General features: G+C 61.7%; 425 protein-coding genes, 4 tRNA genes, 1 other RNA gene and 2 pseudogenes (2 of these 432 only partly in view). 214 read left to right on the forward strand and 218 right to left on the reverse strand.

The window, feature by feature from the left end:
* The 5 genes from AC1DYR_RS09205 to AC1DYR_RS09225 form a co-directional block, all read right to left on the reverse strand.
* Positions 1 to 244: the start of an ATP-binding cassette domain-containing protein gene (locus tag AC1DYR_RS09205; protein WP_477704848.1), read on the reverse strand. Its footprint begins 617 nt before the window's first position; the window shows 244 of its 861 coding nt (coding positions 1–244); the start codon lies at positions 242 to 244; its stop codon lies beyond the left edge, outside the window.
* A complete protein-coding gene (locus AC1DYR_RS09210) occupies positions 241 to 1,227 on the reverse strand; it encodes an ABC transporter ATP-binding protein (RefSeq protein WP_477704849.1) in 987 nt (328 codons plus the stop codon). Before AC1DYR_RS09210 ends, AC1DYR_RS09205 begins: the two co-directional genes overlap by 4 nt.
* Before the next feature lie 12 nt (positions 1,228 to 1,239).
* Positions 1,240 to 2,151: an ABC transporter permease gene (locus AC1DYR_RS09215; RefSeq protein WP_477704850.1), complete on the reverse strand. Its 912-nt coding sequence runs from the start codon at positions 2,149 to 2,151 to the stop codon at positions 1,240 to 1,242.
* Between the two features lie 9 nt (positions 2,152 to 2,160).
* Positions 2,161 to 3,078 carry an ABC transporter permease gene (locus AC1DYR_RS09220; RefSeq protein ID WP_457282713.1) on the reverse strand — a complete coding sequence of 306 codons (918 nt, stop codon included), beginning with the start codon at positions 3,076 to 3,078 and terminating at the stop codon, positions 2,161 to 2,163.
* Positions 3,079 to 3,154: 76 nt separating this feature from the next.
* Positions 3,155 to 4,666 (reverse strand): ABC transporter substrate-binding protein, encoded by a 1,512-nt coding sequence (locus AC1DYR_RS09225; RefSeq protein ID WP_477705216.1) that lies wholly within the window; start codon positions 4,664 to 4,666, stop codon positions 3,155 to 3,157.
* Positions 4,667 to 4,849: 183 nt separating this feature from the next.
* Here AC1DYR_RS09225 and AC1DYR_RS09230 point away from each other — a divergent pair, with 183 nt between their 5' ends.
* The 7 genes from AC1DYR_RS09230 (at position 4,850) to AC1DYR_RS09260 (ending at position 11,461) form a co-directional block, all read left to right on the forward strand.
* A complete protein-coding gene (locus AC1DYR_RS09230) occupies positions 4,850 to 5,782 on the forward strand; it encodes a LysR family transcriptional regulator (RefSeq protein WP_477704851.1) in 933 nt (310 codons plus the stop codon).
* Positions 5,783 to 6,149: 367 nt separating this feature from the next.
* Positions 6,150 to 6,800, forward strand: coding sequence for a peroxiredoxin (locus tag AC1DYR_RS09235; protein ID WP_477704852.1), 651 nt, complete (start codon positions 6,150 to 6,152; stop codon positions 6,798 to 6,800).
* A 5-nt stretch (positions 6,801 to 6,805) separates the two neighbouring features.
* Entirely contained in the window at positions 6,806 to 7,405 is a 600-nt protein-coding gene (locus tag AC1DYR_RS09240) for an RBBP9/YdeN family alpha/beta hydrolase (RefSeq protein WP_477704853.1), read from the forward strand.
* On the forward strand, positions 7,402 to 8,409 hold the full coding sequence (locus AC1DYR_RS09245; RefSeq protein ID WP_477704854.1) for a sulfate ABC transporter substrate-binding protein: 1,008 nt from the start codon (positions 7,402 to 7,404) through the stop codon (positions 8,407 to 8,409). Before AC1DYR_RS09240 ends, AC1DYR_RS09245 begins: the two co-directional genes overlap by 4 nt.
* Before the next feature lie 135 nt (positions 8,410 to 8,544).
* Positions 8,545 to 9,438, forward strand: a complete 894-nt coding sequence (gene cysT, locus AC1DYR_RS09250) for a sulfate ABC transporter permease subunit CysT (RefSeq protein WP_477704855.1) — start codon at positions 8,545 to 8,547, stop codon at positions 9,436 to 9,438.
* Positions 9,435 to 10,361 carry a sulfate ABC transporter permease subunit CysW gene (gene cysW / locus AC1DYR_RS09255; protein WP_477704856.1) on the forward strand — a complete coding sequence of 309 codons (927 nt, stop codon included), beginning with the start codon at positions 9,435 to 9,437 and terminating at the stop codon, positions 10,359 to 10,361. The genes cysT and cysW overlap by 4 nt, the downstream gene beginning before the upstream one ends.
* Positions 10,362 to 10,372: 11 nt before the next feature.
* Positions 10,373 to 11,461 carry a sulfate/molybdate ABC transporter ATP-binding protein gene (locus AC1DYR_RS09260; RefSeq protein ID WP_477704857.1) on the forward strand — a complete coding sequence of 363 codons (1,089 nt, stop codon included), beginning with the start codon at positions 10,373 to 10,375 and terminating at the stop codon, positions 11,459 to 11,461.
* Between the two features lie 104 nt (positions 11,462 to 11,565).
* Here the strand turns inward: AC1DYR_RS09260 and AC1DYR_RS09265 are convergent, their stop codons facing one another.
* Entirely contained in the window at positions 11,566 to 12,000 is a 435-nt protein-coding gene (locus AC1DYR_RS09265) for a hypothetical protein (RefSeq protein WP_477704858.1), read from the reverse strand.
* A 105-nt stretch (positions 12,001 to 12,105) separates the two neighbouring features.
* Positions 12,106 to 12,993: a LysR family transcriptional regulator gene (locus AC1DYR_RS09270; RefSeq protein ID WP_477704859.1), complete on the reverse strand. Its 888-nt coding sequence runs from the start codon at positions 12,991 to 12,993 to the stop codon at positions 12,106 to 12,108.
* Between the two features lie 94 nt (positions 12,994 to 13,087).
* Here AC1DYR_RS09270 and AC1DYR_RS09275 point away from each other — a divergent pair, with 94 nt between their 5' ends.
* Positions 13,088 to 14,122: an SDR family oxidoreductase gene (locus AC1DYR_RS09275; RefSeq protein WP_477704860.1), complete on the forward strand. Its 1,035-nt coding sequence runs from the start codon at positions 13,088 to 13,090 to the stop codon at positions 14,120 to 14,122.
* Positions 14,123 to 14,191: 69 nt separating this feature from the next.
* Here AC1DYR_RS09275 and AC1DYR_RS09280 read toward each other — a convergent pair whose 3' ends face one another.
* Together AC1DYR_RS09280 and AC1DYR_RS09285 are read right to left on the reverse strand one after the other, a co-directional pair.
* Complete coding sequence (locus AC1DYR_RS09280) at positions 14,192 to 14,467, reverse strand: DUF2277 domain-containing protein (protein WP_477704861.1); 276 nt, start codon at positions 14,465 to 14,467, stop codon at positions 14,192 to 14,194.
* Positions 14,468 to 14,553: 86 nt separating this feature from the next.
* Positions 14,554 to 14,964: a VOC family protein gene (locus AC1DYR_RS09285; RefSeq protein ID WP_477704862.1), complete on the reverse strand. Its 411-nt coding sequence runs from the start codon at positions 14,962 to 14,964 to the stop codon at positions 14,554 to 14,556.
* A 247-nt stretch (positions 14,965 to 15,211) separates the two neighbouring features.
* On the opposite strand from AC1DYR_RS09285, the gene AC1DYR_RS09290 reads away from it, so the two are divergent.
* The 5 genes from AC1DYR_RS09290 (at position 15,212) to AC1DYR_RS09310 (ending at position 22,376) form a co-directional block, all read left to right on the forward strand.
* On the forward strand, positions 15,212 to 15,718 hold the full coding sequence (locus tag AC1DYR_RS09290; protein ID WP_477704863.1) for a disulfide bond formation protein B: 507 nt from the start codon (positions 15,212 to 15,214) through the stop codon (positions 15,716 to 15,718).
* A 213-nt stretch (positions 15,719 to 15,931) separates the two neighbouring features.
* Positions 15,932 to 16,732, forward strand: coding sequence for a hypothetical protein (locus AC1DYR_RS09295; protein ID WP_477704864.1), 801 nt, complete (start codon positions 15,932 to 15,934; stop codon positions 16,730 to 16,732).
* Between the two features lie 191 nt (positions 16,733 to 16,923).
* Positions 16,924 to 17,769, forward strand: a complete 846-nt coding sequence (gene imuA / locus AC1DYR_RS09300) for a translesion DNA synthesis-associated protein ImuA (protein ID WP_477704865.1) — start codon at positions 16,924 to 16,926, stop codon at positions 17,767 to 17,769.
* A complete protein-coding gene (locus tag AC1DYR_RS09305) occupies positions 17,729 to 19,180 on the forward strand; it encodes a Y-family DNA polymerase (protein ID WP_477704866.1) in 1,452 nt (483 codons plus the stop codon). The genes imuA and AC1DYR_RS09305 overlap by 41 nt, the downstream gene beginning before the upstream one ends.
* Before the next feature lie 7 nt (positions 19,181 to 19,187).
* Complete coding sequence (locus tag AC1DYR_RS09310) at positions 19,188 to 22,376, forward strand: error-prone DNA polymerase (RefSeq protein WP_477704867.1); 3,189 nt, start codon at positions 19,188 to 19,190, stop codon at positions 22,374 to 22,376.
* 76 nt (positions 22,377 to 22,452) lie between these two features.
* Here the strand turns inward: AC1DYR_RS09310 and AC1DYR_RS09315 are convergent, their stop codons facing one another.
* Positions 22,453 to 23,550: an NAD(P)H-dependent flavin oxidoreductase gene (locus AC1DYR_RS09315; protein WP_477704868.1), complete on the reverse strand. Its 1,098-nt coding sequence runs from the start codon at positions 23,548 to 23,550 to the stop codon at positions 22,453 to 22,455.
* The gene (gstA, locus tag AC1DYR_RS09320; RefSeq protein ID WP_477686401.1) at positions 23,547 to 24,155 is read right to left on the reverse strand and encodes a glutathione transferase GstA; all 609 of its coding nucleotides are present in this window, start codon (positions 24,153 to 24,155) and stop codon (positions 23,547 to 23,549) included. Before gstA (AC1DYR_RS09320) ends, AC1DYR_RS09315 begins: the two co-directional genes overlap by 4 nt.
* 125 nt (positions 24,156 to 24,280) lie before the next feature.
* On the opposite strand from gstA (AC1DYR_RS09320), the gene AC1DYR_RS09325 reads away from it, so the two are divergent.
* Positions 24,281 to 25,192: a LysR family transcriptional regulator gene (locus AC1DYR_RS09325; RefSeq protein WP_477704869.1), complete on the forward strand. Its 912-nt coding sequence runs from the start codon at positions 24,281 to 24,283 to the stop codon at positions 25,190 to 25,192.
* A gap of 55 nt (positions 25,193 to 25,247) precedes the next feature.
* On the opposite strand, the gene AC1DYR_RS09330 is transcribed toward AC1DYR_RS09325, so the two are convergent.
* From AC1DYR_RS09330 to argA, 5 genes are all read right to left on the reverse strand, one after another.
* Positions 25,248 to 25,727 (reverse strand): response regulator, encoded by a 480-nt coding sequence (locus tag AC1DYR_RS09330; RefSeq protein WP_477704870.1) that lies wholly within the window; start codon positions 25,725 to 25,727, stop codon positions 25,248 to 25,250.
* Positions 25,724 to 27,430 (reverse strand): PAS domain-containing hybrid sensor histidine kinase/response regulator, encoded by a 1,707-nt coding sequence (locus AC1DYR_RS09335; protein WP_477704871.1) that lies wholly within the window; start codon positions 27,428 to 27,430, stop codon positions 25,724 to 25,726. Before AC1DYR_RS09335 ends, AC1DYR_RS09330 begins: the two co-directional genes overlap by 4 nt.
* Positions 27,431 to 27,597: 167 nt before the next feature.
* Positions 27,598 to 28,230: a LysE family translocator gene (locus AC1DYR_RS09340; RefSeq protein ID WP_477704872.1), complete on the reverse strand. Its 633-nt coding sequence runs from the start codon at positions 28,228 to 28,230 to the stop codon at positions 27,598 to 27,600.
* A complete protein-coding gene (locus AC1DYR_RS09345; RefSeq protein WP_477704873.1) occupies positions 28,227 to 28,475 on the reverse strand; it encodes a DUF1272 domain-containing protein in 249 nt (82 codons plus the stop codon). Before AC1DYR_RS09345 ends, AC1DYR_RS09340 begins: the two co-directional genes overlap by 4 nt.
* Positions 28,476 to 28,563: 88 nt before the next feature.
* Positions 28,564 to 29,913, reverse strand: a complete 1,350-nt coding sequence (argA, locus tag AC1DYR_RS09350) for an amino-acid N-acetyltransferase (protein ID WP_477704874.1) — start codon at positions 29,911 to 29,913, stop codon at positions 28,564 to 28,566.
* A gap of 238 nt (positions 29,914 to 30,151) precedes the next feature.
* Between argA and AC1DYR_RS09355 the strand changes: the two genes are divergently transcribed.
* Together AC1DYR_RS09355 and hrpA are read left to right on the forward strand one after the other, a co-directional pair.
* The gene (locus AC1DYR_RS09355) at positions 30,152 to 31,372 is read left to right on the forward strand and encodes a diguanylate cyclase domain-containing protein (RefSeq protein WP_477704875.1); all 1,221 of its coding nucleotides are present in this window, start codon (positions 30,152 to 30,154) and stop codon (positions 31,370 to 31,372) included.
* A 144-nt stretch (positions 31,373 to 31,516) separates the two neighbouring features.
* Positions 31,517 to 35,416 carry an ATP-dependent RNA helicase HrpA gene (hrpA, locus tag AC1DYR_RS09360; RefSeq protein WP_477704876.1) on the forward strand — a complete coding sequence of 1,300 codons (3,900 nt, stop codon included), beginning with the start codon at positions 31,517 to 31,519 and terminating at the stop codon, positions 35,414 to 35,416.
* A 256-nt stretch (positions 35,417 to 35,672) separates the two neighbouring features.
* Here hrpA and AC1DYR_RS09365 read toward each other — a convergent pair whose 3' ends face one another.
* The 6 genes from AC1DYR_RS09365 to lptF all read right to left on the reverse strand — a co-directional run bounded on the left by AC1DYR_RS09365 (position 35,673) and on the right by lptF (position 41,044).
* Positions 35,673 to 35,831, reverse strand: coding sequence for a DUF3309 family protein (locus AC1DYR_RS09365; protein ID WP_007856361.1), 159 nt, complete (start codon positions 35,829 to 35,831; stop codon positions 35,673 to 35,675).
* A gap of 213 nt (positions 35,832 to 36,044) precedes the next feature.
* Positions 36,045 to 37,220: a pyridoxal phosphate-dependent aminotransferase gene (locus tag AC1DYR_RS09370; RefSeq protein ID WP_477704877.1), complete on the reverse strand. Its 1,176-nt coding sequence runs from the start codon at positions 37,218 to 37,220 to the stop codon at positions 36,045 to 36,047.
* Positions 37,221 to 37,340: 120 nt separating this feature from the next.
* Positions 37,341 to 38,285, reverse strand: coding sequence for a CysB family HTH-type transcriptional regulator (locus AC1DYR_RS09375; protein WP_457282743.1), 945 nt, complete (start codon positions 38,283 to 38,285; stop codon positions 37,341 to 37,343).
* A 102-nt stretch (positions 38,286 to 38,387) separates the two neighbouring features.
* Positions 38,388 to 38,765 carry a sirohydrochlorin chelatase gene (locus AC1DYR_RS09380; protein ID WP_477704878.1) on the reverse strand — a complete coding sequence of 126 codons (378 nt, stop codon included), beginning with the start codon at positions 38,763 to 38,765 and terminating at the stop codon, positions 38,388 to 38,390.
* A 15-nt stretch (positions 38,766 to 38,780) separates the two neighbouring features.
* Positions 38,781 to 39,923 (reverse strand): LPS export ABC transporter permease LptG, encoded by a 1,143-nt coding sequence (gene lptG, locus AC1DYR_RS09385; protein ID WP_477704879.1) that lies wholly within the window; start codon positions 39,921 to 39,923, stop codon positions 38,781 to 38,783.
* Positions 39,920 to 41,044, reverse strand: a complete 1,125-nt coding sequence (gene lptF, locus AC1DYR_RS09390) for an LPS export ABC transporter permease LptF (protein WP_477704880.1) — start codon at positions 41,042 to 41,044, stop codon at positions 39,920 to 39,922. Before lptF ends, lptG begins: the two co-directional genes overlap by 4 nt.
* Positions 41,045 to 41,113: 69 nt before the next feature.
* Here lptF and AC1DYR_RS09395 point away from each other — a divergent pair, with 69 nt between their 5' ends.
* The 4 genes from AC1DYR_RS09395 (at position 41,114) to AC1DYR_RS09410 (ending at position 44,802) form a co-directional block, all read left to right on the forward strand.
* Positions 41,114 to 42,673 carry a leucyl aminopeptidase gene (locus tag AC1DYR_RS09395; RefSeq protein ID WP_477704881.1) on the forward strand — a complete coding sequence of 520 codons (1,560 nt, stop codon included), beginning with the start codon at positions 41,114 to 41,116 and terminating at the stop codon, positions 42,671 to 42,673.
* Positions 42,670 to 43,107 carry a DNA polymerase III subunit chi gene (locus tag AC1DYR_RS09400; RefSeq protein WP_477704882.1) on the forward strand — a complete coding sequence of 146 codons (438 nt, stop codon included), beginning with the start codon at positions 42,670 to 42,672 and terminating at the stop codon, positions 43,105 to 43,107. The genes AC1DYR_RS09395 and AC1DYR_RS09400 overlap by 4 nt, the downstream gene beginning before the upstream one ends.
* The gene (locus AC1DYR_RS09405) at positions 43,104 to 43,448 is read left to right on the forward strand and encodes a hypothetical protein (RefSeq protein WP_477704883.1); all 345 of its coding nucleotides are present in this window, start codon (positions 43,104 to 43,106) and stop codon (positions 43,446 to 43,448) included. The genes AC1DYR_RS09400 and AC1DYR_RS09405 overlap by 4 nt, the downstream gene beginning before the upstream one ends.
* A 223-nt stretch (positions 43,449 to 43,671) precedes the next feature.
* Entirely contained in the window at positions 43,672 to 44,802 is a 1,131-nt protein-coding gene (locus tag AC1DYR_RS09410) for a branched-chain amino acid ABC transporter substrate-binding protein (RefSeq protein ID WP_477704884.1), read from the forward strand.
* A gap of 172 nt (positions 44,803 to 44,974) precedes the next feature.
* Here the strand turns inward: AC1DYR_RS09410 and AC1DYR_RS09415 are convergent.
* From AC1DYR_RS09415 to AC1DYR_RS09430, 4 genes are all read right to left on the reverse strand, one after another.
* Positions 44,975 to 45,064 (reverse strand) — tRNA-Ser (locus tag AC1DYR_RS09415).
* A 69-nt stretch (positions 45,065 to 45,133) separates the two neighbouring features.
* Positions 45,134 to 45,508: a DUF2237 family protein gene (locus AC1DYR_RS09420; RefSeq protein WP_477671664.1), complete on the reverse strand. Its 375-nt coding sequence runs from the start codon at positions 45,506 to 45,508 to the stop codon at positions 45,134 to 45,136.
* 42 nt (positions 45,509 to 45,550) lie between these two features.
* A complete protein-coding gene (locus tag AC1DYR_RS09425) occupies positions 45,551 to 46,468 on the reverse strand; it encodes an SPFH domain-containing protein (protein WP_477704885.1) in 918 nt (305 codons plus the stop codon).
* Positions 46,469 to 46,478: 10 nt separating this feature from the next.
* Positions 46,479 to 46,904, reverse strand: coding sequence for an NfeD family protein (locus AC1DYR_RS09430; RefSeq protein WP_477704886.1), 426 nt, complete (start codon positions 46,902 to 46,904; stop codon positions 46,479 to 46,481).
* A 212-nt stretch (positions 46,905 to 47,116) separates the two neighbouring features.
* Here AC1DYR_RS09430 and AC1DYR_RS09435 point away from each other — a divergent pair, with 212 nt between their 5' ends.
* Together AC1DYR_RS09435 and AC1DYR_RS09440 are read left to right on the forward strand one after the other, a co-directional pair.
* Positions 47,117 to 49,405: an Orn/Lys/Arg family decarboxylase gene (locus AC1DYR_RS09435; protein ID WP_477671662.1), complete on the forward strand. Its 2,289-nt coding sequence runs from the start codon at positions 47,117 to 47,119 to the stop codon at positions 49,403 to 49,405.
* A 61-nt stretch (positions 49,406 to 49,466) separates the two neighbouring features.
* Complete coding sequence (locus AC1DYR_RS09440) at positions 49,467 to 49,892, forward strand: DUF3592 domain-containing protein (RefSeq protein ID WP_477704887.1); 426 nt, start codon at positions 49,467 to 49,469, stop codon at positions 49,890 to 49,892.
* Between the two features lie 145 nt (positions 49,893 to 50,037).
* On the opposite strand, the gene AC1DYR_RS09445 is transcribed toward AC1DYR_RS09440, so the two are convergent.
* Complete coding sequence (locus tag AC1DYR_RS09445; RefSeq protein ID WP_477704888.1) at positions 50,038 to 50,967, reverse strand: DNA ligase; 930 nt, start codon at positions 50,965 to 50,967, stop codon at positions 50,038 to 50,040.
* Between the two features lie 163 nt (positions 50,968 to 51,130).
* Here AC1DYR_RS09445 and AC1DYR_RS09450 point away from each other — a divergent pair, with 163 nt between their 5' ends.
* Together AC1DYR_RS09450 and AC1DYR_RS09455 are read left to right on the forward strand one after the other, a co-directional pair.
* Positions 51,131 to 51,478 carry a GFA family protein gene (locus AC1DYR_RS09450; protein ID WP_477704889.1) on the forward strand — a complete coding sequence of 116 codons (348 nt, stop codon included), beginning with the start codon at positions 51,131 to 51,133 and terminating at the stop codon, positions 51,476 to 51,478.
* A 142-nt stretch (positions 51,479 to 51,620) separates the two neighbouring features.
* Positions 51,621 to 52,361: a GNAT family N-acetyltransferase gene (locus AC1DYR_RS09455; RefSeq protein WP_477704890.1), complete on the forward strand. Its 741-nt coding sequence runs from the start codon at positions 51,621 to 51,623 to the stop codon at positions 52,359 to 52,361.
* A gap of 307 nt (positions 52,362 to 52,668) precedes the next feature.
* Here AC1DYR_RS09455 and fabI read toward each other — a convergent pair whose 3' ends face one another.
* A complete protein-coding gene (gene fabI / locus AC1DYR_RS09460; protein ID WP_477704891.1) occupies positions 52,669 to 53,478 on the reverse strand; it encodes an enoyl-ACP reductase FabI in 810 nt (269 codons plus the stop codon).
* 104 nt (positions 53,479 to 53,582) lie between these two features.
* Between fabI and AC1DYR_RS09465 the strand changes: the two genes are divergently transcribed.
* From AC1DYR_RS09465 to AC1DYR_RS09520, 12 genes are all read left to right on the forward strand, one after another.
* Complete coding sequence (locus AC1DYR_RS09465; protein ID WP_477704892.1) at positions 53,583 to 55,409, forward strand: extracellular solute-binding protein; 1,827 nt, start codon at positions 53,583 to 53,585, stop codon at positions 55,407 to 55,409.
* A 7-nt stretch (positions 55,410 to 55,416) separates the two neighbouring features.
* On the forward strand, positions 55,417 to 56,451 hold the full coding sequence (locus tag AC1DYR_RS09470) for a microcin C ABC transporter permease YejB (RefSeq protein WP_477704893.1): 1,035 nt from the start codon (positions 55,417 to 55,419) through the stop codon (positions 56,449 to 56,451).
* Positions 56,452 to 56,453: 2 nt separating this feature from the next.
* Entirely contained in the window at positions 56,454 to 57,518 is a 1,065-nt protein-coding gene (locus AC1DYR_RS09475) for an ABC transporter permease (protein WP_477704894.1), read from the forward strand.
* Positions 57,518 to 59,161 (forward strand): ABC transporter ATP-binding protein, encoded by a 1,644-nt coding sequence (locus AC1DYR_RS09480; RefSeq protein WP_477704895.1) that lies wholly within the window; start codon positions 57,518 to 57,520, stop codon positions 59,159 to 59,161. The genes AC1DYR_RS09475 and AC1DYR_RS09480 overlap by 1 nt, the downstream gene beginning before the upstream one ends.
* A gap of 456 nt (positions 59,162 to 59,617) precedes the next feature.
* On the forward strand, positions 59,618 to 60,220 hold the full coding sequence (rimP, locus tag AC1DYR_RS09485) for a ribosome maturation factor RimP (protein ID WP_457282763.1): 603 nt from the start codon (positions 59,618 to 59,620) through the stop codon (positions 60,218 to 60,220).
* A 32-nt stretch (positions 60,221 to 60,252) separates the two neighbouring features.
* Positions 60,253 to 61,779, forward strand: a complete 1,527-nt coding sequence (nusA, locus tag AC1DYR_RS09490) for a transcription termination factor NusA (protein WP_477704896.1) — start codon at positions 60,253 to 60,255, stop codon at positions 61,777 to 61,779.
* Between the two features lie 27 nt (positions 61,780 to 61,806).
* Positions 61,807 to 64,704 carry a translation initiation factor IF-2 gene (infB, locus tag AC1DYR_RS09495; RefSeq protein WP_477704897.1) on the forward strand — a complete coding sequence of 966 codons (2,898 nt, stop codon included), beginning with the start codon at positions 61,807 to 61,809 and terminating at the stop codon, positions 64,702 to 64,704.
* Positions 64,705 to 64,764: 60 nt separating this feature from the next.
* Positions 64,765 to 65,133, forward strand: a complete 369-nt coding sequence (gene rbfA / locus AC1DYR_RS09500; protein ID WP_457282766.1) for a 30S ribosome-binding factor RbfA — start codon at positions 64,765 to 64,767, stop codon at positions 65,131 to 65,133.
* 90 nt (positions 65,134 to 65,223) lie between these two features.
* On the forward strand, positions 65,224 to 66,270 hold the full coding sequence (truB, locus tag AC1DYR_RS09505; RefSeq protein ID WP_477704898.1) for a tRNA pseudouridine(55) synthase TruB: 1,047 nt from the start codon (positions 65,224 to 65,226) through the stop codon (positions 66,268 to 66,270).
* 35 nt (positions 66,271 to 66,305) lie between these two features.
* Positions 66,306 to 68,132, forward strand: coding sequence for a translational GTPase TypA (typA, locus tag AC1DYR_RS09510; RefSeq protein ID WP_477704899.1), 1,827 nt, complete (start codon positions 66,306 to 66,308; stop codon positions 68,130 to 68,132).
* Between the two features lie 176 nt (positions 68,133 to 68,308).
* Positions 68,309 to 69,184 (forward strand): DMT family transporter, encoded by an 876-nt coding sequence (locus tag AC1DYR_RS09515; RefSeq protein WP_477704900.1) that lies wholly within the window; start codon positions 68,309 to 68,311, stop codon positions 69,182 to 69,184.
* Positions 69,181 to 70,299: an enoyl-CoA hydratase/isomerase family protein gene (locus AC1DYR_RS09520; RefSeq protein ID WP_477704901.1), complete on the forward strand. Its 1,119-nt coding sequence runs from the start codon at positions 69,181 to 69,183 to the stop codon at positions 70,297 to 70,299. The genes AC1DYR_RS09515 and AC1DYR_RS09520 overlap by 4 nt, the downstream gene beginning before the upstream one ends.
* Positions 70,300 to 70,424: 125 nt before the next feature.
* Here AC1DYR_RS09520 and AC1DYR_RS09525 read toward each other — a convergent pair whose 3' ends face one another.
* From AC1DYR_RS09525 to smpB, 4 genes are all read right to left on the reverse strand, one after another.
* Entirely contained in the window at positions 70,425 to 71,297 is an 873-nt protein-coding gene (locus AC1DYR_RS09525; RefSeq protein ID WP_477704902.1) for an anti-sigma factor family protein, read from the reverse strand.
* A 13-nt stretch (positions 71,298 to 71,310) separates the two neighbouring features.
* Positions 71,311 to 71,835 (reverse strand): RNA polymerase sigma factor, encoded by a 525-nt coding sequence (locus AC1DYR_RS09530; RefSeq protein ID WP_477704903.1) that lies wholly within the window; start codon positions 71,833 to 71,835, stop codon positions 71,311 to 71,313.
* A gap of 62 nt (positions 71,836 to 71,897) precedes the next feature.
* A complete protein-coding gene (locus AC1DYR_RS09535; protein ID WP_477704904.1) occupies positions 71,898 to 72,272 on the reverse strand; it encodes a COG4315 family predicted lipoprotein in 375 nt (124 codons plus the stop codon).
* 154 nt (positions 72,273 to 72,426) lie between these two features.
* The gene (gene smpB / locus AC1DYR_RS09540; protein WP_457282772.1) at positions 72,427 to 72,960 is read right to left on the reverse strand and encodes an SsrA-binding protein SmpB; all 534 of its coding nucleotides are present in this window, start codon (positions 72,958 to 72,960) and stop codon (positions 72,427 to 72,429) included.
* A gap of 80 nt (positions 72,961 to 73,040) precedes the next feature.
* On the opposite strand from smpB, the gene AC1DYR_RS09545 reads away from it, so the two are divergent.
* Both AC1DYR_RS09545 and AC1DYR_RS09550 read left to right on the forward strand, forming a co-directional pair.
* Positions 73,041 to 73,487, forward strand: coding sequence for a type II toxin-antitoxin system RatA family toxin (locus AC1DYR_RS09545; protein WP_457282773.1), 447 nt, complete (start codon positions 73,041 to 73,043; stop codon positions 73,485 to 73,487).
* The gene (locus tag AC1DYR_RS09550; RefSeq protein WP_477704905.1) at positions 73,474 to 73,833 is read left to right on the forward strand and encodes an RnfH family protein; all 360 of its coding nucleotides are present in this window, start codon (positions 73,474 to 73,476) and stop codon (positions 73,831 to 73,833) included. The genes AC1DYR_RS09545 and AC1DYR_RS09550 overlap by 14 nt, the downstream gene beginning before the upstream one ends.
* 59 nt (positions 73,834 to 73,892) lie before the next feature.
* Here AC1DYR_RS09550 and AC1DYR_RS09555 read toward each other — a convergent pair whose 3' ends face one another.
* Positions 73,893 to 74,429 carry a DUF4124 domain-containing protein gene (locus AC1DYR_RS09555; RefSeq protein ID WP_477704906.1) on the reverse strand — a complete coding sequence of 179 codons (537 nt, stop codon included), beginning with the start codon at positions 74,427 to 74,429 and terminating at the stop codon, positions 73,893 to 73,895.
* Between the two features lie 165 nt (positions 74,430 to 74,594).
* Here AC1DYR_RS09555 and guaB point away from each other — a divergent pair, with 165 nt between their 5' ends.
* The 6 genes from guaB to tadA all read left to right on the forward strand — a co-directional run bounded on the left by guaB (position 74,595) and on the right by tadA (position 80,770).
* Positions 74,595 to 76,064, forward strand: coding sequence for an IMP dehydrogenase (gene guaB / locus AC1DYR_RS09560; RefSeq protein WP_477649390.1), 1,470 nt, complete (start codon positions 74,595 to 74,597; stop codon positions 76,062 to 76,064).
* Between the two features lie 67 nt (positions 76,065 to 76,131).
* Positions 76,132 to 77,751 carry a glutamine-hydrolyzing GMP synthase gene (gene guaA / locus AC1DYR_RS09565; RefSeq protein WP_477704907.1) on the forward strand — a complete coding sequence of 540 codons (1,620 nt, stop codon included), beginning with the start codon at positions 76,132 to 76,134 and terminating at the stop codon, positions 77,749 to 77,751.
* An 11-nt stretch (positions 77,752 to 77,762) separates the two neighbouring features.
* Complete coding sequence (locus AC1DYR_RS09570; protein WP_477704908.1) at positions 77,763 to 78,347, forward strand: 2'-5' RNA ligase family protein; 585 nt, start codon at positions 77,763 to 77,765, stop codon at positions 78,345 to 78,347.
* 87 nt (positions 78,348 to 78,434) lie between these two features.
* Positions 78,435 to 79,073, forward strand: a complete 639-nt coding sequence (locus AC1DYR_RS09575) for an FMN-binding negative transcriptional regulator (protein ID WP_477705217.1) — start codon at positions 78,435 to 78,437, stop codon at positions 79,071 to 79,073.
* A gap of 1 nt (position 79,074) precedes the next feature.
* On the forward strand, positions 79,075 to 79,302 hold the full coding sequence (locus AC1DYR_RS09580) for a hypothetical protein (protein WP_477704909.1): 228 nt from the start codon (positions 79,075 to 79,077) through the stop codon (positions 79,300 to 79,302).
* A gap of 64 nt (positions 79,303 to 79,366) precedes the next feature.
* Entirely contained in the window at positions 79,367 to 80,770 is a 1,404-nt protein-coding gene (gene tadA / locus AC1DYR_RS09585) for a tRNA adenosine(34) deaminase TadA (protein WP_477704910.1), read from the forward strand.
* On the opposite strand, the gene AC1DYR_RS09590 is transcribed toward tadA, so the two are convergent.
* A complete protein-coding gene (locus AC1DYR_RS09590) occupies positions 80,754 to 81,362 on the reverse strand; it encodes a trimeric intracellular cation channel family protein (RefSeq protein ID WP_477704911.1) in 609 nt (202 codons plus the stop codon). The two genes, tadA and AC1DYR_RS09590, sit on opposite strands and share 17 nt — an antisense overlap.
* A gap of 77 nt (positions 81,363 to 81,439) precedes the next feature.
* Here AC1DYR_RS09590 and AC1DYR_RS09595 point away from each other — a divergent pair, with 77 nt between their 5' ends.
* The gene (locus AC1DYR_RS09595) at positions 81,440 to 82,384 is read left to right on the forward strand and encodes an LD-carboxypeptidase (RefSeq protein ID WP_477704912.1); all 945 of its coding nucleotides are present in this window, start codon (positions 81,440 to 81,442) and stop codon (positions 82,382 to 82,384) included.
* Between the two features lie 158 nt (positions 82,385 to 82,542).
* On the opposite strand, the gene AC1DYR_RS09600 is transcribed toward AC1DYR_RS09595, so the two are convergent.
* Positions 82,543 to 82,848 carry a hypothetical protein gene (locus AC1DYR_RS09600; protein WP_477660535.1) on the reverse strand — a complete coding sequence of 102 codons (306 nt, stop codon included), beginning with the start codon at positions 82,846 to 82,848 and terminating at the stop codon, positions 82,543 to 82,545.
* Between the two features lie 318 nt (positions 82,849 to 83,166).
* Between AC1DYR_RS09600 and AC1DYR_RS09605 the strand changes: the two genes are divergently transcribed.
* The 3 genes from AC1DYR_RS09605 to AC1DYR_RS09615 all read left to right on the forward strand — a co-directional run bounded on the left by AC1DYR_RS09605 (position 83,167) and on the right by AC1DYR_RS09615 (position 88,351).
* On the forward strand, positions 83,167 to 84,606 hold the full coding sequence (locus AC1DYR_RS09605) for an aldehyde dehydrogenase family protein (protein ID WP_477700351.1): 1,440 nt from the start codon (positions 83,167 to 83,169) through the stop codon (positions 84,604 to 84,606).
* 142 nt (positions 84,607 to 84,748) lie between these two features.
* Positions 84,749 to 85,681: an FHA domain-containing protein gene (locus AC1DYR_RS09610; protein WP_457282786.1), complete on the forward strand. Its 933-nt coding sequence runs from the start codon at positions 84,749 to 84,751 to the stop codon at positions 85,679 to 85,681.
* A 99-nt stretch (positions 85,682 to 85,780) separates the two neighbouring features.
* A complete protein-coding gene (locus AC1DYR_RS09615; protein WP_477704913.1) occupies positions 85,781 to 88,351 on the forward strand; it encodes a penicillin acylase family protein in 2,571 nt (856 codons plus the stop codon).
* Positions 88,352 to 88,366: 15 nt separating this feature from the next.
* Here the strand turns inward: AC1DYR_RS09615 and katE are convergent, their stop codons facing one another.
* Positions 88,367 to 90,541: a catalase HPII gene (katE, locus tag AC1DYR_RS09620; protein ID WP_477704914.1), complete on the reverse strand. Its 2,175-nt coding sequence runs from the start codon at positions 90,539 to 90,541 to the stop codon at positions 88,367 to 88,369.
* 108 nt (positions 90,542 to 90,649) lie between these two features.
* On the reverse strand, positions 90,650 to 90,919 hold the full coding sequence (locus tag AC1DYR_RS09625) for a hypothetical protein (RefSeq protein ID WP_457282788.1): 270 nt from the start codon (positions 90,917 to 90,919) through the stop codon (positions 90,650 to 90,652).
* Between the two features lie 343 nt (positions 90,920 to 91,262).
* Here AC1DYR_RS09625 and AC1DYR_RS09630 point away from each other — a divergent pair, with 343 nt between their 5' ends.
* From AC1DYR_RS09630 to AC1DYR_RS09640, 3 genes are read left to right on the forward strand one after another with little or no spacing between them, the layout of a single operon-like run.
* Complete coding sequence (locus tag AC1DYR_RS09630; RefSeq protein ID WP_477704915.1) at positions 91,263 to 91,673, forward strand: response regulator transcription factor; 411 nt, start codon at positions 91,263 to 91,265, stop codon at positions 91,671 to 91,673.
* 11 nt (positions 91,674 to 91,684) lie between these two features.
* Positions 91,685 to 92,038: a hypothetical protein gene (locus AC1DYR_RS09635; RefSeq protein WP_477704916.1), complete on the forward strand. Its 354-nt coding sequence runs from the start codon at positions 91,685 to 91,687 to the stop codon at positions 92,036 to 92,038.
* Between the two features lie 21 nt (positions 92,039 to 92,059).
* Positions 92,060 to 92,245 (forward strand): hypothetical protein, encoded by a 186-nt coding sequence (locus AC1DYR_RS09640; protein ID WP_477649378.1) that lies wholly within the window; start codon positions 92,060 to 92,062, stop codon positions 92,243 to 92,245.
* A 39-nt stretch (positions 92,246 to 92,284) separates the two neighbouring features.
* Here the strand turns inward: AC1DYR_RS09640 and AC1DYR_RS09645 are convergent, their stop codons facing one another.
* Positions 92,285 to 93,190 carry a hypothetical protein gene (locus AC1DYR_RS09645; protein ID WP_477704917.1) on the reverse strand — a complete coding sequence of 302 codons (906 nt, stop codon included), beginning with the start codon at positions 93,188 to 93,190 and terminating at the stop codon, positions 92,285 to 92,287.
* Between the two features lie 114 nt (positions 93,191 to 93,304).
* Positions 93,305 to 94,123 (reverse strand): hypothetical protein, encoded by an 819-nt coding sequence (locus AC1DYR_RS09650; protein WP_477704918.1) that lies wholly within the window; start codon positions 94,121 to 94,123, stop codon positions 93,305 to 93,307.
* A 200-nt stretch (positions 94,124 to 94,323) separates the two neighbouring features.
* Here AC1DYR_RS09650 and AC1DYR_RS09655 point away from each other — a divergent pair, with 200 nt between their 5' ends.
* Both AC1DYR_RS09655 and AC1DYR_RS09660 read left to right on the forward strand, forming a co-directional pair.
* Entirely contained in the window at positions 94,324 to 100,356 is a 6,033-nt protein-coding gene (locus tag AC1DYR_RS09655) for a HAMP domain-containing protein (RefSeq protein ID WP_477704919.1), read from the forward strand.
* A gap of 32 nt (positions 100,357 to 100,388) precedes the next feature.
* Positions 100,389 to 102,536: a response regulator gene (locus tag AC1DYR_RS09660; protein WP_477704920.1), complete on the forward strand. Its 2,148-nt coding sequence runs from the start codon at positions 100,389 to 100,391 to the stop codon at positions 102,534 to 102,536.
* A gap of 127 nt (positions 102,537 to 102,663) precedes the next feature.
* On the opposite strand, the gene AC1DYR_RS09665 is transcribed toward AC1DYR_RS09660, so the two are convergent.
* The 9 genes from AC1DYR_RS09665 to mltG form a co-directional block, all read right to left on the reverse strand.
* Positions 102,664 to 103,065, reverse strand: coding sequence for a hypothetical protein (locus AC1DYR_RS09665; RefSeq protein ID WP_477704921.1), 402 nt, complete (start codon positions 103,063 to 103,065; stop codon positions 102,664 to 102,666).
* 51 nt (positions 103,066 to 103,116) lie between these two features.
* The gene (locus AC1DYR_RS09670) at positions 103,117 to 103,536 is read right to left on the reverse strand and encodes a hypothetical protein (protein WP_477704922.1); all 420 of its coding nucleotides are present in this window, start codon (positions 103,534 to 103,536) and stop codon (positions 103,117 to 103,119) included.
* Between the two features lie 71 nt (positions 103,537 to 103,607).
* On the reverse strand, positions 103,608 to 103,946 hold the full coding sequence (locus AC1DYR_RS09675; protein ID WP_477704923.1) for a hypothetical protein: 339 nt from the start codon (positions 103,944 to 103,946) through the stop codon (positions 103,608 to 103,610).
* A gap of 125 nt (positions 103,947 to 104,071) precedes the next feature.
* Positions 104,072 to 104,728, reverse strand: coding sequence for an ankyrin repeat domain-containing protein (locus tag AC1DYR_RS09680; RefSeq protein ID WP_477704924.1), 657 nt, complete (start codon positions 104,726 to 104,728; stop codon positions 104,072 to 104,074).
* An 11-nt stretch (positions 104,729 to 104,739) separates the two neighbouring features.
* Positions 104,740 to 105,537: a TatD family hydrolase gene (locus AC1DYR_RS09685; RefSeq protein ID WP_477704925.1), complete on the reverse strand. Its 798-nt coding sequence runs from the start codon at positions 105,535 to 105,537 to the stop codon at positions 104,740 to 104,742.
* Positions 105,538 to 105,651: 114 nt separating this feature from the next.
* Entirely contained in the window at positions 105,652 to 106,032 is a 381-nt protein-coding gene (locus AC1DYR_RS09690; protein ID WP_477649813.1) for a PilZ domain-containing protein, read from the reverse strand.
* A gap of 66 nt (positions 106,033 to 106,098) precedes the next feature.
* A complete protein-coding gene (locus AC1DYR_RS09695) occupies positions 106,099 to 107,217 on the reverse strand; it encodes a DNA polymerase III subunit delta' (RefSeq protein WP_477704926.1) in 1,119 nt (372 codons plus the stop codon).
* Positions 107,214 to 107,906, reverse strand: a complete 693-nt coding sequence (tmk, locus tag AC1DYR_RS09700) for a dTMP kinase (protein ID WP_477704927.1) — start codon at positions 107,904 to 107,906, stop codon at positions 107,214 to 107,216. Before tmk ends, AC1DYR_RS09695 begins: the two co-directional genes overlap by 4 nt.
* 136 nt (positions 107,907 to 108,042) lie before the next feature.
* A complete protein-coding gene (gene mltG, locus AC1DYR_RS09705) occupies positions 108,043 to 109,050 on the reverse strand; it encodes an endolytic transglycosylase MltG (protein ID WP_477704928.1) in 1,008 nt (335 codons plus the stop codon).
* 84 nt (positions 109,051 to 109,134) lie between these two features.
* On the opposite strand from mltG, the gene ygfZ reads away from it, so the two are divergent.
* The gene (ygfZ, locus tag AC1DYR_RS09710) at positions 109,135 to 110,085 is read left to right on the forward strand and encodes a CAF17-like 4Fe-4S cluster assembly/insertion protein YgfZ (protein WP_477704929.1); all 951 of its coding nucleotides are present in this window, start codon (positions 109,135 to 109,137) and stop codon (positions 110,083 to 110,085) included.
* A gap of 31 nt (positions 110,086 to 110,116) precedes the next feature.
* Positions 110,117 to 111,019 carry an NRDE family protein gene (locus AC1DYR_RS09715; RefSeq protein WP_477704930.1) on the forward strand — a complete coding sequence of 301 codons (903 nt, stop codon included), beginning with the start codon at positions 110,117 to 110,119 and terminating at the stop codon, positions 111,017 to 111,019.
* Here AC1DYR_RS09715 and AC1DYR_RS09720 read toward each other — a convergent pair.
* The 4 genes from AC1DYR_RS09720 to AC1DYR_RS09735 are packed head-to-tail and all read right to left on the reverse strand — an operon-like array spanning position 111,001 to position 115,996.
* Entirely contained in the window at positions 111,001 to 113,295 is a 2,295-nt protein-coding gene (locus AC1DYR_RS09720) for an O-antigen ligase family protein (RefSeq protein ID WP_477704931.1), read from the reverse strand. The genes AC1DYR_RS09715 and AC1DYR_RS09720 overlap by 19 nt on opposite strands.
* A gap of 11 nt (positions 113,296 to 113,306) precedes the next feature.
* On the reverse strand, positions 113,307 to 114,164 hold the full coding sequence (locus tag AC1DYR_RS09725) for a YbgC/FadM family acyl-CoA thioesterase (protein ID WP_477704932.1): 858 nt from the start codon (positions 114,162 to 114,164) through the stop codon (positions 113,307 to 113,309).
* Positions 114,161 to 115,129: an alpha/beta hydrolase gene (locus AC1DYR_RS09730; RefSeq protein WP_477704933.1), complete on the reverse strand. Its 969-nt coding sequence runs from the start codon at positions 115,127 to 115,129 to the stop codon at positions 114,161 to 114,163. Before AC1DYR_RS09730 ends, AC1DYR_RS09725 begins: the two co-directional genes overlap by 4 nt.
* Complete coding sequence (locus tag AC1DYR_RS09735) at positions 115,130 to 115,996, reverse strand: 2-keto-4-pentenoate hydratase (protein ID WP_477704934.1); 867 nt, start codon at positions 115,994 to 115,996, stop codon at positions 115,130 to 115,132. It abuts the gene before it with no gap.
* 113 nt (positions 115,997 to 116,109) lie between these two features.
* On the opposite strand from AC1DYR_RS09735, the gene AC1DYR_RS09740 reads away from it, so the two are divergent.
* Positions 116,110 to 117,246, forward strand: coding sequence for an iron-containing alcohol dehydrogenase (locus tag AC1DYR_RS09740; protein ID WP_477704935.1), 1,137 nt, complete (start codon positions 116,110 to 116,112; stop codon positions 117,244 to 117,246).
* A gap of 391 nt (positions 117,247 to 117,637) precedes the next feature.
* Positions 117,638 to 118,744 carry a porin gene (locus tag AC1DYR_RS09745; RefSeq protein ID WP_477704936.1) on the forward strand — a complete coding sequence of 369 codons (1,107 nt, stop codon included), beginning with the start codon at positions 117,638 to 117,640 and terminating at the stop codon, positions 118,742 to 118,744.
* A gap of 138 nt (positions 118,745 to 118,882) precedes the next feature.
* Here the strand turns inward: AC1DYR_RS09745 and AC1DYR_RS09750 are convergent, their stop codons facing one another.
* Together AC1DYR_RS09750 and AC1DYR_RS09755 are read right to left on the reverse strand one after the other, a co-directional pair.
* Positions 118,883 to 119,980 carry a patatin-like phospholipase family protein gene (locus AC1DYR_RS09750; RefSeq protein ID WP_477704937.1) on the reverse strand — a complete coding sequence of 366 codons (1,098 nt, stop codon included), beginning with the start codon at positions 119,978 to 119,980 and terminating at the stop codon, positions 118,883 to 118,885.
* 126 nt (positions 119,981 to 120,106) lie between these two features.
* On the reverse strand, positions 120,107 to 122,470 hold the full coding sequence (locus AC1DYR_RS09755) for a Tex family protein (protein ID WP_477704938.1): 2,364 nt from the start codon (positions 122,468 to 122,470) through the stop codon (positions 120,107 to 120,109).
* Positions 122,471 to 122,697: 227 nt separating this feature from the next.
* Here AC1DYR_RS09755 and AC1DYR_RS09760 point away from each other — a divergent pair, with 227 nt between their 5' ends.
* The 8 genes from AC1DYR_RS09760 (at position 122,698) to serA (ending at position 128,139) form a co-directional block, all read left to right on the forward strand.
* A complete protein-coding gene (locus AC1DYR_RS09760; RefSeq protein ID WP_457280877.1) occupies positions 122,698 to 123,216 on the forward strand; it encodes a hypothetical protein in 519 nt (172 codons plus the stop codon).
* Positions 123,217 to 123,332: 116 nt separating this feature from the next.
* A complete protein-coding gene (locus AC1DYR_RS09765; RefSeq protein WP_477704939.1) occupies positions 123,333 to 124,106 on the forward strand; it encodes a DUF1223 domain-containing protein in 774 nt (257 codons plus the stop codon).
* A gap of 82 nt (positions 124,107 to 124,188) precedes the next feature.
* Positions 124,189 to 124,719, forward strand: a complete 531-nt coding sequence (locus AC1DYR_RS09770; RefSeq protein WP_477704940.1) for a GNAT family N-acetyltransferase — start codon at positions 124,189 to 124,191, stop codon at positions 124,717 to 124,719.
* A gap of 66 nt (positions 124,720 to 124,785) precedes the next feature.
* Positions 124,786 to 125,136 carry a GlpM family protein gene (locus tag AC1DYR_RS09775; RefSeq protein ID WP_457280874.1) on the forward strand — a complete coding sequence of 117 codons (351 nt, stop codon included), beginning with the start codon at positions 124,786 to 124,788 and terminating at the stop codon, positions 125,134 to 125,136.
* An 11-nt stretch (positions 125,137 to 125,147) separates the two neighbouring features.
* Entirely contained in the window at positions 125,148 to 125,660 is a 513-nt protein-coding gene (locus tag AC1DYR_RS09780; RefSeq protein WP_477704941.1) for a hypothetical protein, read from the forward strand.
* A 37-nt stretch (positions 125,661 to 125,697) separates the two neighbouring features.
* Positions 125,698 to 126,183: a rod shape-determining protein gene (locus tag AC1DYR_RS09785; protein ID WP_477704942.1), complete on the forward strand. Its 486-nt coding sequence runs from the start codon at positions 125,698 to 125,700 to the stop codon at positions 126,181 to 126,183.
* Positions 126,180 to 126,761, forward strand: coding sequence for an MOSC domain-containing protein (locus AC1DYR_RS09790; RefSeq protein ID WP_477704943.1), 582 nt, complete (start codon positions 126,180 to 126,182; stop codon positions 126,759 to 126,761). The genes AC1DYR_RS09785 and AC1DYR_RS09790 overlap by 4 nt, the downstream gene beginning before the upstream one ends.
* A 148-nt stretch (positions 126,762 to 126,909) precedes the next feature.
* Positions 126,910 to 128,139: a phosphoglycerate dehydrogenase gene (serA, locus tag AC1DYR_RS09795; RefSeq protein WP_477704944.1), complete on the forward strand. Its 1,230-nt coding sequence runs from the start codon at positions 126,910 to 126,912 to the stop codon at positions 128,137 to 128,139.
* Between the two features lie 102 nt (positions 128,140 to 128,241).
* Here serA and AC1DYR_RS09800 read toward each other — a convergent pair whose 3' ends face one another.
* The 19 genes from AC1DYR_RS09800 to AC1DYR_RS09890 form a co-directional block, all read right to left on the reverse strand.
* Positions 128,242 to 128,847, reverse strand: a complete 606-nt coding sequence (locus AC1DYR_RS09800; RefSeq protein ID WP_477704945.1) for a thioredoxin fold domain-containing protein — start codon at positions 128,845 to 128,847, stop codon at positions 128,242 to 128,244.
* Between the two features lie 58 nt (positions 128,848 to 128,905).
* The gene (locus AC1DYR_RS09805; protein WP_477704946.1) at positions 128,906 to 129,745 is read right to left on the reverse strand and encodes an alpha/beta hydrolase family protein; all 840 of its coding nucleotides are present in this window, start codon (positions 129,743 to 129,745) and stop codon (positions 128,906 to 128,908) included.
* Positions 129,745 to 130,650, reverse strand: a complete 906-nt coding sequence (locus tag AC1DYR_RS09810) for an SDR family oxidoreductase (RefSeq protein ID WP_477704947.1) — start codon at positions 130,648 to 130,650, stop codon at positions 129,745 to 129,747. Before AC1DYR_RS09810 ends, AC1DYR_RS09805 begins: the two co-directional genes overlap by 1 nt.
* Before the next feature lie 87 nt (positions 130,651 to 130,737).
* On the reverse strand, positions 130,738 to 131,199 hold the full coding sequence (locus AC1DYR_RS09815; RefSeq protein WP_477704948.1) for a GNAT family N-acetyltransferase: 462 nt from the start codon (positions 131,197 to 131,199) through the stop codon (positions 130,738 to 130,740).
* Positions 131,196 to 132,134, reverse strand: a complete 939-nt coding sequence (locus AC1DYR_RS09820; RefSeq protein ID WP_477704949.1) for a glutathione S-transferase family protein — start codon at positions 132,132 to 132,134, stop codon at positions 131,196 to 131,198. Before AC1DYR_RS09820 ends, AC1DYR_RS09815 begins: the two co-directional genes overlap by 4 nt.
* A 32-nt stretch (positions 132,135 to 132,166) precedes the next feature.
* Positions 132,167 to 133,807: an isovaleryl-CoA dehydrogenase gene (locus tag AC1DYR_RS09825; protein ID WP_477704950.1), complete on the reverse strand. Its 1,641-nt coding sequence runs from the start codon at positions 133,805 to 133,807 to the stop codon at positions 132,167 to 132,169.
* 26 nt (positions 133,808 to 133,833) lie between these two features.
* Entirely contained in the window at positions 133,834 to 134,850 is a 1,017-nt protein-coding gene (locus AC1DYR_RS09830) for an NADP-dependent oxidoreductase (protein ID WP_477704951.1), read from the reverse strand.
* A 108-nt stretch (positions 134,851 to 134,958) separates the two neighbouring features.
* A complete protein-coding gene (locus AC1DYR_RS09835) occupies positions 134,959 to 135,408 on the reverse strand; it encodes a PaaI family thioesterase (RefSeq protein ID WP_477704952.1) in 450 nt (149 codons plus the stop codon).
* Positions 135,409 to 135,433: 25 nt separating this feature from the next.
* The gene (locus AC1DYR_RS09840; RefSeq protein WP_477672349.1) at positions 135,434 to 136,225 is read right to left on the reverse strand and encodes an SDR family oxidoreductase; all 792 of its coding nucleotides are present in this window, start codon (positions 136,223 to 136,225) and stop codon (positions 135,434 to 135,436) included.
* Positions 136,226 to 136,418: 193 nt separating this feature from the next.
* Entirely contained in the window at positions 136,419 to 136,649 is a 231-nt protein-coding gene (locus AC1DYR_RS09845; RefSeq protein ID WP_477704953.1) for a hypothetical protein, read from the reverse strand.
* Positions 136,649 to 138,511: an acyl-CoA dehydrogenase gene (locus AC1DYR_RS09850; RefSeq protein WP_477704954.1), complete on the reverse strand. Its 1,863-nt coding sequence runs from the start codon at positions 138,509 to 138,511 to the stop codon at positions 136,649 to 136,651. The genes AC1DYR_RS09845 and AC1DYR_RS09850 overlap by 1 nt, the downstream gene beginning before the upstream one ends.
* A gap of 87 nt (positions 138,512 to 138,598) precedes the next feature.
* Complete coding sequence (locus tag AC1DYR_RS09855) at positions 138,599 to 139,774, reverse strand: acetyl-CoA C-acyltransferase (RefSeq protein ID WP_477704955.1); 1,176 nt, start codon at positions 139,772 to 139,774, stop codon at positions 138,599 to 138,601.
* 46 nt (positions 139,775 to 139,820) lie between these two features.
* Positions 139,821 to 141,929, reverse strand: coding sequence for a 3-hydroxyacyl-CoA dehydrogenase NAD-binding domain-containing protein (locus tag AC1DYR_RS09860; protein WP_477704956.1), 2,109 nt, complete (start codon positions 141,927 to 141,929; stop codon positions 139,821 to 139,823).
* Between the two features lie 208 nt (positions 141,930 to 142,137).
* The gene (locus AC1DYR_RS09865; protein ID WP_074574254.1) at positions 142,138 to 142,833 is read right to left on the reverse strand and encodes an ABC transporter ATP-binding protein; all 696 of its coding nucleotides are present in this window, start codon (positions 142,831 to 142,833) and stop codon (positions 142,138 to 142,140) included.
* Positions 142,833 to 143,633: an ABC transporter ATP-binding protein gene (locus tag AC1DYR_RS09870; RefSeq protein ID WP_477704957.1), complete on the reverse strand. Its 801-nt coding sequence runs from the start codon at positions 143,631 to 143,633 to the stop codon at positions 142,833 to 142,835. The genes AC1DYR_RS09865 and AC1DYR_RS09870 overlap by 1 nt, the downstream gene beginning before the upstream one ends.
* Positions 143,630 to 144,922 carry a branched-chain amino acid ABC transporter permease gene (locus AC1DYR_RS09875; RefSeq protein ID WP_477704958.1) on the reverse strand — a complete coding sequence of 431 codons (1,293 nt, stop codon included), beginning with the start codon at positions 144,920 to 144,922 and terminating at the stop codon, positions 143,630 to 143,632. The genes AC1DYR_RS09870 and AC1DYR_RS09875 overlap by 4 nt, the downstream gene beginning before the upstream one ends.
* 8 nt (positions 144,923 to 144,930) lie before the next feature.
* Positions 144,931 to 145,884: a branched-chain amino acid ABC transporter permease gene (locus AC1DYR_RS09880; protein WP_477648409.1), complete on the reverse strand. Its 954-nt coding sequence runs from the start codon at positions 145,882 to 145,884 to the stop codon at positions 144,931 to 144,933.
* A gap of 112 nt (positions 145,885 to 145,996) precedes the next feature.
* The gene (locus AC1DYR_RS09885; protein WP_477705218.1) at positions 145,997 to 147,244 is read right to left on the reverse strand and encodes a branched-chain amino acid ABC transporter substrate-binding protein; all 1,248 of its coding nucleotides are present in this window, start codon (positions 147,242 to 147,244) and stop codon (positions 145,997 to 145,999) included.
* Between the two features lie 315 nt (positions 147,245 to 147,559).
* Complete coding sequence (locus AC1DYR_RS09890; protein ID WP_477704959.1) at positions 147,560 to 149,188, reverse strand: 3-(methylthio)propionyl-CoA ligase; 1,629 nt, start codon at positions 149,186 to 149,188, stop codon at positions 147,560 to 147,562.
* A 125-nt stretch (positions 149,189 to 149,313) separates the two neighbouring features.
* Between AC1DYR_RS09890 and AC1DYR_RS09895 the strand changes: the two genes are divergently transcribed.
* The 6 genes from AC1DYR_RS09895 (at position 149,314) to AC1DYR_RS09920 (ending at position 154,596) form a co-directional block, all read left to right on the forward strand.
* Positions 149,314 to 150,807, forward strand: a complete 1,494-nt coding sequence (locus AC1DYR_RS09895) for a protein adenylyltransferase SelO (protein WP_477704960.1) — start codon at positions 149,314 to 149,316, stop codon at positions 150,805 to 150,807.
* A gap of 40 nt (positions 150,808 to 150,847) precedes the next feature.
* Positions 150,848 to 151,258 carry a peptide-methionine (R)-S-oxide reductase MsrB gene (gene msrB, locus AC1DYR_RS09900; protein WP_477704961.1) on the forward strand — a complete coding sequence of 137 codons (411 nt, stop codon included), beginning with the start codon at positions 150,848 to 150,850 and terminating at the stop codon, positions 151,256 to 151,258.
* 133 nt (positions 151,259 to 151,391) lie between these two features.
* Complete coding sequence (locus AC1DYR_RS09905; protein WP_477704962.1) at positions 151,392 to 152,018, forward strand: septation protein A; 627 nt, start codon at positions 151,392 to 151,394, stop codon at positions 152,016 to 152,018.
* Positions 152,015 to 152,308, forward strand: coding sequence for a BolA family protein (locus AC1DYR_RS09910; RefSeq protein ID WP_477704963.1), 294 nt, complete (start codon positions 152,015 to 152,017; stop codon positions 152,306 to 152,308). Before AC1DYR_RS09905 ends, AC1DYR_RS09910 begins: the two co-directional genes overlap by 4 nt.
* Positions 152,309 to 152,411: 103 nt before the next feature.
* Positions 152,412 to 153,197, forward strand: a complete 786-nt coding sequence (locus AC1DYR_RS09915; RefSeq protein ID WP_477704964.1) for a peptidylprolyl isomerase — start codon at positions 152,412 to 152,414, stop codon at positions 153,195 to 153,197.
* A 211-nt stretch (positions 153,198 to 153,408) separates the two neighbouring features.
* Positions 153,409 to 154,596, forward strand: a complete 1,188-nt coding sequence (locus tag AC1DYR_RS09920; RefSeq protein WP_477704965.1) for a ribosomal protein L7/L12 — start codon at positions 153,409 to 153,411, stop codon at positions 154,594 to 154,596.
* 1 nt (position 154,597) lies between these two features.
* Here the strand turns inward: AC1DYR_RS09920 and AC1DYR_RS09925 are convergent, their stop codons facing one another.
* Together AC1DYR_RS09925 and purL are read right to left on the reverse strand one after the other, a co-directional pair.
* Entirely contained in the window at positions 154,598 to 154,990 is a 393-nt protein-coding gene (locus tag AC1DYR_RS09925) for a hypothetical protein (protein ID WP_477704966.1), read from the reverse strand.
* Positions 154,991 to 154,993: 3 nt separating this feature from the next.
* Positions 154,994 to 159,043, reverse strand: a complete 4,050-nt coding sequence (purL, locus tag AC1DYR_RS09930; protein ID WP_477704967.1) for a phosphoribosylformylglycinamidine synthase — start codon at positions 159,041 to 159,043, stop codon at positions 154,994 to 154,996.
* Between the two features lie 225 nt (positions 159,044 to 159,268).
* Here purL and map point away from each other — a divergent pair, with 225 nt between their 5' ends.
* Both map and AC1DYR_RS09940 read left to right on the forward strand, forming a co-directional pair.
* The gene (map, locus tag AC1DYR_RS09935; RefSeq protein ID WP_457280845.1) at positions 159,269 to 160,111 is read left to right on the forward strand and encodes a type I methionyl aminopeptidase; all 843 of its coding nucleotides are present in this window, start codon (positions 159,269 to 159,271) and stop codon (positions 160,109 to 160,111) included.
* 51 nt (positions 160,112 to 160,162) lie between these two features.
* Positions 160,163 to 162,754: a [protein-PII] uridylyltransferase gene (locus AC1DYR_RS09940; protein ID WP_477704968.1), complete on the forward strand. Its 2,592-nt coding sequence runs from the start codon at positions 160,163 to 160,165 to the stop codon at positions 162,752 to 162,754.
* A 4-nt stretch (positions 162,755 to 162,758) separates the two neighbouring features.
* Here the strand turns inward: AC1DYR_RS09940 and AC1DYR_RS09945 are convergent, their stop codons facing one another.
* From AC1DYR_RS09945 to smc, 7 genes are all read right to left on the reverse strand, one after another.
* Positions 162,759 to 163,469: a class I SAM-dependent methyltransferase gene (locus AC1DYR_RS09945; RefSeq protein WP_477665994.1), complete on the reverse strand. Its 711-nt coding sequence runs from the start codon at positions 163,467 to 163,469 to the stop codon at positions 162,759 to 162,761.
* A gap of 86 nt (positions 163,470 to 163,555) precedes the next feature.
* The gene (gene def, locus AC1DYR_RS09950; RefSeq protein WP_457280842.1) at positions 163,556 to 164,095 is read right to left on the reverse strand and encodes a peptide deformylase; all 540 of its coding nucleotides are present in this window, start codon (positions 164,093 to 164,095) and stop codon (positions 163,556 to 163,558) included.
* A gap of 39 nt (positions 164,096 to 164,134) precedes the next feature.
* Positions 164,135 to 164,332 carry a hypothetical protein gene (locus AC1DYR_RS09955; protein WP_477665993.1) on the reverse strand — a complete coding sequence of 66 codons (198 nt, stop codon included), beginning with the start codon at positions 164,330 to 164,332 and terminating at the stop codon, positions 164,135 to 164,137.
* Positions 164,333 to 164,439: 107 nt separating this feature from the next.
* Complete coding sequence (locus AC1DYR_RS09960) at positions 164,440 to 165,156, reverse strand: MgtC/SapB family protein (protein WP_457280840.1); 717 nt, start codon at positions 165,154 to 165,156, stop codon at positions 164,440 to 164,442.
* 28 nt (positions 165,157 to 165,184) lie between these two features.
* The gene (gene ligA / locus AC1DYR_RS09965; RefSeq protein WP_477704969.1) at positions 165,185 to 167,371 is read right to left on the reverse strand and encodes an NAD-dependent DNA ligase LigA; all 2,187 of its coding nucleotides are present in this window, start codon (positions 167,369 to 167,371) and stop codon (positions 165,185 to 165,187) included.
* Positions 167,372 to 167,407: 36 nt separating this feature from the next.
* Positions 167,408 to 168,481 (reverse strand): cell division protein ZipA C-terminal FtsZ-binding domain-containing protein, encoded by a 1,074-nt coding sequence (locus AC1DYR_RS09970; protein WP_477665991.1) that lies wholly within the window; start codon positions 168,479 to 168,481, stop codon positions 167,408 to 167,410.
* Between the two features lie 112 nt (positions 168,482 to 168,593).
* Positions 168,594 to 172,130, reverse strand: a complete 3,537-nt coding sequence (gene smc / locus AC1DYR_RS09975; RefSeq protein WP_457280837.1) for a chromosome segregation protein SMC — start codon at positions 172,128 to 172,130, stop codon at positions 168,594 to 168,596.
* A 403-nt stretch (positions 172,131 to 172,533) separates the two neighbouring features.
* On the opposite strand from smc, the gene dapC reads away from it, so the two are divergent.
* The 8 genes from dapC (at position 172,534) to AC1DYR_RS10015 (ending at position 182,840) form a co-directional block, all read left to right on the forward strand.
* A complete protein-coding gene (dapC, locus tag AC1DYR_RS09980; protein ID WP_477704970.1) occupies positions 172,534 to 173,751 on the forward strand; it encodes a succinyldiaminopimelate transaminase in 1,218 nt (405 codons plus the stop codon).
* 12 nt (positions 173,752 to 173,763) lie between these two features.
* Positions 173,764 to 174,600, forward strand: coding sequence for a 2,3,4,5-tetrahydropyridine-2,6-dicarboxylate N-succinyltransferase (dapD, locus tag AC1DYR_RS09985; RefSeq protein ID WP_457280835.1), 837 nt, complete (start codon positions 173,764 to 173,766; stop codon positions 174,598 to 174,600).
* Positions 174,601 to 174,757: 157 nt separating this feature from the next.
* Positions 174,758 to 175,903, forward strand: a complete 1,146-nt coding sequence (locus tag AC1DYR_RS09990) for a PilT/PilU family type 4a pilus ATPase (RefSeq protein WP_431096336.1) — start codon at positions 174,758 to 174,760, stop codon at positions 175,901 to 175,903.
* Between the two features lie 50 nt (positions 175,904 to 175,953).
* Positions 175,954 to 177,180, forward strand: a complete 1,227-nt coding sequence (gene dapE, locus AC1DYR_RS09995; protein WP_477704971.1) for a succinyl-diaminopimelate desuccinylase — start codon at positions 175,954 to 175,956, stop codon at positions 177,178 to 177,180.
* Entirely contained in the window at positions 177,177 to 178,091 is a 915-nt protein-coding gene (prmB, locus tag AC1DYR_RS10000) for a 50S ribosomal protein L3 N(5)-glutamine methyltransferase (protein WP_477704972.1), read from the forward strand. The genes dapE and prmB overlap by 4 nt, the downstream gene beginning before the upstream one ends.
* A 104-nt stretch (positions 178,092 to 178,195) precedes the next feature.
* On the forward strand, positions 178,196 to 180,217 hold the full coding sequence (locus tag AC1DYR_RS10005; protein ID WP_477704973.1) for an ABC-F family ATP-binding cassette domain-containing protein: 2,022 nt from the start codon (positions 178,196 to 178,198) through the stop codon (positions 180,215 to 180,217).
* 75 nt (positions 180,218 to 180,292) lie between these two features.
* On the forward strand, positions 180,293 to 182,218 hold the full coding sequence (locus AC1DYR_RS10010) for an O-linked N-acetylglucosamine transferase, SPINDLY family protein (protein WP_477704974.1): 1,926 nt from the start codon (positions 180,293 to 180,295) through the stop codon (positions 182,216 to 182,218).
* Positions 182,219 to 182,336: 118 nt separating this feature from the next.
* On the forward strand, positions 182,337 to 182,840 hold the full coding sequence (locus tag AC1DYR_RS10015; protein WP_477704975.1) for a hypothetical protein: 504 nt from the start codon (positions 182,337 to 182,339) through the stop codon (positions 182,838 to 182,840).
* 77 nt (positions 182,841 to 182,917) lie between these two features.
* On the opposite strand, the gene AC1DYR_RS10020 is transcribed toward AC1DYR_RS10015, so the two are convergent.
* From AC1DYR_RS10020 to AC1DYR_RS10060, 9 genes are all read right to left on the reverse strand, one after another.
* Positions 182,918 to 182,993, reverse strand: a tRNA-Lys gene (locus AC1DYR_RS10020).
* Between the two features lie 8 nt (positions 182,994 to 183,001).
* Positions 183,002 to 183,077 (reverse strand) — tRNA-Lys (locus AC1DYR_RS10025).
* A 93-nt stretch (positions 183,078 to 183,170) separates the two neighbouring features.
* Positions 183,171 to 183,950, reverse strand: a complete 780-nt coding sequence (locus AC1DYR_RS10030) for a tRNA threonylcarbamoyladenosine dehydratase (RefSeq protein ID WP_477704976.1) — start codon at positions 183,948 to 183,950, stop codon at positions 183,171 to 183,173.
* 29 nt (positions 183,951 to 183,979) lie between these two features.
* Positions 183,980 to 185,095, reverse strand: coding sequence for a YeeE/YedE family protein (locus AC1DYR_RS10035; protein WP_477704977.1), 1,116 nt, complete (start codon positions 185,093 to 185,095; stop codon positions 183,980 to 183,982).
* A gap of 64 nt (positions 185,096 to 185,159) precedes the next feature.
* Positions 185,160 to 185,921 (reverse strand): tol-pal system protein YbgF, encoded by a 762-nt coding sequence (gene ybgF, locus AC1DYR_RS10040; protein ID WP_477704978.1) that lies wholly within the window; start codon positions 185,919 to 185,921, stop codon positions 185,160 to 185,162.
* A 14-nt stretch (positions 185,922 to 185,935) separates the two neighbouring features.
* On the reverse strand, positions 185,936 to 186,469 hold the full coding sequence (gene pal / locus AC1DYR_RS10045) for a peptidoglycan-associated lipoprotein Pal (RefSeq protein ID WP_477648383.1): 534 nt from the start codon (positions 186,467 to 186,469) through the stop codon (positions 185,936 to 185,938).
* Between the two features lie 61 nt (positions 186,470 to 186,530).
* Positions 186,531 to 187,820, reverse strand: coding sequence for a Tol-Pal system beta propeller repeat protein TolB (gene tolB / locus AC1DYR_RS10050; protein WP_477704979.1), 1,290 nt, complete (start codon positions 187,818 to 187,820; stop codon positions 186,531 to 186,533).
* Positions 187,817 to 188,686: a glycosyltransferase family 2 protein gene (locus tag AC1DYR_RS10055; protein ID WP_477704980.1), complete on the reverse strand. Its 870-nt coding sequence runs from the start codon at positions 188,684 to 188,686 to the stop codon at positions 187,817 to 187,819. Before AC1DYR_RS10055 ends, tolB begins: the two co-directional genes overlap by 4 nt.
* Positions 188,683 to 189,453: a glycosyltransferase family 2 protein gene (locus AC1DYR_RS10060; RefSeq protein ID WP_477704981.1), complete on the reverse strand. Its 771-nt coding sequence runs from the start codon at positions 189,451 to 189,453 to the stop codon at positions 188,683 to 188,685. The genes AC1DYR_RS10055 and AC1DYR_RS10060 overlap by 4 nt, the downstream gene beginning before the upstream one ends.
* A gap of 237 nt (positions 189,454 to 189,690) precedes the next feature.
* Here AC1DYR_RS10060 and AC1DYR_RS10065 point away from each other — a divergent pair, with 237 nt between their 5' ends.
* The 3 genes from AC1DYR_RS10065 (at position 189,691) to AC1DYR_RS10075 (ending at position 193,613) form a co-directional block, all read left to right on the forward strand.
* Positions 189,691 to 190,881, forward strand: a complete 1,191-nt coding sequence (locus tag AC1DYR_RS10065; protein WP_477704982.1) for an O-antigen ligase family protein — start codon at positions 189,691 to 189,693, stop codon at positions 190,879 to 190,881.
* Entirely contained in the window at positions 190,878 to 192,653 is a 1,776-nt protein-coding gene (gene msbA, locus AC1DYR_RS10070; RefSeq protein WP_477704983.1) for a lipid A export permease/ATP-binding protein MsbA, read from the forward strand. Before AC1DYR_RS10065 ends, msbA begins: the two co-directional genes overlap by 4 nt.
* A gap of 180 nt (positions 192,654 to 192,833) precedes the next feature.
* Positions 192,834 to 193,613: a glycosyltransferase family protein gene (locus tag AC1DYR_RS10075; RefSeq protein ID WP_477704984.1), complete on the forward strand. Its 780-nt coding sequence runs from the start codon at positions 192,834 to 192,836 to the stop codon at positions 193,611 to 193,613.
* Positions 193,614 to 193,644: 31 nt separating this feature from the next.
* Here AC1DYR_RS10075 and AC1DYR_RS10080 read toward each other — a convergent pair whose 3' ends face one another.
* From AC1DYR_RS10080 to AC1DYR_RS10125, 10 genes are all read right to left on the reverse strand, one after another.
* Positions 193,645 to 194,826 (reverse strand): glycosyltransferase family 4 protein, encoded by a 1,182-nt coding sequence (locus tag AC1DYR_RS10080; protein WP_477704985.1) that lies wholly within the window; start codon positions 194,824 to 194,826, stop codon positions 193,645 to 193,647.
* The gene (locus tag AC1DYR_RS10085) at positions 194,823 to 195,575 is read right to left on the reverse strand and encodes a polysaccharide deacetylase family protein (protein ID WP_477704986.1); all 753 of its coding nucleotides are present in this window, start codon (positions 195,573 to 195,575) and stop codon (positions 194,823 to 194,825) included. The genes AC1DYR_RS10080 and AC1DYR_RS10085 overlap by 4 nt, the downstream gene beginning before the upstream one ends.
* 5 nt (positions 195,576 to 195,580) lie before the next feature.
* Positions 195,581 to 197,080: a ribonuclease G gene (gene rng / locus AC1DYR_RS10090; protein WP_477704987.1), complete on the reverse strand. Its 1,500-nt coding sequence runs from the start codon at positions 197,078 to 197,080 to the stop codon at positions 195,581 to 195,583.
* Positions 197,081 to 197,111: 31 nt separating this feature from the next.
* Positions 197,112 to 197,714 carry a Maf family protein gene (locus AC1DYR_RS10095; RefSeq protein ID WP_477704988.1) on the reverse strand — a complete coding sequence of 201 codons (603 nt, stop codon included), beginning with the start codon at positions 197,712 to 197,714 and terminating at the stop codon, positions 197,112 to 197,114.
* Positions 197,715 to 197,845: 131 nt separating this feature from the next.
* Positions 197,846 to 198,313, reverse strand: a complete 468-nt coding sequence (rlmH, locus tag AC1DYR_RS10100; RefSeq protein WP_477659088.1) for a 23S rRNA (pseudouridine(1915)-N(3))-methyltransferase RlmH — start codon at positions 198,311 to 198,313, stop codon at positions 197,846 to 197,848.
* Positions 198,310 to 199,122 (reverse strand): ribosome silencing factor, encoded by an 813-nt coding sequence (gene rsfS / locus AC1DYR_RS10105; protein WP_477704989.1) that lies wholly within the window; start codon positions 199,120 to 199,122, stop codon positions 198,310 to 198,312. Before rsfS ends, rlmH begins: the two co-directional genes overlap by 4 nt.
* Positions 199,123 to 199,151: 29 nt before the next feature.
* Complete coding sequence (gene nadD, locus AC1DYR_RS10110; protein WP_477704990.1) at positions 199,152 to 199,745, reverse strand: nicotinate (nicotinamide) nucleotide adenylyltransferase; 594 nt, start codon at positions 199,743 to 199,745, stop codon at positions 199,152 to 199,154.
* Between the two features lie 35 nt (positions 199,746 to 199,780).
* Positions 199,781 to 200,698 carry an oxygen-dependent coproporphyrinogen oxidase gene (gene hemF, locus AC1DYR_RS10115; RefSeq protein ID WP_457280815.1) on the reverse strand — a complete coding sequence of 306 codons (918 nt, stop codon included), beginning with the start codon at positions 200,696 to 200,698 and terminating at the stop codon, positions 199,781 to 199,783.
* A gap of 51 nt (positions 200,699 to 200,749) precedes the next feature.
* Positions 200,750 to 202,051, reverse strand: coding sequence for a phosphoribosylamine--glycine ligase (gene purD / locus AC1DYR_RS10120; RefSeq protein WP_457280814.1), 1,302 nt, complete (start codon positions 202,049 to 202,051; stop codon positions 200,750 to 200,752).
* 81 nt (positions 202,052 to 202,132) lie between these two features.
* Positions 202,133 to 202,858 carry a YebC/PmpR family DNA-binding transcriptional regulator gene (locus AC1DYR_RS10125; RefSeq protein ID WP_457280813.1) on the reverse strand — a complete coding sequence of 242 codons (726 nt, stop codon included), beginning with the start codon at positions 202,856 to 202,858 and terminating at the stop codon, positions 202,133 to 202,135.
* 75 nt (positions 202,859 to 202,933) lie between these two features.
* Here AC1DYR_RS10125 and AC1DYR_RS10130 point away from each other — a divergent pair, with 75 nt between their 5' ends.
* From AC1DYR_RS10130 to AC1DYR_RS10210, 17 genes are all read left to right on the forward strand, one after another.
* A complete protein-coding gene (locus AC1DYR_RS10130; RefSeq protein WP_477704991.1) occupies positions 202,934 to 204,448 on the forward strand; it encodes a helicase HerA-like C-terminal domain-containing protein in 1,515 nt (504 codons plus the stop codon).
* 120 nt (positions 204,449 to 204,568) lie between these two features.
* The gene (locus AC1DYR_RS10135) at positions 204,569 to 205,909 is read left to right on the forward strand and encodes a GTP cyclohydrolase II (RefSeq protein WP_477704992.1); all 1,341 of its coding nucleotides are present in this window, start codon (positions 204,569 to 204,571) and stop codon (positions 205,907 to 205,909) included.
* Entirely contained in the window at positions 205,902 to 207,221 is a 1,320-nt protein-coding gene (locus AC1DYR_RS10140; RefSeq protein ID WP_477704993.1) for a URC4/urg3 family protein, read from the forward strand. Before AC1DYR_RS10135 ends, AC1DYR_RS10140 begins: the two co-directional genes overlap by 8 nt.
* A gap of 95 nt (positions 207,222 to 207,316) precedes the next feature.
* Positions 207,317 to 207,958, forward strand: a complete 642-nt coding sequence (gene upp / locus AC1DYR_RS10145) for a uracil phosphoribosyltransferase (RefSeq protein WP_477649517.1) — start codon at positions 207,317 to 207,319, stop codon at positions 207,956 to 207,958.
* 187 nt (positions 207,959 to 208,145) lie between these two features.
* Positions 208,146 to 209,147, forward strand: coding sequence for a BMP family protein (locus tag AC1DYR_RS10150; protein ID WP_477704994.1), 1,002 nt, complete (start codon positions 208,146 to 208,148; stop codon positions 209,145 to 209,147).
* A 34-nt stretch (positions 209,148 to 209,181) separates the two neighbouring features.
* A complete protein-coding gene (locus AC1DYR_RS10155; RefSeq protein WP_477704995.1) occupies positions 209,182 to 210,198 on the forward strand; it encodes a 5'-methylthioadenosine/S-adenosylhomocysteine nucleosidase in 1,017 nt (338 codons plus the stop codon).
* 1 nt (position 210,199) lies between these two features.
* On the forward strand, positions 210,200 to 210,643 hold the full coding sequence (locus tag AC1DYR_RS10160) for a VOC family protein (protein WP_477704996.1): 444 nt from the start codon (positions 210,200 to 210,202) through the stop codon (positions 210,641 to 210,643).
* A gap of 119 nt (positions 210,644 to 210,762) precedes the next feature.
* Entirely contained in the window at positions 210,763 to 211,446 is a 684-nt protein-coding gene (locus tag AC1DYR_RS10165) for an alpha/beta fold hydrolase (RefSeq protein WP_477704997.1), read from the forward strand.
* Entirely contained in the window at positions 211,443 to 213,062 is a 1,620-nt protein-coding gene (locus AC1DYR_RS10170; protein ID WP_477704998.1) for an ABC transporter ATP-binding protein, read from the forward strand. The genes AC1DYR_RS10165 and AC1DYR_RS10170 overlap by 4 nt, the downstream gene beginning before the upstream one ends.
* Positions 213,059 to 214,138: an ABC transporter permease gene (locus tag AC1DYR_RS10175; RefSeq protein WP_477704999.1), complete on the forward strand. Its 1,080-nt coding sequence runs from the start codon at positions 213,059 to 213,061 to the stop codon at positions 214,136 to 214,138. Before AC1DYR_RS10170 ends, AC1DYR_RS10175 begins: the two co-directional genes overlap by 4 nt.
* Positions 214,139 to 214,309: 171 nt before the next feature.
* Positions 214,310 to 215,251 (forward strand): ABC transporter permease, encoded by a 942-nt coding sequence (locus AC1DYR_RS10180; RefSeq protein ID WP_477705000.1) that lies wholly within the window; start codon positions 214,310 to 214,312, stop codon positions 215,249 to 215,251.
* A 24-nt stretch (positions 215,252 to 215,275) separates the two neighbouring features.
* On the forward strand, positions 215,276 to 216,586 hold the full coding sequence (locus tag AC1DYR_RS10185) for an amidohydrolase family protein (RefSeq protein WP_477705001.1): 1,311 nt from the start codon (positions 215,276 to 215,278) through the stop codon (positions 216,584 to 216,586).
* Positions 216,583 to 218,214, forward strand: a complete 1,632-nt coding sequence (locus AC1DYR_RS10190) for a HEAT repeat domain-containing protein (protein ID WP_477705002.1) — start codon at positions 216,583 to 216,585, stop codon at positions 218,212 to 218,214. The genes AC1DYR_RS10185 and AC1DYR_RS10190 overlap by 4 nt, the downstream gene beginning before the upstream one ends.
* A gap of 70 nt (positions 218,215 to 218,284) precedes the next feature.
* Positions 218,285 to 218,494 (forward strand): hypothetical protein, encoded by a 210-nt coding sequence (locus tag AC1DYR_RS10195; protein ID WP_477705003.1) that lies wholly within the window; start codon positions 218,285 to 218,287, stop codon positions 218,492 to 218,494.
* Between the two features lie 72 nt (positions 218,495 to 218,566).
* The gene (locus tag AC1DYR_RS10200) at positions 218,567 to 218,824 is read left to right on the forward strand and encodes a hypothetical protein (RefSeq protein ID WP_477705004.1); all 258 of its coding nucleotides are present in this window, start codon (positions 218,567 to 218,569) and stop codon (positions 218,822 to 218,824) included.
* A 105-nt stretch (positions 218,825 to 218,929) separates the two neighbouring features.
* A complete protein-coding gene (locus AC1DYR_RS10205) occupies positions 218,930 to 219,202 on the forward strand; it encodes a YkvA family protein (protein ID WP_477705005.1) in 273 nt (90 codons plus the stop codon).
* Positions 219,203 to 219,219: 17 nt separating this feature from the next.
* The gene (locus AC1DYR_RS10210) at positions 219,220 to 219,942 is read left to right on the forward strand and encodes an alpha/beta hydrolase family protein (protein ID WP_477705006.1); all 723 of its coding nucleotides are present in this window, start codon (positions 219,220 to 219,222) and stop codon (positions 219,940 to 219,942) included.
* A gap of 68 nt (positions 219,943 to 220,010) precedes the next feature.
* Here the strand turns inward: AC1DYR_RS10210 and AC1DYR_RS10215 are convergent, their stop codons facing one another.
* Positions 220,011 to 221,009 (reverse strand): nucleotidyltransferase family protein, encoded by a 999-nt coding sequence (locus AC1DYR_RS10215; protein ID WP_477705007.1) that lies wholly within the window; start codon positions 221,007 to 221,009, stop codon positions 220,011 to 220,013.
* 203 nt (positions 221,010 to 221,212) lie between these two features.
* On the opposite strand from AC1DYR_RS10215, the gene AC1DYR_RS10220 reads away from it, so the two are divergent.
* Together AC1DYR_RS10220 and AC1DYR_RS10225 are read left to right on the forward strand one after the other, a co-directional pair.
* Positions 221,213 to 222,283: a pilus assembly protein PilP gene (locus tag AC1DYR_RS10220; protein ID WP_477705008.1), complete on the forward strand. Its 1,071-nt coding sequence runs from the start codon at positions 221,213 to 221,215 to the stop codon at positions 222,281 to 222,283.
* A gap of 150 nt (positions 222,284 to 222,433) precedes the next feature.
* Complete coding sequence (locus tag AC1DYR_RS10225; RefSeq protein ID WP_477705009.1) at positions 222,434 to 224,035, forward strand: hypothetical protein; 1,602 nt, start codon at positions 222,434 to 222,436, stop codon at positions 224,033 to 224,035.
* Between the two features lie 63 nt (positions 224,036 to 224,098).
* Here the strand turns inward: AC1DYR_RS10225 and AC1DYR_RS10230 are convergent, their stop codons facing one another.
* Positions 224,099 to 225,520: a DUF2867 domain-containing protein gene (locus AC1DYR_RS10230; protein ID WP_477705010.1), complete on the reverse strand. Its 1,422-nt coding sequence runs from the start codon at positions 225,518 to 225,520 to the stop codon at positions 224,099 to 224,101.
* Positions 225,521 to 225,537: 17 nt separating this feature from the next.
* Entirely contained in the window at positions 225,538 to 225,861 is a 324-nt protein-coding gene (locus AC1DYR_RS10235) for a metalloregulator ArsR/SmtB family transcription factor (RefSeq protein WP_477705011.1), read from the reverse strand.
* 144 nt (positions 225,862 to 226,005) lie between these two features.
* On the opposite strand from AC1DYR_RS10235, the gene AC1DYR_RS10240 reads away from it, so the two are divergent.
* Positions 226,006 to 226,464 (forward strand): EVE domain-containing protein, encoded by a 459-nt coding sequence (locus tag AC1DYR_RS10240; protein ID WP_477705012.1) that lies wholly within the window; start codon positions 226,006 to 226,008, stop codon positions 226,462 to 226,464.
* 8 nt (positions 226,465 to 226,472) lie between these two features.
* On the opposite strand, the gene AC1DYR_RS10245 is transcribed toward AC1DYR_RS10240, so the two are convergent.
* From AC1DYR_RS10245 to AC1DYR_RS10270, 6 genes are all read right to left on the reverse strand, one after another.
* Positions 226,473 to 227,207 (reverse strand): Crp/Fnr family transcriptional regulator, encoded by a 735-nt coding sequence (locus tag AC1DYR_RS10245; RefSeq protein WP_477705013.1) that lies wholly within the window; start codon positions 227,205 to 227,207, stop codon positions 226,473 to 226,475.
* The gene (locus AC1DYR_RS10250) at positions 227,182 to 227,886 is read right to left on the reverse strand and encodes a cupin domain-containing protein (RefSeq protein WP_477705014.1); all 705 of its coding nucleotides are present in this window, start codon (positions 227,884 to 227,886) and stop codon (positions 227,182 to 227,184) included. Before AC1DYR_RS10250 ends, AC1DYR_RS10245 begins: the two co-directional genes overlap by 26 nt.
* Positions 227,886 to 228,533, reverse strand: coding sequence for an SDR family NAD(P)-dependent oxidoreductase (locus AC1DYR_RS10255; protein WP_477705015.1), 648 nt, complete (start codon positions 228,531 to 228,533; stop codon positions 227,886 to 227,888). The genes AC1DYR_RS10250 and AC1DYR_RS10255 overlap by 1 nt, the downstream gene beginning before the upstream one ends.
* Positions 228,530 to 228,928, reverse strand: coding sequence for an MAPEG family protein (locus AC1DYR_RS10260; RefSeq protein ID WP_477705016.1), 399 nt, complete (start codon positions 228,926 to 228,928; stop codon positions 228,530 to 228,532). The genes AC1DYR_RS10255 and AC1DYR_RS10260 overlap by 4 nt, the downstream gene beginning before the upstream one ends.
* A gap of 171 nt (positions 228,929 to 229,099) precedes the next feature.
* The gene (locus tag AC1DYR_RS10265; protein WP_477705017.1) at positions 229,100 to 230,539 is read right to left on the reverse strand and encodes an N-acyl-D-amino-acid deacylase family protein; all 1,440 of its coding nucleotides are present in this window, start codon (positions 230,537 to 230,539) and stop codon (positions 229,100 to 229,102) included.
* Between the two features lie 6 nt (positions 230,540 to 230,545).
* Positions 230,546 to 231,526, reverse strand: a complete 981-nt coding sequence (locus AC1DYR_RS10270) for a Bug family tripartite tricarboxylate transporter substrate binding protein (protein WP_477705018.1) — start codon at positions 231,524 to 231,526, stop codon at positions 230,546 to 230,548.
* Between the two features lie 131 nt (positions 231,527 to 231,657).
* Between AC1DYR_RS10270 and AC1DYR_RS10275 the strand changes: the two genes are divergently transcribed.
* Positions 231,658 to 232,530 carry a LysR substrate-binding domain-containing protein gene (locus AC1DYR_RS10275; RefSeq protein WP_477705019.1) on the forward strand — a complete coding sequence of 291 codons (873 nt, stop codon included), beginning with the start codon at positions 231,658 to 231,660 and terminating at the stop codon, positions 232,528 to 232,530.
* A gap of 20 nt (positions 232,531 to 232,550) precedes the next feature.
* On the opposite strand, the gene AC1DYR_RS10280 is transcribed toward AC1DYR_RS10275, so the two are convergent.
* Both AC1DYR_RS10280 and AC1DYR_RS10285 read right to left on the reverse strand, forming a co-directional pair.
* Entirely contained in the window at positions 232,551 to 234,296 is a 1,746-nt protein-coding gene (locus tag AC1DYR_RS10280) for a bifunctional protein-serine/threonine kinase/phosphatase (protein ID WP_477705020.1), read from the reverse strand.
* 62 nt (positions 234,297 to 234,358) lie between these two features.
* Entirely contained in the window at positions 234,359 to 235,171 is an 813-nt protein-coding gene (locus AC1DYR_RS10285) for a formate/nitrite transporter family protein (protein WP_477705021.1), read from the reverse strand.
* 438 nt (positions 235,172 to 235,609) lie between these two features.
* On the opposite strand from AC1DYR_RS10285, the gene AC1DYR_RS10290 reads away from it, so the two are divergent.
* The gene (locus AC1DYR_RS10290) at positions 235,610 to 237,205 is read left to right on the forward strand and encodes an alkaline phosphatase D family protein (protein ID WP_477705022.1); all 1,596 of its coding nucleotides are present in this window, start codon (positions 235,610 to 235,612) and stop codon (positions 237,203 to 237,205) included.
* A 19-nt stretch (positions 237,206 to 237,224) separates the two neighbouring features.
* Here AC1DYR_RS10290 and AC1DYR_RS10295 read toward each other — a convergent pair whose 3' ends face one another.
* Together AC1DYR_RS10295 and AC1DYR_RS10300 are read right to left on the reverse strand one after the other, a co-directional pair.
* Positions 237,225 to 238,127, reverse strand: coding sequence for a ketopantoate reductase family protein (locus AC1DYR_RS10295; RefSeq protein ID WP_477705023.1), 903 nt, complete (start codon positions 238,125 to 238,127; stop codon positions 237,225 to 237,227).
* 115 nt (positions 238,128 to 238,242) lie between these two features.
* A complete protein-coding gene (locus AC1DYR_RS10300; protein ID WP_477705024.1) occupies positions 238,243 to 239,172 on the reverse strand; it encodes a LysR family transcriptional regulator in 930 nt (309 codons plus the stop codon).
* 106 nt (positions 239,173 to 239,278) lie between these two features.
* On the opposite strand from AC1DYR_RS10300, the gene AC1DYR_RS10305 reads away from it, so the two are divergent.
* Entirely contained in the window at positions 239,279 to 239,908 is a 630-nt protein-coding gene (locus AC1DYR_RS10305; RefSeq protein WP_457280780.1) for an NADPH-dependent F420 reductase, read from the forward strand.
* Between the two features lie 109 nt (positions 239,909 to 240,017).
* Here the strand turns inward: AC1DYR_RS10305 and AC1DYR_RS10310 are convergent, their stop codons facing one another.
* Together AC1DYR_RS10310 and ompR are read right to left on the reverse strand one after the other, a co-directional pair.
* Positions 240,018 to 241,352, reverse strand: coding sequence for an ATP-binding protein (locus AC1DYR_RS10310; protein ID WP_477705025.1), 1,335 nt, complete (start codon positions 241,350 to 241,352; stop codon positions 240,018 to 240,020).
* Between the two features lie 10 nt (positions 241,353 to 241,362).
* Positions 241,363 to 242,112, reverse strand: coding sequence for an osmolarity response regulator transcription factor OmpR (gene ompR, locus AC1DYR_RS10315; RefSeq protein WP_477705026.1), 750 nt, complete (start codon positions 242,110 to 242,112; stop codon positions 241,363 to 241,365).
* A gap of 279 nt (positions 242,113 to 242,391) precedes the next feature.
* Here ompR and AC1DYR_RS10320 point away from each other — a divergent pair, with 279 nt between their 5' ends.
* The 3 genes from AC1DYR_RS10320 to AC1DYR_RS10330 all read left to right on the forward strand — a co-directional run bounded on the left by AC1DYR_RS10320 (position 242,392) and on the right by AC1DYR_RS10330 (position 244,354).
* On the forward strand, positions 242,392 to 242,934 hold the full coding sequence (locus AC1DYR_RS10320; protein WP_477705027.1) for a hypothetical protein: 543 nt from the start codon (positions 242,392 to 242,394) through the stop codon (positions 242,932 to 242,934).
* 73 nt (positions 242,935 to 243,007) lie between these two features.
* On the forward strand, positions 243,008 to 243,322 hold the full coding sequence (locus AC1DYR_RS10325) for an EF-hand domain-containing protein (RefSeq protein ID WP_477705028.1): 315 nt from the start codon (positions 243,008 to 243,010) through the stop codon (positions 243,320 to 243,322).
* A gap of 111 nt (positions 243,323 to 243,433) precedes the next feature.
* On the forward strand, positions 243,434 to 244,354 hold the full coding sequence (locus AC1DYR_RS10330; protein WP_477705029.1) for an alpha/beta hydrolase: 921 nt from the start codon (positions 243,434 to 243,436) through the stop codon (positions 244,352 to 244,354).
* An 80-nt stretch (positions 244,355 to 244,434) separates the two neighbouring features.
* Here the strand turns inward: AC1DYR_RS10330 and AC1DYR_RS10335 are convergent, their stop codons facing one another.
* On the reverse strand, positions 244,435 to 245,700 hold the full coding sequence (locus AC1DYR_RS10335; RefSeq protein WP_477705030.1) for an extracellular catalytic domain type 1 short-chain-length polyhydroxyalkanoate depolymerase: 1,266 nt from the start codon (positions 245,698 to 245,700) through the stop codon (positions 244,435 to 244,437).
* Positions 245,701 to 246,056: 356 nt separating this feature from the next.
* Between AC1DYR_RS10335 and trhO the strand changes: the two genes are divergently transcribed.
* From trhO to AC1DYR_RS10350, 3 genes are all read left to right on the forward strand, one after another.
* Entirely contained in the window at positions 246,057 to 247,004 is a 948-nt protein-coding gene (trhO, locus tag AC1DYR_RS10340; RefSeq protein ID WP_477705031.1) for an oxygen-dependent tRNA uridine(34) hydroxylase TrhO, read from the forward strand.
* Between the two features lie 20 nt (positions 247,005 to 247,024).
* On the forward strand, positions 247,025 to 247,678 hold the full coding sequence (locus tag AC1DYR_RS10345; protein WP_477705032.1) for a glutathione S-transferase: 654 nt from the start codon (positions 247,025 to 247,027) through the stop codon (positions 247,676 to 247,678).
* A 433-nt stretch (positions 247,679 to 248,111) separates the two neighbouring features.
* On the forward strand, positions 248,112 to 248,411 hold the full coding sequence (locus AC1DYR_RS10350; RefSeq protein WP_477705033.1) for a hypothetical protein: 300 nt from the start codon (positions 248,112 to 248,114) through the stop codon (positions 248,409 to 248,411).
* A 31-nt stretch (positions 248,412 to 248,442) separates the two neighbouring features.
* Here AC1DYR_RS10350 and AC1DYR_RS10355 read toward each other — a convergent pair whose 3' ends face one another.
* Complete coding sequence (locus AC1DYR_RS10355; RefSeq protein ID WP_477705034.1) at positions 248,443 to 248,874, reverse strand: Lrp/AsnC family transcriptional regulator; 432 nt, start codon at positions 248,872 to 248,874, stop codon at positions 248,443 to 248,445.
* 176 nt (positions 248,875 to 249,050) lie between these two features.
* Between AC1DYR_RS10355 and AC1DYR_RS10360 the strand changes: the two genes are divergently transcribed.
* On the forward strand, positions 249,051 to 250,148 hold the full coding sequence (locus AC1DYR_RS10360; protein ID WP_477705035.1) for a saccharopine dehydrogenase family protein: 1,098 nt from the start codon (positions 249,051 to 249,053) through the stop codon (positions 250,146 to 250,148).
* Positions 250,149 to 250,347: 199 nt separating this feature from the next.
* Here AC1DYR_RS10360 and AC1DYR_RS10365 read toward each other — a convergent pair whose 3' ends face one another.
* Together AC1DYR_RS10365 and AC1DYR_RS10370 are read right to left on the reverse strand one after the other, a co-directional pair.
* Positions 250,348 to 250,896, reverse strand: coding sequence for an NADPH-dependent FMN reductase (locus AC1DYR_RS10365; RefSeq protein ID WP_477705036.1), 549 nt, complete (start codon positions 250,894 to 250,896; stop codon positions 250,348 to 250,350).
* Positions 250,897 to 251,045: 149 nt separating this feature from the next.
* Positions 251,046 to 251,543, reverse strand: a pseudogene (locus AC1DYR_RS10370) (MetQ/NlpA family ABC transporter substrate-binding protein); the annotation flags it as partial.
* Between the two features lie 267 nt (positions 251,544 to 251,810).
* Between AC1DYR_RS10370 and AC1DYR_RS10375 the strand changes: the two are divergent.
* Complete coding sequence (locus AC1DYR_RS10375; RefSeq protein ID WP_477705037.1) at positions 251,811 to 252,410, forward strand: DUF2239 family protein; 600 nt, start codon at positions 251,811 to 251,813, stop codon at positions 252,408 to 252,410.
* A gap of 188 nt (positions 252,411 to 252,598) precedes the next feature.
* Positions 252,599 to 253,930, forward strand: a complete 1,332-nt coding sequence (locus tag AC1DYR_RS10380) for an MATE family efflux transporter (RefSeq protein ID WP_477705219.1) — start codon at positions 252,599 to 252,601, stop codon at positions 253,928 to 253,930.
* On the opposite strand, the gene AC1DYR_RS10385 is transcribed toward AC1DYR_RS10380, so the two are convergent.
* Positions 253,927 to 254,370 carry a hypothetical protein gene (locus AC1DYR_RS10385; RefSeq protein WP_477705038.1) on the reverse strand — a complete coding sequence of 148 codons (444 nt, stop codon included), beginning with the start codon at positions 254,368 to 254,370 and terminating at the stop codon, positions 253,927 to 253,929. The genes AC1DYR_RS10380 and AC1DYR_RS10385 overlap by 4 nt on opposite strands.
* Positions 254,371 to 254,476: 106 nt before the next feature.
* Positions 254,477 to 255,025 carry a hypothetical protein gene (locus AC1DYR_RS10390; protein ID WP_477705039.1) on the reverse strand — a complete coding sequence of 183 codons (549 nt, stop codon included), beginning with the start codon at positions 255,023 to 255,025 and terminating at the stop codon, positions 254,477 to 254,479.
* A gap of 320 nt (positions 255,026 to 255,345) precedes the next feature.
* Here AC1DYR_RS10390 and AC1DYR_RS10395 point away from each other — a divergent pair, with 320 nt between their 5' ends.
* The 9 genes from AC1DYR_RS10395 to AC1DYR_RS10435 all read left to right on the forward strand — a co-directional run bounded on the left by AC1DYR_RS10395 (position 255,346) and on the right by AC1DYR_RS10435 (position 260,866).
* The gene (locus AC1DYR_RS10395; protein WP_477705040.1) at positions 255,346 to 255,597 is read left to right on the forward strand and encodes a hypothetical protein; all 252 of its coding nucleotides are present in this window, start codon (positions 255,346 to 255,348) and stop codon (positions 255,595 to 255,597) included.
* 123 nt (positions 255,598 to 255,720) lie between these two features.
* Positions 255,721 to 256,815: an acyltransferase family protein gene (locus tag AC1DYR_RS10400; protein ID WP_477705041.1), complete on the forward strand. Its 1,095-nt coding sequence runs from the start codon at positions 255,721 to 255,723 to the stop codon at positions 256,813 to 256,815.
* A complete protein-coding gene (locus AC1DYR_RS10405; RefSeq protein ID WP_477705042.1) occupies positions 256,812 to 257,270 on the forward strand; it encodes a putative immunity protein in 459 nt (152 codons plus the stop codon). Before AC1DYR_RS10400 ends, AC1DYR_RS10405 begins: the two co-directional genes overlap by 4 nt.
* 102 nt (positions 257,271 to 257,372) lie before the next feature.
* The gene (locus AC1DYR_RS10410; protein ID WP_477705043.1) at positions 257,373 to 258,041 is read left to right on the forward strand and encodes a LysE family transporter; all 669 of its coding nucleotides are present in this window, start codon (positions 257,373 to 257,375) and stop codon (positions 258,039 to 258,041) included.
* Between the two features lie 12 nt (positions 258,042 to 258,053).
* Complete coding sequence (locus tag AC1DYR_RS10415; protein ID WP_477705044.1) at positions 258,054 to 258,698, forward strand: glutathione S-transferase; 645 nt, start codon at positions 258,054 to 258,056, stop codon at positions 258,696 to 258,698.
* Between the two features lie 75 nt (positions 258,699 to 258,773).
* Complete coding sequence (locus AC1DYR_RS10420) at positions 258,774 to 259,196, forward strand: VOC family protein (protein ID WP_477705045.1); 423 nt, start codon at positions 258,774 to 258,776, stop codon at positions 259,194 to 259,196.
* 36 nt (positions 259,197 to 259,232) lie between these two features.
* The gene (locus tag AC1DYR_RS10425; RefSeq protein ID WP_477705046.1) at positions 259,233 to 259,853 is read left to right on the forward strand and encodes an HAD-IA family hydrolase; all 621 of its coding nucleotides are present in this window, start codon (positions 259,233 to 259,235) and stop codon (positions 259,851 to 259,853) included.
* A 134-nt stretch (positions 259,854 to 259,987) separates the two neighbouring features.
* Positions 259,988 to 260,527 (forward strand): hypothetical protein, encoded by a 540-nt coding sequence (locus tag AC1DYR_RS10430; protein ID WP_477705047.1) that lies wholly within the window; start codon positions 259,988 to 259,990, stop codon positions 260,525 to 260,527.
* A gap of 84 nt (positions 260,528 to 260,611) precedes the next feature.
* Entirely contained in the window at positions 260,612 to 260,866 is a 255-nt protein-coding gene (locus AC1DYR_RS10435) for a hypothetical protein (RefSeq protein ID WP_477705048.1), read from the forward strand.
* A 110-nt stretch (positions 260,867 to 260,976) separates the two neighbouring features.
* On the opposite strand, the gene AC1DYR_RS10440 is transcribed toward AC1DYR_RS10435, so the two are convergent.
* Together AC1DYR_RS10440 and AC1DYR_RS10445 are read right to left on the reverse strand one after the other, a co-directional pair.
* The gene (locus tag AC1DYR_RS10440) at positions 260,977 to 261,237 is read right to left on the reverse strand and encodes a UBP-type zinc finger domain-containing protein (RefSeq protein WP_477705049.1); all 261 of its coding nucleotides are present in this window, start codon (positions 261,235 to 261,237) and stop codon (positions 260,977 to 260,979) included.
* A 20-nt stretch (positions 261,238 to 261,257) separates the two neighbouring features.
* On the reverse strand, positions 261,258 to 262,994 hold the full coding sequence (locus AC1DYR_RS10445; protein ID WP_477705050.1) for an FAD-dependent oxidoreductase: 1,737 nt from the start codon (positions 262,992 to 262,994) through the stop codon (positions 261,258 to 261,260).
* Positions 262,995 to 263,194: 200 nt separating this feature from the next.
* On the opposite strand from AC1DYR_RS10445, the gene AC1DYR_RS10450 reads away from it, so the two are divergent.
* Positions 263,195 to 263,989, forward strand: coding sequence for an extensin-like domain-containing protein (locus tag AC1DYR_RS10450; protein ID WP_477705051.1), 795 nt, complete (start codon positions 263,195 to 263,197; stop codon positions 263,987 to 263,989).
* 102 nt (positions 263,990 to 264,091) lie between these two features.
* Here AC1DYR_RS10450 and AC1DYR_RS10455 read toward each other — a convergent pair whose 3' ends face one another.
* Complete coding sequence (locus tag AC1DYR_RS10455) at positions 264,092 to 265,240, reverse strand: DSD1 family PLP-dependent enzyme (protein ID WP_477705052.1); 1,149 nt, start codon at positions 265,238 to 265,240, stop codon at positions 264,092 to 264,094.
* A gap of 34 nt (positions 265,241 to 265,274) precedes the next feature.
* Positions 265,275 to 266,282: an ornithine cyclodeaminase family protein gene (locus AC1DYR_RS10460; protein WP_477705220.1), complete on the reverse strand. Its 1,008-nt coding sequence runs from the start codon at positions 266,280 to 266,282 to the stop codon at positions 265,275 to 265,277.
* A gap of 103 nt (positions 266,283 to 266,385) precedes the next feature.
* On the opposite strand from AC1DYR_RS10460, the gene AC1DYR_RS10465 reads away from it, so the two are divergent.
* Entirely contained in the window at positions 266,386 to 267,861 is a 1,476-nt protein-coding gene (locus AC1DYR_RS10465) for an MFS transporter (RefSeq protein WP_477705053.1), read from the forward strand.
* Positions 267,862 to 268,089: 228 nt separating this feature from the next.
* On the forward strand, positions 268,090 to 269,361 hold the full coding sequence (locus AC1DYR_RS10470; protein ID WP_477705054.1) for a DEAD/DEAH box helicase: 1,272 nt from the start codon (positions 268,090 to 268,092) through the stop codon (positions 269,359 to 269,361).
* Positions 269,362 to 269,404: 43 nt separating this feature from the next.
* Here the strand turns inward: AC1DYR_RS10470 and AC1DYR_RS10475 are convergent, their stop codons facing one another.
* A complete protein-coding gene (locus AC1DYR_RS10475) occupies positions 269,405 to 270,262 on the reverse strand; it encodes a hypothetical protein (protein WP_477705055.1) in 858 nt (285 codons plus the stop codon).
* Entirely contained in the window at positions 270,183 to 271,586 is a 1,404-nt protein-coding gene (locus AC1DYR_RS10480; protein ID WP_477705056.1) for an AAA family ATPase, read from the reverse strand. The genes AC1DYR_RS10475 and AC1DYR_RS10480 overlap by 80 nt, the downstream gene beginning before the upstream one ends.
* Before the next feature lie 120 nt (positions 271,587 to 271,706).
* On the opposite strand from AC1DYR_RS10480, the gene AC1DYR_RS10485 reads away from it, so the two are divergent.
* The 3 genes from AC1DYR_RS10485 (at position 271,707) to AC1DYR_RS10495 (ending at position 274,036) form a co-directional block, all read left to right on the forward strand.
* On the forward strand, positions 271,707 to 271,976 hold the full coding sequence (locus tag AC1DYR_RS10485) for a hypothetical protein (RefSeq protein ID WP_477705057.1): 270 nt from the start codon (positions 271,707 to 271,709) through the stop codon (positions 271,974 to 271,976).
* 239 nt (positions 271,977 to 272,215) lie between these two features.
* Positions 272,216 to 272,968 (forward strand): hypothetical protein, encoded by a 753-nt coding sequence (locus AC1DYR_RS10490; protein WP_477705058.1) that lies wholly within the window; start codon positions 272,216 to 272,218, stop codon positions 272,966 to 272,968.
* Between the two features lie 330 nt (positions 272,969 to 273,298).
* The gene (locus AC1DYR_RS10495) at positions 273,299 to 274,036 is read left to right on the forward strand and encodes an ATP-grasp domain-containing protein (protein ID WP_477705059.1); all 738 of its coding nucleotides are present in this window, start codon (positions 273,299 to 273,301) and stop codon (positions 274,034 to 274,036) included.
* A gap of 119 nt (positions 274,037 to 274,155) precedes the next feature.
* Here the strand turns inward: AC1DYR_RS10495 and AC1DYR_RS10500 are convergent, their stop codons facing one another.
* The 5 genes from AC1DYR_RS10500 to AC1DYR_RS10520 form a co-directional block, all read right to left on the reverse strand.
* The gene (locus AC1DYR_RS10500) at positions 274,156 to 274,701 is read right to left on the reverse strand and encodes a CcdC protein domain-containing protein (RefSeq protein ID WP_477705060.1); all 546 of its coding nucleotides are present in this window, start codon (positions 274,699 to 274,701) and stop codon (positions 274,156 to 274,158) included.
* 68 nt (positions 274,702 to 274,769) lie between these two features.
* Complete coding sequence (locus AC1DYR_RS10505) at positions 274,770 to 275,165, reverse strand: type II toxin-antitoxin system PemK/MazF family toxin (protein ID WP_477705061.1); 396 nt, start codon at positions 275,163 to 275,165, stop codon at positions 274,770 to 274,772.
* A 5-nt stretch (positions 275,166 to 275,170) separates the two neighbouring features.
* A complete protein-coding gene (locus AC1DYR_RS10510) occupies positions 275,171 to 275,638 on the reverse strand; it encodes a DUF4262 domain-containing protein (RefSeq protein ID WP_477698593.1) in 468 nt (155 codons plus the stop codon).
* Positions 275,639 to 275,707: 69 nt separating this feature from the next.
* Complete coding sequence (locus AC1DYR_RS10515; RefSeq protein ID WP_477670820.1) at positions 275,708 to 276,226, reverse strand: hypothetical protein; 519 nt, start codon at positions 276,224 to 276,226, stop codon at positions 275,708 to 275,710.
* A gap of 2 nt (positions 276,227 to 276,228) precedes the next feature.
* Positions 276,229 to 276,552 (reverse strand): DUF6172 family protein, encoded by a 324-nt coding sequence (locus tag AC1DYR_RS10520; RefSeq protein ID WP_477705062.1) that lies wholly within the window; start codon positions 276,550 to 276,552, stop codon positions 276,229 to 276,231.
* 402 nt (positions 276,553 to 276,954) lie between these two features.
* On the opposite strand from AC1DYR_RS10520, the gene AC1DYR_RS10525 reads away from it, so the two are divergent.
* Together AC1DYR_RS10525 and AC1DYR_RS10530 are read left to right on the forward strand one after the other, a co-directional pair.
* A complete protein-coding gene (locus tag AC1DYR_RS10525; RefSeq protein ID WP_477705063.1) occupies positions 276,955 to 277,548 on the forward strand; it encodes a DUF2306 domain-containing protein in 594 nt (197 codons plus the stop codon).
* Between the two features lie 99 nt (positions 277,549 to 277,647).
* Entirely contained in the window at positions 277,648 to 278,169 is a 522-nt protein-coding gene (locus AC1DYR_RS10530) for an N-acetyltransferase family protein (protein ID WP_477705064.1), read from the forward strand.
* Here the strand turns inward: AC1DYR_RS10530 and AC1DYR_RS10535 are convergent.
* From AC1DYR_RS10535 to AC1DYR_RS10550, 4 genes are all read right to left on the reverse strand, one after another.
* Positions 278,166 to 278,720, reverse strand: a complete 555-nt coding sequence (locus AC1DYR_RS10535; RefSeq protein ID WP_477705065.1) for a DsbA family protein — start codon at positions 278,718 to 278,720, stop codon at positions 278,166 to 278,168. The two genes, AC1DYR_RS10530 and AC1DYR_RS10535, sit on opposite strands and share 4 nt — an antisense overlap.
* A 172-nt stretch (positions 278,721 to 278,892) precedes the next feature.
* Complete coding sequence (locus AC1DYR_RS10540; protein ID WP_436154840.1) at positions 278,893 to 279,141, reverse strand: hypothetical protein; 249 nt, start codon at positions 279,139 to 279,141, stop codon at positions 278,893 to 278,895.
* Positions 279,128 to 279,493: a hypothetical protein gene (locus AC1DYR_RS10545; RefSeq protein WP_457278577.1), complete on the reverse strand. Its 366-nt coding sequence runs from the start codon at positions 279,491 to 279,493 to the stop codon at positions 279,128 to 279,130. The genes AC1DYR_RS10540 and AC1DYR_RS10545 overlap by 14 nt, the downstream gene beginning before the upstream one ends.
* Before the next feature lie 355 nt (positions 279,494 to 279,848).
* Positions 279,849 to 280,760 carry a LysR family transcriptional regulator gene (locus AC1DYR_RS10550; RefSeq protein WP_477705066.1) on the reverse strand — a complete coding sequence of 304 codons (912 nt, stop codon included), beginning with the start codon at positions 280,758 to 280,760 and terminating at the stop codon, positions 279,849 to 279,851.
* A gap of 125 nt (positions 280,761 to 280,885) precedes the next feature.
* Here AC1DYR_RS10550 and AC1DYR_RS10555 point away from each other — a divergent pair, with 125 nt between their 5' ends.
* The 3 genes from AC1DYR_RS10555 (at position 280,886) to AC1DYR_RS10565 (ending at position 284,204) form a co-directional block, all read left to right on the forward strand.
* A complete protein-coding gene (locus AC1DYR_RS10555; protein WP_477705067.1) occupies positions 280,886 to 281,869 on the forward strand; it encodes a hydroxymethylglutaryl-CoA lyase in 984 nt (327 codons plus the stop codon).
* A 24-nt stretch (positions 281,870 to 281,893) separates the two neighbouring features.
* Positions 281,894 to 283,102 (forward strand): CaiB/BaiF CoA transferase family protein, encoded by a 1,209-nt coding sequence (locus AC1DYR_RS10560; RefSeq protein WP_477705068.1) that lies wholly within the window; start codon positions 281,894 to 281,896, stop codon positions 283,100 to 283,102.
* 76 nt (positions 283,103 to 283,178) lie between these two features.
* Positions 283,179 to 284,204, forward strand: coding sequence for a Bug family tripartite tricarboxylate transporter substrate binding protein (locus AC1DYR_RS10565; RefSeq protein ID WP_477705221.1), 1,026 nt, complete (start codon positions 283,179 to 283,181; stop codon positions 284,202 to 284,204).
* A 155-nt stretch (positions 284,205 to 284,359) separates the two neighbouring features.
* On the opposite strand, the pseudogene AC1DYR_RS10570 reads toward AC1DYR_RS10565, so the two are convergent.
* Positions 284,360 to 284,479 (reverse strand): annotated as a pseudogene (locus tag AC1DYR_RS10570) (TOBE domain-containing protein); the annotation flags it as partial.
* Positions 284,480 to 285,520: a sulfate ABC transporter substrate-binding protein gene (locus tag AC1DYR_RS10575; protein ID WP_477705069.1), complete on the reverse strand. Its 1,041-nt coding sequence runs from the start codon at positions 285,518 to 285,520 to the stop codon at positions 284,480 to 284,482.
* A gap of 144 nt (positions 285,521 to 285,664) precedes the next feature.
* Here AC1DYR_RS10575 and AC1DYR_RS10580 point away from each other — a divergent pair, with 144 nt between their 5' ends.
* Together AC1DYR_RS10580 and mnmC are read left to right on the forward strand one after the other, a co-directional pair.
* Positions 285,665 to 285,937 carry an oxidative damage protection protein gene (locus tag AC1DYR_RS10580; RefSeq protein ID WP_457278585.1) on the forward strand — a complete coding sequence of 91 codons (273 nt, stop codon included), beginning with the start codon at positions 285,665 to 285,667 and terminating at the stop codon, positions 285,935 to 285,937.
* A 141-nt stretch (positions 285,938 to 286,078) separates the two neighbouring features.
* On the forward strand, positions 286,079 to 287,992 hold the full coding sequence (gene mnmC / locus AC1DYR_RS10585; protein ID WP_477705070.1) for a bifunctional tRNA (5-methylaminomethyl-2-thiouridine)(34)-methyltransferase MnmC2/FAD-dependent 5-carboxymethylaminomethyl-2-thiouridine(34) oxidoreductase MnmC1: 1,914 nt from the start codon (positions 286,079 to 286,081) through the stop codon (positions 287,990 to 287,992).
* A gap of 88 nt (positions 287,993 to 288,080) precedes the next feature.
* On the opposite strand, the gene AC1DYR_RS10590 is transcribed toward mnmC, so the two are convergent.
* Complete coding sequence (locus AC1DYR_RS10590; RefSeq protein WP_477705071.1) at positions 288,081 to 288,854, reverse strand: response regulator; 774 nt, start codon at positions 288,852 to 288,854, stop codon at positions 288,081 to 288,083.
* 153 nt (positions 288,855 to 289,007) lie between these two features.
* On the reverse strand, positions 289,008 to 290,219 hold the full coding sequence (locus AC1DYR_RS10595) for an ABC transporter substrate-binding protein (RefSeq protein ID WP_477705222.1): 1,212 nt from the start codon (positions 290,217 to 290,219) through the stop codon (positions 289,008 to 289,010).
* Between the two features lie 266 nt (positions 290,220 to 290,485).
* On the opposite strand from AC1DYR_RS10595, the gene AC1DYR_RS10600 reads away from it, so the two are divergent.
* The 9 genes from AC1DYR_RS10600 to AC1DYR_RS10640 all read left to right on the forward strand — a co-directional run bounded on the left by AC1DYR_RS10600 (position 290,486) and on the right by AC1DYR_RS10640 (position 299,789).
* On the forward strand, positions 290,486 to 291,277 hold the full coding sequence (locus AC1DYR_RS10600) for a sulfite exporter TauE/SafE family protein (protein ID WP_477667269.1): 792 nt from the start codon (positions 290,486 to 290,488) through the stop codon (positions 291,275 to 291,277).
* Positions 291,278 to 291,321: 44 nt separating this feature from the next.
* A complete protein-coding gene (locus AC1DYR_RS10605) occupies positions 291,322 to 293,133 on the forward strand; it encodes a nitrite/sulfite reductase (protein ID WP_477705072.1) in 1,812 nt (603 codons plus the stop codon).
* 20 nt (positions 293,134 to 293,153) lie between these two features.
* Complete coding sequence (locus tag AC1DYR_RS10610) at positions 293,154 to 293,558, forward strand: DUF934 domain-containing protein (RefSeq protein WP_477705073.1); 405 nt, start codon at positions 293,154 to 293,156, stop codon at positions 293,556 to 293,558.
* A gap of 5 nt (positions 293,559 to 293,563) precedes the next feature.
* The gene (locus AC1DYR_RS10615) at positions 293,564 to 294,184 is read left to right on the forward strand and encodes a phosphoadenosine phosphosulfate reductase domain-containing protein (protein ID WP_007869726.1); all 621 of its coding nucleotides are present in this window, start codon (positions 293,564 to 293,566) and stop codon (positions 294,182 to 294,184) included.
* A 7-nt stretch (positions 294,185 to 294,191) separates the two neighbouring features.
* The gene (cysD, locus tag AC1DYR_RS10620) at positions 294,192 to 295,148 is read left to right on the forward strand and encodes a sulfate adenylyltransferase subunit CysD (RefSeq protein ID WP_477705074.1); all 957 of its coding nucleotides are present in this window, start codon (positions 294,192 to 294,194) and stop codon (positions 295,146 to 295,148) included.
* 114 nt (positions 295,149 to 295,262) lie between these two features.
* A complete protein-coding gene (locus AC1DYR_RS10625) occupies positions 295,263 to 296,588 on the forward strand; it encodes a sulfate adenylyltransferase subunit 1 (protein ID WP_477705075.1) in 1,326 nt (441 codons plus the stop codon).
* A 91-nt stretch (positions 296,589 to 296,679) separates the two neighbouring features.
* Positions 296,680 to 297,009: a ferredoxin FdxA gene (fdxA, locus tag AC1DYR_RS10630; RefSeq protein WP_457278594.1), complete on the forward strand. Its 330-nt coding sequence runs from the start codon at positions 296,680 to 296,682 to the stop codon at positions 297,007 to 297,009.
* Positions 297,010 to 297,096: 87 nt separating this feature from the next.
* On the forward strand, positions 297,097 to 298,200 hold the full coding sequence (locus tag AC1DYR_RS10635) for an NAD(P)/FAD-dependent oxidoreductase (RefSeq protein ID WP_477705076.1): 1,104 nt from the start codon (positions 297,097 to 297,099) through the stop codon (positions 298,198 to 298,200).
* Between the two features lie 287 nt (positions 298,201 to 298,487).
* Positions 298,488 to 299,789 carry a purine-cytosine permease family protein gene (locus tag AC1DYR_RS10640; RefSeq protein ID WP_477705077.1) on the forward strand — a complete coding sequence of 434 codons (1,302 nt, stop codon included), beginning with the start codon at positions 298,488 to 298,490 and terminating at the stop codon, positions 299,787 to 299,789.
* Here AC1DYR_RS10640 and thiD read toward each other — a convergent pair.
* The 5 genes from thiD to AC1DYR_RS10665 form a co-directional block, all read right to left on the reverse strand.
* Positions 299,770 to 300,618, reverse strand: coding sequence for a bifunctional hydroxymethylpyrimidine kinase/phosphomethylpyrimidine kinase (gene thiD, locus AC1DYR_RS10645; protein ID WP_477705078.1), 849 nt, complete (start codon positions 300,616 to 300,618; stop codon positions 299,770 to 299,772). The two genes, AC1DYR_RS10640 and thiD, sit on opposite strands and share 20 nt — an antisense overlap.
* Before the next feature lie 61 nt (positions 300,619 to 300,679).
* Entirely contained in the window at positions 300,680 to 301,138 is a 459-nt protein-coding gene (locus tag AC1DYR_RS10650; RefSeq protein WP_477705079.1) for a DUF4124 domain-containing protein, read from the reverse strand.
* Between the two features lie 16 nt (positions 301,139 to 301,154).
* Positions 301,155 to 301,319: a hypothetical protein gene (locus AC1DYR_RS10655; RefSeq protein WP_477705080.1), complete on the reverse strand. Its 165-nt coding sequence runs from the start codon at positions 301,317 to 301,319 to the stop codon at positions 301,155 to 301,157.
* 37 nt (positions 301,320 to 301,356) lie between these two features.
* Complete coding sequence (locus AC1DYR_RS10660) at positions 301,357 to 301,602, reverse strand: Imm32 family immunity protein (RefSeq protein ID WP_477705081.1); 246 nt, start codon at positions 301,600 to 301,602, stop codon at positions 301,357 to 301,359.
* Positions 301,603 to 301,745: 143 nt separating this feature from the next.
* A tRNA-Asn gene (locus AC1DYR_RS10665) sits at positions 301,746 to 301,821 on the reverse strand.
* A gap of 299 nt (positions 301,822 to 302,120) precedes the next feature.
* On the opposite strand from AC1DYR_RS10665, the gene aat reads away from it, so the two are divergent.
* The 3 genes from aat (at position 302,121) to AC1DYR_RS10680 (ending at position 304,527) form a co-directional block, all read left to right on the forward strand.
* Positions 302,121 to 302,897, forward strand: coding sequence for a leucyl/phenylalanyl-tRNA--protein transferase (aat, locus tag AC1DYR_RS10670; RefSeq protein WP_477705082.1), 777 nt, complete (start codon positions 302,121 to 302,123; stop codon positions 302,895 to 302,897).
* Positions 302,894 to 303,673, forward strand: a complete 780-nt coding sequence (locus AC1DYR_RS10675; protein WP_477705083.1) for an arginyltransferase — start codon at positions 302,894 to 302,896, stop codon at positions 303,671 to 303,673. The genes aat and AC1DYR_RS10675 overlap by 4 nt, the downstream gene beginning before the upstream one ends.
* Before the next feature lie 74 nt (positions 303,674 to 303,747).
* Positions 303,748 to 304,527, forward strand: coding sequence for an IclR family transcriptional regulator (locus tag AC1DYR_RS10680; RefSeq protein ID WP_457278601.1), 780 nt, complete (start codon positions 303,748 to 303,750; stop codon positions 304,525 to 304,527).
* Between the two features lie 75 nt (positions 304,528 to 304,602).
* On the opposite strand, the gene pbpG is transcribed toward AC1DYR_RS10680, so the two are convergent.
* The 7 genes from pbpG to AC1DYR_RS10715 all read right to left on the reverse strand — a co-directional run bounded on the left by pbpG (position 304,603) and on the right by AC1DYR_RS10715 (position 313,912).
* Positions 304,603 to 305,667 carry a D-alanyl-D-alanine endopeptidase gene (gene pbpG / locus AC1DYR_RS10685; RefSeq protein ID WP_477705084.1) on the reverse strand — a complete coding sequence of 355 codons (1,065 nt, stop codon included), beginning with the start codon at positions 305,665 to 305,667 and terminating at the stop codon, positions 304,603 to 304,605.
* A gap of 203 nt (positions 305,668 to 305,870) precedes the next feature.
* On the reverse strand, positions 305,871 to 307,409 hold the full coding sequence (locus tag AC1DYR_RS10690; RefSeq protein ID WP_457278603.1) for a 2-isopropylmalate synthase: 1,539 nt from the start codon (positions 307,407 to 307,409) through the stop codon (positions 305,871 to 305,873).
* Between the two features lie 54 nt (positions 307,410 to 307,463).
* The gene (gene leuA / locus AC1DYR_RS10695) at positions 307,464 to 309,158 is read right to left on the reverse strand and encodes a 2-isopropylmalate synthase (RefSeq protein ID WP_477705085.1); all 1,695 of its coding nucleotides are present in this window, start codon (positions 309,156 to 309,158) and stop codon (positions 307,464 to 307,466) included.
* Positions 309,159 to 309,331: 173 nt separating this feature from the next.
* Positions 309,332 to 310,144 carry a CDP-diacylglycerol--serine O-phosphatidyltransferase gene (gene pssA, locus AC1DYR_RS10700; RefSeq protein WP_477647772.1) on the reverse strand — a complete coding sequence of 271 codons (813 nt, stop codon included), beginning with the start codon at positions 310,142 to 310,144 and terminating at the stop codon, positions 309,332 to 309,334.
* Positions 310,145 to 310,387: 243 nt separating this feature from the next.
* Entirely contained in the window at positions 310,388 to 311,404 is a 1,017-nt protein-coding gene (ilvC, locus tag AC1DYR_RS10705) for a ketol-acid reductoisomerase (RefSeq protein ID WP_477705086.1), read from the reverse strand.
* A 127-nt stretch (positions 311,405 to 311,531) separates the two neighbouring features.
* Positions 311,532 to 312,023: an acetolactate synthase small subunit gene (ilvN, locus tag AC1DYR_RS10710; RefSeq protein WP_011483239.1), complete on the reverse strand. Its 492-nt coding sequence runs from the start codon at positions 312,021 to 312,023 to the stop codon at positions 311,532 to 311,534.
* A 110-nt stretch (positions 312,024 to 312,133) separates the two neighbouring features.
* On the reverse strand, positions 312,134 to 313,912 hold the full coding sequence (locus tag AC1DYR_RS10715) for an acetolactate synthase 3 catalytic subunit (protein ID WP_477705087.1): 1,779 nt from the start codon (positions 313,910 to 313,912) through the stop codon (positions 312,134 to 312,136).
* A gap of 324 nt (positions 313,913 to 314,236) precedes the next feature.
* On the opposite strand from AC1DYR_RS10715, the gene AC1DYR_RS10720 reads away from it, so the two are divergent.
* The 6 genes from AC1DYR_RS10720 to AC1DYR_RS10745 all read left to right on the forward strand — a co-directional run bounded on the left by AC1DYR_RS10720 (position 314,237) and on the right by AC1DYR_RS10745 (position 317,743).
* The gene (locus AC1DYR_RS10720; RefSeq protein WP_457279761.1) at positions 314,237 to 314,803 is read left to right on the forward strand and encodes an RNA polymerase sigma factor; all 567 of its coding nucleotides are present in this window, start codon (positions 314,237 to 314,239) and stop codon (positions 314,801 to 314,803) included.
* Positions 314,800 to 315,246 (forward strand): DUF3619 family protein, encoded by a 447-nt coding sequence (locus AC1DYR_RS10725; protein ID WP_477705088.1) that lies wholly within the window; start codon positions 314,800 to 314,802, stop codon positions 315,244 to 315,246. The genes AC1DYR_RS10720 and AC1DYR_RS10725 overlap by 4 nt, the downstream gene beginning before the upstream one ends.
* A gap of 47 nt (positions 315,247 to 315,293) precedes the next feature.
* On the forward strand, positions 315,294 to 315,971 hold the full coding sequence (locus AC1DYR_RS10730) for a DUF3106 domain-containing protein (RefSeq protein ID WP_477705089.1): 678 nt from the start codon (positions 315,294 to 315,296) through the stop codon (positions 315,969 to 315,971).
* 72 nt (positions 315,972 to 316,043) lie between these two features.
* On the forward strand, positions 316,044 to 316,601 hold the full coding sequence (locus AC1DYR_RS10735; RefSeq protein ID WP_477705090.1) for an RDD family protein: 558 nt from the start codon (positions 316,044 to 316,046) through the stop codon (positions 316,599 to 316,601).
* 36 nt (positions 316,602 to 316,637) lie between these two features.
* The gene (locus AC1DYR_RS10740; RefSeq protein WP_477705091.1) at positions 316,638 to 317,114 is read left to right on the forward strand and encodes a diacylglycerol kinase; all 477 of its coding nucleotides are present in this window, start codon (positions 316,638 to 316,640) and stop codon (positions 317,112 to 317,114) included.
* Positions 317,111 to 317,743, forward strand: coding sequence for an LOG family protein (locus AC1DYR_RS10745; RefSeq protein WP_477705092.1), 633 nt, complete (start codon positions 317,111 to 317,113; stop codon positions 317,741 to 317,743). Before AC1DYR_RS10740 ends, AC1DYR_RS10745 begins: the two co-directional genes overlap by 4 nt.
* A gap of 124 nt (positions 317,744 to 317,867) precedes the next feature.
* Here the strand turns inward: AC1DYR_RS10745 and AC1DYR_RS10750 are convergent, their stop codons facing one another.
* Together AC1DYR_RS10750 and AC1DYR_RS10755 are read right to left on the reverse strand one after the other, a co-directional pair.
* Positions 317,868 to 318,206, reverse strand: a complete 339-nt coding sequence (locus AC1DYR_RS10750) for a P-II family nitrogen regulator (RefSeq protein ID WP_477705093.1) — start codon at positions 318,204 to 318,206, stop codon at positions 317,868 to 317,870.
* A 149-nt stretch (positions 318,207 to 318,355) separates the two neighbouring features.
* Positions 318,356 to 320,044, reverse strand: coding sequence for an NAD+ synthase (locus tag AC1DYR_RS10755; RefSeq protein ID WP_477705094.1), 1,689 nt, complete (start codon positions 320,042 to 320,044; stop codon positions 318,356 to 318,358).
* Between the two features lie 24 nt (positions 320,045 to 320,068).
* On the opposite strand from AC1DYR_RS10755, the gene AC1DYR_RS10760 reads away from it, so the two are divergent.
* The 7 genes from AC1DYR_RS10760 (at position 320,069) to AC1DYR_RS10790 (ending at position 326,968) form a co-directional block, all read left to right on the forward strand.
* A complete protein-coding gene (locus AC1DYR_RS10760; protein ID WP_477705095.1) occupies positions 320,069 to 321,385 on the forward strand; it encodes a GNAT family N-acetyltransferase in 1,317 nt (438 codons plus the stop codon).
* Between the two features lie 50 nt (positions 321,386 to 321,435).
* Complete coding sequence (locus AC1DYR_RS10765) at positions 321,436 to 322,134, forward strand: outer membrane beta-barrel protein (RefSeq protein ID WP_477705096.1); 699 nt, start codon at positions 321,436 to 321,438, stop codon at positions 322,132 to 322,134.
* A 96-nt stretch (positions 322,135 to 322,230) separates the two neighbouring features.
* Positions 322,231 to 322,548 carry a hypothetical protein gene (locus AC1DYR_RS10770; protein ID WP_477705097.1) on the forward strand — a complete coding sequence of 106 codons (318 nt, stop codon included), beginning with the start codon at positions 322,231 to 322,233 and terminating at the stop codon, positions 322,546 to 322,548.
* Positions 322,549 to 322,786: 238 nt separating this feature from the next.
* Positions 322,787 to 323,572 carry a hypothetical protein gene (locus AC1DYR_RS10775; protein ID WP_477705098.1) on the forward strand — a complete coding sequence of 262 codons (786 nt, stop codon included), beginning with the start codon at positions 322,787 to 322,789 and terminating at the stop codon, positions 323,570 to 323,572.
* Between the two features lie 110 nt (positions 323,573 to 323,682).
* Positions 323,683 to 325,326, forward strand: a complete 1,644-nt coding sequence (locus AC1DYR_RS10780) for a wax ester/triacylglycerol synthase family O-acyltransferase (protein WP_477705099.1) — start codon at positions 323,683 to 323,685, stop codon at positions 325,324 to 325,326.
* Positions 325,327 to 325,674: 348 nt separating this feature from the next.
* Positions 325,675 to 326,514 carry an esterase/lipase family protein gene (locus AC1DYR_RS10785; RefSeq protein ID WP_477705100.1) on the forward strand — a complete coding sequence of 280 codons (840 nt, stop codon included), beginning with the start codon at positions 325,675 to 325,677 and terminating at the stop codon, positions 326,512 to 326,514.
* A gap of 118 nt (positions 326,515 to 326,632) precedes the next feature.
* Positions 326,633 to 326,968, forward strand: a complete 336-nt coding sequence (locus AC1DYR_RS10790; protein WP_477705101.1) for a four-helix bundle copper-binding protein — start codon at positions 326,633 to 326,635, stop codon at positions 326,966 to 326,968.
* Positions 326,969 to 327,151: 183 nt separating this feature from the next.
* Here the strand turns inward: AC1DYR_RS10790 and ppa are convergent, their stop codons facing one another.
* Positions 327,152 to 327,691, reverse strand: a complete 540-nt coding sequence (ppa, locus tag AC1DYR_RS10795) for an inorganic diphosphatase (protein ID WP_457278617.1) — start codon at positions 327,689 to 327,691, stop codon at positions 327,152 to 327,154.
* 308 nt (positions 327,692 to 327,999) lie between these two features.
* Here ppa and AC1DYR_RS10800 point away from each other — a divergent pair, with 308 nt between their 5' ends.
* Positions 328,000 to 330,222 carry a sodium-translocating pyrophosphatase gene (locus AC1DYR_RS10800; protein ID WP_477705102.1) on the forward strand — a complete coding sequence of 741 codons (2,223 nt, stop codon included), beginning with the start codon at positions 328,000 to 328,002 and terminating at the stop codon, positions 330,220 to 330,222.
* A gap of 85 nt (positions 330,223 to 330,307) precedes the next feature.
* Here AC1DYR_RS10800 and AC1DYR_RS10805 read toward each other — a convergent pair whose 3' ends face one another.
* Positions 330,308 to 332,452 (reverse strand): AAA family ATPase, encoded by a 2,145-nt coding sequence (locus AC1DYR_RS10805; RefSeq protein WP_477705103.1) that lies wholly within the window; start codon positions 332,450 to 332,452, stop codon positions 330,308 to 330,310.
* A 319-nt stretch (positions 332,453 to 332,771) separates the two neighbouring features.
* Here AC1DYR_RS10805 and AC1DYR_RS10810 point away from each other — a divergent pair, with 319 nt between their 5' ends.
* From AC1DYR_RS10810 to moeA, 5 genes are all read left to right on the forward strand, one after another.
* Complete coding sequence (locus AC1DYR_RS10810) at positions 332,772 to 334,205, forward strand: aldehyde dehydrogenase family protein (protein ID WP_477705104.1); 1,434 nt, start codon at positions 332,772 to 332,774, stop codon at positions 334,203 to 334,205.
* Positions 334,206 to 334,270: 65 nt separating this feature from the next.
* Positions 334,271 to 335,032, forward strand: coding sequence for an SDR family oxidoreductase (locus AC1DYR_RS10815; protein ID WP_477705105.1), 762 nt, complete (start codon positions 334,271 to 334,273; stop codon positions 335,030 to 335,032).
* A gap of 397 nt (positions 335,033 to 335,429) precedes the next feature.
* The gene (gene moaA / locus AC1DYR_RS10820; protein ID WP_477705106.1) at positions 335,430 to 336,557 is read left to right on the forward strand and encodes a GTP 3',8-cyclase MoaA; all 1,128 of its coding nucleotides are present in this window, start codon (positions 335,430 to 335,432) and stop codon (positions 336,555 to 336,557) included.
* A gap of 171 nt (positions 336,558 to 336,728) precedes the next feature.
* A complete protein-coding gene (gene mobA / locus AC1DYR_RS10825; RefSeq protein ID WP_477705107.1) occupies positions 336,729 to 337,361 on the forward strand; it encodes a molybdenum cofactor guanylyltransferase MobA in 633 nt (210 codons plus the stop codon).
* Positions 337,358 to 338,725: a molybdopterin molybdotransferase MoeA gene (gene moeA / locus AC1DYR_RS10830; protein WP_477705108.1), complete on the forward strand. Its 1,368-nt coding sequence runs from the start codon at positions 337,358 to 337,360 to the stop codon at positions 338,723 to 338,725. The genes mobA and moeA overlap by 4 nt, the downstream gene beginning before the upstream one ends.
* A gap of 190 nt (positions 338,726 to 338,915) precedes the next feature.
* Here moeA and AC1DYR_RS10835 read toward each other — a convergent pair whose 3' ends face one another.
* From AC1DYR_RS10835 to AC1DYR_RS10855, 5 genes are all read right to left on the reverse strand, one after another.
* Positions 338,916 to 340,157 carry a hypothetical protein gene (locus AC1DYR_RS10835; protein WP_477705109.1) on the reverse strand — a complete coding sequence of 414 codons (1,242 nt, stop codon included), beginning with the start codon at positions 340,155 to 340,157 and terminating at the stop codon, positions 338,916 to 338,918.
* A 57-nt stretch (positions 340,158 to 340,214) separates the two neighbouring features.
* Positions 340,215 to 343,391 (reverse strand): efflux RND transporter permease subunit, encoded by a 3,177-nt coding sequence (locus AC1DYR_RS10840; RefSeq protein WP_477705110.1) that lies wholly within the window; start codon positions 343,389 to 343,391, stop codon positions 340,215 to 340,217.
* 33 nt (positions 343,392 to 343,424) lie between these two features.
* On the reverse strand, positions 343,425 to 344,786 hold the full coding sequence (locus AC1DYR_RS10845) for an efflux RND transporter periplasmic adaptor subunit (RefSeq protein ID WP_477705111.1): 1,362 nt from the start codon (positions 344,784 to 344,786) through the stop codon (positions 343,425 to 343,427).
* Between the two features lie 271 nt (positions 344,787 to 345,057).
* Positions 345,058 to 345,540: a ribonuclease HI gene (rnhA, locus tag AC1DYR_RS10850; protein ID WP_477705112.1), complete on the reverse strand. Its 483-nt coding sequence runs from the start codon at positions 345,538 to 345,540 to the stop codon at positions 345,058 to 345,060.
* 54 nt (positions 345,541 to 345,594) lie between these two features.
* Entirely contained in the window at positions 345,595 to 346,434 is an 840-nt protein-coding gene (locus tag AC1DYR_RS10855; protein ID WP_477705113.1) for a class I SAM-dependent methyltransferase, read from the reverse strand.
* Positions 346,435 to 346,446: 12 nt separating this feature from the next.
* On the opposite strand from AC1DYR_RS10855, the gene gloB reads away from it, so the two are divergent.
* Together gloB and AC1DYR_RS10865 are read left to right on the forward strand one after the other, a co-directional pair.
* A complete protein-coding gene (gene gloB, locus AC1DYR_RS10860) occupies positions 346,447 to 347,298 on the forward strand; it encodes a hydroxyacylglutathione hydrolase (protein WP_477705114.1) in 852 nt (283 codons plus the stop codon).
* The gene (locus AC1DYR_RS10865) at positions 347,295 to 348,848 is read left to right on the forward strand and encodes a transglycosylase SLT domain-containing protein (protein WP_477705115.1); all 1,554 of its coding nucleotides are present in this window, start codon (positions 347,295 to 347,297) and stop codon (positions 348,846 to 348,848) included. The genes gloB and AC1DYR_RS10865 overlap by 4 nt, the downstream gene beginning before the upstream one ends.
* 46 nt (positions 348,849 to 348,894) lie before the next feature.
* Here AC1DYR_RS10865 and AC1DYR_RS10870 read toward each other — a convergent pair whose 3' ends face one another.
* The 8 genes from AC1DYR_RS10870 to dnaX form a co-directional block, all read right to left on the reverse strand.
* The gene (locus tag AC1DYR_RS10870; RefSeq protein WP_348050368.1) at positions 348,895 to 349,047 is read right to left on the reverse strand and encodes a DUF3096 domain-containing protein; all 153 of its coding nucleotides are present in this window, start codon (positions 349,045 to 349,047) and stop codon (positions 348,895 to 348,897) included.
* Between the two features lie 132 nt (positions 349,048 to 349,179).
* Positions 349,180 to 350,019 (reverse strand): ABC transporter permease, encoded by an 840-nt coding sequence (locus tag AC1DYR_RS10875; protein WP_477705116.1) that lies wholly within the window; start codon positions 350,017 to 350,019, stop codon positions 349,180 to 349,182.
* Between the two features lie 2 nt (positions 350,020 to 350,021).
* Entirely contained in the window at positions 350,022 to 350,849 is an 828-nt protein-coding gene (locus AC1DYR_RS10880) for an ABC transporter ATP-binding protein (protein WP_477705117.1), read from the reverse strand.
* Positions 350,850 to 350,986: 137 nt separating this feature from the next.
* Positions 350,987 to 352,036 carry an ABC transporter substrate-binding protein gene (locus AC1DYR_RS10885; protein ID WP_457278636.1) on the reverse strand — a complete coding sequence of 350 codons (1,050 nt, stop codon included), beginning with the start codon at positions 352,034 to 352,036 and terminating at the stop codon, positions 350,987 to 350,989.
* A 134-nt stretch (positions 352,037 to 352,170) separates the two neighbouring features.
* Entirely contained in the window at positions 352,171 to 352,584 is a 414-nt protein-coding gene (locus AC1DYR_RS10890) for an MAPEG family protein (RefSeq protein ID WP_457278637.1), read from the reverse strand.
* Between the two features lie 71 nt (positions 352,585 to 352,655).
* Positions 352,656 to 353,282 carry a recombination mediator RecR gene (gene recR / locus AC1DYR_RS10895; protein WP_477705118.1) on the reverse strand — a complete coding sequence of 209 codons (627 nt, stop codon included), beginning with the start codon at positions 353,280 to 353,282 and terminating at the stop codon, positions 352,656 to 352,658.
* 157 nt (positions 353,283 to 353,439) lie between these two features.
* Positions 353,440 to 353,772, reverse strand: a complete 333-nt coding sequence (locus AC1DYR_RS10900) for a YbaB/EbfC family nucleoid-associated protein (protein ID WP_457278639.1) — start codon at positions 353,770 to 353,772, stop codon at positions 353,440 to 353,442.
* A gap of 94 nt (positions 353,773 to 353,866) precedes the next feature.
* The gene (dnaX, locus tag AC1DYR_RS10905) at positions 353,867 to 355,726 is read right to left on the reverse strand and encodes a DNA polymerase III subunit gamma/tau (RefSeq protein WP_477705119.1); all 1,860 of its coding nucleotides are present in this window, start codon (positions 355,724 to 355,726) and stop codon (positions 353,867 to 353,869) included.
* A 198-nt stretch (positions 355,727 to 355,924) separates the two neighbouring features.
* Between dnaX and ffs the strand changes: the two genes are divergently transcribed.
* An RNA gene (gene ffs / locus AC1DYR_RS10910) (signal recognition particle sRNA small type) lies at positions 355,925 to 356,021 on the forward strand.
* Positions 356,022 to 356,073: 52 nt separating this feature from the next.
* Here ffs and AC1DYR_RS10915 read toward each other — a convergent pair.
* Complete coding sequence (locus AC1DYR_RS10915; RefSeq protein WP_477705120.1) at positions 356,074 to 356,721, reverse strand: hypothetical protein; 648 nt, start codon at positions 356,719 to 356,721, stop codon at positions 356,074 to 356,076.
* 99 nt (positions 356,722 to 356,820) lie between these two features.
* Here AC1DYR_RS10915 and AC1DYR_RS10920 point away from each other — a divergent pair, with 99 nt between their 5' ends.
* On the forward strand, positions 356,821 to 357,390 hold the full coding sequence (locus AC1DYR_RS10920; RefSeq protein ID WP_477705121.1) for a hypothetical protein: 570 nt from the start codon (positions 356,821 to 356,823) through the stop codon (positions 357,388 to 357,390).
* 77 nt (positions 357,391 to 357,467) lie between these two features.
* On the opposite strand, the gene AC1DYR_RS10925 is transcribed toward AC1DYR_RS10920, so the two are convergent.
* On the reverse strand, positions 357,468 to 358,556 hold the full coding sequence (locus AC1DYR_RS10925) for a putative phage abortive infection protein (protein ID WP_477705122.1): 1,089 nt from the start codon (positions 358,554 to 358,556) through the stop codon (positions 357,468 to 357,470).
* 198 nt (positions 358,557 to 358,754) lie between these two features.
* Positions 358,755 to 359,231 carry a low molecular weight protein-tyrosine-phosphatase gene (locus AC1DYR_RS10930; RefSeq protein ID WP_477705123.1) on the reverse strand — a complete coding sequence of 159 codons (477 nt, stop codon included), beginning with the start codon at positions 359,229 to 359,231 and terminating at the stop codon, positions 358,755 to 358,757.
* A gap of 186 nt (positions 359,232 to 359,417) precedes the next feature.
* Between AC1DYR_RS10930 and AC1DYR_RS10935 the strand changes: the two genes are divergently transcribed.
* Entirely contained in the window at positions 359,418 to 359,678 is a 261-nt protein-coding gene (locus AC1DYR_RS10935) for a hypothetical protein (protein WP_477686522.1), read from the forward strand.
* A 36-nt stretch (positions 359,679 to 359,714) separates the two neighbouring features.
* On the opposite strand, the gene AC1DYR_RS10940 is transcribed toward AC1DYR_RS10935, so the two are convergent.
* The 10 genes from AC1DYR_RS10940 to AC1DYR_RS10985 all read right to left on the reverse strand — a co-directional run bounded on the left by AC1DYR_RS10940 (position 359,715) and on the right by AC1DYR_RS10985 (position 371,757).
* Positions 359,715 to 360,206, reverse strand: a complete 492-nt coding sequence (locus AC1DYR_RS10940; RefSeq protein ID WP_477705124.1) for a hypothetical protein — start codon at positions 360,204 to 360,206, stop codon at positions 359,715 to 359,717.
* Between the two features lie 240 nt (positions 360,207 to 360,446).
* The gene (locus AC1DYR_RS10945; protein ID WP_477705125.1) at positions 360,447 to 361,139 is read right to left on the reverse strand and encodes a Crp/Fnr family transcriptional regulator; all 693 of its coding nucleotides are present in this window, start codon (positions 361,137 to 361,139) and stop codon (positions 360,447 to 360,449) included.
* A gap of 436 nt (positions 361,140 to 361,575) precedes the next feature.
* Entirely contained in the window at positions 361,576 to 362,292 is a 717-nt protein-coding gene (locus AC1DYR_RS10950) for a Crp/Fnr family transcriptional regulator (protein WP_477705126.1), read from the reverse strand.
* A gap of 160 nt (positions 362,293 to 362,452) precedes the next feature.
* Positions 362,453 to 362,734 carry a hypothetical protein gene (locus AC1DYR_RS10955; protein ID WP_477705127.1) on the reverse strand — a complete coding sequence of 94 codons (282 nt, stop codon included), beginning with the start codon at positions 362,732 to 362,734 and terminating at the stop codon, positions 362,453 to 362,455.
* A gap of 24 nt (positions 362,735 to 362,758) precedes the next feature.
* Positions 362,759 to 363,157, reverse strand: a complete 399-nt coding sequence (locus tag AC1DYR_RS10960) for a type II toxin-antitoxin system death-on-curing family toxin (RefSeq protein WP_477705128.1) — start codon at positions 363,155 to 363,157, stop codon at positions 362,759 to 362,761.
* The gene (locus AC1DYR_RS10965; RefSeq protein ID WP_477647733.1) at positions 363,154 to 363,378 is read right to left on the reverse strand and encodes an AbrB/MazE/SpoVT family DNA-binding domain-containing protein; all 225 of its coding nucleotides are present in this window, start codon (positions 363,376 to 363,378) and stop codon (positions 363,154 to 363,156) included. The genes AC1DYR_RS10960 and AC1DYR_RS10965 overlap by 4 nt, the downstream gene beginning before the upstream one ends.
* Positions 363,379 to 363,515: 137 nt before the next feature.
* The gene (locus tag AC1DYR_RS10970) at positions 363,516 to 364,907 is read right to left on the reverse strand and encodes a TIGR03862 family flavoprotein (protein ID WP_477705129.1); all 1,392 of its coding nucleotides are present in this window, start codon (positions 364,905 to 364,907) and stop codon (positions 363,516 to 363,518) included.
* Between the two features lie 263 nt (positions 364,908 to 365,170).
* Positions 365,171 to 365,803: a hypothetical protein gene (locus tag AC1DYR_RS10975; protein ID WP_477705130.1), complete on the reverse strand. Its 633-nt coding sequence runs from the start codon at positions 365,801 to 365,803 to the stop codon at positions 365,171 to 365,173.
* Positions 365,804 to 365,863: 60 nt separating this feature from the next.
* Positions 365,864 to 369,166, reverse strand: coding sequence for a UvrD-helicase domain-containing protein (locus tag AC1DYR_RS10980; RefSeq protein WP_477705131.1), 3,303 nt, complete (start codon positions 369,164 to 369,166; stop codon positions 365,864 to 365,866).
* On the reverse strand, positions 369,163 to 371,757 hold the full coding sequence (locus tag AC1DYR_RS10985) for a PD-(D/E)XK nuclease family protein (protein ID WP_477705132.1): 2,595 nt from the start codon (positions 371,755 to 371,757) through the stop codon (positions 369,163 to 369,165). The genes AC1DYR_RS10980 and AC1DYR_RS10985 overlap by 4 nt, the downstream gene beginning before the upstream one ends.
* Before the next feature lie 179 nt (positions 371,758 to 371,936).
* Between AC1DYR_RS10985 and trxA the strand changes: the two genes are divergently transcribed.
* From trxA to AC1DYR_RS11010, 5 genes are all read left to right on the forward strand, one after another.
* Positions 371,937 to 372,269, forward strand: a complete 333-nt coding sequence (gene trxA, locus AC1DYR_RS10990) for a thioredoxin TrxA (protein ID WP_077594529.1) — start codon at positions 371,937 to 371,939, stop codon at positions 372,267 to 372,269.
* A 244-nt stretch (positions 372,270 to 372,513) separates the two neighbouring features.
* Positions 372,514 to 373,776 carry a transcription termination factor Rho gene (gene rho / locus AC1DYR_RS10995; protein WP_348050341.1) on the forward strand — a complete coding sequence of 421 codons (1,263 nt, stop codon included), beginning with the start codon at positions 372,514 to 372,516 and terminating at the stop codon, positions 373,774 to 373,776.
* A 281-nt stretch (positions 373,777 to 374,057) separates the two neighbouring features.
* Positions 374,058 to 374,339, forward strand: a complete 282-nt coding sequence (locus AC1DYR_RS11000) for a type B 50S ribosomal protein L31 (protein WP_457278651.1) — start codon at positions 374,058 to 374,060, stop codon at positions 374,337 to 374,339.
* Positions 374,340 to 374,543: 204 nt separating this feature from the next.
* Entirely contained in the window at positions 374,544 to 376,295 is a 1,752-nt protein-coding gene (locus AC1DYR_RS11005) for a hypothetical protein (RefSeq protein ID WP_477705133.1), read from the forward strand.
* Positions 376,292 to 377,647, forward strand: a complete 1,356-nt coding sequence (locus AC1DYR_RS11010) for an MATE family efflux transporter (RefSeq protein ID WP_477705134.1) — start codon at positions 376,292 to 376,294, stop codon at positions 377,645 to 377,647. Before AC1DYR_RS11005 ends, AC1DYR_RS11010 begins: the two co-directional genes overlap by 4 nt.
* Here the strand turns inward: AC1DYR_RS11010 and phoR are convergent.
* From phoR to pstS, 7 genes are all read right to left on the reverse strand, one after another.
* Positions 377,635 to 378,990 (reverse strand): phosphate regulon sensor histidine kinase PhoR, encoded by a 1,356-nt coding sequence (phoR, locus tag AC1DYR_RS11015; protein ID WP_477705135.1) that lies wholly within the window; start codon positions 378,988 to 378,990, stop codon positions 377,635 to 377,637. The two genes, AC1DYR_RS11010 and phoR, sit on opposite strands and share 13 nt — an antisense overlap.
* The gene (gene phoB, locus AC1DYR_RS11020; protein ID WP_431096707.1) at positions 378,987 to 379,712 is read right to left on the reverse strand and encodes a phosphate regulon transcriptional regulator PhoB; all 726 of its coding nucleotides are present in this window, start codon (positions 379,710 to 379,712) and stop codon (positions 378,987 to 378,989) included. The genes phoR and phoB overlap by 4 nt, the downstream gene beginning before the upstream one ends.
* 171 nt (positions 379,713 to 379,883) lie before the next feature.
* The gene (gene phoU, locus AC1DYR_RS11025) at positions 379,884 to 380,585 is read right to left on the reverse strand and encodes a phosphate signaling complex protein PhoU (RefSeq protein ID WP_411879881.1); all 702 of its coding nucleotides are present in this window, start codon (positions 380,583 to 380,585) and stop codon (positions 379,884 to 379,886) included.
* 19 nt (positions 380,586 to 380,604) lie between these two features.
* Positions 380,605 to 381,384 carry a phosphate ABC transporter ATP-binding protein PstB gene (gene pstB / locus AC1DYR_RS11030; RefSeq protein WP_457278655.1) on the reverse strand — a complete coding sequence of 260 codons (780 nt, stop codon included), beginning with the start codon at positions 381,382 to 381,384 and terminating at the stop codon, positions 380,605 to 380,607.
* Between the two features lie 47 nt (positions 381,385 to 381,431).
* Entirely contained in the window at positions 381,432 to 382,292 is an 861-nt protein-coding gene (gene pstA, locus AC1DYR_RS11035) for a phosphate ABC transporter permease PstA (protein WP_457278656.1), read from the reverse strand.
* The gene (gene pstC, locus AC1DYR_RS11040) at positions 382,289 to 383,254 is read right to left on the reverse strand and encodes a phosphate ABC transporter permease subunit PstC (protein ID WP_477667228.1); all 966 of its coding nucleotides are present in this window, start codon (positions 383,252 to 383,254) and stop codon (positions 382,289 to 382,291) included. The genes pstA and pstC overlap by 4 nt, the downstream gene beginning before the upstream one ends.
* 117 nt (positions 383,255 to 383,371) lie before the next feature.
* Positions 383,372 to 384,415, reverse strand: coding sequence for a phosphate ABC transporter substrate-binding protein PstS (gene pstS, locus AC1DYR_RS11045; RefSeq protein WP_457278658.1), 1,044 nt, complete (start codon positions 384,413 to 384,415; stop codon positions 383,372 to 383,374).
* 198 nt (positions 384,416 to 384,613) lie between these two features.
* Here pstS and AC1DYR_RS11050 point away from each other — a divergent pair, with 198 nt between their 5' ends.
* The 4 genes from AC1DYR_RS11050 (at position 384,614) to AC1DYR_RS11065 (ending at position 388,536) form a co-directional block, all read left to right on the forward strand.
* Positions 384,614 to 385,093, forward strand: a complete 480-nt coding sequence (locus AC1DYR_RS11050) for a fasciclin domain-containing protein (protein WP_477705136.1) — start codon at positions 384,614 to 384,616, stop codon at positions 385,091 to 385,093.
* A gap of 170 nt (positions 385,094 to 385,263) precedes the next feature.
* Positions 385,264 to 386,397, forward strand: coding sequence for an ABC transporter substrate-binding protein (locus AC1DYR_RS11055; protein ID WP_477705137.1), 1,134 nt, complete (start codon positions 385,264 to 385,266; stop codon positions 386,395 to 386,397).
* Between the two features lie 67 nt (positions 386,398 to 386,464).
* Positions 386,465 to 387,964 carry an exopolyphosphatase gene (gene ppx, locus AC1DYR_RS11060; RefSeq protein ID WP_477705138.1) on the forward strand — a complete coding sequence of 500 codons (1,500 nt, stop codon included), beginning with the start codon at positions 386,465 to 386,467 and terminating at the stop codon, positions 387,962 to 387,964.
* Between the two features lie 104 nt (positions 387,965 to 388,068).
* Positions 388,069 to 388,536 (forward strand): hypothetical protein, encoded by a 468-nt coding sequence (locus AC1DYR_RS11065; protein WP_477705139.1) that lies wholly within the window; start codon positions 388,069 to 388,071, stop codon positions 388,534 to 388,536.
* Positions 388,537 to 388,689: 153 nt separating this feature from the next.
* Here AC1DYR_RS11065 and AC1DYR_RS11070 read toward each other — a convergent pair whose 3' ends face one another.
* From AC1DYR_RS11070 to AC1DYR_RS11115, 10 genes are all read right to left on the reverse strand, one after another.
* Positions 388,690 to 389,235 (reverse strand): DUF2867 domain-containing protein, encoded by a 546-nt coding sequence (locus AC1DYR_RS11070; protein WP_477705140.1) that lies wholly within the window; start codon positions 389,233 to 389,235, stop codon positions 388,690 to 388,692.
* Positions 389,236 to 390,301: 1,066 nt separating this feature from the next.
* Positions 390,302 to 390,751 (reverse strand): hypothetical protein, encoded by a 450-nt coding sequence (locus tag AC1DYR_RS11075; protein ID WP_477705141.1) that lies wholly within the window; start codon positions 390,749 to 390,751, stop codon positions 390,302 to 390,304.
* 366 nt (positions 390,752 to 391,117) lie between these two features.
* Positions 391,118 to 391,591: a SixA phosphatase family protein gene (locus tag AC1DYR_RS11080; protein ID WP_477705142.1), complete on the reverse strand. Its 474-nt coding sequence runs from the start codon at positions 391,589 to 391,591 to the stop codon at positions 391,118 to 391,120.
* Between the two features lie 2 nt (positions 391,592 to 391,593).
* On the reverse strand, positions 391,594 to 393,687 hold the full coding sequence (ppk1, locus tag AC1DYR_RS11085) for a polyphosphate kinase 1 (protein WP_477705143.1): 2,094 nt from the start codon (positions 393,685 to 393,687) through the stop codon (positions 391,594 to 391,596).
* Between the two features lie 50 nt (positions 393,688 to 393,737).
* Positions 393,738 to 394,844 (reverse strand): glycosyltransferase family 4 protein, encoded by a 1,107-nt coding sequence (locus AC1DYR_RS11090; protein ID WP_477705144.1) that lies wholly within the window; start codon positions 394,842 to 394,844, stop codon positions 393,738 to 393,740.
* Entirely contained in the window at positions 394,841 to 395,713 is an 873-nt protein-coding gene (locus AC1DYR_RS11095; RefSeq protein ID WP_477705145.1) for a UDP-2,3-diacylglucosamine diphosphatase, read from the reverse strand. The genes AC1DYR_RS11090 and AC1DYR_RS11095 overlap by 4 nt, the downstream gene beginning before the upstream one ends.
* Positions 395,713 to 396,579: a GNAT family N-acetyltransferase gene (locus AC1DYR_RS11100; protein WP_477705146.1), complete on the reverse strand. Its 867-nt coding sequence runs from the start codon at positions 396,577 to 396,579 to the stop codon at positions 395,713 to 395,715. Before AC1DYR_RS11100 ends, AC1DYR_RS11095 begins: the two co-directional genes overlap by 1 nt.
* Positions 396,580 to 396,666: 87 nt before the next feature.
* On the reverse strand, positions 396,667 to 396,960 hold the full coding sequence (locus tag AC1DYR_RS11105) for a hypothetical protein (protein ID WP_477705147.1): 294 nt from the start codon (positions 396,958 to 396,960) through the stop codon (positions 396,667 to 396,669).
* Between the two features lie 116 nt (positions 396,961 to 397,076).
* Positions 397,077 to 397,625, reverse strand: coding sequence for a hypothetical protein (locus AC1DYR_RS11110; RefSeq protein ID WP_477705148.1), 549 nt, complete (start codon positions 397,623 to 397,625; stop codon positions 397,077 to 397,079).
* Positions 397,626 to 397,636: 11 nt separating this feature from the next.
* A complete protein-coding gene (locus AC1DYR_RS11115; protein WP_477705149.1) occupies positions 397,637 to 398,764 on the reverse strand; it encodes an MFS transporter in 1,128 nt (375 codons plus the stop codon).
* A 75-nt stretch (positions 398,765 to 398,839) separates the two neighbouring features.
* Here AC1DYR_RS11115 and AC1DYR_RS11120 point away from each other — a divergent pair, with 75 nt between their 5' ends.
* Together AC1DYR_RS11120 and AC1DYR_RS11125 are read left to right on the forward strand one after the other, a co-directional pair.
* A complete protein-coding gene (locus AC1DYR_RS11120; RefSeq protein WP_477705223.1) occupies positions 398,840 to 399,739 on the forward strand; it encodes a LysR substrate-binding domain-containing protein in 900 nt (299 codons plus the stop codon).
* Positions 399,740 to 399,888: 149 nt separating this feature from the next.
* A complete protein-coding gene (locus AC1DYR_RS11125) occupies positions 399,889 to 400,197 on the forward strand; it encodes a plasmid stabilization protein (RefSeq protein ID WP_477705150.1) in 309 nt (102 codons plus the stop codon).
* Between the two features lie 361 nt (positions 400,198 to 400,558).
* On the opposite strand, the gene AC1DYR_RS11130 is transcribed toward AC1DYR_RS11125, so the two are convergent.
* From AC1DYR_RS11130 to AC1DYR_RS11175, 10 genes are all read right to left on the reverse strand, one after another.
* Positions 400,559 to 401,146, reverse strand: a complete 588-nt coding sequence (locus AC1DYR_RS11130) for a hypothetical protein (protein ID WP_477705151.1) — start codon at positions 401,144 to 401,146, stop codon at positions 400,559 to 400,561.
* A gap of 25 nt (positions 401,147 to 401,171) precedes the next feature.
* Positions 401,172 to 401,960, reverse strand: coding sequence for a DUF899 domain-containing protein (locus AC1DYR_RS11135; protein ID WP_477705152.1), 789 nt, complete (start codon positions 401,958 to 401,960; stop codon positions 401,172 to 401,174).
* Positions 401,961 to 402,040: 80 nt separating this feature from the next.
* Positions 402,041 to 402,652, reverse strand: a complete 612-nt coding sequence (gene gstA / locus AC1DYR_RS11140; protein ID WP_477705153.1) for a glutathione transferase GstA — start codon at positions 402,650 to 402,652, stop codon at positions 402,041 to 402,043.
* A 154-nt stretch (positions 402,653 to 402,806) separates the two neighbouring features.
* Positions 402,807 to 403,493: a Vgb family protein gene (locus AC1DYR_RS11145; protein ID WP_477705154.1), complete on the reverse strand. Its 687-nt coding sequence runs from the start codon at positions 403,491 to 403,493 to the stop codon at positions 402,807 to 402,809.
* A gap of 44 nt (positions 403,494 to 403,537) precedes the next feature.
* On the reverse strand, positions 403,538 to 404,758 hold the full coding sequence (locus tag AC1DYR_RS11150) for a helix-turn-helix domain-containing protein (RefSeq protein WP_477705155.1): 1,221 nt from the start codon (positions 404,756 to 404,758) through the stop codon (positions 403,538 to 403,540).
* A gap of 10 nt (positions 404,759 to 404,768) precedes the next feature.
* Complete coding sequence (locus AC1DYR_RS11155; RefSeq protein ID WP_477705156.1) at positions 404,769 to 405,611, reverse strand: YhjD/YihY/BrkB family envelope integrity protein; 843 nt, start codon at positions 405,609 to 405,611, stop codon at positions 404,769 to 404,771.
* 46 nt (positions 405,612 to 405,657) lie between these two features.
* A complete protein-coding gene (locus AC1DYR_RS11160) occupies positions 405,658 to 405,798 on the reverse strand; it encodes a hypothetical protein (protein ID WP_477648828.1) in 141 nt (46 codons plus the stop codon).
* Positions 405,799 to 405,987: 189 nt separating this feature from the next.
* Positions 405,988 to 406,578, reverse strand: coding sequence for a flavin reductase family protein (locus AC1DYR_RS11165; RefSeq protein WP_477705157.1), 591 nt, complete (start codon positions 406,576 to 406,578; stop codon positions 405,988 to 405,990).
* Positions 406,579 to 406,677: 99 nt separating this feature from the next.
* Positions 406,678 to 407,592: an amino acid ABC transporter substrate-binding protein gene (locus tag AC1DYR_RS11170; protein WP_477705158.1), complete on the reverse strand. Its 915-nt coding sequence runs from the start codon at positions 407,590 to 407,592 to the stop codon at positions 406,678 to 406,680.
* A 7-nt stretch (positions 407,593 to 407,599) separates the two neighbouring features.
* Positions 407,600 to 408,049, reverse strand: coding sequence for a VOC family protein (locus AC1DYR_RS11175; protein WP_477705159.1), 450 nt, complete (start codon positions 408,047 to 408,049; stop codon positions 407,600 to 407,602).
* A 114-nt stretch (positions 408,050 to 408,163) separates the two neighbouring features.
* Between AC1DYR_RS11175 and AC1DYR_RS11180 the strand changes: the two genes are divergently transcribed.
* Positions 408,164 to 409,042, forward strand: a complete 879-nt coding sequence (locus AC1DYR_RS11180; RefSeq protein WP_477705160.1) for a LysR family transcriptional regulator — start codon at positions 408,164 to 408,166, stop codon at positions 409,040 to 409,042.
* Between the two features lie 89 nt (positions 409,043 to 409,131).
* Here AC1DYR_RS11180 and AC1DYR_RS11185 read toward each other — a convergent pair whose 3' ends face one another.
* From AC1DYR_RS11185 to arsC, 3 genes are all read right to left on the reverse strand, one after another.
* Positions 409,132 to 409,362, reverse strand: coding sequence for a hypothetical protein (locus AC1DYR_RS11185; RefSeq protein ID WP_477705161.1), 231 nt, complete (start codon positions 409,360 to 409,362; stop codon positions 409,132 to 409,134).
* A 208-nt stretch (positions 409,363 to 409,570) separates the two neighbouring features.
* The gene (locus AC1DYR_RS11190) at positions 409,571 to 409,933 is read right to left on the reverse strand and encodes an RNA recognition motif domain-containing protein (protein WP_477705162.1); all 363 of its coding nucleotides are present in this window, start codon (positions 409,931 to 409,933) and stop codon (positions 409,571 to 409,573) included.
* 338 nt (positions 409,934 to 410,271) lie between these two features.
* On the reverse strand, positions 410,272 to 410,706 hold the full coding sequence (arsC, locus tag AC1DYR_RS11195; RefSeq protein WP_477705163.1) for an arsenate reductase (glutaredoxin): 435 nt from the start codon (positions 410,704 to 410,706) through the stop codon (positions 410,272 to 410,274).
* A gap of 60 nt (positions 410,707 to 410,766) precedes the next feature.
* On the opposite strand from arsC, the gene AC1DYR_RS11200 reads away from it, so the two are divergent.
* The 5 genes from AC1DYR_RS11200 to AC1DYR_RS11220 all read left to right on the forward strand — a co-directional run bounded on the left by AC1DYR_RS11200 (position 410,767) and on the right by AC1DYR_RS11220 (position 414,227).
* Entirely contained in the window at positions 410,767 to 411,129 is a 363-nt protein-coding gene (locus AC1DYR_RS11200) for an ArsR/SmtB family transcription factor (protein ID WP_477705164.1), read from the forward strand.
* Positions 411,130 to 411,194: 65 nt separating this feature from the next.
* Positions 411,195 to 411,695, forward strand: coding sequence for an ArsI/CadI family heavy metal resistance metalloenzyme (locus AC1DYR_RS11205; RefSeq protein WP_477705165.1), 501 nt, complete (start codon positions 411,195 to 411,197; stop codon positions 411,693 to 411,695).
* A 27-nt stretch (positions 411,696 to 411,722) separates the two neighbouring features.
* Positions 411,723 to 412,223, forward strand: coding sequence for an arsenate reductase ArsC (locus AC1DYR_RS11210; RefSeq protein ID WP_477705166.1), 501 nt, complete (start codon positions 411,723 to 411,725; stop codon positions 412,221 to 412,223).
* Positions 412,220 to 412,933, forward strand: a complete 714-nt coding sequence (locus AC1DYR_RS11215; protein ID WP_477705167.1) for an aquaporin — start codon at positions 412,220 to 412,222, stop codon at positions 412,931 to 412,933. The genes AC1DYR_RS11210 and AC1DYR_RS11215 overlap by 4 nt, the downstream gene beginning before the upstream one ends.
* 52 nt (positions 412,934 to 412,985) lie before the next feature.
* Entirely contained in the window at positions 412,986 to 414,227 is a 1,242-nt protein-coding gene (locus AC1DYR_RS11220; RefSeq protein ID WP_477705224.1) for an MFS transporter, read from the forward strand.
* Positions 414,228 to 414,232: 5 nt separating this feature from the next.
* Here the strand turns inward: AC1DYR_RS11220 and AC1DYR_RS11225 are convergent, their stop codons facing one another.
* The 3 genes from AC1DYR_RS11225 to AC1DYR_RS11235 are packed head-to-tail and all read right to left on the reverse strand — an operon-like array spanning position 414,233 to position 416,649.
* Positions 414,233 to 414,760 carry a GNAT family N-acetyltransferase gene (locus AC1DYR_RS11225; protein ID WP_477705225.1) on the reverse strand — a complete coding sequence of 176 codons (528 nt, stop codon included), beginning with the start codon at positions 414,758 to 414,760 and terminating at the stop codon, positions 414,233 to 414,235.
* Between the two features lie 57 nt (positions 414,761 to 414,817).
* Positions 414,818 to 415,654, reverse strand: a complete 837-nt coding sequence (locus AC1DYR_RS11230) for an amidohydrolase family protein (RefSeq protein WP_477705168.1) — start codon at positions 415,652 to 415,654, stop codon at positions 414,818 to 414,820.
* Positions 415,651 to 416,649, reverse strand: a complete 999-nt coding sequence (locus tag AC1DYR_RS11235; protein WP_477705169.1) for an aldo/keto reductase — start codon at positions 416,647 to 416,649, stop codon at positions 415,651 to 415,653. The genes AC1DYR_RS11230 and AC1DYR_RS11235 overlap by 4 nt, the downstream gene beginning before the upstream one ends.
* Before the next feature lie 155 nt (positions 416,650 to 416,804).
* On the opposite strand from AC1DYR_RS11235, the gene AC1DYR_RS11240 reads away from it, so the two are divergent.
* From AC1DYR_RS11240 to AC1DYR_RS11290, 11 genes are all read left to right on the forward strand, one after another.
* A complete protein-coding gene (locus AC1DYR_RS11240; protein WP_477705170.1) occupies positions 416,805 to 417,251 on the forward strand; it encodes an RbsD/FucU family protein in 447 nt (148 codons plus the stop codon).
* A gap of 7 nt (positions 417,252 to 417,258) precedes the next feature.
* Complete coding sequence (locus tag AC1DYR_RS11245; protein WP_477705171.1) at positions 417,259 to 417,975, forward strand: GntR family transcriptional regulator; 717 nt, start codon at positions 417,259 to 417,261, stop codon at positions 417,973 to 417,975.
* Positions 417,972 to 418,904 carry a dihydrodipicolinate synthase family protein gene (locus tag AC1DYR_RS11250; RefSeq protein ID WP_477705172.1) on the forward strand — a complete coding sequence of 311 codons (933 nt, stop codon included), beginning with the start codon at positions 417,972 to 417,974 and terminating at the stop codon, positions 418,902 to 418,904. Before AC1DYR_RS11245 ends, AC1DYR_RS11250 begins: the two co-directional genes overlap by 4 nt.
* A 71-nt stretch (positions 418,905 to 418,975) precedes the next feature.
* On the forward strand, positions 418,976 to 419,992 hold the full coding sequence (locus AC1DYR_RS11255; RefSeq protein ID WP_477705173.1) for a sialic acid TRAP transporter substrate-binding protein SiaP: 1,017 nt from the start codon (positions 418,976 to 418,978) through the stop codon (positions 419,990 to 419,992).
* A gap of 27 nt (positions 419,993 to 420,019) precedes the next feature.
* Positions 420,020 to 420,499 carry a TRAP transporter small permease gene (locus AC1DYR_RS11260; protein WP_477705174.1) on the forward strand — a complete coding sequence of 160 codons (480 nt, stop codon included), beginning with the start codon at positions 420,020 to 420,022 and terminating at the stop codon, positions 420,497 to 420,499.
* On the forward strand, positions 420,496 to 421,794 hold the full coding sequence (locus AC1DYR_RS11265) for a TRAP transporter large permease (RefSeq protein WP_477705175.1): 1,299 nt from the start codon (positions 420,496 to 420,498) through the stop codon (positions 421,792 to 421,794). Before AC1DYR_RS11260 ends, AC1DYR_RS11265 begins: the two co-directional genes overlap by 4 nt.
* 120 nt (positions 421,795 to 421,914) lie before the next feature.
* Complete coding sequence (locus AC1DYR_RS11270; protein WP_477705176.1) at positions 421,915 to 422,838, forward strand: ribokinase; 924 nt, start codon at positions 421,915 to 421,917, stop codon at positions 422,836 to 422,838.
* Positions 422,839 to 423,148: 310 nt separating this feature from the next.
* Positions 423,149 to 424,714, forward strand: a complete 1,566-nt coding sequence (locus AC1DYR_RS11275) for an efflux RND transporter periplasmic adaptor subunit (RefSeq protein ID WP_477705177.1) — start codon at positions 423,149 to 423,151, stop codon at positions 424,712 to 424,714.
* A gap of 144 nt (positions 424,715 to 424,858) precedes the next feature.
* Positions 424,859 to 427,963, forward strand: coding sequence for an efflux RND transporter permease subunit (locus tag AC1DYR_RS11280; RefSeq protein WP_477705178.1), 3,105 nt, complete (start codon positions 424,859 to 424,861; stop codon positions 427,961 to 427,963).
* 670 nt (positions 427,964 to 428,633) lie between these two features.
* Positions 428,634 to 431,915: an efflux RND transporter permease subunit gene (locus tag AC1DYR_RS11285; RefSeq protein WP_477705179.1), complete on the forward strand. Its 3,282-nt coding sequence runs from the start codon at positions 428,634 to 428,636 to the stop codon at positions 431,913 to 431,915.
* An 11-nt stretch (positions 431,916 to 431,926) separates the two neighbouring features.
* Positions 431,927 to 433,381, forward strand: coding sequence for an efflux transporter outer membrane subunit (locus tag AC1DYR_RS11290; protein ID WP_477705180.1), 1,455 nt, complete (start codon positions 431,927 to 431,929; stop codon positions 433,379 to 433,381).
* A gap of 208 nt (positions 433,382 to 433,589) precedes the next feature.
* On the opposite strand, the gene AC1DYR_RS11295 is transcribed toward AC1DYR_RS11290, so the two are convergent.
* Positions 433,590 to 434,537: a LysR family transcriptional regulator gene (locus AC1DYR_RS11295; protein WP_477705181.1), complete on the reverse strand. Its 948-nt coding sequence runs from the start codon at positions 434,535 to 434,537 to the stop codon at positions 433,590 to 433,592.
* 121 nt (positions 434,538 to 434,658) lie between these two features.
* Between AC1DYR_RS11295 and AC1DYR_RS11300 the strand changes: the two genes are divergently transcribed.
* The 12 genes from AC1DYR_RS11300 to AC1DYR_RS11355 all read left to right on the forward strand — a co-directional run bounded on the left by AC1DYR_RS11300 (position 434,659) and on the right by AC1DYR_RS11355 (position 444,674).
* Positions 434,659 to 435,621, forward strand: coding sequence for a Bug family tripartite tricarboxylate transporter substrate binding protein (locus AC1DYR_RS11300; RefSeq protein ID WP_477705182.1), 963 nt, complete (start codon positions 434,659 to 434,661; stop codon positions 435,619 to 435,621).
* A gap of 31 nt (positions 435,622 to 435,652) precedes the next feature.
* The gene (locus AC1DYR_RS11305; protein ID WP_477705183.1) at positions 435,653 to 436,696 is read left to right on the forward strand and encodes a 4-hydroxythreonine-4-phosphate dehydrogenase PdxA; all 1,044 of its coding nucleotides are present in this window, start codon (positions 435,653 to 435,655) and stop codon (positions 436,694 to 436,696) included.
* Positions 436,697 to 436,769: 73 nt separating this feature from the next.
* Positions 436,770 to 437,942 carry an L-rhamnonate dehydratase gene (locus AC1DYR_RS11310; RefSeq protein WP_477705184.1) on the forward strand — a complete coding sequence of 391 codons (1,173 nt, stop codon included), beginning with the start codon at positions 436,770 to 436,772 and terminating at the stop codon, positions 437,940 to 437,942.
* Positions 437,943 to 437,947: 5 nt separating this feature from the next.
* On the forward strand, positions 437,948 to 438,865 hold the full coding sequence (locus AC1DYR_RS11315; protein WP_477705185.1) for a dihydrodipicolinate synthase family protein: 918 nt from the start codon (positions 437,948 to 437,950) through the stop codon (positions 438,863 to 438,865).
* An 81-nt stretch (positions 438,866 to 438,946) separates the two neighbouring features.
* Positions 438,947 to 439,891, forward strand: a complete 945-nt coding sequence (locus tag AC1DYR_RS11320) for a YncE family protein (RefSeq protein ID WP_477705186.1) — start codon at positions 438,947 to 438,949, stop codon at positions 439,889 to 439,891.
* Between the two features lie 30 nt (positions 439,892 to 439,921).
* The gene (locus AC1DYR_RS11325; RefSeq protein ID WP_477705187.1) at positions 439,922 to 440,932 is read left to right on the forward strand and encodes an amidohydrolase family protein; all 1,011 of its coding nucleotides are present in this window, start codon (positions 439,922 to 439,924) and stop codon (positions 440,930 to 440,932) included.
* Between the two features lie 19 nt (positions 440,933 to 440,951).
* Entirely contained in the window at positions 440,952 to 442,403 is a 1,452-nt protein-coding gene (locus AC1DYR_RS11330; RefSeq protein WP_477705188.1) for an aldehyde dehydrogenase family protein, read from the forward strand.
* A gap of 30 nt (positions 442,404 to 442,433) precedes the next feature.
* Entirely contained in the window at positions 442,434 to 442,742 is a 309-nt protein-coding gene (locus AC1DYR_RS11335; RefSeq protein WP_477705189.1) for a hypothetical protein, read from the forward strand.
* 12 nt (positions 442,743 to 442,754) lie between these two features.
* Positions 442,755 to 443,186, forward strand: a complete 432-nt coding sequence (locus tag AC1DYR_RS11340) for a hypothetical protein (protein ID WP_477705190.1) — start codon at positions 442,755 to 442,757, stop codon at positions 443,184 to 443,186.
* Positions 443,183 to 443,482 (forward strand): DUF705 domain-containing protein, encoded by a 300-nt coding sequence (locus AC1DYR_RS11345; protein ID WP_477705191.1) that lies wholly within the window; start codon positions 443,183 to 443,185, stop codon positions 443,480 to 443,482. Before AC1DYR_RS11340 ends, AC1DYR_RS11345 begins: the two co-directional genes overlap by 4 nt.
* A complete protein-coding gene (locus AC1DYR_RS11350) occupies positions 443,475 to 443,999 on the forward strand; it encodes a hypothetical protein (RefSeq protein WP_477705192.1) in 525 nt (174 codons plus the stop codon). The genes AC1DYR_RS11345 and AC1DYR_RS11350 overlap by 8 nt, the downstream gene beginning before the upstream one ends.
* A gap of 69 nt (positions 444,000 to 444,068) precedes the next feature.
* Positions 444,069 to 444,674 (forward strand): DUF6151 family protein, encoded by a 606-nt coding sequence (locus AC1DYR_RS11355; protein WP_477705193.1) that lies wholly within the window; start codon positions 444,069 to 444,071, stop codon positions 444,672 to 444,674.
* Between the two features lie 91 nt (positions 444,675 to 444,765).
* Here AC1DYR_RS11355 and glmM read toward each other — a convergent pair whose 3' ends face one another.
* Positions 444,766 to 445,949, reverse strand: the 3' portion of a protein-coding gene (glmM, locus tag AC1DYR_RS11360; RefSeq protein WP_477705194.1) for a phosphoglucosamine mutase. Its footprint extends 148 nt past the window's final position; only the last 1,184 of its 1,332 coding nucleotides appear in the window; its start codon lies off the right edge, out of view — the gene reads right to left on this strand; its stop codon occupies positions 444,766 to 444,768.

Consider the following 445,949-nt stretch of genomic DNA (forward strand, 5'->3'; position numbering starts at 1 on the left):
AGGTGGGCGGCAGCAAGCCCAGCAGCATCTTGGCCAGGGTGCTTTTGCCGCAACCGGACTCCCCGACCAGGCCCAGGGTTTCGCCCTTGCGGATGCGAAGCGAGACGTTATTCACCGCCCTGATTTCACCGGGCGCTGTGAACAGCCCGCGCTTGAGTTTGAAGACGCGGCTGAGCGCGCACAGCTCCAGCGCAATGTCTTCGCTGCCGCCGGAGGGCGTTGCCAAAGGGGTGGTGGGGTTCATGCGGCCTCCGCCAGCAAGGGTGAAGCCGCGACGCAGCGCACGGCATGCTCCGCGTCCAGCGCCACATAGGGCGGGGTGGCGGCGCAGCCTGCCTGTACCTGGCTGCAGCGGTTGGCAAAGGCACAGCCCTCTACCTTGCCCACCAGGCTGGGCACCACGCCGGGGATGGCCTGCAGGCGGCTGCCGGGCAGGGTCTTGCCGCGTACCGGAATGCAGTTGAGCAGCCCGCGGGTGTAGGGATGGGCGGGGTGGGCGAACAGTTCGGCCACCGGCGCGGTTTCCACCACCTCGCCCGCATACATCACGGCCACGCGGTCAGCGATGCGCGCCACCACGCCCAGGTCATGGGTGATGAAGACAACGGCGGTGCCGAATTCTTTTTGCAGCTCGCGGATCAGGCGCAGGATCTGCGCCTGGATGGTGACGTCCAGCGCGGTGGTGGGCTCGTCGGCAATGATCAGGTCCGGCTCGCACATCAGGGCCATGGCAATCACCACGCGCTGGCGCAGGCCGCCCGAGAGCTGGTGCGGGTACTGCCGCAAACGGTCCGCGGCCTGCGGCACGCCCGCGCGTTCGAGCAGGTACAGCGCACGCTCACGCGCCTGGGCCATGCTGACCTTGCGGTGCGCGCGCAGCGCCTCACACAGCTGGTCGCCCAGCGTGTACGACGGGTTCAGCGCCGTCATCGGCTCCTGGAAAATCATCGCCATGCGCGAGCCGCGCAGCAGGGACATTTCCCGCTCGGGCAGGCCCTGCAGGTCCACACCGCCGAAGCGGATGTGGTCGGCGGTGCGCACCGCCTTGCGCGGCAGCAGGCCCATCAGCGCAAGCGACGTCATCGACTTGCCGCAGCCGGACTCGCCGACCAGGCACAGCATTTCCCCGCGCCGCACCTGGAAGTCGATGCCGCGCACGGCATGCAGCATGCCGCCCGGTGTCGGCAGGTCCACACGCAGGTTCTTCACGTCCAGCAAAATGTCCATGGGGGTTCCCTTTCAGTTGCGGCCGTCGGGCGCGGTCAGGTCACGCAGGCCGTCGCCCACCAGGTTGATGGCCAGCACCAGCAGGGCCAGCACCACGCCGGGCACCAGGATCACCCAGGGCTGGAAGAACATGTAGGCCTTGCCTTCGGCCACCATCAGCCCCCACGACGGCGTGGGCGGCTGCACGCCCAGGCCCAGGAAGGAGAGGGTGGACTCCAGCAAAATCGCGTGCGCCATCTCCAGCGTGGCCACCACGGTCAGCGGGCCCATCAGGTTGGGCAGCAGCTCGCGCACCAGGATGTAGGGCGTGGACGCGCCGAGCGCCTTGGCGGCGGCGATGAATTCGGCATCGCGCAGCTGCTGCGTGGCCGAGCGCGTCACGATGGCAAAGCGGTCCCACAGCAACAGGCCCAGCAGGATGATGACCACCTGCAATGAGCCGCCGATGAGGGAAGCCGTTGCCAGCGCCACCAGCACCACCGGCATGGCCAGCCGGGTGGTGATGATGTAGCTGACCACGGCGTCGACACGGCCGCCGAAATAGCCGGCCAGCACGCCCATGGTGGTGCCGATCAGCCCGGACACCAGCGCCGCGACCAGCCCGATGCCCAGCGATACGCGGGCGCCGTACAAAAGGCGGCTCAGGTAATCGCGGCCGAGCTTGTCGGTGCCGAAGACGTGCTCCCAGCTGCCCTTGTCGTGCCAGAACGGCGGGATCAGGCGCTGGGTCACGTCTTGCGCATACGGGTCATGCGGGCTGAGCCAGGGCGCGAACAGGGCTGCCACCACGGCCAGGCCCAGCAGGATGCTGCCCAGCGTCATGCCGCGGTGGCCCAGCACACGCCGCAGGCTGCGGCGCCACGCGGGAATGGGCGGCAGCGGCAGCGCCGGCGCGGCGGAAACGGTCAGGGAAGGTGCGTTCATGGTGATGTCCTAGCGTGTGCGCATGCGGGGGTCGAGCGCGGCGTTGAAGACATCGGCCAGGAATGTCAGCCCGATGTAGAACACGGCGATGATCAGCACCACGGCCTGCACCACGGGGTAGTCGTTGCGCGAAATGGAGTCCCAGGCGAGCTGGCCCAGGCCCTGCATCGAATAGACCGATTCAATGACGACCGAGCCGCCCAGCATGAAACCCAGCTCCACGGCCGCAAGGGCGACAACCGGAATGATGGCGTTGCGCAAGGCGTGCTTGAACACCACGCGCGCCGGGCTCAGGCCCTTGGCGCGCGCGGTGCGGATGTAGTCCGCGCCCAGCACGTCGAGCATGCCCGCGCGGGTCAGGCGCATCAGCGAGGGCATGGCGTAGTAGCCCAGCGCAATGGCCGGCAACACAAAGTGCTGCCAGGTGGTGTTGCCCGCCACGGGCAGCCAGTGCAGCCCGACGGCGAAGAGCAGGATCAGCGTCAGCGCAAACCAGAAGTTGGGCATGGCCTGGCCGACCACCGCCACCATCAGCGCCAGCCGGTCTATCCAGGTGTCGCGGTAGACGGCGGCCAGCACGCCCAGCGGAATCGCCACCGACACCGCCAGCAGCAGGGACACGGCGCCCAGCTTGAGCGTGATGGGCAGGCGCTCGCCGATGAGTTCCATCACGGTGTTCTGGAAGAAGAACGAACGCCCGAAGTCCAGGTGCAGCGCGCCCCACAGCCAGTCAAAAAACTGGGTGGTGATGGGGCGGTTCAGGCCGTACTGGACGCGCACTTCCTCGACGGCCGCGGCGTTGGCCTCGGCGCCGGCGATGGAGGCCGCCAGGTCGCCGGAAAGGTGCAGCAGCATGAAACTGACGACGGCCACCGTGAGCATGACGCTCAGGGCCACCAGAAAGCGGCGGAATATGTATTGCAGCATGGGAATGCCCCGGTTGTTGCGTTAGCGGACTGCGCGGGTCAGCCCAGCCATGCGGCGCACGGCCGGGCCATCGTGGCTACTTCCAGCTGGCCTGGACGAAGCGCGGCAGCTCGTCCGCATGCGCCGTGAATTTGAGGTCCGGCGTGAAGGCGTAGTTGGTGGAGTAGGAGAACATGGGCGCCATGTAGGCCTGCTCGCTGATGCGCTGCAGGGCCTGCGCATATTTTTTCTTGCGCTCGGTCTTGTCCACCGTGCTGTCGGCGGTTTTCAGCAGTGCAATCACCTGCGGGTCTTTGGCCGTGTCGTCCGGGCCGCCTTCAAAGTAGTTGCCGACAAACGCGGACGCATCGTTGATGGAGAACGATCCCCAGGACTGGAAGGTCAGGGGTGCGCGGCCCGAATAGATTTCGGTGCGCAGCACCGGGTACTGCACAAAATGCAGGCGCGCGCGTATGCCCACCTTGCGCAGGTCGCCCACCATGGCTTCGGCATATTCACGCTCGCGGTAAGCCCACAGGTCGGTGTCGAAGCCGTTGGGGTAACCCGCGGCCGCCAGCAGTGCCTTGGCCTTGGCCGGGTCGTAGGTGTACTTCACCTCTTTTTCGGTTTCGCAGCCGAACTGGGTGCGAAAGCACGGCGAATACACCGGCTGGCTGCCGCCGCGCACCAGGCTGTCGGCCAGGCCCTTGCGGTTGATGGCGTGGTTGACGGCCTGGCGTACGCGAATGTCCTTGAAGGGCAGGGCTTCCGGCGTGGTGCCGTTGCTGTTGATCGACATGAAACCCACGCGCATGGTTTCACCGCTCAGCACGGTGGTGTTGGGCCTGGACTTGAGCGACTCGGCCTGGTCCGACGGCACGCGCCAGATCCAGTCCACCGCGCCCGTCATCAGCTGGGCCACGCGCGCTTCCGGGTCGCGGATCACGACAAACCTCACCGTGCCGATATTCGGCTGGCCCGCCGGGCTGTCCTTGAAGTAGGCCGTGTTCTTCACCATGGTCACGCCCTGGCCTGGCACCACGGCGGTGATCTTGTAGGCGCCGGTGCCAATGGGCGCCTTGCTGTAGCCCTCCAGGCCCACCTTCTTCATGTAAGCGGCGGGGTAGATCGGCGTGGGCCCGGCCAGGTAGTCCATCGCGGCCGGAAACGGCGCCTTCAAATTGATGCGGACCTGGTAGTCGCCGAGCTTTTCGACGTTTTTGATCCAGCCCGTGTTCTGGCGCGTGGCGATCTTGGCCTCCGGCGCCGTGACCACATTGAAGGTGTAGGCCACATCGTCGGCGCTGAACTTGTCACCGTTGTGGAAGGTGACACCCTGGCGCAGGGTGACCAGCAACGCGGTGGCGGATTCCCATTTCCAGGCGGTGGCCAGCTGGGGTTTGAACTCACCGGTTTTGGGGTCACGGTAGACCAGCGTGTCCCAGGCCAGGTTGGCCAGGATCACGCCTTCACGCATGTTGTTGTGGTACGGGCTGACGTTCTCAACCTCGCTGTCCGAGGCGTAAACCAGGGTGTCGTTGGCTTTGCCTGCGTGGGCTGCAGTCAGGCCCGCACCGAAGGCCGCAAGCACAAAACTTTGACGCACCATCGTGGTGAAAAATTGCTTCATAAAAGTCCTTCGTCATGGCGTGGGGAGTGGAGACGGCTCATTCTGCGCAAGAACCAGACCGAAAGACCATTCCATGCATTAGAGAATATGTATGATTGCGTTGCCAAATCGGCAATGCTCCGGTTGCCCATGCCCTGGCAGCTCCGCCATCACCCGACGCCCATGACCCTTTCTCCCCAGGTTGCCCGTCAATTGCAGGACACCGCGCTGCGCTACTTCCTGGAGGTCGTGCGCTGCGGCTCCATCAGCGAAGCCTCCCAGCGCCTGAATGTGGCGGGGTCTGCCATCAGCCGCCACATCGCGCACCTGGAAGACCTGCTCGGTGCAACCCTTTTTGACCGCCATCCCAGGGGCATGGTGCCCAGCGCCGCCGGGGAGATGCTGGCCGTGCACGCGCTCAAATCGGCGCACGACTCGGAGCGCGTGGTGCATGAGATCCAGGCGCTGCAAGGCATGCAGCGCGGGCGGGTGCGGCTGGCCTGCACCGAAGGTTTTGCGATGGAGTTCCTGCCCAAGGCCATCAGCGACTTCATGAGGACGCATCCCGGCATCCAGTTTCACCTGGGTGCGCACCCCCCGGCGGAATGCTCGCGCCGCGTCCTGCATGGCGATGCCGACATCGGCCTTACCATGAGCCGCACGCCCGAAAGCGGCATTCAGGTAGAGCACGTGCAGCCGTCGCCGGTGATGGCGGCCATGCGCTTTGACCACCCGCTGACCCAGTTCAAGCAGATCAGCCTGAAGCAGCTGCTGGCCTATCCGATCGTGCTGCCGGAAACAAATACCACCGTGCGCCAGCTGTTTGACATCGCCTGCAGCCTGCAGGGCCTGACCGTGTCGCCGGTGCTGACCAGCAACTACGTCAGCAGCCTGAACGACTTTTTGCGCCATTACCCGGAAAGCGTCACCATCGCGGGCGAAATATCGGTGCGCTACAAGGTCCAGCGCGGCGAGTTTGCCTGCATACGCCTGCGTGACCGCGGCCTGGATCTGCGCAATGTCGAAGTGCAGACGGCCGCGGGCCGCACGCTGTCGCGGGCGGCGCAGGCCTTTCTGGCGCATTTGAAAACAGAGCTGTCGGGCTCACCGGCCTGAGCTGCCGGCGGCAGGGCGGGCGCCTTGCTGGCCCCGTGCTGGGTTGCTATCAATACGATAGCTGCTTGCGCAAGCAGCCATTGGGCTGAAGCCAATTTTTGTGCCTGAAAACAGCTAAAAAACTTGAATCAGGGTGTCGCGGCTGTGCTTTGATGCCGCCAGGATGCTTGTGGCGCAACTATTGAAGACACAAATGGCCAGTGACCCAACAACACTGTGCGCAAGCAGCTATCAAAACAATAGCGCTGGAAAATACCAGTGCCTTGAATCGTTATTCGATTATTGAGATAAATTAAGAGCTATATATTCTTTTGAGTTTTAACGCTTGCTCCCCACAATGCTTTGATCAGCAACCAAGGAGCACAGCATGACCACTCTCAGACTCGGCGATACCGCCCCCGACTTCACCCAGGACTCCACCGCCGGCAAGATTTCCTTTCACGAATGGGCAGGCGATTCCTGGGTGGTGCTGTTTTCGCACCCCGCAGACTTCACACCCGTCTGCACCACCGAACTGGGCAAAACCGCAGCCCTGAGCGGTGAATTTGCCAAGCGCAACGTCAAGCCCATCGCCATCAGCGTGGATCCGCTGGAGTCGCACGGCAAGTGGGTCAATGACATCAACGAGACGCAAAACACCACGGTGAATTTCCCCATCCTGGCCGACGCCGATCGCAAGGTGGCCAACCTGTACGACATGATTCACCCAAATGCCCTGAGCACCGGCCCCACGGCCACCGTGCGCAGCGTGTTCATCATTGACCCGAAAAAGGCCATCCGCACCACGTTTACCTACCCCGCCAGCACGGGCCGCAACTTCGATGAGATCCTGCGCGTGATTGACTCGCTGCAGCTGACCGACGGCTACAAGGTGGCCACGCCGGTGAACTGGAAAGACGGCGACGACGTGATCATCGTGCCCAGCCTGCAGGACCCGGCCGAACTTGCCCAGCGGTTTCCCAAGGGTTTCAAGGCGATCAAGCCTTACTTGCGCGTCACGCCCCAGCCTAATAAGTAACCAAAGTGCGTTTCATCATCGTCCCTGGCTGGCGTGACTCGGGCCCCGGCCACTGGCAAAGCCTGTGGGCCGAACGCCTGAGCAATGCGGTGCGCGTGCGCCAGGACGACTGGATCACGCCTTCGCGCAAGGCCTGGGTCGCCTCGCTGGCCAACACCATCTTGCTGCAGGACGAGCGGGTCGTGATCGTGGCACACAGCCTGGGCTGCATTGCCACGGCGCACTTGCCGCCTGAGGCGGCAGAGCGCATTCATGGTGCCTTGCTGGTGGCGCCGGCAGACCCGGAGCGCCGCGCCGTGCTGAGCGACTTTGCGCCCGTGCCCTACCAGAAGCTGCCTTACCGCAGCGTGCTGGTGGCCAGCAGCAACGACCCGTATTGCCCGGTGCGCCTGGCCGGTGCCTATGCCCGCGCCTGGGGCAGCGAATTTGTGCGCATGCAGGACGCCGGCCACATCAATGTGGAGTCGGGCCACGGCGAATGGCCGCTGGGCATTGCGCTGTTGCAGTCGCTGGCAGGTGATGCATCGCTGACGGCGCCCCGTCTTGATTTTTCTTCTTTGGCAAATTCTTCGTCTTCTTCTTTTGGGTCCCTGGAAACGGCATGACTTCTTCAAAAATAAAAATAGCCCTTGTAACGCTGGCACTGGCCGCGGGCGCTTCATTCTCCGGCACGGCCTCGGCGCAAACGCTTCTCAATGGCTCGTATGACGTAGCGCGCGAGTTTTACAAGGAATACAACGCCGCTTTCATTGCCCACTACAAGAAGACCACGGGCAAAGACATCAAGATTGACCAGTCGCATGGCGGCTCCAGCGCCATTGCACGGTCCGTGGCCGATGGCCTGGACGCCGATGTGGTGACCATGAACACCTCGACCGACGTGGACTTCCTGGCCGGCGCCGGCGTGGTCGCCAAAGACTGGACGAAGAAGTTTCCCGACAACGCATCGCCCACCACGTCCACCATGTTGTTCCTGGTGCGCAATGGCAATCCCAAGGGCATCAAGGACTGGGACGACCTCATCAAGCCCGGCATCCAGGTGATTCTGGTGAACCCGAAAACCGGCGGCAATGGCCGCTACGCCTACCTGGCCGCCTGGGGATATGCGAAGAAGAAGGGCGCCACGGATGCGCAAGCCGCCGAGTTCGTCGGCAAACTGTACAAAAACGTGCCGGTGCTGGGCAAGGGCGGGCGCGACGCGACCACCGTGTTCCTGCAACGCAATATCGGCGACGTGCTGATCACGTTTGAGTCCGAAGTGCTGTCGGTGAACAGGGAGTTCGGCGAAGGCAAGGTGGACGCGGTCTATCCGTCCATCAGCATCGTGGCGGAAAACCCGGTGGCGATGGTGGAGCGCACCGTGGCCAGGAAGGGCACGGCCGAGCTGGCCAAGGCCTACCTGAACTACCTCTATTCAGACGAAGGCCAGGAAATCGCCGCACGCCATGCATTGCGCCCGCGCTCGCAGGCCATCCTGAAAAAATACGCCAGCACCTTCAAGCCGCTGCAGCTCTTCACGGTGCAAGACGTATTCGGCAGCCTCGGTGAAGCGCAAAAAGTGCACTTCAACGACGGCGGCCAGTTCGACAAGCTGTACACCGTCAAGTAGACCGAAAACTGGCCCCCACGTTCGCTCGCTTCGCGTAGCTCTCTGCCCCCCGAGGGGGCGAATTTTCCTAGGGGCGGCCCGTCGGAAAATTGCCCTCCTTCGTTTGACGCCCAGACAGGTCAGTGCCGTTTTTACATGCTCACTCAAACAATTTCCACGTCATTAGCGCAGTCAGCGCGAGGTGTTCCTGCGGGTAGCAAACGCGCCGCAAAACGCGTGCTGCCCGGTTTCCGCCTCACGCTGGGCTACACCGTGCTGTACCTCAGCCTGATCGTGCTGATCCCGATCTCGGCGCTGTTTTTCAAGACCTTCACGCTAAGCTGGGACCAGTTCGTCACCGCAGTGACATCGCCGCGCGTGCTGGCGTCTTACCGCCTCACGTTTGGCGCCTCGTTGATCGCGGCGCTCGTCAACCTGGTGTTTGGCCTGCTGCTGGCCTGGGTGCTGGTGCGCTACAAATTTCCGGGTAAAAAAATCGTCGATGCGCTGGTGGACTTGCCTTTTGCGCTGCCCACAGCCGTGGCCGGCATTTCGCTGACGGCCTTGCTGGCCGGCAACGGCTGGATAGGCCAGTACCTTGAGCCCATGGGCATCAAGCTGGCGTTCACGCCGGCCGGCGTGGTGATTGCGCTGATTTTCATCGGCCTGCCGTTTGTGGTGCGCACGGTGCAGCCGGTGCTGGAAGACGCCGAGAAGGAACTCGAAGAAGCAGCCACTTCGCTGGGCGCCACGCGCCTGCAGATTTTCACCAAGGTCATCCTGCCGCACATCACGCCTGCCTTGCTGACTGGCTTTGCCATGGCGTTCGCAAGGGCGATCGGCGAATACGGTTCGGTCATTTTCATCGCCGGCAACATGCCCATGATTTCTGAAATCACGCCGCTCATCATCATCGGCAAGCTGGAGCAATACGACTACGCCGGCGCAACGGCCGTGGCAGTAGTGATGCTGCTGGTGTCGTTCGTGCTGCTGCTGGTCATCAATGGCCTGCAGGCATGGCAGCGCCGAAACGCGGGAGCCCCAGCATGAGTGGCCCGCTGAATCAACCTGTTCGCCGTGTCGCGTCCGGTACGACCGAATCGCCGTGGGTTCGCTACACGCTGATCACGGTCGCACTGATGTTTGTCTTGCTGTTCCTGATCTTGCCGCTCGCCGCCGTGTTCACTGAGGCCTTGCGCAAGGGCTTTGGCGCCTACATTGCCGCGCTGCAGGAGCCCGACGCCTGGTCGGCCATCAAGCTCACCTTGATTGCCGCCGCGATTGCCGTGCCGCTGAACCTGGTGTTCGGCGTGGCAGCCGCCTGGGCGATTGCCAAGTACGAATTCCGCGGCAAATCGGTGTTGACGACACTGGTCGACTTGCCGTTTTCCGTGTCGCCGGTGGTGGCCGGCCTGATTTACGTGCTGATCTTCGGCGCGCAGGGCTGGTTCGGGCCGTGGCTGCTGGCGCATGACATCAAGATCATTTTTGCCGTGCCCGGCATTGTGCTGGCCACCGTGTTTGTGACGTTTCCGTTCATCGCGCGTGAGCTGATCCCGTTGATGCAGGCGCAGGGCAACGACGAAGAGCAGGCCGCCATCGTGCTGGGCGCCACCGGCTGGCAAACCTTCTGGCATGTAACCCTGCCCAACATCAAGTGGGGCCTGGTGTATGGCGTCATCTTGTGCAACGCACGGGCCATGGGCGAGTTTGGCGCAGTGTCGGTGGTGTCGGGCCACATCCGCGGGCAGACCAACACGCTGCCGCTGCATGTGGAAATTCTCTACAACGAATACCAGTCCGTCGCCGCATTCGCCGTGGCATCGCTGCTGGCCATCCTCGCGCTGGTCACGCTGGTCATCAAATCGGTGGCCGAATGGCGCCACGAAGCAGAAATGAAAGCCGCGGCTGATTTGCCGCCTGAGCGGCCGCAGAGTCCCGTTGACGGGACAGCCGTGGCAGCCGCTCGCTAAAGGAAAACATCATGAGCATTGAAATCCGCAACGTCAGCAAACATTTTGGCGACTTCCAGGCACTGGGCGATGTCAGCCTGGACATTCAATCGGGCGAACTGGTCGCCTTGCTTGGCCCCTCGGGCTGCGGCAAGACCACGCTGCTGCGCATCATTGCCGGGCTGGAAACCGCCGACCGCGGCAGCATTCTTTTCAGCGGTGAAGACACCACCGACGTGCATGTGCGTGAGCGCCAGGTCGGTTTTGTCTTTCAGCACTACGCGCTGTTCCGCCACATGACCGTCTTTGAAAACGTGGCTTTCGGCCTGCGCGTCAAGCCCCGCGGCCAGCGGCCCAGCGAAGCGCAGATCAAGGAAAAAGTGCATTCGCTGCTCAACCTGGTGCAGCTCGACTGGCTGGCCGAGCGCTTTCCATCGCAGCTTTCGGGCGGGCAGCGCCAGCGCATTGCCCTGGCGCGTGCGCTGGCGGTAGAGCCCAAGGTGCTGCTGCTCGATGAACCATTCGGTGCGCTCGACGCCAAGGTGCGCAAAGAGCTGCGCCGCTGGTTGCGCCGCCTGCACGACGACCTGCACGTGACCAGTATTTTTGTGACGCACGACCAGGAAGAAGCGCTGGAAGTTGCCGACCGCGTGGTGCTGATGAACCAGGGCAAGGTCGAGCAGATTGGTTCGCCACAAGAGGTGTGGGACCACCCGGCCAGCCCGTTTGTGTATGGCTTCCTCGGTGACGTGAACCTGTTCCACGGCCGCGCCCACGAAGGCGAAGTCCAGCTCGAAGGCCTGCGCCTCAACTCACCCGAACACGCCAGCGCACAGGACGCCAAGGCCTTTGCCTATGTGCGCCCGCACGACCTGGACGTGCAGCGTTATGCACCAGGCGCTGAAGGCATCGTCGCCCACCTGGAACGCGCCATCGTGATCGGCCCGATCGCGCGGCTGGAACTGATTCCCGCCGAAGGCTACGAACAAAAGGGCAATGTCTCAGGCGACTCGATCATCGAAGCCCAGATGACCTCGCAGCAATTTGCCGAGATGGGCTTGCGCGAAGGCGACATGCTGGTGGTGACGCCGCGCAAGGCGAGGGTGTTTGTGGAGGGGTAATGTTTGAAATGAGAGATTCGACCCGGCTTGCCGGGGCGAGTCTTCTCGATGGAAGGGTTAGGCGCTTTGACCGCCCGACGCTACTAGCGCCCTTGCAATTGCTTCTATGCAACAGGCTTTCCATCTGGCCCTTCCAAGAGAATCTGGTAGGAAAGGTCTAGCTGCAACGAAAGCACAGCGTTTGCTGTCAATGCTTCCTGCAGGTCGCGGAGGATTTCATCGAGCCTCCCATCGATTTGCCCATGCACTTCCGATATGCGTACGACTCTCTTAAGCGACTGCATGTGATTGTTGCTGGCATCGGCTTCTGACCGGAGGCTGCGTAATTCGATATCCAACAAGATGCCGCGCCAAAAGAATGCCCAGGATGTCAGGTCTCGCGGTCCTGCGGGGCCGTAGCCTCCGCGGTACACGAGAAATATTCGTCGCTCGTGGTTGGCCGTCCACGACGATTTTCCCGCTCGGTAGAAGTGTGGGTTAGGTGCCAGGCGAAGAAGGCTCTTGTCCTTGGGCAAGATGAATTCGTGTTCGAACGGCATGGCAGCAATGCTAGTGGTGAATCCGCGCAAGGCGAGGGTGTTTGTGGAGGGGTAGTTGCGCGCGTGTGCAGGCAGCTGGTTATGCAGATCGAAACTTGCCAGACTTCAACCAATATGCTGCTGCAAACCTTCGACCAATGCGTCGAAGGTTACACGGCAACGCGGGCTGTGACGCAGGTCTTCGTGCATGGTCAGCCAGGTTTCGAGTTTAAAGGACAACTCGCCAGGCAGAACCCGCACCAGGGCGGGGTCACGCGCCGCCAGCGCTGACTGGCACACGCCAATGCCGGCGCCGGCACGTATCAGTGCCAGTTGCGCGAGGTCGCTGTCGGTACGTGTGGAAAACGCCGCCCGCTTCCATGCGGGCAAGGCTTTGCGCGCCGAACGCAGGAAGGGTGTCTCTTCGTCAAACCCTATCAGCGCATGCTGCGCCAGGTCCGCTGATGACTGCGGCGTGCCGCGCGCGTCCAGGTAATCGCGGCGTGCGTAGAGACCCAGTTCCACTTCGCCCACGCGGCGAGCGATCAACAGGTCCTGCTTGGGCTGGGTCATGCGCACGGCAATGTCGGCTTCGCGTTGCAGCAGGTCCTGCACGCGGTTGGTCAGCACCAGTTCGATGGTCAGGCCCGGGTGCGTGCGCTGCAGTTGCGCGACGACGGGTGGCAGCACTTCGACACCGATGACTTCGCTCACCGTGACCCGCACCGTGCCGCGCACACCGTCACCCTGGCTTTCGGCGGCACGGCGCAGGGCGGCTGCGGCGCTGGCCATTTCTTCGGCGAAGGGCCGCAGTCCCAGCGCGGCTTCGGTCGGCGCAAAACCGGTTTGTGAGCGCGTGAACAACGCCAGGCCGAGCGACTTTTCGAGGGAGGCGACATGGCGTCCGACCGTAGGCTGTGCCACCCCCAAAGACCGTGCCGCACCTGAGAGCGAACCCTCGTGCAGCACCCCTAAAAACGAACGGTAAAGCTCCCAGCCAGCATCTTCTTCCATACAAAAATGTATAGCCGTTACCCTGCTTTAGTCAATTCCATTTTGATGCCCCGGGGCCCAGAATTTCCCCATAGCAACTTTTTTGGGGAATGGCATGAGCAGCAAACAAGACAAATCAAACACAGCACTGGTGTTGGGCGCAACCGGTGGCATCGGCGGGGAAGTCGCGCGGCAACTGGAGGCGGCAGGCTGGCAGGTTCGCGCGCTTAGCCGTGGTGAGTCGCGGCCGGGCGAGCAACGTGGCGGCATCACCTGGCTGCGTGGCGATGCGATGAATCCCGGTGATGTCATGGCTGCAGCACAAGGCTGCGGCGTGATCGTGCACGCAGTCAATCCGCCCGGCTATCGTCGCTGGGGCGAGCTGGTGCTGCCCATGCTGGACAACACGATTGCGGCCGCCCGGGCGCAGGGCGCGACCATCGTGCTGCCCGGCACGGTCTACAACTACGGGCCAGACGCATTTCCCTGCCTCCGGGAGGATTCACCGCAACACCCGCAAACGGCCAAAGGTGCGATTCGCGTGCAGCTCGAGCAGCGGCTCAAGGATGCGACCAGCGACAGTGGCCAGGGCTGCTGCCGGGTGATCATCGTGCGCGCGGGGGATTTTTTCGGGCCGGGTGCCGGGAACAGCTGGTTCTCGCAAGGCATGGTTCGGCCGGGCGCACCGGTGCGCAGTGTGAAGCTCCCTGGCAAACCTGGCGTCGGTCACCAGTGGGCGTATTTGCCGGATGTGGCGCGTACCATGGTCGCCTTGCTGGCGCGGCGTGACGTTCTGCCGGCATTTGCAACCTTCCATATGAACGGCCAGTGGGACTCCGACGGCCGCCAGCTGGCTGAAGCGATCTGCCGTGTCACCGCACGGCACGACGAACCTAAGCCGTCAATAAAGTCCTTTCCCTGGTGGGCGGTGACCCTGGCCGCGCCTTTTGTCGAGACCCTGCGCGAGCTGCGCCAGATGCGCTACCTCTGGAACACGCCGGTACGCATGGACAACGCCTCCCTGGTGGCGGCGCTCGGTGCGGAGCCGCACACGCCGCTGGACATTGCTATGGAGGAAACACTGCAAGGGCTGGGCTGCCTTGTTGCGCATGGCGGGAATTTCAACCATGGAAGTGTCCGCCGCAGCTGAAGCAAGTCAAGCTCGGCCTTTTGATGTCGTCAAACGCTTCCAGTTGGGCGAGGCCGACTTGGGGGGCGGCTACTGGCTCGTGCCAAACCTTAGCGCCGACCTGGCACGCGCCCGTTCTGCTTCTACCTCACGGTTGCGCGGCTCGGCGTTGGTTACCAGTGTGCGGATGAGAGCCCGTGCTGAGGCCGCCACCTCTTCCACTGCGCGGTCGAACGCGGCCTCGTTCGCCTTGGATGGCACGTTGAACCCGCTGAGCTTCCTGACAAACTGCAACGAGGCGTCACGGATTTCCAGCTCCGTGGCCGGCGGCTCGAAGTTGAAAAGGGTCTTGATGTTGCGGCACATGACGGCTCCTTGAAGCAAAAGACTTGGAAATCATTCCACGGCGCATTTTGCCGCCAGCCGCAACCCTTCACCCAGCCTGGTTGTCTCTATTCAGCGGGCCTGATCACCACTGATTCAGCCGACGCCACAAAAGGCCCGTGGTACACCGCCTCGATGTTGTTGCCGTCCGGGTCCAGCACAAAGGCGGCGTAGTAGCCGGGGTGGTATTTGCGCTCGCCCGGCGCGCCGTTGTCGGTGCCGCCTGCGGCCAGGGCTGCTTCGTAGAAGGCTTTGACCTCTGCGTGGTCTTTGGCCCGGAAAGCCAGATGGACGTGCGAGGTAGATCCGTCAGCCTGGTCTATCCACAACTCGTCGGCCGAAAAATGGTCATCGGCTTCCTGGATGGCGCTTTCCTTGTTCAGTGACTTGAGCACGGCGCGGTAAAAGCGCTTGCTGGCCGCGAGGTCATGGGCGCGCAGGTGGACATGGTCGATGAGTCGTCCGCGGTGTATTTCCATGGTGGATCCTTTCCGGGTTGGTCCCCAAAAACTGAAGTCCTGAAAATCTACGCCCGCCGGGGCACCCCATCTGTAGGACAAATGCTGGCAAATCAGGGCGAGAGGGGGCCGCAGGGATGGAGCGACAGGGAAGGGTAAGGCGACGAAGAATCTGCCTGCAGGCATCGCCCAAGGGAACTTATCCCGCACCAAACGCCCGAACCCCTGGACAATTCACAATTCATCCAGAAAAAAAGAGGGCTCCCTGATGTTTTTGACGTATTTCGACGCCATGCCGCGCCGCGTGCTGGTGCTGATTGCTGCGGCCTGTGTGGCCATGCTGGCCTTTGGCCTGTACCTGCAGCATGTGGTGGGCCTGGAGCCTTGCCCGATGTGCATCGTGCAGCGGTATGCGCTGGTGCTGGTGGCGGTGGTGGCGGGCGTGACGGCTATCGCCAAAAGCCGGGGCCTGCTGATCGCCGGTTCAGGCCTGATGGTGCTGCTCTCGGGTTTTGGTGCTTTTGTGGCGGCGCGCCAAAGTTTCCTGCAGTGGTACCCGCCTGAAATTGCCTCTTGCGGCCGCGACTTCTACGGAATGATTGAAACCTTTCCGCTCAAGCGCGCCATTCCCATGATCTTCAAGGGCAGCGGCGACTGCACCAAGATCGACTGGACTTTTCTGGGCGGCTCGATTGCCAACTGGTCGTTTGTCTGCTTTGTGGTGATTGCGCTTGCGGGTTTGCTGCTGGTGGTCCGCCTGGCACGCAAACGCTGAATCGACCGCATCGCCAGTTTGGCGGCGCATTGCCAGCTCATCCTGCAAGCTTGGGGCCGCAGCGCCCCGTCCATAGCCTGGGCATGTAATTTTTCACCTGAAAAAGGGGATGGCGCCAGCCGTGCGCCATGACTAGACTGAATATCCAGTCGCCGGTTTTACCGGAAGGTCAGCTCATCAACATTGCCGCGCTGCGGCACAAGGATGGTCCCCATGGCAGCAGGAAGGGTGTTATCGCGCTTTGGCTTTCCGGTCCTGGCGAGTGCCGGCGCCGCTGCCAGCGCCTATTACCTGGCAAACCAGCCGGTGGTGCCGGTCAAGTTCTCGACGTGGAGAAACACGACGGATCCGCAACAGGCAGAACACATGACCGTCAAATATGGACGGGGTTCCTGGGGCCATTACGAAGATTTCCGGATGGGCAGCGGCCCACCCCGTACGGATTTGCCAAAGTTTGGCGCCGTGAACAAGCTGACGGGCATAGATGAGTCCAAACCTTACTCGAACCTGGCCTATGGCAGCCATACACCGACGGAGCACAGGGACCGCTTCCTGGCGCGGCCGGCTCTGGCAAGCGATGTCAAGAAGGGGCGGGAATACCGCTATGACTCCAAGGAGGCGATGCGCGCAAAGGTGTCGGTGTTCGAGCTCTGGAAGCTCAAGCAGATGACGAGCGAACGCCAGCAGCACGGCGTGTTCCACCTGTACGGCGAGGCATCAGACCCTTACACGACGCGGTGCATGACGCACATTGAAACGCTGGCCAGTGTCCGTGGCCAGAAGCTGGCTCCCGACAACCCTTCCAAGGTGGCGCACGAGTTTCATGCGCTCAACCCCTCCAGCACCGAGAAACCCAAGCTGAAAACCTATTCGGTAGAGGGCGTTCAGCGCCCTGGCAATGTGCCGGTCGGCACCCCGGTCAAGAACCACCCCGGCACGCTGGACAAGGCGTATTGGGAGGCGGCCAACAAGGGCGCCCACAACGTGGGCCGGCCACCCCCGCCCAAACTCTAGACGCGCGAACAGGGGTGCTGTCGCAAGCGCGCTGCCCCCTGATTTGCAGGGAGGTGTCGGTTCGCCCGGCGGCTCCGGGGTGAATAATTCTCGACTGGGGTACCCGGGTTTCATGGAGATTGGCAGGGCGTCGAATCGGTCATATACTGTACATAAATACAGTATATTCAGCTTGATCCGGACCACCTTCCATGCCCACCCTCACTGCAATGCCCAGCGCTTTGCCGGACTTTGCCGACGCCCTGAATGCTCAGGTTTGGCGGGCCGGCGAACTGGGCAGCGCGAGTGTGCAGACGGTGGCCACAGGTTATGCGGCGCTCGACCAGGCCTTGCCGGGAGGCGGCTGGCCGCAGGGCGCGCTGGTTGAACTGCTGCTGCCGCAGGCGGGCCAGCAGGAATGGGGTTTGCTGGCGCCCGGCCTGGCCCGTGCCCTCAACCAGCCCGCCACACCGGATGAGCCCGGCGCGCAACTGACGGCGCTGGTCGGTGCGCCTTATCTGCCGTTTGGCCCGGCGCTGGGCGCGCGCCAGATCGACATGCGGCGGCTCATCAGCATTCACGGCAAGCCCGGTGACGCGCCTTCGCTGCTCTGGGCCACGCGAGAGGCGCTGCAGTGCGCTGACGTGACCGCCGTGCTGGCCTGGCTACCCGATGCGCGCAGCGCCCACCTGCGCCGCCTGCAGATTGCCGCGCATGCGCACCACAAGCTGCTGTTTGTGTTCCGGCCGCTGCGGGCCCAACACGAATCGTCACCCGCGCCGCTGCGCCTGCTGCTGGAAGGCACTGTGCAGGAGGCCGGCAACCTGTTGGTCCACGTGCTCAAGCGCCGCGGCCCGCCGCTGGCCGCGGCGGTGTTGCTCGATACCCGGCCCGCGCGGCTGTCGGCCTTGCTGGCGGCCAGCCGCGACAGGGCCCGGCAAAAGCGGGAAGAGCTTGCACCCATCCTGCTGCCGTCTCTGGTTTCGCTGCCTGTCACCTCACCCCGGAGCTCCATCCATGCGTTGCTGGATCGCATTGCGCATCTCGATCACCACTGATACGGCGCAACCGGCCCCTGTGTTGGACGCCGCGGCTTTGCAGCGCGCGGTGGCCAGCCTGGCGCTGGGCTTCACGCCGCGCGTGGCGGTGGTCGATGAAGCGGTGCTGATGGACGTAACGGGCAGCCTGCGCCTGTTTGGCGGGCTGGCGCGGCTGATGCAGCTGCTGGCGCAGAAAATCGAGCTGTTTTTTGAATCAAATCAGGTTACAGCCCTTATGGAACGTGCGCAAGGCGCTACATCTTTGATAGCAATCGGACGGCTTCGGCTGCAGCAGGATCAGGCCGGCGCGGTGAAAAAACGCGTGGCCGACCTGCCCATGCACACGCTGACGGCCGCGCGCCCGCACCTGGGTGTGCTGGAGCGCATAGGCTGCCGCAGCTGGGACGACCTGCTGCGCCTGCCGCGTGACGGCGTGGCGCGGCGTTTTGGCGCGGAGCTGCTGGACGCGCTGGACCGCGCCCGCGGCACCGTAGCCGACGACTACGCGTGGCAAGTGCTGCCCGAACACTTTGAGGAAAAGATTGAGCTCAACGCACTCGTGACCCACGGGCCTGCGCTGATGGCGGGCGTTGAGCGCTTGCTGGTCCACCTGCACGCCTGGCTGCTGGGGCGTCAGAGCGGGCTTTGCGCCCTGAAAATCATCTGGCACCTGGACAAGCGCCGCGATGTTGCGCCGACAGGTGAGCTTGAGATTCGCACCGCCCAGCCCGCCCAAGACCTGCGTCACATGGCGCGCCTTATCTCAGAGCACCTGGCGCAGCAAAAGCTGCCGGCGCCGGTGCACAGCCTGACGCTGCAGTCGCTGGCCACCGAGCTGCTGGCTGACTCGGCCGCCGCCACTGGCAGCCTGCTGATGGAAGCGCGCCGGCAGGGCGACAGCGTGGTGGAGCTGGTCGAGCGGCTCAGCGCCCGCCTGGGTGATGCCAATGTGCAAGCCTGGCAACCTTGCACCGACCACCGGCCCGAGCTGATGCAGCGCTGGGTGAGCGCCCGAAGCGCTATTAAATCGATAGCTGCTTGCGCACAACCAGTGCGCGCCAGGGCTCTAAAAGGCTTAAGAAAAACCACTTCGCATGCTTTTCCGGATGCCCAGGCCGAAGCCTTGTACCCGGCCTGGCTGCTGCCCGAGCCTTTGAGGCTGCAAGCGGCGGGCAACAGCCCGGTGTACCAGGGCAAGTTGACACGCCTGGCCGGGCCGCAGCGGCTGGAGGCTGCCGAATGGTTGCTGGCTGATCGCGACAACCGCAGCGCTGAGCCGGGCCTGTGTGAAAAACCGTGGGCGTTCCGCGACTACTACATCTACCGCAGCCAGCAGGGCGGCTTGCTGTGGGTTTACAGCGAAAGGCTGGGCTCTGCCGTCCAGGCCGGCCGGCAACGCACCTGGTATTTGCACGGCTTTTTTGCCTGAGGCCCGCATGCCTGCCTACGCGCTTCCCGATTACGCCGAACTGCACGCGCTGAGCAACTTCAGCTTCCAGCGCGGTGCCTCGCACGCGCAGGAGCTGGCCGATCGCGCTTCCGAGCTGGGCTACAAGGCGCTGGCCATCACCGACGAATGTTCGGTGGCCGGGGTGGTCAGGGCGCATGAGGTGGCAAAGAAGCTGGGCCTCAAACTGCTGCCGGGCGCGGAATTTCTGGTGCAGGCGCCCTATGCCTTCAGGCTGGTGGTGCTGCCGCACAACGCGGCAGGCTGGGGCAACCTGTGCGAGTTCATCACCGAAGCGCGCAAGGCCGGCGATGTGGTGGAGAAGGGCAGCTACCGCGTCGCGCTGGGCGAAACGGATTTCTCCCGGCTGGGGGATTGCGAAATTTTGCTCGCGCCCCTGCATGAAGCAGGTGCGGGTGCTATCAATACAGAAGCGCTTTGCGCTCATTGCGCCTGGGCTGCAGGCCTTTTTGGCACCAATGCCTGGCTGGCGGTGGAGCTGCTGCAGGGCCTGGACGACGCGCTGCGCCTGCAGCAGCTGCAGGAGGTGGCGCAGCGCACCGGCATACGGCTGGTGGCGGCGGGGCATGTGCTGATGCACAAGCGCTCACGCAAGCCGCTGCACGATGTGATGACCGCCATCAAGCTGGGCAAACCGGTGCACGAATGCGGCTTTGCGCTGCAGCCGAATGCCGAATCGCACTTGCGGCCGCGCATGCGCCTGGCCGAGATTTACCCCGCCAGCCTGTTGCGCGCCACGCTGGAAGTGGCGGCGCGGTGCAATTTCAATCTCGATGAGATCCGCAACCTGTACCGCTACCCGCAGGAAGACATGGTGCCGGCGGCCGAGACGCCTTCGCGGTGGCTGCGGCGGCTGACCTGGCAGGGCGCCCATACACGCTACCCGCATCACATACCGCACAAGATCAGGCGGCAGCTGGGCTTTGAGCTGGCGCTGATCGAAGAACTTGAATACGAGATGTTCTTCATCACCGTGCACGACATCGTGCGGTTTGCGAGAGAGAAGGAAATTCTTTGCCAGGGGCGCGGCTCAGCGGCCAATTCGGTGGTGTGCTTTTGCCTGGGCGTCACGGCCGTCAACCCCGCGGAAAGCAAGCTGCTGTTTGAGCGCTTTATCAGCCGCGAGCGCAGTGAACCGCCCGACATCGACGTGGACTTCGAACACGAGCGGCGTGAAGAAGTCATCCAGTACATCTACGGCAAATACGGCCACGACCGCGCCGCGATTGCCGCCACCGTCATCAGCTACCGGCCGCGCAGCGCGATCCGCGATGTGGGCAAGGCGCTGGCGATGGCACCTGAACTGATAGACCTGTTCGCCAAAGAGCATTTCTGGTTTGACGGCAGCGAGGTGCTGCAGGAAAAACTCAAGGAAGCCGGGCTGGAGGGCAGGGAAGGGCCGGTGCTGCAATGGTTTGACCTGTCGGCGCAGCTCATCGGCTTTCCGCGCCACCTGAGCCAGCACGTCGGCGGCTTTGTCCTCACCCAGGGCAAGCTCACGCGGCTGGTGCCGGTGCAGCCGGCCTCAATGGAAGACCGCCGCATCATCCAGTGGGACAAGGACGACCTGGAGGCCATGGGCTTGCTGAAAGTGGATGTGCTGGCGCTGGGCATGCTGTCAGCCATACGGCGTTGCCTGGACCTGGTGAACCGGACGCGGGGCAGCCGGTTGGAGATGTACCAGGTCGAGCCGGACGACACACCCACCTACGACATGATCTGCGAAGCCGACACGGTGGGTGTTTTCCAGATTGAAAGCCGGGCCCAGATGTCCATGCTGCCGCGCCTGCAGCCGCGCGATTATTACGACCTGGTGGTGGAAGTTGCCATCGTGCGGCCGGGGCCCATCCAGGGCGGCATGGTGCACCCTTACCTGAAGAACCGCGAAATCCTCAGGAATGGCGGCGAGATCAAACCCGAATACCCGGCCCTCAACCCGGCCCTGGAGCGCACGCTGGGCATCCCGATCTTCCAGGAGCAGGTGATGCAGATCGCGATGATCGCCGCTGACTTCACGCCCGGGGAGGCCGACGACCTGCGCCGCTCCATGGCGGCCTGGAAGCGCAAGGGCGGGGTAGACCGCTTTCATGGCCGCCTGGTCAATGCGATGGTCAAAAACGGCTACAGCGCTGAATTTTCAGAGCGCATCTTCAGCCAGATATTGGGCTTTGGCGACTACGGCTTTCCGGAAAGCCACGCTGCCAGCTTTGCCAAGCTGGTCTACGTGAGCTGCTGGCTCAAGCGCCACGAGCCGGCCTGCTTTCTGGCGGCCATGGTCAATTCGCAGCCCATGGGTTTTTACACGCCGTCCCAGCTGGTGCAAGACGCGGTCCGCCACCAGGTGGAGGTGCGCGCAGTGGACGTCATGCACAGTGAATGGGACTGCACGCTGGAGCCGCAAGGTGTGTTGCCTGCGGGGACGCAGCCGGCGGTGCGCCTGGGCCTGCGCCTGGTGGCCGGCTTGCGTGAAGAGGCCGCCTTGCGCCTGGTGGAGGCGCGGGCGCAAGCGCCTTTCATTTCGACGGAAGACCTGGTGTCGCGCGCCCAGCTGGGTACGCTGGAAATCAACGCACTGGCCGCCGCCGATGCCCTGCTGCCGCTGGCCGGGCACAGGCGCCAGCAGGTCTGGGAGGCTTCAGCCATCAAACTGGCGCCGCGCCTGCTCAAATCGGTGCCCACGCACGAAACGCCGCTGGCCTTGCCCGACACGCCCGAGGGCGAAAACATTTTGTTCGACTACCAGGCCACCGGCCTCACGCTGCGGCGCCACCCGGTGGCCTTGCTGCGGGAACGGCTCGCACGCAAAGGCCTGCTGAGTGCCAGCGAGCTCAATGCCTTGCCTGACGGCGAAGAGGTGGCCGGCTGCGGCATCGTCACCGTGCGCCAGCAGCCGCAAACTGCCAAGGGCACCATCTTCGTCACGCTGGAAGACGAGACCGGGCCGGTCAATGTGATCATCTGGAAATCGCTGCGCGAAGCGCAACGCCCCGAGGTGCTGCATGCGCGCCTGCTGGCGGTTCACGGCGTGTGGCAACGCAGTGAAGAAACCGGCACCGCCAAGGGCTACGGCGCGGTGCGCAACCTGGTGGCGCATCGGCTCGAAGACCTCACGCCGCTGCTGGGGCGCCTGGGCACTTCGAGCCGCGATTTTCATTGAGGGGACGGCACCTCAAACAGGCACCTTCAGTCAATCCATCGTCATGCGCTGTCATCAGAAAAATCCTGCTTGTGGGTCAGGCTGACCCGGCAACCCGCCTTAGCGCGTCGTCGGTTTCCTGTTGCAGCGCCTGCATCAGCGAGCTCGCATCCCGGTGCCTGAGCAGTGGAGCGGCCTGACCGGACCAAAGCGACATCAAGTCTGTTCTGCTCTGGGCAATGGCCGCCGGTTTCATCTGGCCTGTCAGCCAGTTCTGGACCGGGTAGGGCGCAATGCGACCTTCATGCGCCTTCAGCTCGTTCATGAAGCGGTTTTCAATGCCGCGCGCCAGGCGCCCGCTGAAAGCACGGGTGAGGGCTGTGTACCTGGCGTCGGCGCTGAATAACTTCTGGCGGTGGATGTCACTGGCAGATGACTCGGCGCACGCCAGGAAAGCCGTGCCAATCTGCACGCCCTGGGCGCCCAGCGCCAGGGCAGCCGCAATGCCACGCCCATCGGCAATGCCGCCGGCGGCAATGACCGGGGCCTTGATCGCGTCGACCACCTGGGGGATCAGCGCCAGTGTGCCGGTGAGCGAGTTTTCGGGCGGGCGGAGAAAGGACACGCGGTGCCCGCCAGCCTCAAAGCCGGTTGCCACCACCATGTCGACGCCGGCGTTGTCGAGCGCTATCGCCTCCTCAGGTGTTGTAGCGGCGCCCAGTGTCACGATATCAAGCGCCTTGCATTGGCGCAGGATGTCCGGCGACGGGATGCCGAAGACAAAACTGAACACGGCGGGCCGGGCTGCCAGCAGGCCCTGCACCTGGTCGTCGTAGCGCGGACTGAAACGCTCCGGCCGGGTCGGCAGGGGTTCACCGAGTTCCTTGAAGTAGGGCGCGAGCAGCGCCAGGTGCTGTTCGAACTGCGGGTCTGTGAGCGGCGGGTCCTCGCTCTTTTCATGCGGCACCCACAGGTTCAAGGCGAAAGGCCGTTTTGTTTTCAGGCGTATGGCCTGGGCCGTCTCTTCAATTTGCGCGCCTGTCAGGTGATGCACGCCAAACGAACCCAGTCCCCCGCTTTCGCAGACCGCCGCGGTCAGGGCCACCGAGGAAAGTCCGCCGCCGAAGGGACCTTGCACAATCGGCGCTGCCAGGCCCAGTCTTTGGGTCAGCGCCGTGGTTTTCCAGCGGCTCATGCCAGCAGTCCTTCGGCCTTCAGCGCCTCACGCACGGCGGGCCGGCCGGCGACACGTGCCAGGAAGTCCTGCAGGTGCTTCAGGTCCGCCAGGTCCAGCGACACGTACTTGGCCCAACCCGTGACCGCAAACAGATAGGCATCGGCCACGGTGAAGGACTGGCCGAGCAGATAGTCTTTGGATTGCAGCTGAGTGTTGACCCATTCGTATTTTTTGCGCAGAACGCTGGCCAGGGTTTTCTTGGCGCTGCTGTCCAGGTCCGGGTTGAAGAGCGGCGTGAAGGTCTTGTGGAGCTCCGAAGTGATGTAGTTCTGCCACTCCATCACGCGGTAGCGGTCCATGCTGCCGGCGGCCGGGAGCAGGTCGGCGCGGCCCGCCTTGTCGGCAAGGTATTGGGCAATGATGGGGCCTTCGGTCAGGCGCTCGCCGCTCTCGAGCTCCAGCAGCGGCACTGCGCCCTTGGGGTTGATGGCGTAGTAGTCGGCCCCGTCTGCGGTGGTGTGGGTGCCTGTGTCAACTTTTTCAAGCTTGAATGCCTGCCGGGTTTCCTTCAGAACGATGTGGGGAGCCAGTGAGCAGGCGCCGGGAGAGAAAAACAGTTTCATGGGTTCCTTGGACTAGGTGGGTTGGGAAGACCTCATGCTATTGATGATGTTCGTGGAGATAAATGGAGATTGATTAACTTCATAAGTTACATGGCGTAATAGATAATCCACAGAAAATCAAAACCATGAGCCGTCAATTTGATGATCTTCAGCTGGGAAGCATTGAGCTTTTTTGCCTTGCGGCAGAGCTCAGCAGCTTCACGGCGGCGGCAACCAGTGCCGGCCTCACGCCCGCTGCCGTGAGCCGCTCGGTGTCGCGCCTGGAGGAAAGACTGGGCGCGCGGCTCTTCACGCGCACAACGCGGCAGATACGGCTGACCGAAGCCGGCCGCGCTTATTTTGAGCAGGCGCGGCAGGCCCTGGGACAGCTGGTGGAAGCCGAGCGCGAAGCCACGGGCCAGCAATTGGTGCCGGCCGGCGTGCTGCGCATCAGCCTGCCCACGCCTTACGGACACTACCGTGTGCTGCCGCTGCTGCCGGCTTTTCGGGCCCTTTATCCAGCGGTGCAGGTCGAGGTCAACCTGAGCAACCGCAATGTCAACTTTGCCGACGAGGGCTACGACCTGGCCATACGCGGGCGCGCACAGCCCGACTCAGGCCTGGTCGCGCGCAAGCTGGAAGATGCCGCGCTGGTGGTGGTGGCTGCGCCCTCGTACCTGCAACAGGCGGGAACACCGGCCTCGCTGGAGGCTTTGCAACAGCATGACTGCATCCAGTTTTTGTTGCCCAGCAGCGGCCAGAAAATTCCGTGGCTGTTCAGCCAGGCGGGCAAGGAACTGGAGGTGGCTACCACCGGTGGATATTGCTGCTCGGAAGACCTGCTGGGTGGGGTGACGCTGGCTCGACACGGCGCGGGCCTGCTGCAGACTTACCGTTTTATCGTCGAAGAAGACTTGCGCCAGGGCCGGCTGCAAGAGGTGTTGCAGCCCTTTGCAGGGCGGTCACGGCCGTTTTCATTGCTGTACCCGCATGGCCGGCACGTGCCCTTGCGGGTGCGCTTGTTCATCGACTTCCTGCTTGAAAAGCTCAAGCAGTAAATGCCGGCCGCAGACTGGAGGGATGGGCCTGGCCGGCCAGTCCAGCCAGACGCGATTAGCGGCTTCGCGCTTCGTCGGTTTCTGCGGTGCTCTGCTGCATGGCCAGCTCCAGCAGCTTGCTGTAGTTCTCCAGCTTTTTATACAGCAGGCGCACTTCCAGCGCATTGTGGATGCGCGTTTTGACTTCCACCAGATCAAACGGTTTGCTGATGAAGTCCTTGGCGCCGGCCTGCAGGGCGCGCAGCTTGTGGGCCGGCTCCGCCGTCAACACAATGACCGAGAGGTATTTGTCCTGCTTGTCTTCCTTGAGCGCCTCCATCACCTGGAAGCCGTCCATGCCGGGCATTTTCAGGTCGAGCAGGATCAGGTCGTAACGATGCTCTGCGTGCAGCGCGGCTACCTCCAGCGAATTCATGGTGGAGCTGACCTGGGTATAGCCGGCGCCTGCCAGCAGCTGCTCGAGTAACTGCACATTGACGGGCTGGTCGTCCACCACCAGGATGCTGCCGTTCAGGATGTCGAATTCGGTGTTCATGCGGTTTTTTCCGGCACGGGGGCCTGCGTGGACCTTGTTTTGGAAAATGCCAGCGCCAGGTCCAGGGTTTCCATAAATTCATTGATCCTGATGGGCTTGGTGAGGTAGCGAAAGAAGCCGGCTTCCATGCCTTTTTCAATGTCACGGGGTATGGCATTGGCGCTGAGCGCCACCACCGGAATGTGTGCCGTCAACGGATCGGCACACAGAATCTGTACCGCCTTGATGCCGCTGATGCCCGGCAGGTTGATGTCCATCAGGATGATGTCCGGCTGCGCGGCCTTGGCCATCGCGATGCCGCTGATGCCGTCACGGGCCGACAGCAGCCGGATGTCGGAGCGGCGCGCGATGAGGTCTTCCACCAGCATCAGGTTAGCCGGGTTGTCTTCTACGTACAGAAGTGTATGGGCACGTGGATCGGTAGCCACCTGGCTTTGCTGGATCGGTGCCAGGGCTGCCAGCTCTGTTCGCAATGCAATTTCGTCGGTCACGTCCATTTCAATCCAGAACACACTGCCTTTTCCGACAACGCTTTCCACGCCGATGACACCACCCATCAGCTCGATCAGGCGTTTGGTCATCACCAGCCCAATGCCCGTACCTTGTTCGGTGGTGGCTTGCTGGCCCAGGCGGTTGAAGGGCTGGAAGAGCTGCTCGATCTTGGCAGGGTTCAGGCCTTCGCCCGTGTCTTCAATGCAGATGCGGATGCGCTTTTGAGGCAGATCCACGCAGTTGATCAAGACCGTTCCACTGCTGGTGTTGTACTTGATCGCGTTCGACAGCAGGTTGATCAGAACCTGTTTAAGCCGCGTGCGGTCGGCATTCACGAAGCAGGGCACGGGGAATTTCGGAAACGTCACGGTAATGCCGCGTTTGCCGGCCTGTGACTCGATCAGGGTTTCGCATTCAAGCATAACCTCGGCAAGCGAAACAGGTTCCAGCGACAGCGACAGCTTGCCGGACTCGATCAATGCCAGGTCCAGGATTTCGTTGATCAATTCCAGCAGGTACCAGCCGGCCTGGAGAATCTGGTCTACGCTGCGCTTTTGCGAGGGCGTTGGCTGGGGTGTGCCGGACTCGATCAGCTGCGCAAATCCGAGAATGGCGCTGAGCGGTGTGCGCAACTCGTGGCTCATGCTGGACAGGAAATCCGATTTGGCGAGATTGGCTTTTTCGGCCACGGCCATCGCTTCCTTCAGGGCCACTTCGACCTGCTTGCGTACCGAGTTGTCGGTGCCGATCAGCAGGTAGCCGATGATGGTGCCGAAATCGTCGCGCAATGCGGTGATGGACACGATGGCCGGAAAGCGGCTGCCGTCTTTACAGATATAGGTCAGCTCGTAAATGTCTTCGATGCCTCGCGAGGCCTTGAATGCGAGTGCCTCGAAGCCGGGCGTGATGGTGGTGGCGAGCTCCAGGCTCAGCGCCTGGGCCCGGGCCATCACTTCCTGCGGATCATGGATGTCGCTGGGGTTGATTTTGTTGACGACTTCAGCCGCCATATAACCCAGCATGCGTTCGGCACCGACGTTGAAGAGCTGGATGATGCCTTTTTCGTCGGTTGCGATGATCGAGAAATTTTCACTCGTCAGGATGGCCGTCTGCAATGCGCCTGTCTTGAGCAGTGCTTCCTGGCGCTTGACCTCTATGCCATCGGCTTTGGCAATGGCGTCAATAACGCTCAGGCTGGTAATAGGTGACATGGGCCATGTTTCTGTAAAAGTAACGACGACCCTGCGAAGCGCCGACTATGGGCGGTGCTTCCAGAATCCTGGCCGGGGATATGCGAAGTCTTTGCAAAGACTCCGGAAGTGTACAGGTCCTGCCTGAAAAGTCCGTGCGCCAGCGCACATAGCGGGGCCGTGCAGCCCTAGCTGTTTGCCCGGCGGTAGAACGCCAGCGAGCCCGCCAGCGCCAGCAGCGCGCCGCCGCAGGCGCGGTCTATCCAGCGTGTGGCCGAGGCCTTGAGCAGGCGTATTGCGCGTGCGCCTATGAAGGCATAGCCGAACATGACGGAAAAATCGATGCCGGCGAATACCAGCGAAATGGCGAGGTATTGCGGTGCCTGGGCCGCAGCCGGGTCAATGAACTGCGGGAGCAGGGCTGAGCAAAAGAGGTAACCCTTGGGGTTGGTCACGGCCACCAGGAAGGACTTCATGAAAATTGCGCGGCTGCCGTGTTGCGTGCCGGCGTTGTCTTCGGCGGGAATCTCAAATCCGCCGCGCGAGCGCAGCAGGCGAACGCCCAGCCAGGCCAGATAGACCGCGCCGGCCCATTTGAGCACCGAGAACCAGAACTCGGAGGCCGCCAGCAGCGCACCCAGACCGAGTGCGACCGCGCCGACCAGTACAAAGTCAGACACCACAGCCCCCAGCATGCCAGGCACGGAGCGGCGCACACCGTAGCGCGAACCATTGGCCAGCGCCAGCAGCACCGTGGGGCCGGGTGTGGCGATGGCCACCAGTGCCACGATGGAGAAAAGCAACAGTGTGGTGGTGTTCATGGTGCGGCTCCGCAACCCTGGGGTTTAAAAACACGCTCTTTGGAAGGCGGGTACTTGGCCAGCATGTCGGCCGGGCGGCGCGGCCGTGTGGTGAATTCGCCGCCGCAGTTGGGGCAGACGCCCTGGAGTTTGGTGGTGACGCAGTCGGCGCAGAAGGTGCATTCAAAGGTGCAGATGCGCGCATCGGGCGACTCGTTGGGCAAGTCCTTGTTGCAGCATTCGCAGTTGGGGCGGAGTTGGAGCACGTGGAGGTCCTGTGTGAATGGCGGGATTTAACTCGATGCTAAAGAAAAATTTCCTGGGAAGAAAGCCCGCCTTCTCCCAGCCGGACGTCTATGACAACTTCTTGACCAGCACCTGGCTCTTGCGGTCCCAGTTGTATTTACGCTTGCGGCCTTCGGGCAGCCAGTCCGGGTCTACCTGCACAAAACCGCGCTTGATGAACCAGTGCATGGTGCGGGTGGTCAGCACAAAGATGCTTTGCAGGCCGGCGGCGCGGGCGCGTTGCTCTATACGCTTGAGGATTTTCTCGCCGTCGCCCTGGCCCTGGCTTTGCGGCGACACGGTGAGCGCCGCCATTTCAGCCGTTTTGGCTTCGGGGTAGGGGTAAAGCGCCGCACAGGCAAAGATCACGCCGTCGTGTTCGATGATGCTGTAGTTGGCGGCGTCGCGCTCGATTTCGGTGCGGCTGCGTTTGACCAGCGTGCCGTCGTTTTCAAAAGGCTCGATCAGCTGCAGGATGCCGCCCACGTCGTCTTCCGTGGCCTCGCGAAGCTCTTCGAGTTTTTCATCGATCACCATGGTGCCTATGCCGTCGTGCACATAGATTTCCAGGAGCAGCGCGCCGTCCACCGCGAAGGGCAGGATGTGGCTGCGTTCCACGCCGGCCTTGCAGGCCTTGACGCAGTGCTGCAGGTAAAACGCGGTGTCGGTGGGACGTTCGCCGTTGGGCAGGGTGGCCAGCAGTTTTTCGGCGGCGGCCAGCGGCAGCTCGGTGTCGATGGGGTTGTCTTCGCTTTCGGGCTGGTCGTGGTGGATTCGTATGCCGGGAATTTCGCTCAGGAAAATCAGCTTGTCGGCCTGCATTGCGATGGCCACCGAAGTGGCGACCTCTTCCATGGTCAGGTTAAAGGCTTCGCCGGTGGGTGAGAAGCCAAAGGGTGAAAGCAGCACCATGGCGCCGAAATCCAGCACCCGGCCGATGGCGGCGGTGTCTACCTTGCGCACCAGGCCCGAGTGCTTGAAGTCCACACCGTCGAGAATGCCGACCGGCCGCGCGGTGATGAAATTGCCCGAAATCACCCGCACCGTGGAGCCGGCCATGGGGGTATTGGGCAGGCCCTGGCTGAACGCCGCTTCAATCTCATAGCGCAGCTGGCCGGCGGCTTCCTGGGCACAGTCGAGCGCGACTTCGTCCGTGATGCGCATGCCGTGCGAATATTTGGCGACGTGCCCCTTGGCCTTGAGCTGCTCGTTGACCTGCGGGCGAAAGCCGTGCACCAGCACGATCTTCACGCCCATGCTCTGGATCAGTGCCAGGTCTTGGGCGATGTGCTGGAGCTTGCCGGCCGCAATCGCTTCGCCGGCAATGCCTACGACGAACGTTTTGCCGCGGTGGGTGTGTATGTAGGGTGCGACCGAACGGAACCAGGGCACAAAGGTGAAATTGAAGACGGCAGACATGGGCGCGCTTTCGGGATCGGTTGTGGCGGGTCAAGGGCAGCCGGGGACGGCGCGGAAGGTGGCAAGCGGTCTCCCTGGGCGCTGTTTCCCCGGTAAACGGAAAAAGTCCAGTGAGTGTAAGGGAGACACCGCCGGCCTGAGGGATGCAAATGCCGGCTTTGGCGAGGGTGTGCCTTTTGCCGGCGTACTCCATTTGGGGGTTTGCTTAATGAGGGGCGGCGGGGTATGGTTCGGGTTCATGGACAAATACGCGATCGGGTTTTGGGGCTGCTATTTCGGGTCAGCCAGCCTGATGCTGGCCGGTTCGGCGTTTGCCTATATCCGGTCCCTGCGGCGTATTGCCGTCAATGCGGCTGTCTCGGCAATCGCCTCGACTTTTTTTGTGGTGGCCTTCCTGGGTTGGTTGCCGATCGAGAACGCCGATGTTCTTGACCGTTTCCTGGCCCACGTGGCCAGCGTGGTGTCTGCGCTGCTGGCTTACCTGCTGTTTTCCATCCTGGGCATCCTGCGCAATCCGGACTCGGCCCGGCGTGCCTTGACCTGGCTGGCAAGCCTGGCTCTTCTGAATATCGCCGTTGGCTGGGCATTGAGCCCGCGCCACGCACTGACACTGAGCCTGGCGGTGGCCTGTTTTCTGGGGCTGGTGGCAATGGCGCTCAGTCTTCGCAGCGCCGTGCGGGGGGACCTGCTTGCCTGGGTGGCCGTCTCGGGTGTCTCCTTCATGCTGGTGGCCATTGCCGGGTTGAGCTGGGTGGCACTGGACCGTGCCCATGTGCCGTGGCAGGTGCACGCGGTGACCGCTGTCGCCGGCACGTGTTACCTGGCGACCATGGCGGCTGTGCTGTGGACCCGTTACTCCTACCTGATCGAGCTGAACCGGGCCATGGCACATGGCCCCAGCTACGACCCGGTCACGCGCATGCGCTCCCACAGTGAAACCGGCAACATGCTGGAGGCAACCTTCAGGCGCTACCGCGATGAGCCGGTGCCGCTGGGTGTTGTGGTGGTGTCGGTTGCCAATCTGTATGTGCTGGAAAAGCTTTACGGCCACGCGGCTGTGAACCACGCGCTGTTTGTGTGCGCCGGGCGGCTGCGGCGCACCGTGCCCGGCGGTGTGGAAATGGGACGCCTCGAAGAGAACGGGTTTTTGCTGCTGATGCGCAATTGCCATGACAGCGGCCAATTGATTCACCTCGCGCGCAGGGTTCAGTCGGCCCTGGCCAGGTCGGTGGTGCTCAACACCACGCTCGAAGGCGATCTGGTAGGGAACCAGCAGACGCGCTGGGTCGCTGAAGTCGGCCTTGGCGTGCTCAGGGTCTCCAAGTCCGACGCGCGCGCCTCTTCGGCGGTGAGCACAGGGCGGGGCATGTCGCGCATAGCGCTCAGCTACCCAAGCCGCATTGCGTGGTTTGACGAGACCAGTGGGGAAGCCGTGGACTTGCCTGTGCTGGCGGCCTGATCGCAGCGCCCTCCACGGCGCCATAACCTTGACCAGCCGATGCGGCCCGTAACACCCGATAATTGAGCGTTTTGGCAGCGTTGCTGCCGCTTTCGTCCTGTCTCTCTTTTTGCCTTTCTCTTGCCTTCTTCCTCGCCCCCATCCTTGTCTCCCCTCGCCATCACTTTTCCGGAATCGCTGCCCGTTTCGGGCAAGCGCGACGAAATCACCGCTGCCATGGCGGCTCATCAGGTCATCATCGTCTGCGGCGAGACCGGCTCGGGCAAAACCACCCAGTTGCCCAAGATCGCGCTGGCCATGGGGCGCGGCAAGCTCAATTACCCGGCCGGACAAGGCCGGCTGATAGGCCATACCCAGCCGCGCCGTATTGCTGCGTCCAGCGTGGCCAAGCGCATCGCGGAGGAGCTGAAGACGCCGCTGGGCGACGTGGTGGGCTACAAGGTGCGCTTCCAGGACAGGCTCTCCCGCGATGCCTCCGTCAAGCTGATGACCGACGGAATTTTGCTGGCCGAGACGCAGACCGACCCGCTGCTCAAGGCCTACGACACGATCATCATCGACGAAGCTCATGAGCGCAGCCTGAATATCGACTTTTTGCTGGGCTACTTGCGCCAGCTGCTGCCGCGCCGGTCCGACCTGAAAGTGGTCATCACTTCGGCGACGATTGATGCGCAGCGCTTCGCGGATTATTTCGCGTCCAGCAAAGGCCCTGCGCCGGTGATCATGGTGTCGGGCCGCATGTTTCCCGTCGAGCAGCGTTACCGGCCGTTTGAGGAGTCACGCGAGCATGATTTGAACGACGCGATCGCGGACGCAGTCGACGAGCTCTGGCTGAGCCCGCACAGCGCGGGCGACATCCTGGTGTTTTTGCCCGGCGAGCGCGAGATCCGCGAGGCGGCCGACCACCTGCGCAAGCATCTGGCGCATCAGCCGTTGACGCGCAACGCCGAGGTGCTGCCGTTGTTCGCCCGTTTGAGCCAGGCCGAGCAGGACCGCATTTTTGACGGCCACAGCGGCCGGCGCATCGTGCTGGCTACCAACGTGGCCGAAACCTCGCTGACCGTGCCGGGCATCCGCTACGTGGTGGATGCGGGCACGGCGCGGGTCAAGCGTTACAGCTTTCGCAACAAGGTTGAGCAGCTGATGGTGGAGCCGGTGTCGCAGGCTGCGGCCAACCAGCGCGCAGGCCGCTGCGGCCGCGTGGCCGATGGCATTTGCATACGCCTCTACGACGAAAAAGACTTTCAGGGCCGCCAGCCTTTCACCGACCCTGAAATCCTGCGCAGTTCGCTGGCTTCGGTGATTTTGCGCATGAAGGCGCTGCACCTGGGCAATGTGGAAGAGTTCGCCTTCATCGAGCCGCCGCAGCGCCGCGCCATTGCCGACGGCTACCAGCTGCTGGCCGAGCTGGGCGCGGTAGACGAGGACAACGAATTGACCAGCGTCGGCCGTACGCTGGCCAAGCTGCCGCTGGACCCGCGCGTGGGCCGCATGATTCTGGAAGCCAGGGACCGCAACGCGCTCGACGAGGTACTGGTGATCGCCAGCGCGCTCAGTGTGCAGGACGTGCGCGACCGCCCCATGGACAAACAGGCCCAGGCCGACCAGCAGCACGCCAAGTTCGATGACGAGAAGAGCGAATTCAGCGGCTACCTCAAGCTGTGGAAATGGCTGGGTGACGCGCGCGGCGGCCACGGCACCGACCACAAGCTGTCCAACCGCCAGTATGAAAACCTGCTGCGCGAGAACTACGTCAATATCCGCCGCGTGCGCGAATGGCGCGACATCCATTCGCAGCTGCATACCGTCGTGGGTGAACAAAAGTGGGTTCTGAATGACAAGCCCGCCAGCTATGAGCAGCTGCATTTGTCCATGCTCTGCGGCCTGCTGGGCAACATCGGCTGCAAGAGCGACGAGGAAGACTGGTACCTGGGTGCACGCGGCATCAAGTTCTACCGCCACCCTGGCGCACGCCTGAGCAAAAAACCGGGCCGCTGGATTGTGGTGGCCGAACTGGTGGAAACCACACGCCTCTTCGGCCGCGGCATTGCCAACATTGACCCGGCCTGGATAGAGCAGGTGGCGGGGCATCTGCTCAGCAAACAGTTGCTGGACCCGCATTGGGAGAAAAAGGCTGCGCAGGTGACGGCGCTGGAGCGAGCCACGCTTTACGGCCTGGTGGTCTACAACGGCCGGCGCGTCAATTTCGGCCGTGTAGACCCGGTGACGGCGCGAGAGATATTCATCCGCGAAGCGCTGGTCGCCGGCAACTGGGACACCAAACTGCCTTTCCTGGCGGCCAACTTGAAGCTGATCCAGCAGGTGCAGGATCTGGAGCACAAGGCCAGGCGGCAAGACGTGCTGGTGGATGAGGAACTGATTTACGCTTTTTATGACCAGCAACTGCCTGCCGACGTGCACAGCGGTGCAAGCTGCGAGCATTGGTACAAAGAGGAAGTCAAAAAGCAGCCGCGGCTCCTGCTGCTCACGCGTGAAGAGCTGATGCGGCATGAAGCTGCCGGTATCACCACGCAGTCGTTTCCCAAGACACTGCGAATGGGCGGCGTGGATTGCCTGGTGACTTACCTGCACGAACCCGGCGATGCGCGCGACGGCGTGACGGTGGACGTGCCGCTGTTCGCGCTCAACCAGGTCAATGAAGAGCGCTGCGAGTGGCTGGTGCCCGGCATGCTCAAGGACAAGGTCCAGGCGCTGATCAAGACCCTGCACCAGCGCCCGCGCTCGCGCCTGGTGCCGTTGCCCGACACTGCCGCCCGCATGACCGAGCAGTTGCTGCAACCCGAGGTGTTCGGCAGCGGCTCGCTGACGGATGCGGTGCTCAAGCTGGTGCGCGACGCGACCTCGCTGGACATCAAGCGCAATGACATGAAGCTGGACATGCTGCCGCCGCACCTGTTCATGAACTTCCGCGTGGTCGACGAGCATGGCCGCCAGTTGGGCGCGGGCCGCAACCTGGGTGCGCTCAAGGGCGAGCTGGGTTCGCAGGCGCGTGGGGCCTTCCAGGCATTGGCGGGACTCAAAAATTTGGCAAAAGCACCCGAATCTGAGCCCGAAAAAGCCGTTTTCGCCGCAAATTCAGTGTCAAATCGGCCTCCAGCCCAATCAGGACATACGCAAGCAGCTCCTGAAAAGATAGCAGTGAAAGCACCGGAGCGCTACACCAGCTGGAGCTTTGGCGAGTTGCCGGAGCTGATGGAGATTCGTAAGGGTTCGCAGACGCTGATCGGGTTTCCGGCGCTCATTGATTTGGGCGACGCGGTGACGATCGAGGTGTTTGACGAACCCGATGTGGCGGCCGCGAAACACCGCGCCGGCTTGCGCCGGCTGTTTTCCCTGCAGATCAAGGATGCGCTGAAGTACCTGGAAAAGAACCTGCCGGAGCTGCAGAAGATGGCTACCAGCTACATGCTGGTGGGCCGCGCCGCCGACAACTCCGGCGGCGGTACGCTGGAGGAATTGCGCGAGCAGATCATCGAAGTGGCGCTGGACCGCGCCTTTTTGCTGGACCCATTGCCGACGCACGAAGCCGAGTTCAAAAAACGCATCGACGATGGGCGAGGGCGCCTGACGCTGATTGCCAGCGAGGTGGCCCGTCTGGCGGCCGGCATCCTGGGCGAATTCGCCGTGGCCCAACGCAAGATCAAGGACACCAAAAATGCCGCTGAAGCGGCGACCGATGCCGCCCAGCAACTGCAGCGCCTGGTACCCAAACGCTTTCTGACGGCCACCCCTTATGGGCAACTGCAGCACTTCGCACGCTACCTCAAGGCCATTACCTTGCGGTTGGAAAAATGGCGCGCCGACCCGGCACGTGATGCCGCACGGCTGGCTGAGTTGCGGCCGCAAGAGCAGCGCTACTGGCGGCTGGTGGCCGAACGAAAAGGCGCGGTGGATGCCCGCATGCAGGAGTTCAGATGGTTGCTGGAAGAGCTTCGTGTGAGCCTCTTTGCGCAGGAGCTGCGCACGCCGCAGCCGGTCAGCATTAAGCGGTTAGAAAAGGTTTGGACTCAGCTCAATAGCTGAGTCCAAACCTTTCAGCGAAGGCTAACAACTGCCGAAGGCTTGTTATGCCGCAGCTAAAAGGTCTGGGTAGCAACTCAATAGCTGAGTCCAAACCTTTCAACGAAGGCTAACAAATTGCCGAAGGCTTGTTATGCCGCAGCTAAAAAGCGTGGCAGCAACTGAATGGTTGAAACAGGCTTGCGAGATAAGCGCTTAAAAAAATGGCCTTGCATAGCAAGGCCATTTTTCCTGGTGAATCACCAACGGAAGATGCGGACTAGATGCGTCCCATCAGCAGCAGGATGACCAGGATCAACACCACCAGGCCGATACCACCACTGGGTCCATAGCCCCAGCTGCGGCTGTGACCCCAGGTTGGCAATGCGCCGACGAGGATAAGAATAAGAACGATCAGCAGAATGAGGGATAGGGACATTTGAAGCACTCCTTGTTATGTGAAGTGATTGTTTCCCGGTGCGGGGCGCAAACAAGCAGGATGAACGCCTGTCCAGCCGTCGGCAAATACTGACAGCCCTGGCTTAGAACCTGTTTACGGTCTAAACGAGGCCGCGTTGGGGTGCAATCGCGCGATTTCACCCGCAACCCGGAAGGCAAGCGCCTTCTCGGGCGGTCTGCGGCGTTGCGGCGCTTACAGTTTGGCCAGCCGCTGCAGGGCCGTGTTCAATGTTTCGTCTTTTTTGGCAAAACAGAACCGCACCACGCGCTGGTCAAAGCCGTTGCCGTAAAACGCCGACAGTGGAATGGCCGCCACGCCGATTTCGGTCGTCAGCCACTTGCAGAACCCGGCTTCGTCCAGGTCACTCACGTCGGAGATGTCGACACACTGGAAGTAGCTGCCTTCGCTGGGTAATAACTTGAAGCGGGTTTTTGCCAGCCCTTCGCGAAAGAGGTCGCGCTTGCGCTGGTAGAAGGCCGGCAGGTCCAGGTAGGGCTGCGCATCGGCCATGTACGCGGCCAGCCCGTACTGCACCGGTGTATTCACGGTGAAGACGTTGAACTGGTGCACCTTGCGGAACTCGGTGGTCAGTGCAGCGGGTGCGGCCACGTAGCCGACCTTCCAGCCGGTGACGTGGTAAGTCTTGCCGAAGCTGCTGACAATGAACGCACGCGCGGCAAGGCCCGGAAAACGCGCCGCGCTTTGATGAACGCGTCCCTGGGCCGCATCGAACACCATGTGCTCATATACCTCGTCGCTGATCAGCAGAACGTCGGTGGGCGCCAGGATGTCCTGCAGCGTGAGCATGTCGGCCTCGGTCCACACCGTGGCGCTCGGGTTGTGCGGCGAGTTGACGATGATCGCCCGCGTCCTGGATGTGATCGCTGCGGAAATTTTGTCGAAGTCGGGCCGGAAGGTGCCTGGCGTGAGGGGAACGCGCACCACGACGCCACCGGCCAGCTCGATGTTGGGCACGTAGCTGTCGTAGCAGGGCTCCAGCACGATGACCTCGTCGCCGGGGTGAACGACAGCCAGGATGGCCGTGATGATGGCCTGCGTGGCGCCCGCGGTAATGGTGATCTCGCTGTTGGCGTCGTAGCGGTGACCGTAAAGGTTGGCCACCTTGGCCGAGATGGCTTCGCGCAGCGCCGGAACGCCCGTCATGGGCGGGTACTGGTTCAGTCCCTTAGTCATTGCGTCCGTGACGGCATTGACCAGCTGCGGGTCACACTCAAAATCAGGAAAGCCCTGGCCCAGGTTGACGGCGCCTTTTTCAGCGGCCAGCGTGGACATCACCGTGAAGATGGTTGTGCCGACAGCGGGCAGCTTGGTTTTGAGCTTGGGGGTGCGTTCGAGGATCATGGTCATGGCAAGGGCTAGATAAGGTGATTTTTCTTCATCAAGCAGTCAGCGCGGAACCGGCTTCGCCGGGCTGCAGCTGGCGCCCCCTTGAGGGGGGAGGCGGGCGAAGCCCGCCACGGGGGGGAGTCAAACCTCATAGTCATTGACACGGCCAGCCATGGCCTTGGTGATCAGGGCGCGGTCCAGCTTGTCGCTGAGCAGTTCGGCGAATTTATAGACGAAATTGCGAAGGTAGGCGCTGCGCTTGAAGGCCACGCGGGCGACGTTGATGCCGAACAGCGGGCCGGCTGCGATGGCGATCAGGTCGCTGTTGGTGCCGTCTTCCTTGATGGCCATTTCCGCGACGATGCCCACGCCCAGTCCCAGGCGCACGTAAGTCTTGATGACGTCGGAGTCGATGGCTTCCAGCGCGATGCGCGGCTGCAGGCGCTTGGCGGCAAACGCCAGGTCGATCTTGGTACGGCCGGTGAAAGACGGGTGGTAAGTGATCAGGGGTTCTTGCGCCAGGTCTTCCAGCGTGATGTTGTCTTTTTTGGCCAGCGGATGGTCAACAGGAATGACCAGCATGTGCTGCCATTCATAACAGGGCAGGGTCACCAGGTCTTCGTACTGCGTCAATGACTCGGTCGCAATGCCGATTTCGGCCACTTCATCAAGCACCATGCGCGCCACCTGGTCGGGAGAGCCTTGGTGCAGGCTGACATTGACTTTGGGAAAGGCTTCACGCAGCTTGGCGACGGGCTGCGGGAGCACATAACGGGCTTGCGTGTGGGTGGTGGCAATGGAGAGCGTGCCGCTGTCCTGGGCAGAAAACTGCTCGCCAATGCGACGCAGGTTGCCGACCTCGCGCATGATGAGTTCAATGCTTTTGAGGACGTGTTCCCCGGGTTCCGTCACGCGCTTAAGGCGTTTGCCGTGCCGTGCAAAGATTTCGACGCCCAGTTCCTCCTCAAGCTCGATGATGGCCTTGGATACGCCGGGCTGCGAGGTGTGCAGGGCCTTGGCGGTCTCTGTCAGGTTCAGGTTGCGCCGGATGGCCTCCTGGACGAAGCGGAATTGGTGAAGGTTCATATCGAATTCAGGCTAATTATTGATTTTATTATGCCTGTTTTACGCTAAGGAGGAGCCCAACTGCCGTACCAACCGCCGTACCGATGCGCCGCGTCTCCACGGTTATGACAAGGCAATGCTGGCTATAAGTGCGGTCAATTCGCGGTATTCCCCGGCTGCAGGCAGAAGCTCGACTTCTACGCCCGGATGCGCCAGCCTGACGCGTTCGACCAGCAGCGGCAAGTCTTCCCGGGCGTGCTTGCCTATACCAAAGAAAAGCGGAAACACCCTTATATGGCGTGCGCCAACAGCTATTAAATTTGTAGCGGCTTCAGGCAATGAAGGAGGACAAAGCTCCAGGTAGGCGCAACTGACAGGGGTGCCGGGCTCGCGGAGACGGACTTGTGCGGCAACCGCCTCAATGGGGTCGCGCCATAGCGGGTCGCGCGAGCCATGGGCAAGCAGGATGATGCCGCGCGGCGTATGGGCCAGGGACGTCATGAACGGTCGCGTCCGTTAACGCCTGAGCACCAGCCAGCCAAACGCGCCCAGCGAGACGGCCATATAAAGCAGGCCTGGTGTGGCAGCCGCAAGCCAAGGCTGCCAGTTTCGCAGGTTGCCGATATAGCCGAACACGTTGTTGAGCAGGAAGAAGCTGATCCCGATCATTACCCCGGCGAACACGTAACCGGCGATGCCGCCGGAGCGAAAGTGAAGGTAGGCAAAAGGCAGCGCCAGAATCACCATCACCAGGCAGCTGAGCGGGTAAAAGACTTTTTTCCAGAACTCTATTTCGTAGCGCTGCGCGGTCTGCCCATTGGCGTCCAGGTGACGGACGTAATTGAACAGGTCAATGGTGCCCATGCGCTCAGGCTTGAGCAGCGCCACCGACACCATTTCAGCGCTGATTTCAGTGGGCCAGCGAAAGTTCTTTAGCACTGTGCGGTTGACCTTGGCGCTGCCCCCGGGTTTGGCGGCATTGCTGGCGCCGGCAGGAACATCAAACTCTGCACGCGTGGCCTGGTTCAATTCCCAGGCATCGCTGGCGGTGAACGCTGCCAGCGGCGCCTGTGTGGTGGAGACGATCAGTCCCTTGTTGTTGAACTCGAAAATCTGCACACCCTGCATTTCGTTGTCGGGGGTGAGCGCCCTCACATTGACCACAAAGGTGTTGTAGGCCTGCTTTTCCTTCAGCCAGGCACCGGTTTGGCCGATGGTGATCTTGTTCTGGTAGCGCGCCTTGAGCAGCTGTGCGGCCCGTTCGCTGGCAGGCGCCACATAGTCGCCCACGGCGAAACTGAACACCACGAACAGCGCCCCCAGGACCAGCAGCAACTTCAGCGCGCGCCAGGGGCCGAGTCCGCTGGTGCGCAGGATGGTGTATTCGGAGCTCTGTGCCAGCCGGGCCATCACAAAGATGGTGCCGATCAGTACGGAGATCGGCAGCAGCTCGTACAAATGATTGGGAATCAGCAGGCCTACATACAACAATGCGTGCCTGATCTGGTAGATATCGGCTGCGTTGATGCCGCTGCTCTTGCCGAGGTATTGCAGTTCATCGACCAGGTCAAAAAAGAAGAACAGGGCCAGGAAGCCCAGTGCCACCAGGGCGATGGCAGCCAGCACTTCACCGTAGATCAGGCGGCGTATGGTTTTCATGCGTGGCTTTCACTGTCACGTACGGCCAGCGGTGTACGGTTGATGCGCCGGGCGGGCCGCAGCGTCCAGTTGAACTGCCGCTTGGATAGCCAGGCCAGGGCCAGCAGCAGGACGCCGCCATGCAGTGCCAGCAGGAAGCTGCTGAAACTGATGAGGCCCACAAAAATCCAGCTTTGCCCGAGGTTGACCAGGTTGTTGTAGACCACAAACGTCAGCAACACAAAGATCATGTTGCCGCTGCGGCCACCGCGCGGGTTCACGCTGGCCAGGGCCACCGCCAGCACGACAAAGTTGATGGATGCCAGCGCCAGCCCCAGCCGCCACGCCAGCTCGCTGAGGTTGCCGCGGGTCGGCGCCTTGATCAGGGAGCGGGTGGAAAGCAGTTTGGCTTCCGGTGCGTTTTCGGTCAGCGGATTGTTATCGCCGGTTTTGGTGCCGTACTCTTCGAAGTCGCTGATTTTGAGCGCCGATTGCCCGATTACGTTTTCCAGGCGCTGGCCGTTTTCGAGCATGAGGAACTGCGCGTCACCTCTGGCCTCGATGCGGCCCGAGCGGGCCGTGGTGATGGAACTCTTGCCCTTTTCGGTCGCAGCGATGAAGACGTTGTTGCTGGAGCGCTCGCCCGCCAGGTCACGGTCGATAAAGAAAACCCGGTTGCCGCTGGAGGATTCCTGGAACTGGCCAGGGGCAATGCGGTCAAGGTCGCCGCGCTGCTCATACCGGCTTTGCATGTCTTTGGTTTGCTGGTTGGTCCAGGGCCAGACAAAAAGGGCCATCAGCGTGATGACCAGCAGGACAGGCCACGCAAAACGGAAAAGCGGCCGCAGAAAACCCGCCAGGCCCTGACCGCTGGTGAACCACACCACCATTTCGCTGTCGCGGTACATGCGCGACAAGGTACTGACCATCGCAATAAACAGCGACAGCGTGAGGATGGTCGGCAGGCGTCCCAGCGCCGAGTAGGCCATGAACAGCATGACGTCCTGCGGATTGATGAAACCGCGCGATGCCTGGCCCAGGGTGCGGATCAGAACAATGGTCATCACGATGGTGACCAGGACTACCAGCGTGGCCCCAAAACTGCGTGCCAGCTCTTTGCGAATCGTGGATTGGAATAACATTGACTGAATATCTGCCTTGGCTTCGATTTATTTTTGTTTTACTTTGGTTTATTTACCAGACCCTGAATTATGGACTTTGAACTCAAAACACTGACACCCACTCGTATTTGCAGCGAAAAAACCGACGCGCTGCTGGTTCTCGTACCCCAGGATCCGGGCTCCGGCAATGACCCTCTTTCGGTGCTCGCATCGCTGGCGATCAAGTCGGGGGACTTTGAGGCCAAGCCGGGCAAGCTCCTGAGTACGTACCGTGCTCCCGGCATCACTGCCAGGCGGGTCGTGCTGGCGGGGGTCGGGGATGCCAGTGCCAAAAACGTTCGTACCGCCGTCAGTGCCGGCCTGGGCGCCCTGAAGGCTGCGAACGTGCAACACCTGACCATTTGCTTCGGTGCCGTGGGCCATCTGAGAGCTGAAGCCGTGCGCGCGGCCGTGGTCGCTTGCGGTGATGCCACCTATACCTACGCTACCACCAAGTCCAAAGCCGCCAGGAACGCAAAAGCCGGCCCCGGCAGGTTGCAACGGGTGGTGGTTGCCGTGAATGACGCCGCAAGTGCCAAGATCGCGCAACCCGGCCTCGACAAGGGCGCAGCGTTGATCAAGGGCATTGAATTTGCCAAGGAGTGGGCGAACCGTCCGGCCAACCACGCGACACCGACGCTTCTGGCCGGCGCTGCCAGGGAACTGGGCAAGCTGCGCGGCATCAAGGTGGAGGTGTTGGGGCCCAAAGAGGTCGCCAAACTCGGCATGGGCTCCTTCATGGCCGTGGCGCAGGGTTCGGCCGAGCCGTTGCGCTTTATCGTGCTGCGCTATGAGGGGGCGGCCAAGGCTGAGGCGCCCGTCATGCTCGTTGGCAAAGGCATCACCTTTGACACGGGCGGTATCTCCATCAAGCCCGCAGCCGAAATGGATGAGATGAAGTTCGACATGTGCGGTGCCGCCAGCGTTCTGGGCACCTTCCGGGCGCTGGCGGAGCTGCGGCCGGCGCTCAATGTGGTAGGCCTGATTCCCGCCTGCGAAAACATGCCGGGCAGCCGCGCCATCAAGCCCGGCGATGTGGTGACCAGCATGAGCGGGCAGACCATTGAGATCCTGAACACCGACGCAGAAGGGCGGCTGGTGCTCTGCGACGCATTGACCTACGCCGAGCGCTTCAAACCCCGGGCTGTGGTGGACATCGCGACGCTGACCGGTGCCTGCGTGATTGCCCTGGGTGGCGTGCGCAGCGGGCTTTTCTCCAGCGACGACACCTTGGCCGAGGCCTTGTCGGCTGCAGGCGAATCGTCCCTGGACCTGTGCTGGAGGATGCCGCTGGATGACGATTATGCGGAAGGACTCAAGACCAATTTTGCAGATGTCGCCAACGTGGCGGGGCGTGCCGCAGGTGCGGTGACCGCGGCCAAGTTCCTGCAGCGGTTTACGGCCAGCTTCCCATGGGCGCACCTGGACATTGCCGGTACGGCCTGGAAAGGCGGAGCCGCCAAAGGTGCGACCGGCAGGCCGGTGCCGCTGCTGCTGGACTACCTGCTGGACCAGGTGGTGCCCGCCAGGGCAGGGACTTCGGCCCAGGCATCGGGCAAAAAAGCCAAAACAGCGTCCAGGCGCAAACCCGCATCCAAAACCCGGGCATGACCGAAATCGCCTTTCACTTCAATGTGCCGGACAAGCTGGCCTACAGCTGCCGGTTACTTCGCAAGGCCTACCTGAGCGGCGCCAGCGTTGTGGTGACGGGGGACGCTGCGGTACTGGCAGAACTGGACCAGTTGATCTGGAGTTTTTCGCCTGCGGAATTTGTGCCGCATTGCCGTGCGGACGTCCCCGAAAGTACATTGGCGGCAACGCCGGTGGTGCTGGCCGAGTCGCTCAAGGCCTGCCCGCATTACGGCGTGCTGGTCAATCTGGGACATGGCATCCCCGCCGAATTTGAACGCTTCGAACGTTTTATCGAAGTCGTGGCGCAGGCCGACGATGACCGTCTTGCAGCGCGAAGCCGGTGGAAGCACTACACCGACAGGGGCTATGCCATGAAACGCCATGACCTTGCGACGGCCGGGGAGGGTGCATGAACCGCCCGCCCGCACCGCCGCGGTTCGTGCCGACGCTGACGGAGGTCGTGCGGCCCATGCCTGCGCCAATGCCGGCCGCGCCGCCAGAAACGGCCAGGACTGGTTTGCCTGTGCCTCCGCCCACCGCTTCTGCAGAGCTTCAGGAACAGATGGTGCAACGCGTGCTGCAGCGGGTGAACCTGGTCCTTGAGCGGCGTTTGCGGGAGGTCGTAGGGCAGCTTATCCTGGAGCACACGCAAACCCTGGTTCCGCGTCTGCGCGAAGAAATTGAGGACGTTGTCCGTCAATCTGTGAGCCAGGCTTTGAAGCCCGAAGCAGCACCGCCAAACACGGACGTGTAGGCCCGTGCAAGCGGCTGTTTGCACAGGCGCTTTTCGCTGTGCTCAACCCTTGAAACACAAGTTCACATAAGGCAATCTGCTCCCCGGGTAAACCCCCTTATCGGAATTTAACCTAGGGACGTTGCTATGGTGCGGGCCCGGAAATTGCGTTATGTTCGGCCCCGTTGAGTAAAAAAAATTGTTCTCAACCTTTAACGGTAATTTCCTAATCGGAGTGTTTTTTATGCAAATGAAATTAAAACTGACAGTAGTGGCTGCTCTCGCTGCAGTAGCGGGCTTTGCCTCTGCCCAAGACGCAGTGATCAAGATCGGTCACGTGGCGCCGCTGTCCGGCTCGCAAGCCCATTACGGCAAAGACAATGAAAACGGCGTTCGCATGGCCATCGAAGACCTGAACGCACAAAACGTGGTCATCGGCGGCAAAAAGGTCAAGTTTGAAATTGTTGCTGAAGATGACGCCGCTGATCCAAAACAGGGCACGGCTGCTGCACAAAAGCTGTGCGACTCCAAAGTCGCCGGCGTGGTCGGCCACCTGAATTCCGGAACCACCATTCCTGCCTCCAAGGTCTACAACGATTGCGGCATCCCCCACGTCACGGGCGCTGCAACCAACCCCAACCTGACCAAGCCAGGCTACAAAACCACCTTCCGCATCATTGCCAATGACAACGCCCTGGGCGCTGGCCTGGCTTTCTATGCTGCCGACACCCTCAAGCTGAAGAAAGTTGCCATCATTGACGACCGTACCGCTTACGGCCAAGGCGTTGCTGAAGTGTTCAAGAAAACGGCCCTGGCAAAAGGCATGACTGTGGTTGACGAGCAGTTCACCACCGACAAAGCCACCGACTTCATGGCCATCCTGACCGCCATCAAAGCCAAGGCACCTGACGCGATCTTCTTCGGCGGCATGGACCCACAAGGCGGCCCAATGCTGCGCCAGATGGAACAACTCGGCATGGGCAACGTCAAGTACTTTGGCGGCGACGGCATCTGCACCGCAGAACTTGCCAAGCTGACGGCAGGCGCCAAGACCATCGGTAACGTGGTTTGCGCCGAAGGCGGCGCATCGCTGGCCAAAATGCCAGGCGGCGAAGCATGGAAAAAGCGTTACGACGCCAAGTACCCCAACCAGTTCCAGGTTTACAGCCCATACACCTACGATGCGACTTTCGTTCTGGTCGACGCCATGAAGCGTGCCGGTTCCTGGGATCCAAAGGTCTACACCGCCAAGCTGCCTGAAACCAGCTTCAAGGGCGTGACCACCACGATCGCTTTTGAACCCAATGGCGAACTGAAGAACCCCGCTATCACCCTGTACGTTTACAAAGACGGCAAGAAGTCTGCCCTGAACTGATCGTTCACCGCAAACAAAAAAAGCCACCGAGAGGTGGCTTTTTTTTGCCCCTAAAACCCCAGGAAGACCTGCAAGTGAGGTGCCGAAAGCGGAGCAGGCACAAAAAAGCCCAGCAAGCTGGGCTTTTAGGAGTTTTTGCCACCGTGTGGAAACTCACGGCGACGAGACTGTTTGGCGGAAGAGGCGGGATTCGAACCCGCGGTAGGTTTAACCCTACGCACGCTTTCCAGGCGTGTGACTTAAACCGCTCATCCACCCTTCCGCGAAGCCTTCGATTATAGCAGTGCTGCGAACAGACGGAGGCAAGAATTGCACCCGACGCGCAACAGGCTCAGTGGAGTGCGCCCTGGAACCGGTGCTTTTCCAGCAGGGCCAGGGAGACGAATTCCAGCGCCTTGCTGTGCGTCGACTCCAGTACAACAGGCGGTGCAAAGCCGGCCTCCAGCGCTTCGCGCCACCGGTTGGCGCACAGGCACCAGCGGTCATTTGGCTGAAGGCCCGCAAAGCGGTACGCGGGTTGCGGCGTGGAAAGATCGTTGCCCCGGCTGGCGGAAAAAGCCAGAAATTCACGCGTGACGCGAACGCACACCAGATGGGAGCCTGCATCCGACGCATCCGTGTTGCAGCAACCGTCGCGAAAGTATCCTGTCAGCGGGTCATAGGAGCAGGGCACCAAATCCGTGCCCAGTACATTTTTTGCGCTCATGGTGTCGTCTGGGAGGCGTTGAGGTGGCGAGCTTGAAATCGGTCAGGCCTTGTTGGCCTGCACCATCTTCATGGCCGAGCTGATGAGGGCGGTGACTTCCGTCATGTTGCTGGGTACCACCAGCGTGGTTTTGGCGTCCCTGGCTACCTTGGAATAGGCGTCAACCGCCTGTTCGGCCACCTTGAGCTGAACGGCCTGTTCGCCGCCGGGCTGGCGGATCGCGGCCGCGACCATTTCGATGGCTTTTGCGTTGGCGTCGGCAACGGCCATGATGGCAGCGGCTTCACCTTGCGCGTTATTGATGGCTGCCAGTTTTTCGCCTTCCGAGCGGGCAATGAATGCTTCGCGCTCACCGGTGGCAATATTGATCTGCTCCTGGCGGCGGCCTTCAGAGGCGGCGATCAGCGCGCGTTTTTCCCGCTCGGCAGTGATTTGCGACTGCATGGCGTGCAGGATTTCCTTGGGTGGCGTCAAGTCCTTGATCTCATAGCGCAGCACCTTCACACCCCAGTTCAGGGCGGCTTCGTCAATGGCGGCAACGACCTGCGCGTTGATGATGTCGCGCTCTTCAAAAGTTTTGTCGAGCTCCAGTTTGCCGATCACGGAGCGCAGGGAGGTCTGCGCCAGCTGCGTGACGGCTACGATGTAGTTGGATGAGCCGTAGCTGGCCCGCATCGGGTCGGTGACCTGGAAGTACAGGATGCCGTCAACCTGCAGCTGCGTGTTGTCGCGGGTAATACAAACCTGGCTGGGAACGTCGAGCGGGATTTCCTTCAGACTGTGCTTGTAGGCGACGCGGTCAATAAAGGGAAACAGGAAGTTGAGGCCCGGCGTCAGGCTTGCGTGATATTTACCCATGCGTTCGATGACCCAGGCATTTTGCTGGGGGACGAATTTGACGGCGCGGATGACGAAGATGACCGCGACGATGAGAATAATGAGTGCTACATAAGATGACATGGTGATTCCCTCAGATTTTTTCTACGACCAATTTGCTGCCAATAACTTCCCGAATACGGTGGGCGCCCGCGGAGGGCGTGCCATCTATCGCCTGAACAACCGCCCATTGCGCGCCACGATAGCGTACGAGCGCCGTGCCGTCCGCTTGCCAGTCATCGACCTGTACCGTTTCACCAATATCCATGTTGACGTCTGGATTGGTTCCTGCCGATAACGCCTTGGGCCCCCGACCCCGAATGAAATGGGTAACGCCCACGGTGGCCGAGCCCACAACGGCCGCCACAACGAGTTGCAGGGCCGTCGAGGCGCCCAAATGAGCGGCAATTGCAGCGGCTGCCAAGCCTACCGCGATCATCAACAGGTAAAAAGTTCCGGTTACCAGCTCCACCGCCACTGCGGCCCCCGCCAGCAGCCACCAAATAGTCGATTCACTCATGCTTCCTCCTTTTGTCGGTCATCCGCTACATTTTGGGGCAATTAGACCCCAAGACAAGCGTAGCGCAACAATATGTCCTTACACTTCGCTGCTTGGAAAAAGCTTCCTGAAATAGCGTCCCTTCACCGCCCGGGCTCAACCTGTCTATGCCCTTTGAGCGTTTCCCATGCCCTCCGACAGGTTCAGGGCGACCATGAACTCCAGCCCAAGCCATGAAATTCCGCTTTCCCATCGTCATCATCGACGAAGATTTCCGCTCCGAGAACACCTCCGGTCTGGGCATCCGTGCGCTGGCGCAAGCCATTGAAACCGAGGGCTTCGAAGTCCTGGGGGTGACCAGTTACGGCGACCTCTCGCAGTTCGCCCAGCAGCAAAGCCGGGCCAGCGCCTTCATTTTGTCGATTGATGACGAAGAGTTTTCACCAGGCCCCGACCTCGACCCGGCCGTGCTCAACCTGCGCACCTTTATCGAGGAAGTGCGCCGCAAGAACCTGGATGTGCCGATTTACGTCTATGGTGAAACCAAGACCTCGCGCCACATCCCCAACGACATCCTGCGTGAACTGCACGGCTTCATCCACATGTTTGAGGACACGCCTGAGTTCGTGGCGCGCCACATCCTGCGCGAGGCCAAAAGCTACCTGGAAGGCGTGCAGCCGCCGTTTTTCAAGGCACTGCTCGACTATGCCGAAGACGGTTCCTATTCCTGGCACTGCCCGGGCCATTCGGGCGGCGTTGCTTTCCTGAAAAGCCCGGTCGGCCAGATGTTCCACCAGTTTTTTGGCGAGAACATGCTGCGCGCCGACGTCTGCAACGCGGTGGAAGAGCTCGGCCAGTTGCTGGATCACGACGGCGCCATCGGCGCCAGCGAGCGCAATGCCGCACGCATCTTCAATGCCGACCACTGCTTCTTCGTGACCAACGGCACCTCCACCAGCAACAAGATGGTGTGGCACCACACAGTGGCACCTGGTGACGTGGTGGTGGTTGACCGCAACTGCCACAAATCCATCCTGCATTCCATCATCATGACGGGTGCGATTCCGGTGTTCCTGAAGCCAACGCGCAACCACTTCGGCATCATCGGCCCGATTCCACAGAGCGAGTTTGAGCCCGAAGCCATCCGCGCCAAGATAGACGCCAACCCGCTGCTCAAGGGCGTGGACAGCAGCAAGGTCAAGCCGCGTGTGCTGACGCTGACGCAGTCCACCTACGACGGCGTGCTCTACAACACCGAAACCATCAAGGGCATGCTGGACGGTTACATCGACAACCTGCACTTTGACGAAGCCTGGCTGCCGCACGCCGCCTTCCACCCGTTCTACGGTAGCTATCACGCCATGGGCAAGAGCCGCATCCGGCCGAAGAATGCAGTGGTGTACGCGACGCAGTCCATCCACAAGCTGCTGGCCGGCATCAGCCAGGCCAGCCACGTGCTGGTTCAGGATTCGCAAAACACCAAGCTCGACAGGCACCTCTTCAACGAGGCCTACCTGATGCATACGTCCACCTCGCCGCAGTACAGCATCATCGCCAGCTGCGACGTGGCCGCGGCCATGATGGAGCCTCCCGGCGGCACGGCACTGGTTGAGGAAAGCATTGCCGAAGCGCTGGACTTCCGCCGCGCCATGCGCAAGATCGATGAGGAATACGGCACCGACTGGTGGTTCAAGGTCTGGGGGCCGGACAAGCTCGTCGAAGAGGGCATCGGCGAGTCGCAGGACTGGATCATCAAGGGTGAGTCCCGCAGCGCCAAGACGGCCAGAAACGGCGCCAACAACTGGCACGGATTCGGCCAGATGGCCACCGGCTTCAACATGCTGGACCCGATCAAGTCCACCATCGTCACGCCCGGCCTCGACCTGAACGGCAAGTTTGCGAAAACCGGCATCCCGGCCAGCATCGTGACCAAGTTCCTGGCCGAACACGGCGTGATCGTCGAGAAGACCGGCCTCTACAGCTTCTTCATCATGTTCACCATCGGCATCACCAAGGGCCGCTGGAACACGCTGCTGACGGCGCTGCAGCAGTTCAAGGACGACTACGACAAGAACCAGCCGATGTGGCGCATCCTGCCCGAGTTCTGCCAGAAGTACCCCAAGTACGAGCGCATGGGTCTGGCTGACCTGTGCCAGCACATCCACACGCTGTACGCCAAGTACGACATCGCGCGCCTGACCACGGAGGTGTACCTGAGCGACCTGGCCCCCGCCATGAAACCCAGCGACGCCTACGCCCACATTGCCCACCGCACGACGGAACGGGTCGAAATCGACCACCTGGAAGGCCGCATCACCGTGGGCCTGGTCACGCCCTACCCACCGGGCATCCCGCTGTTGATCCCGGGCGAGGTGTTCAATCGGAAAATTGTGGACTACCTGAAGTTTTCGCGCGAGTTCAACGCCCAGTGCCCAGGCTTTGAAACAGACATCCACGGCCTTGTGGAGCAAGTGGATGCCAAGGGCAAGACGCGCTACTACGCGGACTGCGTCAAACGCTAGGCGGGAATAAACAGGTACTTTCGTTTGCTATAGTCCTTCCCATATTTATTGGGAGGGGAGCATGTTCAAGACGATTCTCTTCGGAGTGCTCGGCGTCATCGTCGGCGCAGTGTTCCTGCGCGCGCAGGCGAGCGGGGACAGCGAGTTGCGGCTGCTCATGGCCAGCGGCAAGACGGCGGTGGTCGATCCGATCAAGGAATACAAAAGTTTTTCCCGCAGTGGCCAAACCATCTACACGGCGGAGCTGAAATTCCGCACCGACACCGGGCAAGCCATGACGATCAAGCGCTCGTTCCCCGAGGCCGTGCTGAAGGACTTCGAGGCAGGGCGGCCGGTGAATATCTACTACATGCCGGGTAACCCGAGCCAGGTGGGGTTCGCGCAGGAAGCCGGCGGATCATCCTTCCTCAAGTGGGTGGGTTGGTTCTTCGTCATTGCCAGCCTGGGCTACACGGGCCTCGGCCTGCTGGCGAACCAGAAAAAATAAGGCCGCCTCCCCGGAACGTTTGCTATTCTTTTTGCAGCTGGCGCATGACTGGCGGGCGCCAGAGGCCATTTCTCCCGTCAGGCGCGTTGGGCGCAAGGCCAACTCACGTTGCTCTCCGGCGGTGCGCCGATTTGCGGGCCCACCTTTAAAGCAGCGGGTCTTCCCGTACCCGCATGAAGCTGGCAAACCGGGGCAGGCCACTGTCATTGAGTCCGCGAAAACGGTAGGTGACGGTGCTGCCCACAGGCGGCGGATTCTGCCGCTGCTCGTCGTTGAGCCCGGTTCCCAGCTTGAAGCGCCGTCCCGGTTTGCCGTCGGCGCCGGGCATTTCCACCAGCAGTGCGCCCAGCATGCCGGCGTACTTTCCCTTGCCGGGAACATGCGCCACCACGCGGGCTTCGGTGTCTTCATGGGTCTTGACCTTGAGCAGGTCGTCGTTGCGTGCGCCCTTGTAGACAGACGTACCGCGGTGCAGCATCAGGCCTTCGCCGCCGCGCTTCACGGTGGTGACCAGTAACGCCTGCAAGGCGGCGGGGCTTGCCACTTTCGATTGCGCCACGGCCTGCACCCAGGGCTGGTCGATGCGGCTCACCACGCCATTGAGAGCCGGGATCCGCTCGCTGAACGGGCCGCCTTGCGCGGGCAGGTCAAACACCATGAAGCGCATGGCCCGCCAGGCAGCGTCGTCCGGGGTTTGCTGGCGGACGGTAGACACCGCCCTGGCGAACTGGCCGCGGCCCGCCCACAGTTCGCCGTCCAGGGGTGTTTTGGGCCAGCCTGCGGTAAACCAGGCCGGTGCGGCGATGCGTTCACCCCCGCGCGTGAGCAGCTGTTCCCCGTCCCAGTAGCCGCGTACACCGTCGAATTTTTCGCTGACCCAATAATCCTGAAGGGTGACGCCGGGTTGGTACACCTTGGCGAGCATCAGCGGCGGCGCTTGCGCAGCTGCGGATGCCGAAAGCACCGGAAGCGCTGGTGCCAGCAAGCCGGCGAGTGCCAGCAGCCAGTGAAGCGTTTTGAGGCGAAAAAAGACCGTGTTGGCCCGCTCGCCGGAGCGGGTGATGTGTTGCCGCATGGGCCCTCCCTGTTTTTCTTGACTTATGACTGTATGAATGTACAGTTTATAGTTCAAATTTGCGGGGTGCAAGCGTTCTGGTGGAGCGTGTGTTGCCCGCGCAACCCGTCAACCCACCGAAGGCTGCAATGGCCATGAGAGGAATCAACTTATGACAGAAAAAATGACTTCCAAAGGAAGTTGCCATTGCGGGAAAGTTGCTTTTGAGGTCGACGGCCAGCCGGCCACCGCCCTGGCCTGCAACTGCTCCATGTGCCAGCGCAAGGGGTCGCTGCTGTGGTTTGTGCCGCATGACCAGCTCCGTTTGCTGACACCCGATGAAAACGCCAGCACCTACCTGTTCAACAAGCACATGATTCGCCACCGTTTTTGTCCCACCTGCGGCATTCATCCTTATGGCGAAGGGACTGATCCGGCCGGCAATCGCATGGCGGCCATTAATGTGCGCTGCCTCGAAGGCATCGATCTGGACACCATCAAAGTGACGCATTTCGATGGGCGCTCTTCCTAGCCCGTCCTGGATACCCCCAGATCCTGGGACGGACGCAATAATCTGCCACTTCGCCCGTACCCATAGGGCCGGTATTCCCGGCCAGTACTCATTGCTGCTTGATTCCCCGGGCGGGCCGGCTCCGGCATTTTTTACCAACACCATGACTTCCAGCGACATTGAAAATATTGAGCGCGCCACTGTGGCGGCTGTATCACCCGAGGACCAGCTCGAAATCGGGGGCTGGCTTCTGCCCTTCGACAGCGGGACCGTCAGCCGGGCCAAAAGTGCCGTGCCTTTGCTGCATCAGCCTCCCGATGACGGCGTGATCGATAGCATTGAAGGGCTGTACCGTGCACGCGGCAAGCGGGCCGTCTTCCGGCTGGCCAATGAGGCCTGTTTTGATGCCTTGCGTCGCGAACTCGGCGCGCGGGGTTACACGGCAGGCAAGCCGGTGCTGGTGGAAGTGGCGCAGGTCAAGTCCATGCGTGGCGTGTCGGCGCAGGCACTGGCTGAAACAGCCAAGACGCCGGACGAGGCCTGGGCTGCGTTGTTCCTGGCCGAGGGTTTCGACCCTGTGGACGGAGCCAGCCGTGTCAGGTCACTGAGCCGCGGACGCGATTCAGTGTTTGCCAGCGTGCGCGAAGGCGGCAAGGCCATTGCGGCCGGTGCGGCGGCTTTCAGCCACGGATGGTCCAGTGTCCACGGCATGCGAACCGACCCGGCACATCGCGGCAAGGGACTGGCTGGGCGGGTACTGGCCGCGATGGCCGAAGCGGCCATGCAGCGGGGCATTGAGCGTGTATTCCTGCAGGTGGAAGAAGGCAATGCCGCGGCGCGGGCGCTTTACCGGCGGGCGGGCTTTGAAACGGTCTGGAGTTATGACTACTGGACGCAGGCTTGATGCCTGAACCCTGACGCGACGCACAAACGAATTGCTATCGTTTTTATAGCTGCTCGCGCTTGTTCGTATTGGGTGACGGCCGGTTTTAGTGCTGTTTTAACTCTCATTTAGCCAAATTTGGCCGTTTTGGGGCCTGGTTCCAGCCTTCAGGGGTCTGTAGCGTGCTTTCAGGCCATATTCATGCATGAATATGGCCTCCAGCCCAATTGGAACAAGCGCGAACAGCTATCTATTTCATAGCGCTCTGTGGGCACGATAGCGGCATCGGCACGCAAGGCCCGGCATGCGTGCCGGGCACGGGAGTGCGTCAGGCTTCGGCTGCCGGCTCGGCAATACCGCCCACCACGTGGCTGAAGCCGCCGTCCACATAGGTGATCTCGGCGCTTACGCCGCCAGCCAGGTCGCTCAGCAAAAAGGCAGCGACGTTGCCGACGTCTTCAATCGTCACGTTGCGGCGGATGGGCGAGGCCTCGGCGACCACGCTCAAAATCTTGCCGAAGCCCTTGATGCCGCTGGCTGCCAGGGTTTTGATCGGGCCAGCGCTGATGCCGTTGACGCGCATGCCCTTGGGGCCCAGCGATTCGGCCAGGTAGCGCACCGAGGCTTCCAGGCTGGCTTTGGCCAGGCCCATGGTGTTGTAGTTGGGTACCGTGCGCACGGCGCCCAGGTAGGTCAGCGTGAGCAGGGCCGACTTTTGGTTGAGGTAAGGCAGAGCCGCCTTGGCCATGGCCGGGAAGCTGTAGGCGCTGATGTCGTGGGCGATCTTGAAGCCCTCGCGCGACAGGCCTTCCAGGAAGTCGCCTGCGATCGCCTCGCGCGGCGCAAAGCCAATGCTGTGCACAAAGCCGTCAAACGTTGGCCAGGTTTTGGAGAGGTCGGCAAACATCTTGTCGATCTGCGCGTCGTCGCCCACGTCGCAGTCAAAAATCAGCGAGGAGTCAAAGTCGGCAGCAAACTCGGTGATGCGGTCCTTGAAGCGCTCGCCCACGTAGCCGAAAGCCAGCTCGGCGCCCTGGGCATGGCAGGCCTTGGCGATGCCGTAGGCGATGGACCGGTTCGAGAGGACCCCTGTGATCAACAGTTTTTTGCCAGTGAGGAATCCGGTGTTGGTGGCCATGCAGGTGCTCCAGTAGGTAGTTCGCGGGGAAGGGAAGGCAAGGGACAAGGGCGCAGCGTCAGCGCGCCGGAATTTTGCCAGCTTAAGTAGTGCAGAATTGTCGCATGCGGGATTTCTCTTTTTGGCGGTTGCTGGTGACGTTGCTTGCGGCCGCCCTTGCGCCGCTTTCGCACGCCGCCCATGCTTACGCCCAGTTTGGCGACATCAAATACCCGCCAGGCTTCAGCAACTTCAGTTACGTCAACCCGAATGCGCCCAAGGGCGGCGAAATCCGCATGGTGCCGCCTACGCGGCCGACCAATTTCGACAAGTTCAACCCTTTTACGCTGCGCGGCACCGCGCCCTACAACATCGGCGGCCTGCTGCTGGAAAGCCTGCTGACGGGCAATTCTGAAGAACCCACCACGGCCTACGGCCTGCTGGCCGAAGACGTCGAGGTGGCGGCGGACAAGCTTTCGGCGACCTTCCGCCTGAACGAAAAAGCGCGGTTCCACAATGGCAAGCCGGTGCTGGCCGCCGACGTGGTGCATTCCTTCAAGACGCTGATCAGCAAGGAAGCCGCGCCGCAGTTCAAGACCATTTACGCCGAGGTCAAGGACGCCGTGGCTGTTTCCGAACGGGTGGTACGCTTTGACTTTGCCACGCCGAATCCCGAGCTTCCGCTGGTGGTGGGCGGCATGGCGGTCTTCAGCCGCGACTGGGGCGTGGCTGACGGCAAGCGCAAGCCCTTTGACCAGATCGTGTCCGAACCGCCTATTGGGTCGGGCCCCTACAAGCTGGCTTCGCTGGCCATGGGCCGCGACATCACCTACGTGCGCGACCCGAAATACTGGGCGGTTGATCTGCCTACACGCAAGGGATTCTTCAATTTTGACCGTGTCACCTACAAGATTTACCTGGACGAAACCTCCAGGTTTGAAGGCCTGAAGGCGGGTGAGTTCGACTTCCTGCGCGAATTCACCTCGCGCAACTGGGCAAGGCAGTACACCGGCAAGCAGTTCGCCTCCGGCGATCTGGTCAAGCGGGCCTTTGAGAACAAGAATCCGGGCGATTTCCAGGGCTACATCTTCAATCTGCGCAGGCCTCAGTTCCAGGATATCCGGGTGCGCAAGGCCATCGGCCTGGCGATGGATTTCGAGTGGATGAACCGCCAGCTGTTTTACGGCATCTACAAGCGGGTGAACGGCTATTTCCCCAACAGCGAATTCCACGCCGAAGGCCCGCCCAAGCCCGACGAGCTGGCTTTGCTGGAACCACTGCGCAGCAAGCTCCGGCCCGAGGTGTTTGGTGAAGTTCCGGTGTCGCCCAGCACCGCCCCGCCGGGAAGCCTGCGCGAAAACCTGCGCCAGGCCCAGGCCCTGCTGAAGGAGGCCGGCTGGACTTACCGGGATGGCGCCCTGCGCAATGCCAAAGGCGAGGCCTTCACCATGGAGTTTCTCAATGACCAGCCGGGGTTGATCCGCATCGTCGGGCCCTTCCAGAAGGCGCTGGAAAAGCTCGGCATCACCATGACTTACCGGGTCGTGGATTTCTCCCTGTCCAAGCAGAAGATGGATGCCTTTGACTTTGACATCACCACGGCCCGCTTGCCCGGCAGCACCGCCCCTGGCGGCGAATTGCTGGACCGCTGGGGTTCTGCCGCGGCCAAAACGCCGGGCTCGTCCAACATCTGGGGCATTGCCGACCCGGCCGTCGATGCACTGCTGCAAAAAGTGGTCACCGCCAAAACCCGGCCCGAACTGGGCGCAGCCGTGCGCGCGCTGGACAGGGTGCTCACCCACGGTTATTACTCGGTGCCGCAATACTATGGTGACGCCTTCCTCATCGGCTACCGGCCGCGCCCATTCGTGCTGCCGCCCGTTATCCCGCCGTACTACGAGTCAGACACCTGGGCCATGAGCACCTGGTGGGCCTCGGAAAGCAACAAGTAGGCGAACAATGGCCAGCTACATCCTCAAGCGCTTGTTGTTGATGATCCCGACCCTGCTCGGTATCCTGCTGGTCACGTTTGCGATGGTGCAGTTTGTGCCGGGCGGGCCGGTCGAACAGATGGTGGCGCAACTGCAAGGCAGGGATTCCGGCGGCGAGCGCGCCGCCTCGTCGGGCGCCGGCTACCGCGGCAGGCAGGGCGTGGACGCCAAACGCATTGAAGAGATCAAGACGCTGTATGGCTTCGACAAGCCCGTGCATGAGCGTTTCTTCCAGATGCTGGGGCAATTTGCGCGCTTTGACCTGGGCAACAGCTTCTACCAGCACAAGGACGTCTGGCAGCTCATCAAGGAAAAACTGCCGGTGTCCGTCAGTCTCGGACTTTGGACGTTTTTCATCAGCTACCTGATTGCCGTGCCGCTGGGCGTGGCCAAGGCGGTGAGGGCGGGCAGCCGATTTGACTTTGTCACGACGCTGATCATTTTGGTGGGCTATGCCATTCCGGGTTTTGTGCTTGGCGTGGCACTGTTGGTGATTTTTGGCGGGCAACTGCAGTGGTTTCCCCTGCGCGGGCTGACGTCAGCCAACTGGGACACCCTGAACTGGGGTGCGAAAATCACCGACTATCTCTGGCATATCACCTTGCCGGTAATCGCCATGGTGCTGGGCAGTTTTGCAGTCACGGCCGCGCTCACCAAAAACTCCTTCCTCGAGGAAATCCGCAAGCAATATGTGCTGACGGCTCGCGCCAAAGGCCTGAGTGAGCGGCAGGTGCTGTGGAAGCATGTATTTCGCAATGCGCTGATTCCCATCGTCACCGGCTTTCCGGCGGCGTTTATCACCTCCTTCTTCACAGGTGCGCTGCTCATTGAGACGCTTTTCTCACTCGACGGCATGGGCTTGCTGAGCTACGAAAGCGTCATCAGGCGGGACTACCCAGTCGTGTTGGGCACGCTTTACTTCTTTACGCTGATTGGCCTGGCGACCAAGCTGATCAGTGACCTGTGCTATGTGTGGGTGGACCCTCGCGTGAAGTTCGATTGAAGATGAACAGCCCCGTCCCGCCCCTTGCCCCCTCCGTCATCCCACCCTCGGTGTCGCCCTCGCGCCGGGCCTGGCGGCGCTTTCGCCGTAACAGGCTCGGCTACTGGAGCCTGGTGGTTTTCAGCGTGCTGGTGATTTTGAGCCTGTTTGCCGAGGTACTGTCCAACGACAAACCGCTGGTGGTCAGCTTTAATGGGCAGTATTACTTTCCGCTGGCCAAGGACTACCCTGAAAAGACCTTTGGCGGCGACTTCGAGACCCCCACCGACTACCTGGACCCCTTCATCCGTGACAAGTTGAGCGAAGGCGCCAACTGGGCGATCTACCCGCCCAATCCCTACGGTCCGAAAACCATCAATTATTTTGCCAAAGAGCCCAACCCTTCAGCGCCGTCGCGTGACAACCTCTTCGGCACGGACGACCGCGGCCGTGACCTGCTGGCGCAACTGATTTACGGTTTCAGGCTGAGCGTGCTGTTCGGTATTACCCTGACCGTCATTGGTGTTCTCGCTGGTGTGATAACTGGGGCGGTTCAGGGCTACGCAGGCGGTAAAACCGACCTTGCGTTCCAGCGATTTATCGAAGTTTGGGGCTCTATGCCCCAGCTTTACCTGCTGATTATTTTCAGCGCCATCTTTACGCCCAGCGTCCCTCTGCTTATCGTCCTGCTCAGCCTCTTTGGCTGGATGGGGTTATCCGCTTACATACGGGCTGAGTTCTTTCGTAATCGCCAGCTCGACTACGTCCGGGCGGCAAAGGCGCTGGGCGTCAGCAATCTGCAGATCATGTGGCGGCACATCCTGCCCAACAGCATGACGCCTATCGTCACCTTTGCACCTTTCGAAATGGGGGCGGCGATCCTTGCGCTGACCTCGCTTGATTTTCTGGGTCTGGGCGTGCCGCCGGGAACCCCCTCGCTGGGTGAATTGCTGAATCAGGGCAAAGCCAACATCGATGCGTGGTGGATATCGCTGTCTACCTTCGCGGTGCTGGTGATCACGCTGCTGCTCCTCACCTTCATGGGCGACGCCTTGCGCGATGCCCTGGATCCCAGGAAGGCCGACTGATGACACCGCCGCTCCTTGATGTCAAAAACCTGCAGATTTCATTCTCAGGAAAATCCGTCGTCCACGGCATCGATTTTTCCATCGCACCCGGCGAAAAGCTTGCGCTGGTGGGCGAATCGGGTTCGGGCAAGACGGTGACGGCGCTGAGCCTGCTACGGCTGGCGCAAAACGCCGTGGTCGGTGGCAAGGCTGTTTTTACCGGCATCGACGCAGCAGAGCGGGCTGCCAGCGGTGCTCCGCCCAGGGCGCCCGTAGATTTGCTGTCCTTGCCGGAGCAGTCCCTGCGCGGGATTCGCGGCCGTGACATCGCCATGATCTTCCAGGAGCCCATGACGGCGCTGAACCCCTTGTTCAGTGTGGGCAACCAGATAGCCGAAGTTCTTCAGTTAAAACAGGGTTTGACCCCTGCGGAATGTGCGCGAGCAGCTATCAAATTGCTAGCAGATACGGGCATCACCGAGCCCGAGAGACGCGCAAACTCTTTCCCGCACCAGCTTTCGGGCGGCCAGCGACAGCGGGCCATGATTGCGATGGCGCTCGCCTGCCAGCCCAGGCTGCTGTTAGCCGATGAGCCGACCACCGCACTGGACGTCACCCTGCGCGGCCAGATCCTGGACCTGCTCGGTGAGCTGCAGCAGCGCAACGGCATGGCGGTGCTGATGATCACCCACGACCTGAACCTGGTGCGCAAGTTCGCTGACCGCGTGGCGGTGATGGAAAACGGCCACATCGTGGAGCAGGGCACCGTGGCCGAGGTTTTTGCCAGGCCGCAGCATTCCTACACCCGCAAGCTGATCGACAGCAAGCCGCAGCGGGACGGGCTGGCGGCCAGCACCGGCGCGGACCCGGGTGCGGCGCCGGCCATGCGCGCGGAAAGCCTGCGTGTGGCGTATCCGGTCTCTATTCCAGGCATACGCGGGTGGTTTAAAAAAGCCGAATTTGTAGCGGTCAAAGACGCCAGCTTTCATATCCCCCCGGGCAGAACGCTGGGCGTGATCGGTGAGTCGGGCTCCGGAAAGTCCACCCTGGCGCTGGCCAGCCTGGGCTTGCTGCCTTTTTCAGGGCAGCTGCAGGCGGCCGGCCAGGCCTGGAGCCGGGATGCGGCACGCAACAAAGCCATCCGCCGCGCCGTTCAGGTCGTGTTCCAGGACCCGTTTTCTTCCCTGTCACCTCGCATGACCGTTGAAGCCATTGTGGAGGAGGGCCTGCTGGTGCATGAGCCCAAGCTGGAAGCAGGCGACCGGCGGGACCGGGCGCTGCAGGCGCTGGCGGATGTTGGCATGACCGAAGCCCAGTTTCCGGGTTTGCTGCAGCGTTATCCACATGAATTTTCAGGTGGCCAGCGGCAACGCCTGGCGATTGCCCGGGCGTTGATCGTCAACCCCAGCCTGCTGGTACTGGACGAACCCACCAGCGCACTGGACGTGACCATCCAGAAACAGGTGCTGGGACTGCTGCAAAGATTGCAGCGCGAGCGTGGCCTGAGTTATTTGCTGATCACGCATGACGTCGATGTGATCCGGGCCATGGCCCACGAGGTCATGGTGATGAAGGATGGTGACGTACTGGAGTCAGGGTCGCTGAGCGAAGTGCTGGATGCGCCGCAGCATCCCTATACGCGGGTTTTGGTCACTGCGGCTTAAACATTGTGAGCCTCCAGGATCGCGGAGGTCACGAAAAATCTTCATCAATTACTTTAATTAAGTTAAAAATCTATATGATTTAATTTGTTTTTATAAAGTCAAGAATTTTTGCGGGGAGCATGAGCAAGGAGGTGTCATTTGGACTTTCACGCAGCGATGCATTCATTTTCGCATTGCTCTTTCTAGTGGTGACGCCGGAATGGTTAACCGAAAAGAATGTGCCCTGGGCCGACTCATCAGGCCTGTTCCAATACGCAGGGCGGGCGTCGTAACCAGAAGGATTTACATCGGCGGTTCAAGCGTTCTCCAGCGTGTCAGGCACGGAAATTGTTTGCATCGAAGGGCGCAGCACGTTACAATATGAGCTTCACGACCAAATGGGCGGGTTTTCACCGCCCATTTTTTTTGGGCGTTTGTTTTTGAACATACGGATTTAGAGCGGGTTTAAGAGACTGAATGGCATTGCAAGAGACGATTGAGCAAACTGTGACGGGGCTGGGCTACGAGCTGGTCGAAATCGAACGCACCGGCGGTGGTTTGCTGCGCGTCACGATCGATATGCCTTACGTCAAGGGCGCCGAACAGTTCATCAATGCCGAGGACTGCGAGAAAGTCACCCGCCAGCTCCAGTTTGTCCTGGAAGTCGAAGGCGCCGAATATGCGCGGCTGGAAGTCAGTTCCCCCGGCATCGACAGGCCCTTGCGCAACGAAAAAGATTTTGAGCGTTTTGCCGGTGAGTTGATCGACATCACGCTCAAGGCTCCTATTGGCGTGGCTGCCAGTGCCGGTTCAACCGTCGCGGCCAGCCGCAAGAAGTTTCGCGGCACGCTGGAGCGTGTCGTGGCCGCGGACGGCGTGGCAGGCTGGCAGATCGTGTGGAGCGATGAGCCAGCCGTCAAACCCGGCCAGAAGGTCAGTAAGAAGAAGGTTCCCGCACCGCTGCAGGCGTTGGGTTTTACCCTCGATGAGATTCAACAGGCGCGCCTCGCGCCGGTGGTTGATTTCAAGGGGCGTAAACCCAAAATAACGCCTGGTGCCGAACCTTCCGCAGAGAATTAATTTCAAGAAATGAAGAAAGGCAGGCTTGTGAAATGAATCGCGAACTGTTGATGTTGGTTGATGCCATCTCGCGTGAAAAAAATGTGGAACGTGACGTCGTTTTTGGCGCCGTCGAGCTCGCGCTCGCCTCGGCTACCAAAAAGGTGTACGAAGGCGAAGTGGACATCCGCGTAGCCGTCGACCGTGACAGCGGCAATTACGAGACCTTCCGCCGCTGGCTGGTGGTGCCTGACGAAGCCGGCTTGCAGAACCCTGAAGCCGAAGAGCTGGTCAGCGACGCACGCGACGAAATCGCCGACATCGAAGAAGGCGACTACATCGAAAAGCCGGTGGAAAGCCTGCCGATCGGGCGTATTGGCGCGCAAGCGGCCAAGCAAGTCATCCTGCAGAAAATCCGCGATGCCGAGCGCGAAATGCTGCTCAACGACTTCATGTCGCGCGGCGACAAGATTTTTGTCGGCACCGTCAAGCGCATGGACAAGGGCGACATCATTGTCGAATCCGGCCGTGTGGAAGGCCGCCTGCGCCGTTCCGACATGATCCCGAAGGAAAACCTGCGCTCCGGCGACCGCGTCCGCGCCATGATCATGGAAGTTGACACCACCCTGCGCGGCGCGCCCATCATCCTCTCGCGCACGGCGCCCGAGTACATGGTCGAGCTGTTCCGCCAGGAAGTCCCTGAAATCGAACAAGGCCTGCTGGAGATCAAGTCCTGCGCCCGTGACCCCGGCTCACGCGCCAAGATCGCTGTGCTGTCGCATGACAAGCGTGTCGACCCGATTGGCACCTGCGTCGGCGTTCGTGGCACCCGCGTCAACGGCGTGACCAACGAACTCGCCGGCGAACGCGTGGACATCGTGCTGTGGAGCGAAGACCCGGCCCAGTTCGTGATCGGCGCGCTGGCCCCGGCCAACGTGTCGTCCATCGTGGTCGATGAAGAGCGCCACGCCATGGACGTCGTCGTCGATGAAGAAAACCTGGCCATTTCGATCGGGCGCGGCGGCCAGAACGTGCGCCTTGCTGCCGAGCTGACCGGCTGGAAGATCAACATCATGACGGCCGATGAGTCTGCGCAAAAGCAGGCCACCGAGACCGATTCCAGCCGCAAGCTGTTCATGGAAAAACTCGACGTGGACGAGGAAATCGCCGACATCCTGATCTCCGAAGGCTTCACCAGCCTCGAAGAAGTGGCTTATGTGCCGCTGCAGGAAATGCTGGAGATCGAGTCCTTCGACGAAGACACCGTCAATGAGCTGCGCACGCGCGCCAAAGATGCGCTCTTGACGATGGAAATCGCCAAGGAAGAAAATGCCGAGGGCGTATCGCAGAACCTGCGTGACGTCGAAGGCCTCACGCCTGAGCTGATCGCCAAACTGACAGAAGCGGGCATCCATACCCGTGACGACCTGGCCGATCTGGCCGTGGACGAACTTACCGATATCACCGGCCAGTCTTCGGACGAAGCCAAAGCCCTGATCATGACCGCACGCGCTCATTGGTTTACCGATGAACCCGCTGCCGCTGACACCCCTGCACCTGCAGCGGCCCAAGAGCAATGATCATGGAGGCCAGCAGGAAAAAAACATATGTCCAGTACCACTACCGTCGCTGAATTCGCAGCTGAACTCAATAAATCCCCCGCAACCCTGATCGAGCAATTGACCAGTGCGGGTGTCGCCAAGGCGCAAGCCAGCGACCCCTTGTCCGAGGCGGACAAGCAGAAGCTTCTCGGCTATCTGCAGGCCAGCCATGGCACCGTCACGGCCGAGCGCAAGAAGATCACCCTGGTGAAAAAATCCACCAGCGAGATCAAGCAGGCCGACGCCACCGGCAAGGCGCGCACCATCCAGGTGGAAGTGCGTAAAAAGCGTACCTTTATCAAGCGTGACGACGGCTCCGACCAGCCTGCGGAAGAAGTGCAGCCTGAAGTGGCCGCTCCGCCGGCACCTCCTGTCGTCGACGAGACCGAACTGATTCGCCGCGAAGAAGAAGCCAGCCGCCACGCAGAACTGCTGCGCCGCCAGGAGCAGGAGCTTGCTGAAAAACGCCGTCTTCGCGAAGAGCAGGACGCCAAGGATGCTGCGCGCGAGCAGGAGCGCCTGGCCGCCGAGCAAACCGCCCAGGCGGCTACTGCAGCCGCCGAGGCCGTGGTCAAGAAGGCCAAGCCAGCAGGAAAAGCCAAGGATGCTGCGCCGGTAACAGCTGAAGCCGCCAAGGCCGCTGAAACCGCTGCGGCCGTACAAGCCACGAAGGCTGCCGATGCCGCGGCTGCCGCTGCAACTGCCAAGGCCAAAGCCACCGCCGAATTCCAGGCCGACGCCGCCAAGGCGCAGGAGCTCCAGGACCGCCGCCGCAAGGCTGAAGCAGAAGCTGCTGGCATTCGCGCCATGATGTCCGCGCCCAAGCGCGTTCTGGTGCCCCACGTCGATCCCAAAGCCGCCATCAAGGGCACGCTGCACAAGCCGGCCGGGGCGCCGGGTGCCGCGGCCAAACCGGGTGCCCCCGCCACTGCGGGCGCCCCTGGTGCCGCCGGCAAGAAGGAAGTCAAGTCGGAGAACCTTTCTTCGACATGGAAAGACGACGCCGCCAAGAAGAAGGGCATTCCAAGCCGTGGCGCACCCGTTGTACCCGGCCGTGGCAATTTCCGTGGCGGCCCGCGTGGCCGCCGCAATGACCGTGAAGCACGTCCGGAATCCACCTTCGTGGCGCCGACCGAATTCAAGGTCATTGAAGTGCACGTGCCTGAGACGATTACCGTGGCCGAACTCGCGCACAAGATGAGCGTGAAGTCATCGGAAGTGATCAAGCACCTGATGAAGCTTGGCCAGATGGTCACCATCAACCAGCCGCTGGACCAGGACACCGCCATGATTGTGGTGGAAGAAATGGGCCATAAGGCCGTGACGGCTTCGCTGGACGACCCGGAAGCCTTTGCCGATGAAGACGTGCAAGGCCAGCAGGCCGAGTTGTTGCCGCGTGCGCCGGTTGTGACTGTCATGGGTCACGTCGACCATGGCAAGACCTCACTGCTCGATTACATCCGCCGCGCCAAAGTGGCCTCCGGTGAAGCGGGCGGCATCACCCAGCACATCGGTGCCTACCACGTGGAGACCCCGCGCGGCATGGTGTCCTTCCTGGATACCCCGGGCCACGAGGCGTTTACCGCCATGCGTGCCCGCGGCGCCCAGGCGACCGACATCGTGATTCTGGTGGTGGCGGCTGACGATGGCGTGATGCCGCAGACCAAGGAAGCCATCAAGCATGCCAAGGCGGCCGGTGTTCCCATCGTGGTGGCGATCAACAAGATCGACAAGCCCGGTATCAACATGGAGCGCGTCAAGGGCGAGCTGGTCACCGAAGAAGTGATTCCCGAAGAGTTCGGCGGCGACGTTCCTTTTGTCGGCGTCTCCGCCCATACTGGCGCCGGTGTCGATGCCTTGCTCGAACAGGTGCTGCTGCAGGCCGAAGTGCTTGAACTCAAGGCGCCGGTGGAAGCACTGGCCAAGGGCCTGGTAATCGAAGCCCGTCTCGACAAGGGCCGTGGCCCCGTGGCGACTGTGCTGATTCAGGCGGGAACGCTGAAAGCCGGCGACGTGGTGCTGGCCGGTTCGACCTATGGCCGCGTGCGCGCCATGCTGGACGAAAACGGCAAGCCGATCAAAACGGCGGGTCCGTCGATTCCCGTGGAAATTCAGGGCTTGACGGAAGTGCCGCAGGCCGGTGATGAATTCATGGTCATGCTCGACGAGCGTCGTGCCCGTGAAATCTCCACCTACCGCGCCGGCAAGTTCCGCAATACCAAGCTGGCCAAGCAACAGGCCGCCAAGCTGGAAAACATGTTCTCCGATATCGGCGCCGGTGAAGTCAAGATGTTGCCCATCATCATCAAGGCCGATGTGCAAGGTTCGCAGGAAGCGCTGGCCCAGTCGCTGCTCAAGCTTTCGACCGAAGAGGTCAAGGTCCAGCTCGTGTACTCCGGTGTGGGTGGTATTTCCGAATCCGACGTCAACCTGGCGATTGCCTCCAAGGCCGTGGTGATCGGGTTCAACACCCGTGCCGATGCCCAGGCCCGCAAGCAGGCCGAAAACAACGGCGTGGACATTCGTTACTACAACATCATTTATGACGCTGTGGACGAACTTCGCGCCGCGATGTCGGGCATGCTGACGCCGGACAAGAAGGAAGAAGTCATCGGCAATGCCGAGATTCGCCAGGTGTTCAAGGTCAGCAAGATCGGCTCGATTGCCGGCTGTATGGTCACTGCCGGGGTGGTTCGCCGCACAGCGCGCCTGCGCCTTCTGCGCGAAAACGTGGTCGTCTTCACGGGTGAACTCGATTCGCTCAAGCGCTTCAAGGACGACGCCAAGGAAGTCAAGGAAGGCTTCGAGTGCGGCTTGAACATCAAGAACTACAACGACATCCAGGTTGGCGACATCCTGGAGTTCTTTGAAATCAGGGAAGTGGCGCGGACACTGGAAGTCTGATCCCGGCTGGCCGGCAGCCCCTGGCTGCCAGCCTTTCCGCAGACCCCACCATTTTTTGACATGCGTAAAAAATCATCCACCCCGAATCGCGGTTTTCGCGTCGCCGATCAGATCCAGCGCGATCTGACGGAGCTGATCGCGCGCGAACTTAAAGACCCGCGGGTCGGGATGGTGACCGTGCAGGCCGTCGAGGTGACGGCCGACTATGCGCATGCCAAGGTGTTTTTCAGTGTGCTTGTCGGTGACCCGAAAGAGTGCGAAGAAGCGCTCAACCAGGCCGCCGGGTTCCTGCGCAATGGCCTCTTCAAGCGGCTGATGACGCACACCGTGCCGACGCTGCATTTCCACTTCGACCGCACGACCGAACGTGCGGCCGACATGAACGCCTTGATTGCCAAGGCGGTTTCTTCCCGCGCCCAAGACGACTGAGTTCGCGCCGTTTCCCTTGATGACAGGTTCAGGGACAACGGTGCCAACGAAGCGCCCGGGCCAGCCCGTGCGCTGAGCCTGTCGGAAGTTATGACGCAAACCTCTTCTCATCGCCAGAAAATCCAGCGACGTCCCGTGCACGGCGTGTTGCTGCTCGACAAGCCGCTGGGCCTGTCGAGCAATCAGGCCTTGCAGAAGGCCAAATGGCTGCTGCGCGCCGACAAGGCCGGCCACACCGGCACGCTTGATCCGCTGGCCACCGGCGTGTTGCCGCTGTGTTTTGGTGCCGCCACCAAGTTCAGCCAGATCCAGCTTGACGCCGACAAGACGTACGAAGCGGTGCTGCTGCTGGGCCGGAAAACCACCACGGCCGACGCCGAAGGCGACGTGATTGAGACCCGGCCCGTGCCCGAAATCACGGCGGCCTTGCTGGTGTCGCTGACGGAACGCTTCACCGGCCCGCAAGTACAGGTTCCGCCCATGTACTCGGCGCTCAAGAAGGACGGCAAAGCGCTGTACGAATACGCCCGCAAGGGGCAAGAGGTGGAGCGGGAAGCCCGTAACATCACGATTTTCAAGCTGAATATGGCTGTAGCCCAGGATAAGCGTGCACCTGCAGCTATCAAAATCATAGTAACCTGCAGCAAGGGCACTTACATCCGCACGCTCGGTGAAGACATCGGAGAGGCGATCGGTTGCGGCGCGCATCTGGGTTCGCTCAGGCGGCTGGAGACCGGCGGCTACACGGCGCAGCAGTGCGTGACCTTGCCCGCCCTGGAAGCCATGACCGAGCCCGAGCGCGAAGCCTGCCTGCTACCGGCGCAGTCGCTGGTGTCGGCGTACCCGTCTGTCACATTGGACGCCGACAATGCAGGGCGTTTTTTAAGTGGTTTGCGCCGCCGGGGTGAGCCCGGGCAGTGGGGCACCGATGCGCCGCTGGTGCAGGTCTATGGCACCGAGCCGCCGGCGTTCCTGGGCTCGGCCCATGTCACGGCCGACGAACTGATTCCGCAGCGTTTGCTGAGCCCGATTGAAATACAGGACATTTTGCAAGCCGCCAGAACGCCGGCTGAACGCTCCACACCCGATTTCGCTGCCGCGCCCACAGGCGTTGCGGCTTCTTCTTTCCAACATTAACCCCGTACCGTTTCGAGTCTTCCTGAAAGCCAACCATGAGCCATAACCAAATCCGCAATATCGCCATCATCGCCCACGTTGACCATGGCAAAACCACCATGGTTGACCAGCTGCTGCGTCAGTCCGGCACCTTCGCCGAGCACGAAAAAGTGGTCGACACCGTGATGGACAACAACGCCATCGAAAAAGAACGCGGCATCACCATCCTGGCCAAGAACTGCGCCGTGACCTGGGAAGGCACGCACATCAACATCGTCGACACCCCGGGCCACGCCGACTTCGGCGGTGAAGTGGAGCGCGCGCTGTCCATGGTCGACGGCGTGGTGCTGCTGATCGATGCGCAGGAAGGCCCCATGCCCCAGACGCGCTTCGTGACCAAGAAGGCACTTGCCCTGGGCCTCAAGCCCATCGTGGTGGTCAACAAGGTCGACAAGCCGGGCGCCAACCCCGACAAGGTCATCAACGCCGCTTTCGACCTGTTCGACAAGCTGGGCGCCACCGACGAGCAGCTCGATTTCCCCGTGGTGTACGCCTCGGGCATCAACGGCTGGTCGTCCCTCGAAGAAGGCCCTCCGAATGAGCAGTGGGGCCCCGACATGTCGGCGCTCTTCAACACCATCCTCAAGCATGTGCCTGCGCAAAAGGGTGACCCTGCCGCGCCGCTGCAGCTGCAGATTTCCGCTCTCGATTTCTCGACCTTCGTCGGCCGCATCGGCGTCGGCCGCATCAGCCAGGGCACCATCAAGCCCATGATGGATGTGGTGGTCATGGAGGGCCCGGACGGCAAGGCCGTCAAGGGCCGTGTCAACCAGGTCCTGACCTTCCAGGGCCTCGAACGTGTGCAGGCCACCGAAGCCGGCCCGGGCGAAATCGTGCTGATCAACGGCCTGACCGACATCGGTATCGGCGTGACGATTACCGACCCGACCAATCCCGCACCGCTGCCCATGCTCAAGGTCGATGAGCCGACCCTGACCATGAACTTCTGCGTCAACACCAGCCCGCTGGCTGGCCGCGAAGGCAAGTACGTCACCAGCCGCCAGATCTGGGACCGCCTGCAAAAAGAACTGCAGCACAACGTGGCGCTGCGCGTCAGCGAAACCGACGAAGAAGGCATCTTTGAAGTCATGGGCCGGGGTGAGTTGCACCTGACCATCCTGCTGGAGAACATGCGCCGCGAAGGCTTCGAAATGGCGGTGTCCAAGCCGCGCGTCGTGATGAAGGACGTCAACGGTGAAAAGCACGAGCCTATCGAGCTGGTCACGGCCGACATCGAAGACCAGCACCAGGGCGGCGTGATGCAGGCACTGGGCGAGCGCAAGGGCGAGCTGGTGAACATGGAGCCGGACGGCAGAGGCCGCGTGCGCCTTGAGTACCGAATCCCGGCGCGTGGCCTGATCGGCTTTACCAACGAGTTCCTGAACCTGACGCGTGGTTCTGGCCTGATCTCCAACATCTTCGACAGCTACGAAGCGCACAAGGGCGAAATCGGCGGCCGTAAAAACGGTGTGCTGATCTCGATGGACGACGGTGAAATCTTCACCTACGCCCTGGGCAAGCTGGACGACCGCGGCCGCATGTTTGTGCGCGCCAATGACCCGGTGTATGAAGGCATGATCGTCGGCATCCACAGTCGTGACAACGACCTGGTGGTGAACGCTACACGTACCAAGCAGTTGACCAACTTCCGCGTCAGCGGCAAGGAAGACGCGATCAAGATCACGCCACCTATCGAGCTGACGCTGGAATACGGCGTTGAGTTTATTGAGGACGACGAGCTGGTCGAAATCACGCCCAAGTCGGTTCGCCTGCGCAAGCGCCACCTCAAAGAGAGCGATCGCAAGCGCGCAGGCAGGTCTTGAGCCTTCACGGTGGCTAGCGTTCCTCGTTTGCCACCAACAGGAGCCGCCCTCGCCGCTGCCTTTCAACCCAGCATGAGCCGTGGAACCGGCTTTGCCGGGCCACAGGCGGGCGGCCCCCTCGGGGGGCAGGAAGCTACACGCAGTGAGCGACCGTGGGGGCTCCAGATTGCAAGCCTATGAAACTCACGCATTCCAAAGCTGTCGTCTTGATGATCTTCGTGACCCTGATGTGGTCGATTGCGGGTGTGGTCACGCGTCACCTCGAATCGGCGCGCAGTTTTGAAGTCACGTTCTGGCGCAGCTTTTTCACGGTGGTTTCGCTGCTGGTGATCTTGCCGCTGTGGCAGGGCAGGGCGGTGTTCACCAAAATCCGTAATGGCGGCTCGGCGCTCTGGATTTCCGGCTTTTGCTGGAGCGTGATGTTCACGGCTTTCATGGTGGCGCTCACGCTCACCACGGTGGCCAATGTGCTGGTGACCATGGCGGTCAGTCCCTTCATCACGGCTTTGCTGGCCCGTGCCTTTATTGGCCACAAAATTCCCGGCCGCACCTGGCTGGCCATTGCCATGGCGGGCGCAGGCATTGCCTGGATGTACGGTGGGCAGATGGACCTCTCCAGCCACCTGGGCGGCACGCTGGTGGCCCTGATGGTGCCGTTGGCCAGCGCCAGCAACTGGACGGTGGTGCAGCACAGCCGCGCGCACGGCAAGAACATCGACCTGGTACCTGCCGTGTTGGTGGGGGCGGTGATTTCGACGCTGGCAACCCTGCCGCTGTCGTTTCCGTTTTCGGCCACACCGCATGACATCGGGCTGCTGGCTTTGCTCGGCCTGGTCCAGTTGGCCATCCCGTGCGTGCTGTCGGTGATGTGCGCCGGCGTGCTCAAGGCGCCGGAAGTGGCCCTGCTGGCGCTGCTGGAAGTGATTTTTGGTATTTTGCTGGCCTGGTTTGGCGCGGGCGAGGTGCCCGGCGCGAGTGTGCTGACAGGCGGCGCGCTGGTGATAGGTGCGCTGGTGGTCAATGAACTGGTTGGATGGAGGCAGCGGGCATGAATACTGTCAGCAGAAACGATGTGCTGGTTGAGCGGCGCGGCAGCGCCGGGCTCATTACCCTGAACCGCCCCAAGGCGCTCAATGCGCTGTCGCTGGCCATGATTCGGGACCTGTCCGCCGCCTTGCTGGCCTGGCGTGACGACCCTGAGGTTCATGTGGTGGCGATACGCGGCACCAACAAGAAGGGCCAGCCCGGCACGCCCGAGAGTCTCTTCGGCGGTTTTTGCGCCGGGGGCGACATCCGCTTTTTCCACCAGGCGGTGTTCGCGGGCGATTCTGCGCTGGAGGACTTCTTCACCGAGGAATACGCGCTCAACCACCTGATTCACAACTATCCAAAGCCTTACGTCGCCTTCATGGACGGCGTGGTGATGGGCGGCGGTATGGGAATCAGCCAGGGCGCCAAGGTGCGCATCGTCACCGAGCACACCAAAATGGCCATGCCGGAAACAAACATTGGCCTGTTTCCGGACGTAGGCGGCGGCTACTTCCTGAGTCGCTGCCCGGGCCACGCAGGCGAGTACCTGGCACTCACGGGTGACGTGATCGGTGCAGATGAAGCCATCAGCTACGGCCTGGCGGACGTCAAGCTGGAGGCAGGACGCCTGCCGGCACTTTGGGAGGCCCTGGGCAGCCGGGCTTTCACATCAGCGGCTGAGGCAGAGCAGTGGGTTGCTACTGAGTTGATAGCTGGTGGCGCTCGTCCAGCAATGGCTACGAGCCATTTTGATGCGTATTTTTCCTTGCCGAGAGTTAAACACATCGTGGACGCGCTGGAAGCTGCAACCGACCCCTGGGCGCTGAAGACGGCCGCCACCTTGCGCAGGCGTTCACCGCTGATGCTGCATGTGACACTGGAGCAGATCCGCCGCGCCCGCACCATGACGCTGGCCGATGACCTGCGCATGGAGCGGGACATGGTGTACCAGTGCTTTCACCTGCGTCCCGGCGCAGCCAGCGAAACCGTCGAAGGCATACGTGCGCTGGCCGTTGACAAGGACTACAAGCCACAGTGGATGCCCGCGCGCATCGAAGACGTGAAGCCAGGCATGGCCGATGCGTTTTTTGCCAGCCCCTGGACGGCGCAAACGCATCCTTTACGCGCGCTGGCGTAACGCCATCGCGGTGGGCCAGCGGCTCGAGGGCTACCTTCCGGAAGTTTATTCGCTATCAAATAGATAGCTGCTTGCGCTTGTCCTGTCTACCCTGGAGGCCGATTTTCTGTAATTTCCCGCTGCAGTCAAAGCTGCTGGTAAACCAGCTGCGCGAGCTTCATGAGTTCATCGCGCGACACCGCACCGCTAAGCGCATAACCAAAGCCCTGGTCAACCCAGTAAAACGACGGCACCGGGCCGTCGCCGCTGTAGCGGAAAACGGTTTCCGTGTTGCCAGGCCGCGCCTGGGCCTGCGAGGCGCCGGCACTGGCCGGCGTTGCGCCATCCACAGCGCCCAGGTAAAGCGTCAGGCGCAGGCCGGCTGCGTTCTGGAACATGAACTGTGCGCGGGCGCCGCCTTCACCGGGCAACAGGCGGCCACCGACCAGTTCATAGCCCTGTGTTGCCAGCACCGGCACCTTGAGCGGTCGCCCCACACGTTTGGATAGCCACTGCACCAGGTGGTCTTGTTGCGCGGCCGTGACTTCGACCGGATGGCGCACCTCAGGTGAAAACACCGCATGCGCTACCGAAGCCTGGTGCACAAATGACTGCGTAGCGCGTGCTGCCGGCCCGGCTGCGATTTGCCCAGCTGGCGGGCTACCCAGGTGGCCATGCGACAGCCAGCCCATGCCGAACGCCATCACCACCGCAGCCGCCATGCCGCCCCATCGCCACCACTGGTCGATTTGCCGCCGGGCGGCCTGGCCGCGGCGGGCGGCGGCCAGCAGCGCATCGGGGATGGGTTCTTCCAGCAACGGACGGTGCAGCGCGCGCAGCGCCAGGCGCTGCGATTGCCAGGCCTCAAGCGTTTCGCGGGCTGCGGGGTCGCCGGCCAGCAGCGAGGCTTCAAACTCCGCGCGGCGCTCAGCGGGCAACCTGCCATCCATCATGGCGCTGATCTGGTCGTGCGTGAGCTCGCCGTGATGATCATGGGGTGGGATATGTGGTTTTTCCATGGTCGTGGGGTCGTTATTTCAGGCGCCTGAGCTGCGTTGGGACGCCCGCTGCCTGCGGTGCGGGGCCATCCATCAGTTCACGCAAACGGCTGCGCGCGCGTGAGAGGCGTGACATGACCGTCCCGACAGGTACGCCGGTGATTTTGGCGACTTCTTCATACGAAAGGTCTTCCAGACTGACCAGCAGCAGTACCACCCGCTGGTCTTCGGGCAGGCGCAGCAGGCAACGCTGCAGGTCCAGGGCCTGGGCCGTGCCTGTTTCAGGCGCGGCCATTTCGCCTTCGACATCTTCGAAGTTGACCGTGATGCCCGCCGTCGCCTGCCGCGTGGAGCGGCGCACCTGGTTGATGAAAATGTTGTGCATCAGCGTGAACAGCCAGGCCCGCAGGTCGCTACCCACCACCCACAGGCGCCATTTGGCGCAGGCCCGCTCCAGCGTGTCCTGCACCAGGTCGTCCGCCATCCAGGCGTCACCCGTCAGCACGCGCGCATAGCGGCGCAGGCTGGGGATGTGCTCGGTCAGCGGAAAGTGGGTCATGTATCTGCGAAGCCTGCGGCCATCGTAACGAAGCCGGCCACAGGCGTCACGGCATTACGACGTCAAGGCTTGATGACGTGCCAGACAGTTCCCACGTTATCGCCGGTCTTGTCACCGGGCTTGGTGTCCTTGGCCCAGTAGTACAGCGGCTTGCCCTTCATGGCCCATTGCTTTTTGCCATCGTCACGCGTGATGACCGTGTAGTCACCGGCCGGCTTGTCGGCGTCAGCAGCCATCAGGGGCGGCCAGTTGGTGGCGCAGGAACCATTGCAGACGGACTTGCCGCTGCCCGCGGCGTCTCGGTCAAAGACATACAGGGTCATGCCGTTCGGGCCGACCAGCACGCCGTCGGCCACTTTGGCCGGGCTGCTGGCGGTCATGGAGGCGCAACCGCCGAGCAGGGCGGCAGTCAAAAGGACGGTGGACAGCAGTTTCATGGAATTCTCCGGTGGGGTTTCAGGTGAAGTATTGGTGCGCAGACCACGTTTGAATGTGGGGTGCACACGGATAAACACCCGCCAGGGCCGGTTTATTCCATAGACGGTGAAAAATAGTTTGCCTGCTGCCCGCAAGCGGCGTGCTTGCCGAGGCTCAGCGGTTGCGCGACTTCATCGCGCGCTCAACTTCGCGCTTGCCTTCACGGTCCTTGATGGTGTCGCGCTTGTCGTGCTCGCCCTTGCCCTTGGCCAGGCCGATCTCGCATTTCACCTTGCCCGCTTTCCAGTGCATGTTCAGCGGCACCAGGGTGAAGCCCTTTTGCTCCACCTTGCCAATCAGGCGGCGGATCTCTTCCTTGTGCATCAGGAGTTTCTTGGTGCGCACCGAGTCGGGACGCACGTGGGTCGAAGCCGTGCCCAGCGGGTTGATCTGGCAGCCGATGATGAAGAGTTCGCCATTGCGAATGACGACATAGCCGTCAGTAAGCTGGACCTTGCCTTCGCGCAGGGACTTCACTTCCCAGCCTTCGAGCACCATGCCCGCCTCAAAGCGCTCTTCAATCTGGTAATTGAAAAGCGCTTTTTTATTGTCGGCAATGCGCACGGCCGCCGCAGCGGCCTTGGGGGAGAGATTGGCGCTGGGCGTTGCGGCCGTTTTTTTGGAGGAGGATGCTTCTTTGGTGGCCATGGATAAAAGGTAAGGGCGAAATCTGAAAAGTACAGTGCCACGCGAAGTGGCTAATACAATTGCGCCCAGCCCTCGATTGTATGAAAACCGTTCACAAGTCCGTTTTAATCTGGTACAGCGCCGCCGAAATGTTTGGGCTGGTCACTGATGTCGCAAGGTATCCCGAGTTTCTCCCTTGGTGTGACCAGGCCGCTGTGCTGGAGGAAGACGCGCGCGGCATGACCGCGAAGGTCGGCATCTCGTTGGCCGGGCTGACGCAAAGCTTCACTACCCGCAACACACACGAAAAAAACCGGAAAGTCAGCCTGAAACTGGTCGATGGCCCGTTTTCAAAGCTCGACGGCCACTGGGATTTCACGCCTGTCGGCAAGGCCGATGAAAGGGCCTGCAAGGTGGATTTCACGCTGCGTTATGACTTTGACAACGCCGCGCTGGCGGCACTGGTCGGTCCCGTTTTCGAAAAAATAGCGGGAAGCCTGGTGGATGCCTTTGTCAAAAGGGCTGAAGACGTCTATGGCGAAGCCTGAGGGCGGCGCGCCGCTCAAAGTCACCTTGGTCTATTCAGCGGTGCCGCGGCAGGTCCGCGAGTGGGCGCTGGAGCTGGCGGCGGGTACCACGGTGGCGCAGGCGCTTGCTGCGGCCGGGGTCTTTGATGAATTCCCGGCGTTGCAGCAGGGGGGCCGTCTGGTCATCGGCATCTGGGGGCGCAAGACCACTTTAGGGCATGTGCTGCGAGAGCATGACAGGGTTGAACTTTACCGCGGCCTTCGGGTTGACCCCAAGGTTGCGCGCCGCGAGCGTTTTACCCGGCAGGGCGCCAAAAGCGCCGGGCTGTTTGCCAAAGCCCGACCCGGGGCGAAAGCGGGGTACTAAGCCCCCGGTTCCACACTGCGTAACCCGGGGCCGGCCCGAGGGGGGACGGTCGCGGTTGATTATTTACAACTGCTATCCACGATACCTTGGGTTCGCTTTGATTCTTCGGCACGCTTGGTGTCATCCATCACCTCTTGCTCGCCTTTCGCGTTGGTCGTGCTGATTCGCGTACCCGCTTGCAATGAAGCCAGATGCTTTTTGGCCCGCTCGCAGTTTTCTGCTCTGCTTTTGGCCAACTTTTCTTCCTCGGCTTTTTTCTTGGCGGCTTCTTCGTTCTCGGCCTGCTTTTTCTTGGCTTCAAGTTCGGTGTCTTTGCCAGACAGCTTGGGTGCACTGGCTTTGCCGGCCGGTGCAGACGCTGCCGGGGCAGCCGCATCAGTCGCGCTTGCTGCAGGCTCAATGGCTGCTGCCGTTCGCGCCATACCACCCGGCCGCTTCAGAATGTTTTTTTCCGGGATTTCGGCGGGCGGCGAGCGGTCGCTGTAGACCTTGCGGCCATCTTTGTCGATCCACTGCCATTGGGCAAATGCTGTCAGCGCAAATGACCCGCAGGCGATCGCCAGCAGGAGGGGACGAAAAACGGATTTGAAGTGCATTTCGTGAGTGTAGCGCTGTGCTGTCCGGTTTTCGTGCGGCTGGCGGGTAAAGCGGTTTTTTTACAACCTTTGGCGAACAGATACCTAGGCCGCAAAAGGCGGCTAGGGGTAAGTACCGACGGCGTATGACGACAAGGGTACAATCGTGTTTTTGGAGCCATCCCTATGCGCCTACTCGGCAAAGCGCTCACCTTCGACGACGTATTGTTGGTGCCAGCGTTCTCCCAGGTCCTGCCCAAGGACACCTCACTTTCCACCCAGTTCTCCCGAAATATCCGCCTGAATCTGCCGCTTGTCTCGGCGGCCATGGATACCGTCACCGAAGCCCGGCTGGCCATTGCCATTGCGCAGGAAGGCGGCATAGGCATTGTTCACAAAAACCTGACACCCCAGCAGCAGGCAGCCGAGGTTGCCAAGGTCAAACGCTACGAAAGCGGCGTGCTGCGCGATCCGGTGGTCATCACCCCCACGCATACCGTGCGCCAGGTCATGGCGCTCAGCGAGCAGCTCGGCATTTCCGGCTTTCCCGTGATTGACGGGGGCAAGGTCGTCGGCATCGTCACCGGGCGCGACATGCGCTTCGAATCCCGCATGGATGTGCCGGTCAGCACCATCATGACGCCGCGGGAGCGCCTGATCACCATTTCTGAAACTGCTTCATTGGCCGACGCCAAGGCCCTGCTGAACAAACACCGCCTTGAACGTGTGCTGCTGATCAACGACGATTTCGAGCTCAAGGGCCTGATCACCGTCAAGGACATCACCAAACAGACCACCTTCCCGAATGCCGCACGTGACTTGCACGGCAAGCTGCGTGTGGGTGCGGCTGTCGGGGTGGGTGAGGGCACCGAGGAACGCGTCGAGGCGCTGGTCAAAGCCGGCGTCGACGCCATTGTGGTGGACACCGCCCACGGCCACAGCAAAGGCGTGCTCGACCGGGTCCGCTGGGTCAAGCAGAACTACCCCCAAGTTGATGTGATTGGCGGCAACATTGCCACCGGCGCCGCGGCGCTGGCACTGGTTGAGGCTGGCGCCGACGGCGTCAAGGTCGGCATCGGCCCCGGCAGCATCTGCACCACCCGGATCGTTGCCGGCGTGGGCGTGCCGCAGATCATGGCCATCGATAATGTTGCTACAGCCTTGCGCGGTACCGGCGTGCCGTTGATCGGCGACGGCGGCATCCGCTACAGCGGCGACATAGCCAAGGCCATCGCGGCGGGCGCCAACACGGTGATGATGGGTGGCATGTTCGCCGGCACCGAAGAAGCGCCGGGTGAAGTGATCCTGTTCCAGGGCCGCAGCTACAAGAGCTACCGCGGCATGGGCAGCATAGGCGCCATGCAGCAGGGCAGCGCAGACCGTTATTTCCAGGAGTCCAGCACCGGCAATCCGAATGCCGACAAGCTGGTCCCCGAAGGCATTGAAGGCCGCGTCCCCTACAAGGGCTCCATGGTCGCCATCGTGTTCCAGATGGCCGGCGGCCTGCGCGCCAGCATGGGCTACTGCGGCTGCCCCACCATCGAGGACATGCGTGACAAGGCCGAATTTGTGGAAATCACTTCTGCCGGCATCCGCGAAAGCCATGTCCACGACGTGCAGATCACGAAAGAAGCGCCAAACTACCGCGCCGATTGAGTTTGACCCAGCCGGCCAGGGCGTCTTGAAAGACGCCCTTTCTTTTTTTGCCTTGAAGAAGCCCCTCATGCAACACCAGAAAATCCTCATTCTCGATTTCGGCTCACAGGTCACCCAGCTGATCGCCCGCCGTGTGCGCGACGCCCACGTGTTCTGCGAAGTCCACCCCTGCGACGTCAGCGACGAATGGGTCCGCGAATACGCCAAAGACGGCACGCTCAAGGGCATCATCCTGTCCGGCAGCCACGCCAGCATTTACGAAGAAACCACCGACAAGGCACCGCAAGCGGTGTTTGAATTGGGCTTGCCGGTGCTGGGCATCTGCTACGGCATGCAGGCCATGGCGCACCAGCTGGGCGGCAAAGTTGAAGGCGGCCACAAGCGCGAGTTCGGCTCCGCCGATGTGCGCGCCCGCGGCCACACCGCCCTGCTCAAGGGTATCGCCGACTACACCACGCCCGAAGGCCAGGGCATGCTCGATGTCTGGATGAGCCACGGCGACAAGGTCACCGAAATGCCACCGGGGTTCAAGCTCATGGCCTCGACCGATTCCTGCCCAATCGCCGGAATGGCCGATGAAGACCGCCGTTTTTACGCGGTGCAGTTCCATCCCGAAGTCACGCACACCAAGCAGGGCAACGCCATCCTCAAGCGCTTCGTGCTCGATATTTGCGGTACCCGCCAGGACTGGGTCATGGGTGACTACATCAGCGAAGCCGTCGAGAAAATCCGCGCGCAGGTGGGTGACGAGGAAGTCATCCTGGGTCTGTCCGGTGGTGTTGACTCTTCAGTGGCTGCGGCGCTGATCCACCGCGCCATCGGCGACCAGCTGACCTGTGTGTTCGTCGACCACGGCCTGCTTCGCCTCAACGAAGGCGACATGGTCATGGAGATGTTTGTCGGCAAGCTGCATGCCAACGTGATCCGCGTCGATGCCAGCGACCAGTTCCTCGGCCATCTGGCAGGCGTCAGCGAACCCGAAGCCAAGCGCAAGATCATCGGCCGCGAGTTCGTCGAGGTGTTCAAGGCCGAAGCGGCCCGGCTCAAGGCCGGCACCGGCGGCCACAAGGGCGCCAAATGGCTGGCCCAGGGCACGATTTACCCCGACGTGATCGAATCCGGCGGCGCCAAAAGCAAGAAAGCCGTCACCATCAAGAGCCATCACAACGTTGGCGGCCTGCCTGAGCAACTGGGTCTCAAGCTGCTCGAACCTTTGCGCGAGTTGTTCAAGGACGAAGTCCGCGAGCTGGGCGTCGCGCTTGGGTTGCCGCACGACATGGTGTACCGCCATCCGTTTCCTGGCCCCGGCTTGGGTGTGCGCATCCTGGGCGAAGTCAAGAAGGAATATGCAGACCTCTTGCGCCGCGCCGATGCGATCTTCATCGAAGAGCTGCGCAACTTCAAGGATGCCGCAACCGGCAAGACATGGTATGACCTCACCAGCCAGGCCTTCACCGTCTTCCTGCCAGTCAAAAGCGTGGGCGTGATGGGGGATGGCCGGACCTACGACTACGTGGTGGCGTTGCGCGCCGTGCAGACCAGCGATTTCATGACGGCCGACTGGGCCGAGCTGCCTTACGCGCTGCTCAAGAAGGTCTCGGGCCGGATCATCAACGAAGTGCGCGGCATCAACCGCGTGACCTACGACGTGAGCAGCAAGCCGCCGGCCACGATTGAGTGGGAATGAGGAGTTGACCCATGCCTGGGCAATCCGCATTACCCGGCTTTGACGACGCGCCGGCACCGACGGACCGGTTGTTTTTCGCGCTCTTTCCTGACGCTGAGACCGCCGAGCGTATTGCGCAGTGTGCCCGGCAATTGCGCACAGAGCACGGCCTGCATGGCACGCCGCTGAAAACCGGGCGCTTTCACATCACGCTGCACCACCTGGGTGATTACGCCGGCATGCCGCAGGGCGTGGTCGACATGGCTGGCAGAGCGGCGGCAGCGGTCAAAGCTTCACCGTTTACTGTCACTTTTGACCGAGCCGCGAGTTTTTCCAGTTCCCCGCGCAACCGGCCTTTTGTCCTGCGCGGTGACGCTGGCCTTGCCGACCTGATGGCGTTCCAGCGGGCGCTGGGCATTGAGATGACCAAGGCCGGGCTGGGGCGCTGGGCGAAACCGGCCTACACGCCCCATGTCACTTTGCTCTATGACGACCGCGCGGTAGCCGAACAGCCGGTCGAGCCTATCGCCTGGACGGCCGGCGAGTTTGTCCTTGTGCGCAGCCTGATCGGCCAGACGCTGCACGTTCCATTGGCCCGCTGGCCTTTACGCCCCTGAATCTTGCGCCCACGGGCGCGGATCTCCGGGAAATTTGCGGCTGATCAAGCCGTCGCCAGATCCAGGTTTTGGCCTATGCTTCAGGCTATGTACATGCCGCCCCAATTCAAAGGCGACCGCGCAAAGGCTGCGGCGCTGATCCAAGAACACCCTTTCGCCAGCCTGATCAGCGTCGACGACGCCGGTCTGCCGTATGTCACGCACCTGCCGCTGCATCTGGAAGATCGCGGCGATCAACTGGTGCTGCTGGGCCATGTGGCCAAGCCCAATGCGCACTGGCGCTACCTGCGGGCACGCCCGCAGGCCGTGGTTACGTTTCTCGGGCCTCACGCCTACCTGTCGCCCAAGGTCTACCCAGACCTGGCGCGGGTGCCGACCTGGAACTACCTGGCCGTGCATTGCACCGTACAGGCCACGCTGATCGAAGATCCCCTGGCAAAAGACCGCCTGCTTAAAAAGCTGATTGGCGACCATGAGCCACCTTACGCCGAGCAATGGCGTGGCTTGGGCGAAGAGTTTGCCCACAAAATGCTGGCCGGCATTGTGGCTTTTGAATTGCAGGTGACCGATCTGCAGTGCAAGGTCAAGATCAACCAGCACAGGCCCGAGTCCCACGCGGCGATGAAGGCCATGTACGCCGCCGGAAACGAAAACGAGCGCGGTCTGGCCAACTGGATGGACCGCCTGGGCATGGCCGGCCCAAGCAACACATCAACGGAGGCTTGAAATGCGCGCCATGTTCAGCATCGTGAGCCTGTTGGTCGTGCTGGCCATCGTGGGGTTCCTGGTCAAGAAACAATTGGGCAGCCAGCTGGCCAGCCCACCGGCGGCCGGCATGCCCGCAGTCTCTGGCGGCGCCACGCCGCAAGAACAAAGCCGGCAGGTGCAGCAGCAGGTCAAGCAGTCCGTGGAAAGCCTGATGCAGCAGCCCCGGCCGTCGCAGGACGAAAAATAATTCAAGAAGAAAAAGGCTGTAGCCCTTTCAAGACGGGCGCAAGCAGCTATTAAAATAATAGCAAATGAATGACATCACCTTCATGCAGCAGGCGCTTGCGCAGGCCCGTCAGACAGCCGCGTTGGGTGAAGTGCCTGTGGGCGCAGTGGTGGTACGGGGTGGCGAGGTCATTGCCACGGGGCGTAACGCCCCGGTGGACGGGCACGACCCGACGGCGCATGCCGAGATCGTGGCCCTGCGTGCGGCAGCTCAGGCGCTGGGCAACTACCGGCTGGACGATTGCGAACTGTTTGTCACGCTGGAACCTTGCGCCATGTGCAGCGGCGCCATGCTGCATGCCCGACTCAAACGCGTAGTGTTTGGCGCGACCGACCCCAAGACCGGCGCCGCCGGCTCAGTCATCGACCTGTTTGCCGAGTCCCGGCTGAACCACCAGACCCATGTGCAAGGCGGGGTGCTGGCTGGGGAATGCAGCGCACTGCTGCAGGAGTTTTTTCGCCGGCGCAGGGATGAGCAACGCGAGGCATCGCGGCTGGCCCATCCGCTGCGCGACGATGCATTGCGCACGCCCGACGCCGCGTTTGATGCCCTGCCGGGCTATCCCTGGCCGCCCCGTTATGTGAGCGACCTGCCGGCGCTGCAGGGGCTGCGCATGCATTACCTTGACGAAGGCGACAGTGGGAACAAGGGCGAAGGAGGCGGCCTGACCTTTCTGTGCCTGCACGGCAACCCGGCCTGGAGCTATCTTTATCGCAAGATGATCCCGCCGCTGCTGCAAGCCGGGCACCGCGTTGTTGCCCCTGACATGGTCGGGTTTGGCAAAAGCGACAAGCCCAAGAAGGACAGCTTTCACAGCTTCACCACCCATCGGCAAATTTTGCTCGAACTGGTCGAAAAGCTGGATCTGCAAAACGTGGTGCTGGTGGTTCAGGACTGGGGCGGCTTGCTGGGCCTGACGCTGCCCATGGCCGCGGCCTCGCGCTACAAAGGCCTGCTGGTCATGAACACCATGCTGGGCACCGGGGATGCTCCCTTGCCTGCGGGCTTTGTGGCCTGGCGCGAGATGTGCGCCAGGAACCCAGAGTTTGATGTGGCGCGCCTTTTTGCGCGTGGCAACCCGCAGATGAGCCCGGCCGAGTGCGCCGCCTACAACGCACCGTTTCCGGACAAAGGGCATCGTGCCGCGCTGCGCGCTTTTCCGCCCATGGTGCCGGATACACCCGATACCGACGGCGCGGCCATTTCACGCCAGGCGCGCGCTTTCTGGCACAACGACTGGACCGGCCGGACATTGATGGTGGTGGGTGCGCAAGACCCGGTGCTGGGCCCGCCCGTCATGAAGGAACTGCAAGCCCTGATCCGCGGTTGCGGCGAGCCCGTGATGCTGCCGCAGGCCGGCCACTTTGTGCAAGAGCACGGTGAGCCGATTGCGCAGCAAGCAGTGCGGTTTTTCAGCCCGCCAGCTTAAAGACCGGCAAATGCCAGCCTAGGAAGATGGCGCTCAGCCGCAGCGCCGCCACGGCCACCAGCCCAATGCCGAATGCCCATGAGGATTTCAGGCCCAGCGTCTTCAGAGCCAGGTACAGCACAATTCCGGCAATCGCCGCGCTGGCATAAATGTCCTGACGCAGCAGCAGGGGGATCTGGTTGCTGCAGATGTCGCGCATCACGCCGCCGGCCACACCGGTCATGGTGCCCATCAACACCACGATGATGGGCGACAGCCGCGCTGCCTCGGCCAGCTGCGCACCTGAAAGGGCAAACAGGGCCAGGCCGAAGGCATCGGCCACCAGCAGGGCCTGCGCAGGAATCGGCAGGAGCTGTACATACAGCACTGTGCCCAGTGCCGCCGCGCAGATCACCAGCAGGTAGGTGGGGTTGGCCATCCAGAACACCGGGTGCCGGTTCATCAGCAAGTCCCGCAGGGTGCCTCCGCCGATGGCCGTCAGCGAGGCCAGGACCAGCACGCCCAGCAAATCAAGCTGCAGGCGTCCTGCCGCCAGTGCGCCACTCACTGAAAACACGGCAACGCCGAAGAGGTCAAGCAGGTAAAGGAACATGGTTGACCCGTTTATACCTGCTGCTATCCGCGGCAGGGAAGGGGCGAAGGTCTTCGCGGGATGGGATACTTGCATCCGTGAAAAAACATATCTACATCTATTCCCCTTCCAGCGCGGTGCGCGACAAAGCAGCTTTCAAGCGTGGCGTGAAGCGCCTCGAGTCCCAGGGGCATGAAGTTGAAATCGATACCGATGCACTGGCGCAGCATCAGCGTTTTGCCGGCGACGACGAAACCCGGCTTGCCTCTATTCACCGTGCGGCAGCCAGTGGGGCCGACATCGCCCTGATCTCCCGCGGCGGCTACGGCCTCACCCGCATCCTGCCGAAGATCAACTACAAGGCGGTCGCCAAAGCTGCTGCCGGAGGCACGCGTTTTGTGGGCCTGAGCGACTTCACGGCCTTTCAGATGGCCTTGCTGGCCAAAACCGGCGCGATGACCTGGGCGGGCCCCTCGCTGGACGACTTTGGCGCGGAAGCACCTGACGACATCATGGAAGCCTGCTTTGACGACCTGATCACGGGGCAGGGTGAAGGCACCGGCTGGCAGCTGCCCAAGTTTGCTATGAATTTAATAGCTGCTTCCGCCCGTGGTGAAAAGGCTGGAGCCGGATTCACCATTAAAGACGCGGTATTCTGGGGTGGTAACCTCGCCATCCTGTCTGCGCTGGTGGGAACGCCTTATCTGCCGGCCGTCAAAGGCGGCATCCTGTTTGTTGAGGATGTCGGCGAACACCCTTATCGGGTGGAGCGCATGCTCACGCAGCTGTTGCAAGCCGGCATTCTGGCGCAGCAGAAGGCGATCGTTTTTGGCCAGTTCACCAACTACAAGCTGGCGCCGAACGACAAGGGCTTCAAGCTGGATACCGTCATTGCCTGGCTTCAGGGTCAGGTGAAGGCACGCGTCTTGACCGGCCTGCCGTTCGGCCACGTGCCAACCAAGGTCCTGCTGCCTGTGGGCTGCAAAACTACCCTGGTGGTAGAAGACCGGGATGCTTTCCTGCTCTGGGGCCATCAGCACTAGCCGACGTTAAAACGCCGGCCCCCGCTGAGCCTGTCTGCCGGTGGCGGTGTTCAGGGCAAAAAAAAACCAGCACGAAGCTGGTTTAAAAATAGCCTTGGAGGCCAGGAAGAAAACGGAAAAAACAGGCGGAAAAAGCGAAAAAACTGAAAGCTGGAAGGTCAGGTTGTCAGGGGGCTGGACCGGGAACTGAGGCCGCGTGGCAGCATGCCCTTGAATTTGTCGCTGATACGGCTGACTTTTTCGCGGGCAACTGTTTCGCCATGCATGGCAGCAAGCACCGCCATGATGTCGCCGCGGGTGTACCACAGGCCTTGAACATCCTGGGCGTAGCGCACGCGGCGCGTGATCTTGGGGTAGTGCTTTTCACCAAACTCGCCAAGCTCATCCAGGATGAATTGGCGGATTTCTTCGGTGCGGTCTTCCAGAACGGAAGCAGTGACTTCACCAGTGCCCAGCAAAGCCATGAAACTGCTTTTCAGATTCGGTTTTAACCAGCGCATGTGTCTCACAACTTTCTACCGGGCATCCGTAGGGTATTTGTTCACGTTCCCGAGGAACGGTTTGTTCTGTTAGATTAAGACTGCGGCGGTTCATTTGCAAGACGTTTTGTGTGAAATGGTTAACGCAAAACAACAAATGAATCAAGGAGTTAGTAACTAGATGTCAAGTCGATTCTGGTATTGAACAGTGTTTAAATCTTTAGACTTACACTAAGTTTCAGCTGTAGACAAAAGTCACCCTTCCACCATTCGCTCAATTTTTCAGCCCCAGCCAGACCCCACATGAACACCACAATGACCGCCTATCCCGCGCATTACATCAACGGCCAATGGGTTAAAGCCCAGTCTTCGGAGACCCTTCCTGTCCACGATTCCAGCACCGAAGAGGTGATGGCAACCGTGCCATCCGGTACCGTCGGGGAGGCAGAAGCTGCGGTATTGGCGGCCCGGGCTGCGTTTGACGGATGGTCTGCGTTGTCCGTCGAGACGCGCGCTGCTTACCTGGATAAAGTGGCCGCCGGCATCAAGGCCCGCACCGAAGACCTGGCCGTGGCCATTGCGCGCGAGGTGGGCATGCCCCTGAAGATGGCCCGGGCCGTCCAGGTAGGAGGGCCCGCATGGCACTGGGGAAACTTTGCCAAGGTGGCCCGCCAGTTCGAATGGGAAAAGCAGGTCGGCAACTCGCTCGTGGTACGCGAGCCGATCGGTGTCGTGGGGTGCATCACGCCCTGGAATTTCCCGCTCAGCCAGATCACACTCAAGATCGCCCCCGCCATGGCGGCAGGTTGCACCGTGGTGCTCAAGCCCAGCGAAATCGCCCCGGTCAACGCCATGATCCTGGCTGAAATCATTCATGAGGCCGGCCTGCCGCCCGGCGTGTTCAACCTGGTCAACGGTGTCGGCCCCGTGGTGGGCGAGGTGCTGGCAACGCATCCCGAAGTCGATATGCTGAGCTTTACCGGCTCTACCCGGGCAGGCAAACGTGTGAGCGAACTGGCCAGCCAGTCGGTCAAGCGGGTAGCGCTCGAGCTTGGCGGCAAGTCGGCCAGCGTCATCCTGGACGATGCCAATTTCGAAGCTGCGGTCAAAGGCACCGTGTCGGCCTGCATGCTCAACAGCGGCCAGACCTGTTCGGCCCATACCCGCATGCTGGTGCCGGCCGGGCGTTATGAGGAAGCCAAGGCGCTCGCACAGGCAGCTGTCGCGAAATTCAGTATTGGCCCCAGCCTGGAGGAAACCAGCAAGCTCGGACCGCTGGTCAGTGCAGCCCAGCGCGACCGTGTCCTGGGTTTCATCCGCACCGGCATTGAAGAAGGTGCGGACGTGATTGCCGGTGGCGCCGGTGCGCCTGACTTTGCCAAAGGCTACTTTGTTCAGCCCACCATCCTGGGGATCAAGGCAACTGACACGCTGGCACAGGAAGAAATTTTCGGCCCGGTCCTGGTCGTTATTTCCTACAACGATGAGGACGAGGCTGTGGCAATCGCCAATAGCACCATTTACGGTCTTGGCGGGGCGGTATGGGGCGGCACAGACGAACGGGCCATGAAAGTGGCGCGCCGCCTGCGCACCGGGCAGGTCGATATCAATGGCGGGCCTTTCAATGGTCAGGCGCCGTTTGGTGGCTACAAACAATCGGGTAATGGCCGTGAAAACGGCGTTTATGGTTTTGAAGAATTTCTGGAATTCAAGGCCATCCAGCTAAAAACCGCCGTGGCTTGAGCCGCTTGGTTCAACGCTGCCGATTGATGGAAGATTAAAACATTTAGTTACAGTTGCGGGTCTCGACGCGCAATTTCTTCTTGTCGTAATCATGCTTATGTTTTAATTACACAAGATAGCTACAAGCAGTTACATAGACCGTATGGCAGAAGTCACCGTCGTTTTTGCCGATCTCACCGGAAGCACCGGGGTTTTTGAATCGCTGGGCAATGCCAAGGCAACTCAGGCCATCACACGTTTGACGCAGTGGATAGGCAAGGTCAGCGTGGCCTATCGCGGCCACGTTGTGAAATACCTCGGCGACGGTGTGCTGGTGGTGTTTCCAGACAATGCGGACGCCGTTGACGCCGTAACCGAACTGCAGCGGGTTCACCGCGACCGTATCCGGAACTGGCCCGAGCACCTCAAGATGCGGTTGCAGCTGGGTGTTGCCCGCGGAGAAATTGTCGAGCAGGATGGTGACTGCTTCGGCGACGCTGTCAATGTGGCCTCCCGGTTGAGTGACCTGTCGGGCCCGGACCAGATACTCGCGACCGAAGCCGTCATCGAAAAGCTGCCAGCCGACACACTCGTACGCTCCCGAAATCTTGGCGCCATGGACATTCGTGGCCGCACCGAAGCCTGCCTGGTCCACCGCATCGAATGGCAGGCAGAGGTCATGACCGAATCATTTACCGTACCTTCCAGCCTGACGGCGCACTCGGCCCCGCAGCCCCTGGCTCTGGCGTCGATCGAGTTGTGCTGGCTGGACATCAATACCGAGTTCGCCTCGGGTGAGCTGCCGATTTTCCTGGGACGAGACCACGACGCGCAATTTGTGGTTCAAGATCCGCGCGTTTCCCGCAGGCACGCCAGAATTGAATGGCGTGCCGGCAAGTTTTACCTTGAAGATGTCAGCAGTTACGGCACCTGGGTGCGATTTTCCGACAGCGCAGCTGTCGTGGCATTGCGCCGGCAGGAATGTGTGTTGCTGCAAGAGGGTGAGATTGCTCTGGGCGCTCCCTTTGAAGACTTCACGGTGCCTACCGTCAGTTTCAAGTTTGCTGACGGCAAAGTCCATCTTCAAACAAAATAGCGTCTTGCTGGCAGGGGCCGACGCAGTTCTGCCTGGCATGCCAACTGCTCATCGCCATGGGCACCTGGCTGCACTATCCGTATCACCCGATGGAACATGATGGTCTGGTTCAAACGCATTTCTGCTGCGCTGCTGGTGTTGCTGCTGATCGCCGCCACCGTGGCGGGTTTCTATATTTACCGGACCTTCCCGGCACTCGACGGTGAACTCCAGGCCACGGGCTTGCGTGGCTCCGTATCGGTTGCCCGTGACACCGCGGATGTCACCCACATCAAGGCTCAGTCGCCCCACGACGCCTGGTTTGCCCTAGGTTATGTCCACGCACAGGAGCGTGGCTGGCAGCTTGAGTTCAACCGGCGGGTCATGCACGGTGAACTGTCCGAGGTGTTTGGCCCGGCCACACTTGAAACCGACAGGTTGCTGCGCACCCTGGGTGTTGTGCAGGCCGCCGAGCGCCAATGGCAGAACCTGCCGGCCGAGGGGCGCGATGCGATGCAGGCCTACAGCGATGGTATCAATGCTTTTTATCAGGGCTCTTCGCAGGCGCTGTCTCCCGAGTTCCATATCGTGGGCGTCAAACCCGGAGGCCTTTCCGGCAAAGCCTGGTCTCCCACTGACAGCGTCGCATGGTCGCTGATGATGGCGCTGGACCTGGGGGGCAACTGGGGCACCGAGTTCGCGCGCCTGTCGGTGGCCCGGCTGCTGAAGCCCGCAGAACTCCAGCAGTTGTTTCCGCCTTACCCAGGCGAACAGCCTGCCTCGAAAGTGGACTTTGCCAAGCTGTATGCGGGCCTGGGAGTGTATCGGCCCGATCTTCCGGATGCTACGAAAAAGATAGCTGCTGGCGCTGGTAAATCAAGGGCTGGAGGCCTATTTGATCAGAAACCTTCGCCATCAAACGTCATTGCGCTGGCCTCTGACATCAACGACTGGGCTTTGGCGCTCGGCGACGTGGGAGGTAAAGGTTCCAATAACTGGGTTGTGGCGGGCTCTCACACCAGCACCGGCAAGCCGCTGCTCGCCAACGATCCGCATCTGGGACTGTCGGCGCCGGCGGTCTGGTATTTCGCGCGGCTGCAGGCACCTGAAGGCAAGACAGCCAACGGCGGGAGCGCGCCAGGGCTGGATGTGATTGGCGCGACATTGCCTGGCTTGCCCTTTGTGGTGATGGGGCATACCGGAAAGGTGGCCTGGGGCTTCACCAACACCGCCCCGGATGTGCAGGACTTGTACCTGGAGCAGGTCAACCCCGCCAATGCACAGCAGTACCGCATACCCCATGCGGGCGGTGCCAGCGTTGACATGGCCTGGGAGGACTTCAAGGTTCGCAGCGAGACGATCAAGGTGAAAGGCCAGCCTGACGTGGTGCTCCATGTGCGCGAAAGCCGCCACGGCCCCGTTCTCAGCGATGTCCAGAAGTCGCATGCCGACCTGCTCGACATCCGCAAATATGTGATCGCGTTGCGCTGGAGTGCCCTTGATGCCGACAACCAGACCGTGCTGGCAGGCCTGCGCGCCAACCGGGCGCAGTCTGCCCAGGAGTTGCTTGCGGCATTTTCGGCCTATCACTCGCCCATGCAAAACGTCGTGACCGCGGATGTTTTCGGCCAGACCGGTTTCAAGGCTGTCGGCAAGGTGCCGCTGCGAAAACCCGACAACGACATTCTCGGGACTGCGCCGTCACCCGGCTGGGAGGCGCGATACGACTGGGCAGGTTGGGTGCCTTATGCGCAAACGCCCGAAGCCGCCAATCCGGCGATTGAGGCCAAGGGCTGGTGGTCTACAGCGAACCAGCGCATTTCGCCACCTGCTTATCCCTTCTTCATGGGGCAGGACTGGACCGTGCCTTACCGCTACAACCGCATTGAGCAATTGCTGGCTGCCACACCCAGGCACACCATGGAGTCCATGCAAAAAATACAGGGTGACCAGTTCTCGGCGGCCACAGTGCGGCTCTTGCCTTTCCTGCAGGAAACGCTGTCGCGGTCCTCCGGCCATCCGCTGGCGGAGGCGGTACGCCGCAAAGTGGCGGGGTTTGACGGAACCATGCGTGCCGACCGCGCGGCGCCGCTGGTGTTTGCCGCCTGGGCAGACGAGCTGACACGGGGCGTCATCGGTGCAAAACTGGGTGAGCCCGCGTTCAAGGCCCTTTACGGCAAGCGCCATTTCAGGAGCACGCTGGAAGACATTCTTGAGCAAAACGACACCGGATGGTGCGGCGCGGCTGGTTGTGCGGCGCAGTCTGCTGCGGCGCTGAACCGGGCGCTGGACCGCCTGCAGGCAGCCTATGGGAACGACGTGGAGGCCTGGAGCTGGGGCAGGGCGCACTTCGCGCTGTCTGCCCACAAGCCATTTGGCAACGTACCCTGGCTCGCGCAGTTCTTCGATGTCCGCGTTCCCACCGGTGGCGATACCTTTACCGTCAACGTGGGGCAATACTGGGCGACCGGGGATGCGACCCCTTTCGCCAGCCGGCAGGCCGCCTCTTTGCGGGCCGTGTATGACCTCGCAGACCTGGAGAACTCACGCTTCATTTACCAGACGGGGCAAAGCGGCCTGGTGTTTTCCGGGCGCTATCGCGACATGAAGGAGCGCTGGGCCGCAGTGCAATACCGGCCGTTGCAGATGAACCCGTCAACCTATGTGCATCGGCTCACGCTGAGTCCCTGAAAGAGCTTTGAAGTCTCACGCCGGGATGGCGTCGACATTCAACCGGTCCCAGTGGCGATGCAGGGCGATGGCTGCCATAAAGTCCTGTGAAACCTGCCCCTCAGTCACTTTGCGTGCATCGGCAATCAGGACTCCTGGCGTCGGCACTTGGATCAGCTCCGGGTCTTTGCCCAGGCTGAAACCCAGGGTGCTTAACAGCTGGACGCCATCGTTGATGGCGCAAATCGTTTTGCAATGCTTGTAGGCCTCCAGCACGAAATGCACAGCTTCGCCCATGGCGGCCAGGGTGCCTATGCTGTCGCCTCCCCCGGGGATCAGCACTGCGTCGAACATCACGGAGGGCATATTCGTGAAAGTATGGTCCACCGCAAGCTGCCGGCCGGACGAGGTGCTGACCGTGCCCAGGTGCGGCGCGACGAGTTTGCACAGCGCACCGGCGTCCAGGAGGTCTTGCTGGATGCGCTTGAGGGCTGCGGCTTCGACGCCGTCCGCTACCAGGATGGCCACTTTGCGTGTCTTGACGCTGCCGCCGGTGCGGCCCACCATGCGCAATGCCGGGTCTTCCTCGATCTTGCTGGTGATGCGGTAGTCCCGGAAACCCAGCCTGCCGGATGCGGCTTTGGGATCCGGCGGATTGATGCCCAGCGGGGTTGCCACACGGGTTGCCAGTTTCAGGTCCACATGGGCCAGGTTGTCCACTATGCGCTGGCGGATTTCAGGGACCTCCACCTTGGAGAGCTCAAACCGGAATGCCGCAACGATATGGTCTTTTTCCACCGCGCTCTGGCTGTTCCAGAACAGTGCCGCCTGGGAGAAATGGTCGTCGAATGAAGGGCTGCGGCGCCTGATTTTGGGTGGCTCTACCTGTTCTGGGTATGACTGGAAGCCATGCGCTCCGCCATCGATCCTGAACTCTGTCCCATTGCCCAGCGTATTGGGCTCATACGCTACCCGTCCTTTGCTGATCGCCTGGCGGTGCATGCCGTCCCGCTGGAAGTTGTGCATCGGGCAGACGGCGCGGTTGATCGGAATCTCGTGGAAATTGGCGCCGCCCAGGCGTGACAGCTGCGTGTCCGTGTAGGAAAAAAGGCGGCCCTGCAGCAGCGGGTCATTGGAAAAATCGATGCCCGGCACCAGGTGGCCAGGGTGGAATGCCACCTGCTCGGTTTCAGCAAAGAAATTGTCGGGATTACGGTTCAACACCATCTTCCCGATGATCTGCACGGGCACCTGTTCTTCCGGGATCAGTTTGGTCGGGTCCAGGATGTCAAACCCCAGCTCTTCCTCCTTGCCTTCGTCCACGATTTGAACGCCCAGCTCCCATTCAGGAAAATTGCCGCTTTCGATGGCCTCCCACAGGTCGCGCCGGTGAAAATCAGCGTCTTTGCCGGCAATTTTCTGGGCTTCGTCCCATGCCAGTCCGTGAATACCGAGCTTGGGTTTCCAGTGAAACTTCACAAAATGCGAATCGCCGCGGGCATTGATAAAACGAAATGCATGGACACCAAAGCCCTCCATCATGCGGAGGCTGCGCGGTATGGCGCGGTCTGACATGGCCCACATCAGCATGTGTGTGGTTTCGGGCATCAGCGAAGCAAAATCCCAGAAGGTGTCGTGGGCACTGGCCGCCTGGGGCATTTCATGGTGCGGCTCCGGCTTGACTGCATGGATCAGGTCCGGAAACTTGATGGCATCCTGGATAAAGAAAACGGGAATGTTGTTGCCGACAAGGTCGTAATTTCCCTCGGAGGTGTAAAACTTCACGGCAAACCCGCGCACGTCACGCACAGTATCCGCCGAGCCCCTGGATCCGGCCACGGTAGAAAACCGCACAAATACCGGCGTTTCCACGTCCGGGTCCTGGAGAAACGCGGCGCTGGTGTATTGCACCATCGACTTGTAGGGTTTGAAGTATCCATGTGCAGCGGAACCCCGCGCGTGGACAGCGCGTTCCGGAATGCGTTCGTGGTCGAAATGGGTGATCTTTTCGCGAAGGATGAAATCCTCCAGCAGGGTAGGGCCACGCACGCCCGCCTTCAGCGAGTTATGGTTGTCCGGAATCTGCAGGCCCTGGTTGGTGGTCAGGGCCGCGGCCGGGCCGGTGGAGAACCCCTCAAGCTGCGACTTTTTGTCTTTTGCACCTTCCGCATTTCGGCCAGGGTTGATAGCGTTGCGCTTGGATGGCGGCATGAAAAGTCTTTCTTCTTAAAAGATGGCGTCAGGGGCGGGTGAAAGGAGAGTGCGCCTGGAGCTTTTAGCAGCAGGCGGGCCGGCGGTTTGGCCGGCGCAATATGGCCGTCACGTATCGAGCAAACCTTCCAGCCCCTTCACGCAGGCCAGCAGTGCCAGTGCGGCAACGGTACCGGCCAGGCACCAGCCCATGAGTTCCTGAAGTGCGTCGGCAAGGCCATCGGGCAACAGCATTGAACACAAAAACAGGCTTGCTGCGCAGACAAGGGCGGTGAGAAATGCATGGACGAGGTCGATATCCCGGGGGCTTGCATGAATTCGCCAGGCGGTGAGCAATCCTGCTGCCATGCCTGCCAAAAGTCCGCCCATCAGTTTCATGGTGATTCCCCGTGTGGTTTGCGCTCCACCGGTTGTGTCCCGGTGTCGTTGTCTGGTGCATAGACCATACGGGCCAGCAGATCCATATTCAGTAGCCGGATGCCGGTGCACCCTGTAAGGCCTTTCTTCTCCTTGCGTAAGACATGGCTTACCGTTTAGGCGTGTGCAAAGTGTTCATGTAGACGTCAGGTTTCAGGCGCCTTGGCGGCGCACTGGCCTTTTCTCCTACACGGGCATGCTCGTCCCTCCGGCAGAAAGCGGAAGACGCTTCGCTTAAATTTGCAACCATGAAAGACATCCATGCCCAGTTACAGACGGGGATACGCCGATGACGTTGCCAAAAATGAAAACCTATGTCGTAGAGGACAACCCGACCATCCGCGAAAACCTGATCAGTACGCTGGAAGAACTCGTGCCGGTAGAAGCGGTTGGCACGTCTGATACTGAAGAGCAGGGGGCAGAGTGGCTGATGCGCAACCAGGCGCAATGGGATTTGGCCATCGTCGACCTCTTTCTCAAGAAAGGAAGCGGTCTCGGGGTATTGCAGGCTTGCCGCGCGCGCCGGCCTCTTCAAAAAATAGTGGTGTTCAGCAACTATGCAACACCCGAAATGCGCAGGCGCTGTGCAGAGTTGGGTGTCGATGCGGTATTTGACAAATCGACTGAAATTGACTGCCTGCTTGCTTACTGCGTAACTCAAAGCCAGAAACTGGACCGGGTTGCGAATGACGAATCCGCGCTCCAGCGAGCCTGAAGGAGGACGGCATGAATGAATCCGCGGTGTTGACAGGCCAGCCCACAGAGGATCCTGTTTATCGTTCCGGTGCAGGTCAACGCAAGTTGTCAGAAGATATTTTTCCGTCTGCCGAAGAGGCGGTATTGGCGGAGCAGGTCCAGGGAACAGGCGGTTTTCCGTCCGACGCCCGGGCGACCCGGCTGCAGCCAGTCCGCGCCCACGATAAGCGGGCCCCTCTCACGAGTTCTCTTCGAACTCAGGTCGCGCAATACCCTTGCCGCTCGGCATTGATGGCCGCCGCTGCCGGCGCATTGGCCATGATCGTGCTGCGATCACAGCTGCGTCGCCGCGCTGGTTCGCACCTGCCACGCTGGATCAGATAACTCCTGGCCCCGGAGCATCCAATGCAACTTCATGTTCCCGTTCCAGAACCCAGTCCCGGCACCCCGGGCATCCATGTTCCCACCGAGGTGCCGCCGGTGATTATTCCTCCTGCGCCTGGCGCGCCGCCTGAGGTCAATGATCCACCGCCGGAGCCGACGCTACCGATTCGTGAGCCTGCGACCAACGTGCCGCCGCAGGCGGTTTAAATATAATTTTCTGCTCGCGCGGGCACGCAGCGGAACAGCTCACAGAGCGGCCTGCTGCCGCTGGTATTCAGCCCTTTTCATGGTGAGATAAGTGTCCTTGTCTACCTCATGAAGCTGCCGCGCGTACTGCTCTGTGGCATCAAACCAATGCAGCATGCGCGCTTCAAGTTGCTGCGCGGCTGGTTTTTCCACAGCGGCGAGGTAGGCTTCGATCGCCAAGTAGTAACGCATGGTGTTGCGCTCTACCGCGCCGCGCATTCCGCCTACATGTGTCATGTTCTGGTCTTGCCGTATTTGGGTGAATCCCACTTTTCCACTGCCCACGGTGGCAAGGTAACCCTGCATGGCCAGGCGGCTGGTGATGCCGTAGCCATAGGAATAACCCAAATGAATGAAGGTTTTTCCACCAGGTAGTGGGACCGCCTGCAATTCGATTCGGTAGTTGCTGGTTCCCAGCGGCCCTCTATCGGCATTGAGTTGGGCACCCAGGTAGTCGGAAGAACTGGCGGTCAGCCGATAGTTGAATTGCAACGCGAATGCGTCCTCCAGCTGCTGTGCGGTTTTTTTGCCGATGTTCATTTTCAGAGTGCTGGGGCTGCTGTCCGAACTGGCGTGACAGTATTTGGTGTTGATGTGGAGCATCAGCATTTCGCACCAGCGATTGGGGCTTTTGAAAGCGGCGCTAACCGTATTGAAAGGGGAATTCAGTACAGCGTACGCACTTCCACTGACCGTGTTGGTGCCCTCTGAAGACTCCAGAAAAAGCGGCCTGTGGTAGGCGTTCTGCGCCAGCTGCCCGGCCAATGCCATGTGCTTTTCGAGCAGGGCAGCGGCGTGGGGTTCTGCGGAAACAGCGGCGGCTTGCTGCGCTTGCGCGGCAGCCGGCGGCAGGTATGTGCCCAATGCCAGGCAACAGGTGACCACGAGGGGTTTGACGTTGCTCATGATCTCAGTGTGCCAGTGGAAAACAGGCAATCGGGCCATACGCTCCATCGTCCTACATTTATCGCCGAAAGAGGGAGGGAGGAAGGGAGGAAATGGGAGCCCAAAAGGATGTGGTCAAGCTTGTGCCGCTTCGGCCAACCTGTCTGGCGTTGTTGGGGATGCTTCAAATAGCAGCGCGATCCGATTTTCCGTACGGGTCAGGCGCACGGCTTCCCGCCGCGCCAATGCTTCCAGGTCATGCCATTCAAGTTGCCGATACGACGACTTCTCAGGCGCCCGCGCCGGTGCGGACGTATTCTGTTCAACCAATGAAGCCTGAACGGAAACGAAGCCCTCGGTGAATTCAGTTTCCATGAGCAGTGCCCTGGGTCCGGTGGCCGTGTCGGTCAGGGTAATGATCGCGGCTGTTAACACATTACGCAGCGCCGACTGGGACAGCTCAACATCGAGCTGGCTGGTGTTGTCGACAATGGAAATGCCCTTGAACGAGAGCTGGGTTGCCACCATGCTCAGACACTCCGCAATGCCTTCTGCGACTTTGACGGACTTGTTTTCACGCGGGGCAAGCCAGCCCATCAAATCAACGCAGGATGCGGCCGCCTCTTTGGATAACGCCATGATGTCGCGTGCATTTCGCAGCAACGTTTCCTGGTCTGTGTCTGTTTTCTGCAGCCGCCTTTCCAGCATGGCCGCGACCATGGCAATCGGCTGCAGCGTTCCCGCCAAATTGTGGCGGATCACGGGGGCAAGCCGCCGCAGGAGCGCATATTGTGCGGCCTCTGTCACGCATCTTGTCAATGCCGTGTCCTGGAGTGATGTGCTGTGAAATTGAGCATTCATGGTGAGGGTGCCGTTGGAAATTTTCCAATAAAACTGCAAGGTCGGTTGCAGGGCTTCGCCATTTTTGAACACATCTTGCTGCGATATTTTCAAGGCGTAACTTCAAAATATACAGCGTTTGAATCGAGGATCGTGTAAGCCAAAACCTACAGTTGAACAGGCTGTGACTGGCATGCCGAAAATTGCTGAGCCCCTGGGTAAATAGTGTGGGCTTTTATTGTCATTCTGAATGTTCGCGAGTAATCTCGGCACCCGTTTCTACAAAACGTTACCTTCAATACAGGATGAATGATATGGAGGCACTGGCCAAGCTTTCGGTGGTGGAGCGCGACACTGAACTCAAGTTCATTCTCAAATCCCTGAGCGCGTTGCGGCGGGGCGAACTCGCAGTCACACTTCCGACCGAATGGGAAGGCGTCTACGGGAAAATAGCCGCTGAATTCAATCAGCTGTCGGCCATGACGGCGGCGACCACGAGCCGCTGCAAGGGACTTGCTACCAAATCCCGCTCCGCAGCGCGAGTGAGCCGCCGTCTGCCGGAAGAAAAATTATCCGGCTTCTGGCTGGAAAACGCTGTCGCGGTTAACACCGTGCTTGATGACGCCGATACGGCGGCAGACCAGGCAAAAATTATTCTCGCGGCATTGACCGACCTTAAAAAAGGCGATATGCATGCGTCGTTGCCGCAGGACTGGACGGGTGTACCGGGCAAGGTTGCAGATGCATTTAACGATGTCGTTTCCGAGAATGTCCGGATGGCGCGAGAACTGGAGCGATTGAGCCGGGTGGTCGGAAAGGAAGGCCGCTTGAAAGAGCGCGCATTCGTGCCTGATGCGTCCGGCTTCTGGCGCGACTCTGCCGAATCCATCAATTCCCTGATAGCGGATCTGGTTCATCCAACCAGCGAGGTGGCGCGTGTCATTGGTGCCGTCGCCCAGGGCGATCTGTCCAAGAGCATGGCCCTCGAAGCAGAAGGCAAGGCGCTGGAAGGCGAGTTCCTGCGTACGGCCATGATCATCAACAAGATGGTGGAGCAGCTGGGGACCTTCTCGGCCGAGGTGACGCGTGTGGCGCGCGAGGTGGGTACCGAGGGCAAGCTGGGCGGGCAAGCCGATGTGCAGGGCGTGGCCGGCACCTGGAAGGACTTGACCGATTCGGTCAACTCCATGGGCTCCAACCTGACGGCGCAGGTGCGCAACATCGCCGAGGTGACGACGGCCGTGGCGGCTGGTGACCTTTCGAAGAAGATCACGGTGGACGTCAAGGGTGAAATCCTGGAGCTCAAGAACACCATCAACACCATGGTGGACCAGCTGCGGTCCTTTGCGTCTGAGGTGACGCGTGTGGCACGAGAAGTGGGCACCGAGGGCAAACTGGGCGGCCAGGCCGACGTGCAGGGCGTGGCCGGCACCTGGAAGGATCTGACCGACAACGTGAACTTCATGGCCGGTAACCTGACATCACAGGTGCGCAACATCGCCGACGTGACCAAGGCCGTGGCAGCCGGCGATCTTTCAAAGAAGATCACGGTTGATGTGAAGGGCGAGATTCTCGAGCTCAAGAACACCATCAACACCATGGTGGATCAACTTTCGTCTTTTGCGTCCGAAGTGACCCGGGTGGCGCGCGAGGTGGGCACCGAGGGCAAGCTGGGCGGCCAGGCCGACGTGCAGGGCGTGGCCGGCACCTGGAAGGACTTGACCGATTCGGTCAACTCCATGGGCTCCAACCTGACGGGCCAGGTGCGCAACATTGCCGAGGTGACGACCGCCGTGGCGGCTGGTGACCTTTCGAAGAAGATCACGGTGGACGTCAAGGGTGAAATCCTGGAGCTCAAGAACACCATCAACACCATGGTGGACCAGCTCTCGTCTTTTGCATCCGAAGTGACGCGGGTGGCGCGAGAGGTAGGCACAGAAGGCAAACTGGGCGGGCAGGCCGATGTGCAGGGCGTGGCCGGTACCTGGAAAGACTTGACCGATTCGGTCAACTCCATGGGCTCCAACCTGACGGGCCAGGTGCGCAACATTGCCGAGGTGACCAAGGCAGTGGCGGCCGGTGATCTGTCCAAAAAGATCACAGTGGACGTGAAGGGCGAGATTTTGGAGCTCAAGAACACCATCAACACCATGGTGGACCAGCTGCGGTCCTTTGCCTCTGAAGTGACGCGTGTGGCGCGCGAGGTGGGTACCGAGGGCAAGCTGGGCGGGCAGGCCGACGTGCAGGGTGTAGCCGGCACCTGGAAGGACTTGACCGATTCGGTCAACTCCATGGGCTCCAACCTGACCGGCCAGGTGCGCAACATTGCCGAGGTGACGACCGCCGTGGCGGCCGGTGACCTTTCCAAGAAGATCACGGTGGACGTGAAGGGCGAGATTCTGGAGCTCAAGAACACCATCAACACCATGGTGGATCAGTTGCGATCGTTTGCCTCGGAGGTGACGCGGGTGGCGCGCGAGGTGGGTACCGAGGGCAAGCTGGGCGGGCAGGCCGACGTGCAGGGCGTGGCCGGCACCTGGAAGGATTTGACCGATTCGGTCAACTCCATGGGCTCCAACCTGACGGCACAGGTGCGGAACATTGCCGAGGTGACGACCGCCGTGGCGGCCGGTGACCTCTCCAAGAAGATCACGGTGGACGTGAAGGGCGAGATTCTGGAGCTCAAGAACACCATCAACACCATGGTGGATCAGCTTCGGTCATTTGCCTCTGAAGTGACACGGGTGGCGCGCGAGGTGGGTACTGAGGGCAAGCTGGGCGGGCAGGCCGACGTGCAGGGAGTGGCCGGTACCTGGAAGGATCTGACCGACAACGTGAACTTCATGGCCGGTAACCTGACATCACAGGTGCGAAACATTGCCGACGTGACCAAGGCCGTGGCCGCCGGTGACCTCTCCAAGAAGATCACGGTGGACGTGAAGGGCGAAATCCTCGAACTCAAGGCCACCATCAACACCATGGTGGATCAGCTTCGGTCATTTGCCTCTGAAGTGACGCGGGTAGCACGAGAAGTGGGCACCGAAGGCAAATTGGGCGGGCAGGCCGACGTGCAGGGCGTGGCCGGTACCTGGAAGGATTTGACTGACAACGTGAACTTCATGGCTGGCAATCTGACCAGCCAGGTGCGAGGCATTGCGCGCGTGGTGACGGCCGTGGCCAACGGCGACCTGGAGCGCAAGCTGACCGTGGAAGCCAAGGGCGAGATCGCCGCGCTGGCCGATACCATCAACGGCATGACTGACACCCTGGCCACCTTCGCCGATCAGGTAACCACAGTGGCGCGCGAGGTCGGCGTGGAAGGCAAGCTGGGTGGCCAGGCCAAGGTGCCCGGAGCCGCCGGCACCTGGAAAGGCCTGACGGAGAACGTGAACCAGCTGGCTGCCAACCTGACGACCCAGGTACGCGCCATTGCCGAGGTGGCCACTGCCGTAACGCAAGGTGACCTGACGCGGTCCATCACTGTCGAGGCACTCGGTGAGGTGGCGGCGCTGAAAGACACGATCAATGAAATGATCCGCAACCTCAAGGACACGACCCAGGTCAACACAGAGCAGGACTGGCTCAAAACCAATCTCGCCAAATTCAGCCGGATGCTGCAGGGCCAGAAAGACCTGGTGGCCGTGGGGCATCTGATTCTCTCGGAGCTGGCACCGGTGGTTGGCGCGCAGCAGGCGGAGTTTTATGTGCTGAGCTACACGCACGAGAGGCCGCGCCTGCGTCTCATGGCCAGCTACGCCTCTGAAGGGCAGGGCGCTTACGGCAAGGAAATCGACTTGGGCCAGGGCCTGATAGGCCAGTGCGCTTTCGACAAACAAAAGATCCTGTTGACGTCCTCGCTACCGCAGGGCCTCAAGATATCGTCCGGCCTCACCGAAGTGGCGCCTATGGACATCCTGGTGCTGCCCATCATCTTCGAAGGCCAGGTCCGCGGTGTGGTGGAACTCGCCTCGGTCGAGCGATTCAACCCAACCCACCAGGCTTTCCTGGATCAGCTCACTGAGAGTATCGGCATCGTGATCAACACGATTGAAGCGAATATGCGCACCGAGGACTTGCTGACCCAGTCGCAGTCCCTGGCGCAGGAGCTGCAAAGCCGGCAGGAAGAACTGCAGCAGACCAACGAGGAACTGCAGGAAAAGGCCCATCTGCTGGTCCAGCAGAACGACGAGGTGGAGCGCAAGAACCAGGAGGTCGAACAAGCCCGGCAGGCACTGGAAGAAAAGGCCAAGCAGCTTTCGCTCACGTCCAAGTACAAGTCGGAGTTTCTGGCCAATATGTCGCATGAGCTGCGCACACCGCTGAACAGCCTGCTGATCCTGTCCGATCAGCTGTGCAAGAACTCGGAAGGCAACCTGACCAACAAGCAGGTGGAGTTTTCCAAGACCATTCATTCCTCCGGCAACGACCTGTTGATGCTGATCAACGACATCCTGGATTTGTCCAAGATCGAGTCGGGCACGGTGGTGGTGGACGTGAACGAGCTGCGGCTGTCCGATCTGCAGATGTACGTCGAGCGCACTTTCCGCCATGTGGCCGAAGCCAAGAATGTGGATTTCCTGATCACTACCGGGCTGCAGTTGCCGGTTTCCATGGTGACCGACGTCAAGCGCCTGCAGCAAATTCTCAAAAACCTGTTGTCGAACGCCTTCAAATTCACGCACCAGGGTCATGTGGCCCTGGCGATAGAAGAAGCCTTTACCGGCTGGAGTCCGGACAACGAGGAACTCAACCGCGCGCAGCAGGTGCTGGCGTTTTCCGTTACTGACACAGGTATCGGTATTTCCGCCGACAAGCAGCAGATCATCTTTGAAGCCTTCCAGCAGGCTGACGGCAGTACCAGCCGCAAGTACGGCGGTACCGGTCTGGGTTTGGCCATCAGTCGCGAACTCTCGCGCCTGCTGGGCGGCGAAATACGCCTGTCCAGCGCGCCGGGAGAAGGCAGCAGCTTTGTGCTCTACCTGCCGCTGGTCTACGCTTCCACGCGCGCCGCGCGCAAGCAGGGCAGCAGCGCCGAGCAGCGCTTCGAGCCGGCCGCGCCGATCAGCCGCCTGGGTTTCGAGAAGATGGAAGTCGCCTTCGATGATTCCGTTCTGTCTCTGGACACGCACTCTGCGGCCAATGAGGCTGCGGATGACCGGCACACCATCCAGCCGGGCGACTTTGTGCTCCTGATTGTGGAGAACGACTTGGCCTTTGCCAGCTTTTTGCTTGATGCCGCAAGGGCCAAGGGGTTCAAGGGCCTGGTGACGTCGCTGGGGGCCCGCGCCCTCACGCTTGCCGCCGAGTTCAAGCCTTCGGCCATCACGCTGGACATGCATCTTCCCGACATGGAGGGCTGGCGCGTGCTCGAGCGCATCAAGCAGGACTTCAGCGTCAGGCACATTCCGGTTTGCGTGATCTCCACCGACGATTCCAAGGAGCGCGCCTATCGATCCGGCGCCATGGCATTCATTGAGAAACCGATCCCCGCCAGGGAAGTTCTCGACGAAATGCTGGATCAGCTGCACCGTTATGTGTCGCGCCCGGTGCGGCACGTGGTTGTTGCCCTGAAGGACGAAGCGTTGCGTGCCGAGGTCACCAGCCTGCTGGGCGGCAGCCATGTTCAGTGCCTTGCGGTGCCGTCACTGGCGGACGTCAAACCCGAGGACTTCGCCCGCTTCGAATGCGCCGTGATTGATGAGGCGTCACTGGCGAACGGGTTCGACCGCTTGCGAAATGCCTCGCCCGCAGCCTCGGTGCTTGGGCCGCTGCAGGTGGTGGTCTGGCGTGAAGGCATGATCGATGCACAGCTTCAGCCCGCCTGGCAGTCACACGACGGCTACTTTTTCCGCGAAGCCAGGTCCGTCCCCCGGGTGATAGACCTGGCCCTGCATGCCCTGCATGTAAGCGAGGCGCGCATGACGGACAGGCAGCGCAGCACCTTGAGAAACTTCCACGAAGTCAACAAGTCACTCGCGGGGAAAAGGGTGCTGATCGTCGACGATGACATGCGCAATATCTTCGCTCTGGCCACTGTGCTGGAGGGGCAGGGCATGGACATCGTCTGGGCTGACAACGGCCACGATGCCATCGCCAAAGTTGCCTCCGATCCGCAGCTCAGCGTGGTACTGATGGACATCATGATGCCGGTGATGGACGGGCTGGTCACCATGCAGGAGATTCGCAAGCTGCCGGCCGGCAAGACCTTGCCCATGATCGCAGTCACGGCCAAAGCCATGAAGGGGGACCGCGAGAAATGCATAGAGGCCGGCGCCTGGGACTATCTCTCCAAGCCCGTCAATACGGAAAACCTGCTGGCCGTGCTGCGTGCCTGGTTGCCCCGGTGAGCGCCGTCCTCATGCCGCAGGAGCCGGCAAACATGCTGAATCCGGACCTGGTCAATATCCTGATCGTCGACGACCTGCCGGAAAAGCACGTTGTCATGAACAGCATCCTGGAAGAACTGGGGCAAAACATCGTCAGCGCCCGCTCGGGCCGGGAGGCTCTGCGCCTCATCCTGCAGATGGAGTTTGCGGTCATCCTGCTGGACGTCAACATGCCCGACATCGATGGGCTGGAGACCGCCAGCATGATCCGGCAGTACAAGAAGACGGCGCAAACGCCCATTGTTTTCATCACGGCCTATGTGGACGAGGAACAGGCCGCCAAGGGTTACGCGCTGGGCGCGGTGGACTACATCTCGTCGCCCGTCGTGCCTGGCGTGTTGCGTTCCAAGGTCAAGGTTTTCGTCGACCTTCACCGCATGAACCGGCAGCTTCAGCAGCAGGCCGTCGAGCGCGAGGCGCTGGCGCGGTCCGAGGCGGCACGCACCGCGGCAGAGGATGCCACGCGGCGCGCCGCCTTCCTGTCGGACGCCAGCCAACGCCTGTCCATGTCCCTCAATATCGATGCCACTGCCCAAGCGCTGGCGGATATCGCCGTACCGGGCCTGGGCGCCATGGCGGCAGTCGCCCTGCTGGACAGCCATGGCGACCTGCACTGCCGCTGCCTCAAGATTGCGGGCGGCCCGGATCCCTCTGCGGGCCCTGTCGTACTCGAATGCCATCGCGAGTTGAGCGCCTCCATGGCGGCGACGGTCCGCAGCGCCATGCTCTCGCGGAAAATAGCGTTTCTGCCCGCAACGGAGCTGTGCGCGGCGTCCACGGCCTCCGCGGTAGCCCCACAGCCTGCCTGGCCGGAGCTGCCGGCGGACCATGAGGAGATGGCGATTTGCCCGCTGGTCGCGCGTGAGCAGATGTTGGGCGCACTCATCCTGTTCGGCAAGGTCGGCGGTTTTGCACAGGCGGATGCCGCCCTGCTCAGCGAGGTGGTGGGCCGTGCCTCTATTGCCATGGAAAACGCCAGACTCTATACGCTGGTTCAGGAAGCGGATCGCCGCAAGAACGAGTTCCTTGCCATGCTGGCGCACGAGCTCAGGAATCCGCTGGCTCCGATCAGGAACGCAGTGCACATCATCCACAGTTCCCATGTGGTCAACCCGAAGGTTGCATGGGCGCGTGATGTCATTGCCCGGCAGGTCGATCACATGTCACGAATGATCGATGATCTTCTGGACGTCTCGCGGATCGTCAGGGGCAAGGTGACGGTTCATATGGAGCCGGTCCTGCTCTCGACATTGTGCGAGCATGCAGTGGAGGCCAGCAGCCCGCTGCTGGCAGCCAGGAATCAGGAATTGACTGTCCGTCTTCCAGCTGAAGCCGTGGTGCTCCAGGGCGATTTGGTGCGCTTGTCGCAAGTACTTTCCAACCTGCTGAACAATGCCTCCAAGTTCACGGATCAGCATGGAAAGATCGAGCTGAACGCTTCGCTGCAGGAGGAGGGCGTCACCCTGTTCGTATCAGACAACGGCCAGGGCATTGAGCCCGAATTCCTGCCGCATGTATTCGACCTCTTTGCCCAGGGCGACCAGGCCCTGGACCGCGCGCAAGGGGGCCTGGGTATCGGTTTGACACTGGTCAAGCATTTGGTCGAGTTGCACAACGGCAAAGTAGAGGCTTATAGCGAAGGCAAAGGCATGGGAAGCCGGATATCCCTTTATTTTCCGGCGAGGATTTCAGGCAACGATGCCGGTCTTCCCGTGGTGGCTGCGCCGGCGGCCGCCAAACCGGTGGCTGCCGTTCCCCGAAAAGTCCTTGTAGTCGACGATTTATCGGCTTCCGCAGAAACGCTGCAAGTGCTGCTGGAACTGGAAGGTTTTAATGTGAGGATCGCGAATGATGGTGCGTCAGCGCTCCATATCGCCCGGGAATTCGTGCCGGACGTAGTCATCCTCGACATCGGTTTGCCCGGCCTGGACGGCTTTGAGGTTGCCCGCCAGCTGCGCAGTCGCCCGGAATCGAAAACAACGCTGCTGATTGCCTTGACCGGCTACGGCGAAGCCGAAAGCCGGTTGCGCTCCCAACAAGCGGGTTTTGATCATCATGTGGTGAAACCCGCGGACATCGACTCTCTCCTGGCTATGGTGAGCCAGCCGCGAGTGGAAACAAAAGCCATGGGCGAACAATAGCTCGAGAGGCAGGTCGAAGAGGGATGGGCGAAAAGCGTGCTTTAGCCAAAGGTGGCTACCACTCTGATCGGCTGTATTTATCACTTAACATAATATACATCGTGGAATGTTTGATCGGACCGGTGATTCATTGACCCAACTTCACACTTTGCAAATGCTTGGGCTTTCGAGCATGTTCCAAAAGCGCGATCACTCCCTGCTCTGCAATTGAAGTTAGTCGGAAAGATTCTGAGCGATCTGGCACAGGTTGATCTCTTGAAGAAAGACTAAGGTCCAGCCGAATCTTCGCGCTTGGAGATTCAGCGACATACATCCGAGATCCTGTCGCCAAGACGTATCGGTAGTAGTTATCTCTCATCTGATCCGTAGTGCTGATTAGCTGGAACACCATTACTGCATTCTTTTCGTCAATAGCGCAATTCCAATCAGGAGTCCGCGTAAAGCTCGGAATCTCGGTTTCGTTCAGCTTGAGCAGAGAAAGATTCAACCGGCCAAACCAAGTATTGAAAAGGGGATGAACAACGAACATTGATGAAGGAGCTTTAAGTTGTCTGCTTCTGGCCGAAAGCGGCGTTGGCTATTAGACTTGATTACGCTGATCCGACACGCCCTGGTAGTCGTATTTATCAAGCCAACCAAGCAACAAGCCGGTCCCCCCTATGCCAACGATCACTCCTAGACCAAAAGGCAGAAATGTCCGCATCGCGTGGCGTTTATGCCCTCCATCACCCCAGAACATTTCACTGGTAAAGGACTGAAGCAGCAAGTCAAGTCCTGCGGCGGTTCCGATAGCAAGCCCGACGCCCAGTATCGCCCAAACGAGTCCTATGAGAGGGCGCCCGACTAGTGCGAGGCCAACTAGCACCATGAGCGCACCACCACCGATGAAAGTAAGCCCGATAATCCAGTCTACCGTGTCAAAAGAAAGAGCCATATGCGCATTAGTATGGCGCAGCTGGCCATAAAAAACCCTCCGATTTGGGGAGGGTTTGCTTAACATCACCAAGATCGTGTTGGCTCAGCGGTCGCTCCGCTACAGATTCGAGCCGATTGGCGTCAAGCCACTCATGTTCATTTCGTCATGGAATCGAGCGCGCGTTCGCGCTGGGCGCGCGTCATCTGACGTTCTCGTCTGGACGCTGGTGGGGCCGTTACAAGCGCGACATTGGTGAGTTGCGGGACGGCACGGCGTGCGTCTACCGACGGGCAATTGGTGCTCATGTCAAAAATCAGATGGCCACTTGGAAAGACTGCGGGCAGCTTTTCGTGGATCTGGTAGCTCATGTCTATGGGCGGCGCCTCACCGGAATAAACGATCTGGTTGCCGGGGCTAAAAACGGTGTAGCACGCCATGGCCGGTGCGACCAAGGCCGTTAAGGACAGTGCCACTGCGTATTTCAATGAGGTCATGATTTTCTCCCTGCACGCTCCGGATCAGAGACGCAGTTGAAAGCATATGTCATATGTGGGCTGCGTCAAGTCAGACGGCGCCGCCACATCACACCACAACCCTCCCATGCGCCTGGCAGGTCGACTCACCAGGTTCCGGCAGGCTTTTTTGCCCGAAGGGCTGCTGTGATCGCTGCTGCGGCATCAGGCCGGTTGCCTTGCTGGGCAAACTGCAGGGCAGTCAAACCCAGCTGGTTTTTGAGTTGCGGGTCGGCGCCCTCCTCCAGGAGAAGACGCACTGCTTCCGTGGTGCCATACATTGCGGCCATCATCAGCGGCGTGGTGCCGTTGGGAGACTCGGCATCAATGTAGGCGCTGTTTTCCAGCAGCAGGCTGATGATGCCCAGGTGCCCGCCGCTGGCGGCGTAATGCAGCGGCGTCCAGCCGGTCTTGTTGACGTCGGCGCCCTGCTTGACCAGCTTCTCAGCCAGGCCCTGATAGTTTTTGAGGGCGGCCAGCATAAGTGCGCTTTCGCCCTTGTCGTTGAGGCTGTTGACGTCGGTCTTGGGCCAGTCAACCAGTACCTGCGCTGCTCTGAGCGATGGCTCCTTCAGCGCGAGAAAGAGCCCACGCTCGCCTTTTGGGTCAGGTGTGTTGGGGTCAAACCCCCGCTGCAGCAATGCCTGGATGGTCCTGGGATCGTCGCGCTTGACGGCGATGAAAAAATCATCGTATGACCCCGCATTTGCCGAAGAAAGTCCATAAAAAACAATGGCAATAATTGCTTTCTTAAAGTAATTCATGAAGTTATTTTTCACACTTTAACCCCACTGAAAAGCTGCTCGAAGTTTCGGCTTGTGGCCTCTGCAATGGCCTGGATGGGTTGTAGGGTGAGTTCCGCGATCTGCTTGGCCACCAGGGGAACATACGAAGGATTATTGGCTTTTCCGCGGTACGGCATGGGCGCGAGGTAGGGGCTGTCGGTCTCAATCAGCATGCGGTCCAGGGGGACAAATCGGGCCACCTCCCGCAAATCCGCCGCGTTCTTGAAGGTCAGGATGCCGGAAAAAGAGATGTAAAACCCGAGGTCAAGCGCGGCGCGGGCTACCGCCTGGGTTTCGGTAAAGCAGTGAAAAACCCCCGTGGCTCGGCCCGCTTCTCCAGCGCTACCGCCCTCTTCCTTCAGCAAGGCAATCGTGTCGTCGGACGCACTGCGGGTATGAATCACCAGGGGCTTGCCGGTCTGGCGAGCCGCCCGGATGTGCACGCGAAACCGCTCCCGCTGCCATTCCATGTCCGCCACGGTCCGGTCACCCAGCCGGTAATAGTCGAGCCCGGTCTCGCCAATGCCGACCACTCGGGGCAGGCTGGCGCGCGTCAGCAGGTCGTCCAGGCTGGGCTCCCGGACATCTTCGTTGTCGGGATGCACGCCGACGGTTGCCCAGAAATTGTCGTAGGCCGTGGCCAGCCCGTGAACAGTTTCGAACTCTTCCAGGGTGGTGCAGATGCACAGCGCCCGGTCAACCTGGGCGGCCTGCATGGCCTGGCGGATTTGTGGCAACTGGGCCTGAAGCTCCGGAAAGCTCAAATGGCAATGGGAGTCAGTAAACATTGCGGTACAAGGTTGGGTATCAAAACAGGCTGCAAGCCTTTTTGGCCATGCGCAAGCAGCTATAAATACCATAGCAATTTCAACGCTTGCCGATCAGCCGGCCAGCGGCAAAGCTTAAATGGTCTGTGTGGGGCGGTCGGACGCCAGGTGGGCGCCGAGGATTTCTTCAATCTTGAGCTTGAGAAGGCGGGATTTTTCGTCCGACGGGAACCGGACGCCGACGCCTTGCGTGCGGTTACCGGCCGCCCTTGCGGGTGTGACCCAGGCTACTTTGCCGGCCACCGGATAGCGCTGCGTATCTTCGGGGAGCGTTAGCAGGACGTAGACGTCGTCGCCCAGCTTGTAGTCGCGTGCCGTGGGAATGAAAACACCGCCTTCCGTGAACAAAGGAATGTAGGCCGCGTAAAGCGCCGCTTTTTCCTTGATGGCCAGCTGGACAACGCTGGGTCGGGCGGTGGCGGCTGCGGGTGAACTGGCGGGCGGTGGTGTGCTCATGGCGCTAGTTTATCGGTTTGACTGCTGCGGCGTCTGCAATTGCAGCATAAAAGAAACGGTTTGGGTTTATTTCGCGTTCAGCGCGATGCGGGCCCGGCTTACCAGCGATTCAAGCATCAGGCCCGGGTTGTAGGGGTGTTCCACCGTGCGGGCAATGGCCGCCAGCTCTTTGGACCAGCTTGCAAGGGCGTAAAGGCCGTTCCCCGTCTTGCCGGCCGCAGCGGGAAGGGCTGCCGGAAGGTCGCCCGCGTGAAAAAACCGCGGCGCCGCACCCATGCGCACAGCCAGTACATCGTGGCAAAGCTTTTGCAGTGCATCCACAGCCTGCGCTGGCGCCCAGTCCGACAGCGGGCTCACGTCGCCGCGCGCCATGGCTTTGGGCAGGGCCTGCCAATGCTGGGCGGCTTCCGCGGGCGGATTGCTTTGTGCCCAGCTCAGCGCGTCGGCGGGTCGCCCTCCCGCGGCCACCAGCAAGGTCTGCAATTCGGCGGCTTTTGGCGCTGCCGCGCCTTTTTTGGTGTTACCGGCGCTGTCACCTGCCAGCGTGATTTCCTGCTGGAGCCAACCCAGTGCCTGGTCGAAGTCGGGCCAGACCATGGTGTGGCCCAGGCACCGGCTCCGGATGGTGGGCAGCAACTGGTGCGCGGCCTCGGTGGCGAGGATGAACTTGACGGCTCCTGGAGGCTCTTCCAGGGTCTTGAGCAGGGTATTGGCCGTGACGTTGTTCATGCGCTCGGCCGGAAACACCAGCACCACCTTGGTGGTGCCGCGCGACCGTGTGAACTGCGTGAAAGACACAGCTTCGCGCGCCGCATCGACCTTGATTTCCTTGCTGGGTTTGCGTTTCTTGCTGTCCAGGTCGTCCTGTGTTTTTTCGTCGAGCGGCCAGCCGAGCGCCAGCGACAGGGTTTCGGGCATCAGCATGCAAAGGTCCGCATGCGTGTGCACATCTACCGCATGGCAACTGCCGCATTGCCCGCAGGCACCCTGCGGCGTGGCTTCTTCGCAAAGCCAGGCCCGCGCCAGTGCCAGCGCCAGTTCAAACTGCCCCAAACCCGACGGCCCGCTCAAGAGCCACGCATGGCCGCGCTGCGCCAGCAGGCTTTCCAGCTGGGTTTGGAGCCACGGTGCCAGGCGCGGGTTGCTGGATCCGGCCGTCACCGGCAAAGTATCCAGAATGCTCATGAGAGCCAGCCTTTGGCGATAAATACCTGCTGCACGGCTTGCCAGACTTCGTCGCGGCTTTTCGATGCGTCAATGCGGGCGAAACGTTCGGGGTGATTTTTCTGCCGGTCCGCGTAGCCTTGCGCCACGCGGCGGAAAAACGCCACCGGCTGCGCCTCGAATTTGTCGGGCAGTCGCGCGCCCGTCAGCCGCCGGGCCGCTTCTTCAGGCGCCAGGTCAAACCACACCGTCAAATGCGGCTCGATCACGGTTTCCACCTCAGGCTTCATGGGAGAGTTGCCGGCGGGGTCGCCCAGCAGCCCTTCGTCGGATTGCACCCAACGCTCCAGGGTCGAGAGCAGCTTCAGGTCAAAACCGCGCCCTGCCCCCTGGTAGGCAAAGGTTGCGTCGGTAAAACGGTCGCACAGCACCACGTCAGCGCGCAGCAGCGCCGGCGCGATCACGTTCACCAGATGGTCGCGCCGTGCGGCAAAAATCAGCAAGGCTTCGGTCAGCGGGTCCATGGCGTCATTGAGGACCATGGCGCGCAGTTTTTCGGCCAGCGGCGTACCGCCGGGCTCGCGCGTCAATGTGACCACCCTGCCCTCGGCCTTGAAGGCATCGGCCAGGCCGGCAATGTGCGTGGACTTTCCAGCGCCGTCTATGCCTTCGAAGCTGATGAAGAGGCCGCTCAGAGGTCTGGTGCTCATGATCTCTTCCGGTCGAATGCGTGGCCGAAGTTGTGGTGCCAGCAGGGGCCGCGGAACCGGCTTTGCCGGGCCGCAGGCGCAGCGGCCCCCTCGGGGGGCAGCGACGTACACGAAGTGACGAGCGTGGGGGCCATATTCACTGTCCGCGGATGTACTTATTCACCGCGCGGTTGTGCTCGTCCAGGCTGCTGCTGAAGTGGCTGGTGCCGTCGCCGCGCGCCACAAAATAAATGGCCTTGGTCGGTGCCGGCTGCACGGCGGCCAGCAAGGCGGCCTTGCCCGGCATGGCGATGGGGGTGGGCGGCAACCCGGCGCGGGTGTAGGTGTTGTAGGGCGTGTCAGTCAGCAGGTCGCGTTTTCGCAGGTTGCCGTCGAACTTGTCGCCGAGCCCGTAAATCACGGTGGGGTCGGTCTGCAGCAGCATGCCCAGGCGCAGCCGGTTGGTGAAAACGCCGCCGATCTGGGCCCGGTCCGACGGCTTGCCGGTTTCCTTTTCGACGATGCTGGCCAGGATCAGGGCCTCGTCAGGGGTTTTCAGCGGTGTGTCGGGGCTTCGCAGTGCCCAGGCAGCATCCAGCCGGTTGTCCATGGCCCGTGCCGCGCGCTTGAGCACGGCCAGGTCGCTGGAACCCTTGGCGTAGGTGTAGGTGTCAGGGAAGAAGCGGCCTTCGGGGTGCACACCCGGCTTGCCCAGCTTTTGCATGATGGTTTCTGGCGCCAGCCCAAGCGTGTCGGGCGCAAGCTGCTCTGCCTTTTGTAGCGCCGCGCGCACCTGGTTAAAGGTCCAGCCTTCGACCAGCGTCACGCTTTTGAGGGCTTGATCGCCGCGCACCAGCATGGCGAGCAGCTTTTGCGGCGTGGTGCCGGGCACCAATTCATAGCTGCCGGCCTTGATGAGCCGAGCCTGGCCGGAAAAGCGGAACCAGACATGGAGAAAAATCGCCGGCACGTCGGCGCCGCTGGCCACGATGACCTCGGCCACGCCGCTGGCGGGAGTGCCGGGCTCGATTTCAAGGTCTACGACCTGGCTGCCGGGAGCCAGCCGCAGGGGAATCGGCTCGTGCAGCCACCACAAACCCGCGCCAAACAACAACAGGGCGCCGGCAAATACCAGTATCAACAGACTTGTAAAGACACGACGCACAACCCAGCTACCTTTTCTGTACAGAATGCAAAACCTCCAGCCTATGATAATTCAGCCCATCCCCCCATCGAATATGAACGCCCCATGACCTTGCCTTCTGCTGCTCCCCTGATTTCCGGCATCACCGAACTCACGCACCTGGGCGTCATCCGCGTCACGGGCGAAGATGCCGTCACGTTTTTGCAGGGCCAGCTGACCCAGGACGTGGCGTTGATGGGGGCCGGCGAAGCGCGCCTTGCGGCTTTCTGCAATGCCAGGGGCCGGATGCAGGCGAGTTTTGTGGTGTTCAAGCGCAGCAGCGATGCCGGCCAGGACGTGTTGCTGCTGTGCAGCCGCGACATCCTGCCTGCCACACTCAAGCGCCTGTCAATGTTTGTGCTGCGCGCCAAGACCCGATTGACCGATGCCACTGCGGAATTTGCGCTCTACGGCATCACCGGAAATGCTATCGATTCGATAGCTGGCGGCGCACATTCTGTATGGTCAAAAGTCGATATGGGTGATGCAAATGTGGTGTTTTTGTACCCCGGCGCTGGCCAGCCGCGTGCAATCTGGTGCGCACCTGCCGCATCGCCCGCTCCCGAAGGCGCGCGCATCGACAGCGCCTTGTGGCACTGGCTGGACGTGCAGTCCGGTATTGCGATGATCACGCAGCCCATTTTTGAGGCCTTTGTGCCGCAAATGCTCAATTACGAATCCGTTGGAGGGGTGAACTTCAAAAAAGGTTGTTACCCGGGCCAGGAAATCGTTGCGCGCAGCCAGTTCCGCGGCACGCTCAAACGGCGCGCATACCTTGTTCATACCGCCGGAACGCCGGCAACAGGCCAGGAGATATTCCACGCCTCGGACGCAGAGCAGCCTTGCGGGTTGGTCGCCGCGGCGGCCGCCAATCCCGATGGCGGCTTTGACGCCATCGTGTCGATGCAGACCTCTGCCGCCGCCGATGCCGGCGACGGCCGGTTGACGCTGGGAAGCGCCACAGGCGAAGCTCTGAGCCTGCTGCCCCTGCCCTATCCGCTGCTGGAAGACATCTGATGCGCGGCACAGGGGGCGCGGGGCTAATGACATGTGCCTGATCGCGTTTGCCATTGGCGTATCGGAGCGTTGGCCGCTCCTGATTGCGGCCAACCGCGATGAATTCCTGGACCGGCCGACGCTGCCGCTCGCCCGCTGGCAAACCGACTCGGGGCAAGAAGTCCTTTCAGGCCGCGACTTGCGTGCCGGTGGCACCTGGATGGGCATGACACCGGACGGCAGGATTGCTTTTCTGACCAATGTGCGCGGCACCCGAGCAGATGCCGGGGCCCGCTCGCGGGGGGAACTGGTGACGCGTTGGCTGGAAAGCCACGACGATGCGACCGGTTTTGCTTCAGCCCTCGAAGAAGAAGGCTCGGACTATGCAGGCTTTAACCTGGTGGTCGGCGATTTTCAGCGGAACGCCTGGGCCTGGGTGACGAACAAGCCGGCCGTAGTGTCTGGCGCTTCAAGCCTGCGTCTTCAGGCTCTGTCACCAGGGCTCTATGGGTTGTCCAATGCGGCACTGGATACGCCGTGGCCCAAAACACTGGAACTCAAACGCTCCCTCCATGCCGCCCTGGAGGCGAGCTCAGGCCTGCAAGCAACGGAGCTTCAGGCATCGCTGTGGTCAGCTCTGGGCAACCGTCAGCGCGCGCCGCGCGAAGACCTTCCAGCCACCGGCGTGCCGTTGGCGCTGGAAGAAGCTCTGTCGAGCGCCTTTGTGGATTTTCCGGACCATACCTACGGAACACGGAGCAGCACGGTGCTGCTGGCAGCAGCGGATCCGGCCGATCTGTCAACGCGATGGGATGTCCAGGTAGAGGAGCGTACGCACCTGAGTCCGTCGGCTGAAGAGTCCGGTCGTCACCATCAGGCTGCGTATCCTGTTTCGCACCGGTTCACTGTTGAATGGCAGAAAGCAGCGCACGTTTCTCAGAGCCTGGGCCAGTAGTCGGGGGGAATGCGCTGACGCGTCGCTTCCTTGTCTTTTTCGGGTGATGCGGCCATGGCCGCCTTGTAGAACATCAACGCCTTCGCGTCATCTTTTTTCCGGACGGCATAGAGGTAGCCCAGTTTGACCAGCCCATCGACCTGCTGGTCAGGAAAGCTTTTGTTACGCAGTTCCATGCTCTGGACGGCCAGATCAAAGTCGCCGTTTTTTACGCCGAGTACCCATCCGGCATCCAGGAGGTCATAGTCATAAATACCTTCTGACAGGTATTGTTTGACCAGCTTTTGAGCCTCCGCAGTTCTCCCCGACCGGCTCAACAGGACGACTTCCAGTGATCGGACTGAAGCCGCTTTCGGCTGAAGGTTTTTGCTGCGCTCCAGGTATTCGAAAGCCTTGTCCAAGGCTCCCATCTGGGCATATCCACGGGCAATATTCGTTAGCAGCGCCACCACGTGCGGACGCGAAGACGCCACAGACTCCCAGACCCAGACGGCGTTTGGCCAGTCGCCCCAGCGCGCCAGTTCGTCAGCCACCATGGGCGTCAGCTTGCGGTAGTGGGGATTGATGCGGGTGCCTTCCTTGACCAGCTCCAATATTTCCAGCTTGGTGGCGTTCCAGCGCGGGTTGTTGACATCCCCGGACCGCGTGATAGATAGTGCCAGTCTGACGGACCTGACGATTCTGCTTTCCGCAAGGGTGGCCTGCTGCGATATATAGATCGCCAGCACCAGGCAGAACATTAAGGTGATGCCCAGCAACTTCGAATACACAGGCTTCCAGCCAAGTTGTTGAGCGGCAAACTTGCCTTGAACGCCCAGGCGGGCATCGGAAGCAGCCAGAAACCCCAACGCCAGCGCAAAGATCGCGTCGGTAGTTGCCATACGCCATGGAAAGCCGATATTGCTGACGATCAAAAGCGTCAACAAACTGGACAGGACAATCGCACGTTCCGGAGCCTCCTGCACCCACCCGAATCCCCGGTTTCTGAGCGTTTTCCATGCGGCCATGCTGAGATAGCCAAGAAGGGCCAGCAGGAAAATCCAGCCCGTCAGGCCATATTCGGCCAGCAACTGAAGGATTTCGTTGTGAACGTAATAGTCGGTTTCGAGCTGGGTGCCGTCAACCTGATACAGCGGAATATCGACTTCCCAGGCGCCGGCGCCGACACCTCTCAACGGATGGGCCTGGATGATCCTGAAGGTTGCCTTCCACATCACAAAGCGCACATTCAGTGAGCTGTCGTCCATGGAGATTGTCGCTGTGCGTTTGAAGGCCCGCTCAAAAGCCGTGGTACCCCGGTCTTCACCAACCAGTTTTGGATTTCCTGTGTGAATGAAGCCCAAAGCCAGGATGGTTACAGCAAGAAGTCCGCATGCAAGAAACTTCTGACGAAGGTGCCACGAAGAAATTGCCAGTTGCCAACGGTAGAGGATAGCGATGAGCGGCAGAACGAAGATAAGTAGCAGCCATAACGCCATCAAGGCCCCGCGTGTCCCTGTCATCATGAGCGCCACAATGACAAAGCCGTTGGTCAAGGACAGCAGCGATATTTGCAACGAGTTCCGTGCCCGCATCAATAGATAGAAGGAGAAAGGAATGGTGCAAACCGCAAATTCGGCAAAAAAATTGCGGTTGACAAAAGTGGACGCTGGATTCGGGCCTTGCGGAAAGTAAGTGAAATCAAACCAGAACTGAAGTGCGGTCCAGAGCGAGGCCACGAGGGCGCCCGCATGAATCCCCATGGCCAAATGAGGCAACCGGTCTCTCGACAAGGTATTGAGCCCCAGCCACAGCAGCAGGCTGAAGACGAACCACCTGATGGCTTCCACGCCACCAAGATAGGCGTGTGACCACAGCATGCTTGCCAGGGCGTAAAACATCAGAGCCAGAGGCAGCCACATGAGGGCATGCCAACGCAGGGGCTCCCGCCGGTGGCGCTGCTGCCAGAAGAAAATCAGGCCGGCACTGATCGCCGAAAACGACACCACCATGGATTTCAGCGTGTCCTGCAGCATTTCTTCATGAGGCACGCCGATTGCCGGCGTCACAAACATCATGAAAGCAAGAAGCACGGTGATCCAGCCGCCCTGCGCCACCTCTGCAGCCGGGGCCGCCGTGGAGTCCGCGCCAGGTGAGTCAACAGGCTCCAGCTTGGCTACCGCACCGGCTAGGGTGGGATGCCCCTGGGCATCGGGGCCGTTCCTTTTCTGGGTCATGAGGTCGATCAGTTTTCTGAGTGATTGAAACAGCCCGCACGCAAAGGCGGCGGCATGCACCAACAACGCCGTTACGGCGCCCGGACCATTTCAACATGGGAGATGCCGGCTTCTTCGAAAGGCTCACCCCGGGCCTCAAAGCCAAGGCGCCGGTAAAAGCCCTCCGCACTGCGCTGCGCATGCAGCATGACCTCGTGGTCCCCGCGATCCCGGGCGGCGTCCATCAACGCGTTCAAAAGATTTTGACCGAGGTGAGCTCCGCGCAGCGCCTTGTGCACCGCCATGCGCCCGATCTTCGCCGTGCCATCGGCTTGCCGCATCAGCCGCCCGGTCGCGATGCCCTCTCCCAGCCCGTTATAGGCCACGGCGTGCAAGGCCGTGTTGTCCGCTTCGTCGCACGCCATCTCCATTGGAATGCCCTGCTCCTGCACAAACACGGCCGTGCGGACCTTGGCCGCGTCGGCGCCCAGGGTGGCCCAATCACCTATCCTGATGTCCACCATGGCCTCACCGGCCTCAAAGCCCACGAGCAGGTTGCGCAGCGCGTCCGGTACGGGCCGGGACGTCTGCGTCAGGGGATCGGCAAACACATAGACAAGTTCACAGCTAATGAGCAGTTCATCGGCCCTGAACATCGCGCCGGTGTACGTCATGGATGAATTGCCGATGCGCGCGCACTTGAGCGCTACGTCGAGCCGGTCATCGAAGCGTGCCGAGCCGTGGTATTCCAGTGTGGCTTTTTTCACATACAGGTCGCCGCCCATCTTGTGCATGGTCTCCGTGTACGGCAGCGCCAGCGCGCGCCAGTAGTCGGTCATGGCAGTGTCGAAGTACATCAGGTAATGCGCATTGAACACGATTTTCTGCATGTCCACTTCGGCCCAGCGAACCCGCAGCGGGTGAAAAAATCGGTATTCCTGTCGTTTCATGGCGTGTTGTCCGAAAGATTGAATGCCTGGCGCAGCGCCAGAGCCGCGTCCGCATGGGCTTGCCGCGCTTCGGGAATGATGCGCCCCATCTTGATGAACTCGTGCGTGACGCCGCGGTAGATTTCCAGGTCGACCGGCACGCCGGCCGCGCGCAGTTTGTCGGCATACATTACCCCTTCGTCGACCAGGGGATCGCACTCTGCCAGACCCAGCCAGGCAGGGGCCACACCGTCCACATCCGCCGCGTTGAGCGGTGCAAAGCGCCAGTCTTCGCGGTCGGCAGGGCTTCGCACATAGTGGTTGAAAAACCAGGTGATATCAGCCTCCTCCAGCACAAAACCACCGGCAAAAAGCCGGTGCGACGGTGTGTCCTGGTGGGCGGCGCAACCAGGGTAAAACAGCAGCTGCAGCGCCAGCGGCAGGCCGGCATCGCGGGCGAGGATGGCACACATGGTTGCCAGCGTGCCGCCCGCACTGTCGCCGCCGACCGCCATACGGGTTTCATCAAGACCGAGGCTGATTGACCGTGCCGCCAGCCATTCCAGGGCATCCCAGGCGTCATGGGCAGCTACAGGAAATTTGTATTCCGGCGCCAGCCGGTAGTCCACGGAAATCACCGCGCAACCCGCCAGGTGACTGAGCTGCCGGCACAAAATGTCATGCGTTGCCACGCTCCCGATGGTGAAGCCGCCGCCATGAAAGTAAAGCAGCACCGGCAGGTGGTCAGTTGAGGGCGCGTAGAGGCGCGCAGGCAGGCTGTAGCCATCCCTGGCGGGAATGAGCAGGTCTTCGACCCGCGTCAGGGCCGGCTTGGGAATTTCCAGCACGCCCGCACCCGCCTCGTAGGCTGCTTTGGCTCCCGCGGGCGTGAGCGTATGAAACGGCGGCCGCATGGCCCGCGCCATGCGGCTGAGTACACCCCGCATCGCGGGAGTCAGCAAGTCTTCAGGGGAGGTACGGCGCATTTATTTGAATGTGACCGACACAGGCTGCGCTCCGGCCAGCCCCTGGTAAGTCGCTGTGGCGGTCAGCCCTGCCTTGGGCGGCAGCAGCGGTGAAAACGAGCCCAGGCTGATCAAATCGCCTGGTTTCATGGCAAGGCCTTCTTTGGCCAGGGCGCCGGCCAGCCAGACGACGGCGTTAAGCGGATGGCCGAGGATGTCGCTGCCCTTTCCTCTTCCCAGTTCTGCACCACTGCCGTCTGCAAGCACAACGGTCATGTTTTCCAGCATGCCCAGCATGGCGTGGCGCTCTGCCCTTGTCACGGGCACGGCCAAAGGCATACCGGCCACACCGAACCGGGCACCGACATTGATGGCGCTGACCGCCGGGCCATTGAGCTTGGGCGGCGCCTGCACGACCAGGTCGGGCAATTCAATGAAGGGAATTACCTGGTCAACGGCTTCCAGCACATCCATCGGTGTCCGGGCCTGGTTGACGGCTGCACTTTTGACGCGTACCAGCATGTCGGCCTCAAAAAGCGGACGCGCGCCGAACGCCGCATCAACCACGGACCCGCCGGGCAGCACCATGCCCTCATACAGCTTGCCCCACACGGGCTGGTCGTAGTTGAAGCGTTTTTGTACCGCCGGGTTGGTAAGGCCGGCTTTGTAGCCGATCACTTTGCCGTGGCGCTTTTCCAGCAGCGCATTGAGTTTGGCGCGGGTACAGGCGCCATCGGCCTCGTTGAGACCTTCCGGGTTGGCCGCAGGCTGTCTGGCATCGATCTTTTCGGCCAGGTCGCCGACTTGCGCATCGCTCAGGCATTCCGCCCCAGCCTGAAGAGCTGCTATCGCCAAGGTGAACAGCATCAGGGTTTGCTTGCAATTCATGGGCATCTCCAGCTATTAAAGTAAGGCCAAGCCGATTGGGGCAACCGATTGGGGCAAGATGGGCGGCACGGGAAAACCGCCCAGCATCGTACAACGCGAAAGACAGCAAAACCATGGCCTTTATCTATTACGTCACCCAGATCCAGTTTGAATTCGGTGCGATCAAATTGCTCAAGCAGGAATGTGAGCGTGTCGGCATCACCCGCCCGCTTATCGTCACCGACCCAGGTGTCAAGGCCGCAGGTATTTTGCAAAAAGCGCTTGACGCGCTGCCCGGTATGCAGGTGACGGTGTTTGACCAGACCCCTTCGAATCCCACCGAAGCAGCCGTTCGCGCAGCTGCGGCCCTGTACAAGTCCGCCGGCTGCGACGGCCTGATCGCGGTGGGCGGCGGCTCAGCCATTGATTGCGCCAAAGGCGTGGCGATTGCCGCCACCCATGAAGGCCCGCTCACAACTTACGCCACCATCGAAGGTGGCTCCCCGAAAATCACGGACCGCGCAGCCCCGCTGATTGCTGTGCCCACCACCAGCGGCACCGGCAGCGAAGTCGCCCGCGGGGCGATCATCATCGTGGACGACCATCGCAAGCTTGGGTTTCACTCTTGGCACCTTGTACCGAAAACGGCGATTTGCGATCCGGAGCTCACATTGGGCCTGCCGGCCAAACTGACAGCGGCCACCGGCATGGACGCGATTGCGCATTGCATGGAGACCTTCATGTCAGCTGCCTTCAACCCGCCGGCCGACGGCATCGCGCTGGACGGCCTGGAACGCGGCTGGGCTCACATCGAACGGGCCACGCGCGATGGCAGTGACCGGGACGCCCGCTTCAACCTGATGAGCGCATCCATGCAGGGTGCCATGGCTTTCCAGAAGGGGCTGGGCTGCGTGCATTCGCTGAGCCATAGCCTGGGCGGTGTAGACCCGCGCCTTCACCATGGCACGCTGAACGCGATGTTTTTACCTGCTGTGGTTCTCTTTAATGCGGAGGCTGAATCAGTTAAGAAGGACAACCGGCTTAACCGCATGGCCCGCGCCATGGGGCTGGCTTCGGGCAGCGACATTCCCGACGCCATCCGGGACATGAACGCCCGGCTGGGCCTTCCCACGGGCCTGGCGGCCATGGGGGTACAGCGCCAGCAGTTCAGTCAGATCGTCACTGGCGCGCTGGCAGATCATTGCCACAAAACGAATCCGCGAATTGCCAGTGCGGCGGAATACGAAGAGCTCCTCGGCACGTCGCTCTAGGCCTCGCCCCTGGCGGCCAATGTGCCGCTTTCCCTGCTGCAATTGTGGTTGGCGGCAAACCAGCGGCTTCGTGATGATGCGGCCCTGCCCCGCGATTGCGCGATAGTGTGCCCCGGCGCAACCGGGGCCGCCTGCGCCGCCATCCATGGCAAGACTGCCATGAGCCAGGCTCATCCGTGCCTGTAAAAGTTATTTAATTACTTTTTATAACCATAAATGTCTTTGCTGGCAAGAGACTATTTACTTATTTTTTATAACTAAAAACCCATTAACCTCATGCAGTGATTAGCGATTTCACGCGGTGTTTGCTGTCCGCAAACAACAGCGCACTGGACCTGTAGAGCTACGTCGAATCGATAAGCACGCCATATCAACAACATTAGGAGACCTGATGAAGACCAAACTATTTGCACTTTCCGTGCTGTCCGCTGCCAGTTGCGCCGCTCAGGCCCAAAGCTCCGTCACGCTGTATGGCGTGGTTGATACCTATCTGGAAGTCGCGTCTGCTGGAAACGGCAATGTGACACGCGTCTCCAGCGGGGGGGCCATGGGTTCACGTTTCGGGTTTCGCGGTACGGAAGACCTCGGCGGCGGGCTGAAGGCGAATTTCGTGCTGGAGGCCGGCTTTTTGACAGACACGGGCGCTGGCACAGGTACTGCGACCGTCCCCACCAGCACCGTGCCGACTGGAGCCAATTACATGTTCCAGCGCCTGGCGACTGTGGGCTTGAGTGGTGACTTCGGCGCCGTCAATATGGGCCGTCAGTACACGCCGCATTTTGGAACCATGGCGGCTTTTGACCCTGCCGGATTCACGATGTCCGGCGCCTTGAACTACTACGCGGGCCCGGGCGTAGGCATCAACGGCGGCTCGCTCTCCGACGCCACCACACGCCGCGACAACTCCATCCAGTACACCACGCCGACCTGGGGTGGCTTCAAGGCCAATGTGTTTTATGCTTTCGGCGAATCGACCGGCGCGGGCGGCCAACCCAAGTCCACCGGTAACGTGCTCAACATCGCAGCCGGCTACAGCAGTAGCACGCTTGCGGCGCAAGTCAGCTACCTGACGGAAAAAACCATCTACATAGTCGGCAATACCGATAAATACACTGACGTCGCTGTCTCCTACGATTTCGGGTTCATCAAGCCGTCTGCCATCTTTGTGCGCCGCCGCGGCGACGCGACCGGGGCGCCCGCGCTCGATGCCTACCAGATCGGCGCCTCGGCACCGGTCGGCGTAGGCAAGCTGATTGCCACCTATGGCCGGCTCAAAAACAAGACCACGGCCAGCGCCGACTCAAAAGCCTTCGGCGTTCGTTACGACTACCCGCTGTCCAAGCGAACCACGATCTACGGCGGCGCGACCAGGATCAGCAACCAGGCCAACGCAGGCTACACCATCAGCGGCGGCGGCGGCAGTTCGGCTGGCCTGGCGCTCTCGGCGGTCGGCCAAAGTCCGAAGTCGCTGTACGCGGGTATTGCACACGTGTTTTGAGGCTTCCGCTCCAAACTGATGTGCCTGGCAGCGATCTGGAATCGCCGCATGACGTGCCACGTCATGCGGCTTTTTTATGAGCGCCTCGCCGGGGGAACACTGCATCGAGGCGCGCATTCCGGCCGGCCCATGGCCGGTTCATAAATGATGAACCAGCTTCATGTCCGGATGTTCCAGCCACCGGGCATATTCTTCGGCAAGCTGCCCGGCCTTCGATGTCGCCCCTGACCATGCACGTATGCGTGCCTGGATATCGGGGCCGTAGCGCATGAAGTCCGCGCGGTCCGGAAGCTTGCCGCCGGGCAAGGTTTTGATCCACTCCGGGTTGGGGGCGAGCAGCACCATGTTGTCCAGAAAATGTGTGGCACCGTGCCGCCACTTCAGGCCCTTGTCGAGCCAGCCAGGCACCACGGCCCTCTGGAAATGCGGGTACAGCACCAATCCCGGCGATGATCCCGCCTCCCCTGCCGTGCCCCCGCGGTGGTAGTTCAGGTGCAGGTGGTAGTCGGTGATGCCGCCGTCCCAGTAGGCGCCGGGCGGCGCACCGGGAATGTTGCGCACGGAGCGCAGCACAAAAGGGATGGAGCAGCTGGCCTGAAGCGCCGGTTGAAAATTGGCTTCGTCCATGGGCACCTGGCGCGTCCGGTAGTCGGCGGTCGCAAACGGCAAAGGGGCGTTCCGGGTCGAAAACACGACGCGCTCCAGCCATGCGCCCATGGCCTTGCGGTGCAGGCTGTTGGTGAGGAACGCGCCAAAATAGCCCAGCGGCGTGGCTACCTTGTGCTCACGGCCCAGCATGTGGCGGCCACGTGAGGTGACGATGTGCAGCCGATAGCGGGGATGGCCGATCACTTCCTGCACCCGGCCCCCGTAGAAAACCTTCAGGCTCTGGCCGAACTGCTCACTGACGGCATCGGCGGTCGGGCGCTTCTGGCCGGGCTTGAGTTCGTAATGCTGGTGGATGTAATCGGTTTCGAGGCGCTGGAATGCGGCCGCCGGGTTGCTCAGGCAGGCCGTGGCCATACGCCACGCGCCTATGGACGCACCGACCAGGTCCACCGGATGGCTGCTTTGCGCCAGCCAGTCACCGAAGATAAAACGGTCCAGGGCGCCAAGGATCAAGCCCTTGGGCCCGCCCGCCGCCCCGGGTACAACGGCAATGTCTGCCGGCTTGAGGCCGTTTTGCTCGATATGCCGGCGTGCCTTGGGGCCGGCGTAAATGCGGAGGGCTTGCATGAAGGTGGATAGGTGCTATTATTTTGATAGCTGCTCGGGTATGTCAGTCAAGCACCAGGGCCTGATTTAACCCTAAAAATGGGTCAATTCATGTCTTTCAGGCGGCCTGGCGCGCATTGGGCGCGATTATTTCTTCAGCGCCGCCAGCTTGCTGAATGCCGACTCCATCGCGGTGGCGGCTGCCGGTTGTGGTGCGCCTGGTCGGCTTCCATAGTTGCCGCCGCGGTTTTGCCCGCCCGGCGGGCGCGCGCTTTCAAAGCGGTTGTCACGCGGGCCGTCACGGCGTGCGGGTGCGGCGTCGAGTTTCATGGTGAGGCCAATGCGCTTGCGCGCCACGTCGACCTCGGTGACGCGCACTTTCACGATGTCACCGGTTTTCACCACTTCGCGTGCGTCGGTCACGAACTTGTTGGAAAGCTGGCTCACGTGGACCAGACCGTCCTGGTGCACGCCGATGTCGACGAAGGCGCCGAAGGCGGCCACGTTGCTGACCGTGCCTTCCAGCGTCATGCCTTCCTTCAAATCCTTGATATCTTCCACACCGTCGTTGAAGCGCGCCACCTTGAAGTCCGGGCGCGGGTCGCGGCCGGGTTTTTCCAGCTCGGCAATGATGTCCTTGACAGTAATCACGCCGAACTGCTCGTTGGCAAACAGCTCAGGCTTCAGGGTCTTGAGCATCTCGGCCCGGCCCATCAACTCGGCCACCGGTTTGCCGGTGTGCGCCATGATCTTTTCGACCACCGGGTAGGTTTCGGGGTGCACGCCGGTCATGTCCAGCGGGTTGCTGCTGCTGCGCAGGCGCAAGAAGCCGGCGCTCTGCTCAAAGGTCTTGGCGCCCAGGCCGGTCACCTTGAGCAAATCGGCACGGCTGGCAAACGCGCCATTGGCATCACGCCAGCGCACCACCGACTTGGCCACTGTTTGCGACAGGCCCGACACGCGGGCCAGCAGCGGCACGCTGGCGGTGTTCAGGTCTACGCCGACGCTGTTCACGCAATCTTCGACCACGGTGTCCAGGCTGCGCGCCAGATCACTCTGGTTCACATCGTGCTGGTACTGGCCGACGCCAATCGATTTCGGGTCGATCTTGACGAGCTCGGCCAGCGGGTCTTGCAAGCGGCGCGCGATGCTGGCCGCGCCGCGCAGGCTCACGTCCACGTCGGGCATCTCCTGGCTCGCAAATTCACTGGCGGAATAAATGGACGCGCCGGCTTCGCTGACCACGACTTTTTCAATCACCTGCTCGACCTTGGCCATGCCCTTGATCAAATCAGCGGCGAGCTTGTCGGTTTCGCGGCTGGCCGTGCCGTTGCCGATAGCGATCAGGTTGACGCCGTGCTTTTCGCAAAGCCTGGCCAGCGTGTGCAACGAGCCGTCCCAGTCCTTGCGCGGCTCATGCGGGTAGACGGTAGAGGTCTCTACCAGCTTGCCGGTGGCGTCGACCACGGCCACCTTCACGCCGGTGCGAATGCCCGGGTCCAGCCCCATCACCACGCGCGGGCCGGCGGGCGCTGCCAGCAGCAGGTCGCGCAGGTTGTCGGCAAACACCTTGATGGCGACTTTCTCGGCCTCTTCGCGTAAACGGGTAAAGAGGTCTCGCTCGAGCGAGAGGCTGAGCTTGACGCGCCAGGTCCAGGCCACGGCCTTGCGGATCAAATCATCCGCCGGGCGCGCCTTGTGGCTCCAGCCCAGGTGCAATGCGATCTTGCCTTCGGCAATGCTGGGTTTGCCGGGCTCGGCCTGCTCCGGCAGTACCAGCTTGGCGTCCAATATTTCCAGCCCGCGCCCGCGAAACACCGCCAGCGCACGGTGCGAAGGCACGCGGCCAATCGGCTCGTCGTAGTCGAAGTAGTCGCGGAATTTGCTGTTGTCGGCGTTGTTCTCGTCTTTGCCGGTCACCAGCTTGGAGCTGAACAGCCCCTCGCTCCAGAGCCAGTTGCGCAGCGACTGCACCAGGCCGGCATCTTCGGCCCAGCGTTCACTGAGGATGTCGCGCACGCCGTCGAGCACGGCTTGCACGGTGGTGAAGTCGTCACCGCTTTCGTTCTTTTCGGCCTTCACAAAGGCCACGGCTTCGTCGGCAGGTACCAGCGACGGGTCGGCAAACAGCTTGTCGGCCAGCGGCTCGATGCCGGCTTCGCGCGCAATCTGTCCCTTGGTGCGGCGCCGGGGTTTAAAGGGCAGGTACAAGTCTTCCAGGTCCTGCTTGGTAGCGGCAAATTCAATCGCGGCACTCAACTCGGGCGTGAGCTTGCCCTGCTCTTCAATGCTTTTGAGGACCGCTTCGCGTCGCTCTTCCAGCTCGCGCAGGTAACCCAGCCGGTATTCCAGCTCGCGCAACTGGATGTCGTCCAGCCCGCCGGTGGCTTCCTTGCGGTAGCGCGCGATGAAGGGAACCGTGGCGCCGCCGTCCAGCAGCTCTACCGCTGCCTTGATCTGGTGTTCCTGGACTTTGATTTCTGCCGCGATCTGGCGGATGATTTTCTGCATATTGAAAGAGATGTTCGAAAAAGCTCGGAAAAGAAGCAAAAAAAGGTCGACGAAAGGGGCAAATGCCCGCCCGGCGATGCAACCTGCCCTGGCGGAGAGCCGTTATCGGTGCGCCGAGTACAAACTGACGCCAAGGGTCGGCATTGTCCCACAGCGCCAGCGCTGTTTTGCTTCTGATAATGGTCCTTGGCTTAAAGCAATTTCTTACATTTTCAGGGGAGAGACACATGCGGACTCGCACAATTTTTTTGGTGGTGGCCATGCTGCTGCTGGCGGGCTTTGTGGCCCTCAATGTCGATGAATTCAGCCGTGTGAGCATGCTCAGCCTGGGCTTTACCACCGTGGAGGTGTCGCTGGGCTTCGTGATGCTGCTCTTGCTGGTGGTTGCCACGGTGGTGTTCCTGGCCTCCACGCTCTACATGCAAAGCACCAACTTGCTGGAAACCCGGCGCTACGCACGCGAGCTGAACACGCAGCGTGAGCTGGCTGACAAGGCCGAGGCATCGCGTTTTACCGAACTGCGGAGCTACCTGGAGGTGCAGGCCCTGGCCGCACAGCACCGGGAAGCCGCTGCCGCCACTGTGCTGGCCGAACGCTTCTCGCAGCAGCAACAGGCATTGCTGGCGCGGCTGGAGCAGTCGGACAACACCATGGCCGCCCACATGGGACAGCTCCAGGACCGGCTTGAGCGGCATGGCGGCATTCCGCACCTGGAAAAAGACTCGGAGACCATGCCGCTGGTTTGAGTGCCGCAATACCGGTTGTGCCTCTTTCTTTCTTTTCTTATTAAATCACGCCCGGCAGATGTAAGAACCGGCGAAGTCCATCGACCAATGGGGGTCTGCAATCCACGGAGACCCCCATGCTGCACACCGCGCCCCCACGGCCTTCCCGCCGCAATACCCCGCTAATCACCGCAATCGTCCTGATGGCATTGACGTCCAGCGCGTTGTCTGCACAAAACGCTTGTGCCATCAGCTCAGGGCCGGCCATCACGCCGGTCGTTGAGCTGTATACCTCAGAGGGCTGCAGCTCCTGCCCGCCCGCCGACAAATGGGCTTCGTCGCTGAAAGGCAGTGGGGCCGTGGTGCAAGCCTTTCACGTCGGCTACTGGGACTATATCGGCTGGGTCGACCGCTTTGCCGCGCCCGCCTACACCAGCCGGCAGCGCGAAATAGCAGCCAGGAATAACCTGCGCAGCATCTATACACCGCAGGCTGTGCTCAACGGCAAAGACTGGCCCCGCTGGGGCGGCAGGCCTGCCGACAGCAAGGAACCCGCGCGCGCCAGCATCGTGCTCAGGCAACTCGGGACGGACCAGTTTGAAGCCAGTGTCACCCCGCTGCCCGCACCGCAGGTGTCACCCTCCTGGTCGGCCTACTGGACCGTCACCGAGCATGGGCACAACTCCAAAGTGAAAGCCGGCGAAAACGCCGGAGAGGTTCTCAAACACGACTTCGTGGTGCGCCAGTACACCCAGGCCGGGGAATACAAAAGCAGTGATACCGGGCCGCAAAAACTGGCCTTTCGCAGCATTGCAGCAACCCAGGGCCATGACCGCCAGGTGAACCTCGTGGTGTTCGACCCTCAAACCGGCAAAACCCTGCAGGCCGTCAGCCTTCAATGTGCCGCGTGAAGCACGGCCACTGAAGGAAGACCGCCCGGCGCACGTATAGGCGGGGCAACGCGAGGCTTCAGGCTTGCCGCACAATGGTGCCATGGATTCCCCGCAATCACCGCCCAGCGCTCCTTCGCTGGCCTTGCGGCCACCCGGGGCCGCCGACTACGCGGCGCTGGCCACCTGGGTCCGGGATGCCAGCACCTGTCTGCGCTGGGCCGGCCCAAAGCTGAAGTTTCCGTTTGAGCCCGAGCGGCTCCCGGTACTGCTGGCTGAACCCGGCGCCTTCAGCTTTGTCATGAGCCGGGGCCCGGCAGAGGCGCTGGGCTTTGGGCAATTCTGGGTGCGTGAGGCAGGTGTTGCCCACCTGGCCCGCATCATCCTGGCGCCCCACGCGCGCGGCCAGGGTCTGGGTTCAACACTGTGCAGGCTGCTGATGGCCCAGGCGGCCAGTGACACCGGTGCCACAGCTTTCACGCTGCGCGTTTACCGTGACAACCATCCTGCGCTGACCATCTACGAAGGCCTCGGCTTTGCAGCGGTGCCTGAGCTTTCGAACGACAACATCTTTTCCATGCGCAGGGAAACGCTGAACGGCATGCAGGCGATACAGGCCGAAGAGCGTCGATAGTGCCCTTCGATAAACTGTTGATCCGTGCTGCTGCTCCGTCTTTGCATTCCTTCTTCTTTTCCATCCATGCTTTCACTTTTTCTTAAATGCCTGCTGGGTGCGCTTGCCGTGCTGGTTATAGCCCTTCTTTCCCGGTCGCGCAGCTTTTTCATCGCCGGGCTGGTGCCGCTGTTTCCCACCTTTGCCCTGATTGCGCACTACATCGTGGGCAGCGAACGCTCCGCGGCCGACCTTCGCACCACGGCGCTGTTTGGCCTGTGGTCGCTCATCCCCTATGCGGTTTACCTGCTGGTGGTTTACTGGCTCAGCGTGCGCGCGACCCTGCCCGTCACGCTTGCCTGCGCCACACTGGCCTGGGTGCTTGCAGCGGGCGTGCTGCTGCTCGGCTGGAGCCGTGCCTACCCTTCGGCGCTTTGAGGAAAAAGGATATGGGCAAATTCAAAAAAGTGTTGCGGGCCATTTTGCTTGCGCCTGTCGCGCTGTTTTTGCTGTTTGAAGAATGGGGCTGGGAGCCGCTGGCCGCCGGCTTTGCAGCACTGGGGCGCCTGCCCTGGTGGGGGCGGCTGGAGCGCTGGATCACCCGCTTGCCGCCCTGGGCTGCGCTGCTCGCCTTCGGCGTGCCGGTTCTGGCGCTGATCCCGCTGAAGCTGCTGGCGCTTTACCTGTTCGGCCTGGGGCATGTCACTGTCGGCCTTGCGCTGATACTGGCGGCCAAACTCACCGGAACCGCGCTGGCGGCACGCCTCTTTCAGCTGACCCAGCCTGCACTCATGCAAATGCCGTGGTTCGCGCGGCTCTACACCCCCTGGAAAGCCTGGAAGGACAAAATCATGGCCCAGGCCAGGGCGTCGTTGCCATGGCGCATGGCCCGCCGTTTCAAGACGCGGGTCAAGCTGGCAAGTGCGCGGCTCCTGGCCGCGCTGAAAGCCGTATTGTCATGAGCACCAGGCTCACTGAATTCAACCGCCGCCCTTGACCATGTTCGACTTCATCAAGCCACCTTTGTACATCCGCCTGTCGCCTTACCGGCTGACGGTGCGCAATGTGAAAACGGGCGCTTTCATTTCCGAAGTGCCCGAAATTGCGATTTCCCGCAGCCCCAAGCCCAAAGTGCTGGGCGCGGGCAATGACGCTGCCCTGCATAAATCGAGCAAGTCGGCACAGGTCATCAATCCTTTCAGCCACCCGCGCTCCATGGTGTCCGACTTCGTTCATGGTGAGCAGGTACTGAAGGCCTTCGTCCGGAAACTTCAGGCCAGCCACGTGCTGGCTCCCGCGCCCCGCATGGTGTTCCATCCTCTGGGCGAGCCCGCAGGTGGTTTCACCCAGGTGGAAATACGGGCCCTCCATGAGATGGCCCTGGGGGCCGGCGCTTCAGAAGTCACCATGTGGCAGGGCCCGGAATTGACAGACGAGCAGGTGCTGTTGCGCAGCTACCCTTCCACGGGACAGGTACTGGAATGACAGCCACCGCCGGCACGGGCATCAGTGACCTGCGCGCGCTCACCCGGCAATTCCCCCACGAAGGGCGGCTTGAGCAAATTTTCCTGAGGCCCGCCCGCCGCAGCCCGGTGCTCAGCGTTGCAACCGTGACAGCGCTGGCCGGCCGCGGCCTGGAAGGCGACCGGAGCGCTGCGGCGCCCGCCATTCGCCCGGAAAGCAGCAAGCGCCAGGTCACGTTGATCCAGGCCGAGCACCTTCCCGCGCTGGCGGCGCTGGTACGGCTTGGCACAGTGAATGCCGCGAGTTTGCGGCGCAACCTGGTGGTGTCCGGCCTGAACCTGATGGCGGCAAAATCCCTTTTCAAAGACCAGCCCATGGTGCTGTGCATCGGTGATGTGGTGCTGGAAATCACCGGCCCGTGCGAACCTTGTTCGCGCATGGAGGAAGTGCTGGGACCGGGCGGCTACAACGCCATGCGCGGCCATGGCGGGCTGACAGCGCGCGTGCTACAGGGCGGTTCACTGCGCGTGGGTGATGCCGTTGTCTGTGAGACTGCCAAATCCGATCGGGAGCATCTAACTCAGCCGCTATTGATTTGATAGCTGCTTGCGCAGGACCAGCAATGCCTGGAGCTATTTTTTGGCATTGTTCCTGGTCTCGGATCCCGCTGCCCAACCGCGCACCAGCACGGGTATTTCGCTTCCCTCATACTTGTTCCTCATCCACTTTTTGGCGCAGCGGCTTTCCATGAACAAAACTTCGGTCGACAAGCAAAAAATCAGATTCCTGTTGCTCGAGGGCATTCACCCCTCCGCAGTGGAGGTTCTCAAGGCGGCAGGTTACTCGCAGATCGAAAGCCTGGCCGGAGCGCTGCCCGATGATGAACTCAAGGCAAAAATAGCCGACGCGCATTTCGTCGGCATCCGCTCCCGCACCCAGCTCACCGCCGATGTGTTTGCCCAGGCTGGCAAGCTGGCGGCGGTCGGCTGCTTTTGCATCGGCACCAACCAGGTCGACCTGAACGCCGCCCGCGAACGCGGCATTGCGGTGTTCAACGCGCCTTTTTCCAACACACGCTCGGTGGCCGAACTGGTGCTGGCCGAGGCCATTTTGCTGCTGCGCGGCGTGCCCGAGAAAAGCGCGGTGGCGCATCGCGGCGGCTGGCTCAAGTCGGCCGAAAACGCCTATGAAATCCGCGGCAAGACGCTGGGCATTGTCGGCTACGGCTCCATCGGCACGCAGCTGTCGGTGCTGGCCGAAGCGCTGGGCATGCAGGTCGTGTTTTTTGACGTGGTGACCAAGCTGCCGCTGGGTAACGCCCGGCAGGTGGCCCAGCTCAAGGACCTGCTGGCCCAGTCCGACGTGGTGAGCCTGCACGTGCCCGAGACGCAAGCCACCCAATGGATGATGGGCGCAGCAGAGATCGCCGCGATGAAGCCCGGCAGTGTGCTGATCAATGCCTCACGCGGCACGGTGGTGGAAATTGAACCGCTGGCCGAAGCGTTGAAGCAAAAAAGGCTGTTGGGTGCCGCAATCGACGTGTTCCCTGTGGAGCCGCGCAGCAACAAGGACATGTTTGAATCACCCCTGCGCGGCCTCGACAACGTGATCCTGACGCCGCACGTGGGCGGCTCGACCATGGAAGCGCAGGAAAACATCGGCATCGAGGTGGCCGAAAAACTGGTGAAGTACAGCGACAACGGCACCTCGACGTCTTCCGTCAACTTCCCCGAAGTGGCACTGCCGGCCCATCCGGGCAAGCACCGCCTGCTGCACATTCACCGCAATGTGCCGGGCGTGCTGTCGGAAATCAACAAGGTGTTTGCGGCCAACGGCATCAACATCGCGTCGCAGTATCTGCAGACCAACGAGGCTGTGGGCTACGTGGTGATTGACATTGACGCTGCGCATTCCGACATTGCGCTGGCCAAGCTGGCCGAGGTGCCTGGAACGATCCGCAGCCGGGTTCTGTTTTGAACCGGGCCTGAGTGCACAGAGCGCGACCGCTATCAAATATATAGCTTGTTGCGCTTTTCCCTATTGGGTTTCGGCCACTTATCTTTGAAAAATACGCCGTGCCTACTGCGCCGGCGGAACCTGCAAACCCAGCAGGTTGGCAAGCGCGGCGGTGGGTAATGAACCTTCCTGCGACACAGTAGCGCCGGTCTGCGCATGGGTTCCGACGATGGTGGGAATCGAGGCAAATCCCAGCCTGGTCATCAGTTCGGTGTTTTTGGCGACGGCTTCTTTTTGCGCGTCGATGTTGCTGGCCGCACTGATGCCGCCGCGCCGGGCCTGCAGCGAAGTTTCATGCTCGTCCATGGCGGCCACCGGGTCGCTGGCCGCCAGCAGGGTCGCTCCCTGGGACGTACTGGCAGCGTTGAGCATGCCAACCGGGATCCAGACAAACCTGGCCTGGGACTTCAGCGGTTTTGCCGCTTCCCACAGCGCGCCGCAATGCGGGCATTGCGCGTCAAAAAACACATACACCGTGCGCTTGCTCATTAAAGCGCCGGCTGAAAAACCTTTGGCACCCGCTTCGATGGCAGCCACGGATACCGGTTCGGTGACAGCCTTTGCAGGCGGGCTGCCGGGCGCGGTGCCCGGCGCGTCGTTACAGCCGGCAAGCAGCGAGCCAGCCGCGACAATGGCAGACAGGAAAAGGCGGTTCAGGAGTTCGGACATCGTCAAAAGCCGTGAAAACGGCTGTGAATAAGGGATAGCCAAGGATAGCGCAGCGGCGCTATTTCGACAGCTTGCCGACCAATTCCCCGGCCAGCATGAAGAACTCCGGTGAACGCTGCACCGACACGTGGGTGGCGTTCATCGCATACGTGACCCGGGTTTTGACGCCGCGCGCCTGCAGCGCCCTGACATAGGCCTCGCTGAACTGGGGCAAGGTGTTTTCGTCCTTGTTGCCCACCACCACGCTGATCTGCGTATACGGGCTGATTTTCTCCGCTTCAGCCAGGGGTGAAAGGCTGCGGCTCCAGGCGCCGGCCTTGCCCGCAGAGCTGTTGCGCCATTGCCGCCATGCCGGCACATCGCAGGGGCAAGCGGCCAGCAAGTAGGCATCAGCACTGCCCGGGAAACGGCTGGCCAGCAAGGCCGCCATGGCCGCGCCGCCCGAGTGGCCCACCAGCAAAATCTTCTTGCCGGGATTAAGGTTGCGCAGGCTGCCCAGCGCGGCAGCAATGATTTCGGCGTTGCGCGGCGTGTAGTCGTCGTCCCCGGGGCCGGACTCGCCGTCCGATACGCCCAGATCGCTGCGGTAGCCGGGGCGCTGCATCGCCACAGTGACGGCCTGGAGCTTTTCGGCAAGCAGGGCTGCTGTACCGCTGTCCGCTTTCAATTCCGTACGCCCGCCGTTGTCGCCGTGCAGAAAGACGACCAGTACCTTGGGCGTGATGCGGGACGTCTGGCCAGGCGCCAGCTTGCGGATGACAAGGCATTGCCGGGCGTCCCCTGCCCGCTCAATGCCGTCGGCAAGTTTTCCGTCGGGGCACTTCACCGGTTGTGCCAACGCGCCTGCCCCTGCCAACCCAAGCAGCAGGCCGGCCAGAGCAAGGCAGCCGCGGCGCATCAGGCCCCGCGAAGCGCGGCTTTCAGTTGCTGGCCAATTTCAGGCTTGTCGGCAAACGGATCCGTCGGGTTGCGTGCCTGCAGCACGTCTTCAAGCCGCGTCTGCACGGAGTTGATGGCCTTGGGGTGGCTGTAGATGTAGAACTGGTTCTTTGCGATGGCGTCAAACACCAGTTTCGCCACATCGGCGGCGCTCACCTTGCCGGAGCCGACCGCCTTGCCTGTCATGGCCTGCTGGATCATCTGGCTCCTGGTGGGTTTTTCCGCGCCGAGTTCGGCTGGGCGGTTGCGGTGGCTCATGCCGATGCCGGTGGCCACAAAGAAGGGGCACAGCACCGAAGCGCCGATCTGGTCGGTCACCAAGCCCAGGTCCTGGTACAGGGTTTCGCTGAGCGCCACCACGGCGTGTTTGCTGACGTTGTAGACGCCCATGTTGGGCGGGTTCAGCAGCCCGGCCATGCTGGCGGTGTTGACGATGTGGCCTTGCCAGGATGGGTCTTTGGCGGCTGCTTCCAGCATCATTGGCGTGAAAATGCGCACGCCGTGGACCACGCCCATGACGTTGACGCCCAGTACCCATTCCCAGTCCTTGACGCTGTTTTCCCAGATCAAACCGCCGGAACCAACGCCGGCGTTGTTGAAGACGAAATGCGGCGCGCCGAAGCGCTCGAACACGGCCTTGCCCATGGCTTCCATCTGCGCGGCGCTGGAAACGTCGAGCTTGAACGAAAGCACCTGAGCACCGGAAGCCTTCATCTCTTCGGTGGCCTTGTCCAGCGCATCCTGCTGCACGTCAACCAGCACGAGGTTCATGCCCAGTTGGGCCCCCAGGCGTGCGCATTCCAGGCCAAAGCCCGAGCCCGCGCCGGTCAGCACTGCCGTTTTACCTTTGAAGTTCGTGATCATATTGGGGAGTCCTTGATGGCTGGAATGGGAAAATTGTCCGTGAGGCAAAGCGTCTCAGCTGTCACTCTGGCAACTTGAGGCAACTGTTCAGGCAACCCGCAGCATCTCGATGTGCGGTATGCCGTCCTCGATGTAAGGCTGGCCGGTATTGGCAAAACCGTGCTGCAGGTAGAACTGCTCAAGCCGTGCCTGCGCGCCTATGCGGATGGGTTGCGGGCCCCAGTGCTGCTGCAAACGGCCAACGGCCTCTTTCATCAGCACATGACCAATGCCGCCGCCGCGCGCTGAAGCATGTGTGACCACGCGGCCTATGCTGGCCTCCGCAAACTTCACGCCCGCGGCAAAGCAACGCGCATAGGCTACCAGCCGCCCTTGCCTCGTGCCCAGCAAATGCATGGCCTGCATGTCGGCGCCGTCCATGTCCTGGAAGATGCAGGCCTGCTCGACCACAAACACTTCGCTGCGAAGCTGCAAGATCTCATAAAGCTCAAGGGTGGTCAGCGCGCCAAAGGGAAGAAAGCGCCAGGAAATACCGGTATTGCCGCTCATGCCGGAGTTGCCGCTTTCAGGGTGTAACCGATGCGCGGAAAGTGCACATGCACGGTACCGGCACGCGCATCGGTGCGGCGCAGCGTGTAGTGCATGCGGGTGGCGGCGATCAGCTCGCCCTCGGTGGGCTCCGGTCCAAAACTCTCGCCGCTGACCAGCACCTGGCTGCCCAGCGCAATGCCGTGCTCGTCCTGGAACAGGTCATCGTGCAACGGCGCCGGCGTTGACGCGACGGCCAGCGCCACAGCCTCGGCGGAGCTGAATTTTTCAATGCCGCCATGGCCAATGGCTGCCATGCGGTCCATCCACTCCAGCACGGCGGGCGTGAGGTTCAGGATGCCCGCGAGCACCGGTGTGCGGGTGCGCGTGAACCACAGCGGGTGGTACATCGCGAAATCGGCGATGCAGGGCACGTCGCCCAGCAGAAAAGGCCGGTCATCGAGCATGTCGGAAATGCGGCGCAAATAGGATTTATAGGCTGCGGCAGCGTCGCTGGAGCGCAGGCGCGGCATGCCGGTGCTCATGGCCTTGCGGTCTTCGCCGAAAGCCCGGGCGGCTTCGGGCGGCGCTTTGTCAAACATCTGGGCAATCCCCTTGGGCTGCGTGTTGTAGGCCATGGAGGTCCAGAACAGCGTGTTGTCGGCCCAATGCGCCAGCGTGCGCGCCAGGCCCTTGCTGGGTTCCGGGTACACCGAAGGCTCGGGCTGCAGGTGTTCCAGTACGTCGCTGATCAAGGCGGTGTCGCAGTAAATGTCGGCGCCGATTTGCAGGATGGGCGTCTTGCGGTAGCCGCCGGTAAGTGCCACCACGTCGGGCTTGGGCATGATCATCGGGATGATGACGGACTTCCAGGGCAGGTTTTTGTAGCCCAGCATCAGCCGGGTTTTTTCGGCAAATGGCGATGTGGGGTAGTGGTGAAGGATCAGCTCGCTCATGGTGTCTCCGGGTGTTCTGGGTGTCTGGAAATTCAGCGGGGCATGGCCCGCGCGATGAGGGTGTCGAAATCGGTGCCGGCGCCCAGCGTGCCGAAGGCATGGCCCCAATTGCCCGCAATGCGCGAGTCGCAAAAAGCGCTGAAGACGGCAGCGGGCGCGGTCTGGTAGAGCAAGGCGGCCTGCACCGCCAGCGCGACGTCCTGCGCGAGCCGCCGTGCCTCCACTTCAGTCGCCATTTCTTCCACACGTGTTGGCAAGGCAGCGGCCAGCCGGTCCAGCGCCGGGTGCGCGCCTTTTGCGGCGGCAAGCTCCTGGTTCAGGGCCGCCACGGCGTCGGCTTTGCGCAGCGCGCGCAAAAGGTCCAGCGCCATGATGTTGCCCGCGCCCTCCCAAATCGAATTGAGCGGCATTTCACGGTAAACGCGGGCCATGATGCCCTCGCCACCCTCCTCCACATAACCGTTGCCGCCCAGGCATTCCATCGCCTCCTGGGCGAAATGGCTGCCGCGCTTGCAGATCCAGAACTTGGCGACGGGTGTCAACAGGCGCGCCATGGCGGCCTCGTGGGCATCGACAGTGTGGTCGAACGCCCGGGCCAGGCGCATTGCCAGCGCGGTCGCGGCTTCGGATTCAAGCGCGAGGTCGGCCAGCACGTTGCGCATCAACGGCTGGTCGATGAGCAGCTTGCCAAAAGCTTTGCGTTGCGAGGTGTGGTTCAGCGCCAGGGCCAGCGCCTGCCGCATCAGACCGCTGGTGCCCAGCGCGCAGTCCAGCCGGGTCATGGTGCCCATTTCGAGGATCTGCGGAATGCCGCGGCCTTCTCCCCCGACCAGCCAGGCCTGGGCGTTTTCAAATTCCACTTCAGAACTGGCGTTGGCCTTGTTGCCCAGCTTGTCTTTGAGGCGCTGGATGCGGATGGCGTTGAGGCCGCCATCGGGCAGCACGCGCGGCAGGAAAAAGCAGGAAAGGCCGCTTGGGGTTTGGGCCAGCACCAGGAAGGCGTCGCACATGGGCGCCGAGAAAAACCATTTATGGCCGGTGATGGCATAACGTTCGCCCCAGCCGTCGCGGCCTGCGGGCTCAGCGCGCGTGGTGTTGGCCCGCACGTCGGAGCCGCCCTGTTTTTCCGTCATGCCCATGCCCATGGTGAGGCCGGCCTTGGCCTGCCACAGCTTGAGTTCGGGGTCATAAGCGCGGCTCGCCAGCTTGGGGCCCCAGTCGGCGTAGATGGCCGTGTTGCCGCGCAGCGCGGGCGTGGCCGCGTAGCTCATGGAGATGGGGCACAAAATGGAGGGCTCGAGCTCGGTGAAGAGCATGAAACCCGCCGCGCGCTGGACATGGGGAGATGGATTTTCGTCAGACCAGGGAGAGCCATGCAGGCCCGCGCCCGTCGCGAGTTTCATGAGCTCGTGATAGCCGGGATGAAACTCCACCTGGTCCACACGACGGCCAAAACGATCATGGCTGTGCAACACAGGGCCATGAATGTTGGCCAGGCGCGCATGGGTCTGCATGGCCGTGCTGCCCAGCTTCGCACCGAGCTGGCTCAGCTCGTACGTATCCAGCGCTGGCGCATTGAATTTCAGCGCATCACGCAGCGGGCGGTTGGTGTCAAACAGGTTGTAGTCCGACAGCGCTGCGGGCTGGTTGAAGACTTCATGGGTCATATCCATCTCCTTTTGACCGCGCAGTGACCCTGTCAGACCAGTTTCACCAACTGCTTGCCGAAATTCTTGCCTTTGAGCAACCCGAGAAATGCTTCGGGCGCCGATTCAATCCCCTGCGCCACGCTTTCGCGCGGGCGCAGCTTGCCGGTGCCCACCAGCGTGCCGAGTTCCTTGAGCGCTTCGGGCCAGACTTCCATGTGCTCGGCCACGATAAAGCCCTGCAGCTTGAGGCGGCTGGTCAAAATCAGCGCCGGGTAGGCCAACGGCATGGGCCGGCCGTCGTAGCCGGCGATCATGCCGCACAGCGCGATGCGGCCGAAAGCATTCATGCGCGGCAGCACGGCGTCCAGCACCATGCCGCCCACGTTTTCAAAGTAGCCATCAATGCCATCCGGGCAGGCGTCCTTAAGAGCCTTGGTCAGCGAAGCGGCATCGGCGTGTACTTTGTAGTCAATGCAGGCGTCAAAGCCGAGTTCATCGACGGCATATTTGCATTTGTCGGGGCCACCGGCAATGCCGACGGCGCGGCAGCCGCGTGCCTTGGCGAGTGCGCCGAACGCGCTCCCCACGGCGCCGGTAGCGGCGCTGACCACCATGGTCTGGCCGGCTTGGGGCTCAATGATTTTCACCAGGCCGTACCAGGCGGTGACACCGGGCATACCGACCGCGCCCAGGTAGTGCGACAGCGGTACGTGCGTGGTGTCCACCTTGCGCAGCGCGCCGGGTTGGTCGGCATCGACCACGCTGTATTCCTGCCAGCCGCCCATGCCGACCACCTTGTCGCCGGGCTGGAATTTGGGCGAGCGGCTTTCCACCACCTCGCCTGCCGTACCGCCCAGCATGACCTGGCCGAGCGGGTGCGGCGCGGCGTAGCTCTTGGCATCGCTCATGCGGCCACGCATGTAAGGGTCCAGGCTCAGGTAATGGTGGCGCACCAGCACCTGGCCATCCTGCAGGGGCGGCGTGTCGCTGGAGACCAGCATGAAGTTACTGGCGACGGCTTCGCCGGTGGGACGGTTGTCGAGCAGGATTTGCTGGTTGATGGGCATGGAAGTCTCCTGTGTGTTGTCGGGAAAGGCAAATGATTTGCTATTGATTTGATAGCTGCTTGCGCCGGTTTTTATTGGGCTGGGCTGTGATTTAACCAATACCTCGGTTCAATCGGTTGATATGCCGCCGCCGGGTAGATCCGGTGTGCCGGTGTTTTGGGCGGCGGTGGCAACCCGCCGCACGTACTTGAAGGTACCCGTGGAGTGTGCGCAGGCGCGGCCTTGCGCGTCATACAGCGTGGCCTCGGTAAACGCCATGGTGGTGCTGCGATGCATGAGCCGCCCCTTGGCTGTAAGCCGGCTCCCGTCGCCGGGTGCCGGCCGCATGAAGCTGGTCTTCATCTCGATGGTGACCACGCCCATGTCTTTCTGTACGCTGCGCGCGGCAGTTGCCATGGTCACGTCCAGCAGCGTCATGATGGCGCCGCCGTGCGTCACGGCAAATGAGTTGAGGTGCTCGGGCTTGGGCGCATAGCCAATGGCCGAAGCACCGCCTTCAAACAGCTCCAGCTCAAAGCCGAGGTGGTTGACGAAAGGGATGTCGGCGCCGAAATTCATTAACTGTTCCCAGCCCATTTCTTGCTCACCCCCCGGTTACGACCGAAACGCCACCATCGACGGCCAGCCACTGGCCAGTGATGTGCTTGCCGGCGTCGGATGCATAGAGCACGCACAGGCCCTTCAGATCCTCGTCGTCGCCCAGGCGGCCCAGCGGTGCGTGTGAGGCCAGCTTTTCCTCGCCCAACGCTTTCAGCGTGCCCACGGTCATCCGGCTCGGGAAAAAGCCCGGGCAAATCGCATTGACGGTGATGTTGTACTTGCCCCATTCGCAGCCCAGTGCGCGCGTGAAGTTGATGACGGCACCCTTGGAGGTGTTGTAAGCCACCGTGGTCATCTCGCGCGGATTGCCGCCGAGGCCGGCGATGGAGGCTACGTTGATGATGCGGCCGGACTTGCGGGCGATCATGCTGTGTTTGGCGATGTGCTGGCTCAGGATGAAATAGCCGCGGATATTGAGGTTCATGACCTTGTCCCAAGCCTCAACCGGGTGATCTTCAGCAGGTGCACCCCACGCGGCACCGGCGTTGTTGACCAGGATGTCGACGTGGCCCAGGCGCTTGATGGCTTCGTCGGCCAGCGCCCGGATGTCTTCTTCTTTCGAGCAATCGGCGGCGATCCAGTCAACGTCGATGCCGGCGGCTTTCAACTCGGCAGCGGACTCGACCAGGTCTTCGGCCTTGCGCGAACTCAAAATGACTTTGGCGCCGGCTTCGCCCAGCGCCTGGGCCAGTTGCAGTCCCAGGCCGCGTGAGCCGCCGGTCACGAGTGCGGTTTTGCCTTTGAGGTCGAACAGCTGCTGGATGGTACGGGTCATGAAAGTTGTCTCCTGTTGAGTGTCATCGGGCTTGCCGGGTGCCGCATCGGGACTCCGGCAAGGATGGGGTTGCAAATAATGTGTCGGGTTCAGCCGTGATTGCGATCTCGATATCGGGAAGCGGCGGTCTGCCATATTGGCACAACATCAGGCCTCCTGCAGGCTGCGCTGTCGTGGTGGCGACTTCCGGCCGCTACGAACTGGTGTTGATGCGGGAGCGCACGTAAACCAGCGCCGCGCCAGCCGCCGCCACAATGCCGCCCAGCACCACCATGGACCAGCCGATGGCATCGTCCAGGCGCTGAACCGACAGACCCAATACCAACGTCAGCAGCCCGCCGTAGATCAGGACCCAAATCAGGGTCTGCAAGCGAGCCACGGCCTTGTTGGAAACAGGTTCAGCGGACGGTTTGAAAAAAGCCATTAAAACGCCTCCTCGGGCAAATCGGCACAGGTCAGGTCGCGGGTTTCAACGACCTTGAGCCAGGCGCCGATTTTGGGTAATTCGTAATGATAAAAATAGCGTGTAGCGCCCATCCGTCCTGCATGAGAAGCTATCGAACTGATAGCGGATTGCTGTGTTGCAAGACTGGCCAGTGCCACATCCAGCCAGACCCATGCCAGCACGGTATGGCCAAACGCCTGCATGTAGGGTACCGCATTGGCCAGCGCCTGGCCGGGCTCGCCCGTGGCCCAGGCCGCCTTGGTGGCGCTGCCCACATGTTGCAGGGCCTGGGCCAGTGCGTTGGCATGGGCTGCGAGTTCAGGCGCCTGAATGGCCTTTTCAACCGTGGCGTTGATACGCGCTGCCAGCAATTGCAGGCCCCTGCCCCCTTCCATCAGCACCTTGCGGCCCAGCAAATCCATGGCCTGGATGCCATGCGTGCCTTCATGGATCATGTTCAGGCGGTTGTCGCGCCAGTACTGTTCGACCGGAAAGTCGCGTGTGTAGCCGTAGCCGCCATGCACCTGGATGGCCAGGGAATTGGCCTCCAGGCACCACTCGCTGGGCCAGCTCTTGGCAATCGGCGTCAGCACCTCGAGCAGCAGGCGCGCGTCGTCGGCGGCCTGCGCGTCGGCCGTGTGGTGTTCGTCAACCAGGCGGGCGCAATACAGCTCCAGCGCCAGCGCGCCCTCACAGTACGCTTTTTGCGCCAGCAGCATGCGCTTGACGTCGGCGTGCTCAATGATGCGGATCTGTGGCTGGGAGGCGTCCTTGCCCACGGCACCGGTGCCGTTTTTAGATCCTCCGCCGACGGGCCGGCCCTGGGGCCGGTTTTTGGCGTAATCGAGGCTGGCGTAGTAGCCCGCCATGCCCAGCATGGTGGCGGCCGTGCCCACGCCTATGCGCGCCTCGTTCATCATGTGGAACATGCAGCGCAGGCCTTCATGCGGCTTGCCCACCAGGTAGCCGACCGCGCCGGCCTGGCCGTCCACCGGGTATTTGCCCTCGCCGAAGTTGAGCAAGGTGTTGGTGGTGCCGCGCCAGCCCAGCTTGTGGTTCAGGCCCGCCAGCGCCACGTCGTTGCGCACGCCGGTGAGTTCGCCTTGGGTATTGACCATTTTCTTGGGCACGATGAAGAGCGAAATGCCGCGCGTGCCGGCGATCAGCTTGCCGTCCGACCCCGGTATCTTGGCCAGCACCAGGTGGATGATGTTGTCGGTCAGCTCGTGCTCACCGGCCGAGATCCACATCTTGTTGCCTTTGAGGCGATAACGTGGGCCCAGCGGGTCGGCCTCAAAGCCGTCGCCATCCGGGACCGCACGCGTGGTCACGTCGCTGAGCGAGGAACCGGCCTGCGGTTCGGACAAACACATGGTGCCCGAGAAGCGGCCCGAGAACTCATTTTTGGCAAAGACTTCCTTCTGCATGTCGGTGCCGTGCACCATCAGCAGGTTGGCGTTGCCGGTGGTCAGCAGGCCCGAGCCGATGCTGACCGAGGCCATGGCAAAGAAGGCATTGGCTGCAGCCTCCACGGTGTAGGGCAGCTGCATGCCGCCGACTTCATAGTCCTGCGCTGCGCTGAGCATGCCCGAGGCCGCGTAGGCCTTTTGCGCGTCGTGCGTGGCCTGCGGCAGGATGACTTTTTCGCCGTCGAAGTGCGGCTCCTGCGTATCGACCGTGCGGTTGAACGGCGCGTATTTTTCGCGTGCGATGCGTTCGCAGGTGTCGAAGACCGCGTCAAAGGTTTCGCGCGAGTGGTCGGCGAAGCGCTCGCGCTGATTGAGCGACTCGGCACCGAGCCACTGGTAAAGCAGGAAATCGAGGGTGGGCCTGAGGCTCATGATGACCTCCCCGAAACGGCGGGCGTCAAGGCAGGAAACGCCTGCCCTTTCTGAAGGAGCAGGGTTTCATTCATCATGATGCCCGGTTCAGAGGACTTCGTAAATGCCGGCTGCGCCCATGCCGCCGCCGATGCACATGGTCACGCAGACGCGCTTGGCGCCGCGGCGCTTGCCTTCGATCAACGCGTGGCCCGTCAGGCGCTGGCCGGTCACGCCGTAAGGGTGGCCGACGGCGATGGCGCCGCCGTTGACGTTGAGCTTGTCCATGGGAATGCCCAGCTTGTCGGCGCAGTACAGCACTTGCACAGCGAAGGCTTCGTTCAATTCCCACAGGTCAATGTCGCTGATCTTCAGGCCCAGCTTGGCGAGAACCTTTGGAATGGCGAAGACCGGGCCAATGCCCATTTCGTCGGGTTCGCAACCGGCGACGGCAAAGCCGAGGAAGCGGCCCAGGGGTTTAAGGCCCTTTTTCTCCGCCAGGGTTTCGTTCATGACAACCACGGCGCCGCCGCCGTCGGAGAACTGGCTGGCATTGCCGGCCGCGATCACGCCGCCAGGAATGGCCGGCTTGATGCCGCTGATGCCTTCCTTGGTCGTGCCTTCGCGGATACCTTCGTCCTTGCTGACGGTGACCTCTTTGGTGGTCAGGCCCATGACCTTGTCGGCCACGCCGGCCGTCACGGTGATCGGTGCGATCTCGGCTTCAAAGAGGCCCGCAGCCAGCGCGGCCGTGGCCTTTTGCTGGCTCAGCGCGCCGTATTCGTCCATGCGGTCGCGCGAGATGTTGTAGCGTTTGGCGACTTGCTCAGCGGTCTGGAGCATGTTCCAGTAGATCTCGGGCTTGTTCTTGGCGAGCCAGGTTTCCTGCAGCATGTGGGTGTTCATTTCCTGCTGCACGCAGGAAATGCTTTCGACGCCGCCGGCCACGTAGATGTCGGCTTCGCCAGCGATCACGCGCTGGGCCGCCAGGGCGATGGTCTGCAGGCCGGACGAGCAGAAACGGTTGACCGTCATGCCCGATACCGTCACCGGGCAGCCGGCGCGCAGCGCGATCTGGCGTGCGATGTTGGCGCCGGTGGCACCTTCGGGCGTAGCGCAGCCGATGATCACGTCATCGACCTCTGCGGCCTCGATGCCGGCGCGTTTGAGCGCGTGCTCAACGGCGTGACCGCCCAAGGTGGCGCCGTGTGTCATGTTGAAGGAGCCCTTCCAGCTTTTGGCCAGGGGGGTGCGTGCGGTGGAAACGATTACTGCTGAAGTCATGGAATTCTCCGGATTCTGGGACGTTGATCTGTGCGGTCTGCTGGACTTAGGTAGACAGGTTGAAGGTCTTGCCTTCGGCTGCAAGCTTGGCCAGCAGGGGTGCGGGCTTCCAGAATTTGGCGTCGTCCAGCGGGTTCTGCGCGAAGCGGTTCATGCTTTGCACCACATTGAAGAGGCCGACCTGGTCGGCGTACAGCATCGGGCCACCGCGGTAGACCGGGAAACCATAGCCCATGATGTAGACCATGTCGATGTCGCTGGCCTTGGAGGCAATGCCTTCTTCCAGGATGTGAGCAGCTTCATTGACCAGCGAATACACCAGGCGCTGCACGATTTCCTCGTCGGAAATTTTGCGCGGCGTGATGCCCAAACTGGCGCGGTGATCTTCAATCATCTTGACGACTTCGGCGTTTGGAATGGCGTCGCGCTTGCCGGGCACGTAGTCATACCAGCCGGCGCCGGTCTTTTGGCCAAAGCGGCCTTTTTCGCAGAGCAGGTCAGCCGTTTTGCTGTACTTCATGTCCGGCTTTTCGGTGTAGCGGCGCTTGCGGATGGCCCAGCCGATGTCATTGCCGGCCAGGTCGCCCATGCGGAAGGGGCCCATGGCAAAACCGAATTTCTCGATGGCCTTGTCTACCTGCTCGGGCGTGCAGCCTTCGTCGAGCAGGAAACCGCCCTGGCGGCCGTACTGTTCGATCATGCGGTTGCCGATAAAGCCGTCGCACACGCCGGAAACCACTGCCGTCTTCTTGATCTTTTTGCCAATGGCCATCACGGTGGCCAGCACGTCCTTGCCGGTCTTGGCGCCACGCACCACTTCCAGCAGCTTCATCACATTGGCCGGGCTGAAGAAATGCAGGCCGACCACGTCTTGCGGGCGCTTGGTGAAGTCGGCGATTTTGTTGACGTCGAGTGTGGAGGTGTTAGAGGCCAGAATGGCGCCAGGCTTCATCACGCGGTCCAGTTCCTTGAAGACCTTTTCCTTGACGCCCATCTCCTCAAACACAGCCTCGATCACCAGGTCGGCATCTTTGAGGTCGTCGTAGCTCAGCGTGGTGCTGAGCAGGCCCATGCGCTGGTCGTACTTGTCCTGCTTGAGCTTGCCCTTCTTGACCTGGGCCTCGTAGTTCTTGCTGATGATGCCGAGGCCTTTGTCCAGCGCCTCCTGCTTCATCTCGAGGATCTTGACCGGGATGCCGGCGTTCAGGAAATTCATGGCGATACCGCCGCCCATGGTGCCGGCACCGATCACGGCCACCGAATTGATCTCGCGCTTGGGCGTGTCTTCCGGCACGTCGGGGATCTTGGAGGCCGCACGCTCGGCCATGAAGATATGACGCAGCGCGCGGCTTTCGGGTGTCCACATCAGGTTGATGAAGCACTCGCGCTCAAAAGTCATGCCGTCTTCGAATTTCTTCTTGGTTGCGGCTTCGACGGCATCCACGCACTTGAGCGGCGCGGGAAAATTCTTGGCCATGCCCTTCACCATGTTGCGGGCGAACTGGAAGTAAGCGTCGCCATTGGGGTGCTTGGCGCGCAGGTCACGCACCAGCGGAAGCGGCCGGGTGTCGGAAATCGATTGGGCAAAGGCCAAGGCTTCCTGGGCCAGCGATTCGGGCGAGGCGGCAAGCTTGTCGAACAGTTTCTGACCGGGGATTTGCGCGAGCAGTTCGCTCTTGACGGGTTCGCCGCTCACGATCATGTTCAGGGCCGGCTCCACGCCCAGCACGCGCGGCAGGCGCTGCGTGCCGCCGGCGCCGGGCAACAGGCCGAGCTTGACTTCAGGCAAGGCCACGTTGGTGCCGGGCGCGGCGATGCGGTAGTGGCAACCGAGGGCCAGTTCCAGGCCGCCGCCCATGCAGACGGAATGGATCGCGGCGACGATGGGCTTGCCGGAGTTCTCGACCGCACGGATCACGCTCAACAGATTGGGTTCGATCAGCGCTTTGGGCGTGCCGAACTCCTTGATGTCGGCGCCGCCCGAAAAGGCTTTGCCAGCGCCGGTGATCACGATGGACTTGATGGCGGCATCGGCATTGGCCTTCTGGATGTTGTCGGTCAGGCTCAGGCGCGTGGCGTGGCCCAGTCCATTGACGGGTGGGTTGCTCAGCGTGATGAGCGCGACGGGGCCGTGAACTTCGTAAAGGGTGGTCATTGCGATGCTTCTTTCCTTGATGGGAGTTTCAGTTTTCAGTTGTCTCGGCTGGCGCTGCGGCCCGGCACGCGCTGGTCGGGCGTACAAAAAAGTACGACCGTTCTTTTTCCATTGTAGGGGGCGTTTGTGACGGCACAAGTCCCTGCGTGGGCTGTTCAGTCTATTTTTGTCCCGGCGGTGACATAACCGGGGCAATTAACACAGGGTTTTACACCTCGAGCCACTCTTTGCGGATGTACGCATCGGCCCGCAGGCTATCGGGTGTGCCGTCAAACACGATGCTGCCGTGACCCATGACCAGCGCGCGATCGGAAATCGCCATGGCAATCGTCAGTTTCTGCTCGATCAGCAGCACCGAGATACCTTTGGCCTTGAGCGTTTGTAAATACTGTCCCACCAGTTCGACGATTTTGGGCGCCAGGCCTTCGGTGGGCTCGTCAATGATGATGAGATCCGGGTCGCCCATCAGTGTGCGGCACAGCGTGAGCATCTGCTGCTCGCCGCCCGAGAGCACGCCGGCTTCGGTGTGCTGGCGTTCTCGCAAGCGAGGGAACATCTGGTACATGTCTTCAAACGACCAGCGCGAGCCCTTGCCAGAGCCCTTCTGGCCCAGCAGCAGGTTCTGGTGCACCGTGAGCTTGGGAAAGATGTCGCGGTTTTCCGGCACATAGCCTATGCCGAGGTGGGCAATCTGGTAGGCCTTCTTGCCGACGATCTCCTGCTTTTTCCACAGTATGGAGCCCTGGCAGTCGACCAGGCCCATGATGGCCTTGGCCGTGGTGGAGCGCCCCGAGCCGTTGCGGCCCAACAGAGCAACAATCTGGCCGGGCTGCACGTCGAAATGCACACCGTGCAGCACGTGGCTTTTGCCGTAGAAGGCGTGGAGGTTCTGGATATGGAGCATTAGTGGCCTCCTGCCTGGGCATCTGCGACCGGAGAGCCGAGGTAAGCCTCTTGAACCCGTTGATCAGCGCGCACGGCCTCCGGCGTGTCGTAGGCAATGATCTCGCCATAAACCACCACCGCAATCTTGTCGGCCAGACCAAACACCACGCCCATGTCGTGCTCCACCGTCAGCAGGGTCTTGCCGACGGTGACTTCCTTGATCAGGTTGATAAAGCGGCTGGTCTCTGACCGGCTCATGCCTGCTGTGGGTTCGTCGAGCAGGATGACGTTGGCGCCACCGGCAATCGTGATGCCGATTTCCAGCGCGCGCTGCTCGGCGTAAGTCAGGTTGGTGGCCAGCACGTCGCGCTTTTTGTCGAGCTTGATCATGGCCATCAACTCGTCGGCGCGCTGGTTGGCGTCGTCCAGGTCGGCCAGGAAGCGAAAGAAGGTGTACTTGTAGCCCAGGCTCCACAGCACGCCGCAGCGCAGGTTTTCAAACACGCTGAGCTTGGGGAAGATATTGGTAATCTGGAAGCTGCGCGACAAGCCCAGCCGGTTGATCTCAAACGGCTTTTTGCCGTCAATGCGCTGGCCGTTGAGCAGCACTTCGCCGCTGGTAGGCTCAAAACGGCCGCTGATGAGATTGAACAGCGTGGACTTGCCCGCACCGTTGGGCCCGATGATGGCGACGCGCTCACCGGCTTTCACTTGCAGGTTGGTGCCTCGGATGATTTCGGTTTTGCCGAAGCTCTTGCGCAGGTCTTTCAGTTCAAGCGAATACGCCGCAGCGTTTGCATCAGGGATTACCGTGCTCACAACAGCTCCCTCCGCTTGATTTCTTTTTCGATGTCATTCTGGATCTCGCCCCATTGCGTCAAAAACTGCCGGCGCGTGAGCTCAAAGAGGCCCAGACCTGTGACCAGCACAAAACCGGCGCCCAGCCAGCTGTTGATATTGGTGGCGTTCAGCCGCACGCCCATAAAGCCCAGCTCGGCGCCTAGCGCCGCATTGAGTTGCAGGTGGTAAATCATCTCCACCATCGCCGCGGCGCCCAACAACGCCACCAGCGCCGTCACGGCCAGGCCCAGATAACCAACCCACAATTCCCTGAGCTTGCCGAAGGAGGCGATGCGCAGGTTCATCATGATCAGGCTGGCAATGCCGCCGGGCGCATACATCACCATGAAGAGGAAGATCAGGCCTACGTAAAGCAGCCAGGCCATGGAGAGCTCTGAAAGCAGGATCAGCGCCAACACCAGCAGGCCGGCGCCGATGATGGGGCCGAAGAAGAATGTCGCCCCGCCCAGGAAAGTGAACAGCAGCAGGCTGCCCGAGCGCACACCGCTCACGACTTCCGCCGTGACGATTTCCGAATTGATCGCCGCCAGCCCACCACCGATGCCGGCAAAAAAACCCGCGATGATGAAAGCGTAGTAGCGCACGCGCTGGGTGTTGTAGCCGATGAACTCCACGCGTTCGGGGTTGTCGCGCACCGCATTCAGGATGCGGCCCAGTGGCGTGCGGGTAAAGGCAAACATGGCCGCCGTGCAGATGAAGCAATAAAAGGCGATCAGGTAATAGACCTGGATCTGCGGGCCGAAGCTGATGCCGAATACCGGCTTGCCGTAGGCCCGGTTGGTGGTGATGCCGCCCTCGCCGCCGAAGAACTCGGGGAACATCAGCGACATCGCAAACACCAGCTCACCCACGCCCAGGGTGATCATGGCAAAGGTGGTGCCGGCTTTTTTGGTGGTCACATAACCCAGCAGCACGGCAAAGAACAGGCCCGAGAGGCCACCCACCAGCGGAATCAGCGTCAGCGGGATGTAGAAGCTGCCTTTGGCGGCCAGGTTCATCGCATGCACGGCCAGGAAAGAGCCCAGCCCGGCATAGACCGCATGGCCGAAGCTGAGCATGCCGCCCTGCCCCAGCAGAATGTTGTAGCTCAGGCAAATGATGACCAGGTAACCGGCTTGCGACAGCATGGTGAGCGCCAGGCTGCTTTTGAACATCAGCGGCGCGACGATGAGCAGCAGCGCGTACAGCGACCACAGCAGCCAACGGCCGACGTTATAGGGTTTGAATTGGTGGTAAGCGGTAGACATGTGGCGACTCATCCTTCCCGTGTACCAAGCAAGCCCTTGGGCCTGAAGATAAGAATGAGCACCAGAAACAGGAACGGCAGGATGGGCGCCACCTGCGAAATGGTGAGCTTGAGCAAGGGGTAGCCGAAAGTTTCAGGCGTCACGGTGTAGCTGAATTTGGCGAGCAGGGTCATCAACGACTGGTCCATCGCGACCGCAAAAGTCTGAATCAGGCCGATGAGCAGCGACGCCAGGAATGCACCGCTGAGCGAACCCATGCCGCCCACCACCACGACCACAAAGATGATGGCGCCGACCGAGCCGGCCATGGCGGGCTCCGTCACAAAGGTATTGCCACCAATGACGCCGGCCAGGCCCGCGAGTGCGGCACCGCCACCAAAGACCAGCATGAAGACGCGCGGCACATTGTGGCCCAGCGCTTCCACCGTTTCCGGATGGGTGAGCGCGGCCTGTATGACCAGGCCGATGCGGGTGCGCGTGAGCAGCAACCAGATGCCGGCCAGCATGGCCAGCGAAATAAACATGATGAAGGCGCGCGATTTGGGAAAGTTGGTGCCGAACACCGTGAACAGGGGGCCCTGCAAACCCTCAGGCAACACATAGTTGACGGCCGAGCGGCCCCACACCAGTTGCACCAGTTCCAGCAACAGGTAGGACAGCCCGAAGGTGACCAGCAGCTCGGGGACATGGCCGAACTTGTGCACCTTGCGCAGGCAAAAGCGCTCAAAGGCCGCGCCCATCACAAACACCAAAAGCGGTGCCACCAGCAGCGACCACCAGAACCCGATGACCTGCGAGGTGCTGTAGGCAATGTAGGCGCCGACCATGTAGAAAGAGGCGTGTGCAAAATTGAGCACACCCATCATGCTGAAGATCAGCGTCAGGCCGGAGCTCAGCATGAACAGCAGCAGCCCGTAGCTGAGGCCGTTAAGCAGGGAGATGGTGAAAAATTCCAAATTCATCAATGACCGCCTGAAGCTGGAAGGTAAAACAGATACGGGCAGGAAACCTGCCGGGATAAAGAAAAAGGCCCGAGTGGGTCGGGCCTTCGCCGGTCAAGCGGCCGCCAGGGCCTTAGCCCGGACGCTTCATCTGGCAAGAGGTAGGCGTGCTGGCCACATAGGGCTCATAGTATTTGACCGGCACAAAGGTGTAGCCGGTGTTCTCGGCATCGTAAGGGTATTTGCCGCCGGCTTTTTCCCATTTGTCGATGTAGAGGCCCTGCTGCAGCTGGTGGTCGGTCTTGCGCATTTCGACATCGCCGTTGAAGCTCTTGAAGCGCAGGCCTTCCATGGCCTTGGCCACGACGGCGGGTTCAGTCGATTTTGTCTGCGCCATGGCTTCGGTCAGGATGGTGAAGGCATGGAAGATCGCGCCGGTGTAGAAGTCGTCGTTGAACTTCTTCTTGTAGTCGGCCTGGACCTGCTGGATCTCGCCGCCCATGTTGAGGTGGTTGTAGGACACCATATAGACCCGCCCGGCCGAGGCCGCGCCCAGCGCGGTCGGCGTGCCGGTGACGCCGGCGTAATAGGTGTAGAACTTGACGTTGTTCAGGCCCGCTTCGTTGGCGGCTTTCACCAGCAGCGAGAGGTCGGAACCCCAGTTGCCGGTGATCACGGTGTCGGCGCCCGACTGCTTGATCTTGGCGATGTAGGGCGCAAAGTCACGCACCTGGGCCAGCGGATGCAGGTCTTCGCCGACGATCTGGACGTCGGGGCGCTTGGCTGAGAGGTTGGCCTTGGCAAACTTGGCAACCTGCTGGCCATGCGAGTAGTTCTGGTTGATCAGGTAGACCTTCTTGATGTCCGGCTGGTCCTTCATGAAGGCCGTCAGGGCTTCCATCTTCATGGAGGTGTCGGCATCGAGCCGGAAGTGCCAGTAGTCGCACTTGCTGTTGGTCAGATCCGGGTCTACCGCGGCGTAGTTGAGGTAGACGACTTCCTTGCCGGGATTGCGTTCGTTGTACTTGGACAGCGCATCCATGATGGCCAGCGCCGGGCCGGAGCCGTTGCCCTGCACCACGTAGCGCGCGCCCTGGTCGATGGCGGACTTCAGCGCGTTGGTGGTTTCCTGTGGGCTGAGCTTGTTGTCGATGCCGATGATCTCGAACTTCACGCCGGCCTTGTTCTTCTTGCTGAACTGCTCGGCCAGAAACTGGAAGCCCTTGAGCTGGTTGGTGCCCACGGCCGCCATCAGGCCGGACAGTGGATCAAGCCAGGCGATCTTGACAGTCTGGTTCAGGTTGACGGCACCGGTGGCCGGTGCTGCAACTGCAGCTTTGGCCGGCGCTGCGGCCTTGGCGGGCGCCTGGGCCAGCGCCATGCCGCTGTAAAGCATGGAAGACACCGCCAGGGCGATGCCTGCATGCCGTGCGAAAAATCGGTTCTGGGTTGTCATCCCTTGTCTCCTGAAAATTGTATGAATGCGCGGTGAATCCGCAGAGGGAACCGGCAAAGGTTAGGTCAAATGATGGTGCACTGCGTCAGGGAATGCCCTAGCGGCATGTCACAGATGTGACCCCCACGCTTCTCGCTTCGCGTAGTGCGCTGCCCCCCGAGGGGGCCGCCCGCCCTACGGCCCGGCAAAGCCGGTTCCGGGGCTCATGCTGGTGAAGAAAGCCCTCGTCGAATTTTGGTTTTAACTCTGCGGTAATTTGTAATCCTTGAGCAGTTCGCGGAGTTTGGTTTTGAGCATCTTGCCGGTGGCGCCCAGGGGAATGGCGTCGACGAAGACGACGTCGTCGGGGATTTGCCATTTGGCGGTCTTGCCTTCGTAGAAGCGGAGCAGCTCGTCGCGCGTGACGTCCATGCCGGGCTTTTTCACGACCGCGATGATGGGGCGCTCATCCCACTTGGGGTGGGCCACGCCGATGCAGGCAGCCATGGCGACGGCCGGGTGCGCCACGGCGATGTTCTCGATCTCGATGGAACTGATCCATTCGCCGCCGGACTTGATGACGTCCTTGCTGCGGTCTGTGATCTGCAAATAGCCGTCGGCGTCTATGGTGCCGACGTCGCCCGTGGGGAACCAGCCGTCCACCAACGGGTCGCCGCCCTCGCCCTTGAAGTATTCGCGCACAATCCACGGCCCTTTGACATGCAGGTCGCCAAAGGTCTTGCCGTCCCATGGCAGCTCCTGGCCCTCTGCATCAACGATTTTCATGTCGACGCCGTAGATGGCGCGCCCCTGCTTGAGGCGTATCTTCATTTTTTCGGCTTCGGGCAGTGCGTCGTGCTTGTTCTTGAGCGAGCAGAGCGTGCCCAGCGGGCTCATCTCGGTCATGCCCCAGGCGTGCAGCACTTCGACGCCGTAGTCTTCGCGGAAGGCATTGATCATGGCCGGCGGGCAGGCCGAGCCGCCGATGACGGTGCGCCGCAGGGTAGAGAACTTCAGGCCGGCAGGCTTCATATGGGTCAGCAGCATCTGCCACACGGTGGGCACGCCCGCGGCGTAGGTGACCTTCTCGGCCTCGATCAGCTCGTAAATTGACTTGCCGTCCAGGGCCGGTCCGGGGAACACCAGCTTGGCCCCAGTAAGCGCGGCCGAATACGGAATGCCCCAGGCATTGACATGGAACATGGGCACGACGGGCAGGATGGCATCCCGTGCGGAGATGGACATCACGTCAGGCAGCGCGGCCGCGTAGGCATGCAGCGTGCTGGAACGGTGGCTATAGAGTGCGGCCTTGGGGTTGCCCGTGGTGCCGCTGGTGTAGCACATGCTGGAGGCGGTGTTTTCGTCAAAACTGGGCCACGCGTAGTCGGCGCTTTGCGCGCCTATCCAGCTTTCGTAGCTTTGCAAATTCGGAATGCCCGAATCGGCCGGCAACTTGTCGGCGTCGCACAGCGCGATGTAGTGCCTGATGGTCGGGCAGCGGGCGTGTACGGCTTGCACCAGCGGCAGAAAGCTCAGGTCAAAGCACAGCACCTGATCCTCCGCATGGTTGGCGATCCAGGCGATCTGGTCAGGGTGCAGGCGCGGGTTGATGGTATGCAGCACCCGGCCAGATCCGCTCACGCCGTAATAAAGCTCCAGGTGCCGGTAGCCGTTCCAGGCCAGCGTGGCAACGCGGTCGCTGAATGCGAGCTTCAGGCCGTCCAGCGCATTGGCAACCCGGCGTGCCCGATGGGCGACATCCTTGTAGGTGTAGCGATGCAGGTCGCCCTCCACGCGGCGCGACACGATTTCGGCGTCGCCATGGTGGCGCTCTGCGAATTCGATCAGGCCGGAAATCAGCAGCGGCTGGCTTTGCATTAACCCAAGCATCGGGAAGTCTCCATTGGTTAAATAGTGCGGTTGGCAAGCGGTCATCATGCCGCAGCACAACATGACGGTCATGCGGGATTGCCCGTGAAATCACGGGTTCATGTCAGGTAGGGGACAATTTGCCGATGACTTCTGCAAACCTTCCGGCGCCCGACACTGCGGACCCTTCTGCCGGCACCTCGCTGACCTGGAACAACAGCTTCGCCCAACTGGGTGGCGACTTCTACACCCGCTTGCGGCCGCAGTCACTGCCGGACCCTTATTGGGTTGGCCGCAGCCGCAGCCTGGCGCATGAGCTGGGACTGGGCGCAGAATGGCTTGAATCGCAGGCTGCCCTGGAAGCCTTGACCGGCAATAGCGTCTTGCCCGGCTCCGAGCCGTTGGCCAGCGTCTACAGCGGTCACCAGTTTGGCGTCTGGGCCGGGCAGCTCGGTGACGGCCGTGCCTTGTTGCTGGGCGAAATCAATACTCCGCGCGGGCCACAGGAAATCCAGCTCAAAGGCGCCGGCAAAACACCCTACTCCCGCATGGGCGATGGCCGGGCTGTACTGCGCAGCTCGATTCGCGAATTTTTGTGCTCGGAAGCGATGCATGGCCTGGGCATTCCGACCACGCGGGCGCTGTGCGTTACCGGCTCCGATGCGGCCGTACGGCGCGAGGAGATCGAGACCGCCGCCGTGGTGACCCGCACCGCGCCAAGCTTCATTCGCTTCGGCCATTTTGAGCATTTCAGTTACAACGACCAGCATGCGCAGCTGAAGGTACTGGCCGACTATGTCATCGACCGGTTTTACCCTGCCTGCCGCGAAGCAAAACAACCTTATGCGGCGCTGCTGGAGGCCGTCAGCGAAAAGACCGCGCACCTTATGGCTGCGTGGCAGGCTGCAGGCTTTTGCCATGGCGTCATGAATACCGACAACATGAGCATCCTGGGGCTAACCATTGACTATGGCCCGTTCCAGTTTCTCGATGCGTTTGATCCCGGCCACATCTGCAACCATTCGGACACCCAGGGCCGTTACGCCTATAACAAGCAGCCGAACATGGCCTACTGGAACCTGTTCTGCCTGGGACAGGCGTTGCTTCCGCTGATTGAAGACCAGGAGCAGGCGCTTGCAGCCCTGGAACCCTACAAAACCGTGTTCCCTGAGGCATTGCAGGCCCGAATGCGCAGCAAACTTGGCCTGGCGGACGAGCAGCCCGACGACAAGACTCTGGTGGACAACACCTTCAAACTGTTGGCCGCCAACAAGGTGGACTACACCATCTTCTGGCGGCGCCTGAATGGCTTCACGGCACAAAGCGGCCATGAACCCCTGCGTGACCTGTTCTTTGACCGGGAATCCTTCAACGCATGGGCGCTACAGTATTCAGAGCGCCTTGCGCACGTGGATCAAGGGTTTCGGGCCGATTTGATGCTGAAAAATAACCCAAAATTCGTGCTGCGCAACCATTTGGGCGAACAAGCCATACGCGCTGCGAAACTAAAAGACTTTTCCGGGGTCGATACCTTGCTTGCCTTGCTGCAGGCCCCATTTGATGAGCATCCGGGGCACGAGAGCTTTGCGGATTTCCCCCCAGACTGGGCCTCATCCATTGAAATCAGTTGCAGTTCGTAACATCGCCGGCAACATCCACCCTTCACGCCAGGACAAAGACATGAGCACCAAGATCCAGAAAACCGATGCTGAATGGAAGGCCCTGCTGGCCGAAAAAGGCGCCGAGCCTGCGGCCTTTGAAGTCACGCGGCACGCCGCCACCGAGCGCCCCTACACTGGAAAATATGAAGCGGTATGGGCTGATGGCAGCTACCACTGCATCTGCTGCGGTGCCAAGCTGTTCGAGTCGGAAACCAAATTCGATGCGGGTTGCGGCTGGCCCAGCTTTTCAGAAGAAGCCGTGCCGGGTGCGATCGAGGAAATTGTGGACCGCAAGCACGGCATGGTGCGCACCGAAACCGTGTGCGCCAGCTGCGGTGCGCATCTGGGCCATGTGTTCCCCGATGGCCCGTCTCCCACAGGCCTGCGCTATTGCATGAACTCCGCTTCCCTTGACTTCAAGAAGAAATAAGGCCCCCACGCTTGTCACTTCGTGTACTTCGCTGCCCCCCGAGGGGGCGCTGCGCCTGCGGCCCGGCAAAGCCGGTTCCGCGGCCCCCTGCTGGTACTCGCGTGGCCCCAACTTGAACCCTGATAATCAACAGATGAAAATTCTTTTCGACTTTTTGCCGATCGCCCTTTTTTTCGGCATGTTCAAGTACGCCGAAGGCAACAAGGACTGGGCCGCCGCTACAGCCACCGAGTGGCTGGGTTTTATGGTTTCCGGGGGTGTGGTGGGTGCGGCTGAAGCGCCTGTGCTGTTGGCCACCGTGGTTGTGATCGTTGCCACGCTGGCCCAGATTCTCTGGCTCAAGGTAAGCGGCAAGAAAGTCGACACTATGTTGTGGATCAGCCTGGGGCTGGTGACGGTGCTTGGCGGCGCCACCATCTATTTCCACAGCGAGAGCTTCATCAAATGGAAGCCTACCGTGCTGTACTGGGTGATGGGCGGCGCGCTGCTGCTGGGACAGCTGGTGTGGAAGAAAAACGGTATCAAATCGCTGATGGGCGCGCAAATGAACTTGCCTGACCCGATCTGGCGCGTGGTCAATTTCAGCTGGGTTGGTTTTTTTGCCGTAATGGGCCTGCTCAATCTCTGGGTGGCTTTCACGTTTTCCACCAGCACCTGGGTCAACTTCAAGCTGTTTGGCGGCCTGGGCCTGATGGTGGTGTTTGTGCTGGCGCAGGCGGTGTACCTGAACAAGCACATCAAACCGGGCACCACACCATGAACGCCGGCGTTTCCAGCGCCCTGCCCGTGCGCACCCACGAGATCGAGCAGCAGCTCAAGGCGAAGCTTCAACCCACCCGACTAGAGGTTCTGGACGAGAGCGCTGCCCACGCCGGGCATTCAGGCGCCAACGCGGAAGGCTACGGCACCCACTTTCGCATCCGCATTGCCAGCCCGCTCTTTACCGGCAAGAGCCGGGTGGCGCGCCACCGGCTTGTGTATGATGCAATGCAAAATTTCATTGATCAGGGCCTCCATGCCCTGGCAATTGAAGTCATCGAGTCACCCTGAATCTGCGCCGATTTGCCCCGGGGATTTCGGCATAGAGCCACGGCAACGTCAGCACGCATTGCCAAACGCTTTCAAGCATTACCCAAAGGACTACAAAAACATCATGAAGAAACATTTTTTACTCGGCACCACCGTAGCGGCACTGATGGCACTGGGCGCACATGGCGCCATGGCGCAAAACGTGGCCATCGTCAATGGCAAGGCCGTTCCCAAATCGCGCCTGGACTCGCTGGCGCAGCAGGTCGCCAAGTCCGGGCGGCCAGTAACACCTGAGATGGAAGGCCAGCTTCGTGAAGAAGTGATTGCGCGCGAAGTGTTCATGCAGGAAGCGGAAAAGCGGGGCCTCGCTTCCAGCGATGACGTCAAGGTGCAAATGGAACTGGCGCGCCAGACCATCCTGATCCGCGAGCTGTTTTCTGACTACCAGAAGAAGAATCCAGTGACCGATGTCGAGCTGAAGGCCGAATACGACAAATTTGCCGAAGCCAATGGCGGCAAGGAATACAAGGCCCGCCACATCCTGGTCGAAAAGGAAGCCGAGGCCAAGGAAATTATTGCCAGCCTGAAAAAGGGCGGCAAATTTGATGACATCGCCAAGAAGAAGTCCAAAGACCCGGGATCCGGTGCCAAGGGCGGCGACCTGGATTGGGCCAACCCTTCCAGCTATGTGCCCGAATTCACCGAGGCACTGGTCAAGCTCAATAAGGGCCAGACCACCGATACCCCGGTGAAAACCCAGTTCGGCTACCACGTCATCCGCGTAGACGACATCCGTACGGCCCAACTACCCTCGTTTGAGGAAGTGAAGCCGCAGATTGCCCAGCAAATGCAGCAGCAAAAGCTGGCGGCGTTCCAGGAAGAACTGCGCAAAAAAGCCAAGGTGGAATAAGCCGCAGGCAAACTGCCTTCGTAAACGCGGCCCATGTGGCCGCGTTTTTATTTCCATGCTGGTCAATGTGCGACCGGTGGGCCTGCCTTGAAAAAGGCGTGTTTCCCGATTGACGGAGCAGCCGGTACCGCTCCAATGGTTCACACTTTTCTGGAGACCCCATGTCCAAACGCCTTGTTTTCCCTCAATTCGCCGCGCAGTCGGGCGCCGCATGAGCAACCCCGATTCTCCTTCCGCCCTGCCCGCGCAGGTGCAAGAAGCATTGGACCAAGGCAACAAGGTAGAGGCGGTTAAGCGGCTGCGTAGCCTAACAGGTTTGGGCCTTCAGGAAGCGAAGGATGCGGTGGAGGCCTCGATGCGCGGCGAACCGCTGGCTGTGGGATTTGCGCCAAAGGCATTCGCCGCTGGCACACCCCTGCCCGCGCAGGTGCAAGAGGTGCTCGATCAGGGCAACAAGATAGAGGCGATACGGCGCTTGCGGGACCTGACGGGCTTGGGTCTCAAGGAAGCCATGGACGCGGTGGTGGATGCCGCGGGCAAGGGCGCGGGAGCGCGTGCGAGCGAGGAACAGTCCCTGGGTCAGGTGCGCAGCTCTTATGGCGTATGGTGGTGGCTTGTTGCACTGGCCGTGCTGGCGCTGGCTGCGTTTGCGCTGCTGGGTTGTGTCTCTGCGCCGCCGGCTTCTGTCGCCGAATTGGCCCCTTCGGGCAAGCTCAAGGCAGCCATCAACTTCGGCAATCCCATCCTGGCGGTGAAAGACCCCGCTACCGGCGAGCCGCGGGGCGTTTCGGTGGATCTGTCGCGCGAATTGGGCAGGCGTCTCGGTGTGCCTGTGGAACTCGTCACCTTCAATTCCGCAGGCAAGGTGGTGGAGGCGGTCAGGGATGCGCAGGTGGACATTGCTTTTGTAGCCATTGACCCGGTGCGCGGTGCCGACATGCTGCAGACGCCGCCCTACGTCATCATCGAAGGTGCCTACCTGGTGAAAAACGACTCACCGATCCGGCGCAATGAAGAGGTGGACCAGGCGGCCAACCGCATTGTGGTCGGCAACGGCAGTGCCTATGACCTCTACCTGACCCGTGAGCTGAAGGCGGCGAAGCTGATCAAGGCTCCCACCTCACCCGCCGTGACCGATGTGATGATCGCGCAAAACGTGGAAGTGGCGGCGGGAGTCAAGCAGCAACTGGAGGCCGACGCCAAACGCGTGTCGGGCGTGCGCTTGCTGCCGGGACGCTTTATGGTGATCAACCAGGCCATGGGCCTGCCTAGAGGGCGTGATGCCGGTGCGCGTTACCTGGGTGCGTTCGTCGAGGAAATGAAAGCTTCCGGCTTTGTGGCGGCAGCGCTGGCGCGCCATGGCATTGAAGGCGCTGCGGTGGCGCCGCCACACCGGTAAATCACCAGCGCTCTTCTCTCTGCAAAAGCCAGGCGCGGCTCCAGCCAAGAAGCCCATAAAGGGTGAGTCCAACGCCAATGACGGGCAAGAGATAAGGCAGGTTGTGCCTGCGCGGCAAACCGCGTGCAAGCTCCTGGAATTCCGCAAGCGACAGATTCAAGCCGCGTGCCAGAAAGAAAGACGCCGTCAGGCACAGCATGCCCACCGCGGTCAAAGCCAGGCCGTGACCGGCCTCAAGCAGGTTTCTGTCGCCCCAAAGCCAGTCCCACGAAAAAATGCCGCCACCAGCCAGCATTGCCACAGCCCACCAGGACAGGTTACCCAGCCAGGCGAGCAGCGCAACCAGCGCATAGGGAACGACGTAGGAGATGCGCCGTACCGCGTCAACACCCAAGGATCAACCCACCCACTTGCGCGCGTTGTGCCAGAGGCTCATCCACGGGCTGTGTTCGCTGGCGCCGCCCGAAGTCCAGCTCTTCTGGATGTTGCGGAACACGCGCTCGGGGTGCGGCATCATGGCGGTGAACCGGCCGTCGGCGGTCGTAACGGCAGTCAAGCCGCCGGCGCTGCCATTGGGGTTGGCCGGATAGGCCTCAGTCGGTTTTCCATCGTTGTCGGTGAAACGCATTGCCGCAATCGCTTTGGAAGCATCGCCCCGGAAGGCAAAATTGGCATAGCCCTCGCCATGCGCGACGGCGATCGGCAGGCGGCTGCCGGCCATGCCCTGCAGGAAGATGCTGGGGGATTCCAGCACCTCGACCATGCTCAGGCGTGCTTCAAAGCGCTCGCTGCGGTTGGTGGTAAAACGCGGCCAGGCTTCGGCGCCCGGGATGATGTCGGCCAGCTCGGCAAACATCTGGCAGCCGTTGCACACACCTAAACCGAAGGTATCTTGCCGCGCGAAGAAGGCCTTGAACTCTTCAGACAGCACCGGGTTGAAGGTGACCGAGCGCGCCCAGCCTACGCCGGCGCCCAAGGTATCGCCGTAGCTGAAACCGCCGCAGGCCACGATGCCCTTGAAGTCGGCCAGCCTGGCGCGACCGGTTTGCAGGTCGGTCATGTGCACGTCGCAGGCTTCAAAACCGGCCTGGGTGAAGACATAGGCCATTTCTACATGCGAGTTCACACCCTGCTCGCGCAGCACGGCCACGCGCGGCCGCGCCGAGAGGTTGAGCGCGGAGGCCACCGGCACTTTGGCGGGCTCGAACGTCAGCGCCACATGCAGGCCCGGATCGGCGGGGTTGCCGGCGGCCGCATGTTCGCTATTGGCGCAGTCAGGGTTGTCGCGTTGCTGGCAGATCTTCCAGCTCACCGAATCCCAGACCTGGTGCAGGTCCTGCAGCTTGGCGGAGAACACAGCCTTGGTGTCGCGCCAGACCTGGATCTCGCCCTTGCCGACCTCCAGCGAAGCGTGCTGCGGGCGGGTCTTGCCGATGAAATGGCTGAATTTAGAGAGGCCGTGCTCGCGCAGGGTCTGCATGACTTCGTTGCGCGCGGAAGTCGCCACCTGGATGACAGCGCCCAGCTCTTCGTTGAACAGCGCCTTGAGCGTGAGTTCTTCACGGCGCGCGCCGACCTGGTTTGCCCAGTTCTTGCTGTCGCCGGTGTCCATGCGGCTGTCGGAAATGCCGTCGCCTTCGACGAGCAGCATGTCGATGTTGAGCGACACGCCCACATTGCCGGCAAAGCCCATTTCGCAGGCCGCAGCAAACAGGCCGCCGTCGCTGCGGTCGTGGTAAGCCATGAGCTTGCCCTCTTTGCGCAGCGCATTGATGGCGTTGACAAGGTTGACGAGATCTTTCGGGTCGTCCAGGTCGGGCACGTCGCCCTCTTCCTTGTCCAGCGTTTGCGCGAGGATAGAGCCGCCCATGCGGTTCTGGCCTTTGCCCAGGTCGATCAGGATCAGCGTGCTGTCGGCCTCATCACGGTTCAGCTGCGGCGTGAGTGTGCCGCGCACGTCGGGCAGCGTGGCGAACGCAGTCACGATCAGCGAAACCGGCGAAGTCACCTTCTTGCTGTCAGCGCCTTCGCTCCACACGGTACGCATCGACAAGGAATCCTTGCCGACGGGAATCGACACGCCCAGCGCCGGACACAGTTCCATGCCCACGGCCTTGACGGTTTCATACAGTGCAGCATCCTGGCCGGGTTCACCGCAGGCGGCCATCCAGTTGGCCGACAGCTTGACGCGCGGCAACTCAATCGGCGCGGCCAGCAGGTTGGTGATGGCCTCAGCGACTGCCATGCGACCGGAGGCGGCCGCGTTGACGGTGGCCAGCGGCGTGCGTTCGCCCATGCTCATGGCTTCGCCGGCAAAACCGCTGTAGTCGGCCAGCGTGACGGCGCAATCGGCCACCGGCACCTGCCAGGGGCCGACCATCTGGTCACGATGCGTGAGGCCGCTCACGGTGCGGTCGCCGATGCTGATCAGGAAGCGCTTGGAGGCAACCGTGGGGTGGCTCAGTACGGCAATCGCGCTTTTCTGCAGGTCAACGCCCGTCAGGTCGATGGGCTTGATCGTGTGTTTGACGGACTTCACGTCGCGGTGCATCTTGGGCGGCTTGCCCAAGAGAACATTCATCGGCATATCCACTGGCGGGGCGGCGTCCTTGTCGGACAGCACCAGTTGTTTTTCTTCAGTGACAACACCGATCACGGCAAACGGGCAGCGCTCGCGCTCACAAAAAGCCTGGAACTGCGGCAGCGACTCAGGCGCAATCGCCATCACGTAGCGCTCCTGGCTTTCGTTGCTCCAGATTTCCTTGGGCGAGAGGCCGCTTTCTTCCAGCGGCACGGCGCGCAGGTCAAACTTTGCGCCACGTCCGGCGTCGTTCACCAGCTCAGGGAAGGCGTTGGACAAACCACCGGCGCCGACGTCGTGGATCGCCAGGATCGGATTGGCCGCGCCCAGCTGGGCGCACTGGTTGATGACTTCCTGCGCGCGGCGCTCGATTTCAGGGTTGCCGCGCTGCACCGAGTCAAAGTCGAGCTGGGCCGCGTTGGCACCCGAGGCCATGGAACTGGCTGCGCTGCCGCCCATGCCGATACGCATGCCGGGGCCGCCCAGCTGGATCAGCAAGGTGCCGGCCGGAAACAGGATCTTTTTGGTGAGTGCCGCGTCAATCGTGCCGACGCCGCCCGCAATCATGATGGGCTTGTGATAACCCCAGCGCTGGCCGCCCACGGTTTGCTCGTATTCGCGGAAGTAGCCGTTCAGGTTGGGCCGGCCGAACTCGTTGTTAAAGGCCGCGCCGCCCAGCGGGCCTTCGATCATGATTTGCAGCGCGCTGGCGATGTGTTCAGGCTTGCCGTAAGACGTGGCAACGTCGTCAAACAGCCTGGACACGGTGAAACCCGTGAGACCCGCCTTGGGCTTGGAGCCGCGGCCGGTGGCGCCTTCGTCGCGAATTTCGCCGCCCGCGCCGGTCGAAGCGCCCGGGAACGGGGAAATCGCCGTGGGGTGGTTGTGCGTCTCCACCTTCATCAGCACGTGCATCAACACGTCATCCGTGGCGCTATAAGTTTGATAGCTGCTCGCGCTTGTTCCTGTTGGGCCAGAGGGCAATTTGCCACTATTTTTGGCGTAAAACCGTTGAGTTTTATAGCCTTCCATGACCGAAGCGTTGTCCGAATAAGCCACCACCGTGTGCTGGGGGTGCAGCTTTTCGGTGTTGCGGATCATGCCGAACAGGCTGATGCCCTGGGGCACGCCGTCAATCGTGAAGTCGGCGTTGAATATCTTGTGGCGGCAATGTTCGCTGTTGGCCTGGGCGAACATCATCAGCTCGACATCGGTCGGGTTGCGTTTGAGCTGAGAGAAGGCATTGACCAGGTAGTCGATTTCATCGGCCGCCAGTGCCAGGCCGAACTCGGCATTGGCGGCTTCCAGGGCCGCTTTGCCACCGGAGAGCACGTCGATGGTCTGTAGCGGTGCACCTTGCAATTCGGTGAAGAGGCCGGCAGCCTGCGCGCGATCCAACATCACGCTTTCAGTCATGCGGTCGTGCAGCAGGCCGGCGACCTGCTCGCGCTGGGCATCCGTCAGGGCCGTTTTGCTGAAAAAGCCGCTTTTCAAGGTAATGCGGTACTCGGTGATGCGCTCGATGCGCTTGACGGCCAGGCCGCAGTTGTGGGCGATGTCCGTGGCCTTTGACGCCCAGGGGGAGACGGTGCCAAAGCGCGGCGAAACAATAAAGGTCAGTGCATCATCGGTTTTGCCGGCGCCTGCAGTGCAAGGATCACCATAGGTAAGCAATGCTGAGAGCTGGCCCTTGACGATGTCTGAAGGCGGTGCCTCCGTGGCAACCAGATGCACAAACCGGGCGCTGATGCCCACGATCTTGTCGTGGATGGCTTGCAGGCGGGGAAGGAGTTGCTGGACGCGGAAATCGCTGAGGGCGCTGATCCCGTGGGGTTCGCCCTCAAAAGTCGTCAGGTGCAGGGTCACGGTAGCGGTGGCCTTGTAATGGGAGGTGGGCAGCGCATGGCTGTTGGGTTTAACGGGCTAGCGTTAACCCGTAATTTTATCAGCGACTGAAGGCCTTCCCCGGTTTGCTGCCGGTGCGCCCGGGCACTTTTGCGATCCTTTCGGGCCACATTCGGTTCAGAACCAAAGCCCCTTGGTCCCATGCTGAAAATGCATGTGCCCGGGAGCGGTGGGATAATCAGGGCCATGAGTATTACTTACAAAGATGCCGCAGGAATTGAAGGCATGCGCCTGGCGGGAAGGCTGGCTTCCGAGGTGCTGGACTACCTCACCCCCTTCGTGAAGCCGGGTGTCACCACCAATGAAATAGACCGGTTGGCCCATGACTACATGACCCAGGTCCAGGGCACCATTCCGGCCACCCTGGGTTACGGCCCTCCCGGTTATGTGCCTTATCCCAAGTCGCTGTGCACTTCCATCAACCACCAGGTCTGCCATGGCATTCCCAACGACAAACCGTTGAAAAAAGGCGACATTGTCAATATTGACGTGACTGTCATCACCAAGGACGGCTGGCACGGCGACAACAGCCGCATGTACCTGGTGGGCGAAGCTTCCATTGCGGCCAAGCGGCTCTGCCATGTGACCTATGAAGCCATGTGGCAGGGCATCATGCGCGTCAAGCCCGGAGTCAGGCTGGGCGATATCGGTTTTGCGATCCAGACTTTTGCCGAAAAACAGGGGTTTTCGGTGGTTCGCGAGTTTTGCGGCCATGGAATTGGCCAAAAATTCCACGAAGAGCCGCAAGTGCTGCACTACGGCCGCCCCGGCACGCTCGAAGAGCTCACACCGGGCATGACCTTCACCATCGAACCCATGATCAATGCCGGCAAGCGTGACATCAAGGATGGCCCCGAGAAGGACGGCTGGAGCATCGTGACACGCGACCATTCCTTGTCCGCCCAGTGGGAACACACCATTTTGGTGACCGAAACCGGCTATGAGGTACTGACCCTGTCCGCCGGCAGCCCGCCGATCCCGGCGTTTGTCCCGCAAAGCAGCCCTGCCCAAGCCGCTGTCAGTGCCTGAGCCAGGCGCACGGTGGCGCCCCGCGCACTTTCTGACCCTGCGAGCGCCGCGATGATCGAGCTGGCCCCGGTCCGCGAGCAATACAAGGCAGGGAAAGCGGCCCTTCTCGCCACGCTGGCCGCCAGCGGTGCGTCATCCCGCGGCATCCACAGCCTGCTGCAAAAATTCGCCCGCCACGCCGATGCGAGCTTGCAGCTGCTCTGGCAGCGCGCCGGCTTTCCGGCTTCCGCCTGCCTGGTCGCGGCAGGAGGGTTCGGCCGCGGCGAGCTGTTCCCTCATTCAGATGTAGACGTGCTGCTGCTGTTGCCGGACAGCGCCAACATCGACGGCGACCCGGCCCTCAAGGCCAAGGTAGAGAGTTTCATCGGCGCCTGCTGGGATGTAGGCCTGGAAATTGGCTCCAGCGTGCGGACGATTTCCGGTTGTGTCGAAGAAGCGGCCAAGGACGTCACGGTACAAACTTCGCTGCTTGAAGCCCGCCTGGTCGCCGGGTCCAAAAAGAATTTTCTGCAGCTGCAAAACCGGCTGGCCGTCGTGCTGGACCCGCAGGCCTTTTACGTGGCCAAGACGCTGGAGCTGCGGCAGCGCCACAACAAATTCGAAAATACGCCCTACTCGCTCGAGCCCAACTGCAAGGAATCCCCGGGTGGACTGCGCGACCTGCAGGTGATTTTGTGGGTGGCGCGCGCCGCCGGCCTGGGCAAATCCTGGGACGACCTGGCCCGCAATGGCCTGGCTACGCCTTTCGAGGTGCGGCAGATCAAGGCCAACGAAGCGCTGCTGAGCCTGATACGCGCCCGCCTGCACCTGATCGCCGGGCGGCGCGAAGACCGGCTGGTGTTTGACCTGCAAACCGCTGTGGCCGAGTCCTTTGGCTATTCTGCGGAGGCCGACGACGGCAGCAAAGTGCCGCGCCGCGCCAGCGAGGCCGTGATGAAACGCTACTACTGGGCGGCCAAAGCGGTCACCCAGCTCAACCAGATCCTGCTGCTCAATATCGAAGAGCGGCTCAACCCCAACACCTACCCGCTGCGGCCTATCAACGAACGGTTTTTCGACAAGGCCGGCATGCTGGAGGTGGTCAGCGACGACCTGTATGCGCGTGAACCGCACGCCATTCTGGAAACCTTTTTGGTATTCGAGACAACCGTGGGCATCAAGGGCCTGTCGGCGCGCACGCTGCGCGCTCTCTACAACGCCCGCGGACTGATGAACAGCAAGTTCCGCAGCGATCCGGTCAACCGCGACACCTTCCGGCGCATCCTTCAGCAGCCCGAGGGCATCACGCATGCCATGCGGCTGATGAACCAGACCTCGGTGCTGGGCCGCTACCTCTGGATCTTCCGCAAGATCGTCGGGCAGATGCAGCACGACCTGTTCCACGTCTATACGGTGGACCAGCACATCCTGATGGTTCTGCGCAACGTGCGGCGTTTCTTCATGGCCGAGCACTCGCACGAATACCCGATGTGCTCGCAGCTCGCGGCCGGCTGGGACAAGCCCTGGATTCTTTACATCGCTGCGCTGTTCCACGACATCGCCAAGGGCCGCGGCGGCGACCACTCCGAGCTGGGTTGCAAGGACGTGCGCGTTTTTTGCCGCCAGCATGGTATTGGCGCCGAAGACTCCAAACTCATCGAATTCCTGGTGGGCGAACATCTGAGCATGAGCCGCATCGCCCAGAAGGAAGACCTGAGCAACCCCGAAGTAATTGCCGCGTTTGCCAAACGCGTGGGCAACGAGCGCTATCTGACAGCGCTCTACCTGCTGACGGTGGCCGACATCCGCGGCACCAGCCCCAAGGTCTGGAACGCCTGGAAAGGCAAGCTGCTGGAAGACCTGTACCGCTACACGCTGCGCGTGCTGGGTGGCCGCGCACCCGACGCGGATGCCGAAGTGGAGGCCCGCAAGCGCGAAGCCCTGACCACGCTGGCCCTGCACGCTGAACCTTTCGAGGCGCACAAGGCACTGTGGGATACGCTGGATGTCAGCTATTTCATGCGCCATGAGGCCTCCGACATCGCCTGGCATGCACGCCAGCTGTCACGGCATGTGGGCAAGGCCAAGGCGATTGTTCGCGCGCGCCGCTCGTCGGCGGGTGAAGGCATGCAGGTGCTGGTTTACACGCCCGACGCGCCCGATCTGTTTGCGCGCATCTGCGGCTACTTTGACGAAGCCGGCTTCAGCATCCTGGACGCCAAGATCCACACGGCGAAAAACGGTTATGCGCTGGACACCTTCCAGGTGGTCAGCCCCACGCTGGCCGACCACTACCGCGAACTGGCGGCCATGGTGGAGGCCGAACTGGATCGCACCATCGAGAACCCCGGGCCTCTGCCGCCTCCGAGTAAAGGCCGTGTGTCGCGCCGGGTCAAGAGTTTCCCGATCGCTCCGCGCGTGGACCTGCGACCCGATGAAAAAGCCCAGCGCTGGTTGCTCAGCGTATCGGCCAGCGACCGGGTCGGGCTGCTCTACCGCATCGCACGGGTGCTGGCCCGTCACCGCATCAACCTGCAGCTCGCCAAGGTCAGCACCCTGGGCGAGCGCGTGGAAGATACATTTTTGATCGATGGACCGGAGCTGCAGCACAACAAGGCACAGATCGCGATCGAGACGGAGCTCCTGGAAGCGCTCAATACCTGAAGCTTCAGGCGACTGGTTTCCGCAGGTATTGCAACAGACGCCCCTTGTAGCTGCCGCCGGCCGGCAATTTGGTCACGCGCGTCTCAGTGCGCGAATAGCCCAGTGCATCCATTTTTCGATTGAAGCTGGCCCGGTTGCCGCGGTCCGGATCGACAATCAGCACTTCGGTGTGCGGCAGCGCATGCAGCTCGATGAACTGCGACAACACCTCCGGCTGGCCACGGTCATACAGCACATCGCTGCCGATGATCAGGTCAAAGCGTTCCAGCAGCGGATTGGCGCGCGACCAGTTGCCCGTCTGATATTTCATTGCAGGCAAGTGGTTGAGTTTGAGGTTTTCCAGCAGAAATTGCGCCGCCAGCGGATGACAGTCGCTCGCCGTGATGTCGCCACCGCGGCGATGCACAACAAGGCTGGCTAGCGCCAGGCCGCAACCGAGCTCCAGAATGCGCTTGCCTTCCAGTTCAAAGGTCAGCATGGCATGGGCCAGCACACGGCCCGAGGGCCAGAGCAAACCGAATATAGGCCAAGCCGACGAGGAAATGCCTTCGCGTTCAGCCTCGCCGAGGGGATCATGGAATTGCTGGCGGTCCAGCAAGGAACGCAGTTGCAGGTCGTCGCCGCTGCCGCTCACGGTTTCAAATTTCAGCTGGTAGGGAGGTGGCGAAGCAGCTCCGGTGATGGAAACTGCTCCCGAGACGGGAGCGTGCGACATCCGGAAGTTTTCCTTGCGTACAACACGCTCTGGCGGGGCGAAATAGCCCTCGATCAGCCTCAGTGTACCCTTCGACGTTCCCGCGGTCAGTCGTCGTCCGACGCGTCCAGTCCGGGGAAAAGCACCTCGGTAAAGCCAAACTGGCTGAAGTCGCGGATGCGCATGGGATAAAGCTTGCCAATCAGGTGATCACACTCATGCTGCACCACTCGCGCGTGAAAACCGTCCACCGAACGCTCAATCGCATCACCGTACTGGTCAAAGCCGCTGTAGCGAATTCGCGAAAGGCGCGGGACCAGGCCGCGCAGACCGGGTACGGAAAGGCAGCCTTCCCAGCCGCCCTCTTCTTCAGGCCCCAGGGGCGTGATCAAAGGGTTCAGCAAGACGGTGCGGGGCACTACCGGTGCATCGGGATAGCGTGGGTTGACCGTGTCAGTCCCAAAAATGACCAACTGCAGGTCGACCCCAATCTGTGGGGCTGCCAGGCCGGCACCGTTGACAGCGCGCATGGTATCGAACATGTCGGCAATGAGCAGGTGCAGCTCGTCGGTGTCGAAGGCGGTCACGGGCTGAGCCACGCGCAGCAGCCGCGGGTCGCCCATTTTGAGGATTTCGCGAATGGTCATGCGCCAATTATCGTGGCGCAGGGCCTTATCGGGGAAGTTTTAGCGCCAATGCCGATAGCCCCAACCCCGGTAATAGCCGGGCGCGGGAACCACCACCACGGGGGCCGGCTCCACGTAGACAGGGCGGGCCGGGTAAACAGCCACCGGACGTGGGGCAATCGGCGCCACCACGCAGCCAGACAGCAAAACAGCCAGACCGGCGGCCCCTGTCAAGGCAGATAAACGTTTGTAATTCATGAAAAACTCCTGTGTGTACAGGTCTTTTCAACGTCTGGCGTAGCCGCCTGGCGTGACGTCCGGCGTGCAAACCCCGGTAACGCCATGTAAGGCGCGTCGGTGATGCACTACTCCGTGGTGCTGGCGCTCCAGTAAGCCTGGCTGACCGCAGGCAACTCACCGAGCTGCCGGACAAGGCGGTCCATCGCGGGGCCGTCCACCGCAATGGCGACCAGCGTCGCCTGGATTTTCACGCTTTCCTCGCCGAAGGCGGACACTTTGAGGTCGTTGGTCGGATAGTGCAGCTCCTCCAGCGATTTCTCCAGGGCACCCAGCACCTCTTTTTGATGCCCCCCGCTCGTGACCACATAGACCGAGTTGGTTACCTCGGCCGACTGCACGTCCAGTGGCAAGCGGTTGATCTGGTTGACGATGGGCCTCAGCAAGGTATTGGCCGCCAGCACGAACAGCGTGGCAATGCCTGCCTGCACCACCAGGTCAGCGCCCGCGCAGGCGCCCACAGCACCCGAGCACCACAAGGTGGCGGCCGTGTTGAGCCCGCGCACATTGCCTTCCTCGCGCATGATCACGCCGGCACCCAGAAAGCCGATGCCCGAAACCACATAGGCCACCACATGCACTGCGCCCTGCGCGCCGGTCAGCCGATTCGCCATGTCGACAAAAATCGCGGCGCCTACGGCCACCAATACGTTGGTGCGAAGTCCTGCGGTGCGTTGCCGGTACTGGCGCTCAAAACCGATCAAGGCGCCAAAGACGAACGCCGAAGACAGGCTCAGGAGCGAGTCCAGGAGGTCCGCAGAGTTGAGGTTTTCGAATGCCTGCATGGGTGTGTTGCCTCCCGTGAGCCTGAAACTATCCGGGTGGGCCAGCCAGCAGGGCCAGCAAGGCCGCTTCGTCGATGACCGGAACACCCAGTGTTTGGGCCTTGACCAGCTTGCTGCCAGCCTCTTCGCCGGCCACCACGTAGTCGGTTTTTTTACTGACAGAGCCAGCCACCTTGCCGCCTGCGGCCTCCACCCTGTCCTTGGCCTCGTCGCGGCTCAAGGTGGGTAATGTGCCGGTGATGACAAAAGTCTTGCCCGACAACGGCTGGGGCGCCCGGGCAGCTGGTTCGCCCTCCTCCCAGGCCACGCCACAGGCGCGCAGTTGCTCGACCACTTCGCGGTTGTGCGCCTGCTCAAAGAAGGTGCGAATACTCTGCGCCACGATCGGCCCCACATCGCTGACTTCCAGCAGTTGCTCTTCGGTGGCATCCATGATGGCGTCCAGCTTGCCGAAATGGCGCGCCAGCTCCTTGGCCGTCGCCTCGCCGACGTGCCGTATGCCCAGGCCGAACAAAAAGCGAGGCAAAGTTGTCTGCTTGGACTTTTCAAGCGCTTCCAGCAAGTTGTTGGCAGACTTCTCCGCCATGCGGTCCAGGCTGGCGAGCGCCGTCAGGCCCAGTTTGTAGAGATCGGGCAAGGTACGGATCACGTTGGCATCAACCAGCTGCTCGACCAGCTTGTCGCCCAGGCCTTCGACTTCGACGGCGCGCCGGTGTGCGTAATGCAGGATGGCTTCCTTGCGCTGGGCACCGCAGAAAAGTCCGCCGGTGCAGCGGTAATCGGCTTCACCTTCTTCTCGCACGGCGTCGGAGCCGCAAACCGGGCATTTGTGCGGCATGGTGAATTGCGGCGCATCCTGCACCCGCTTGTCGAGCAGCACGCTGACGACTTCGGGTATCACGTCACCCGCGCGGCGCACGATCACGGTATCGCCCACGCGCACGTCCTTGCGGCGCGCTTCATCTTCGTTGTGCAGCGTGGCGTTGGTCACGGTGACACCGCCCACAAATACCGGTGCCAGCTTGGCAACCGGCGTCAGCTTGCCTGTGCGGCCCACCTGCACCTCAATGGCCAGCACGGTGGTGAGCTGCTCCTGCGCCGGGTATTTGTGCGCCACGGCCCAGCGCGGCTCGCGCGTGACAAAGCCCATTTTTTTCTGCAGCGCCAGGCTGTTGACCTTGTAGACCACACCGTCAATGTCGTAAGGCAGGCTGTCGCGCTGCTTGCCCATGGTCTGGTGGAATGCTATTAATTCAGGAGCGCCTTGCGCAAGCTGCGTTTGGGCTGCGACCGGAAAACCCCATGATTTGAGTGTTAGCAGGAGCTGAAAATGGGTTTCGAACGCCGGACCGCCCTCTTCCGGCGGAGAGATATCCCCCAAACCGTAAGCAAAAAAACTCAAGCGCCGCCGCGCGGCCAACGTTGGATCCAGCTGGCGCACGCCGCCAGCTGCGGCGTTGCGCGGATTGACGAAGGTTTTTTCACCCTTGGCGCCTTGCGCGATCTTCTCGCGCTGCTTCTCGTTGAGCGCTTCGAAGTCGGCGCGGCGCATGTAAACCTCGCCGCGCACTTCCATGACCGGCGGCGGAAAAATGGCCCCCACGCTCGCCATTTCATGTGCTTCGCTGCCCCCCGAGGGGGCTAGCCTTGCTAGGGGCGGCCCGTCGCTGCGGCTGGGCAAACGAAGCGGAATCTGGTTGATGGTCCGGATGTTCTGCGTCACGTCTTCGCCGACTTCACCGTCACCGCGCGTGGCAGCCTGCACCAGGATGCCATTTTCATAACGCAGGCTCATCGCCAGGCCATCGAACTTGAGTTCGGCGACATATTCGACAGGCGGGTCGGATTCCACCAGACCCAACTCCTTGCGCACGCGGGTGTCGAAGTTCTGGGCGCCTGTAGCTTCGGTGTCAGTTTCAGTGCGAATGCTGAGCATGGGCACCTTGTGGCGCACACTGGCGAATTGGTCCAGTGGCTTGCCGCCTACGCGCTGGGTCGGCGAATCGGGTGTCAACAGTTCAGGATGAGCCGCCTCAAGCGCCTGCAACTCTTTGAACAGCTTGTCGTACTCGGCATCGGGAATCGTGGGTTCGTCGAGCACGTAGTAACGGTGCGCGTGCAGATGCAGCTCTGCGCGCAACGCAGCGACGTGCTCCGCGGCGGAAGCCGGCTGCGGCGAGGGTTCGGGCTGCGCAAACAGGTCTTTGGTGGCCATGAAAAAGATCGGAAACGGGCGAAAAGCCCGGGAAAATCAAGAGAAAAGCCGGCGCCCTAGCACCGAGCCCGCCGACAGATCGCGGCTGTCCAGCGTGTCATAAAGCTGTTCCAGGTCGGCGTGGATGACTTCCATTGCCTCGGGCCGGATCAGATTGCCGTTGTCGTCGATGATCACACCGTCCATGTTGGCAGCCAGGGACAGCGCGGCTTCGCACATGCGAGCAAAGGGCTGCTCGGAGCGGGAAACCTGTGGAACGTCGAGCGACAGCGTCAGTTCACGCAGCGCCGTCTGCTCCGGGTCTTCTGCCATGGCGGCCTGTGTGTCGAAGGCCAGCCCCAGGATGGGGGCCTGCCCCTGCTGGTTCGCCGGCAATACCATGCGCCCGGGAATGGAGCCGGGAACGAAGCCCAGCCGCGCCGCACTTTGGTGGACATAACCCGGGCTCCAGGCGGTGTTGACGGCGCGCAGGGTAAAGCTCAGCTGTGCGTCATGGCCGCTGGCAAACTGGTCGAGTTCGCGGGCTCGCGCCACCTCGTCCAGCATTTCCGGAAACTCCGGCTCGCCGCCCACCGCATCGGCAAACGCCTGCGCCTTCATCACGAATTCAGAGTATTCAATCTGGTTGAGCGCACCGGTGCGGTTGGCCAGCTGCACGCCGCACTGAAAGGCGCTGTAACGATGCCCTGCTGTGGGAAATTCCCATTCGCCGGTAATGATGCTCAGGCCTTCAACGCCGAAAGGCTTGCTGCCGGCCCGGCGCGTGCTGGGCATGGCGGCAAGCGCGGCTTCGCCCGACACCATGCCCTCAATCACCACGGGCGCAACGGCATCAATCAGCACGTCAAGACCTGGCTTTCTGTCGGATGCATTCATCGTGGCGAGCGAGGCCAGCGATGCCAGGCCAGAATCCACGTCAAAGCTGGGTTCCAGCCGTTCAGCAGCGGCACCTTCGCCACTTTGTGCGGGTGCAAGCTCTTGCTCGGGTGCGGGGGCTTCCGGTGTGGCCTGCTTGGGCAGGTTCCTGCGCGACGACCAGGCGCTGTGTGCCACCACACCGGCCAGCACCAGCCCGCCCACCACCGCCAGACTGATCTGCAAAGTGCTCATTCAGCCCCCACGCTTCTCGCTTCGCGTAGTACGCTGCCCCCCGAGGGGGCCGCTGCGCCTGCGGCCCGGCAAAGCCGGTTCCGCGGCCCCTGCTGGCATAAAACCCCGGTGTTCATGCTGCCTCAGCGAAACCGATGGCAGCTTCCATGTCCACCGCCACGATGCGTGAAACGCCCTGCTCCTGCATGGTCACGCCAATCAACTGTTCGGCCATTTCCATGGCGATCTTGTTGTGGCTGATGAAGAGGAACTGCGTTTCCTTGCTCATGGAGCGCACCAGCTTGGCGTAGCGCTCGGTGTTGGCGTCGTCCAGCGGCGCGTCGACCTCATCGAGCAAACAGAAAGGCGCGGGGTTGAGCTGGAAGATCGCAAACACCAGGGCGATGGCTGTCAGTGCCTTTTCACCGCCCGAGAGCAGGTGAATGGTCTGGTTTTTCTTGCCGGGCGGCTGGGCAATCACCTGCACGCCGGCGTCGAGGATTTCCTCGCCCGTCATCATGAGCTTGGCGTTGCCGCCGCCAAAGAGTTCGGGGAACATGCGGCCGAAATGGCCGTTGACCGTCTCGAAGGTGCTCGAGAGCAGGTCGCGCGTTTCGATGTCGATCTTCTTGATCGCATCTTCCAGCGTGGTCATGGCTTCATTCAGGTCGGCAGACTGCGCGTCAAGGAATTGCTTGCGTTCGCGCGCGGTGCTCAGCTCGTCCAGCGCGGCCAGGTTGACGGCACCCAGCGACTGGATTTCGCGGTTGATGCGGTCAATTTCGCCTTGCAGGCCGGTCAGGCGCACATTGCCGGACTGGATGGATTGCTCCACCGCAGCCAGGTCGGCCTGTGCGTCGGCCAGCAACTGCGCGTATTGCTCAAAGCCCAGACGCGCGGCCTGCTCTTTCAGCTGGAACTCGGTGATGCGCTGGCGCAGCGGGTCAAGCTCGCGCTCCAGTTGCAGGCGCCGCTCATCGCTGGCGCGCAGCTTGCTGGTCAGGTCGTCGTACTGGCTGCGCTTGGCACCCAGGTCGGCTTCACGCTCAAGCTTCACGCTCAGTGCGCTTTGCAGGCCGGCCTGCGCGGCGGCGTCTGTCAGGCGCGTGAGCTCTTCGCGGGCTTGCGCTTCCTCGCTCGCGATGGAGCTGGCCTGCTGAGCGGCAATGTCAATGGAGCGGGTCAGTTCTTCGCGGCGGGACGCCAGGCTGCGCAATGCAAACGTGGCTTCCTGCGCCTGGCGTTCCAGCGTGCGCTGCTGCTCACGTGATTCGCCCAGCTTGCGCTCGGTTTCGATCACGCGGTCGTCCAGCTGCGCATGGCGTTCCTGGCTGTCGGCCAGTTGCATGTCCAGCTCTTCAAAGCGGCCTTCGGCGGTAACCTTGCGCTCCTGCAGTTCGCCGAGCTGCGCTTCGATTTCGGCCATGTCGGCCTGGATCTGCTCGCTGCGCGCCCGGGTCTGCTCGGCCAGTTGCGTCAGGCGCAGCACTTCGACCTGCAGCTCATGGGTACGGCTCTGGCCTTCGGCGGTTTCGCGGCGTGCCGTGGCCAGGCGCTGGGCGGCGTCGGCATAGGCGGCTTCGGCGCGTATCAGCGCGGAGCGGGCCTCTTCGCTGATCAGCGCCTGGGCCTTGAGCTGCTTGTCGAGGTTTTCAATCTCCTGGGCACGGGCCAGCAAGCCGGCCTGTTCGGAATCCTGGGCGTAAAAGCTCACGCTGTGGTGCGTCACGGCATGGCCGCTCTGCACATAAATCACTTCGCCGGCCTGCAGCTTGTCGCGCGCGGCCAGGGCGTCGTCCAGGCCTTGGGCCGTATAGCAGCCCTGCAGCCAGTCACCCAGCAATGCCGACTGGCCGGCATCATTGAGGCGCAGCAGTTCGGTCAGTGGTTTGAGGTTGATCGCAGCGTTGGTGCGTGCGGGCGCGGCGGCGCTGGGCGGCGAATAAAACGAGAGCTTGGCCGGCGGCGTGTCGCGGCCATCGGTGCCGGCAAAGCCGCGCACCATGTCGAGCCGGCTGACTTCGAGTGCGCCCAGGCGCTCACGCAGTGCAGCTTCAAGCGCGTTTTCCCAGCCTTGTTCGATGTGGATGCGGCTCCACAGGCCTTGCAGGCCATCGAGGCCGTGCTTGGCCAGCCAGGGCTTGAGCTTGCCGTCAGTCTTGACCTTTTCCTGCAAGGCCTTGAGCGCTTCCATGCGTGCCGACAGGTCGGCCCGCTTGGCGGATTCGGTGTTGACGGTGTGCTGCAGCGTGCGGCGTTCTTCGTCGAGCTGCGGCACGCTGTCGGTCAGCTCGTGCAGGCGCGCCTCGGCTTCAGCTTGGGCTTCTTGCGCGGCGGTGAACTGTGTGTTCAGGTTGGCCAGGCGCGCTTCGTCGGGTGCGTTCAGCGCGTTGCGGTCTGCCGTGAGCTTTTCCAGCCGCAACCCCAGGCTGCGCGACTGCTCTTCGATGTTGCGCTGGTCGGCGGCCAACACCTGGATTTGCTGCTGCACCTGGCCGACGCTGGCGCGCTGCTCATTGGCCTTGGCTTGTGCCTGACGCAGGGCGTCTTCCAGGGCGGGCAACTGCGTCTGGTGCTCTTCTGTCTGCGCAGCCAGCAGCTCGGCTTTTTCCTCGGCTTCAATGGCTTGCGCAGCCAGGTTTTCCGTCTCAACGGCGGCGTCTTCCTTGCGCGTGGCCCATTGGGCGGTTTGTTCTTTCAACTGGGCCAGGCGTTGCTCGACGCGCTGGCGGCCGTCGACCACGAAGCGGATCTCGGCCTCCAGGCGGCCGACTTCAGCGCTGGCCTCGTACAGCTTGCCCTGGGCCTGGTTGACCTGGTCGCCGGCCGAGTAATGCGCCTGACGAATGGTTTCCAGGTCGGCCTCGATGTGGCGCAGGTCGGCCACGCGGCTTTCCAGGTCGTTCACGGCCTTTTCGGCGTCGGCCTTGACCTTGGACTGGTCGGCTTCGCTTTCGGCGCGTTTGAGGAACCACAGCTGGTGCTGCTTCAGGCTCGCGTCGGCATTCAGCGCGTTGTAGCGCATGGCGACCTCGGCCTGCTTTTCAAGCCGGTCCAGGTTGGCGTTCAGCTCGCGCAGGATGTCTTCGACGCGGGTCAGGTTTTCGCGGGTGTCCGACAGGCGGTTTGCGGTCTCGCGGCGACGCTCTTTGTACTTGGAGACACCGGCGGCTTCTTCGAGGAAAAGGCGCAGCTCTTCGGGTTTGGACTCGATGATTCGGCTGATGGTGCCCTGGCCGATGATGGCGTAGGCGCGCGGGCCCAGGCCGGTGCCCAGAAACACGTCCTGCACGTCGCGGCGGCGCACCGGCTGGTTGTTGATGTAGTAGCTGGAGGTGCCGTCGCGCGTCAGCACGCGCTTGACGGCGATCTCGACAAACTGGCCCCACTGGCCGCCGGCGCGGTGGTCGGCGTTGTCAAACACCAGTTCCACGCTGGAGCGGCTGGCGGGCTTGCGTGTGGTGGTGCCGTTGAAGATGACGTCCTGCATGGACTCGCCGCGCAGCTCGGAGGCCTTGCTCTCGCCCAGCACCCAGCGCACTGCGTCCATGATGTTGGACTTGCCGCAACCGTTAGGGCCCACCACGCCGACCAGTTGGCCCGGCAGTACGAAATTGGTGGGCTCTGCGAATGATTTGAAACCAGATAGCTTGATCGAATTGAGACGCACGGCTGTCCCTGTTTTTTTGAGCTTGAGGTAGGGAGTTACAGCCCTAACTCGTTGATTTTTATGGCGTTTTACGGAAAAACGCTGACACACGCCGTGTACCACTTTCAGTAGCGCACGGTCCGCCATGTTACCCGAGCGGGACGCAGATTTTGCCGGGAAAAAGGCCCTTGACGGGCCCAGCGTGAAACACTTTGCTTCGCACGGCGGCGGTCTGTCAGGGTGATGCCCGGCCCTGCGCTGCCTGAAAATGGCTGGGTACCGGGGAAATTTAGATTGAATTGGCCTGGAGCCCAATAAGAACAGGCGCGAGAAGCTATTAATTTGATAGCAATCAGATCGGGGCGTGACAAGCCGCAACCCAGACCGGCAGCGGGTCTGCAAGGCGAGGCTGGATAATCAGGGCATGAATCCCCTGCTTTCACGCCTCCAGCCCTACCCGTTTGAACGGTTGCGCCAGTTGCACGCCGATGTCACCCCCAACCCGGCCTATAAACCCATCAGCCTTGGCATAGGCGAACCGCGCCATGCCACGCCCCAGCTCATCAAGGATGCGTTGACAGCCAGCCTGGGCGGCCTGGCCAGTTACCCCGGTACGCTGGGGGAGCCGAAGCTGCGCCAGGCCATGACCGACTGGCTGGCCCGCCGCTATGGCCTGAAACTGGACCCGGCCACACAAGTCCTGCCGGTCAACGGCTCGCGCGAGGCGCTGTTTTCACTGGCGCAAACCGTGCTGGACGCCAACAGACCGGGCGCCACCGTGGTCTGCCCGAATCCGTTCTATCAAATTTATGAAGGCGCAGCCCTGCTGGCGGGCGCCCAGACCTGGTTTGCGCCCAGCGACCCGGCGCGCAACTTCGGCATCGACTGGGCGGCCGTGCCGACTGAGGTATGGGCCAAAACCCAGTTGGTGTTCGTCTGTTCGCCCGGCAACCCCACCGGTTCGGTGATGTCGCTGCCTGAATGGAAGCTGCTGTTTGAGCTCAGTGATCGCTACGGCTTTGTCATCGCCTCCGACGAGTGCTACAGCGAGATCTATTTCCGCGAGGGTGACGATGGAGGAGCGCCGCTGGGCGGCCTGCAGGCGGCTTCCCAGCTGGGCCGGCATGACTTCAAAAACCTGATTTCCCTTACCAGCCTCTCCAAACGCAGCAACGTGCCGGGCCTGCGCAGCGGCTTTGTGGCGGGCGATGCGGCGCTGATCAAGCCGTTTTTGCTCTACCGTACCTACCACGGCAGCGCCATGAGTCCCATCGTGCAGGCGGCCAGCATCGCCGCATGGAACGACGAGCAGCACGTGGTGGACAACCGCGCCATGTACCGCGAAAAATTCACCAAAGTCACGCCCCTGCTGTCGGCGGTGATGGACGTCGCCCTGCCCGATGCAGGCTTTTACCTGTGGGCCGGAATCCCCGAGGCATTCAGGGGTTCGGACACCGCGTTTTCGCGCGAGCTGCTCGCTCTTTACAATGTCGTGGTGTTGCCGGGCAGTTACCTGGCACGCGATGCGCAGGGCTACAACCCCGGCGCCGGCAGAATCCGCATGGCGCTGGTGGCAGAAACGGCCGAATGCGTGGAGGCCGCAGAGCGCATCGTCCAGTTCATCCAATCCAAAGTTCACTGAAAAACCATTCTCATGACTCAAGCCAACCTGCAAGCGCTCCAGCAAACCATTGACGCCGCCTGGGAAGACCGCGCCAACCTGTCGCCCAAGTCGGCGCCCAAGGACATCCTGGAGGCAGTGGAGCAAACGATTTCCCAGCTGAACAATGGCTCGCTGCGCGTGGCCACCCGCGAAAGCGTGGGTGTGTGGACGACGCACCAGTGGATCAAGAAAGCGGTGCTGCTGAGCTTTCGCCTGAAAGACAACGAACTCATGCGTGCCGGCGACCTCGGCTTTTTCGACAAGGTCAAAACCAAATTTGCACACCTGAGCGAAGCCGAAATGCGCGAAACCGGTGTGCGCGTGGTGCCCCCCGCCGTGGCCCGCCGCGGCAGCTTCATCGCCAAGGGCGCGATCCTGATGCCCAGCTACGTCAACATCGGCGCATGGGTTGGCGAAGGCACCATGGTCGACACCTGGGCCACCGTGGGCAGCTGCGCACAGGTCGGCAACAACGTGCACCTTTCCGGCGGCGTCGGCCTGGGCGGCGTGCTGGAGCCTTTGCAGGCCAACCCCACCATCATTGAAGACAACTGCTTTATCGGCGCACGCTCCGAAGTGGTCGAAGGCGTGATCGTCGAAGAAAATTCGGTGATCTCTATGGGTGTCTACATCGGCCAGAGCACGCCGATTTACGACCGCGAAGCCGACACCGTCACCTACGGCCGTATTCCTGCAGGCTCCGTCGTGGTGTCGGGTAACCTGCCCAAGGCCGGCGGCAAGTACAGCATGTACTGCGCGGTGATCGTCAAGCGCGTGGACGCAAAAACCCGTTCCACCACCAGCCTGAACGATCTGCTGCGCGACTAGACATGGCCCCCACGCTTCTCGCTTCGCGTAGTGCGCTGCCCCCCGAGGGGGCCGCTGCGCCTGCGGCCCGGCAAAGCCGGTTCCGCGGCCCCTGCTGGCGAGGAACCCTAAGTCGGGTGGCCAACGTTGTATTTCATTTCAATCAAGAGGGTGGACTATGAGCACGATGGAAAGAATCCTGCGTTTGATGGTGGACAAGAAGGCGTCTGACGTCTACCTGTCGGCCCATTCACCCGCCCTGATCAAGATCAATGGCCAGGCCATCCCGATCAATGCGCAGATCCTGCCGCCGGAGGCACCGCGCAACCTGCTGGCCGAGGTATTGCCGCCCGAGCGCATCGAAGAGATGGAGGAAATGGGTGAGCTCAACATGGCGTTGCCGATTGCCGGCCTGGGCAACTTCCGTATCAGCGGATTCAAGCAGCGCAGCACCTACGCCGCCGTGATCCGCTACATCCCCAGCGAAATCCCGCCACTGGAAAGCCTGAACGTGCCGCCCATCCTGGCCGACCTGATCATGGAAAAGCGCGGCCTGCTGCTGATGGTGGGTTCCACCGGCGCCGGCAAAAGCACCACGCTGGCCTCCATGATCGATCTGCGCAACGAGACAACGCTGGGTCACATCCTCACCATCGAAGACCCGGTCGAATTTTTGTTCACCAACAAGAAGTCTGTCGTGAATCAGCGGGAGGTCGGCAGCGATACACAATCGCTGCAAGTAGCGCTGAAAAATGCGTTGCGCCAGGCGCCTGACGTCATCCTGATCGGTGAAATCCGCGACCGCGAAACCATGTCGGCGGCCATTGCCTATGCGCAGTCGGGCCATTTGTGCCTGGCGACCATGCACGCCAACAACAGCTACCAGGCGCTGAACCGGATCCTGAGCTTTTACCCGGTGGAAGTGCGCAGCACCATGCTGGGTGATCTGGGTGCCGCGCTCAAGGCCATCGTGTCGCAGCGCCTGCTGCGCACCCAGGACGGCGGCCGAACGCCGGCGGTGGAAGTCATGCTCAACACCAAGCTGATCTCCGAGTTGATCGAAAAAGGCGATTTTTCAGGCGTCAAGGAAGCGATGGAAAAATCCATGGCCGAAGGCTCACAGACCTTCGAGCAGGACATCGCCAAGCTGATCGTGGCCGGCACCGTCACACGCAAGGAAGGTGTTCTCTACGCCGACTCGCCGACCAACCTGATGTGGCGGCTGGAAAATGACTTTGCCATCAAGGCCAAGACACTGGAGCCTGAAGAGGACCCGGATGACGAACCGTCCTTTACGGAAATCACGCTGGACGTGAAACACTAAAAACACGGCCGCGCTCGTTTTCGGGCCGGTGTTAACAGGCCCTAAACGACATGTCCCGAACCCTGCATCTGGCCGAACAGCTGATTTCCCGCCCCTCCGTCACGCCTGACGACGCCGACTGCCAGGCCATGCTGATCGCCCGGCTGGCGCCGCTGGGTTTTCAATGTGAAACCATCGTCAGCGGCCCCGCCGACTTCCGCGTCACCAACCTGTGGGCCAAACGCGAGGGGAAATTTAAGGACTTTAGGCCTGCAGACCAATCAGGACGAGCGCAAGCAGCTCCTGAATTGATAGCAAATGGCGCTGAAACCGCGCCTGCCAAAACACTGGTATTCGCCGGCCACACCGACGTGGTGCCCACCGGCCCCCTCGACCAGTGGCACAGCCACCCGTTCACCCCCAGCCATCGTGATGGACAAATGTATGGCCGTGGCGCCGCCGACATGAAAACGTCGATTGCGGCCATGGTGGTTGCGGTCGAGGAATTCCTGGCCGCCCACCCGGATCCGGCCTTGTCGATCGCCTTCCTGATCACCAGCGACGAGGAAGGCCCCGCCGTGGACGGCACGGTCATGGTCTGCGAGCAGCTGAAAGCGCGCGGCGAAACGCTGGACTATTGCATCGTGGGCGAACCCACCTCGGTCGAGCGCCTGGGCGACATGATCAAGAACGGCCGCCGTGGCACCATGAGCGGCAAGCTCACTGTCAAGGGCGTGCAGGGCCATATTGCCTACCCGCACCTGGCCAAAAACCCCATCCACCTGTTTGCACCTGCGCTGGCCGAACTGGTGGCCACCGAGTGGGACAAAGGCAACGACTTTTTTCCGGCCACGAGCTGGCAGGTCTCCAACATCCACGGTGGCACCGGCGCGTCCAACGTCATCCCGGGCGAACTGGTGGTGGACTTCAATTTCCGCTTCTGCACCGAGTCCACACCGGAGAGCCTGCAGCAACGCCTGCAGGCCGTGCTCAGCCGGCACCAGCTGGAGTACGACCTGAAATGGACCCTGGGAGGTCTCCCTTTCCTGACCACTCCGGGCACACTGGTGGACGCGGTGCGTGGAGCGATCCAGGCTGAAACCGGCCTGAAAACCGAGCTTTCGACCACGGGCGGCACGAGTGACGGCCGCTTCATCGCCAAAATCTGCCCGCAAGTCATTGAGTTCGGTCCCCTCAACGCTTCGATCCACAAGATCAACGAGCATGTCCTGGTGAGTTCACTCGATCCGCTCAAAAACATCTACAAAGGTGTTCTGGAACGGCTGGCGGCAGCATGACAGAGTCGAAAACGCCTGCCGCGTCGCTGACGGTGCTAACGCTGGTCGAGCAAATGGCCGCCAGGCTGGAGGCCGCCGGCCTGCACTTTTCGGACGGATTCGGGCAAGGCACCACCAACGCGTTCGACGAGGCCGCCTGGCTGGTGCTGTGGAAGCTGGGCTTGCCGCTGGATGACCTCGATTCTGTAGAGAACCGGCCTGTAACCCAAGAGGAACGAGCGCAAGCTGCTATGCTTTTGGAAGCGCGCATCAGCACCCGCAAGCCGGCTGCTTACTTGACGAACGAAGCCTGGCTCATGGGCGTGCCCTTTTACGTGGACGAGCGTGTGATCATTCCGCGCTCCCTGATTGCCGAGCTGCTAGCCGACGCCAGCATAGACCCCTGGCTGGGCGAGCACACCCACCGGGTGCTCGACCTCTGCACCGGCAATGGCAGCCTCGCAGTGCTGGCGGCCATGACTTACCCCGATGTGGTGGTGGATGCCGCTGATATCAGCCTGGACGCTTTGGAGGTAGCCCGTATCAATGTGGACCGTCATCATCTGGACGGCCGCATCACGCTGGTTGAGTCCGACGGCCTGGCTGCATGCGCCGGGCTCTACGACCTGATTTTGTGCAATCCGCCCTACGTTAACGCTGCCAGCATGGCCGCCCTTCCTGCAGAATTCCGGGCAGAACCGGCGATGGCGCTGGACGGAAACACGCTGGGCGGCACGGACGGTATGGACTTCATTCGCGGCCTTCTACGGGACGTGACCCGCCATATGAGCGAAAATGCTGTGTTGGTGCTGGAAATCGGCAATGAGCGCAAGAATTTTGAGCGCGCTTTCCCGGCGCTTGAACCGCTGTGGTTCGAGACCAGCTCGGGCGCCGACCAGGTCTTGCTGCTGACGCGCGAACAACTGGCCTGAGCTGACGCTCAAGGCCCGGCCTGGATAACTGGCGCAGCGCTTGCATGGCAAGCGTGTACGACGCTCCGCCGCCCCCGAATACTTTTCCTGAAGCTTTTTATTAAATGATTACCCTCAAAAACGTCGTGCTGCGCCGCGGCGCCAAAGTGATTCTGGATGGCGCGTCCGTCACCCTCAACCCCGGCGAAAACGTTGGCCTGGTGGGGCGTAACGGCGCGGGCAAGTCCTCGTTGTTCGCCATGCTCAACGGTACGCTGCATGAAGACGGCGGCGAGTTTTCGATTCCCACGCAATGGCGCATGGCGCAAGTAGCGCAGGACATGCCCGAAACCGAGCAAAGCGCCACGGACTACGTCATCGAAGGCGACGTGGTGCTGATGGCTGCGCAGGCCGAAGTGGCGGCCGCCGAGGCCAGCGGTGACGGCGACCGTATGGCGCACGCCTACATGGAGCTGTACGACTCCGGCGCGCATGACTCGCAGGCGCGCGCGCAGGCACTGATCCTGGGTCTGGGCTTCAAGGTCAGCGAACTGGACAACCCGGTCAACAGCTTTTCCGGCGGCTGGCGCATGCGCCTGCAGCTGGCGCGTGCGCTGATGTGCCCGTCTGACCTGCTGCTGCTGGACGAGCCCACCAATCACCTGGACCTGGACGCACTGGTCTGGCTGGAAGCCTGGCTCAAGCGCTACCAGGGCACCATGCTAGTCATCAGCCATGACCGCGAATTCCTCGACGCCGTGACCGACGTGACGGTGCACATCGAAAGCGCCAAGCTGACCCGCTACGGCGGCAATTACAGCAAGTTCGAAGACTTGCGTTCCGAGCAGATGGCGTTGCAACAGACTGCGTTTTCCAAGCAGCAGGACAAGATCGCCCACCTGCAGAAGTTCATCGCCCGCTTCAAAGCCAAAGCCAGCAAGGCCAAGCAGGCGCAAAGCCGCGTCAAGGCACTGGACCGGATGGAGAAGATCGCGCCACTGCTGGCCGAGGCCGACTTCACCTTCGAGTTCAAGGAGCCTGCCAACCTGCCCAACCCCATGCTGTCGATGCAGAACGCCTATTTCGGCTACCCGCCGCTTGAAGGCTCTCCCGAGGGTACGCTCCCCACCGTTATCGTCCAGAACGTCAGCAAGTCGGTGCTGGCCGGACAGCGCATCGGCATCCTGGGCGCCAACGGCCAGGGCAAGTCCACGCTGGTGAAAACCGTGGCGCGCGCGCTGGCGCCCATCAGTGGCGAGATGATTGAGGGCAAGGGCCTGAACATCGGCTACTTTGCGCAGCAGGAGCTGGACGTGCTGCGTCCGGCCGACAACCCGCTGGAGCACATGATTCGCCTGGCCAAGGAAGTCACCGCTGCCGGCAAGATGGGCAACCAGCCCACGCGTGAGCAGGACTTGCGCAGCTTCCTGGGTAATTTCAATTTCGGCGGCGACATGGTCAAACAGGCCGTGGGCAGCATGAGCGGCGGAGAGAAGGCTCGCCTGGTGCTGTGCATGATCGTCTGGCAACGCCCCAACCTGCTGCTGCTTGATGAGCCGACCAACCACCTGGATCTGGCCACGCGCGAAGCCTTGTCGATGGCACTCAACGAGTTTGAAGGCACCGTGATGCTGGTGAGCCACGACCGCGCACTGCTACGCGCCGTCTGCGACGAATTCTGGATGGTGTCTCAGGGCGGCGTCGCCCCCTTTGACGGCGACCTGGACGACTACCAGAAGTACCTGCTGGACCATGCCAAACGCCAGCGCGAGGAAGCCAAAAAAGCCGGCAACACGACCACCCCTGCGGTGGCATCGCCTGCGACCGTAGTCGCACCGGCGGTTCAGGCCGACAGCAAGAAAACGATCCCGAAAGACCCGCCCGAACAGCGCAAGCTTGATGCACAGCGCCGCCAGCAACAGACCGAAGCCACCAAGCCGCTGCGCAAGGAAATCGAGAAAATCGACGTGCGCATGAAAGCGCTTGCCGCAGAACGCGACAGCCTGCAGGGCTTGCTGACCACCACCACTGCGCCCGCAGAGATCGCCCAGACCGGCAAGCGCCTCAAGGCCATCGAGGGCGAAATAGACATGCTGGAAGAACGGTGGCTGGAAATTTCAGAACAAATAGAGTCGGCGGCGGTATAAACCGGACAGAGCATTTTTTGCAAAACCCCTCTGGATGGCCGCGGAACCGAAGTCTGTCCGGGCCGTATCTTTGAAATGTTAAAAAAGTTCTTCAAAAAGCCGCTGGTAACCCCGCTTGTCGCGGAATCTGGGGCGGCACTCGCCGAAAAACTTGTTCTGGAGGGCAACCAGTTTGAAGATGCAGGGCAGCTGGAGCGCGCGTGTGCGCTGTATCGCGAGGCTATCTCTGCAGCGCCGCAGTTTGCAAAAGGCTATTTGAACCTCGGCATAGCCCTGGCAGCTATCGGTGACGCCTCCGGCGCCGCAGGTGCCTATGAAGAAGTTCTGCGAATAGACCCAGGCAACGCTTTCGGCAACTACAACTTTGCCAAGCTGACTTATTTAGGCAGGGACCTTGCAAAAACAGAAACCCTGTTGCAACAGGCGCTTTTGACCAAGCCAGACTTTTTTGAGGCGCTGGTGCTTCTTTCCAGTGTCCTGGATGACACGGCACGCATTTTATTGGCTCTGGAAGCCCTGACAAAGGCGCTGCGCCTCAGGGCGGACAACGGCGGCGCGTGGATGAATCAGGCCATGCTGTTGCGCAAACTGGACGAGCCCGAAGACGCTGAAAAAGCAATCAGACAGGCTCTGGAAATCGACCCGGCCAACACAGAGGCTTTATCTATCCTGAGCGGCATCCTGCGCACACTTGGATTCAACGAAGAAGCCTCCGTGGTGCTTGAGACGGCTTTACGGCTGCGGCCCGAAAAATTTGACCTGCAATCCACACAGTTGTTTCTTCTGAATCTGGACGAAAAACTTTTAGCGGAAGATGTTTTTCAACGCCATGCAGCGTTCGGGGCCAGGATGGAAATGGCTTTGCCGGTTAGGTTTGAAACGCGACGGAGATCGGACATTCAGAAAGCGCGTTTGAAAATCGGCTATGTTTCGAGTGATTTCAACAGTCATCCGGTGTCACAGTTCATGCTTCCCGTTCTTGAACGTCATGACCCTGATTCGTTCGAAGTCTTCTGCTACTCGTGTGGATCGCGCAAAGACGACGTTACGGAAAAAATTCGCGGTCTTTGCCACCACTGGACCGATGCAAACACATTGTCGGACCGGCAGCTGGCCGACACGATTTATCGGGACGGCATTGACATTCTTGTCGACCTGTCGGGTCACTCCGGGAGCCCGAAGCTGGCGGTGTTCAGTGAGCGCCCGGCAGCTGTACAGGCGACCTGGCTGGGCTACCTGAATACGAGCGGTCTGAGCCGGATGGATTACCGGATTTGCGATGCTCGAACCGACCCCGTAGAGTTGTCGGGCAAGTTCCACACCGAGAGGCTGATTCATCTTCCTGAAAGCCAGTGGTGCTACCGCCCGGTGATGGACATGGACCATGCGCAAACCGCGCCCGTTCAGGCCAATGGGCATATCACACTCGGATCTTTTAACAGTGGTCAAAAGATATCCGCAGCCATGTGCCAGCGCTGGGCAGAGATATTGGTCGCAGTGCCAGGTTCAAGGCTTCTGATTGCAGACGTGAAATCTGAACGCAAGCGGGTGGCTATCACCCAGCAAATGAGCCAGGTCGGGGTGACGGCCGACCGTATTGAATTCATGCCGCGCATGGAGATGCGTGGCTATTTTGCCCTGTACAACAGGGTAGACATGGCACTGGATACGCACCCCTACGGCGGTGGTACAACCACCTTTGACGCACTCTGGATGGGTGTGCCCGTGGTCGCAGCAAAGGGAAATACGCCGGCGTCCAGAAGTGCGGCCAGTATTCTGGAGGCGTTGGGCCTGACCGAATGGATCGCACCTTCCATAGAAGACTACGTCCGCACAGCTACCCGGCGCGCTTCCGATCCCGCTGCCCTGCAAGCCCTGCGCCAGTCACTTCGGCCCTTGCTGATGGGCTCTCCCCTGGCGGACGAACGACGATTTGTGCAAAGCCTCGAAGCCTGTTATGTCAAGATGTGGGCTGACTTCTGCGCGCGTGCAGCGCCGTAGACCATATCCCGGGGCAAAGCCGCCAAAAGCCCATTCCGGTCAGGAAACAGAAACCACATCCTGGCGCAGAAAAAATCTGTCTGCCAGCTTGGCGTACCACAGCGAAAGGATGCCGATCATGCCAACAGCACTCCATATGGCCGCAGATGACGCGGCGCTTGAAGCCGCCGTCAAGCGCAGCCGCAAGCTGCTCAACAAACGGGCTCTGGTCGCTGCTGCAGCCAGTGCTGTACCTGTGCCGGGTTTGGACTGGGCCGTCGATGCGGCATTGCTCTCAAAACTGATCCCGGAAATCAACAGGGAGTTCGGTCTCACGCCGCAACAACTCGACAAGCTGGAGCCCAGAAAGCGCGACCAGGTGCAAAAAGCAGTCACCCTGGTCGGTTCGGTGCTCATCGGCAAATTCATCAGCCGTGACCTTGTCATCAAGGCTGCCACCAAGATCGGCGTCAGGCTGACCACCAAACAGGTTGCCAAGTATGTGCCACTGGCCGGCCAGATCGTTTCTGCCGCAGTCGGCTATGCGGCAATCCGCTACCTCGGCGAAGAGCACATGAAAGACTGTATCCGGGTGGCGAAGCAGGCGGATATGGAGCTGCCCTTGCTCGGCTATTCGACCTGAAACCGCAAGGCCGAGCTCAGGATTCCAAGTCAGCGCAAAAAAAGGACCTAGCCTTGCGGCTAAGTCCTTGATGTACCTGGTGGGTTCTGACAGATTCGAACTGTCGACCTACGGATTAAGAGTCCGCTGCTCTACCAACTGAGCTAAGAACCCGGAAATTCTGGTGGGACCAGCGGGGGTCGAACCCACGACAAACGGATTAAAAGTCCGCTGCTCTACCAACTGAGCTATGGTCCCAAGAACGTATCTCGCGATACATCCCGGTATTTGCTGCTTTGAAGGCAGCAAAGCCTTGAATTATAGCGTGGTTTTTTAGACCTCCGCAAAAACTCAGACGGCAATTTTGTCGAGTGCCCAGCCGGCCGCGCACAGGCCAAAGGTCGAGGTCACGCTGACGACCGATCCATAGCCGTGGCAGTTCAGACTGCCATCACTCTGGGCTGCGGCAGCCGGCTGCAGGACCGCCTCCCGACTGAACACGCAGGCCACGCCCATCTTGCCCTTGCGCGCGGCACCATGCTCTTTACGCAATCTGTAACGCAATTGCGCCAGCAGTGGGTCATGCGTGACCAGCGACAGGTCATCAATGTCGACGCGGTGCGCAAGCCGCTTGCCACCGGCGGCGCCCACGCTGACCAGGCTCACCTTCTCGGCAATGGCCCACGCAGCCATGGCCGTCTTGGCTTTGACCTGGTCGCAGGCGTCGATCACGGCGAATTGCTTGCGGTCAAAACCCGCTTCCAGGCCAAGGATGCCAGGCCAGTTGGCAGCATCAACAAACTCCTCAATGCCGTCGACGCGGCACCCTGGATGAATTTGCGCAATGCGTTCACGCATGGCTTGCACCTTGGCCTGCCCCAACGTGCTGTCAAGCGCATGAATCTGGCGGTTGATGTTGGATTCGGCGATGTGGTCGAGGTCGATCAAGGTGAGGCGGGCTACGCCGCTGCGCGCCGCGGCCTCGGCCGCCCAGGAGCCTACCCCGCCCAGGCCTACCACCACAATGTGCGCCTGGCGTATGCGCTGCGCGCCTGCTACGCCATAGAGGCGCGCCAGACCGCTGAAGCGGCGCTCCAGATCGGCGGGAGGTTCTTCGAGGAGGGATGTCATTGGAAATGCGGATCGTTGCCGGGACGCGCTCAGGCAGTACGTTCCAGCCGCCAGATCTGGTACTTCAAACCCGCCACGCAACCGGCCAGGATGGCCGCCAGCGCCACAAAACTGGTTGCGCTCAGGGTCGAGATGCCCGACAAGCCCTGTCCCACGGTACAACCCATGGCGCAAACGCCGCCTACGCCCATCAACGTGGCCCCCACGAGGTGGTTGGCGGTGTCTTCCGCGTCGCGAAATCCCTCCCAGCGGAAGCTGCGCGACAGCAGGGCATAGACGGCTGAGCCGGCCACCACCCCGAATACAGACACGATGCCCAGTGTGAGCACCTTGCTTTTGTCGCTGAAGAACATCAGCCAGTCCACGGTATAGGCCACCGGCGAGACAAAGCTCAGTGCCTCGGCCCGACCCGAATTGGTGGCCAGGAAGGCCTCCTGCAGCGTCTCCGGATGCTCGGCCACATAACCAAGATGCCCGCTGACCCACCACATGGCCGCAATGACGCCGCCTATGCCCAAGCCCGCGAGCAGATTGTCGAAGCGGCGGAACTCTTCGCCGAACAACGCCCAGACGACGAGGCCCAGCCCGATGAGGACGGCCAGGCCTATGCCGGCGGCAGCGGGCGTGATGCCGATAGCGCCCGCCACCCAGTTCGGCAGTGTCGCGTTGGTGGTGAAGTCAATGGCGACCTTGTCGACCGTGGCCACCCGGACCACGGCGGTGATGCCCTTGAGCGTGGCGAAAGCCGCGATGCCCATTACGGCAAATACCACGACGGACTTGAGGCTGCCCCCGCCAATACGCACCAGCGTTTTGCTGCCGCAACCGGAAGCCAGGACCATGCCAAAACCGAACATCGCACCGCCCACCGATGCGGAAAGCCAAATAAAACGGTTAGAGGCATACAAGGTCTTGGATGGATCAATCACACCGGCCGCGGCCATGGTGAAAAACCCGATCATGGCGACGCCGATCGCCATGCCCCACATGCGCATACGGGTCCAGTCACCCATGTTCACGATGTCGCTGACGGCGCCCATGGTGCAAAAGTGCGTGCGCTGGGCAATCGCGCCAAAAACCATGGCCAAAATAAAACCGGCCCAGAGAACCTGGGCGGTGAGACTGTTGAGTGCGGAGATGTCCATCGCCCGATTTTAGGGGCGAATGATCTTTGCCTGGGCCGGCCGGATAGCCCGCCCGAGGTGCGGCTTACTTCAGCCTGGCCAGCCGTTCCTTGGCGACGGAAGCCGCCTCAGCCTGGGGATATGTCTTGATCAGGTCCTCCAGCGTCTTGCGGGCCGACTTGGTGTCCTTGAGTTCCACCTGGCAGTTGGCCAGCGAAAGCATGGCCTCCGGCGCGCGCATATGGTCGGGTTCAGCCGTCACGAGCGAGCGGAAATTTGTCACCGCGTCGCGGTAGTTGCGCAAGGCGTACTGCGCATTGCCCAGCCAGAACAGGGACGATGTCCGGTAGCCGGTTTGCGGATAACGCTTCAGGAAGCCCAGGAAGCTCGTCTGCGCTGCTGCGAAGTCGCCCTTGCGAAGCGTGGCCAGTGCGGCTTCGAATTCCTGTTTTTCACCAGGCTCTGCCACAAATTCCTTGCCATCCACATTGACTTTGCCGGGCTCGAACTTGCGCAGACGCTCGTCCACGCCTGTCGTCAGGTCTTTCTGGGTGCGCTGCATCTCGACTACGCTGCGCGTCAGGTTTTCGTTCTGCCCACGCAGGTTGGCGACTTCGCTGCGCAGTGCCTCAATCTGGTTGGACAGGTCGAGCACGCTGCGGCGCAACTGGGCATTGTCTTCGGTGTTTTTCCGCACATCGTCGGCCATACGCAGCTGCGACGCATCGACCTTTTGCCGCAAATCGAGGATCGCCCGGCGGGCCTCGTCGTCTTCAAACAGGCCGGCGTTTGCATTGAACGCCAGCACGCAGGCCGCGGCCACCGCGGCATACCGAAAGATGTTCACGGTTCGGGCCCCGTTTAACGGTAGTTGAGTTCAGCGCGGCGATTCTTCGCCATGGAGTCCTCATCAGAGCCCGTAGCTGCCGGCTTTTCCTTGCCGAAGCTCACGGCCTCGACTTGCGCATCAGCCACGCCCAGCAAGCCCAGCGCGCGGCGAACTGCCTCAGCGCGCCGTTGGCCCAGAGCCAGGTTGTACTCGCGGCCGCCGCGCTCGTCGGTATGGCCTTCAATAGCCATCTTGCGGCCCTTGTTGGCCGTCAGGTATTTGGCATGGGCCTCGATTGCTCCCTGGAACTCGGGCTTGACCACGTAGCTGTCGAAGTCAAAGTAGATGACCTTGGTGGTATTGGCTGGGCCCGCCAGCGAGGCATCGGCGCCTTCAACCTGTACTGGCGCAACAGCACGGCCGGTCGCGCCTGGTGTACCGCCTTGCTGGGTCGTGCCGGTGCGATCCTCGACCGGCACGTCGTTCAGCTTGACGCCAGAGCCGCAGGCTGTCAGCGTGGCCGCCAGGACAAGGGAGGAGATGATTGAAAAAACGGTGCGTTTCATGGAGTACCTCTACAAAAAAATAGGCTGTATGGAAAACAAAAATAATCCCTGGTGTTGCCGGTCACCGCTGGAAAGGACCCCAATCGGGCTCCCGGATGTCACCGCTTGCCCCGGACAGTCTTGCCTTGATCTTGCCGTCCAGCGTTGTAGTCATCAGGGCTTCCCTGCCCTGCTGCTGGGTGGCATACACAATCAACCGGCTGTTGGGCGCAAAGCTCGGACTCTCATCGGCCGTCGTTTCGGTGATTGGAGTGACCGTACCGCTGGCAAGTTCCATAACGTGCAGCTTGAAGGCGCCGCCCACCCGCGAAACATAAGCCAGCCATCGACCGTCGGGGCTGAGCGCCGGGGATATGTTGTAGGTCCCGGTAAAGGTGACCCGCTCGGCATTGCCACCATTGGGGCTCATGCGGTAGATCTGCGGTGCGCCGCCGCGGTCGCTCACGAAATAGATGTAGCGCCCATCGGGCGAGAAGGCAGGCTCGGTGTCTATGCTGGAAGACTGGGTAAGCCGTTTGGGCTCGCCCCCATTGAGGCCTATCGCATAAAGCTGTGAACCGCCGTCGCGGCTCAGCGTCGCCACTAACTGTTTGCCGTCCGGTGACCACGCCGGCGCGCTATTGGAGCCTCGAAAGTTGGCCAGCAGGCGCCGCTTGCCGGAGGCCACGTCGTGCGCATAGATCACCGGCTTACGCGACTCAAACGACACATAGGCCAGTTGCGAGCCGTTAGGTGACCAGGCGGGCGAAATAATGGGTTCGGGGCTGGTCAGTGCCGACTGTGCGCCTTCGCCATCGGAGTCGGCCACCCAGAGGTTGTATTTCTGGGCCGCCTTGGTCACGTAAGCGATACGCGTCGAGAAAATGCCTTTTTCGCCAGTGAGTTTTTCATAGACAAAATCGGAAATGCGGTGTGCAGACAGCCGCAAGTCAGCAGGCCCTACCGTGTAACTCTGGCCCCCCAAATCCTGTCCACGCACGATATCCCAGAGGCGAAGACGAACGTCGAAGCGGCCGTCTGCCAACGGGGAAATGCTGCCGGTTACCATCGAATCAGCGCCTTTCTGCTTCCAGGCAGTCAGATCCGGGCGGGTATTCTCATCTGCAACGACCCCGGTGGCATCAATCGGGCGAAACATGCCGCTACGCTCCAGGTCGGCACGGACGATGGCGCCGATTTTTTGCGGTGCCTGCGCTTCTCCCCGAAATGCGGCGACGGCGATAGGCAACTGCGTCAGGCCAACGCCGGTAACCTCAACGCGAAATTGCGCCAAGGCCGGCAATGCCGGGAGTGTGGCGGTAGCCAGAAGACTCACGAGAGTGCGGCGGCGAAGAAAAGGTGTAATGCTCATAGGGGAGGTTTGGATCCGTTCAAGGGCGTTATTTTGACGGGAGAAACGTCAAAAGCGGGATCAAGTTCACGGAGGCCTTTTTCGGCCAGGACCACATTGGTTTTCATGCGTTCAAGCACCCTGTTTTTGTTGCTGGACTCCTGATCGCGCGGATTCTCGCGGTGCCAGAGGTGAAAGACTTCGGTGCCCATGAAACCGTTTTTTCGATGGATGCCCAAGTGGTGAAGCCTGAGCACGAGGTCGGCATCTTCATGCCCCCATCCCTGGAAGGTTTCGTCGAATCCGTTGACATGGACAAAGTCAGTGCGCCAAATACCAAAGTTGCAGCTGCGTATGCCATGCCAGTGAAAGCCTTGTTTTACCCTGAATAAACGCCGTGGCCAGGGGATGAGGTGCAATAATTTGTTGCTATCACCCTGCAGCCGGGCGCGAATCCAGAACGATACAGGACGGCTGGGTAAATCAATAGCGCCATTGACTACACGTTCTGTAAGACGCGGACTGATGAGCACCCTGCTTCCGTTGACAAAACACCCTGGTTCGGCGAGGCGGGCGTGCTCGGCCACAAAGTGCGGCCCGGGAACGCAGTCTCCGTCGAGAAAAACCAGATAGTCAGCCGTAGCCAGACTGGCTCCGAGGTTGCGAGCCTGCGCAGCGGTAAAGCCCACATCGGGATGCCAGACGTGGCGAACGGGGCATCTGAAGCTCGGGCAGGCGCTGAGCAGCATGGCGACCTGGTCGGGCCCCGAGCCGTCGTCGGCTATCACCACCTCGTGATCCTCATCACATTGACTTGAAAGTGACCTCAACACCGCCAGCAGCGCATCCGCCCGGTTGTATGTGAGGACGATGAAGCTGATCTTCATGGTGCACCGGCCGAGCCATGTCCATCGGGCCCCTGGCGTTGTAACAACCACAATTTCAGATACCTGTAATAGGTGCCCTCCGCATTGGAAACAGCGAGCACAAAACCCATCTTTCCATCCAAAAAGCCAAACCGCAGGAAATACGTGCGAATAAAAGCCCAGATTCCATGTCCTACTGCTTTGCCGATGGAAGCAGATCGGCCTTTATCTCGCAGAATTTGGGCCCCAGCCGAGGAATAACGATTGGCCTTGTCGAGTACGGCTTCGAAATTAATGAAGCTTTCATGCATCAGCGATGATTGCAATTGCCCAACGGGCAGCGAAGTCACCAGCCTCTCATGCACCAGGTCTTCACTGAAACAGGCTGCGTTACGCCGGAACAGGCGAGTCACCCGGTCGGGATACCAGCCCGAATGGCGCATGTATTGACCGCAGTAGCTCGACAGCCTCGGGAAGGAGTACACATCAAAAACCGGAGCGGCCAAACAAGCCAGAATTTCGGCCTGCAACTGGGCGGTGACACGTTCGTCTGCGTCCAGCGAAAGCACCCAGTCCGACGTCGCCAGGGCAAGAGCCCGATTTTTCTGAATACCGAACCCGCGCCAGTCGGGAGCCGTGCTGACCTCTGCGCCCAATGAAGCGGCAATCTTCAGGGTGTCGTCCGTACTGCCCGAGTCCAGCACAACAAGCTGGTCTGCAAAATTCGCCGCGCGAAGACAGGCTTCAATATTTCGGGCTTCATTATGGGTAATGACGATGACGGACAAGCTGGCCAACGAATGCCTTTTTCCTGAGTGATAAAGAGGACTTTTCCAATGAAACGCACAGTGACGCGGCGCCCGGACAGCATAGCAGACAAGCCCGGGCGGCTGGATGCTTGAGCGGGCGGGAATCGCCGATAATGCAGGCTTTCCTCAAGCGAGCGCGCCATTATTTTGCCCCACAAGAACATCAATTTTCGGCTGGTTGTGGTCTGCGCAATGGCTGCTTCGGTTGGGCTGTCCATGGCAATCATCAGCCTGTCCAAGCTGGTGCTATTTCTCTTCGCGCTGGTCTTCGGCATTGTTACTTTGGCAACTTCCAGAAAAGCAGCCGAATCCAAAAACAGCTATACAACCATTGCGATCCTGAGTGCACTCGCGGGATTCACTTTAAGCCTGGTCTGGACAGTGGCGCCGCCGGTCGACGCGGTGGGATCTCTTGCGAAATACGGCAAACTGCTCCTGCCTCTCCTTGTCATGATGCTCATTCGTAATCGCCGCGAAGCACTCTATGCGCTTTGCGCATTTGGGGCTGCGCAGCTATTCCTTGTCGCCAGTTCATGGGCTCTTTTTCTCGGTATGCCAGTACCTTGGGCTACCTCCAATATGGCGTTGACACAATATGCAGTCTTCTCCAGCTACCTCGACCAGGGAATCATGAGCGCCGTGTTCGCGGCCCTCTGCTGGAATTTACGGGAAATCGTGCCCGGCAGGTTTGGCCGACAGTTTGCTGTCGCGGCATGTGCGGTCGCGCTGGGCAATGTCTTTTTTGTACTCAACGGACGCAGCGGGTATGCAATTGCCATCGCACTTCTCTCTCTGGCGATCATGTGGGAGCTTCCAAGAAAATATAGGGCAACCGTTGTGGTTCTGCCTTTCCTGATCGCTCTGGGTCTGTTTGCCAGTTCGGCAAAGGTCCGGGACCGCCTGACGCAGGTGGCCCATGAGGTTCAATCCTATTCGACAAAAGGCGAGTCGGCGACTTCATCCGGAATCCGGCTTGCCTTTTGGCTACGCGCGTTGGAAGTTGTCGAAGAGAACCCGTTATTGGGCGCGGGCATCGGCAGCTGGAGCACCGAATACAACCGTCTGGAGAAACTGCAAAACCCCGCTCACATTGATATCGCTGGCAACGGAAATCCACATCAAGAATATCTCCTGTGGGGAGTTCAGCTCGGAATCCCCGGTATTGCACTTCTGCTCGCCTTGATGGGGGCGATACTTTTGGATGCATGGCGGATGGAAAAAATCTATGCGCGTGCTACGCTGTCCGTTCTTGCCGGTTTGGCCATTGCATGTCTTTTCAACTCGTCGCTGTATGACGCACTCATAGGCGACTTCTTCTGTGTCTGCCTGGGTTTGCTTCTTTCCGCCGGTCTGAGCAAGGCACCTGAAGCCGCCGTGCCGCCTGCCATGCGAGGGAGTCGCGCTTGAGCACTCCGCCGCCTCCCACTCCTGAAACTCCGGTGGTGCCCAGGCTTTCACTGGCGCGCCGAATTGCGCGCGTATGGCCATACTTCAAGGATTCAAAAGCAGGCTGGGCACTCGCGGTGGGTGCGACCATCGTCGCATCGGCAACCGAACCCCTGGTTCCTGCGCTTCTCAAGCCACTGCTGGATCGCGGCTTTCAGCGTGACGGGTTCAACCTCTGGCTGGTTCCTCTTGCGCTGATCGTTTTGTTTACGCTGCGCGGACTTTCGGGCTTTCTGGCTCAGTTTGCACTTGCAAAAGTCACCAATGACGGATTAACACGATTGCGTGAGGCCATGTTCGGCAAACTACTGAGCGCACGGCTCAACCTGTTTGCGGACCAGAGTTCCAGTGCAATTGCGAACACCGTGGTGTACGAGGTTTTTAACGGTTCCTCGATGCTGATCAATGCGATCATGAAACTTGCACGGGACGTACTGACGCTGGTAGCGCTAATAGGCTACCTGGTCTTCCTGAACTGGAAACTGATGTTGATCGTCGCCCTGCTTTTCCCCGCAGTGGCTTTCGTGATCCAGATTCTTTCAAAACGGCTCTACCGATTGACGAAGGAAAGCCAGACTGCGACCGACAACCTCGCGTATGTGGTCGAGGAGAACGTCCTGGCGCATCGCGACGTTCGCCTGCATGGCGCCCAGCAAAGTCAGGCCAGCCGCTTTGAAGTCCTCAGTCATTCCCTGCGCCGGCTTTCCATGAAATCGACGGCGGCCTACGCGGGGATGAGCGCCATTACGCAGGTGCTGGCTGCCATGGCGCTTTCAGCGGTCATCTCCGTGGCCCTACTTCAAAGCGCAGAAAACACCACAAGCGTCGGCGGCTTCGTGGCATTCGTGACCGCCATGCTGCTGCTGATCGCACCGGTTAAAAGCCTTTCGGACGCAGCTACGCCGGTGACCCGCGGCCTTGCCGCACTGGAGCGCGGACTTGACTTGATGAATCTCACCGAAGATGAGTCCGGTGGCAATTTTGTATTGAATCGGGCGCGTGGTGATATCGAGTTCGTAGGGGTGAGCGTGGCTTACAAGGCCGACGCGCCGCCGGCAATCAACACACTGAATTTGTCAGTGAAGGCGGGAGAAACGCTGGCGGTCGTAGGGACTTCGGGATCTGGAAAAACCACGCTCGTTAACCTGTTACCGCGATTTGTGGACGCGACAGCAGGGAACATCTACCTGGACGGGCGGGAACTCCGAGACTGGAACCTTCAATCGCTCAGAACCCAGTTCTCGTTCGTAAGCCAGCACGTGGTCATGTTCAATAGCAGCATCGCGGAAAACGTCGCCCTCGGCCAATCGGTCGACCGCGACAGGGTTCTGGCATGCATTGTTGCCGCCAATCTATCCGCATTGCTGGCCGAGCTGCCAGCCGGACTTGACACCGTACTGGGCCACAATGCCATGCAGCTGTCGGGAGGACAACGCCAGCGGCTTGCCATTGCACGTGCACTGTATAAAGACGCGCCGATTCTGATCCTGGACGAGGCCACTTCGGCACTCGATACCGAGTCAGAACTCGCGGTGCAGGAAGCTATCCGCCGCCTTACGTCCAGTCGGACATCACTGGTCATTGCACACCGACTTTCCACGATCCAGCATGCAGATCGCATCATCATGATGGAGGCAGGCCGGATCATCGAGTCCGGCACCCACCTTGAATTGCTGGAAAAAAATGGCGCCTATGCTCACCTTTATCGACTGGGATTTCAGTCTGCTGCCTGACCATATGAAGTTGTCCAGGGCTGCGGATTGCCCGATTTTCCCTAACGGCCCACAGCGGACCAGCCCTTTACCCGAAAGTTCATTGCGATGAGTGTCTCAATCAGCGGTTTTACATTCATTCGTAACGGCGTAAGTCTCGGCTTTCCGTTCGAAGCATCTATCCGCTCCCTCCTTCCCCTCGTGGATGAATTCGTTGTGGCCGTCGGGCAAGGTGAAGACGACACCCTGGCACGCGTGAAAGCGATCAACGATCCGAAAATCAGGATCATCGAAACGCTGTGGAACGAACGGATGGCAGACCGCGGATTTGTTTACGCACAGCAAAAAATGATCGCCCAATACTCCTGTACCGGCGATTGGGCTTTCTACCTGGAGGGCGATGAAGTGGTACACGAAGGCGAGCTTGCCGCCATTCGGGCCAGCGTTGAACGCCATCACGCCAATCCCGCAGTCGAAGCTTTGGTGTTTGACTATCATCACTTTTACGGCTCTCCCGACTGGATTTCCATCAGCCCGGGATGGTACCGCCGCGAATGCCGCTTGATCCGCAATACCATTCGAAGCTATGCACCCGATGGCCAGTATTGGCTGGTTACTACACAGCACAAACGGGGGCGTAACCCCCGGGGCGCACTTGCCGGTGCGCACATTTACCACTACGGCTGGATACGGCGCAACGAGGAAATGCAGAAAAAGCTGGATCAGGTCAGCAAGTACTGGGGCGAGGCCTCAGCAGCGCAAATCACCTACAGCCAGTTTGATCGCCGAGCTCTGGCCCCTTTTACGGGCACGCACCCCCAGGCGGTGCAGGAATGGCTGGCCACTGAGGCTGAACCGGTCCTGAACATCGACCCGGCCTACAAGCCCACGCCCAAGGAAAACAAATACCACTTCATGCGGCAGGTGGAAACGCTGACCGGGCTGGACTTCAGCCGCAAGCATTTCAAGCTGGTAGCCTAGAACCTGTTAACGGCCTAAACAGGTTCCAGGCTCAGGAGCTCGCGGTCCTGGCCGCTAGGGCTGAAAAATACAGTGCCTCCTGTTGCAGCGCGATTTCGCGCCACTGGTAGTGTGCGGCAAAGGCCGCTGCACCTTCCGACAGCGTTTTCCACAACGTTGCCTGGGCCAGCAAATCTCCCAGCACCCGGGCGAGTTCACCCGCATCCCGGGGATCGTCCAGCATCAAGGCATTCACACCTTGGCTCAGCAGGCCGGAAATACCGCAGTAATTCGGCCCGCTGACCACCACCGGCAGGCCGTGGGCCATGGCCTCCAGCACCACCATCGCAAAGGTGTCCTCGAAGGTGGGGTGTACCAGGATATCGGCAGCCTCGTAGGCCGGGCTGACGTCCTTGAGCGCACCCAGGAAAAACACCCGTGCACCGAGTTTGAGTGTTCCGGCAAGTGCGCGGAATTCGGCAATATGCGCAGGGTTACCCACCACCGCCAGCACCACATCGGCTGGCAGCCGCGTCATGGCCTGCAGCAAAGCCTCCAGGCCCTTCTTGCGGTAATCGTTGCCCACAAACAGCAGGCAGATGCCCTCCGCCGGTAAGTCCAGCCCCGCCCTCGCCTCGCGTTTGCGATCAGCCGCAACCGGCAGATTGGGCAGCGTGATGCCCGGAGTCACGACCGAAACAGCCGCGCGGCACGCCGGGTAAGCTGCCCCCATGATGGGCCGCAGGCTTTCGGAGGTCACCACCACCTGCCGGCCTGGGCGTGGCGTATAACGCGCGCGCTCCAGTGCCAGGTAAGCGAGCAGGCGCGGACTGGTCACGACCTTGACCCAGCGCAGCACAAGGCGCAAGCCACTGCGCGCATGGAACAGGTTGTACTTCACCGGCATCACGTGCACCGTCTGCAACTCGCCGTGCCAGGTGTTTTCATGCGAGTGCACTACGTCGAAGCCGCTGCGCGTCGCCCACCAGGTTATTGTGGCAAACCACAGCTGGTTGACCCAGCGCGGCTTGCGCAGCGGAGCCGATACCTTGTGGTAAGTCACACCGGGCCACTTGTGGTCGATTTCCTGCGCGAACACATGCATTTCGTGCCGGGCCGAAAGCTGCTCCACCAGGGCGATGGAATAGCGCTCTGCGCCGCCGCCGGTGGGCGAGAAGGTTCGGTTGAAGACGGCGACGCGCAGTTTCCTGGAGGAAGAATCAGGCAGGTTCATTTTTTCCGGCGGTCCTCGTAGGCCGTGGAGACCTTGAGCCAGAACACCGGCAAGGTCGTGGAGCGCAGCACCGGCACCCGCGGCAACTGTAACAAGTCCATGCCCGCATGGCAGCGACTGCGCTGCGTGGTGGTGGCGGTGGCAAACCCCATCTCCCGAACCAGTTCGACGTGCCTGGCCTCGTAGTGACCGTAGGGATAGCAGAAATGCTCGACCGGCCGGGCTATGACGGCCTCCAGCCCGGTTTTGCCGAACACCATCTCCTTGCGACAGCCTGGCTCGTCGGTTTCGATTAGATTGACATGGCTGTGCGTATGCGAGCCAATCTCCTGCCCGTCCGCCACCCATTGACGGATCTCGTCCTCGTCCATCAACGGGGTCTGCGGAATGCCAATGTTCTCGTCCCAGATATTGGTTTTGCCTAACAACCCGCTGACCGCGTAGCAGGTAGACGAAAAGCCATGCTTCACCAATGTCGGCAGGGCATGCGTGAGGTTGTTCAGGTAGCCGTCGTCAAAAGTGATGCCAACCACCCTGCCGCTGCGCTCACCCTGCAGGTAAGGTTGCAAGGCGCTCATGGACAGGCCGGTGTAGCCGAGTAGTTTGAGCCAGGCCATTTGCCGCGCAAAGGCCGCAGGCGCCACGTAAAGGCCGCGAAATGGGCTGCCCTTTGGCGGCGCCTCGGCGATCTGGTGATAGACCAGAATGGGAATGGGTTGGCGGTTCTGGCTGAACATTGAAAGGGGCACGAAGGTCACAGCAGCACAATGTCGTATTGTTCCTGAGCCATCGCCGCTTCCGCCTGCAGGGAAATGGGTTTACCGATGAAATCGCTCAGGCTGGCCAGATGCTGGCTTTCTTCGTCGAGGAAAAGTTCAATCACCTTAGGCGATGCCACTACCCTGAATTCACGCGGGTTGAACTGGCGCGCTTCGCGCAGGATTTCGCGCAGGATGTCGTAGGTCACGCTCCGCGCGGTTTTAACCACGCCTTTGCCCATGCAAGCGGCGCAGGGCTCACAAAGCTGATGGGCCAGCGATTCGCGGGTGCGCTTGCGCGTCATCTCCAGCAGGCCCAGCGCAGAAAAACCGTTGACACTGGTCTTGATACGGTCTCGTGAAAGCTGTTTCTGAAATTCGGTCAGCACCGCATCGCGGTGGTTTTCCTTGATCATGTCGATGAAATCGACGATCACAATGCCGCCAAGGTTGCGCAGGCGTAGCTGCCGGGCAATCGCCTGCGATGCCTCCAGGTTGGTCTTGAAAATCGTATCGTCGAAGTTGCGGGCACCGACAAATCCACCTGTATTGACATCGACGGTTGTCAGCGCTTCCGTCTGGTCGATGATCAGGTAACCGCCTGATTTGAGATCGACCCGCCGGCCCAGCGCTTTGGCAATTTCCTCGTCAATGTTGAACAAGTCAAAAATGGGGCGTTCACCGCCGTAGTGCTGAAGCTTCGGTTCGGTTGCCGGCATGAACTCCACGGCAAATGCCTTCAGCTTTTCAAACTGCTCACGTGAATCAATCCGGATGGTCTGCGTTTCCTCTACCACCAGGTCGCGCAGCACGCGTTGCAGCAGATTAAGGTCCTGGTGCAGCACGGAAGCGGGAGGTAAACGCACAGACGCATCCTTGATCCGTCCCCAGGTCTTGCGCAGGTAGGTGATGTCCTCTGCCAGTTCAGCGTCTGTCGCGTCCTCGCCATTGGTTCTCAGTATGAATCCGCCACCCATGTCCGAAGTCAGGGCCTGAACCCGTTGACGAAGCTCTTCACGTTGCCTGGGGGGTATTTTTTGCGACACACCGATGTGGTTGTCTTGCGGTAAAAACACCAGCAACCGGCCCGCAATGCTGATTTGCGCCGTCAGCCGTGCGCCCTTGGTGCCTATCGGGTCCTTGAGAACCTGCACCATGACCGCCTGCCCTTCGAACAGCTGCTTTTCGATCGGTTGCAGCGACGCCATGGCTGGTGCGATAAGTCCACCTGCGGCCTGTGCGTCGGAGTCGGCATGGCGGCTGTTGATGCTGCTCATGAGGTCTGCCACGTGCAGAAAGGCTGCACGGTCCAGGCCTATGTCGATGAAGGCGGACTGCATGCCGGGCAGCACGCGGGCGACCTTGCCCAGGTACACATTGCCGACCAGGCCGCGTTCCAGGGTACGTTCGACGTGAAGCTCCTGCACCGCGCCGTGTTCGACCACCGCCACCCGGGTTTCCTGGGGAGACCAGTTGATCAGGATGTCTTGTTGCATGTCTTTTGGAAAATTGAGTTGGCTGGAGGCGCTAGAGGCGAATGCCCGCTGCCTGCAGCAGTTGGGCGGTTTCCCTCAGCGGAAGCCCCATGATGCCACTGTAGGAGCCGTCGATGCGGTTGATGTGCATCGCCACCCTGCCCTGCACAGCATATGCGCCGGCCTTGCCCATGGGCTCGCCACTGGCCACATAACTGCGAATCTGTGCAGGCGTCAGCGCGTCAAAACTGACACGCGAGGTGCTCAGCGCCTCGAAACGACGGCGCCCGGATTGCACCGCCACGGCGGTCAGCACCCTGTGCGTATCGTCCGAAAGCTCGCGCAGCATGCGGGCCGCGTCTTTCTCGTCCTCCGGCTTGCCATAAATCACCCGCCCCATGGCCACCGTAGTGTCCGAACAAAGGATGGGCGCCGGTGACAGCTTGCGCCGCTTCATGCGGGCAACTGCCGCATCGAGCTTGAGGCCGGTGACACGCTGGACGTAGGTAGCGGGTGCCTCGTTTTTAAGCACCTCCTCCAGCGACTCAGCGTCCTCATCAGCGTCCGGCAGCAGCAGTTCGTGACGCACGCCGAGTTGCTCCAGCAATTGACGCCGCCGCGGGCTTTGCGAGGCCAGGTAGATAAATTCAGACATACAGCAGCTTATTCAGATATTCGGATATTCAGACCAGCAGGGGCCGCGGAACCGGCTTTGCCGGGCCGCAGGCGCAACGGCCCCCTCGGGGGGCAGGAAGCTACACGAAGTGAGCGACCGTGGGGGCTTCATCACTCTCTGTGATAGGGGTGATTGATCGTGATACTCCAGGCGCGGTAAAGCTGTTCAATGAGCAGCACGCGCACCATGGCATGGGGCAAGGTCAGGTCTGAGAGGCGCAGGCGCTCATGCGCAGACTGTTTGAAACCGGCGTCCAGCCCGTCGGGTCCGCCGATCACAATGGCGACATCATCACCGGAGAGTTGCCAGGCTTTGAGTCGTTCAGCCAGTGCCACGGTAGTGACGGCCGTGCCGCGTTCATCGAGCGCCACGACGCGGGTGCCGCGGGCGATGCTCGCTTCTATGCGCCCGCGCTCAGCCGACAGCAGGTTTTCCAGGGTCTTGGAGGCGCGCGGCTCGGTCTTGACGGCTTTGAGCTCGACTTTCAGCTCTGGCGGGAAGCGCTTGGCGTAGTCGTCATAGGCCGTTTGCGCCCAGTCGGGCACTTTCTGGCCGACCGCTACGATCGTGAGCCTCATTTGCTCCGGGACGGAGTTTTCCTGGCGGCGGGTTTGCGGGCTGCTGTTTTAGCGGCGGTTTTGGCCGCGGTTTTCTTCGCCGCCACCTTTTTGGCTACGGGCACTTTGACAATCGGTGTCTTAACCGCAGGTTTTGCCGATGACCTGGCAGGAGCCGCTTTGGCGCCTGCCCGGGCCGGCTTGGCGGCTGGTTCGGTCGCAGGCGTGGCGGCATTGCGCTTGGCGGTCCAGTCGTTGGTCTTGCCGACCCGGCCCACATAGCTTGAATCGGGGGCCGTCGGCGCCTTTGCAGGTGCTTTGGCCGCCGACTTCGCGGTGGTCTTTGCGCCTGGTTTCGCGGAAGTTTTCGCGCCAGCGCGGGAAGTCTTGGGCTTGGCCTCCGGTTCGGCCTCGGATTTGGACGCCTTCACCAGTGGCGCGGGCGCGCCCAGCTTGAGTTTGATGGGCTTGTCGCCCCAGAGTTCTTCCAGATGGTAGTACTGGCGAATGGTCGGCTGCATGATGTGCGCCACAGCGGCGCCGCAATCAACAATGATCCATTCACCGTTGTCCTCGCCTTCGATGCGCGGCTTGGAAAAACCTGCGTCCCGCACGGCATCCCGCACGCTGGCGGCCAATGCCTTGGTCTGGCGGTTTGAGCTGCCGGAGGCGATGATCACGCGCTCGAACAGTGACGTGATGTGCTCCGTGTCAAACACCTGGATGTCCTGCGCCTTGACGTCTTCCAGACCGTCAATGATGGCTCGCTGCAGTTTCTGCACGTCCTTTTTGTCGGCGGCGGCGGAGGTTTTGACGGTGGTGGATGTCATGCAGTGTTTTGCTTCGATAAAGTGGGAAATTAATGGGAACCGTACAGCTGGTGAAGTGAAATATAACGCGCAACGGCTTCAGGGACCAACTGGGTAATTCCCCCTGTCACCGCGGCTCCGGAGGCCATTAACTGGCGAATCTGGGTGGCGCTGACAGGCATCAGGGGAAGATTGAGCAGGACAAAACGGTTGCTGCGGCTTTCGTAGGACTCAAATTGAGCTCCAGCCAGCGTGGATTGTGCGCGATCAGCTATACAAATTATAGCAAGGTCAAGAATGTCCTGCCACCGGTGCCATTGCCTGAAGACGGCAAACTGGTCTGCACCAATGAACAGATAAAGCTGGGCGCCCGGATTCTCCTCCTGGAGCGCCAAAAGCGTGTCAATGGTGAAAGTCGGCCCGGTGCGTTGCACCTCGCGCTCATCCACCCGAACGCCGGAAATATCGCCAAAAGCCAGCCTGGCCATGGCCAGCCGGTGAGCCGGCGCGCTCAAGGCGCGGGATTTGTGCCAGGCGTGGCCGGTCGGAACGACATACAAGGTATCAAGGCCAAACTGCCTGATCGCCTCTTGAACCAGTGCAACGTGTGCGCTGTGCGGCGGATCAAACGCACCACCAAACATGCCGATGCGCTTTTGCGCAGGTGACGGCGTTGCCATCAAACCCAGTCCCGTCTCGGCAAAAACTCCGTATACAGGCGCTCTTCAGGGCTGCCAGTCTCTACGCCCCGCTGATAAGACCAGCTCGCCAGCGGCGGCATGGACATCAGGATCGACTCCGTGCGCCCCCCGGATTGCAAACCAAAGTGCGTGCCGCGGTCCCACACAAGGTTGAACTCCACATATCGGCCGCGCCGGTAAAGCTGGAATTCGCGCTCCCGCTCACCATATGGCGTGTCCTTGCGCCGCTCAACAATTGGCAAATAGGCCTGCAAGAAAGAGTCAGCCACACTTTGCATCAGGGCAAAACTCCGGTCCGGCCCCAGCTCCTGGAAGTCGTCAAAGAAAACGCCGCCAATTCCACGCTGCTCCTGCCGGTGCTTCAGGTGAAAGTACTCATCACACCATTGTTTGAACCGGGGGTACTTGTCGTCGCCAAACGGTGCCAGCGCGTCCTTGCAGGTCTGGTGGAAATGCACCGCGTCCTCTTCAAACCCGTAATAAGGCGTCAGGTCCATGCCTCCACCAAACCAGCAGACGGCCTCGCCCGAGCCTGCCACCGGGGTCGCGGCCAGCATGCGCACATTCATATGGACTGTCGGCACGTAGGGATTACGCGGGTGAAACACCAGCGAAACCCCCAGGGCCTCAAACGGTGCGCCTGTCAATTCCGGACGGTGCTGCGTCGCCGAAGGCGGCAGCTTGGGGCCCCGCACATGCGAGAACCCGCAGCCGGCACGCTCAAACACCTGGCCCTGCTCCAGGATCATGGTGATGCCATTGCCCTGCAGCGTCTCGCCGGGCGCTTTCTGCCAATGGTCCGCCGTGAAGGACTGGCCGTCGATCCCGGAAACCGCGCCGGTGATGCGCTGCTGCAGCGCCAGCAGAAAGTCTCGAACGCTTGAAATATCGGTCATGCTGCAGTGTTACCCGAAGGGCGGAGGGAAAAACCAGCGCTCATTTGGCGATCAAGACTTGACCGCGCGCCAGCCGATGTCTTTGCGGTACTGCGCACCATCAAATCCAATGTCCTGGGCAACTTCGTAGGCACGTTGCTGCGCGGCCTTCACCGTGCTGCCGAGTGCCGTCACGCACAGGACCCGGCCGCCAGCCGTTACCGTCGAATCGCCCTGTTTTCGTGTTCCGGCATGAAACACCATCGCGTCTTCGGCCGCATCGGCGCCTTTTTGCAGCCCATGAATCACGTCGCCCTTGCGCGGGCTCAGTGGATAACCGTGCGCAGCCATCACCACCCCCAGGGCTGGCCGGCGGTCCCAGTCCAGCTCGATCTGGTCCAGCGCACCCGAGGTGGCGGCCATCATCACCTCATACAGGTCGGTTTTGAGGCGCATCATGATCGGCTGCGTCTCCGGGTCGCCCATGCGGCAGTTGAATTCCAGTGTTTTCGGTTTGCCTTCCGCATCAATCATCAGGCCGGCATACAAAAAGCCGGTGAACGGAATGCCGTCTTTTTCCATGCCCTTGATGGTCGGCAGGATGATCTCGCGCATGGCGCGGCCGTGCACTTCGGGGGTAACGACCGGGGCCGGTGAATACGCGCCCATGCCGCCGGTGTTGGGACCCTCGTCACCGTCAAGCAAGCGCTTGTGGTCCTGGCTGGTCGCCATGGCGGCCACATTCTTGCCGTCACACATCACGATGAAGCTGGCTTCTTCACCCTGCAAAAATTCCTCAATCACCACACGCGCGCCACCCTCGTTGTGTGCCACGCCAAGCGGGTTGAAGTCGGGATTTGGCGCCAGCATGAATTCGATGGCCTCGTGCGCCTCGTGCAGCGTCATGGCCACCACCACGCCCTTGCCGGCCGCCAGGCCGTCGGCCTTGACGACTATCGGGGCGCCTTTTTCGTCCACGTAGGCGTGGGCCGCCGCAGCGTCGGTGAAGGTTTCATATTCAGCCGTCGGAATACCGTGGCGCTTCATAAAGGCCTTGGAGAACGCCTTGGAGCTTTCCAGCTGCGCCGCCGCCTTGGTCGGGCCGAAGACCCGCAAGCCGTGCGCACGGAACTCGTCAACGATACCGGCCGCAAGCGGCTGCTCGGGGCCCACCACTGTCAGCGCGATCTTTTCGGTCAGCGCCCATTCGCGCAGCGCCTTCACGTCGGTGATGTCAATATTTTCAAGACGCGCATCCAGCGCAGTGCCGCCGTTGCCGGGCGCAACATACACCGCCTGAACCTTGGGAGACTGCGCCAGTTTCCAGGCCAGGGCGTGCTCACGGCCACCGCCGCCCACCACTAAAACTTTCATGCTGCTGCTTTCATTGTGTGCCTGGCTTTGCTTTTGCTGTTGTGGTGTTGTTGCTTCATTGTGGCTGCGTGTTTGGTTTGCTTATTCAGACAACTCGGCGTTATGGAACACATCCTGGGTATCGTCCAGGTCTTCCAGCACGTCCAGCAGTTTTTGCATCTTGCGGGCATCCTCGCCGGCAAGTTCTATGGTGTTGTCGGCGCGCATGGTGACTTCGGCAATCTCGGGCTTGAGGCCGGCGGCTTCCAGCGCGTTCCTCACGGCTTCAAAGCCCGTGTAAGGCGTCAACACCTCAATGGCACCGTCTTCATGCGTGATGACGTCGTCGGCGCCGGACTCCAGCGCGACTTCCATGATCTTGTCTTCGCTGGTGCCGGGCGCAAAAATCAGCTGGCCGCAGTGCTTGAACTGGAAAGCCACCGAGCCTTCGGTGCCCATGTTGCCGCCATGTTTGGAAAAAGCGTGCCGCACTTCAGCCACGGTACGCACCTTGTTATCGGTCATGCAGTCCACGATGATGGCCGCGCCGCCGATGCCGTAGCCTTCGTAGCGGACTTCCTCGTAATGCACGCCTTCCAGGCTGCCCGTGGCCTTGGCAATGCCGTATTTGACGTTCTCATTGGGCATGTTGGCCGCCTTGGCCTTGTCCACTGCCAGACGCAGGCGCGGATTCGTGCCCAGGTCGCCGCCGCCCATGCGGGCCGCCACCATGATTTCACGCATCACACGGGTCCAGATGCGCTGGCGCTTTTCATCCTGGCGCCCCTTGCGGTGTTGAATATTCGCCCATTTACTGTGACCGGCCACGAAGAATCCCTTTTCAGACTGATTAATTGATTTAATCTACAACCCGCATTTTACTTTTTCACTCCAGGACACCCCATGGCCGAGCCGTTACTGATTGCCAAGCACGATTCCATCCACTGCGAGATCCTTCCCGCGCTGGCCAACCGCCATGGGCTGATCACCGGAGCCACCGGCACCGGCAAGACCGTCACGCTGCAAACACTGGCCGAAAACTTCTCGAAAATCGGTGTCCCGGTCTTCATGGCCGACGTCAAAGGGGACCTGACCGGCATCAGCCAGGCCGGCACCATCGGCGACAAAATGGCCGCCATCCTCAAGGAGCGCGGCATCGACCTCCCCGAATCGCTGGCCTGCCCCGCCACGCTGTGGGACGTCTTCGGCGAACAGGGCCACCCCGTGCGCGCCACCATTTCCGACATGGGCCCGCTGCTGCTGGGCCGCATGCTCAACCTCAACGAAACCCAGGCCGGCGTGCTCAACCTGGTGTTCAAGATTGCCGACGACAACGGCATGCTGCTACTCGACCTCAAAGACCTGCGCGCCATGCTGCAGTACGTCGGCGACAACGCCAGCGAGTTCACCACCAAGTACGGCAACGTCAGCGCCGCCAGTGTGGGCGCCATCCAGCGCGGGCTGCTGCAGGTCGAAAGCCAGGGCGGCGACAAGTTCTTCGGCGAGCCCATGCTCAACATCAGCGACTTCATGCAGACGGTGGACGGCAAAGGGGTGATCAACATCCTGGCCGCCGACAAGCTCATGAACTCACCGCGCCTCTACGCCACCTTCCTGCTGTGGATGCTGTCCGAGCTGTTCGAACAACTCCCTGAAATCGGCGACCCGGACCAACCCAAGCTTGTCTTCTTCTTTGACGAGGCCCACCTGCTCTTCAACGAAGCGCCCAAGGTGCTGGTCGAGCGCATCGAGCTGGTGGTGCGCCTGGTGCGCTCCAAAGGTGTCGGCGTGTATTTCGTGACACAAAATCCGCTGGACATTCCCGATTCAGTACTCGCACAGCTTGGCAACCGGGTGCAGCACGCCCTGCGCGCCTTCACGCCGCGCGACCAGAAAGCCGTCAAGGCCACCGCCCAGACCATGCGGCAAAAGCCCGGCCTCGACATCGAAACCGCGATCACCGAACTGGCCGTTGGCGAGGCCCTGGTGAGCTTTCTCGACAGCAAAGGCCGTCCCAGCGTGACGGAACGCGTTTATGTGCTGCCTCCCGGCAGCCAGATCGGCCCCATCACACCGCCACAACGCCAGCAGCTGCTGCAAAACTCACTGGTGGCCGGCGCCTACGAAAAGACCGTGGACCGCGAATCGGCCTACGAAGCCATCAAAGGCCGCGCGGAAGTCGCGGCCACGGAAGCAGCCAAGGCACCCCAGGGCGGCGCGGCGGGCCAGACCGATTCGGGTGGCATCATGGGCGGGCTCAACGACGTCCTGTTCGGCACCACGGGCCCGCGCGGCGGCAAACACGACGGCCTGGCGCAAAGCATGGCCAAGTCCGCCGTGCGGACCATGGGCTCGGCCGTGGGCCGGGAAATCATCCGCGGCGTCCTCGGCAGCATCTTCGGCGGCAAAAAACGCTGAGCATGTGCACAGACCCGGTGCGTCCGCCCGGGCCTTGTCGCAAATTAACGACCCGGCAAAACCGCCGGGCTTGTCAATCCCGGCACGCATGGCTACATTGGATTTTTTAAAGGATCCGCAATGCCTGCTGAAGTTGCCGCCAAGTCACCCGATTCGAGGCCGGCTACCCCTGTGCCTGTTTCCGCGCCCGTCCCCACTTCTGCCTCCACAGTTCCGGCCAGCCCTGCGGTCTCCCACATCCGATTGACCTCTCACGCGGGAGGTTATGGCGCCCTGCCCATCCGCTGGGCTGCCGCCACGGCCGCCGAACGCGGCCCGGTGGTAGGCACCACTACCAAACGCAGCCACCGCAACGTCATCGGCACGCATAGCGGCTCCTACAGCGTCTACCGCGCGCTCGCCGTTGCTTCCGGGGCGCTCAAGGCCAGCCACAAGGCCGACCTGACCAACACCTCGCCGACCGACGTGATCGGCCCCTACCCGCAATGGAGCGAGCCCGGCCGCATCGTCGCCATGGACCCATGGGGCGCCATGGTGGCAGACGTCTTTTCCAACGAACTGGCAGCGGGCTACGACATCCGGCCAACCATCGCCGTAACCCAGGCCCACGTGATCCTGCCCGAGGTGATCGAAGCCCTGCAGTCCGGCAGGCTCAAGGCCGACGGCAAGTTTTTGACAGCCGGCGGAGCGGCCATGGTGACCAAGGTCGCCGTCGAACCGGTCTGGTACCTGCCCGAAATTGCCCGCCGCTTTGGCTGCAGCGAAACCGATTTGCGCCGCGTGCTGTTTGAAGAAACCGGCGGCATGTACCCCGAGCTCGTCACCCGCAGCGACCTGGAAGTCTTCCTGCCGCCCATCGGCGGCCTCACGGCCTACATCTTTGGCCGCCCGCGCGACCTTGCCAACCCCGATATCGAGCTGACAGCCCGCGTGCATGACGAATGCAATGGCTCCGACGTCTTCGGCTCCGACATCTGCACCTGCCGCCCTTACCTCACGCACGCCATTGAAGAGTGCATCCAGGGCGCCCAGCGCGGCGGCGTGGGCCTGGTGTCCTATTTCCGCAAGGAAGGCCGGGCGCTCGGCGAAGTCACCAAATTCCTCGTCTACAACGCCCGCAAGCGCCAGGTCGGCGGCGACACCGCCGACCAGTACTTCAACCGCACGGAGTGCGTGGCCGGCGTACAGGACATGCGCTTCCAGGAACTCATGCCCGACGTGCTCAACTGGCTGGGCATCCGCAAAATCCACCGCCTCGTTTCCATGAGCAACATGAAGTACGACGCCATCACCCGCTCGGGTATCGAGGTAGTTCAGCGCATCAACATTCCCGAACACATGATCCCGGCCGACGCCCAGGTCGAAATGGACGCCAAGATGGCCGCAGGCTATTTCACCCCCGGCGCGGTGCCCGACGCCGAAGAACTGAAAAAAGCCAAGGGCCGGGGGCTGGATGTCTGAAACCACGCCTCTTCCTGAGAGTCCCCGCAACCCCGCCAACGCCACCTACACCATCGCCGGAAACCTGCGCGGGATCAGCGCCGCCGCAGAATTGCGTTCCACCAGAACCATACGCGCCCGCGCTTCTGCCCTGCTTGAGCGCGCACGCCGCGGCGAATCCGCCTGGTTTACCGTCAACGACGGCGCCATGACCACCGCCGCTGCGCTGGTGGCCGAAATCACCCGCGCCCGCTACCCGGACCTGGACATTCCGTACCACAGCCGCTGGCGACATTTTGAAGCTGGCGGCATTGACCGCCTGGGTTTACTCAATGCAGCACTGGCATCCGCCACGCCTGCCGGGCGCGCCCGCGCCCAGATTGACCTCGCGCTTATCAGCGTGCTGCTGGACGCCGGCGCCGGCGCCCAGTGGCACTACCTCGAAGCCGCCCAGGGAGAGCATCCGTGCAGTGAATACAGCCGCTCCGAAGGCCTGGGCGTGGCAAGCTTTCACGCCTTCATGGCTGGGCTCTTTTCCAGCGATCCACTGCAACCGCTGCAGGCCGATGCCCTCAAGCTCAAAACCATTACCGCAGACCAGCTTGCCCTGGCTTTTCAGGTCACGCCCGAGAACCCGCTGATCGGCCTCGAAGGCCGCGCCGCGCTGCTGCGGCGCCTCGGCCAGGCACTTCAGGACCAGCCCGCCCTCTTTGGCCAGCGCGGCCGTCCCGGCCATTTGTTTGAAGCGCTGGCGCAACCCGGGCAAAGCGCCATCGAGGCGCACGAGCTGCTGTCAGTACTGCTCACCAGCCTGTCGTCCATCTGGCCGGCCCAAAATGTCCTGGGTACCATTCCCCTGGGTGATTGCTGGCAGCACAGCGCGGCAGGCGACGATGAGTCCGAAAAAGCTGGTCCCAGCCATGGCTGGATGCCTTTCCACAAGCTGTCGCAGTGGCTCACCTATTCACTGCTGGAGCCTTTCGAGTGGGCCGGTGTGCAGGTCAAAGGGCTAGACGCGCTGACCGGCCTGCCCGAGTACCGTAATGGCGGCCTGTTCCTCGACGCCGGTGTGCTGGCGCTGAAAGACCCGGCCCAGGCCAACCGCCTGCATGCTGCCGGCGACGAGCTCATCGTGGAGTGGCGCGCGCTTACCGTGGCGCTTCTTGACGAGCTCGCGCCACTGGTGCGCGAGCAGCTGGGATTGACCGCCGAGCAAATGCCACTGGCCTGCGTGCTCGAAGGCGGCACCTGGGCCGCAGGGCGTGCACTGGCACAGCAATTGCATCAAGGTTTGCCGCCCCTGAACATCGAAAGTGACGGCACCGTTTTCTGAGCATCCATCCCGAAAGATGCGCGGACCCGACAGGCAAAGCAAAATAAAAATAACAACCAACAAAACGCAGACAGAACACAGAGGCACACAAAAAAATGACCATCCAGAGCAACAAAGTCCATCTCATCGACCACCCGCTGGTGCAGCACAAGCTCACCCTGATGCGCCGCAAGGACGCCTCCACCAACACCTTTCGCACCCTGCTCAACGAGCTCAGCATGCTGATGGCCTATGAGGTCACGCGCGACATGCCGATGCAGGACATCGAGATCGAGACCCCGCTCGAAACCACCACCTCCAAAGTCATCGACGGTAAAAAGCTGGTGTTTGTCTCCATCCTGCGCGCCGGCAACGGCATTCTTGAAGGCATGCTCAGCGTGGTGCCCGGCGCCCGCGTCGGCCACGTCGGCCTGTACCGCGACCCGAAAACCCTGACGGCGGTCGAGTACTACTTCAAGATGCCGCACGACATGGAAGAGCGCGACATTGTCGTGGTCGACCCGATGCTCGCCACCGGCAACTCGGCCATCGCCGCAGTCGAGCGGCTGAAAGAACTCAACCCGAAGTCCATCAAGTTCGTCTGCCTGTTGACCTGCCCGGAAGGCATCAAGGCCCTGCAAAACGCCCACCCGGACGTGCCGATCTACACCGCCGCGATCGACCGCGAACTCAACAGCCACGGCTACATCCTGCCAGGCCTGGGCGACGCCGGCGACCGGATTTTCGGAACCAAATGAGCCCCCACGGTCGCTCACTGCGTATAGCTCCCTGCCCCCCGAGGGGGCCGCTGCGCCTGCGGCCCGGCAAAGCCGGTTCCGCGGCCCCGACTGGCGAACTCGGGGAGCCTGCGAGCGTTTGATTTTTTGCTCCTGTTTTAGTTTTTTCTGTTTGTCACCCAAAACCTGAACCTACCCGGAGGAACTCATGCACCAGACCTTCAAGCGCCGCCAGCTCGTTCTATTGGCCACCGCCATCGCAGCCGCCCTGCCCGGCCTGGCCCTTGCCCAGGCAGCAAAAACCAAGGTTGCGGCCATCTACACCGTGCCATTTGAGCAGCAATGGGTCAGCCGCCTGCACAAGGCGCTGAAAGCCGCCGAAGCGCGCGGCGAGATCGAATACAAGGCCACTGAAAACGTCTCCAATGCCGACTACGAACGCGTCATGCGCGAATACGCCACGGCCGGCAACGCGCTCATCGTCGGCGAGGCTTTTGCGGTGGAAGCCGCGGCCCGCAAGGTCGCCAAGGACTTCCCGAAAGTATCTTTCCTCATGGGCTCCTCGGGCAAGGTGCAGGCGCCCAACTTCTCGGTGTTCGACAACTACATCCAGGAGCCGGCCTACCTCTCCGGCATGATCGCCGGCGGCGTGACCAAGAGCAACAAGATCGGCATGGTCGGCGGTTTTCCGATTCCTGAAGTCAACCGCCTGATGAACGCCTTCATGGCCGGGGCGAAAGAAACCAACCCCAAGGTCGAGTTCAGCGTGAGCTTCATCAACAGCTGGTTTGACCCACCCAAAGCCAAGGAAGCCGCTTTCGCCATGATCGACAAGGGCGCTGACGTGATGTACGCCGAGCGCTTTGGCGTGAGCGACGCCGCCAAGGAAAAAGGCAAGCTGGCCATCGGCAACGTGATCAACACGCAAGACAAATACCCCGACACCGTGGTGGCGTCGGCCCTCTGGAACATGGAGCCCAGCATCGACCGCGCGATCAAGGCCGTCAAGGAAGGCAAATTCAAGGCCGAAGACTACGGCCCCTATTCCATGATGAAGTACAAGGGTTCCGAACTCGCCCCGCTGGGCACCTTCGAGAAAAAAGTGCCTGCCGACATCGTTGCCAAGGTCAAGGCCAAAGAAGCCGACATCCTGGCCGGCAAGTTCACCGTCAAGGTCGACGACGGCCAGCCCAAGTCCACCGCGAAATAAGCCGGCGTTTCACCGCCCCACCTGAAAGCGCCGTATGCATTCCCTGTTTTGCCTGCGGCGTTTTCTTTTCAGCCAGCCTGTTGCCTGGCGGGTCGCGGCGCCGCTAGCATTCCTGGCCATCGCGTCGTGGGGCCTTTTGGGGTGCGCGGGTCCAGCGCCGGCCCTACCCACCCCAGCTCATGCGACTGGCGCAGTTGCCGGCGTTCCCGTCCGGCTCGACGCCACGCCCCGCATCGCGGTGATGTCGGCTTTTGCGCCCGAGCTGACCCTGCTGCTCAACCGCTTGCAAGGGCCTGCCAGGCACCGCATCAACGGCGTTGACTTCACCACCGGCACCCTGCAGGGCAAACCGGTCGTGCTGTTTCTTTCAGGCATCAGCATGGTCAATGCGTCCATGAACACGCAGCTGGTGCTTGACCGTTTCAACATCACACACATCGTCTTCAGCGGCATCGCCGGTGGCGTCAACCCGGCCCTGCACATCGGCGACGTCAGCGTACCCACCCAGTGGAGCCAATACCTGGAAGTGCTGATGGCGCGCGAAACTTCGCCGGGCCGGTTCACCATTCCGCCGCGCATGGAGGCGCAAACCCTTGCGCCCTTCGGCATGCTGCACCCGCGCCCGGTCGAAACGCGCACCGCCGCCAACCCGGCACCCGTACGCAAGTTCTGGTTTGAAGTCGACCCCCGGATGCTCGAGGTCGCCAGAGGCATGGGCAACATCGAACTCGGCGCCTGCAACGCAGGCGTATGCCTCACGCACAAACCGCAGCTGATGGTGGGCGGCAACGGCGTGTCGGGCCAGGCCTTTGTCGACAACGCCGCCTTCCGCGAATACGCCTTCAAGACCTTCCAGGCCAACGTACTCGACATGGAAACCGCCGCCGTCGGCATGGTGGCCTATAGCAACAGCGTGCCTTACATCGCCTTCCGCTCGCTCAGCGACCTGGCCGGCGGCGGCGAAGCCGCCAATGAAATGGTCACCTTCATGAACATCGCTGCCGACAACTCAGCCAAGGTGTTGCTGGCGTTCCTGGCCGCCTGGAAATAGCATGCCCGAGCTCGCCGGCATCGACCACATCTACATTGCCGTGAGCAACATGGCCGAGTCGGAAGCGTTCTATGACAAGCTGATGCTCAAGACGCTCAGCTGCCGCAAAAACACCTTCACGATAGGCGGCGACCCGCACATCCAGTATTACAACCGCCACTTTGGTTATGTGCTGCGGCCTGCCCGCTCGCAAGTCGCGCACGACTCATACTCGCCCGGTCTTCACCATTTCTGCCTGCGCGTAGACACCATCGAAGACGTGGCCGAATGCGCACGGCTGCTGCGGGGCTCAGGCATCAACGCCAGCGAGCCGCACAACCACGGCGAATACGCACCCGACTACTGGGCCACTTTTTTCACCGACCCCGACGGCCTTCGTCTGGAGATCACCAACTACCGCCAGGAGCGGCGCGACCGGCATGACCACTGGGAATCCCTCGGCTAAGCATTCGCAGCCGCCAGTGCTGCGGCCCCTGTTGATCTGAAAGCCACATTGCTAAACCTTACTTCTTTCGGATGACCGCGCCCCTTCTCCCTGTACTACGGCTCGTCTTGCTACCCGGAATGGACGGCACAGGAGATTTGCTCGCGTCGCTGGTCAACGCACTGGCGCCATCCATGCCAGTGGAAGTCGTGCGCTACCCTGGACATGACGCGCTGGGCTATGACGACTTGCACAGGTTCATCCTGGCGCGCATGACCGTAGCGCCATTCGTATTGCTGGGTGAATCTTTTTCCGGGCCTTTGGCCATTTCCATTGCAGCCACCCGGCCTGCCGGCTTGCGTGGAGTGATCCTGAGCTGTACTTTTGCGCAAAATCCCCGCCCTGCCTTTTCCTTTGTCTCCCATCTTGCGGACAACTGGGTGTCCCGGAAAATCCCTCCGCATCTGCTGACCCGCCTTGTCAGCCCCTTTTTGCTCGGTAGATTTGCATCTACCCAATTGAGAAACTCTCTTGAGCAGGCACTGCGGCAGCTGTCACCGCAAGCGATGGCCAAGCGAACTCAAGAGGTTCTTCATGTGAATGTGAGGGATAAACTCAAACAGATCCACGTGCCGGTAATGTATCTGCAAGCAACGCAGGATCAGGTGGTTCCTGCATCTGCCGCGCAATCCCTGAAGCAAGACCTTCCGTCCATGGAGATCGTGAAAATAGAAGGCCCGCATTGCCTTTTGCAGGTCTCACCAGCTCCCGCCGCGTTGGCCATTCAGTCGTTCTGCCGTAAGCTGGGGTCCGCCTCTTCATGACTACCCCCGTTCTTCGCCTCAGCGGCATCACCAAACGCTTCGGCCCGCTGGTTGCCAACGACGCGATTTCGCTCGAACTGCACAGCGGCGAAATCCTCGCGCTGCTCGGTGAAAACGGCGCCGGCAAGTCCACGCTGGTGTCCATCCTGTTTGGCCACTACACCGCCGACGAAGGCCATATCGACATCTTCGGCCAACCGCTGCCACCCGGCAACCCCAAGGCCGCGCTGGCCGCGGGCGTTGGCATGGTGCACCAACATTTCACGCTGGCCGACAACCTCAGCGTGCTCGACAACGTGATGCTCGGCAGCGAACCGCTGTGGCAGCTGTTTTCACGCCGCGGCGCAGCCCGCGCCAGGCTGCTCGAAGTTGCACAGCGTTTTGGCTTGCCCGTGGCGCCCGATGCCAAGGTGGGCAGCCTCTCGGTCGGCGAACGCCAGCGGGTCGAGATCCTGAAGGCGCTGTACCGCGGTGCACGCATCCTGATCCTGGACGAGCCCACCGCCGTGCTGACACCGCAGGAAAGCGAAGCGCTCTTCGATACGCTGGGCCAAATGGTGGCACAGGGCCTGTCCATCATCTTCATCAGCCACAAGCTGGGCGAGGTGCTGCGCGTGTCGAACCGGGTGGCGGTGCTGCGCGGCGGCAAGCTGGTGGCCGAAGCACCAGCCGCCAGCACCAGCCAGGCGCAGCTGGCGCAATGGATGGTCGGCCACGCCGTCGCCACCACACAACGCCGCCCCGCGCCGTCAACCGGCCTGCCGGTCTGCACGCTGGAAGGCGTCAGCACGGCCGATGCGGGGCAAGACCGCCTGGATGGCGTTTCGCTTCAGCTCAAGGCCGGTGAAATCGTCGCCATTGCGGGCGTCTCAGGCAACGGCCAGCTCGCCCTGGCCGACTTGTTGTGCGGCACCCGCGCCGCCAGCCAGGGTTCCGTGACATTTCTGGGCCAGCCCATGAAGGCATCGCCGGCCTGGCTGGTCACTCAGGGCGTGGCGCGCATCCCCGAAGACCGGCATGGCGTGGGCGTGGTTGGCGACCTCAGCGTCTGGGAAAACGCCGTGTCAGAGCGCCTGCGCAGCCCGGCGTTTTCGAAGGCGCTGTGGGTCAAGCGCAAGGCCGCGCAGGCCCATGCGGCCCGCATCATGCGCGAGTTTGACGTGCGCGGCGGAGGCCCACACACCGCGGCGCGCTCGCTGTCGGGCGGCAACATGCAAAAGCTGATCCTCGGGCGAGCCCTGGTTTCTCCTTCTGCAGACGCTGCATCGCCAAAACTCATCATCGCCCACCAGCCCACCTGGGGCCTGGACATTGGTGCCGTCGCCTACGTGCAGCAGCAACTCATCGCAGCGCGAGACGCCGGCGCGGCCGTGCTGGTCATTTCTGACGACCTGGACGAAGTGGTGGCGCTCGGCGACCGCGTGGCGGTGATGCACGCGGGCCAGCTGACGGAGGCCCTGCCCGCCGAAGCCTGGACTCGCGAGGCCGTTGGACTGGCCATGGCTGGAGCCAATGGGAGTGACTCGAGCGCCGCCGGGCCGCCCCAAGGCGCGAGGGCCCCCTCGGGGGGCAGCGCATTACACGAAGTGAAAAGCGTGGGGGCCAACCAGTCATGAGGTTGGAGAAAAGAACGCAAACCTCGCGCTGGGCCCTGGCCCTTGCGCCCGTCGGCGCCATCGCCTTCACCTTGCTGATCAGCGCACTGCTGGTGTTGTGGGCCGGCGCGCCGCTGGGCCAAACTTATATGCTGTTATTCAAGGGGGGCTTCGGTTCGGTTTTTGCCCTTAGCGAAACCTTCACCCGCGCAGTGCCCCTCATCCTGACCGGCCTGGCCGCCACGGTGGCGTTCAAGGCGAGGCTTTTCAACATTGGCGCGGAAGGCCAGCTTTATGCCGGCGCGCTGGCGGCCGTGGCTGTGGGCGGCATGCACGGCGGTACAGGTTTTGAGCTGCCCCTCTGGCTGCTATTCGGGCTGATGATGCTGGCTGCGGCCATTGCCGGCGCGCTTCTGTTGCTGGGCCCGGCCTTGCTGAAGGCCCGGCTGGGCGTCGATGAAGTCGTGACTACCCTGCTGCTCAACTTCATCATGCTGCTGTTTGTGTCAGCCATGCTCGACGGCCCCATGAAAGACCCCACTGCCATGGGCTGGCCGCAAAGCGTGGCGCTGCAGGGCGAGCTGGAGCTTTCCAGGCTCGTCGCGCAGACACGCATCCACACCGGCCTGCTGTGGGCCGCCGCGCTGGCTGCGGCGCTTTGGGCCTTGCTGAAATACACCGTGCTGGGCTTTGACATACGCGCCGTGGGTGCCAACCCCAAAGCCGCGGCATTCGCCGGCGTGCCCGTCACGCGCACGGTGGTGCTGGTTGCCCTGCTCTCGGGCGCTCTCGCCGGGCTGGCTGGTGCCATTGAGGTGGCAGGCCGCACCAGCTATGTCACGCTCGACATGTCGCCCGGCTACGGCTACACCGGCATCGTGATCGCCATGCTGGCCGCACTTAATCCCATGGGCGTTCTGGCGGCGGCCGTGTTTGTGGCGGGCGTACTGGTCGGCGCCGACACCATGAGCCGGGCCGTGGGCGTGCCGACCTATATCGCCGACGTCATCGTGGCGGCGTCGCTGATCTCGGTGCTGGTCGCGACGTTGATGACGCAATACCGGGTGGTAGTTAAAGAAAAGGGCCGGGCCGCATGAAATTCTCCAGCACCCGCGCCCTGCCAACCCATGCGGCCACTGCCGCCCGGGCTGAAGCTGCACGCGCAATTCTTGAGAAAATAATAGCCACAAGCCAATTAAGACGGGCGCAAGCAGCTATTAAATCCATAGCACCAGCAACCTGCAAGCCAACGGGAAAAGGCGTCCTGTATGGCTGAAATGCTCGACATCCTTGCCGCGGCGCCCTTCTGGATCGCCGTGCTGCGCATCGCCACGCCGCTCATCCTGGGCACGCTGGGCGTACTGCTGTGTGAACGCGCCGGCGTGCTCAACCTGGGCATCGAAGGCATCATGGTTGCCGGCGCCTTCAGCGGCTGGCTTGCCGTGTACGGCGGCGCGCCGCTGTGGGTTGGCGTGGGGGTGGCAGCGCTTACCGGTGCGGTGTTCGGCCTGCTGCACGCTTTTCTCACCGTCGGCCTGGCGCTGTCGCAGCACGTGTCCGGGCTCGGCATCACCCTGCTGGCCACCTCGCTCAGCTATTACGGCTACCGCGTCAGCTTTCCCAAAGTCGACACGCCCCCCACCATCACACCCTTCGCCCCCATGCATTGGCTAGACGGCTTTCCCGGCGGCGGGCTGAACGTGCTGGCCGCGCAAACCTCGCTCACGCTGCTGGCCCTGCTGCTGGTGCCGCTGATCGCCTGGCTGCTCTACCGCACACCGGCAGGCCTGGCCATCCGCATGGTCGGCGAGAACCCCCAGGCCGCCGAAGGCCAGGGCGTCTCCGTCGCGGCCACCCGCACCGCCGCCATCGTGGCCGGCTCGGCGCTCATGGGCGTGGCGGGCTCCTTCCTCACGCTGTCAGCGTTTAACGCCTTCTTCTTCAACATGGTCAACGGCCGCGGCTGGGTGTGTGTGGCACTGGTGGTGTTTGCCTCGTGGCGGCCGGGCAAGGCGCTGCTGGGCGCGCTGCTGTTCGCCTTCTTCGACGCACTGCAGCTCCGCCTGCAGACCTCGGGCATCGTGAATGTGCCTTATCAGGTGTACCTGATGCTGCCCTACGCCCTTTCCATCCTCGCGCTGGTGCTGGTGGCGCGCAAGGCGGCGTATCCTCAGGCGTTGATGAAACCTTACCGAAAAGGCGAGCGTTAGGCTTGCCCTGCCAGGAGTCCCAAGATGCTCGACCTGCTGATCAAGAACGCTGCGCTGCCTGACGGCAGAACCGGTATGTCCGTCGCCATCCAGGGCGGCCGCATTACCGCCGTGGAGTTCAACCTGGACGCGCCCGCCGCCGAGGTGGTAGACGCCGGCGGCTACCTGCTCAGCCCGCCTTTTGTCGACCCGCACTTCCACATGGACGCCACCCTGAGCTACGGCCTGCCGCGCGTTAACGAAAGCGGCACGCTGCTCGAAGGCATCGCGCTGTGGGGCGAACTCAAGCCGCTGCTCACAGCCGAAGCGCTTATTCAACGCGCCCTCACCTACTGCGACTGGGCCGTCGCCAAAGGCCTGCTGGCCATTCGCAGCCATGTGGACACCAGCGACCCCAGCCTGCTGGCGGTAGATGCGCTGCTCGAAGTCAAAAAGCAGGTTGCCCCCTACATCGACCTGCAACTGGTCGCCTTCCCGCAAGACGGTGTGCTGCGAACGAAAGGCGGCATCGACAACCTCAAGCGCGCACTCGACAAGGGCGTGGACGTGGTCGGCGGCATCCCCCACTTTGAACGCACCATGGCCGACGGCGCCGTCAGCGTCAAGCTGCTCTGCGAAATCGCTGCCGAGCGCGGCCTGTTGGTCGACATGCACTGCGACGAGTCCGACGACCCGCTCTCACGCCACATCGAAACCCTGGCTGACGAGGCCCAGCGCCTGGGCCTGCAGGGCCGCGTCAACGGCAGCCACTGCACCTCCATGCACAGCATGGACAACTACTACGTGAGCAAGCTGCTGCCCCTGATCGCCGAGAGCGGCGTCAGCGTCATTGCCAACCCGCTCATCAACATCACCCTGCAAGGCCGCCACGACACCTACCCCAAACGCCGCGGCATGACCCGCGTGCCTGAACTGATGGCGGCAGGCGTCAACGTCGCCTTCGGCCACGACTGCGTGATGGACCCCTGGTACGGCATGGGCAGCGGTGACATGCTGGAAGTGGCGCACATGGGCCTGCACGTGGCGCAGATGACCAGCCAGAAAGGCATACGCCAATGCTTTGACGCGGTGACAGCGAATGCCGCCAAGGTGATGCACCTCAAAGGCTATGGCCTGGAGGCGGGCTGCGACGCGAGCTTTGTACTGCTGCAGGCGCGGGACCCGGTGGAGGCGATCCGGTTACGGGCGAACCGGCTCAAGGTGTGGAGGAAGGGGCTGCTGCTGGCGGAGACCACGGAAGTAAAAACCGGCCTGCGGCTGCCTCAGCGGCCTTCAAGCACGGATTTTCGACAAACTGGTCAATGCCGAGAGCCCTTTCCAGCTGGACGTCAATGAACTGGAACGCGCCACCACCAGATGACGCGGAGTTACCCGCAATAGTCAGCAAACTTGTCATCAAGGCGCGAAGCCCTAGCGTGGATGAAAAGCGAGAAGCGGTCGAGGCCATCTATGACCTGGCGTTCAAGGTGGGCACAAAAGCCGCCGCAGCTATCCCCGTGTTAATCGAACGCCTGGGTGACGGCGATCCCAAGACGGCGGAAAGCGCACTCTGGGCCCTTGGCTATTGCAAACCTCAAAGCATCGAGCCGCTCATTGACTGCCTTCTGAACGCGGACCCGCAGGTGCGGGAACGCGCGGCGTGGGCGATCGGCAATATCGGCGACGAAGCCCACCCTGCCAGCGATTCACTTCGGCGGCTGCTGAAAGACCCCGCAGAGAACGTCCGCTCACGCGCGGCCTGGGCTTTAGGCCTCGTCCACGATTGCGACAGCCGAACCGTCGAATCCCTCTTTCAACTGGCGGAGTTCGGCATCACCTCGGATCGCCGGTCCGCGCTCCATGCCCTTGGAAATATAGGGAAATACATGGATGAGCCCTCGCGCCTGCGCAGCCATCGCCCGCTCATCTTCTCCGCGCTGGATGATGCCGATGAGGATACGCGCTGGTCAGTGCTTTACCTCATCGAATCCCTGGGCCTCCCAGCGTCAGAGCATGCAGAAGTCCTGCTAGGGATATTGGAACAAGATCCCGGCGAAAGGGTGTTGCACACAGTCCTGTCGCAGTTGAAGCTGCTGGCGCCCCAGATAGACCTTTCTTCCCGCGCGACAGGCCTTTGTCGATGGCTGAGCCACAACAGCACTTCAGCATCACAGGTTTGCGACATTCTGGGTTTGATCCGCCCCGCTCCAATGGATGCCATCGGCGCCCTTGTGGCTGCATTGAATATTGACGAATGCGTTGTGCCCGCGTCAAAGGCCTTGTGGAAAATTGACCAGCGTGTCAGCGAGTCGCTGCCCGCGCTTGCACGGGTCTTTGACGAATACGACGAGTCTGTTTGCGATGTCATCTGCGAACTAGGGCCAGCGGCCGCCCCCCTTCTTCCCAAGCTCATCGAAGCCATGCTGGAAGAAGACAACTGGGACCTTCAATGGGCTGCAACGGACGCATTGGGATCTATGGCCTCGGCGGATCCCCCGGTCATGTCAGCTTTGCTGACAGCCCTTGGGCATCAGAGCCCGATTGTCCGGTCTGCCGCGAGCCGGGCACTGGCGCGTGTGGGTATAGCTGCGATTCCACAGCTCCTCGCGCTTGTGCAAGCGCAAGGCGACTCGCGTGCGGCGTGGGCTGCTTTTTCATTAGGAGAAATGGGGCCTGCGGCCATTTCCGCCGCGCCGCAATTGCTCAAAGGTGTGGAACCAGTTGGCGACGTGCTGTCGACCGCATGCGCGATCGCCTTGGCGCGAATAGCGGCTGACCCACGGACCGTCCCACATCTGGTGCGCATCATCGAAAGTGCGAACCCCAGGTATCCCCGCTCCGCGGCAGCAAACGCACTCGGCGGGCTCGGGCCTCTTGCCATCCCGGCTATACCGGCCCTGGAAATTTTGTTGAGCGATGACGATCCCGATTGCCGTGCCGCAGCACAGGAAGCGATTGACACCATCAAGGCAAAGGCCCACTGATCCAGCCGTGTTGCGTGCTGTCGGTCGCGACTGGATTTAGGATTTCCCACTAAACCCCAAGAAGTATCCCGTGAATTCATCCATTGCCCACGCCGAACTCATCGCCACTTTCAGGAGAGCGGAGGCGGAGGCCGCTCATAAGTTCGCATTAATCAAGGCGGCTGCAGCCAAAGGCCCCAAGGCGATCCAGATGGCCGTCGAGACAGCAGGCAAGGCAGCAAAACGCCGGGATGCGTACGCCAAAAAGCTCGCGGCGCTGGGGGTGGAGATCAAGGACTGAGCCGTAACCAGTGCCCTCCCGGGGGAAGGACAAGGGTTGGTTGCGGATAATCGGGATTTGGAGAGAAACCCGATGCAAACAGACGCAACAGAAGACGCACTGGACGAAGCACCCGACGACGAACCGGAGCCGATCGAGGAATACGTCCCCGGCGTCGCCAACGGCCGGCATTACATGGCCAGGCTGTGCCACCTCCCTGACGGCCCCTGGTACATCGATGTCGTACACGTTGAATCGCTGCCGCCCCTGCACGACAGCGACAGGACTTGGCCCACGCGCGCTGAGGCCGTTGAGGCGGCAGACAAGCTGGTTGCCGATCTGGCGCACTGACCGGCGCGAATGTAACGTCCTGTCAGTACTCTTGCAGCCCAGGCAAGTGACGCCATCTGGATGCCAGCGGCCCTTCGGGCTTGCACCTTCACCCAAGGAGCTTTCATGTTCAAACGTCTGACCCTGCTTTGGGTTCTGATACGCGGCGATGCACGGCGGCTGTGGACTGCCCTGCGCCATCCCGAAGCGCCCGTTTGGCTGAAGTGGGGCACCGCAGCAATTGCGCTCTACCTCCTCTCCCCCATTGATTTCATCCCCGACTTCCTGCCCGTCATCGGGATTGCTGACGATCTGGTGCTGGTTCCGCTGGCGATCCGGTGGCTGCTCAACCGCCTGCCGCCCGGGATTGCCGATCCTGCGCCGAAGCGTTCGGCCTGAGCACTGGCGATGCTGTAATGGGCATCCCAAGCCAGTTCGCCCTTTCCAGCCTGCCCTTTCTATTGATGCCCACACGCCCCGTTTCACTGAACATTCCGCTCCCTTCGGGCGGCACCATCTCCGGCCTGCTGCAAAAACCTGCCAGCGCCAAGGCGTGCTATGTGTTCGCCCACGGCGCAGGCGCAGGCATGAACCACGCCTTTATGGAGGCGATTGCTCGGGGCCTCGCGGAACGCGGCATTGCCAGCTTGCGCTTCAATTTTCCGTTCATGGAACAAGGCTCGAAACGACCGGACTCCCCCGCCGTTGCCCATGCGGCGATCCGGGCGGCGGTTGCTGAAGCGGCGCGGCAAATGCCTGACGTGCCGCTGTTTGCCGGTGGCAAATCCTACGGTGGGCGCATGAGCACGCAGGCGCAGGCGGCTGAGCCATTGCCCGGACTGAAAGGCCTTGTGCTGGTGGGCTTTCCATTGCACCCAGCCGGCAACCCTTCAACCGAACGCGCCGCGCACCTGGACGATGTGAAGCTGCCGATGCTTTTTCTGCAAGGCACGCGCGATGGCCTTGCCGATCTGGACCTGATCACGCAAACCACGGCAAGCCTCGGTAAAAAGGCAAGCCTGCATATCGTGGATGGCGCCGACCACGCCTTTCACGTGCTGGTGCGCTCAGGCCGTACCGATGCGCAGGTGCGCGAGGAGCTGCTGGACACCATGGCCGCGTGGATGACGCACCGCTAGCTTCCCGGCTCGACCATCAGTCGCTCGTGCGCAGTTGCGGCTGCAAGGGCGGTCAGTCGCAACCGGTTTCACTCTGTCCCGCTAGGCCCATCGCCGGCCGGCGTGCCTTTAGCCCGCTTTGCCAGCTGAGGCAGGTAGCCGCCAACCAGCGCCTCCACCATCTCGGCCTGCGCCAGGTCTTTGTTCTTTTTCAGCGGGTCACGGTCCTTGTTCCGGGAAAGCTCGCGCTTGATGCGAGCAAAGTCCAGCGGGTGCACCGTGCGCATGCGCGCCATCGCGCCATTCACGCCGACTACAACCTGGTCAAAGCGCGGCACCGACAGCAGCTTTTGCCCCATGGACGCGCGCACAGGCCACAAGTCCTCTTCTTCGGCCGTGAGCCGCAGCGGATGCTCGGACTCGTCTCCCGCGTCCGGCGGAAAGCGGCGGATCAGGTCGATTTCGTAGCCTGAGGCATTGCGCGCGGTGGAGTTGTCCAGTTCACCGCGCTCAAAAGTCTTGTCGACCTTCTTGAGCAGGCCCAGGAAAGACATCTTGCGGTCCTTCATGACCTCCATAAAGGCCGCCCTTCTGACAGTGTCAAACAGCAGGTCGGCGTCCTGAGTGGCCATCACGTCGCTCGGAAAGCGCACGCCGGCGGCGGTCTCATAGGCAAACAAGGCATGCGTTCCCACCACCAGAAAATGCTCGGCCACGCCGTAACGCATCATTGCGTTGAGCACATCAATCAGGATGTCCGGGGTGCGACCCACGCGCAGCGCCTTGTTCATGCGCCGGCACTCGTCCACCTTCTCGCGCAAAGCTTTGACCCTGGCCTCCACCTCCGCCTTTTTTTGGGTGAACTGCTGGTATTTCAGCTCGTTCTCGGGTGAAGCAGGCCCATGCGAGCGCTGGCGCGAGTGCGGCGAAAGAGAAATCAGGTAACGGCTTCCATCCTGCTCGCGCCAGAACATGGACCCGCGATGGCGTATGGCTTGCGCCTCCGCCTGCTCCAGGGTAGAAAAAAGCATCTCGGCATCGATCATTTGCCGCTTTTGCTGCTCGTTGAGCTCAAAAAAAGAGTCCAATGGCGTCTTCAAGGTAAATAGGTAGTTTTTAATTTTACCTTGAAGAGGATATTCTTCAAGCAAAAAATGACAATTTAACTTTTACCTTGAAGAGCGCCAAGCCCTGGCAAAGGGCAAGCCGATTCAACGGTAGGCCCAATATAAGATCAGCGTGATCACCAAAACAACAAGGTTGCTGCTCAAGCGCCTTCAGGGGGCAAGAAGTGAAAGCAGCGAACATCCAGCCAACGGTAGCCTCGACTTTCAAAGGCCAGCTTACGCGAGTTCTTTGTATCTTGGCCTTGCTGCCGGGGGCACACACACTGGCAGCACAAGGCCTTACCAAAGACTCCCAACACCCGGTCCTCTATCAAGTTGCGCAGGAACTTGATCGGGTTGCGCAACAACTACCCGGTTCCATCAACTTAAAAAAAGCAGAAGTACTGGAGGGCACTTTTAGGTTCGAGAGCGGTGTCAGTGCTACCGACAGCGTCGTCTTAGCCAGCAAGCTTGTACCGGATGCCGACCATTGGCTTGGCCCTTATGCCCTCAAGCGCTTGCCCGGCAACGCGGAAATGGAGTTCAAGGCAAATATCCATCGGGGCTTGGCAATACCTGTTCCAACCCTGTCCCCACCCAGGCTGGGCGACACCTATGTACTGCGCCTCCATGAGTATGCGACCCAGCAGGGCATCCGTTTCGACATCTTTAAAGCGGAACCGGTCAACTCCCTGAACAGCGGCCTGTCTCGCGTCCATTTCAAGACCACCGCACCCTACAAGGAAATGATTCATTTTCTGGTCAATGCGCCTGTGCTCAGCGAAGCACTGGTTGAGCGAATCAGTTTTGTGAAGAGCAACACCACGTCCATCACCGTAGAAGGCAGTATCTATCTTGGTGACCTGGTTCTGGAGCAGGCCGTTGAATATCGCCAACAACTCGCCAAAGCAAGACAAAGCATCCTGGGCATCAAAAACCCGTTCAATAACGGAGAGGTCTACCAAGGCAAACGTGAACCGCTCGAGTCCGCGCTCCTGGCGGATCTTGTCGTCGTAGGTGTTCTTAATCAAGGCAGCGATAAGTTTGCCTTGGTGATGCACAAAAAGCCGCCCGCCCAGCTCTACAGGGTGCGGGTTGGAAACTATCTTGGCCCAGAACGTGGGCGGATCATTTCCATCACAGACCTGGAGATTGTGATCGTCGAGACAATACAAGATATGGAGGGCAAGAAAACAGAACGCCAGTCCGCCCTCCTCGTTCGCTCCTTGGGCTCGGCCTCAGAGGCAAAAAAATAAAGCCAGTCGAAATCACATCCGGCAACCTTGCTTTATGAGCACGCACCAAGCTACACAACTGCTGGTAGCCACGCGAGCAGGACGGTTGTGTTCCGGCCTCCTTGCCGACGACAACCACGTTCACTCGCACTGCCCGGCAGCTATAAAGCCATGACACGAATCCTGCGCGCCATTCTCTGCAGCATGCTGCTGCTTCAGGGCTGGGCCTTCGCGGCCAACCCTTCTTCCGTGCCCACTCCCTTCACCACTGCGCTATACGGAACACCGGTAGGCAGCAATGCCGCGCAGGCCTACTTCCTCGTGAATGTCTTGCGCAGTGCCGAAGCGCCCAAGGCGGACATTGAAGCCTTCCGCAGCGAACTGCTGCATGGCTATGTGGCGCAGGTCACCGGTGCGGCACCACCGCCGGCCCTGGCTGTGCCCGAGCCCAAGCCCAGCGCATGGAAGTCATTCCTGCGCCGGTTGCCGGGCGGTACGAAAGCACCGGCCGACGATGTGGCCGTGGCCATCGCCCGCGGCCGCCAACGCGACGACGTGATGGGCCCCGCTTTCCGCGCGACCTGGCAGGCGGCCTTCAACCAGGCGCTGGCCCCTCGCTGGGAATCGGGCGCCGCGCGCGCGCCGCTCTTCACCCTGGAGATGCGCGACATGCGGCCCATCGCACCCGGCATCTGGGCAGCCCCTTCTGCTGAAGGCCGGGTACGCCTGATGCTGTCATTGCGCCTGGCCAATACCAGCTCCGTGCCGCTGCCCCTCTACCGCCCCGACATCGTCTTGCAAGGCACGCTGCGCTTTACCTGCGACTGGGACCGGGTGCGAGCACCGCAAAGCGTCATGCGCGCCAATGAAGTCACCTTGTTGCAGCCCGGCGCCCAGTCAGAACCCCTGGCGTGCGAGGCCCCTCCGGTGGCCGGGTACTGGCGCGAGCAATTGGCTGCGCTGCAGGCGGCCAACGGCAAGGCAGGCCTGCAGACCATGCTGGTACCGCATGACCTCGACAGTGCCCAGCGCCTGTACCACACAGAACTGGCATTCGCGAATGCATCGCCATTAAGAGTCAGCTGGAGCCAGCGCCAGCTGAAGGCCCGGCACGAGCCGTACCGCCAGTGGTCCCCTGCAAAAAAAGCAATGGACCCACCCGAGTCGGGCAGCCTAACGGCTGCACCGCATCACGGATGGAAGGCAACTGTCTCACTGTTGACTACCTTCCTCGGCGCCACCGTGTTGGCGCTCGGCCTGTTTGCCGGCGGCCGCGCCGCGCGTAGCGCGGGCGTGCCGGAGGGCGTGGTTGCCGTTGTCTCGGTGCTGCTGGTAGGCGGCGCGTGGGTGCTGGCCACTGTGAAACTGGGCGGTGGCGGCACGGGTTACGACCATCCCCTGTATCTCGGCCTTGCCTTGGGGGCGGGCTTCGTCGGGCCGGTGGTGCTGGGCGTGGTGGCCCTGCATGCCCTGCACAAGGTGCTGGACGACGAGGAGATGGAATGGTGGCAGGCCGTGGCCACCGGCTGGCGCCTTACGCTGAATGTCACCGCAAAAACAAGCCGGGCTGAGTTCTGGGGTTTCCTGGCGCATGCTGCCTGGCTTTGGGCGCTGGCGCGCGTCTGCCTCATGCCGCTAGACCGCTGGATAGGCCTCGTCCTGCTGGTTCCCGTGGTGACGCTGACGGCCCGCCGCATGCTCAGCATGACGAGTCAGGAATGGCTCGAGGTGGGGCTGATCCTGATATGCCTGCTGCTGCTTGTGCTGGTGTGAGGTGCTGCGAGATGGTGACGAAGTTACAGCTGCCAAAAACAACAACGTTCCTGACTTGATCTCTCAGGCCGTTACCAGTTTGGCGGGTACAACCGACTCTTTTTCCTGAACCACCGCATATTCCACTGCCAGCCGCAGCATCGTGGGTGTGACGTAGTGGCGATGCACATAGTCAATGGCCGCCATGTAAAAGCGGCCAAAGGCATTCTTGCAATGAACCCGCGTACCCAGCATCACATCCACATGATGCTTGTCGACGATTTCCACGCTGACACAGGACCTGAACAGCAGATGTTTGTCATTGGCGCCCAGAATGACTTGCGCCTTGGTATCGGTTGCATTGATGCTTTGGTCAAGCACCGGGTAGCGGTTGGCAAACAGGTTGCTGGTGTCCGGTGACAACAGCGAAGACACAGGGCAGCCCAATGGCGATGTACGCAGGCCCAGGGGTTTAACGAGCACGTTGCGCAGTGCCATCAGGTTGGACACACCGCTGGGCGCGTTAAGCAAAAAGCCCTCCAGGACCGCGGCGAGCAGATTCGTGGCGCTGGTGTGCCCAAAGTTGGTGCCGGTCACGCGCAGGCGAAAAGTGTCTTCATGATGGACGCGCAGTTCGGTCAGTTGCTGAAGCAGGAGCGAATCCACCGGCGGGCTGCTGAGCTCCTTCACGCTTCGGGCGGATCCGCCATGTGACAGAAAGCCCGACGCCCCTTTCCACGAACCCCACCAGCCTCGCATCACGCCTGCGCCGCTGCGCACAGTGTTGCATACCACCCGGTGGAACGTCCCGGGCGGAGCATCCAGCGACAAAGTCGTAGTCGGCACGGTATCGGCCTTGAAGTCCTTGGCCTGAAGCAACGCCTTCACCTCGTCCGGCAGCAACTCCGTCAATGATGGGATGCTCGCCTTATTGGTCAGCACCTCCTGTTTCAAAGACTCCGACAAATTGCCGCCCAGTTCATTGGTATGGCAAGACAACGCAAAGAACACAGGGTGCAGAGAATTACGCGAGAGCGGAGAAAACTGGTGCCAGGTTTCACCGCCAAAACGCACGGTAAACATGCAGTCAGGCGGTATGTTCACAAAACGGAGGGCGCGGATGAAGTTTTGCGGGTCTTCCTGGATTTGTTGTTCCGACGCGCTGGAAAAGCGCAACTGGGCTCCACCGCTGCCCGATACCGCCGTAAATATGCGGTGCCCCGCATGGCGATGAAACGGATGGCCTTTAGGCCCCACGACGAATGAATACAGCGACGTTGCGTCACCTTTGGGAAAGTTGGTCCCACCCAGTTTGGCTGATGGCTCGTCCAGTTCATCGACAAACGCGCTGTGCTGCCGCTGCCGCGAGGCCACGCTGGCAAACAGATGATTGCCGGCGCCGTGGCCGATCTGGGCAATCAAGGACACCTCGACGGCCAAACCGCCCGATTCGGATGGAATGCGAACCGACGGAAACGTTTCAATCACCTGTGTGAGATTCAGCATGGGTCCCTCTCTCCTTGTTACCTGGCTTTTTGTGTTTTGGCCGCAGCGCGCTCCCGCTTCAGGGGCCGCGCGACCGGGCATAGTTCAAATGCATAACCCGTGAGGCTGTTGACGAGGCTGTCACTGTTGAGCTTGTAGAGCACAAACTGGCCGCTGCGCTCGCTGGTCACCAGGCCGGCGTTTTCAAGCACCGACAGGTGGCGAGAAACGGCCGGCGTGCTCATGGCAAAGCGCTCGGCCAGCTCGGTGGTGCTGAGTTCTTTCTCGGTGAGGTAGGCCAGAATTTGGCGCCTGGGCCCCGAGGCGAGCGCTTCAAATATTTTGTCGAGGGATGCAGGCATTGATGTATTAACTTATTTGTTAATAACTTTATTCAAGATATACCGTGCTGTCAAGCGGCTTCTGGTTTGAGGCCGGCGCTTTTCTTTGCCCCATCGATCCGCTAAGCTTTGCTTCGTCCCCACTTCAGGTACCAAGGCCACCCCATGACAAGCTACTGGCTCATGAAATCCGAACCCGAAGAGTGTTCAGTTGACGACGCGCTCGCGGCGAAGAACTCGACTGTCCCCTGGGTTGGCGTGCGCAACTACCAGGCGCGCAACTTCATGCGTGACGGGATGCAAGTCGGCGATGGCGTGCTGTTCTACCACTCGAGCTGTGCCGAGCCGGGTATCGTCGGCATCGGCCGGGTGGCGTCTACGGCCTACCCTGATCCCACGCAGTTTGATGCGAAGTCACCCTACTACGACCCCAAGTCAAAACATGAAGAACCGCGATGGATGCTGGTGGACGTGCAGGTGCTGCGCAAGATACCCAACATCACCCTGCCCGCCTTGCGTGCACGGCCAGAACTGGTAGACCTGCAGGTGCTGCGCAAGGGCAACCGTCTGTCCATCACGCCCGTCGAGCCGCAGCACTGGAAAGCCATCACCGGCAAAAAGTGAGAAACCTGTCAGGCGCCGGACTGCGGCAGGCTTTGCAGGCGGCGCAACCCGAACAGGTCCTTGATGATGACCTGGCCGCGCTGGCTTTTCAGGAAGCCTTCGGCGACCAGCCCCTGCATCAGCCGCGCCACCACTTCGCGCGACGTACCCAGATGCCCGGCCAGCTGTTGCTGCGTCGTTTTCAATACCCCATCGGACGAGGCGTGCAGCAACACAAAATGCACAAGGCGTTGCCGGTGGTTGAAGGAATGAACGGCATCAAGTTCTGCCATCAACCTGAAAACGAGTGTCGAGAGCGCATGCAGCGTCAGGTCCTGGATGCACGTTTCCTGCTTGAAGAGCTGCCGGTACAACGGACCGGGGATGACAGCGACACGCGTCGCCTTGTCGGCCTGAACCCAGGCAGGATAAAGAAGATCGTTGAACAGGCAGTTGAGCGAGAGTACGCAGGTCTCCCCGGGCTCCACCAGATACAGCGTGGCCTCGGTACCCGCAGGCGTGATGGTGTAGACGCGCAGCCGGCCCGACAGCACGACATAGGCGCCAGAGGCAGGCTGGCCCTTGTGAATGATGCCGGTTCCTGCCAGCGCACTCATCGGAACAGCACCCTGGGTCAGCAGGTTACGGCCGTCCGCACTCAGGCGGCTGAAAGGCTCGAAAAGGGCAAGTTCACGTAAGACCTGCATATTGCTCCATTCGCGGCGACCTGCCGCACCGTCAAACCATCGGTGCCACGTGGCCACGCTTGATCCACAACAAGGCACCTTCAGAACTGGCCAGGGCGGGCTGCCTGGTGTGTGGATTGCGCAGCCAGCACAGAGGGCCGAGGTCTTGCGCACCCGCAGCGCGCGCGCTCGCGTCGTCGCCGGCTTCGACACGGACCGAACCCTCGACGACCAGCATTTCCTGGCCGCCACGCACGTACTGCGCGGCCATGGTACACCCCGGTTCCAGCCGTACGAGGAATACGGTTTCCCTGGGGCCCTCGTACAGCAATGCGCGCCTATGCCGGGCGATTCCGGCATCCACCCAGGGCCTGTCTGCAGCACTGATGACAACGCGGCGCTGTTCGAGCAGGTCCATCTGCCGCAGTTTGACGAAGATGGTGCAGCCCTCGTCGCTGAAGGGCCTGTGGCTGGAGCCCGGCGGATTGCGCACATAGGTACCGGGGCCGTACGAGCCGTGCTCGTCGGCAAACACGCCGCAGAGCACAAGGAATTCTTCGCCCAGCGCATGCGAATGCGCGTCAAACCGGCTGCCAGCTGCATAACGCACGAGCGACGTTGCCACGGCCACCTCTGCACCGGTACGCTCGAGCATGCGCCGCTCAACCCCGGGTTGCGGCGACGGCAGCCACGGCAGCGACCCGGCCCGTACCAGGACCGGCGCCGTGCGGTCGGCGTTCAGCTGCATCAGCTCCATCAGAACTTCTCCGATGCGGTCCGCAAGTCCAGCTCCTGCGTCCATGCGGTGCGCGCCTGTTGCGCAAGCCACAGGAAATTGGCAGCCACCCCGTCGGGCGCCATCACCGGGGCTTCTGCTGCCGCGTAGCGGGATGCGGCAGCAGAGCCATGAAGCAAGCCGTCCAGCACGACGTGGGCCACGTGGATGCCCTGCGGCTGGAACTCTCTTGCCAGTGACTGCACAAGCCCGCGAAGGGCAAATTTGCCCGCGGCCATGGCCGCAAAGCGGGCCGACCCGCGCTGCGAAGCCGTGGCGCCTGTGAAGAGCAGATTGCCGCGCCCCACGGCCAGCATGCCCGGCAGCACGGCCCGGGCGCAGTGCGCCGCCCCGACAGGGCCGGCTTCAAGGCACTCGCGCAGCGCACTCGCCTCCAGTTCAAGAAAAGGAGCAACTGCCAGATGACCCGCGTTGTACAGCAGCGTGTCGATGGGCCCGTGGCGCTGAATCAGGGCCGCGATAGCTTGCGCTACTGCGTCACCATCCGCCAGATCGCAATCTGCGCGCCGCAGGCCCGCCACTTCATACCCCGCCCCGCTGAACTGCCGCGCGAGCGATTCGCCGAGCACACCACCGCTTCCCGCGATGAGTGCGAAGGGCCGGCTCACAGCATTCCCAGCAGGCGCCCGATCAACACCAGCGTGGCCGCCCAGCCCGCTGCCCAGGCAAGTGTGCGTGCGCCGGGAACACCGAGCGTGTAAACCAGGTAATGAACGAGCCGCGCAAAAAAGTAGACGGCGCAGGCGGCGGCCGTCACCGAATCGGCTCGGCCGCTGGCCTGCACCGCCAGTACAGCCGGCGCAAAAATCACCAGGTTTTCGGTGGCATTGGCCTGGGCCCGCTGTGCGCGCTGGGCCCACTCGGCAAGGGGTTTTTCTGTGGCCGACGGGTTGGCCAGCGTACCGCCCATGCCGCGCACGGCAATGCGGTTGAGAACATAAGGCAAGGCGAACAACGCCGCAGCGGCCAGGGTCAGCGCCAGCCAGTAGATTTCCTTGGACATGATGGGTTTTTTCCTTCTTCGTGACATGCCGCAATGCGGGCACGAACGCGAAGATAGCCGCGCCGGGAAAAGTGTTCTGTAGCTTTTGCTACAGAGCCACAAAAGATGGACAGGCAGCGCTGGCGCGTGATGACCAAACTGCTGGGGAAATAGCTTTCCGGCCCAGCGTAATCAGGGCAAAGCGCCCTGCCTGCGCAGCACCTGGCCCCCATTCGCGCACACAGTGTTGCCATCGCGGCAAGCGAGTTTCCCATTCACAAAAACGGCGTCAATGCCGGAGCTGACCTCCGTCGGGTTCCCGTAGCTCGCGTTGGCGTTCACACGGTCCGGGTCAAAGATGACGATGTCGGCGTGATGGCCGGGCGCCAGCGTTCCCCGGCCTGTGAGGCCAAAGCGCCTGGCGCTGAGGCCGGTCATCTTGTAGATGGCTGTCTCGAGTGAAAAGAGTTTTCTCTCTCGCACGTAATGCCCCAGCACGCGGGGGAAAGTTCCCCACAGGCGCGGGTGCGGCCGCACGTCATGCGCGAGACCGTCGGAGCCGACCATGGCCATCGGGTGGCTCAGGATGCGGCTGACATCGTCTTCGCTCATGGCGAAATAAATGGCCCCGGCCGGCTGCAACGCGCGGGCCACGTCTTCTTCGGTCTGGTTGCGTTCGCGCGCCAGCTCTTTCAATGAGCGGCCGGCCACACCCGGCTCGGGTTGCGACCAGGTCACCAGCACGTCGCTGGACTGCTTCACGCGTGATGGCAGCAGCATGGTGGACGAGGCGTTGTACGGATAGCAGTCAAAGCACACCGCCTGCCCTTGCGCGGCCTGCTCCAGCAGGGCCAATGTCTCTACAGACCGGCCGTGGTTGGCTGTGCCGACCAGTTTGTGATGAGAAATCACGGTGCCCACACCCAGCTCGCGGCCTATGTGCAGGGCCTCGCGCAGCGCCTCGTCGATGGCGTCGCCTTCGTCTCGGATGTGCATGGCCACGATGCCTTCGGCCGCCTTGAGCTGCGCGCCCACGGCAATCACCTCTTCAGCAGTCGCGGCTTTTGCGGGCGGGTAGTACAGCCCGGTCGACAAACCGATGGCCCCCGCCGCCAGCGAGGCCGTGAGTTCTGCCGCCATGGCAGCCGCCTCTTCAGGCGTTGCGGCCCTTTCAAGGTCTGCCATGTGCTTGACCCGCAGTGTGGAATGGCCAACCAGACAGGCGACGTTAACGGCCAGGCTGGACTGGGCCAGCGCATCCAGGTAGGCGGCAAAACTCCGGTAGACCCAGCCGTCGGTTCCCAGAATGTCCAGAGGCGCTGGCGGGTTATTGGTTTCCAGCGGGGCCAGGCTGACCCCGCAGTTGCCAGCGATGACCGTGGTGACACCCTGCGACAGCTTGGGGTGCGGGCCCGTCGTGGGCATCAGCAGCAAGCGGTCGTCATGGGTATGCGCATCAATAAAGCCCGGCGCCACGATGCGCCCAAGCGCACTGAACCGTTCTGTTGCCGGCGCAGAGGCCAGATCGCCTATGGAGACGATTTTTCCGTCGGAGACGCCAATGTCGGTGCGCAAGCGGGGCGCACCCGTTCCGTCAATCAGCTCGCCGCCTTCAATGATGAGATCGAACATGCGCGCTCAATCCAGCTGGACGCCGGCCCGCTTGACGACCTCCGCCCACATGCGCGTCTCCCGCATGGCGCGGTCAAACAGGCGATCCGGCGGGCCGATAGTGGTTTCGAATGAAATGGCAGCATAGCGCTCATTGACCGCGGCGCTACCCAGCACCTTGTTGATTTCGCTGTTAAGCCGCATCACGATGTCCCGTGGCGTGCCGGCCGGGGCCACAATGCCGCCCCACGCTGTCGTTTCGTAGCCTTTGACGGACTCCCCGATGGTGGGCACATCGGGGAGTTGCAGGCTGCGCGCGCGGCCCGAAACCCCCAGCGCCTTGACGCGCCCGCTCTTGATGTGCGGTGCGATGGACGACAGGTTGTCAAACATCAGGTCAACCTGGCCGCCCATCAGGTCCTGAATCGCCTGCGGGCTGCCGCGGTAAGGCACGTGGGTCATGAAGGTGCCGGTCATGCTTTTGAACAGCTCGCCGCCCAGGTGCCCCGTGGTGCCGTTGCCTGATGAAGCCATGCTGAGCTTGCCAGGCTTCGATTTGGCCAACGTGATCAACTCGGCCACGTTCTTCACGCCCAGGTCGTTTCGCACGACCAGCGCGTTTTGCACATAGCCGAGCAGCGCCACCGGTACCAGTTGCTTGTCCGGGTCATAGGGCAGTTTGGCGAAAAGGGCTTTGTTGATCGCCAGCGTGCCCACGTTGCCGTAGCCCAGTGTGTAGCCGTCCGGTGCGGCGCGCACGATCTCCTGCGTGCCGATGTTGCCGCTTGCGCCGGGCTTGTTGTCAATCACAAATGGCTGCCCCAGCGTTTTCATCAACTCGCCGGTGAGGATGCGGCATATGTTGTCCGGCGAACCGCCCGCGGAAGACGGCACGATCAGCCGGATGGGCCGATCGGGCCAGGCGGCGCGGGCAAGCAATGGCGCCGATGCCATTGCGGCCGCACCCAGCTTGAGAAGCGTTCGCCGGCTGGCTTGAAATTCAGTCATGAAGGCCACCTTTAGGGTTGATCAATGAGAAAACTGAATGATGCTTGGACAAATCTTTGGCTACAAACGACAATTTGTCCGTCTTCCATGTCTTTTTCTCATGCACCATGATGCTCCGAGCCCCTTCCACGATGTCCCTGCTGTGCCTTGAAGCCAGCGCGCGGCTACGGTCTTTTACTGCAGCAGCGCAAGAGCTTCACCTGACACAAGGCGCAGTCAGCCGCCAGATCATGGCGCTTGAAAGCCGCCTTGACCTCAAGCTGTTTGTGCGGCGCCGGGATGCGGTGGTCCTGACAGAGGCCGGCCGCTATTACCTGGACGAAGTCAGCGCCATTCTCCAGCGCCTTGAGCGCGCAACGGCCAATGTGATGGCGCTCAAGGGGCGCGGGGGTTCGTTGACGCTGTCGGTCGGCGCATCGCTGGGCAGCTATTGGCTGATTCCCCGCCTGCCGGACTTCACCCGCGCGTACAGCGAAATTACCCTCAACTTTGCCACCCGCGTGGGCTCGGTGGATTTCAAGAGCATGCCGGTAGATGCCTCGCTCGAATTTGGCGACGGGAAACGGCTGGGCCTGCACAACGACTTTGTGTTGCCCCTGGCCATGGCCCCGTATGCCGCACCGGCATGGATTGCCAAAAACGGAAAGTCGCTGACCTCCCGTACGCCGCTATCCGCTCTGGTGCACCACACGACGGTACTGGACGCCTGGCAAAAGTGGTTCGACCACGCCGGCATGGAAATCGGTACCGGGCAAGAGGGGCCGCGCTATGAGTTGATGTCGATGGCCCTGAATGCTGCAGTGGTGGGCCTGGGCGCAGTGCTGCTGCCTGATTTCATGGCCAGCGATGCGGTGGCAACCGGCCGGTTGCGTCGGCTCTCAAAGAAGCAATGGGTGTCTACGCGCGGCTACTACCTTGTGTACCCGGAAGAGTCGGCCCGGCTCGAAGCCCTCGAGGTGTTTCGCACCTGGCTGCTGGCGCAAGCGACGACGGAGCAGGTCTGAGACAAGGGCAAGTTGCGGCCCTACCCGCCGGCAGGCCTCAACGCCACCAACACCACAACGACCACAGCCAGGATCAGGGAAACACCCCGCCAGAAAGCCACCGGGTTGCGCTCGAGCAAAGCCGGGCGGGTCTTGTCCAGGAATGACTGGTTGGGGTGGCGCAGGTCGTATAAAAATTCCGACAGCTCGCCATAGCGCTTGGCGGGGTCGGGGTGAACGGCCTTGCGGAGCACGCCGTCTATCCATGCGGGTATGTCACGGTCTTCGTACAGCACGGAGTCATAGCGCAGCTTGCTTTGTGCGGCCCGGGTCCGGCATTTGGCCACTTCGGCGCCGTAGGGCAGCTTGCCCGTCAGCATCTGGTAGGTGATGACCCCGAGCGAGAAAAGGTCTGAGCGCGTGGTGCCGCCCTCCCCCACAAAATACTCCGGCGCCGAATACTGGGCCGTGCCCAGAATGTCCTCGTGCGCGCCGGGGGGGTCTGCTTCCATGAGGCTGGCTACGCGGGTTGAGCCGAAGTCAATGATTTTCGCCGTGCCGGTCTTGTCGATCATGACGTTCTCGGGCCGCAGGTCCTGGTGCAGCATCTCCAGCCGGTGAAACGCGCGCAGGCCTTTGGCGATTTGCTCCACCAGCCCGCGCACCGCTTCCAGCCCGGGCCGGGGGTTGTCGATCATCCACTGGCTCAGCGTTTGCCCGTCGATATATTCGGTGGCCACATACACATAGTGGCGCTTTCGGGTCGGTACATAAGGCTTCAGCACATGCGCGCTGTTGATGCGCCGGGCGATCCACTCTTCCGTCAAAAACCTTTCAAGGTAGGCCGGGTCACCGCCCAGATCTATCGACGGCGTTTTCAGGATGACGAGCTCGCCCGTGTCGTTGTCAGTGGCCAGGTAAATATGGCTGCGGCTGCTGCCGTGCACTTCGCGGACGATGGTGTAGCCGTCAAACTGCGTCCTGGCCTCCAGGATGGGCGGAAGCGGCAGGCCCGACAGCTGCTGGAGCAGCTCGCCGGCCTGCCCGTTGGGCAGCTCATCAACGCGAACAATCTGCGCCGTGAGGTTGTCGCCGCTGCCCCGCTCCAGGGCTTTTTCGACGATGGATTTGGCTGCCATATCCAGCCCGCCAGGCTCGTCAGCGCAGATGTGGATGAGGCCGGCCATGTCGTATTCGCTGACGTGTTCGTACACGCCGTCGGTGGCCAGCAAAAAGATGTCCCCCTGCTCCACCTGCTGGGTCTGGTAGTCGATCTCAAGCTGCGGCTTGAAGCCCAGCGCGCGGCCCAGATAGCTTTGCCCCTGGGAAATCCACACACGGTGGTCGTTGGTCAGTTGTTCCAGCGCCTTGCCGCGCAGGCGGTAAATGCGTGAATCGCCCACATGAAAAATATGCGCAGTGGTCGACTTGATGACCATGGCGCTCAGCGTGCACACATAGCCTTTGTCCTTGTCGTAGCGGTACTGGCTTTTCTGGGTTTGGGCATGCAGCCAGGAGTTGGTGGCGCTCAATATCCGCTCGGCCGATGTCTTGACCGACCAGGCTTCCGAGGTGCAGTAGTAGTCTTCAAGAAAACCAGTGACGGCGTACTGGCTGGCCACGTCGCTGACGGCGCTGCTGCTGATACCGTCGGCCAGCGCAATGGCGATGCCCTTGGCGCTCAGTTGCGGCTCTTTCGGCACATAGATGCCGTGGAAATCCTGGTTGGTTTCCTTGCGGCCCTTGTCCGAATACTGACCTGCCGATATCTTCAGTTCACTGGCCATGTGGGGTACCGGCAAAGCCCCCGCGCATGCAAGATGCGCGGGGGCTTTTGTTTTGAGGCGGATTATTTAAAGGAACGTGATGGTCCGGTTTTAATGTGCGTGGCGTACAGCGTTAAGCCGGTGAAGGCCAGGCCGCCCACCAGGTTACCCAGCACCGTCGGGATTTCGTTCCAGATCAGGTAGTCCATGATGGTGAAGTGCGCGCCCAGCAGCAGGCCGGACGGGAACAGGAACATGTTCACGATCGAGTGCTCAAACACCATGTAGAAGAACAGCATGATGGGCATCCACATCGCGATCACCTTGCCGCTGACCTGGGTGGAGATCATCGCACCGACCACGCCGGCCGACACCATCCAGTTGCACAGCATGCCGCGCACGAAGAGGGTGAGCATGCCGTTGGCGCCGAATTTCTGGTAGCCCAGCGTGCGGTTCTCGCCGATCACGCCGAGGGCCTTACCGACGGCGTTGGGCTCGGTGGAAAAGCCGTTGGTGACGTAGATCGCCATCATCACGGCCACCGTGAAGGCGCCCAGGAAGTTGCCGGTGAACACCAGGCCCCAGTTGCGCAAAACGCCCTTGACCGTGACGCCGGGACGCTTGTCGATCAGCGCCAGCGGGCACAGCACGAACACGCCGGTCAGCAAGTCAAAGCCGAACAGGTACAGCATGACGAACCCCACCGGGAACAGCACGGCGCCCAGCAGGGGCTGGCCGGTCTGCACGTTGATGGTGACAGCGAACCAGGCCGCCAGGGCCAGGATGGCACCAGCCATGTAGGCCCGGATAACGGTGTCGCGGGTGGACATGAAGATTTTGGATTCACCCGCATCCACCATCTTGGTCACAAATTCCGAAGGCACTAAATAAGCCATACGATCCCTCTAAGTCCTGTTTTGCCAAAAAAAAACCACCTCGGATCTTCAACAAAAGATGAAGACCGAAGTGGACGCCGTTATCCATTCAGATCGATTGGGCACCGCGAAACTCGCTGCACCCTGCGCAGGCCTTCGTCAGCCTGACCTGATGGATGCAAGCACATACCGTGCCGCCAACAAAACACCGCGAATCCGGCCTTGCCGGCCCCCGGAGGCCCTGAGGAAGCACTGCGCCGCCCCAAATTTGTGCATTTCAACACCGTTGGCAAATATTTTGGTGCCAACCGGTACATGACCTGGCAAACCCAGGCGCTGGCTTGGGCGATCCGCACCTGGCAGCACCACAGCTTTTCGGCGGCCAGCTGATTCATGAGGCTGACATGTCCTTCCAAAAGAATAGGCGCTCCAACGCCACTACTTTTTCTGGAGAAACCCATGGATCGCCGACAATTTGTTAATTCAACTGCTGCCGTGTTGGGAGGCTCGGCCATGGTGCTTCCCCGCCTCGCCAAGGCGCAGTCAGCCCCTGCCCTCATCACGCGCGAAGCCATGCGGCCCCAAATGGCCCACGGAATTCAAAGCGGCGATCCAAAAGCGGACGGCGCGGTGATATGGACCCGAAGCGACCGGCCTTCACGCCTTTGGCTGGAGTGGGCAACGACCGCCAGTTTTACCAATGCCACGCGCGTGCGGGGCCCTTACCTGATGGAGGACACCGACTTCACCGGGCGCGTGGACCTGACGGGCCTGCCGGCGGGCCAGGAAATCTTCTACCGGGTGGTATTGCAAGACCTGCATAACGAACGTGTGCTGTCTGAAGCCGTGGCCGGCCACCTGCGTCTGCCTGCCGGCGCAGGGGCCAAGGCTGTACGCGACGTGCGCTTTACTTGGAGTGGCGATACGGCCGGGCAAGGTTGGGGCATCAACGAGGCATGGGGCGGCATGAAAATCTACGAGCAGATGCGAAAGGTCAACCCCGACTTCTTCCTGCATTGTGGCGACACGATTTACGCCGACGGCCCCATCACGGCGCAGGTCAAGCTCGCTGATGGTTCCCTCTGGAACAACGTGGTCACCGAAGAGGTCAGCAAGGTCGCGGAAACGCTCAATGAGTACCGCGGCCGCTATCGCTACAACCTGATGGACGCCAATGTGCGCCGCATGGCAGCTGAAGTGCCGCAAATCTGGCAATGGGACGACCACGAGGTGGCCAACAACTGGTCGGACTCCAAAGACTTCGGTGCTGACAAGCGTTACACGGAAAAGAATGTGCCCTTGCTGGTGGCGCGCGCCACCAGGGCCTTTCATGAATTTGCGCCCCTACGCCGTACCGCCGACGTGGAGAGTGAGCGTGTGTACCGCCATTTGCCCCAAGGCCCCCTGCTGGACATGTTTGTGGTCGACATGCGCAGCTATCGCGGCCCCAACAGCCATAACCTGCAAACCAGCGAAACCGAAGAAAGCGCCTTTATGGGCCGCCCTCAAATTGCCTGGCTGCTGGACGGACTCAAGCGCTCAAAATCGGTCTGGAAAGTGATCGCCGCCGACATGCCCATCGGCCTGCATGTGGACGATGGCAAAGACAGCGACGGCCGCAGCCGCTGGGAAGCCATCGCCAACGGTGACGATGGCGCACCTCTGGGCCGCGAAATCGAAACTGCGCGCCTGCTGCGCGAGATCAAGCGTGCCGGCATCAAGAATGTGGTGTGGCTGACTGCCGATGTTCACTACACCGCCGCGCATTATTTCGACCCGGCCAAGGCCAGGTTCAACGATTTTTCACCATTCTGGGAGTTTGTGTCGGGCCCGCTCAATGCCGGTGGATTTGGGCCCAACAAAACCGACGCCACCTTCGGCATGCAGGTGATGTACCAGAAGGCCCCCACCGAAGTGAACGCGCCACCCACCAACGGCATGCAGTTTTTTGGGCAGGTCGACATTGATGCCAAAACCAGGGCCATGACGGTCACCTTGAAAGACCTGGCCGGCGCGTCGCTTTACACCAAGACACTGGCGCCACAACGCGCCTGACCGGCAGCACCCGGGCTCTTCACTTGCCTTCCATCAGCTTCACCAAGGCCCACAACACCCGGTTCGCCGGCGTTGCAACACCCAGCGCCTCACCGCGCCTGACCACCAGCCCGTTGAGGTAGTCGATTTCGGTGGGTTTGCCGCGCGCCAGGTCTTGTGCGGTGGATGAAAACTGGTTGGGCATGCTGCCGGCCAGTTTGTCCACGGCCAGATGCATGTCGCCCTGCACCCGCACGCCTTCGGCCTCCGCCACGGCCAGGCATTCGGCCACCACGTCGCGCATGACGTCTTTCACGCCCTCGCCCTGCACGGTTTTACCGTACGGCAGCTGCGCGATGGCCGAGACCGCGTTGTAGGCGCAGTTGAGGATGAGCTTGGCCCACAGTGCGCCGCGCACGTTGCTGGAGATTTCAACCGGCACACCGGCTGCGATGAAGGCCTGGGCCACGGCCTCGCTCCGGCTGGCCGGCTCGATCACCAGTTCGCCGCGGCCGTGGTGCCTGACGTGGCCGGGGCCTGCCATTTCGGTGGCCACGTACACCACGGCGGCAGCCACTGCATGCTGCGGCAGCACGGTGCGCAGGCGGTCGGCGTTGTCCACGCCGTTTTGCAGGCACAGCACCAGCGCATCAGGCGCCAGGTGCGGCCGTATCAATGCACCGGCCGCTTCGGTGTCGGTGGATTTCACGCAAAACAGCACCAGGTCAGCCCCCTCAACGCCGGCGGGTTCGCTGCTGGCGGCCAGGCGCACGTGTTCGTCGAAAGTGCGGGTTTCCATGTGCAGGCCGTCACTCTGGATGGCGTCAGCATGCCGGGGCCGGGCGATTAGCACCACGTCAAGCCCGGCACGGGCCAGCATACCGCCGTAATAACAACCAACAGCGCCTGCGCCCATCACGGCGACTTTGAGGGATTGGGTCATGGGTGTCTTTGCCTTCGGTGAGATGCAGATACGGAAACGGAAGAGGAAAAAGGAATTGTGGGTGAAGTCTGCCGCCCTTGCCGGCGACCGGGCCTCTTGGGAACCTTTCCGCGGTCTACGCGGGGCCGCCGGCAAAGCGCCGGGCCAGCTGGTCACGCTCGAAAGCCTCGACGACGAAGTCGATAAACACGCGCGTCTTGGCAGGCATCTGGCTGCGCGTGGCGTAGTAAATCGAGATCGCGCCGGCATCGACATACCACTGCGGCAGCACCCTGACGAGTTCACCGCGTTCCAGCGCGGGCAGTACGTCGGGCACGCCCAGCAACGCCACACCCAGGCCCAGCAACGCTGCGGCGCGCATGGCCGTCGGGTCGTTCACGACGACCGACTCGGTGAGGCTTGCCGGAACTTCCACACCCGCCCCATCGCGCATGACCCACTGGCGCACCCGGCCCGTTGCGCTGGATCGCAGGGCGATGCCGTTGAGCGCCGCCAGGCCCGCAGGGTCGGCTGGGGCTTGATGGGCGGCCATATAGGCGGGTGACGCCACTGCGACCAGGTGAATCGGGGCCAAGGCGCGCGACACTACGCCCGGAGACAGCTCAAAGCTGCCGCCAATGGCCGCGTCATACCCTTCGGCGATCAGGTCAACCGGCCGGTTCTCAAAGTGCCAGTCGGGGCGAACCAGGGGATAGCGGGCCAGAAAACCCGGCAGCAAAGGCACGATGTACTCGGTGCCGAAGGTGGGCGACATGCTGACCTTAAGCTGACCTGCGGGAGTGCCGCTGTCGCTGGAAACGGCCGCGATGGCGGATTGCAGCGCGTCGAGGTTGCCGCCAATCGAGACCAGGAAGCGTTCCCCGGCTTCGGTCAGCGTGAGTTTGCGGGTCGAGCGCTGAAACAGCCGCACGCCCAGGTTTCGCTCCAGCATGGCGACGTTGCGGCTGACGGCGGCAGGCGTCAGGGCCAGGCGCCGTGCCGCCTCAGAAAAGCTGCGGCCTTCGGCGCTGCGCACAAACGATTCGAGGTTGGCCAGGGTTTCCATTTCCCCATCTTAAAGCAATGATTGAAAATAATTCAATCAATTGCCGGCTTATCAAAAGGCAATCAAAAACCCATCATTCACCCATCAACAACCCAGGAGTGAATTTATGTCTACCCCCTCAACCCCATCCAGCACCCCCAGCATCGGGATCGTCGGTGCCGGCGCCATCGGCACGGCATTTGCCAAAACCCTGGCCCGCCAGGGCATCCATGCCACGCTGTCCAACAGCCGCGGCCCGGACTCGCTCAAAGACATCGTGCGCGAACTCGGCCCCACCATCCACGCCGGCACCGTCAAGGAAGCCGCCACAAAAGACATCGTGCTGGTGGCCGTCAACTGGGGCCGCCTGCCTGAAGCGCTGGCCGGTTTGCCCAACTTTGGCGGCCGTGTCGTCATTGACGCCAACAACGCGGTCGAAGGCCCTCCTCTGCGGCCCGTTGAGTTGAACGGCCGAGCCTCCAGCGAAGTGTTTGCCGAGCTGGTGCCCGGCGCGCGCGTGGTGAAGGCCTTTAACCACCTGGTCGCCCAGCTGCTGGCCACAGACCCTGCCGACCAGGGCGGCAAACGCGTGCTGTTTTTCTCAGGCGACGACGCCAAGGCAAAGGCGACCGTGGCGGCGCTGATCAGCCAGCTCGGGTTCTCGGGAATCGACCTCGGCGCTTTGGCCGTGGGTGGACGCCTGGCGCAGTTCCCCGGCGGCCCGCTGCCCATTCTCAACCTGGTGCAGTTCGGCTGAAGCCGCAGCAATCGCTATCAAATCAATAGCTGCTTGCGCTCGTCCCTATTGGCCTGCAGCCCGTTTTGACACTCAAAAAAGGCCTTTCGAGGCCTTTTTTTGGGGTGTTTCAGGCCCGCGGCAGCGTGATCCGGGCGCAGAGGCCGCCGCCGCCAGCAGGTAGCAGTTCAAACTTTCCGCCATGCGCGCGCACGATGCGGTCCACGATGGCCAGGCCCAGCCCTGCGCCGGGCGGGCCGGTGCGTGTGCTTTCAGCGCGGCGAAAGGGTTGCTTCAAGGCCTCGGCCTGCGCTGCGTCAATGCCGGCACCATGGTCAGTCACCTCTAACCAGACCGAGTCGCCTTGCACGCCGGTGGCCATCGTGACCGGCGGCAGGCCGTGGCGCCAGGCGTTTTCAACCAGGTTGGTGAGCACGCGGCGCATCGCACGCGGGCGCAAGGACACGGGCGGCGGGTTGCCACCCTGCAGCGCCACCGGCATGCCGTGCCCGGCCGAGGCGGCCGCCACCTCAGCCGCCAGCACATCCAGCGCCACCGGCGCCAGCGCTTCGCTTTCGGTGCTGCGGGCAAAGTCCAGGAACTGGCTGATGATGGCGTCCATTTCTTCCACGCCGCGTGTCATGCGGGCCATCAGCTCATCGTCGCCTTGACCGGCTTTTTCGGCCTTGTCGCGCAGGATCTCGATGCCCAGGCGCAGCTTGGTCAGCGGCGTGCGCAGGTCGTGCGACACCCCGGCCAGCATCAGCGCTCGCTCGTCGTCGGCCTGGGCCAGGCTGCGCACCATCTGGTTGAAGCTGCGGCTCAGGTCGGCGATTTCCGTGGGTCCGTCTTCAGGCAGCGGCTGCGGGCTGGTGCCGCCCGCCAGTGTGTGCGCCGAAGCCATCACGCGGCGCAGGGGCTGGTTCAGGTAGCGGTGAATCAGCAGCGCGCCCAACAAGGCCAGCAAGGCGCTGGCGAGCGAGGTCACGACCCAGGCGCCGGTGAATTCACGCGCCGGCAGTACGCCGGGCAGGTTGACCCAATGGTCGGCGCCGTCCAGGCGCAGCCGCACCGCCAGGCTGCCGCCGGCTTCGCGCCGCCAGATGATTTCAGAGCCCTCGCCTTCCAGCGCAATGCCGCGCGAGGCTTCATTGACGAAGCGCCGCTCAAGCCGGCTCAGCAGCCGGCGTTCGCCGCGGCTGTCAATTTCGTCGTCATCGGCAATGCCCTGCATGGCGCGGCGGTTGAACTGCGCGACAAAAGCCTCGCGCTGCGCGGGTGGCATGGCGGCCAGGCCGGCGCGGATGGAGCTGACATTGCGCGCCACCGCCACCGAAAGTTGCGCCAGCCGCGGTTTGATGATCAGCTGACGCACCAGCAGCGCACTGGCCAGCTGGCCGACCACGATGAGCACCACGATCAGCAGCACATTGCGGCCGAACAGGCTGCGCGGAAACAGCTTCATGGAAATAGCCTCACGGCTTGCCCGCCTTGGCGTTTTTTGCCGCACCGCCTTCCGGCACAAACACATAACCCACGCCCCACACGGTCTGGATGTGCGCCGGCTGCGACGGGTCGGCCTCCACCAGCTTGCGCAGGCGCATGACCTGCACGTCGATGCTGCGGTCAGTGGCTTCGTGGTCGCGGCCATAGGCCAGCTCGATCAGCCTGTCGCGGCCCAGCGGCCGGTTGGGGTGCAGGGCCAGCGCCTGCAGCAGGCTGAATTCACCGGTGGTGAGTGGCACGTCTTCGCCGTTTTTTTCCAGCCGGCGTGCTTCCAGCTTTAAGGTGAAGGCGCCAAACTGCACCGTGCCCTGGCCGGGCAGCGGGCCGCTGTGCGCGCCCAGCATGCGCTGGCGGCGCACCAGCGCCTGGATGCGGGCCAGCAGCTCACGCGGATTGAAAGGCTTGGGCAGGTAGTCGTCGGCGCCCATTTCCAGCCCGACGATGCGGTCCACCGGGTCGCCGCGGGCAGTGAGCATGACGATGGGAATGGTTTCGCCCTGCGCGCGCAGGCGGCGGCACACCGCCAGGCCGTCTTCGCCCGGCATCATCACATCGAGCACCAGCACGTCGAAGCGCTCGCGCGCCAGCAGGGTGTCCAGGGTTTTGGCGTCTTCCAGTGTGCGCACGGCGTAACCCTGGTCGCTCAGGTAACGCTGCAGCAGGCTGCGCAGGTCGGCCTCGTCGTCGACCACCAGGACCCGGGCCAGTGGCTCGCTCATCGTGAAAGACCTGTCTGCAAAATCGCGCTGGAAACAACCATCAGAAAACACCCCGCCGCAATAAAGATGCCCCATGGTAGCGGCCCGCGCCTGGCCACCCGCCCGGCAAATCATGACAAACGATGACAAAGCCGGGATTTGTTCATGCCTTGTCATCAAGAGGCCGCTTGCAGCCATGCCTGGCTCACATCTGGCGGCCACAGTGACATCACGGCGCTGCGATGCGGCCGGAACCTCAAGACGCTTCACCGTTCAACGTCAACCTTCAAGGAGTTCACCATGAAAACCATGCTTTCCGCCACTGCCCTGACCACCGCCCTGACATGCACCCTGCTGGCCGCAGGTTTTGCCGCCCCCGCCGAAGCGGCCAGCCGCCACGTGGTACGCACCCACGCCGACGGCAGCGCCACCGCCACCAGGGCGATCACCCGCGAGGGCCCGCAAGGCGGCACACGGGTGCGCAACCGCAGCACCACCGCCGACGGCCAGGGCAATGCCAGTACCGTGGGCGGTGCCTCCACCACAGGCCCCAACGGCGCCACCGCCGTGCGCACCGGCCAGGCCAGCCGCAGCGCGGACGGCTCGGCACAACGCAGCGGAGAGTTTGCCGCCACCGGCACCAAAGGCAGCGTGCAAAGCAGCGGCAGCAGCAGCAAAACCGCCGACGGCGCCATCAACGCCAGCCGCAACACCACGGCCACCAGTGCCGCCACCGGCAACAGCGTGCAAAGCACGGCTTCCTACAACCAGGCCACCGGTGTCACCCGCAGCACGACCTGCTATGACGCTGCCGGCGCGGCGATGAGCTGCCCGTCGCGTTGAGTGGGCCTGGGCCTTTTATCAAATCCGGTTTTCAAAATTTCAACCTTCACTTTCATTTTTTTGGAGCGCTCTCATGACCCCCTCGTTCAACCTCCGCGCACTTTCAATCGTCAGCCTCGTGGGCTTTCTTGTGCTGGGCACCGCAGCCCATGCCCAGGCACCCAACGCCGCCCGCCTGGAAAAAGCCCGCACCGAACTGCAAAAACGCTTTGAGGCGGCCGACACCAACAAGGACGGCAAGCTGACCCGCGAAGAAGCGCAGGCAAAAATGCCCAAGGTGTACAAAAACTTTGACGCCATCGACGCCAGCCATGCAGGCACCATCTCGCTGGCCGACATCGAGACCTTTGTGGCATCGAAAAAAGGCTCGCGCAAACCGGCCGGCTGACGACTACGCATCGCGCAACCCGAATGCCTGACCCATCGTTGACGCACAAGGTCAGAGGCGGGCCGGATATGCTGTCCGGCCTGCCCGCCGCAATACCACTGGAGCCATGACATGTCCCTTGCCCCTCGCCTCCCCACGCACTGGCCGACCTGGCAGATGCTTGCGCTCGTGCTCACCGCGGCTCTCTGCGCCGCGCCGGTGGCTGCCCAGCAGGACAGCGGCCGCCTGGCAAGAAAAACCGCCAGGTCCACCGTGCCGGCCGGGGTGCGGCAAATCCCCGACATCGCCTACGGCACAGACCCGCGCCAGCGCATGGATGCCTACCTGCCGCAGCAGCCGGCAGCCAACGCACCGGTCATCGTCATGGTGCACGGCGGCGCCTGGATGGTGGGCAACAAGGCGATGGCCAATGTGACCGACAACAAGGTGGCCTGGTGGGTCAAACAGAAGGGCTACATCCTGGTGTCGGTGGGCTATCGCCTGTCGCCGCAGGTTGACCCGCTGGTGCAGGCGCGCGATGTGGCCAGCGCCCTGGCCAAAACGCAGGCCATGGCGGCCTCGTGGGGCGGCGATTCAGCCAAGGTCTTTCTGATGGGGCATTCGGCGGGCGCACACCTGGTGGCGTTACTGGGTGCCTCGCCGGCATTGGCCTATACGTCAGGCGCCAGGCCGTGGCTCGGCACTGTGGCGCTTGACAGCGCCGCGCTGGACCTTGAGCGCATCATGAAAGCGCGCCACATGCGGTTTTACGACCGCGTGTTTGGCGCCGACCCGGCCTATTGGCGCACTGTGTCGCCCAGCAGCGTGCTGGCGGCTGACGCCACGCCCATGCTGCTGGTCTGCTCGACACAACGGGCAGATGACCCCTGCGCACAGTCGCGTGACTTTGCCGCGAAGGTGACGGCCAAAGGCGCGCGGGCCAGTGTGCTGCCGCAAGACCTGACGCACGAACAGGTCAACACCACGCTGGGCCTGCCCGGCGGCTATACCGATGCGGTAGATGGCTTTATGGCGGGGCTGCTGCCGCGCTGATGGTTTTAAGTAAATACAGGCTGCAGCCCTCAGGGAACGAGCGCAAGCAGCTATTGATTTGATAGCGGATTCAGGCTCAACTACTTCGCCGCACCAGGCTCTGCCGCGGCCGGGGCGGCATTGCGGCGGTGGTAGGTAAAAAACGTCCACATCATCAGCGTGGCGTCCGGGCCTTCGGGCTCGCTGAATTCCATGCTGGCGTCTCCGCCGCTCCAGGCGTGGCCCAGGCCGTCTACATCGCACTTCACCAGCTGCGGCTTGCGGCCGGCGTACCAGGTCGTCGTCTGGTAGGCATGGCGTGGCCGCCTGCCGCTGCGGCGCTCGGGGTAGCGGCGAACCACCGGCTCGAGGCGGGCCGCATTTTGGGTAATGACCGGGTTGTTGATGATTTCGAACTGCTCGGCCAGCTGCTCCGCGTTCACCCGCCGCACCACGGCATCGTTGTCGCCATGGATCAGGATGGCCGGCATGCCCGGGAACTCCGGCTGGGCGCTGGCAAACAAGCGCGCCACCGCATCGTAAGACGAGCCCGAGCCGTGTTGCATGGCCCGGTAGGCGCTAAAGGGCGAATGGGTGGTGCCGAACACGGGTGCGGAATGCATGCCCACGGCCGCGATCAGCTCCGGGTGGCGCAGTGCCACGATGGCCGCCAGAGCAGCGCCGGCCGACAGGCCCGCCACGTAGGTGCGTGAAGCGTCAAGCCCGTGTTTTTGCTGCACCTGGGAAATCATGGCGGCGATCACGCCCACATCGCCCTCCCCGTTTTGCGTGGCCCGCTTGTACCAGTGCCAGCAGCGGTGGGCGTCGGCCGCGCTGGACTGCTGGGGGTAGAGCACAGCAAAACCCTTGCGCTCGGCCAGCTCGTTCATGCGGCTGCCCGCTGCAAAGTCAGCCGCCGTCTGCTGGCAGCCGTGCAGCATGACGACCAGCGGGCGCGGTGCCGCAGGGGCATCGGGAACCCCGGCAGTAGCGGCAGTAGCGGCCGTAGCGGCCGTAGCGGCCGTAGCGGCCGCGGCGGGAAGATACAGCCAATACAGCATGCGCCGGGAATCCGTCAGCAAGCCGTCCCCGGGCAAGGTAAACCAGGCCTTGCGCCAGGTGCCGGGCAAACCGGCTGCTGCGCGGGCCTGTGCAGCCGTGGGCCGGCGGGCTTTTTTGGCGGGCCGGACAACCACCGGTTTCAGCAGCTTGACCCCGGGCCTGCGTCTGCGCGGCGTTGTGGTGGCAGGCAACGCCGGTGTGACCTTGGGCAGCAGGCTTTCAAACAGCCGCAAGCCCTGCGCCTGCTGGGCCTTGCCCATACGGCGCATGCTTTTAAGCCAAAGACTGCTTATGCTTCTGGACATGGTTTGACAAAAAGTGGTGGGGCCATCTGGGGTCGGTTCGAGGTCTGCGTCTGCGTTGATTTCCAGGAAGGCGTTTGCGCCAGATCAATAAGTACACGGTCATTTTGCTGCATTGCAACAAAATGTCTACCAGCGTAGTCATAAAACATTGAATTCGGCGCTTTCCGTCACAAAATCGGGGTTACAAAATGCTAAACCCGAGCCGCTACGATGGAGGCCGGGAGCGCGTGCGCCATTTCAGCGCGTGTACGCACCATTTAGAGTCTTTTTGTGCTTTCCGGCCTTTGCCCTCTTTGCCCTCTTTGCCCTCTTTTTGAACCACCGCACATTTCTTTTCGCTTTTCGCCTGTTTTCTCATGCCTGACTTCCTGACCGCCGCCCTTTATCAGTTCGTTGAGCTGCCCGATTTCGCCGAGCTGCAGGCGCCGCTGCTGGCGCATTGCGAAGCCCATGGTGTCAAGGGCACGCTGCTGCTTGCGGCAGAGGGCATTAACGGCACGATTGCCGGGCCTGAAGAAGGTGTGCGCGCCGTGCTGGCCTATCTGCGCAGTGACCCGCGCCTGGCGAAGCTGGAGCACAAGGAGGCCTGGGCTGAATCGATGCCGTTCTACCGGATGAAGGTGCGGCTCAAGCGCGAGATCGTCACCATGGGTGTGCCGGAAGTACACCCTGCGCTGATGGCGGGCGAATACGTCAAGCCGCAGGAATGGAACCAGCTGATCAACGAGCCGGGCGTGGTGCTGGTCGATACACGCAACGACTACGAGGTGTCTATCGGCACCTTCCACGGGGCCGTCAACCCGCACACCAGCAGCTTTTCAGAGTTGCCCGGCTGGGTGGAGCGCGAAATGGCTGAAGGCGGCAAGCTGGCGGCGCATGACGGCAAAAAGCCGAAGGTGGCGATGTTCTGCACCGGTGGCATTCGCTGCGAAAAATCCACCGCGCTGCTGCGCTCCAAAGGCTTTGAAGAGGTCTACCACCTCGAAGGCGGCATCCTCAAGTACCTGGAAACCGTGCCCGAGGCGCAAAGCACCTGGAAAGGCGAATGTTTTGTGTTTGATGAGCGCGTGTCAGTCGGCCATGGCCTCAAGCCCGGCGCCTTCACGCTGTGCCGCTCGTGCCGCGACCCGCTGAGCGAAGAAGACCGCCAGTCGCCGCTGTACGAGCTGGGCGTGAGCTGCGCGCACTGCCATGCAAAGACGACGGAAGAACAGAAAGCCGGCTACCGCGAGCGCCAGCGCCAGGTCGAGCTGGCCGAAGCACGCAATGCGGCGCACATCGGCGTGCGGCAATCCGGCACTTGATGCACCTGGTGTCTCAGGCCATGAACAGCGCCCTGCCCGTCCTGTATTCCTTTCGCCGTTGCCCGTATGCCATGCGCGCCCGGCTGGCGCTGGCCGTGAGCGGCGAGCCCTATGAGTTGCGTGAAGTCGTGTTGAAGAACAAGCCCGCACAAATGCTGGCCGCTTCGCCCAAAGGCACGGTGCCTGTGCTGGTGCTGCCCGGCGGCGAAGTCATTGATGAAAGCCTGGACGTGATGCTGTGGGCGCTGCGGCGCAATGATCCCGAGGGCTGGCTCACATCACCGCAAGGATCCATCGATGACATGCTCGCGCTGGTTGCCGGCAACGACGGCGCCTTCAAGCGCAGTCTGGACCGCTACAAATACCCGAATCGCTACCCCGAAGAATCTGCAGGCGACAACGCGGGCTTTGCCCACGAACATCGGGCTGCATGCGCAAGTTGGCTGGGCCAGCTGGAAACCGTGCTGGCCGGCGGCTGGCTCTTCGGCACACATGCCAGCCTGGCCGACATGGCGTTGCTGCCGTTTGTGCGGCAGTTTGCACATACCGATGCGGCCTGGTTTGCCGCGCAACCCTGGCCGCAGGTGCAGGCCTGGCTCGCGCGCTTTGAAGCCAGCGCGCTGTACGAAGGCGTGATGGGCAAGCATGCGCCTTGGCAGGCGGGTGCGGTTTGAGCCCACACTCGCTATCAAATCAATAGCTGCTCGCGCCGATTCTGATTGGGCGGGAAGCCGATTTAAGCTTGAAATCGGTTTGAAAGGCCGTTTTTCACCTGTTTTTGGCCACCAAGCGACCTTTTTCGAGCCCCAAAACACTACTTTTAGAGGTAAAAATCCCTGCAGCCAAATACCAGCGTGCGCAAGCAGCTATGAAATTTATAGCGATTAGGCGCAGCAGACAGCATCACTGTTCTGCCCATAAGCGACGAATTGAGCTTTTTCATCCTGCTCGCATGGCAAACAGCGCCTTCGCTGCTTCTAAACTGTCGCTACCTGCCGACTTCAGGAGGCTGAGACCGGACGGCCCTGACTGCCAAATACAAACTTAAGCCGGAACGGGTTGCCCGGCTTCACCTATTTCAACATCCCATCCACCAGGTTCTCACCAATGCCTCCTATTGAGCAATCAGACGGTTTTGCCAAAGCTGCGCAGACACTGCGTACCCGCGCGACACAAGCGACCGACCCCGCCATCAAAGACGACATGCTCAAGGCGGCGGAGAAATTTGAAGATATTCACGAAAAGGCTGCGCTTGTTTTCGGGCAGATCAACCAGTCTCTGGCCGATACGGAACGACTCAAGGCAGTGCAAAAAAGGAAGGCTCGTCGGTCCTTCTGGGCGGGATGGATTGTGCTGGCGATGCTGATCATGATCGTTGGTTTTAGTGTCAAGGCAGGATTGATCTAATCACACCTTTCTGGCCCAGCGCCAGGGGTTCTCAGCGCCGAATGCGCGTAGACAGCACCACCGAGGTATTGGTGCGCTCGACCCCATCGAGCAAGCCAATGCCGTCGATCAGTGCATCCAGCCGTTCAATCGAGCCGGCCTGCACGATGGCGATCATGTCGAAGGTGCCGCTGACCGAGAGCAGTGAGCGGACCTCGGGGATCTTGCGCAGCGCCGCCTCGACCGGGCCAGAGAGCTTGGGGCCGACGGTGAGCATCACGTGGGCGGCCACCTGCGACTGCTCATACGCGTCGCCGGTGCGCACGCCGTAGCCGGTGATGACCTTGTCGCGCTCCAGCCGCTCTATGCGGGCCTGCACTGCCGTGCGCGACAAACCCACCTTGCGGGCGAGCAAGGCCACCGGGCAACGGGCGTTTTCACGCAACTCGCTGAGCAGTATCTGGTCTATGGCGTCAAGGTTCATGCGTCTGGGTGGGTTGCACCCTGTTGTGGAGATGAATAGTCAAATAGATGGTTATGGCCTTCTATTTACCTAAATTATCACTTCTATTTGTATAAATTGATACTACCAACCGCCGGTGCTGCACTCCACAATCAATCAACGCCCCTCGCTTTGGAGTGGCCATAAAAGGAGCTGATATGAAAAAAATCATGGTCGTAGGCGCAGGCAAAATCGGCTCAACCATTGCCGCCCTGCTGGGCGCCAGCCAGGACTATGCCGTCACGGTGGTAGACGCATCGCAGGCCGCATTGGCAGGCATCAAGGCCAGCGGCGGAGTTCAAGTCATAGTGCTGGACGTCACCGACCCCGCCGCCCTGCGCGCGGCGCTTGAAGGGCAGTTTGCGGTGCTCAGCGCAGCGCCGTTTCACCTCACCACATCGATTGCCGAGGCCGCCGTGGCGGCCGGTGTGCATTACCTGGACCTGACCGAAGACGTGGCCAGCACGCGGCGCGTGCGGGAGCTGGCCGGTACCGCGCGCTCGGCGCTGATCCCGCAATGCGGCCTGGCGCCGGGTTTTGTGTCCATCGTGGCGGCCGACCTGTGCCGGCGTTTTGACAGCCTGCACAGCGTGCGCATGCGCGTGGGCGCCCTGCCCCAGTACCCGTCGAACGCGCTGAACTACAACCTGACCTGGAGCACCGACGGCGTCATCAACGAGTACTGCGAGCCCTGCGAAGCCATTGTGGAAGGCGTGCTGCGCCAGGTGCCGCCGCTGGCCGAACACGAGGAGTTCTCACTCGACGGCGTGACCTACGAGGCCTTCAACACCTCAGGCGGCTTGGGCACGCTGTGCGAGACGCTGCAGGGCAAGGTCACCAACCTCAACTACAAGACCATCCGCTACCCCGGCCACGCAGCCATCATGAAGGCGCTGCTCAACGACCTGCGCCTGCGCGACCGCCGCGGCGTTCTGAAAGACATCCTGGAAAACGCCCTGCCCACGACGATGCAGGACGTGGTCATCGTGTTCGTGACTGTGAGCGGACAGCGCGAAGGCCGGCTGATGCAGGAGACCTACGCCCACAAGGTTTACAGCCACGTGGTCGGTGGCGTGTTGCGCAGCGCGATCCAGATCACCACGGCGGCCGGTATTTGCACGGTGCTGGATTTGCTGGCTAACGGGCGGTTGCCAGCGCAGGGGTTTGTGCGGCAGGAAGATATTGCGTTGGGGGATTTTCTGGGGAACCGGTTTGGTAACGCTTATTCGCCTTTGGTGGAGCGGGCTGCGGCTTGAGTTTTTTTAGGAAAACAGGCGTTACGGTTAATGGGGGCGAGCGCTAGCGGCTATTGAATTGATAGCGGCTTCTTTTTTGGGTTGTTGTTGGTTTGATGGGCGCGCCTTCCTCTGAGTCCTGCTGGCCGGGCAACTCCCGGCCAGCAACCCTCAGCAAAAGCGCACCCACTAAACAAGAGCCGCAACGGGCAACACAAGCTCAAGAGTGCTTCTTGACCCATCCCACATAAGCATCCACCCACCCCTGTAAAAACTTGCGGCTGCCTTCACTGATGCCGCCATCAGCGTCGTACAAACCTTCCTTGTTGTGCACAAAAGCCTCAGGCTGCCCCAGCGTAGGCACATTCAGGTAGGCCAGGATATTGCGCAGGTGCTGCTGGGCAAGCGCGGTGCCAATGGCGCCAACCGATGCCCCAATCACGCCGGCAGGCTTGCCATCCCATGCACTCTGCCCATAAGGGCGTGAGGCATGGTCAATGGCATTTTTCAGCACACCGGGAATCGATCGGTTGTATTCAGGCGTGACAAACAGCAGGCCCTGCGCCGCCTTGATCTCGCCCTTGAGCCGCTTCACCTCTGCCGACGGATTCCCGTCATCGTCCTGGTTGTAAGGCGGCAGGTCGTCAATGCGCACATGGGTAAAGCTGAAGTCCGCGGGAAACAGCTTTTCAAGCGCTCCGGCGAGTTTTTTGTTGAACGAATCCTTGCGGATGCTGCCGACGACGACAGCGATGTTGTATTGAGCCATGGGGTTCTCCAGAAAATGTCAGGATGGAATGGGTTGACCAGCGGATCTGCAAAGCCACCTCAACTTGTAAAACAATTCGCGTGTTTTCGCTGTAGGACTTCAGGACAGAATGCCCCGAAGCCCTGCTTTCCCATTCAGCTGAAAACCGTTCAGAACCCCGCCAGCACCGCGCCCTTGAACTCGGCTTGCACATACTTGCGGATTTCTTCCGAGTGGTAGGCCTTGACCAGCTTGGCCACCCAGGGCTTGTCTTTGTCTTGCTCGCGCACGGCCAGCAAATTGACATACGGCGACTTGGCAGCTTCCTGGGCAATCGCGTCTTTCGGGTTCAGCCCGGCTGAGAGCGCGCAGTTGGTGTTGACGGCCGAGGCGTCCAGGTCGTCCAGCGAGCGTGGCAGCTGCGCGGCGTCGAGCTCCACAAACTTCAGCTTCTTCGGGTTCTCGATCACGTCGAGCGGCGTGGCCTTCAGGCCTGCTTCGGGCTTGAGCTTGATCAGGCCCTTGTCCTGCAGCACCAGCAGCACACGGCCGCCATTGGTCGGGTCGTTGGGGATGCCGAAGCGCGCGCCTTCTTTCAGCTCGGCCAGGCTCTTGACCTTCTTGGAATAGAGGCCGATCGGGAAGTTGACGGTGTAGCCGACGTTGACGAAGAGCTCGATCATGAAAATTCGCTAGACCTTGTCACCCCTCACGGTTCTTGTGAAAACGTGTGAGGCTCATTTTTAAACAGGACGCGAATTTAGCCGAGCTTTCCCCAAACTCAAAAGAATATTAAATTGACTAGTTAGATCAATAACCAGCTATAGAGCCCGATTTACAGCCTTTTACGCATTTTTCAGCGAAAACTTGATCATTTATACCCGGATGATATAAACTCATCATTTGACCCGGACAAAATTAACCGTAATGACTTTATGACCTCTACCATGATCGCCACGCCCCGCACCCTGACCGCCTTCGCCGGGTTCCAGCGCATTGCCTCCGGGCCGCGCCGCGAGCTGCTCGCGCAGTTGCGCGCTACACCCCAGCCGGCCGACATCCTGCTTCGCATATTCAACGATGCCAACGGGGAACGCCTGGACCTTGACCTGCGGCCCGATGCCGTGGATGCGCCCGACGACACGCCGCCCGACCTTCCGCCCGCTGAACCCGAAGCACCGGCGACGCGTTCTGTCGGGCGCCCCCGGCTGGGGGTGGTTGCGCGTGAAGTCACCTTGCTGCCGCGGCACTGGGAGTGGCTCAGCCGCCAATCCGGCGGTGCTTCGGTTGCGCTGCGCAAGCTGGTGGAAGAAGCGAGCAGGGCCAACGAGGCACGCGATGCGGTACGGGCCTCCCGCGAAGCCGCATACCGCTTCATGGCGGAAATCGCGGGCGACCTGCCCGGCTTCGAAGAAGCCACCCGCGCCCTGTTTGCCGGCGACCGGCTGCGTTTTGCCACCCTGGTCGAGCCCTGGCCTGAGGACGTGCGAACCTACCTGGCGGCACTGGCCGCCGCCAGCTGGAGCGCCGCATGAAGCCGCCGGATCTTTCCGCCCTCGACCACCGGCTTGAAACCGAAGTGCATGAGGGCGACGTGCGCGCAGCGGGTGAAATCGCGGCACCGCCGATTTCCGTGGCCGACACGGCTCCGCCGCTGGCAACACAGCCTGCGGCGGCGAAACCCGCTTCGCACGGCCGGCCCGCATTGAGCGACGGGGTGCCGATGTGGAAGACCTTTGCCGCCTTCCTTGCGCCCATGCTGCTCAGCAACATCCTGCAGTCGCTGTCGGGCACGCTGAACAACGTGTACGTCGGCCAGATGATCGGCGTCGGCGCATTGGCGGCGGTGTCCAGCTTTTTTCCCATCCTGTTTTTCTTCATCGCCTTCACCATCGGCCTGGGCGCAGGCGCCTCCGTGCTGATCGGCCAGGCCTGGGGAGCGCGTGACACCGGAAAAGTCAAATCGATTGCCGGCACGACGCTCAGTGTCGGCCTGATTTTTGGCCTGCTCGTGGCGCTGTTCGGCGGCATCTTTACCGGGCCCCTGCTCAGGGCGCTGGGCACGCCGGCCGACATCCTGCCCGACGCCACGCTCTATGCCCGCATCATGATGATGGCAGGGCCCGGCCTCTTCGTCTATCTGCTGGCCACCGCCATGCTTCGCGGTGTGGGCGATACCGTCAACCCTCTCTACACGCTGGGCATTTCAACCCTGGTCGGCCTCGCCGTCACACCGGCGCTGATCCGCGGCTGGTTCGGCCTGCCGCAGCTGGGCGTGGCCAGCGGTGCGGTGGCTTCGGTGCTGTCGATGGTGACGGCCACGGCCTGGCTGGCCTTCAGGCTGCGCCGCATCCACAGCCCGCTGGCACCGGACGCGGAATTTGTACGCCACATGCGCATCAACGGCAGCATCCTCAAGACCGTGCTCAGGATCGGCGTGCCCACCGGCGTGCAGATGATTGTCATTGCGCTGGCTGAAGTCGCCCTGCTCTCGCTGGTCAACAGTTATGGCTCCAACGCCACAGCGGCCTACGGCGCCGTCAACCAGGTGGTGGCGTATGTGCAGTTCCCGGCGATCTCGATTGCCATCACCGCTTCCATCCTGGGTGCGCAGGCGATCGGCGCGGGCCGCACCGACAAACTGGGCACCATCGTGCGCACCGGTCTGCTGATGAACCTGGTGCTGACCGGCTCACTCGTGCTGCTGGGCTATTTGTTCTCGCGCCACCTGATGGGCTTTTTCATCACCAGCGAACCGGTGATTGAGATGGCACAAACGCTGCTGCACATCATGCTGTGGAGCAGCGTCATCTTCGGCATGGCCTCGGTGCTCTCGGGCATCATGCGCGCCAGCGGCTCGGTGCTGGTGCCCACCGGCATCGCCATCTTCTGCATCGCGCTGGTGGAGGTGCCCGTCGCCTGGTTCATGAGCCACCGCATCGGCATCAACGGCATCTGGGTGGCCTACCCGGTCACCTTCATCGCCATGCTGGGTCTGCAGACGGCTTATTACCGGCTGGTCTGGAAGAAGAAGTCGATCAGGCGCCTGATTTAGGGCAGCGCCGGGGCTGTGGCCTTTTGACGGCTGCCTGGCCCTGGCAAGCCGCTTTCAGGCAAAAGGGGGTAGCCCAGGCGCCGGGACCGCCGGTCAGACCCAGGCACCAGAGCCATCGGGCGGTTGTCGGAAAACTCGGGCAGGTGCTCGGCCAGTTGTTTAAAGCTGGTCACTATCCACGGACAAACCCAATGACGTACCCAGCGGGCCATGGCGATTCCCGGGTCGCCGATGCGAAGGCTGTCGGCAAAACGCGGACTTTTGAAGGAGCGGGCTACATGCCGCTCTACCAGCGGAGTGGCCTCATCGGCAACCCAGTCCAGAAATGCGGGCGACATCTGGAGACGGCTGGCTTTGACGAGCTCGATCACCAGGCCGTCCAGCGCCGCGATGGCCAGGATGCAGGCTTCTTCGGCGGAAATGGAATGGCTGCGAATCATGATTGTGCGGGGTAGCGGAAGATCAATCTTGCCCGCGCGACATGACACCTTCGTGTCTGTGAGACACGCCCCTTCCCCCGATTGTCAGTGTCGGTAGCACTGAAAGCTATTGCTCGGGCGGCAGCAGCATGGCCAGGCGTTCACTCAAACCGTCAGCTCGATCCGGACCGGCGATTTCCTCGACGTTGAGAATGATGTCCCGGGCAATCGCCATCATGGATTCGCGGTCCCGCGCTTCACGCAGCTGATCCCGGTAATGCGCCGCAAGCGCGGGCATTTTCCTCACGAACATACGCTCACAGATATCAAACAGGAACATCCGGGTCGTCGCAAGAGATCGCTTGCCTTCAAAGTTGTCGCTCGATGGCTTGGCCGCCTCTTCAGCCAGCGGCGCGGGCTCCGCAACGGCGACCTGCTGGACAGGCGCCGCGCTGGCCACAAGGGCAGTGGCGGCAACACCTGCCTCGGCGGGAAGCAGGTACCCATCGGCAATCAGTTTTTCCAGGATGCTGCCGTCGTCCTGCAACAGCGCCTGCATTTCATCGCGGGTTTTACGACCGTCCGCGAGAAAAAGCGCTGAGCGCTCGCGAAGGTTGAGCACGCGCTCCTTCGAGGCCAGTTCAAGCTTTGCTTTTTCGGTTTTGTGTAGCGGCATGCGCACGCAGCTTCGGAGTTGTAAGGATGTGTGAACAGTAGGCAGTGCGCATGTCCAGCCTGTGACACGCTCCTGCAAGCGGCGCGGCAGTCAGGAAATTTTCTTTGTGGGGAGCAACAGCACCCGCGGGGATGCCAGATCGCCTTGAATAGCGGCAAACACTATGCATGCGTACATTTTTTTATGATTTTTAGCGTATTAACACCCGCTTGCGATAGACGGCTTCGTCATGACGCCGACATAATTTCCGAACCCGCTATCCAGCGGGTGGCCGTGCGCTGCCTGCCAGCGTTCTCAACCCTGTTGACCGAAGGATCTGAATGAACGCTATCAAAAAAGCCCGGAAACTCATCGCCGCCAATCCGCAGTCGGACTCCGCGCAAACACTGGCCCGGCTGGTGCGCGCACTTGAATCAGATGAAAATTTTTACCTTGGTGACCTGTACAAGCTCAACTATGAAGAATTCAATGTGGGCATTGATATCCTCAAGGAATGGCGCCTGGACTGCTACTACATGAGCAAGGCCAAGCTTCACGATCTTTCAGTGCACTTGGGCGAGCTTCAGTATTGAGCCACCAAAAACTTTGGCGCGAGGGCTTTTGCGCTCGCGGCCTGCACCCGTGAGCGCTACTTTCCTGCTGGCGTCAATCGGTATCGCGGCTCTGGTTTCATATGTCGCTGTCGTTGCCGTGCCATGACCCAACGCAACGCCACCGTGGACATCGCCCGAGGCATCGGCATTGTGTTGGTGGTGCTTGGGCACAACAATCTGGTACTGGAGAACAAGGGCGAACTCTTTCGCGTGATTTACGCATTTCACCTGCCGTTGTTCTTTTTTCTCTCGGGCCTGTTCCTGAAAGATTCCGATTCCCTGCGCAAGTTTGCGCTGTCGCGGGCCGATGCGCTTCTCAAACCCTACTTTATCGTGCTGACGCTGGCGGGCATCCTGATGGCGCTTGATTCCGACGTGGTTCCCACTGCCGACACAAGCGCCTCTGATTATTTTTTCGGCGTCCTGTATGCCACCGCACCCACCATTGCGTGGGCACCGCTCTGGTTTTTGCCGCACCTCTTCGTTGCGTCGGTGGTGGCCATGGCCATCCTGCGCGCCACCAGGGCCGCCAAACGCCGCGCACACTGGGTTTTTTTGGCCGCCTCGATACTGCTGGCCGTGGGCATCCGCTGGATTGGGAGCTTCTGGCAAATCGACACGGCCAGCCTGCATTTCATGGGCCTCGCCCGCTGGCCGGGGTTGCCCTGGAGCCTTGACCTGACCTTCATCAGTTCGGCCTGCCTGCTGTTCGGGTTCCTGCTGCGCGAACAGGTCATGGCAGTGAATTTCAACGCCATCAGGCTGCTTGCCGCGGCCATTGCCTTTGCGGCGCTGCACTACCATTTCAACGAAACCATGGACCTGAATCTGCGCATCTACGGCGAGCCGCTCATTGCCACACTGCAGGCCGCGCTGGGCATTTACATGGTGCTTTGCATCTCAGCATTGCTGGCGCGGTATCCGCGGCTGCAGCGCCCATTGACCTACATCGGCTCCGGCAGCCTGCTCATCCTGGTGTTTCATCCCGTCGCGCAGGGGCGGGCCTTTCTGCTGCTTTCCCGCTTCAGCCACAACGACTATCTGGTTGGGGCGGCGAGCCTGGCTGCGGGCGTCGCATTGCCGCTGCTCGTGCTGGAAATTGCGAAACGCCAGCAGTACCTGGCGGCCCTGCTCTTGCCCCGAAAATTCAGTCAGGCAGTCCCGCAAAATACCCGCACCTCGAAACAATTGCCATGAACCACGAGCTCTCGCGCCTGGCGGCCAGCATCCATCTTGATGAACCGGGTCAGGAAGCCCTCCGGCTGGCCTTTGGCCTGGCGTGCGCCGGCCGCGTGCAGCATTTGCTGGAAGACCCCAGGGCCGTTGATGGCCTGGCACAGCTTCAGGCTTTCGTTGACGGCAAACTGGAAAGGCCTGCCCTGGCGCGGGCGGCGCAGGAAGTTGCCGCAGTGGCCAACAGCCATAGGGGCTCCAATTCCATTGACGGCGCGGCCCACGCAGCCGTCTCTGCCACCTACGCCGTGGCCAATGCACTGGCTGGCCGGGCTCTGGATGCGGCCGGCTACGCGGCTTATGCCGCCGTCTATGGCTACGGCGGCTACGCGGTCAACGACCCGTCGGCTTTCGAGGGAGAGTTCGCGTGGCAGGTCGAAAAACTCCGGGAACTGGCCCCGACCTTCCCGGCGCGCTGAAGCGGCCGGCATGGGGGCGCCACATCCGGTGACCGCACCAGGCCTGCGCTTGTGCCGGTTGCGCGGTATAAACGTCAGGTCGTCTCTATTCCCTTCGCATCCATGACCACGCTTTTCATCTCCGCTTTCCTGCTCGGGCTATTGTTCAACGCCGCGCCGGGTGCTGTTTTTGCCGAAACCGTGCGCCAGGGCGTGCGCGGCGGTTTCCGGCCGGCCCTGGCGGTGCAAATCGGCTCACTGGCCGGTGACGCGCTGTGGGCCCTGCTCGGGCTGGTCGGCATTGGGTTGCTGCTTCAGCTGGAGTGGATTCGCTGGCCCGTCGGCATCGCCGGGGCACTGTATCTCTTCTGGCTTGCCCGCGACTCATGGCTTTGCGCCAGCCAGGAATTCGCTTTAACGGACCCGGCAACGGCCGAACCCCAAAAGGCCATGCGCGCCGGCGCCCTCCTGTCCATCACCAACCCACAAAACATTGCCTACTGGGCCGCACTCGGCAGCGCCTTGGGGGCCGTTGGAATCCATGAACCGACGGCCGCCGACTACGGCATCTTTTTTGTGGGCTTCATGGTGTCGTCGGTGGTATGGGCTTTCTTCTGCGCGGCAGTGGTTGACCGGATCTTTCGCCGGGCCGGCATGCGGTGGGCCAAGGTGACCTACAAGCTTTGCGCTGCCGCTTTTCTGGCGCTGGCCATTGGCTCGGTGCGTGACCTCATGGTCCAGTCGCCGCCTCTTCCCCATCAAGACAAATCCGTCGTGACCGGTAAACCCTGAACAGGAACTGCCATGCAACTCATAGGAATGCTCGACTCGCCCTACGTTCGCCGCGTAGCCATTTCCCTGCAGCTCCTGGGCCTGCGCTTTGAACATCAATCGGTCTCGGTCTTCAGCACCTTCGAGAAATTCCGGCAGATCAACCCGGTTGTCAAAGCACCCTCTCTTGTGTGTGACGACGGCACGGTGCTCATGGACTCCACCTTGATCATCGACTACGCCGAGGCGCTGGCCGCCCAGCAGGCGCCACCCAGAAGCCTGATGCCGGCGGCCATTGCCGAGCGCCAGCAGGCGCTGCGCGTGATCGGCCTGGCCATGGCCGCCTGTGAAAAAAGCGTGCAAATCATCTATGAACGCAACCTGCGCCCCGCTGAAAAGCTGCACCAGCCCTGGGTGTCACGCGTGACGGGCCAGTTGCTGGCGGCCTATGGTGAGCTGGAATCAGAACTTCGGCGCAAACCGCTTGCTGCGACCAGCGGCACCATGGGCCAGGACGGCGTGACCACGGGCATTGCCTGGCACTTCACGCAGGCCATGATTCCCGAGGTGGTCAACGCGGCCGACTACCCGGCCCTGTGTGAATTCTCTGCCCGGGCTGAGCAACTGCCTGAGTTCATGGCGGCACCGCACGGGGACAGCGTTTATCGCCAGGAATAGACTTCATACGCCTGGCAAGCCTTGGTATCAGGGACGCGTGTTTGAGACACATCAACCCAATGTAAGGAGTTCTCCATGAAGCCACGCATTACGGTTATCACTGTCGGCGTTGATGATCTGGAAAGATCGCTTCGCTTTTACCGCGACGGCCTCGGACTTCACACCGAAGGCATTGTGGGTACCGAATTTGAGCATGGCGCCGTGGCCTTCTTTGAGCTGCACGCCGGCCTGAAGCTTGCCATCTGGCCGCGCAAAAGCATTTCCCATGATTCGGGTGTTCCGCTGGAAAATGCCAGCGCAACCGAATTCACACTGGGCCATAACGTCTCTTCGAAGGCAGAAGTTGATACTGTCATGGCGCAGGCCAAAAAAGCGGGTGCCGTGATCACCAAGGAAGCACACGACACATTCTGGGGCGGCTATGCCGGCTACTTCCAGGATCCTGACCGGCATCTGTGGGAGGTGGTGTGGAACCCCCAATGGTCAGCCGGCAATTGAAACATAGCGTGCACGAATACAAAAATCATCCATCCCATGACCACACAAAAAATCCAGGCCCTGCTGTTCGATCTCGGCGGCGTGTTGATCGACGTCGATTTCAACCGCGTGCTGGAGTACTGGCAGCCTATTTCCCGCTTGTCCCTTGAAGAACTGAAAGCCGCCTTCAGCGCCGATCTGCCTTACCAGCAGCATGAACGCGGTGAAATCACGGCGGCGCACTACTTTGCCCACCTGGCCGCGAACCTGCAGTTGCAGGATGATCCCGCGCACATCACCGAAGGCTGGAACGCCATTTTCGGCGGTGAAATCACTGAGACTTTCAGCCTGGTGCAGGAGGCGCGCACCCATCTTCCCTGCTACGTGTTCTCTAACACCAACGCCACGCACCAGGCAGCATGGACAGCGCTCTATCCCGATCTGGCGCAGTCATTCGAGCGCATTTTTGTGTCGTCTGAAATGGGTTATCGCAAACCCGAACGCCGGGCCTTTGAATACGTCGCTGAGGCGATGGGCGTTCCCCTGAATGCCATCCTGTTCTTTGACGACCATCCCGACAACGTCGAAGGCGCAAGGGCCGCCGGGCTGCAGGCAGTCCATGTGCGAGGGCCGGCGGATGTCAGGGCTGCGCTTCAGGGAATAGGTTGCGTGAAATAAGGCGTTTCCCCTGGCGAACAACGAGCGTGCTTTTTAATCCGCCCCCGTTTGCACAGCAACGCGAATCACGGCATCTAGAATCAGGCGTAAGCTGCGCACCATCAGAATTCATACAACAGGGGAGCGAAATGTCGATGGAAAAATCCGAAGTCAAGCAGATGGCGCAGGAATTACTCGCCGCCGGACAGGGGAAAACCGCGACGTTTGCACAGTTGTCCGGCCAGGGCATGAAAGACAAGCAACTCGCGACCGTGATTGCGAGTTACCCGGATCCCGAGCTCACCGAAGCCCACAGGGGCAAAGTCCGGGTGTTGATCGTGATCATGCTCATCCAGGCGGTTCTTGCCTTTTTTGTGGGCTACGGAATCGGCTACAAACTTGGCCCGAACGCTCCCTGGATCGCAAGCGCATTGGTGACGCTGGTACCACTGGCCTTTGCCTGGGCTTTTTATGCCAACAAGGCGGTCGCTTACGAAGCCTATGTGATGCTCTCCATACTGGGAGTCGCAAGAACGCTGGACGGCTTCGTCACTGCGCCCGCCAGCACCCTGGGCGGGCTGGTCATCAGCGCGGCCTTGTGTGGTTTTGTCCTTTACGTCCAATCCAGAGTTTTCCCGGACCTGGGCTTCCTGTCGCCGAAAAAAGTGGCTGGAAAATTTGTCTTCTCAAGCTGAACTTTCGCCCACATTTAAAGCTTCCAGACCCACTCCCATCCGGTGGAAGTGGACTCGCCGGCCCTGGACCGCTAGGATGTCTGCATGGTCACAGAACCCGAGCCCGATCCAGGCCCCACCCCGGAGCTTTCCGAAGAAAAGGTCAATGAGGCACACGACGCCTGGTGCCGGACCTACGTGCATGTCTGGGCTGACCTCTCAAAAGGCGTTTACGACAAGGACGCGGTGGAAAAAGCGGCCGACGAGCATTGGCAACGCAGCCCGAAATCCAGCCCGGTGATGGTGGCCACGACGGAGTTCACCAAGACCACCAAGGCGGCGCCACCGCCCTCCGTCTGAGAGCCGTTCACAAAGCCCAGCGAAGCGGTCCTGGCTAGGCGCGACGCCGCAGACAGTGCACCGGCACGGCAAGGCGACGCAACAACGCCAGGAGGTTTTGTGAACGGCTCCTAGCCCACTTGCAGTTGGTGCTCATAGCACCACATCCAACTTTCTCCAGGCTCAAACGACTGGATCACCGCGTGCCCGGTCGCTGCATGGTGTTTACTGGCGTGTTTGTTTTTTGAATCGTCACAGCAGCCGACATGGCCGCAGTGCACGCACAGCCGTAAATGCATCCAGGTGTCGCCCATCTTCAGGCATTCTTCGCAACCCCTTGAATTAGGTGCGTGAACTTCGGCAGGTACGTGGGTGCAGGGTTTGATGCGCATGTGAATCTCCAGAATTTTCGTCAGACAGCAACCACCGTACGCTCCATCGCCGCCAGGTGCTGATGAATCATGGCCACCACAGCTGCACCTTCGCCTATCGCGCCGCCCACTCGCTTGACCGAACCGCTGCGCACATCGCCAATGGCAAAAAGACCCGGAATATTCGTTTCCAGCGGCGCGGGCTTGTAGTCCGAATGCTTGCAGGTAACCGCCTCCCCGGTGCGGACAAAACCGTGCGCATCAATGGCCGCGCCGCAACTTGTCAGCCAGCTGGTTTCCGGATCGGCGCCGACAAACAGGAACACGTTGCGCACATCCGCCGCGTGTTCGGTGCCGCTCTTGCGGTTGCGCCAGGTCACACCGGAAAGGCCTGTTCCGCCATTGCCGTCGCCATCATCATCGCCGTGCAGCTTCACCACCTCGGTGTGGGGCAGCAGTTCGATGTTGGGTGCCGCTTCAATGCGGTCTATGAGGTAGCGCGACATGCTGGCGGCCAGGCTGGGGCCGCGCACCAGCATGTTGACCTTGGCTGCATGCTGCGACAAAAACACCGCCGCCTGCCCCGCCGAATTGCCGCCGCCCACTAGCACCACGTCGGTCTGGCTGCACATTTTGGCTTCCAGCGCAGAGGCCCAATACCAGACACCGCGGCCTTCAAATTCTTCAAGGCGCGGCACTTCGGGCCGGCGGTAGCGGGCACCGCTGGCCACCACCACGGTCTTGGCGCGCAGCTTGCGGCCGTCGGTCAGCTTCACCTGCAATTCGCCCTTGATGGCCTTGTGGGCGCAGTCCAGCGATTGGGCCTGCGCGGGGATCAGCATTTCCACACCAAACTTTTGTGCCTGCACATAGGCGCGGCCGGCCAGCGCCTGGCCCGAGATGCCGGTAGGGAAACCCAGGTAGTTTTCAATGCGCGCGCTGGCGCCGGCCTGCCCGCCGTAGGCGCGGCAGTCGAGCACCAGCACATGCAGGCCTTCCGATGCGGCATATACCGCCGTGGCCAGCCCGGCGGGCCCGGCACCGACCACGATCACGTCAAACAGCTCGTCGTGCTCTTCCGTGTCGACCATGCCGATACAGCGCGCGAGCTGATTCTCGTCGGGGTTCACCAGCACCGAGCCATCCGGGCACACCGCCAGCACGTCACCGGCGGCTACGCCGTATTGCTCCATCAGCGCGGCGGCGCCTGCGTCCTGGGCGATATCCACCACATGGTTGGGCTCGCCGTTGCGGTTCAAAAAGCTTTGCAGCCGCACCACACCGGCCGAGTTGGGCTGGCCGATCAGCACCGGGCCGCTGGCACCGGCTTCTATCAAGGCCACGCGCCGCAGGATCAGCGCGCGCACCAGCCGTTCGCCCAGGTCGGCTTCGGCAATGATGAGCGCGCGCAGCTGGCCGGGCGGCACCAGCAGGGCTTCGACATCTTCTTCGGCATGGCCGTCCACCAGCGCGTTCTGGCCAGACAGCTGGCCAACCTCAGCCAGAAACTGGCCCGGCCCCTGGTTGACGATGGGCACCACATGGCCGAGGCCGTCGCGCTGGGTGATGGTGACCGAACCCTTAAGCATCACAAACATGCCGGGACCGGGCTCACCGGCGGCAAACAGCCTCTCGCCTTTCTTGAACTGCAACACCTTGCCGAAGCGCTGGATGCGTGCAATTTCTGCGGCGCTGAGCACCGGAAACATCTGGTGGTGCCGGCTGGTGTCGGCAGCCAGCGGGGATTGGGCTGGGGTGTGGGTTGCGTTGTCGGCCATCAAAATACTCCGTTAAGCCTGTTGCCTGCGGCTTGTGCGCGCGGGTTTTGGCATCAGTCAGACGATGCCATTAAACGACGAATTGGATGTCGAATCCTCCTGCAGCAGTCGGGATTTCGGCGCAAGAGAACAAATCCGGCCATCTTGGGCTAGCAGGCCTGTACGCTCATGGCTACACCCCCCGCTTATCAACGAACACCATGCCCCTTCCCCCAGACTCCGGCCTTCCACCCGACGCAGCGCCAGCCAGGCAGCTGCGCTGGGGCCGCTGGGTATGGCTGGCCCTGTGGAGCGGCCTTGTCACGGCGGCGTACGGGGTTTACAGCGGCGCCCTGCAGATTCCTACGCACATCAACCCGTGGGCGCCACTGGAAGTGACGGCACCGCCCAACATGCTGACCTTTTACAAACTGTCACGCGCCCGCAACGACCCGGCGCGCTGCCTGGCCGCGCTGGCAGGCACCGGCATGCAGTACGACGAATTGCCCGACCGCAGCACGGGCGACGGCTGCGGTTTCAGCAACGCGGTGCGGCTGCGCACGGCGCCCGTGCGCATAGGCGCGGCCCTGCCGCTCAGCTGCCCCATGGCGCTGTCGTTCTTCATGTGGGAAAGAAATGCGCTGCAGCCGGCCGCGCAGCTGCATTTTGGCCAGCGCGTGGCGGGCATTGACCACCTGGGCAGCTATGCCTGCCGCAACATCAACAGCGGCGAAGGTGCGCCGCCCAATGCACCGGCCCGTTCCCGCAGCCGCCATGCCACTGCCAATGCGCTGGACATTTCTGCCTTCACGCTGGCGGGCGGCAAGCGTGTCACGGTGCTGAAACACTGGCCCGACGAAGACGACACCACACCGCCCGGGCCCGAGGCACTGTTGCTGCGCGACGCCCATAAAGGGGCCTGCAAATACTTCAAGGGTGTGCTGGGCCCCGACTACAACGCCGCGCACAAGGACCATTTCCACCTGGAGACCGGCGGCTACACCATGTGCAAGTGAGTTGCTTCAAAGAATTTTCAAGAAAAAAAGGCCTGCAGACCAATAAGGTCGGGCGCAAGCGGCTATGTTTTTAATAGCACTTGGCCGCACGCAAACCGTGACTCACCAGCCGTGCAAGCGGCTCCAGGTTGCCAGCTCACCGTTTTCAGCCAGTGCGTGATATTGCGGATATTGCGCGCCGGTGGCGCAGGCGTGGTTGGGCAAGATGCGCAGCTGTGTGCCGATGGGAAAGCGCGCGGCAATGTCCGTGTCGGGCGCGCCCTCGCGCGACAGGATGCCGTGCTCCTGGTTGGCTCCGCTGAGGACATAACCCGGCAATACCGTGCCATCCGTGCGGCAGACCTGGCCGTAGCCGAAGTCATGCGCCTGCTTTTGCGTGCCGCGGTCGCGGCTCATGGCCATCCAGCCGGCGTCCACAATTGCCCAGCCTTTTTCGGGCTGGTGGCCGATCACGGTGGTCAGCACACTGAGCGCGATGTCGTCTGCCCCGCACACGCCGATGTTGTGCATCACCAGGTCAAAAAACACATACACACCGGCGCGCACTTCCGTGACGCCCTGGAGCTGCGCAGCTGACAGCGCCGTCGGCGTGGAGCCCACGCTGACAACCGCGCACGGAAAGCCCGCGGCGCGTACGCGTTCGGCAGCTTCCACACAGGCGGCGCGCTCCTGCTCGGCCATCGCCACCAGCGCTTCGGGGGTGTTGAGGTCATAGCTGGAGCCCGCGTGTGTCATCACGCCGCCCAGCTGCATGCCGCCTTCGTGCAGCGTGCGGGCAACGTCCAGCAAAGCGGCCTCGCCGGGCTTGATGCCGGAGCGATGGCCGTCGCTGTCGATTTCTATCCAGACTTCAAACTTTTCACTGTGCTCACGGCCGAACGCGGCAATGGCGGCGGCCGACGCCACGCTGTCGGTGATGATTTTCAAATCGCAGCCCTGGCGCCGCAGGGCCAGCGCCTGCGGCAGCTTGGTGGCCACCATGCCGACCGCGTAGAGGATGTCGGTGAAACCGTCTGCGTGGAATTGCGCGGCTTCTTTGAGCGTAGACACGGTAATGCCCTGCGCACCCGCGGCCACCTGCGCACGCGCGACGGGTGTGCATTTGCTGGTCTTGACGTGCGGCCGGAAACGCACGCCGAGCGCATTCATGCGCTGCTGCATGCGCGCGATGTTGCGCTGCATGCGCGGCAGGTCAATCAACGCGGCGGGCGTGTCGAGGGTGGCCAGGGGGTTGGGCTGGTTGGCGGTCATGGGAATCTCCGGAACGGTGAGGACATCAAACAATTCACCAGGGCCAGGCAATGCTTTGGCCCTTGCCGGCAAGGCGCGCGCGCTGCTCCAGCAAGCGGGCAACAGTGAGGTCCTGCAGGGCGATGCCGGTCATGTCGAACAAGGTGATGTCGTTGGCGCCGCGTGCAAAGGCCGCCTTGCCCGACAGCACATCGCCGATCTCAGTGCAGGCGGTTTCGGGCGCCCATTGCAGTTCGCCGATGCTGCGCGATTGGGCGGCGTCGTCCACAAACACGCGTGCTTTGGCGAGCAAGCCTTCGGGCAGCTCGCGTTTGCCTTTGGTGTCGCTGCCCACGGCATTGATGTGGGTGCCGGGCTGAAGAGCAGCCAGCTCGAACAGCGGGCCCTTGCCGGTGGTGGCCGTGATCACCACATCGCTCTGGGCCACGGCGGCATTCACGTCTGCCGCATGCGAGATGGCGCACTGGCCGGCAAACATCGCTTCAAACGCGGCCTTGGGCAGGCCACTGGCCGTGGCGTAAAACACCTGGCGCAACCCGGGCAGCTGGCGAAGGGCAAAGCGCAACTGCGCCTGCGCCTGCACGCCGGTGCCAAAGACACACACCGTGCGGCTGTCCGGTCGCGCCAGTTCCAGGCCCAGACCACCGGCGGCGCCGGTACGCTCGGTGGTAACGGCGTTGCCGTCGATCAGGCAGGTCGGCCTGCCTGTGGCGGGGTCAATCAGCATGATGGTGGCCTGGTGGGCGTCGGCGCCCCGCGCGAGGTTGCCGGGCCAGAAACCGGCCGCCTTGAAGCCCAACAGCGACTGCGCACCCACGTCACCCGACTTGATGCCGAACACGCCACCGGTGGCCAGCCTTTCACGCACCAGGGAGAACACGCGGCCCTCGCCCTGGCTGTGGAGCACAAAGGCTTCGCGCGTGGCCGCAAGGACGTCGGCGGGCAGCAGCAGGGACTCGACCGCGTGTTTGTCCAGCAACAAGAGTTGGGCATCAGCCGGCCTGCTTGCCTTTGACGGCAGGGAACTGGCAGGATGGGGCATGGGTGGCTGCGCGAGGTGCGTCGTCATCTGGAAATATTATCTATTGTCAGACAATTTGTCAAACCAATGAATCGCCTCCCAACCAGTTACCGCAGGAGACCCCATGCCCGCCAACCCGCACGCCCCTTGTGACGAAGGCATCATCCGCGCCCAGGGTGGCGACTGCGGCAAGACGGCGCACCCCAAGCTGGCGCTGGCGGCCACGGTGCTGGGCTCTTCCATGGCGTTCATCGACGGCTCGGTCGTCAACATCGCCCTGCCCGCCATCCAGCGCGACCTGGCCGGTGACTCGGCCAGCGGGCTGGCCGCCATGCAGTGGGTCATCAACGCCTACCTGCTGGCGCTGGGCTCGCTGGTGCTGGTGGGCGGCTCGCTGGGCGACAGATTTGGCCGCCGCAAGATTTTCATCCTGGGCATTGCCATTTTTACGGCGGCTTCGGTGGCCTGCGGTTTTGCGCCCGGCCCGCTGGCATTGATTGCCGCGCGCGCCGTGCAGGGCGTGGGCGCGGCGCTGCTGGTACCGGCCAGCCTGGCCATCATCGGCAATGTGTTTGAGGGCGAAGCGCGCGGCAAGGCGATTGGCACCTGGGCCGCGTGGGCCGCCATCACCGGCGCGGCCGGCCCCGTGCTGGGCGGCTGGCTGGTCGACGCCGTGTCGTGGCGGTCCATCTTCTTTTTGAATGTGCCTATGGCAGTGGCCACCGTATGGCTGGCGCTGTACGCCGTGCCCGACAGCCGCGACCCCGAGGCACCACAGCAGCTCGACTGGCTGGGTGTGCTGCTGGTGGCCAGCGGCCTGGGCGCGCTGACTTACGGCCTCACGCTGGCGCCTGAGCGCGGCTGGCAAGCCGTCGGCGTGCTGGGCCCGTTTGCGGCGGGTGTGGTGCTGCTGGTGGCGTTTGTCTACGCACAGGCGCGCACGCGTGCACCCATGATGCCGCTGGGCCTTTTCAAGTCGCGCGACTTTGTGGGCACCAATTTGCTGACGCTTCTGCTGTACTTTGCGCTCAGCGGTGCGCTGTTCTTTTTGCCCTTTGTGCTGATTGGTGCCTTTAAATACTCCACCACCGCCGCGGGCGCCACGCTGCTGCCGCTGTCGCTGCTGCTGGGCTTTTTGTCACCGACTACCGCCAAATTCACGGAGCGCTTCGGCGCGCGGCGCATGCTGATGGCCGGCCCGGCGGTGGCGGCTGCGGGCTTTGCACTGCTGGCCCTGCCCGGCGTGGGCTGGTCTTACTGGGCCGGTTTCTTTCCGGCCATGGTGGTGATGGGCCTGGGCATGACGATTGCCGTGGCGCCCCTCACCACCACGGTGATGAACGCCGTGCCTTCCACCCACGCGGGCATCGCCTCCGGCATTAACAACGCGGTGGCGCGCGTGGCCGGCCTGCTGGCGGTGGCGGTGCTGGGCGTGGTGTTTGCCGCCAGCCTGGGCGGGCCGCTGCAGGCGGCTTCACCCGAAGTGCTGGTGGCCGCGTTTCGCTGGGTGGTGCTGGGCTGCGTGCTGTGCGCGCTGGGCGCATCGGCCTGCGCACTGCTGTTTCTGGCACCTGCGCAGCAACCAGGGCCACATTCTTAAGCAAATAGTGGCTGCAACCCAATAGGAACGTGCGCGAGCAGCTATATTTTTCATAGCAGACTCTTGGACCAGGCAGGTGCGGAAGGCAATGCGGCCAACACCCACCCGCCAAATACAGCCTTGAAGAAGGCCCGAGGCTTAAACTTGGGGCTTCAGACGGCAGCGCACCGCCCCACCGCACGCACCCTGCGCGCGGCCCTCCCCCTCTTCTCTCCTCCACACTTTCCCATGCCCTTTAGCTCACTCGGTTTTACGCCCTCGCTTTTGCCGCTGCTGCTGCGCGCCCTGGAGGAAAAAGGCTACACCGCGCCCACCCCCATCCAGTCCGCCGCAATTCCCGCCATTCTTGAAGGGCGCGACGTGCTCGGCTCGGCCCAGACCGGCTCAGGCAAGACGGCCGCTTTTTCGCTGCCGCTGCTGCAGCAGCTGGTCAATTCACAAGCCACCGCCACTGGCCAGCACCGTCCCGTGCGCGCCCTCATTCTTGTGCCCACACGCGAGCTGGCAGCGCAAGTTGGTGAAGCCATCGTGAGCTTTGCCAAATACCTGCCGAAGCGGATCAAGGTGGCGATTGTGTTTGGCGGCGTGTCGATCAACCCGCAGATGATGAACCTGCGCGGCGGCGCCGACATCGTGGTCGCCACGCCGGGCCGCCTGCTCGACCTGGTCGACCACAACGCCTTGACGCTGGGCAACACCGGCACCCTGGTGCTAGACGAGGCTGACCGGCTGCTGGACCTGGGCTTCGGCGAAGAGCTGAACCGCATACTCGCCCTGCTGCCGGCCAAACGCCAGACATTATTTTTCTCAGCCACCTTCCCGCCCGCCATTGAAGCGCTGGCCGCAAGCCTGCTGCATAACCCGCAGCGCATTGAAGTAGAGGCCGTGGTGCAGGCCGTGCCCGACATCACCCAGCGCGCCATCGAAGTCGACGCCCCCCGCCGCACCCAGCTGCTGCGCCACCTGGTGCAAACCGAAAAGTGGGAACGCGTGCTGGTCTTCGTCGCCACCAAACACGCCGCCGAAATCGTGGCCGACAAGCTGCGCAAAGTCGACATCGAAGCCGAACCCTTCCACGGCGAACTCAGCCAGGGCAAGCGCACCCAGGTGCTGCAGGACTTCAAGATCAAGGCCGTGCAGGTGGTGGTAGCCACAGATGTCGCCGCACGCGGCATCGACATTGCGCAGATGCCCGTGGTGGTGAACTACGACTTGCCGCGCTCAGTGACCGACTACACCCACCGCATAGGCCGTACCGGGCGGGCCGGTGAATCGGGTGTGGCCGTGAGCTTTGTGAGCGCTGCGACTGAGGCGCATTTCAAGCTGATTGAGAAGCGCCTGGGCATCAAGGTGGCGCGTGAGCAGGTGGCGGGGTTTGAGCGGGTGGAGGTGCTGGCGGTGAATCCGGCGGACCCTGCTGGGACCGGTGGGGTCAAGGGGAAACGGCCTAGCAAGAAGGATAAGTTGCGGGCGGCGGGCTCTAGAGCAGCGGACTCCTAGCCATCCAATTGTTGAGCTCGTCGCGAGATCCCACGATGTCCAGCTACATCAGCTTGTAGCCACGTTGCTGTGACCATTGCTCGAGGTCCCCCACTGCAATTTTTGTAGCCAAACATGCCGCTTCAAATCCAGTGCAAAGGTGCTCGAAGATTCGATTCGCCCCGGGGCCTCTATCCCCAACGACTTGCATAAACCCGATGTCCAGAAGTTTTAACGCATCGTGGCCATGAACCAAAGAAAACGGACTGTTGCTGACAATTGCTCCGCAAGCAGCAGTCACATCGACCTGCCCGATATTCGCAACTCCGGGGAGTTTCTTTAGATTCACTGCGTCTGCAATGGCCTCATGCAAACTTAAAGAGTCGATAGTCCACGTCGCTTGAGAAACGTACTTATAAGGGCTGAAGTCCTTCATTGGCAGAAACCATCCATTGAGAACGCTTGCCACTCTGACTTGCCCGAACACCGTTCCCAACTCTCGAACGTAATCTAAAACCGACTTTCCGGATGCAACTTCAAAGGCCGCAATCTTCGCCAACGAACCAAATTTTCGCAGCACTTTATTGAAAGCCGCACTATCAAGCAAGAACGTCTCTAAAAAACCGTGGTCGTAAAACAATACGCTTGGCGCCACTGTAGCGAACAGATCTATTTTAGTAAACTGTCTGAAGTCGCTATCAGCGACCGCGACGACACGGTCAGTTAACGCAACAGGAAGTGTCTGGAGTGCTGCAATTAAATTTGTCACCCCATTCGATTCAACAGTTGCGCAGCGACTCGAGTCAACGTGCAAATTCCAAAATGCTTGGTCATCCACTCCTTCAAGAAGGAGGAATGCTCCGTTTCTCAGCATTGGAAGAGTCAACATCATCTCTGCTATTACCGTTGTGTGATCTTTCAAGCGCGAAGTCCTCATCTGTATAGTCACCGGTGCTCAATTCACGCATTAAGTCGATACGGTGCGAAATGACATAAGGCGAATGCGTGGCTAAAACGATGTCGAAGTGATTTTTCTCGGTAATCGACAACAAATCGCGAAGCAAATTCTTTTGCCAAGTGATGTGTAACGAGAGCTCAGGTTCGTCGATCAGGACTAACGCGTCTTTCGGCACCTTGAATAGCAGGTCGAAAAACATTACTAAATGATGTTGTTCACCAGAAGACAATGATTCGAGGCTAATTGTTGAGCCTTCATCTGTTATGGCTACAAGGCCCTTCTCGCGGCTGAGCATTAGACGTTTATGGCGAAATCTATCGTTCAGAACATCAAGCAGTAACCGCATGCTGGATGCGAGCGTGTCCAATACATCCAGCTTCTTGTTGGTATCGTCAGCGTAGAGAGAAATAACGCTTCGCTGAACATCCGAGGCACTATTAAGGTCAAGAGTAGAAAACTGTTGACCGTCTTCAGCGTCATCGCCACCCTCTATCAGCAACCCAGTCGCGGCAATAGACTTACGTCGCGCGTCAATTGCAAGTAGCATCTGGCGTAGTTCGTTTACTTCAACCTTTGGCTGCGGACCAAAAGCCAACAACCGGTGAGGAAAAGTTCGATCAAGCTTTTGCGATTCTGTTGCATAGACAGAAAGGCTTTTGGTAATACGCCGTTGTATATCCTCCGCGCACTCGCTCACGGTCGTTCTCACATCCAGGTCGCCGGACTCGACTTCAGAATGCAGGCGCCTGTTGAACTTTTTTCCAGTTCGCAACAACCGTTGGGTTTCGATTATGTGAACATTGACCATCTCTGCCAATTCACTCATTATTTTCTGTGCCTCGGCAAGGGGGCGCAATGCATCCCCGAGTGAAAGGCCGGCAACGCGCTCAGAATCGCCGAAATCGAATGTGCCTAGTAAGTCAAGGCTAGACAAACGCTCTCCTGTTCGACGATCCACCCAAACATCATCGTCAAGACGCTCAACCCAAGGGGTCCGTCTAGAAACTGTGGTGGCGAACCGCGAAAGCACTCGTTGCTCCAATCTCAAGTTGACCTCATGCTCAAGTCCGAGAGGCGTGATGTACTTGATGCGGAGTGGTTCAAACCCGGGACGCTCGTCACCGGCGGGATTCCGATCAATAACTAAATTAACACCTGATGAGAGCTCTACCTGAAAACGCGAAAATTTGATTCGCAATAGTTCGAAAAATCGACCGTTGAACAGGTGGAAAAGCATTCGGAGAAGAACAGTTTTTCCTACTCCGTTAGGCCCGTGGATGATTGTCACGCGGTCATCATCAGACAGCAAAAACTTGTGGTCATAGCGTCCGTGCAAACCCCAAAGCTCCACAGATCGAAGTCGCAGGAGTGGCGGTTTTATTTCGGATGGCATGTAGCTACCAAGTTTGTGAGTTTGTTGCTCTTCATTCTGGCATTCTTTTGTGCCGAAGCGTTGCTTTCAAGTTCGGTATTAGTTCCAGAAGCTCGATTAAACGGAACGCTCACATGTGTCACGCTGCTGTTTGTGATGGTTCCGCATGCGCCTTCTGTTGGGTGCATTGGTCTCCAATGTAGTCGCCTGAGCCAAAAAGGCGAAGTATTGCAAACGCAAGCGGCTCAAGCGGCTCAAGCGGCTCAAGCGGGGCTATACAGTCAACTGCGTGACGAATTCGGCTGAGTCTAGCGGTATTTGACGAGCGAAGGTGAGCATAAGTCATTGATAAATAACAATCTTTCTTACTCTTAATCCGTAGGTCAACTCTTCGAATCTGCCAGAACCGCTAGGCACAAGTGGCCTTCACACTACGCAATCAAACCGATTGGATTGAGGCTTGTTAGTCATTGAGGTAGCCGCATTTCTTACTGGGTCGCTACGATATTGAACCTATATAGAAAAACTGAGGGACAAGCGCTTCCATGAAAAAAATCATCGCTCAGCTTATTAAAGAGTTTTGGATTCCGCTAGTGATCGCGCTGTCTTGGACAGCATATGGTTTGCTCGGGAAACCGTATACAGAATGGGTTACTTCAGACACGGTGAACGCTGCATTCGTTACTTTTTTTGGCCTTGGTTTTTGGTTTGGACAATGGAATCGAGTTAAAAAACAATTGCGTGTCGATGAGGGACTGACTGGAATTGAACTCCAGCTGGCAAAAATGCTTCAGAACCTCGATGAAAAAACGGGAAACTTATTGGCTCACATTAGTGGCGGCGATTCGTTCTGTCACGGAGCACCGATGATGAACATGCCAGGCCACCACGATCAAATCCTATGGACGTTCATTCACGTCGGACAATTTCCGCTTTATGACGTGCAAGTCCGAATACACGACAGCAGATATCCAATATTTAGCACTGGCACGACGTTAAGTCTGGGGACTTTGTTTCCAGGAAGAGCCCATAGTTTCGGAGGGCTTCCAGGTGCCACCGCCATTCGAACCCCAGTTCAATCCTTTAATTTGTTTTTCGTTGCTCGAAATGGAAGCTGGACTCAAGAGATAAGGTGGATGGAAAAACCGGGTGTCTTCGCTACTGCAAATCGCGTACTGAGGGACGGAAAACCACTCAACGAGCCACTTTTGCTAGAGATATCACCACAGTACGAAGGCAAAACACCTGACAACGATGCTTGGAACGAGCACCCACCAGGCTTGGTGAAGTTTGGTTAGTCTCTTCCAAAATTGAGATGGGCAAAGAAAAGTTCGAATACGTTGCGATCTGTCCCGGTTTCACCTGCAGACCCTACACCCTGTTCAGCGCTGCCGCTCGCACCGACGCCTTCTCATCAATCTCTCCACCCTCCTGAAAATCAAGCGCCGGGTGTTGCCTTCGAGGCTGGAGCTGAAGAGGCCTGATGAGTCGTCCACCTTGGCGCCTTTGACGAAGGTCATCTTGGCACAGAGCTCCGTAGCACGAGTCTAGAATTGATCGCTGCAACCACCTCGTCATATCGTTAGCAACACATGCATTGGATACTACAGCGGAATCTCATCAACCCAGTGGATCTCAGTCGCTTCGAGCAAGCACTGCAGGCCCGCGACACGGCCTATAGCCTAGTTAGCTTGATTCCCTTTTTTCACGAACTCGCCTCCGAACCAAGCGACCTTCCTGGAGAAAGGATTTTTGTATATGGCAGCACAGGACTTGGCAACGTGGCGAAAGCGCGCGGATGGAAGCCTGGTTACTTCGACGCGAACCTGGACTATGAACTCATGCTGAACATGTACGGTTCTCGAGCCCTAAACTCGTCGGCTATTTGCGCTTCACTAGCCGAGCTGCCGCGCACTTGGGATCGATTCTTCATTCGGCCAACGTTGGACAGCAAGTCTTTCGCAGGCACAGTCATGACGTGGCAGGAGCTGGAGGAATTTCGCGACGGTGTGACGCGAGTTTCCAGTGCTCCTGACGTAACGCTCCTTCCAGGCGACCGCGTGGTGATGGCTCCGTTGACCGAGATCGAGGCTGAGTTCCGCCTCTTTGTTATCGATGGAGTAATCGTGACCGGGTCACGCTACAAAGTCGGCGAATACCTCTCGGTCTCCAGCGAAGTACCGTCTGCCGTCAGGGAATTCGCACAAGCTTGCGTTGATGATTGGATGCCGAACAAGGCTTTCACTATTGATGTTGCGATCACTGGCGGGCAAATGAAAATCATTGAGTTGAACTCGGCGAACTCTGCGGGCGTATACGCTTGTGATGTTGACGTTCTTGTTGATGCCGTTTGCAGTCGCCTTTGAATTGCGGTGAGGGGCCTGAGGCAATGCGCTTTGATGACCCTTACATCTGAGATTTCAGGGGACGAATTCGACGACTCTTAAAAGTGATGTCCGGGTCAATCTATTAAGTTGGCGAAGTCTTAAGCATCCCGCCCCACCGCCTCTCGCTCCCTCTTGGCCCGCAGAATGCGAAATCGCCAGCGCACAAGACCGATGGCGTAGCTGATGTAGTAACCCGCAAGCAGCCCAAAGACGGCGAGCGTAAGCGGACTGCGTGCGAAGTCGCCCATTCCGTGCCGCACCGCCGGCTCTGCGGTATAGACCTCAAAAAGGCGATAGGCAATGCGCCCGACGAACAGTAACGAAAGCGCGATCCCCAGGTGAGCGTTGGGCGTGTAGAACAGGCCTTGCGGTGTGGGTTCGAAGCGCGTCTTGCTCAATCCGAAGACACCGAGCAACGCGCCGAGACTCAAGCCACCGGCCAGCCACCAAAGCCGTTCGAGGTGCTCATGCGCGGCGAAGCCAAGCAGCACAAGCAGGACGGGAAAGATGGCCAAAGTGATCCATGGGCGGATTCTCGACAGGCGCTGGCGCCCGACCATGCGGCGAAAGCGCGCATAGACGCGCCACACGATCAATGGAAGAAGCACAAGCAATGTGATTGTGGAGGCACTTGGCGCTTGCATGTGTTGACCTTCAGGTAGCGAACAATAGGCACAGGCAGCAGAAATTGCCTGACACGGTGCTACCGGGACTATCGATGAAGAAACGATGCCTGCAGAAACCGCATCCCCGCCAATATCTGCTGAACCCGCTCACCTGACAGCGTCCCGATATGCGCACCCAAGCGTGTTTTGTACACGGAAGACACCTGCGACACAACCACCACGCTCTGCTTTTCCAGATTGCCCTCACCAGGCTCCAGCAAGACATTGCCCGGCTCCGTGGCTCGGTTCAGGTTGGAAGTTAGCGCACAAACAATCACCGTGCTGATGCGGGAGCGGTTGAACACGTCGTCTTGCACGACGACATGGGGATGCGGGGAGCCCGGGATGGAGCCACGCGAGGGGTCCGCTTCAATCCAGAACACGTCACCCTGCTTGATGGTGTCGGGGAACGGGCTTGATGGAGCTTGTGGGTCTCTATCCATGAGGGTCAGGAGCCTCTTTCATGCTGCCCAAGAACGGGCTGCTTGGTGCGGAACTCGAGCGAGGCCTCCGGGTGCCAGGGAAAGAGACCTGCCCGGGAAGGCCATATGATTTGCTCAACCGGAAAACTGTCTCCGTCGTAATACCAGCGGGCGAACCCGACATGCTCCGGATACTCAGTGGACGGTACGGGTACAAACACGCAGGAATAGCCTTCAAGCAGCGCGTCTGTTGGTTCACCCCGATTTATGGCTTTCCCATTTGCAATCGCATCGACGGCGATACTCAAGATGGTGTGGGCGACCTCGCTTGGCAAGCCGTAAATCAGCAGTTCGGGGTGGCCGTATGTATGAAATAAACCAACGGTGTAGCTGAACGCTTCGTGTTGGTCGTCACCAAAAACCTGCATGCAATGCCATCCGAACTTGCGAATGTTATCGAGCAGCTTTTGTTCTCCTGAGTCTGTGGCCGTCATTTTGGGCATTGGTAGGGGGCCCTGAATGTTGTGATGGAGCGGGTGTCACCCCCTGCGGGAGTGATGTTCCTAGGGCTGCGCGCTCTTCGGCGCATCCGGCTTGGGCACATCGGGCTTGGGCGCGTCCTTCACCCGCACATAGTATTCACGCAGATGAAGACTCTGCGAGTTGTCTTCCCCTCCTGCGTACACCCACAACATGTCTGGGCTTATGAAGTTATAGAGAACGATGGCGTCCCTGCCGGTCACTGGCGCAACGGTTTTGACTGCAACCGAATCCGAAGCAACGCCCAGGACACGGTACGGATGCGTTTCGCGAAAGCCTGTCAGTGGCCTCTTTCGGCCTTCCTGCGTTTTCGTCTCCAGATCCGGCAGCTCGGAAGTCATGGCGTCCGCCGTAAAGGTCAGGGTCATATGACCCATCACCTGCGAAAGAAACAGGGCCGTCTTGCTGTCCAGCTTTGCGCGCTCGTTATTGAAGCGCATGCTGATTTCGGAGTCAGACTTCCACTGGCCGACAAGATTCGGGTCCGCATACGCTGACGCGGCAACTGCGGCCATCAGCAGGAGCACAAAGAGTCTGCGCATGCTTATTCGACGTCGGCGAAATCGTCGTCACCCTCATTGCGCGCACGGGGCACCTTGACACCGCCCTTGGCCACCACTTCCACATAGAACTGCGGCGCGCCGTCTTTCACAATCTCGTCAATCGACTTGATGAGGTCTGCCACCGGCACCTCCGAAGCAGCGGCATCACTCGCACCCGACTTGCAGTCAAAGTCCCAAAAATCCACGCCCTTGGGCAAGGCTTTGGCGCGTTCACGTTTGAGGTATTTGCGGATGTCGTGTTTGGCGGCATCGAGCAGGCGGTCGCGGTTTTTGCCTTCGATGTTGAGCTGGTAGGTTTTTTTCATGAGTACTTCTGGTTTAGGGCCTGTTAACACTGTGTTTGCAAGATGCGTTGCGAGTCAAAAAGGCCATGAGCAAGGCGCAAAACGCAGGCGGGGTGAACCCCGTCAAGGCTTTGCAACGCCGCGCAAGGCCTTTTTGATCGCAACCCGGAGGGAATAGGGTAAAAACGGCGCCACTCGGCGTTGCGCTCCTCACCCAGACACCCGGTCTGGGCGTCGTCGCGCGCCTTGATTGGCACCGTTTTTACCCCATTCGCATTTGCAAACACAGTGTTAACAGGCCCTATAAGAGCGGCGCATTGCGGCCACGGTGTACTACCGATTATCGGGCCGTGGCCGGGCAGGCCGAAAAACCATAGGCAAAAGCAGCGTCACCGGCAACAATCTGCGCGGCATGGCGTTTGCATGGGTACCCATGCCAGCTTGTTCAACCCCACGTCCCTCACCTGGCAGGGGCACAAGGAGATTCCGATGATCTATGGTTTGACCTACCTCGGTGTGATCCACACCGCCATCAGCCTGGTGGCCGTTGCGGCCGCCATGATCGCCTTCTTTCGCGACAAGGAAATCATCGCCGCGTCCACACTGGGCAAGGTCTATATCTGGACCACCGTACTCACCTGCCTGACCAGTTTTGGCATCTTTCAGCATGGCGGCTTCGGCAAGCCGCATGCGCTGGGCATCATCACCTTGCTGGTGCTGGGCATTGCCTGGGTGGCGGGCAACACCAAGGTGCTGGGCCGCGCCTCGCCGTATGTTGAGACATTGAGTTATTCGATCACCTTTCTGTTCCACATGATCCCGGCCATCACAGAGACATCGACGCGCCTGCCCTTGGGTGCGCCACTGCTGCCCAACGCCGATGCGCCCGAACTCAAGGCCGCCACGGGCGTGCTCTTGCTGATCTACGTGATTGGTGCGGCGTTCCAGGTGCGGCGCATACGGGCGCGCCATGCCGCGCAGGCAGTTCCCCTGCCCGGCTCTACGGCCGCTGGCTGAGGCCCGGCAAAATACCTGTATGCGCTACGCCCGCTGGGGCCTGAAGACCAGCGAGCGGAGCAACAGCCACCCCATACCCACAGAACCCACAGAATTCCCATGCACCCCGTCACCTGTACCGAAGAACGCCATTCCAGCCAGATCCTCGCCATCTTCAACGAGGCCATTGCCAACTCCACCGCGCTGTACGACTACAAACCACGCGCCCCCGAAAGCATGGTGACCTGGTTTGCCACCAAACGTGCCAACGGCTTTCCGGTGATCGGGATGGAAGACGACAGCGGCAAGTTGTTGGGTTTTGCGAGCTACGGCACCTTCCGCGCATTTCCGGCGTACAAATACACGGTCGAGCATTCGGTCTATGTGGAGAAAGACAGCCGCGGCCTGGGCCTGGGGCGCAAGCTGCTGGAGGCGATTGTGGCCAGGGCTGAAGTGCAAGGCATGCACGTTCTAGTCGGCGCGATTGATCTGGACAACACCGTGAGCATTGCGCTTCACAAGCGCCTGGGCTTTGAGCACAGCGGCACCATCAAGCAGGCGGCTTTCAAGTTTGGCCGCTGGCTGGACCTGGCGTTTTTGCAGAAGACTTTAAAGACGCCGCTGCAGCCTGTTGACGGTTAAGTCTGCTGGCTGGTCAACACTTTGTCGATGGCCTCATGCAGATGCTGCAGCCCAAACGACACATCACAAAACACGCCGTTGACATAAAACGCCGGCGTTGAGCGCACGCCCAGGTGGCGGCCGCTTTGCATGTGCTCCTGCACGCGTTGCAGGTAGACGTGGTCGTTCATTTCGTTCTGGTAGCGGGCCATGTCCAGGCCGGCCTGCGCGGCGTAGTCGAGCAGGTGCTTGTCTTTGAGGTGGTGCTGGTTGGCAAACAGCAGCTCGTACATGGGCCAGAACTTGTGTTGCGCGCCGGCGGCTTCTGCCGCTTCGGCGGCCAGTTCGGCATGGGGGTGCACTTCGCGCAGCGGAAAGTGCCGGAAGACAAAACGCAGCTGGCGCCCGAAATGCGGAAGCATCACCTTCAGGGCGCCATAAGCCTGAAAGCAGGACGGGCATTCGAAGTCGCCGTATTCCACGACAGTGACCGGGGCCGACGCCGGGCCATGGATATGGTCGATGGCGTCGTCGGGTTCAAGAAACGGATCGGGTTGGGACGGATCGGCCATGAGAATCACCTTTTAGCTGTGCGTTCAGACGTTGAAAACGTCTTCAGCACAGTATGCGCCCGGGTGTGCGCGATGATCAAGGAGCCGTACGGCCCCATCGCATCGATGGGTAGCCGTGGATGGCCGTGAATAGCCAGGTAGAGGCCGGCGGTGCCGGCCCCGTGGCTCAGCTTCAGGCCTGGTTGGCGGCGTTTTCGAGGGCTTCGTCGAGTGCCTTGCACGAGGGCGAGCACACGGCCTGGGACTTGCCCAGCACTTTACGGGTGCCCATCAGGGAGCGGGCGCGGTGCTTGCCGCACATGAAACACGACATCGTGGCAGCGCCAAATGACGTGGTGGCAGCAAACGGTGAGCCCGACACCTTGGACTTGTAGCGCAGGCCGTCAGCGAGTACGGCGGTTTTGGCGTCAGCTCTTGCCATGGTTGGGGTCTTCCTTCAGTTGGGGGTTGATGGGTTTCATGGCCTTTTCAATGGCCTCTTTGGCCTTCAGCTCGGCAGCGAGCGAGGCGTCCAGCGCAGACCGGCACAGGCCCGCGTACTGGTAATTGACGTTTTCATACAGCTCGGCCGCAGCCGGGTGCGTGTCGAGCAGCGCGCCAAGTGCCATGCCGGGTTCCACATCGCCCAGTTCGTTGACCAGGTGCAGCACCACGGAGCGGTACTGCTCGGCACCCACCGGCACCGCGCTGTGCTCAAGCCGTTCCAGCAGCTCGGCCAGTACGTGGGTGACCGTGAGGTCGGTTTTGTGGGGATGGGGTTGGGTGGCGTTCATGCAGTGAATTTGGGGCTTCCTTCCCCTAAATCAAGCACTTTGCGGACCAGGTAACCGCCCTTCGGCGGTTGCTGGCCCCCTTTCGGGCTAGCCTGGATCAGCCCTGCGCGCTATATTTTTTATAGCTGCTCGCGCTTGTCTGCTGTGGGTTGGAGGCCTATTTTACCTCTAAACGGCAGGCCCGGAAGCTTTCCCCCGGCTTCCAGAGGCCATTTGGCGTGCCTGCAGGTGTTACCAAACGTCTTTTGAACGCCGTTTAAAGTATAAAAAATAGCTGCAAGCCAATACTGGTATGCGCAAGCAGCTCCTTATTTGATAGCACCCGAAATGCCGCGCTGAGCGTCTACGGTACTTTTCACCCTCCATCGGGCAACCCTTTTGCCGCCAGATGGGCCACCAGCAGTCTGGCCGCCGCCGACAAACCCGCCTCGTCCCGAAAGCAGATGGCAAAGCGCCGCCGGGCCCATGGGTCAGCGAGCGGCATCACGCGCAGCCCATAGGTGGCGGCATAAGGCTCAGCCACCTCGCGCGGCACCACGCTGATGGCCAGGTTGGCGCGCACCACGCGCAAGGCGGCCTCGAAGTTGGACACGATGACGCGGTGGACAACGACCTTGCCCTTGAGCGCTGCAGCCCGCAGGAGCAGCACCTGCACAGCGCTGTGCGCGGGAAGGCTGACATGCTCGAAGTCGAGCGTCTGCTCAAAGTGCAGGGTTTTCTCGCCTGCCAGCGGGTGCGACGGGTGGGTCACGATGGCCAGGTGGTCGGTGCGGTAGCTGCGCGACTGCAGGCCGCTCAGGTCGGCAGCGTCCCAGCAAATGCCGACCGAGGCCACGCCCTCCTTGATGCCGCGAATCACATCGGGGCTGACGCGTTCTTCCATGTCGACCTGGATGTCGTGGTGCGCCGGCACCTGCAAAAAGGCCGCCACATCGTCGGCCAGGGACTCGGCCATGACAGAAGCCGTGGCCAGGATGCGCACCTGGCCGCGCACGCCCTGGGCATAGGCAGCCATGTCGCGCTCGATGCGCTCGGCGCTGGCCAGCATGGTGCGCGCGTGTTCCAACAGGCTTTCGCCGGCGGGCGTTGGTTCGACGCCGCGGCGCCGCCGCACCAGCAGCGGCGTGCCGACGGTGTCTTCGAGCTGGGCCAGCCGCTTGCTGATGGCCGAGCCGACGATGTTGGCCTGCTCGGCCGCGCGGGCAATGCTGCGTGCATCACATACCGCCGCGAACAGCCGCAGCGTGGTCATGTCGAGGTCTCTCATGGGCGACTCCTGGCGGTCAATGGCTAGATTTGATATTCCCATCAGGAACGTTAGCGCTTCCAGAATTGATCAACCAAACCTTTTGGGAAATTCTAAACTGCAGCCACGCCCTGAGAATGGACAGAATGACAACGGAGACCACAGTGAACCTGCCTTCAAGGCCTGCCCTCCCCCGGCAGGCAACGATTCGTGAAGTCGGCCTGCGTGACGGCCTGCAAAGCATTGCCGCCGTGATGCCGACCGCACACAAGCTGCAATGGATCCAGGCGGCCTACGACGCCGGCCAGCGCGAGATCGAGGTCGGCTCTTTTGTGCCAGCGCGCCTGCTGCCGCAGCTGGCCGACACCGCCGAACTGGTGGCCTTTGCCAAAACACTGCCTGGCCTGGTCACATCGGTGCTGGTGCCCAACCTCAAGGGTGCCGAACGCGCCATCGAATCCGGCGCCGACCTGATGCTGCTGCCGATTTCAGCCAGCCACGCCCACAGCCTGGCCAACCTGCGCAAGACGCCCGGCGAGGTGGTCGAAGAAATCGCCCGCATCCGCGAACTGCGTGATGCGTCGGGCTCACCCATCGTGATCGAAGTCGGCATGAGCACGGCCTTTGGCTGCACGCTGCAGGGCCGGGTCGAGCCGTCCGAGGTGCTGCGGCTGCTGCGCGCCGTGCTGGACGCCGGCGCCGACCGCGTAGGCCTGGCAGACACCGTGGGCTACGCGGACCCGGAAATGGTTCGCCTGCTGTTTGAGCAGGCTTTTGAGGTGGCCGGTGAGCGGCTTGACTGCGGCCACTTTCACGACACCCGCGGCTTGGGGCTGGCCAATGTGTATGCCGCGCTGCAGACCGGCGTGACGCGCTTTGACGCCTGCCTGGCCGGCATAGGCGGCTGCCCGCATGCGCCCGGCGCCAGCGGCAACGTGGCCACCGAAGACCTGGCCTATATGCTGGCCAGCATGGACATCGAAACCGGCATTGACTTTGACAAGCTGATGGCGCTGCGCACCCGCGTGGCGGGCTGGCTTGAAGGCGAAACCCTGCACGGCACACTGTGGCGTGCGGGCCTGCCCAAAACCATGCGCGCATCTGCTGCCTCCGCTGCCGCTGCGGCCTGAACTATTTTTCTTCCGGAACACTGCATGCAACCCATCCCCGAATCCACCACCCCACAGCCGCTGGCGGGCTTGCGCGTGGTGGAGTTCACCCACATGGTCATGGGCCCCACCTGCGGCATGGTGCTGGCCGACATGGGCGCCGAAGTCATCAAGGTCGAGCCCATCGACGGCGACCGGACCCGCCGCCTGCTGGGCGCCGGCTCGGGCTTCTTTCCGCTCTTCAACCGCAACAAAAAAAGCATCGGCATTGACCTGCACGACCCGGTGGGCGCCGAAGTGGCGCGCAAGCTCTGCGCCAGCGCCGACGTGGTGGCCGAAAACTTCAAGCCCGGCACCATGGCCAAGTACGGCCTGGACTACACCGCGCTCAGCGCCGTCAACCCGCGCATCATTTACATCAGCCACAAGGGCTTTTTGCCCGGCCCCTATGACCACCGCACCGCACTCGATGAAGTGGTACAGATGATGGGCGGCCTGGCCTACATGACGGGCCGGCCCGGTGACCCGCTGCGCGCCGGCACCAGCGTCAACGACATCATGGGCGGGCTCTTCGGCGCCATCGGTGCGCTGGGCGCGCTGATCCAGCGCGGCATTAGCGGCAAGGGCATGGAAGTGCAGTCGGCGCTGTATGAAAACAATGTCTTCCTGATGGGCCAGCACATGCTGCAGTACGCCATGACGGGCAAACACCCGGCCCCCATGCCCGCGCGCGACAACCCCTGGGCGGTGTACGACGTGTTCACGGTCAGGGACGGTGAACAGATCTTCCTGGCGGCCGTGAGCGACGCGCAGTGGCAGACCTTTTGCACCGTGCTGGGGTTTCCCGACCTCAAGGCCGACCCCTCGCTGGCCACCAACAACCAGCGCGTGGCGGTGCGCCCCGCCCTGCTCAAGGACCTTGCGGCGCGGCTGGCCCCGCGCAGCGCCGGCGAGCTTTCAGCCATGATGGAAAAAGCCGGCCTGCCGTTTGCCCCTATCCGCAGGCCCGAAGACCTGTTCGACGACGAGCACCTGCTGGCCACCGGCGGCCTGGCCGACGTGCGCCTGCCCGATGGCCCCAAGGCCGGCCAGATGGTAAAAACCACGCTGTTCCCCATCACCATGCAAGGGGAGCGGCTGGGGGTTCGCCTGCACCCGCCCACGCTGGGCGAACACACCCGTGAGCTGCTGGCAGGCCTGGGCTACAGCGCGGGTGAAATGGATAACCTGCACCGGCAAGCGGCAGTCAGTTGAGGCAGTGCGTTGAACCTGCCGGCCGATTTGCGCGACTCACGACAACGAAGGAGACAAAATGACCCCCAAGATGAAGATGATCCGCAGTACCGATACCTCAGCCCTGAGTACCCAACCAGCGACCCGGCGCCAGGCCCTCTGGGGACTGGGCGCCTTTTTTGCCGGCGGCGCTTTCCTGGCCATGCCGCGCAGATTGCTGGCCCAGACCACCGACAAGGTGGTGCGCTTCATCCTGCCGGTGGGCGCCGGCTCGGGCGTGGACACCATCGTGCGAGCGGCCAGTGTTGCGCTGGGCAAGGCGCTGGGCAACCCGGTGGTGATTGAAAACCAGCCCGGCGCTGGCGGCATTGTCGGCACCTCGGCGCTTGTGAAGGCTGCCCCCGACGGCATGACGCTGAGCGTGGTGTCCAACAACCACGTGATCTACCCCAGCGTGTACAAGTCGCTGCCGTTCGACCCGGTGGCCGACATCACGCCCATCACCGTCATCGGCACCACGCCGATGGTGCTGGTGGTGAACCCCGCCAAACTGCCGGCCACCAATGTGAAAGAGCTGGTTGCCCTGCTCAAGGCCAAACCCGACGCCTACAACTATGCGTCGTCGGGCAACGGCACCATCCTGCACCTGGCCGCGCAGATGTTTCTGGACGAAGCACAGGTCAAGGCCAGACACATTCCCTACAAGGGCGTGGGGCCCATGGTTGCCGACATGATCGGCGGGCAGGTAGACATGGGCGTGCTGGCGCTCCCCGCTGTGCAGGCGCACCTGAAGAGCGGCGCCCTGCGCGCCATTGGTGTGGGCGGCAGCACCCGTTCACCCGCGGCGCCCGACATCCCGACCATTGCGGAACAGGGCTTGCCCAACTACAACATGGAAGGCTGGTTCGCGGTGATTGGCCCTGCGAAGTTGCCGGCGGCTGACGTGAAGCGCATCCAGGCCGCGGTGGTTGCCGCCTATGCCACGCCCGAGGTAAAGGAAGCCATGCTCAAGCAGGGCAACACCATCAACCCCGGCAGCCCGGAAGCCGCCGCGCAGTACTTTCGCAGCGAGCTGGTGAAGTACGCGCAGCTGGTGAAAAAGGCGGGGGTCGAGTTGCAGTAGGGCACACGCACAGGCGGCCGCTCCATCGCTCATCACGATGAAACGGCCCCACATTGCTACACTTTTGATAGCTATTGGCGCATATAAATAAAGGGCCAGGCAGCTATTTGGCAATAAATCTGCCCAAAAACCGGTCGCCAGGCCGCATGGCGCGGCTACAGCTTGGCGATGGACACCTCGGTCGACTTGACCAGCGCCACCACCTCGCTGCCGACAGCCAGCTCAAGCTGGTCGACCGAGCGCGTGGTGATGACCGAGGTAACCGCTTCGGGGGGTTACTTTCTTGTATAGATCTGATCGAACGAGCCGCCGTCAGCGAAATGCTCTTTGTCCGCCTTGGCCCAGCCGCCGAAGGCCTGGTCGATGGTGAACAGGTTCAGCTTGGGAAACTGCTTGGCATATTTGGCAATGGCTTTCTGCGAAACGGCCGGGCGGTAGAAGTTCTTGCCGGCAATGTCCTGGCCTTCTTCGGAATAAAGGTACTTCAGGTATTCCTCGGCCACAGCACGGGTGCCCTTCTTGTCGACGTTCTTGTCGACCACGGCGACGGCGGGCTCGGCCAGGATGCTCAGCGAAGGAGCGACGACGTCGAACTTGGCGCCGAATTCCTTTTCAAGCAAGTACGCTTCGTTTTCCCAGGCGATCAGCACGTCACCCTGCGCACGCTGGGCGAAGGTGATGGTGGAGCCGCGGGCGCCGGTGTCCAGCACCGAGACATTGCCATAAAGCTTGGCAACGAACTCTTTGGCTTTGGCGTCACTGCCGTATTTGCGCTTGGCGAATTCCCAGGCGGCCAGGTAGTTCCAGCGGGCGCCGCCCGAGGTTTTGGGGTTGGGCGTGATCACGGTGATGCCAGGCTTGATCAGGTCATCCCAGTCCTTGATGCCTTTGGGGTTGCCCTGGCGCACGGCCAGCACGATGGTCGAGGTGTAGGGTGACGAGTTGTGCGGCAGCTTCTTTTGCCAGTCGGCCGACAGCCAGCCGCCGTTTTTGACCAGCGCGTCGGTGTCGCCGGCCAGGGCCAGCGTGGCCACGTCGGCGTCCAGGCCGTCAATGATGGAGCGGGCCTGCTTGCCGGAGCCGCCGTGCGACTGCTTGATGGTGACGTCCTGGCCGGTCTTGGCTTTCCAGTATTTGCTGAAGGCCGCGTTGTATTCGACATAGAGCTCGCGGGTCGGGTCATACGAGACATTGAGCAGCGTGACGGGCGCCGGCTGGGCCTGCGCCGTCAGCAGTGACCCTGCCAGCGTCAAACCCAAACCGGCCGCCACGGCAGCGCGGGTGGAAACATTGATAAAGTTGCGGCGTGAAGTCATGGTTGCTCTCTTTTCCAAAAAATTGCGTGTAAATGCGAACAAAATGGATTCTGGAAGCAGACCTTAGAAACTGGAACGAATAAAAAATCAGTTCTTTATTCAACAAACATCCTTAGACACTTAGCCCTACGAAAGAACTACCCCATGGCACGCCTCGTCAAATGCATCAAACTCGGCAAAGAAGCCGAAGGCCTGGACTTTCCGCCCTACCCCGGCCCGCTGGGCAAGCGCCTCTGGGAAGAAGTCAGCAAGGAAGCCTGGGCGGAATGGATGAAGCAGCAAACCATGCTGGTCAATGAAAACCGCCTGAACCTGGCCGATGCCCGCGCCCGCCAGTACCTGGCGCGCCAGATGGAAAAACATTTCTTTGGCGACGGCGCCGATGCGGTGCAGGGCTACGTTCCTCCGACTCAATAAGGCTCCCACGCTTGTCGCTTCGCGAGCCTTCGGCGGTACGCTGCCCCTTGCCCAAGATAAAGGGGCGCTGCGCCTGCGGCCCGGCAAAGCCGGTTCCGCGGCCCCGGCTGGTCTGGGTCCGAAGTCCCATGCTTGTCGGCCATGGCTGAGGTGATCGAGTGGCTGGACGACAGCACGGCCGGCGGCAGCCCCTACAGCCCGCGCTTTGGCGACCGCTACCGCAGCGAGCTGGGCGGGCTGGACCAGGCTAAAGAAGTCTTCCTCAAGGGCTGCGGCCTGCCTGGGGCCTGGGCAGGCCAGCCGCAATGGTCTGTTCTTGAAACCGGCTTCGGCCTGGGCCTGAATTTCCTCGTGACCTGGGCCGCCTGGAAGGCCGACCCACAGCGCCCTGGCCTGCTGCATTTCGTCTCGACCGAAGCCTTTCCGGCGAGCGCCGAAGATGTGTTGCGCAGCGCCAAAACCCATCCTGAACTGCTGCCTTTCGCCGAACAGCTGCAGGCACAGCTATGGGGGCTGCTGCCGGGCTTTCACCGCCTGGTGTTTGAGGGCGGCCGGGTCTTGCTGACGCTGTGCATTGGCGACGCCAAGGCCATGCTGCGCGAGCAGTTGTTTGAGGCCGATTCGGTCTACCTGGACGGCTTCAGCCCGCAGCGCAACCCGGACATCTGGGACTTGCACACGTTCAAGGCAGTGGCGCGCTGCTGCCGGCGCGGCACGCGAATCGCCACCTGGACAATTGCGCGCAGCGTGCGCGATGCGCTGGCGCAATGCGGATTTGTGGTGCGCAAGGTGCCCGGCATTCCGCCCAAACGCGACAACCTGCAGGGCGAGTTCAACCCGGCATGGGAGCCGAAAAAAACACATCCCTCGCCCGCGCGCCGGCCACCTGCCCGCTGCGTGGTAATTGGTGCTGGCCTGGCGGGTGCGGCCGTGGCGGCCAGCCTGGCGCGCCGCGGCTGGCAGGTCGTGGTGCTGGATGCTGCCGAAGAGCCCGCCGCCGGGGCGTCCGGCCTGCCCGCCGGCCTGCTGGCGCCGCATGTCTCGCCCGACGACAACCCGCTTTCGCGCCTGTCGCGCCATGGCATTCGCGCCACGCTGCAGCAAGCTGAGGCCTTGCTGCAGGCCGGCGACTGGGGCCGCACCGGCGTGCTGGAGCATGCGGTGGAGCACCCACGCAAACAGCCTGAGGCGTGGCAAACAGACTGGGTCGACGCCGCCGGCGACTGGACAGGGCCAGCCGGCGCCGCCCAGCTCAGGCAATGCAGCCTGCCGCCGGATACGCCCGCGCTGTGGCATGCGCGGGCCGGCTGGATCCGGCCGGCCGCCCTGGTCGATGCCTGGCTGACTGGGCCGGGTGTGCAATCGCACGGCCGATCAGTAGTGAACCACCTGAACCAGGCCTCGGGCCAGTGGCAGGTTTGGGATGCGCAGGGCCGGGAGTTGGCCCGCGCCGAACTCGTGGTGCTGGCGGCTGGTTATGCCAGCCTCGAACTGGCAGCCGGCGCCGCAACGAACAAGGCTGGTGACCTGGCACTGCAGGCCATCCGGGGCCAGGTGAGCTGGGGCCTGCACGAACCGGGCACAGCCGATGCGCTGCCGCCCTTTCCCGTGAATGGCCATGGCAGCCTGGTCCCTGCCGTGCCACTGTCCGGCAAGGCTGGCGCCCTGGCCTGGGTCATGGGCTCCAGCTTTGAACGCGACAACACCCAGGCCGAAACACGGCCCGAGGACGACCAGCACAATTTCAGCCAGCTGCAAACCCTGCTGCCGCAAACCGCCCGTGCACTGGCCGCACAGTTTGAGCCAGGGAAGGTTCAGTCCTGGGCCGGCGTGCGCTGCGCTACACCCACCCGTTTACCCGCTTTGGGCCCGCTGGAAGAAAGCCCGGGCCTGTGGGTGTGCAGCGGCATGGGCTCGCGCGGGCTGACGTTTGCCGCGCTTTGCGGGGAATTGCTGGCGGCGAAGCTGCACGCCGAACCCTTGCCGATTGAGCAGCGATTAGCGGAGGCGCTGATGCCGCAGCATGCTGCGCCCGCACTGATCGTCAATACCTGAGATTCTTAAGCCAGACAGGGCTAAAACCTATAAGGGGCCAGCGCAAGCAGCTATCAAATAGATAGCGTGCAAGGCGTAATGAGCGCCTTCACTCGACGCTGCGCAGCAGGCGTTTGAGCTTTCCGGGGTGCAGCGGTTTGCGCAGGCTGCCGCGCGCGCCGCCGAACCATCCGCGCACGGTGTCCAGCGGGGAGAGGCGGTTGCCGGTCAGGATCAGATACGCGATGGCAGGGCGCGATGCCTCCACCCGTTTGACCATCTCCCAGGGCTCGATGTCGGGGAGCTCCATGTCGAGAATCACCAGTTTGTACAGGTGCGTGTCAATCAGCTTGAGCGCTTCGGTGCCGGTGGTCGCCTCGTCAATCTTCACGAAACCGGCCATGGCCAGCCTGGCGCGCAGGTAAAGGCGCGCGTCGCGATCAGCGTCCACCACCAGTACCTGGGGGCGCTCCGGCAGCGGCTCCGGGGCTTCCAGCGGCGCCGGCGCGGTAGGCGCCTGAGAATCAAAGTCGAGATCGAGGTCCAGCGAGGAGGATTCGGGCTGAAGGTCGAGGTCCAAGGCCTTCCCCGGCACCGTGCCTGGGCGCAAAGCCTGCGCCGCCTGCCGCTGCTCGGCGGCCAGGAGTTCATCCATGCCGTCAATCACGGCTGTCCACTGCAGCGGGCGCGGAACCACCAGGCGCGCCCTGGCGGGTGGGTTGTCGCCTATCCAGACCAGCGTGAAGTCGTCATTCGCGGGATTGGCCAGCTCCAGCGCAGCTTCCCAGCTGTCACCGTCAATCAGCGCGATCAAGGCCTCTTCGGGCGCATCGGGCGTCCAGGGTGTGTAGGCGATAGGTCGTGTTTCGGAAATGCGAAACACCGTGTTCAGGGCATGACGTTCAACGTCATCAAACCCGAACACTCTTACAAAAACCCGCTTGACAGCCTCACCACCCGTATTCGTCATTGCGCCCGATTATGGGGGGATCGCCGGGGAGGCTTCAAGGAATTCAGCGCCTGCGTTGTCAAAACGTCACTTCATGGCTGCGGCAGGCCGGCGGGCCTTGACATACGCATCGCCTGGCAAATAGGCCTTGCCGTCGGCATAGCGCCATTGCACCATGGTGCCCTTGTGGCCGCGCAGATCCAGCCTGCCTACATAGGCGCCCATGGTGGACTGGTGGTCAATGGCGCGGAACTCGGCAGGGCCAAAAGGTGTGGAAAACTTCAGTCCGCGCAGCGCCACCACCAGCTTTTCGTTGTCGGTGGAATTGGCCCTGCGGATGGCGGCAAAAATCGCCTGCATGGTGGCGTAGCCCACCGCCGAACCGACTTTGGGGTATTCGTTGAAGCGGCGATAGTAGTTGGCGGCAAAGCTGGCATGCTCGCGGGAGTCGATCTGGTCCCAGGGGTAGCCGGTGACGATCCAGCCTTTCGGCGTATCGTCTTTCAGCGCCTCCAGGTACTCGGGTTCCCCCGAAAGCATCGACACCACCGGTATGCGGGGGAAAATGCCGCGCTGGTTGCCTTCACGAACCAGCCTGGTCAGGTCGGCCCCGAAAGTCGCGTTGAAGATAGCCTCGGGTTTTGCCTGCATGGCCGCCTGCAGCGTCGGGCCGGCTTCTATCTTGCCCAGCGCCGGCCACTGGTAACTCACAAATTCAACGTCCGGCCGCCTGGCTTTCAACAGTTCCTTGAACACAGTGACTGCGCTCTGGCCGTATTCGTAATTGGGGGCAATCGTGGCCCAGCGTTTGGCCGGCAACCTTGCCGCCTCTTCCACCAGCATGGCTGCCTGCATATACGTACTGGGGCGCAGGCGGAAGGTGTAGCGGTTGCCTTGCTCCCAGACAATGGCGTCGGCCAGCGATTCGCTGGCGATGAACACCCGCCGGCTGGCCTGGGCATGGCCGGCCAGCGCCAGCCCGACGCTGGAGTAAAACCCTCCCGCCAGCACATCCACCTTTTCTTTTGAGGTCAGCTCGACGGCCTGGCGCAGGGCTTCTTCGGGTTTGCCGGCGTCATCGCGCGAGATGACTTCGATCTTGCGGCCCAGCAGGCCGCCGGCCACGTTGATTTCCTCGACCGCAAGCTGCCAGCCTTGACGGTAAGGCTGGGCGAACTGGGGAATGGTGGAATAACTGTTGATTTCGCCGATCTTGATGGGAGGTCTTGGGCTGCCCTGGGCCAGCGTCACCATCGCGGCGCACGCCAGAAACAAACCACCCGTCAGGGCGGACTTCATCAATTTCACGGGTTTTCTCCAAAAATGGGCAATTCGGTTAACTGGGCAAGCCCAAAACAGGGCGGCTCATCCGAAAGAGCAGGGACTGTACCAGCGCTTTGTGACGGGTTGGCTGGTGAACGGTCAGCCTCAATGCAAGCCTTATGCCGCTGGCACGAAAAAACCGCCCGAAATCCGCATATTTATTGGCGAATAAGCTTATCTGCATAACGGCAGAACAAATGTGTAGTTTGTTTTTATAAGTGGCGCACTTACATTTTCCCGCTATGCATGAATTTGCCTTTGTATTTGCCGGCTTTGCCGTCGGCCTGGTTGTAGGCCTGACAGGGGTGGGCGGCGGCTCGCTGATGACGCCGTTGCTGATCTTCTTTTTCGGCATCAAACCGCACCTGGCTATCGGTACCGACCTGCTGTTTGCAGCCTTTACCAAGATGGGCGGCACCGTCAGCCTGGCCCGCGCCCGGGTGGTTGACTGGAAAATCGTCGGCCAAACAGCAGCCGGCAGCATTCCGGCTGCCTTGGCGACCTTGTATATGTTGCAGCGCATGGGTCCTGCCAACCCGGCTACGCAAGCCATCATGACCACCACACTCGGCCTGGCGTTACTGCTGACGGCCGGTGCCACGGCCTACAAGGTGCTACGCGGCAAGGCCGCCCCGACCACCATCGCGCCTGAACTCATTGGCCAGGCCACGCGTGCCCGCCACTGGTCGCTGCCGCTGCTGTTTGGCGCGGTCATCGGCACGCTGGTCACTTTGACGTCAGTCGGCGCGGGCGCCATTGGCGTGATCGTGTTGATGCTGCTCTACCCCACCCTGCCGCTGCCGCGCATCGTGGCGGCCGACATCGCCCACGCCGTGCCGCTGACGCTGGTGGCGGGCCTGGGCCATGCCTCCATCGGTTCGGTCGACTGGCCTTTGCTCATCAAGCTGCTGGCCGGCTCCCTGCCCGGCATCTGGCTCGGTTCGCACCTGGTGCACAAAACGCCCGACCGCGTGATCCGCTCGCTGTTGTCCGTGCTGCTGGCCTATGCCGGCGTGAAACTGATTTCGATCTGACCCTCTCCTTATAAAAATCCCACGACGTTTGAATCCCGACAGCCATGTACCAATACACAGAATTTGACCGCGAGTTTGTCAAGGCACGCGCCGCCCAATACCGTGACCAGCTGACCCGCTGGCAGGCAGGCCAGTTGCCTGAAGACGAATTTCGCCCCTTGCGCCTGCAAAACGGCTGGTATGTACAGCGCTACGCGCCCATGCTGCGCGTGGCCGTGCCTTATGGCGAGCTCTCCAGCGCACAGGTGCGCGTGCTGGCCAAAATCGCCCGCGAATACGACCAGCCCAACGCCGCGCTGTTCAATGAAGCGCAGGCCAAACAGGACAAGCTCGGCCCCGTGAACCTGAAAAACGGCCTGTCGGTCAGCTCGAAGCTGACTACCGGCTACGCCCACTTCACGACACGCCAGAACGTCCAGTACAACTGGATTCCGCTCGATAAATCCGCCGAGGTGATGGACCTGCTGGCCAGTGTCAGCATGCACGGCATCCAGACCAGCGGCAACTGCATCCGCAACATCACCAGCGATGAACGCGCCGGCATTGCCGTTGACGAAATCGCCGACCCGCGCCCCTTCGGCGAAATCCTGCGCCAGTGGAGCACGCTGCACCCCGAGTTCGCCTTCCTGCCGCGCAAGTTCAAGATCGCCATCAGCGGCGCCCGCGAAGACCGTGCCGCCACGGCCTGGCATGACGTCGGCCTGCATTTGATCCGCAATGCCGAAGGCGAGCTGGGCTTCAAGGTGCTGGTGGGCGGCGGCATGGGCCGCACGCCGGTGATCGGCACCGTGATCCGCGAGTTCCTGCCCTGGAACCAGATCATGAATTACCTGGAAGCCGTGGTACGCGTGTACAACCGCTACGGCCGCCGAGACAACATCTACAAGGCCCGTATCAAGATTCTGGTGAAGGCCGAAGGCCAGCGTTATATCGATGACGTCGAGGCCGAATACAAGCAAATCCTGGAACACGATGGCGCCCCGCACACCATCACACAGGAAGAACTCGACCGCGTGACAGCCTGCTTTGTGCCGCCCGCGCTCAACTGCGACCGCAAGAGCGCCGATACAAAAATAGCCAATATCTTGCGCGCCGCCGCCGAGGATGACGTGGAATTCGGCCGCTGGCTGCAGCGTAACGTGGCCCCGCACCAGAACCCTGACCTGCGCGCCGTATCGCTGTCGTTCAAACGCCTGGGCCAGGCGCCTGGCGACGCGACAGCCGACCAGCTCGACATCGCCGCTGACCTGGCCGACCAGTTCAGCGCCGGTGAAGTGCGTGTGACGCACGACCAGAACCTGCTGTTGCCCTGGGTTCGCTGCGACGAGCTGCCCGAACTCTGGCGCGCCGCCCGCAAGGCCGGTTTTGCCAAGCCCAATATCCACCTGCTGACCGACATGATCGCCTGCCCCGGTGGCGATTTCTGCTCACTGGCCAATGCGCGCTCCATCCCGATCGCCGAAGCCATCACCGAGCGCTACCAGGACATGGACGAGCTGCATGACCTGGGCGAGATCGACCTGCATATCAGCGGCTGCATCAACTCCTGCGGCCACCACCACAGCGGCCACATCGGCATTCTGGGCGTGGACAAGGACGGCCTTGAGTGGTACCAGGTGTCGCTGGGGGGCTCCGATGGTTCCGCACTGAGCGGTGCCTCGGTGCCCGGCAAGGTGGTGGGCCCTTCGTTCACCGGCGCCGAAGTGCCGGAAGTCATTGAAGCAGTGCTGGACACCTATCGCCAACTGCGCGAAGACGGCGAAACGTTTATCGCGACTTTCCGCCGCGTCGGCATCGAACCCTACAAGGCCGCCGCCAAGAATGCGCGCTTTGCCCCCAACACCGTCGCGCACTGAACACTGGAAAGGAAATCACGATGAAATTACTGCCTTTCAGCGAACAAAGCGGCGTGGAACAGCCCGGTACCCTGGTCCTTGCGAATGATGCCGATCCCTTCGAGGTCTCACTCGACGGCATCTCTCGCATTGACCTGCACTTCCCGAAGTTCACCGACGGCCGCGCCTATAGCCAAGCCTTTTTGCTGCGCCGCCGCCGCGAATTCAAGGGCGAAATCCGCGCCACCGGCGACGTGCTGGTGGACCAGTTGGCACAGATGGAGCGCAGCGGCTTTGACACCGCCGTGCTGCGTGCCGACCAGGACATGGCTATCGCCCAGCGCGTGCTGGCGTCTTACCCCGGTTACGGCGTCGGCAAATACCAGGGCGATGCGGTAGACGTGCAGCCGCACTTCAAGGAAGCAAAGGAAGGGGCTACGGCCTGAACACCATGAGCCTCGACCTTGCAAAAATCAACGCAGAACTCGGCCACAACGCGCAGGGCCTGGTGGGCTGGGCCGTGGGACTGGGCCGGCCCGCCATCGTCACCACCAATTTCCGCCCCTTCGAGGCAGTGATACTGCACATGGTGACGCGCGCCAATCCCCGCGTTCCCGTGGTCTGGATGGACAACGGCTACAACACCGAGGCCACCTACCGCTTCGCCGACGAAGTGACCAGGCTGCTCAAGCTGGATCTGCATATTTACCTGCCGCGCCGCTCCCGTGCACACCGCGAGGCCGTGGAGGGCCCGACCCCGGCGCTGGACGATCCACGCCATGCGGCCTTCACTGAGGAAGTGAAACTCGAGCCATTTGCCCGTGCCCTGCGTGAAACCGCGCCCCAGGTCTGGTTCACGGCCTTGCGCGCCACCGACACCGCGGTACGCGCCCAGATGGATCCGGTCAGCGTCAACCCCGACGGCCTGATCAAGGTCGCGCCGCTCCTGCACTGGTCGTCCAAGGACCTTTACCAGTACTGTGAGATCAACGGCCTGCCCAACAATTTTGACTATGTAGACCCCACCAAGGGCGAAGACAACCGCGAATGCGGCCTGCACCTTGCGCACTGACTGACCTATGAACGCCCGCACACCATCCCACCTGCTGCCAGCCGACCCGGCGATCTCCATCGCGCGGCTGTCCAACTCCCATCTCGATGCGCTCGAGGAGGAAACGATTTTCATCCTGCGTGAAGTGGCGGCTGCTTTCGAGCGTCCGGCCCTGCTGTTTTCAGGCGGCAAGGATTCGCTGGTGATGCTCAAATGCGCCGAGAAAGCGTTCGGCGTGGGTCGCATTCCCTACCCGCTTCTGATGATCGACACCGGCCACAACTTCCATGAAGTGACCGACTTTCGAGACCTGCGCGCAAAAGAGCTGGGCGCCGAACTGATCGTGCGCAATGTCGAAGACTCGATGAAACGCGGCACCGTGCGGCTGGCCCACCCCGGCGAATCGCGCAATGTGCACCAGTCGGTCACGCTGCTGGAGGCGATTGACGAATTCCGCTTTGACGCATTGATTGGCGGCGCCCGTCGCGATGAGGAAAAGGCCCGCGCCAAGGAGCGTATCTTTTCGCACCGCGACAGCTTCGGCCAGTGGCAGCCCAAAGCCCAGCGCCCCGAACTCTGGACGTTGTTCAACACCCGGCTGCAGCCCGGCGAGCACTTTCGCGTGTTCCCGATCTCCAACTGGACCGAGCTCGATGTGTGGCAATACATCGAGCGCGAAAAAATCGCGCTGCCGTCGCTCTACTACGCGCACCAGCGCAAGGTAGTCGAACGCAAGGGCCTGCTGGTGCCGGTGACGGACCTCACCCCGGCACGCGACGGCGAGCAGGTGGTTGAAAAGACCGTGCGTTTTCGCACCGTCGGCGACATCACCTGCACTTGCCCCGTCGACAGCCCCGCCGCCACGGCCGCCGAGATCGTGATCGAGACGCTGGCCGCCGACGTGAGTGAGCGTGGCGCCACGCGCATGGACGACAAGACCTCCGATGCTTCGATGGAAAAGCGCAAGAAAGACGGGTATTTTTAGTTCTCCCCCGGACAGGCTTCGCCTGCTCCCCCCAGGGGGCGGCGCCTGCAGACCGGCACAGCCGGACCCGCGGCCCCCACTGATAAAGACCTTGCCACCATTTTTGAGACTGAGATGACTACAAGTACCCACACTACTGATTTGATAGCTGTTGGCGCACAGCCAGAAACGGTTGCAGGCCAAAATGACCTGAAACCTGCATTGAAATTCATCACCTGCGGTTCGGTCGACGACGGTAAAAGCACCCTGATCGGCCGCCTGCTGGTGGACAGCAAGGCCGTGCTGCAGGACCACCTGGCCGGCGTGCAGCGCCAGGGTGAAACCGACCTGGCATTGCTGACGGACGGTCTTTCGGCCGAGCGCGAGCAGGGCATCACCATTGACGTGGCCTACCGCTATTTCGCCACTGAAAGCCGAAAATTCATCATCGGCGATGCCCCAGGGCATGAGCAATACACCCGCAACATGGTGACGGCCGCCTCCAGTGCCGACGCCGCCGTCGTGCTGGTGGATGCCACCAAGCTCGACTGGAAAAACCCTGCGCTGGAGCTGCTGCAGCAGACCCGCCGCCATTCGCTGCTGGTGAACCTGCTGCGTGTGCCGTCCATCGTGTTCGCCGTGAACAAGCTAGACGCAGTGGAAGACCCGACGCTGGCTTTCAGGAACATCGAGGCAGCGCTGGCGACATTCGCCCGGGCCGCGAAAATCCCGGTGAAAGCGACTGTGCCCGTATCCGCCCTCAAAGGCTTTAACGTGGTGGACGCCCAGCCCGGCTGGTGCGGTTATGAAGGCTTGTCGCTGCTGCAGTTGCTCGAACACCTGCCTGTGACGCCGGCGGAAACCACCGAAGCCTTTGCCTTTCCGGTGCAATGGGTTGAAAAGTTTTCGTCTTCATCCGATACCTCACAAGGACGGCGCGTCTTCTGGGGCCGCGTTGCCTCGGGCGGCGTACAGCCGGGCCAGAGCGTGACCATACTGCCCAGCGGCAAGACGGCCGTCGTGGCGCAGGTGCTGGACCATGCCCGCCAGCCCAAGGCCATCCTGGCCGGCCACAGTGCAGGCATCGTGCTGGACCGGGAAGTCGATGTGTCACGCGGCGACTGGCTGCTGGCCACGGATACCTTTGAGCCCTCAAGGGAAATCTCGGCCACCGTGGCCTGGATGGACGATGAGCCGCTGGTCGCCGGGCGCATCTACTGGGCGCTGCACGGCCACCGCTGGGTCAAGGCCAAGGTCAAACGCATCGTTCACAAGCTCGATGTCAACACGCTGGCCGAGGAAGACGCCAGCGAGCTGCCGCCCAATGCCATCGGCCACATCGAGCTGAGCCTGCAGGAACCGCTGGCCACCCTGCCCTATGCCCGTTCGCGCATGCTGGGCTCGCTGGTACTGGTGGACACCGCCTCGAACAAGACTTCAGGTGCCGTGCTGATCCTTTGACCGGGATCCAAGCCCCGCTCCCTTCAACGACTTAACCCTGCTCACGGAATCCTCTTAAAATTGAGGGTTTCCACCGATTAGCCCAAATAACATGACTCACATCGTCTCCGAATCGTGCATCCGCTGCAAATACACCGACTGTGTGGATGTCTGCCCCGTGGATTGCTTCCGGGAAGGCCCCAACATGCTGGTGATCGATCCGGACGAATGCATCGACTGCGCCGTCTGCATCCCTGAATGCCCGGTCAATGCCATCTACGCCGAGGAAGACGTACCGGCCGACCAGGTGGCGTTCATCCAGCTCAATGTGGAATTGAGCCGCGCTGCGGGCTGGAAAAGCATCACCAAGCGCAAGGACGCCCTGCCCGACGCCGAGGAATGGAAAGACAAGACGGGCAAGCTGTCCGAATTGGTCCGCTAAGCCGCGTCATCCGGCCTAACCAGCCCAAAGCCACCGGCACCTCGCCCTCCCCGGGCCGCCACGCGCTTTGCAAAGCGCCCAGGAACCATGGAACCTCAACTGAACCAAGAAGTGATCAATACCGCAGCGCAACACGATGGCCCCATCGAAACCGATGCGGTGATCGTCGGCGCCGGGCCTGTAGGCCTGTTTCAGGTGTTTGAGCTGGGGCTGCTTGAGATCAAGGCCCATGTGATCGACTCGCTGGCCTATCCGGGCGGCCAGTGCATTGAGCTTTACCCCGACAAGCCGATTTACGACATTCCGGCCGTGCCCGTCTGCACGGGCAAAGAGCTCACCGACAACCTGCTCAAGCAGATCGAGCCCTTTGGTGCGACCTTTCATTTCGGCCAGGAAGTCAGCGTGGTTGAAAAGCAGCAGGACGGCCGCTTCTTTGTCGAAACGTCAAAAGGCACGCGCTTCCTGACCAAAACCATTTTCATCGCAGCCGGTGTGGGCGCCTTCCAGCCCAAGCTGCTGCGCGTCGATGGCCTGGAGAAGTTCGACGACAGCCAGCTGTTTTACCGCGTGAAAAGCCCTGCAGACTTTGCCGGAAAAAACCTGGTGATTGTGGGCGGCGGTGATTCCGCGCTTGACTGGACGCTGAACTTTGTCGCCGAGGGCCCGAACAAGGCCGAGAGCGTGATCCTGATTCACCGCCGTGACGGCTTCCAGGCGGCGCCTGCCAGCGTGGCCAAAATGCGCGAGCTTTGCGACGCCTACGAGATGCAGTTCATCGTGGGCCAGATCACCGGCTACGAAGAAAAGGAAGGCAAGCTGACCGGCGCCAAGGTCACGGGTTCCGACGGCGTCACGCGCGTGGTACCGCTGGACGTGCTGCTGGTGTTCTTCGGCCTGTCACCCAAGCTGGGGCCGATCGCCAACTGGGGGCTGGACATCGAGCGCAAGCAGCTCAAGGTGGACACCGAGAAGTTTTCCACCAATATTCCCGGCATTTTCGCGGTGGGCGACATCAACACCTACCCTGGCAAGAAGAAGCTGATTCTGAGCGGCTTCCATGAGTGCGCGCTGGCAGCGTTTGGCGCGGCTCCCTTGATCTTCCCGGACAAGAAGATCCACCTGCAATACACCACGACCAGCCCGAAACTTCACAAGGTGCTGGGCGTTGAATCGCCGGTGTTTGACGACTGAGCGGAACTGGCTCGCTTCCGCCTGAAAGCCCGCCATGTGCGGGCTTTTTGTTGCCTGTACGGGTTCCACAATGGGTCCGCACGGAATCACCCTACAATTTGGCGAGCGCCCGCAAGGGCGCTTTCGCTGGGGGTGTTGCTGCAATTCGTCGCGCGAATTGCGGTGGCTGAGAAAGTCCCTTTGAACCTGATTTGAGGTAATCCTCGCGCAGGGAAGCATGTTCCGAATGCCCGCTGTTCTTGCGGGCTTCAAGCAGGCCGACCTGGCATCGATGATCGGAACTGCTGATGACCACGACTTCTACTTCTGCCGCCGCCGGCAACACCGCGCTTGCGCCATTGCCCTCAAGTGACCGCCTGTTCGGCTGGAGCGACCATGCCGCGCTGTGGCTCAGCCTCGGGGTAGGCCTGCTGGTCATGCAGATCGGCGCCTACCTGGTGCCGGCCGTTGGCACCCAGACGGCCTTGCTGGTGATCGTTTGCGGCTCGGTACTTGGCGCCGGCTTGCTGGCCTGGACGGCCAAGATCGGCTGCGACAGCGGGCTTTCCAGCGCCGGGCTGATGCACGCCACCTACGGCAGCAGCTTTGCGCGCCTGCCGGTGCTGCTCAACATCGTGCAGCTGATCGGCTGGACCACTTTCGAGCTGGTCGTCATGCGTGACGGCACTGTCGCCATTGCCCGCCAGGGTGGCGGCTTTACTGCGGCGCTGGGGCCCGTGCTGGCCACACTGCTCTGGGGCGGCGTGCTTTGGGCCCTGCTGTCGGGCTCCATGGTCACGCTGGTGCGCAAGTTCATCGGCCGCTACGGACTGCCGCTGGTGATCGCCTCGCTGCTGTGGCTGAGCTGGCAGTTCCTGGCCAAGGCCAATGCACAGGGTTTTGCGGCATTGTGGGCCAAGCCCGGCGAAGGAGGCATGAGCACGCTGTCAGCGCTGGACCTCGTCATTGCCATGCCGGTCTCCTGGCTGCCGCTGGTGGCCGACTTTTCACGCCATGGCCGCGACGGCCAGGGCGCGCTGCGCGGCACCTGGCTGGGCTACGCCGTGGCCAATATCTGGTGCTACGCGCTGGGCGTGCTGGTCGCCATCACGACGCCGAGCACCGAGCTCGTTACCGCGCTGCTGGTGGCCCAGGGCGGGTTGATCGCGCTCGGCCTCATCCTCATTGACGAGGTCGACAACGCCTATGGCGACGTTTATTCGGCTTCGGTCGCCGGCCACAGCATGAAGGCCGGCTGGACCGTTCGCCAGTGGGGCAAGGGCCTGGCCGTGATCTGCACGGGTCTGGCGCTGGTACTGCCCATCCACAGCCTGGAGCCGTTCTTGCTGATGCTGAGTTCGGTGTTTGTGCCGCTCTACGGCGTGATCCTGGCGCGGCTGGCTGGCACGTCCGATATCGCTTCGCTGGTGGCCGAGCGCAAGGTGAATGCCAGCGCCGTGGCCATTTGGCTGCTGGGCATTGCCTGTTATCACCTGTGCGCCAAGTTCGCGCCGGATTGGGGAGCGGCTTTGCCAACACTGGTGCTGACCTTTGTGCTGGCACGCCTCACCCGCGCCGGAAATCCAAGCCCTAGCGCAGAAGCAGCTTAAGCCGCATCGCGATGGGCGCGTGGCCGTGGTTCAGCGGCCCGCCACCGGCGCCCGTGCGCACCCGGGCGCCAGCCTCCAGCGCCGCGCGCACATAGGCGCGTGCGAGCTGCACGGCCTCCAGCAGTGGGTGCCCCAGCGCCAGGTGTGCGGCAATCGCAGACGACAGCGTGCAACCGGTGCCATGGGTGTTGGGGCTGGGAATGCGCGGCCCGCGCATCCAGTGCAGTTCGCCGCTTTGCGTCGCCAGTAAATCGCTGAGCACCTCGCCGGGCAAATGCCCACCCTTGAGCAGCACGGCGCGGGCGCCCTGCGTCAGCAGCTCCTGTGCGGCGGCCTGCATGTCCTGCTCGCTGCCCAGCGGCCGGCCGACCAACAGCGAGGCTTCGTCGAGATTTGGGGTTACCAGCATGGCACGCGGAAACAGCTCACGCACCAGCACCGCAATGGCCGGGTCGTCGATCAGCACCGCACCGCTGGTGGCGACCATGACAGGGTCCAGCACCACGTTCTGCAGCGCATGCCGGTCAATTGCCTCCGCCACAGTCCGCACGATGTCAGGGGCGTGCAGCATGCCTATCTTCACCGCATGCGCACCTATGTCTTCGATCACGGCATCGATCTGGTCGCGCAGCATCTGCGGCGGCACGCCGTGGATGGCGCGAACGCCGCGCGTGTTCTGGGCCGTCAGCGCGGTGATGGCCGTCATGCCGTAGCAGCCTAGCGCGGCGAAGGTCTTGAGATCAGCCTGGATGCCGGCTCCGCCGCCGCTGTCGGAACCTGCAATGCTCAGCACACGGGGGTATTCGTGGTCAAAAGCAGTTTCAGTCATGAGTGCAGTCATTCGTTTTCCGTAGCCCTCAGGTACACCTGCAAATTTAGCAGAGGTGTCACTAGCGGCAAAATGCCCGGACATCATTTTGGGCAACGTCACGATCATATTTGTCCGTGGGTTGCCCATTGCGGTGCCTTACAGCGCCGCTAAGGACGTCCCGAGCCAGCGCGCAGCGTGACGCATCGGTGCCATCTTCCTTTCCCCCCGAGAGCGATTTGGGCGGTTTTGGTGTGGGTGGGCTGTCAGCCTCCTTCTCCGGCACCAGGCGTGGTTGCGGTTGCCTGGTCTGTCCACGCAAGTATTCGGCTGAAGGTTTGGCGATTGGAGACGGTGCTGGCTGAGGCGGCAGCTTCACTTCAGCAGCGCTGGCTGCCCCCGCATCGTCCTTGCGTGAGGAATAGTGCGTTTGCCCCTTCGCATCTACCCATTTATAGACTTGCGCATGGCTGGTTGAGACGAATAGCAAAGGCACAAGGACGGCGCTGAATATCCACTGCTTCATGTTCGAACCTTGCATGTTTACGGTCGACGGATCACGACTTGTCCTCTTGTTCCTCGAAGAGGCCCATCCATCCAAATAACTCCGCGACAACCCCGGCAAATACAAAGACTCCTGCGCCGGCAACTGAAGTTGCGATCACATATAAAAGCCCGGCCGCCACGAAGAAAGCGATGGCGAAGAAATGGTTTTTTTTCATGCCGTCTGACTCAGAGATAAAGTGGACAAGCGTCCAATCACGCGGACTCTGCCTTGGCGACAACGAAATGCGGCGGTGAAGTATCAAATTCCTTCATGCAATCGCCCAGATGAATGTGATCGTAGGCATCGCCCATCCGGACCATTTCCGAAGCACAGACGGTAAGAAATTCGCCGATACGCCGGAGTTCGTCTGGGGTCGCGCACAACGTGATTTCCGCCAGCTCTTCTGGAACGATTGGCTCCTGCGCCAATCGTTGACTCGCGTACCCGAAGATTTTCATGACGACAATGGTACTAGGTAACAGACCCCCCAACAGTTATCCCGCGTCGGGACAGAGAGATGGACAGAACGTGATGGCCTTGTCACGTTTATCGCCCCAAGAAAGACAAAAGGCCCGCACTTGCGTGCAGGCCTTGAATTTATTGGCTCCTCAACCTGGGCTCGAACCAGGGACCTACGGATTAACAGTCCGGCGCTCTACCAACTGAGCTATTGAGGAATACAGCCTTAGATTATAGCGTTAATTTTCTGGCTTTTAAGCCCGCGGCATTCTGCCAATGCCTTGTTTCTGCCGAATGACGAGCGGCCAGCTCTGCGCGGGCCAAAAGCACAAAGGCCTATTGGCCCCCAGTCCTTGTTTGATGTGCGCAAGCAGCTATCAAATCAATAGCGCCTCGACGAATCATCGCGATGGACAATGCACTTTGGCCATGTCGCCGCAGTCTGCTCGGCTACCATTTACGCATGTCCTACACGGCCCACTGTTTTTATGGCTTTATGACTGTCCATTTTTAAACCATGGGTAAACTCCCGCGCCCCGTGCCCTGGCTTGCCGCAGGCGAAAACTTTCCCTCGCTGGATACCGCATGGGGGCCCCATGACCCGGCACCCGGCTTGCTGGCGGCCGGAGCAGCGCTGGATGAACCGACCTTGATCCGTGCGTATTCACAGGGCATTTTCCCCTGGTACAGCCTCGGCCAGCCCGTGCTCTGGTGGAGCCCTGACCCTCGCATGGTGCTGCAGACTCGCCACTTCAAGCTGCACCGGTCGCTGCGCAAAACGATAGTTCGTTTTCAGGAACAGCCTCGCTGCGAAATCAGGTTCGACAGTGCCTTTGAGCGCGTCATCGATGCCTGCGCCAGCAAGCCGCGTGCTGGGCAACCCGGCACCTGGATAGTCCCTGACATGGTGCAGGCCTACACAGCTCTTCATGAGGCAGGCCACGCGCACAGCGTGGAGACCTGGATCGACGGCGAGCTGGCGGGCGGCCTGTATTGTGTGAATCTGGGCCGTATGGTGTTTGGCGAATCGATGTTTGCGCACCAGACCGATGCATCCAAAATCGCACTGGCAGCGCTGGTGGCTTTTTGCCGTGAGCACCATATCGCCATGATTGATTGCCAGCAAAATACCCACCACCTGTCGTCCCTGGGCGCGGGAGAAATCAGCCGTGCGGAATTTGTTGCCCACCTCGGGAAAAGCGTGGGTAAAACGGCGCCCGACTGGCGCTTTGAGCCCGTATACTGGAATCAGATACTGACGACGGGAACGAAGGGAACCCTGGACCTACCGTGACACATCTCAAAGACCTGCCACTGCAAACCTTGCAGTTCTACGCAACGGCGCCCTACCCGTGCAGCTATCTGCCGGGCAAGCAGGCCCGCTCGCAGGTTGCCACACCCAGCCACCTCATCCACAACGACGCTTATTCGGACCTTGTGACCAATGGCTTCCGGCGCAGCGGCATGTTCACCTACCGCCCCTACTGTGATGGGTGCCAGGCCTGCGTCCCGCTACGGGTGCCTGTTGGCAGCTTCAGCCCGAACAGCAGCCAGCGCCGCGCCTGGAAGCGGCACCAGACGCTGCAGGCCCGCATCCTCAAGCTCTGCTTCATGCCGGAGCACTACCAGCTCTACCTGCGTTACCAGAACGGCCGTCACGCAGGCGGCGGCATGGACCATGACAGCATTGACCAGTACACCCAGTTTCTCCTGCAAAGCCGCGTGAATTCGCGCCTGGTTGAGTTTCGTGAAAGCCTGCCTGACGGCGAGCCGGGCGCCCTGAAGATGGTATCCATCCTGGATGTGCTGGAAGACGGCATTTCCGCGGTCTATACGTTTTATGAGCCGGATGGCCGCGCAAGCTACGGCAACTACAGCGTGCTGTGGCAGATCGAGCAGGCCCGGCGCCTCGATTTGCCCTATGTGTACCTGGGCTACTGGATCGCGGAAAGTCCAAAAATGAATTACAAGGCCGGATTCAGGCCAAACGAAGTGCTGATCGACGGGCAGTGGGTGCTTTCCGCAGAGCCCGCGGCAGAAAATACAGGCAGGTCATCCGACCAGGCATAGGCATCGGCCAACCAGGCACCCCATCCAGCGCATCGGGATTTCACAGGGTAAAATTTGCAGCAGAAAGCCTGCAAATGAAAAAGCCCGACTCAGCCCTTCCCGCCACGCCGACCGTTCAGGTCATTGAAAGGATGTTCACGCTGCTCGAAATCCTGGCGAACCGCGAGGAAGCGCTTTCGCTCAAGGAAATCAGCGAGAAGTCGGGGCTGCATCCCTCTACAGCACATCGCATCCTGAACGATCTGGCCACGGGCCGTTTTGTCGATCGCCCCGCAGCGGGCAGCTACCGGCTGGGCATGCGACTGCTGGAGCTTGGCAACCTCGTCAAGGCCCGCCTGGACGTCCGTGACGCAGCGCTGCTGCCCATGCGCGAACTGCACAAGCTCACGCAGCAACCGGTCAACCTGAGCATGCGCCAGGGCGATGAAATCGTGTACGTGGAGCGCGCCTACAGCGAGCGCTCCGGTATGCAGGTGGTGCGAGCCATCGGGGGCCGTGCGCCGCTGCATCTAACGTCTGTGGGCAAACTGTTCCTCGCGTTTGACGACCCGCAGCGCCTGCGGACCTACGCGACGCGCACCGGCCTGCCGGGGCAGACACGCAACAGCATCACGCAGCTGCCAATTCTGGAACGCGAGCTTTCCAAAGCGCGCCAATACGGCATCGCACGCGACAACGAAGAACTGGAGTTGGGAGTGCGCTGCATGGCTGCAGGCATTTACGATGACCAGAACCAGCTGGTCGCGGGCTTGTCGATTTCGGCCCCGGCTGACCGGCTGGACGAACACTGGCTACCCAAGTTGCAGGCGACTGCGAATGAGATTTCAGCCGCGCTGGGCTACAAACCCAAGTAAAAAAAGGCTGCGGCCCAATCAGGCCGGGCGCAAGCAGCTATCAATACAATAGCAGGCTGCGCAACTCGGGAATGCTCAGCCGTTCACCTGCTTGATGGAGGTGCTGACATTCACCTTGGGTTCGGCCACCGGATTCGACTCCACCCAGCGGCGTACACGCTCGGCATCACCCAGGCGGCTCAGCTTGCCGGCGGAATCCAGAAACACCATGATCAGTTTGCGGCCCGCGATTTTGGTCTGCATGACCAGGCACTGGCCAGCTTCAGAGATATAGCCGGTTTTTTGCAGGCCGATATCCCAGTCGGGGTTCTTCACCAGGCGATTTGTATTGTTGTACTGCAGCGTGCGGGTGCCGACTGCAACTTGATAACCCGTCGACGTGGAGAGCTCACGCAGCATCGGGTCGCCATGCGCTGCGTTGACCAGCGTCGCCAGATCCTGCGCACTGGACTGGTTGCGGCTGGAAAGGCCGGTGGGCTCAACATAGCTGGTGTCCGTCATGCCCAGCATTTTGGCCTTGGCGTTCATCAGGCTGACAAACGTGCCCATGCCACCGGGGTAAGTACGGCCCAGGGCGTGCGCAGCGCGGTTCTCGCTGGACATCAGGGCCAGGTGGAGCAGCTCACCACGCGTGAGCGTGGTGCCGACCTTCAGGCGTGAGCTGCTGCCCTTTTCGGTGTCCACGTCGTCTTGCGTGATGGTGATGAGCTCATCCATGGGCAGCTTGGCGCCACTGACGATGACGCCGGTCATCAATTTGGTGAGGGATGCGATCGGCAACACAGCGTGATCGTTTTTGCTGAATAGCACTTCACGTGTGTCCTGGTCGATCACCAGCGCGACGCTGGACTTCAGTTCAAGGGGATCCTGCGAGCCATGCAAACCGGCAATCTGACCGAAGGATGGTTTGGCCGGAATGGACACGCGGATGATGCTTCTGCGTTTTGTACCTGCAACAAAACGTACGCTCTTGCGTGTGGAAATAACTTTTTGGGAAGCCGGCGCCTTGGACGAGGCGTGCTGCTTTTTGACAATGGTTTTTTTGGTGGTTGCCGCATTCGCGGCTGGCACTGCAAAGGCGGCGATCAGGGCCATGAATCCAACGATTTTTAATGCGCGATTGAAAATCTGATGAGACATGATGGTCTTGCCTGCGTGGATTGCAATGAATGGGATGGCTGGAGTGTATACAAATAGAAAAAGTCACGCAATATCAAAAACTTGCGCGACTTTCCTAAAAACACAATCACTTTGTGACGTTTTTAACGCTCAAAGCCCCATCCGCACCCAGATTCAACGCTAAGTCATTGAATACAAAGGATTTTATTTTCCGAATTGTTACATCATCCCTGTGCCGCCACGCGGTCAGCTTTACTTTGGAGCTTGTTCAACGCGCTCAAATAGGCTTTTGCCGATGCCACCACAATGTCGGGGTCGGCGCCCACACCATTCACCACCCGCCCGCTGTTCTGCAAGCGCACCGTGACTTCTCCCTGGCTTTCCGTCGACCCGCTGATGGCGTTCACGGAGTAAAGCACCATTTCCGCACCGCTTTTGACGTGTGACTCGATGGCTTTGAGGGAGGCATCAACAGGGCCGTTGCCGTCGGATTCGCCTTTGACTTCCTTGCCGGCCACAGTGAACACGACGCTGGCCTGGGGGCGTTCGCCGGTTTCGCTGTGTTGCGACAGGGACACAAAACCGTACTGCTCGTTGTCGTGGGAAGCGCTTTCATCGCTCGCCAGAGCCAGGATGTCTTCGTCAAAGATCTCGCTCTTGCGGTCCGCGAGTTCCTTGAACTTGGCGAAGGCGTTGTTGATGTCCGCTTCGCTTTCCATGGCGACACCGAGCTCCAGCAGGCGCTGCTTGAACGCATTGCGCCCGCTCAGCTTGCCCAGCACGATCTTGTTGGCGCTCCAGCCCACGTCTTCGGCGCGCATGATTTCATAGGTGTCGCGCGCCTTGAGCACACCGTCCTGGTGAATGCCGGAGGCATGCGCAAACGCATTGGCGCCGACCACGGCCTTGTTCGGTTGCACCACAAAACCGGTGGTCTGGCTCACCATGCGGCTGGCGGCCAGGATGTGCTGCGTGTCGATTCCAAGTTCGAGGCCGAAGTAGTCCTTGCGGGTTTTGACGGCCATCACCACCTCTTCAAGCGAGCAGTTGCCGGCGCGCTCACCGAGTCCGTTGATGGTGCACTCCACCTGCCGCGCGCCGCCAATCTTCACACCGGCCAGAGAGTTGGCCACAGCCATGCCCAGGTCGTTGTGGCAGTGCACGGACCAGACAGCCTTGTCGCTGTTGGGGATACGCTCGCGCAGGTTCTTGATGAAGTTACCGTAGAGCTCGGGGATGGCGTAGCCTACCGTGTCGGGCACGTTGATGGTGGTTGCGCCTTCCTTGATCACGGCCTCCAACACGCGGCACAGGAAGTCCGGGTCCGAACGATAGCCGTCTTCGGGGCTGAACTCGATATCGCCCATCAGGTTTTTGGCAAAACGCACCGAGAGTTTGGCCTGCTCGAACACCTGGTCGGGTGTCATGCGCAGCTTCTTTTCCATGTGGAGGGCACTGGTCGCGAGGAACAAGTGCAAACGTCCCGAGGCCGCGGGCTTCAGGGCCTCTGCAGCGCGGGAAATATCCCTGTCGTTGGCACGCGCCAGCGAGCAGATGGTGGAGTCCCTCACCACCTCCGCAATAGCCTTCACGCATTCGAAATCACCATTGGAACTGGCGGCAAACCCGGCCTCGATCACATCGACCTTCAGGCGCTCCAGCTGGCGGGCAATCCGCAGCTTTTCGTCCTTGGTCATGGAAGCGCCGGGCGACTGCTCGCCGTCGCGCAAGGTGGTGTCGAAAATAATGAGTTTGTCGGTCATGGTGGGATTCCTGATGCGTTGGGCGCTCTGTTTTTTGAAAGGTCTTGAACCGGGTTAACCGCTAATGGTAGCCTCGCCGACGGGCTGGCCGGCCTTGCTGCGCTGCAGGCCGGAAACAATGGCCTTGAGCGATGCCGAGACAATATTGCCGTCCATGCCGACGCCGAAAAGCGTCTGGTCGTTGATGCGCAGCTCCAGGTAGGCCACGGCCTGCGCGCTCGCCCCCGCCCCGATGGCGTGCTCGTGGTAGTCCAGCACGCGAACGGTGTGTCCTGTCGCCGAAGCCAGGCCTGCCACGAAAGCATCAATGGGCCCGGTGCCGGTGCCCTCAACGGCGTGACGTCTGCCGCCAAGCTGAACCTCGGCCTTGATGTGGAAGGACTCGCCGCCGGCTTTTCCGGTTTCCTCAATCACCAGACGCTGCGGTGCGGCAACACTCTGTACGCCGTATTCCTTTTCAAACAGCGCGAAGATATCTTTGCCTGTCAGCTCCTTGCCGGTCGCGTCCATCACCGATTGCACCACCTGGCTGAACTCAATCTGCAGGCGGCGCGGAAGCTCCAGGCCGAACTCGCTTTCCAGCAGGTAGGCGATGCCACCCTTGCCGGACTGGCTGTTGACGCGGATCACGGCTTCATAGCTGCGGCCCAGGTCCTTGGGATCGATGGGCAGATAGGGCATGTCCCATATATCGCCTTCTTTGCGTGCGGCAAAAGCTTTCTTGATGGCGTCCTGGTGGGAGCCCGAGAACGAGGTGTAGACCAGATCGCCTGCATAAGGATGGCGGGGATGCACCGGCAACTGGTTGCAGTGCTCCACCGTGCGGCGGATTTCGTCGATTTCAGAGAAGTCCAGGCCGGGTGACACGCCTTGCGTGTAGAGATTGAGCGCGATGTTTACCAGGTCCACATTGCCGGTGCGCTCGCCGTTGCCGAAGAGGCAGCCTTCAATGCGGTCGGCGCCCGCCATTAAGGCCAGTTCGCCGGCCGCAGTGCCCGTGCCGCGGTCGTTGTGGGGATGAACCGAGATCACGATGGCGTCGCGTCGAGCGAGATTGCGGTGCATCCACTCCATCATGTCAGCAAAGATATTCGGCGTGGAATGCTCTACCGTGGACGGCAGGTTGATGATGCATTTGCGCTCGGGCGTCGGCTGCCAGACCTCGGTCACGGCATCGACCACGCGCTTGGAAAACGCCAGCTCAGTGCCCGACCACATCTCGGGTGAGTACTGGAACGTCCATTGCGTTCCAGGCTGCGCCGCAGCCAGTTGCTGGAAGAGCCGCGCATTGTCGGTCGCGAGTTGAACAATCTCGTCCTCATTCATGCCCAGCACGACGCGGCGCATGACCGGCGCGGTGGCGTTGTAGAGGTGGACGATGGCTTTTTTGGCGCCCTTGAGCGACTCGAAAGTGCGGCGGATCAACGGCTCGCGCGCCTGGGTCAGCACCTGGATGGTGACGTCGTCGGGAATCAAATTACCGTCGATGAGCTGGCGGAGAAAGTCGAATTCAATCTGGGATGCGGACGGAAAGCCGACTTCGATTTCCTTGAAGCCGATTTTCACCAGGGTGTGGAACATCCTGAGCTTGCGGGGAATATCCATGGGCTCGATCAGCGCCTGGTTGCCATCCCGCAGGTCCACGCTGCACCAGATGGGCGCTTGCGTCAGCACGGCGTCGGGCCATGTGCGGTCGGCCAGTCGGACTGGCGCGAAGGATTGGTATTTGCTGGAAGGTGTTTTCAACATGGTCATTTCGTCAACCCCAAAGATTACAAAAAATCAGCAACCCAAAGAAAAACGGCCCGTTGCTGGTGCAAACGGGCCGTTGAATCAGGTGTACGCGTGCGCTACCGTCTCCGCCCGTTGGCAGATAGCAGTAGTGCTAGCGAAATTTTTTTCATTTGGTCAATGTACCACAATTATTTGTGAAGGCCGCGTTCGTCGGGCTCGTCGGTGGACGTTGAGATCACGCTGGTCTGCTGGCCTTTGGCCTTGCGCCATCCGTACAGCACGTAACCTGAAAGGCCATACAGCACGAACAGGCCGAACATCACGGTCGGTGGATGGATATTGATAACGGCGATTCCAAGCGCGATCAACACAATGGCGGCGAAAGGCACGCTGCGCTTCATCTGCACGTCCTTGAAGCTATAGAAAGGCACATTCGTGACCATCGTGAGGCCGGCATACAGGGTCAGGCCGAAGGTAATCCAGCGTACTTCCAGCCCGCTGATTCCTGCATCGGTCATCAGCCAGATAAAGCCGGCCACCAACGCCGCCGCGGCGGGCGACGGCAGACCCTGGAAGAAACGCTTGTCAACCACGGCCGTATTCACGTTGAAACGAGCCAGGCGCAACGCCGCGCAGGCGCAATACACAAAAGCGCCTATCCAACCCCACCGCCCCAGGCTGGTCAAGGCCCAGACGTAGGCGATCAACGCCGGTGCGGCGCCGAAAGACACCATGTCCGAGAGCGAATCCATCTGCTCGCCGAAAGCGCTTTGCGTATTGGTCATGCGGGCGACGCGGCCGTCCAGGCTGTCGAGAATCATGGCGCAAAACACACCAATGGCGGCCTGGTCGAAGCGCCCGTTCATGGCCATGACGATGGCGTAAAAGCCGCCAAACAGGGCGGCCAGCGTGAATAAATTAGGCAATATGTAAATGCCCTTGCGTCGCTTGCGTATCACCACCGCTTCGGTAGGGAACGCCGAATCTTCACCATCATGCATAAAAACACTCCTGAGGCACAACTGGTGCGCGCAAACAGCTATCAAATTCATAGCACCTGTAGATGCCATCCAGAAGCCGGGCCTCCTTGAAGGAACAGGCCGTCGACTCAAGCCTCCAAGGATACCAAGGTCGGCCCCGGCAGAAACCTTCACCTCACACTAGCCAGTCTGTCCTGGTCATAAAAAAAGCCGCGCAGGACCTTTACGCGGCTTTTTGCAGGACAAAACCCTGACGGGCTTCGATCAGTTGCGGGTCTGGTCGACCAGCTTGTTTTTCGCGATCCAGGGCATCATGGCGCGCAGCTTTTCGCCCACGATCTCGATCTGGTGCTCGGAATTCAGGCGGCGGCGGCTCAGCAGGGTTGGCGCGCCGGCCTGGTTTTCCAACAGGAAGCTCTTGGCGTATTCACCCGTCTGGATGTCTTTCAGGCACTTGCGCATCGCGTCTTTCGTGGCCGAGGTCACAATGTTCGGGCCTGTCACGTATTCGCCATACTCTGCGTTGTTCGAGATCGAGTAGTTCATGTTGGCGATGCCGCCTTCATAGATCAGGTCAACGATCAGCTTGAGTTCGTGCAGGCATTCAAAGTACGCCATTTCGGGCGCGTAACCGGCTTCCACCAGAGTTTCGAAGCCAGCCTTGATCAACTCAACGGTGCCGCCGCACAGAACGGCCTGCTCGCCGAACAGGTCGGTTTCGGTTTCTTCGCGGAAGTTGGTTTCAATGATGCCCGCTTTGCCGCCACCATTGGCCATGGCATAGGAGAGAGCCAGGTCGCGGGCCTTGCCGGACTTGTCCTGGTGCACGGCAACCAGGTGAGGTACACCGCCGCCCTGGGTGTAGGTATTGCGCACCGTGTGACCGGGAGCCTTGGGGGCGACCATCCAGACGTCGAGGTCGGCACGCGGAATCACGGCACCGTAGTGCACGTTGAAGCCGTGGGCGAAAACCAGGGAAGCGCCCTGCTTGATGTGGGGCGCCACGTCGTTTTTATAGACCGCGCCGATTTGCTCATCGGGCAGCAGGATCATGACCACGTCAGCGGCTTTGACAGCGTCCGCGACTTCTGCGACCTTCAGGCCGGCCTTTTCGACCTTGGGCCACGAAGCGCCGCCCTTGCGCAGGCCGACGACCACTTTCACGCCGCTGTCGTTCAGGTTTTGCGCGTGCGCGTGGCCCTGGCTGCCGTAGCCGATGATGGCGACTGTCTTGCCCTTGATCAGGCTCAAATCACAATCTTTGTCGTAAAAAACTTTCATTTTTCTCTCCAGAATAGGTATTGGCGAAAATGCCCTTCGACAGGCTCAGGGCGAACGGTAAACGCATATCGCCACTCAAAATCCGTTCGCGTTGAGCCTGTCGAAACGCGCGCACGGACGATTTAAATCAAACCCGCAAAATCCGCTCTCCGCGGCCAATTCCGCTGGAGCCGGTTCGCACCGTCTCCAGGATCGCGCTGCGGTCTATGGCTTCCAGGAAGGCATCGTTCTTGGACTGGTCGCCGGTCAGCTCGATGGTGTAGCTTTTCTCCGTCACGTCGATGATTCGCCCGCGGAATATATCAGCCATGCGCTTCATCTCTTCGCGCTCCTTGCCGACTGCACGTACCTTGACCATCATGAGCTCGCGTTCGGTGTAGGAGCCTTCGGTCAGGTCGACAACCTTGACCACTTCGATCAGGCGATTCAGGTGCTTGGTGATTTGCTCGATGACGTCGTCAGAACCGGTGGTCTGTATCGTCATGCGGGACAGGCTCGGGTCCTCCGTCGGGGCGACGGTCAGGCTTTCGATGTTGTAGCCGCGTGCCGAGAACAGGCCGACCACGCGGGAAAGAGCGCCCGGCTCGTTTTCCAGCAAAACTGCAATGATGTGTTTCATAAGAAGATTCCTCTTTTCGCTACCCTCCCCTGCGCACGGTAATGCGCAGGCTCGGCAGACAATAGATTCGTCAGGTGACGGTGAATGAATGGGTGTGGTTGGCGTGGGGCCTAGAGGTCTTCCGACCCCAGCAGCATTTCGGTAATGCCCTTGCCGGCCTGCACCATCGGGAACACGTTTTCGGTCGGGTCCGTGCGGAAGTCCATGAACACCGTGCGGTCCTTGAGCTTGCGGGCTTCGCGAAGCGCCGGCTCCACGTCCTGCGGTTTTTCGATCAGCATGCCAACGTGCCCATAGGCTTCGGCAAGCTTCACGAAATTGGGCAACGCGTCCATGTAGCTGCTGCTGTAGCGGCCCTCGTAGTCAATTTCCTGCCATTGCCGAACCATGCCCAGGTAACGGTTGTTCAACGAAACGATCTTGATCGGCGTGTTGTATTGCAGGCAGGTGGAAAGCTCCTGGATGCACATCTGTACCGAGCCCTCACCCGTGATGCAGAACACTTCCGAATCGGGCTTGGCCAGCTTAATGCCCATGGCATAGGGAATGCCGACGCCCATGGTGCCCAGGCCACCCGAATTGATCCAGCGACGCGGCTCGTCGAACTTGTAGTACTGCGCGGCCCACATCTGGTGCTGGCCCACATCCGACGTGATGTAGGTGTCCGCGTCCTTGGTCAGCTTCCAGAGCGTTTCGACAACGTGCTGGGGCTTGATGACGTCGCCCTTGCCCATGCTGTATTTCATGCAATCGCGCTTGCGCCAGCCTTCAATCGTGTCCCACCAGCCGCCCAGCGCGTTCGCGTCGGGCTTGAGACCGGATTCCTTGATCATGCTGATCAGTTCGGTCAGCACGTCCTTCACGTCGCCAACGATGGGAATGTCGACCTTCACGCGCTTCGAAATGCTGGAAGGGTCGATATCGATGTGGATGATCTTGCGTTCATTCTGCGCGAAATGCTTGGGGTTGCCGATCACGCGGTCGTCAAACCGGGCACCGACGGCCAGCAACAGGTCGCAATGCTGCATCGCGTTGTTGGCCTCAATGGTGCCGTGCATACCCAGCATGCCAAGGAATTTTCTGTCACTGGCCGGGTAGGCGCCCAGGCCCATCAGCGTGTTGGTGCAGGGATAGCCCAGCATGTCGACCAGCGTGCGCAGTTCTTGCGAGGCATTGCTGAGCAACACGCCGCCGCCAGTATAGATATAGGGACGCTTTGCCGACAAGAGCAGTTGCAAGGCCTTGCGGATTTGCCCGCCATGGCCTTTGCGCACCGGGTTGTAAGAGCGCATCTCAACGGTTTGCGGATAGCCGTTGTAGGGCACCTTGTTGAAGGACACGTCCTTGGGAATATCCACCACCACGGGGCCGGGCCGGCCGCTGCGGGCGATATGAAACGCCTTTTTCAGGGTTTCGGCCATGTGCCGCGCATCCTTGACCAGGAAGTTGTGCTTCACGATGGGCCGGGTGATGCCGACGGTGTCGCACTCCTGGAAGGCATCCAGGCCGATGGCGTGGGTAGGAACCTGCCCCGTGATGATGACCATCGGGATACTGTCCATGTACGCCGTCGCGATACCCGTCACGGCGTTGGTCACGCCTGGGCCGGAAGTGACCAGCGCCACGCCCACCTCACCGGTGGCACGCGCATAGCCGTCGGCTGCGTGCACAGCTGCCTGCTCATGACGCACCAGAATGTGCTGAATCGAGTCCTGTTTGTAGACGGCGTCGTAGATATGCAGGACTGCACCGCCCGGATAACCCCACATGTATTTGACGCCTTCAGCCTGAAGGGACTTCATGAGGATTTCCGCACCGCGGAGTTCTTGAGAATTTGTTTGTGCAGACGCAGCTGCCGCGGAAGCGATTTCCGCTTTGGAGATTTCCATGATGAACCTTTGTGAATTTCTCTAACGAAATACCTTGGGTGCCTCTTCGCCCGCTCTTGTGAAGCAGCGTCGAGACTTGAGGCCAAAACCATGAGCGGAAACATAAACCGCCGAGTCATGACCCGTTTGCCTTTTGAATTGCAAGCCGTATTATGGCATTTCGCGTTGCGCAATGGCTGCACGCGGTGAAAAATCGCAGCCGGGACCGGCCGGGATGCGATAATTTTCCAGCTGTATCCTTGGATGCATGCCTTATTGGCATCGGCCCTGCGAGTACCCGCAGACCACCCCGTGCAGCGCTGGACGAACCGGAACCCCACACCGTTGGCAACTGAACAAGAACTCTCAGATTTCCTGAAAAGCGTTGAAAAACGGGCTTTCAAGCGCAGCATCTACCACGTGCGGGATGAAGAAGCTGCCCTCGACATCGTTCAGGACAGCATGATGAAGCTGGCGCAGCACTATGGCGACAAGCCGGCGGCGGAGCTGCCCATGCTGTTCCAGCGCATCCTGGCCAACACGACGCTGGACTGGTTCCGCCGCCGCAAGACCCGGAACGCGCTTTTCTCCAACATGAGCGACTTTGAATCGCAGGGAGAAGATGGAGATTTCGATCTTCTGGAAACTTTAGAGAGCCTTACCAACTCAGAGGGTACAGAGAGCGCCCAGGATGCTACTGAGCGGGCGCAAATATTGCATGAGATCGAACTGCAGGTAAAGGAATTGCCGGGCCGTCAACGGGAAGCCTTTCTGATGCGTTACTGGGAGGAAATGGACGTCGCTGAAACAGCAGCAGCCATGGGCTGTTCGGAGGGCAGTGTCAAAACACATTGTTCCCGCGCAGTTCACGCCCTCAGCAAAGCCCTGAGTGCCAAAGGTATAAAACTATGACTAACTCACTACAAAAAAGAGCCGAAATCCTGCAGGACCGCTTTGCCCTGAAGACCGCCTCCTACCTGTCCGCGGGGGCTGCAGACCTGCCTTACGATATTTCCGAGCGCCTGCGCGCCGCACGTGCCCAAGCCGTTTCAAAACGTAAAGTCGCTAAAACACAAACCGCCACCAGCGTCGTCGGCGTTGGCGCAAGTGCCGCCCTTTCCTGGGGATCCGATGACGGACTGAGCTGGTGGGCACGGATTGGTTCGGTTCTTCCCCTTGTTGCACTCGTTGTAGGCCTGCTGGCCATCAATTCGATTCAAAACGACAACCGTGCCCAGGAACTGGCCGAAGTCGATGTAGCGTTGCTTACGGACGAACTCCCGCCCGCTGCTTTTGCCGACCCGGGTTTTGTCCAGTACCTCAAAACCACACGCCAAGCCCCCGCGGCCCAATGATCCCGCGCGCAATCTCCCGACGCGCCTCATCTGCCGATGGCCGCTCAATGCGGTTGAGGCTGCAATGGCTGTCGTTCGGGCTTGTGACGGCTACCCTGCTGGCCTGGCCCATTCTGGGCCTTGCACAGGCGCCTAAACCCGCAGCCCCTGCCAGTGCGGCCGTGAAGCCGCCAGCCGTCCCTGCCAAGCCTGTCGTGGCCAGGCCGACCTGGGCTGAACTCACGCCCATGCAACAGCAGGCGCTCAAACCGCTGGCTTCAAGCTGGGATACCGTCAGCGAGCCGCAAAAGCGCAAATGGCTCGAAATCTCCAAAAATTACCCATCACTCACACCGGAAGGGCAGGCCAACCTGCATAGCCGCATGAATGGATGGGTCACCTTGAGCCCCCAGCAGCGCGCGCAAGCCCGGCTGAACTTCGGCAAGACCAAGGAACTCTCCAAGCAGCTCACGCCCGAAGAGAAAAAAGCCAAATGGGAGACCTACCAGGCCCTCAGCCCCGAAGAAAAGCAGAAATTAGCCGCTAAAGCCAGCCCCAAGCCCACCGGGGCGGCAACAGCGGTGAAACCGGTGGCACCGCAAAAGCTGGCGCCCGTGACACCGCACCCGGTCAAGGCAGCCAGCAAACCTGGCCCTAAAATCACTGCTTTGCAACCTGCCTCAGCTACTACGCCCGCCGCGCCGTCCGCAAGCGGTGCCGCAACAAGCGCCACGCCCCAACGCTAAACGCTACTCGCAGCGGCTTGGCTTGGCCCATGCCTGCTGCCGTCACTGTGGCCAACCTTTATCGCGACATCTTTGACAGTCACAGACACCCTCCCCATTCCATCCATTCCCCGCCGCATGGCCTGCTGGATGTACGAAGGCATGCTGATGTTCGGCGTGGTTTTTCTTGCCGGTTACCTCTTCAGCACATTGAGCCAGACCCGAAATGCCTTGGACAATCGCCATGCCCTGCAGGCGTTCGTGTTTGTGATTTTCGGTATCTACTTCGTCTGGTTCTGGGCCAAAGGCCAGACCCTGGCCATGAAAACCTGGAACATCCGCGTAGTCGACGTCAACGGTGCACCCGTCACCCAGAAACGCGCGCTGCTGCGCTATGTGCTGAGCTGGCTCTGGTTCCTGCCACCCCTGGCCGTGAGCTGGGCAATGGCGCTGCCAGGACGGGAAGGCGCCGTATTGACGCTGGGATGGGTCGCCATCTGGGCCATCCTGGCGCGCTTTCATCCGCAAAAACAGTTTTGGCATGACGCCTGGGCGGGCACGCGACTCATCACCTGGGTCGCACCCGAAAAACCCGGGCGCAAGGCCAAGCACAAAGCCGGTATCGCCGGTACTGCGCCCCATCAGCCCTAACATCAATGTGCCATAAAGCTGCGCGACAATGGCACCATGTCCGAACAAGTTCCGTTTCCCATGTCTGTGTCAGCGCCGCCATCTGATGTTGATGTCGCTCCTGCTGGCGCCACCTCCCGACTGGCCTCCAATGAGCCCGTCAACCCCCAAAAACACCGCAAGGGCCTGAGCCGCGTCTGGCACGCGACCGGCTATTCCGTTGCCGGCCTGCGCGCCGGCTGGCACGAAACCGCTTTTCGCCAGGAAGCGATCGCATCGATTGTGCTGATCCCCGCCGCTTTCTGGCTGGGCCGCAGCTGGGTCGAAACGGTGCTCCTGGCCGGCACCGTCATCCTCATCATGATCGTGGAACTCCTCAACACGGGCATTGAAACCGCCATTGACCGCATCGGCCCCGAATGGCATGACCTTTCCAAGCGCGCCAAGGATATGGGAAGTGCCGCCGTGCTGCTTAGCCTGCTGCTGTGCGCCGGTACCTGGGCCCTGGCGCTGATCCAGCGATTTGCCGCATGAATGCAAGCATCAACACAGTGACCGATATCTCCAAACCTGCCTCCAAATCCGCTTTTTCTCTCTGCGTTTATTGCGGATCCCGTCCCGGCAACCAGCCCGAATTCGCCGCCATTGCCGCCCTTGTGGGGGCCTGGATAGGCAAACGCGGCGGGCAACTGGTCTATGGCGGCGGCCGCAACGGACTGATGGGCATCATGGCCGACGCTGCGCTGGCGGCAGGCGGACGTGTTGTGGGAATCATCCCCAAGGCACTGGTGGAGAAGGAATGGGCCCACACCGGATGCACCGAGCTGCACATCGTGGAAAACATGCATGAGCGCAAATACCTGATGGCCGAGCATGCCGATGCGTTCCTGGCATTGCCCGGCGGCATCGGTACGCTGGAGGAATTTTTTGAGGTATGGACCTGGCGCCAGCTGGGCTACCACGACAAACCAGTCGGCCTGCTCAACATGAACGGCTACTACGACGCCCTGCTGGCGTTCCTGGCGTCCTCGGTAAAAACCGGCTTCATGAATGACTGGCTGATGGACCTGATCCGCACCAGCAGCGATGCCGAATCACTGCTGGAAACGCTGGTGCAGGCAGCTGGCATGACGCCAGGCAACACCCGCCTCGACCAGATCTGACCCTCCCCGGGAATTTCCTCCCAATACCAGCAGGGGCCGCGGGACTGGCTTCGCCAGACCGCAGGCGCAGCGGCCCCCTCGGGGGGCAGGGAGCTACACGCAGTGAGCGACCGTGGGGGCCTATCTAGACCGCCGCTTCGTCTTCTTCGCCCGTGCGGATACGCACCACCCGCTCGACGCTGGTGATAAAAATCTTGCCATCACCGATCTTGCCGGTGCGTGCGGCGCGCACGATGGCATCCACGCAGCGTTCCACGTCTTCGGTTTTCACCACAACTTCGACCTTGACCTTCGGCAGAAAGTCGACGACATATTCGGCGCCACGGTATAGCTCGGTGTGGCCCTTCTGGCGGCCAAAACCCTTGACTTCAGTGACGGTCAGGCCGGTAACACCGCACTCTGCGAGGGCCTCACGGACTTCTTCGAGTTTGAAGGGCTTGAGGATGGCGGTAATTTGTTTCACTGAATATCTCCGTTAGTTCTAAATATCATCAAAAGCATGTGGCGTCCCCTCTTAACCCAGCAGGGGCCGCGGAACCGGCTTTGCCGGGCCGCAGGCGCAGCGGCCCCTCGGGGGGCAGCGAACCACACGCAGTGGGGAGCGTGGGGGCCCTATTGCCGGAATTTGCTGGTAATAGGATAGCGCCAATCCTTGCCAAAGCTCCTGTGGGTGACCCTGATACCCACGGGCGCCTGGCGGCGTTTGTACTCGTTGATGCGGATCAACTGGGCCACGCGCACGACCAGCGCGCGGTCAAACCCGGCGGCGGCGATGGCGTCCACGCCTTGGTCGTTCTCCATGTAGCGGCCCAGGATGGCGTCCAGCACTTCGTAGGGCGGCAGGCTGTCCTGGTCGGTCTGGTCGGGCCGCAGCTCGGCGCTGGGTGGGCGCGTGATGATGCGCTCAGGAATCGGGTTGCTGCCCGTGCCGTACGGGTCGTTTTCGTTGCGCCAGCGCGCCAGGCGAAACACCGTGGTCTTCAGCAGGTCCTTGATGACCGCAAAGCCGCCGGCCATGTCGCCGTAGAGTGTGCAATAGCCGGTCGCCATTTCGCTTTTGTTGCCGGTGGTCAGCACGATGGAGCCGAACTTGTTCGACAGCGCCATCAAAAACACGCCGCGGATGCGTGCCTGGATGTTTTCCTCGGTGGTGTCTTCCTTCAGGCCCTTGAACTCACCGGCCAGCGAAGCCTTGAAGGCCTCGAACTCCGGCACGATGGAAATCTCGTCGTAGCGCACCTTCACGCGCTCGGCCATTTCGCGCGCATCGATCCAGGAAATGTCTGCCGTATAGGGCGAAGGCATCATCACCGCGCGCACCTTGTCGGCGCCCAGCGCATCCACCGCGATCGCCAATACCAGGGCCGAATCAATGCCGCCCGACAGGCCCAGGATGGCGCCCGGAAAGCCGTTTTTACCGAGGTAGTCGCGCACGCCCAGCACCAGCGCGTCCCACAAGTCCGCCTCGTGGCCGCGTTCAGGCGCCGTGTTTGCTATTAATTTAATAGCTGCTTGCGCTCGTCCTGCCTGGATTACAAACAGATTTTCCTTGAAGCTTTCAGCCCTTCCGGCCAGCGCTCCATCGGCCCGCAGCGCAAAAGACGCCCCCTCAAACACGATTTCGTCCTGCCCGCCCACCAGGTGCGCATAAATCAGCGGCAACCCGGTGGCCTGGGCGCGGACCTGCATCATCTGCTCGCGTTCCCCGCCTTTGCCAACGTGAAACGGCGAGGCATTGATGACCGCCAGCAGCTCGGCCCCCGCTTCTTTGGCCAGGCGTGCCGGCTCTTCAAACCAGGCGTCTTCGCAAATCAGCAGCCCGACGCTGACGGCGTCATCACCTTCCCCGGCCTGGAACACGCAAGTGCCCTGCCCCGGCGTGAAATAGCGGCGTTCGTCAAACACCTGGTAATTCGGCAGTTCGCGCTTGGCATAGGTGTCGACGACGCGGCCCTCGCGCAGCACCCTGGCCGCGTTGTGGCGCTGCTGCACTTCCACGCTTTTGGTGCGCAGACCCTTGCCGTTGTCGCCGTGGGTGGGCGTGCCCACCACCACTGTCAGGCCTTTTAACCCAGCCAGCTCGCGGGCCACCAGATTCACGGCATCATCACAGGCCTGGATGAACGATGGGCGCAAAAACAGGTCTTCTGCCGCATAGCCGCAAATGGCCAGCTCGGGCGTCAGCAGCAGCCGGGCGCCGCCCTCATAGGCCGTGCGGGCAGCGTCGATGATCTTTTGCGCATTACCCGGCATATCGCCGACGCAATAGTTCAATTGGGCAACGCAGATTTTGAGTGGCATGTTGAAGTAGAACCCCGAAAACACGTGAAAAAGAACTCAAACGATTATGTCATTCGCGTACTGAATTCGCCGCTGGAGGTGAATGCAGCCGAGTGGAACGCCCTGCTGGCGGCACAAAGCCCGGGCGAGCCCGCGAACCCCTTCATGCGCCATGAATACCTGGCCGCGCTGCACCAAAGCGGCAGCGCTACACCCGAAACCGGATGGACGCCGCGCTTTGTCACCCTCTGGCAGGGCAAGGCACTGGCAGGCGCCTGCGCGCTTTACCTCAAGGAGCATTCCTACGGCGAATACGTGTTCGACCACGCCTGGGCCAATGCCTACCAGCAGCATGGGCTTGAGTACTACCCCAAGGCACTGGTCGCCGTGCCGTTCACCCCCGTACCCGGCGCCCGCCTGCTGGCCCGCACAGCCGACGAACGCAGCCTGCTGATCAAGGCCCTGGTGGCCTGGTGCACCGAGGAAGACCTTTCGTCCCTGCACCTGCTATTTACCGCCGACGAAGATGTCGCAGCCTGTGAAGATGCGGGCCTCATGCTGCGTCATACGGTGCAGTTCCACTGGACTGATAACAGTGCCCCCACGCTCGGCACTGGCGTGTCCTCGCTGCCCCCCGAGGGGGCCGTTCCGCCTAAGGGCGGCCTGTCGGCGGAACGCCAGGTAGGCTACCGCGACTTCGATGACTTCCTGGCATCGCTCAGCCAGGAAAAACGCAAAAAGATCCGCCAGGAGCGCCGCAAGGTCGCCGAGGCAAACATCACTTTCCGCTGGTCGCTGGGCAAAGACATCAGCAACACCGACTGGGACTTTTTCTACCGCTGCTACGAGCGTACTTATTACGAGCATGGCAACGCGCCTTACCTGAGCCGCGACTTCTTCCAGCGCATGCAGGACACCATGCCGGAGAACTGGCTGTTGTTTGTGGCCGAGCACAACGCCGACGGCCAGCGGCGGCCCATCGCGACAAGCCTGATCGCCGTCAGTGCCCGTCCTGAAAAAAATCGCGGCGGGGAAAGCGCCGAAAACCAGTCCCTGGTTGCCTACGGCCGTTACTGGGGCGCCCTCGCCCGCGTCGACTGCCTGCACTTTGAAGCCTGCTACTACCAGCCGCTGCAGTGGTGCATTAAGCACGGTTACCGGCGTTTTGAAGGCGGCGCGCAGGGCGAGCACAAAATGGCCCGCGCCCTGCTGCCCGTCAAAACCACCAGCGCCCACTGGCTGGCGCACCCCTCGTTTGCCGACGCGGTCGAGCGTTTCCTGGAGCGCGAAGGCGCCGGCATCGACAACTACATGGAAGACCTGGAACGCCGCAGCCCTTTCAGGCCTCCTGCAAATAAATAGTGTTGTTCGCGGCAACCAGCGCCGCACGCCGGAACGTTGCAAATAGGTGAATGTCTGCCACAGCAGAGCCAGAAGCGTTGCCCGGCCTTAAGGATGCCGGTATCCTCAGCGCCTGTTTCCAAATGTTTCACTACCCCTTTGAAAGAATTTCGATGAAAAAAGTTTTCCTGGCTGGCGCAATCGCCGCAGCGTTCGTGGCAATGCCGGCTTCGGCCCAGTGGTATGCGGGTGTCGGTGTCGGCTCTTCAAAAGCCACGGGTGTAGATGGGTCCATCACCGGTGCAGGTATTCCAGCTGGCACGCGTTTGACTGGCGGAGACTCCAGCAAGGGCATGTACAAGCTGTACGGAGGCTACCAAATTACCTCCAACTGGGGTGTTGAGGCTCAGTATTCGGACCTAGGCAACCGGGACGTAGTTGCACGCACCGCTGCGGGTGCTCAGATTGTGGCTGGCTCCCTCAAGCTATCGCAATACAGCATTGCTGGCACGGGTACCCTTCCGCTGGGTCGGGATTTTTCTCTCTTCGGTAAGCTCGGTGTTTCCAAAAACCGTGGACAAATTAATCTTGTCGGCCAGTCCAGTTCTGGCAACAAAACCTCGCTCATGGCTGGCGTGGGTGTCGCATACAACATCACGCCGGCACTCGCCGTGCGTCTCGAATACGAGAACTTTGGTAAAACAGGCGAAGGGTTCGGCGGTTCAATTCGCGCAGATGCGTACTCTGTCAGCCTGAAATACGCATTCTGATAAGCTTCGCGCTCTAAACAAGCCGGGCTCGTCCCGGCTTTTTTCATCTGGTTCTTCTTTTTGCCTCTGGCCTCTGACTTGCTGCAAGGAATTCAAATGACAGCCGCGCCCACCTATACCGTCAACCTGGTCGAATGCCCGACTCTGACCGCCGACGAGCGCGCAGAGGCCGAATTGCGTTTTCGCATGGCACTTGAATTCTCATTGGGCGGCCCTGAATATGTGCTGCCCTCGCTGCGGGCCTACGTGCTGACGCAAACGCTGCATGAAGGGTTGCCGCTGGAGAACGCCTCGGAAGCAGAGGAGCAGGTCATCGCGCTCTGGCAACACGCCGAGACCGACGCGATTCTGGCGGCGATGCGGCCGCTGGGCGACAACCTGGACAATGCACGTTTCGAGATCCTCCCGCTTTGACCCCCCGGGCCGCTTGGCCGGCGGCCCGCTTCGCAGTACAACCACCGCTGCCTGCGGTGGGCGCGGAAACGCTGTCACGCTATCGTATTAATAGCTGCTTGCGCCCGCCAGTATTGCACCAACGGCTCATTTCCCTTAAGCCCCGGCTTGATCTAAGCTCTGTCTTTCACGCCTGTTTCCGAACGGTTTTCAAGGCGCTGGCGGCCACCCTGCCGACGGCTCAAACCGCTATTTCTCCATGAACGCTCTCGTGACTGCTACACCCGAAAACCCCGCAACGCAGACTGCCGACCCTGCGCCCCCGCTGGGCCGTCCGCACGCCCGGCGCTTGCGTGAGGTCTACCGCTCCGCCGGCTGGCCCTGCCAGGACCTCCTGGAAATCGAACTGCTGGCCACCGGCATGCTGCAGCGCGTGGCCGGCCCTGCAGGCCACGAAACCCTGCGCGTGACCGATGCCGGCGTGGCCTACCTGGCCACCGTGCTCGTGCGCAACCGCTCGGCGCTTTCAAAGCATGAGGCACTGGTCGAGCAGGTAGCCTGCGAAATGGTGCGGGCCGGCCGCATCACCTGGCGCGGCCTGGGCTTGCGCGCCCAGCTGCCGCCCGAGGTCGAAGGCGGCAAGGTCCGCTGGTGCATCGCCCGGCCCGATGTGTTCTCCATCCGCAACACCACGGTGCAGGAATATGTCGAGCCGATCGTGCACGAGATCAAGGTGCACCGCTCCGACCTGCTGGGCGACCTGCGCCGCCCCGAAAAGCGCGCCGCCTACCTCGACCTGGGCGGCGAGTGCTGGTATGTGCTCGGTTGCGACGCCAAGGGCCGGCCGATCGGCGATGCCAGCGAGGTCCCGCTGGAATGCGGTGTGATGGTGCTGGAGAACACGCGTCTGGCCGTTGCAAGGGCCGCACCGCGGCGTACGCGCCAGCAGCTGCCGCTCGGCGTCTGGATGGCGCTGGCCAAGGCGACGCCTGTCGCCGGACTCAACGACGATGAGCAAGGAATGCTGGGCGACTGCGAAGCTTGAACGCAATCACGGCCGCGCGCTGAGCCTGGCGTGACAGCTGCCGCTACGGCAAACCCTAGTGCCGCAACCCGTCCTGCTCGGTTAATGTCTCCCTCACGGAGACAACAACAATGAAATCCCTCACCGGCCTGGACGCAACCTTTCTTTACCTTGAAACCCCCGAAATGCCCATGCATGTGGGCTCGCTCAACCTGTGCGAACTGCCGGAGGGCTTCAAGGGCAGCTTTCACAAGGCGGTCAAAGCGCACATCGCCAAACGAATGCACCTGGCGCCGGTGTTCAGCCGCAAGCTGGTGTTCATGCCGCTGGATCTGGGCCACCCGCTGTGGGTGGATGCCGACGAGGTGGATATCGACTTTCACATCCGCCGCGCGGACTCCGCCAAAAAAGGTGCTTCACACCAAAATTCAGCCATGACACTGGCCGAGGTGCACAAGCTGTGCGCGCAACTGCACAGCGAAGTCATCGACCGTAATTTCCCGCTCTGGGAGTTTTATATTTTTGACCGAATCCAGTTGCCCGCATCGCAGGGTGGCAAGGTGGTGGCCGGGTTTTTCTCGAAGATTCACCATGCAGCGCTGGACGGCAAAGGCGGCGTGATGCTGGCCAATGCCCTGCTCGATTTCAGCCCGGTGCCGCGGGAGGTGCCGCCGCCCGACCCGGCCCGCCGCCGCAAAACCGAGGCCGACCTGAAGCTGGGCAAGATGATCGGCACGGTGTTTTCGAGTTCGCTGGGCCAGCTGGCCAAACTGGCCAAGGCACTGCCCTCTGCGGCCAGCACCTTTGGCAGCACGCTGGCAAAACAATCCACCACCAGTTCGGCCACGGGCATCAAAGCCAAAATGCCGATGAAGCTGGCGCCACAAACGCCCTTTAATACCGGCATCACCACGGACCGCGTCTTTGTGACGGCCACCCTGCCGCTGGCTGAATGCAAGGCCATGGGCAAGGCGGTGGGCGGCTCGTTTAACGACGTGGTGTTGTGGATCTGCTCAACAGCGCTGCGCAGCTACCTCACGCAGCACCACAGCCTGCCGAAAAAATCGCTGGTAGCCGCCATGCCGGTGTCGCTGCGCGAAGCCGGCGCCACCGACGCCAGCAATTTGGGCAACCAGGTAAGCATGAGCCTGGTGGAACTGGGCACGCAGCTGGCGCACCCGCTCAAACGCATGAACGCCATCATGGCATCGACCGCCAAGGTGAAAACGTCGATGCAAAGCCTGAAGGGCCTTCTGCCAACCGACTACCCTTCGCTGCTGGCGCCGTGGCTGGTGGGCGGCGCAGCCAAGATGGCCCTGAACGCCTACGGCAAAAGCGGCATCGCCAGCCGCCTGCCCATGGTGGCCAACCTGGCCATCTCCAACGTGCCGGGCCCGCCAGTACCGCTGTACCTGGCCGGCGCGAAGTTCCTGACCTTTCACCCGCTATCCATCGTTATGCACGGGCTGGCGCTCAACATCACGATCCAGACCTATGCCGGCCATGTGGATTTCGGCATCGTTGCCGACAAGAAGGCGCTGCCGCATGCGAAGGATTTGGCGAAAGCAATCGAAGAGGCTTTCACTCAGGCCCAAACCTTGATGGTGAGCGCAGCGCCTGTTGCACCCGCCGCCACAGCGGCCGCGCCGAAAAGGACGGCCAAAGTCGCTACCAAAAAGGCCGCGGTCAAAGCCGCCGTGAAGGCCGCCCCGGTAAAAACCCGCAAAGCCGCTGTCACGAACGCGACGAAAACCGCAGCGAAGCGTCCACGTTAGAGAGACCTCTCTCTGTAAAAAACCGTAAGCGCCTCCATACTCTTAGGGTCTAATAGCGCTGTTTTTGCAAATGCGAACGGGGTAAAAAAGGCGCCAATCAAGGCGCGCGACGACGCTCAGACCGGGCGTCTGAGCTAGGAGCGCTACGCCGAGTGGCGCCTTTTTTACCCCGTTCCCTACGGGTTGCGATCAAAAAGGCCCTGCGCGGCGTTGCAAAGCCTTGACGGGGTTCACCCCGCCTGCGTTTTGCGCCTTGCTCATGGCCTTTTTGACTCGCAACGCATCTTGCAAAAACAGCGCTATCAGACCCTAGTCGGAATTCCAACAAGACAACCAATGCTTCAAGCCATGGCAAGCCCGTCACCCAGGCGAAATCCGTCTTCCTCCTCCCCCCAAGATCAAGCAAAACCGTCCCCACACGATGTTCCGCCCAGCGCCTGGCTGCTGGCGCTTGAGCTGCGTGCGTTCTGGGAGTTCGGCGCCCTGCTGCCCGCCTGGCCGTTGCTGGCCCGCGCGCCACGCGGCGACGGCCATGCAGTGATGGTGTTTCCGGGCCTGTCGGCCAACGACGCCACCACGGTGCCACTGCGCCAATACCTGCAGTCGCTCAATTACAGGCCCTGGGGGTGGGAACAGGGGTTTAACTTCGGCCCGCGCGCCGGCGTGCTGGAAGAAGCCCGCGACAGCCTGGCCCGCACTTTTGAGGCCACAGGCCGCAAGGTCAGCCTGATCGGCTGGAGCCTGGGCGGCGTGTATGCGCGCGAACTGGCCAAGGAGCTACCGCACATGGTGCGCGGCGTGATCACACTGGGCACGCCCTTCGCGGGCTCGCACAAGGCCACCAATGCCTGGCGAATCTATGAACTCACCAGCGGCCGCAACGTCGAGCGCGAATCCGAAAGCTACGATCTGCCGGCCGCCCCGCCTGTGCCGACCACCAGCATTTATTCGCGCAGCGACGGTGTGGTGGCATGGCAGGCCAGCATCCAGGCAGCCAGTGCCGCCCATCCGCAGACCGAAAACATCGAAGTGCTGGCCAGCCATATCGGCATGGGCGTCAATCCCAGCGCCTGGTGGGCAGTGGCCGACCGCCTGGCACAGCCGGAAGGCCAATGGAAGCCGTTTTCGCGCGAGGACAAGGGCAAGCTGCACGGCCTGGTGTTCCCTGACCCTGTGCGAAAAGCGTAAGGCTTGCGGCGCAACGCCGGACGTCAGCACAAGCCTACATACGCTGCCGCCCCCGTCTTCCTTGTGAACCATGCCAGGCCCGCCATGCTGGGGCTTTCAATGCTTGTTGGGAGACACCATGGACCACGCCATTGCCAGTATGCAGCCTTGCATAGAGGCTTGCACCCAATGCCACCACACCTGTCTGCAGACGGCCATGACGCATTGCCTGCAGGTGGGCGGCAGCCACACTGAGCCGGACCACTTCACGCTGATGCTCAACTGCGCGGAAATCTGCCAGCTGTCGGCGAACCTGCAGCTCTGCGGCTCCGGATTCGTGCCCAAGTTTTGCGCCCTGTGCGCGGAGGTGTGCGAGGCCTGCGCCGTCAGCTGCGAGGCCGTCGGCGGCATGGACGAATGTGCCGCAGCGTGCCGCAAGTGCGCTGAAAGCTGCGCCAGCATGGCGGTCGTCTGACCCACGCCCTCAGCACCAGGCCGACCGCCCACCCATGCATGAAAAAAGCGCCTACAGGCTGCGCTGCAGGCGCTTTTTTACGTTTCCCTCAATGCCGTTGCTATATTTTTTATAGCTGCTCGCGCACGGCCTGAGCCACCTTCGGCACAAAAACGCTTACGTTTTCGTGCCAGAGGCCAGGTTTCAGGCCTTACCCGCCTTTGCATAGTTGGCAATGCCGTCCGTGATTTCTTTTTTGGCGGCATCCGGGCCTTCCCAGCCCAGTACCTTGACCCATTTTCCTTCCTCCAGGTCCTTGTAATGCTCAAAGAAATGCGCAATGGTCTTCAGGCGCAGCGGGTTCATGTCTTCAGGTTTTTGCCACTGGGTGTAGAGCGAGCATTTCTTGTCGATGGGCACCGCCAGCACCTTGCCGTCTTCACCGGCTTCGTCGGTCATTTTCAGGATGCCGATGGCGCGGCAAGTCACCACCACGCCGGGAATCAGGGGCACCGGGGTGATCACCAGCACGTCGACCGGGTCGCCGTCGCCGCTGATGGTTTTGGGCACATAACCGTAGTTGGTCGGGTAGTGCATGGACGTGCTCATGAAGCGGTCCACAAAAATCGCGCCGGACTCCTTGTCCACCTCGTATTTCACCGGGTCGGCATTCATCGGGATCTCGATGATGACGTTGAAGGATTCGGGAACGTTTTTGCCGGGGGAAACTTTATCGAGGGACATGGTCGCTTGAGTTCTTTATGGAAGGAAGAAGAAAGGAAGGAAAGGAAGGGAGAAAAGAAGATTCTTAAAACACATGGGCTACCTGCGCAGCCGCGGCACGGGCCAACTGCTCGGTATTTACCCTCATTTTACTGATTCACACCTTACGGTTCTTAAAGTTGTCATGTTTTCACTGTAAATTGCGCGAGTTGGCCAATCGTCTTGTCTCTACGTAGACCAAGCAACGAGGAAGCAACGCAGCGGGGGTTAAGACACCATTTGCTAGCGTTGAAACCCCCTCCAAGCGAAAAACAACGTAGGAGATTTCTATGACAGGCAACTCAGCGCTTATTCTTGCGCTCGTCTGCGGGCTGGTCGCCGTGGGTTACGGCATCTGGGCTCGCAGCTGGATTCTTTCCCAGGATGCAGGCAACGCCCGCATGCAGGAAATTGCAGCCGCCATCCAGACCGGCGCCGCCGCCTACCTGGCACGGCAATACAAAACCATCGCCATGGTGGGCGTCGTCCTCACCGTACTGATCGGCTTCTTCCTTGACGGTAAAACCGCCATCGGCTTTGTCGTCGGCGCGGTGCTGTCAGGCGCTTGCGGCTTTATCGGCATGAACGTGTCGGTTCGCGCCAATGTGCGCACCGCCCAAGCCGCCACCAAAGGCATTGGCCCCGCGCTTGACGTTGCCTTCCGCGGCGGCGCCATCACCGGCATGCTGGTCGTGGGCCTGGGCCTCCTGGGCGTGACCGGCTTTTACTGGTTCCTGGTGGGCAATGGCAACTACACACCCGACCTCAAGCTGGCCAACCTGCTCAACCCCCTGATTGGTTTTGCTTTCGGCTCCTCGCTGATTTCCATCTTCGCCCGGCTGGGCGGCGGCATCTTCACCAAGGGCGCCGACGTCGGCGCTGACCTGGTGGGCAAGGTCGAGGCCGGCATCCCCGAAGACGACCCGCGCAACCCGGCCGTGATTGCCGACAACGTCGGCGACAACGTGGGTGATTGCGCAGGCATGGCCGCCGACCTGTTTGAAACCTATGCGGTGACACTGATTGCCACCATGGTGCTGGGCGCCCTGCTGCTCTCAGGCGCGGGCGCCACTGCGGCGGTTTACCCGCTGGCGCTGGGCGGCGTGTCCATCATCGCCTCCATCATCGGCTGCTTCTTCGTCAAGGCCTCGCCCGGCATGAAGAACGTGATGCCGGCCCTGTACAAGGGCCTGGCGATTGCCGGCGTGCTGTCGCTGATCGCTTTCTACTTCGTCACGATGTGGCTGATGCCCGACAACGCCGTTACAGCGAGCGGCACGCAGATACGCCTCTTCGGCGCCTGCGCAGTCGGCCTGATCCTGACCGGCGCGCTGTGCTGGGTCACCGAGTACTACACCGGCACGCAGTACAAGCCGGTGCAGCACATTGCACAGGCATCGACGACCGGCCACGGCACCAACATCATTGCCGGCCTGGGTGTCTCCATGCGCTCGACCGCATGGCCGGTGATTTTTGTCTGTATCGCCATCCTGACGGCTTACTCGCTGGCGGGCCTGTACGGCATCGCAATTGCGGCTACCTCCATGCTGAGCATGGCGGGCATCGTGGTCGCGCTGGACGCCTATGGCCCCATCACCGACAACGCCGGCGGCATCGCCGAAATGGCGGAACTGCCCAGCAGCGTGCGCGACATCACCGACCCGCTGGACGCGGTGGGCAACACCACCAAGGCCGTGACCAAGGGTTACGCCATCGGCTCCGCCGGCCTGGCCGCGCTGGTGCTGTTTGCAGACTACACCCACAAGCTCGAAGCCTACGGCAACGTGATCAGCTTCGACTTGAGCAACCCCAAGGTCATCGTCGGCCTCTTCATCGGCGGCCTGATCCCCTACCTGTTCGGCGCCATGGCGATGGAAGCCGTGGGCCGCGCTGCCGGCGCCGTTGTGGTTGAAGTGCGTCGCCAGTTCCGCGACATCAAGGGCATCATGGACGGCACGGGCAAGCCCGAGTACGACACCGCCGTGGACATGCTGACCACAGCCGCCATCAAGGAAATGATGATCCCCTCGCTGCTGCCCGTGGTCGTGCCCATCGTGGTCGGCCTGGCGCTCGGCCCCCAGGCACTGGGTGGCCTGCTGATGGGAACCATCGTCACCGGCCTCTTCGTTGCCATCTCGATGTGCACCGGCGGCGGCGCCTGGGACAATGCCAAGAAGTACATTGAAGACGGCCACCACGGCGGCAAGGGTTCCGAGGCACACAAGGCCGCCGTAACCGGCGACACTGTGGGCGACCCCTACAAGGATACCGCCGGCCCGGCCGTGAACCCGCTGATCAAGATCATCAACATCGTGGCGCTGCTGATCGTGCCCCTGGTGATGAAGTTCCACGGCGGTGAAGCCGCGGCGGCCCTGGCAGCACCCATGGCCGCGCCCGCTGCCATGAGTGCACCGGCCGCCACACCGACTGTACCCGCCATGCCGGCCCCCGCGCCTACGCAGGCGCCCAATGCCGCGGCAACGCCAACACCGGCAGCACCGGCCTCACGCTAGACTGCTCCGGCCCATGCAAAAAGCCCTGCAATGCAGGGCTTTTTGCATGGGCGTGGTGAGGACGAAGCCGCAAAGGTTCGTTGACTCAGGCTGGCATCCACTGGCTGGAACCAGGGCCAGGCAGCGCCAGATCCGGTGCGGCAGTCAGGCTTTCAAAGTACCTGATTTCGCGGAGTGCTTCGCTCAATGTCATCTCTCCGGCATTCATCAGGCAGCCGGTCAGGTATTCCGTCAGGGCGGTGTACCGGGCCAGCGTGGCCTTCGTCTCACTGTAAAGCCGCTCACTCTGGGCTTCCATGATGCTGCGGGTTTCCTCGTCCGGCGGTGCCGTGCCGCCGTCCTTGAGGAGCGCGGCGTAATTCAGCCGGGTCTTGCGGTACATGCCCATTTCAGCCACCGCATGGTGCAGCAGCCGCGTGACACGGGTGATGTCATTGTGGGCGCCGCCCGTGGTTCCGTCTTCGCCGAAGAAGATCTCCTCATTCGCCATGCCGCCCAGCAGCACCCGCACCTCATGCTCCATGTCACCCTTGGTCTGCAGCAGGTTGCTGTCCTGCTTGTGCAGTACAAAGCCGAGGGCATTGTTGCGGGGGTTGGCCTTCAATGAAATTTTGATGGTGGTCATGTCCGCCAGCAGCGCGTTCCAGTTGTCGCCGGCCAGCTTGCGCCGGTGCTGGAAATCCATCAGGAAGTGGCCCCACTCATGTACGGCGATGATGCGCCGGTCGCGCTCGCGCTCCTTGGTGGTGTTGTCGTTGACATTGCCCACCAGCACACGCTCGGCGGCCTGCATCAGGGTGTGCGCGCCTATCATCTGGCCCGCCTGCACCGCGATGATGCCGGCCTGGTTGACCATGGTTTCGAGGTCTGCCGGGCTGCAGCCTTCCGTCAGTTCGACAAAATGGCGCAGGTCCATGTCGGGCAGCACCTTGTCGGCACGCTGGCGCAGGTAGTGGCCGGTGATGGCAAGGCGCTCCTGCTGGTTGGGCATGCGGAAGTCGACCTTCATCTGGAATCGGCGCAGCATGGCCTCGTCCATCTGCAGGTTGGCCGAATTGAAGTTGGACGCCACGATCCAGATGATTTCAGTATCCGATTTGGTCCGCACACCGTCCAGGATGGCCAGCAACATGTTCTGCGTATCGTCGTCATATTTGCGGTTGCCGCCGCGCCGCATGAAAAGGTCCTGCGCTTCGTCAAGAAAGACGATGCAGCGTTTGCGCCGCTTGGCCAGCGCAAGAATGCGCGACAGCGTGTTCGAACCGCCAGCCACATAGCCGGTTTCAAGGTTGGCAGCTGAATGGAAAAGAATTGGCAGGTTCAGCTCTTTGGCGAGGTAGCTGGCCAGCTTGGTCTTGCCGGTACCCGCAGGGCCGCTGAACATCACGTTGAAAGGTTTGTTCACGCCATAAGCGGCGTATTCGAGCCGGCGTTCGTACTGGTCGCGGATTTGCGCAACCTCGGCCTTGATGTCGTCCATGCCGACCAGGTCCTCCATGTCACCGCTGATTTGCGCCGGCGAAATGAATTTGAGGGATTTGCGCTGCCCGCCCGTCTGGTACCAGAGGAAGGCGATGAGCCCCAGCGTCAAGGTCGCTGATACCAGCGCGCTGGCACCGCCCTTCCACGCATCCTGTTCGGATTGCGGACGTGCGTCGCCGAAACGCTGCTCAAGGCGCGCCAGCATGTCGTTGCTGGCGCCGTCGAGTGCCCCGCGGGGAACAAACGTGAGCTTGCCACCCCACGTTGCCGTGACGGCCTTGTCAGCCAATATCTTGGTTTCCATGTCCGAGGGGTAATAGGCGTACTGCCTGCCCTCCGATTCAATCAGCACAAAACGCTCGGAAACGGTCCACAAGATGGGCCGGTAAATGATGGTGATGCGCGTGACCGGATGGGCTTCGAGAAAGCTCAGGACCGACCCGCTTCCGAAGACGACCGGCAGTGCGGTGTTGTAGGTCCAGGCCGCCTCAACACCCGGCCCCGACGCTGCCATGGCCTTGACTTCCAGTGCCATTTTTTCCTGCCGCTCCAGGGTCGACCAGGCGTAATAAGCGCTTGCCGGAATCATCAATGCCACGGCCAGCACGGCGAATTTCATGCCAAAGGCCTGGATCGACAACCAGTCGCGCAAACGGGCCATGGAAGCTTTGAACCAGGCCAGCAGGCTGGTGGGGGGCGCGTCGTCGCCGGGCGGAACATCGGCTGGGCTTTTGGTGGGATCAGTCATCGCGGTATGCGTCAAAAAATGCGGACCCGCAGTTGCCGGCTGCCTGCCGCTGTCGTCACGCCAATACGGCCGGGCCGCTGCGTAACATGAGCACCGTTCCCTGTAGGAATTGGCGAGGTGCATGTGTAGGTTCAATCCTACATAAATGCCGATCGTGGCGCAGCAAAGGATTTGTAAATTGGCCGGGACACAACGCTGTGGCTGTGACAAACGCACGCTTTTAGGGAGCGTTACCTCGCGGACCGGCCACCCTCATGGCCCATTTCTGCCCATCGGAGGCGGCAACTCCGGCTTGGGGCAAATTCAGCACAATAGCGCCATGCAACTCAACTACATCGCCAACACCTCTGTCGCATCTTCTTCAGGCAAAACCATCCCGGTGATCGATCCGTCCGACGGGCAGGTGTTTGACGAGATCCAGCGCGGCAACGCACACGACATTGATACCGCGGTGAAAAGTGCCCGCGAATGCCTTGAACTGGTATGGAGCCGCTTCAGCGCTGCCGAGCGCGGGCGACTGTTGATGCGGCTTTCCGCCAAGGTGGCCGAGCATGCCGAAGAACTGGCCATGATCGAGCAGCGCGACTGCGGCAAGCCCACCAAACAGGCACGCGCCGACGCAGCGGCCCTGGTGCGCTACTTCGAGTTTTATGCCGGCGCTTGCGACAAGCTGCACGGCGACACCATTCCCTATCTGGACGGCTACAGTGTGATGACCTGGCGCGAGCCGCACGGCGTCACCGGCCACGTGATTCCGTGGAACTACCCGATGCAGATCTTCGGCCGCAGCGTCGGCGGCGCGCTGGCCGCGGGCAACGTCTGTGTGGTCAAACCGGCAGAGGATGCTTGCCTGTCATTGATTCGCGTGGCGCAACTCGCGGCCGAAGTGGGTTTTCCGGCCGGCGCCATCAACATCGTGACCGGCTACGGCCATGAGGTCGGCGACGCGCTGGCCCGCCACAAAGGCATCGACCACATCAGCTTTACCGGCAGCCCCACGGTGGGCACGCTGATCCAGCAGGTCGCCGCCGAGCGCCACTGCCCCGTCACGCTGGAACTGGGCGGGAAAAGTCCGCAAATCGTGTTTGCCGATGCCGACCTGGATGCCGCCATACCGGCCATCATCAACGCCATCGTGCAGAACGCCGGGCAAACCTGCTCGGCCGGCTCTCGCCTGCTGGTAGAACAGGCGATTTACGAGCCACTGCTGCTGCGCTTGGGCGAGGCCTTTGAAAACCTGCGCGTCGGCCCCGCCGCCATGGACCTGGATGTGGGCCCGCTGATCCGGCAAAGCCAGCAGCAGCGCGTCTGGGACTTTTTAAGCGATGCGCAGGTTGCCAGCATTCCCATGGTGGCCCAGGGCCAGATCGTCGACGAGGCGCCCGACACCGGGTTTTACCAGGCCCCCACCCTGCTGCGCGACGTGCCGGTGATGCACCGGCTGGCGCAGGAAGAAGTGTTTGGCCCGGTGCTGTGCGCCATGAGCTTCAAAAACGAGGATCACGCAGTGGAACTTGCCAATGCAACGCAGTTCGGTCTTGTCGCCGGCATCTGGACGCGCGACGGCGCCCGCCAGTTCCGCATGGCCAGGCGCGTGAAAAGCGGCCAGGTGTTCATCAACAACTACGGCGCTGGCGGTGGTGTGGAATTACCTTTCGGCGGCGTCAAGTCGTCTGGCTACGGGCGCGAAAAGGGTTTCGAGGCCTTGTACGGTTTCACGACGCTGAAGACCGTGGCCGTACGGCACGGTTAATCGCCTGGCCGTGCCGGGAGATGTAATAAGCTCACGTATCAAATCAAAAATCTGGAGACAAACCCATGCGGGTCAAAGACAAATCCATCATCGTGACCGGCTCCGGGGGCGGGATCGGTGAAGGCATCGCCAGGCGGCTGGCGGCCGAGGGCGCCAAAGTCATCGTCAACGACATCAATGTGGCGCAGGGTGAAAAAGTCGTGGCAGCCATCGCCAAGGCCGGCGGCACGGCCTCGTTCTTTGCCGCCGACGTCACAAAGTCCGCCGAGGTCAAGGCGCTGGTTGACGCCGCCGTGCAGCGCTATGGCCGGCTCGACGTGATGGTCAGCAACGCCGGCTGGACACACCGCAACCAGCCCGCGCTGGACGTCAACGAAGACGATTTCGACAAGTGCTACGCCATCAACGTCAAAAGCATTTACCTCGCCACCATTCATGCCACACCGGTATTTCGCGAACAAGGCGGGGGCAGCTTCATCAACATTGCGTCGACGGCGGGCGTACGCCCCCGTCCTGGCCTGACCTGGTACAACGGCTCCAAGGGGGCCGTCATCACGACCTCCAAGTCGCTGGCGGCCGAGCTCGGCCCCGACAACATCCGGGTCAATTGCATCAACCCGGTATTCAACCCCGACACAGGTCTCTCAGCTGAATTCGCGGGTGGCCCGCTGGATGAAGAGCGCAAAGCAAAGTTTCGCGCGAGCATTCCCCTGGGGCGCTTTTCGACCGCACTGGACGTGGCCAATGCCGCGCTTTACCTGGCCAGCGACGAAGCGGACTTCATCAGTGGCGTCTGCATCGAGGTCGACGGCGCGCGGTGTGTCTGAATAGAGCCCCCACAGTCGTTCACTGCGTGTAACTCCTTGCCCCCCGAGGGGGCCGCCCGCCTGCGGCCCGGCAAAGCCAGTCCCGCGGCTCATGCTGGGTTTAAGAGTTCTGTGCGTAACCAGTGCGAGGTATTTCACCAATGGGTGCCGCGGAACCGGCTTTGCCGGGCCGCAGGCACCGTCCCCTGCAAGGGGAAAAGGGCTACACGAAGTGAGCTCGATAGGGGTGTGCCAATTTTTTGGCTTCGCCGGCCCGAGGCGCCGCCCCCTCGAGGGGGGAACGGGCTACACGAAGTGAGCCTGGACGGGGGTGAGCCAATCCCTCTTTGGGGATAAGGCTGCTTTTTAGCGCTCCAGCCGGCCCAATGGGGTAAATTCTCCCTTTGGGCCCCTCACGATGACGACCGAAAAAATCATTCCACTGGCAGATATCCGCTACGCAAGCCGCGTGCCGCATATCCCTGCCCGGTTGTCTGCGCCGACGGGCCTGCTGAGTGACACGCTGGGCCGGCCGCTGCGGGATTTGCGCATCAGCGTGACGGACCGCTGCAATTTCCGCTGCAGCTACTGCATGCCGCGCGAAGTATTCGACAAGGACTATGCCTTTTTGCCGCAAACCTCGCTGCTGAGTTTTGAAGAAATCGCCCGATTGGCAAAGATTTTTGTAGCGCATGGCGTCGAAAAAATCCGGTTGACCGGAGGCGAACCGCTGCTGCGTAAGCATCTGGAAGTTCTGATCGAAATGCTGGCCAAGCTGCAAACGCCGCAGGGCAAGCCGCTGGACATCACGCTGACCACCAATGCCTCGCTGCTCGCGAAAAAGGCCCAATCACTCAAGGATGCCGGATTGCAGCGCGTCACGGTGAGCCTGGACGCACTGGACGACACCATCTTTCGCCGCATGAACGATGTGGACTTTCCGGTAGCCGATGTGCTCAAGGGCATCGAGGTCGCGCAAAAAGTAGGCTTGGCGCCGCTCAAGGTCAACATGGTGGTCAAACGCGGCACCAATGACGCGGAGATCGTGCCCATGGCCCGTCATTTCCGCCACAGCGGGGCAGTGCTGCGCTTCATCGAATACATGGACGTGGGCGCTACCAACGGCTGGCGCATGGATGAGGTGCTGCCTTCTGCCCAGGTGGTGGAGCGCCTGGACTCCGAATTTCCCCTGGCGGTCATAGACCCCAACTACGCTGGCGAGACCGCCGAACGCTGGCGCTACGTCGATGGCGCGGGCGAGATCGGCGTGATCAGCAGCGTCACCCAGGCTTTTTGCAGCGACTGCAACCGGGCCCGGCTGTCGACCGAGGGCAAGCTGTTCCTGTGCCTGTTTGCCAGCCAGGGCCAGGACTTGCGCGCGCTGCTGCGCGGCGGCTACGGCGACGACCAGATCGCGGCGGCTGTGGCCCATATCTGGCAGGGGCGCGACGACCGCTATTCGGAGCTGCGTGCGGCGATGCCCGCCGACACAAGCACCCCTGATTCAACGATGAAACGGGTCGAGATGAGTTACATAGGCGGATGACATGACCCCCACGCTTTTCACTTCGAGCCTGCGGCGCGCTGCCCCTTTCCTTACATATGGGGCCGTTGCGCCTGCGGCCCGGCGAAGCCGGTTCCGCGGCCCTGACTGGCCTGGGAATTACCCCGTGCTGTCTGAAGGTGAGTCCAGGAGCTTGTTTTGAAAGATGTCCCGATGCCCTCCACTATTCATGCCGAGGCCATCACAGGCGTCATTCTTGCAGGCGGGCGCGGCTCACGCATGGGCGGTGTCGACAAGGGCCTGCAGAGCTTCAACGGGGTTCCCCTGGCGCTGCACACGCTGATGCGGCTGTCGCCGCAGGTCGGCGACGTGATGATCAATGCCAACCGCAACCTGTCCGCTTACGAATCATTCGGCGTTCCGGTCTGGCCCGACAGCACCGGTCTGGGCGAATTCGCCGGGCCGCTGGCAGGATTCCTGACGGGCCTGGAACGTTGTGAAACCCCTTATCTTCTGACTGTGCCCTGCGACACCCCGCTGTTTCCCGAGGACCTGGTGGCACGGCTTGCCGAAGCACTTGCGCAGGACGGTGCTGACTTTGCCGTGGCGGCGGCGCCCGAAGAAGATGGGCAGCTCAGGCCCCAACCGGTGTTTTGCCTCATGGGTACCCACATGCTGGAAAGCCTGGTGCGCTTCACCCACAGTGGCGGCCGCAAGATAGACGCCTGGACGGCGCAGCACAAAACAGCCGTCGTGCCGTTTGACAAACCCGGCGACGACAGCCGCAGCTTCTTCAACGCCAACACACTGGCCGAGCTGCACCAGCTGGAATCCCGCCAGCCGTGAAAACACTCGACCAGATTGCCGCGGAGCTGCAAGGCTACGACCCACAGTCACTGTCTGCCGACCAGGTATTGGATTTCTTATCCCGGCTTGTCGTGCCGGTGCAGGAGCAGCTCGAGCTACCCTTGATGGAGGCTTTCGGACGGGTGCTGGCCCAAGATGTGGTTTCGCCGTTTGACGTGCCGCCGCACGACAACTCGGCCATGGATGGCTATGCCTTCGATGGTGGGCAGTTGGCCGCAGCCAAGGCGCTTGAGCTGCGGGTGGCCGAGGGAACAGCGCTGGCGGGCAAGGCCTGGCAAGGCAGCGCCGGACCCGGCCAGTGCGTCAAGATCATGACCGGCGCCATCATGCCCTCCGGCCTGGACACCGTGGTGCCGCAGGAGTTTGTCACCCTGCACCAGGATGGCCAGGGCTCGCGCATCAGCATCCCGTCGGGTTTGCTCCGGCCCGGCGACAACCGCCGGCTGCGCGGCGAGGACCTCATGCAGGGCCGGCCGGCGCTATTAAAAGGTGAGCGTGTCACGCCCGCTCGCCTTGGACTCGCAGCCTCTTTGGGCCTTAAAACACTGCCCACCTGGCGGCCACTGCGGGTGGCCTACTTCTCCACTGGCGATGAGATTTTGTCGCTGGGCGAAGCACCGCGCGAAGGCGCGGTGTACGACAGCAACCGCTACACCGTCTTCGGCATGCTCAGCCGCCTGGGCATCCAGGTGTTTGACATGGGCGTGGTGCGTGACGACCCGGCCTTGCTAGAGGCGGCGTTCATTCGCGCGGCCACAGTGGCCGACGCTGTCATCACCTCCGGCGGTGTCAGCGTGGGCGAAGCAGACTTCACCAAGGCAATGATGAAGAAGCTGGGCGACGTGGCTTTCTGGCGCATTGCGATGCGGCCAGGCCGGCCCATGGCCGTGGGACGGATTTCAATAGAGAAATCAGGCCCCAGCCCAATGGGGACATGCGCAAGCAGCTATGAAAATAATAGCACTCAAAAAGCATTCCCAAACCCCAATGGCGCCATCTTGTTTGGCTTGCCCGGCAATCCCGTTGCGGTGATGGTGACTTTTCTGGCCTTTGTGCGCCCCGCCCTGCTCCAGATGATGGGTGACAGCGCCGCGCCGGCGCCGTTGCTCAAAGCACGCAGCCTGGAGCCCATTCGCAAGAAACCGGGGCGCACCGAATACCAGCGCGGCTGGGTATCCACCGCGCCCGACGGCTCCCTGGAGGTCAGGACTACCGGCAGCCAGGGTTCGGGCGTGCTGCGCTCCATGGCCGAAGCCAACGGCCTGATGGTGCTTCACCATGCGCAAGGCAATGTCGCTGCAGGGGACATGGTTGACGTCCTCATGTTTGAGGGTGCCCTGTAAATCCATTGAATCCTCAGCGCCGCCAGGCCCTGGTACTGCAACCCGAAAATATCGAAACATGAAAGCGCGTCTTCGCACCCATGGCGGTGTTGCAATCCTTGCGAATGTTCAGCCTTCGTTGCGGCTTGCGCCTTGCCCTGGGCGCGAATCCATCGCTTTCATTTTTTTTCGCTACTTCCGGGGTGCAGTCCTAGTCGTTTCGGGGGCCCGGTAGCGGGGGCAAGTCCTCATAGCCGAAAAAATAGGGCACAACCCGAAAGCTCATCAGCAAGCCGCCATTTTCCGGCGTTGCGTTCAGGCGTTCATAGTCGTGCGCGGCCAGGTGCTGTATTTTTTCGGCATCGCGTTGCCGGCTGAAAACGTCATGACGCCACTGATAGACCTCACTGAGTTTCTCCTCGTAGGTGTAATGGTGCTGGTTGTCGTTGTAATAGTCGTCAAACCGGTCGCCTCCCAGGTAGATGGCGTTGGAGCCCTCATACCCCGTCTTCTGGCTGGTGCGCTGGTCGGTGTTCAGGAAATAAGCCCAATCGCCGGGGACAAAGTTGCCCGCAGCAACACCACCCACGATGCGCAAAACCTTGCCTGGCCGTTCAAGTTCCAGCGGATCAAAGTCGGCTTCAAAGCTCCACATACGGCCGGGCTCCAGGTCAACCAGCGGCTCCCCGTCGGCCAGCAATCGCCGCTCTACCGCGCGCGCCCTGCCTGCGTCCCCTTTGACGCGGCGAAAGTAATCCAGCGCACCCTGGGCAAACACCACCTTGGTTGCAGCGTAGCAACCAATCTCGTATTCCCCCTGCTCAAAAAACATGTCGTTGAGGGCTTTATGCAGTGGAGTGCGGAGCTTGGGTGTTCCATTGACCCAATAGCGGGAATTCCATTTGGCCGGGCCACCCTCGGGCCAGCCCCATTCCAGCACCTCCGCCCAGATCACGGTGTTCTGGCGAATGCCAACGTGGTCGGCCAGGGCCTGGATATCGCAGGCCTTTCCCCTGAACTCCGTCAACCGGCCCGGGTGCAGCAAGGCCAGCAGGATTTCCTTTTTGGAGACCGTCTTGAGCTTGCGTGTCTTGTTGTTTTTCACCGGCACAAGCACCACCTCGTCCCTGATTGCCAATTCAGGGCGTTGCGCCAAAAACAGAGTGCTCACGGCCGCGCCTGAGCCCAGCAGGGAATACGTCAGGGTCCCTTCGCGCTTGTCGAAGGTCTCCTGAACCAGCCGGGCCGGAATGCCAAGCTGCTGGAGATATCGGAACATGTGGGGGCCGAGCCGCTCCAGCTGGGACTGTGAACAGAAGAACTGCACACCATACGCCCCCGCGCCTGGCGATTCCTGGGCTTGCGCAGAAGCCGTATGGGCCAGCGCAAGCAGGAACGGAATCAGGAAGAAAGAAGCAACTGTACGGATTCGGCCCGCAGGGTTTGCGGTCAAACCGGTTTTCTCATCAGCACGCCAGGGGCCCGGCCTGAGGTACGCGGTTCCTCATGATCATTTCGCCACGTACTCCGGGTGTTCAAGGTGTTCATCGGGTTGCTCCCTGGCAATAGCCTTGTTGGCCCCGGGGACCGCCTTGCGGGCAAACAGCGTGTACATGGTGGGCACCACAAACACAGTGAGCAAAGTGCCCAGCGACATGCCCCCCACGATAACCCAGCCGATCTGCGTGCGGCTTTCGGCACCCGCGCCCTTGGCCAGGGCCAGTGGCAAAGCTCCCAGCACCATGGCGCCAGTCGTCATCATGATGGGGCGAAGGCGCTGCGACGACGCCTTGACCAGCGCGTCGATCATTTCCATGCCCTGCCCGCGCAACTGGTTGGTGAACTCCACAATCAGGATACCGTGCTTGGTGATCAGGCCGACCAGCGTGATCAGACCGATTTGGGAATACACATTGAGCGAGCCGCCCGACCATTTGAGTGCCAGCAAGGCCCCGATCATGGACAGCGGCACCGACAGCATGATGACCAGCGGATCGATAAAACTTTCAAACTGTGCAGCCAGCACCAGGAAAATAAACACCAGTGCCAATACAAACACGATGGCCAATGCGCCTTGCGAGTTTCTGAACTCGCGCGAGGTGCCGTTCAGGTCGGTGCTGTAACCGGTCTTGAGCACCTTGGCGGCGGTCTGGTCCATGAACTTGAGTGCTTCGCCCAGCGAATAGTCGCCCGCCAGGCTGGCCGTGATGGACACCGAGCGGCGCTGCCCGAAGTGGTTCAACTCACGCGGTGACACGCTTTCACGCACCTTCACCAGTGCCGACAGCGGAATCATCGCGTCGTTGCGGCCCCGCACATAAATACGGTCGATGTCTTCAGGCGTGGTGCGGCCGCTGGCTTCGGTCTGCACGATCACGTCGTACTGCTCGGCATCGCGCTTGTAGCGCGTCACGTTGCGCCCGCCCAGCAGGGTCTCGATGGCCTTCGCGACAACCTGGACGCTGACGCCGAGGTCGGCCGCCTTGTCCCGCTCCACCTCAATGCGCAGCTCTGGCTTGTTCAGCCGCAGGTCTACGTCGGGCGAGACGATGCCGGGGTTTTTGGCAATCTCCTCCAGCATCTGGCGCACCACGGTGTTCAGGTTCTGGTAACTGTCGGAGGTCTGGATCACAAAATTGAGCGGCCGTTCGCGAAAGCCCTGCCCCAGGGACGGCGGCGTGATTGGAAAGGCGGTAACACCGGGCAGTGCGTTGAATTTGGGCTGTAGCTCGCGTGCCATGTCGATGGTGGAGCGCGTACGCTTGTCCCAGTCAACTGTGCGGTACACCACGCTGGCTTGTGCCACCGTCGGGTTGCCCACGTTGGCAAAAATGCGGTCGAACTCGGGAAAGGGTTCACCCATTTTCTCCAGCGCCCTTGCATAGCGGTTGGTGTAGTCCAGCGTGGCGCCGTCAGGGGCATTGACGTTGGCCAGAATCACCCCGCGGTCTTCAATGGGCGAAAGCTCCTGCTTCATGCTCGGGAACACCAGCGCAATGGCCAGGGCACTGAGCAGCATCACGCCGATGACAATCCAGCGGGCCTGCAAGGCCATGGCTTTGAGCCGTTGGGCCAGCGAAGGGCCGGCAGGGCCTTCCTCCGTCACGGGCACATAACGCGTGGTGACGACCCAGCGCAGCACCGAGCCGTAACGGTCGGAGATCGACGTCAACGCCCGCTCCATGAACTGGTCAAAACGGTTGGGCTTGGGGTTGTGCTTAAGCAGCTGGGTGCACATCATGGGCGTGAGCGTCAGCGCCACAAAGCCCGACACCACCACTGCGCCGGCCAGCGCCAGGGCAAATTCCACGAAGAGGCGCCCGGTACGACCCGGTGTGAACGCCAGCGGCGCATACACGGCCACCAGCGTGGCCGTCATGGTGACCACGGCAAAGCCGATTTCACGCGCGCCCTTGATGCCGGCCGAGAACGGGTCCATGCCCTCCTCAATGTGCCGGAAGATGTTTTCCAGCATCACGATGGCGTCGTCCACCACCAGGCCGATAGCCAGCACCAGCGCCAGCAGGGTCAGCGTGTTGATGGTGAAGCCCGCCAGCGCCATCATGCCGAAGGTGCCGATCAGGCTCACCGGGATAGTGACGATGGGGATGATGGAGGCACGCAGGGTGCGCAGGAACACAAAGATCACCAGGGCCACCAGCACGATCGCCTCGGCGATGGTGTGGTACACGTTGTTGACGGAACGGTCGATGAACACCGAGTTGTCGTTGGCGACGTCAATCAGCATGTCGGACGGCAGGTCGGCCTTCAGCTTGGGGAAGGCCTCCCGCACACCCCTGGACAGGTCCAGCGGGTTGGCCGTTGCCTGGCGGATGACGCCGACTGCCACAGCGGAGCGGCCGTTGAGCCTGACCGCCGTGCGCTCGTCGGCTGCGCCCTCTTCCACACGCGCGACGTCGCGAACCTTGACGGAAAAGCCGTTCACATTCTTGATGACGATCTCGCGAAACTGCGCGGGCCTGACCAGGTCAGTCTGCGAGGTCACGCTGAACTCGCGCTGCTGCGACTCGATGCGGCCGGCCGGCAGCTCCAGGTTGCTGCGGCTGATGGCGTCTTCCACGTCCTGCGTGGTCAGCTTGTAGGAGGCGAGCTTGTCGGTGTCCAGCCAGACGCGCATGGCGTACTTGCGCTCGCCAAAGACGCGTACGTCGGCCACGCCGGTCACGGTCTGCAGGCGCGGCTTGACGATGCGGTTGACCAGGTCGTTGATCTGCAGCGGCGTCAGTGAATCGCTGGAAAAAGCCACCTGGATAACCGGAAAGGCATCGGCCTCGACCTTGGCGATCACAGGCTCTTCTATCGCCTGAGGCAGCCGGTTGCGCACGCGCGACGTGCGGTCGCGTACTTCGGCGGCAGCCGAGTCGGCGTCTTTTTCGAGCCTGAAACGCACGCTGATCTGCGCCTGGTCGGCACGGCTGATGGAGGTGATGACGTCGACAGCATCAATGCCTGCGATGGAATCTTCCAGCGGCTTGGTCACCTGCGTTTCTATGACCTCCGCGGATGCGCCTGCATAGCGCACGCTCACGGTCACAACGGGTTCATCGATCTTGGGATATTCACGCACCGAAAGGCGGTTGAAGCTCACCGCACCGACCAGCACGATGAGCAAAGACAGCACGGTGGCAAAGACCGGGCGGCGTATGGAAACTTCAGCGAGTTGCATAAGGGCCTGTGGGGGCTATGGCGCGTCAGCCGCTCAAGTGGGGTCGCGCGCGGGCGGGCCGGCCGGGCGGCGCTCGGCTGGGGCCACGTTACGCACCGGCACCAGTGCCCCCGGGGCTTCCGACACTACGACGCCACAGGGGTTGGGGCCGGCCGGCGGCGCTTGCGGTGCGGCGGCGGCCGCAGCTTCAGGGGCTGCTGCGGGCGAAGTACCGGCAGCGGCAGGCGCTTTTGCGTTGCCCGCACGGGCGGAGGCGTTCGCGGCCAGATCCACCACGGACACCACCGTGCCGTCACGCTGCACGCGCTGCTGGCCGGTCGCAACCACCACGTCGCCGGACTCCAGGCCTTCGAGAATCTCGACCTTGCCGGGGCTGCGCAGGCCGACCTTGACTTCCACGCGCCTGGTGGTGCGGGTCTGCTCGTTCGGGCCTTCCAGCAGCTTGATGACGAACTGCCGGCCGCCCTGCGGGACAATCGCTTCCTCTGGCACCACGCGCGCGTTCTCGCGTACGCCGAACACCGTGTTGACCCGGGCGAACATGCCGGGCCGCAGCTGCAGCTGGCGGTTGTCAATGCAGCCCCGGATACCAATGGAGCGGCCATTGGCGTCGATCAGGGGATCTATGGCCTGGATTTGCGCGTTGTACTTGCGCCCTGGCAAGGCGTCGATGTCGAGCACAGCTGTCTGGCCGCGCTTGACCTTGCTCTGAAAGCGTTCAGGCAACCGGAAATCGACAAAGATGGCCTCGATGTCCTCGATGTTGACGATGTCCGCGCCGTCTTTCAGGTAGTCGCCCACGTTGACGAGCCGGATACCGGCAATGCCGTCAAATGGTGCGACGATCTTCAGCCGCGCGGCAGTGGCCTTGGCCAGCGACAGCTTGGCCTCGGCCACCTGCAGGTTGGCGGCGCTTTCATCGAGCGAGCGCTGGCTGATGAAGTTTTGCGCCACCAGTTCCTGGTTGCGCTTCTGGTTGGCCCGCGCGATCGACAGTTCGGCCTGGCTTTGCTGCACCTGCGCCAACGGCAACTGGTCGTCGAACTGCACCAGCACCTGGCCTTTGCGCACACGCTGGCCATCGGTGAAATTGAGCTGGGTGATGCGCCCGCTGACCTCGGGCCGCAAAACCACGCCGCGGCGCGAACGCAGGCTGCCTACGGCCGAGGTGTCATCCGACAATCTGGCGAGTTCCACCTTGGCAGCTTCCACGGTCACCGGTTTTCCGGCGGCAGCACCGTTGGCGCCATTGCCGGCGCCCTGGCCCGTCGAGGCAACCGGCGAAGACCCGGCCGCACCGCCCTGCGCCTTGGGTTTTTGCACCCACCAGGCAGCACCCGAGGCGACCGCAATGCCCGCTATCGCGACCGCTGTGTAAATTGCTTTTGATGCCATGGGGAGGAAAACTTGTTATACAAAGAGATACAAACTTCCAATGTAGCAGGACACCATGGCGCTTGCAGCTTTTTCCGGCGTCTGTACGGGGTAAGCGCGGTAGCTTTACAACGGCTTTACCAAACGTCTTGGGCGACCAAAACGGCGCGGATGCTATGTACGCTTATGGTGCGCGCCGGGGTTCGGAATTTTTTGTGGGCCAAGGCAGATTGGTGCGTGTTTTTGCGCACATGTTCCCGCCCCTCACTCAGAGTCCCAGCACGGTTGTTTGTTACAACCGACCGAGCGCGCGTTCCACGCCTTTGTTGGCCAGCGCGTCGGCGCGCTCGTTGCCCGGGTCACCGGCATGTCCCTTGACCCAACGCCAGTCGATCTTGTGGCCGCTGGAGACAACCAGGGCGTCCAGGCGCTGCCAGAGATCCACATTCTTGACCGGCGCCTTGGCCGCCGTACGCCAGCCCCGGGCTTTCCAGCCGTGAATCCATTCGGTAATGCCCTTGCGCACGTATTCGCTGTCCAGGTAAAGCGTCACGCTGCAAGGCCGCTTCAGCGCCGCCAGCGCCTCGATGACGGCAGTCATCTCCATGCGGTTGTTGGTTGTGCCAAGTTCGCCGCCAAATAATTCTTTTTCGGTGCCACCCATTGCCAGCAGCGCCCCCCAACCTCCGGGACCGGGGTTTCCCTTGCATGCGCCGTCGGTATAGATCACGACGTGTTGTGGTTGTGGCGTTGCGCCTGTTGGTGTGTCGGTCATGCGTTACAAATGCTCCCGCTAAGCTCCGAAAAGCAACCGGTGGTTAAAGAAAAATCAGGCAGGCGGCTGAGAGCGGGATGATCGGGTGAGCGGCTCCTTGTTGGCTATCGCGGCCGGCGCTGTCGCCGGCGCCCTTCGCGCCTTCCAGGCGGGTTCAAGCAAGCGGACTCCCCGTACACGCTTGACCGCTGCGAGGAAATAAACAGCACCAAAAATAGGCCACCAGCGTTCGCCCGCGGCATCCATCCACTCGAACCGGTCCAGCCAGGCCTGACTCGTGAGCGCCGGCCGGTAGCAGCCGAAGCGCCCCGACTCTACCTCAAAGTCCAGCAGCCTCAGCCAGTCGCGAAGACGCCAGTAACCGATGAACTCGCCTGTTTTGGGAAGGAAGAGGTTGTCATACCCCCAACGCTGGTAGATATGGCCACGGCGCTGGCGCAGCCCCCACAAGCTGGTCGGATTGAAGCCGCTGATGACCACCCGCCCTTCCGGAACAAGCACCCGGCTCACCTCGCGCAGGCTGGCATGCGGGTCGCTGCTGAGTTCAAGCGTATGCGGCAATACCACCAGGTCCAGGCTGTTCTCCGGGAAGGGAAGCGCTCCCGCATCGGTCAGGAGCGCCGCGCGCCGGGAACTTGCGGCCGTGCGGCCGCTCGTATCTGTAGCCGGGGACTTTCCGGGTTCAGACGGCGGCGGCAGCGAATCCAGTGCCAGCCATTTGTGCGGCATGCGATTGGCTTGCAGGGCGTCGAGCTCCGGCAGGCCCAATTGCAGCGCGTGGTAGCCAAACACGTCGCTGACGGCCTGGTCAAAATGCTTGCGCTCCCAGTCCAGAAGATAGCCACCGGGAGGGGTCTTCAGCCAGTCCGTCAAACCTATAATTTCAGAGCTCATTGAGACCACTGTATGTATTTGATTCCCATTCCTGCCTTCGACGACAACTACCTCTGGCTGTTGCATGACGGCAGGCGTGCCCTGGTCGTGGACCCGGGAGATGCCGGGCCGGTGCAGCGCACCCTGAAGCAGCACGCATTGCAACTGGAGTCGATTCTAGTCACGCATCACCATGCCGACCATACAGGCGGCGTAGATGCCCTTCGCGAGGCAACAGGTGCTCAGGTCTGGGGCCCGGCCACCGAACACATTCCGCGGCCATACACGCCCCTCAGCGGTGGCGACACAGCGAAAGCCCTTGGTCTTAATTTTCAGGTGATTGATGTACCTGGCCATACCGCAGGCCACATTGCTTTCTACCTTGCCCCCACGCTTTCCGCTTCGCGTGATGCGCTGCCCCCCGAGGGGGCTCATCCGGCTTGGGGCGGCCCGGCGCCGGATGGCCTTTCCGTGAACGGCAGGCCGCTGCTGTTTTGCGGCGACACACTGTTCTCGAGCGGTTGCGGACGCTTGTTTGAGGGCACGCCGGCGCAAATGCTGGCCTCGCTCGACAAGCTGGCTGCGTTGCCTGGCAACACCGTCGTCTGTTGCACCCATGAATACACACTCAGCAATCTCCGCTTTGCCATGGCGGTCGAGCCAGAAAATGCCGACCTGGCGGCATATCAGGCGCAATGCGTTGCACTTCGCGCCCAGGGAAAGCCAACCTTGCCGACCTCTGTGGCCCAGGAATTGCTGATCAACCCCTTCTTGCGGACCCGCCAACCCACTATCATGGCTGCTGCCCGGCACTTTGATGCGTCGGCCCGAGACGACAACACCGTATTTGCCGCCATCCGGCAGTGGAAAAACCAATTCAAATGACGCCACACGACCGAACCACTGCAGCATCTCCTCTTCCCAAACTCGTCAATTTCCGTATTGTTCCGCTGGCGTTTCTGCTTGTGGCAGCACTGCTGGCGGGCTGCGCCACACAGCCGCCCGGAATGCCGGGTGACCCGGTCCTCACAACAGGAACAGGCCCCACCGCCAAACCGCAAGTGCCGGGCGGCCCGCTTCAGGCCATCACACCAGGCCAGGTCGGCTCGTACCAGATCGCATCCACAGAACCTCCCAAGGAACTGTGGGACCGTATTCGCCGCGGCTTTGCCATGCCCGACCTGCAAAACGAGCTGGTGACGGATCGCGAGCAGTGGTATGCCAGCCGGCCGGATTACATCCTGCGCATGACCGAGCGCTCCAGCAAATACCTTTTTCATATCGTTGAAGAACTCGAGCGCCGCCAGATGCCGACGGAACTGGCATTGCTGCCGTTCATCGAAAGCGCTTTTAACCCGCAGGCCGTTTCCAGCGCCAAAGCCGCCGGCATGTGGCAGTTCATGCCGGCCACCGGTAAATATTTCGACCTGAAGCAAAACGCTTTCCGCGACGACCGGCGTGACGTACTGGCTTCCACCCGCGCGGCACTGGACTACCTGCAAAAGCTGCATGGCATGTTTGGCGACTGGCATCTGGCGCTGGCGGCCTATAACTGGGGTGAAGGCAGCGTGGGCCGCGCCATCGCCAAAAACCAGAGAGCGGGGCTGGGCACCAGCTACACCGACCTGAACATGCCAGCAGAAACCCGGCTCTACGTGCCCAAGCTGCAGGCCGTCAAAAACATTGTGGCCAATCCGCAGGCATTCCGCACCGAACTGCCGCTGATCGAGAACCACCCTTATTTTCAGCAAGTGCTGATCACGCGCGACATCGACGTAGCCCTGGCGGCGCGCCTGGCGGACGTCAAGATTGAAGACTTCAAGGCGCTCAACCCATCAGCGCACCGCCCCGTGATCATCGCGGCTGGAACGCCGCAGATATTGCTGCCCTGGGACAATGCCACAGTGTTCCAGCGCAACTTCGAGGCCTTTAGTCAGGGCCAGTACGCCAGTTGGACGGCCTGGACCGCACCCAGCACCATGAATCCGGCCGAAGCAGCACGCCGCACCGGCATGAGCGAAGCCGACCTGCGCGGCGTCAACAACATTCCGCCGCGCATGCTGATCAAGGCGGGCTCGACCTTGCTGGTGCCGCGTTCAGCGAAAGTCGAGGCCGACGTGACCAGCCATGTCGCCGATAACGCGCAGGTGTCGTTTTCACCCGAAGTCGTGACCCGGCGCACCACCGTCAAGGCCCGCAAAGGCGAATCGGTGGCCACCATTGCCAAGCGCTACGGGTTGAGCACCTCCAGTGTGGCTGAGTGGAACAACGTCAGCGTCTCCAGCGGTTTCAAGCTGGGCCATCAGGTGGTGGTTTTCCTTCCGGTCAAAAGCCACGCGTCCAAAGGCCAGGCCTCCGGCCGCAGTCGCGGCAGCTCCGCCAAAGTGACCAAACGCAGCAATACCAAGACGGTCGTCAAGTCCAAAAAACGTTGACGTTCCGGAGCACGCGCTCTAGCAGTCACCAGCTTCGGGGCTGCTGCTACAGCTTGAACGAACCGCTGCCGAACAAACCGATCAAGCCGATAACGATCAGGTAAATCGCCACGATGTAATTGAGCAGCCGCGGTATCAGCAGGATAAGAATCCCCGCGATAAGCGACACGATGGGGCCGATGCTGAGTGAAAGATTCATGGTGCGTCCTTGGAGTGAAGCCGGCTTGCCGCTGCTGCGCATGGCAGAAGCGGTGCAGGCAGCCACGACTTTAAGGAGCAGCCCGGCCGCAGGCTGTAGGACGACAGGAAGAATTGCGGTGCAGAGAAAGCGTCAAAGTTTTTCCGTCTCACCGGTACGCGGCTGCCATTTCATGAGCCGTTTTTCGAGACGGCCCACGATGCCGTCCAGCACCAGCGCGAACGCCGTCAGCACCACGATGCCGGCAAACACCGTGTTCACGTCAAACGTGCCCTCGGCCTGCAAAATCAGGTAGCCCACCCCCCGCGCAGAGCCCAGGTATTCACCCACGACGGCTCCGACAAATGCCAGGCCCACAGAGGTATGCAGGCTGGAAAACACCCAGCTGGTCGCGCTTGGCAGGTACACCGTGCGCAACAGCTGGCGCTGGTTGGCACCCAGCATGCGGGCATTCGCCAACACCACCGGGCTGACCTCTTTCACACCTTGGTAAACATTAAAAAACACAATGAAAAACACCAGCGTGACCGCCAGCGCGACCTTGCTCCAGATGCCAAGGCCGAACCACAGCGCAAAAATGGGTGCCAGGATCACACGGGGCATGGAATTGGCCGCCTTGATGTAGGGGTCCAGGATGGCGCTGGCTGTAGGGGCCAGGGCAAGCCACAGGCCGCACGCCAGGCCCAGCACGGTGCCTATGCCGAAGGCCAGCACGGTTTCCAGCAGCGTTGTTCCCAGGTGCAGGTAGATGTCGGCATTGCCCGCAAGGCCTTCGGGAAACAAGCGGCTCTCGCCAAAGCCGAAAGGCATGAACCAGCTCCAGACGCGGCCAGCCACCTTGATGGGCTCCCCCAGGAAAAAGGCAATTTTCTCGTCGCGCGAGACCAGGTGCCAACCCGCCAGCATGCACATCAGCAAGCCGATTTGCCAAGCGCGCAAGTTGCTTTCGGAAGGCCTGATATGGCGCCACATGATCAAGCGGCTTTCTTAAGTTGCTGTGCATAGCCCTTGAGCACTTCATCGCGCAACACATTCCATATCTGCGTATGCAACTCGACAAAACGCGGCTGGCTGCGCACCTCCGCCACGTCACGGGGGCGCGGCAAGTCAATCAGGAATTCGCCGATGGGGTGCGTGCCTGGGCCGGCCGACAGCACCACCACCCTGTCGCTCATGGCGATGGCCTCGTCCAGATCGTGCGTGATGAACAGCACCGCCTTCTTTTTGGCCGCCCACAGGTCCAGCACTTCGTTTTCCATGAGCTGGCGGGTCTGGATGTCGAGCGCGCTGAAGGGTTCGTCCATCAGGATGATGTCGGGGTCCAGCGCCAGCACCTGGGCCAGGGCGGTGCGCTTTCGCATGCCGCCCGAAAGCTGGTGCGGATAGCGGTCACCGAACTCGCCCAGGCCCACACGCTCAAGCCAGGCCTGCGCCTGGCGGCGGGCTTCATCGTCGGGTATGCCCCGGTATTGCAATCCCATCATCACATTGGCGATGGCGCTGCGCCACGGCATCAAGGCTTCAGTCTGGAACATGTAGCCGGCGCGGGTGTTGATGCCGCCCAGCGGTTGGCCAAACACCCGAACCTCGCCGGAAGACGGCTCCAGCAAACCGGCGCCAATATTGAGCAACGTGGATTTACCGCACCCTGTAGGCCCGACAACCGAAACGAATTCACCGGCCCGTATGCGCAAGGTAGTGTCGCTCACCGCCGTATAGCGCTGGCCCGTATCGTCACGCGAGCGAAAGGTGCAGCTGATGTTGATCAGCTCCAGGGCGTAGGCGTCGTCGGGTTCTGGCATGGCGGGAGCTTACAGCAAGGTGCTTGCGCAGGGCCTCTATCTTCACCAGCAGGGGCCGCGGAACCGGCTTTGCCGGGCCGCAGGCGCAGCGCCCCCTCGGGGGGCAGCGAACCACACGCAGTGGGGAGCGTGGGGGCTCAAGCTTTAAATCGGTCCTTGGCCTTGCGCGCGAACTCGTTGGTATAGGTCTTGGCGATATCGATCTTGTCGGCCTTGATGCTGGGGTCAAAGCTTGCCAGTGCCTTGAGCGCCGTGCGCGCGCCATCATCAGGAATGATGCCGTCGAGCGAAATCGACTCGCGCACCTTGTTGAACGACGCAAGGTACAGCGCCCGGTCGCCCAGCAGGTAGCTCTCGGGCACGGTCTTGATGATGTCACCGGGGCCTGCCGTCTGCAGCCACTTGAGCCCATGCACGATCGCATTGGCCAGTGCCTGGCAGGTGTTGGGATTTTTCTGGACGAACTCTATCGGGGCGTACAGGCAGGCCGCCGGCATGGAACCGCCAAAAACTTCGATCGTGCCCTTGAGCGTGCGCGTATCGCTGATGATCTTTACCTCGCCCTTTTGTTCGAGCATGGTCATGACCGGGTCGGTATTGCTCATGGCGTCGATCTGGCCCGAACGCATCGCGGTCAGTGCGCCTGCCGCGGTGCCGACCCCGATGAAACTGACGTCGCCGGGTTTGAGCCCCGCACGCGAAAGCACCAGGTTGGCCATCATGTTGGTGGACGAACCCGGCGCAGACACACCGATTCTCTTGCCCTTCAGGTCCGCGACCGTTTTGTAGTTGGGCATGTTTTTCGTTGAGACGCCAAAAGCAATTTGCGGCGCCCTGCCCTGCAGCACAAAAGCCTGGAACATCTGGTTTTTGGACTGAAGGTTGATGGTGTGCTCGAAAGCACCCGAGCAGACGTCGGCAGAGCCGCCCACCACGGCCTGCAGCGCGCGCGCGCCACCGGCAAAGTCGCTGATTTCAATGTCCAGGCCTTCGGCCTTGAAATACCCCAGTTGCTCTGAAATGGTAAGAGGCAGGTAATAGAACGCCGCCTTGCCGCCGACCGCCAACGCAATTTTTGTTTTCTCGAGCCTGGGTTGCGCGCGAAGCGCCGGCAATGCCAGCGTTGCTGCTGCCAGTGCGGTGCCACCGGCAAAAGCCCGGCGGGAAATCAGGGGTTGGCGATTCATGCAAGCCTCTCTCTTTTTTTGATGTCACAAGCTTATCGAGGCATAAAAAAACCCGCATCGGGGTCATCCCGTGCGGGTTTTTACCGAAGGTGATCGCGTTACCAGAGGTAACTTTCACACTCTCGCCGCATGTGTCAACGAAAGCCGGAAAAAAGAATGACGATATTGATAAAAAGTGCACACGCCCAGATGGCAGAGCGGGCTTTGGCGAGGTCAGCGATGTACATCATGATGTAGGCAATGCGCAGCACGACAAAGAGCAATGCCAGGATGTCCAGCCGTGTCTGCCCCGCCTGCAGGACGTGCGCAATGATGACTGCTGCAAAGAAAAAGGGCAGCGCCTCGAATGTGTTGGCTTGCGCGGCGTTGGCCCGGGCACGCCAGTCGGTTTGCTGCGCCAGCCAGCCTCGCGGGTTGTGGTTGTCATATCCACCATCGCGCCGCGGGGTGCTCATCGTGCCGTATTTGGCAATGGCGGCACACACAATGGGCAACAGGGCCGCAATCAGAACACACCAGTAGGCAATGGTGAAGCGTGCGAATGTCATGGTGGGTTCCTTTCGTTATGGTCGCCCGCTGCGGGCATGAAGCTGTCAAGATAAAACTAAAAACACCGCCCTCACCTGCGGTCCACCAACGCGTGGGCAATGGTGCCCAGGTCTACGTATTCAAGTTCGCTGCCCACCGGCACTCCGCGCGCCAGGCGCGTCACCTGGACGCCGCGGCTTTTCAGCGCCTGTGCAATCACGTGTGCAGTGGCTTCGCCTTCGGCCGTGAAATTGGTCGCCAGGATGACTTCCTGCACTTCGCGCGATGCAGGCGGCAATGCCTCGCCGCGCTCGTTCTTGGGCACCACGCGGTCAAACAGTTTTTGCAAGCCGATGTCGTTGGGGCCTATGCCGTCAAGCGGGCTCAGCTTGCCCATGAGCACAAAATAAAGGCCCTTGTAGGCCAGCGTGCGTTCAAGGGCCGCCTGGTCGGCCGGTGTTTCAACCACGCACAGCTTGCTGCGGTCACGCTGCGGGTTGGCGCAGGTGGTGCAAACCTCCTGCTCCGTCAGCGTGTTGCACAGGGTGCAATGCCGCACGCTGCTGACAGCGTGCTCCAGCGCACGGGCAATCTGCAGCGCGCCGGGCTTGTCGTGCTGCAGCAGATGGAACGCCATGCGCGCGGCCGACTTGGCGCCCACGCCCGGCAGCTTGCGCAAGGCCTGGGTAAGGCCTTCGAGAGCGTTGGAGTCAGCCATGTGGTGAGGAATGCAGCTTTAAAGAATATAAAGAACAAAGGCGTAGCGAGCGGGTTCAGGGCAAGGCGCGGGTGTCAGGTCACCGGAATGCACTTGAGGTGCATGAGGATGACCTGATCGGGACCCGCAACGCGGCCATGAGCCCGCGCAGTAGCCGCTAGAAGGGGAGCTTCATGCCGCCAGGGAGGCCGGGCATTCCTGCCGTGAGCTTGCCCATTTTCTCGTTGCTCACTTCTTCGGCCTTGCGCACGGCGGCGTTGAACGCAGCAGCCACCAGGTCTTCCAGCATGTCCTTGTCGTCGGTCAGCAGGCTGGGGTCAATTTCGACGCGTTTGACATCGTGCTTGCAGGTCATGGTGACCTTCACCAGGCCGGCGCCGGCCTCAGCGGTGACCTCCACAAATGCCAGTTCTTCCTGGGCTTTCTTGAGGTTGTCCTGCATCGCCTGCGCCTGCTTCATGAGGCCCGCGAGTTGTCCTTTGTTAAACATGGTAGTTCCTTTAAAACTTGAAATCGAGGTGTGCTTTGCGTCTGAAATTGCGTCGAAATTGGGGGCAGAAACTGGTTTTAAAACCTGCCTTTGATCATATCGACTTCGCGGCCAGCGGCCGGATGCTGCCGGGGACAATTTTGGCGCCCCAATCGCGAATCATGTCCTGCACAAACGGGTCGTTCTGGATCATTTCTTCGGCCGCGCGCTGGCGCTCGGCCTGCGCCGCCGCATTGCGGCGCGCCGGGGTGTCGGTGACGGGCCCCACTTCCACCGCGAGCCGCAGGGCCGCATCGCCAAGATGCGCCTGCAGCGCGGCTTGCAGCTTTTCACGCGCTGCCGCCTGGTTCAGCGACTCGCGTTCTACCCGAAGCGTCCACAGCCCATCGGCCTGGCTGCGCAATTCAGACTGCAAGCCCAATTCACGCGTCAGTGCCGCCACGGCCTCGGCGGCCACCAGCTGGTTGACGGTCTGGCTCCAGCCCTCGCCGTGCGGAACAGGCACCAGAGGCGCGACGGCAGCAGCTGGCATGCCCGGCTGCGGGCGCTGCTGCGGCACTGGCCGCTCCGGCATCACCACAGGAGCTGCTACTGAATTGATAGCTGCTTGCGCACGTTCCGCCTGGGCTACGGGCTGTTTTTGTTCAAAATTTTGAGGCGCTGGTGGTTCCTGTGACACGCGCGCTGCAGCAGTCGCAGGCTCATCATGTGCGGGTTCAGGTGCAGCGGCAAGCGCCGGCGCCGCACGCCGTTCAGGCAAAGCCACGGGCGCATGGGCCCGCGCCACCTCAGGCTGGGGCTTTTTTCCGGGCTCGGCGGCACCCCCCGAATGGGTGGTAGCCGAAGCCGAGGGTTTGAAAGCCAGCAGGCGCAGCAGCACCATGGTCAGGCCCGCGTATTCGTCGGGCGCCAGGCCCAGCTCACCGCGGCCATGCAGGCACAGGCTGTAAAGCAGCTGCGTTTCATCGGCGGGCAGCGCCTGGGCCAGCCGCGCCGTCTCCGCGATATCCGGGTCGGCCCCGTCGTCGCCCGCCCCCATCTCGGGTACGGCCTGCAACACCGCCATGCGTTGCAGCACTGTCGTCATTTCCTCCAGAGTGGAAGCCGCGCTCAAGCCGTTCAGCCGCAACGCTTCGGAGGTTTCGACCACGGTTTTGCCGTCGCCGCGCGCCAGGGCGTCCAGCAGGCGATAGACATAGCTGCGGTCCACGCTGCCCAGCATGGTGCGCACACTGGCTTCTTCGAGCTTGCCGGAGCCAAACGCAATGGCCTGGTCCGTCAGCGACAGGGCGTCGCGCATGGAGCCGCGCGCCGCGCGCGCCAGCAGGCGCAGCGCCTGCTGCTCGGCCGGGACGTTTTCAACGCCCAGCACCTGCGTCAAATGCTCCAGCACCGTCTCAGGCGCCATGGGCCGCAGGTTGAACTGCAGGCAGCGCGACAGCACGGTGGCCGGCACTTTCTGCGGGTCGGTCGTGGCCAGCACGAACTTCAGGTATTCGGGGGGTTCTTCCAGCGTCTTGAGCATGGCGTTGAACGCCGTGTTCGTGAGCATGTGCACCTCGTCGATCATGAAGACCTTGAAGCGGCCGACGACGGGTTTGTAAACGGCTTGCTCGAGCAATTGGGCGATCTCATCGACACCCCGGTTGGACGCTGCGTCCAGCTCCGTGTAATCCACGAAGCGGCCGCTGTCGATGTCGGTACAGGCCTGGCACACGCCACACGGCGTGGCCGTAATGCCGCCCTGCCCGTCCGGCCCCAGGCAATTGAGCGACTTGGCCAGGATGCGGGAAATGGTTGTCTTGCCTACGCCCCGCGTGCCGGTGAACAGGTAAGCATGGTGCAACCGCTGGGTGGCCAGCGCATTGCCCAGCGCCTGCACCACATGCGACTGCCCCACCATTTCCGAGAAATTTTTGGGGCGGTATTTGCGGGCGAGAACGAGATAGGACATCCAGCCATTCTAATTTGCCGTGGATATGGCCCCCACGCTTTTCGCTTCGCGTAATGCGCTGCCCCCCGAGGGGGCCGCTGCGCCTGCGGTCTGGCAAAGCCAGTCCCGCGGCCCCGGCTGGAATAAATACCTGCGCGCCTTCTCCCTAATGAGGGTTATTGCGGAGGGGTCATTCCCAAGTCCCTTACAATCGAGGGTGACGGGCCTTCCCGCATGATAAAGCGGCCAACCGGGTCAGGTGGGGAACCAAGCAGCCCTAACTGTGGAGTCAGTGCCGGGGTCAAGGCTCGTCACCTTATTCATCTCAAATCCGCGGTTCTCGCGGGTTTTCAAGCCTGTAGCGGCTTCTAGCGCTTCACTCTCTTAAAAAGAGCCCCAGTGCAAACAACAAACTCATCCACTGTTTGAGTGCTTCTCTCCCTGAGAGCTTTTCCTTTGGACATCGTCGTGTCAATCACAGTGAGGTCCAGAGTCGTATTCACATCCAATTCTCCGGGTCTCCTGTTGAAGCCAACGACGAGCTTTTTCTCCTCAACGATAGCCTGATACGCAGCGACTACATCTTCGTCCAAGGCTCCAGCAAACAGAGCAAACCCCTCGTTTTCCGCTAGAGCCCTTATGGCCTTCTTTGGAGCATTACCTGTCGGGGCACGAATAAACGCATTGAAGGGAGCCACTGCTCCGGATTTGGGATTGAGCCCATCCAAGACGCCAAGCTTCAGTGCGTATGAAAGCCCCCATTTTTCACTAGCGCGCATATAAAACGATCCTACGATTCTTATCGGGGCACCGCCTTTGGTACTGAAGTCTCGCTCGAGTGCTGCGAACTCCATTCCGCAGGCTTGTAGCTGCCCTTCTGCAGTCTCGCGGTGGCTTTTGGTAAACAGCGTGCCTTGTAACTCCTGCACTACCTGTGCCTCCACTGTCGATATGTCCTGCGCGTGGCTCGTAACAATGCAGCACACCGAAAGTGCCGTACTTAATAGCTTTTTCATGTGGCCTCCCCTTTCCGGGGATGCTAATCCTTTGTTGCGGATTGGGAAACAGGGGTGAACGGCGGCATGCTACGCTGCACGAAACAAATCGGGGGCACCATGAAAGCAGTTTGTATTTTCCTAGCCGGACTTCTAGCTGCACCCGGCGCGTTCGCGCAGTCCCTGCTAGAGGTCGAAATGGTCGGCCAACCCCTCGTTTACGGAAAAGATGGCACTGTTGAGGGCTGCGGCGTGCGAGCTGTGGGAGTTATTCTGCCGGTTCAAGGGCGACCAACTTTTAGGTCATTCGATCTGTCCGCCAACGTTTGGAAATCCGGTGTGGCGTTGGCCAAAATCATCGGAGAAGTGACTCCGGTCGCAACCCCTGAGCCAGGCAAAGGCCGCCGCGTAGCTTTAAAAAACGCGTGGCTAAAAGCGGAGGGCAAAGAGGCGGCCGCGCCAATTCAGAAGAGCTTTAAGGAAAGCGCCACGGAAAAGGGTGCGTATTTGTTCGCGGTTGAGCCCGCTGCGTCCCTTGAATTCATCTTGGCCGCATCGAACAGCCGTAGAGTGCAAGCAGGCGTTAATTGGAACGAGGCTACTGAATGGATTTACACCGGCGTAATCCAACTCACTGAGCAACAGCGTCAGCAAATGCAAAGCTGTTTAAAGGAAATAGGTTTCCTCTAAAAGACCGATGCGTTGACAGTGGGGCTAGCAACACAGTTGCAGCCTCAGCAGGGGTCCATTGCTCTTAGCTTGCCATCCTATTTTCGATTTAGTGCGTCAAGACGTAGGCGCTGGGCAGCGGCCTCTGCAGAAACATCAAAGCGTTGGTGATTCGGTTTCATATCTCCCGGATTCAATTCTGGCTGAACCTTGCGTTGAGTGCTTCCCAAAAAGGCGTGCCTATTGAACGCAGCTCTAAGAGCCGGTAGAAATTTAACTTGATCCTTTGGATGCATATGCTCCAGCAGACCATACCGCTGGATGAAATCTACAAAATCCCAACCGCGCCAAGTTAACGAGTTCAATGCCAAAAGCAACACCGTGCCTTCGCTGATCTGCCCTCTCGCAATTTTTGAAAGTCGAATTTTCTCCACATCTGGAATATCAGCCAAGTCGATAAGCTGAAAGGTCTGAAAGAGAATTCTTATGAATGGTCCAACCCGAGAAGGTTGCTCGTCATAGAGTTGCTGATAACTTATCACGGCAGCTAACAAAAGTGCATCCGACTCAAGATGCCTATGCTGGATTCGTATTGATGCTGCGATAGCGTCCAATGCGGCAGGACCGCTCCAATAATTGTCGAGATCTTTTCTAAACGACTCTATATTTCGCCGTCTCGCAGTCTTCAGTCTTACCACTCTGTCGGCGAGTTCACGGCTGAGCTTGAGCAATTCAAAAAAGCTTTGTTGAACATGCTCGAATCTTGTCTCTGCACGGCTGAGTTTTTCGGCAGCTTGCAACTTTTTTAAGGTAATCCGCTGCAACATTGTCGCCCACACAACACCCAAGCAGGCAAGTGCTGAGGCCAACGCATTGAATCCGCCAAAGGCATCACCCGCCTGACCAAGCGCAGCAAGGTGCCCGTCTCCATCCTTATCGAGCCGCAGTCCTTCTGACAGACTTTCTTTTTGTGTCGAAGCGGGAGGTTGAACCGTTTTTACGGGACCACTAACGAACCCAGTCCTGGTAAGTGTGTGTTCGAATCCCATTCGAACAAAATTTCCCAAAAATGCTATCCAAACTATCCAAATGAAAATTACAAATGCAAGTGCCCAAATAAAGACGGTCGGTCGCTCCCAAAACTCCTCCTTGTCTTCGTTCAATGCCTTATTAGTGTTGACCTGCATACAGAAACTCTTCTGATTATTTAATTTGTCATTCAAATGTCGGCAATCCGGCCCTGCTCTTACCTCGCCAGCATTCGTAGGAAATTTCAAAGGCATTTCCACATTCATAACACGCCATCAATGTCATGCATGCTCCCAGTTGTTAGTGAATTGAATGTAACCGAAGGCCGCTAAAAAGCCACACAGTGCGACATACCGTCAATGCTGTCGCTCCACATATCGAAGCAACCCTTCGCAAGCATCTTCCACCAAGTCGAGCACATGCTCAAACCCATCCTTGCCGCCGTAATAAGGATCAGGCACAACCGGGCTGTCATGCTTCAAGCAAAACTCCGTCAGCCTGCGCACTTTGCCGAGATGTTCGGCGGGACATTCCTCCTGGATCAAAGCCAGGTTGTCCCAGTCCATCGCCAAAATCAAATCATGGCGCTCAAAATCTGAATCCGAAATCTGCCGGGCCCTCAAGCGTGACAGGTCATAGCCTCGCCTGGATGCATGCGCTTGGGAGCGCTCATCGGGCGGATTGCCAGGGTGGTAGTTGTGGGTGCCGGCCGAGTCGACCTGGATCTGATGGACAAGCCCGCGGTCCATGACTCTCTGCAGGAACACGCCATGGGCTGTGGGGCTGCGGCAGATATTGCCCATGCAGACAAAGAGGATGGAATAGGGTTTCATGGATTGAAGGCTGGGCCGGGACTCGCCATGGAAGACCCAAAGAACATGCGGGCTTGGGCTGCCAGAACCATTTTAGGTCTGCCACCGCCTATCCAGCCGACAAAGCCACCACTAGGCCAGACGGCCCATAGCCACAGCCACTCCATCCGTATACAGTCCATTGACGGAGACAACCATGCAATGCTGATGACCTGCATAGGAGGCCCGCTTCATGGGCTGCAAGTAGGAATTGCCGACGATGCCCTGGTGTATGACGTGCAGGGCAGCAGGCCGCGTGCGCGTTATTTGCGGCAGGTACCTTCGCAGTACTATGATCCCCGGGCCGGCCATGCCGACTCTGTGGCGTTTTTTGCGTTGAGTTCGCTGAGCGGGATGGAGGTGACCGATCTGATCATCGCCCACCTGGAAACTTTTCAGCCCGTGCCGGTTGCGTCAAAGCCGGCCTGACGGCTCCACGGACATCCCGGAAAGCAGGCGGAGAAGTTAGCCCGGCGTCATAGGCTGGGTGGCCTGCTCGCCCGGGGCCGCCGGGTGGGCGCGCTGCCCGCGCTCCTGCGTCAGTGCCAGGTGAAGCTGGTGCAAGGCGCCCACACACTCCAGCACGATGGACTGGACCAGCTCCGCGGCCTCGCCGGCCTGCGAGTTGGGTGCTGCTGCGAGTTTTTCACCGACGCTGTGCATGAGCCTGGCTTTGACGGCGCCAAACAGCGCGTCCCAGTCGGCGATTGCGATGTCCAGCGGGTGGTCGGGTGTGAGCGCTTCGAGCTGCCGCTCGGGAAGCGAAGCGAGATGGATGCCGTCAGCGCCCTCGCCGTCTCCTTTGGCCCAGTCGCGCAGGACATCCAGCGCAGCGGCGCTGGTGGCGGGCAGCTCGCATCGGGACTCCTTCATGAGTTCAGGAGAGCTCAGCATGGTCAGCGCCGAGCGCGCCAGCAGCCTGATATTGGGAGGGGGTGAGGAAGCAAGCCGGATCATTTCAGAACCCTCGCTAAAGGAGTTGCATTGCGCTGCAACAGCGGTCGGGCGCTGCGTCTTCAAAGGTTCGCAATATCGCCGTACGCCCCTTTTTAGGCGGCCCAAGGCGATCCGTCCGTGCGGTAACGCACATCAACCGCAAAAGGTTTCCAGGCAGAGTCGCGGGCTGCCATTGAGCTGAAACAGGTAAACCGATGCTTTTGCCTGACAGGCAGGGCCCCGCTATCCCAAACCCGCTCGTCAGTGAAGCAATTGGGTATAGGTTTTCCGGTCAGCCGCGTAACAGCTGCATGCCGCAGCCTCCAGGCCGCTGCGGTCAAGAACTTTCAATTCACCACGGTGGTATTCGATCAATCCGCTGCGCTGCAACGCGCTGGCGGCCGACGTGATGCCGACGCGGCGCATGCCCAGCATGTAGGCCAGAAATTCGTGCGTCACATGAAAATTGTCGGCGTGCGCGCGGTCCTGGCTCATCAGCAGCCATCGGGCCAGGCGCTGGCTCGTCAGGTGAAACCGAAGGCAGGCGGCCGATGCGGACTGCTGCGCCATCAGCACATAAAGGTAGCGGTTCAGGCCGCGCTGCAGCGAAGCACTGCGCGCCAGCTCGCGCCGGAAAACGGCGGTGCTGATCCGCCAGGATGCCCCCGCGCCCTGCACCACCGCGTGCACCGGTGCGGTAACAACACCCAGCACCAGTTGCGCACCCAGCATGCCTTCGCGGCCCACCATGCCGACCTCCACCCCCGGGCTGCCTTCCACCAGGGCCACGAGGGAAATGAAGCTTTCGACGGGGAAATAGACGTAACGTGTGGGTTTGCCGGGTTCACACAGCACCTCAGCCAGCGACAACTCAACCGGCTCGCAGACGGCCAGCAGGCGCAGGCGGTCCTTGCGAGGGAGAAGCTCAATGAGGTGATTTTCGACAGGGGCCAAAGCGGCTCTCCGGTGTAAGAACCTGTTCACGGTCTAAACGGGGCCGCGCAAGCACCTTCTCGGGATGGGATGCAAGGCGCGGTGCGCTGCCCATAGTGCAGCTATGGGCAAGCGCCGCAACGCCGCAGATCGCCCGAGAAGGCGCTTGCCCTCCGGGTTGGGGTGAAATCGGGCGATTGAGCCACCCAGACCCTTGCATGGGCATTAGCCCATGCGGCGGTCCTGCGCGGCCCACTCATCCCGATTGCACCCCAACGCGGCTCCGTTTAGATCGTGAATAGGTTCTATGGCCCCCGGGGAGTGCCGGGTCATGGACAAGGCCGCGCTACTGTCGTCAGTTCAATTCGGTGCCCCAGTATGCATGAGGTGCTGCCAACGCCACCGTGTGCCAGCGCACACAGCGCACACAGCGCACAACAGGCCGCACACCGGGATGCTAGGAGGCGAGTTTTTCGGGAAGCAGGCGGTCGTATTCTTTCTTGACCACGGCATAACACTCGCAGGTGCGCTGCTCCAGCCCCGGGCGGTCCAGCACCGTGATGCGGCCGCGCGAATAGCGGATCAGCCCGAGGTTTTGCAGCTTGGTCGCACCTTCCGTCACACCTTCGCGGCGCACGCCCAGCATGTTGGCGATCAGCTCCTGCGTCATCACCAGCTCATTGCTCTGCAACCGGTCAAGGCTGAGCAGCAGCCAGCGGCACAGCTGCTGGTCGAGCGAATGGTGACGGTTGCAGACGGCCGTTTGCGCCATCTGCGTGATCAGCGCCTGGGTGTAGCGCAGCAGCAGGTGCAGCACCGGCGCGCGCTTGAACTCGTTCTTGATGGCCTGTGCCTTGAGGCGAAAACCCTGGCCGGCGCTTTGCACGACGGCGCGGCTGGTTGTGGATTCCCCGCCCATGAAGAGGGAAATGCCCACGACACCTTCATGGCCGACGACGGCAATCTCGGCCGAAGAGCCGTTTTCCATCACATAAAGCAGCGAGACGATGGCCGTGGTGGGAAAGTACACATGGTCCAGCGTGGTGCCCGACTCGTAAAGCACCTGGCCCAGCGGCATGTCGACCCATTCCAGTTGCGGCAGCCAGCGCTGCCACTCTGCGTCCGGCAATGCGGCAAGCAGCTCGTTGTCTTTGGGGTTGGGAGCATTGGCCATCGAGACACTCCGGGCGGATCTGGCTTCGAGTTGGGCCTCTGGCAGAGATCTCGCACCGTCTTTGGAGTATAGGCACTAACGGCCCCCCGGTATGTTCGCTACCGCACAAACGAAAGTTCCCCGGCAAAGTCCGCCCCCGGGGCTTTTGTGGGCCTCGGTACTACCGGCTCACTTCGTCAACCGCCTCGGTGGTCTGCAATGCATGAACGGCGATCTGCGCCGACATGAGCGCCAGCGACGCCAGCGGGTAGGTGCCGCTGATGATGCCCCGGAAGGCGACTTCTGCGGCCACGGCGTCCTGGCCCAGGCCTTCGGTGGCGGCGATGATGCACTCTTCAATGCCGCCCAACCCGGCGTCACCGAACAGGTCTTCGCCTTCGTGGGTCACGCGGTATTCGTACTGGGTCTTGTCAAAAGAGTCGATGTTAAAACGGACGATCACGGCGGTTCCTTTTTGTCAGCGAAATCACAATTTCTTCCCGGGTCGGGCAATCACTTTTTGGCGAAGCCAGGCAGCAAACTGCTCTTCGGTGATGTCCCCTGCGGCAAGCGCCAGCACGGTAACGGTTGCATCTGCTTGCGTTGTGCTCAAACGGTATCCGTTCAAATAAAGAAACATACCCACTGTCAAAAAGGCAGCGCGCTTGTTGCCGTCGACAAACGGGTGGTTTTTTGCCACACCCATGGCATAACTTGCGGCCAGTGCGGCTACATCAGGTTCGCCGTAGGCAAGCAGGTTCAAGGGCCGGGCCAATGCGGAGTCCAGCAGACCTTCGTCGCGCAAGCCCTCGCCACCGCCGTGCTCGGCCAGGCTTTCGCCATGCAAAAGCAGCAAGGCCTGCTTGTCGATCCAGCGCCAACTCATTTGGCGAGTTGGTGGAAGGTGTCGCGGTATTCGCGCATGAATTCACGGCCGGCCTGAATCTGCTCGTCCAGGGCGGGGTTGTAAGGCGTGATGACGTAACCGTCGGGCGTCTCCACGAGAAACACAGACTCGCCTTTTTCAAGCTTGAGCCGCCCCAGCACCTCGCGCGGCAAGATCACGCCGATGGAATTACCAATTTGGGTCAGTTTGAGGGTGTGCATGGCATACGTCTTTCAGTTATAACGTATGTAATACTAGTTCAAACTCGCGTTTTTTGCCAGCCTGGCAATGGATGAAGGCCCGCAGGGAAAGGAAATTGCTACAAAATCAATAGCTGCTTGCGCCTGACCCTATTGGGCTACAGGTCAAAATGGCTTAAAACGCCCTGCCCGGCAACACGCCCGCCGGCAAAGCAGGCCGTCAGCAGGTAGCCGCCCGTGGGGGCTTCCCAGTCCAGCATTTCGCCGGCGCAGAACACCGGCTGGGGCACAGCAGCCGCAACACTAAGCCGTAGCTGCGCGTTCAGGCACTCAAACATCACGCCGCCCGCGGTGCTGATGGCTTCATCCATCGGCCTGGCCGCGGTGACACGCACCGGCAGTGCCTTGATGCCGGCCGCCAGGCGCACCGGATCGGCGATCGCGTCCTTGCCCAGCAGTTCGTACAACATCGCGGCCTTGATGCCGTCGAGGTTCAAACGGCTTTTGAGGTGACTGGACAGCGAGCGTGAGCCGCGCGGGTGGCGCACCTCCACCAGCACCTGCTCGGCGGTCTTGGCGGGCAGCAAATCGAGCAGGAAGGTGGCGCTGCCGTGTTCAGCGATCTCGTCACGCAACAAGCTGGAGGCGGCATACACCAGGCTGCCTTCCACACCGGTGGCGGTGGCAATGAATTCGCCCTTGCGGTTGAAACTGCGGCCGCGTGAATCGGTAAAACTGATGGCGACGGACTTGAAAGGCTGGCCGGCAAAGCGGCTGGCGAAGTGTTCTGTCCAGCCGGTGTGCGGCTGTGGGCTTTTACCCATGAGCTCCTGCAGGAATTCGCGGCGGGTCTCGCCGGCATCGCCAGCCGCCTCTTCAAGCTGCGCCGGGCTGTCGGGCCGTGCTGCCACGTCGAAGCCGCAGTTGGACGGCAGCAGCGGTGCCACGGCCACGCCGCGCTCAGCCAGCAGTGGCACCCAGGCGCCATCAGAGCCCAGCCGCGCCCAGCTGCCGCCGCCCAAAGCCAGCACCACGGCATCGGCGTGTGCCAACACCTCGCCGTCGGGCGTTGAAAACTTCAGCGCACCGTCATCGCCCCAGCCCAGCCAACGATGCCGCATGGAAAACTGCACGCCGGCCTGGCGAAGGCGATGCAGCCACGCGCGCAGCAGCGGCGCAGCCTTCATGTCTTTGGGGAACACGCGGCCCGAGCTGCCGACAAAGGTTTCCACGCCCAGCGCTTCAGCCCAGGTGCGCAGCTCGGCCGGGCCGAAAGCGGACAGCAACGGCGCCAGCTGCGCAGCGCGCTCGCCATAGCGGCCCAGAAAAGCCTCCGGCGCTTCGGAATGCGTGAGGTTGAGCCCGCCCTTCCCGGCCAGCAAAAACTTGCGCCCCACCGAAGGCATGGCGTCATAGACCTCGACCTTCACGGCTGCACCGGCAGCGGCCAGCACCTCGGCGGCCATCAGGCCGGCGGGTCCGCCGCCTATGACGGCAATACGCAGGGGGCCGCCGGGCGGCGGTTTCACGGGAGAGGCTGAATCGTTCAAAAGGTGTTCCGTCTGCTCGCGGAGGCGAGGTATGGTGAGATGGGAAAAATCAAGGCCAAACAGCAGCCGCTTTCCCGAAGGGCATCAAAGATAGCGCTTCGAAGGCGAAGGTATTTGCTCTGTTTTTAATAGCAGCTTGCGCCCGTTCTTATTGGCCCGCAGGGCTAAATCGCTTAAAAACAGGGGCCTGAGACCGGTTTGGCGCCGGTGGGCGGCATACGCCAATTATTACAGGCCGCACTTGCCGGCCCGCGCGCGGCGCATTACATGGGCGGCGCAAAACCATCGCGGCCGACGATGACCCGCAGCGCGGTCGGCTTGCCGGCTTTTTCCTGCGCCGTGATCATCACCTTGGCGCCCGGCACCAGCAAGGCGTTCTCGTCGGCCTTGCCGGGCTTGAAGGACACCACCGGCACATCCGGCGGAACAATCACGGTTTTCTCGCCGTCCTTGTAGCGCAGCGTAAGCTTTTGCCCGCCGGGTACCGACGTTGGCGCCGCGGCCAGATCGGCCACGGTGGCGTTGGTCATGGTGCTGTCGGGACGCAAGTCCCAGGGGCGGTGGCCTTCACCGGCGCCGCGCGCGGCTTCGGGGAACACCAGCACCTCCAGCGCCAGCTGGCTGCCATCGGGCTGCGGCATGCCGGCGGTGCCGATGTAGCTCCCGGGCTTGATGTCGGCGAGCGACAGCGGGTACACCTCGGACACGTCCATCTCGGCCGGACGCACCAGCGTGATCACTTCGCCGCTGCGTTCCCTGACGGTAAGGCTGGTTGCGTCGACTTTTTCAATCGTCGCGCGCAAGCGCACTGTGGGGTTGGCCGGTGCCGGGGTTTGCGCCCATGCCAGCGGCAGGACAGCCAGGAAAGCTAGCGAAGCGGCAAGTTGCTTGAACATGGTTGTTTCTTTCTTCAGGTCGGCGAATAACACATGGGGTAGAGCGCGGGTTGTGTGGGATCAGTCCAGCTCAACAACAGTTCCCCGCCCCGTCAGGAAAGCTGCTTTCACCGGCGCGCCGGGGTAAATCAGCTGCACCGCCGCACGGTAGTCCTGCAGCTGCGCCACCAGCGCGGGCTGCAGCTCCGGCGCCACGGCTGATTTGTAGTCGAGCACCCACCAGTGGCCTTCGTGGCCGGCGTCCTTGCGCTGCACCAGGCGGTCCAGCCGCAAGTCTTTCCCGGCGTAGACCAGGCCGACTTCGTTGCCTTGCCAGGCCACGGCTTGCGGGCTCCAGGCCCAGGCGCCCTCACCCGCCAGAATGCGCCCGGCTAACGCAGCCGCCTCAGTGGCCTGTGCGGGGCTCAGGCGAAACTCGCGCGCCGCGGCCTTCAGGTGTTCCGCCGACAAGGCACCACCCCACTCCAGCAGGCGGTGCATGGCCTTGCCGATGCGGGCCTTGAGCGAGTCTTCATCAACGCGCACCGCAGCAGGCTCGGAAATCGTCATGACCTCGGGCAGTTCAGGCAACTCGGGCAGGTAGAACACGCCCGCGTCGGCCGCATCGAGATGGGCGGCTGCAGACTCATCCGCGACCGGCGCAGGCAGCTCGCCCACCAGTGCGTGCAGGCGCTGCCACCAGCTCTCAGTCGTCACGCGGTGCGGCTCGATGGAGGAGATCACCAGCGTATGGCGGGCGCGCGTCAGCGCCACATACAAGGCGTTGAGCTCTTCGCGCTTGCGGGCCGCCTGCTCGGCGGCCAGCGTTTCGGCGGCGCATGCGGGCGGGCGGCTTTCACTGACGAGGAAGACGAACTTGCGCGGCTCGGTGGCCTCGCCAGGCCAGTCAACCAGCACGCCCATGCTGTCGGCATTGCGTTCCACGGTGTCGGTGTCCAGCAGCAGCACGGCTTCGGCTTCAAGGCCTTTGGCGCCGTGGATGGTCAGCAGCCGGACCGCTTCGCTGCTGACAGCTGCCGGCGCCTGGGTGCCGCCGGCCTTGAGGGCGCGCACAAAACCGTAGGGCGTGGCGTAACGCCCCCCGTCCAGCGCCAGCGACACGCCCAGCAGCGCGCGCAGGTTGGCCAGCACCGCGCTGCGCTGGGCCGCCGGGGCGGCAGCGCCAAAACGCGCCAGCACGTCACCGTCGTCATAAATGCCCTGCAGCGCATCGTGTGGCGGCAGGCGGTCCAGCCAGCTCTTCCACTTGGTCAAAACAGGCCCCAACCCTTTCAGGCCGGTCGCAAGCCGCTCCTCTTTTTGTAGCAGGCTGTACCAGGGCAGATGGTGCTCACGCTGCAGCAGTGCCAGTTGCACCAGGCAATCGTCAGCCAGCCCGAACAGCGGCGAACGCAGTGCGCGCGCCAATGAAAGGTCGTGCTGTGGCGACACCAGCACGTCGAGCAGCGCCACCATGTCCTGCACTTCGCAGCAGTCGATCAGCTCGGTTTTCTCGCCCACCTGCGCGGGAATGTGCAGCGCGCGCAGCTCGTCCTGCAGCGGCAGCAGGCCTGCGCGTTTGCGCGAGAGAACCATCACGTCCTGGGGGCGCAGTCCGGCAGCGACCTGTTCGGAGATCCACGCGGCGGCTTGCCGGGCCTCACGTGTGCGCAAGGTTTCCTCGGGCAGCTCGCGCGGCGTGGTGAGGCTGTCGCGCCAGCCGGCGGCCAGCGGCGAAGCGTCCTCTTCATCCTTGTTGCGTGCAATGGGCGGAAGCCGGCCCACAGCACCGGCCAGGCTAGAGGCCGTGGTGTGTTCGCGAAAGCCGTCATAGCCGTCGGCCTCCCGTGCCATGGCCATGGCCGAGTTGACGGTGTCGATCACGGCCTCAGCGTTGCGCCGCGTATGGTCGCAGCTGAGCAAGTCACCGCCCAGGCCGTGCACCACAAAAGCCTGCGCAGCGCGGAACACCTGCGGCTCGGCACGGCGGAAGCGGTAAATGCTTTGCTTCGGGTCACCCACCAGGAACACGCTGGGCGCCGTACCTGCACCCGAGTAGCCGATGAGCCAGGCATACAGCGCCTGCCACTGCAGCGGATTGGTGTCCTGGAACTCGTCAATCATCAGGTGGCGAATGCGCGCGTCCAGCCGCTCCTGCACCCAGCCCGAGAGCACAGGGTCGGCCAGCATCAGCAGCGCGGCTCGCTCCACATCGTTCATGTCGACCCAACCGCGGTCACGCTTCAAGGCGGTGAACTGGGCGATCAACACACGCGTCAGGCGCGCCATGCGCTGCTGGTACAGCCAGGCGTCGTGCTGCTGGCGGGCTACCACCACGCGCAGCACCAGGTCTTGCGCAATGCGCACCTGTTCGATGCCGACGATTTTTTCGCCGAACTTGCGCGGCGTGCCCTTTTCGGTCAGCAGGGCCGCGATGGCCGCCGGGAAGTCTCCGGCCGTTAACGCCTGTTCGAGCTCCACGCCTTTGGCCGAGAAAGTCGGCGCGCTCGCGCGGCCCAGCGCGATGGCGGCGTCCCTCAAGGTTTGCCGGTGAAAACGGTTGGTGCTGAGCAGCTCTTCGGGTTCATCCAGGCCGCCAAATTCAGTGAACTGCGCACTGAAGGCCTGCACGGAGGTGTCGATCACACCTTTTTCATCAGCCAGCGTGAACTCGGTGCGTTTGTCGAGCGCGGCCTGCAAGGCTTTGTCGGCCTGGAAACGTCCATACGCCAGCACCACGGCCTCAAAGTCGGCCTTGAGCGACGCATCAGCCGCGACCGCCGCATAAAACCGCCGCCACACCAGCGCGCGCGCCGGCGCGTCGTCTTCCAGCAGCTCGTAGTTCACCGGCAGCTCCAGGCGCTGCAGCACCGCCACCGGCGCGCTGCGCAGCAGGGCTGCAAACCAGCTGTGGAAGGTGCGTATCTGCACCGATCGGCCGCTGGCCAGAATGGAGCGGTATAAATTTGATAGCTGCCCGCGCACAGCCTGTGCGGACTGCAGGCCTTTTTGGCTAGAAAAATCGACCCTGACGCCGCGCATTTCGAGTTCGCGCTGCAGGGTCTCATCGTCGGCGTGGGCAAAGGCCTTGAGCCAGTCGTCCAGGCGCTCTCGCATTTCGCCGGCGGCTTTTTTGGTGAAGGTGATGGCCAGGATCTCATGCGGCAAGACCTGCTGCCCCGGTGCGGCCGTGGCGCCGTCAAGCAAGGCCCGAACGATACGCGACACCAGCATCCAGGTCTTGCCGGCGCCTGCGCAGGCCTCGACAGCCACACTGCGCCGCGGGTCGCAGGCGATGGCGTAGAACGCATCGGCGGAGAGCGGCTCGCCGTTGCATTCGTAGGCGGCGGCGTGGGGGACGAGCGTTTGGCTTGGAGATGTCATTGGCCATCCCCCCGCGCAGCTTCTTCGTCTAGTTTCCAGAAGTCCTTGCGACAGAGGCCGCGTGCGGCGCAGTATTCACAGGCCTTGCCCTCGCCCAGCGCTGGCAGCGCCGCGCCGCGCGAGATCCGCGCCATGTCGGTGAGGATGCTGTCGATCAGCTCGTCGCGCAAGCCGACGATCTCGGCTTGCTCATAGGTCTTGGTCGGCTCTTTTTCGCCGAGGTTGACGTAGGCCGCGGCCAGCGTGTCGTCGCTCATCAGGGCGGCATAAAACGCCAGCTGCGTGTCTTCCTGGCCATTCTTGATGCGCTCGCTCGTGGTCGTGCGCGGCTCGGTCTTGTAGTCGATCACCAGGGCGTGTCCGTCGGGCTGACGGTCCACGCGGTCCAGCTGGCCGAGCAGCGTGAGTGTGCCGACGGGCACTTCGCGCCAGACTTCGGCTTCGTCGAAGACCGCGCCGGTGGCTTCGTGGTCGGCCAGCCATTTCAGGTAGCCCTCGCGCACGCCGGGCCAGGCCGCGGCAAAGGGCAAAAACTCGCTGTCGCTGAGCGCCAGCTCTTGCGTGGCGCGCTCGGCTGCCATGTTTAGCATAGCTACCCGCGCTGATAGATCGGGGGTTGGCGCCGCTTTGAGGGCTTCATGAAAATGCCGCAACAGGCTGTGCAGCCAGTTGCCGAAGTCGCGCTTGCCCAGCTCGCTTTCGAGCTCTTCGGGCTCTTGCAGCCGGAGCTGGCGCAGCGCAAAAAAGCGGTAAGGGCAACGCCGCAAGTCCTCGTAGGCGCTGGCGGAGAGCCGGGTGACGGGCAAGGCTTCGCCAGTCGGAAAAGGATGCGGCGTCGGCAGGGTGGTCACGGCGCGCAGGCTGCGGGGGTCGGTGGCCATGCCCTGCGCTGCATCCTCGCTCTGGTCCAGCAGCAGCTCCTGCACAAAACCGCTGGGGATCAGGTGCTCGCCCGATTCACTGGTGCGCCAGAGCACATCGAGGTGCGGCATGTGCAGGGCATAGTGCCAGGCCTGACGCTGGGCAGCGGCCAGCGCTTCCCGGGACGGCAGGCCCAGCAGCTCGCGCTGGCCCGGCGTCCAGGGGCCGGCGGGCTCCGGCGACACCGGCAGGCGGATTTCATCGCAACCGGGCAGCACCACGGCCTGCATGGGACGGCCCAGCAGCTGCGGCAGCGGCAAGATGACCACCTGCTCTGCCGGCGGATGCACCGGGGAAAACTTGCCGCCTTCCAGCGCCTGGTTGGCCCACTGCGTGAAATCATGCAAACGCATCACCGGCGATGCTTCGAATTCGGTCTCGGCGCCTTCGTGCAAGCGGAGCACGTCCAACACCGTCTGCCCGGCTTCGTCCTGCGCCAGTGCGTCCCACTGCCCCGCCGCCTGCAAAAGGGTGCGCAGGTCGCGCAGCCACATCGCCAGCGGGCGGGCACGGCCGAAAGGGCTGCGCAATGCGTTCACCTCGCGCGCCAACGGGCCTGTTGCCGCAAAGGCTGGCGGCAAGATGGCGTCTTCCGCAAAGTCCGGCAGGTCGCGCCAGGCGCGCACGCCGGTCTTGCGCAGCTCGGTTTCGGCGGCGGTGACCAGCGCGACGTCAAACGCCGGTGCGTTTTTCAGCCAGTCCAGCACGGCATCTGTCGATGCATCCCAAGGCATGGCGCGCAGCAGGCTCATCAGGGCGGCAGCGGCGCGCGTGGTGGAAAGCTTCCAGCCGGTTTCATCGCGCATGGCGATGCCGCGCTCAGCCAGCATGGCGCCTACGCGGCGTGTGAGTTGCCGGTCCTGCGCAATCAACGCGACCGGGCTGCGGCCTTGCGCCAGATGCGCCAGCACGCAGGCGGCGGCGCGGCCCGCTTCGTCTTCAGCGTCTTGCGCAATGTGCAACGCGGGCGGTGCCGAGGGCCCTTCGAGCGAGACGCACAGCGGGATGGAAACCGCCCGGTCACCGAAATGCGCCTTGAGGGCTTCGGTGAGCGGGTCTGCCTGAAAGCCTTCCAGCACGGCAAACAGCTGCGGTTTCGCCTGGAAAAGGCGGTCCGTGGCATAGCTTGAAGCCGCCACCCAGGCCAGCGCAATGCGCCCCACAGCTGCTTCTAGCGCCAGCACCGGCGAATCCATTCCTGCTCCCAGCGTTAGCGCCAGGCGCTCGCTCCAGGCGCGGCGAGCGGCCGGCACGACGGCTGCGGCCACACCGGCAAGGCTCCACGCCGCTTCAACCAGCCGGCCCGCCAGCGCATCCTGCTGGGCGCCCAGGCCGGCGCGGCCCAGCAGCGATGCGGCCGTGAGCATGTCGACCGCCACATCCATGCGCAAATCGTCGCCAGAAGGCACATAAAGGCCCAACGTGCCGCCCAGGCCGCTGGCCCAGTTCATGGTGGTTTCAAAGCTGGGAACAAAAAATGTCTCGCCCGCCTGCGCAGCCCAGGCGCGGCGCGCTTGCTGGATCAGCTGCGCGTAGGGCAACAGCACCACGGCTTCGGCGGGATGGACGCCGCGCGCCTGTATTGCTTCTGCAAGCCGGCCCATGGCCTGGTGCCAACACAGCGCATCAGGCGCGGACCATGCGGCATCAGAGGTTGGAGCAGGTGGCATACAGAGGTTGGGGAAAAGAGGTTGGCAAGAAAGAAATGAGGCCGGAAGCCGCAAATTGAATAATCTCTATCGGGGCCATAGCCCCCGCACGCCCGACCCGGCCACTTGCTTTCTGCCACAATGACTACAACTTTAGCCGTACCGTATCGTAACCATCCTAAACAGACAAAGGAGCCGCCATGGCGAGCGAACTGATCAAACATACCACCGATGCCACCTTCGAAGCCGACGTGCTGCAAGCCTCCAAACCCGTGCTGGTGGACTACTGGGCTGAATGGTGCGGTCCATGCAAGATGATCGCGCCGATTCTGGATGAAGTGGCCACCGGTTACGACGGCCGCCTGCAGATCGCCAAGATGAACGTCGACGAGAATCGCGACATCCCTGCCAAATTCGGCATCCGCGGCATCCCCACCCTGATGCTGTTCAAGGACGGCCAGCTGGCTGCCACCAAGGTCGGCGCCATGAGCAAGGCCCAGCTGACCGCCTTCATCGACCAGCAACTGGCCTGAGGTTTTTCGCGCTGGAAGGGAAGCACGGCGCACTGCCGCTTCCCGACCGGCGCAGGTCCCCCGGCCGCTGGCCGGACGCAGGAAAAATACCCTGATTTCCTGCATGAATTTCCTGTCATAATGTGCTTAATTCACCAGACGGCACTCGCCGCCTGGTTCGAGTTCCCGGTTTGTAAGCCATCTTCTGCGGCTTCTTTTCAAACCTCCCCCATTTCCATCAATGAACTCCGCAAGGAGTAACTCCATGCACTTAAACGAACTCAAGGCACTGCACGTGTCTGAAGTCCTCAAGCAGGCCGAAGCCCTTGAGATCGAAAACGTTGGCCGTATGCGCAAGCAGGAGCTGATGTTCGCCATCATCAAAAAACGTGCAAAAACCGGCGAGACCATCGTGGCCGACGGCGTGCTGGAAGTGCTGCCCGACGGTTTCGGTTTCCTCCGTGCTCCGGATTCAAGCTACACGGCCAGCACCGACGACATCTACATCAGCCCCAGCCAGATTCGCCGCTTCAACCTGCACACCGGCGACATGATTGAAGGCGAAGTGCGTACCCCCAAGGATGGCGAGCGCTACTTTGCCCTGAACAAGCTCGACAAGGTCAACGACGGCCTGCCCGAAGACAACAAGCACAAGGTCATGTTCGAGAACTTGACGCCGTTGTTCCCGCGCGAGCAGTTCAAGCTCGAACGCGACATCAAGGGCGAAGAGAACCTGACCAGCCGCATCATCGACATCGTCGCGCCTATCGGCAAGGGCCAGCGCGCCCTGCTGGTCGCGCCGCCCAAGTCCGGCAAGACCGTGATGATGCAGAACATCGCCCATGCCATCACCGCCAACTACCCTGAAGTGGTCATGATGGTGCTGCTGGTGGACGAGCGCCCTGAAGAAGTGACCGAAATGCAGCGCAGCGTGCGCGGCGAAGTGATCTCCTCCACTTTTGACGAACCCGCCGCGCGCCACGTGCATGTGGCTGAAATGGTGATCGAACGCGCCAAGCGCCTGGTCGAACTCGGCAAGGACGTGGTCATTCTGCTGGACTCCATCACCCGCCTCGCCCGCGCCTACAACAACGTGCTGCCCTCCTCCGGCAAGGTGTTGACCGGCGGTGTGGACGCCAACGCACTGCAGCGCCCCAAGCGCTTCTTCGGTGCGGCCCGCAATATTGAAGAAGGCGGCAGCCTGACCATCATCGGCACCGCACTGGTCGACACCGGCAGCCGCATGGACGAAGTGATCTTTGAAGAATTCAAGGGCACCGGCAACTGCGAAATCCACCTGGACCGCCGCCTGTACGAAAAGCGCGTGTTCCCGGCAATTCACCTCAACCGCAGCGGCACCCGCAAGGAAGAGCTGTTACTTGCACCCGAAATCCTCCAAAAATCACGGATTTTGCGTCAATTCATGTACAACATGGATGAAATCGAATCCATGGAGCTCATGCTCAAGAACATGAAAGCGACGAAGAACAACCACGAATTCTTCGACATGATGAGGCGTGGCGGCTAGCCGCCACGCCAATTGTTGCCCCCACGGTCGCTCACTTCGTGTAGCTTCCTGCCCCCCCCCGAGGGGGCCGCTGCGCCTGCGGCCAGGCAAAGCCGGTTCCGCGGCCCCGGCTGGGTTAAACCCAGTTCTTCACCGCCTCTTGGCTCTGTCTTGGACACAAAATCGCCTCTCAGAAGGCCAAAAGTGCGCTAAGTACTTGATTTCATGCCATAATGTGTGGCTTAGCGGAAAGTGCCCAGGACTGGCTTGGTGTGGCTCCCGCAACGAAATAAGGAAAGATCATGAAAGAAGGCATTCACCCCAATTACCGCGAAGTTTGTTTCCTGGACCTGTCCAACAACTTCAAGTTCGTCACCCGCTCCTGCGTGAACACCAAAGAAATGGTGAAGATGGACGACGGTCGCGAACTGCCCCTGTACAAGCTCGATACGTCCAGCGAATCGCACCCCTTCTACACCGGCACACAAAAATCCGTGGACAACATGGGTGGCCGCGTCGAGAAATTCCGCAACCGTTTCGGCAAGACCGCTGCGAAAGAGGCCGCACCCGAAGCTGCGAAGTAAGCTGCCGGATAAGCTGCGAAAAAACTTTCGCCAGCCTGCAAAAAGCAGCCTGAAATTCAGGCTGCTTTTTTTTCGGCAAAATTTGCCAGGTCACGCGATGTGCCTCAGGCTGGTTTGACGCAGAATCACCCGTAGCCAGGACTGAACGACCCGACAGCAGCCGCGCTCCCTTTCGATCTCCCAGATCTATCCGACCCATACGTTTTGAATAAACCGTCTCCTGCCATCATTGCCCAGTCCGCTGTGCGCCGCCTGCCGCGACTCGCACTGTTGCTGTTTTGCGCAGCCTATGCGCTGCCGGGGTTTCTGGGGCGCGGCCCCTGGAAAAACGAAGACATCGCTGCGTTTGGCGTAATGCGTGAACTCGCCTCCATGGCGGGCAACTGGCTGCGTCCACAGCTGCTGGGCCAGCTCACAGAGTTCGATGCACTTGCGCCGTATTGGCTGGGCGCCATCGCCATCAAGGTTTTCCCCTTTCTGGATCCGGCATGGGCTGTGCGCATTCCATTTGTGGCACTGCTCGTATTGACAATGCTGGCGACGTGGTACGCCGTTTACTACCTGGCGCGTAGCCCGCAAGCCCAGCCAGTCGCCTTTGCTTTCGGTGGCGAGGCCAGTCCGGTCGACTACGCGCGGGCCATCGCCGATACCGCCCTGCTGGCGCTGATTGCCAGTCTTGGCCTGGCACAGCTTTCCCATGAAACCACGCCGGCCCTGGCCCAGCTCGGCTTCACGGCGCTGGCCTTTTACGCCATGGCTGCAAGCCCTTATCGCGTGGCCACCAAGATCCTCGGGCCGGCATTCGGCCTGCTGGTCGGGCTTGCAGGACTCGCCCTGAGCGGCGCTCCCACACTGGCATTGCTGATTGGCACGGGCGGGGCACTGGTGGAATGGACTCACATGCGCTGGGGCACCGACCAGTCCGATCCGGCGGCCAGGCAACAGTCCTGGCACTGGGTGCTGCTGATCACCGGCATCACGCTGCTGGTTGCGCTGCTGGCCCATGGGTTGGACCTGTGGCGCTGGAGAATTCACCTGCCGGGTGCAGACGGTCAATCCGCCCTGAAAGACTGGCGCAGCCTGGGTCGCCTGCTGCTGTGGTTTACCTGGCCGGCCTGGCCTCTGGCCATGTGGACGCTCTTTCGCTGGCGCAGGCAACTGGCCAGCCGCCACGTTGCCCTGCCGCTGTGGTTTGCCGCGATGGCCGTGGCGGCTACGTTGACGACCACAGCCTCGGACCGCAGCCTGCTGCTGAGCCTGCCGCCGCTGGCAGCGCTGGCTGCCTTCGCGCTCCCCACACTCAAACGCAGCGTGGCCTCGCTGATTGACTGGTTCACACTGCTGTTTTTCACCGGCTGCAGCATCATCATCTGGGTGGTCTGGATCGCCATGCAAACCGGCGTTCCACGCCAGCCCGCAGCCAACGTCGCCAAACTGGCACCGGGGTTTGAGCCCAGCTTCTCGTGGCTGGCGTTTCTGGCCGCACTGCTGGCCACCCTGGCCTGGGCCTGGCTCGTCAAATGGCGCGCCGGCGCGCAGCGTGCGGCCATCTGGAAATCGCTGGTACTGCCTGCTGGCGGCGCCACCCTGTGCTGGCTGTTGCTGATGACGCTCTGGTTGCCCCTGCTCGACTACGCCCGCAGCCTTGCGCCCTTGTCGCGCCAGATTGCGAATCTCGTCGACAAAAACGCCTGCGTTGAGATTTACGGCGTCGGCAGTGCGCAGGCCGCCGCGCTGCAGTACCACGGCGGGCTCGAGCTCCGGCAAGCCGGCACGCAGGCAAGCTGCCCCTATCTGATTGTGGATGTCGAGGCGCAGCCAACGCTCAGCCGCGTCGTCAATTTGCCCGATTGGGCCTTCCAGGCGACAGTGCGCCGCCCCACGGACAAGACTGAAAACGTCCTGCTGTTCAAGCGAGTGGGCCTTCCCCGCACGAATTCAAGAACCAGCCCTTGAGCGAACTCAAGATCATCAGCCAGCACGCGGGCACCGTGCTCGTCGGGCAACTGGCCGTCATGGCCTTCGGCGTGGCCGACACGGTGATTGCAGGCCGCTACAGCGACGAGGCCCTGGCCGCGCTGTCGGTCGGGTCGGCGCTTTACATCAGTGTTTACGTTGGCCTGATCGGCATTGTGCAGGCGCTACTGCCCATCTGGGCCGAAATGATGGGCGCGCGCCGCCATGGGGCGGTGGGTGCTTCGCTGCGCCAAAGCATGTACCTGTGCGGTTTTATCGTGGTGGCGGGCATGGCCGCAATGCTCTTCCCCGGCCCCCTGCTGCGCTGGGCACAAGTGCCTGAACTGATGCGTGACGAGGTGCAGCATTACCTGGCGGTGCTGGCCTTTGCGTTCGCACCATCCCTGCTGTTTCGCATCTACAGCACCTTCAACCAGGCACTGGGCAAGCCGCTGTTGGTCACCTGGCTGCAGGTCGGCGCGCTGCTGGTCAAGATTCCCTTGTCTATCTGGCTGGTGGCCGGCGGTGCCGGCGTAGAACCCATGGGTGCCGTCGGCTGCGCATGGGCCACGCTGATTGTGAACTACCTGCTGCTGGCGCTGGCCATCCTGATGCTGCGCACACAGACGCTGTACCAGCCCTATCGCATCTGGCAACGCATGGAACCGCCGGACTGGATGCAAATAGGTCACTTCGCCAGGCTCGGCATTCCCGGCGGCCTGGCTTATCTGGTGGAAGTGACGTCGTTCACGCTGATGGCACTCTTCATCGCCCGCCTCGGCACCGTGGCTTCCGCAAGCCACCAGATTGCGTCCAGCGTGGCTGCGGTTCTCTACATGATGCCGCTGTCCATGGCCATCGCCTGCAGTGCCCGTGTCTCGTTCTGGATAGGCGCGGGACGCCCGGATTACGCAAAACGCGTGGTGCTGCTGGGGCTGAAGCTCACAGGGCTCGCAGCGCTGACACTCGCGGCCGTGGTTTCAATGGCCGGCCCCGTGCTGGCAGGCTGGTACTCCGGCAACCCGGACATTGTTGCGCTGGCCTCCGCTTTGCTGGTGTGGGTTGCGTTCTATCATGTCGCCGATGCAACACAGGCCCTGACGGCCTTTTTGCTTCGCTGTTACCGCATCACCATTGCGCCGCTGGCCCTTTATGGCGTGCTGCTATGGGGCCTTGGGCTTCTGGGGGGTTACCGTCTGGCTTACGGCGGCATTGCAGGCCACGCCGCGACGCAGTCCGCCAGCAGTTTCTGGGCAGCCAGCACGCTCGCCATTGGCCTCGTTGCGGCATGTTTTCTGGCCCTGTTGTGGCATGCGGTCAGGCGCAGCCTGAAGGTGACTCAAACGGGTTGAGTCCGGCGAACCCGCACGACGGGAAAAATGATGGAAAAGCAGGAGCCGTGCCCCGGTTCACTTTGAATGTTGAGTTCAGCACCGTGACGCTGGGCGACATGTTTGACGATAGCGAGGCCGAGGCCGGTGCCCCCGGTTTCACGCGATCGGCTGCGGTCGATACGGTAAAAACGTTCCGTCAGGCGGGGCAGGTGCTCGGGCGCGATACCCGGCCCGGTGTCCTTGACCTTGAACTCACCACGCCCGTCTTCCAGCAACGTCCAGCTGACGCGGACCAAACCGCCTTCCGGCGTGTAGCGCACCGCATTGGTCACCAGATTGGACATCGCGCTATAAAGCTCAGTCTGTACCCCGGCGATTTCGGTGCCTGGCCCATGGTCAAATTCCAGCTGATGGCCCTGCGGCGCAATCACCAACGACAAGGCCCTTGCCTCCTGCTCTGATTGGGCCATCAGCGCACTGACGGTCATCCAGTCACTGGCACCCGGAAACGGGCTGCCTTCCAGGCGCGACAGGGTCAGCAGGTCATTCACCAGCGTTTGCATGCGCTGCGACTGCTGCGACATCAGCGCCAGGTAGCGGGCACGCTCCGGCTCCTTGAGCGGCAGCGTTTGCAGGGTTTCGATAAAACCCGACAGGACCGTCAGCGGCGTGCGGATCTCATGGGACACATTGGCCACAAAGTCGCGACGCATGGCTTCCGCCAGCTCCACGGCCGTGATGTCCCGCGACAGCAGCAGCTTGCGGTTTTTGCCATAGGAATGCACATGCACCGACAGCTTCACCGGGCGCGCCGGCGTGCTGAAGTTGCCGGGGATCACTACGTCGTGCGAGAAATCACCCGCAGCCATATAAGCCTTGAAAGCCGGGTCACGCACCAGGTTGGCGATGTGTTGCAGCACGTCGCGCTGGGCGTCAAAGCCGAAGTGCTGGCTGGCCATCTGGTTGCACCACTCGATACGGCCTTGCGCGTCGAGCAGCACCACGCCGCTCGGCGAGGCTTGCATGGCCGCCAGGAATTCATCGAGGCGCGCCTGGCTTTCCTGCAACTGTTGATCGCGGTTCTTGAGCAGCCGGCGGGTTCGGTCCGCGACCTCGCCCCACACACCGGGAAGGCTGGGCGCGCTGCCCGCCATCACCGCTGGCGCGTCGTTGTTCTGTTCGGTACGCAGCCAGCGCAGCAGGCGGCCGATATAGAAGCTGTCGATCACCAGCCAGAGCATCGCCCCCACTGCCAGCCCTATGCCCAACCCGAAGGTCAAGCCGTTTGCGGTGCGAGCCCAAAAGCCCAAACCGCCGCCAACAATCATGCAGGCGGCAAAAACAATCCAGCGACTGATCATGCGCTGGATTGTGCCGCAGCGACCGGGTTGTTGGCGGCCATCGCCGTTAGCCGGTAACCGGCGCCGCGCACGGTCTCCACCATGGTGCCCGCCGCGCCCAGGGCCTCACGCAGGCGCTTGACGTGGACGTCGACGGTGCGCTCTTCAATGAACACGTGGTCGCCCCACACCTTGTCGAGCAGGGAGCTGCGGCTGTGGACGCGCTCGGCGTGTTTCATCAGATAGTGCAGCAGCTTGAACTCGGTCGGGCCCAGCTTGAGCTCCTGGCCCAGGTAGGAGATGCGGTGGGTGGCAGCGTCCAGGACCAGCCCGCCCACGGTCACGCTGTCGTTCACCGATTCGGGCGCGCGGCGGCGCAGCACGGCGCGTATGCGCGCCAGCAGTTCCTGGGTGGAAAACGGCTTGGTGATGTAGTCGTCGGCGCCGGCGTCCAGCCCGGCCACCTTATCGGGTTCGTCACCACGCGCTGTCAGCATGAGGATGGGAATGCTCTTGGTGCGCGCCTGCTTGCGCCAGTGGCGCGCCAGGGCCAGGCCGCTCTGCCCCGGCAGCATCCAGTCGAGCAGGATGGCGTCGGGCAACACAGCGTCGAGTTCGCGCTGGGCCGACACGCTGTCTTCCGCCACCACGGGGTCAAAGCCGCCATGCCGCAGGTTGACGGCAATCAACTCGGCAATGGCCGGCTCGTCTTCAACAATCAGTATGCGTGGCAGGTGTTTCATGATGAAAATTCGTTCAAAGACAAAGGCGCCGAAGCGCCCATGCGGAAAATCCCCCCGGCAGTTCACAGCTCTTCATACCAGCAGGGGCCGCGGGACTGGCTTTGCCAGACCGCAGGCGCAGCGGCCCCCTCGGGGGGCAGGAAGCTACACGCAGTGAGCGACCGTGGGGGCTCATTTCACGGCGGATTCAATCTGTTCCATAGGAGTGTGCCGCACGTCGGCGCCTTTGACGATGTAGATGATGAATTCTGCGATGTTCTTGGCATGGTCGCCCACGCGCTCGATGGCCTTGGCCACAAACAGCAGGTCCAGGCTAGGCGAAATCGTGCGCGGGTCTTCCATCATGTAAGTGATGAGCTTGCGCACAAAACCGTCGAATTCCTGGTCAATCTGATCGTCTTCCTTGAGGATGGAGACCGCAACCGCGGTATCCAGCCGGGCAAATGCGTCCAGTGCCTTGCGCAGCAGGCCGGAGGCGAGCTCCGCCGCGATGCGCAGGTCGGACGAAGGCAGGGCTCGGGCCGATCCGCTTTCGATGATGGACTTGACCATGCGGGCAATCTTCTCGGCTTCGTCGCCGGCACGCTCGAGGTTGGCCGTGGTCTTGGAAATGGCGATCAGCAGACGCAGGTCGCGAGCCGTAGGCTGGCGCCGCGCAATGATGGACGACAGCTCGCGGTCAATATCGATTTCCATCGCGTTGACGCGCGATTCGGTTTCGATCACCTGGTTGGCGCTTTCGGCGCTGAACTGGGACAGGGCGTAAATGGCCAGGCGAATCTGCGATTCGACCAGGCCGCCGAGCTCCATGACGCGCGAGGACACGCCATTGAGTTCGCTGTCAAACTGGGTCGATAGGTGTTTATCAGGCATGTGTGCTCCCTAATCCGTATCAGCCGAAACGGCCGGTGATGTAGTCTTCGGTCTCTTTGCGCTTGGGCTTGAAGAACAGGTCTTCGGTGGCGCCGAATTCAACCAGGTCGCCCAGGTACATATAGGCCGTGTAGTCGCTGCAACGGGCAGCCTGCTGCATGTTGTGCGTCACGATGACCACCGTGTATTCGTTCTTGAGCTCGGCAATCAGCTCTTCCACCTTGGCGGTAGAAATAGGGTCCAGCGCGGAACAGGGCTCGTCCAGCAACAGCACTTCAGGTTTGATGGCGATGCCGCGGGCAATGCACAGGCGTTGCTGCTGGCCGCCCGAGAGGCTTGAGCCGCTCTGGTTCAGCTTGTCCTTGACTTCCGTCCACAGTGCGGCCTTGCGCAGGGCCCACTCCACACGCTCATCCATGTCCGAAGCGTTCAGGCTTTCGAACAACTTCACGCCAAAGGCAATGTTGTCGTAGATCGACATCGGGAAAGGCGTGGGCTTCTGGAACACCATGCCAACCTTGGAGCGGATAAGAGCCACGTCTTTTTTGGACGTCAGCAGGTTCTCGCCGTCGAACATGATTTCACCTTCGGCGCGCTGCTCGGGATAGAGCTCATACATGCGGTTGAAGATGCGCAGCAGGGTGGACTTGCCGCAGCCCGAAGGGCCGATGAAGGCCGTGACCTTCTTCTCGGGAATTTCCAGGTTGATGCTTTTGAGGGCGTGGAACTTGCCGTAGTAGAAGTCGAGGTTCTTGACCGAGATTTTCGATTGTTCGCGTGATGCAGTAGGGGTATCCATCTGTGACCTTGTTGTGTTGTGTGGTCTAAAGGAAAGGCGTCAGCCGGTCAGTTTTTGGCACGTGTCAATACACGCGCCAGGATGTTCAGGCCAAGCACGGCCATGGTGATCAGGAACACGCCTGCCCAGGCCAGCTGCTGCCAGTTCTCGTAAGGGCTCAGCGCAAACTTGAAGATCGTTACAGGCAGGCTGGCCATGGGCTGGCTCAGGTCGGATGTCCAGAACTGGTTGTTCAGCGCCGTGAAGAGCAGCGGCGCCGTTTCACCTGCAATCCGGGCCACGGCCAGCAGGATGCCGGTCGTCACACCGGCACGTGCGGCGCGCAAGGTGATGCTGGTGATGACTTTCCATTTCGGTGCGCCCAGGGCGTAAGCGGCTTCACGCAGGCCCGGGGGCACCAGCTGCAGCATGTTTTCCGTGGTGCGGATGACCACGGGAATCACGATCAGCGCCAGCGCCAGGACACCAGCCCAGCCCGAATAGGACTTGAACTGCGACACCACGACCGTGTAGACGAACAAACCGATCACGATGGACGGCGCGGACAGCAGGATGTCGTTGACAAAGCGCGTCACGGACGCCAGCATGCCCTTGGTGTTGTATTCGGCCAGGTAGATGCCCGCCATGATGCCGATCGGCGTGCCCACAAAGGTGGCCAGCAGCACCATCAGGAAGGAGCCGTAAATCGCGTTGGCGATACCGCCCTCTTCATTGGGTGCCGGCGTCATCTGCGTCAGCGTGGCCAGCGAAAGCCCGCCCACGCCCAGGCGTATGGTTTCCCACAAAATCCATGCCAGCCAGAACAGGCCGAAGGACATGGCCGCCAGGGAGAGGACCAACGCGATCCGGTTGACCCGCTTGCGGCTGGCGAACTTGGCCAGGCGTGCGTCGTGTGCCGCGGTACTCATGTTTTCACCCCTTCGCTTTTTCGCAGTTGGGCCAGTAGCAGCTTGGACAGCGACAGCACGACAAACGTGATGAAGAACAGCACCAGGCCCAGGTAAATCAAAGCAGCCTGGTGCAGACCCTCACCGGCTTCAGCGAACTCGTTGGCCAGCGCCGACGTGATGCTGTTGGCTGCCTGAAAGAGGCTCAGCGAATCGAGCTGGTTGAAGTTGCCGATGACGAAGGTCACCGCCATGGTTTCGCCCAGCGCACGGCCCAGGCCCAGCATGATGCCGCCCACAACCCCAGCCTTGGTGTAAGGCAGCACGACTTTGGAGACAACTTCCCAGGTGGTGGAACCCAGCCCATAGGCGGATTCCTTGAGCAGCACCGGCGTGACCTCGAACACGTCCCGCATCACCGAGGCGATGAAAGGAATGATCATGATCGCCAGGATGATGCCGGCCGACAAAATACCGATGCCCACAGGAGGGCCAGACACCAGCGCGCCCAGATAAGGCACACCGCTCAGCATGCTTTGCAGCGGCTGCTGCACGTAAGTGGCCAGGATGGGGCCGAACACCAGCAGGCCCCACATGCCGTAAACGATGGACGGCACGGCGGCGAGCAGCTCGATGGCGGTGCCCAGCGGCCTTTTGAGCCATGCGGGCGACAGCTCGGTCAGGAACAGCGCAATGCCGAAGCTCACCGGTACCGCGATGAGCAGTGCGATCAGTGACGTGGCAATGGTGCCGTAGATCATGACCAGCCCGCCGTACTCGCCCTTGACAGGGTCCCAGACGCTGCTGGTCAGGAAGCCGAGGCCGTATTTGCTGATCGCCGGCCATGCCCCGATGACGAGGGAAACCAGGATGCCGGCCAGCAGGGCCAGTGTCAGCCAGGCCGCGCCCTGCGCAGCCCAGCCGAAAAGCCGGTCTGCCAGGGGGCTTCTGCGCACAGTGCTGCCAGGAGGAGGATTGGTCATAGCGCGTCCGGTCGCTTTTGCCGGGTGTTCAAAAGCGGCCCGGCTAGCCGGAAGTGTAGAGGACACGTGAGAAACCCCTATGGTGTGTAACGACTGGGAAAAATCAGCTGACTGTGCTTACTTGTAGGCAACCGTCTTGCCCGATGCGTCCTTGATGTCGCCCCAGGCTTTTTCGATGATGGTTTTCACAGCGGCAGGCATGGGCACGTAGTCCAGGTCATCGGCGGTCTTGTCGCCGTTTTTGTAAGCCCACTCAAAGAACTTGAGCGAAGCGGCGGCCTGGGCTGGCTTGTCCTGGACTTTCTGCATCAGGATGAAAGTAGCGCCGGTGATGGGCCATGAGTCCTTGCCAGGCTGCTCGGTCAGGATCTGGTAGAAGCTCTTGGACCATTCGGCACCCGCTGCAGCAGCCTTGAAGGCGCCATCTTCCGGCGATACGAAATTGCCGGCCGCGTTCTTCAGCTGGGCGAAGGTCATCTTGTTTTGCTTGACGTAGGCGTATTCCACGTAGCCGATCGAGTTGGGCAGACGACCGACGAATGCCGCCACGCCTTCATTGCCCTTGCCGCCAGCGCCTACGGGCCAGTTCACTGCGGTGCCCTCGCCCACTTTGGACTTCCACTCGGCATTCACTTTGCTCAGGTAATTGGTAAAGATGAAGCTGGTGCCGGAGCCGTCGGCACGGCGAACCGGTGCGATGGCGGCGTCAGGCAGGGGCAGCGTGGGGTTCAGGGCCTTGATGGCCGGATCGGTCCACTTGGTGATCTTGCCGAGGTAGATGTCGCCCAGCACCTGGCCGCTCAACTTGAGCTGACCGGGGGTGATGCCCTTGATATTGACCACAGGAATGACGCCGCCGATCACCGTGGGGAATTGCATCAGGCCTTTTTTGGCCAGTTCTTCGTCTTTCAGGGGCGCGTCGGAAGCGCCGAAATCAACGGTTTTGGCTTCAATCTGGCGCAACCCGGCGCCGGAACCCACTGACTGGTAGTTGATCTTGACGCTGGTAGCCTTGTTGTAATCAGCGGCCCACTTGGAATACAGGGGAGCGGGGAAGCTGGCGCCGGCGCCTGTCACGTCCTGGGCTGCAGCCAGCGTGGCGAACGACGCGAGGGCAACGCCCATCACGGTAGTCAGGGAAGCTTTAAAAGTCAGGTTCATCAGAACACCTCTTGGGTTGGGATTGATCGGGAAGATGCGTCGACTGTAGAAATCTTGTGTGACAAGGATGTGACAAATATGACAGCCTCCCGGCGGGCTACCACCCCTCTATGGCGTCACAAAACCTTCAAATTACCGTCACGAATCTGTCACGGGGTTCTCCTACCCTTGGCCCTGTCTTAATTAGGAGAATTTTCCATGTTGAATCGCCGCTTTCTGGTCCTCGCCACCGCTGTTGTCGCTCTCGCCGGCTGCGCCACCTCGTCCACCCCGGTTTCCATCACCGACACCATTGCCGCCCGATCCCAGCTGAGCACGCTCAACGGCTTGGTCACCAAGGCCGGCCTGTCCGATACGCTCAAGTCAGGCGGCCCTTACACCGTGTTCGCCCCCACCAACGAAGCTTTTGCCAAGGTGCCCGCCAAAACCATGGACGCGCTGGCCCATGACCCCGCCAGACTCAAGGCAGTTCTGGCTTACCACGTGGTTCCCGGCAAGGTCATGGCAGCCGATGTCAAAAACGGCAACGTCAAAACCGTCAATGGCGCCAATGTGGCGCTCTCCAAGGCCGGAGAATTCGTCACCATCGAGGACGCCATGGTCCAGACCGCCGATATTTCCGCCACCAATGGCGTCGTTCACATTGTGGACAGCGTGCTGATCCCACCCGCCAAATAAGCCCCGCGGGTGCTGGAACGGGTCAAGCCGAAAGGTTTGACCCGTTTTTTATTGAATTTGTGCAATTTTTGTGCTCCAGCCCTTATGGAGCATTCCGTAGTAGCTATCTTTTTCATAGCAGCCGCGCGCTACCAGCCACCTCGCCCCGGGGAACATCCATGCCAGCTCAAATGCCTTTAGTCAGTCGCCGCCAGCTGCTGCGTCGCACCGGCCTCGTCGCCGCGGCCATTGCAAGCCCGGCATGGGCCCAGCCCGGCAAGGGCGCCTCATCGCGCAGCATTGTCGTGGCGCAGCCGGTCGATTTTTCCCAGGCGCAGCAGGATGTGTCCAAGGACTTCCTGATCGGCTCACGTGCCGCCTGGCAGGACATCAACCTGCGCGGCGGCGTCCGCGGCAGGCAGGTCCAGCATCTGGCACTGGAAACGGACGGCACTCCCGCAAGCCTGCGCACGGCACTGGACTCGGTCAAGGACAACCCCGCCTGCATGGTGCTTTCCGGTAGCGTCGGCGACCAGGTTGCCAGCCAGATCGTGGCGCTGTCCCGCCAGGGCGGACCGGGCATCCCCCACGCCGCCCCGTGGCTGCAAAACTCCAGCCTCGAGATCGACGACAAGACCTTTCCCATCTTCGCCGCGCGCCAGGAACAGATTGCCTATGCGCTCAAAAGCCTTTCGACCATGGGGCTCAAGGAGCTGGGTGCGATTTACGCCACGGCACAGGACCATGCCGCCTATCACACAGACGTCGAGCGCATCGCCCTGGACATGCAACTGAAGCTGCAGTCCTTCAAGGCAACAGACGACCTGCGCGCGCTGGGCCAGAAACTCACGCCCCATACACCCGCCGTACTGCTTTTTGTGGGCGGAACGCCGGAGCTCGCCGAATTCACCCAGGGCCTGGAAAAGCAGGCCCGCCAGCGCTACATCGTGGCATTGGCCGACGTGAACCTGCAAACCATGCTGCAGATGGGCGCAGCGCGCAACACGCCGGTCATCGCCACCCAGCCGGTGCCCCTGGTCAATGCCAGCCTTCCGGTGGTCAGAAGCTACCGTGAAACGCTTTTGCGCCTCTTTGACGAACCGCCCACGCCGCTGAGCCTGGCAGGATTTATTGCGGCACGCTACACCTATGAAGTGCTCAATGACGTCGACGGCCTCCTGAACCGCCAGAGCGTTCTCGCCGCCTTTCAGCGCCGCACAAAGTTCGATGTGGGCGGATTCAGCATCAGCTTCAACCTCCAGCGCAGGAGCGGCACCTACGTCACGCAAAGCATGATGACGGTCGACGGCCGGTTGATCGGCTGACCGATACAGGATGCTGATGAGGATCCCGCGCGAATGCTATGCTGAGCCCCGAAATAGAAACTCAGACATGCAAAACGGAACGCTGCTCGCCGCTGTAGACCTCGGGTCCAACAGCTTTCGACTGGAAATCGGCCGCTTCGATGCCGGCCAGATTCACCGCACCGAATACCTCAAGGAAACCGTTCGCCAGGGCAACGGACTGGACGCCGACCGCAACCTGACCCCGGAAGCCATGCAGCGCGGCTGGGACTGCCTGGCGCGCTTCGGTGAACGGCTGGCCGGCTTCAAGAAGTACCAGGTTCGCGCCGTCGCCACACAAACCTTGCGCGAAGCGCGCAACCGCGAGGAATTCCTGGCGCGCGCCCACAAAATCCTCGGTTTTGCCATCGACGTCATCCCGGGCCGCGAAGAAGCCCGGCTGATTTACCAGGGCGTGGCCCACTTGCTGCCCCAGTCCGACGAGCGCCGGCTGGTGGTGGATATCGGCGGACGCTCCACCGAAATGATCCTCGGCAAAGGGCTGGACGCGCGGACCATGGAGTCCTACCGCGTCGGCAGCGTGGCATGGTCCATGAAGTACTTCCCCGACGGGCAGTTCACCCCGCGCGCTTTCCAGACGGCAGAGGTCGCCGCCAAGGCGGTGCTTGACGAAGCCGTCAACATCTACCGCGCCGATGCGTGGGACACCGCCTATGGGTCTTCCGGCACGATTGGCGCCGTCAGCGACGTACTGACAGCTTCGGGCTGGCCCGCGGGTATGGTCACGCAAGAAGGCCTCGACTGGCTGCTCGACCGCTTGCTCAAGGCGCAAAGCGCCGACCGCCTCAAACTCGACGGCATGAAAGACGACCGGCGCGCCGTCATAGGCGGTGGTGTCAGCGTCCTGAGGGCCGTGTTCGACCTGCTGGGAATCGCGCAAATGGAAGCCGCACAAGGCGCCTTGCGCCACGGTGTGCTCTATGACCTGGTAGACCGTGAGCAGGATTTGACCGATTTGCGCTCCACCACCGCGCAGCGCCTGGCCAGTAAATTCAATACCGACAACGCACAGGCCCAGCGCGTCAGCAAAGTCGCCAGGCAGTTATTCGTCATGGCCGGCAAGGGCATGCCCGCTGCGGAATCTGCCCGCTTTCAGCGCAAGCTGGAATGGGCCGCAGAGCTGCACGAGATCGGCAGCCAGATCTCGCACAGCGACTATCACAAGCATGGCGCCTACATCCTGGACAACGCCGACGCGCCGGGCTTTGCCTTGCCCGAACTGCATCGCCTGAGCCTTCTGGTGCTCGGCCACCGTGGCAAGCTGCGCAAGCTTGAAGTCAATTTTGAAGACCGCGTGTTCATCCAGCAACTGCTGTGCCTGCGCCTGGCCGTCATCCTGTGCCACGCCCGGCGCGACCCCGACCTCAAAGGCCTTCAGCTTGAAAGCAGCGCCGAACCCGGAAGAATCTTTGTATTGAACTGCCGCGCCGGCTGGGCACAGTCGTTTCCGCAGTCAGCCCATCTGCTGCAGGAAGAAGTTCTGGCGTGGCAAAAAACGCCGTGGACGCTGGTTGTTCCCGGCCCCTGAGCACCCTACCTCTGCCTCGCCGGGCCAGGCCTTGACGGTTTTTGAACAAACCGTATAAACTATATATACGGTTTATTCGACCGCTCACCTAAAAGGATCAATCCATGGCTACCAGCAAAAAAGCAACTGCGAAACCCGCCGCACCGGCACCTTCCACGCCCAAAGCACCCGTGAAAACCGCCGCCAAGCCCGCCCCGAAAAAGGCGTCCCCCGCCAAGACCCCGGCCGGCAAAGGTACGGTCAAGAAAGCCATCGTGAAAAAGGCCGGCGCCAAAAAGCCTGCAGCCAAACCCCAGGCCGCCGCTAAGCCTGCCAAGCCGGTCAAAGCCGCAAAGCCGGAAAAAACCAAAAAACCAAAATTGGTGCGCGACAGCTTCACCATCCCGAAAACCGAATACGTGGTGCTTGACGACCTGAAGCAGCGCGCCGCCAAACTAACCCGCCCCGCCAAAAAAAGCGAGTTGCTGCGTGCTGGCATCAAGCTGCTGGCCAGCCAGTCCGACGCCGCCTTCCTGACGGCGCTGGAGCAGGTCCCTGCCATCAAGACCGGCCGGCCTACGCTCGGTTCTTAAGCCAAGCAAAGGCAACTGCAGGAGCTCCGAGCTTTCATACCAACTAACGTTTGACATGAGCGGGGCCGCAAGCATGCAAAGCTTGCTTGCGGACGTCCCCTCGATGAAGGGGTTAGCCCTCAGCGGACTACACATGGCGACCGGGAATCTGGTTTACGCCTCCGCTGCCGGCGGCCAGCCGATTCGGGCCGCACGACGAAGACTGGATTGAACGACCAAGCGGTGGAACGGGGCGATGACAAGAATATAGAGACGACCCAAGCGGTTGTGGCAATGGACCACGGTTGATAAAGTCAGGTGGCGTTTGCCTCCCGACAACGGCTGGCTGGAGCAGAGGACAGAAAGCCTGAAGTCCAGGTGCTTGTCGTCTTCTCCAAAGACAACTTCGGTCGGGCTTGTGCCGTAGATCTTGAAGATGCCAAGACGGCCTGTCTTGCTCTGCGCGTCAAGTAATGTGAGTTGCCTGGCAGTCTTGAGGCCCACCCTGCCGACGACCGCATCCCGGACCGCCATGAGAGTGCCAACCCACGGTGCTTGATGGGAGAAGATGAACCTCGCCAATAGTTCGGGATTGGTCGACGTCCCGGGTGGAAGCTCAATCGAGTAGGCATCTGCGAGATTCGTCGATGCGTAGGCTCTGGTAACTGCCGACTCTGGGGGAAGCGATACAGGCGTTACGCGGTACTGTTGGGTTGACATGTGTTCGAGCCTGTAGTTGAGTTCTGAGGTCTATCGTTGGCGCTGACCGGACCGCAACCCTTGCGGCGGAGCGGACTTCTGCGGTTGTGGTTCCGAGTCGAGCGAACTGTTAGACAGCTGCATGGTCCTTAGCCTGCCATAGTGGAAATTCCAATGAAAAGCCCCAGGATTGTGAAAGGAGTGACCACCACGATCAACGCCCCCAAGACACCTCGTTGCCACCCCCTTAGCGAGTCCCACTTTGAGCTGATCTGAGTAAAAGGCAGCCCAGCGACAAGTTCAATCAGTCCGACAAGAATGACGGCTCCCGGAATGCCCCATCCGACACCGTAGACCGTCATGTTGTTCATCTTTAACATTGCAAACGCAACTGTCGCAACCGCAAGTGCTGCGCTGCCGATTGCGATCTTCTTGACTCCTCCGAGCCTGGTCCCTTGCATATTTCCGCTCCTATACTCGATTGCACAGAGTAAGCGTGTATTGACTCACGCCGTGTTCCATGTACCAGCGCCCAAATAGATGGGCGAATCGTCCGAAGCATCCACTCGCTGCGCCTCCGATGGCACTGTGCAGCCGTCTAACGTTTGAGGTAACCAGCACGCCAAAGGCTGGCCGCGCAAGGCGCATCATGCGCCAGCGCACCTGGAGCGGCCTGCCTTTGGCGAGTCCGATTGACCAACGGGTTAGACGGATCCGGGCATCGGTTTAATTTCACCCCTTCTCTCCATTACGCAATGTCATTGCAGATTTCACAATACTAAACAACATTGCCGCCATCAGTACAACATGAGCCCCACCGACGATTAGGATTCCCGTTGCTGGAAGCAGCAGATTCAACAAGTACGCTGAACCCCAGGCCGCTAATGGAAAGACCGGGATAACTGGAAAGATGGAAACGCTCTCGATCTCTCCCCTCACCCTCTTCTGCAGCACAACAGCAGGTACCCAAACAATCCATGTAAGCGATGCGATTAGGAGGACGTGCAGAGCGGTCATCGGTTGTGCCGTCTAACGTTTGACTTAAGCGGACTGCCGTAGGCAGGTCCGCTTGAAGGAAGGGTTAGGGCTATTCGTTGAAGTCAAAATCTTCTCCAAGCTGGAACTCTCCACGCTTAAATGCTGAGATGACTTCCATAGCCTCCGCAACAAAGGCGGCCGGCACTCGCACGCAAGCACCACCTACCGCAGCTGCAAGCAGCGAGTGTGCTTGAACGAAGTTGGCATTCCCCGCTTCGGCGGGAACACCACCGGCCTGAAGACACGAGCACAGCATGTATGCCTCAGTTGACGTGAGGTATCGCGCGACGATCTGCATGTCGCCGTGGTACTCAATCGTGGGCTCAGGTGCGGCGTTGCACGATTGCACCTCAGGCGGCGATAGACCGCGAGACTGAGCTTCAGCGACGGCTATCGATTGCGCCAGCTCAGTGAGACCGCCCGAACTGGCTCGAGCAACGAGCTCTTCGTCTGAGAGACGGCGAAATAGCGCTTCGAGATCGTTACGATTGGTGCTCATAGCTCTAACGTAATGTATGCCGCAAAACCTGCGGTATAACCTGGCGCTTGCAATCTAATCTGGACATCAAAAACTCCTGTAAGCCGCTTGCATGCTGGGTCTCAAAGAAATATACTGTAATTTCATACAGGTATAAAAATTCCGTGAAACCCCGCAATCCTCCACTGCAGTCTGCCCGCTTGCTGGACCATGTCCGGGAGCGGGTTCGGTATTTGCACTATAGCCTTGGCACCGAGAAAACTTACCTGTATTGGGTCTGTTTTTTTGTCCGCTGACATGGCCGCAAAGGCCCCATGATGCGTCCGCACGACATGAGGACACGCGAGGTAGAAACCACCATCGCGGCCTATGTCGGTCCCGCGCAGATCAGAGAACCTCAGGCGACTGCACGGTCACCACGACGGTCTGGTTAAGGCCGTCGCGGTCACGGCTGCGAAGCCACCAGAGCGCGCCCTTTTTGACCGGGCATTCGCTTTCCTGCAAGCCGAGCAGCTGCGCGATGGCCTGCCCCAGGTTGGGCTGGTGGCCCACCACCAGAATCGGCGACCTGGCCGACGGCCATTGCACCAGCTCCAGCAACTGTTCAACCGTGGCGTCGGGCGCCAGCTCACTGCGGATTTTGTATTTGCGTCCCAACGCCAGCGCGGTCTGCTCGCAGCGCCGCGCCGGGCTGACGAAAATGCGCGCGCCTTCGGGCAACTGACGGTCCAGCCAGTTGGCCATGCGGGCCGCCTGCTTCTCACCCCTCGCCGTCAGTGAACGCTCAAGATCGCTGCCGCCCTGCGGGTCACCCTCGGGCCAGTCTTCTGCCTCTGCATGACGCCACAGGATGAGGTCCATGTTTATTTGTCCTGGTGATGGGGAGCCGAATAGCGCGCCATCAAGGCAGCCTGCGCACCGTGGCGCGGGGCATCGCCCTGCGGGTTCACACGCAGGTAGGTGCCGTCGGGCTGCAAATCCCAAGCGTCGCGCCTGTCATGCAGGTAGGCCACCAGGCACTCGTCGATGATGCGCTGGCGCAGCACCGGGTCGGTCACCGGCCAGGCCAGTTCCACCCGGCGCAGCATGTTCCGGTTCATCCAGTCGGCGCTGGAGAGCAACAAGGTTTCCTCTTCCGCGCAACGGAAGTAAAACACCCGAGAATGCTCGAGGAAGCGGCCGATGATGGACCGCACGCGGATGTTGTCCGTCACACCGGGCACCTGGGCCGGCAGCATGCAGGCGCCGCGCACAATCAGGTCGATCTTCACGCCGCGCTGCCCTGCCCTTACCAGCGCCAGCATCAGGTCTTCGTCGGTCAGCGCGTTCATCTTGGCCACGATGCGCGTGTCTTTGCCTTGCAGAGCGGCCTCGCCCAGCGAATCGATTTTCTCGATCAGCTTGCGGTGCAGCTGGAACGGCGCCAACAGCAAATGGTGCAGCTTGGGCAGGCGGCTCTGGCTAGCCAGGTGCACAAACACGTTGTCGATGTCGGCCGTCATCAACGGGTCGGCCGTCAGGTAACTCAGGTCGGTGTAAAGGCGGGCCGTGCGCGGGTTGTAGTTGCCGGTAGACAAGTGGGCATAGCGCACCAGGTGTTTGCCTTCGCGCCGCGTCACCAGCAGCATCTTGGCGTGGGTTTTGAGGCCCACCACGCCATACACCACCTGCGCACCTATCGACTCCAGCATTTCCGCCCAGTTGATGTTGGCTTCTTCATCGAAGCGCGCCTTGAGCTCCACCACCACCGTCACTTCCTTGCCGCGGCGCACGGCTTCGCGCAGCAGCACCATCAGCTCCGAGTCGGTGCCGGTGCGGTAAATGGTCTGCTTGATCGCCAGTACCTGCGGGTCGTTAACCGCCTCGCGCAGGAAGGCAAGCACGCCGTCAAAACTTTCAAACGGCTGGTGAATGGAAACGTCACCTTCCTTGAGCCGCTCAAAGAACGACTGGCCGGGCTGCAACTGGGTGGGGTAGCAGGCGCTGTAGCCGGGGAACAGCAGTTTGGGGTCGTTGACCAGATCGACCAGCTGCGTCAGGCGTACCAGGTTGACGGGACCATGCACGCGGTACAGGGACGGCGTCGGCAGGTTGAATTGCCTGAGCAGGAAGCTGGCCAGGTATTCCGAACACCCTGCGGAAACCTCCAGCCGCACAGCCTGGCCGTAATGGCGTTGCTCAAGGCCCTGGCGCAAGGCAGTGCGCAGGTTTTTCACATCGTCTTCGTCCACGGCCAGGTCGGAATGCCGGGTCACACGGAACTGCGAAAACTGCCCCACTTCGCGGCCGGCAAACAACTCGGCCAGGTGGGCACGGATCACGCTGGAGAGCGACACGAACAGCCGGCTCTTGTCCTTGCCGTGCGAAGGCATATGAATCAGCCGCGGCAACACGCGCGGCACCTTGACGATGGCAATGTCGTTGTCCCGCCCGAAGGCGTCGTGCCCGCCCAGCCGCACGATGAAGTTGAGCGACTTGTTGGCCACCTGCGGGAACGGGTGCGAAGGATCCAGCCCGACTGGAATCAGCAACGGCCGCACTTCCCTTTCGAAATACTCTTTCACCCAGCGCCGCTGGGCCGCATTGCGCTCGCCGTGCGAGACGATGCGTATGCCCTGCCGCTCAAAGGCCGGCAGCAGGTCGTCGTTGTAGAGCGAATACTGGCGCGCCACCATGTCGTGGGCCGCCGCAGAAAGTGCGGCGAAAGACTGCACCGAATACAGCGCTTTTTGTTCATTGGCCTGCGCCGCCGTCAGGTGGGGCGCGGTCCGGACTTCAAAAAACTCGTCCAGGTTGGACGAGACTATGCATAGAAACCTCAGCCGCTCCAGCAGCGGCACGTCCTGGCGCTTCGCCCAGTCCAGCACCCGCTCATTGAAGGCAAGAATGCTGTGGTCGCGGTCCAGGAACTGGACGGGTGGCGCGGCGGCGGCCACCGAGGCGGGTGAAGTGGGCATCAACAAGAGTGGTCTTTGTCATTAACAACAAGTCACAGTGTTGACGTGTTTCATGACAATGGCGTGACAGTACTTTTGACTGATGGTGCACCTACCTGAAAAGGCTGGCAAGTACTGCTCATGGCGTTGTTGTGCCCGGCGGTTACGAGGAAAGACTCGAAAAGCTGCGCTGCATGGGCCCAGCTGAAGTCCAGCGCGCGCAAGCGGGCTTCACGGCGCGGCACAGCCAAAGCGCTGTAACAAGCCTGTTGCAAATCTTCATGCATGACACCGCCGTGACAGCTTCCATCGGGCTTTCCGAGCACTTCCAGCGGACCATCGACCGGGTAAGCCGCCACCGGTGTGCCGACTGCCATGGCTTCGAGCATCACCAGGCCAAAAGTTTCCGACCGGCTGGGAAAGGCGAACACATCGGCGGCGGCATAAACCTTGGCCAGCTCATCCCTGGCCAGAACACCCATCCAGCGGACCTGCGGATAACGCTCCTTGAGTGTCGCCTCCAGGGGCCCCACCCCGCAGACCACCTTGGTACCCGGAATGTCCAGCTTGAGGAAGGCCTCGATGTTTTTTTCATACGACACCCGGCCCACAAACAACGACACCGGCCGCACCACCGTCCCCATGGGCGGGTACAGCCGCGCTTGCGGCTCAAAGCCGAAAAGCTCCGTGTCCACGCCGTGCGTCCAGCTGCGCAGGTTCTGAAAGCCCCGCTGCTCCAGCATGCGCAGCACGCCGTGAGTAGGTACCATCACGCCCGACGAGGGCCTGTGGAAATGGCGGAACAGCGCGTAACCCCATGACAGCGGAATCTTCAATGCCGCATGAAGGATCTCGGGGAACTTGGTGTGAAACGCGGTGGTGAACTTCAGGCCGCGCTTGAGGCAATAGCTGCGCGCAGCCCAGCCCAGTGGGCCTTCGGTGGCAATATGGATGGCCTCGGGCCCAAAAGCATCGAGCTTTTCGGTCAGGCCGCGCTTGGGGCGCACCGCCAGGTCAATGCCGGCATAACCCGGGCAAGGCCGTGTCTTGAACTGACCCGGCTGGATCACTTCCACCTGGTGCCCCAGTTCCTGCAGCTCCCGCACCAGTTCCACCAGGGTGGTGACAACGCCATTGACCTGCGGCTGCCAGGCGTCCGTTACAAGAGCGACTCTCATGCGGTCACCGTGGAAGCTATATGGCCGCGGCCCTGCGTCTCGTGCGCAGGCGCCCAGTGCACCAGCTCCAGCGTGCCGTCGAAGTTCTCGACCAGCGCGGTGCGGCTTTCCACCCAGTCACCGTCGTTGCAATACAGCACGCCGTTGATGTCGCGCATCTCGGCGCGATGGATGTGCCCGCAGACCACGCCCTGGTGGCCGCGGCGGCGGGCTTCATTGGCCACGGCCTCTTCAAAGTCGGTGACGTAATTGAGCGCGCTCTTGACCCTTTGCTTCAGGTAAGCCGACAGCGACCAGTACGGCAGGCCCAGGCGGGCGCGCAGGCTGTTGAGGTGGCGGTTGAGTTTGAGTGTGAATTCATAGAGGTTGTCGCCCACGTAGGCGAGCCATTTGGCGCACTGCACCACGGCGTCGAAGTAGTCGCCGTGGATGATCCACAGCTGCCGGCCGTCGGCGGTCGTGTGCACGGCTTCATCGATCACCTCGATACCGCCGAACTGGTGGCCAATAAATTCACGCGCAAACTCATCATGGTTGCCGGGCACATAGACCACGCGGCAGCCTTTACGGGCGCGGCGCAGCAGTTTTTGCACCACGTCGTTGTGCGACTGCGGCCAGTACCAGCGGCGGCGCAGCTGCCAGCCGTCGACGATGTCGCCCACGAGGTACAGGTTGTCGCTCGGGTGGGCCTTCAAAAAATCGAGCAGCGCAGCCGCCTGGCAGCCGGGTGTGCCCAGGTGGATGTCGGAAATGAAGATGGTGCGATAGCGCTTGCGCAGCGAGTCGTCGTCATCATGGTCGTCGCTGCTCCCGCTGAAGCCGTTCCCAGACGAAGCCAGCGCGCCCATGGCGTCAAACATGCTGCGCATCAGGCCTCCGAAGGGCTGCCCGACGCGGGCTTGCCGGAGAAATGCTTGAGGTAGCGCGGTGGCAGGTCGGCGATGCGCATCATCATGGGCAGGTCGGCCGAGTTGAAGTCCGGGTCCCAGGCCGGTGCGCCCAGCACCTTGGCGCCCAGGCGCAAATAGCCCTTGATCAACGCGGGCGGCTCCACGTCCAGCGTGTCGTCCAGCTTTTCCACCGGCAGCGCCAGGCGCGGTGTGACGCGGTATTCAATGGGTGCCAGATGCGTTTGGCGTACCTGGCGCCAGATGCTGGCGGCCGCGTGGCCGCTGGAGACACCGTTGTGCTGCATCGGGATGCTGGCGCAGCCGATCATCGTGTCCAGCTGGTTGCGCGCCATGAATTCAGCCAGCGCACCCCACAGCGCCAGGATGACGCCGCCGTGGCGGTGGTCGGCATGCACGCAGCTGCGGCCCAGCTCGACCATGCGCTCGCGCAGGGAGCGCAGGCGGGTCAGGTCGAACTCGGTGTCGCTGTAGGTGCTGCCCACGCGCTTGGCCTGGGTCGGCGTCAGCACGCGGTAGGTACCTATGACTTCCTGGCTGTCGGCATCGCGCACCAGCAGGTGTTCGCAGTAGTCGTCAAACAGGTCGACGTCGTGGCCGGGCAGCACCTTGGAAAGGTTGGCGCCCATTTCGAGCGCAAAAACCTGGTACCTCAGGCGCTGTGCCTGCCGGACCTCGTCCTGGTGCCGGGCCCAGCTGACCGTGATTTTCCCCACGGCAGGCCTTTGAACAGCGGCGGGAATGACAGCATGACCGCTTTGATGAAGTGACCCCCGTGGCATTGCGACTGGCGACAATGCAAAGGTGGGATTGGGCAGTTCTTTCATGGCTAACTCCTTGTTTCCTGGTGTCTCAACAACTTCGGCAACTTCAAATCGCGCTGTAAAAAAGCCCCAAAAAAGGGGCTTTGACTCTCAATCAGCGGCGGTCAGCGAAACCACCTTGTCACGTCGCCCCAAACCGGCGGCCAGCATCGGCCGCGCATTCGAAAGACCCTCAAGCCAGGGCCGGGTGCCCGCCTTGAAGCGCAAGCCGCCCGGGCTGTTCGCCAAGGCTTGCGCGGTGCAGCGCAGGATGCGCAGGCACTGCTTGTTGAAGTCCTGGATGCCGCTGCTCAGGGTGCGGCTGGGGCCATGCCCCTGCCCGTCATTAGCCAGGCTGGCCTGTTGTGGATTCGCTCCCATCGGGTGCTCCGTCATGCTGGTCATGGCGTGATTCTGGGAGCCGGGGGTGACGCGTTCGTGTCAGTTCAATGGCAGTTGTGTGACACCGGAAGAAATTCGCGCCGTGTGGCGGGCACGCGTCGGCCGCCTGCGCAGCGCGTTTAAGAGCCCACCGCGTACCTGGTTGCCAACAGCACTTCGAGCCTCTTTGTTATGGCTTTGCATTCGTCCACCTCCAGGCGGCTGAACTGGGCCGCCCAGGCTTTGGATGAAGCAAATTTTGGAAACTGCGGAGGTTCGCCCCATTGCCAATCAGGGTGACTCGCCGTTGGGCTTCTTCCAAAAATGTGGAGATGCATTTTCCGGTGAAGTTGAGGGGTTTTCGGTCCGGGGGGATGCGCCAGCTCGTTGAGCGCGTTGTTACCTGCCTCCCAGTAATTCAGGCACCCTCCGGCGAGTTGGGGCAGTGTTTCCAGCATGGCTCTTGCGGTGGCTGCGACCAGGCAGGCCCATAACGCCAGCTCATTGGGGGTCAGTTCACTTCTTTCCCACACCGGCCGGGGCGGATTGACCAGCAAATGTCCGCCATCGCTTCGATGGTTCATCGGGCTGGCGGGTAACGCGACCGTGCCCCCGGCGCAATGGATGAGTGTGTGGTGAATGTCCAAGTGAAAATCTCCAAAAAATCGAGAAAATGAAAAGAGTGACATCGGATTCGCGCTCAGCCGCTGCGCTGCCTCAGGCAGGCCATGGCGGTGGCCGAAAGAAGAAGTGCAGCAACGCCGTAAATCCATGCGGAGGGAACGATGGGCAACAACAGGCCGGCCAGCACCGGGCCTGCGCCGGCGCCCATGTCGCGCCAGACCGAGCGTGTGGCCAGCGCCTGTATGCGTCCGGGCCCCGGCGTGCGCAGTGCGACCAGCGGCGGCAGCAGCGGCAACAGCAAGGCACGCAAAACCACGATGGCAAGTGCGCAAGTCCACAGCCAGCCGAAACCAAAGCCCACAAGGGCAACAGAAGTGAGCACGGAGAAGGTCACCAGAAGAACTTCGACGCCATGCTTTTCAGCCATGTGTCCGCCGGCAGAACTCAAGACAATTTCCGCCAGGTAGCGGACCGACAGCAGAAGCCCGGCCACGATGACCGGGTTGCCGGGCAACAGGTCACGGCCCAGATAAGACAGGCCGATGATGAAGAGGCCGTCCAGCACCAGGCCTTCGATAAAGGAAAAGATGTCCAGGCTTCCCGGGAGTTTGATTCCTTTTTTCCTCGATGGCGGCTCGGCATGCGCGGCGGTTGGCAACTGCCGCGCGACCAGCAAGGCACTCAACGCGACAGCCGCGAACAGGAAAAAAATAACTTTGGGACCAAACCAAAGCGCGCACACCCCGCCCAATGGCAAAGCAAGCATGGGCCCCAGTGCCGTGAATGCGCGGGACCGCCCTGCCCGACGCGCAGCGCCCGCCGGTTCGGCAGTGGCCAATGCCTGGGTGGCCAGGTTCAGGGCTGCGAAGGCCAGGCCCCACAAGAGCCGCAAGAACAACAGGGCGACGAACCCGGTCAGCATCGCGTAGCCCAGTGCGCACACCGCGGCCGCTAGCGCCGCCAGTGAGCAGGTGAGCCGTTCACCGTTGCGGGCGTAAAACCTTGCCACCGCTGCGTAGCCCGCAATGCGCACCAGGCGGTTAGCAGCCAGGAGAATGCCCGCTTCGGGCAAGGTGACGCCAAACGCAGGAGCGAACATCGGCAGGAGCAGGTAGAGCACCGTGTCCCCCGGAAGTGAGAGCCCGAGCACCATGGCGGCGTGGCGCGAGTTGCGGTCGGAAGTAGAAGCCGTGATCTGTTGCATGGCTTGTATGGTGCGCAGGGCCGCCTCTCCCGACAAACGATATTAGTGCGCGGCACGTGTGAGAAAATTGCACACATGTTGCCTCGCCTGCCTCCGTTGAACGCGGTCCGCGCTTTTGCGGCGGCGGCGCGCCATCAGAGTTTCAGCCGGGCTGCCCTGGAATTGCATGTGACGCACGGCGCCATCAGCCGCCAGATCAAGGCGCTGGAAACCTATCTCGGCGTGGACCTTTTCGAGCGGAAAACCCGGCAAGTTCTTCTGACGGCAGCCGGCCATCAGTTCCATACGCAGGTGGGCCCCGCACTCGAGCAGATTGGCGCAGCCGCCGAATCACTCAGGGGTGGTACACCATTGCGCGCCGTCAAGATCAACGTCCGGCCCACGTTCGCGGTGCGCTGGCTGATTCCCAGGTTGTCAGCGTTCGTGGCGAAGCACCCGGACATCGAACCGCAGGTGATGACCAGCACCTTGCCGCCGGACAAGGCGGTGGACGAATTCGATCTGGCCATCCGGCGGAGCACCAAGGGATGGCCGCCGGCCATGCAGATTCATCCATTTCTGGAAGACGAAGTTCTTGTTGTTGGGTCGCCTGCATTGTTTGCCAGCCGCCCCGTCACCGGCCCGCACTCTTTGGCGTCCCATGTCCTGCTGCTGTCCAAATCGCGCAGCCACGATTGGGAGAACTGGAAAAAGCAGGTGAACGCGCCAGAGCTCAATCCCGCCAGTTGCCTGCAATTTGACCATTTGCACTTTGTGCTTCAAGCCGCCGTCGACGGGTTGGGTTTTGCCTTGGCGCCGGTATCGCAAATTACCCATGACATGGCGGCGGGGCGGTTGATGAGCCCCTTGCCGGAATTGCGGATGGCGCTGGGTCGCCACTATTTTGGCCTTGCACCCAATGCCACCCCGGAGACACAGCAGTTTGCGCAGTGGCTGATGGATGAACTGAACGCCGCGCCTTCAGCGGAAGATTGAGACCGGCAGCGAAGCGCCGCGCCGCGTAGGAGATCACCGACCTTTTTTCGGGAATGTCGCGCGCGAAGCGCCCTGCCCCAGCGCAGTATTTTCAAGCTCTCGCCATCACAGCGATCACGGCGAAGAAAACCCAGCCAAGGAGAACCGATATGCCCAGAGGCGACAAATCTGCCTACAGCGACAAGCAAAAGCGCAAGGCTGAACACATTGAAGAAGGCTACGAAGACCGCGGCGTCGGCAAGGAAGAAGCCGAACGCCGCGCCTGGGCCACCGTCAACAAGGAAACCGGCGGCGGCAAAAAGTCGGGCTCGGGCCGCGGCAAGGCGGAAAACCATGCACCGTCCCGCAAAGGCGGGCGCCTTGGCGGCGCAGCCGCAGCTTCCCGTACCGCGGAAGAGCGGTCAGCCTCCGCCAAAAAAGCCGCCGCCACCCGCAAGCGGAATGCGGCCAGGAAATAGCGCCTGCGGATCAAGCTGCCAGCGGGCGCAATGGCTGCACGCGGCGCCGTGAAATCGCTATTGTTTTGATAGCTGCTCGCGCCCATCCACATTGCCTCAACGAGCTAAATTACCCTTAAAAACGGGCTCTCAAGGCACTCAAAAAGACGCTTGGGCAGAGGAAAAAACATCGAAACGCTCAAAAACTGCCGTTTTTTTTTGTTTCGGGCATCAAATCACGTTCAAGCCCAATAGGAATCTGCGCGAGCAGCTATAGAAAAGATAGCAAAAATCAAACAACACCCAGACAGTGGAAGCGGCAACTACCTCGGCCATGGCAGCCTGTGGAGCCTGACCAGCGCTTCGCGCAGCCACATCACCATCAGCCCTGCGCCGGAGGCCGTACCCGCTTGCGAGCATTGATCACACGGGCACCGGCATCCAAACCCTGGCAAACCCCGGTGGCGACCAGACCGGTGACGGCAAGCATTGCGGCGGTATGAACGCCTACCGCCGCGAGGGCCAGCGCCAGGGGTCCTGACCCTGCCAGCTCCACAGCCCGCGCCTCCCCTGCGCACAACGGGATTAGGGCCGGCACCAGCATCAAGCCGGCGCCGTGCGCGGTGGACATCATGAAAGACCAGAGCGCCAGCCCGGCGTGCCCCGCCGGCGCGCGCGCCGCCCTGGGTGTGCGGCCCGACAGGTGAACCACGGCGAAGGCGGCCAGCAGGCCGCCTGCCAGGACCTGCAGCGTGAAGCGATCCATCGCCAGGCCCCCTGCCACCGCGCCGGCCACCAGCGCGACCGATGCGGTGTGCCCGGCTGCAATCGGCAGCAGCGCCCGCAGCGCCTGCGACCGGTCGCGTGCGCGCACGCCCCAGGCGGCAGCCAGCGCCCAGCCGGTGGCGGGGTTCAGCCCATGAAGGGCGCCGACCCCTGCCACCACAAGCCACGGCCAAAGGCTTGACATGATGTGCGCACCGGTCGCGGACTGCTCAGGCCTTGGTGCTGCAGCACGAATCGGCTTCGGGCGCGGGCGTGAATGCGGACGCGGTTTCGTAGCGGTCGTGGTGGCGCACCCAGTCCATCTTGTAAAACCCGTCATGCTCGTCCCGGCCCTTGGGCGTGAGGTCCAGCATGTTGTAGGTGCCCATCATCACTTCCACACCGCGCCCGTAGGTCGAGTAGGTGTGGAAAACCTGGCCTGCGTCATCCTTGTAGAACAGGCTGATGCCGGGCGCTTCTTCGGCCGGGAATTCGGTCATGCCGTAGTTGTAGTTGACGGTGCCGTTGACCCTTTCTTCGGGCTTGAAGCTCACGTGGAAGTCGTAGTTGAAGTCGCTGCTGTTCGAAGAAACCCACTTGAAGTTCCAACCCATGCGGCGGCGAAAACGCTCGATCTCGGGCAACGTCGCGCGCGAGACGGCCACAAAACTCACGTCGCGGTGCTCGAGGTGGATCTGCATGCCGGCCGTGTGGTCGGCCATGTAAGAGCAGCTCGGACAGCCCTGCTCCCAGCCCGGTCCAAACATGAAGTGCTGCACCATCAGCTGGCGGCGCCCTTCAAAAAGATCGGCAAGCGAGCGTTTGCCTTCGGGCGTGTCGAAGACATAGTCTTTTTCGATGCGGACCCAGGGAAGCGCACGGCGCTCGCCGGCTATCCGGTCGCGCAGGCGTGTCAGCTCTTTCTCCTGCGCCAGCAGAGTCTTGCGCTCGGCCAGCCATTTGTCTCTGGACACGACGGAGTGGTTCATTGGGGATGTTTCGGTCATGGTGGTATTCATGGTGAGCTCCTGGGTTAAACAAATGAGTGATTAAGTCGGTGATTAAGTGGAAAAGTGGATAGGCGGCAGGCGGTTTGGGATCAGGCAACGGCCGGTTGTTCACGGCGCATCGCCGTCTGCACCGCAGGCCGGGCCGCGATGCGTGCCTGAAACGCCAGCAGGTTCGGGAAGGCCGACAGGTCCAGCTTGACGAACTCCGCCCAGCGCGTGACCACAAACAAATAGGCGTCGGTCACCGTGAAGCGGTCGCCCAACAGGAACGGTGTGCGGCCCAGCGCGGCTTCCAGCAGGCGATAGTGTTTGTGCAGGTGGGCCGTGCGTGCACTGCGAACCTCATCGCTGCAGGCCGGGTTGAACAGCGGCATGTAGCCTTGGTGCAGTTCTGAATTGATGTAGCCCAGCATCTCCTGCAGGCGATAGCGCGCCATGCTGCCGCTGGCGGGTGCCAGCTGCGCCTCAGGCTTGAGGTCGGCAAGGTATTGCACAACGGCGGGGCCTTCCGTCAACAGGGTGCCGTCGTCCAGCTTGAGCACGGGCACCAGGCCTTTGGGGTTGATGGCGAGAAAGTCTTCGCCGTGCTCGGTGCGCTTGGCGACCACGTCGACCTTCACGAGTTCGATGGTGAGGCCCAGCTCATTGGCCACGATGTGCGGCGACAACGAACAGGCGGACGGGCTGTAGTAAAGCTTCATGGGTTTCTCCTTGGCTCGGTGAGCCGTTTGCTTGGGTTTGCGTTGCGTGGGTCAATGCGCTGCCCGACCCGTGCTGGTAACAGGTGCGCTCGTTATCGGTCCTGGTGACCGAATGGGGTTGTCGGCGCAAGGGGGCTACACCTTGCGCTGCGTTCTATGCGGCCCTTGCCGCTTTTTCTGCTTTAGGCCGCCGCACGGCGCGGACTTTTCCGCTCTTGCCGCCGCCCGCATAAAAGAGGTCCGCGCCGTCAGACTCCAGCCCGCTGACGCCGGTGCCCTGCGGCATCGCGAGCCGCTCGATCACGGCGCCGCTTTTCGGGTCGATGCGGCGAATCTCGCTGTCATCGCCCTCCCAGGTGCCGTGCCAGAGTTCGCCGTCCACCCACGTCACGCCGGTGACGAAGCGGTTGGATTCAATCGTGCGCTGGATGGCGCCGGTCTTCGGGTCAACCTGGTGGATCTTGCGGTCGCGGTACTGGCCCACCCACAGGCTGCCTTCGGCCCAGGTCAGGCCCGAGTCGCTGCCACTGCCGGGCGCCGGGATGGACGCCACCACCTTGCCGGTGGCCGGGTCGATCTTGTCGATGCGCGTCTCGGCGATCTGGTAGAGGTGCTTGCCGTCGAAGGCGGTGCCGGCGTCGCCTGCGCATTCCAGCGTGCGCGTTTGCTCACCACTGGCTGGGTCGAAGGCGACGATCCTTGCGCCGGTGGCGGCCCAGACGCGCTGGCCGTCGTGGGTGACGCCGGCGACGTCGTTGACGCCGGGGAAGCTGTACTCGCGCACGATCTCGGCGGGCCGCGCCTTGGGTTCGGGTTTTGCGGTGAGGGTCTTGCGTGTCATCGTTGCTCCTTGTTGCACCGTCCGTCGGCGCCATGGAGTCAACTCTATCCAATCGGCAGCGAAGCGGGGAGTAACAAGATCGTCGTGAATCCCGCCAGCGGCGGCGCCAGCCAGCGCTGAGCCCGTGCCCGGCCCATGGAGCGCACCCGCCCGCCGTCTTCCAGATCGGCCAGCGCCCGCTGCACGGTGCGCTGGCTTGCCCCGACGGCCAACGCCAGGGCCGAGGTGGACCAGGCCGCGCCGTCCGACAGCAACGCCACCAGCGAGGCCTGCTCGCCGTCAATGGGCGGTGCCAGCACGGCCACATCGCGCCCGGCCAGCGGCTTCAGGATAAAGCCCCGCTCGGTGGCTTCGATGCTTGCGAGTGCTTTGACCAGCGCGCGCAGGCGGCCGATCTCCACCCGCAGGCGCGCCCTGTGCGTCTCGTCGGGGCGCCTGGTGCGAAAGGCGGATTCGATCAGGGCTTCGCGGCTGACATCACCAGGCCATGCTTCGGCGAGTGAACGTGCCAGCGAGAACAACACCGGCCGACGCGCCAGCGGCCGCCACTGGTCTCCGGCCCCCAGCCCGCGGCGGCAGGCGTCGACCACCAATGCGTCCGAAGCCAGGAGTGCCGCAACCTCATCGAGGCGCAGCGCCTGTTCGCCGCCGGCGGTGAGGCGCCGGGCGGCGGGCCTGTCAAGCGCAGCGCGCGCTTCGGTGACTTCGGCCATGAGTGCCGGCACCTGCGCACGTTCGGCCGCTGCGTGCGCGCGTGCCAGCGCCATCCGCGCGTCGCCAACACGGAGTGAGCGCAGGGCAAGCTCGGCTGCGGTGAGTTCGGCCACGGCGCGCAGCGAAGGCGGCAGGCCGCGCGCATCCAGCTTCGTCAGCGCCGCTGCAGCCTCATCCAGCCGGCCCAGCAGCAACAGCCGCCGCGCGGTGATGAGCCAGGCCTGCAGCGCGTTAGCCGCGTCGGCATGCGCCTCCAGTGTGGCCGCTGCCGCTGCCAGTGCGCGTGGTGAGCCGGCAAAGTCGCGCATGGCCATCGCCACCTCGGCTTCTGCCACCACGCAGCGCGCACGCGCCAGTTCTTCATGGGCGCCGAAGCCATGCGCGGCGCGTTTCAGGAGCTCGCGGGCGCGCGGGTGATCGCCAAGCTGGGCCATGGCGATGCCGCGCAAAGCCAGAGCCGGCGGGTCGTCGCGCAGGGCAACGCGCTTGAGGGCACCGAGCGCATCGCCGGCGGCCAGTGCGCGGGCGGAGGCGGCAATCAGTGAATCCATGCTGACATGGTTATGCGCGTGACAGCCGACGCGCCGGCTGCGCCCCGGCGCGCGGCAGGCTGGCGCTGACCAGCGCCGCGGCCAGTGTGACGAGCCACGAGTAATACACCCACACCAGAAAAGCCAGCAGCGGCGCGAAGGCACCGTAAATCGTGCGGTAGGTGGGCACGTTGGCCAGGTAAATCGCGAAGCCGTACTTGCCCAGCTCAAAAGCAATACCCGCTAGCAGGCCGCCCGTGATCGCATGACTCCACCGCACGACGGTGTTCGGTACAAAGCGGAACAGGCAGGTGAAGCCGATGGCGCTCAGAATGGCGGGCCCCAGGTTAATGGCATGCGGCACCCAGGCAGGCCGCGCGCCCACCAGCCCGCTGGAAGCCTCCACCAGATAAGACGCGGCCCACAGGCTGGCGCCGATGAGCACCGGCCCCGTGAGCAGCATGCCTGCGTACAAAGCCAGCCGGCGCAGCACAGGGCGCGGTTTCTTCACCTGCCATATGCGGTTCAGCGTGTTTTCCATGCTCAGCAGCAGCGTCAGCGCCGACACCAGCAGCAGCGCAAAGCCCACCAGCGTGAGGCCATTGGCATTGCCCGCAAACTGCGCCAGGTGCTTCAGCACCGTCTTGGCGATGCCCTCCGGCAACAGGCCGCGCAGCAGGTGCTCGCGAATTGCGTCACCGGTGGCATGTAGCGCTGGCGTGCGCGCGAACAGCGCGAAGCTCACCGCCAGCATCGGCACCATGGACATCACCATCGTGAAAGTGAGACCGCCCGCCGCCTGGGCGATGCGCTCTTCCCTGCCGCGCTGCAGGAGGCGGGTGATCAGGTTGCCCTGGTTTCGGCTGGTTGCCATGGAATGGGAAGGCTCGCGTCGCGCCGGTCAGGAAATGCCGGTACGTTCAACCCAGCAAGCGAAACAGGCCATAGAGGGACAGCAGCCCTGATGTCACCAGAAGTCCGGTCTTGACCGAGCGGGCACCGACCAATGCGCCGATGACGCTGCAAGCCAGGATGGCGCCGAAGATGTAGGTTGTTTTCATGGCCGCAATGGTAATTCCATTTCCAGATCATCCGTGCACTTTGTCGGCTTCGCTGGCCGTACGTTTGTACTGTCCGCGCTTCGCCTTGGCGTTCACGAGTGATCTGGAAATGGAATAAGGCCTTCGCCTGGCCATCCGTGACATTTGGGACCGTTGTGGGTTGAAACCAACTCCTGGCAGATGATCGATTCAGGGCCTCTTTGCCGCCGCATCACCGGCATGAAACATTCCCGCCGGCCTGACGAAATTTCCGCCTCCCAGATGGTGAATCGTCTGCAGATCGAGGTTGTCGTCGCCGAAGCGCCAGTGCCCCTGCTGGAACACACGCTCATCGGCGGCGGCAGCGACCACCTCTGCAAAACAGGTGTCGTACGCGTCTTCGGTATGCCGTTCGCGGATCAGGCGGCACTCCAGCCATGCCGCGCAGCCCTCCTCCAGCAAGGGCATGCCGAGCACCGGCCCGGTGCGGACCTTCAAGCCGTATTGCGCAAACTTGTCGCCCCTGCGGCCGGACTCGCTGCCGACCGCATGCGTCAAGCCGGCCATGGCCGTGCACGGAAGACATATGCCGAAACCCCCGCTGGCGGTGATGAGTTCACGCGTATAGGTTTTCTTGTCGATCACGATGGCAATGCGAGGCGGCGTGAACTCCACGGGCATCGACCAGGCGGCGGCCATCACGTTGCGCGCCGTGCCGTGCGCGCTCGTCACCAAAACCGTTGGGCCGTGATTGATCAGGCGGCTGGCGTGTGCGAGGGCGACTTCCTTGAAGTGTGTCATGTCATTTCTTTCCGGTCCATTGCATGCTGCCGATTATGTTGGGCCCGATCCGTTTCAGGGCGGGCTGCCCCCTCGCCCCCCTTCCTCGCTACTTCCTCGCTACTTCTTCATGTAGTCTTCCAGCGGCTTGTCGCTCAGGTTGGCCCATGCCGCCCTGGTCAGCTCCGATGCGGGCATGCCTACCTGTGTGTTGTTCGGCGGTATCGGCTGGACAAACCATTTGTCATAGAGCTTTGCCACCTCGCCGCTTTTCGCCATTCTGGCAATGCTGGCGTCCACCGCCTGTTTAAAGGAGGCATCCCCTTTGGGCAGCATGATGGCAATCGGCTCGACGCTCAGCACTTCTTTCAGCACCACATAGTTTTTCGGCTGCTTTGACTGGGAAATCATGGTGGCCAGAATCTGGCCGTCCGCCACGAACGCCTCGGCCCGGTCATTTTCAAGAAGCAGGAAACCTTCGCTGTTGTCCTTGCCATAAACCTCCTTGAAGTCGACGCCCGCCGCGCGTTCGTGCTTGCGGATAAGCTGAACGGCCGTGGCGCCAGACGTGGCCGACACAGTCCTGTTGGCAAGCTGGGACAGGCTGGTGATTCCGGTCCTGGTTTTGGTGGCGACCCGGACTTCTTCAATATAGAGCGTCGGTGCGAAGGCAACATCCTTTTGGCGTGCGGCGTTGTTCGTCGTTGTCCCGCACTCCAGGTCTACCGTACCGTTTTGAACCAGAGGGATCCGGTTTTGCGCGGTGACAGACTGAAAGCGCACGTCCAGCTTCGCCAGGCCCAGCTGTTTCTGGATATCCGCGATCACCCTTTTGCAGATGTCCACATGAAACCCTGTGTATTCGCCGGCCCCCAGCGTATAGGACATGGCGCCGGAGGCTTCACGGACGCCCATGGTGACGGCTGCCGTCTCCTTGATCTTCTTGAGCGTGTCGATTGGCTGCGCGGTGGCCGCAGCCCCCGCCAGGGTGAACGCTGCGGCAATGCCCGAACAGGCTACCAATTTCATCATCATGCTTCCTTCACTTGGCAAACAGGCTGTCGAGCGTGGCGAAGGCTTTGAACTCGATGGCGTTTCCGGACGGGTCGAGGAAGAACATGGTGGCCTGTTCACCGGGCTCACCCTTGAAGCGGACGTAGGGTTCGATGACGAACTGCGTGCCCGCCGCTTTCAATCGGGCCGCCAGGACATCCCACTCGCCGAGGGACAGGATCGCGCCGAAGTGGCGAACGGGAACGTTGTGGCCGTCAACGGCGCTGGTCTGGCGGTGGCCGCATTCGTCGGGCGCCAGGTGCGCCACGATCTGGTGGCCGTAGAAGTTGAAGTCGACCCATTCGCTGGAGCTGCGGCCTTCGGGGCAACCCAGAAGCTCACCGTAAAACCGGCGTGCGACGGCGAGGTCGTGGACAGGGAACGCCAGATGAAATGGTGGAAGCACTTTGGCGGGAGTGGTTGCGTTTTGCGGGGTCATCGAAAGCCTCTTTGAGTCGTGGAAGCCGCACTTTAGGTCGATTGATGCACTTTGAAAAACGATATATATTCAATCTGAGAATCAATAATTTTGATGAATTAATATGAAACCCATGTGATTACCGAACTGAAAACCTTGATCGCGGTGGTGCGTTACGGCGGCTTTTCCGCCGCCGGCGGCCAGATTGGCCTGACACAGTCCGCCGTGAGCAGCCAGATCCAGCGGCTGGAAGAATTCCTCGGGCTGGCGCTCTTTGACCGTACACGGCGTTCCGCGGTGCTCAACGAAGCGGGCGCCAGGGTGCTTGCGCGCGCCGAAGAGATTGTTCTGCTGTTCTCCAAACTGGGCGATGCGGGCACCGATGACGAGCTAACCAGCACCTTGCGGATCGGCGCCATCGCCTCTGTTCAGTCTTCGGTGCTTCCCCGAGCACTGGCGGCGCTGAGGAAGGAGAACCCGAAACTGCCCGTCCACATCGCTCCCGGCGTGTCCATGAAGCTCATGGACCAGCTCGACAGTGCTGAAATCGACGCGGCGGTGATGATCCGGCCACCGTTCGGCATCCTGCCGGAGATGACCTGGCAGACCCTGATGTACGAACCCTTCAAGCTGCTCGTGCGCAAGGAAATCAAAGGGCGGGACTGGCGCGCATTGCTCCAGTCTCAGCCATTTTTGCGCTACGAACGCACGTCTTTCGGTGGGCGTCTGGTGACCCGGTTCCTGCGCGAGAACAAACTGGCGGTGCAGGACTCCATCGAGCTTGACGAGATTACAGGCCTGATGAACCTTGTCGCCGAAGGCCTGGGAGTTGCGCTGGTGCCGATGGTGGAGGCCTACCTGCCCATGCCACCGGGTGTGTGCGCAATCTCCCTGGGTGAAAAGACTTTTTACCGCGAGATCGGCATCCTGCACAAAGGCATGAGTTCCCGCCGGCGCGTCACGCAGGCCCTGGAAAGATGTCTTCGCGAGGCCCTGTCGCCGCCTGTTCGATAAAGTTTTTTGCCATCAAGATCGGCAGCGCTTGTGACACCGGGGATGCTGCCGGAGGCTCATCCCCGTCGTGCCAGATGCAGCCTAGATGGTCACCGGCCGTGACCCCGGTTGGACTCCATCCAGCTGGCCAGTGCGGCTTCATAGGTAGCCGAGGCACTTGCAAGCCGAAATTCGGCACTGGTTGACCCGGCGCGCCCGGCAACAAAGCCTTGCCATCCGTCGCCGTCTTCTGCCTCATAGATGCATAGATCGAAGTCGCCCGGTGGGGGACTGTCACCCAACATAAGGATGGTCGCGTCGTGCACCTTGTGAACCTTCATAGAGGGGCATTAGGCCACGAAACACCCTGTGCACGCGAACTGCAAACGTTGTGACCGCCCGGCAAAGTGCCCGCAGGTAAATATTACCCAGCCCCAAAGAAAAAAGGCCTCAAAACCGAAGTTCCGAAGCCTTTTATGCTGTTCTCAACGTAAAGCCGAGAGAGCGGGTTGGCAACGGCATCTCTGCCGTTGAGGGGGTTTGCAGGGCTTAGTAGCCGCCGCGACCACCGCCGCCGCCGTAGCCGCCACCGCCGGAACGATCGCCACCACCGTAGCCGCCACCACCGCCGCCGCCGAAGCCGCCGCTACGTGGAGGACGTGCTTCCATTGGACGGGCTTCATTCACGGTGATGCTGCGGCCGCCGAGCGACTGGCCGTTCATGCCGGAGATTGCAGCTTGTGCTTCGGCATCGTTGCCCATTTCGACAAAGCCAAAACCTTTGGAGCGACCGGTGTCGCGTTCCATCATGACTTTGGCGCTGGAGACAGAGCCGTACTGGCCGAAAGATTGTTGCAGGTCTTCGTCGCGGACCGTGTATGGCAGATTGCCGACGTAAAGTTTATTGCCCATGGGGACTCCTCAAAAATACATAAAACAAAAGCGATGGGGTCCCGAAAGCACAACAAACCTAAAAAGTACCGCCGTAGCGCGCGAAACTGACCGATCACCTAACCTGTGCGAATGCAATGGCAGCCGCACCTCCCGATTATGCGTGAGGAAACGCGGCGGCACCAGCATTCTTGTGCCTATAAGCGCAGCATTTGTCAAATCAGGCGCCCATTCCCTCGGTTAAACAGCGGAAATGACCGAAAAGACGCCATTACCGCGGATGCATGACCATGGACAGACCCGTGCAACCGGCCGGGCAGTCGAACGGCCCGGACTGCGTTGCGTTGAGGACGGGAAGCTCAACGGCCCGCCACACGCTCCCCTTTGTCATTGACGACCTGTTCACCGTCTTCCTTGCTGAACGCACCCCGCTGCGGCGTGGGCAGGATGTCCAGCACCATTTCCGAAGGCCGGCACAGGCGTGTGCCTAACGGCGTGACAACGATGGGCCGGTTGATCAGGATGGGATGGGCCAGCATCGCGTCGATCAGGGCTTCGTCGGCCAGCGTGGCATCGTCCAGGCCGAGATCCTTGTAGACGGATTCCTTTTCCCGGATTACCTCTCGCAGCGGCACTGCCATTTGCGCAACCAGCTCCCGCAGCTTCTCACGCGTAGGCGGGGTTTTCAGGTATTCGATGACCTCGGGTTCGATGCCGGCATTGCGTATCAGCGCCAACACATTGCGCGACGTTCCGCATTGGGGGTTGTGGTAAATCGTGACGGTGGAAGGCATAAGTTCACTCCTGAAACGGGATTGGTTGCATCGATTCAATAATTCAATTATATTTGAATTATGGAAACATTAATCACAAACCTTGATTTTCCGCCGCTTGAGGAAGGTTCTGCCGTGAAGGCCCTGGCAGCGCTGGCGCAAGCCCAGCGCCTGCGCGCGTTCCGCGCCCTCGTCGTCGCCGGGCCTGACGGATTGACGCCGGGCGCGATGGCCGAACAACTGGGCGTCGCACCGAGTGCCCTGTCTTTCCATCTTAAAGAGCTCTCACACGCGGGCCTCGTCAGCAGCGAAGCACGCGGGCGCAACCTGATCTACCGCGCCAACTTCGGGCAAATGAATGCGCTGCTGGGCTACCTGACGGAGCACTGCTGTGAAGGTGGCGCTTGCGAGGTAGCCACCAAGGCCGATTGCAGCAACTGCTGAACGCCACTACGCGATTACGCGCCACCACCTCATCACCCACAACACAACCACCCAAGGAGAGCCCCATGAAACGCTTCCATGTCCACGTCCATGTGACAGACCTCGAAAAAAACATCGCCTTTTACTCGGCCATGTTTGACCAGCAGCCAGCCCGCACCGAAGCCGACTACGCCAAGTGGATGCTCAGCGACCCACCGGTCAACTTTGCCATCTCTACCCGGGGAAGTGCGCCCGGCGTGGACCATCTGGGCATTCAGGTCGACAGGCCCGAAGAGCTGCAGGCCCTGAAAGCCAGCGCCACCCGCGCCGACATGACACTGCTGGACGAAGGCCCCACCACCTGCTGCTATGCCCGCAGCGACAAATACTGGCTGACCGATCCGCAAGGCATCGCCTGGGAGCAGTTCCATACGCTGGACAGCATCCCGGTATTCAGCGAGTCGGCATCAACACCCAATGAGTCTGCAGCCCAGTCCTGCTGTGCGCAAGCAGCTACAAATACTGTAGCAACCGTGCAGCTTTCCAAAGCCCCGCAATCCGCCCAGGGCACCAAAGCCTGCTGCTAGACAACGGCCAAGAGAAGAGGCCTTCCCATGACAACGCAACCCATCAACGTCCTTTTCCTGTGCACCCACAATTCGGCCCGCAGCATCCTGGCCGAAGCCGTGTTGAACCATATCGGCCAGGGCCGGTTCAAAGGCTATTCAGCGGGAAGCAGCCCGCGCGAAAACCAGCAACCCAATCCGTTGGGGCTGCAGACTCTGCGCACCGCGGGCATTTCCATCGAAGGCCTGCGCAGCAAAAGCTGGGATGATTTCGGCAAACCCGACGCACCGCACATGGATCTGGTCATCACGGTGTGCGACAACGCGGCGGGTGAGGCCTGCCCCTTCTGGCCGGGCCACCCCGCCACCGCACATTGGGGTTATGCAGATCCGTCCGAAGGTGACGGCACGGAGGCGCAAAAACTGGAAGCATTCCGCCAGACCCTGCATGCCATTCGCCGCCGGCTGGATTTGCTGGTCAACCTTCCGCCGACCCATATTGACAAGTTGATGCTGCAAACCAGCGCGCGTGATCTGGCCCGCTCATGAGCCAGGCGATAAACATCACGCCCGCAGAAGCCCCCAGGCCTTTAGCACAGCAACTCCTCGCGGAATTCGTCGGCACCGCCGCCCTGCTCTGCGCCGTCATCGGCTCGGGCATCATGGCCGAGCGCTTGAGCGGCGGCAACATCGGTGTGGCCCTGCTGGCCAACACACTGGCCACCGTGTTTGCGCTGTACGTATTGATTGAGGTGCTGGGCCAGGTGAGCGGCGCCCACTTCAATCCGCTGGTGACGCTTGTTTTATGGTCGAAAAGCCCTTCAACCCAGAAAGGACGAGCGCAAGCAGCTATTCTTTTTATAGCATTCCAGTTGCTGGGCGCTGTAGCCGGAGCCTGGCTGGCGCACGCCATGTTTGACATGAGCGTGCTGCAGTTCAGCACCAAATTGCGCAGCGGCTGGGGCCAGTGGCTGGCCGAAGCGGTCGCCACGGGCGGATTGATTTTTGTCGTGCTGCGCGCCCCTGCGGCCAAGGCGCCGGCGCTGATCGCCTGCTACATCGGCGCAGCGTACTGGTTCACCGCCAGCACCTCGTTTGCCAACCCGGCCGCCGTGTTGGGACGCATGTTGTCAGACAGTTTTGCCGGCATTGCGCCTGCCAGTGCAGCGGGCTTTGTGGCTGCCCAGGCTGCCGGTGCGTTGGCGGGCGTCGCCCTGCACCATGCGCTCGGCCGGCAGCAGGCCGTGGGCCAAGGCTGAAACGCAGGCGGCGGATCAAGGCACCGCGTCCGTCCTTGGTACCCTTGTGGCTGTGACACCGAAAAGCCGTTCTGCCACCGTCGTCCAGCTGGGCATCGCACAGACGCTGGCATGGGCCTCCAGCTACTACCTGCCGGCAATTCTGGCGGTGCCCATGGCGCGCGACCTTGGCGTCAGCACACCCACCGTGTTTGCCGCTTTTTCTGCTGCACTGGTGGTCTCCGCATTGCTGGGCCCGGCTGCGGGCAAAGCCATTGACCAGCATGGCGGAAGGCCGGTGCTGGCCGCGAACAGCCTGATTTTTGCAGCCGGCCTGCTGGTGCTGGCCCTGGCACAGGGGCCGGTGGGCCTGTTTGCCGGCTGGGTGATTCTGGGCGTGGCCATGGCCGCGGGCCTTTACGAAGCGGCCTTTGCCGCGCTGGTGCACCTGTACGGCAAAGACGCTCGCGGCGCCATCACCGGCATCACACTGTTCGCGGGGTTTGCTAGCACCGTGGGCTGGCCCTTGTCGACCTGGCTGGAGCTTGAGTGGGGCTGGCGCGCGACCTGCCTGGCCTGGGCTGCGCTGCATTTGCTGGTGGGGCTGCCGCTGAACTGGCGGCTTCCGGCTTCGCCCGCGCCAGGCATTCCCACCGAGTCTCATTCAGACACAAGCCCGACCGATGCCCTGGCGCCCGCCGCAGCGTCCGCACAATCCACATCCACCTCTTCTCTCACCTCCTCCGCCTCCAGCAGCACCCGCACCGCAGTCCTGCTGGCGCTGGTGTTTGCCGTCACCTGGTTCATCAGCACGGCCATGGCCGCACACCTGCCGCGGCTGTTGCAAGCCCACGGCGTGCCGCTGGCCACAGCGCTGGTATTTGCCGGGCTGGTCGGCCCCGCACAGGTTGCGGGCCGGCTGCTCGAATACGGCCTGCTGCGCAACATCCACCCGCTGGTGTCGGCACGGGTGGCCGGCTGCCTGCACACGCTGGGCGCAATGGTGTTCCTGTTTTTCGGCGTACCGGCCGGTGCGGTGTTCACCCTGCTGCACGGCGCCGGCAACGGCGTGCTGACGATTGCCAAAGGCACGCTGCCGCTGGTGCTGTTTGGCGTGCGGGATTACGGCGCGCGCCAGGGATTGTTGATGGTGCCGGCCCGCTTTGCGCAAGCGACTGCGCCCTGGCTGTTTGGCCTGGCGATCGACCGGTTTGGCGCGAGCGCACTGTGGTTTTCAGCGGCGTTGGGGTTGGTGGCTTTTGCGGCGTTGATGCTGCTGCGTGATCCGTCGCGCCCGGCCAGCCAAAGCGCCTGAAATCGTCAATCCAGCCACTTCTGGAAAAACTGCGCATGGCCCATGGCCGGGTCCAACTGGTAGCCGGCAAAACCGATGCGCTCATAAAGCTTGATGGCGCTGCGGTTGCCCTGCAGCACTTCGAGCGTCAGTTTGCAGGCGCCGCGTTCGCGTGAAATCTCGTCCACCAGCGCAAGCATTCTCTCGCCGATACGCTGGCCACGGTGGCCGGGCAGCACGGCCACGTCATGGATGTTGACGAGCGGGCGGCAGGCAAAGGTGGAAAAACCTTCAATGCAGTTGATGAGGCCGACAGCCTTGTCGCCGCTAAAGGCCAGCACGCTGAAGGCATGCGGGCGTTTGGCGAGTTCACTGACGAGATTGTCTTTGGCGAAATCGCTTAGCGGCTTGGCGCCGCCGGCCGGGTCTTGCGCATAGGCGTCGAGCAATTGCACGACAGCGGCGGCATGCACGGGGTTGTGATAATCGGCGCGGCAAACCTGCAGCGGGCTTTCGGAAGGGTTGGAGGATTCGGTCACGCGATGCGCTTTCAGTGCAGACAATCGGGTGATTCTAAAGACGGCGCGCAAAGCAGAGCGCAAAACCGGGATTTAAAGCCAGTACAACTCTTTGGCGTTGCCACCCATGACGGCCGCCTGGCTCGCTACGTCGAGCGGCGCAAGCAATTGTTGCGTCTCGCCCCACCACTGCGCGTAGCTGCCGGCCAGCTCCAGCACGGGCCAGTCACTGCCCCACACCACACGCTGCTCACCAAAACTTTTGAGTACGCGCTTGCCCCAGCGCGTGACAGCGCCGGCAGCCGGCTCCGGCCCGGCCTCGGTCATCAGGCCCGACAGTTTGCAATAGGCCTGTGTCTCGCCGGCAATGCGCAGCATGTCGTCGGCCCAGGGCTGCCACTGGCCCGCAGCGATGTCGGGTTTGGCGGCATGGTCTATCACCATGCGCAAATCCGGGTGCCGGCGCGCCAGTGTCACGATATGCGGCAGGTGCACAGGCTTGACCAGCGCATCGAGCACCAGGCCGCATTCCACCATCGCATGCAGGGCCGGCGCCAGCGCTGGCTGCAATATCCATTGCGCATCGGCAATGTCCTGCAGCATCGGGCGCAGTCCCTTGAGCCGGGGGTGGCGGGCCAGCGCCGCTATGCGGGCAGGTGCGTCTGGCGCCAGCATGTCCACCCAGCCGACCACACCCAGCACACCGGGGCTCGCATCGGCCTGCATCAGCAAAAAATGTGTTTCGGCTTCAGTGGCTGCGGCCTGCACCAGCACGCCACCCCGCACACCCCATGGCGCAGACTGCGCCTGCCAGTCCTTCACGGCCACATCGCGGTAGATCGGCGCCAGCTCCGGTGTCAGCCAGCCGTAGTCATCACGCGCCAGCTGCCAGCAATGAAAGTGCGCGTCAATCACCGGAAACGATGTCATGGCGTCAGCGCCTCTGCGGGCAGCAGGCCCTCTGCGCGCAGCGCTGTCCAGAACTCCGGCGGGATGGGGTGCGCCATCATGGCCACGGCGTCCGTCCATTCGTTGACTTTGCGGGCACCCAGCATGAGGCTGTGCACAGCCGGGTGTGCCAGCGGAAACTGCAGTGCGGCGGCGCGCAGTGGAACACCATGCGCCTCACAAACCGTTTCAATTTTCGCGGTCCGCTCCAGCCATTCGTGCGCGGCCGGCGCGTAGTTGAAAGTTGCAGCACCGCCGCGCGTTCCGGTGGCAAGAATGCCCGAGTTAAATGCGCCGCCCAGCGCGATGCGCACACCGCGCGCCAGGCACTGCGGCAGCAAAACAGGCAGCGCACTGTGGTCCAGCAGGCTGTAACGGCCTGCCAGCATCAGCACATCCAGATCGGCTTCACGCAATACGTCCAGTACGACGCCCACATCATTGGTGCCCAGCCCGATGGCGCGCACAAGGCCTTCGCGCTTCAATTGCTGCAGTGCCGGCAACGTTTCATCGATCAGCTGGCGCAGCACGGCCCCCGCGTTGGCGCCATGGGTTTGGGCGTCCGGATCGTGAATGTAGACGCTGTCGAGCCGGGACATGCCCAGCCGCTGGAGGCTGTCTTCCACGCTGCGGCGCGTACCCCCGGCGCTGAAGTCCCAATGCTGGTTAAAAGGCAGGATGTCGACATAGCCGTGCTGGGCGGTCGCGGCACGCCCGTCGGGTGTCAGGATGCGGCCAACCTTGCTGGACAGGGTGAAGCTGCCCCGTGGCCGCGAGCGCAGTCCATCGCCCATCCGCCGCTCCGACAGCCCATGGCCGTAATGCGGTGCGGTGTCAAAACTGCGGCAGCCGCCGGCCCAGGCGGCATCTACCAGCGCCTTCGCCTCTTCGTTGCTGACGGCCGAAAACAGGTTCCCCAGCGGCGCGCCGCCGAGCCCGAGCCGAAGGGATGTGGGACTGGAAGAGGTGGAAGTCATTTCAACATGCCGGCAAAGCCGCAGTTCCGGGTAAACACCAATAAAAGTTCAGCAATGTTATAGCTAACATGTCAGTCATCCAACCCGGAGAAACCCGCAGCCTGAAAAGCCGGGCGGATCTGGGCCATTGCCTTTCAATACCTCAGCCCCAACGCATGCTCAAGAATATTCCGCCACTGTTGATCCCTGACGCACTGCATGGACTCTGCAGCATGGGCCATGGGGATGACGTCGCCATCGTGGACGCCAACTTTCCAGCCGCTGCCGTGGCGGCCCGGGGCGGCGCCCGGCTGGTGCAGCTGGCGGGTGTCACTTCGCCGCAGGCATTGCAGGCCGTACTGCAACTTCTGCCGCTGGACAGCTACGTGCGCGACGCTGCCTGGACAATGCAGGTGGTGGGTGATGCCGGCGCTGTGCCCGCCCCTGTCGCCGAATTTTCTGCACTGCTGGCTCTGGCGGCCGAGCGGCCTGCCGCCACGCTGGAACGGTTTGAGTTTTATGCGCGCACCGAAGCGGCCTTCCTGATCCTGCAGACGGGCGAGCAACGCAAATACGGCAACATCTTGCTGCGCAAGGGCGTTATTTCAAGCGACGCGAGCTGACCGACCCATGAGCAGTACGGCGCAAGCGCCCCACAGCCCGCCCATAAGCCTGCGCGCGCAGGCTTATGAGAGCTTTCAGCAGCAAATCGTCGATGCCAACATTCGCCCCGGGCAATTTGTTTCGCAGCGCGAGCTGATGCAACTGCTGGGCATGCCGCTGGGTGCCGTACGCGAGCTCATTCCCCGCCTGGAGGCCGAGGGCCTGCTCAAGACCGTGCCGCAGCGCGGCCTGCAGGTCGCCCACGTGGACCTCAAGCTGATCAACAACGCCTTTCAGCTGCGCCGCCTGCTGGAGCGCGAGGCCGCCACCCGCTTTGTCACCACCGTGTCGGACGCAGACCTCGCAGCCATCGAGCAGGCGCACCTGAACATCGTCAAGCGTGCGCGGAAAAAGGCCATTGACGACAGCCTGCTCAAGGACGCCACTGCGGTGGATTGGGGCCTGCACGACCTGATGATCGACGCACTGGGCAACGAGCTGATCTCCGAGGTGTATCGCATCAACAGCCTGCGGGTGCGGCTGATCAAGCTCGAAGGCTCGACCCTTTCACCCGACGTGCTGATTCCAGCCATGGAAGAGCACCTCTGGTTCATTGACGCCCTCAAGCGGCGCGACGCGCCTGCCGTGATCGAACGCCTGAGCCACCATATTGAAAGCGCGCACCGACGTGTGCTAGGACTGCCGCGGCCCGACATGCCGTGGTCTTTGGAGAACCCTGAATGACGATTTCCCCCGCAGCCTCTAACGCCGCATTCCGCGGCATCTGGCCTGCCCTGCTTACACCGCTCAATGCCGACCTCAGCATTGACCACGCCAAATTTGCCGCCCATTGCAAGCACCTGATTGCCAGCGGCTGCCCCGGCGTGACGGCTTTTGGCACCACAGGCGAAGGGCCATCATTCTCCCTGGCCGAGCGCAAGGAAGCCATTGACCAGCTCATCAAGAACGGCATTCCGGCCGCGCAGATCATGGTGTCGACCAGCTGCGCCGCCCTGCCCGAAACGCTGGAGCTGACGCGCCACGCCGTCAAGGCGGGGGTGCACGGCTGCCTGATGCTGCCGCCGTTTTTCCTCAAGGGCGTGTCCGACCAGGGCATCATCGACAGCTACCGCTATGTGATCGACGGCATGGCCGGCACGCCTTTCAAGCTATACCTGTACCACATCCCCCAAGTGACGGGCGTTCCGCTGTCGCACCATGTGATCAGCACGCTCAAGAAGCAGTACCCGGACACCATCGTCGGCATCAAGGACAGCGCCTGCACCACCGCGCACTCGGTCGGCCTGTCCGACGCGTTCATGAAAGACATCACGGTGTACGTCGGTTTTGAGCCCGACCTGCCGGAGATGGGCCGCCGCGGCAGCACCGGCGCCATCAGCGGCCTGGCCAATTTCATGCCGCGCCTGGTCAAGCGGCTTGTCACAGAGCCCGACGCCCCCAGCACGCCCGCCGAACGCGAGCGCGTTGTCGAGCTCATCGGCATGCTGGGCCCCTATTCACTGATGCCCGCACTCAAGGGGATCATGGCCATGCTGAGCGGCGACAAAACCTGGCTGCGCGTGCGCGCACCGCTGGTGGCTTTGACAACCGACGAATACACGGCCCTGGAAAAAACCATCGGCGCCTTCGGGATTAATACAAAATCCGAGTAACGCCACGCCGGGCTGGTCCCGGTACGGTTTCAATAATTTCACGCGACTTAACGACAAAGTAAGGAGACAACATGACAGCTTCCCTCAAAGGTATTTTCCGCCGCAGCCTGCTGGCCACCGCTTCCGCCGTGCTGCTGATGGGCGCCCTGCTGCCCGCCGCACAGGCACAAAACAAGGTCCTGCTCCGCGTTTCCACGCCGGCCGTGCCGGACGACTGGCACGCCAAGATGTGGACGGTCTTCAAGGAGAACCTTGAAAAAAGCGCGCCCGGCGAATTCGACGTGCAGATCAACCTGAATGCATCGCTCTTCAAGCAGGGCACAGAGCCCGCCGCCATGGCGCGCGGCAACCTTGAGCTGTCGTCGATTTCCGCTTTTGACATCGCCAAGCTGATTCCCGAATTCTCGATCTTCACGGCCGGTTACATCGTGCGCGACCCGGACCACCAGCAAAAGGTGTTCAACGGCCCCATCGGCACCGAGATGTTCAAGATGGTTTCCGAGAAAATGGAAGTAACGCCGCTGTCTACCGTGTACCTCGGCACGCGCCAGGTCAACCTGCGTGAAGCCCGCAACGTCAAGACTCCCGCCGACCTCAAAGGTGTGAAGCTGCGCATGCCCGGCTCCAAGGAATGGCTGTTCCTGGGTGAAGCACTGGGCGCCACGCCCACACCGCTGGCCTTTGGCGAGGTCTACCTGGGCCTGAAGACCGGCACCATTGACGGCCAGGACAACCCCCTGCCCTCCGTGCGCGCGGCGAAGTTCTATGAAGTGACCAAGCAGATAGTGCTGACCAGCCACCTGGTGGACGGGATCTTCATCGCGATTTCGAACAAGGCTTACAACGCCATGAACGCGGCGCAAAAGACCAAGGTCAAGGCTGCTGCACAGGCCGCTTCCGCCTACAACAATGAAAACCGCATCAAGGAAGAAGGCCAGCTCGTCGAATTCTTCAAGAAAGAAGGCCTGACCGTTACAACGCCGGATGTGGACGCTTTCCGCAAGACAGTGCAGACGACTTACCAGAACTCCGAGTACGCCAAGGCCTGGCCCAAAGGCCTGCTTGAGCGTATCAACAGCACGAAGTAATTCCTGCAGAGTGCCCTGAAAACAACCATGAAAAGCTGGCTCCAAAAAACCGCCAACCTGATTGGCGGTGGACTCTTCCTGACCCTGTTCATCGTGTTCGTGATCCAGATCACGGCACGGTTTTTATTCAACAAGCCGCTGGCCTGGACAGATGAGGCAGCCGTGATCCTCTATGTCTGGGTCATCCTTTGGGCCGCCGCCGTGGTGGTGCCTGAGCGCGAGCATGTGGTGTTCGACCTGGTCTGGAACAACATGCCCTACCGCGGCCGCCAGGCCATGGCGATTACCGGCAACCTGCTGGTCGGTGGCCTTGCGGCCTGGGGCATTCCGGGCTGCTGGGACTATGTGCATTTCATGGCCCGCGAAGGAACGCCCGTGCTGGGCGTGTCTTTCCAATGGGTTTTCATGCCTTTTGTGCTGCTGCTCGCTGCTCTGGCGGTACGCTCGGCCTGGGCGATCTGGGATGCGATCCGTGGCAAGGGTCTTGAGGCGGAGCTGCGGATATGACGAGCGCTATCTGGGTATTGGTTGGGGTGCTGGCAGGCGGCATGCTGCTGCGCATGCCCATCGGTTTTTCGATGATCGCGGCGGGCATCGGCTACCTTGCAGTCAAGGGCCAGGACATCGGCCTGGTGGCCGAGCAAATCGGCAACGGCCTTTACAACAGCTACGTGCTGCTGGCGGTGCCGCTTTTTGTCTTCGCCGCCAACATCATGAACGCGGGCACGGTCAGTGAACGGATCTTCGACTTCTGCCGCATCCTGGTGGGCCGCTTTCGCGGCGGTCTGGCGCAGGTGGACATTTTGGTCAGCGTAATTTTCTCGGGCATGAGCGGCAGCGCTATCGCCGACGCGGCCGGCCCCGGCCTGGTCACGATTCGCCAGATGCTGAAAAAGCCGGAATACTCACGCGGCTTTGCCGGCGCGGTGGTGGTGGCCAGCGCCACACTGGGTCCCATCATCCCGCCGTCTATCCCCATGGTGATTTACGCGCTGGTGTCGGGCGCTTCGGTCGGCGCGCTCTTCCTGGGCGGCGTGGTGCCGGGCTTCCTGATGGCCGGGCTGATGATGGGCGTGGTCGCGGTCATCGCGAAAAAGCGCAACATGCCGCGCGACGAACCTGTGCCACGCTCGGAATGGGCCGGCCTGATCTTTCGTGGTGCGCTGCCGCTGTCGATGCCCATCGTACTGTTGGGCGGCATTTACTCCGGCATCTTCACGCCGACCGAAGCCGCCGCCGTGGCCGCGCTGCATGCATTGATCCTGGCGGCGCTGGTGTTCCGCGCATTGACGTGGCGCAGCTTCTGGGTCGTGGTGATGGAATCCACACGCGCCAGCGCGGTGATCACCATGATCCTGGCCGGCTCCTTCATGCTCAACTACGCCTTCACCGCCGAAGGCGTGCCGCAGGCCATGGCCGCGTGGGTCGACAGCATGCACTTCTCGCAGATCGGCTTTTTGCTGATGGTCAACGTCATGTTCCTGGTGCTGGGCTGCTTCCTCGATGTGTCGGTGCTGCTGCTGGTGTTTGTGCCCATGCTGCTGCCGGCGGCCAAGCTGCTGGGCGTAGACCTGGTGCACTTCGGCGTGCTGGTGGTGCTCAACATGATGATCGGCCTGATCCACCCGCCTTTCGGCATGCTGCTGTTCGTGACGAAAGCCCTTACCGGCATTCCCATCGGCGAAATGATGAAGGAAGGCTGGCCTTTCCTCGTCATGCTCCTGCTGTTGTTGCTGGCCATGACTTGCTTTCCGCAGATCGTCCTCTGGCTGCCGCAGACCATGGGTTATGGCGGGAAGTAATGGCTCCCCCCGAGGCACCTGCGGCGCCTTCCCCCTCGAGGGGCGACGCTAGCGGCCCTGCAAAGCCGGTTCCGCGGCGTCTCTCGGTTTGGGGATTCTCTTCACCTCTGATACTGCAATATGAATGACGAATTGAATGCCGATGTCGTTTGCGTTGCCAGCTGGAACGCCGACCTGATCTCCCGCGTCGAGCGGCCCATCGCACGCGGTGAAACGCTGATGGCCACTGATTTCAGCATCAGCCCGGGCGGCAAGGGCAGCAATGCGGCAGTGGCTGCTGCCCGACAGGGTGCGCGTGTGGCACTCATTGCCCGTATCGGCGACGACGATTTCGGGCGCATGGGGATGAAGCTTTGGCAGGACGAAGGCATAGCCACCACACACGTCGAGCAAGTAGCCGGTGAGCGCAGCGGCGTTGCGCAAATCCTCGTCTACGAGGACGGCGACAACAGCATTGCGGTGTATCCGGGTGCCGGCAAAGGCCTGGCCGCGCGGCATGCGCAGGCCGCGCAGCAGGTGCTGGGCGCTTGCCGCGTCGTGATGGCTTCGTGCGAGGTGCCTGCAGACGCCACGCTGGAGGCCTTTCGCCTGGCCCGCGGGGCAGGCGCCATCACCATACTGAACCCCGCGCCTGCTCGGCCCCTGTCAGATGAGCTTCTCGCGCTGGTCGATGTGCTCACGCCCAATGAAAATGAACTCTACCTGCTGGCCGGTGCAGCGCATGCCGGTTCGGCGGACGACGCTGCCCTGCAGCTGATCAACCGCGGTACACGCGCCGTGCTCGTCACGCTGGGCGCTTCCGGCTGCCGGCTCTTCCAGGCCGGCAAGCCGCCTGTTTCACTGCCGGGCCGACCCATGGCAGTGCGCGACACCATAGGCGCGGGTGACACCTTCACCGGCGCGCTGGCCGCCGCGCTGGCACGCGGAGAGCCGCTGCCCGTCGCCATGCAATGGGCCAACGCGGCTGCCGCGTTGTCCGTGACGCGGCACGGCGCCATCGACGGCATGCCGTCCTCCGCAGAAACCGCGGCCTTGCTTGCGTAGTCGTTGTTATTGAAAAAAAATGGCCGTAGCCCAATGACAACGGGCGCAAGCAGCTATTAAAACAATAGCAACCAGCCAATCCAGGCCGACCTCTCGTTGTTGCCCGCAACCGTGTAGGCGAATCGCCGCTTTACCGGATATTTACGCACCTCTTTCAGGCACTTTATCTGCGCCGCCGAGGCTTGCAGTGATAATTATTGAGCGCCGTCAGGTGGACCCGAGGGCTTCGGCTGCCGGCGCATGAATCACCATCAAACACAAAAAATAGCTGCACCGGCCCGTCTGGCGCAGCGGGCACCAAGGACAGCTGATGGACCCGAAAGACGAGACGCCGGAAAGCGGCGCCCCTACCCCATCCCGTAAACGACTGAGCCGCCGCGCGTCCATCATCGGCAGCGTGATCGCCGTACTGGCACTGGCCGGCACCGGCTGGCTGGCCTGGCACCTGACCCACCCTTCCACAGACACCCCAACAGGTGGCCCGGGCGGTCCTGGCGGAGCCTTCCGGCGCGGTGCACCGGCCACCACGGTAGGCGTCGCCACCGCCGAGAAGGCCAGCATCCCGATCGTCCTGGAAGCCTTGGGCACCGTCACTCCCCAGGCCACGGTCAGGGTACGGCCACAGGTTTCCGGCGTGATGGAAAAGGTTTTGTTCAAGGAAGGCCAGATGGTCAAGGCCGGTGAACTGCTGGCCACCATCGACCCGCGCCAGTTTGAGATGGCGCTGATGCAGGCCGTGGGCCAGCGCCAGCGCGACGAAGCCCAGCTTGACAGCGCCCGCGTCACCCTGCAGCGCTTCAAGACCCTGCTCGAGCAGGACTCGATTGCACGGCAGGAAGTCGACACGCAGGCTGCACTGGTCAAGCAGCTGGAAGGCACAGTCGTCATCGACAAGGCCAACGAAGGCACAGCGCGGCTCAACCTGGGCTACACCCGTGTGGTGGCACCCGTCAGCGGGCGCGTGGGCCTGCGCACTATGGACGTCGGCAATGTGGTGAGCAACAGCGACGCCAACGGCATTGCGCTGATTACCCAGGTCAGCCCGATTGACGTGGTCTTCTCCGTCCCGCAGGACCGGGCGGGCGAGCTGCAGCAAAACGCCGCTGGAAGCACTGCCATGAAAGTCGTTGCGCTGGACCGCACGCGCACCGCCACACTCGATACCGGCGTTTTTGCCTCGCTCGATAACCAGGTGGACACCACCACTGGCACCGTCCGGGCCAAGGCGCGCTTTGCCAACAGCAAGCTCACGCTGTTCCCCAGCCAGTTCGTGAACGTGCAGCTGCAGGTCAAGACACTGGAAGACGCGGTGGTGGTGCCTGTCACCGCCGTACGCCTGGGCAGCACCGGCGACTACGTTTATGTGCTGAACGCCGCCGACCGTACGGTGTCCCTGCGGCCAGTGCAGCGCGGCCAGGCCACAGCCGAAAAAATCGTGATCACCTCCGGGCTGAAGGCCGGCGAGCGCGTGATCACCGAAGGCGCCGACCGCCTGAAGGACGGCGCCAGCGTGGTGCTGCCAGGCGACGCGCCCGGCGCCGGCATGGGCGGCAAGCGCCGCGGCGCCAGCGCACCGGGCGGCGGCGCTTCGGCGGCCGGGCGCCAGCGCCCCGCATCCGACACGGCCGGCAGTGCACCGGTGGCGGCACCCTCCACGCCCCCGGCAGCGGCACTGCAGCCCGGCGCCGTGCCGCCTTCCATTGCCGGCCCCACGGCCGAGCAGCGCCAGCGCATGCTCGACCAGGTCAAGGACGACCCGGCCGCGCTGGAACGCCGCAAGCGCTTCCTCGAGCAAATCGACAAGGGCGACCCGGAAGCCCTGGCACGCTGGCAAGGCATGAGGGACCGCCGCCAGGGCGAACGGCCGGCGCAATGATCCGGGACTCGCACCAATGAGCCGCCGGGCCGTTCCCAAGGTGAATAGCACCGCAGTGCGAAGCACGAAGGTATTTCCGCGCATGAGCCGCCGGGCCGTTCCCAAGGCAAATAGCATCGCAGTGCGAAGCACGAAGGTTATTGAATGAGCCCCTCACGCCCCTTCATCCTGCGCCCGGTAGCCACTTCGCTGCTGATGGTGGCCATCGTGCTGGCTGGCCTCGTGGGTTTCAAATTTTTGCCGCTGTCGGCGTTGCCGCAGGTCGACTACCCCACCATCCAGGTGCAGACGCTGTATCCCGGCGCGAGCCCGGAGGTGATGGCACAGACCGTGACAGCGCCGCTGGAACGCCAGTTCGGCCAGATGGCCGGCCTCTCTCGCATGAGCTCCACCAGCGCCGCCGGTGTCTCCATCGTCACACTGCAGTTCGGCCTGGGCCTGGCACTGGACGTCGCCGAGCAGCAGGTGCAGGCCGCCATCAACGCCGGCGGCTCCCTGTTGCCGGCTGACCTGCCCGCCCCGCCCGTCTATGCCAAGGTCAATCCGGCGGATGCCCCGGTGCTGACACTGGCCATCACATCCGTCACCATGCCGCTGACGGAGGTGCAAAACATCGTCAACACCCGGCTGGCCCTGAAGATCAGCCAGGTCAATGGCGTGGGGCTGGTGTCGCTCAGTGGCGGGCAGCGCCCCGCAGTGCGCATCCAGGCCGACACGAGGGCGCTGGCTTCCTATGGCCTCGGGCTTGATTCACTGCGCACTGCGATCTCCGCAGCCAATGCCAACGGCGCCAAGGGCAGCATCGACGGACCCACGCGGTCCTATTCAATCAACTCCAACGACCAGCTGGTCGCCGCGGCCGACTACAAAAACCTCATCATTGCCTTTCGCAACGGCGCGGCGGTGCGCGTGTCCGACGTGGCACAGGTGGTCGACAGTGCCGAAAATATCAAGCTCGGCGCATGGTCTGGTCTGAAACCAGCCATCATCCTGAACGTGCAGCGCCAGCCCGGCGCCAACGTGATTGCCACGGTGGACGCCATCAAGGCGCGCCTGCCCGAACTGCAGGCCGGCCTGCCCACCTCCCTCAGGGTCGATGTGCTGAGCGACCGCACGACCGGCATACGCGCCTCGGTGATGCATGTTGAGATTGAACTGCTGCTGGCCGTGCTGCTGGTCGTGCTGGTGATCTTTGCTTTCCTGCACAGCTTGCGCGCCACAGTCATCGCCAGCCTGGCCGTGCCGATTTCACTCGTCGGCACCTGCGGCCTCATGTACCTGCTGGGCTACAGCCTCAACAACCTGAGCCTGATGGCGCTCACGATCGCCACCGGCTTTGTGGTGGACGACGCGATCGTGATGATCGAAAACATTTCGCGCTACATCGAGGAAGGTGAAGAACCGATGGCCGCAGCCCTCAAGGGTGCGACGCAGATCGGGTTCACCATCATTTCGCTGACGGTGTCGCTGATCGCGGTGCTGATTCCGCTGCTGTTCATGGGCGACGTGGTCGGCCGGCTGTTCCGCGAGTTTGCCGTGACGCTGGCCATCACCATATTGATCTCGGCCGTGGTGTCGCTCACCCTCGTGCCCATGATGTCGGCGAGATGGCTCAGGCACGTGCCGGAAACCGCGGGCGAGGGACGGCTTGCTAAGGCAGGTGCCGGGCTCCAGCGTTTTTTTGACGACGTGATCGCGCGTTACGACGTGTGGCTCACCTGGGTGCTCAAACGCCAGGGCGCCACGCTGCTGGTGGCGCTGGCTACCCTGCTGCTCACGGTATTGCTGTATGTGCTGATCCCCAAGGGCCTGTTCCCGACGCAGGACACCGGCCAGCTGCAGGCTCGCGTGGAAACCGCACAGTCAGTGTCCTACGACCGCATGGCCACGCTGCAGCAGGCTACGGCCAGGGCCATCCTGGAAGACCCCGACGTCGAAACACTGAGCTCCTTCATTGGCGTGGACGCGGCCAACAACACCATGCTGCACACCGGCCGCATGCTGATCAACCTGAAAAAAGAGCGCACCGGCAGCCAGCAGGAAACCATGGACCGGCTGCAGCGCAGGGCCGCCGCGGTGGCCGGGGTCACGCTCTACCTTCAACCCACGCAAGACCTGACCATCGACGCCGAAACCGGGCCCACGCAGTTCCGCGTATCGCTCGAAGGCTCCAACAACGCCACTGTGGTGGAATGGGCCAACAAGCTCACGCAGCGCATGCGGCAGCTCGAAAGCCTGCGCAACGTGTCGTCCGATGCGGGCTCCAGCGGCGCCGGGGCCTACATCACGGTAGACCGCGACACCGCGTCGCGCCTGGCCGTCACCACCTCGTCCATTGACGACGCGCTTTACAGCGCATTCGGCCAGCGCATCGTCTCGACCATCTTCACCGAGACCAACCAGTACCGCGTGATCCTCGAAGCCATGCCCGACTCCTTGCGCACGCCCGCATCGCTGGGCAGCCTGCAACTCAAAACCGGTTCGGGCACGCCGACGCCGCTGTCGGCCATCGCCACCATCACGGAGCAGGCAGCCCCGCTGCAGGTCACACGCGTGGCCCAGTACCCGGCCACCACGCTGGGTTTTGACACGGCGCCCGGCGTCTCGCTGGGCAAGGCGGTCGACGAGATCCGGGAAGCAGCCAAGGACATCGCCATGCCCGCCAGCGTGACCATGACCTTTCTGGGCGCGGCGGGCGCCTACCAGGCCTCGCTGTCCAACCAGCTCTGGCTCATCCTGGCGGCCGTGATCTGCGTCTACATCGTGCTGGGTGTGCTGTATGAAAGCTACATCCACCCGCTGACGATCCTCTCGACCCTGCCCTCCGCCGGCGTGGGCGCGCTGCTGGCGCTGATGATCAGCGGATCAGGTCTCGGGGTGATCGGCATCATCGGCATCATCCTGCTGATCGGCATCGTGAAGAAGAACGCCATCATGATGATCGACTTCGCGATCGACGCCGAACGCAATCAGGGCAAATCGCCGCAGGACGCCATTCACCAGGCCGCACTGCTGCGCTTCCGGCCCATCCTGATGACCACGCTGGCGGCACTGTTTGCTGCCGTGCCCTTGATGCTGGGCTTTGGCGAAGGTGCTGAATTGCGGAGGCCTCTGGGGTTGGCGATTTTTGGTGGGCTGATTGTGAGTCAGGTGTTGACGCTGTTTACGACGCCGGTGATTTATTTGGCGTTTGACCGGTTGGGGCGGAGGTTTCGGGGGAAAGGGAAAGTTGAGGAGGTTTCTTTGTGAGGCCGGTTTTTCTCTCGTCCTTCTGGGATGTGCGTTGTTCCGGGGCCGGGGTTGCCGGCGGCAACTCACTTTCTTTTGCGTCGCCAAAAGAAAGTAAGCAAAGAAAAGGCGACCCTGGTTCCTGCGTCCCCTGCGCTTCGCTCCGGGGCAACCTGCGGTGCTCGGTCCAGCCGGGGTCAAAAACAACTCGCCTGCGGCTCAAACAAGTTTTTGCCCTGATCCGTCTGGCCCTGCGCTCCTCGGCGCATCCACAAGGGGGTGGAAACAGAAATACCGAACAGCCAACTGCCGAATGCCGGAACCCGAACACCAGAAGAAACAAGGACACGCCATGGCGTGTCCTTGTTGGTACTTGTCTTCGGTCCCCGTTCCCGATCGCCCCTTCTGTCTGCGCCGAGGAGCGCAGGTTCAGGCGGATCAGGGATCGCGATTGTCTGAGCCGAAGGCGAGTTCGAGCGAGACCCCGCCTGAACCGAGCACCGCAGGTTGCCCGTAGCGAAGCGCAGGGACGCAGACAGCAGGGTCGCCTTTTCTTTTGCTTACTTTTCTTTTGGCGAAGCAAAAGAAAAGTGAGTAGCTGCCGGGCTACCCCCGGCCAACTACCCTCAGCAAAAACTCCCGCCGTTCGAACAAAAGTCGCCTTCGTCACGGCCAGCGTGGGAGCCACGCCATGAACCTCTCCGAACCCTTCGTCCGCCGCCCGGTAGCCACCGTCCTCCTCACCATAGGCCTGGCCCTCGCAGGCATCGCCGCATTCTTCGTCTTGCCGGTCTCACCGCTGCCGCAAGTGGATTTCCCGGTGATCTCGGTCAGCGCCTCGTTGCCGGGGGCCAGTCCTTCCACCATGGCCAGCAGTGTGGCGACGCCACTGGAGCGGCGCCTCGGCGTGATCGCGGGCGTCAATGAGATGACGTCCAACAGCAGCAACGGTTCAACCCGCGTCAGCCTGCAATTTGACCTGAACCGCAAGATCGACGCGGCAGCGCGCGAGGTGCAGGCCGCCATCAACGCCTCGCGCGCCGACCTGCCGGCCACGCTGCGCAGCAACCCGACCTACCGCAAAGCCAACCCGGCTTCGGCGCCGGTCATCATCCTGGCGCTCACGTCCAAGACGCGCTCACCGGGCCAGATCTACGACGAGGTCTCCAACCTCGTGCAGCAAAAAATTGCCCAGGTGCCGGGTGTCGGCGATGTGGAACTCGGCGGCGGCTCGTTGCCGGCGGTGCGTGTAGAGCTGCTGCCGTTTGCACTCAACCGCTATGGCGTAGCCATGGAAGATGTGCGTGCGGCCCTGCAGGCGTCGAACGCCAACCGGCCCAAGGGCGCGATCGAAGGCAACGGCCAGCGCTTCCAGATTTACTCAGGCTCCAACACCGCCAGCGGCGGGCTCAAGGCCGTCGACTACCGCAATCTCGTCGTAGCCTGGCGCAACAATGCCGCCATCCGGCTGCAGGACGTGGCCGAGGTGCAGGACGGCGTGGAGAACATCAACACGCTCGGCCTTTTTAACGGCGAGCCGGCGGTGATCGTGCTGGTCACGCGCCAGCCCGATGCCAACGTGATTGCCACTGTCGACGGCGTGCGCGCCCTGATTCCCGAGTTGCAGGCTGCCTTGCCGCAGGACGTGCAGTTGCAGGTGGCATCCGACAGCACCAACTCCATCCGTGCCTCGCTGCACGAGATCGAAGTCACGCTGCTGATTTCCATCGTACTGGTGGTGCTGGTGGTCAGCGCCTTCCTGCGCAGCGCCCGTGCCACCATCATCCCGGCCGTGGCCACTGTCGTCTCCTTGCTGGGTACGTTCGGCGTGATGTACATGCTTGGGTTTTCCCTCAACAACCTGAGCCTGATGGCACTCACCGTGGCCACGGGTTTTGTGGTGGACGACGCCATCGTGGTGCTGGAAAACACCAGCCGGCACATCGAGGCCGGCATGGACCGTTTCAAGGCCGCGTTGCTGGGTGCGCGCGAGGTCGGTTTCACCGTGCTGTCGATCAGCCTGTCGCTGGTGGCCGTGTTCATACCACTGCTCTTCATGGGCGGACAGGTGGGCCGGCTGTTCCGCGAATTCGCGGTCACGCTGTCTGCTGCGGTGATGATCTCGCTAGTCATCTCGCTGACCACCACCCCCATGATGTGCGCCTGGCTTCTGAGGCCTGACGCGCACGAGAAGAAGCCCGGGCGTTTTGCTTTTGTGGGGCGCTGGTTCGAGCGTGCCTTCAACCGCGTGCACCGCAGCTACGAAGTAAGCCTGGACTGGGCCCTGCACAGCAAGTTGCTGGTGATGCTGATTTTGGTGGCGGTGGTCGGGCTCAACGGTTTTCTCTTTGTGAAGGCGCCGAAAGGCTTCTTTCCGCAACAGGACACCGGGCAGATCAACGGCGGCCTGCGTGCCGACCGCAGCATCTCATTTCAGGCCCTCCAGGCCAAGCTCAAGCAGCTGGTCGACATCATCCGCGCCGACCCGGCCGTGGACACGGTGGTGGGCTTTACCGGTGGTTCCCGCGCGGGCGGGGGATTCATGTTCATCAACCTCAAACCGGTGGGGCAACGCGACGTGGCCGGCCAGGCCGTGATTGCGAGGCTGCGCCCGCAGCTGGCGCGGGTGACCGGGGTCAGCCTTTTCCTGAACCCCGTGCAAGACCTGCGCGGCGGTGGCCGCCAGACCAATTCGACCTACCAGTACACGCTCAAAAGCGACAACGCAGCCGACTTGCGTGTATGGGCCACACGCCTGGCCGACCAGATGAAACTGCAGCCCGCCCTGACCGACGTGGACACCGACCAGCAGGAAAACGGCGTGGAAACCATGGTCACCGTGGACAAGGAAAGCGCAGCACGCATGGGCATCAGCTCACGCGATGTGGACAACGCGCTCTATGACGGCTTCGGCCAGCGCCAGGTAGCCACGATATACGCCGAGCTCAACCAGTACCACGTGATCATGGAAGTGGCGCCGCGCTACACCCGCAGCCCCGAGTCGCTGAAAGATATCTACGTGCCGGCCAAGGGAGCTGGAGGCAGCACAGCCAACAGCACCGGCAGCACCGGCACCCCGGCTGCAGCCACGGTGGCCACCGGTACCACGGTGGCCAACCCATCCCTGCGCGACTCTTCGTCGGGCCAGGTCCTGAGCGCCTCGGCCAGCACCATGGTGCCCCTGTCGGCCATTGCCACCTTCAGCGAAAACCCCACCGCCGCTTCGGTCAGCCACGAAGACGGCGAGCTTTCCACCACGGTTTCCTACAACCTCGCCGATGGCAGCACGCTGAGCGACGGCCAGGCCGCGGTGCACCAGGCGGAAGCCGACATCCGGCTGCCCAACAACGTGCGCGGCAGTTTTTCCGGCACGGCGCTCAATGCGCAGCAATCGCAAAACGAGCAGCCGCTGCTGATCCTGGCGGCGCTGGTGGTCATCTACATTGTGCTGGGCATCCTGTACGAAAGCCTGGTGCATCCCATCACGGTGTTGTCCACCCTGCCCTCGGCCGGCGTGGGCGCTGTGCTGGCCTTGCTGCTGTTCAAGCTGGATTTTTCCATCATCGCGCTGATCGGCCTGTTCCTGCTGATCGGCATCGTCAAGAAGAACGCCATCCTGATCATCGACTTCGCGCTGGAAGCCGAGCGGGCGCGTGGCCTTTCCGCGATTGAGGCCGTGCGCGAAGCCTGCCTGCTGCGCTTTCGCCCCATCCTGATGACCACGCTGGCCGCCATTCTGGGCGCGCTGCCGCTGGCCATCGGCTTTGGCGAAGGCGCCGAGCTGCGCCGCCCGCTGGGCATCGCCATCATCGGCGGGCTGATCGCCAGCCAGTTGCTGACATTGCTCACCACGCCGGTGGTCTATGTGCTGATGGACAAGCTGCGCCGGCGCAGCCCTTCCGAGCGCCACCTGAGCCGCCACCCGGATGAGCCCGATGCGACGCCGCCCGGCGCCCCGCTCCAACTGCAATGACTGACAACGCCATGAACCACTTAATCAATGCCCACTTCGCATACCGCTCACGCTTTCAGCGTCGCCTGCTGTGCGCTGCGCTGGCACTTGCCGTCGGCGGCTGCGCAGTCGGTCCCGACTACCAGCGCCCGGCCACGGTTGACGTGAGCAACTACAAGGAGGCGCAAGGCTGGGTCGCGGCGGCGCCCGCCGATTCGCTGGAACGCGGCCCCTGGTGGTCACTGTTCAAGGACCCTGTGCTGGACCAGCTGGCATCGCGTGTGGAGGTGTCCAACCAGAACGTGGCAGTGGCCGTTGCAGCTTACGCGCAGGCGCGCGCCCTGGTGCGCGAGCAGCGGGCGTCACTGTTTCCCACGGTTTCGCTGAACGGCAATGCCAGCCGTTCCGGCAGCAGTAGCAGCAGTAGCAGCACGACGGGCAACACCCTCGGCGGCCGCGTGGGCAACAACTACCAGCTCAGCATTGGCGGCAGCTGGGAGCCCGACGTATGGGGCCGTCTGGGCCGCACCGTGGACAGCGCGAAAGCCAGCGAACAGGCCAGCGCCGCCGACCTGGCTTCAGCCAAACTGTCGGCGCAGGGTGAACTGGCGACCAACTATTTGTCCTTGCGCCAGACAGACGCGCAAAAGGTGCTGCTCAAGGACACCATTGACGGCTACAAGCGCGCGCTGGACATCACGCAGAACCGCTACAACGCCGGCATCGCGGCCAAAACCGATGTGCTGCAGGCGCAAACACAGCTCGCCAACGCGCAGGCCGACGACGCCGGCCTGGTGCGCCAGCGCGCCCAGCTGGAGCACGCCATCGCGGTGCTGGTCGGCGAAGCACCCGGCAATTTTTCGATTGCCCCTGTAGCCTGGAACCCTTCGGTGCCTGACGTGCCTGTCGGCATACCGTCCGAGCTGCTGCAGCGCCGCCCCGACATCGCCGCCGCCGAACGCCGCGTGGCCTCTGCCAATGAACAGATCGGCATCGCCAAAAGCGCCTACTACCCCAGCCTGTCGCTGAGCGCATCGGCGGGCCAGGGCGCCAGCCGGGTGGCGGACCTCTTCAAGGCTTCCAGCAGCGTCTGGTCCATCGGCATCTCGGCCGCGCAAGTGCTCTTCAACGCCGGGGCTACCGGCGCCCGCGTGGAGGGCGCCGAGGCATCCCACCAGCAGGCAGTGGCGCGCTACCGCCAGGCCGTGCTGGCCGCCTTCCAGGACGTGGAAGACCAGCTGTCGGCAACCCGCGTGCTGCTGACCCAGCAAGAGCTGCGCCGCCAGGCGTCGCAGGCGGCCGACCAGGTGGAGCAGCAGGTGCTCAACCGCTACCGCAGCGGCCAGGTGGGTTACACAGAAGTCATTACCGCCCAGGCCACCGCGCTGAGCGCGCGCCGGGCACTGGTGCAAGCCATGGCTGACCGCCAAACCACCGCGGTAGCATTGATCCAGTCGCTGGGCGGCGGCTGGCAGGCCTCAAAATAGCCCGGGCGTCTCCCGATTTGCTATTGTTTTGATAGCTGCTCGCGCTTGTTCTCATTGGGCAGGAGCCGGATTTCTTTATTAATTCCCGGCAAAAATCACGCTGGCGGCATGAAGAATATTCTTGAATTTTTCAAAAGAAAAGAGGCTGTAGCCCTTACATACCCAGCGCGAGCAGCTATCAAAACAATAGCATCCACAACGTCAATACCTAGGCCGAAGGCTTACCTGTAGCCTCTCGCCCATGCAGCGCCGCCAGGAAAAACCGCGCCGCGTCGCTCATCGGCCTGTCCTTGCGGGTAATGGAACCAAACGCTTCCATCTTGTGCTGGATAAAGCAGGGCAGGATCTTGAGCAGGCCGTGCCGGGCGTAGTTCTCGGCAATCGACTGCGGCATGACGCCCACCATGTCGGTTGCGGCAATCAGGTTGGTCGTGGTGAGGATGGACGCGGTTTCGATCAGGCCCTTGGGCGTGGGCGCCTGCAGCATGCGGAACTCCTGCTCCAGCACCTCGCGCATCGGGCTGCCTTTGGGCTGCAGTATCCACGGGTAGCCCAGCAGGCTGGCAAACTTCACCACCTTCTTTTGCCCCAGCGGATGGTGCACCCCCGCCACCACCGCCAGCGCCTCGTTTTCAAGCGGGGTGAAGGCGTAGTCAGCCCGGTGCTCGTCGCGGATGCGCCCAATGGCAACGTCGAGCACGCCTTCGCGCAGCAGCTCGAACAGCCGGTCGCTGGTGTCCAGCATGACGTCGACCGACAGCAGCGGGTAGGCTTTTTTCAGCGCGATGATCGCGTGCGTGAGCAAATTCGGCGAAGGCGCCATGATGCTGCCGACCGACACCCGACCCGAGCTCCCCAGCTGCAGTTCGGCCAGTTCACGCGTCATGGACTCGACCGAACCGCGCATGCCGCGGAAATAACGCAGCACGCTGGCGCCGGCCGGCGTGAGCTTTTGCCCGCGCCCCACCCGCTCGAACAGGCGCTGGCCCAGCGCGGACTCCAGCTCCTGGATCATCTTGGTGGCGGCCGGCTGTGTCATGCCCAGTTCCGCGGAGGCTTTGCGCAAGGTACCGTGTTCGCCTACAGCCAGGATGAGGGCCACCTGCCGCATGCGCAGGCGGTTGAGAAGCTGGGGAATCAGTGAGGCGTTGGGCATGTAGGGTGGCCAATTCGATTGATAACCATAGATTATCAAATAATCATGGATTTTCAATTTACGTTAACTGTTGTCTTCCCTACCATCACCGCATTGATTCATAACGATGACGGAGACAACCATGAAATATTTGCCTGCCTTGCTGGCAGCGGCGTGCACGTTTGCCGCCCATGCCCCGCTATTTGCACAAGACTGGCCGACCAAGCCCGTGCGCATTCTGGTGGGCTCGGCCCCCGGCGGCGGCACCGACGCCATGGCCCGCGCGGTCGCAGACCGGCTGGGCCCCCTGCTCAAACAACCGGTGGTGGTTGAGAATCGCCCCGGCGCCTCCAACACGCTGGCGGCCGACCTGACGGCCAAGGCGACCGACGGCCATACCCTGCTGATGGGTGTTTCGACCGCGCATGCAATTGCCCCGCACCTGCTGAAACTCGGCTACGACAACAACAGGGACCTGGTGCCCGTGGTGTTTGTCGGCGCGGTGCCCAATGTGCTGGTGGTCAACAACGCCCTGCCGGTAGATTCGGTGCAGTCGCTCATCAAGCTGGCCAAATCAAAACCCGGCCAGCTCAACTACGCCACCAGCGGCTCGGGCAGCACGCAACACATCGCGGCCGAACTCTTCAAGGACCAGGCCGGCGTTTTCATCACGCACATCCCCTACCGCGGCAGCGGCCCGGCGCTGATCGACCTCGTCGGCGGGCAGGTGCAGCTGAGCTTTGACACCATGCCCTCGGTGATCGGCCAGATCAAGAACGGCCGCATCAAACCGTTGGCGGTGGCCAGCGCCAAACGCAACCCGCAGCTTCCCAACGTGCCCACCATGGCCGAAGCCGGCGTGAAGGGTGTCGAGATGAGTGCCTGGTACGGTATCTACATGCCGGCAGCCACGCCCAAGGCGGTGCAGGAGCGTGTCTACGCCGAGGTCACCAAGGTCCTGGCCATGCCCGAAACACAAACCCGCCTGGGCGCCATCGGCGCGGACCTGACGCCGATGACGCAGGCGCAGTTCGCGCAATTTCACAATGACGAGAACAAGCGCTATGGCGACCTGATCGCCAAGAAAAACATCAAGCTGGACTGAGCCGGATGATCCAGAACAAGGAAAAGACGCCATGAGCAAACAGCAGACAACAGAACCGATGCCTGTCGTCGCCCTGACACTGGGCGACGCGGCCGGCATAGGCCCCGAGCTGATTGCCCGGCTGCTGAGCCAGCCCGGCATCACGGCGGGCGCCAACATCGTGCTGGTGGGTGATGCCTGGCTCTGGCAGCAAGGCCAGGACATTGCCCAACAGAAGGTTGCAACGCAAGCCGTGGCCAGCCTGGCCGAGGTGCGCGGGCGTGCCGACACACGCCTGCCGGCCTTCCTGGCCACAGACACGATTCAGCCAGCGCAAGTACAGCGCAGCCAGGCGCAGGCCGCCTGCGGCGCGGCGGTGCTGCAGGTGCTCAACCTCTGCATGGATGGTGCCAAATGCGGCGAGGTCGATGCCATCTGCTTCGCCCCCCTGAACAAGCAGGCCATGAAACTGGGCGGCCTGAAGCACGAAGACGAGCTGCACCACTTTGCCGAATACCTGGGCGTGACCGGCTACTTCTGCGAGTTCAACACGCTGGGCGATTTGTGGACGGCACGTGTGTCCTCCCACATTCCGCTGAAAGACGCCGCAGCCATGCTCAGCAAGGAACGCATCATGGACGCAACCCGGCTGATCCACGCATCGCTCAAGGCCAGCGGCAACAACAGCCCCAAAGTAGCGGTGGCAGCTTTCAACCCGCATGGCGGTGACGGCGGTGTTTGCGGACGCGAAGAAATCGACATCATCGAACCGGCGGTGGCAGAGCTTCGGGTCAACGGGATTCCGGTGGACGGCCCCTTTCCAGCCGACACCATCTTTTTGAAGGCGCAGGCTGGCCAGTACCAAGCCATCGTCACCATGTACCACGACCAGGGCCAGATCGCCATCAAGCTCATGGGCTTCAGCAAGGGCGTCACCGTACAAGGTGGCCTGCCGGTGCCCATCACCACGCCGGCGCATGGCACCGCGTATGACATCGCCGGCCAGGGCGTGGCCGATGTCAACGCCACGCTCAATGCTTTTCGCATCGCCTGCCGCATGGGAGGGCGCCTGGCGGCGCCTCCCCAAAGGGAGTAATACGGCTCACCCCACCCCAACCCTCCCCTTCCAGTGGAGGGCTCGAAAGATTCATCTCACACAGGACCTTTAAATGAAAATCAAATCAGTTCGCGCACGTGTATTCGAGTGGAAAGGCAAGACCGTTCCACCCCAAGGCAATTTCTGCTCCAATGCCATGGACCTGGTCTACTCAAAGACAGAATCCATGAGCACCTTCCGCTTCCACTCGTGGACTGTGGTCGAGATTGAAACCGACGACGGCATCGTCGGCCTGGGCAACGTGGCGCTGGCGCCGCACATCGCCAAAGCCATCATCGACCAGTACCTCACGCCGCTGGTGCTGGGCCAGGACCCCTGGGACTATGAATACCTGTGGCAGCGCATGTACCGCAGCACCCACGCCTGGGGCCGCAAGGGCGTGACCATGGCCGCGATCTCGGCGGTGGACCTGGCGATCTGGGACATCCTGGGCAAGTCAGTGAACAAGCCGGTGTTCAAGCTGCTGGGCGGCCGCACCAAGGAAAAGATTCCCTGCTACTACTCCAAGCTCTACCGCACCGACATCAAGGCCATGCAGGACGAAGCGCAAAAATACCTGGACCAGGGCTTCACCATGTTCAAGTCGCGCTTTGGCTACGGCCCGGCGCATGGCACCAAGGGCGTTTCTGAAAACCTCAAAGCTGTCGAAGCGATCCGCGAAGTCATCGGCTACGACAACGACCTGATGATGGAGTGCTACATGGGCTGGAACCTCGAATACGCCAAGCGCATGTTGCCCAAGCTCGAGAAATTTCAGTTGCGCTGGCTCGAAGAGCCCGTGATCGCCGACGACATCGACGGCTATGCCGAACTGAACCAGCTCACCAGCATCCCCATTTCCGGCGGGGAGCATGAGTTCAGCCTCTACGGCTTCAAACAGCTGCTGGATAGAAAAGCAGTGTCGGTCGTGCAGTACGACACCAACCGCGTGGGTGGCATCACGGCGGCGCACAAGATCAATGCGTTGTGCGAGGCCTATAGCGTGCCGGTGATTCCACACGCCGGGCAGATGCACAACTACCACCTGACCATGAGCACCCTCGCCTCGCCCATGAGCGAGTATTTTCCGATGTTCGACGTGGAAGTCGGCAACGAGCTCTTCTATTACATCTTTGACGGTGAACCCGTGGCGGAGAACGGTTTCCTGCAGCTCGACGACAACAAGCCCGGCCTGGGCCTGACGATGAAGACCGAGTTCCTCAAAGACTTCAACATCGTCGAATGAGCTGCATGAAAGCAAGATACTCCGGCGTGTTTCCGGTGGTACCCACCACCTTCACCGATGCGGGCGAGCTTGATCTGCAAAGCCAGAAGCGCTGCGTTGACTTCATGATTGATGCGGGCTCGACGGGCCTGTGCATCCTTGCCAACTTCTCCGAGCAATTCGTGCTGTCCGATGATGAGCGCGAAGCCCTCACCGCCACCATCCTCAAGCACGTGGCAGGCCGCGTGCCGGTGATTGTGACCACCACGCATTTCGGCACCCGGGTGTGCGCCGAACGCAGCCGCCGCGCGCAGGACCTGGGCGCAGCCATGGTCATGGTGATGCCGCCCTACCACGGCGCCACCATCCGCATGACGGAAGAAAAGATTTACGAATTCTTCGCCGCGCTGTCGGCCGCCATTGACATTCCCATCATGGTCCAGGACGCACCCGTCAGCGGCACCGCGCTGTCGGCAACCTTCCTGGCACGCATGGCCAAAGAGATCCCCAATGTCGCTTACTTCAAGATCGAAACGCCGGGTGCAGCCTCCAAGCTGCGTGAGTTGATCCGGCTGGGCGGCGACGCGATTGAAGGCCCGTGGGACGGCGAAGAAGCCATTACCCTGCTGCCCGACCTGGAAGCCGGCGCCACCGGTGCGATGACAGGTGGCGGCTATCCGGACGGCATTCGCAAAATCATGGATGCTTGGGTCGCCGGCAAGCGGGATGAAGCCATCGCCGAATACACCCGCTGGTTGCCGCTGATCAACCATGAAAACCGCCAGGGCGGTATTTTGACTGCCAAGGCCTTGATGAAGGAAGGCGGTGTGATCGCCTGCGAGGCGCCGCGCCATCCGTTTCCCGCCATGCACCCTGAGGTTCGCAAGGGGTTGATCGCCACCGCGCAGCGGGTGGACCCGCTGGTGCTACGCTGGGGCAGGTAAACGGCTTTGGCCGGCCCCTTCACGCTTTCACGCTTTCTCTCTCTTCGTTTCCTTTCAGGCTCCCCCATCTTCAGGACACCCATGCCCCTTCGGGAAACACTCTTGCTGGTGCAGAAATGCGCCCATACCTTCAGCTTTTACGACCTGGCCACTGGCCAGGCGGAAGAACACATCGTCTTGCCCAACTTTCCGCACGAGTTCACGGTGGACCCGGTGCGCCGGCTTGCTTACGTGGGCCACTATGGCATCGAAACCGCCAGCCATCTGGGAGACGCAGGCGGGCATTCGGTCTTTGTGATTGACCTGGGCAAACGCGAGCATGTGGCCACACTGGACCTCTGGCCGTATTTTCGGCCGCACGGCCTGACAGTGGACGGCCAGGGCCGCCTGTTTGTGATGTCTGAGGCGCACAACGTGTTGCTGCGCTTCTCGGACCCGGCAACAGTGCGTGTGCCGGACCTGGCTGTGTCTTCGGGCGGCTACAAAACGCACCTGTTTGCGCTGACGAAAGATGCACAGACGGCGTATGCGCTGAACCTGCTGTCGAACACCGTCACCAAAATCAAGCCGAATGATCCGACCTTCGCACCGGTCGCGATGATGCCCGGCCCCGTGCCCGAAGGCAATGTGCTGTCGGCTGATGAGTCGCTGCTGTACGTGGCCAACCGGGGCGACGACACCATCGTCGCGGTCGACACGGCCAGCATGAAAGTCGTGGCGTCGGGCAAGACACGGCGCGACCCCAACCGGGTCTACCGTTTCCAGGGTGCGCATGGCCAGGACTTGCTGCTCACCACCAACTCAGGCGAGCATTCGCTGTCGGTGTTCGGCCTGGACCTGCAGGAGCAGCGCTGCTTTGCCTTGCCCAGCAACCCGCTGGCCTTGTCGTTTCACCCGGTGGACCGCGCGGTCTATATCTCATTTCAGGACGAGACGGTGCGCCGCCTCAACCTGGACAGCTTTGCGTTCGAGCAGGAAATCAGGACGCTGCGTGAGCCTGATTCGTCCTACGTCTGGCGGCATTGATTCGGCAAGGTCTGCATCCACTCCCGGTTCATGAAGAGCACAGGCACATCGCCCACCTTACGGCCCGCACCTGTGAAGGCGCTTACAGGGCCCGTCGTCGACGCACACCACCACCTGTGGGACCTGTCGAAAGGCCACTACCCCTGGTTGCAGGAAGCGTACGATCCTGGCGCCTTCTTCCTCGGCGACTACCGGCCGATTTGCCGGGACTTCCTCGCAACGGACTACCGGGCCGCCGTAGGGCCTTGCGACGTGGTGGCAACCGTGCATGTGGAAGCCGAGCGCAGCCGCATTGAGCAGGTTGCCGAAACCGCATGGCTGCATGAGGTCCACGCCAGGCACGGGTTTCCGAATGCCATCGTGGCGCACGCCTGGTTTGACCGGCCTGATAGCGGGGAATGCCTCCTTGCGCAGTCGCAGTTTCCGCTGGTGCGCGGCATCCGCAGCAAACCCGTCACATCTGCCGCAGCGGACCAAAGCGTCAAAGGGCAGGCGGGCACCATGCAACACGAAAACTGGCTGCGCGGCTTTTCGTTGCTGGAGAAATATGGCCTGCGATGGGACCTGCGCGTGCCCGCCTGGCACTTGCCCGAGGCGGCGGCCGTGGCAGCGATGTTTCCGAATGTACCCATCGCCCTGAACCACCACGGTTTTGCCTGGGACCGCAGCGAAGAAGGCCTAACGCGCTGGCGCGGCTGGATGGAAACGCTGGCCCGGCAGGAAAACGTACACGTCAAGCTCTCCGAGTTCGGCCTGCGCGACCAGCCTTGGGACTGGCACGAAAACGCGCGCATTGTGCGCGAGACGGTTGCCATTTTCGGCTGGCAGCGCTGCATGTTCGCCAGCAACTTTCCGGTTGCGGGCCTGCGCATAAACTATCCGGACCTGGTTGGCAGTGTGGCCGGCATGCTGGGCCACCTGCCGGCAAACCAGCAACATGCGATGATGTGCGATAACGCCCTGCGTTTCTATGCGATTGATGTGGCGTCGCCTGTGGCACCCCCACAACCTGCGCGCCCTCTCGCCCCTGATCAACCCTGATTTCTTCTGGAGCCACCTCATGACCACCAAACACGACAACCTCATCGCCGGCCAATGGCTGGCTGGCAGCAGCTACAGCCCCAACCTGAACCCCAGCAACCTCGCCGACATCATTGGGGAGTACACGCAGGCCGACGCGGCAGGGCTGGATGCCGCGGTCCAGGCCGCGCAGGCCGCCTTTCCGGCCTGGTCCACCTCGGGCATCCAGGCCCGTTCGGATGCACTCGACAAGATCGGCACTGAAATTCTGGCGCGCCGCGAAGAGCTGGGCACCCTGCTCTCGCGCGAGGAAGGCAAAACCAAGCCCGAAGGCATTGGCGAGGCTACGCGCGCTGGCCACATCTTCAAATTTTTTGCTGGCGAATGCCTGCGCCTGGGCGGTGAAACCATGCCGTCGGTTCGCCCGGGCATCGGCGTGGAAATCACGCGTGAACCCGTGGGCGTCGTCGGCCTGATCACGCCGTGGAATTTCCCCATCGCCATCCCGGCCTGGAAAATTGCGCCGGCGCTGGCCTTCGGCAATTGCGTGGTACTCAAGCCGGCAGACCTGGTTCCAGGCAGTGCCTGGGCCCTGGCCGAAATCATCTCGCGCTCGGGTATTCCGGCGGGCGTATTCAACCTGGTGATGGGGCCCGGCCGCGTCATCGGCGACGCGCTGGTCAACCATCCGGGCGTCAATGCCATCAGCTTTACCGGTTCGGTCGGTGTGGGCAGCCGCATTGCTGAGGTTTGCGCGAAAAACCTCAAGAAGGTGCAGCTCGAAATGGGCGGCAAGAACCCACAGGTCATCCTGGACGACGCCGACCTGACCCAGGCCGTGGAACTCAGCGCACAGAGCGCTTTTTACTCCACCGGACAACGCTGCACGGCGTCGAGCCGCCTCATCGTGACCGAAGGCATTTACCCTGCTTTCGTCAAGGCGCTGCAGGAACGCATGGCCCGCATCAAGGTGGGCGACGCCCTGACGGCCGGAACCGACATCGGCCCGGTTTCTTCGCAAGCCCAGCTGGAGCAGGATTTAAGCTACATCGCCATCGGTCAGCAGGAAGGCGCAACGCTGTCGTTTGGCGGTGACCGCGTGCGCTGCCACACCGGCAGCGGCGCCGAAGGCTACTTCATGACGCCGGCGCTTTTCAGCGAAAGCACCGCCGGCATGCGCATCAACCGCGAAGAAATTTTCGGCCCGGTGGCCAGCATCATCCGGGTGAAAGATTACGAAGCCGCGCTGGCCACCGCCAACGACACGCCATTTGGCCTGTCAGCCGGCATCGCCACCACCAGCCTCAAATACGCGACCCACTTCAAGCGCCACAGCCAGGCCGGCATGGTCATGGTCAACCTGCCAACCGCCGGCGTGGATTACCACGTGCCGTTTGGCGGTCGCAAAGGATCCAGCTACGGCCCGCGTGAGCAAGGCAAGTATGCGCAGGAGTTTTTCACGACGGTGAAGACGGCGTATACGCTGGCTTGAGGGTCAGAAGGACACGGAGAACCAGAACGCATGTACAGGTTTTCCGTCATTCTGGCCTGGGTTTCCCTTGCCTGCGGAACGCTGGCGATTCTGTCCTTCATCGGCGGCTACAACGCCAGCTTTCAGTTGCCCGCTACGCCTCGGCCAGACACCGGTCCCGGGTTCAGCGAAAGCGCGACCGCCATGTTTGGCGGCGCACTTCTGGGCTGGTGGCTGGCCTGCCTGGGTTCTTTGCTGGGCCTGGCATCCCTGGCTTTGGGGAAACGCCGCTTGTTCAAGCTGGCGCTTGCCGCCCCGGCGTTGACATACTGCGTGGCCCCTTTCTTTCTTGTCAGGTAAGCTCTTGATGAAATGCACACCCTCCACCATTTCCGGCAGTTGCCGAAGCCGCTTCTCATCCTGACGGCAGCCTACTTCCTCACCAGCCTCGGCCATTTCGGCCATAACGCCGAGTTCATCTGCGAATACCCCAACCTGCCCGCCTGGCTGACACGCGCGCAGGTTTATGGGGTGTGGGCCGCCATCACTTCGGTGGGGGTGGCTGGCCTGCTGCTCATGCGCAAAAAATTCGTGGCTATGGGTCTACTGCTGATGGCTGTTTATGCGGCCTTAGGTTTTGATGGCCTGGGCCACTATGCGTTGGCGCCCATCGAGTTTCATCCTCTGATTGCCAACGTCACAATTCTTTCGGAAGTCGCTGCTGCTGCGCTTTTGCTGCCGGTCGTGCTTTGGCTGCTGGCGTCGCATATGCTCCGCGGTAAAGCTGAGACCCAACATCCATGACCCCACAAGTCGTTTTTGTAGATGTCGATGACACCATGGTCAGGTCCGTTGGGGCGAAGCGGATCCCGATGCCTGCGGTGATTACCCAGATCAGGCGGCTGAAAACCGAAGGCGCGACTTTGTTTCTCTGGAGTTCCGGAGGCGCCGAGTACTGCAGGACTACGGCGATTGAACTCGAAATCAGCGACTGTTTCGAGGCTTACCTACCCAAGCCAACGGTCTATATTGATGACCAGCCCGTGCATGAGTGGCGGTTTTGCAAGCACCTTTATCCGTCGCAGGCTGAGAATGCTTGAGGCGATCCACGGACGGGCTGCGCACTCCATGCCCGTGGCGCGCGTTGTCCTCTTCTTCATAGGCTTGCTGCTTTGCTCACTGTCCGTATACGCGGCGGGTGCCGGCAAGCCGAAAGGCAGGAACTGCAACCTGGCGTTGCCGCCTGCAACTGCCGGTGAAACAGCCAATCACGGCATCACCCTGCGCATCTACCCCCGCACCATGGACATCGGCACGCGCTACAGCGGATGCCAGGTGCTGTTCGCTCCGGAGGGTAAAAAATGGATCGTGCTTTCCCTGACCGAAGTGATCGACGGTGATCCGGTTCGGGTTTGGTCTGCCTATGAAACAGATACTGAGGCCCTCGCTTGCCGCTTCAAGCAAGGCAAGGTGGTTCAGGGCAACCCGGACACATGTCCTGCGTCTCGATCCATTCTGCTCGAATCGCTGGCGCCAGGTTGTACACGCCTGGTCCAAGATGCTGTCGCCAAATATGGCCTCGGGGCTCCGCGGCCGCCGGAGTGCCAATATCAGTGAGGATGCCAATGGATAAATCCATCTCTCATTCAATAGACGCTCTACCTCGCAAGCGGTAAGCTCCTGGCAATGAACCACCTACTGCGCTGTCAATGTGGCACTCTACAAGGCCATGTCAGCCACACTGAATCCGTGTGCCGCGGCATCTGCTACTGCAAGGACTGCCAGGCTTACGCCCACTTTCTGGGCAAACCCGGCGAGATGCTGGACGAGATGGGAGGATCAGATGTGATCGCTACCCTTCCCCAGTACGTCACTTTCACCCAGGGCGTGGCGAAACTCACCTGCATGTCGCTCAGCGGCAGAGGCATGCTGCGCTGGTATGCAAGCTGCTGCAACACGCCCATTGGCAACACGGCGCGCGACTTCAAGGTCTCGCATGTCGGGCTGCTGCACAACTGCCTGCAAGATCCCTCGGCCAGCCTGGACAGCGCTTTCGGCCCCGTGCGCATGAAGGTCGGCATGAAGAGCGCGAAGGGCACGCCAACGGGCATGGCGGTCAGCACCACCATGGCTATTCTCGGGTTCATGGCAAGGTTGATACGCACCCGGCTCAATGGAAGCTACAAGGTCACGCCCTTCTTTAACCCGGATGATGGGACGCCGCATGTGCAGCCCAAAGTGCTCACGCCGGATGAGCGGGCACGCTTGATGCAGGCCGTCGAGGCCTTCTAGCTTGCTTGGCCAAGTGCTATCGATTTAGTAGCTAATTGCCCACGTGCTTAATGGACTGCAGCCACTTTTCCCTTAATTTTCTTAAGAAATCTCAGGACCGCACCGTATCCGCCACCCGCTCGGCGCAGCTTTTCGCCTGGGCTGCGTCGCGCGCCTCGACCATCACACGCAGCAGCGGTTCGGTGCCGCTGGCACGAATCAACAGGCGGCCCGTGTTGCCCAGCTCGGCTTCCACCGTTTTGGTCATGTCGGCCAGGGGTTTGCTGCTCTTCCAGTCCTGGTCGGGCTTGAGGCGCACATTGACCAGCGTCTGCGGGAACAACACCACATCGCTCAGCAGCTGGGCCAACGTTTTTTTGCTGCGCACACAGGCCTGCAACACCTGCAGCGCGCTGATGAGGCCGTCACCGGTGGTGTGCTTGTCGAGTGCCAGCAGGTGGCCCGAACCCTCACCGCCCAGTAGCCAGCCGCGTTTTTCAAGCTCCTCGAGCACGTAGCGATCACCGACCTTGGCGCGTACAAATTCCACGCCCTTGGCTTTCAACGCGACTTCCACGGCCATATTGGTCATCAGGGTGCCCACGGTGCCTGGCACCTTTTCGCCGCGCGCCAGGCGCTCATTGACCATCAGGTACAGCACCTCGTCGCCATTGAAGAGCCGGCCTTCGGCGTCCACGATCTGCAGCCGGTCGGCGTCGCCGTCCAGCGCAATGCCGTAGTCCGCCTTGCTGGCCTTCACCTTGGCGATCAGCGCCTCCGGGTGCGTCGCACCGACTTCGTGGTTGATGTTGAGGCCGTCGGGAGCACAGCCGATGGCAATGACTTCAGCGCCCAGTTCATGAAAGACCATGGGGGCGATGTGATAGGCCGCACCGTGGGCGCCGTCGACCACGATCTTCAGGCCGCGAAGCGTCAGGTCATTGGCAAAGGTGCTCTTGCAGAACTCTGTGTAGCGCCCGGCCGCGTCATCGAGGCGGCGGGCTTTGCCCAGCGTAGCAGAGTCGGCCCATACCGGTGCCTCGTCGAGTGCGGCCTCCACGGCCAGCTCCCATTCATCGCTGAGTTTGGTCCCCTGCGCGCTGAAAAATTTGATACCGTTGTCGGGGTAGGCGTTGTGGCTGGCGCTGATGACGACGCCCAGGCTGGCGCGCTGGGCCCGCGTGAGGTAAGCCACACCCGGCGTGGGCAAGGGGCCGAGCAGCACCACATCGACGCCGGCGGAGTTAAAGCCGGACTCCAGCGCGCTTTCCAGCATGTAGCCGGAAATGCGGGTGT

It is taken from the genome of Polaromonas sp. P1_F9 (assembly GCF_056405615.1).

What these genes read in the sequence shown, in the direction of transcription:
- AC1DYR_RS09810 (WP_477704947.1), bottom strand. Translation starts at nt 130,650, where the DNA reads ATGATCACGAACTTCAAAGGTAAAACGGCAGTGCTGACCGGCGCGGGC.
- AC1DYR_RS10470 (WP_477705054.1), top strand. Translation starts at nt 268,090, where the DNA reads ATGCCCTTTAGCTCACTCGGTTTTACGCCCTCGCTTTTGCCGCTGCTG.
- AC1DYR_RS10155 (WP_477704995.1), top strand. Translation starts at nt 209,182, where the DNA reads ATGCATTCCCTGTTTTGCCTGCGGCGTTTTCTTTTCAGCCAGCCTGTT.
- AC1DYR_RS10350 (WP_477705033.1), top strand. Translation starts at nt 248,112, where the DNA reads ATGCCTCCTATTGAGCAATCAGACGGTTTTGCCAAAGCTGCGCAGACA.
- AC1DYR_RS10095 (WP_477704988.1), bottom strand. Translation starts at nt 197,714, where the DNA reads ATGTCTGAATTTATCTACCTGGCCTCGCAAAGCCCGCGGCGGCGTCAA.
- AC1DYR_RS09905 (WP_477704962.1), top strand. Translation starts at nt 151,392, where the DNA reads ATGAAAATTCTTTTCGACTTTTTGCCGATCGCCCTTTTTTTCGGCATG.
- AC1DYR_RS10845 (WP_477705111.1), bottom strand. Translation starts at nt 344,786, where the DNA reads ATGGCATCAAAAGCAATTTACACAGCGGTCGCGATAGCGGGCATTGCG.
- AC1DYR_RS09835 (WP_477704952.1), bottom strand. Translation starts at nt 135,408, where the DNA reads ATGAATTTCGGCGCCGACATCCCTTTCGTCAACCACCTCGGCTTTGAG.
- AC1DYR_RS09335 (WP_477704871.1), bottom strand. Translation starts at nt 27,430, where the DNA reads ATGTCACCTATTACCAGCCTGAGCGTTATTGACGCCATTGCCAAAGCC.
- rlmH (WP_477659088.1), bottom strand. Translation starts at nt 198,313, where the DNA reads ATGAGGCTCACGATCGTAGCGGTCGGCCAGAAAGTGCCCGACTGGGCG.
- AC1DYR_RS09830 (WP_477704951.1), bottom strand. Translation starts at nt 134,850, where the DNA reads ATGCCCATCAACCAGCAAATCCTGCTCGACAACCGTCCCACCGGCGAA.
- truB (WP_477704898.1), top strand. Translation starts at nt 65,224, where the DNA reads ATGACGCAAACCTCTTCTCATCGCCAGAAAATCCAGCGACGTCCCGTG.
- AC1DYR_RS10005 (WP_477704973.1), top strand. Translation starts at nt 178,196, where the DNA reads ATGATTACCCTCAAAAACGTCGTGCTGCGCCGCGGCGCCAAAGTGATT.
- AC1DYR_RS09410 (WP_477704884.1), top strand. Translation starts at nt 43,672, where the DNA reads ATGCAAATGAAATTAAAACTGACAGTAGTGGCTGCTCTCGCTGCAGTA.
- AC1DYR_RS10275 (WP_477705019.1), top strand. Translation starts at nt 231,658, where the DNA reads ATGTCCCTGCTGTGCCTTGAAGCCAGCGCGCGGCTACGGTCTTTTACT.
- AC1DYR_RS09815 (WP_477704948.1), bottom strand. Translation starts at nt 131,199, where the DNA reads ATGAGCGGCAATACCGGTATTTCCTGGCGCTTTCTTCCCTTTGGCGCG.
- phoB (WP_431096707.1), bottom strand. Translation starts at nt 379,712, where the DNA reads ATGAAACACCTGCCACGCATACTGATTGTTGAAGACGAGCCGGCCATT.
- AC1DYR_RS09655 (WP_477704919.1), top strand. Translation starts at nt 94,324, where the DNA reads ATGGAGGCACTGGCCAAGCTTTCGGTGGTGGAGCGCGACACTGAACTC.
- AC1DYR_RS10520 (WP_477705062.1), bottom strand. Translation starts at nt 276,552, where the DNA reads ATGAAAAAAACCTACCAGCTCAACATCGAAGGCAAAAACCGCGACCGC.
- AC1DYR_RS10900 (WP_457278639.1), bottom strand. Translation starts at nt 353,772, where the DNA reads ATGTTTAACAAAGGACAACTCGCGGGCCTCATGAAGCAGGCGCAGGCG.
- AC1DYR_RS10765 (WP_477705096.1), top strand. Translation starts at nt 321,436, where the DNA reads ATGTCTGCCACAGCAGAGCCAGAAGCGTTGCCCGGCCTTAAGGATGCC.
- AC1DYR_RS10030 (WP_477704976.1), bottom strand. Translation starts at nt 183,950, where the DNA reads ATGACATCCCTCCTCGAAGAACCTCCCGCCGATCTGGAGCGCCGCTTC.
- ilvN (WP_011483239.1), bottom strand. Translation starts at nt 312,023, where the DNA reads ATGAAACACATCATTGCAGTTTTGCTGGAAAACGAGCCGGGCGCTCTT.
- AC1DYR_RS11265 (WP_477705175.1), top strand. Translation starts at nt 420,496, where the DNA reads ATGACGAGCGCTATCTGGGTATTGGTTGGGGTGCTGGCAGGCGGCATG.
- AC1DYR_RS10355 (WP_477705034.1), bottom strand. Translation starts at nt 248,874, where the DNA reads ATGAACCTTGACGCCATAGACCAGATACTGCTCAGCGAGTTGCGTGAA.
- rnhA (WP_477705112.1), bottom strand. Translation starts at nt 345,540, where the DNA reads ATGACCGACACACCAACAGGCGCAACGCCACAACCACAACACGTCGTG.
- AC1DYR_RS09615 (WP_477704913.1), top strand. Translation starts at nt 85,781, where the DNA reads ATGGTCTGGTTCAAACGCATTTCTGCTGCGCTGCTGGTGTTGCTGCTG.
- AC1DYR_RS09275 (WP_477704860.1), top strand. Translation starts at nt 13,088, where the DNA reads ATGAGCAGCAAACAAGACAAATCAAACACAGCACTGGTGTTGGGCGCA.
- AC1DYR_RS10250 (WP_477705014.1), bottom strand. Translation starts at nt 227,886, where the DNA reads ATGGAGCTGATGCAGCTGAACGCCGACCGCACGGCGCCGGTCCTGGTA.
- AC1DYR_RS11260 (WP_477705174.1), top strand. Translation starts at nt 420,020, where the DNA reads ATGAAAAGCTGGCTCCAAAAAACCGCCAACCTGATTGGCGGTGGACTC.
- AC1DYR_RS09960 (WP_457280840.1), bottom strand. Translation starts at nt 165,156, where the DNA reads ATGCAGGCATTCGAAAACCTCAACTCTGCGGACCTCCTGGACTCGCTC.
- AC1DYR_RS10400 (WP_477705041.1), top strand. Translation starts at nt 255,721, where the DNA reads ATGACCCAACGCAACGCCACCGTGGACATCGCCCGAGGCATCGGCATT.
- AC1DYR_RS10270 (WP_477705018.1), bottom strand. Translation starts at nt 231,526, where the DNA reads ATGACTGAATTTCAAGCCAGCCGGCGAACGCTTCTCAAGCTGGGTGCG.
- AC1DYR_RS10640 (WP_477705077.1), top strand. Translation starts at nt 298,488, where the DNA reads ATGACCACGACTTCTACTTCTGCCGCCGCCGGCAACACCGCGCTTGCG.
- pstS (WP_457278658.1), bottom strand. Translation starts at nt 384,415, where the DNA reads ATGAACCTGACTTTTAAAGCTTCCCTGACTACCGTGATGGGCGTTGCC.
- AC1DYR_RS09450 (WP_477704889.1), top strand. Translation starts at nt 51,131, where the DNA reads ATGACTTCCAAAGGAAGTTGCCATTGCGGGAAAGTTGCTTTTGAGGTC.
- AC1DYR_RS11315 (WP_477705185.1), top strand. Translation starts at nt 437,948, where the DNA reads ATGAAAGCAAGATACTCCGGCGTGTTTCCGGTGGTACCCACCACCTTC.
- AC1DYR_RS09915 (WP_477704964.1), top strand. Translation starts at nt 152,412, where the DNA reads ATGAAGAAACATTTTTTACTCGGCACCACCGTAGCGGCACTGATGGCA.
- AC1DYR_RS11075 (WP_477705141.1), bottom strand. Translation starts at nt 390,751, where the DNA reads ATGAGCACCAATCGTAACGATCTCGAAGCGCTATTTCGCCGTCTCTCA.
- AC1DYR_RS09230 (WP_477704851.1), top strand. Translation starts at nt 4,850, where the DNA reads ATGACCCTTTCTCCCCAGGTTGCCCGTCAATTGCAGGACACCGCGCTG.
- AC1DYR_RS09525 (WP_477704902.1), bottom strand. Translation starts at nt 71,297, where the DNA reads ATGGAAAAACCACATATCCCACCCCATGATCATCACGGCGAGCTCACG.
- AC1DYR_RS10295 (WP_477705023.1), bottom strand. Translation starts at nt 238,127, where the DNA reads ATGACCCAATCCCTCAAAGTCGCCGTGATGGGCGCAGGCGCTGTTGGT.
- AC1DYR_RS10310 (WP_477705025.1), bottom strand. Translation starts at nt 241,352, where the DNA reads ATGAAGCTGTTTCCGCGCAGCCTGTTCGGCCGCAATGTGCTGCTGATC.
- ppa (WP_457278617.1), bottom strand. Translation starts at nt 327,691, where the DNA reads ATGTCCCTCGATAAAGTTTCCCCCGGCAAAAACGTTCCCGAATCCTTC.
- AC1DYR_RS10365 (WP_477705036.1), bottom strand. Translation starts at nt 250,896, where the DNA reads ATGGCTCAATACAACATCGCTGTCGTCGTCGGCAGCATCCGCAAGGAT.
- map (WP_457280845.1), top strand. Translation starts at nt 159,269, where the DNA reads ATGAGTATTACTTACAAAGATGCCGCAGGAATTGAAGGCATGCGCCTG.
- AC1DYR_RS11185 (WP_477705161.1), bottom strand. Translation starts at nt 409,362, where the DNA reads ATGAAGGTTCACAAGGTGCACGACGCGACCATCCTTATGTTGGGTGAC.
- AC1DYR_RS10880 (WP_477705117.1), bottom strand. Translation starts at nt 350,849, where the DNA reads ATGCCAGAACCCGACGACGCCTACGCCCTGGAGCTGATCAACATCAGC.
- AC1DYR_RS10465 (WP_477705053.1), top strand. Translation starts at nt 266,386, where the DNA reads ATGCCCGCCAACCCGCACGCCCCTTGTGACGAAGGCATCATCCGCGCC.
- AC1DYR_RS10805 (WP_477705103.1), bottom strand. Translation starts at nt 332,452, where the DNA reads ATGACTGATCCCACCAAAAGCCCAGCCGATGTTCCGCCCGGCGACGAC.
- AC1DYR_RS10230 (WP_477705010.1), bottom strand. Translation starts at nt 225,520, where the DNA reads ATGCTGAATCTCACACAGGTGATTGAAACGTTTCCGTCGGTTCGCATT.
- AC1DYR_RS10555 (WP_477705067.1), top strand. Translation starts at nt 280,886, where the DNA reads ATGACAACGGAGACCACAGTGAACCTGCCTTCAAGGCCTGCCCTCCCC.
- AC1DYR_RS09940 (WP_477704968.1), top strand. Translation starts at nt 160,163, where the DNA reads ATGATCGAGCTGGCCCCGGTCCGCGAGCAATACAAGGCAGGGAAAGCG.
- AC1DYR_RS10775 (WP_477705098.1), top strand. Translation starts at nt 322,787, where the DNA reads ATGAACGCTCTCGTGACTGCTACACCCGAAAACCCCGCAACGCAGACT.
- AC1DYR_RS10770 (WP_477705097.1), top strand. Translation starts at nt 322,231, where the DNA reads ATGACAGCCGCGCCCACCTATACCGTCAACCTGGTCGAATGCCCGACT.
- AC1DYR_RS10885 (WP_457278636.1), bottom strand. Translation starts at nt 352,036, where the DNA reads ATGAATCGCCAACCCCTGATTTCCCGCCGGGCTTTTGCCGGTGGCACC.
- AC1DYR_RS11250 (WP_477705172.1), top strand. Translation starts at nt 417,972, where the DNA reads ATGACGATTTCCCCCGCAGCCTCTAACGCCGCATTCCGCGGCATCTGG.
- phoU (WP_411879881.1), bottom strand. Translation starts at nt 380,585, where the DNA reads ATGCCTGATAAACACCTATCGACCCAGTTTGACAGCGAACTCAATGGC.
- AC1DYR_RS10930 (WP_477705123.1), bottom strand. Translation starts at nt 359,231, where the DNA reads ATGAAACCCTATTCCATCCTCTTTGTCTGCATGGGCAATATCTGCCGC.
- AC1DYR_RS09465 (WP_477704892.1), top strand. Translation starts at nt 53,583, where the DNA reads ATGCGGGATTTCTCTTTTTGGCGGTTGCTGGTGACGTTGCTTGCGGCC.
- fdxA (WP_457278594.1), top strand. Translation starts at nt 296,680, where the DNA reads ATGACTCACATCGTCTCCGAATCGTGCATCCGCTGCAAATACACCGAC.
- AC1DYR_RS10525 (WP_477705063.1), top strand. Translation starts at nt 276,955, where the DNA reads ATGGGTACCCATGCCAGCTTGTTCAACCCCACGTCCCTCACCTGGCAG.
- imuA (WP_477704865.1), top strand. Translation starts at nt 16,924, where the DNA reads ATGCCCACCCTCACTGCAATGCCCAGCGCTTTGCCGGACTTTGCCGAC.
- AC1DYR_RS10660 (WP_477705081.1), bottom strand. Translation starts at nt 301,602, where the DNA reads ATGAAAATCTTCGGGTACGCGAGTCAACGATTGGCGCAGGAGCCAATC.
- AC1DYR_RS09235 (WP_477704852.1), top strand. Translation starts at nt 6,150, where the DNA reads ATGACCACTCTCAGACTCGGCGATACCGCCCCCGACTTCACCCAGGAC.
- AC1DYR_RS09755 (WP_477704938.1), bottom strand. Translation starts at nt 122,470, where the DNA reads ATGCAGAAAATCATCCGCCAGATCGCGGCAGAAATCAAAGTCCAGGAA.
- AC1DYR_RS09280 (WP_477704861.1), bottom strand. Translation starts at nt 14,467, where the DNA reads ATGTGCCGCAACATCAAGACCCTTTTCAACTTCGAGCCGCCGGCCACG.
- AC1DYR_RS09570 (WP_477704908.1), top strand. Translation starts at nt 77,763, where the DNA reads ATGCCTGGGCAATCCGCATTACCCGGCTTTGACGACGCGCCGGCACCG.
- AC1DYR_RS10015 (WP_477704975.1), top strand. Translation starts at nt 182,337, where the DNA reads ATGCCAACAGCACTCCATATGGCCGCAGATGACGCGGCGCTTGAAGCC.
- AC1DYR_RS09695 (WP_477704926.1), bottom strand. Translation starts at nt 107,217, where the DNA reads ATGAGCATTCTGGATACTTTGCCGGTGACGGCCGGATCCAGCAACCCG.
- AC1DYR_RS11150 (WP_477705155.1), bottom strand. Translation starts at nt 404,758, where the DNA reads ATGGATTCACTGATTGCCGCCTCCGCCCGCGCACTGGCCGCCGGCGAT.
- gloB (WP_477705114.1), top strand. Translation starts at nt 346,447, where the DNA reads ATGTATTTGATTCCCATTCCTGCCTTCGACGACAACTACCTCTGGCTG.
- AC1DYR_RS10975 (WP_477705130.1), bottom strand. Translation starts at nt 365,803, where the DNA reads ATGTTCAAGCAACTTGCCGCTTCGCTAGCTTTCCTGGCTGTCCTGCCG.
- AC1DYR_RS09325 (WP_477704869.1), top strand. Translation starts at nt 24,281, where the DNA reads ATGAGCCGTCAATTTGATGATCTTCAGCTGGGAAGCATTGAGCTTTTT.
- AC1DYR_RS10190 (WP_477705002.1), top strand. Translation starts at nt 216,583, where the DNA reads ATGAACTGGAACGCGCCACCACCAGATGACGCGGAGTTACCCGCAATA.
- AC1DYR_RS09675 (WP_477704923.1), bottom strand. Translation starts at nt 103,946, where the DNA reads ATGACCTCATTGAAATACGCAGTGGCACTGTCCTTAACGGCCTTGGTC.
- AC1DYR_RS11320 (WP_477705186.1), top strand. Translation starts at nt 438,947, where the DNA reads ATGCCCCTTCGGGAAACACTCTTGCTGGTGCAGAAATGCGCCCATACC.
- AC1DYR_RS09515 (WP_477704900.1), top strand. Translation starts at nt 68,309, where the DNA reads ATGAAACTCACGCATTCCAAAGCTGTCGTCTTGATGATCTTCGTGACC.
- AC1DYR_RS09660 (WP_477704920.1), top strand. Translation starts at nt 100,389, where the DNA reads ATGCTGAATCCGGACCTGGTCAATATCCTGATCGTCGACGACCTGCCG.
- AC1DYR_RS10420 (WP_477705045.1), top strand. Translation starts at nt 258,774, where the DNA reads ATGAAGCCACGCATTACGGTTATCACTGTCGGCGTTGATGATCTGGAA.
- AC1DYR_RS11165 (WP_477705157.1), bottom strand. Translation starts at nt 406,578, where the DNA reads ATGACACACTTCAAGGAAGTCGCCCTCGCACACGCCAGCCGCCTGATC.
- AC1DYR_RS10940 (WP_477705124.1), bottom strand. Translation starts at nt 360,206, where the DNA reads ATGATCCGGCTTGCTTCCTCACCCCCTCCCAATATCAGGCTGCTGGCG.
- thiD (WP_477705078.1), bottom strand. Translation starts at nt 300,618, where the DNA reads ATGACTGAAACTGCTTTTGACCACGAATACCCCCGTGTGCTGAGCATT.
- AC1DYR_RS11050 (WP_477705136.1), top strand. Translation starts at nt 384,614, where the DNA reads ATGTTGAATCGCCGCTTTCTGGTCCTCGCCACCGCTGTTGTCGCTCTC.
- AC1DYR_RS10500 (WP_477705060.1), bottom strand. Translation starts at nt 274,701, where the DNA reads ATGCAAGCGCCAAGTGCCTCCACAATCACATTGCTTGTGCTTCTTCCA.
- AC1DYR_RS10635 (WP_477705076.1), top strand. Translation starts at nt 297,097, where the DNA reads ATGGAACCTCAACTGAACCAAGAAGTGATCAATACCGCAGCGCAACAC.
- AC1DYR_RS09575 (WP_477705217.1), top strand. Translation starts at nt 78,435, where the DNA reads ATGTACATGCCGCCCCAATTCAAAGGCGACCGCGCAAAGGCTGCGGCG.
- AC1DYR_RS10625 (WP_477705075.1), top strand. Translation starts at nt 295,263, where the DNA reads ATGACTACAAGTACCCACACTACTGATTTGATAGCTGTTGGCGCACAG.
- moaA (WP_477705106.1), top strand. Translation starts at nt 335,430, where the DNA reads ATGACGACCGAAAAAATCATTCCACTGGCAGATATCCGCTACGCAAGC.
- AC1DYR_RS09760 (WP_457280877.1), top strand. Translation starts at nt 122,698, where the DNA reads ATGCGGACTCGCACAATTTTTTTGGTGGTGGCCATGCTGCTGCTGGCG.
- AC1DYR_RS10515 (WP_477670820.1), bottom strand. Translation starts at nt 276,226, where the DNA reads ATGCGCAGACTCTTTGTGCTCCTGCTGATGGCCGCAGTTGCCGCGTCA.
- AC1DYR_RS10055 (WP_477704980.1), bottom strand. Translation starts at nt 188,686, where the DNA reads ATGAAGATCAGCTTCATCGTCCTCACATACAACCGGGCGGATGCGCTG.
- AC1DYR_RS10550 (WP_477705066.1), bottom strand. Translation starts at nt 280,760, where the DNA reads ATGAGAGACCTCGACATGACCACGCTGCGGCTGTTCGCGGCGGTATGT.
- guaA (WP_477704907.1), top strand. Translation starts at nt 76,132, where the DNA reads ATGCAACACCAGAAAATCCTCATTCTCGATTTCGGCTCACAGGTCACC.
- AC1DYR_RS09990 (WP_431096336.1), top strand. Translation starts at nt 174,758, where the DNA reads ATGAGCACGATGGAAAGAATCCTGCGTTTGATGGTGGACAAGAAGGCG.
- dapE (WP_477704971.1), top strand. Translation starts at nt 175,954, where the DNA reads ATGTCCCGAACCCTGCATCTGGCCGAACAGCTGATTTCCCGCCCCTCC.
- AC1DYR_RS10730 (WP_477705089.1), top strand. Translation starts at nt 315,294, where the DNA reads ATGCGGTTGAGGCTGCAATGGCTGTCGTTCGGGCTTGTGACGGCTACC.
- AC1DYR_RS10265 (WP_477705017.1), bottom strand. Translation starts at nt 230,539, where the DNA reads ATGTTCGATCTCATCATTGAAGGCGGCGAGCTGATTGACGGAACGGGT.
- AC1DYR_RS10810 (WP_477705104.1), top strand. Translation starts at nt 332,772, where the DNA reads ATGCAACTCAACTACATCGCCAACACCTCTGTCGCATCTTCTTCAGGC.
- AC1DYR_RS09865 (WP_074574254.1), bottom strand. Translation starts at nt 142,833, where the DNA reads ATGCTCCATATCCAGAACCTCCACGCCTTCTACGGCAAAAGCCACGTG.
- AC1DYR_RS09380 (WP_477704878.1), bottom strand. Translation starts at nt 38,765, where the DNA reads ATGACGTCCCTGGCCCATACGCCGCGCGGCATCATCCTGCTTGCCCAT.
- cysD (WP_477705074.1), top strand. Translation starts at nt 294,192, where the DNA reads ATGAACGCCCGCACACCATCCCACCTGCTGCCAGCCGACCCGGCGATC.
- pbpG (WP_477705084.1), bottom strand. Translation starts at nt 305,667, where the DNA reads ATGTCTCATCAGATTTTCAATCGCGCATTAAAAATCGTTGGATTCATG.
- katE (WP_477704914.1), bottom strand. Translation starts at nt 90,541, where the DNA reads ATGCCGCCATCCAAGCGCAACGCTATCAACCCTGGCCGAAATGCGGAA.
- AC1DYR_RS10430 (WP_477705047.1), top strand. Translation starts at nt 259,988, where the DNA reads ATGGAAAAATCCGAAGTCAAGCAGATGGCGCAGGAATTACTCGCCGCC.
- AC1DYR_RS11330 (WP_477705188.1), top strand. Translation starts at nt 440,952, where the DNA reads ATGACCACCAAACACGACAACCTCATCGCCGGCCAATGGCTGGCTGGC.
- AC1DYR_RS09425 (WP_477704885.1), bottom strand. Translation starts at nt 46,468, where the DNA reads ATGTCATCTTATGTAGCACTCATTATTCTCATCGTCGCGGTCATCTTC.
- AC1DYR_RS11160 (WP_477648828.1), bottom strand. Translation starts at nt 405,798, where the DNA reads ATGAAAACAACCTACATCTTCGGCGCCATCCTGGCTTGCAGCGTCATC.
- AC1DYR_RS09785 (WP_477704942.1), top strand. Translation starts at nt 125,698, where the DNA reads ATGTTCGACTTCATCAAGCCACCTTTGTACATCCGCCTGTCGCCTTAC.
- AC1DYR_RS09770 (WP_477704940.1), top strand. Translation starts at nt 124,189, where the DNA reads ATGGATTCCCCGCAATCACCGCCCAGCGCTCCTTCGCTGGCCTTGCGG.
- AC1DYR_RS09215 (WP_477704850.1), bottom strand. Translation starts at nt 2,151, where the DNA reads ATGAACGCACCTTCCCTGACCGTTTCCGCCGCGCCGGCGCTGCCGCTG.
- AC1DYR_RS10450 (WP_477705051.1), top strand. Translation starts at nt 263,195, where the DNA reads ATGCCCCTTCCCCCAGACTCCGGCCTTCCACCCGACGCAGCGCCAGCC.
- AC1DYR_RS09600 (WP_477660535.1), bottom strand. Translation starts at nt 82,848, where the DNA reads ATGGCTTTGCTGGGCACTGGTGAAGTCACTGCTTCCGTTCTGGAAGAC.
- AC1DYR_RS10615 (WP_007869726.1), top strand. Translation starts at nt 293,564, where the DNA reads ATGAGCCTCGACCTTGCAAAAATCAACGCAGAACTCGGCCACAACGCG.
- AC1DYR_RS10540 (WP_436154840.1), bottom strand. Translation starts at nt 279,141, where the DNA reads ATGGCAAGAGCTGACGCCAAAACCGCCGTACTCGCTGACGGCCTGCGC.
- AC1DYR_RS11325 (WP_477705187.1), top strand. Translation starts at nt 439,922, where the DNA reads ATGAAGAGCACAGGCACATCGCCCACCTTACGGCCCGCACCTGTGAAG.
- AC1DYR_RS09840 (WP_477672349.1), bottom strand. Translation starts at nt 136,225, where the DNA reads ATGACCCGTACCATCCAGCAGCTGTTCGACCTCAAAGGCAAAACCGCA.
- tmk (WP_477704927.1), bottom strand. Translation starts at nt 107,906, where the DNA reads ATGAGCACCAGACCTCTGAGCGGCCTCTTCATCAGCTTCGAAGGCATA.
- AC1DYR_RS11065 (WP_477705139.1), top strand. Translation starts at nt 388,069, where the DNA reads ATGGCTACCAGCAAAAAAGCAACTGCGAAACCCGCCGCACCGGCACCT.
- ompR (WP_477705026.1), bottom strand. Translation starts at nt 242,112, where the DNA reads ATGAGCGAGCCACTGGCCCGGGTCCTGGTGGTCGACGACGAGGCCGAC.
- AC1DYR_RS10205 (WP_477705005.1), top strand. Translation starts at nt 218,930, where the DNA reads ATGTTCAAACGTCTGACCCTGCTTTGGGTTCTGATACGCGGCGATGCA.
- AC1DYR_RS09735 (WP_477704934.1), bottom strand. Translation starts at nt 115,996, where the DNA reads ATGAATTGCAAGCAAACCCTGATGCTGTTCACCTTGGCGATAGCAGCT.
- AC1DYR_RS10580 (WP_457278585.1), top strand. Translation starts at nt 285,665, where the DNA reads ATGGCACGCCTCGTCAAATGCATCAAACTCGGCAAAGAAGCCGAAGGC.
- AC1DYR_RS10840 (WP_477705110.1), bottom strand. Translation starts at nt 343,391, where the DNA reads ATGCAACTCGCTGAAGTTTCCATACGCCGCCCGGTCTTTGCCACCGTG.
- AC1DYR_RS10815 (WP_477705105.1), top strand. Translation starts at nt 334,271, where the DNA reads ATGCGGGTCAAAGACAAATCCATCATCGTGACCGGCTCCGGGGGCGGG.
- pstA (WP_457278656.1), bottom strand. Translation starts at nt 382,292, where the DNA reads ATGAGTACCGCGGCACACGACGCACGCCTGGCCAAGTTCGCCAGCCGC.
- AC1DYR_RS09740 (WP_477704935.1), top strand. Translation starts at nt 116,110, where the DNA reads ATGGCCTTTATCTATTACGTCACCCAGATCCAGTTTGAATTCGGTGCG.
- AC1DYR_RS09690 (WP_477649813.1), bottom strand. Translation starts at nt 106,032, where the DNA reads ATGAGCACACCACCGCCCGCCAGTTCACCCGCAGCCGCCACCGCCCGA.
- AC1DYR_RS09635 (WP_477704916.1), top strand. Translation starts at nt 91,685, where the DNA reads ATGAATGAATCCGCGGTGTTGACAGGCCAGCCCACAGAGGATCCTGTT.
- AC1DYR_RS10140 (WP_477704993.1), top strand. Translation starts at nt 205,902, where the DNA reads ATGTCTGAAACCACGCCTCTTCCTGAGAGTCCCCGCAACCCCGCCAAC.
- AC1DYR_RS09670 (WP_477704922.1), bottom strand. Translation starts at nt 103,536, where the DNA reads ATGTTAAGCAAACCCTCCCCAAATCGGAGGGTTTTTTATGGCCAGCTG.
- AC1DYR_RS10435 (WP_477705048.1), top strand. Translation starts at nt 260,612, where the DNA reads ATGGTCACAGAACCCGAGCCCGATCCAGGCCCCACCCCGGAGCTTTCC.
- AC1DYR_RS09330 (WP_477704870.1), bottom strand. Translation starts at nt 25,727, where the DNA reads ATGAACACCGAATTCGACATCCTGAACGGCAGCATCCTGGTGGTGGAC.
- AC1DYR_RS09480 (WP_477704895.1), top strand. Translation starts at nt 57,518, where the DNA reads ATGACACCGCCGCTCCTTGATGTCAAAAACCTGCAGATTTCATTCTCA.
- AC1DYR_RS09435 (WP_477671662.1), top strand. Translation starts at nt 47,117, where the DNA reads ATGAAATTCCGCTTTCCCATCGTCATCATCGACGAAGATTTCCGCTCC.
- AC1DYR_RS10175 (WP_477704999.1), top strand. Translation starts at nt 213,059, where the DNA reads ATGAGGTTGGAGAAAAGAACGCAAACCTCGCGCTGGGCCCTGGCCCTT.
- AC1DYR_RS10180 (WP_477705000.1), top strand. Translation starts at nt 214,310, where the DNA reads ATGGCTGAAATGCTCGACATCCTTGCCGCGGCGCCCTTCTGGATCGCC.
- AC1DYR_RS09520 (WP_477704901.1), top strand. Translation starts at nt 69,181, where the DNA reads ATGAATACTGTCAGCAGAAACGATGTGCTGGTTGAGCGGCGCGGCAGC.
- AC1DYR_RS10130 (WP_477704991.1), top strand. Translation starts at nt 202,934, where the DNA reads ATGGCCGAGCCGTTACTGATTGCCAAGCACGATTCCATCCACTGCGAG.
- AC1DYR_RS09725 (WP_477704932.1), bottom strand. Translation starts at nt 114,164, where the DNA reads ATGAAACGACAGGAATACCGATTTTTTCACCCGCTGCGGGTTCGCTGG.
- AC1DYR_RS09260 (WP_477704857.1), top strand. Translation starts at nt 10,373, where the DNA reads ATGAGCATTGAAATCCGCAACGTCAGCAAACATTTTGGCGACTTCCAG.
- AC1DYR_RS10560 (WP_477705068.1), top strand. Translation starts at nt 281,894, where the DNA reads ATGCAACCCATCCCCGAATCCACCACCCCACAGCCGCTGGCGGGCTTG.
- ilvC (WP_477705086.1), bottom strand. Translation starts at nt 311,404, where the DNA reads ATGAAAGTTTTTTACGACAAAGATTGTGATTTGAGCCTGATCAAGGGC.
- AC1DYR_RS09945 (WP_477665994.1), bottom strand. Translation starts at nt 163,469, where the DNA reads ATGTCGCACGCTCCCGTCTCGGGAGCAGTTTCCATCACCGGAGCTGCT.
- AC1DYR_RS11095 (WP_477705145.1), bottom strand. Translation starts at nt 395,713, where the DNA reads ATGCGCAGCATGTTTGACGCCATGGGCGCGCTGGCTTCGTCTGGGAAC.
- AC1DYR_RS11310 (WP_477705184.1), top strand. Translation starts at nt 436,770, where the DNA reads ATGAAAATCAAATCAGTTCGCGCACGTGTATTCGAGTGGAAAGGCAAG.
- AC1DYR_RS10865 (WP_477705115.1), top strand. Translation starts at nt 347,295, where the DNA reads ATGACGCCACACGACCGAACCACTGCAGCATCTCCTCTTCCCAAACTC.
- pal (WP_477648383.1), bottom strand. Translation starts at nt 186,469, where the DNA reads ATGAAACGCACCGTTTTTTCAATCATCTCCTCCCTTGTCCTGGCGGCC.
- AC1DYR_RS10505 (WP_477705061.1), bottom strand. Translation starts at nt 275,165, where the DNA reads ATGGATAGAGACCCACAAGCTCCATCAAGCCCGTTCCCCGACACCATC.
- typA (WP_477704899.1), top strand. Translation starts at nt 66,306, where the DNA reads ATGAGCCATAACCAAATCCGCAATATCGCCATCATCGCCCACGTTGAC.
- AC1DYR_RS09340 (WP_477704872.1), bottom strand. Translation starts at nt 28,230, where the DNA reads ATGAACACCACCACACTGTTGCTTTTCTCCATCGTGGCACTGGTGGCC.
- AC1DYR_RS09745 (WP_477704936.1), top strand. Translation starts at nt 117,638, where the DNA reads ATGAAGACCAAACTATTTGCACTTTCCGTGCTGTCCGCTGCCAGTTGC.
- AC1DYR_RS11235 (WP_477705169.1), bottom strand. Translation starts at nt 416,649, where the DNA reads ATGACTTCCACCTCTTCCAGTCCCACATCCCTTCGGCTCGGGCTCGGC.
- AC1DYR_RS10235 (WP_477705011.1), bottom strand. Translation starts at nt 225,861, where the DNA reads ATGCCTGCATCCCTCGACAAAATATTTGAAGCGCTCGCCTCGGGGCCC.
- AC1DYR_RS10385 (WP_477705038.1), bottom strand. Translation starts at nt 254,370, where the DNA reads ATGATTCGCAGCCATTCCATTTCCGCCGAAGAAGCCTGCATCCTGGCC.
- AC1DYR_RS09790 (WP_477704943.1), top strand. Translation starts at nt 126,180, where the DNA reads ATGACAGCCACCGCCGGCACGGGCATCAGTGACCTGCGCGCGCTCACC.
- AC1DYR_RS10780 (WP_477705099.1), top strand. Translation starts at nt 323,683, where the DNA reads ATGAAATCCCTCACCGGCCTGGACGCAACCTTTCTTTACCTTGAAACC.
- AC1DYR_RS10080 (WP_477704985.1), bottom strand. Translation starts at nt 194,826, where the DNA reads ATGAACCTGCCTGATTCTTCCTCCAGGAAACTGCGCGTCGCCGTCTTC.
- AC1DYR_RS11190 (WP_477705162.1), bottom strand. Translation starts at nt 409,933, where the DNA reads ATGGGCAATAAACTTTACGTCGGCAATCTGCCATACACGGTCCGCGAC.
- AC1DYR_RS09210 (WP_477704849.1), bottom strand. Translation starts at nt 1,227, where the DNA reads ATGGACATTTTGCTGGACGTGAAGAACCTGCGTGTGGACCTGCCGACA.
- AC1DYR_RS09590 (WP_477704911.1), bottom strand. Translation starts at nt 81,362, where the DNA reads ATGTTCCTTTACCTGCTTGACCTCTTCGGCGTTGCCGTGTTTTCAGTG.
- AC1DYR_RS09680 (WP_477704924.1), bottom strand. Translation starts at nt 104,728, where the DNA reads ATGAATTACTTTAAGAAAGCAATTATTGCCATTGTTTTTTATGGACTT.
- AC1DYR_RS09750 (WP_477704937.1), bottom strand. Translation starts at nt 119,980, where the DNA reads ATGCAAGCCCTCCGCATTTACGCCGGCCCCAAGGCACGCCGGCATATC.
- AC1DYR_RS10135 (WP_477704992.1), top strand. Translation starts at nt 204,569, where the DNA reads ATGCCTGCTGAAGTTGCCGCCAAGTCACCCGATTCGAGGCCGGCTACC.
- lptF (WP_477704880.1), bottom strand. Translation starts at nt 41,044, where the DNA reads ATGTTATTCCAATCCACGATTCGCAAAGAGCTGGCACGCAGTTTTGGG.
- leuA (WP_477705085.1), bottom strand. Translation starts at nt 309,158, where the DNA reads ATGTTGAAAACACCTTCCAGCAAATACCAATCCTTCGCGCCAGTCCGA.
- AC1DYR_RS09765 (WP_477704939.1), top strand. Translation starts at nt 123,333, where the DNA reads ATGCTGCACACCGCGCCCCCACGGCCTTCCCGCCGCAATACCCCGCTA.
- AC1DYR_RS09265 (WP_477704858.1), bottom strand. Translation starts at nt 12,000, where the DNA reads ATGCCGTTCGAACACGAATTCATCTTGCCCAAGGACAAGAGCCTTCTT.
- AC1DYR_RS10610 (WP_477705073.1), top strand. Translation starts at nt 293,154, where the DNA reads ATGAAATTACTGCCTTTCAGCGAACAAAGCGGCGTGGAACAGCCCGGT.
- AC1DYR_RS09220 (WP_457282713.1), bottom strand. Translation starts at nt 3,078, where the DNA reads ATGCTGCAATACATATTCCGCCGCTTTCTGGTGGCCCTGAGCGTCATG.
- AC1DYR_RS09640 (WP_477649378.1), top strand. Translation starts at nt 92,060, where the DNA reads ATGCAACTTCATGTTCCCGTTCCAGAACCCAGTCCCGGCACCCCGGGC.
- AC1DYR_RS11300 (WP_477705182.1), top strand. Translation starts at nt 434,659, where the DNA reads ATGAAATATTTGCCTGCCTTGCTGGCAGCGGCGTGCACGTTTGCCGCC.
- AC1DYR_RS09625 (WP_457282788.1), bottom strand. Translation starts at nt 90,919, where the DNA reads ATGAAACTGATGGGCGGACTTTTGGCAGGCATGGCAGCAGGATTGCTC.
- AC1DYR_RS09955 (WP_477665993.1), bottom strand. Translation starts at nt 164,332, where the DNA reads ATGAATTACAAACGTTTATCTGCCTTGACAGGGGCCGCCGGTCTGGCT.
- aat (WP_477705082.1), top strand. Translation starts at nt 302,121, where the DNA reads ATGGGTAAACTCCCGCGCCCCGTGCCCTGGCTTGCCGCAGGCGAAAAC.
- mobA (WP_477705107.1), top strand. Translation starts at nt 336,729, where the DNA reads ATGCCCTCCACTATTCATGCCGAGGCCATCACAGGCGTCATTCTTGCA.
- AC1DYR_RS10415 (WP_477705044.1), top strand. Translation starts at nt 258,054, where the DNA reads ATGCAACTCATAGGAATGCTCGACTCGCCCTACGTTCGCCGCGTAGCC.
- AC1DYR_RS11100 (WP_477705146.1), bottom strand. Translation starts at nt 396,579, where the DNA reads ATGAAAGAACTGCCCAATCCCACCTTTGCATTGTCGCCAGTCGCAATG.
- argA (WP_477704874.1), bottom strand. Translation starts at nt 29,913, where the DNA reads ATGTCTGCCGTCTTCAATTTCACCTTTGTGCCCTGGTTCCGTTCGGTC.
- AC1DYR_RS11115 (WP_477705149.1), bottom strand. Translation starts at nt 398,764, where the DNA reads ATGCAACAGATCACGGCTTCTACTTCCGACCGCAACTCGCGCCACGCC.
- nadD (WP_477704990.1), bottom strand. Translation starts at nt 199,745, where the DNA reads ATGTTTGGTGGTGCGTTTGATCCGCCGCACAGCGCACACGTTGCACTG.
- AC1DYR_RS10410 (WP_477705043.1), top strand. Translation starts at nt 257,373, where the DNA reads ATGACCACGCTTTTCATCTCCGCTTTCCTGCTCGGGCTATTGTTCAAC.
- AC1DYR_RS10165 (WP_477704997.1), top strand. Translation starts at nt 210,763, where the DNA reads ATGGACGGCACAGGAGATTTGCTCGCGTCGCTGGTCAACGCACTGGCG.
- AC1DYR_RS10980 (WP_477705131.1), bottom strand. Translation starts at nt 369,166, where the DNA reads ATGACATCTCCAAGCCAAACGCTCGTCCCCCACGCCGCCGCCTACGAA.
- AC1DYR_RS10210 (WP_477705006.1), top strand. Translation starts at nt 219,220, where the DNA reads ATGGGCATCCCAAGCCAGTTCGCCCTTTCCAGCCTGCCCTTTCTATTG.
- AC1DYR_RS10035 (WP_477704977.1), bottom strand. Translation starts at nt 185,095, where the DNA reads ATGGACATCTCCGCACTCAACAGTCTCACCGCCCAGGTTCTCTGGGCC.
- rho (WP_348050341.1), top strand. Translation starts at nt 372,514, where the DNA reads ATGCACTTAAACGAACTCAAGGCACTGCACGTGTCTGAAGTCCTCAAG.
- trhO (WP_477705031.1), top strand. Translation starts at nt 246,057, where the DNA reads ATGCCTGACTTCCTGACCGCCGCCCTTTATCAGTTCGTTGAGCTGCCC.
- AC1DYR_RS10745 (WP_477705092.1), top strand. Translation starts at nt 317,111, where the DNA reads ATGAATGCAAGCATCAACACAGTGACCGATATCTCCAAACCTGCCTCC.
- AC1DYR_RS09445 (WP_477704888.1), bottom strand. Translation starts at nt 50,967, where the DNA reads ATGCGGCAACACATCACCCGCTCCGGCGAGCGGGCCAACACGGTCTTT.
- AC1DYR_RS10185 (WP_477705001.1), top strand. Translation starts at nt 215,276, where the DNA reads ATGCTCGACCTGCTGATCAAGAACGCTGCGCTGCCTGACGGCAGAACC.
- AC1DYR_RS09530 (WP_477704903.1), bottom strand. Translation starts at nt 71,835, where the DNA reads ATGACCCACTTTCCGCTGACCGAGCACATCCCCAGCCTGCGCCGCTAT.
- AC1DYR_RS10725 (WP_477705088.1), top strand. Translation starts at nt 314,800, where the DNA reads ATGACTAACTCACTACAAAAAAGAGCCGAAATCCTGCAGGACCGCTTT.
- AC1DYR_RS10300 (WP_477705024.1), bottom strand. Translation starts at nt 239,172, where the DNA reads ATGGAAACCCTGGCCAACCTCGAATCGTTTGTGCGCAGCGCCGAAGGC.
- AC1DYR_RS11205 (WP_477705165.1), top strand. Translation starts at nt 411,195, where the DNA reads ATGAAACGCTTCCATGTCCACGTCCATGTGACAGACCTCGAAAAAAAC.
- AC1DYR_RS10920 (WP_477705121.1), top strand. Translation starts at nt 356,821, where the DNA reads ATGAAAGCAGTTTGTATTTTCCTAGCCGGACTTCTAGCTGCACCCGGC.
- phoR (WP_477705135.1), bottom strand. Translation starts at nt 378,990, where the DNA reads ATGATCAGTCGCTGGATTGTTTTTGCCGCCTGCATGATTGTTGGCGGC.
- AC1DYR_RS11240 (WP_477705170.1), top strand. Translation starts at nt 416,805, where the DNA reads ATGCTCAAGAATATTCCGCCACTGTTGATCCCTGACGCACTGCATGGA.
- purD (WP_457280814.1), bottom strand. Translation starts at nt 202,051, where the DNA reads ATGAAAGTTTTAGTGGTGGGCGGCGGTGGCCGTGAGCACGCCCTGGCC.
- trxA (WP_077594529.1), top strand. Translation starts at nt 371,937, where the DNA reads ATGGCGAGCGAACTGATCAAACATACCACCGATGCCACCTTCGAAGCC.
- nusA (WP_477704896.1), top strand. Translation starts at nt 60,253, where the DNA reads ATGAATCGCGAACTGTTGATGTTGGTTGATGCCATCTCGCGTGAAAAA.
- AC1DYR_RS10680 (WP_457278601.1), top strand. Translation starts at nt 303,748, where the DNA reads ATGAAAAAGCCCGACTCAGCCCTTCCCGCCACGCCGACCGTTCAGGTC.
- AC1DYR_RS11295 (WP_477705181.1), bottom strand. Translation starts at nt 434,537, where the DNA reads ATGCCCAACGCCTCACTGATTCCCCAGCTTCTCAACCGCCTGCGCATG.
- ppx (WP_477705138.1), top strand. Translation starts at nt 386,465, where the DNA reads ATGCAAAACGGAACGCTGCTCGCCGCTGTAGACCTCGGGTCCAACAGC.
- AC1DYR_RS11270 (WP_477705176.1), top strand. Translation starts at nt 421,915, where the DNA reads ATGAATGACGAATTGAATGCCGATGTCGTTTGCGTTGCCAGCTGGAAC.
- fabI (WP_477704891.1), bottom strand. Translation starts at nt 53,478, where the DNA reads ATGGCCACCAACACCGGATTCCTCACTGGCAAAAAACTGTTGATCACA.
- AC1DYR_RS09645 (WP_477704917.1), bottom strand. Translation starts at nt 93,190, where the DNA reads ATGAGCAACGTCAAACCCCTCGTGGTCACCTGTTGCCTGGCATTGGGC.
- AC1DYR_RS10325 (WP_477705028.1), top strand. Translation starts at nt 243,008, where the DNA reads ATGACCCCCTCGTTCAACCTCCGCGCACTTTCAATCGTCAGCCTCGTG.
- rbfA (WP_457282766.1), top strand. Translation starts at nt 64,765, where the DNA reads ATGCGTAAAAAATCATCCACCCCGAATCGCGGTTTTCGCGTCGCCGAT.
- mnmC (WP_477705070.1), top strand. Translation starts at nt 286,079, where the DNA reads ATGGCTGAGGTGATCGAGTGGCTGGACGACAGCACGGCCGGCGGCAGC.
- AC1DYR_RS09715 (WP_477704930.1), top strand. Translation starts at nt 110,117, where the DNA reads ATGTGCCTGATCGCGTTTGCCATTGGCGTATCGGAGCGTTGGCCGCTC.
- AC1DYR_RS10240 (WP_477705012.1), top strand. Translation starts at nt 226,006, where the DNA reads ATGACAAGCTACTGGCTCATGAAATCCGAACCCGAAGAGTGTTCAGTT.
- AC1DYR_RS10870 (WP_348050368.1), bottom strand. Translation starts at nt 349,047, where the DNA reads ATGAATCTTTCACTCAGCATCGGCCCCATCGTGTCGCTTATCGCGGGG.
- AC1DYR_RS10650 (WP_477705079.1), bottom strand. Translation starts at nt 301,138, where the DNA reads ATGCAAGGTTCGAACATGAAGCAGTGGATATTCAGCGCCGTCCTTGTG.
- AC1DYR_RS11355 (WP_477705193.1), top strand. Translation starts at nt 444,069, where the DNA reads ATGAACCACCTACTGCGCTGTCAATGTGGCACTCTACAAGGCCATGTC.
- AC1DYR_RS09895 (WP_477704960.1), top strand. Translation starts at nt 149,314, where the DNA reads ATGACTTCTGCAAACCTTCCGGCGCCCGACACTGCGGACCCTTCTGCC.
- AC1DYR_RS10915 (WP_477705120.1), bottom strand. Translation starts at nt 356,721, where the DNA reads ATGAAAAAGCTATTAAGTACGGCACTTTCGGTGTGCTGCATTGTTACG.
- ygfZ (WP_477704929.1), top strand. Translation starts at nt 109,135, where the DNA reads ATGACCTTGCCTTCTGCTGCTCCCCTGATTTCCGGCATCACCGAACTC.
- AC1DYR_RS10855 (WP_477705113.1), bottom strand. Translation starts at nt 346,434, where the DNA reads ATGAGCTCTGAAATTATAGGTTTGACGGACTGGCTGAAGACCCCTCCC.
- AC1DYR_RS11305 (WP_477705183.1), top strand. Translation starts at nt 435,653, where the DNA reads ATGAGCAAACAGCAGACAACAGAACCGATGCCTGTCGTCGCCCTGACA.
- AC1DYR_RS09860 (WP_477704956.1), bottom strand. Translation starts at nt 141,929, where the DNA reads ATGACCACCCTTTACGAAGTTCACGGCCCCGTCGCGCTCATCACGCTG.
- AC1DYR_RS10445 (WP_477705050.1), bottom strand. Translation starts at nt 262,994, where the DNA reads ATGGCCGACAACGCAACCCACACCCCAGCCCAATCCCCGCTGGCTGCC.
- AC1DYR_RS11000 (WP_457278651.1), top strand. Translation starts at nt 374,058, where the DNA reads ATGAAAGAAGGCATTCACCCCAATTACCGCGAAGTTTGTTTCCTGGAC.
- AC1DYR_RS09885 (WP_477705218.1), bottom strand. Translation starts at nt 147,244, where the DNA reads ATGGCGCTGGCCCAGGCGCCCGCCAAGGCCGCAGCGCCGGCCAAAGCT.
- AC1DYR_RS11245 (WP_477705171.1), top strand. Translation starts at nt 417,259, where the DNA reads ATGAGCAGTACGGCGCAAGCGCCCCACAGCCCGCCCATAAGCCTGCGC.
- AC1DYR_RS11105 (WP_477705147.1), bottom strand. Translation starts at nt 396,960, where the DNA reads ATGACCAGCATGACGGAGCACCCGATGGGAGCGAATCCACAACAGGCC.
- AC1DYR_RS11145 (WP_477705154.1), bottom strand. Translation starts at nt 403,493, where the DNA reads ATGACACGCAAGACCCTCACCGCAAAACCCGAACCCAAGGCGCGGCCC.
- AC1DYR_RS09825 (WP_477704950.1), bottom strand. Translation starts at nt 133,807, where the DNA reads ATGGATATGACCCATGAAGTCTTCAACCAGCCCGCAGCGCTGTCGGAC.
- AC1DYR_RS10575 (WP_477705069.1), bottom strand. Translation starts at nt 285,520, where the DNA reads ATGACTTCACGCCGCAACTTTATCAATGTTTCCACCCGCGCTGCCGTG.
- AC1DYR_RS10305 (WP_457280780.1), top strand. Translation starts at nt 239,279, where the DNA reads ATGTCTACCCCCTCAACCCCATCCAGCACCCCCAGCATCGGGATCGTC.
- dapC (WP_477704970.1), top strand. Translation starts at nt 172,534, where the DNA reads ATGAATCCCCTGCTTTCACGCCTCCAGCCCTACCCGTTTGAACGGTTG.
- AC1DYR_RS09395 (WP_477704881.1), top strand. Translation starts at nt 41,114, where the DNA reads ATGGACTTTGAACTCAAAACACTGACACCCACTCGTATTTGCAGCGAA.
- AC1DYR_RS09850 (WP_477704954.1), bottom strand. Translation starts at nt 138,511, where the DNA reads ATGAGCCTCAGGCCCACCCTCGATTTCCTGCTTTACCAGTGGCTCGGT.
- AC1DYR_RS09845 (WP_477704953.1), bottom strand. Translation starts at nt 136,649, where the DNA reads ATGGCTTTTTTCAAACCGTCCGCTGAACCTGTTTCCAACAAGGCCGTG.
- AC1DYR_RS09375 (WP_457282743.1), bottom strand. Translation starts at nt 38,285, where the DNA reads ATGAACCTTCACCAATTCCGCTTCGTCCAGGAGGCCATCCGGCGCAAC.
- AC1DYR_RS09630 (WP_477704915.1), top strand. Translation starts at nt 91,263, where the DNA reads ATGAAAACCTATGTCGTAGAGGACAACCCGACCATCCGCGAAAACCTG.
- AC1DYR_RS10535 (WP_477705065.1), bottom strand. Translation starts at nt 278,720, where the DNA reads ATGGCCGATCCGTCCCAACCCGATCCGTTTCTTGAACCCGACGACGCC.
- upp (WP_477649517.1), top strand. Translation starts at nt 207,317, where the DNA reads ATGACCATCCAGAGCAACAAAGTCCATCTCATCGACCACCCGCTGGTG.
- ppk1 (WP_477705143.1), bottom strand. Translation starts at nt 393,687, where the DNA reads ATGCCCACTTCACCCGCCTCGGTGGCCGCCGCCGCGCCACCCGTCCAG.
- AC1DYR_RS11275 (WP_477705177.1), top strand. Translation starts at nt 423,149, where the DNA reads ATGGACCCGAAAGACGAGACGCCGGAAAGCGGCGCCCCTACCCCATCC.
- AC1DYR_RS09555 (WP_477704906.1), bottom strand. Translation starts at nt 74,429, where the DNA reads ATGCACTTCAAATCCGTTTTTCGTCCCCTCCTGCTGGCGATCGCCTGC.
- AC1DYR_RS10395 (WP_477705040.1), top strand. Translation starts at nt 255,346, where the DNA reads ATGAACGCTATCAAAAAAGCCCGGAAACTCATCGCCGCCAATCCGCAG.
- AC1DYR_RS11210 (WP_477705166.1), top strand. Translation starts at nt 411,723, where the DNA reads ATGACAACGCAACCCATCAACGTCCTTTTCCTGTGCACCCACAATTCG.
- AC1DYR_RS11290 (WP_477705180.1), top strand. Translation starts at nt 431,927, where the DNA reads ATGAACCACTTAATCAATGCCCACTTCGCATACCGCTCACGCTTTCAG.
- AC1DYR_RS09305 (WP_477704866.1), top strand. Translation starts at nt 17,729, where the DNA reads ATGCGTTGCTGGATCGCATTGCGCATCTCGATCACCACTGATACGGCG.
- arsC (WP_477705163.1), bottom strand. Translation starts at nt 410,706, where the DNA reads ATGCCTTCCACCGTCACGATTTACCACAACCCCCAATGCGGAACGTCG.
- AC1DYR_RS11280 (WP_477705178.1), top strand. Translation starts at nt 424,859, where the DNA reads ATGAGCCCCTCACGCCCCTTCATCCTGCGCCCGGTAGCCACTTCGCTG.
- AC1DYR_RS09440 (WP_477704887.1), top strand. Translation starts at nt 49,467, where the DNA reads ATGTTCAAGACGATTCTCTTCGGAGTGCTCGGCGTCATCGTCGGCGCA.
- AC1DYR_RS10890 (WP_457278637.1), bottom strand. Translation starts at nt 352,584, where the DNA reads ATGACATTCGCACGCTTCACCATTGCCTACTGGTGTGTTCTGATTGCG.
- AC1DYR_RS10605 (WP_477705072.1), top strand. Translation starts at nt 291,322, where the DNA reads ATGTACCAATACACAGAATTTGACCGCGAGTTTGTCAAGGCACGCGCC.
- AC1DYR_RS10380 (WP_477705219.1), top strand. Translation starts at nt 252,599, where the DNA reads ATGTGGAAGACCTTTGCCGCCTTCCTTGCGCCCATGCTGCTCAGCAAC.
- AC1DYR_RS10595 (WP_477705222.1), bottom strand. Translation starts at nt 290,219, where the DNA reads ATGAAGTCCGCCCTGACGGGTGGTTTGTTTCTGGCGTGCGCCGCGATG.
- AC1DYR_RS10875 (WP_477705116.1), bottom strand. Translation starts at nt 350,019, where the DNA reads ATGTGGCGCCATATCAGGCCTTCCGAAAGCAACTTGCGCGCTTGGCAA.
- AC1DYR_RS09430 (WP_477704886.1), bottom strand. Translation starts at nt 46,904, where the DNA reads ATGAGTGAATCGACTATTTGGTGGCTGCTGGCGGGGGCCGCAGTGGCG.
- rimP (WP_457282763.1), top strand. Translation starts at nt 59,618, where the DNA reads ATGGCATTGCAAGAGACGATTGAGCAAACTGTGACGGGGCTGGGCTAC.
- AC1DYR_RS09665 (WP_477704921.1), bottom strand. Translation starts at nt 103,065, where the DNA reads ATGTTCGTTGTTCATCCCCTTTTCAATACTTGGTTTGGCCGGTTGAAT.
- AC1DYR_RS09365 (WP_007856361.1), bottom strand. Translation starts at nt 35,831, where the DNA reads ATGTCCCTATCCCTCATTCTGCTGATCGTTCTTATTCTTATCCTCGTC.
- AC1DYR_RS09970 (WP_477665991.1), bottom strand. Translation starts at nt 168,481, where the DNA reads ATGAGCACTTTGCAGATCAGTCTGGCGGTGGTGGGCGGGCTGGTGCTG.
- AC1DYR_RS11335 (WP_477705189.1), top strand. Translation starts at nt 442,434, where the DNA reads ATGTACAGGTTTTCCGTCATTCTGGCCTGGGTTTCCCTTGCCTGCGGA.
- gstA (WP_477686401.1), bottom strand. Translation starts at nt 24,155, where the DNA reads ATGAAACTGTTTTTCTCTCCCGGCGCCTGCTCACTGGCTCCCCACATC.
- hemF (WP_457280815.1), bottom strand. Translation starts at nt 200,698, where the DNA reads ATGACCGATATTTCAAGCGTTCGAGACTTTCTGCTGGCGCTGCAGCAG.
- dnaX (WP_477705119.1), bottom strand. Translation starts at nt 355,726, where the DNA reads ATGTCCTATCTCGTTCTCGCCCGCAAATACCGCCCCAAAAATTTCTCG.
- lptG (WP_477704879.1), bottom strand. Translation starts at nt 39,923, where the DNA reads ATGAAAACCATACGCCGCCTGATCTACGGTGAAGTGCTGGCTGCCATC.
- AC1DYR_RS09920 (WP_477704965.1), top strand. Translation starts at nt 153,409, where the DNA reads ATGAGCAACCCCGATTCTCCTTCCGCCCTGCCCGCGCAGGTGCAAGAA.
- AC1DYR_RS09550 (WP_477704905.1), top strand. Translation starts at nt 73,474, where the DNA reads ATGGCGAAGCCTGAGGGCGGCGCGCCGCTCAAAGTCACCTTGGTCTAT.
- AC1DYR_RS09475 (WP_477704894.1), top strand. Translation starts at nt 56,454, where the DNA reads ATGAACAGCCCCGTCCCGCCCCTTGCCCCCTCCGTCATCCCACCCTCG.
- AC1DYR_RS09685 (WP_477704925.1), bottom strand. Translation starts at nt 105,537, where the DNA reads ATGTTTACTGACTCCCATTGCCATTTGAGCTTTCCGGAGCTTCAGGCC.
- AC1DYR_RS09370 (WP_477704877.1), bottom strand. Translation starts at nt 37,220, where the DNA reads ATGACCATGATCCTCGAACGCACCCCCAAGCTCAAAACCAAGCTGCCC.
- AC1DYR_RS09910 (WP_477704963.1), top strand. Translation starts at nt 152,015, where the DNA reads ATGAACGCCGGCGTTTCCAGCGCCCTGCCCGTGCGCACCCACGAGATC.
- AC1DYR_RS09315 (WP_477704868.1), bottom strand. Translation starts at nt 23,550, where the DNA reads ATGAGCCGCTGGAAAACCACGGCGCTGACCCAAAGACTGGGCCTGGCA.
- AC1DYR_RS10260 (WP_477705016.1), bottom strand. Translation starts at nt 228,928, where the DNA reads ATGTCCAAGGAAATCTACTGGCTGGCGCTGACCCTGGCCGCTGCGGCG.
- msrB (WP_477704961.1), top strand. Translation starts at nt 150,848, where the DNA reads ATGAGCACCAAGATCCAGAAAACCGATGCTGAATGGAAGGCCCTGCTG.
- AC1DYR_RS11170 (WP_477705158.1), bottom strand. Translation starts at nt 407,592, where the DNA reads ATGATGATGAAATTGGTAGCCTGTTCGGGCATTGCCGCAGCGTTCACC.
- guaB (WP_477649390.1), top strand. Translation starts at nt 74,595, where the DNA reads ATGCGCCTACTCGGCAAAGCGCTCACCTTCGACGACGTATTGTTGGTG.
- AC1DYR_RS11255 (WP_477705173.1), top strand. Translation starts at nt 418,976, where the DNA reads ATGACAGCTTCCCTCAAAGGTATTTTCCGCCGCAGCCTGCTGGCCACC.
- AC1DYR_RS09470 (WP_477704893.1), top strand. Translation starts at nt 55,417, where the DNA reads ATGGCCAGCTACATCCTCAAGCGCTTGTTGTTGATGATCCCGACCCTG.
- AC1DYR_RS10170 (WP_477704998.1), top strand. Translation starts at nt 211,443, where the DNA reads ATGACTACCCCCGTTCTTCGCCTCAGCGGCATCACCAAACGCTTCGGC.
- AC1DYR_RS10715 (WP_477705087.1), bottom strand. Translation starts at nt 313,912, where the DNA reads ATGGAAATCTCCAAAGCGGAAATCGCTTCCGCGGCAGCTGCGTCTGCA.
- AC1DYR_RS11135 (WP_477705152.1), bottom strand. Translation starts at nt 401,960, where the DNA reads ATGAATACCACCATGACCGAAACATCCCCAATGAACCACTCCGTCGTG.
- AC1DYR_RS09545 (WP_457282773.1), top strand. Translation starts at nt 73,041, where the DNA reads ATGAAAACCGTTCACAAGTCCGTTTTAATCTGGTACAGCGCCGCCGAA.
- AC1DYR_RS11125 (WP_477705150.1), top strand. Translation starts at nt 399,889, where the DNA reads ATGCCCAGAGGCGACAAATCTGCCTACAGCGACAAGCAAAAGCGCAAG.
- AC1DYR_RS10440 (WP_477705049.1), bottom strand. Translation starts at nt 261,237, where the DNA reads ATGCGCATCAAACCCTGCACCCACGTACCTGCCGAAGTTCACGCACCT.
- AC1DYR_RS11155 (WP_477705156.1), bottom strand. Translation starts at nt 405,611, where the DNA reads ATGGCAACCAGCCGAAACCAGGGCAACCTGATCACCCGCCTCCTGCAG.
- AC1DYR_RS10490 (WP_477705058.1), top strand. Translation starts at nt 272,216, where the DNA reads ATGAAAAAAATCATCGCTCAGCTTATTAAAGAGTTTTGGATTCCGCTA.
- AC1DYR_RS09310 (WP_477704867.1), top strand. Translation starts at nt 19,188, where the DNA reads ATGCCTGCCTACGCGCTTCCCGATTACGCCGAACTGCACGCGCTGAGC.
- AC1DYR_RS11110 (WP_477705148.1), bottom strand. Translation starts at nt 397,625, where the DNA reads ATGTCACTCTTTTCATTTTCTCGATTTTTTGGAGATTTTCACTTGGAC.
- AC1DYR_RS09610 (WP_457282786.1), top strand. Translation starts at nt 84,749, where the DNA reads ATGGCAGAAGTCACCGTCGTTTTTGCCGATCTCACCGGAAGCACCGGG.
- AC1DYR_RS11055 (WP_477705137.1), top strand. Translation starts at nt 385,264, where the DNA reads ATGCCTTTAGTCAGTCGCCGCCAGCTGCTGCGTCGCACCGGCCTCGTC.
- AC1DYR_RS10200 (WP_477705004.1), top strand. Translation starts at nt 218,567, where the DNA reads ATGCAAACAGACGCAACAGAAGACGCACTGGACGAAGCACCCGACGAC.
- AC1DYR_RS10405 (WP_477705042.1), top strand. Translation starts at nt 256,812, where the DNA reads ATGAACCACGAGCTCTCGCGCCTGGCGGCCAGCATCCATCTTGATGAA.
- AC1DYR_RS09405 (WP_477704883.1), top strand. Translation starts at nt 43,104, where the DNA reads ATGAACCGCCCGCCCGCACCGCCGCGGTTCGTGCCGACGCTGACGGAG.
- AC1DYR_RS10150 (WP_477704994.1), top strand. Translation starts at nt 208,146, where the DNA reads ATGCACCAGACCTTCAAGCGCCGCCAGCTCGTTCTATTGGCCACCGCC.
- AC1DYR_RS10600 (WP_477667269.1), top strand. Translation starts at nt 290,486, where the DNA reads ATGCATGAATTTGCCTTTGTATTTGCCGGCTTTGCCGTCGGCCTGGTT.
- AC1DYR_RS10345 (WP_477705032.1), top strand. Translation starts at nt 247,025, where the DNA reads ATGAACAGCGCCCTGCCCGTCCTGTATTCCTTTCGCCGTTGCCCGTAT.
- AC1DYR_RS10375 (WP_477705037.1), top strand. Translation starts at nt 251,811, where the DNA reads ATGACCTCTACCATGATCGCCACGCCCCGCACCCTGACCGCCTTCGCC.
- AC1DYR_RS10010 (WP_477704974.1), top strand. Translation starts at nt 180,293, where the DNA reads ATGTTAAAAAAGTTCTTCAAAAAGCCGCTGGTAACCCCGCTTGTCGCG.
- AC1DYR_RS09805 (WP_477704946.1), bottom strand. Translation starts at nt 129,745, where the DNA reads ATGCGCCGCGGCTGCCTTGCTCTGGCCGGCCTGCTGCTTGGGTTGGCA.
- AC1DYR_RS09580 (WP_477704909.1), top strand. Translation starts at nt 79,075, where the DNA reads ATGCGCGCCATGTTCAGCATCGTGAGCCTGTTGGTCGTGCTGGCCATC.
- AC1DYR_RS10460 (WP_477705220.1), bottom strand. Translation starts at nt 266,282, where the DNA reads ATGCCCCATCCTGCCAGTTCCCTGCCGTCAAAGGCAAGCAGGCCGGCT.
- cysT (WP_477704855.1), top strand. Translation starts at nt 8,545, where the DNA reads ATGCTCACTCAAACAATTTCCACGTCATTAGCGCAGTCAGCGCGAGGT.
- AC1DYR_RS09605 (WP_477700351.1), top strand. Translation starts at nt 83,167, where the DNA reads ATGAACACCACAATGACCGCCTATCCCGCGCATTACATCAACGGCCAA.
- pssA (WP_477647772.1), bottom strand. Translation starts at nt 310,144, where the DNA reads ATGCATGATGGTGAAGATTCGGCGTTCCCTACCGAAGCGGTGGTGATA.
- AC1DYR_RS10280 (WP_477705020.1), bottom strand. Translation starts at nt 234,296, where the DNA reads ATGGCCAGTGAACTGAAGATATCGGCAGGTCAGTATTCGGACAAGGGC.
- tadA (WP_477704910.1), top strand. Translation starts at nt 79,367, where the DNA reads ATGAATGACATCACCTTCATGCAGCAGGCGCTTGCGCAGGCCCGTCAG.
- AC1DYR_RS09400 (WP_477704882.1), top strand. Translation starts at nt 42,670, where the DNA reads ATGACCGAAATCGCCTTTCACTTCAATGTGCCGGACAAGCTGGCCTAC.
- serA (WP_477704944.1), top strand. Translation starts at nt 126,910, where the DNA reads ATGAACAAAACTTCGGTCGACAAGCAAAAAATCAGATTCCTGTTGCTC.
- AC1DYR_RS09455 (WP_477704890.1), top strand. Translation starts at nt 51,621, where the DNA reads ATGACTTCCAGCGACATTGAAAATATTGAGCGCGCCACTGTGGCGGCT.
- AC1DYR_RS10360 (WP_477705035.1), top strand. Translation starts at nt 249,051, where the DNA reads ATGAAAAAAATCATGGTCGTAGGCGCAGGCAAAATCGGCTCAACCATT.
- AC1DYR_RS11175 (WP_477705159.1), bottom strand. Translation starts at nt 408,049, where the DNA reads ATGACCCCGCAAAACGCAACCACTCCCGCCAAAGTGCTTCCACCATTT.
- AC1DYR_RS11230 (WP_477705168.1), bottom strand. Translation starts at nt 415,654, where the DNA reads ATGACATCGTTTCCGGTGATTGACGCGCACTTTCATTGCTGGCAGCTG.
- AC1DYR_RS09855 (WP_477704955.1), bottom strand. Translation starts at nt 139,774, where the DNA reads ATGACTTCAGCAGTAATCGTTTCCACCGCACGCACCCCCCTGGCCAAA.
- AC1DYR_RS09890 (WP_477704959.1), bottom strand. Translation starts at nt 149,188, where the DNA reads ATGCTTGGGTTAATGCAAAGCCAGCCGCTGCTGATTTCCGGCCTGATC.
- AC1DYR_RS10965 (WP_477647733.1), bottom strand. Translation starts at nt 363,378, where the DNA reads ATGCACACCCTCAAACTGACCCAAATTGGTAATTCCATCGGCGTGATC.
- AC1DYR_RS10510 (WP_477698593.1), bottom strand. Translation starts at nt 275,638, where the DNA reads ATGACGGCCACAGACTCAGGAGAACAAAAGCTGCTCGATAACATTCGC.
- AC1DYR_RS10390 (WP_477705039.1), bottom strand. Translation starts at nt 255,025, where the DNA reads ATGCCGCTACACAAAACCGAAAAAGCAAAGCTTGAACTGGCCTCGAAG.
- AC1DYR_RS09295 (WP_477704864.1), top strand. Translation starts at nt 15,932, where the DNA reads ATGGCAGCAGGAAGGGTGTTATCGCGCTTTGGCTTTCCGGTCCTGGCG.
- rsfS (WP_477704989.1), bottom strand. Translation starts at nt 199,122, where the DNA reads ATGACATCCACCACCGTCAAAACCTCCGCCGCCGCCGACAAAAAGGAC.
- smpB (WP_457282772.1), bottom strand. Translation starts at nt 72,960, where the DNA reads ATGGCCACCAAAGAAGCATCCTCCTCCAAAAAAACGGCCGCAACGCCC.
- AC1DYR_RS11120 (WP_477705223.1), top strand. Translation starts at nt 398,840, where the DNA reads ATGTTGCCTCGCCTGCCTCCGTTGAACGCGGTCCGCGCTTTTGCGGCG.
- AC1DYR_RS10655 (WP_477705080.1), bottom strand. Translation starts at nt 301,319, where the DNA reads ATGAAAAAAAACCATTTCTTCGCCATCGCTTTCTTCGTGGCGGCCGGG.
- AC1DYR_RS10790 (WP_477705101.1), top strand. Translation starts at nt 326,633, where the DNA reads ATGGACCACGCCATTGCCAGTATGCAGCCTTGCATAGAGGCTTGCACC.
- tolB (WP_477704979.1), bottom strand. Translation starts at nt 187,820, where the DNA reads ATGAGCATTACACCTTTTCTTCGCCGCCGCACTCTCGTGAGTCTTCTG.
- AC1DYR_RS10530 (WP_477705064.1), top strand. Translation starts at nt 277,648, where the DNA reads ATGCACCCCGTCACCTGTACCGAAGAACGCCATTCCAGCCAGATCCTC.
- AC1DYR_RS11285 (WP_477705179.1), top strand. Translation starts at nt 428,634, where the DNA reads ATGAACCTCTCCGAACCCTTCGTCCGCCGCCCGGTAGCCACCGTCCTC.
- AC1DYR_RS09730 (WP_477704933.1), bottom strand. Translation starts at nt 115,129, where the DNA reads ATGCGCCGTACCTCCCCTGAAGACTTGCTGACTCCCGCGATGCGGGGT.
- AC1DYR_RS10320 (WP_477705027.1), top strand. Translation starts at nt 242,392, where the DNA reads ATGAAAACCATGCTTTCCGCCACTGCCCTGACCACCGCCCTGACATGC.
- AC1DYR_RS10225 (WP_477705009.1), top strand. Translation starts at nt 222,434, where the DNA reads ATGACACGAATCCTGCGCGCCATTCTCTGCAGCATGCTGCTGCTTCAG.
- AC1DYR_RS10950 (WP_477705126.1), bottom strand. Translation starts at nt 362,292, where the DNA reads ATGGCCAATGCTCCCAACCCCAAAGACAACGAGCTGCTTGCCGCATTG.
- dapD (WP_457280835.1), top strand. Translation starts at nt 173,764, where the DNA reads ATGACTCAAGCCAACCTGCAAGCGCTCCAGCAAACCATTGACGCCGCC.
- AC1DYR_RS10960 (WP_477705128.1), bottom strand. Translation starts at nt 363,157, where the DNA reads ATGAGTTGGCGCTGGATCGACAAGCAGGCCTTGCTGCTTTTGCATGGC.
- AC1DYR_RS09225 (WP_477705216.1), bottom strand. Translation starts at nt 4,666, where the DNA reads ATGGTGCGTCAAAGTTTTGTGCTTGCGGCCTTCGGTGCGGGCCTGACT.
- AC1DYR_RS09880 (WP_477648409.1), bottom strand. Translation starts at nt 145,884, where the DNA reads ATGAATTTGGAATTTTTCACCATCTCCCTGCTTAACGGCCTCAGCTAC.
- AC1DYR_RS09780 (WP_477704941.1), top strand. Translation starts at nt 125,148, where the DNA reads ATGGGCAAATTCAAAAAAGTGTTGCGGGCCATTTTGCTTGCGCCTGTC.
- AC1DYR_RS10565 (WP_477705221.1), top strand. Translation starts at nt 283,179, where the DNA reads ATGATCCGCAGTACCGATACCTCAGCCCTGAGTACCCAACCAGCGACC.
- AC1DYR_RS11200 (WP_477705164.1), top strand. Translation starts at nt 410,767, where the DNA reads ATGGAAACATTAATCACAAACCTTGATTTTCCGCCGCTTGAGGAAGGT.
- AC1DYR_RS11345 (WP_477705191.1), top strand. Translation starts at nt 443,183, where the DNA reads ATGACCCCACAAGTCGTTTTTGTAGATGTCGATGACACCATGGTCAGG.
- AC1DYR_RS10740 (WP_477705091.1), top strand. Translation starts at nt 316,638, where the DNA reads ATGTCCGAACAAGTTCCGTTTCCCATGTCTGTGTCAGCGCCGCCATCT.
- rng (WP_477704987.1), bottom strand. Translation starts at nt 197,080, where the DNA reads ATGCAACAAGACATCCTGATCAACTGGTCTCCCCAGGAAACCCGGGTG.
- AC1DYR_RS09355 (WP_477704875.1), top strand. Translation starts at nt 30,152, where the DNA reads ATGGACAAATACGCGATCGGGTTTTGGGGCTGCTATTTCGGGTCAGCC.
- pstB (WP_457278655.1), bottom strand. Translation starts at nt 381,384, where the DNA reads ATGGATACCCCTACTGCATCACGCGAACAATCGAAAATCTCGGTCAAG.
- gstA (WP_477705153.1), bottom strand. Translation starts at nt 402,652, where the DNA reads ATGAAGCTTTACTACAGCCCGTCCGCCTGTTCGTTGTCGCCGCACATC.
- AC1DYR_RS09775 (WP_457280874.1), top strand. Translation starts at nt 124,786, where the DNA reads ATGCTTTCACTTTTTCTTAAATGCCTGCTGGGTGCGCTTGCCGTGCTG.
- AC1DYR_RS10925 (WP_477705122.1), bottom strand. Translation starts at nt 358,556, where the DNA reads ATGCAGGTCAACACTAATAAGGCATTGAACGAAGACAAGGAGGAGTTT.
- AC1DYR_RS11080 (WP_477705142.1), bottom strand. Translation starts at nt 391,591, where the DNA reads ATGGACCTCATCCTGTGGCGTCATGCAGAGGCAGAAGACTGGCCCGAG.
- AC1DYR_RS10935 (WP_477686522.1), top strand. Translation starts at nt 359,418, where the DNA reads ATGACCTGCATAGGAGGCCCGCTTCATGGGCTGCAAGTAGGAATTGCC.
- AC1DYR_RS09290 (WP_477704863.1), top strand. Translation starts at nt 15,212, where the DNA reads ATGTTTTTGACGTATTTCGACGCCATGCCGCGCCGCGTGCTGGTGCTG.
- AC1DYR_RS10425 (WP_477705046.1), top strand. Translation starts at nt 259,233, where the DNA reads ATGACCACACAAAAAATCCAGGCCCTGCTGTTCGATCTCGGCGGCGTG.
- AC1DYR_RS09535 (WP_477704904.1), bottom strand. Translation starts at nt 72,272, where the DNA reads ATGAAACTGCTGTCCACCGTCCTTTTGACTGCCGCCCTGCTCGGCGGT.
- AC1DYR_RS10455 (WP_477705052.1), bottom strand. Translation starts at nt 265,240, where the DNA reads ATGACCGCCAACCAGCCCAACCCCCTGGCCACCCTCGACACGCCCGCC.
- AC1DYR_RS10335 (WP_477705030.1), bottom strand. Translation starts at nt 245,700, where the DNA reads ATGTCCAGAAGCATAAGCAGTCTTTGGCTTAAAAGCATGCGCCGTATG.
- pstC (WP_477667228.1), bottom strand. Translation starts at nt 383,254, where the DNA reads ATGACCAATCCTCCTCCTGGCAGCACTGTGCGCAGAAGCCCCCTGGCA.
- AC1DYR_RS10785 (WP_477705100.1), top strand. Translation starts at nt 325,675, where the DNA reads ATGGCAAGCCCGTCACCCAGGCGAAATCCGTCTTCCTCCTCCCCCCAA.
- AC1DYR_RS09270 (WP_477704859.1), bottom strand. Translation starts at nt 12,993, where the DNA reads ATGGAAGAAGATGCTGGCTGGGAGCTTTACCGTTCGTTTTTAGGGGTG.
- AC1DYR_RS11070 (WP_477705140.1), bottom strand. Translation starts at nt 389,235, where the DNA reads ATGTCAACCCAACAGTACCGCGTAACGCCTGTATCGCTTCCCCCAGAG.
- AC1DYR_RS09245 (WP_477704854.1), top strand. Translation starts at nt 7,402, where the DNA reads ATGACTTCTTCAAAAATAAAAATAGCCCTTGTAACGCTGGCACTGGCC.
- AC1DYR_RS10290 (WP_477705022.1), top strand. Translation starts at nt 235,610, where the DNA reads ATGGATCGCCGACAATTTGTTAATTCAACTGCTGCCGTGTTGGGAGGC.
- AC1DYR_RS11215 (WP_477705167.1), top strand. Translation starts at nt 412,220, where the DNA reads ATGAGCCAGGCGATAAACATCACGCCCGCAGAAGCCCCCAGGCCTTTA.
- AC1DYR_RS09800 (WP_477704945.1), bottom strand. Translation starts at nt 128,847, where the DNA reads ATGTCCGAACTCCTGAACCGCCTTTTCCTGTCTGCCATTGTCGCGGCT.
- ligA (WP_477704969.1), bottom strand. Translation starts at nt 167,371, where the DNA reads ATGGCCACCAAAGACCTGTTTGCGCAGCCCGAACCCTCGCCGCAGCCG.
- AC1DYR_RS10985 (WP_477705132.1), bottom strand. Translation starts at nt 371,757, where the DNA reads ATGCCACCTGCTCCAACCTCTGATGCCGCATGGTCCGCGCCTGATGCG.
- AC1DYR_RS10545 (WP_457278577.1), bottom strand. Translation starts at nt 279,493, where the DNA reads ATGAACGCCACCCAACCCCATCCCCACAAAACCGACCTCACGGTCACC.
- AC1DYR_RS09820 (WP_477704949.1), bottom strand. Translation starts at nt 132,134, where the DNA reads ATGAGCGAGCTGATCCTTCACCACTACCCCACATCGCCATTTGCCGAA.
- AC1DYR_RS10690 (WP_457278603.1), bottom strand. Translation starts at nt 307,409, where the DNA reads ATGACCGACAAACTCATTATTTTCGACACCACCTTGCGCGACGGCGAG.
- AC1DYR_RS09420 (WP_477671664.1), bottom strand. Translation starts at nt 45,508, where the DNA reads ATGAGCGCAAAAAATGTACTGGGCACGGATTTGGTGCCCTGCTCCTAT.
- def (WP_457280842.1), bottom strand. Translation starts at nt 164,095, where the DNA reads ATGACCATTCGCGAAATCCTCAAAATGGGCGACCCGCGGCTGCTGCGC.
- AC1DYR_RS10065 (WP_477704982.1), top strand. Translation starts at nt 189,691, where the DNA reads ATGGCAATCATCAGCCTGTCCAAGCTGGTGCTATTTCTCTTCGCGCTG.
- AC1DYR_RS11340 (WP_477705190.1), top strand. Translation starts at nt 442,755, where the DNA reads ATGCACACCCTCCACCATTTCCGGCAGTTGCCGAAGCCGCTTCTCATC.
- prmB (WP_477704972.1), top strand. Translation starts at nt 177,177, where the DNA reads ATGACAGAGTCGAAAACGCCTGCCGCGTCGCTGACGGTGCTAACGCTG.
- infB (WP_477704897.1), top strand. Translation starts at nt 61,807, where the DNA reads ATGTCCAGTACCACTACCGTCGCTGAATTCGCAGCTGAACTCAATAAA.
- recR (WP_477705118.1), bottom strand. Translation starts at nt 353,282, where the DNA reads ATGGCTGACTCCAACGCTCTCGAAGGCCTTACCCAGGCCTTGCGCAAG.
- AC1DYR_RS10285 (WP_477705021.1), bottom strand. Translation starts at nt 235,171, where the DNA reads ATGGCTTATTTAGTGCCTTCGGAATTTGTGACCAAGATGGTGGATGCG.
- AC1DYR_RS11130 (WP_477705151.1), bottom strand. Translation starts at nt 401,146, where the DNA reads ATGTCAAGCCTTTGGCCGTGGCTTGTGGTGGCAGGGGTCGGCGCCCTT.
- AC1DYR_RS09875 (WP_477704958.1), bottom strand. Translation starts at nt 144,922, where the DNA reads ATGTCTACCGCTTACCACCAATTCAAACCCTATAACGTCGGCCGTTGG.
- AC1DYR_RS09285 (WP_477704862.1), bottom strand. Translation starts at nt 14,964, where the DNA reads ATGGAAATACACCGCGGACGACTCATCGACCATGTCCACCTGCGCGCC.
- AC1DYR_RS11090 (WP_477705144.1), bottom strand. Translation starts at nt 394,844, where the DNA reads ATGAGAGTCGCTCTTGTAACGGACGCCTGGCAGCCGCAGGTCAATGGC.
- AC1DYR_RS10160 (WP_477704996.1), top strand. Translation starts at nt 210,200, where the DNA reads ATGCCCGAGCTCGCCGGCATCGACCACATCTACATTGCCGTGAGCAAC.
- cysW (WP_477704856.1), top strand. Translation starts at nt 9,435, where the DNA reads ATGAGTGGCCCGCTGAATCAACCTGTTCGCCGTGTCGCGTCCGGTACG.
- AC1DYR_RS10330 (WP_477705029.1), top strand. Translation starts at nt 243,434, where the DNA reads ATGTCCCTTGCCCCTCGCCTCCCCACGCACTGGCCGACCTGGCAGATG.
- AC1DYR_RS10800 (WP_477705102.1), top strand. Translation starts at nt 328,000, where the DNA reads ATGACAGGCAACTCAGCGCTTATTCTTGCGCTCGTCTGCGGGCTGGTC.
- AC1DYR_RS10755 (WP_477705094.1), bottom strand. Translation starts at nt 320,044, where the DNA reads ATGCCACTCAAAATCTGCGTTGCCCAATTGAACTATTGCGTCGGCGAT.
- AC1DYR_RS11350 (WP_477705192.1), top strand. Translation starts at nt 443,475, where the DNA reads ATGCTTGAGGCGATCCACGGACGGGCTGCGCACTCCATGCCCGTGGCG.